Source organism: Myroides oncorhynchi, from assembly GCF_020905415.1.
In the GTDB taxonomy this organism is placed as follows: domain Bacteria; phylum Bacteroidota; class Bacteroidia; order Flavobacteriales; family Flavobacteriaceae; genus Flavobacterium; species Flavobacterium oncorhynchi_A.
Genome location: NZ_JAJJMP010000001.1, coordinates 3,203,674 through 3,665,046, shown reverse-complemented (window position 1 = coordinate 3,665,046; position 461,373 = coordinate 3,203,674). Strand labels below are relative to the sequence as shown.

Here is a 461,373-nt window from a genome sequence, read left to right as displayed (position 1 = left end):
ATGTAAGAAGATAGGACAGCCTTCTGTAATTGGTGAGATCATAGCCGGTATCGCGCTAGGACCATCATTAGTGGGAACCTATTTTCCAGAGTTTTCAGCCGCATTATTTCCTCCTCAGTCCTTAGGCAACTTAGGCTTTTTAAGTCAGATAGGATTAATCCTATTTATGTTCGTCATCGGGATGGAGCTAGATTTAAAGGTGCTGAAAAATAAAGCGCATGATGCCGTACTTATTAGCCATGCGAGTATTATTATACCTTTCGCTTTAGGGATGACCTTAGCGTATTATATTTTTACTTCATTTGCGCCGCATGGTGTTGAGTTCCTGTCTTTCGGATTGTTCTTAGGTATTTCGATGAGTATTACCGCCTTTCCAGTTCTCGCCCGCATCGTGCAAGAGCGAGGATTACAGAAGACCCGACTCGGAACTATCGTTATTACATGTGCAGCAGCTGATGATATTACAGCTTGGTGTTTATTAGCAGCGGTTATAGCTATCGTTCAGGCAGGAAGTTTTACGAGTTCTTTATATATAATGGCTTTAGCGATTATCTATGTAATCGTTATGCTAAAATTAGTGAAGCCTTTCTTAGCGCGTATCGCTAAATATCAGTCTTCTAGTAATTTATTGTCTAAAGGGACAGTGGCGATATTCTTATTGACACTTATTATATCAGCATATTGTACTGAAGTTATCGGAATTCACGCTTTATTTGGAGCGTTTATGATGGGAGCAGTAATGCCTGATAATATGAAAATCAGAAATATCTTTATAGAAAAAGTAGAGGATATCGCAGTGATTTTATTCTTACCACTATTCTTCGTTTATACAGGATTGCGTACAGAGATAGGGTTGCTAAACGAACCTTACTTATGGAAGATAACAGGGATTATCATCTTAGTCGCCACAGTAGGTAAATTTGTGGGAAGTGCACTAACCGCCAAGATAGTCGGAATGACTTGGAAAGATAGTTTGACGATAGGTGCGTTAATGAATACAAGAGGACTGATGGAACTTATCGTTCTTAATATCGGGTTCGACTTAGGTGTCTTAACAGGAGAAGTCTTTGCGATGATGGTGATTATGGCTTTGGCAACTACATTTATGACAGGGCCAGTGCTAGATTTAATCGCCAAGATATTTGGACCTTTAGTAGAAGATGAGAGTACTACAGCAACCTCTAATATCGGAAAGTATCAAGTGTCTCTTTTCTTTGAGGACAAGGCTAGCTTGAAGCCATTGATGAAGTTAGCGAGCAGTTTCGTCGGTAAGAATAATGCAGATACAGGTATTACTGCGATGCACTTAGTGGAGAGTAATGAAGTGAATGCTTTTACTTCTACAGAATATGAAGGTGAAATCTTCGAGGCGGTACAAGAAGAAGCGACAACGCTAGATCAAGAGGTGCAGACCTATTATAAAGTGTCTAATGATGTGGAAAGTGATGTAGTGAATGTGGTCAATGAGCAGATTAGTGACTTGCTATTAATCGAGATGGGATATTCTATTTATAGAGGATCACTTCTAGGAAATATCCTTGGATTTACGACACGTATCATTAATCCTGACGTGTTATTAAATAAAGTAATTGGAAAAGAGAAGTTCTTTGAGAATTCGTGGTTTAATGCGCGAACTCAGCAGATACTTAATCGTTCTAAAGTTCCTGTAGGTATTTTTATTAATAAGGACTTTGATAAAGTAGAACATATCTTTTTGCCTGTATTTACGAAACAAGATTTGAAATTGTTAAGTTATGCACAGAAGTGGATACGCAATAGTGAAGCGCAAATAACAGTGCTAGACGCTACAGGACAATTAGAAAGTTACCCAGAGTTTAAAGAACAAGTTCGTCTAATCGAACAATTTAAACCTAACCACATTAGAATAGTTAGTGCAAAAGAAGTGGATAAGGAATTTATCGAAGAGTTTGACTTAATGCTGATCAGTTTAGATAGTTGGAAAAACTTAGTAGAGGAGAGAACCCCTTGGCTAAATAATGCCCCATCTATGCTACTAATGCAATTGTAACCTAGTTTCCATCATATAGATTATATTAATTTGTTGTGCGCCTTCTCTATTAAGAAAAGGCGCTTTTATTTTATGTATATAATTGATAATTTTTGAATAAGTGTTGACTAAATACTACAATATAATTTCGGTTCACGGTTCTTTTATTAGAACTATATTTCTTTTGTAGATTTTATGAAGTGAGTATAGGATAGTAAATAATCGCATTGTATGAATAATAAGGTTCTTAAGTTTGAGCTTTATTTTTTGTAAAAAGTACTAGGTTTTTCGTGTAGTAATATTATCAATACTAACGTATTGATTTAAAATATTTTGCATTTCAAAGATACAAAAAAAAGTGTATTGTTGAGAGAGGGAGGAGGAAAATCTATCCTCTTAGACTATCTCTACTATATTTAAACTAATTAGTTGTGTGTTTTTAATTGTATTTTATTAAATTACAGTGTTTTATAATTTTTTAAAAATAGAAGTAATTAAAGGTATTAATGAAGAACAGTTATATATTTATTTTTTAGAAACTATAGATAGTGGTGGTTTTCTTCTTGAGTGTAATGATGAAAAATTAGGGTATTTAATTTTTGAAGTTTTTGATATTAATGTTCGTACATTTTTTAATAGTGATACGCTTACAAAATTACTTTCCAAAAGAATGATTTCTCAAGATATTTATCATAAAGCTATCGCAACTAGGAATTTGTATTTAAGTATAGGAGATACTAGTTTATGGAGTATTAGTGGGTAAGAGAAAGCACTATATGGAAAGAAATATTTGATTTGTGTGATGATGTTAGAACTCAAGTAAATGCTCATTAATGAACTATTGGAGTAATTACTCGTAATTGTAATAAGGGTTATAATGTTACTAATATGAACGAATTTGAATTAGCAGTACTGAATAGTTTAGCAAAAGACTACCCATTCTTAAAAGAACATATTCCTTATTTAAGGATAAAGAATAGAGAAATAACAGGTGTTGGGATGTATGTGAATTTTGTCTATTCTCAAGAAATTAAAATCAGTAATCGGGACTTCTATAATGTATCATTAAGTACTAATGAAAATATTGAAGTGGAGAGTCTTGAATATGGATTAGGTTTTGAACTTGATATCACTGATGGCAAAGTAAATTTTATAGAGTTTATTACTTATGGTGAAAATTGGGATGGTGTGATAAATAAATTTAAAATCACAAAATATCTTTAGGATTAATTAAATGTGGGTATGTTTAGGAAACAACAAACCAAATGATAGAATGAATTTTTAACTAACGTGGCAAATTGAATTATGGGAGTAATAACTAATAGCTTGTAATATGCTTGATAGAAAATCTAAATTATAAATTTATGAAAAAATATATCGGTGTTACTTTAGTCTTTTATTGTAATAATACATTTACAGGGATTCAATCCTCCTATATTTTTGAGTTAAAATCTTTAGAATTATTACTAATAGATATAGAGAATAAGGCTAAAGAAATTATCAATAAGTTTCTACTAAGTTTTGATTTTTTAGGTGTTTCTGATTTGTATATGACAGAGGATTTAAGTGCATATAATTTCCTAGGAAGAACTTCTTATTTTGATATGAAAGAAGAAGGTGAATCTCAAAAAATAATTGTAAATGATGATATTCTTTGTAAGGAAGTAAGTGAAATCATTAGAGGTAGTTTAATTAATGTTGGACTTGTATACTTTAATAAGGATAGTGAAGGAAGTGAATTTAATTCGACTATGATAATATATACTATTATAGATGAATTTAATGGAATGGATGTGCTGTATAAGTCATTGAAAAGTAGTGAATTTAAAAATAAAATTATTGAGTTATCTGTTTAGTTTCCGCTAATCATATTTAAAGTAGTTGGTTTCGCTTTAACCATCTTTACAATTGTGTTATGAAAAATAGTTTCCTTAAATAAGGATCTATTTAATCTATATACGAACTCATTAAAGTAAGCTTGGATGTATTTCTTATTGATATGTGAAGGTACAGTCCTAATCCAGGATTTAAGTTGGTGAATTATCACGTGTAATTCTTTAAAATTAGCACCTTTATCACTTTCTTTTTGAGTGATGTTATACTTTTTTTTCAAGGGATTGTATCCCCTCCATTTATCTGTAACTACATTAGCATCTTCTGAAATGTGTTGTTCGAATATAGTAGTTAATGACTTAGCAGAGTAATCGTCAATACACTTAACATAGGCTCTTTTTACTTTTCTTTCAGTATTTAACTCTACAGCTATCACTGCTTTAGCTTTTTTGGTGTCGTAACTTCTTCCTGGTTTTCCTTGTTCGTATCCCCCTACAACAAACTCATCAACATGGACTGTCTCAGTCATAGGAGATTGCTCGCTACTTTGCATAGCTAAACGAACTTTATGCATAAAGCCCCACGCTGTTGGCTGGCTTATACCATAGCGTTTACCCATTTGAATACTAGATATGCTTTTGGTAGAAGTTGTCATTTCAAACACAATCATAAATGCTTTATGTAAACCAAATTTGACTTTGTGAAATAAGGTATTAGCTGTTGAGCTTTCAACATGCTCACAGTTATAGCAATAGTATGAATGATTAGATTTTAAGCAACCTTTTTTGTGTCCACATTTTACACAAGTAAAACCGTTTGACCACTTTATTTTACTTAGATAAGCTTTACAAGATTCGTCATCTGGTAGTTCTTTTACTAAGTTAAGAATGTTTTGACCCTTAAAAATTTCCATACTGTTGATTTTAAGATACTAATGTACGGAAGTTAATTTAATAACTCAATAAAATTATTAAGTATTCAGCTGAAAATCCGACGGAAGAAGATTTGATTTTTAAAGGCATATCTGACTTCTATTCTGTAAAGAATGAAGGATTATTTGAACTAGAAGGGGTATTTGAAAATAAAGAAGAGGTTATTAGTGAAGTTTTATCTTTTAGACAATTAGAAAAGAAATTTAATAGCCTTAGGAATGATTATATGCATATCAAATAAGTGAAGATAAGACTTTGAATTTAAAAGTTTTTATCAATAAGAGTCTAAAGTTAAAAACTGAATAGTACAAGATAGAATCAAGTTCTAATAGCGTCTTTACTAATAAGAACCTCCACTTTATTTTACCTATAATCCCTTAACTATCCTAGTTATTTGGTATCTTCACATACATAAAGGACAGGTAATTTATGATAGAAATAGAGACGAGTATTCACGATGCTTATTCCGTGGAAGTTAAAGTAGGGTTTAAATCAGAGAAGATAGGTCAGCAGGCAGAGTTCGAGACCAATACTTGGTTTTTTATACCGAATAGCTTAGATATCAATGCTTCTACCTATCAGAAAGAACAGTTCTACTCGGATGTCAAATCTAAGGTAAGATTTATCACACCCATCTATTTGCTAAAGGAAATAGTGGATAATGGAGCTGTACCACTTAATAACCTGCGCTCAGCTTTTAATGATGTACTAGCTGATAAAGAAGGAAATGCAGAGCTGATTATGGAGTATGAGTTTCAGCTGAAGATGTTTATGGCTATCTTCCGAAGTGCTATCCGCGATCATATTGTCGAAATCAAGAAGTGTGTACTAGCAGAAGATTTAGAGGAGCAATGTATTGAATTTGCTACTGCAGTAGAGAATATTTCCATTCAGTTTAGAGCGTTAAGAGAACTCCTAGTTGACTTAGAAGAGGGGAGTGATGTGAAGAATTACTACGACTTCGCAGATGAGTATCTATCTTATGCTATCATACATCAAGTCTTTAATTTTATAGAGTTACTTGAGAATAATAAGTACAAGATGTCAAGTATGCTTAATCAGCATTTGATTGGTTTGATTATTCGTGAGAAAGAGTATATGAAACAGCAGGATTATCTCGATATTATAAAAGGGGATAAGGAGAATAATCAAAAAGTAGTATATCGACACGCGATGTTAGATAAGTATATAGAATCAGATCTTGTCTTGACTTCTAATAAGCGAAGAGATGAAGATGGAGTCATTGCTCAACAAATCTATTATAGTATAGCAGCGGGGCTCTCTATGGTGTTTGCGACGATAGTTGCCTTCTCTTTTCAACAGAAGTATGGCAATTTTACAATGCCTCTTTTTGTGGCCTTAGTGATTAGTTATATTCTTAAAGATAGGATTAAAGACCTGATGCGTTATTACTTTATTGGCAAGTTAGGAGGGAAGTATTTTGATAACAAAACGAGTATTAGTATTAAAGATCAGAAGATAGGATGGATACGCGAATCTGTTGATTTTATGGCTGAGAATAAGGTGCCTGAAGAAGCGCTCAATCTACGTGATCGTTCAGCCTTACTAGAGGTAGAGAACAAGATTCACAACGAGAAGATTTTGTTATATCGCAAAAAAGTACACTTAGATAATAAAAAGGTAATACAAGAAAGTACATATGCTTTCGATGGAATAAATGATATTGTTCGCTTTAACATTACTCGCCTTACAAACCGAATGAATAATCCTTATGTGAGTGTATCTATACTAGATCCAAATGATAGTACAGGTAAGCCTGTGAAGGTATTGGCAGATAAAATTTATTACTTAAACTTTATTATGCAAATAAAATTTGGGGATAAAGTCGATTATAAACGCTTTAGAGTTATCTGTAAACGCACGGGAATAGAGGCTATAGAAGATTTGTCTTAAAGAATATACATCGCTCCTAAGTAAGGACTATTTAAAATAAAATAAGAGGAACATAGTACTATAGAATAAGTACTAATGTTCCTCCTACGATTAAGCATCCGCCTAGTATAGTCTTCATATCCATAGGCTCTTTTAGAAATACAAAAGAAATAATCAGCACAAATACGATACTTAATTTGTCTATTGGGGCAACTTTAGATACAGGGCCTGTCTCTAGTGCTTTAAAGTAGAATATCCACGATAAGCCTGTTGCTACACCTGACGCGATTAGAAAGATCAGATTGTACTTGCTTAATTCTTTGATTGTTTTAAGATCATTATTGGCTAATACTATACCCCAAGCTAGCATTAAGACAACACTTGTCCTGATGGCTGTAGCAAGGTTACCGTTGATTCCCTTGACACCGACCTTAGATAATATCGCTGTCATCGCAGCGAATATGGCAGATAGTAAAGCATAGTATTTCCACATTTTAAAAATATTATATATAATCGTCTAAAGAGGTTTTTAGAAGTAAAGGTATGTCTTCTTTTATTTGCTCTTCAAACATACGCAAATCTACTGTATTTGATATAAACATAGGTATCATAAGATCCAATTGTTTTGTCTTGACGCTTAGTCGAGATTCTATTTTATTATTATCTAGTTCTATTGTCTGAATGTAGATATAATCGACATCTGCTAATAAGAGAATATGTGTGTATTTACTGTCTGCAAAGCCTACCTCGAGATTATTATTGTCAATCCAAATAAATGGTTTGTTTTGAGATATTTCTTGTATAAAAGTAGGGATCCTATATATATTAGGAGTTTCTTTATAGCACTCCATATCTACAAATATATCTCCGGATAGCGTAGTACAGTTAGAAATGGAGAGTTTGACAATATATTCAGGATAAATTACAGTTTCTAAATATTCTTTTAAGTTTGTAATTAAAAAAAAGACACGGTTATTGGCAGCATCTAAATCTGTAGGATATGCGTTGGAAAAATAAAACTCTAAACTCTTTGTTCTAATTTTAGTGCTATATATAATAGATTTATCTTCTTCTGTTTGGATAGAAGATTTCATTAGACTATCATTTTTTAGGAGAGCCTCTTTTAGAAAAGAATAGGGTTTACTTATTGATTTATCATACTCGCAGTAAGAGAAATAATTATGTACAGGAATATTTTTGCGTTCACAATCATAGAACCCAAAGTCATTTAATATTAAATTACCAATTCTGACAGGGATTGTAAAACAATATTTTAATAAATCCTCAGCATTGTCATGTTTACAGATTGTAACCTCTTTTAGTGCAATAATCTCTTCATAAGGTGTTTCCCATGAGATAAATGTCTTTTCTTCATTTTGTAATTCATAACCTTCAAGAATATTATCTATATGTTCATTCTCTTTTAATAGGTGAAAATTGCTAGGATTCTTTCTGGCCCAAATAAACATATTTCTTTCACAACTAAATGTTTCTTCAAAAATAGTTAGTACAACAGGATTAAAGTTTAGCTTCTCTGCTAAATAGGTGAATGTAGGCAAGAAATTAACTGATGATGTAGGTATATGACTATTGTATTTGCCTGCAATAAAAAGCAAAGGTTTATTATTTATACAAGTAAAATAGAGAACTTGTATATCATCTATATCTTGATTACAATTGTAATAAGAGATTTTATTTTTACTTATGATATGATTATCTAGTATAAAAGCTGCATTATCACAATTCTGTAATGTCACAAAGTCTAGAGGCTTAATGTCTTCTTGTTTTGTGGTTTTTCCTTTTAGAAAAAGTTTTAAATACTTAATCATAAAAATAATTAGGGAAAAAAGGTTATTTTATTTTACAAAGACTAATTGTTTTGAGTTTAATTTATCCTCTCCACTATATCTATAACTAACTAGTATACCGTCTCCTTTAGCTACACTAAAGTCAACACAACATACATTTTCTTTTAAGATATGTGGTCTAGTATTTGCTTTTTGTTCCATCCAGTAATGACCAAAAAACACAGGTTTTTCAATTTCTGTATAAAAATTACTACATTCAAATTCAAAAGGGATTTCTGGAAGCTCATGTATAGGATGTACACTTATAGAGTTATAAGTCATTGTAGCAGGATCTTCCCACCATTTGGTTCTAAATTCAGTACGTAATATACGGTCTTTGTCAATAAATGTAACCCCATTTGGTAATTTTGCTTCTTTTCCTTTTAATACTGTTTCTATAGCTATATTTAATTGAGTTCCTTCAGTATTTGCTTCTTCAAAAAGGGAATTCGATAAACAGTTATTCTCGTCTAATCTATTTTTTAAATATGTTATTTGTTCATTATCCCAGCATGCGTGTACTGCTCTAAAATGATTATTTTCGTAGAATAGAGGAAGCATTTTGAACCATTCAATGTACATTTTATACATATTTGGTACTTGCATAAAGGCAGCCATTGTTACGGCATGTTGATTGAAGTTCTTAGGATTGTGTTCTCTTAAGTAATCTCCATTTGAATTTACTGTATTGTAGCAAATGGCATTGTACTCATGGTTTCCCATTAAGGCAATAGCTTCTCCATTATCTACCATTTTTTTTACGATATCGAGTACTTCTATTATATTAATACCCCTGTCGATATAATCACCGATAAATAATACTTTACGTTCAGGGTGTTGGTAAAATCCTTTCTTATTTGTATATCCTAAAGCAGATAGTAAATTTTTTAAATCATTACTATGTCCATGAATATCTCCTATTATATCAAAATTCACGAAATTACGGTCAATTGCTTTCATTTTATTGCTTGTTTGTGCTACTAAATATACAAATAAAATGCTGTTATTTTTTTTTAAAATGATATTAAAAACATAATTAATAATATTTACAGTATTAAGTGTTAAATGGTTTTTTTATTAAGGATATTAGGTGTTATTTTTTTATATGGTTGCTTATGTTGAATTTTTTGTAATTAAATAATTGTTTATGACAATATTTGTCATATATTATAGATTGATAGTATATCTAAAGAATAATCAAGTGAGCTTTGATATAAAGTTCAAGATGTTCTAGTTAGATGATAAATGTATTGCGTATTCTTCTTTAATGGATTGTTAAGATCTATAGATGTTATTTATATAAATGATTGCTAGAATGTAATTTAAAGTTAAAAGTAAAAAAGAAAAAGAAAAATTTATTAATTTAATAGAATCAACTAACAACTTAAATAAATTAATATGACAAAGTACAAATTTGCATCCCTGACAGAGTTGCAAAAGAAAGGTGCTAATATCGATAGATTGCCTTTCTCTATTCGTATTCTATTAGAAAATGTCTTGCGTAATCACGATGGATATGTGATTACAGATGAGCACCTCGACACCTTGGTAAATTGGGATCCTAAAGGCACAGATAAGGATATACCATTTAAGCCAGCTAGAGTTCTGATGCAAGACTTTACTGGAGTACCAGCTGTGGTAGATATCGCTTCACTTCGTGACGAGTTTATTAAGCAAGGTAAAGATGGCAATAAGATAAACCCTGCTATCCCGGTAGATCTAGTGATAGACCACTCTGTACAAGTAGATTATTATGGTACAGATTATGCATATCAGAGTAATGTAGAGAAAGAATATGAACGTAACTCAGAACGCTATGAGTTGCTAAAATGGGCACAACAAGAACTAACTAACTTTACTGTAGTTCCTCCTGGTATGGGGATATGCCATCAGGTTAATTTAGAATATTTAGCCAAGGGAGTGATTGAGCGTGATGGATGGGCTTTTCCTGATACGTTAGTAGGAACAGACTCTCATACGCCTATGGTTAATGGTATCGGTGTTATCGCTTGGGGAGTAGGAGGGATAGAAGCTGAGGCAGCGATGCTAGGTCAGCCGATTTATTTTACCTGTCCTGAAGTAATAGGACTTAAACTTACAGGTAAGATTCCACAAGGAGCTACAGCAACAGATATGGTGCTTTCGATTACTAAAATATTGAGAAAACAAGGTGTTGTCGGTAAGTTTGTAGAAGTATTTGGAGAGGGCCTAGATAATTTATCTGTGACCGATAGAGCGACTATCTCTAATATGTCACCTGAGTTTGGATGTACTGTAGCCTATTTCCCTATTGATAATCGCACTTTAGATTATATGCGTACGACGAATAGAAGTGAAGAACAGATCACGCTAGTAGAAGAATATTGTAAAAATAATATGCTGTGGAGAACAGGTAAGGAGGTAATAGATTATACTGCTGTGGTAGAACTTGATTTGAATACCTTAGAACCTACTGTTTCTGGACCTAAGCGACCACAAGACAAGATACTTGCTAAAGACTTAGGGAAGTCTTTCTCTGTCTTATTAGAAGAAGAGTATAATCGTACTTATATGGAGACCAAAGAGCGTAGAGAGCACGCTTGGCTATCTGAAGGAGGATCTGGGACAGAGTTCTCTTATGAAGAGAATAAATCTACTCATCCTACTACGGAAGTCGTAAAAGACAGTTTGCGTTCAGTGCGTATTAAACAAAAAAACAAAGAATATGTGATAGGTGATGGAAGTATCGTTATCGCTGCAATAACAAGTTGCACCAATACTTCTAACCCTGAAGTAATGATAGGAGCAGGGCTTGTAGCTCGTAAGGCGATTGAAAAAGGACTGAGAACCAAATCTTGGGTAAAAACTAGTTTAGCACCAGGGTCAAAAGTAGTTACCCAATATCTAGAGCGCTCAGGATTATCAGAAGACTTAGAAGCATTGAGATTTCACACTGTAGGATATGGTTGTACTTCTTGTATTGGTAATAGTGGACCACTTCCTCCACCAATAGCTGAGGCAGTTACCAAAGGAGATTTAGTAGTAGCTTCTGTATTATCAGGAAATAGAAACTTCGAAGCGAGGGTACACCCACAAGTAAAGATGAACTTCTTAATGTCGCCAATGTTAGTAGTGGCGTATGCGCTAGTAGGACGTGTGGATATTGACTTGATTAACGATCCACTAGACTATGATCCTAATGGACAACCTGTATATCTTAAAGATATATGGCCTACACATGGAGAAATTAGAGCAGTGATGAATGAGTCTTTAAAACAAGAAGACTTTGAGAGTGTGTATAGTGTCATCTTTGAAGGAGAGAAAGACTGGAAAGACTTGCAAGCGCCAACAGGACAGAAGTTTGATTGGGATACCAAATCAACTTATATTAGACAAGCACCGTTCTTTGAAGATTTGCCTGCTGTGCCTAAAGCGATGGCAGATATTCATCAGGCGAGAGTATTACTATATCTAGGAGATTCTGTCACTACAGATCACATCTCACCAGCAGGAGCATTTAATGAAAGTTCTGCTGCGGGTAAATACTTACTTTCTCAAGGAGTAGATCCTAAGGACTTCAACTCATATGGTTCTAGACGTGGTAATCACGAAGTGATGATGCGTGGTACTTTTGCCAATGTGAGAATTAAGAATAAAGTAGCTCAACGTGAGGGAGGATATAGTACGTATCTACCAACGAATGAATCTCTATCTGTATTTGATACTGCGATGAAGTATCAAGAGGACAAAACGCCTTTAATCGTATTAGCAGGAAAAGAGTATGGTAGTGGATCATCAAGAGACTGGGCAGCTAAAGGAACTTATTTATTAGGAGTGAAAGCAGTTATAGCAGAGAGCTTCGAACGTATCCACAGAAGTAATCTTATCGGTATGGGAATAGCGCCACTTCAGTTTAAAGAAGGACAAACAGCAGAATCACTAGGATTAACAGGAAGAGAAACTTTCACTATTGTCGGAATAGAAACAGACTTAAAACCACACAAACTGTTAGATGTAATAGCAGTAACAGAAGAGGGGAAAGAGCTTAGCTTCCAAGTTATCGCACGTTTTGATTCTCTAATTGAAATAGAATATTATAAAAATGAAGGGATTCTTCAGTATGTATTGAGAGACTACCTTAAATAATAAGGAGTTATTGTTTTTTTTTGTGATGGTGTGATTTTGATTCTTTGAAAGGAAATTTAGCTTAACAAAGACCACAAAAAAACAAATAGGTTAAATTAAAAATTAGAGACTACGGCTAAGTATAAATAATGAAAGCTATCTAGTGGTAATGCTAGGTAGCTTTTTTTATTTGAATTATTTGGAAAGGATAGCTTATTACTTTAAACCCAAAATCAGTATAATATGAGTTAAATTGTTTTACTTATCAAGATTATAAAGCTTCTGCTTTCTAAATGTAAGTGGTTAATTAAAGAGTGAGAGGGCGTCTAAATAGACGCCCTCTCACTTTTGTAAACTTATACTCTTCCTTTCAGGGCGTTAAACACCCAAGCTATAGCTAAGAAACCAATTCCTACGGCTGTAAATCCCCATCCGGCTATTTCAGAATATTTGAATGCGCCAAGACAGATTAATAAGATACCCATCATAATCATAATCAACGTAGCATATCCTAGAATCTTATTTTTATTTAAATTGTTTGCCATTATTATTTATTTTAATTAAATATTCCGATTAACATATCTTTGAGTAGTTCGCTTTGAGGCATTGCTTGTGCTCCGACTCCTTTACTTTTAAGGTCTACATCTTTAAGATGTGCGATAATAGCACTCACTTGTTTCATCTTATAGATTCTAAACCCTGTTTCGTAATCTTTTACTGCGTATTGACTTACTTTTAATTGTTTCATTACGTTAGAAGGAGATTTGTCCTTCAACCCGTGATATAATAGTAGTTTAGAGAAATAAGAATAAACAAGTCCCATAGTCAGTATGATAGGATTATTCTTAGGGTTCTGAGCGAAGTAGTTAGCTATCTTATATGCTTTTAGCTGATGGCGTTCTACAATTGCTTTAATCAATTCAAAATTATTAAAATCTTTGCTGATTCCAATGTTCTTTTCTACTACATCTGCTGTGATTTGCACTCCTTTTGGGATGACAATCGCCAACTTATCTAGTTCGTTAGCAATCTTAGAGAGATCAGTTCCTAAGAATTCGACTAACATAGCTGAGGCTTTTGGATCGATAGCATACCCTTTAGCAGTAAGCAACTTTTTAATCCAAGCATCTATCTGGTACTCCCTCAGTTTCTTACTCTCAAATATGATACCAACTTTCTCAATTGCCCTATATACTTTCTTTCTTTTGTCTAAAACTTTGTATTTATAGCAAAATACAAGTACCGTAGATGGCTGTACTTGATTAGCGTAAGACTCGATTTGATCTATAGTGCGAGCAAGTTCTTGTGCTTCCTTAACGATTACGACTTGCTTCTCAGCCATTAAAGGAAAGCGTTTGGCATTAGATACGATATCTTGAATCGTGACATCACGTCCATATAACACCATTTGATTAAACCCCTTCTCTTCTTCTGTCAGCACATTGTCTTCTATATACTCAGAGATTTTATCAATATAATACGGTTCTTCCCCCATTAAAAAATATATTGGAGCAGCATTTCCCGCCTTTATATCTTTAATTATGTCCTTTACTTGATCCAAAATATAAGTTTTAATTATTGTTCAATACCAGTAGAAAAAAAATATCTTTGCTTTATGCAAAGACTTAATTTCCCTCCGTTTGATTTTCGTTTCAAAAATAGTGAAAATAAGCTATCTATTTTTGATGTTATACGTAAAAAGTTTATTCAATTAACTCCTGAAGAATGGGTAAGACAACATGTGGTACTTGATCTAATACAGACTAAGGGGTACCCTCTATCGCTAATTAGTGTAGAGAAAGTAGTGAGAATTAACGGAATGACTAAGAGATATGACGTGGTGGTGTTTAAACCTAATGGCGAAATATTCATCCTTATTGAGTGTAAAGCACCCGAAATACCAATCACACAAACAACATTTGACCAAATCGCTCGTTATAATTTTCAACTGAGATCTACGTATCTCTATGTAACCAATGGGTTAAATCACTATTATTGTCAAATGGATTATGATCAGAGTAAATATATATTCTTAAGAGAACTTCCAAAATATGAGGCTTTTAAGTGATGGTATGAGGATGTGATGGACAACCACCCAGCCCTATCGGGCACCCCTCCAAAGGATGGGAATAGTAGTGAAAGAGTATTTCTCTTTAAGAGGACAATTAGTAAGGACGAATTGCAATTCGCCCCAACAAGAATAAAAAATAGAAAAAAATGACTAAGAAATTTGCCGTAGCTATTTTAAACTGGAATGGGGAGCAGTTATTAAGACAATTTCTTCCTTCAGTATTACAGTACTCAGATAAAGCAAATATATATGTTATAGACAATGCTTCTACTGACCAATCTATAGAGGTACTATACAATGAATTTCCTGAGATTAAAATTATCCAAAACAATGATAATTATGGATTTGCAAAAGGATATAACGAAGGATTAAAAGATATTAAAGAGCCCTATTTGGTATTGTTAAATTCTGATATAGAGGTAACAGAAAATTGGCTTGATTCTGTAGAGGATATTTTTGACACTCAGCCAAAAGTAGCAATTATACAACCCAAAATATTAGACTACAAACAAAAGACACATTTTGAATACGCTGGTGCAGCAGGTGGGTTTATAGATTCTTATGGATTTCCATTCTGTAGGGGACGTATCTTTGATACTATTGAAGAAGATTTAGGTCAATATGATGATATCATTGATATCTTTTGGGCTTCTGGTGCTTGCTTTTTTATCCGCAATGAAGTGTATCAAATTTTAGGAGGTCTTGACGAAGATTACTTTGCTCATCAAGAAGAGATAGATTTATGTTGGAGAGCGCATAATAATGGTTATAAGATAAAATATACTGGTTTTTCTAAAGTATATCACGTAGGTGGAGCGACTTTACAGTACCAAAGTCCTAAGAAAACATATCTAAACTTTCGCAACTCTTTATTGACGCTGTATAAGAACTTGCCAAAGGAGTCTAAATTCTCTACTATCTTCATCAGACTGTGTCTAGATGGTGTAGCAGGAGTGCGGTATATGCTAATGTTACAGCCAAAACACTGCTTTGCGATTATACGTTCACACTTTGCTTTTTATAAGAGAATTTCTAAGTTCAAAAGAAAAGTATCAATTACGCCAGTAAGTAATTATTATCGCACTAAATCTATAGTGAAATTATATTATATTCAGAAACAAAAGACATATATTAGAGTATTCTAATCTTAATAGTTCGCTAATTATTTCTTATATTGCGTACTAATTGATATATTTGACAAAACAATTCAATCATTTTTAATTATGAAAAAAGTAGTTTTAGGATTATCTGTATTAGCTCTAACTCTTGGATCTTGTGGAACAAAACAGAAGATAGCGGACTTAGAGACTAAAAATAAAGAGACTCAAGACTTATTAAACACTTGTACAATAAAATTGAACTCTGCTTTAGCTGAGAGAAATGCTTTCTCTAGTGAAATAGAGCACTTAAAAAAGAACAACTCTGATTTACTTAGTAATATGGGTAATATGACTATGTTATCTTCTAAAGGAGCTGAGAACTTAGAGAAAACTTTGGAGAGTATGAAAGAGAAAGATCTTAAGATCACTCGTCTTCAAGATGCTATTACTAAAAAAGACTCTGTTACTTTAGCTTTAGTAAGAAGTGTGAAGAAAGAAGTTGGTTTTGATGATCCAGATATCCAAGTTAACGTAGAAAAAGGAGTAGTTTATATCTCTATTGCTGATAAATTATTATTTAAAACAGCTGGATATGAAGTAAGCCCTGATGCAAAACGTGTATTGGCTAAAGTAGCTGCTATCGCTAAGAGCAAACCAGACTTTGAAGTTATGGTAGAAGGTCACACTGATAATGTGTCTATTAAGAACGCTATGATGAGAGATAACTGGGATTTAAGTGTTAAACGTGCAGTATCTATTGTACAGGTTTTACAAAATGATTTCCAATTGAACCCTGGACAATTAGTAGCTTCTGGACGTGGTGAATATGTACCTTTAGTAGAGAACGATACTCCAGAGAACAAAGCAAGAAACAGAAGAACAAGAATCTTGTTACTTCCTAAAATCGATCAATTCTATGATATGATCGAGAAAGAAATGAAAAGCATGACTAAGCAATAGTCATTAATTAATATTTTTAGAAGAGGCTGTCTTTCATTAGATAGCCTCTTTTTTTTTGTAAGAGTGAGAAGGATTTTCGAGATGTGGTGTATCCCTAAAAAGTGCTTAGAATAAGATGGTTTTAGGAGAGGATAGGCTAATAATTCTATCTGTTAGTGGGATAGTAATGGTTTTATAGTATTTTATCGTGTAAGTGTGAAACTAAACAAAAAAAGCATCCCTAGGGGATGCTTTTTATATAAAGGGTATCATTAAAATGCTTTCTTAATTCTATCTAGGTCGCGTTTGTTATCGCGGTCTTTGATCGTATCTCTTTTGTCATAATCCTTTTTACCACGACATAGAGCAATGTCTAGTTTAGCTCTACCTTTATCATTTAAGAATAATCTAAGAGGAATAATGGTTAAACCTTTATTCTGTACACTCTTAAGTAGAGATTTTAATTCTTTCTTGTTTAAAAGAAGTTTTCGCTCTGTTTTCGCTTTGTGATTAAAGTGTTTACTATGCGCATATTCTTCTATTTGACTATTGATAACAAATAATTCGTGACCTTGAAATTCACAAAAGCTTTCAGCGATATTAGCTTTACCTAAACGTATAGACTTTATCTCAGTTCCTGTCAATACAATACCAGCAGTATATCTGTCTAGTATTTCATATTCGAACTTAGCCCTCTTGTTTACTATGTTTATTGTCTTTTGCATTCGACAAAAATAACAAATTTTAAAGTGTATCTAACATTATTAGATAAAAAAAGAGTTGCACTTGCGTACAACTCTCAAATTATATCTAACCTACTATAGGAAGAAGTACCCTACAGATACCATCCAAGTGTTCGGTTTAGTACCTAACTCTTTATTTGTTTTGCTAAAAGCGCCATCATAAGAAACGTCAACAGTGAATTTAAGAATATCTACACCAGCACCTAAGCGGTATCCAATATTATTCTTATCAAAGTTTTCAAATGTCACAGCGTCATTTATTCTTTTACCTGTGAATTTGTCATCGAAAGTATTTGTATAAACTGCACCAGCAAAACCTCTAAGGCTAAACATAGGAAGTTTTACAAATTTATGACCAATTACTACAGGTATTTCGATTTGTTTCATTTTTGCATCAATTGTACCTTGTTCTCCTTCGAATTTAGAGTTTTTTTCAGAGAAGAAAAGCTCTGCTTGAAGGTATGTTTTTTTGATGTCTAATCTAGCCATTGCACCGATACCATATCCAGTAGCAGTCTTACTACTATAGTCCTTTATATCTGAAGAGATATTAGTGAAGTTAGCACCGGCCTTGATACCCACGTGAAATGGTGAAGGAGACTGTGCATAAGTAGAAACTCCTACAAACATAAGAGCAAAAGAAGCAAGTAATTTTACTATGTGTTTCATTTTAGTAATATTTTTATTATTGTTTAGACAAAGTTAAATAAATTCTTAAGTTAGACTTCTTTTTCAAGCTACTTATTGACAGATTTATATTATTTATAGACAAACAGCTGTTTTTTTATGATAAACTGACTTGACTCTGTTTTTATATTAAAACGTTTATTCGTTTTATCTAGTATATTGTTGATAGTATTGTGTAGCTTATTAAGATGTTAGAGTGGTTAAGATGCACTTTTGTCTGGAAAATAATAACCTTACTATAGCACTTTATTTAGATTGATTCTTATATTTTTTTGTAATAGTAACTAATTGGTTTTTAGTATTTAATCATAGTATGTCTTAAAGTGATTTCAAATTATAGTCATCTGAAAACTTGTTTCTACCATCTAGAATGCTACATTTGGTTTCTATAATAAGCCATATATTATGAGTATTACATATCAAAACGCAACGATAATAGATAGTCAATTACTAACCGATACAGCTTTAATCTCTAAAAAATATTGGGGATACAGTGAGGAGTATCTCTTAAAGTGGACGGATGACTTAACCATCACAGCTATCAACTTTAGAAATGGGGAATTAGTAAAGTGCTTTTTAGACAATGAGTATATTGGATTCTTTGAACTTCGAGATAAAAGGGCTTATGTGCGTTTAGAACACTTCTGGCTCTTACCTGAATATATTAATAAGGGATATGGGAGTATTATCATTTCTGCTATAAAAGTGAAGGCCAAAGAGAAAGGATACAAATATATAGAGGTATATGCTGAGCCTAATGCTAATTTGTTCTACGAGAAGATGGGTGGGGAGCTTATCAAGCAAATTTTGACAAATGTGCCTGGACGTATGATGAATATATATCATCTAACTGTAGTAGAACAGAATTGGAAAAATCTAGATACAGCAGGTCTTGTGATTGTAGATAAGGGTAAACTGCTACTGGCTTATAGTAATAATAAGAAGGCGTGGTATCTACCTGGTGGTAAGATAGATAAGGGGGAGGATAGTCAGGCAGCGTTGATTAGAGAGGTAGAAGAAGAGCTGAGCGTATCATTAGACCCTAATCGACTAGCTTATTTATGTCATATCACTGCGCCTGCATATGGGGAGAAGCTCAATATCATGATGCAACAGGACTGCTATATCTATCAGCTAAACGGTGAGGCAATTAAAGCTACTAGTGAGATAGGTGATGTGAGGTACTTTAGCCTAGAGGAGTATAGAAAAGAAGAGATACAGGTGCCTGGTGTACTAATGATGTATGAGGTGATTAGTAAAGGGTAAAATGGATGTCTTTGTTCTGTTTATATTTGGGGTGTATACATCTTGAAGAGAAGATTAGTAAACAGTATAGTTAGAGAAGTGATAGAATAAACTTAATAGGGCTACGCAAGGTCTCCTGACTTTGCGTAGCGTAGTAACCGTGTATAAATAAATCTCCTCTACTTTTTTTGACCTATATCAATACTTTCTATTTAGAACAGTTCTTATCTTTGCACTATGAATTTAATAAAGATACTTAGACAGATTAAGCCTTTTGTGATGCCTTATAAGAAGCTGATAGTAGGGACGCTAGTTCTAACCGCAATAGGTTCTTTTGCAGTACAGGTAAATGCCTTAATTATTCGCCATATGGTCGATACCCTAAATGATGTAGTCAGTGGGGTAAAGGATTTGGCATGGGGGTATAAGATGCTACTATTTAGTAGTGTGGTACTGATCGTAAAGGAGATAGTGAATGCCTTTATACAGTTTGGACAGAAGTTCTTTGGGGAGAAATTGCGTATCTATGTCTCTAGAGATATATCACAGTTAATCGTAACTAGGATGTTGACTTATCGTATGGCGTTTTATACCTCTGACGAGAATGACAGTGGGAAGTTACAGACTCGCGTAGATCAAGGAGTAGGAAGTATTACAAGGTTGATACAAAACTTCTTTATTGATATTTTGCCTTTGTTTGCTAATGCTATTGTAGCACTTATTTTTATCTATACAGCTAATATCTATGTAGGAATGGTAAGTACTGCGATGATCCCTTTGTACTTCTACGTGAGTCAACTTCAAGCAACCAAATTAAAAGGGTTTAGAAGAAAGATGCGCAGCTATAGAGAGAATAAGAACAATGGTATTATCTCTTTGATCAACTCAATAACAGTGATTAAGTCTTTCGTTAGAGAACCTTTAGAGGCTGAGAAGCACGAGGAGATACAATATGACATGACAGAGAATCAATTACAGACTAGACGTACTAGCTTCTTGTTTGATGCTATTAAAGGTTTTATCGAACAGTTTGGTCTAGTTGTGATTATTCTAATGACAGCTTACTTTGTCTTAAAAGGAGAGATGACCGTAGGAGCCATTATGTTTCATGTTTTACTTTTTAATAACGTTACAGCGCCTATTAGACAGCTTCACCGCATTTATGACGATGTGAATGATGCGATGATCTACTCAGAGAGTTTCTTCGAAATTATAGAAGCAGAGCACGAAGTAGAAATTACGGGAACGTACATACCTACAGAGATAAAAGGAAAGATAGAGATTAAGAACGTCTCGTTTGATTATCCTAATGGTACCAATGCTTTAAAAGATATATCTATGGTGATAGAACCTAATAAGACTACTGCTTTAGTAGGCCTTAGTGGAGCAGGTAAAAGTACAGTGATTAATCTATTAGACAAGTTTTACGCTCCGACTTCAGGACAGATATTCTTAGATGGAGTGGACTTGATAGAATACGATACGAAGGAACTTCGTAAACACATTGGTCTTGTACTTCAGAAGAACCATATCTTCCAAGGGAGTATCGCTGAGAATATTCGTTATGGTAATCCTAATGCGACTATGGAAGAAGTGGAGTTAGCTGCTAACAAGGCGTATATACACGAGCAGATTACAGATCTGCCACAAGGGTATGAATCTGATGCACGCCTATTATCAGGTGGACAACAACAGCGTATCGCTATTGCTCGTCTATTCTTAAAAGACCCTGCTATTATTTTCTTAGATGAACCAACAGCAAGTCTTGATGCGATTGCCACAGAGCAAATCAAGAAAAGCCTTGATGCTATTAAAGAGAATAGAACAGTCATTATCGTTTCGCATAGTATTTCTCAGATTATTGATGCAAATGATATTGTGGTGATGGAGAAAGGGAAAGTAGTGGAAAATGGTAAGCACGAACAACTTTATGAGAATAAGAGTACATATTATGAGATATTCTCTGCTATGGCTAATAGCTTAAACTTAGAGAAGATCTCTCAGACTTTACACCAAGAGTAAAGTAAACATATATATTAGGTTGTGTAATAGAGCCACTGCGTATGCGGTGGCTTTATTTTTTTGACTTATATCAATGTTTTTGAGATTTAAAAGAGGGTACTTTGTTGTATTAGAAAAAAGGAAAGGACTAATTCCTTTTAACTAATCGGTTAATTGTTATAAAATAAAACACAACTCATTGTATCAAGATTTACCCAACACTAGACTTGTTATGTGATTTAGACTCTCACAAATATTAGTTGTGAAATAAAGCCATTGCATTTGCAGTGGCTTTATTTATTTAATCACCTAAGAAAATATGATATTTAGGTAAAGGTTTTATCTTTGATAAGATAAAGATAATAACGATGCACTATCAAGAAATAATTCCAATAAAACCATTACAAGGGTATGTCCGATATTTTTGGGTACTGGAAGATATGTCTGATAATGTAGAGACTAAGGACTTTAAGATTATACCTGATGGGATACCTGCTTTGATCTTTCAGGATAAACCGAACCAATTCTTTGATGGGAATAATCAAGCTATGCCACAACTGTATATCTATGGGCAGTTTAACACCTATACAAACCAAACAATAAATAGCAATTTTCGCATTATAGGTGCGTACTTAGAACCCACAGCTTTGAAGACCTTGTTTGGTATAGATGCCTTTCTGTTTAATAATCTGAATATCCCTTTAGAGGATATCGTGACAGAGCCTACCTTTGAACGATTAGTCAATGCTATATCTGTAGAAGAGAAGATAGGAATTATAACTCGGTTCTTATTAAACCTAGTACAAGAGGTAAAACACAAGGCTGAGAAAGCCAACTACGCCACTTCGCTGTTACAGCGTGGTCAAACACTTAAAGAGGTGCAGCTAGAGATGAATCTATCAGAGCGCACACTAGAGCGCTTAATCAAGCAGTATGTAGGGATGGCTCCTAAGGTGTACTCTCGTATTGTTCGCTTTCAGTCAAATCTAGACTTACTTCGTCAAGCTGATTTTAAAAGCCTAACTGAGCTGACTTATCAAAGTGATTACTTTGATCAATCTCATTTTATAAGAGAGTTTAAAGAATTTACAGGGACAAGTCCTAGAAGCTTTTTGTTTAATACAGAGGAGCAGTTGCCTAATTTTCCTAAGATAAACCCATAATCAGCGTTAGCCAAATACTACAAAGTCATTCTACTTAATAGTTCTTTCATTAGCTCCTCAACCATACTATAGTATGCTTTTGTCACTAATTTAGATCTATTTTGTATAATTCCTTTTCGTTTATATATCTAACACTTATTCTGGATTAAAGAAGTAATTCAGAACTGTCGGTTTTGTACAATTTTACGCTTAATGTTATAAGTAGTTTTGCCATAGTAATTAATAAAATACAATTAGTATGAAAAGTGGACAGCGAGTAACAAGGCTAAACCCAACTATATTATCAGGTCCTGTAGGGAAATACTCACATATAACGATAGTACCTAAAGAGGCTACCATTTATACATTCTCAGGGCAAATAGGTACTGATATCAACGGAAAAATTCCAACAGTTTTTAACGAGCAGGTGACCAATACGTTTGCCAATATCACAGCATTATTAGAAAGTCAAGGCTTATGTGATGAGGATATTATAAAAGTGAATGTATGGGCAACCAAAGAGGTTGATTGGGATTATTTTTACAAGGTGTGGGATACCATCTTTAATTTGAGTGATCCATCAATGACTATCGGATATATCACAGCACTGGGACTTCCTGGGATAGATATAGAGATCGAAGTATGGGCTGCCAAATAACGAATGTTTAAAGAAATAAGGTTGTCCTCTTAAGACAACCTTGTTTTTTTAGTACTAATTACTTTTTTGACTTAAGTCAATGTTTTTGGGTGTAGGGAAGTAGAACTTTGTCCTATCAAAAAATGTAAAAAAGATGAATAGTAAGTATTATAAGTATGTAAATACTTTGTTTGTAGTCATTCCGATGACTCTGATTATGGCAATAGTAGGATTAGTTAGAAACTATGGTTTCGGTGAAGGATGGTTCTTTTTGTTTCTAAAAGCTTGGAGTGTGATGTTGCCAGTAGCGTATGCCTCAGCATTTCTAATTATTCCAAGAGCGCGCAAATATGCAGAGCGATTAATTAAATAAGAAAAAATATATAATGAGTACACTAGAAAATGTCTTAAACCAATTTGGTTGGGATAGTCAAGAAAGAGTAAACCAAGCCCTTAGTTTTATTAAAAGCGGTAAAGGAGTTTTATTATTAGATGATCAAGACAGAGAGAATGAAGGAGATATTATCTTCTCAGCACACCTAATGTCAGAACAAGATATGGCGATGATGATTCGCTACTGTAGTGGGGTGATTTGCTTGTGTTTAACTAATGATAAAGCAGACGAATTAGAATTGCCGTATATGGTGACAGAGAATAGTTCGCGCTTTCAAACGCCATTTACAGTAACTATTGAGGCAGCTGAGGGAGTGACTACAGGATTATCTGCGGCAGATAGATTAACTACTGTGCGTGCAGCAAGTGATAAGAATGCAAAATCTGCTGATCTAGCTCGTCCTGGACATATATTTCCACTTAGAGCAAAGAATGGTGGCGTGTTAGAACGCAATGGACACACAGAAGGAGCGATAGACTTAATGAAGTTAGCGGGTCTTCCGCCTCAGGCAGTATTATGTGAGCTGATGAATGACGATGGTACGATGGCTAGACTACCTGAAGTAGTAGTATTCGCTAAAGAACATAAAATGACGGTATTAAGTATAGCAGATTTAGTATATTACCGTACTTTTGTAACAGAGAAATAAAGAAATATAAATGAAGCAACTGATTGAATATATACAAGATAGAGTGAAAGCGAGTGACGAGGAGCTAGATACGATCCTTTCTTTTTTTCGCTATGAGAAATTGCAAAAGGGTGAGCAACTTACTTCTTCTGGGGTTAACTCACAGAAGCTTTATTTCGTGTGTAAAGGGTGTTTGCGTATATTTTATATTAATGAGGCAGGGCAGGATGCTACGAGATTCTTTGCTTTTGAAAATCAATTTGCGACTGCCTTGGTTAGTTTTATCAATAGTTCGGCTTCGTCTGAGTATCTACAAGCCTTAGAAGTAAGTGAGGTTTATTCTATTACACACGCTGATTTTTACAATCTATTAGAACTCGTTCCTAGGTGGGAGAAGTTCTATAGACAGTATTTAGAATTCGCTTACATCAATAATACAAATAGATTACAAGCAATGGTGACGATGGATGCAGCAGAACGATATAACGAACTACTCAAGCTTAATCCCCAAATAGTACAGCGATTACCTAACAAGATAGTTGCTTCATACCTTAATATCTCTCAGGAAACCCTGAGTAGAATAAAGTCTAAATAAGTCGGATTATTTATTTTACCCCTCTTGACAGTGTGTGCTGTTAGGAGGGTTTTTTTAGTATTTTATATTTTGGCAATTGGTTTCCCTTTTAAACTTTCCCTTACAAGTTTTGAAAGAAATATTGTAAAGGGTTCTATATTACCTCCCACACTTGCACTTTCTAGGGCTGCCATGTAAGCATCACGTTCTTCTAGAGGAATAATAGTCCAAGGAAATCCTCCAGAGGCTAGCATCAAATTCATTAAGAATCTTGCCATCCTACCATTTCCATCCATATAGGGATGTATATATACAAATATGAAATGCCCAAGGACTGCGCGTACAGCAGCGTTAGTTTCGTTTTCAAGTAATTCAAAAAGTGTAGGCATTACATCTCTCACAGCATCTCTGTTTAGAGGCACATGCAGAGAATTAGAAATATAGACTTGATTGGTTCTGTTAAGTCACGTAGTATTTGAAGGGAAGTTGCCAATTTTTATCTTGAATTATTTCGTATAGGATATTTTTACCTCACTATCTTTCACAATAAAATTTCTTAACGATGTTGTATGTAAATTAGCCTATGGTGCAAATATAATGAATTAATCAATGGTTTTAATCAATTAATACAATATAACATTTTCATAAATAGTATATTATGTTTTAAATCGTTAGTTGTACTGTCTTTTACTGAAGAGTCTTTAACAGTGTGTGTTGTTGATGTGTTTGTTTTTTGTGCGGAATAGGATATTAACATTTAATTTTTTTGAGTTATCTGTTTAGTTTCCGCTAATCATATTTAAAGTAGTTGGTTTCGCTTTAACCATCTTTACAATTGTGTTATGAAAAATAGTTTCCTTAAATAAGGATCTATTTAATCTATATACGAACTCATTAAAGTAAGCTTGGATGTATTTCTTATTGATATGTGAAGGTACAGTCCTAATCCAGGATTTAAGTTGGTGAATTATCACGTGTAATTCTTTAAAATTAGCACCTTTATCACTTTCTTTTTGAGTGATGTTATACTTTTTTTTCAAGGGATTGTATCCCCTCCATTTATCTGTAACTACATTAGCATCTTCTGAAATGTGTTGTTCGAATATAGTAGTTAATGACTTAGCAGAGTAATCGTCAATACACTTAACATAGGCTCTTTTTACTTTTCTTTCAGTATTTAACTCTACAGCTATCACTGCTTTAGCTTTTTTGGTGTCGTAACTTCTTCCTGGTTTTCCTTGTTCGTATCCCCCTACAACAAACTCATCAACATGGACTGTCTCAGTCATAGGAGATTGCTCGCTACTTTGCATAGCTAAACGAACTTTATGCATAAAGCCCCACGCTGTTGGCTGGCTTATACCATAGCGTTTACCCATTTGAATACTAGATATGCTTTTGGTAGAAGTTGTCATTTCAAACACAATCATAAATGCTTTATGTAAACCAAATTTGACTTTGTGAAATAAGGTATTAGCTGTTGAGCTTTCAACATGCTCACAGTTATAGCAATAGTATGAATGATTAGATTTTAAGCAACCTTTTTTGTGTCCACATTTTACACAAGTAAAACCGTTTGACCACTTTATTTTACTTAGATAAGCTTTACAAGATTCGTCATCTGGTAGTTCTTTTACTAAGTTAAGAATGTTTTGACCCTTAAAAATTTCCATACTGTTGATTTTAAGATACTAATGTACGGAAGTTAATTTAATAACTCAATAATTCTTTATACAGTTGCATCATCTCTAGAGGTAGAGAGAAGTCTTTTTTGGTAATTAGCTCTATAGTATTCTCTGTATTGATCTCTTGGATAAACAGTGGGTCAAAGTCAATGTTGATGTGTATAGAGTTTTTAGACATCATATTGATCTGATGAGGTTCATCTCTGTGATAGAATGTAGAGCTTAATAAACCACGCTCGTACTTATCAGATTTCTGCTCTTCACATCCGCCTTTAAGGACAAAGCTCAGATGCGCATTAGGATGACTGTGTCTAGTATTATCAAATGACTCAGGGGTATAACAGGTTACGGAAGTAGTGAATAGTGTATTCTCTACCTCCGTTATCTTATTACCTGAATATTGACCTTTAGCTAGTTCTTTCAACACAATGAAATTAAACCCATATTACGCATTAGCCAAATACTGCAAAGCAATTCTACTTCATAGTTCTTTTATTAGCTCTAAAATCATACTATAGTATGCTTGTGTCGCTAATTCAGACCTACCTTGTATAATTACTTTTCGTTTATATGTCTATCGTGTATTTTGGGTTAAAAGACAAAATTACAATATCTAGTTTAGAAAGAGTGTTTTAAATAAGCGCTTTTTGAGAAAGTATTTAATGAAAGGTAGCAAGTAAATTAGGGGTGTATCAAAAAGATTTGATTTTAAATGCATATATTTGCAAAGTATTGAATATCAATATTTATTAGGCCAATCTTCTAGGTCGCTTTTTCAAATAATCAAGCAGGTATACGGTATTAGGATAAAATAGGGGTTTTTATGCACACACGATGCTGTCAATATACTTTCATTGAGTTATCTGTTTAGTTTCCGCTAATCATATTTAAAGTAGTTGGTTTCGCTTTAACCATCTTTACAATTGTGTTATGAAAAATAGTTTCCTTAAATAAGGATCTATTTAATCTATATACGAACTCATTAAAGTAAGCTTGGATGTATTTCTTATTGATATGTGAAGGTACAGTTCTAATCCAGGATTTAAGTTGGTGAATTATCACGTGTAATTCTTTAAAATTAGCACCTTTATCACTTTCTTTTTGAGTGATGTTATACTTTTTTTTCAAGGGATTGTATCCCCTCCATTTATCTGTAACTACATTAGCATCTTCTGAAATGTGTTGTTCGAATATAGTAGTTAATGACTTAGCAGAGTAATCGTCAATACACTTAACATAGGCTCTTTTTACTTTTCTTTCAGTATTTAACTCTACAGCTATCACTGCTTTAGCTTTTTTGGTGTCGTAACTTCTTCCTGGTTTTCCTTGTTCGTATCCCCCTACAACAAACTCATCAACATGGACTGTCTCAGTCATAGGAGATTGCTCGCTACTTTGCATAGCTAAACGAACTTTATGCATAAAGCCCCACGCTGTTGGCTGGCTTATACCATAGCGTTTACCCATTTGAATACTAGATATGCTTTTGGTAGAAGTTGTCATTTCAAACACAATCATAAATGCTTTATGTAAACCAAATTTGACTTTGTGAAATAAGGTATTAGCTGTTGAGCTTTCAACATGCTCACAGTTATAGCAATAGTATGAATGATTAGATTTTAAGCAACCTTTTTTGTGTCCACATTTTACACAAGTAAAACCGTTTGACCACTTTATTTTACTTAGATAAGCTTTACAAGATTCGTCATCTGGTAGTTCTTTTACTAAGTTAAGAATGTTTTGACCCTTAAAAATTTCCATACTGTTGATTTTAAGATACTAATGTACGGAAGTTAATTTAATAACTCAATACTTTCATATAACGGCACATAGGTACTTCATAGATAGGAAGTGGTAATACGGTAGTTTTGTCTTGAGATAGATGATGAAAACTATAATCCTTAGATGAGTTAAGATTATTTATAAATGAAGAATAAATAATGAGTATAGAACTGATAATTTACGAAATTAAATTGAGCGTACATGAAAGGGGACTGAATTGATTTTTATGTTTTAAAAGTCAAGATAACTATGGCTAAATAGTTTAGTAAAATTATTTAAGTTAAATAAGAAGCAGTACCTTAGTGCTAATGCAATACTATTTAAGATATACATTATGAAAGTAGACTTAAACGAACAATTCTTTTGGGAATTAATAGAACGAGCGAATATTAGTGATATGCCCGAGTCTTATGAGTTAGACGAACATATTGATGAGTTGACAGCCTTGTTATCAGAGTTAGATTCAGGTGAGATGATTTTGTTTGAGATGACACTCAGAAAGAAGATTAATCAGCTTAATACGGTAGAGATAGCAGAGCTAAGTATGATCTTAGAGAACAGTTTTGAAGAGAATGAAGGAGTCTTTGACTTTGATGATTATATGTCTACTGATGGATTTATATATTTTAGATGTTGGCTGATCTTGAGAGGAAAGGAGTTCTTCTATGAGATTATAGAGGATATTAATGCCTTTATTAATGGGAAGTATGAGTTTGATATATCAGATATGTGGGCAGAGGGATTGTTATATGTAACAGACTTGGCTTTTGATGCTAAGTATGGGCAGGAAGACTCTAGTTTCGTGACTGATGCAGTGGATGATTTATATGTTGAAGTTGTTCATTATGACTTGATAGAGACTGATTGGACGAGAGAACCTTATACAGGTACAGAATTACAGTTACACTATCCTAAGTTAGTTATGGAGATAGGGGAGTTAAGAAATGAGGAGGAAGAGGAGTAATGGATATTTTTTAAATTTAAATAGAGTATAAACTTTAAATTTCTATTCTTAAGTATATTTTTGCTATAAATAAGAAGTGTTATGAGAGCTATAAGAAATCAAATAGAATACAATGCTTTATGTGAGCGTATAGAAGTACTATTAGAAGTAGTGGGTAATGACACTCCTACTATGGAGAGAGACTTTATAGAGTTAGACATAATCTCAGACTTGGTAGTGGATTATGAGCAAATGATTGATCTTATCGAACCACTATGTTAGTGGAGTTTATTGGATCCTTAAGTTAAGAAATTAGAAATTGACCCAGCAATTGTTTTAGGGGTTTAGTATATAGAATATGAGTTACACCAAGCTTACTAAAGAGATAGAGAAATACTATAAACTGCACGGTATGCAGTATTACCATAATGCCTTAGAGACTTCTGCAGAAGAACAAGCAAAGAGTCTTATAAAGCACGATGAGATACGTGATATTATCATCGCACAGTGGAAGGAAGATAAGCGCTATAAGGAGCTTATTTCGTGTGCACACGGTGGTTGGTATAACTATGACGTCTTTAATGAACCGCTAGCTTTATACTTCGTGGCGCAACGTGAGATCTTAGCTCTTCAAGTACTATGTGAGCGTGGTATCCGCTTTAAGATAGAAGATACGTTGAGTACACTAGATAGGGCAGTACAGGAGTTTCCGAATATTACCAAAGAGGAGATGGTCAAGTTTAACCTTGACTTATACTTACAGAGTGAGTCTTATCACCCTGTAGGAGAGGTGGTGAAGTACAGAGGGAAGGCACTTACGCTTATCAATCACTTGATCCGATATATAGAAAGTACTGATGAGGTGGAGTACTTAGCACAACTACAAGTACTTTTCGATAAGGTCTACCAACTAGAGGTAAAGAAGTCTGACTTTAAATATTTTAAACACAAGCTTTAGAGTTGTGTTATAGCCAATGCTTATTAGGATCATAATGTGTAGAGAGAACAGCGTAAATAGTAATACCTTAAATCTGTAACTACCATTTACTGCGAAAGAATTCTACTTTACATAGCTTCAATTAGCTCTGAAACTATACTAATGTATGTTTTAATCGTTAATCTTACTCTGTTTTGTATAATTCATTCTCGTTTAAACGTTATCTGCAGATTTAAGGTAATAGTTCTCTCTTGTTCTTCAATTCTAAAATGAATCATATATTTAAATCTTTTTAGCGGAAAACAATGTACATCTTTATATCTTAACTGTGTGTAAGGTGAGTTTTCTAAATATGATAATGCAGAACGATATTCCTTAATGAATTCCTTACCTAAGTTAGTTCGTTTATTATTCAGATAGTACTTCGCATCTTGTAAATCGAACAGAACCTTAGGGTCTACTTTAATTTTGTATGTAGATTTATTCATCCTCTAACTCAGCTAACATTTCGAAGGCATCTACGAATTCTGTTGAGTCCTCTATACGGTCTAGTACGATGCTTTGTTGCCATTGAGGAATGTTAGAAGATTCTTCTTCTTTTTCTTCTAGTGTTAGGTAGTCAATAAACAAGTCAACTTCTCTAAGTAAGTTCTCAGGTAAATTCTCAAGTTTATAGTTAACTTTTTTAGCCTTTCTGATTTGTTATTATTGTTGATTTTGTCAGTTTTTTATTAGTTAACTTGTTGTTAATTAATAGTGTATTGCAAAATCACACTTTTTTGTTATTGTTGTATATCTGAATTCAAATTACACAGAATAAAAATACCCCTTGCTAGTATTTACTAACAAAGGGTATGATGTATTATCTAAGTTCAATGTCAAACTGTGTGGCTAGTACAGTTCTAATACGGTTTTGTTTTTCATTAATCTCCTCGTTGTATAAGGTTCTATCATTAGATCGATAAGAAACTCTATAAGCAAGAGAAGCCTTACCGTCTTTAGAGAACTTGTCTAGTAGACTTATATTCTCTATGATATCTTCTGCTTCTTCTCTTATGATTTCACACAGGTTATTATATTGATCCCAGTTGCCTTCTCTGTTCTCTTTATAGTCTGTCACCCAAAATGAGATGTCTTTGTGAACAGGAGGATACTTAGAATATTCTTTAAACTGTGTCAGCCCACTCTTAAACTGTGATAAGAAGCGCTCATCTTCTGACCAGATATATCTTATATCAGGAATGTTGCAGTAAGACAATAATAACCTATCTAAGCCTAACCCGAATGCCCATCCGGTAGCGTCTATATCACAATTGTCTAGTATCTGTGTGTGTATCACACCAGCGCCTAATACTTCCATCCAATCCCCATTTTGCCAAACTTCTAACTGTATAGATGGACTCGTGAAAGGAAAGTGATCATCTAAGAATCGGTATTCTTTACCAGGATATAAGTGTTGTATTAATCCTTCTAATGTATTCTTAAGATCTTGGAGTGCATCACTACCTTTAGGGAGTAACTTAACTCCTTCTATTTGGTGAAATACAGGATAGTGTGTTCTATCTATAGTATCTTTTCGATATACATCCCCTGTGACAATAAACTTGTCATACCCCTGTTTTAATAAGCTATTTTGATGTGCAGAAGTTTGAGTACGAAGTACGTGTTCAGCATCCATATAGTAGGTGTCATTCATAGAACGAGCAGGATGGTCTAAGGGCACTAATAAATCATCAAAATTCTCTTTTAGCGTGACTACTTCACTGATATTATCTACTAAAGTGAAGCCTTCGAAGTAAAGTTGTATCTTTTCTTTTAACTGACAGATAGGATGTAGTTTGTTATTGTGTAATTTTAGATTGCGTTTATCTAAAATAGATTGTGGTATAAGATTCATAATTGATAACCTTGTTTTGACTATCTAGTATTTGTACTAAATAGTTATTGTGATTTTATATTTTCTGATGCTTGTTTGACTGTCTGTACGCAACAGACATAATAAATTATAATGACCCTTGAGGGTCAAAATAAAAGTAGAAAATCACTAATAAAACTTGGCTAAGTGGAAGACACATATTGTTTTAATTACAAAGCTCAAAGATAGAAATACAACAATAGATAGTTATAAGAATAAACATCAATGAACATAATTATAAGATGAATGACACGATAATCATACTGAATAAACTTAATTCCTTTGTAACATATATTCACCATATGTCTCTAAACCATATAACCACCCAATAATAGGAGTAATGAGTAAGCATAAAGCAATTTTCGAGTCACTGTATAGTCAGTATTGGAAGAGTATTTATCGGTTGGCTTTAGGGTATGTCAATGATGCAGATTGGGCAAAGGATATCGCACAAGAAACCTTTGTCAATGTGTGGAACCAACTCCCTAAGTTTAGACAGGAGGCAGGCTATGGTACGTGGATATACCGCATCACGGTTAATATCTGTCTGCGGCAACTACAGCGGAGTAAGAAAGTAGTGCCTAATGAGGCAAAGGTATTGCTAAGCACGTATACTGCTGATGAGGTGTATCAAGAGGTGGATACACAGCGACTCTATCAGGCTATAAGTGAACTAGCAGAACTGAATAGAATCATCATCTCACTAACTTTAGAGGGAGTGGAGCAGAAGGAGATAGCGGAGATAATAGGTTTATCACACGCTAATGTACGGACTCGTGTACATCGTATCAAAGAAGAACTATATCAAAAACTCAAGTAATTATGGAAAGCAAGCAAGTGAATTTAGAACAGCTTTGGGCTACTCCGAGAGTAGAACAAGGTAATATCGTTGAAGTGTTTAAATCTATAGATACCTATCGTTTAAAGAAAGTAAAGATGAATTGGGCTCTAGCTATAATAGGAGTATCTTCTCTAGGATGGATTATTGGAGTTAATGTATCATTAAGAGGAACTGTGTTCTATGACTCTATTTGGGTAATACTAGGGAGTGTAATTTGTGTTTTAGCAATCACAATGTTTATGATTAGTTATTATCGCTTAAATGGCTTAATACCGGGATCTATATTAACACAGACAACAAGTGATTATATTGTGTTGTTAACTAAAGAAAAAAGACAACAGTTGCAATTATCTAAAGTGTGGATGAATGTATATATCTTATTGTTTCTAGTGGGGATAGGGGTGTATAGTTATCCTTTTATAGCGCTTATAGGAGATGCTATAGCATCTATAGGAGATACTGTGGTGCTTATATATTACGGTATCTTACTAGTATGGGGAGGTATTAACCTGTATTGGAACAAGAAAAAGAACACAAAGAAGATAGCAGAATTAGAACAGATGATAAACAAGTTAGAAACGATACAATAGTAAAAAGCCACCTTAGATGAGGTGGCTTTGTGTGTTATATCGTTTTCAGGTGCAAAAAAAATTAGAATCTATAACGTACAGCTATACCTAAGTCAGCATAGACACCATTGCGGTAGCTATCGTTTAAGTAAACTTCCGGACGTAAATCAACTGCTACTTGGATAGGCACTTCCTTAAAGTTGTACTCTATACCTACAGTTCCTGTAATAAGCCCAAAAGCTCCACTGTCAGAATGTTTGCTGTGTTTGTGATCATAGTAACTTGAGTTCCAAGTTCCCACTGCAGCACCAACTCCTGCGTACCAATCAAATCCTCCTTCAATGTTCCATACCCACTCATAAAGACCTGTAACTTTCACAGCGTCATAGTGGTCGTTGTTTCTCCAACCTAAGTCTAGCTCTAGACGGTTGTTCTTAGACAAATCTCTTTGGTAAGAAATCTCAGTCCCCAATCCATTGTTTCCCCCGAAACGCAATCCTAATGCGTTCTTAGGTCCTTTTTGTGCCTGAGCAGTAAACGCTACTGCTGCTACTAGTGCAACTGAAAGCAATAATCTCTTCATCGTAATATTTATTTTTTGCGTTTCAAAAGTAGTGCAAATAGTAAGGATATTCAAATCTTAGGTAACTAAGATAATTGCTTATACTTGTTGTATATACTAGTATATGATAGGTATTACGTTATATTGTGAAAATTAATATGCTAAATTGTGTTATGATATAGTGACAACGTATAGCAAAGTAGATTATTGGTTACAGAATGCTAAAAATATTATCTATTTAGATATATATAATTAATGAGCATATTCTTCTTCTATAAACCAATATTTTGAGTTATATTACATTCTTTCTTATTCCTTTATCTTTAATATTGAGGATATAAGATTTAATAGCTAAAAATCAATTGATTATGACAATACAAGAATTAAAAAATAGCCTTACTTTGCCTATCGTAGTTTCTCCGATGTTTATTATCTCAGGAACGAAGTTAGTCATAGAATGTTGTAAGAACGGTATAGTAGGTACATTCCCTGCATTAAATGGAAGAAGTTCAGAGGTATTTGAACAAATGTTAATTGAAGTAACGACTGAGTTAGCTGCTTTTGAGAAAGAGACAGGGATTAAGCCAGCTCCTTTTGGAGTGAACTTGATTGTAAACAAAACCAATCCACGTGTGATGCCTGACTTGCAGTTATGTGTGAAGTATAAAGTGCCTTTAGTGATTACTTCTTTGGGAGCAGTGAAGGATCTAGTAGATGCAGTACACAGTTATGGAGGATTAGTATTCCATGATATAGTGAAGAAAAGACACGCGGAGAAAGCTGCTGAGGCAGGAGTAGATGGTCTGATCTGTGTAGCAGCAGGAGCAGGAGGACACGCAGGTACAGCAAATCCTTTTGCACTAATATCTGAGATCAAGAGTTTCTTTAAAGGAGCAGTATTATTAGCAGGAAGCTTAGATACAGGTGGTGATGTATTAGCTGCCAACACCATAGGGGCAGACTTCGCTTATATGGGAACTCGTTTTATCGCAACAGACGAATGTCTTGCTGTAGAGGAGTATAAGCAGATGGTGGTCAACTCAGGTATAGATGACATCATCTACACAGATGGAGTATCAGGGGTAAATGCTAACTTCCTTAAGCCAAGTATAGAGCAGGCAGGGGTAGATCTTTCTCATAAGAAAGAAGAAGACTTCTCTCAGATGAGCGCTGACAATCATAAAGCTTGGAAAGATATTTGGTCTGCAGGGCACGGTACCGCAGGTATTGATAACGTATTAAGTGTGAAAGATTTGGTCAATCAATTAAAAGCAGAGTATAAGGCTGCACTAAATAAGAATGAAGAGATTAAGAGTAATCTGAAGTTCTAAGATAAATCATAAATAGCAATGGCTCCTATTACAGGAGCCATTATCTTTTAAAGTATAATGCGTGTTAATACTTAAAGGTCAGTGAGAAAGTGTAATACCTACCATTACCTCTAGCATACTCAGCATCACGAGCCACTAACATAGAAGAACTAGTATAGTACGTCTTGTTAAACAAGTTCTCTACACCTAATGATAGTTGAATATTCTTGTTATACTGATAGGATGTTTGGAAGTTAAAAAGGTCGATAGGTGATACCTTCCCTTCTCCTTCGTTATACACTAGTACCCCCGTCTTATTAGGCTGTGGGTCAAAACGATCTCTTTTAGAAGTATGTGTATAATATAGATTTACCCATAAGTGTTCTATCGGTGTGATAGTGGTAAATAGGCTTAACTTAGGAGCAGCGATACTTAATCCACTCATGTAGGTGTCATAAGTAGAGCTATCGTCTGACTTCATCTTCCCTTCATAACTAGAGAAACTACCTCCTACAGTAGCCCAATCTACTGGCTTACCATCAAAGGCTAGTTCGATACCATTTATGCGTTGCGGACTTCTTACTACTTTCCAGAATCCTCCTTCACCTGCCTGTAGGTCACTACCTAACTTAGCTACTGACCAGAAATAGGCAGCTCTGATGTTCCAGTTGTTACCTAATTTACTTGTAAACCCGACTTCATAGTTATTGGTTACTACAGGATCAGTTTCTATCTTAGAGACTACATCACTTTTCGCATCTCTTAAGATACGGCCTAAGTCATAGATAGAAAGCCCTTGTGAGAAAGAGACATAAGGAGTAAACTCATTTACCACACTATAAGATAAAGCAGCATTAAACGATACCTTGTTATAATCTAAGTTACCACCATTTATAGCTAACCATTCTTGATTCTTCTTAATAGGGATAGTTTTATAATCTGGTACTTTTACGCTTATATTGTCATAGCGTAGACCTGCCTTTAGAGTAAGGTTGTTATAGAATACTGTACGTGTTTGTAAGTATACAGCACTGTTATAGGCTTTTAATTCAGGTACCCATAATCTCCCATCTACTAGAGGTTGACTCGTCTTATCATATAAAAAATCACCTCCAACAATATAGTTCATGTGGATATTCTCTGTGAAATCTAGTTTAGAGAGTAAGCTTAATCGAGCTCCTAGTTTCTCAGCTTTTATTGTAGCTTGACCTCCTGTTTCTTCCCAACGAGGTGATTTAGGATTATGTGCTCTATAGTCAAATAGGGTATAGATTTTCTGACCGAATACAGACGCTTCTAAATCCGTATTAGTGAATATCTCTTTACTTGTAAATTTAAGATATGCATTGTGATTATATTTAGTACCTTCATTCTGTGCAGCAGGATCTTTCTTACCGATAACTCCTATCTGTGGAGACTCTAAGTATTTACCCCTAGAAGCTATTAAATCAGTATCTTGAAGTGCACTGTAGAAGTTATACATGGCTTCTATGCGGTTATTGGCGTTAAAGTCATATCCTATCTTAGCTAGTAAATTCTGCGTAGTTACTTCTCCTAATCCATAGCGTGGAGAGATAAACTCACCTTCACTATCTACGGCGCGCCCTGCTTTAACTAATCCTCCGTTTAATAGGTAATCAAAATTTTTATACTTACCACTAAACTGTTGATTTACTTTATATCCTTGTGTACCTTGACCTTTCGAGATATTAGCATCTGTATAGCCTATAGATGTACTACCGCTAAACACTCTGTCTTGTGTACTTTTTTTCGTGATAAAGTTAACAATACCTCCAGCACCACCGCTTCCGTATAAAGAAGAAGCTCCTTCTATCACTTCTATACGCTCTATAGCATAAGGGCTGATTGTGCGTAGGTCTCTATCAGTATTGCGAAGAGGAGTACTCTGTGGCACACCATCTATTAATACGAGTATTTGTCTTCCTCGTAGGGTTTGACTTCTGTTACTTGTAGTATTAGAGCTTAAGCCGATACTTGGCACTGCTAATCCTAAGATGACAGACATATCAGGATTAAGTTGAGCATAGGTTTCTATTTCTTTTTGAGAAATGACCATTACAGAGCTTGAAGAGTTCTTTTTGACTTCTGGTAGTCGGGTAGTGGATAGTACTATTTCTGATAGTTGAATATCTTCTTGTTGTGTGTTTTCTTGAGAGAATACACAATATGGAAGAGAAATTAGTGCTAATAGTGTGTATTTGGTTATATTCATACAGCTATTTTTTAATTCTGTTATTTATAGTGTAAAGTTAATTGTTTTGCTGTTATTTATAATCAGTACAAATAACTTTTGTAATATATGCAACATTTCTTTTTTTAGAGATATAGATAAGAGGTGTTTTTTTTGATTGTATTATTAATTCTATACTAAAACATTCTAATTTCTATGATATAGTAACATAGTTGGAATGTAGGAAATCAAATATTTGTCTAGTAAAAGATATGTTGTGTTGCCTAAAATAAACGAGATATAATAATAGTTTAACTAGTTAATTGATTATGAATTATATTGATGAGATTACTTGTATTTATTCTAAAAACCACTATCTTTGCCCTTCAATTATCAAGAATTCTTCGGAGTAATGTCTCTGAAGGATAGCAACCTGCACAACAAGCAAGGTGCTGCAATCGATAAGCCAGAAATGGAAAAAATGTTGTTTACTTCCTTAGTAAGTCTTATTTCTACCAATCTGGCAAATTATTTGTAATAACATTATTATTAAATCAAAGCTATGTCAGGTAACAAGTTTTACACTTTTATTCCATTTTTTATTTTTATTGCCATTTTTTTAGGCTCAGGTATACTATTAGGTGATTTTTATAAAATGCCTTCTCCTATAGCTATATCAGTAGGAGTTGTTTCTGCATTTATTCTTTTCTATAAGACTTCAATGAATGATAAAGTGATTTCGCTTATTCATGGATGTGGTGATAGTAAGATTATCACCATGTGTATTATCTATCTGTTAGCAGGAGCTTTTGCTGTTGTTACTAAAGCAATAGGGGGAGTAGATACAATGGTTAATATGGGGTTGAGTGTTGTACCTATAGAATACTTAGCTATTGGAATCTTTGTTATTTCTTGTTTTCTATCTTTAGCGATTGGTACCTCTGTAGGAACTATTGTAGCTCTAGGGCCAATTGTTGTTGGTTTAGCAGAGAAGTCTGGGACTTCTATGGGATTATTATGTGGTACTCTATTAGGAGGGGCAATGTTTGGGGATAATTTATCTATTATATCAGATACAACGATTACTGCTACACAAACAGTAGGATGTGAAATGAAAGATAAATTTAGAGCAAACTTTAAATTAGCTTTACCAGCAGCGTTGATTACTATAGTAGCCTTGTTTTTTATGAGTGGAAGTGCTACAGATGTAGTCTTAGAATTAGGAGATACAAGTAATTTTTGGGTAATTATTCCTTATGTATTAATTATTGTGCTAGCTTTAATGGGAGTACAGGTTTTTGTTGCATTATTTCTAAGTATACTAGTAGCAGGTATTATAGGCTTGGTGCAAAATGATTTTGATGTTTTAGGATTTGCTAATTTGACTTATGAAGGGTTTGTATCTATGAATGAGATATTCTTATTGTCAATGTTGACAGGAGGATTAGCAAAGATGGTTGAAGATCAAGGAGGGATTCAATGGCTGTTAAAACAAATGAAGAAGCTGATGAAAACTCCAAAAGGAGCAGAGTTTGGTATTGCTGGATTGGTGTCATCTATAGGAGTGTGTTTAGCTAATAATACAGTGTCTATTCTAGTGGCAGGTAATCTAGCTAGAGATATTGCCACAGAGTATGAATTAGACAGACCTCGTGTTGCATCTATATTAGATATTTTTGCTTGTATTATTCAAGGAATCTTACCTTATGGAGCACAGATACTGATCTTACTTAGCTTTACTAATGGGCAGATAGATTATCTTGATTTGATGAAATATTCGTATTACTTTGTTGCTCTGTTGATTATCACTTTAATCTATATGATTTTTTTGAGAAAAAACACACAAACAGCATAAAAGGGTGTTGAGAAAATACAAATTGATTATATTTGTCCTCAGTTCAAATACAAAATTGGATTTACACATGAAATTATTAGAAGGTAAAATCGCTATTATCACTGGAGCTACTAGAGGAATCGGTAGAGGAGTAGCTTTAGCATTTGCTCAGCAAGGAGCAAATGTAGCATTCACATATAGTTCTTCTGCACAAGCGGCTGTGGAATTAGAACAGGAATTAGCAGCTTTAGGTGTTAAAGCAAAAGGATATCAATCAAATGCAGCTGAATATGCAGCAGCAGAACAATTGGTAGAAGAGATTTTAAAAGAATTCGGAAACATTGATATTTTAGTAAATAACGCTGGTATTACTAAAGATAACTTATTAATGAGAATGTCTGAAGCAGATTTTGATGCAGTAATCGAAGTAAACCTTAAGTCTGTATTTAATATGACTAAAGCTGTTCAACGCACCATGCTTAAGAACAGAAAAGGATCTATTATCAATATGAGTTCTGTAGTAGGAGTAAAAGGGAACGCTGGACAAGCAAACTACGCTGCTTCTAAAGCTGGAGTTATCGGATTCTCTAAATCTATCGCATTAGAGTTAGGTTCTCGTAATATCCGTTGTAACGTTGTTGCTCCTGGATTTATTGAAACAGAGATGACTGGTAAACTTCCTGAAGATGTAGTGAAAGGATGGAGAGATGCTATTCCATTAAAACGTGGAGGTACTCCAGAAGATATCGCAAATACTTGTGTATTCTTAGGTTCTGATATGTCTGCTTATATCACTGGTCAAGTGATTAATGTAGATGGTGGAATGCTTACTTAAGACTAAACACATAACCACATATAAAGGCTATCTGAGTAATCAGGTAGCTTTTTTTAGTTTATGAAAAGTGTCTATAGTAGTGTTTTATGAGATTGTTTTTGAATGTGTCCGATGTGAGTCCGTTAAACTGTATAAAATAACGGACTGAATATGGATCTATTTCTCAATTACTTATTTCTTATACCAAATGTAATATACACTAAGCATTTATATGTCTGTATAATAGGAGTGTGACTGTTCGTTTTCATAAAATAACTGTCCGATAATGAACATATGTAATACCTGTTTTTTTATGTAAATGATTGATTTATTGTTATTTATGTGTGAAAGGCTATTTGGTATGTAATTAGTGTTATGGTGTTTAGATAGTTATAAACAAAATTACATAGGATAGATATGAATAAGAAATACATCACTTTATTAGCTATGTGCTTCAGTTGCTTAATGGCTAAGGCTCAAATACAAGAAGTAGTTCAAGATACTCTAGATATAAATACAGAATTACAAGAAGTACTTATCCAGAGTCTACACAAGAAACAGTATGTGGATAAATCAGTTTATACCTTTGACCAAGATGCTTTAGACAAAGCTAGATATGCTAAAGATCTTCTAACTACACTCCCTACATTGACTCTAGATCCAGTTACGAATACTGTTCAAAGTATAAAAGGAGGAAAAACATTATTTTTAATTAACGGAATAGAGGTTAGTGATAATCAGATGCGTACTATCGAACCTAAGAATGTAATCCGTGTTGAATACTATGATATGCCACCTACTAGATGGGCCAATAGAGCTAGTCAAGTGGTGAATATCATTACTCGTAATCCTGATAATGGATATGTATATGGAACAGAGGTACTTACCGCAGTAGATACAGGGTTTATTAATGGATCAGCTTATTCTAGTATCACTAGAGGTAAGAATAACTTTGCAGTAGATTACTCTATTAGTTTGCGCGATTATAATAATCGAGAGAATACTAACTCTACTGCTTATAAACTTAATGGGATAGATTATCATTCAGAAGAATTGCGCAAGGATAAGTTTGGATATACAGATCAGAATATTGCCCTTCGATACACGAATACAGATTCGGATAAATATACTTTTCAGGCTAAAATAGATATTGCATTAATGGATCACTTTAATTATACAGATGGGAAGAGTATATTTTCTAAAAATCAAGATAAAGAGAATCATAGTATCTACAGACATAGTAATGGAAAATATACGAAGCCTTCTTTAGATTTATATTATTCTAAGAAAATAACAGAGAAGGATGAACTAATATTTAATGCATTGGGAACTTACTATACGACCGAATCTTTTAAGTTAGATAGAGAGTGGGTAACTAGTACAATACAAGATGTATATAACAACGAGACTATTCTGGATAATAAACAAAGTGGTTTTGTGGGTGAGATAGGACACAGCCATAACTTTGGAGCGTCTAAATTAAATTCTGGATATCGTTTTAGTTTTGACCAAGTTGAATATGATTTGACTAATCTAGAAGGGTATTCGAATTATACTACAACGTTTACTCAACAGTATTTCTATACAGAGTTAGTTGGTAAGAAGAACGGTTGGATGTATCGTTTAGGAGCGAGTTTAAATAATTTGCGTAATTCTAATCCAGAGCACACTCAAGATACTTGGGTGTTCACTCCCAGAGTAGTGATGGGATACGAGATCAATAATAATCAGAGTATTCGCCTATCGAGTACATATAGACCTAGAGCGCTGACAAGTGATCAGATTAGTACAAATGTAATTCAGCTCCAACCGAATATTGTACAAACGGGAAATCCATATTTAAAGGTTCAGCGTTCATTCATTAACTCTTTGAACTATTCGTTTAACTCCAAGTATGTTGATTTGAATGCGTCAATCTCTTATGATTATTTAAATGATTTTGTAAATAGCCGTTATCTATTACAAGAGAATAGGTATGCTCTTACTTATATAAACGAGGCTAATATGCAAGAGTATGCATTAGGGATGTATGGTTCTATTAAGCCTTTTGGATCACAAGTGTTAGTATTTAAAGTTAATCTATATCCGACATGGGAGAGTATCAAGACTATAGAGGGTGAGAAGTTGACGAATAACTATGTAGGGAATAGTTTTACAGTATCTTCTTCGTATAAGAACTTATTTTTGTCTTACTCATTTAATCTGCCTGTTTATTCTCTATCAGGTGAATGGCTTAGCACGAATGAGAATGCGAGTAATTTATTTGCACGTTATAAATTAAGTAATTGGTCTTTCACAGCGGGGCTATTGTTTATAGGAATGCCTTCAGAATATAAGAGTAAATCACTACAGGAGAGTTTAGTACAAAAAAGAAGTCATACACAGATATGGAATAATAAGAATATGTTTATCGCAGGGATAAGCTATGATTTCTCACAGGGAAAACAAACTAAGGTAGATCGAAGTATGCAAAATTATACAAAGGGTGCAGCGACATTCTAACACTTATGATGTAACAATTAACTAAATAAAATGATATGAAAGTATTCAAGAACATTCTACTTACCCTATTTATCTTGACCAACTGTAATCTAAGTATGGCTAATAATGCAGAGCCTAAAACTAGAAAAGTTGTGGGATTAGTAGTAGATAGTGAGACCTTATTACCCCTGGCTAATGTCAAGATTATAACTGAAGATAAAAAGACATTAGCAACTACGAATGATAAGGGATATTATGAAGTGACTGTTCATTCTACTAGTAAAAAAGGGTTCAAGTTTTCGTTGAATTTGGAGAAAGAAGAGTACTCTACTTTTAGACAAAAAGATAATTGGGGAGATTCTAATGATGAAAGCCCTATTATGTACTTTGCTTTACAAAAGAGAAAATCTACTAAAGGGGCAAGTTTTTCTGAACTATACATTCATAAAGGTGAGGTGAATACTACTGTTGTAGAGAATTATTTTAATGATAAGGTAAAGGCTAAAAGTAGTTTGAATAATAAGATCGAAAAGTTAAGAGTAAATAACAACCATGTGTTTTTTGAGGTAGATGGAGGGTATTATTTAGTGAATGACTATGCATGGATTAAGTTAAATAGTAAGGATGACAAGATCTCTATTAATCAAGACAGAATAGTCAATGCTAGTGAAGTGAATATCTATGTACAACGAAATAATGTACAGAATATGTCATCAATAGATTCACCACAAGCTTCTTTTAGCATAGACACGTTTAAATAAAATAAACAATATATAAAGGCTACTTGAGTAATTAGGTAGCCATTTTTATATGAACACTAATTATTTTTTGTCTTTTAATGAATACTCAGTACTTTTAAATAAAAAAATGAAGAAGGTACTAGACAAAGGGATAGAGATAGGAAAACATGGCCTTAAATCATTTAGAATCGTGTTTATATGTTTGATTCGATGGATAGGAATGATGGTGGTAGGCGTATTTCTGTCTCTTTGGATTTTTTTCTATTCGATGAGCAAGATTTATCAGTTGAGAAAAGGAAGTGAAGCACGAGGCTTTTGGGATAACTTCACAGCATTTTTTAGTGATATAAACTATTCTGTAATTATCATCTTTCTTTTACAAGTCGTGATGATTATTGCTTATTTCTATGTAGCTAATAAATACGCTATTCAGAAGGCTATCTCTCTGTTATGGGAGAAGCAAGGAAGTGTGTTTATCACTGACTATGTAGGTCAATTAATGGATTATCTTTATGAAAAGAAACCTTCGTTATTTGGGGGTAAACCCAATAGAGAAGCAATACAGCGCGAAGTAATAGCGCTAAATGATCATAATCACGTAGCGGGTATGCTACAACGCAAGACAACTCATTATGTAGTTTCTAAAGCTCGTCTAGGCAACAGTTCATCAAGTTTAGTACAGCAGTTGACGACACTTCGTTTTAATCCTATGGCATTACTTCCTGCACTTTGGGTATTTTATGCATTGGTAGGAGTACAGGTGTTGTTTATACTTTATATTTACTATAGATTTTAGTAGTTTATTTACTACCTTTAGTACTCTAAAAAGAGAATAAGATATGAAAATAGGAAATGATACAATTGGTATTAGTAACAGTGATAAGATAACAATACTAGTTTTCTTCTTTACAGTATATGTAATGATAATGCTTCTTTTCGATTGGTTATTCGATGGAGCTATTAAAAGTTGGGAGAACTATCTTCTAAAAGGGTTGGTGTATAGTATTGTACTTTCGGTATTGATGTATTATGCTATTAAGACCTTGACTAAAAGGGTGGAGTTAAAACTGCAAATTCCCTTGGCAGTAGGTGAAGAGCTACAGGCCTATGGAGTAGCTAATATGTTCTTAGGAAAAGAGGCTATAGGTGGTAAGTTAGGCTTGACAGAAGATACCTTAGTGTTTCACTCTCATAAGTTTAATATACAGAAAAATACAGTTCGTATTCCTTTTGAAGAAATTAAAACGCTCAAGCCTTGTAGAGTGATGTGGTTGCTTAATAATGGAATAGAAATAAAGACTACTATAGACCGATGTGTATTTGTGGTCAATGATAGAAAAAATTGGTTAGAAGCTATTCAGAAAAAGATAAAGTAGCACGAGTTACTCTTTAAGTAAATATGCTGTTGCTCCATGCGTAAGCTTTTCAAAATCAGAAAAAAAACAAGAGAAGTTTACTTGGTTACTATTATGATCTCTTAGTTTAAGAGAGGTATATAATCCTAAGTCAAAATAATTAATCTCATTTATAGATGCACTATGTGTGGAAATAAACTGATTAATAAATGCTTGATTTTGATTCTTTTTGTAAATAGAAAAAATACTTAGACCAACAATACTAAATATAATTGGATAGGTGATAAAGTGCTTATTCATCATAGTAAGTGTTTTGATAATTGTAAGATACAATAAATATTTAATAGAGAACGACTATAGATTCTATGGCCGTTTTTTTTATGCTTCTTTATGATGTATAATAGAATAGATTAACTCCAAAAGATTAGCTAAAAAAATTAGCAAAGTGATGTTTTTTGTAAGTATACTAACGGTTTATAATCAAAAAATACTACCTTAGCTATTATGATTATAATACTTCGATGAATAAATTTACAGCTATAGATTTTGAAACAGCTCAACCACAACGCAATAGTATTTGCCAAGTAGGTTTAGTTGTATTTGAGAACGGAATTATAGTAGATTCCTTAAATATTCTTGTACAGCCTCCTCAGAATGTTTATTGGAGTAAATTTATTGACGTACACGGTATCACACCGGAAGATACAAAGTATGCGCCTACATTCGAAGAAGTTTGGCATAAGATTTTACCCTTTATACAATTTCAGGATGTAGTAGCACATAATGGCTTTGGCTTTGACTTTCCAGTATTAGAGAAGACATTAGAGTATTATAATTTGGCTGTGCCTGAATACGAGAGGCATTGTACTTATCGATTGTATAAAAAAGGATTGGCTTTTTTGGCTGAGAAATATGACTTAGTACTGAATCATCACGATGCTCTTAGTGATGCTAAAGTATGCGGAATATTGTTTGATCAATATTTAAAGCAAGGAGGTCTAATTTAATAATGGCAAAATTATGACGAAGAGTAAAGAGTATTTAGAACACAATAAAAAGTCTTGGGACAAGCAGGCGTTAGCTAATCAGCAATGGTCTATGCCTGTAAGTGCAGAGACAGTGGCAAAAGCTAAAGAAGGAGAATGGAACCTATATGTGTTGCCAACTCCAATAGATAAGAACTGGTTAGGTGAGGTAAAAGGGAAGCGTGTATTATGTTTAGCATCTGCTGGAGGACAGCAAGCACCTATTTTAGCTGCTATAGGAGGTAAGGTGACTGTTTTAGACCTATCTACTGAGCAACTTAACAAAGATAAGCAGGTGGCGCTAAGAGACGGTCTTGACCTAACTACAGTAGAAGGAGATATGACGAATCTAGAGATGTTCGCAGACAATAGTTTTGACATTATTGTTCATCCGATATCGAATCATTATGTAAGTGATGTGACGAAGATCTGGAGAGAGTGTTATCGCGTTTTGGACAATGGAGGAAGACTAATCAGTAGCTTTTATAATCCTGTGATATTTATACACGATAGAGATCCTAAGTATGCAGTAGAAGGAGTTGTGAAACCAATGTATAAGATTCCTTATGCGGACTTGATAGATATGACTGCAGTTCAGATAGAAGAAAAAAGAAATAAAGAGGAGGCTTTCGTCTTCGGACATAGTCTTCAAGATTTAATAGGAGGACAGTTAAAAGCAGGGTTTCTGATTAAGGAATACGAAGAAGCTTTTCAACCTAATCCAAGGTTTGTAGTAGATCATTGTCTACCTACATTTATAGCGACAGTAGCAATTAAACTTCAATAGTATGGAGAAAAGTATAGTCTGGACAGGTGTCGATAATCTATCGATTGAAAAATGTGTCCTGATTGATAAGGGTGAAACTATTCACAGTAAAGGTGAGCTAGTAGGAAACAAGAATAATCAGGTGTATGGTGCCGAATATCAAGTAGTAGTAGACCAGAGATGGGAGACTAGATTCTTTGATATTACATGTAAAGTAGGGCATAAGAACTATAGTATACATGGGTATAAGCTAAATAATCAGTGGATTATAGATGAATTAGAACATCCTGAATTACACGATTGTTTAGATATTGATATATCTGTAACACCTTTTACTAATACATTGCCCATTAATCGTCTACAATTAGAAGTAGGGCAGTCTAAGGAATTGGCGGTGCTGTACATCAATCCAATAGAAGAAAGATTCACTAGAGTAGTACAACGTTACGAAAGAGTATCAGAGACTATCTATCACTATAAAAATTTGTGGAGTGATTTCGAATCTACTATAGAGGTAGATGGGGATGGCTTAGTAGCTAATTATCCTAAGTTATTTAATAGAATTTAGTAATGAGGGAGTAGTGAATAATGAACAGTAGTTAATTAAAAATTATAAGGAAAGCCCTATAGATATTTATCTTTAGGGCTTTTATATATACTTTTTGATTGTCTTAATTCTTCACTATTTAGCAGCTTTTTTCTTGTTCTCTTGGATCATTTTTAGATCTTCAGATTGCTCTATAGTATTGCCTTCTAGATCAAACTTAGATTCTTCAGTAGGCATGACAAATTTGTCTTTTTTAGATTTATATAGTGGGAATAAATACGAAATAGTATAGTTGAATCCAACTCCTATTGCACCACTGTGCTTTTTATTATAGCCAGGTATATATAAATTTTCAAAATCATCAGGTTGCGTTTGAGAAATCAACCCATTTAGACGTAGTGTAAAGCCCATAAAGACATTGCTAAATACGCGTGTTTTGATACCAGCTACAAATTCTACCCAATGTGCACTTAATCCACTTTGTTTCCTATTGATGTCTACTCTTTCTTTAGGAAAATAAGGATTTGTAGTATAAGGTTGATACCAGTCTAGTGTTTGTGAAAAACTAGCTAGGCCGTATCGAAATCCGACATAAATCATATCTTCTCTATCCATCCAGTTTTGATAAACATTATAGTTTCCTCCAACTCGGATGTAGTTCCCGTTAGTAGTAAAGCCATAACTGCTTTCATTTCTAGTTAGTTTATCATGACCTATCTCAGCTGCTGCATACCAATTTTTGGTAAGCCTATAGTCTCCCACAACTTCAAAACCCTGATAACTTTTGTCATATAAAGATCTAGTGATTCTAAACAAATCTACTCCTATACGAAAACCATATCGCTGTGGGTAAAAGTGAATAGATGCTGCCGTTGAATCTGTTACGACTGCGGTACCTTTAGGTTTCTCTTGGGCAAATGAAGAGAAAGCTAAAAGTACTAGTCCACAATTAATAATAAATTTTGAAGTGTGCTTTTTTGCTATCTTGAATTTCATTTGTTTCTGTTGTATAATGTTTAATCCAGTTACCACTTGTTTGTTGTGCTTCTCCATTTAACATAGGAGATGTTCCGTCTTGGTTAAGTGAAAAAGTAGAGACATAACCACAAGCTTTGTTTAAATACTTTGTATTGATTTTATACTTAAAAGTTAAGGTGTCATAAAGAGTATCCACTTGATTCTGTGTACGTCTTACAGATTTTAGAATCCACTCAGATTCTTGATTGTCTAAACGTAGTGGGATAAGAAGTTTATTTCCATTACTCTTAATTATATTTTTTTCTCTGCCAGCAACAAAAGCTTCTACTAAGTCATTTTTAGCAATACCTTGATCCTCGAAGCTATAGAACTCTATTAAGAAATTAGGAGTTGTTTCTTCGTATTCGCCACATATATCATCTTTTTCGCAAGCACTAAAAACAATACTTCCAATGCCTAAGCAAAGGGCTACTAATATTAGTTTTTTCATATAGATTTTTTATCTCTGTATATAAGAGTCCAAAAATACTAAAACTAATTCATAACTCTTTAAAAAAATTGAAGGCGGTAATATTTGAATTATATAAGACAGTTTTTAGTAGTAAAGTTACTATTTATAACTTATTTTCTTTTTATACATTCTAAATTGTGTGTTTTTATTATATATAATTGGTTGTTTTATTGTGATAAATGTAATTTTGGTGGTACCTTTAAGGTTGTTGTATTATAAAAAAACAATATAATGTTAGAATCAATCACTAGTTTACAGATCATCTTAGCAGCTACACCAGTAGTGCTATTAATCGTTTTGTTGGGTTTTTTAAAATTAGCAGGAGAAAAGAGTGCTTTAATTACTTTAATAGCTACCCTGCTTATCGCTTTTTTTGGTTTTAATTTATCATTTAGTGATACGGGATTATCTGTTCTTTATGGATTGGTAAAAGCTGTATTTCCTATTTTGATTATTATCCTAATGGCTATCTATAGTTATAATGTACAAGTCGAATCTCAAAAAATTGAAATTATTAAGCAACAGTTCTCAGCAATATCAACAGATAAATCTATCCAAGTATTGTTGTTGACTTGGGGATTTGGAGGATTATTAGAAGGTATGGCTGGATTTGGTACAGCAGTGGCTATACCAGCCGCTATTTTAATTAGTTTAGGCTTTAAACCTATGTTTTCTGCTGTAGTTAGCTTAATTGCGAATAGTGTTCCAACAGCTTTCGGAGCTGTAGGTATTCCTGTTATTGTATTGGCAAGGGAAGTAGAAATGGCAGAACATATTACAGTAATTAGTGCCAATGTAGTATGGCAATTAGCAATACTGATGTTTTTAGTTCCTTTTTTGATTGTGACATTAGCCGATAAGTCTTTAAAATCTATTCCCAAGAATATTGTATTAAGTGTATTGGTAGGGGCTGTTACATTAGCAGTTCAGTATTATGCAGCAGTTTATATTGGAGCAGAAACACCAGCTATCTTGGGTAGTTTAGCATCAATTGTTGTAATTGTTTTGTTTGGAAAACTAACTGCTAGAAAGGAGAGTAATACAGTGGTGTTAAACTTTAACTTTAAACAAGTGTTTCAAGTATGGAGTGTTTACGGGTTGATTTTACTGCTTGTTTTATTGACTAGTCCATTATTTCCTATTGCTACTTATATGAAAGCAAATTGGTCATTGTTTCAGACCAATTTTAATTTTGATATCTCTGGGGGTATACGCACCATAGGTATTTATTGGTTGACAGATACAGGGGTATTAATTTTTGTAAGTTCTATTGTCGGTGGGTTGATACAGGGATTGAGTTTTGGAAGGCTGTTTAAATTATTAGGTAAAACTACAGTACAACTTAAGAAAACAGTAGTAACTGTATGTTGTCTAATAGCTTTGTCAACATTAATGGATTTCTCTGGTATGATTACAGTACTAGGACTGGCATTAGCAACAGCTACAGGTGCTTTTTATCCTTTCTTTGCACCAGCTATTGGAGCTTTAGGAACATTCCTTACAGGTAGTGATACATCATCTAATATATTGTTTGGTAAGTTACAAGCTACAGTGGCTGATAAAATAGGAGCAGATAAGGGATGGCTAGCAGCAGCCAATACAACTGGTGCTACAGGAGGTAAGATTATCTCGCCACAGAGTATAGCCGTGGCAACTACTGCCTGTGGGCAACAAGGACAAGAAGGAGTAATTCTTAAAAAAGCTGTTGGTTTTGCATTATTATATATCCTGATAGCAGGTTTAGTAGTGTATTTAGGAAGTTAGAAAATAAATAGATAGATATATGAGAGTTGGATTATTCATACCTTGTTATGTGAATGCGGTTTATCCAGAAGCAGCACTAGCAAGTTATAAAATATTAACACACTTTGGGGTAGACGTGGATTACCCTGTAGATCAGACTTGCTGTGGTCAGCCGATGGCTAATGCAGGTTTTGAAAACAAAGCGTTGCCTCTAGCAAAGCAATTCAATAATTTGTTTGAAGAGTTTGATTATGTTGTTTCACCTTCAGGTAGTTGTGCTGGGTTTGTGAAGGATGCTTATCCTCGACTGATGGAAAGGGAAGGGTGTACTAGTAAGGTCAGTGGAAAGGTATATGATATCTGTGAGTTTCTTCACGATATTTTAAAGATAGATAAGTTACCTGGTAAGTTTCCTCATAAAGTGAGTTTGCACAATAGTTGTCATGGACTAAGGGAGCTTAAATTAGGATCGGCAAGTGAGCTGAATGTAAAACCATATTCTAAAGTAAAAGACTTGTTAAAACTTGTAGAAGGTGTAGAGGTATTAGAACCTGCTAGAGTAGATGAATGTTGTGGCTTTGGTGGAATGTTCTCTATAGAAGAACCAGCTATCTCAATCCGAATGGGAAATGATAAGGTCAACTGTCATGTAGCTACGGGGGCAGAGTATATCACAGGGCCTGATAGCTCATGCTTAATGCACATGGGAGGTATCGTGGATAAAAATAACAAACCAATTAAATTAATTCATGTGGTTGAAATATTAGCATCTGGTTTATAGTTATGAGTAGTACAAAACACGCACAGAATGCTGATCTATTTCAGCAGAACAAAGAGAGAGCTACTTGGCATGATAATGCTTTGTGGTTCGTTAGAGAGAAGAGAGACAGAATGTCTAGGACTTTACCCGAATGGGAGGAGCTTAGAGCATTGGGAGAAAAGATAAAACTGCATAGTGTAAGTAACCTAGCGTTGTATCTAGAGCAATTTGAAACAAATGCAAAAGCAAATGGAGTGATTGTGCATTGGGCTAAAGATGCTGAAGAACACAATGCTATCATGGCAGAAATACTAAATAAGCACAATGCTAAGAAGGTCGTGAAGAGTAAGTCTATGCTAACAGAAGAGTGTGACTTAAATCATTACTTACAGACAAAAGGTATAGATGTAGTAGAGAGTGATCTAGGTGAGCGTATCTTACAGCTTAATGGCACAGCGCCTTCGCATATAGTCCTTCCTGCTATCCATATGAAACGGGAAGAGGTAGGAGAGTTGTTTGCTGAGAAATTAAATACTGAAAAAGGCAATAGTGATCCGACTTATCTGACTCGTGCTGCTAGAGCATCGTTAAGAAATGACTTTCTTACTGCAGATGCAGCTATTACAGGTGTGAACTTTGGTATCGCTGCTACTGGAGAGATTGTTGTATGTACTAATGAGGGGAATGCTGATATGGGAACTTCTTTATCTAAACTTCATATCGCTTCGATGGGTTTAGAGAAGCTTATTCCTGATTACGAAAGCTTGAGTGTATTCACTCGTTTATTAGCTCGATCAGCGACGGGGCAACCAACTACTACTTATACATCTCATTTTCGAAAGCCTATTGAAGGTGGTGAGTTTCACATTATTTTAGTAGATAATGGAAGAAGTAATATTCTAAGTCAGGATGAACATATCAAATCTCTTAACTGTATCAGATGTGGAGCCTGTATGAATACCTGTCCTGTGTATAGACGCAGTGGAGGATATTCATATACCTACTTTATCCCTGGGCCTATCGGTATTAATCTTGGGATGCTAAAAGACCCTGAAAAGCACAGTGAGAATTTATCTGCATGTTCACTTTGTTATTCATGTAACAACGTGTGCCCAGTGAAAATAGATTTGGCAGATCAAATATATAGATGGCGCCAAGACCTTGATTCTTTAGGTAAGGCAAACTCATCTAAAAAGCTTATATCTAGTGGTATGCAGTTTTTATTTACGCATCCTGCTTTGTTTAGAACAAGCCTGAAAATTAGTTCATTAGCGAAGTATGCTCCACGTTCTCTAACCTTCGGATTAAAAGAATGGGAAGATGGACGAGATTTGCCAAACTTCGCAAAAGAATCATTTACAGAGATGTGGAAGAAAGGGAAAGTAAAAAAACAATAAAGAGGTTATGAGTAGTAGAGAACAAATATTAAATAATATAAGACGCAATACAAAACAGGTTTTTGAAAAACCTCAGATGAACTTGACTTCTATAAGCTTTGAAGATCAACTGACACAATTCGTAGAGATTTGTAAGGCAGTAGGAGGGGATGCTGTGATCCTAAAAGAGGGAGAAGATATTAATGAAGTGATTCGCTCTCTATATCCAGAAGCTAAAGAGATAGCTTCGATAATGAAAGAGATTACTTTGACAACTTTGAATCCAGATAGTGTAGAGAGTTCTAAAGATCTTAATGATGTAGACTTAGCGATTATAGAAGGTGCTTTCGGTGTATGTGAGAATGGGTGTATATGGATCCCTCAGCAAATAAAGTACAAGGCACTATACTTTATTACTCAATATTTAGTTATCGTCTTAGATCGCTCTAAATTGGTTAATAATATGCACGAGGCATATCTAAAGATTACTCCAAGCGAAAAAGGCTTTGGAGTATTTATATCTGGACCTTCTAAGACAGCAGATATAGAGCAAGCTTTAGTAGTAGGTGCTCATGGGCCTAAAGGCTTGACAGTAATTCTGAAATAGATATAAAAATAGAAGAGAGAGGCGAGCCTCTCTCTTTTATTTGAAGTCATCTTGACTTTTTAGTTTTCTGAAATTTCTTTAGTCCTATAACAATAAAAGCCATGAAATTCCACGCCATCCAACTAGAAAGTGTGGTGTCAAATCTATTGAGCCCATCTTGACTTTATAAATTTAAGATTATAAAAAACAAGGGTGGAGCAAAATATTTTATTTTTAATACATACCTTTATAAAGTATTGAATATTAGTGTTCAATCATTTTTTAGACCAATCTACGGGGCTAATATTTAAAAATAATCAGAACAACATACATTAATGGGAAAGAGAGCCATTTTTATGTATTTGATATTGCACATGAGTCCATAGTGAGTCCATTAAAAGAGCCTTTTTAATGGAGTCACTATGGATACAAGATGCTGTCAATATGATTTCATATCGAACCGCATAAGAACATCATAGATAGAAACTGACAAATAAGGAAGTTTCTTTTTTTTTGGGGATAACGGATATAAAAAATAATCCTTAGATGAATCTAACTCTGAATCAACATTAGCCAACTACTACAAAGCAATTCTACTTTATATAATTACTTTTGATCTATAGGACTATCGCTTATTTTGGGTTAAAGTCATTGATTTCTAATAAAATAGAAATTTTAAGTTAAGATGAATTTATGAAATTAAATTGAATGTATAAGAATGAGATTGATTTAAATAAATACTGATTTTTAAAAATCAAGATAACCTTATAGAATAGAATTTAAGATTTGTATTTGGATATGAGTTAATAATAAAGTTATAATATGAATGATTTTAGCTTGTTTACTAGTAGCTATTTCTGTATATATTGTGTGGAAATTAATCTAATATTTCGAACTCATTAGTTCCCTCTATACGAGCTAATTCACTTCCTATAGGTAATTTTAAGTAAGGGATAATCGCTTTGTCGTTATGTGCTACAGCATTGACACTGTAAATATCAGTATTCTCAGGATTATCTAAGTACTCCTCGTCTTCTGTATTACTTAAGAATCTCCATCCGCTATCTGTATCAGAGTTTGGTTCTTCGCGGTACATATAATCTACGTTTTCGCCTAAGATCATAATTTTAGCAGATACTAAGCAGAATCCGATATCACCTACTAGGTTCTTGGTAGCCTCAGCAGGAATGTTGTTGTCTTGATTCATTGTCAATATGTTTATAAAATAAAAGGCAATCGAGAAGATTGCCCTTTATGTATTTATTATCTAAGTTCTAATAATACTACGTTTTCTACGTGGTGCGTCTGTGGGAACATGTCTACTGGACGTACTTTAATCACTTTATACATATGATTCATAAGTGCCAAGTCACGTGCTTGAGTAGCTGAGTTACAGCTTACATACACGATGCGTTTAGCACCTACTTTTAATAGCATCTCTACTACATCTTTATGCATACCATCACGAGGAGGGTCAGTAATAATCACATCAGGGTGACCGTGTGTAGCGATAAATTCATCGTTAAACACATTCTTCATATCACCTACGAAGAATTCACAGTTAGTAATATTATTGCGTTCAGCGTTTAGTTTAGCATCTTCGATAGCCTCTGGTACTGCTTCTACACCTACTACTTTGCCAGCCTTTTTAGAGACGAACTGTGCGATAGTACCTGTACCTGTGTATAAGTCATATACTAGTTCGCTACCTGTAAGACCTGCATAATCTCTAGTTACTTTATATAATTCGTAAGCTTGCTCAGAGTTAGTTTGGTAGAACGATTTAGCATTGATACTAAATTTAAGACCTTCCATTTCTTCTAAGATATAATCGCGACCTTTATATAATACTACATCTTGATCATAGATAGTATCATTAGCTTTTCCGTTTACCACATACTGTAATGAAGTGATATTAGGGAAGCGTTCAGTTAAGAAGTCCATTAATAATTCGCGTTCTTCTTTGTTGTCATAGAAGAATTGTATCATCACCATTACTTCCCCTGTAGAGGCAGTTCTGATCATTAATGTACGCAATAAACCTTCTTGATCACGAGGATTAAAGAAAGATAGGTTATTCTCATTAGCAAATCTTCTGATTTCGTTTCTGATATCATTAGAAGGATCTTGCTGTAAGTGACATTTTTGAATGTCTAAGATTTTGTCCCACATTTTAGGAATGTGAAATCCTAGTGCATTTTCTTTGCCCATTTCTACTCCGCTAGCTACTTCTTCTGGTGTTAACCAACGAGCATTAGAAAAAGAAAATTCCATCTTATTTCTGTAAAATAGAGTTTCTTTCGAGCCTAAAATAGGTTCGAATTCAGGTAATTCTATTTTACCTATGCGCTTTAGGTTGTTAAAAACCTCTTGGTTTTTATAGAACAACTGTTGCGTATAGTTCATGTTTTGCCATTTACATCCACCACATGCTCCGAAGTGTTCACATACTGGCTCTATTCTTTGTTCAGAATACTTGTGGAAGTTTACTGCTTTGCCTTCATAGTAAGCTTTGCGCTTTTTGAATGTTTGTACATCTACCACATCTCCCGGAACTACGTTAGGAATAAAGATAACTTTCCCATCTGGAGCTTTAGCTACCGAAACGCCTTTTGCACCTGCATCAAGGACTTCTACGTTTTCGAATACGATTCTTTCTGTTCTTTTTCTACTCATGCCGCAAAAATAAGTTTATTTTCATTTGAATAACATAACTGTAGCTTATTCATAATGAGTTTATATAAGTTCTTATTCTGTGTTTTAAGATATTGAATAACAGTGTTTATGATTATAGTGAGGAAGAGGGGGTACTTAAGATGTCTATTTTATATGGATGATAGAGTATTTACTTTTAATCTAGATTATGTGATAGGCATATAAGTAAAAAGCAATTATACAAAACAGATCCGAATTAGTGATATCAGCATGCTATAATATGGTTATTGAGCTATGAAGTAGAATTGCTTTGTAGTATTTAGCTAATGTGGGTTTAATGTAATCTAATGGAGTGATTGAAGTAGGTTGAAGACTTTTTAAAAGAATAAATAATGGTCTGTTAAAAAAGAAGACAATTATTCTTAAAGATTTAAAACAGTCAAAATAAAAGGCTATTTTAGTTAAATAATATAATGCTATATGAGGTTTATAAATTTCTTACTGTTTGTTTTTGTAATGTCCACTTTTACTGGATTTGGACAGACTATTCGATTGCCGTATAATGATGATTCAGGTTGGATGTTAGTTGATTTAAAAGTTAATAATCAACCAATGACTTTTCTCTTTGATACTGGTTGGGATGGATTGTCAATAAGAGCTAGCTTATTAGAAGAATATTATGAAGGAGAACATATTGCAGCTAAAGATGCTAATAATGTGGTGCAGGCTATACCTACATTATATGTGGATAGTCTTAAAGTGGGTAATTATACTTTTAAAGGTTTGCCTTTTACTGATTTTGAATCTTTTCCTATGGTTAATGATCCTATCTTTAAATGTTATAAGATAGATGGCGTATTAGGGAATGTTATTTATAAGAATAAGGTATTAGAAGTGGATCCTATAAAAAAAGAGATTATTCTACAGGATTTTTCACCTGAACTGGTAGATAGGTTGTTGAACGATAAGTTTATATCAGTAGAGAATCTAGAATATAATAACGATACACGTATCGTTATTCCTGGAACTATAGGAAAAGGACAGAAGAGACCATTTCTCTTTGATACAGGAGATAACGGTTATCTTACAGTGAGTGCAGATCGTGGATTGTTAGGATATTTGAGTGGGCTAAAGTATAATACCTATATTAGTGTAGGTAGTGTAGGGGCATTTGGTATGAATGAATCTGTAAGTAGAACATTAATCACTCAAGATGCAACGTTGAGTTTAGGAAAGCTTGTATTAGATAAAGAGGAGCTTACTTATACAGCTAGTTATAGTACTTATCAGATGGGCGTGGAATTTATTAAGCAATTTCATTTTTTCTATTTGCCTTCATTTAAACTGTTATATTTTAAAAAGGTTCAGGATAGCACAGTTACAGCAACTTTAGAGAAAATCGGTTATGGTATTGCTTATATAGATGAACAGTATATAATAGCAGCTATTGGTGAAAAGGAGAAGGAGGTTAGGCTAGGAGATGTAGTGTTGTCTATAGATGGAGTCTCTATGGATAAAATGTGTGGCTATAGAAAATACTTACAGCGCACAAAAGATAGACCAACGCTTGTGGTGATGAGAGATGGAAAGAAAATAACACTGAAGTAAATAGTGTAACTAATAGAATGAAGGCGATGATAGGTATAAAAACGTATTATCGTTTTTTTTTCCTAAAAAAGTAGGTGAAATAGTGAAGTAAGATAGAGTTTGATAAATGATTTATCAGATTGTTTAACCCAGAATATGTGATAGACATATAAAGGAAAAGAAATTATACAAAATAGATCTGAATTAGTGATTTAAGCATACTATAGTATGGTTATAGCGCTAATGAAAGAGCTATGACATAGAATCGCTTTGTAGTATTTGGCTAACGCTGATTCTGGGTTTAAGGAGATTAATCTTAGTTGTTAGAGTTGTGTTAGAAGGTTTTATACACATTTCGTTGAGAAAAGCGTTCTGGGCTAGTAATCCTCAAAGAAATTCTAAGGACGTACAAGACGAAGAGTAGGAAGCTAAATCTTTAAGCTTTTTAATATTAAAAAGCGAAGTGTAATAAGTAATATTAAAAACAAAAAAAGCGATCAATTGATCGCTTTTTTATTGTGGGGAGAGCAGGATTCGAACCTGCGAAGGTTACCCAACGGATTTACAGTCCGTCCTCGTTGGCCGCTTGAGTATCTCCCCTCCTAAGAGGTAACTTAGATAATATATTGTATAAAAAGTCTTCGTGGGGAGAGCAGGATTCGAACCTGCGAAGGTTACCCAACGGATTTACAGTCCGTCCTCGTTGGCCGCTTGAGTATCTCCCCTCCTAAAAGGTTAAATTAGACTATGATTTTTATACAATATGACTTTATTAGTGGGGAGAGCAGGATTCGAACCTGCGAAGGTTACCCAACGGATTTACAGTCCGTCCTCGTTGGCCGCTTGAGTATCTCCCCTTCCTAAAAAGGTTATATCTAAGTAATATTTTCTTGTTAATGAACGTTTGGTGGGGAGAGCAGGATTCGAACCTGCGAAGGTTACCCAACGGATTTACAGTCCGTCCTCGTTGGCCGCTTGAGTATCTCCCCTAAGCTTTTGCTTATCTTGTTTGTTTAGAACGGTGCAAATATAGTGCTGTTTTCTTAATCTGCAAGAGATGCAAGGCTTTTTTTTCTACTTTTCTCACCTCAATTTATCTAACTGATTGGTTATAAAAAAAGTAGTGTTAAAATATTTTTTTAAAATTTATTGATTGTTTGTCTGATATCAACTAATTTTTTCATCAAATCTTCAAAGTAGTTTAAGTGAAGCATATTTGCTCCATCACTTTTCGCATTTGCTGGGTCAAAATGTGTTTCTAGGAACAATCCATCTACACCAACTGCAATACCAGCTTTTGCAACAGTCTCGATTAAATCAGGACGTCCTCCTGTAACACCAGAAGCTTGGTTAGGTTGTTGTAAAGAATGTGTAATATCTAATACTGTAGTAGCATATTGTTGCATAGTAGGAATACCTCTATAATCAATAATCATATCTTGGTATCCAAACATTGTACCTCTATCAGTAACCATAACACTATCGTTATGACAGTCTAATACCTTCTGTACGGCATGCTTCATACTCTCAGGACTCATAAATTGCCCTTTTTTAAGGTTGACTACTTTACCAGTATTTGCTGCAGCTACTACCAGGTCAGTTTGTCTTACAAGGAATGCTGGGATTTGTAATACATCTACATATTCAGCTGCCATGGCAGCATCAGAGTTTTCGTGGATATCAGTTACTGTAGGAACGCCAAACTCTTTACCTACTTTCTGTAAGATTTTAAGAGCTGTTTCGTCTCCGATACCAGTAAAGCTGTCAATACGAGATCTATTAGCTTTCTTAAAAGAACCTTTGAATACAAAAGGAATTTTAAGATTATCTGTTACTGTAACTAGTTTTTCTGCAATACGCATTGCCATTTCTTCACCTTCAATAGCACAAGGACCAGCTAATAAAAAGAAGTTATCAGCGTCCACATTTTTGATTAAGGGTATATTATTTAGATTCATAAGATCTGTTTATTTATTGTTATATTTTCGTTTATTGTTCTTTTTTTGCTGTGGAGTAGTTACTATTTCAGCAGCATTTTTGGTTTGAATAAAGTACGAAATAATAGCGATAATTACAACACCAAAAGACAGGTTGTTGGTTACGCCATTTCGCAAGTATATATCAAATGATGCATAGTTAATAGCTTCCTCTAGAGGCATTTTGGTTTGTGTAGTCATTGCCACTTGTAACGTATTCATAAAGTTAGGAGTCACTTGCATGAATGTGATGTACTGTATAAGAGGGAAGAAGAAGGTAATCATAATACAAATGACAAGTCCAGATAAGAAAGCACGTTGCCAAGAAATAACTCCATTGTAAAACTCTTTTTTCTTCTGTCTAATACCCAGCCAATAAAATACAGTAAGTCCAAGGTTGAAAATTAATTGAAGTCCGACTTCATATCTAATCTTTTCTAACTCATGAAAACCTAGTGATTTGACAATAAACATCCATACTAAAGCAGCTAAAGTAGCTATAGAAGCCCATTTAAATTCAATAGAGAAATTCCTCATTATTCTGTTTTATAATTAATAGTTCAAAAGTAAAGTTTTTATTTTATAGCATAAAATATATTTTATATTGATATTTTTTATTAGATTTAGATAAGTTTATGTTGTTCTTGGCAAGGAATGTGATGCATATACTAAAAAAAACACAATAATCTACCAATAAATAAAACTATTATGAAAAAACTAATCCTTATTAGACATGCAAAATCGTGCTGGGAAGCCATTACTGATGATTTGTCACGCCCGTTATCAAAGAGAGGAGTAAATGATGCACATTTGGTGTCTCATGCATTAATAGGTCATTTACCATCTAAAGTCATTGTGTGGACTAGCCCAGCCAAGAGAGCTAGAAAAACAGCAACTATATTTTGTCAAAATATGGAGATCAATATGGATTGTATTATTGAAAACAGGGATGTTTACACATTTGAACGCTCACAATTAGTGGAGGCAATAAAAAACTGTAAAAATGAGCATGATACATTAATTCTTTTTGGTCATAATGCTGCAATCACGAAATTTGTTAATAAATTTGGTAGCGAAACTTTTGACAATGTACCCACATCAGGCGTTGTAATAATTAATTTTGATACAGATGACTGGGCAGCAATAGAAAAAGGTTCTACTGAATTAACCATTTTCCCACGAGACTTAAAATAGAAATGAATACACAAAATACAGTAAAATATAAATATATAGACCGCGAGCAAAGTTGGTTGTCATTTAATGAGAGAGTTTTGCAAGAGGCGGGTGACGAAACTGTTCCCCTGTTAGAAAGACTACGATTTATCGGTATTTTCTCAAATAATTTGGATGAGTTTTTTAGAGTTCGCTATGCTACAATACGAAGAATGACTCTTACAGGAGAAAGTAATCGAAAGCTAGGGAGTGGAGTAATCGTAAAAGATTTATTAGCTCAAATTACAGCTAGGGTTATTGAACTTCAGAAAGAAAGTGTTCGCATTTTACATGATGTGGAACGCAAACTAGAAGAAGAAGGGATATTTATGGTGAATGAACAGGAGATAGATGATAAGCAACAAGCTTTTGTCAAAGATTTTTTCTTACATCAAGTCTCACCAGATATGGTTACAATTATCTTAAGTGACTTGGCTGAGTTCCCATTATTAAGAGATACTCATGGTTATTTGGTTGTAAAGCTAGAGATAGATCCTCTATTGGTAGAGAAACATCAAACAAATAAACAGAAGAGAGATAACTCTGCTATTCGTTACGCTGTAATTGAGATACCTAACATTGTAAATCGATTTGTAGAAGTTCCTTCAGAAGATGATAAAAAATATATTATGATGATAGATGATATCATCCGATATAACTTGGATTCAATCTTTAGTATTTTTGACTTTAAAGCAGAATCGGCTTTTATGATTAAAGTTACTCGTGATGCCGAATTGGATTTTGATACTGATTTACACAAGTCATTTGTAGAAAAGATATCTAGTGGAGTACGTGATAGAAAGCAAGGAGCTATAGTGCGTTTCGTTTATGATCAAGAAATGGATCAAGAGATGCTTGATTTCTTATTAGAGAATGTCGAAATAGAATTGAATGATAGTATTATTCCTTCAGGAAGATATCACAATCGACGTGACTATATGAGTTTTCCTACAACTGGGAGAATAGATCTTACTTATCCTAAACAAGTGCCTGTACCTGTAAAGGGATTAAATTTAGAAGATAGTATCATTCAGCAGATTCAGAAGAGAGATTATATGATTTATACTCCATATCAATCTTATTCTTATTTAGTTAAGTTTTTAAGAGAAGCAGCTTTGGATCCGCAGGTATTGTCTATAAAAATTACATTGTATCGATTGGCAAAGAATTCACAGATTATTAGTTCATTGATTAATGCTGTGAAGAATGGAAAGAAAGTTGTAGCTCAGGTAGAGTTACAGGCGCGTTTCGATGAGGCAACTAATATTTTTTATTCTGAGTTAATGCAATCAGAAGGGGTAAAGTTAATCTTCGGTGTAAAAGGATTAAAGGTGCACAGCAAAATATGTGTAGTAGAACGACTTGAGAATAAAAAGGTAAAGCGTTATGGCTTTATTTCAACAGGAAACTTTAATGAGAGTACAGCTAAGGTGTATACTGATGTCACAGTATTTACAAGTCATAATTCTCTGATGAAAGATGTTTCTAAGGTATTTGAATTCTTACAGGTTAATTACCGTGTGCACAAGTATAAACACCTGTTAGTATCCCCTCATTATACCCGTAAAGGCTTTGTGAAGTTAATCGATAGAGAGATTAAGAATGCACAAAATGGATTGCCTTCATTTATTCGTTTAAAAATGAATAGTTTATCTGATTTAAAAATGATAGATAAACTATATGAGGCTAGTAATGCAGGCGTGAAGATTCAATTGATTATAAGAGGGATATGCTCTTTAATACCAGGTGTTCCAGGAATGAGTGAGAATATTGAAGCAATCAGTATTGTAGATCGTTTCTTAGAGCATTCTCGAGTGTATATTTTTGGCAATAATAATAAACCAGAAGTCTTTATTTCATCAGCGGATTTTATGACAAGAAATTTAGATGAAAGAGTAGAAGTAACTTGCCCAATTTATGATGAAGTGGTGAAACAAGAGCTTATAGATACTTTCAATATAGGATGGAAAGGAAATTACAAGACAAGGTACCAGACTGCAGATTTGTCTAATAAATATCGAGGATATACAAAAGAAAATATGTTCCATTCGCAACAAGAAATGTATAAGTATTATCAAAATAAGTTAAAAAAATAGAATTGTATATATGCTAAGGATAAAGAAATATGCAGCTATAGATATAGGTTCCAATGCAATGCGATTATTAATTTTAAATATAATCGAAGAGGAAGGAAAAGAAACTATTTTTAGTAAGAGCTCATTAATACGTGTTCCGATACGATTAGGACAAGATGTTTTTACTTCTGGGGCAGTGTCTCAGGAGGCAGAAGATCGTATGGTAGATGCAATGAAAGCTTTCTATTTATTAATGAAAGTAAATAAAGTAGATCGATTTATGGCTTGCGCTACTAGTGCTATGCGCGAAGCTAATAATGCAAAACCTATTGTAGATCGTGTTTACAAAGAGTCGGGAATTAAGATTAGTATTATAGATGGGAAGAAAGAAGCAATGATTATTGCTTCATCTGATTTAAAACATTTTATTAATAGTAGCAATAGTATTCTTTATATCGATGTAGGAGGTGGAAGTACTGAATTCACATTATTTGATCAAGGGAAACAGCTTACTTCGAGATCGTTTAAAAATGGTACAGTTCGGCTGTTAAACAATATGGTTGAAAAACAAGTATGGACAGATATTGAACAATGGATTAAAGAAGAATCAAAAGGGCTTAAAGATCTAATCGTTATCGGTAGTGGAGGGAATATTAATAAAATCTTCAAAATGTCTGGTAAGACTCAGGATAAGCCTCTTTCATATTTTTACTTACACAAGCAGTTGCTAAGATTAAGTAAGATGTCTTATGATGATCGTATTTCGTTATTAGGACTTAATCCAGACCGTGCTGACGTTATTATACCGGCGATTAACATTTATAATAACGCCATGAAATGGAGTGGTGCCAAATATATCTATGTTCCGAAAATAGGAGTATCTGACGGTATAGTTAAGGCATTATATTACAATAAAGTAAAACTAGACTATCAAGTGATAGATTACTAAATTAAAAAACCCGCAATAGCCAAATACTGTAAGGCAATTCTACTTCATAGTTCTTTCATTAACTCTAAAACCATACTATAGTATGATGGTAGAGCTAATTTAGACCTATCTTGTATAATTGCTTTTCGTTTATCTATCTATTGCGGATTTTGGATTAAAACTTCTCAATAGCACCTAGTCCAAATAGAGCAAAATCATATTTGACTGGGTCTATCGGATCAAAACGACGCAAAGCAGCATCTAATTCAGCTAGTGCCTTTGCGTCATTTTGTTTACGGCTTAGGATACCTAGCTTTCTTGCCATATTACCTGAGTGTACATCTAAAGGGCAAGATAGATCAGCTGTACTGATTGTATTCCATATTCCTAGATCTACTCCTGTGTTATCGTTTCTGACCATCCAACGTAGGTACATATTCAGTCTTTTTGCAGCCGAACCTTTTAAAGGGTCAGATATATGCTTTTCAGACCTAGTAGGGTGCTCTATCTCAAAGAATAGTTTCTTGAAGTTAGAGATTCTCTCTTGCATCAGTAAAGTAACATTTGCGAATACACTTTCGAGTCCATTGTGATTTGTATAGATATGCTTTAACCCTTTTATAAAAGAAGTAAAGTCAACGCCATTAAAAGTTCTATGAACAAAAGAATCAAGATTCTCTAGTTGGTCATCATGGTGTTCCATTACGAAGTCATAAGGAGAATTACCCATGAGTTCCATCATGCGATGAGCATTTTTGATAATCATTTTTCTATTACCCCATGCTATAGTAGCGCTTAAGAATCCAGCTATTTCTATATCTTCCTTTAGAGTATAGAGATGTGGTATTTGTATAGGATCATCTTGTATAAAGGAAGGATTGTTATAAAGAAGGACTTTCTCGTCTAAGAAATCCTTTAGTTCATTAGTAGTCATTATGAGGTAGTGTTTAGTATCTTAAAAGTGATTATTGTGTACTACTATGTGGTTATTCTTATTAGCAACAACTTTTGCTTTGTTGGATAGGTGGACATTTTACATCTCCATAACTACAGTATACACAACAGTCACCATCTTTTGGTTTTAGAACAGTATTACAATTTTCGCATTCATAAAAAAAGTGACAAGCATTAGTTGGCATTTCTTCTAATTTTGTACTGCCACAGTTAGGGCAAGTAATAGTTGAATTTAATATAATTTCCATCTTAATTATTTTTAAGGAGAGGAAGATGATTTTAATTGTGTTATATACTTTGATTGTGTTTAATCTGTCCATCCACCATTGTTAGTTTTCTATCAGCCATATTGGCTAATTCCTCGTTGTGAGTTACAATGACAAAAGTCTGACCTAATTCATCTCTAAGTTTGAAGAATAATTTGTGCAAGTTCTCAGCAGAGTGAGTATCAAGATTACCAGAAGGCTCATCTGCGAAGATGACTTGAGGTTTGTTAATTAGCGCTCTAGCTACTGCTACACGTTGTTGTTCACCTCCAGATAATTCTGATGGAAAATGTTTTATACGATGTGATAAACCCAGGTACTCTAGTAGGCGTATAGCTTCTTTTTCAGTTTCCTGTTTATCTTTATTGGCGATAAAAGCAGGTATACATACATTTTCTAATGCTGTAAATTCAGGTAAAAGCTGATGAAACTGAAAGATAAAACCAAGGTTTAGATTTCTAAATTTAGAAATGTCTTTATCTTTTAAGCTGAGTATATCTTGACCGTGAATAAATAGAGTTGTATTGCTAGTATCGGTAGGTTTATCTAGAGTTCCCAATATTTGAAGTAAAGTTGTTTTACCTGCTCCAGAAGCTCCAACAATAGAAACAATTTCTCCTTTTTTAATATGTAAATCTACTCCTTTTAAAACCTCTAGTTTGTCGTAGTGCTTGTGAATATTAGTTGCTCTTATCATTATCTTGAAATTAGAAATACAAAGTAACGCTTTTTACTTATTTTAAAAACCTAAAAAGGATTAAAAGAGAAGTAATAATTTTTTAAAAAATAATAAACTATCTTTATAGTGCTAAATTACTTGGATAAAGTTAGGTTTAGTAATAAGTAAGATGAGCAAATAATAAAAACAAGATTAGTACAACAAAGTGATGGAAAACAATACATTTAAAACAGCAATATTTGGAGCAGGATGTTTTTGGTGCGTGGAAGCAATTTTTAGTAGTTTAAAAGGAGTAAAAGAAGTCCTTCCTGGATATATTGGGGGAGTAAAGGATAATCCAACTTATGAGGAAGTGTGCACTGGAGAAACTGGACATGCTGAAGCAATTAAGGTTACTTATGATCCATTGATTATTAATTATAATGAACTGTTGGAGATTTTCTTTACAAGTCATAATCCTACAACTTTAAACAGACAAGGAGAGGATGTGGGGACTCAGTATAGAAGCGAAATATTTTATACAGATGAGATTCAGAAAAAAGTAGCAACAGAATATCTGAATATTTTAATAGAGGAAAAAGTATATAGCGATCCCATCGTAACTAAGCTATCTGAAGCAAGTAGATTCTATGTGGCGGAAGACTATCATCAAGATTACTTTAAGAAAAGTGGAGATAAGAACCCATACTGTCAGTTGGTCGTAAAGCCAAAGCTAGATAAGTTTAGAGTAAAATACGCAGGTAAACTGAAATAAAGTAAATGAATGATTACAGATAATAAAATTAAATATAGACAGCTTTACATAGGTGTATTTATGGATCTAGTAGGGTGTTTATCCTATATGATACCTGGGGCAGGAGAGTTTGTAGATCTTGTCTGGGCACCTATATCAGCTTATATACTATTAAAAATGTATCCTGGTAAAGTAGGTAGGGTTGGTGCAATTGTTAATTTTATCGAAGAATTATCCCCTGGATTTGATTTTGTACCCACTTTTACAATCACATGGTGTTATACATATTTAGGAAAAAAAGGAATTTAATTATTTGTTGATTAAGAATTTGCAAAAATCATTATTATTTATTAAATTTATAGGAGATAAAAAGGTTAGGAGAGTTTTATAATTTAACAATTAATTAAAAGTATTTCTTATGAAAAAGATTTTTACATTCTTATTCGCAGCAGTGGTATTTGTGTCATGTAATAACACAAAAAAAAGTACAGAACTTGGAGATCAAAAAGCCGGAGAGACATTGATTGGATGGTATTATTACAATGTAATGCAAGACAGTTATGATTCCATTCCGAAATATATGAATGAAGATTTCTATAATGATGAACAACAAGCCGCTTTTATTAAAGGTCTTAAAGATAGAGATGAGAAGTACGGGAATATTAAAAGTTTTGTACTTGATAAGTGGGAAATGACTGATAGAGATAAAAAAGCTAAAACAAAAGACTTTTATTTTGAGTATAAAGTAAAGTATGAAAACCAACCTGAAGAGGTGGTAGAAAAAATTTATCTAGCTAAAAAAGGTAATGATCTTAAGATTTCTAAATTTGAGTTCAGTAAATAATAAAGTAAAAAAGCTCCTCATTGAGGAGCTTTTTTTATCACAGAACCTGTAATAGGCAAGTAAACGAAAAGTAATCATGCAGAATAGGTTCGATTAGATTACATCATATTTATATAGTATGATTTAAGAGCTAATGAAGGATTTATAACGAAGAATTACTTTGTGCTATCTGACTTATCCAGATAATGAGTTTATGATATAAATTCAGTGATGATACTTTGCATCTCTTCTAGGCTTACTATTTTTAAATCGGGATGATCTTTTAACCAAGTAGCATTTAGCGCTCTTAAATCCTCCGATATGTCTTTAAAAGAGTTGTCTTCTAATAAAGAAGCAGTTTCTTTTTCTTTCCCTAGTTCAGTATCAAAGAATTTCTTTAGTTTGATATTGCTAAAAGCTTTGACTCTTCTCATTTGTTTTTCAAAATATTCTAAGTGCTCTTTTGCGTCCATAGCTATTAATCCAGCGTGGATGATCTCGATTAAGTCTAAATCCCATTTGCTATTATAAATAAACGAAACAAGCCCATTAGATTCCACAGAGTTTAAATAATAATCGACACAATAGCTCGCAAAAGCATCAGGATGTAACTCATCATCACCTACTTCAGAACTACGTAGGTAATTAACTACAGAAATATTAGAATTAAGAATGTCTTGAGCGGTATTTGCATTAAATGCTCCCTCTGATATTAAGATGTAATTAAACTCTCTCATAATGTATGTTTTTAAATAAAAAAAGCGACTCCAGTATAAGTGGAATCGCTAAATTATGTATTCTTATTAAGATTTTTGTTCTTTGTTAAAGTAAACAAGGTAGTAATACATTTGCTTCTCTTCATCCCATCCTTTTTCTACAAACTTATCAGCACTTTCAGGGTTGATAAAGTCTAGTTTGATTTGGATGTTAGTGTCAAGGTTGATTACATTCTTAAGCTTCTTTCTAGCATCTGTTACTGCATTATTTGCAATAGGGAATGATGTTGTATCTTCGATACTGTATTTCTCTCCTTTATCTACTTTGTAGTTTTTAAACTCAGCAGCTAAATCTGGATTGTCGATTACTTCGTTTAAGAAATTAGTCTCTTCGAACTCATCGTTTTTAGCGAAGTAGTTCACAGAACGGTTCATAAACATAACCTCTTCTTTCTTGTCTTCAGCAGGAAGTACTACTTCTTTAGCGAAGTCTTGACAGAACTTAAGGTATTTTTTAGTCATAAATGCCTCATCTTGGAATATATCTACATTTAAGAAATGTTCTAACCAATAACGTGCATCATATTTGTTGCTATCGATAGTTAAGATTTTGTACCCCTCTTCTTTTTTGTAATTAAAGATGATACATCCTTTGTCTAACTTATTAAGATTGATACCTTGTAGAAGGTGCATCTCTAAGTTAGATCCATTTTCTTGAAGTTGTAAGAAGTCAGTCTTGATTTCACTTTTAAAGATACCTATAGCATCTACTATATTGTTATCAATAGATAAGTTAGTCAAGTATGTAACATATACTTCTCCATTCTTAATATGTGGATGATTTGACTGTTCGAATAAGTGACTTGTTATTTTCTTAGAAATTGCCTGTGCATTCTCTGCTGATGGAGCATTAAAAAGCTCGTTAGCATAGTTATACATTTCGTTAAATTCTAAATCAACATCATGTGCGAATTGATAGAAGTTTTCTTCTTTCTCACGGAATGGTTTAAAGAAATACTCTTTTAATAAAGGAGCTATTTCATCATTTAAGTTATAAGGTTCCTCAGATAAGAAGATAGCTTCATTTCTGCTTTTATTTCCAACTCTATGGATAGATAGAGTTTCAATGTGCGTATTAAATAAGTTAATCATAATGTCAGTAATGAGTAAGTAGTATAATCTACTTAGTATAAATTAAAAATGAAATTGTAAAGGGATTAGTTCCAGTTTTCTTCATAACCGAAATCTTCGAAGTTATCGCCATCTTCAAACATGTCGAAATCTTCATCATCGAAATCATCGTCAAACTCACCATAGATATCGTCATTAGATACGGGATTGGCAGTGAATGACTTACCTGGCATACTGTCTGGTAGAATACCATGTGAGAACAGTACTTCAGGATATGATACTCCTGGTTCTTCTTCTTCGATAGCTCCTAATTCTACGAAGAAAGTCCACATATTTAAGAAGTCATATACATATATGATCTTAGTGTTTTCTTCATCTAAAATATATCCTATAGTAGTAGAGTTCATGGTTGTATCTTCACCAGGATTTTCTCCCATGTCAAATAACGAGATTTCTTCTTCAAGCTGAGTCCATTGATCATCACACTTGTAAAATGAAGCAGCCTCCATACCGTCAAAACCGAAAGCATTTACGATAGCATTGTGTAAATCTTCTAATGAGTCATCTTCTGAAATAGCAATGTCTCTAAATATATCTTCCTCAGTATCAAGGATTACTCTGAACTTATATACCATAACTTTTTTGTAGATTAGAAAGGCAAATTTAAACTTATTATTCATTATTGTCGAATAAATACGGCTCTTTTTACCTACATTTTAACGAAGTCGCTACATCGGGTTGACAGCCAGTTTTTTACTGTTACCTTAAGTACACTCTATTATTTTAACTGCTAATGTGTAGTGGGGTAATTAGCAAAAGCGACGTATGGAACTATCTTGCTTTTATTCACTTTAGCTATTATCTTTTATATAATCTTAGTTTAATCGTGTAACTTGCCACTATAAAATGATTTTTATTCTATTGAAAATCTAAGGTCTTATCTTCTATGGACTTTATCTATTATCCTCCTAAATACCTTGTTTTATGTTTGTTTTGATGAAGTTGCTATGTAGTTTTGTAAGGAAGCATATTGACAGCATAGTGTGTCTATAGTGACTCCATTAAAACAGCCATTTTAATGGAGTCACTATAGACTCATTATGGACTCACTCGAACGGAGATAGCATAAAGATACCTATGATATCCTATTAATATATTGATGCGATTATTGTAAATATTGACCTTGAAGATTGGTCTAAAAAAAAAGAATAAATACTGATATTCATTTGGTTACAAATATAGTAAATAAAATTCAACTATTTTCTCTACACCCGTTTTTTGATATTTAATACCAAAATGGGAATTTTCTTCGTATAGTAGAATTACTATACTTATACTAGGCTAAATTGTTTTGAGGTATTTAGCTATCGCATATTCTGGGTTTAAAGGTATAATACCTGTATATTACAGTTCGTCCTATAAACTCAACAGTTCGGTACTCTTCTTTTTTTTTCTTGATGGATCTGTCACATCTTTGCTTCAACAAAAAACAAGATAGATATGAAAATTATTATAACCATTACCTTATTTTTGATTACATTCTTCTTAACTATGTTTGGCATTAAAAAAGAAGAAAGTACAAAGAGCATTTTTAATCAAAGAAACCAGATTGTAAATGTGCAGATTAATACTATTTTAAAAAATGACACAGCGAAATAATATTACCAAGATAATAGCAGTACTCCTTATTACTTTCCTCATGTTTAAGAAAGTATTGCGACTATATCATTTAGATGTTTACTTGTTTATTATATACTTTAGTTTATTTGCTGCGAGTATAGTTTTAGTTAATAATTATTTGAAAAAGAATTATCTAGCTAGGCTTTATCGTACAGAGAATAGTAATAATATAGGCTTAACTACCTTACTTGCTACTGCTATTAACGCAGTAGTTATATTCACCATAGCACTATTGGTAAAAGTAGTTAATATGTCCTTCGTAGAAGAAGGGGAAGTTGTGAATCTATTTATTGATGGTCGTTTTAAACCTGTTTTAAACTTTACAGTTTTTTATACAATTCTAATGGGTATCTACTTTCATGTGACATTTTCTAGTTTGGTAAAAGACAAAGAATTAGAGGAACAGAAGGTGATAACAGGCAATGTTTCTGCTCAGTTTGAAAGCTTAAAGAATCAGCTTGACCCACATTTTTTATTTAATAGTCTGAATGTATTAGGAGCTTTAATAGAAGAGGATCAGGATAAAGCACTGGGGTTTAATAATTCGCTATCTAAAACATATCGCTATATACTAGATCAGAAGAATAAAGAATTAGTCCCTATTGAAGAAGAACTAGCCTTCGCTAAGACGTATATAGAATTGTTGCAAATGCGTTTTGAGGACAGCTTGGTATTTGAATTGCCAACGGAAATTAAACAAGAGGGAGCGAAGGTGGTACCCTTGTCTTTACAGTTGCTATTAGAAAATGTGATTAAGCATAACAAAGCTTCTGCACAGCGACCTATTCATATTACTATTAAGGAGGGCGCGGATGGATATTTAATTATCAAAAACACCTTAAATAAAAAACAAGTACTAGACAATAGAAAAGGAATAGGATTAGAAAATATCGCGAGTAGATATGCCTTATTAACGTCTAAGCCAGTTTTTATAGAAGAAACAGAGGAATACTTTACTGTGAGAATACCAATACTAACTAAAATTATAGAACACATGAAAATTATAGATGTACCTGAGAACGAACAAGAAATATTAGTAGAAGCAAAGAAGAAGGTAGAGAAAATTAAAAAGTTTTATGCTCACCTTACTACTTTTATAATGGTTAACAGCTTCTTGATTATGCTTAACTTACTTACTGAGCCATCGTTTATGTGGAGTTTAATTCCCTTATTCGCTTGGGGGATAGGTTTAGCATCTGATGCAATGAAAACCTTTAATTACAGTCTGTTCTTAGGAAAGGACTGGGAAGATAAGAAGATTAGAGAGTACATGGATAAACATAAGGGAGAAGGACAAAAATGGAATTAACATATTATGGAACAATCAACAATATCACCAAAAGCCTTGGTAGAGTATAAAAAACTTATCTATGCAAGGAATAATCGCGCGATACTATTGTTTATAAAACTCCTAGTTGTTTTATTCTTTATGGGAATTGTGTGGTACGATAGAGAGTACGGCATTGCAAATGTAACGATCAATGTGAGTGTAAGAGATGTGAATTATGCGAATGTATTATTTGTCATCTTACTATTAAGTTTAGCTATTCGATTCATTTCATTATTTCTTAATAATATTCCTGGATTAAGAGTATTACAAGATAGAATGGAAAGAAGGGAACTAGAGAAGATAAAAACAACATATCAGTATCAATTAAGTGTAAAAAATAATGATCAATATAGTAATTATTGAAGATGAAAAGCCCGCTGCTCGCTCACTTGAGAGGAAGTTAGAGAAGTTAGGTTATAGTTCTATGATAAACCTTTCGAGTGTAGAGGAGGCAGTAGTGTGGTTTGGTTCTAATAGAGAGCCAGACCTCATCTTTTTAGACATACAGCTATCAGATGGACTGTCTTTCGAGATTTTTGAACAAGTGAAAGTTGATAGTTCTATTATTTTCACAACAGCTTATGATGATTATGCACTTCGAGCTTTTAAATTAAATAGCATTGATTATTTATTAAAACCGATACAAGAAAGTGAGTTGCAACAAGCTGTTGAAAAATTTAAAAATAATAGGAGTGCTATCTTTGGATTTAATCAACAGTTTGATTTGTTTAAACAATTTATGTCCACAAATAATGTAGTAGATTATAAGGAGAGGTTTGTAGTTAAAGTTGGAGCACAGATAAAAATTGTTTTAAGATCTGAGATAGTGTGTTTCTATAGCGAGAATAAAGCATCCTATGTGCAGACTACAGAAGGAAGGAATTATATTATTGATTTTACTTTAGAAGAATTAGAAAAGATGCTTGATCCTCAAGATTTCTATAGGGTTAATAGGAAGTTTATTGTCTCTATTCACAGTATAAAAGATATCTATGCGTATTCTAACTCAAGACTTAAATTAAACTTAACTAATTTTGAATCTGAAGATCTCATAGTAAGTCGAGAGAAAGTAAATGACTTTAAAAAATGGATTGAAAAGTAGGTTTTAGCTGATAATTATTTGAATATATATATTCAAATAATACTAACTTAATTCAAATATCTATTTGTTAATATTTTAACTCATTTTTATGAAGAAGTTGATATTTGTATTTGTCTCAATATTATTTTTTATATCATGCCAAAAAAAGAATAGTATTGAGTTGACAGTAGTAGATATTCCTGAGAATACCAATGTTTATATCTGTATTAGAGAAACAATAGATAGCGACTCTCTTGTTCTTTCTTCTGGAACGATCAAAGATGGAAAAGTAACATTTAAAAACCCTTTTGTCGAAGTAAATGAGGCTTTTATCTCTATCAAGGAGGGTGATAAAGTTGATGATAAAATTCTGTTTGTAGGTGAACCAGGAAATATCACTGTTTTTTTTGATAAAAAGAATCCGAAAGATTATAAAGTGAAAGGAACTGAGAATAATGAAAAATATCAAAATTCACTTAAAGAGATTCAATCTGCAAGTATAAAATATAGTGATTTTTTTGATTTAAATGAATCAAAAATGATGACGTTACCTGAAGACTCTGAAGAATTAAAAAGATTGAGAAAAAATGGAAGTACATGAGGATAACTATTATCAAGCTATTGAACGAGAAGAAAAAGCCAATAAAACTAATATAGTTGGTTTAATTTTCTTAGTACCCGACAAAAATGTTAAATATCTGATTTACAACAAAATAGGCGAGACATATATTTGTAAAAAAGGCTGATATTCAGTATCTTAAAGGAAAAATTCTCACGTAATGCCTTTAGAAACGAACAACAGCCTAGATTACAAAAGTACAGAACTTTTAACGATATTAAAAGGAGGTTTTAAGGATAAACTCAATTTAGCTAGGATCAGTTTTATTTCCTTATTTATCGTGGCTCTATGCAAAGTAAAGTCAGTCAATTTTACAAATATATCTATAGCATTTGACAACTCAGTTAAAGCAGAAAGTAACTGTAGGCGTATTCAACGTTTTGTTTATGATGCTAAGTTAACATCTGAACTTGTAGCTAAGTTCATCTTTGCTATTCTTCCTAAACAAGATAAATATACCCTTGTTATAGATCGTACAAACTGGAAGTTTGGAAATCAAAACATCAACATACTGATGCTTGGTGTTTGTTACAAAAATGTTGCTTTCCCTTTAATATTTAAGATGTTAGATAAAAAAGGAAACTCAAATACCAATGAGAGAAAAGAACTCATTAATGATTTTATAGAATGGTTTGGAAAAGATTGTATAGAGTGCTTATTAGCTGACAGAGAGTTTATTGGAGAACGTTGGATAGAATATTTGAATAACGAAAGAATTAGGTATTATATACGTATTCGAAACAATTTTAAAGTTTATCTACCTCATAAGCAAGAAGATAAATATGCATATCATCTGTTTTACAATTTAAAAGTTGGAGAGTTTAGAGCTTATGAAAAAATTGTGTATCTACATGGACAACTATGTTATCTGTCAGCCACAAAGATAATGACAGATGGCAAAACTGATTATTGTATAATTGTAAGTTTTAATAAACCCGAAAATGCTTCTGAAAAATATAAAGAAAGATGGCAAATAGAAACATTATTTAGAGCAATGAAGTCAAGTGGTTTTAATATTGAAGACACGCATTTAAAGTGTATTAAAAAACTTGAACAGCTCATTATGCTAGTAATGCTTGCACTTGTTTGGTGCTATAAAATTGGAGATTATATCGATACATACATTAAACCTATATCCTTCAAAAAACATAGTAATAGAAGTATTAGTGTAGTAAAATTAGGCCTTGATTACTTGGCTAGACTATTTCATTCTAAAGTTAATCAACTAAATATCAATGTATTTTGTTTTTTGTCGTGTACTTAGTTTAATTTTATTCCTTAAAAAGACAAGCTTTATGAAGAAGAAGCCTGAAGAATATAAGGAAGAATTTAAAAAATATCCAGAACAACTTAGAAACTCTATAGTCGGTAAGAAAACTGAAAACCAATTCCTGAGTATAAAGAAGATTTTAAAAAGAATTATTCCGAAGACGCCAAAAAATCATTATTAGGCAAGAAAGTTGAAGAACGCCTAGAATTTATCACTGAAATAGAAACAGCACAAGAAGAAGGACCACAAATAGGAGATGTTTTACCTGAGTTTAAAGGAATGACAGTAGACGGTGAGGAATTAAACCTTACAACATATTTAAAAGATAAGAAAGTTGTTCTTGTAGATGTATGGGCATCATGGTGTGGACCATGTCGTGCAGAAAACCCTAATTTAGTTAAGACCTATGAGGCATTCCATAAGAGGGGATTTGATATTATTGGCTATTCTTTAGATAAAGATGATGCATCTTGGAGAAAAGCAATTGAAGCAGACAAGTTAACTTGGACTCAAGTATCTAATCTTAAATTCTGGCAGGATCCTATTGTCGAAGATTATGGTATTTGTGGTGTTCCTGCAAGTTTTTTGATAGATAATAAAGGTGTTGTTTTGGCAAAAGATTTACGAGGTGAAGAGTTAAATTAAAAACTAGAAGAAGTACTAAAGTAATAATCTATTTTATAATACTAAGAAAGAAGCTATTATGACGAAAGTTGTAATAGCTTTTGTTGTTTATAGCATGACTAGTCTTCCAATTATTTAAGATAATTATACAAGTTTTAGATTGAATATCTATTATTTAACTATAAAAAAGTTAATCATTTTAAAAAGTCAAATGAAAACTAATGTGTAATCTAAAATAATGTCTATTTTTAAGCAATTAAAATAAAAACTATTTAGATGAAGAAATTAGGAGTTTTTCTAGTAGCTACGATATTGTTTGCATCGTGCCAGAAAAAAAATGTTATTGAGTTAACAGCAAATAATTTTCCAGACAATACAGAAGTAGAGATACTGTCTGTGGAAATTGGTCAAGATGTACCTGTAGCAGTAGCTAAGGGAACTATAGTAGGAGGTAAGGTATCTATCGAGCATAAGTTTACAGAATTAGATGAAGCATTCTTACACGTTAAAGGTGGTGAAACAGGGGATCTTAATGCATTTTTTCTTGCAGAACCTGGTACTATTACAATTACTGTAGATAAAAATACACCAGAAAAAACAGTTGTAGGTGGAACTGAAAATAATGATAAACTTCAGAAATTCCAAGACGAGATTAATCCTTTCGCTGAGAAGATTATGGCGTTTTCTGATGAAAAGGGAATGCAAATGATGATGTTAGCTCAAACTGGGAAAACTGATTCAGAAGAGTTTAAAAAATTAGAATCTGAATACCAAGCTTTATTAGTTGGACCTAAGAGTATCTTAGAGAAATATGCTAAAGAGAATGAAGGGAAAGCCTTCGGATTATTCTTATTAAACCAAATGATCCCATCAGGAGAGAAAAGCCCTGAGGAATATAAAGCTGATTTTGATAAGTATTCTAAGGAATTAAAAGACTCTAAAATTGGTAAAAAGGTTGCGGAACGTTTAGGACATGTGTTAGGTGAAGTGGGTGAACCTGCTGAAGGAGCAGCTAGTGGATTAGCTGTAGGAAGTAAATTACCAGAATTTAAAGGATTAACTCCTGATGGTAAAGAATTAACTTTGTCTGCTTTCTTACAAGGGAAGAAACTAGTCCTTGTAGATGTATGGGCATCATGGTGTGGACCATGTCGTCAAGAGAATCCTAATGTAGTAAAAGCATACGAAGCTTTTCATGCTAAAGGGTTTGATATTATCGGTTACTCTTTAGATAAAGATGACGCTGCTTGGAAGAAAGCAATTGAGGTAGATAAATTAACTTGGGCTCAAGTATCTAACCTTAAGTTTTGGGAAGATCCTATCGTAGCTGCTTATGGTATCGAAGGTATTCCTGCTAACTACTTAGTAGATGGTAATGGAACTATTATCGAGATGAACTTAAGAGGTGAGGATCTAAGTAAAAAAATAGAAGAGTTATTAGCGAAGTAATCTTCGTTTAGATATCAAAAAGAAGCTGCTGTAACGTAAGTTATAGCAGCTTTTTTTGTGATATGTTATATCTACAATCATAATCTACAACGGTATGGGCGTATTACTATACGCCGCGCAAACTACGTCCATATTCCTAATCCCCCTTCCACTATCTTTGTCATCCTGACGTAAGGAAGGATCGCACTCGTAACTCCACAACGTAGACACAATATTTGCGTTGTCGCAGAACAAAACGTTAAGAAAGTGTCCTGTGGACAGTTTTAGTGAATAGGACAGGTGACGTGTTGGCTATATTGCGTCTGTACCTTAGCTAGATTGTGAACATACGTTGTAGGGCGTATAGTAATACACCCGTACCGATGCCTAAAATCGTATAAGTGTCAATAATGGGTACAAAAAAAGACCACTATATTGCTATAGCAGTCTTCTCTATTTATATCTAAAACATTTTTTAGAAGTTTGGTCTTAAGTTGTATTTCTTGTAGAAAGCATCGATAACTTCTACTACTTCATCAGCTGAATCTACGATCTTGATTAAGTCCATATCCTCAGGAGAGATATTGTGATATTTATCTAGAAGAGTTGATTTAACCCAATCAATTAATCCTCCCCAAAATTCACTACCAACTAATACGATAGGGAATTTCGCTATTTTCTTAGTTTGGATAAGTGTGATTGCTTCGAATAACTCATCAAGTGTACCAAATCCACCAGGCATTACTACGAATCCTTGAGAGTATTTTACAAACATTACTTTACGTACGAAGAAGTAATCGAACTGTAAGTTTTTATCTGCGTCGATATATGGATTAAAGTGTTGCTCGAAAGGTAATTCAATATTTAACCCCACTGATACTCCCTTTCCTAAGTGAGCACCTTTATTACCAGCCTCCATGATACCAGGTCCGCCTCCAGTAATAATACCGTAACCTGCCTGACTCACTTTGAACGCGATTTCTTCTGCTAATTTATAATAAGGGTCATCTGTTTTAGTTCTAGCCGAACCGAAGATAGATACACAAGGTCCGATACGACCTATTTTCTCATATCCATTTACGAATTCTGACATGATTTTAAAGATTCCCCATGAATCATTTGTTTTTATCTCATTCCAAGATCTTTGTTTAAACTTCTCTTGGATCTTTGCTTCTTCACTTTCAAATGCGTCTTTCATAATCTTAATTTTTTAACTCCTCTTTTAAAAAGTGAGCTGTATAGCTCTTGTTATTTTTACATATTTCTTCAGGGGTACCTGTGGCAACTATCTCACCACCTTGGCTACCACCTTCATATCCAACATCTATAATATAGTCAGCTGTCTTGATTACATCTAAGTTGTGCTCGATGATTAATATGGTATTTCCTTTCTCGACTAATTTGTTAATCACTTCCATTAATACGCGAATATCTTCAAAGTGCAAACCTGTTGTAGGTTCATCCAATATATAGAATGTATTACCTGTATCTTTCTTAGATAGTTCACTAGCTAATTTGATACGTTGAGCTTCTCCACCTGATAAAGTAGTGCTTTGTTGCCCTAAAGTAATATACCCTAAACCGACTTCATTAATAGTTTTCAATTTACGATATATTTTTGGAATATTCTCAAAAAATCCCACTGCTTCTGCTACGGTTGTATCTAGTACATCCGAAATAGACTTGCCTTTATAGCGAATCTCTAATGTCTCTCTATTAAAACGCTTTCCTTGACAGGTTTCACATTCTACATATACATCTGGTAAGAATCCCATCTCTATCGTACGCACTCCAGAACCTTCACATGTATCGCATCGACCACCTTTCACATTAAAGCTAAATCGTCCAGGTTTATAACCACGTATTGCAGCTTCAGGCAGTTGAGCAAATAGGTTTCTAATATCTGAGAATACCTCTGTGTATGTCGCAGGATTAGATCTAGGTGTACGCCCAATAGGACTTTGATCTATCGCAATAACTTTGTCTATATGTTCTAATCCCTTTATTTTCTTATAAGGTTGTGGTTTTGCCACTGCATGGAAGAAGTGTGTATTAAGAATAGGATAGAGTGTTCCATTGATTAATGTGGACTTCCCTGAGCCTGATACCCCTGTTACACATGTTAGTGTTCCAAGTGGTATTTCTATACTCACATTCTTTAGGTTATTTCCTGTTGCCCCTTCTAGCTTTAAGGTTTTACCATTTCCTTTTCTGCGTTTCTTAGGTACTGCTATTTTTAATTTACCATTAAGGTAATTTGCCGTAAGCGTATCTTCTTTTAACAGCTCTGCAGGAGTACCCTCACTTATAATCTTACCACCGTTTTTACCTGCTTTAGGTCCGATGTCGATGACATAATCAGCACGCTCTATCATATCCTTGTCATGTTCTACTACTAAGACAGAGTTTCCGATATCTCTAAGAGATTCTAATGACTTAATAAGACGTTCGTTATCACGTTGGTGAAGACCGATACTAGGCTCGTCCAAGATATATAATACACCTACTAATTGTGAACCTATCTGAGTAGCTAAACGAATACGCTGTGCTTCACCTCCTGATAATGTGCGTGAACTCCTATTTAGAGATAAGTAGGTAAGTCCCACATCTTGTAAGAACGATAGGCGTGTAGTGATCTCCTTAAGTACTTCACTACCGATAGCTACTTGCTTCTCTGTAAGTTGATAAGGTAGTTTCTTAAACCAAGTAATTAGCGACTCAACATCCATCTGAATTAACTCACCGATGTTTTTATCTCCCATTTTGAAATAAAGTGCTTCTTTCTTAAGACGAGTACCATTACATTCAGGACAATCTATCTCATCCATAAATTCTTTAGCCCATCTTTTAATCGTAGCACTTTCACTTTCTTCAAACTGATTTTTGATAAAGTTTAGAATACCTTCAAAGTCAATCTTATAGTTCTTCGTAATTCCAGCTACTTTAGATACAACAGAGAAACTCTCTTGACCGCCATTAAGGATAATATTCATTGCCTCAGCAGGGATTTTATCGATAGGGTCATTTAAAGAGAACTTATATTTCTCAGCGATTATCTCTAGTTGTTTAAACATCCATGATTTCTTCTCTGTACCTAGAGGAATTAACCCTCCAGCTTTAATAGAGATAGCAGAGTCAGGAATAATCTTAAGCATATTAATCTCATTTATCGTACCCAGACCATTACAGCATGGACACGCTCCTTTAGGAGAGTTAAATGAGAAGTTATTTGGCTCGGGTTTAGAGTAAGAGATACCTGTGGTAGGACACATCAGATGACGACTAAAGAAGCGCGCTACTTCACCCTCGTGTTCTAATACCATAATGATATCATCTCCATAGTGCATCGCTACCTTGATACTCTCTGTAAGGCGTTGTTTGGTTTGCTCAGTATCATCTATTGCGACACGGTCTATAACTGTTTCTATATCATGTGTTTTGTATCTATCCACACGCATACCTGAAGTGATATCAAGTATCTCTCCATCTACGCGTACTTTTAGGAACCCTTGTTTAGCTATCTGTTCAAATAACTCTCTATAGTGCCCCTTGCGAGCGCGTACTACAGGTGCAAGTACATTGATTCGCTTACCTTGATACTCACTGATGATTAGGTCTAAGATTTGTTCATCTGAGTAACTGACCATCTTTTCACCTGTATTATAACTATATGCTTCTCCAGCTCTAGCAAATAACAGACGCATAAAGTCATAGATTTCAGTAATTGTACCCACTGTAGATCGTGGGCTTTTATTGGTTGTTTTCTGTTCGATAGCAATTACAGGAGACAGACCATCTATCTTATCCACATCAGGTCGTTCTAGGCCTCCTAGAAATTGTCTAGCATAAGCAGAAAAAGTTTCTATATAACGGCGTTGGCCTTCAGCATAGATAGTGTCAAATGCAAGAGAAGATTTACCCGAACCAGATAGACCAGTGATAACTACTAGTTTTTCTCGTGGGATAGACACGTCTATATTCTTTAGATTGTGTACTCTAGCTCCTAATACTTCTATTGTTTCTTCTGTTTTAGACATATTTTTTGGCAAAGGAACAAATATACGACTTTAAACAAGTAAAGTGAAGCTTAACAATAAATCTGCTACATAGTTTAGCAAGTTTTTTTGTTAGATAACTGAGCTTTTAGTAGTAGATTAAATTATTAAAGGTTATTTGTTCATCATCACGCCTGTACGGGCGAATTGCAATTCGCCCCAACGACATCACAACTTTACAAAAAAATAGCTACTTTTAGGCATTAATAACAACACACTATAATGAAAGCAGCTATATTACATAAATCGGGAAGCACGCCCAAATACGGGGATATTGATTTATTATTTGATTTGAAAGAAAATCAACAATTACTTAATGTCAAGGCTGCCGCGGTTAAGAACCTTGATAAAGCTCGCGTAAGTGGTAAGCACTATGCTAGTTATAGAGAGTTTCCTACAGTAGCGGGAACAGATGGAGTAGGAGAACTAGCAGACGGGACACGTGTCTATGGCTTCGGGATTACAGGGATGCTAGCAGAGCAAGCGATCATAGGTGATAATTATACTCCTATACCGCATACACTAGATTATGTTACAGCAGCGGCTTTGCCTAATGCTGTTTTAGGATCAGCGATGCCTCTTTTGATTAGAGCCAAACTTGTTGCAGGTCAAACAGTATTATTTAACGGCGCAACAGGAGTCACAGGACATGTCGCTGTTCAAATAGCAAAGCATTACGGTGCTAAGAATATTATCGTTACAGGGCGTAATGAGCGACTATTAGAAGAATTAAGATCTTATGGGGCGACTCATCTGATTAATCTAAAAGATACTGACGACAGCATTAAAGAACGATTAGCTGTTATACACCGTGAAACACCTATCGATATCGTGATTGATTACCTATGGGGCAAACCGATTTCATTAATAATGGAAATTTTAAAAGGAGATTCTATCACACATATATCACATACTACGAAGATCGTTACAGCAGGAGATATGGCAGGGAAAGAGATTTCTCTTTCTTCTTCGATACTTAGAAGCTCTGCTATCGAGATACTAGGATCAGGATTCGGTAGTTTATCTCCAGAAGAACTAATTGTGTTTAATAAAGTAATCTTACCTGAGATGTTCTTATTGGCCTCTAATCACAAATTACATATTCAGACAGAGGCACACCCATTAGAGAGTATTGAAGAAGCGTGGAATAAACAGCTTGCATCGGGTACTAGATTAGTGATAACTATTTAGTATTAATAAATGATATTAATAAGTTACCTAACCCCATAGATAGCTTTATTTGTTTCTGCTAGGTTCCAATCAGATTCCAGTCATCTTCCCAAAATAGTCCCTCAGAAGGAACAAAAATATTCATCGTATAAATTAAAATAGATTTAGTCCCTTGTTAATATTAGGATTATAACTAAAATATATAACTCCGTTTTTCACCTTAGTTGAACCCAGAATTAGCGTTAGCCAAATACTACAAAGCCATTCTACTTCATAGCTCTTTCATAAGCTCTAAAACCATACTATGGTGTGCTTTTATTACTAATTCAGACCTGTTTTGTATAATTCCTTTTCATTTATATGTCTATCACTTATTTTGGGTTAAAAAAAACGTGTCGATGTTAGTACAACTTTTGGCTAAGTAATTAGATTTTAATTGCCCAAAAACCTAGAAGTTTTGAAAGATAGGATAGATTAATGTGTTTTTTATTAGCATAATTTTAAGAAATATTTTTACTTGAAATAATAATTATGAAATATTATCGTTTATAATTTATATATTTGTAATGTAATATGGTTTAATATTAATTATTTAATACAGTATGAAAAGAGCTGTAGATTGATTTAGTTGTTGGTAGATGAAGATCCAACAGCCAATGTTTAACTTTTAAATGATAAAATTATGGCAAAGAACGATTTGTTTAAAAAAGACTGGTTGGATATTGTATTTGAGAATCGCAATAAAGCGTATGGAGCTTATAAGTTGCGTCAAAACAGTTCATATACCACCATTATTTCATTAGTGGCAGGAATACTCTTGTTCTGTGCCGTATTTGTAGTTCCATCGGTTGTCTCTAATCTATTTGCGAGTAATGATCCAGGAGTAGTGGTTATAGATATTCCTATAGAGCCTACACTTCTAGATGATGAAGTATTTATTCCTAAAGATGAACCAGAGGTTGAGATACCAGAAACTAAAGTAGAGACTGTATTAACAAGTGTAGATGAAGTTAGATTTACTCCTCTTGAGGCTGATCATGCGGCGAATATTACAGAGACTGTAGCGACAGTAGAGGAGTTAGCTAATGCTAATCCAGGTTCAGAGACTATTATTGGAGATGAATTAGGAGAAATACCTACAGGAGAGAATACAACAAGTAAACCAGAAGATGTATTTAAACCTGAAGTATCAGGAGGTACAGATGTTAATGATACTAAAGTGTATATTGGTGTATCTCATAAGGCAGAACCTTATGGTTCGATAGGGAAATTCAATAGCGAATTTGTCTCTAAATTTAGAACACCTGATATGGATGCAGGTACAAGAGAAATAAAAGTAATTATGTCATTCATCGTTGAGAAAGATGGTAGTCTGACAGATATTAAAGTGATGAGAGATCCTGGATATGGAGTGAGTAAAGAGGCTATTCGTGTATTAAAAACGATGTCTAAGTGGAAGCCAGCGATGAATAATGATAAACCTGTTCGCTCTCAATTTACACTTCCGATCACTATTAGAGTTCAATAGATTTTGTTTTAAATTTTTTTTATATCTAGCAGCATCTGTAACGGATGCTGCTTTTTTTGTGTGAAGTAGAATTACTTTGTAGTATTTGGCTAATGCTGATTCTGGGTTAAAGGCGTTGATCTTTGAATTAAAATTAGTTATAAGTAATTAAGTTTGGTAAATATTATTTATCGAGTAAATTATATTGCATTATTCTTTGTATATTCGAGTTGAAAAAAGAAATATTAAAGTTGTAAATGGCAAAGAAAAAGAAAACCCTACCGAAGAACTTCCAAGAGTTAGTAGATAGCAACGATATCGCCGCACTTAAGGCAGTATTTGATATATGTGAGATAGACGCAAGAGGCGGTTATGGTAAGACCACGGCCCTTAGCTTTTATGGGATATCCAATGAGCTAGTCAAATGGTTAGTGGAGAATGGAGCGGATATAGAAGCTGTAGATACGTATGGACGTTCTGCTCTTCATATACATGCAGGATTAAGAAGAACAAAACAAGTAGATGTCTTTTTAGAATTAGGTGCTGATGTTAATGGTATAGATACCTACGGATCTTCACCTTTGCATTTTGCCGCAGGTAATGGATTTAATGCAAAAGTGGTGAAGAGTTTAATAAAAAAAGGAGCAATAGTAAATGTGCTAAACTCCTATAAAGAGACACCTTTGACTTATGCACTTCGTAGAGCGAATAATGTTGATTTGGCTGCGTTAGTAGAAGTATCTAAGATATTACTACCTTATACGAAAGAAATAACCTTAAGTATGCGTGATGATGTTACGCGTATAGGAGAAAATTTTGAGTTTCATAGAGAAAACTTTAATCCAGATTATTTAGAAGAGACCGATATAGCATTACGTGCTTTGTATAACTTGTACAGTGTTACGCCTGTAAAAAGACGTATTATGCATGATGGAGTTTCTAAAATAGAAGTGAATGGAACTGTTTGGGAAGAGCAGTATGAGGAACTATGGGAGCTATTAGTTCCGTCTAAAGGGAGTGCTAAGACGGTACAAGGAGAAGTTGTCCGTATCACAGGTAAGGTGAGAGATGAGATATATAGGAATGGCGGTGGTAATTGGGATGCGAACTTTAAGAAGATGCTAGATGCTTATTTAGCCTATCTTTCGACAGAAGTATCTCTTAGTGAACGCGACTTAGCAAGTGTAACACCGATGGTGGCAGGAATACGCAAGTATGGAAATGGTGAAACAAGGGAACTTAATTACTTGTGTGAACTAGCATCCAAATGGGTACTTAAAAACCCAATGCCTATACCTTTAGGAGAAGTGAAGTATAAGAGGTAGATTTGCTTTATATAGATAAATTTGTTATTCACTCTTGATTGAACTTAAATTACTTTAGATGAAAAAATATTACATATTCTTTGTTTTGATTATTGCCAACCTTACTTACGCCCAAGAGGTAGAAGAAGTAGAGGTAATGAGGTATTACTATGAAAGCAAGGTGCTAGTAGATAAATCAGAAAATGTAGTTAGAGAAGGAACAGCTATAGTAGATGTAAAAGAAGATCAATCTAGGTTTATGGATTATGCTTCTTACGAAAAGACTAGATGGCAATTAACGAAAGCTGATAATACTTCTAAAGAAGAGATTATGCAGAAGGTAATCTCATATAGGCCTGTGTTTAGTTGGTTTGTGATAACAGATAAGAATATTAATAGATTCTATAATAAAATAGGGAGATTAATGAACTTTTATAAGGAGGATAGAGCCGAAATTAAGTGGGATATTAAAGCTGATAAATTAAAATGGAATAATTACACAGTACAAGAAGCAACTACTACTTATGGAGGCAGGGAGTGGACGGTGTGGTTTACTCAAGATATACAGGGGCAAGTAGGTCCATACAAATTTAATAACTTACCAGGGTTTGTTGTCAAAGCGTGGGACACAGAGGAGCAATATTCTTTTGAATTCTTAAATAGTCGAAAAGTAAATGTTATCTGGGATGTAAATGAGGTGGACGCCTATACAGAATCTTCTAAGGAGAAAACAAAGAAGGCGATGAGCATAGACGCTAATAAGACTTTTTTAAGTGATTTAGAAGGAACAGGAATTACAATAGGAGGAGCTGGACAAACATATTTAAATAGAAAGAAAGGTAATCATCAGAATCCTATAGAACGCGATTTTAATACAAATATATAGAGGGGATGTAACAGTCAATAAAACTCAAGCTCTTATTTCTCACTTACAACGATATACTTAACTAAAAACTTCTTATTTTTGCGTGCTTTAAAGCAACAACACAATGAAGAATTTTCTTGAACGCTACTTCCAGTTGGGTAGCAATGGTACTACTATTAAACGTGAGTTTATAGCGGGTATCATTACGTTTCTTACTATGTCTTATATCTTGGTAGTGAATCCTAATATACTTGCGGATGCAGGTATGGATAGAGAAGCGTTATTTACTACAACTGCTTTAGCTACGATCGTAGCGACTTTACTAATGGGCTTTTATGCCAAGTTACCTATCGCACAAGCTCCAGGAATGGGGTTAAATAGTTTTTTTGCCTATTCTGTAGTATTGACTTTAGGATATACGTGGCAGTTCGCATTGACTGCAGTATTTATAGAGGGAATCATCTTCTTGCTATTAACGTTCTTTAATGTACGTGAGTTGATTGTCAGAAGTATCCCTAAAGTGCTTAAAGAAGCAATACCTGCAGGGATAGGGCTATTCATTACCCTTATCGGGCTGAAGAGTGCGGGAGTAGTAGTATCGGATCCTAATACCTTAGTCAGGTTAGGAGATTTTGGTCAGCATACCGTATGGATGACTTTAATAGGACTTGTAGTAACAGGAATCTTGTTAATTCGCAATGTGAATGGAGCTATTCTATTTGGTATTCTGAGCGCTACGATATTTGGACTAATCTTAGGAGATGTAGCCTTGCCGACGAGCATTGTAGCTTTACCACCATCAATAGAACCTATCTTTGGAGAAGCAATTAAGCCGATGTTTACAGTAGAGGGATGGAATCAAATCCTCTCTATAGATATGATAGTCGTAGTATTTACTTTCTTGTTTGTCAACTTATTTGATACAGTAGGTACTTTGATTGGTGTTATTTCTAAAACAAACTTGGCTGATAAAGATGGCAACTTCCCACAAATGAAAAAAGCATTATTTACAGATGCAATGGGGACTACTGTAGGATCTATTTTAGGAACTAGCTCTGTGACATCTTATGTAGAGAGTGCATCGGGAGTAGCCTCAGGTGGACGCACAGGATTAACAGCTGTAAGTGTAGCCTTGATGTTTGGTTTAGCGCTATTCTTAGGGCCTGTCTTTTTAATTATACCAGCAGCGGCTACGGCGCCAGCATTGATTGTGGTTGGGTTATTTATGATATCATCAGTTACTAGAATCAACTTTGACAAGCTGTCTGACGGACTACCAGCATTCTTGACTATTGTCTTTATGCCGTTTACGTACAGTATAGCAGAGGGAATCGTATTCGGTATCTTGAGCTACACAGTCCTTAAAATAGGAGCAAAAGAGCACAAAGATATCACACCTACAGTATATGTATTATCTATACTGTTCTTATTGAAGATCGTATTAGACGTGGTAGTGAAATAAGTTTTTTTGTGATTTTGTTTTTTCGTTCAAGAGAACTATCTTTTTAAAAGTGAATTTAATCAAAGAACAATACCACAACATCACGACTTTACAAAATAACAATAAAAGCCGTTGCCTTGGGGGAGCGGCTTTTGTTATTTAGTTCTTTTGTCTTCTCATTTAATTAAATTACCTTTCAAAATGGAATAGTGATGTCGTCTTTTGTTCAAGATAATCATCTTTTACAAGTTAATAAAGGGCCAACATCACAACATCACAGAAAAATAATAAAAAAACAATGAAAAATAAAAAGAGAATAACAATAGTAGGGCTTGGTGGAGTAGGAGGATTTTATGGAGGATTACTAGCAAATAAATATCAAGATAGTCAGGATATAGAAGTATGTTTTGTAGCGAGAGGTAAGCACCTTGATGCTGTTAAAGAAAAGGGATTAACGGTACTGTCAAAAGACAGTGAAGTAGTAGGACATCCTGCTTTAGCTACTTCTAGTTGGAGTGATATTAAGCATACAGATTATATCATCATCGCCACTAAAGGATATGACTTATCTCAGACCATAGCTGATATGAAGGGATGTGTGGGAGAACATACAGTGATTATCCCTCTGCTTAATGGAGTAGAGGCGTATGAGCAACTTGTAGCTGTATTTGGAGAAGCTAGAGTATGGCAAGGCTGTACGTATATGGTTTCTCGTTTAAAAGAGGCTGGAGTGATTGATAACCCTAGTGGAAGACAACGTATTCTTTTTGGACGAGATAGGGAGGTGACACAGGAAATGAGCGACTTTGAGACTGTCTTAAAGGAGGCTAATGTAAATGCAGAGGCTACTTCCGAAATCTCAAGAGAGGTATGGGAGAAGTATATCTTAGTATCTGCCTCTGCAATGGCAACTGCTTACTATAACAGTACTTTCGGAGGTGTAATGGAACATCATCCAGAAGAAATGAAGCAGTTATTAGTAGAGGCTTCGGCTATAGGAAAGAAGAAAGGTGTAGCATTATCAGCTGATATCGTAAGTGTTATTACAGAGCGATTAAAAGCGATTCCATATGAATCAACTACTTCGATGCACAGTGACTTTACAGCTCTTAAAGAACACAATGAATTAGGCATTATGGGTGGGTATATGGTAAGACAAGGTGTCCTCTTAGGTCTAGAAACACCGATGTATAAACAGATGTGCAACCATCTAGTAGTATACTCTGGAAGTAAGTACAAAGGTAATTAGTTGATTTAAATTATTAGTATAAATTAAAAAGTATGAGAAAAATTGGGGTGTTTTTGATTTTGTGTTTAGCAAGTAATATCTATGCACAAGAAAGTACTAAAAAGTTAACAGTGTCTCTAAAATTAGATGTTGAAGATGCAACAATGTTAAATAAAGAGAATGCAATTGATTTACAGGAGTATATTGAAAGTGTTTATTTGAGTTCAACAAAGTTCTTTAACCAAGGGGCGTTACCGTTATTGGAAAAAGGAGAATTTGCTGTTATATTAGTAGGCTCTGAAAATAATATAGAATTGAAGAAATCTTCTTATTTTAAAGGTATATCTGTAGATAAGATAGAGAGTTTTGAATACAAAAAAATTCCTGGAAAAGATTTTATCAATGGATCTTTTGCTACAAGCTTTGGGATAATAAGTATAAAGATTAAAAATTAGTATTTTAACTCTTATAATACAAAAAGCGTGAGTCTAAACTCACGCTTTTTTCGTTTCCTGTTTCCTGTTACCTATAAAAGGTATTATCTTTTTAAATCCACATCTTTAAGCGGGATTAGCTTTGTTTTAAATTTAAGCTTATGGTATAAGTAAAAAGCTAAGAAGAAAGGTATTCCCATATAGGTGATTAGCATTCCTCTCCAGTCAAATACTCCTTCCATAATAAGTTTAGAATCTTGTCCGATGATAACTAGCACACAAAGGAATAAGGCAAATAATGGTCCAAATGGGAACCACTTAGCTTTGTATATTAACGCATCTAAATTCTTGTTTTGAGCGTGGAATGCTCTTCTAAATCTATAGTGACTAATCGCAATACCTAACCAAGCAATGAACCCTGTTAGCCCAGAGGCTGCTAGGATAAAGTCAACAGCATTAGGGTGTGTAGACTGTACTGCGAATATTAGTAATACCACTGCTCCTGTAGCGGCTAATGCGATTAAAGGCACCCCATTTTTATTCGTTCCTCCGAATGCTTTATGTGCCATTCCGTCTTTTCCCATTGCATATAGCATACGAGTAGAAGCATATAATCCTGAGTTACCCGCTGATAGGATAGAGGTAAGGATTACTGCATTCATCACAGCTGCAGCGAAAGCTAAGTGCGCTTTCTCAAATACTAAGGTAAAAGGTGATTTTGCAATTTCAGAAATGTCTGCTCCTAATAGGGAAGGACTTGTATATGGAATGATTAACCCAATCACGAAGATTGCTAATATATAGAATACTAAGATTCTCCAAAATACTTGTTTGATTGCTTTAGGAATGTTTTTCTCAGGGTTTTCTGATTCACCTGCAGTGATACCGATTAGTTCAGTTCCTTGAAACGAGAAACCTGCGATTAGAAATACCCCCAGTACACTTAGGAACTTACCTGAGAAACCACCACCTAATATAGGGGCATCTCCTAGTGTGAAGTTCTTAAATCCGATGTATTCACCACCTAATATTCCGAATATAGTTAGAAGTCCGATTCCTAAGAATAAGACTACAGTTACTACTTTTATAATAGCGAACCAGTATTCTGACTCTCCATAAGCTTTTACTGATAGACAATTTAGCCCAAATATGATAATAAAGAATAGTAAACTCCATCCCCACGGTGGTAAGAATCCTAGCGGTTCCCAATATGAGATAACTACTGCTGCGATAGAGACGTCTACTGCTACAGTAATAACCCAGTTAAACCAATAGTTCCACCCTAAGGCAAACCCTAAAGATGGGTCAACAAATCGAGCAGCATAAGTACTGAATGATCCTGATACAGGTAGGTATGTTGCCATCTCACCTAAAGAGGTCATTAAGAAGTATACCATTAGACCAATCATCGCATAAGCTAGAAGTGCTCCACCAGGACCAGCCTGATGTATGGCTTCTCCACTTGCCATAAATAACCCTGTTCCTATACACCCTCCGATGGCGATCATAGATAGGTGTCTTGCTTTAAGTCCTCGTACTACTTCTTGATTCTTATTCTGATTTTCCATTGTTACTATTTGTTGCAAAAGTATTAAACGCAGTATGTAATATCTAATTAATCGATGATTAATTTAAATTAAAGATAATAAAATAAGCGAAACTTTACATCTTAAATATTATTTTAAGCTAAATAAAGTGTAATAATCAGAATTTAATATAGATTGAAATGTAGTGTACCAAATAATATTCTATGAAAAACACAAGGTTTCGAATATTATTAGATTGATTAAAAAAGCTATTTTTTGGTTAAAAGGTACTCTATTTAGCAAGTATAGTTTGCTTATCTTGGTTGATATAATTTTATAAATTCTCAGTTTAAATTTGTAGATTGCAGTTATAAAATGATTTTTATTCTATTGAAAATCAGCAATTCTATCTCATGCGGACTTTGTCTATTATTCTCCTTAATATCTTGTTTAGAGTTTGTGGCTATGTGTGAAAGTATAGTGACAGCATTGTGACTGCATAGTGACTCCATTAAAAAGGCTGTTTTAATGGAGTCACTATGGACTCACTCAAACCGAAATAGCATAGAAATGCCTATTTTATCCTAGTGATGTATGTTATGGTGATTTTTTTAAAATGATCTAGAAAGAAGAGTGAATTTTGTAATAATTCTTTTACAAAAAGATCAATAAAAACTTAATAATTATACTACATCCTAGTGAGATGTTTTAATCCAGAATCAGCGATAGACATATAAACGAAAAGTAATTATACAAGGTAAGTCTAAATTAGTGATTAAGGTATACTATAGTATGGTTTTAGAACTAATGAAAGAACTACGAAGTAGAATTGCTTTGCAGTATTTGGCTAATACTGATGGTGGGTTTAAATTAATTAAATGAAATCTAAATATTTAGATGTTATTTTTTGGAGAATTCACTGCGTATTCTACTTAAGCTTACTTGTGTGATTCCCAGGAATGACGCTATGTATTTAAGAGGTACTCTGTTGAGCAAGTGTGGTTCATTCTCTAATAAGTCATTATAGCGTTCTTTAGCAGACTTGATTTGCCTAGTGATAGAGCGTTCTTCTGTTTTAAGTAATTCTATCTCCGCAAACTTTCTACCCCAGTTCGCTATCTCGATATCAGAAGTATATAGTTTTTCTAGTTGACTATTCTTAGTGAAGTATAGGGCGCTGTCTTCGATTAGATCGATAGTCTCGTAGCTCGGTCTATTTAGAATATAGTTATACATAGATAATGCGGGATCTCCATCTGTACCAAACCAGAAGGTTAACTCTCTATCTTCTTGTAGTGCATAGGCACGCACTAGACCGCTCTTAATAAAGTAGAAGTAGTTCTCGTGTTTCTCATACTCAGAAAGCAAGTAATTCTTAGGGAAAGTAATTTCCGTAAAAATAGCGATTAGCTTATCCTTAGCAGGTTTAGAGAGGGGGTAGATGTTATCTATGATTTGTTCTAAATTCATTTAATTAACTTTATATAAGCAAAGATAGTTTATAGTGAGTTATTATCCCACAATAAGTGATAGACAGGCTATAATTGGACAAGAACCGCAAGATGGGAAAGGTATTTACTAAATAATGGAAGGTTAGTAGGTGTATTTTAGATATTAAGTGATAACAAACGGTAAAAATGTTAAAGTTACCTTAGTATAATAGATTGATTAAAGCTGTTATTCTAGCTAATTACGTAGTTAAGATGGTCAATACAAGGCGGTGTTATAAAAGATAATTATTTAATATACAAAAGTATATAGGGGTGGGAGGAGAGGTTCTCCATTTTTAGCAGTTTTATAATGGAAATAGAAATAGGGAGTCACCTAAATAGTTAATAAAGTATAAGTTGATGTGTGTTGCTTTTTTAGGCAATCTAAAATTAGAAGAATAGAGTGGAAAGTTGTATTTTTGCCAAGTTTTATTGTTAACTACACAACTAATACACACACTAAATGAAACAAACTAAGTATATTTTCGTAACAGGAGGAGTTACATCTTCATTAGGTAAAGGAATTATAGCTGCCTCATTGGCAAAGCTATTGCAGGCACGTGGATATTCGGCAACGATCCAGAAGTTCGACCCATATATTAATGTAGATCCAGGTACGCTTAATCCTTATGAGCACGGAGAATGTTTCGTGACTAATGATGGGGCAGAGACAGATCTTGACTTAGGTCACTATGAGCGTTTCTTAAATGTACCAACTTCTCAGGCGAATAATGTAACGACAGGACGTGTTTACCTTTCTGTAATAGAGAAAGAGAGAAGAGGAGAATTTTTAGGAAAGACAGTACAGGTAGTACCTCATATCACGAATGAGATCAAGGAGCGTATGCAGCTTTTAGGTAAGTCAGGTGATTATGATATCGTTATTACTGAGATAGGTGGTACAGTGGGGGATATTGAATCATTACCTTACATCGAGTCTGTACGTCAGTTATTATGGGAATTAGGTGATAATAACGCTATAGTTGTACACTTGACTTTAGTTCCTTATTTAGCAGCAGCAGGTGAGCTTAAAACTAAGCCAACACAACACTCTGTGAAGACATTAATGGAGAGCGGTATTAAAGCTGATATCCTAGTATGTCGTACAGAGCATAACTTAAGTACAGAGATTCGTCAGAAACTAGCACAGTTCTGTAACGTGAAACCTGATTCGGTTATCCAATCTATCGATGCAGATACTATCTATGATGTTCCTAACTTAATGTTGGCGGAGGGATTAGATAAAGTAGCACTTAAGAAATTAGATTTACCAGAGAGAACTACGCCAGATTTAGTAAAATGGAATGAGTTTATTCACAAGCTTAAAAACCCATTACACGTAGTGAATGTAGGTTTAGTAGGTAAGTATGTAGAACTTCAAGATTCTTATAAGTCTATTTTAGAGGCGTTAGTACACGGTGGAGCTGAGAATCAAATTAAAGTAAATATCGTTTCTATTCAGTCAGATAATATCAATGCTGCTAATGTAGCGGAGAAATTAAAGAACTTAGATGCTGTATTAGTAGCGCCAGGTTTTGGATCACGTGGAATAGAAGGAAAGATAGAAACAGTAAAATATGTAAGAGAGAATAATATTCCTTTCTTAGGTATCTGTTTAGGAATGCAAATGGCAGTGATAGAGTATGCTAGAAATGTACTAGGATACGCTACTGCAAATACTACAGAGGTGAATGAGAGTACTCAGTATCCTGTAATTACTTTTATGGAAGACCAAAAGAATATTACAGATAAAGGAGGTACTATGCGTCTAGGTGGATGGGACTGTAAATTAAAAGAAGGTTCTAAAGCTTTCGAAATTTATGGAGAAAGCCTTATCAATGAGCGTCACCGCCATAGATATGAATTTAATAATCAATATTTAGAAGATTTCGAAAAAGCTGGATTAATAGCTTCTGGATGGAATCCTGATACTGGACTAGTAGAGGTGGTAGAGTTAGAATCTCACCCATTCTTCGTAGGAGTACAGTTTCACCCAGAATATAAAAGTACAGTGGCAAAACCACACCCACTTTTTGTAAGCCTTGTTAAAGCAGCAATTGACAATAGAACAAAATAGTTCTTATCGTAATTAACACTATGTTATTACAACGAAAAATTTGATAAACTACAAATTAAGTAATGGAAGGAAAAAAATTAGATCGTAACAGTATTGTCGGCTTTGTTATTATTGCCGGATTGCTAATTTGGATGATGTTGAATAATATCAACAAAGAAAAGGAGTCTATCGCTAGTGATAAAGAGATGGCAAAGACAGAGGTTGTTAAAGAAGCAGAGGCTGAGAAGATTTCGACTGCTATAAGTGCTCAAGTAGAGACACAAACTGATTCAGTAGTTAATCCTGCTTTACAAGCTGCTTTAGGTCCATTCGCTTACAGTGCAACTTTACCATCAGCAAAAGGAGGGCAAACTGAACTTAAAAGTGAGTTACTTACTTTAGTTGTTGAGAATAAAGGTGGTGGTTTATCTAATGTTGTTGTGAATGATAATACTCGTTTTACTAAAGATTCTAAACAGTTAGTAGAGCTTATTAAAAATAACAACTCAGAGTTTAACTTAGAGTTATATACGAAAGACAACAAGAAATTTAATACAAGAGATTTATACTTCGAACCAGAATTATCTAAAGAAGGGGAGAATCAAGTATTATCTATGCGTTTAAAAGTATCAGCTACTGAGTTTTTAGAGTATAGATACGTATTAAAGCCTAATGATTATATGTTAGACTTTTCTATTCGTACTCAAGGGTTAAGTAAAGTAGTGAATACTTCTGAGGTTCCATCATTAGACTGGAAACTTAAAGCATTTACAAATGAGAAAAGTATCTCGTACGAGAACCAATATACTCGTCTTTACTATGAGTATGAAGATGGAAAAGACAATAACTTAAGCGCTAGTAGCAAAGAAGATACTAAAGATATCAAGGATGCTAACTATATCGCATTTAAACAACATTTCTTTAGTTCTATCTTATTATCAGATAAAGGATTTGCTACAGCTAGTTTAAAATCAGAGAACTTAGTTCAGGATGAGGCAAAAGACACTGTATTTACTAAACAGTTCTCAGCTAAAATGCCATTAGCATATACGAATGGTGAATTAAACTATGATATGCAATGGTTCTTCGGACCATCAGATTATAAGTTGTTAAAGTCTTATGACAAAGGATTAGATAAAACAGTTCCTTTAGGATGGGGATTATTCGGATGGGTTAACCGTTTCTTATTTATTCCAGTATTCGGATTATTGAGTTCATTCTTACCTTATGGTATTGCTATTATTGCATTAACTGTATTAGTGAGATTAGTGATTTCTCCATTGACATATAAATCGTATGTTTCTCAAGCTAAGATGAAAGCAATTCGTCCAGAAGTGAACGAGTTAAATGAGAAGTATAAGAATGACCCAATGAAGAAACAACAAGAGACGATGAGTCTTTATAATAAAGCAGGGGTTAATCCTATGGCAGGATGTATACCAGCATTATTACAGATTCCTATTTTCTACTCGTTGTTCCAGTTCTTCCCGTCAGCGTTTGACTTGAGACAAAAATCATTCTTATGGGCAGATGACTTGTCATCTTATGACCAAATATTGAAATTGCCATTCAGAATTCCTTTCTATGGAGATCACGTGAGTTTATTCCCATTATTGGCTTCTATTGCTATCTTCTTCTATATGAAGATGACTACAGGAGATCAACAAATGTCTGCTCCAGCTCAAGAAGGTATGCCAGATATGAGCAAGATTATGAAAGTGATGATTTATATCTCTCCGATTATGATGTTATTCTTCTTTAATAACTATGCATCAGGATTGAGTTTGTACTACTTTGTTTCTAACTCTATTACAATTGGTATTATGTATGTAATTAAAAACCATATTGTGAAAGATGAGAAAATTAAAGCAATCATCGATGAGAACAAAACGAAAGAACGTCCAAAAGGTAGATTCCAACGTAAAATGCAAGAGATGATGGCTCAAGCTCAAGAGCAACAGAAATTGCAAAACGAAAACAAAAAGAAGAAATAAATAAGTTTATTTTCTATATATTTAACACCTCTGGTCTAATCCAGAGGTGTTTTTGTTTATGAGAATCGCAATAGTGGGAATGGGGAATATGGGCAGTACTTTTGCCAACGGATTTATTAACTCTAGGTTTATTAATCCAAATGACGTTTTGATTTATACACGTTCACAGAAGTCGTTTGAAGATAGTCGCAATGTACATAAGTTATCTTATCGCTATAAATTAGACAGTGATATAGGGACATGTGATATCGTCATCATCGCTGTAAAACCCCAGGACTTCACTATGCTAGTAGATGATCTAAAGAAGTATGTCAAGGGAGAGCAAATCATCGTGTCAGTGATGGCGGGTATCTCTATCGATAGATTGAAACACGACCTCGGAGTAGAGAAAATCGTCCGATCTATGCCTAATCTCCCGACGCAAATAGGTAGGGGGATGACTGTATTTACAGCATCAGAGGAGTTGGATAGAAAGGAGTTGTTTATTATTCAGAACTTGATTAATACCACAGGTAAGTCTGTCTATGTATCTGAGGAAGGGAAGATAGATGCAGCTACTGCTATATCAGGTAGTGGACCTGCGTATGTATTCTACTTTATGGAGTCGATGATTCAGTCAGCTATAGCGTACGGCTTTGAACCATCACAAGCAGAGCTATTAGTAAAGCAAACTATCTCAGGTGCTCTTGGGTTATATGAGTCTAACTCACTATCGACACATGAGTGGATCGCTAAAGTATCTTCTAAAGGAGGTACTACGGAGCAAGCGATTAATTACTTTAATGAAACGGAGGTGATGCAGAAGTTAAAAGAAGGAATTAATAAGGCAAAGACTCAGTCAGAGTTATTAGGGAAGAAGCTATGGTAGTTAGTGGTATTTTGTCACTGCTTATTATACCCGAAGAGGTATAGTATTTAGTGATTGCTTGTTTTTATACCCTAAAGGGTATAATATTAAATAAAAAACATCATCTATATTCCATTCAGGTATAGATGATGTTTTTACTTTCTAATAATAAGTATTCTGATGTGTCTATTATTCTAAAAAGAATACAATAGTACTGACTACTCTAGCTTTTTGCATATAAGGTTCATTAAGTGTATTATTTGTTTCTTCTTCATCAAAATAATACTTACCTACAATAGTGATTTGCCCTTGTGAGGCTGTCTTAATCTTACCTAATTTAGCTTGCGAATCGTTAGCGAACTGCTCACCAGCAATACGAGCATTCTTTGTACTCTCTGCTATCAATTGTGGTTTAATAGAGTTTAGTTCAGGAAAAGAATATATAGGTTGTATATTCGAAGTCAGGTCTTTGCTAATTAAATCTAGATTGATTTGAGCAATTTTGTTTCCTGTGTCTTTTATGTCTTTTGTTTCAATAGTTAGTTGCTGTGTAATAGTATATCTGTCTATTTTTACTGATACTTGTCGCCCATCTTCCCAACGAAGTTCGTGGTACTTTTCTTGATCATTGACCCCTATATTAGCAATTTTGATGTCCGTTTTTGAAAATCCAGTACTAGTTAAATAAGCAATAATCGCCTCTTTCTTTTGTTCTGTTTGCTTCATTATTTGCTGTAAATCATCTCCAGAATTTGCAAAATCTATTACAATAGTAGCAGAGGTTGCCATTATATTCATTTCGGCTAATCCCTTTACGGTTACTACACGATCTTTATCACTAAATGTCTTTAGTCCTTTGAAAATAAAGAATCCCAATAAAGAAAAACTCACTAATAGTGAGAAACCCAAGATAAGTGATTTAGCTAAAGTTTTGTTTTGCATGATGATGAAATTTACTATTATATGTTGATGTTATTTGAACCATTAGTATGTATAGTTGTAAGCATTGACTTTATTAAACGTGTTGCTGATTCTATGGAATACTACTTCTAAATGGTTAATAAATAACTGTAACTATCTTGATATAAATATAATACCAATATCACTGAATAAAAAATAATCCACCTTTTATTTGTAAGACCTTAAATCTACAGATAGCGTTTAAACTCTTGTATGCGTTAATGATAGATATTCTCTATGGACATATCATAATTAAAAGATAAGATAAATTCAAAAGCTTTTTGTATTGATGCATTTCTTGTAAATTTGTAGCAATATTTTTTTATCATGAAGAAAAGAGTAGTAGTAGGTCTTTCGGGAGGTGTAGACTCAAGTGTCGCAGCTTATTTACTGAAAGAACAAGGATATGAAGTTATTGGATTATTCATGAAAAATTGGCACGATGATACTGTGACGATTTCTAATGAATGTCCATGGTTAGAGGATAGCAACGATGCTTTAATGGTCGCTGAGAAGCTTGGGATACCATTCCAGACAGTAGACTTAAGTGAACAATATAAAGAGAAGATTGTAGACTATATGTTTAAGGAGTATGAGAATGGTCGTACCCCTAATCCTGATGTGCTGTGTAATCGCGAGATCAAGTTTGATGTATTTATGAAGATAGCATTGAGCTTAGGAGCAGATTATGTAGCTACAGGACATTACTGTCGCAAAGATGAAGAGGTTATCACTAAAGCAGATGGTACACAAGAGACTGTGTATAAACTATTAGCTGGTGAGGACCCTAATAAGGATCAGTCTTATTTCTTATGTCAGTTATCTCAAGAGCAGTTAGCGAAGGCGTTATTCCCAGTAGGAGAATTGCTTAAGCCAGAGGTGCGTGAGATAGCGGCGAAGATGAACTTAATCACAGCTGATAAGAAAGATTCTCAAGGATTGTGTTTTATTGGAAAAGTTAGATTGCCAGAGTTCTTACAACAAAAGTTGAGTCGTAAAGATGGGTTAATCTATGAGATACCTAAGAATTCTCCTATTTACAAGAAAGAAGAAGAGGTATTCTCTACATTAGAAGAAGCTTTAAAAGCAGAGGCTACATCTATCGTGTATACACCTGAGATGGGTAAGAAAGTAGGGGAGCACTTCGGAGCGCACTTCTTTACTATTGGTCAACGTAAAGGATTAAACGTAGGAGGAACTGCAGAGCCATTGTTTATTATCAGTACGGATGTAAATGAAAATATCATCTATACAGGACAAGGAAGTGATCACCCTGGGTTGTTTCACAAGGCATTATTTGTGCGTGAAGATGAAATTCACTGGATTCGCGAAGACTTGGCATTGCAAGAAGGCGAAACAATGTCTATATTAGCACGTATAAGATATCGCCAACCGTTGCAAAAAGCAACATTACACAAAATGAAAGAGGGAATGTTTGTGCGTTTTGAAGAACCACAATCAGGAATCACAGAAGGACAATTTGTATCTTGGCATATCGAAGACGAACTAATCGGTTCGGGTGTTATTTCGAAACTATAAACAACCAAAATACAATGAAAAATAAGTTAGTAGATCTTTTTAATATCCAGTATCCTGTCGTACAGGGTGGAATGATATGGAACAGTGGTTATAAGTTGGCTAGTGCAGTAAGTAATGCAGGTGGTTTAGGACTTATAGGTGCAGGTTCTATGTATCCAGAAGTACTAAGAGAGCATATCCAGAAGTGTAAGAAGGCAACAGACAAGCCATTCGGTGTTAATGTACCGATGTTATATCCTAATATAGAGGAGATCATGCATATTATCGTAGAAGAAGGCGTGAAGATAGTCTTTACTTCTGCTGGTAATCCTAAGACATGGACTTCTTTCTTAAAGGAGCACGGTATAACGGTAGTACATGTAGTGAGTTCTTCTAAGTTCGCACTAAAGGCACAAGAGGCAGGAGTGGATGCTATTGTAGCTGAAGGATTTGAAGCAGGAGGACACAATGGAAGAGAAGAGACTACAACACTTACTTTAATTCCTATGGTGCGTGAGAAGATTAGTATTCCATTAATAGCAGCAGGAGGTATCGCTACAGGTAAAGGGATGCTAGCGGCTATGGTATTGGGAGCTGATGGAGTGCAAATGGGTACTCGATTTATCGCATCAGAAGAAAGTTCTGCACATGCTAATTTTAAGAATCTACTATTAGATGTTCAAGAAGGAGATACAGCATTAAGTTTGAAAGAACTTGCACCTGTGCGTCTTATTAAGAATGAGTTTTACGCAGGACTGCAAGAATTATATGCAAAATGCCCTAGCGTAGAAGAATTAAAAGAATACCTAGGTAGAGCTCGTGCTAAAAAAGGAATGTTCGAGGGAGATCTAGTAGAAGGAGAATTAGAAGTAGGTCAGATAGCAGGACTAATTCACAAGATAGAGCCAGTAGCAGATATCGTAAAAAATGTCATGGCTGAGTTCGAATCCGCAAAGAAAGAAGTCGCTTATTTTTAGTGAAATTATAATCAATATAAAGTCATACAATATTTTTAGGAATAAAAATATTGTATGACTTTTTGCTATTTATTACTAAAATCATATATTTAAGAGCTTAAATAAATATTACATAAAAAAATCACAACTAAAATATGAGTTATTATAAAATAGAAAATCTAGAACAGTACTTTAAACACTATAAAAAGTCCGTTAGAGAACCTCGTAAGTTCTGGGGTAAAATAGCTGAAGAGAATTTTGTTTGGTACCAAGTATGGGACAAGGTATTTGAGTTTGATATGGAAGAGTCCAAATTTCAATGGTTTGTCAATGCAAAGTTGAATATCGTAAAGAACTGTATTGATCGCCACCTTGCAAAAAGGGGAGAAAAAGCAGCCATTATATTTGAACCTAATAATCCAGAAGAAGCCTCAGAGACTATTACCTATAATGACTTATATAATAGAGTGTGTAAGATGGCTAATGTTCTTAAAGAACAAGGAGTAAAGAAAGGAGATAGAGTATGTATTTATCTACCAATGATTCCAGAACTATCGATAGCGATGTTAGCATGTGCTAGATTAGGAGCGATACACAGCGTTATCTTCGCCGGGTTTTCTTCATCAGCTGTGTCTAAGCGTATAAATGATGCAGAGTGTAAGTATGTGGTTACTTCTGATGGGAGTTACAGAGGAAGTAAGACAATACCTTTAAAGCCTATTATAGATGAGGCATTAGAGTCTTGTCCAGGTGTAGAAAGAGTATTAGTAGTGAAGAGAACAGGAGGAGAAGTAGCTTTTAAAGAAGGACGTGACTTATGGTTAGCTCCTTTATTAGAAGAAGCATCTACTAATAATGTAGCTCAAGTAATGGATGCAGAGGATCCTTTATTTATCCTTTATACTTCAGGGTCTACTGGATCACCTAAAGGGATGGTGCATACGACAGCTGGTTATATGGTACAGACTGCTTATTCGTTTAAGAATATATTTGATTATAAAGAAGAAGATATCTTCTGGTGTACTGCTGACTGTGGATGGATTACAGGACACTCATATATTATCTACGGACCACTGTTAAATGGAGCAACGACAGTAATGTTCGAAGGAGTTCCGTCATATCCTACACCTAGTAGATTCTGGGATATCATCGATAAATATAAAGTAACACAGTTCTATACAGCTCCTACGGCTATCCGTTCATTAATGACAGAAGATTATAGCTATGTGAATTCGCATGACTTGTCTAGCCTTAGAGTGATTGGATCAGTAGGGGAGCCTATTAATGAGGAAGCATGGCACTGGTATAATGACCACGTAGGAAAGAAAAGATGTCCTATCGTAGATACATGGTGGCAGACGGAGACAGGAAGTATCCTTGTTTCTCCACTTCCTTTTATTACGCCTACTAAACCTACTTATGCGACATTGCCATTACCAGGGATACAAGCTGTCTTGATGGATGATAAGCGCAATGAGATAGAAGATAATCAAGTAGATGGAGCATTGTGTATTAAGTTTCCTTGGCCTTCTATGGCGCGTACTATTTGGGGTGATCACGAACGCTATAAAGAGACATACTTTAGTCAATTCCCAGGGAAGTACTTCACTGGAGATGGGGCTTTAAGAGATGAAGTAGGGTATTACAGAATCACAGGTCGTGCTGATGATGTGGTTATCGTATCAGGGCATAACTTAGGGACTGCACCTATCGAAGATGCTATCAATGAGCACCCAGCAGTAGCAGAGAGTGCTGTAGTAGGGTTTAAGCACGATATAAAAGGGAATGCACTACATGGGTTTATCACTCTTAAGATGGAGGGTGAATACCGTGATAGAGAGAACTTGAAGAAAGAGATTAATAATATGATCTCTAGTCATATCGGTCCGATAGCTAAGCTAGATAAGATTCAGTTCGTAGATAGTTTACCTAAAACGAGATCAGGGAAGATTATGAGACGTATACTTCGCTCTATTTCTAATGGAGAAACTAAAGAATTCGGAGATGTATCTACTTTAATCAATCCAGAGATAATAGAAGTTATTATTGCTAATAAAAGCGAATAGCAAGACTATAATATAGTCTTTAAGGTGAAAATAAAAGTCCTTAACTGAGATTGAGGACTTTTTTATACTACTGTCTATCTGAGAGTAGACAATAAACGAATGGCGATTTGCGTGATAAATATTTTTATCACTCGTTAGTAAGGTTTACATAAAAACAAAAGTCCTTAACTGAGATTAAGGACTTTTTTTTATACTACTGTCTACCTGAGAGTAGACAATAAACAAATGACAATTCGTGTGATTTAGAGACCTTCTTTATCCTGTTGTCTAGCAGCTTTCTTAAGAGAATAGGCTAAGTAGGCTATAAATATTAAGAATCCAATATAGGACATCCAATTATGGGGTATAGACCATAAGTGTTCCATGTCTAAGTTGTATATTCCAGCTACCAGTCCTAGTAACACAATAAAGGTTACTGCTTTCTCTACGTTTTTATTCATTATTCTTCTTTTATTAGATAGTCATTGAGAACAATTGTCTCTGTGGTTTGTTCTTGTGTAGTCTCATGTCTAGAGCCATACACACATTTCTAACAAATGCACGACCTTTCTTAGTTATCTTAATATTATAATCCTTAATTTGGATCAACTCATCTAGCTCTAATTCTTTTAATTCAGCTAGAACAGGGTTGAAGTCTATTTTATCTAAGTCTGCTTCCAGATCAGTAGATAAAGAACACATTAAATTTAAGATATGTTTTCTAATAATCAAATCTTCCTCATTCAAAATATGTCCTTTAGTTACAGGAATAGTTCCTTGTTCTAAAAGAGCGTAATAAGTATCGATGTCTTTTTCATTCTGAGCGAAGGCATACCAGCTATCACTAATAGAAGATACTCCTAAACCTATCATTACCTGTGTCTTTGAAGAAGTGTATCCCATAAAGTTTCTATGGATATGACCTGTATTCATTGACTTATAAAGCGAATCACTTTTTAATGAGAAGTGATCCATACCTATTTCTATGTAATCATTTTTTAGAAGTAGTTCTTTTCCTTTCTCATATAATTGACGTTTCACATCGTCTTTAGGGACATCCTCATCATTAAAACCACGTTGCCCATTTCCTTTGATCCACGGCACATGTGCATAACTATAAAATGCTAATCGATCAGGAGAGAGTGATTTAGTCTTCTCAATGGTATCAATAACATGCTCTAACTTCTGAAAAGGCAGACCGTAGATGATATCATGTGAGATAGAAGTATATCCTAGTTCTTTAGCCCATAGCGTAACTTTAGCTACATTGTGGAAACTCTGTTCTCTATGGATTGCTTTCTGAACCTCAGGGTTATAATCTTGTACACCATAACTTACTCTTCTAAAACCTAGGTTATATAAAGTAGATAAGTGTTCTTTTGTTGTGTTATTAGGGTGTCCTTCGAAGCTGAATTCATATTCATCTGCGATGACTGATTTCGCTTTTATACCTTCTATAAGTTTTGTTAAGTGTTTCGGTGAAAAGAATGTAGGAGTTCCACCTCCTAAGTGAATCTCTTTGATAATTGGCTTTTCATCGAATAAAGCACAATACAAATCCCACTCCTTTAGAAGGGCATCAATGTAAGGGCTTTCTACCTCATGTCTTTTAGTTATCCTCTTATGGCACCCACAAAATGTACACAAGCTCTCACAAAAAGGCAAGTGTATGTAAATGCTGATTCCTTCTTTTTGATTAGATTCTAGGAATGATTTTTTAAGTGAATCAACCCATTTATCTCTACTAAAAGAGGTCTCTTCCCAATAAGGAACTGTGGGGTAGCTCGTGTACCTTGGCCCTGGTACATTGTACTTTTGTATAAGAGAAAATGACATATTTGTTCTATATTTGATAACAAATATATAGTGACGTCAATTCGCATACTATGATATTTGTCATTTTTGTTAAACTAATAACTATTTTTATATGAAAAATCATAACGTTTTGATTCTTTTATTTATTGTGATGTTAAGTGTCTCTTTTACAGGATATAGTCAAGATAAATCAAACCACTTATTGAATAATTCTTCTTTTCAGCAAGTTATAGAAAAAACAGAAGTACAACTTATAGATGTACGCACACCTAAGGAGTTCTCAGAAGGGACTATAGAGTATGCAAAGAATATGGACTTCTTAGGAGAGAACTTTCTAGAGCAGACTAAGGACTTGTCAAAGGATAAACCGCTATATATCTTTTGCAAATCAGGTAAACGCAGTGAGAAAGCTAGAAATCTTTTATTACAGAATGGCTTTAAAGAAGTGTATGAGTTAGAAGGTGGATATACGAAGTGGAAGGAGTAAGTATTTAATGGAGAATGAGAAATAGCCTTTTGAAAGACTACTCATCTTCTAAACGAGAATTAAAATACCGATTACTATGAACAGTTAACCGTTAACCAAATATCTATATTTATCAATAATTTAAGAGTTGCGATTGTCATTTAGTTGTTATAATTACTATTTTTGATAAAAAGAAGGAAATCATGGGATTTATTAAAGCACTTATTATTATTGTTCTGATATATTACGCATTTAAAATAGCGATGCGTTATTTGTTCCCTGTATTAATATACAAGGTAGCGAAGAAAGCAGAACAGAATTTTCAACAAAGACAACAAGAGTATAACCAATATAACGGAAGTCAAAGTAATCAAGAGTCTCAGACTTATACTGATACATCTACTCAGAGTGGTAGAGTACCGCGCTCTACTAAAGTAGTAGGCGAGTATGTAGACTTTGAGGAAATCGACAAGAAGTAATATTAGATAACCATTTAAAGCCCTCAGGAGCAGTTGCTCTTGAGGGCTTTTTTTTGACTTTAAAGAAAACTACATTGATATCTTTAAAGCATCCTTAAATTTACTTACTTTAGCATCTTAAATAGTAGTATAAATGTCATCAGAAACAACCAATACATTTAAAAAGATTTATCCAAATCTGTTAGTGGTTTTAGGATTCATAATAGTAGCACTATTATATTTTTCGCCAGTATTGTCAAATAAAGTGATTTACCAATCCGATATCGTACAATATACCGGAATGGCTAAAGAGCAAATCGACTTTAGAGAAGTAGTTAAAGAAGAACCATACTGGACGAATAGTGCCTTTGGGGGAATGCCAACTTATCAGTTAGGAGCTAAGTTTCCTCATAATTACGTGAAAACACTTGATAGTGTTATTCGTTTTTTACCTAGACCAGCAGATTATCTATTTATCTACTTCCTTGGTTTTTATGTATTACTAGCTTCTTTAGGGATGAAGCCATTGCGTTCTTTTATTGGAGCATTAGCCTTTGGTTTTTCTACCTACTTGATTATTATATTAGGAGTAGGGCATAATGCTAAAGCACACGCTATCGCTTATATGCCGATGGTATTAGCAGGAGTATTATTAGTCTTTAGAAAGCATTATATAAAAGGAGGATTGCTTACACTCTTTGCAGTAGCATTAGAGATCGGAGCTAATCACTTCCAAATGACATATTACCTTTTATTACTGTTGATTCTGGTAGGTATCTATTATATGGTAATATATATCAAACAAAAAGACTTTAAAGCTATCGGGTACTCTTTAACAGTGCTTATAGGTGCAGCGATATTGAGTATAGGAGCGAATGCGACTAACCTTATGGCTACTTCTGAATACACTAAGTTTAGTACACGTAGCAACAGTGAATTAACTTATCAGCCTGATGGTTCTGCTAAAGTATCTTCTAATGCGATGAGTTATGACTACATCACAGAATATAGCTACGGAATCTTCGAAAGTTTAAACTTGATTGCACCTCGTCTTACAGGTGGAGCGAATGGCGAGAAGTTAGGGACTGATTCGAATACCTATAAGTTATTCAAATCTGTAGGAGCGAATGATCAGCAGGCAGCAGAGATGGCAGCTAGTTCTCCTACATATTGGGGAGATCAGCCTATCGTAGCAGCACCTGCCTATATCGGAGCCGTTGTATTCTTCTTATTTGTATTAGGGATATTTACAGAGAAGAGAAATATCAAGTATATCTTTATCGCAGGAGCATTGTTCTCACTGATGTTATCTTGGGGTAAGAACTTCCCAGTGCTGACAGACTTCTTTATTGACTATTTCCCGATGTATAATAAGTTTAGAGCAGTATCATCTATCCAAGTAATCTTAGAGATGTGCGTACCTGCTTTAGCGATTATGGGACTTTATGGTTATAGCAAATTAGAGAAACAGGAACAATTAGCATTACTTAAGAAATCAGGTATTGCAGTAGGGTCTATTATCATTTTGTTATTCTTAGTAAAAGGAACATTGAGTTTCATAGGATTAAATGATGAGTACTACAGAGGAGCTTATGGAGAGATAGGGCCAGGCTTTATCAATGCTTTGATACAAGATAGAAAGGATATGTACACAGCTGATTTGATCAGAAGTTTTGTACTTATCGCGTTAGCAGCAGCAGCATTATATTTCTCTACTAAAGGGAAGATCAGTGCTCAGATAGCAGCAGTTATCGTAGGTGTGCTGATGGTAGGGGACCTAGTATTAGTAGATAGAAACTATGTGAATGATTCTCACTTCGTATTAGCATCACAAATGAATACTCCGTTTCAAGCAACACCTGCTGATAAAGTTATTCTAAATGATACAGAGCACTTTAGAGTGTATGAGTTCAGCGGTGGGTTTAATAGTGCGAGAAGCTCTTTCTTCCATAATTCACTAGGAGGATACCATGCAGCGAAGCCTCGTAGAATGCAAGAATTAGCAGATTACCAGTTGAGTCAAAACTCTAATATGGAAGTATTAAACATGATGAATGTAAAGTACATTATCCAAAAAGATGAAGAGGGAAGAGATATTCCTTTATTAAATGATAATGCTAACGGAAACGCTTGGTTCGTGTCTAGCGTGAAGAAAGTAGAGAATGCAGATGGAGAGATGAAAGCTTTAACGGGATTAAAGACGAAACAACAAGCTGTCCTTAATACGACTGTGTTTAAGGATATCGCAATTAAAGATAATTATGCAGTAGATTCATTAGCAACAATCAATCTTAAGAGCTATGCTCCTAATAAGATCACTTATGAAGCTACGAATACGAATGATGGATTAGCAGTGTTCTCTGAGATATACTATCCTCACGGATGGATAGCGAAGGTAGATAATGTAGAAGTGCCTATTGTAGCAGTAGACTATGTGCTAAGAGCTATCGAACTTCCTAAAGGAAAACATACAGTAGAATTTACATTCGAGCCTGAAGTTATCTCAAAAGGAGGAACTATAGCGTTAATTTCGAGTATTCTAATTTTATTAATTACAGCCGGAGGTATTTATCTAGTGGCGAAGAAGAAGTAAGTGTTTTTGTGATTTCGTTTTTTTGTTTTTTTGAAAGAGGATATTACTCTTAATAAGATAATTAAACTTTCAAACAACAACATCACGCCATCACAAAAAAACAGAATAAAAAAACAAAATGCAGAACGAGTATGTCTAAGAAAAAAGTTTTAATCATAAGTTATTATTGGCCACCAGCAGGAGGACCAGGAGTACAGCGTTGGCTGAAGTTTGTCAAATATTTGCCAAGTTTTGATATAGAGCCAATTGTCTATGTTCCTGAGAATCCTAGTTATCCACTAATAGATACAAATAACACAAGCGAAGTTGATCCTTCGATTAGAGTGTTAACGCAACCCATTAATGAGCCTTATCGCAAAGCAAAGTTAGTAAGTGGTAAGAATACAGATACATTAAGTGCAGGTATTATTCCAGATAAGAAGAAACAGACTTTTACCGAGAAGCTATTGCTTTGGGTAAGAGGGAACTTCTATATTCCGGATGCACGAGTAAGTTGGGTCAAGCCGTCTGTTGCTTATTTGACTGACTATTTAAAGCAAAATAAGGATATAGAGACAGTTATTACAACAGGACCGCCTCACAGTATGCATTTGATAGGAATGGCGCTTAAAGAGCAGTTAAGTGTCCAATGGATAGCTGACTTTAGAGATCCGTGGACTACGATAGGTTATCACAAGGAATTAAAACTAAATGAATCTAGTACAACTAAACATCTAGAACTAGAGAAAGAGGTTTTAAATAAAGCAGATCAAATCATCGTTACAAGTAAAACAACGAAGAAAGAGTTTCAAGAGAAAACGAGCAAGCCTATAACGGTTATTACTAATGGCTATGATATCACAAGTCTTGGGAAGATACCACTAGATGAGAAGTTTACCTTAGCGCATATAGGTTCTTTCTTGTCAGAACGCAATCCTAGAATACTGTGGAAGGCAATATCGGAACTAAGAAAAGAGAACAAAGCGTTTAAAGAGGCGTTTCAACTGAAGTTAGTAGGGAAGGTGAGTAGCCAAGTATTGGATACAGTCAAAGAGTTTAAGCTAGAGGACTGTGTGCTGAACTTAGGCTATGTAGATAATGTAGAAGCCTTGAGGCAAATGCGCGCTTCACAAGTGTTGCTATTGATAGAGATAGACTCTGAAGATACTAAAGCCATTATACCGGGTAAATTGTTTGAATATATGGCATCTGAACGTCCTATCTTGGGAATAGGCCCTGAGGAGTCTGACTTCTTTGATATTGTCAAAGAGACTAATACAGGTAAAGTAGTGCTGTATAGTGAGAAAGATAAGTTGAGTGATGTCTTATTAGAATACTTCGAACTATATCAAAAACAACAACTTAAGGTGTATGGTATGGGGTTACAGTACTATAGTCGCAAGCGACTAACAGAGAAACTAGCTAAATTAATTAAGAGTTAAGAATTAGGTCCTCTGTTTGTAGATATTCAGAGTGTGTAAATATAAAAGGCTGTGTCACAACAATGACACAGCCTTTAGTTTTTATTCTCTATTTACGAGATATATCGTCGTAATTCTTAATTATCTAAGTAATTATTTTAATTTTTCTTTTAAGTAATGACCTGTTAGAGAGGCTTTATTTTTAGCTACTTCTTCAGGGGTACCTAAGGCTACTAACTCACCGCCATACTCCCCACCACCAGGACCAATGTCGATGATGTAATCTGCACATTTGATCAAGTCAAGGTTGTGTTCGATAACGATGATAGAATGTCCTTTCTCGATTAAGGCTTCGAATGACTTCAGCAACTTCTGAATATCGTGGAAGTGAAGTCCTGTCGTTGGTTCATCAAATACGAAGAGCACCTTATCTCTAGTTGTTCCCGCTAGTAAGAAAGATGCTAGCTTGATACGTTGCGCCTCTCCACCTGATAGGGTAGAAGAAGACTGACCTAGTTGTACATATCCTAATCCCACATCGTGTAGAGGCTGTAGCTTCTGAGCTATCTTGGTTTGTTTGTGTAGGTCAAAGAACTGTAGTGCATCATCTATCGTCATTGTCAATAGATCATCTATATTCTTTCCTTCAAAGTTTACTTCTAATACTTCTTTCTTAAAGCGCTTTCCGTGACAAGTCTCACATTCTAAGTGAACGTCAGCCATAAACTGCATCTCTACAGTCACTGTACCTTCTCCTTTGCACGTCTCACATCTACCGCCATCTACGTTAAATGAGAAGTGCTTCGGTTGATATCCTCTAAGCTTAGATAGTTGTTGTTTAGAGTATAAATCTCTAATATCATCATACGCCTTGATGTAGGTCACAGGATTAGATCGAGAGCTTCTTCCGATAGGGTTTTGATCCACATATTCTACAGATTTAATCCCTCCGAATTCTCCTTTCATTTCTGTGAACTGTCCAGGCTTATCACTAAGTCCTGTTAGTTTCTTTTGCAACGCAGGGAACAATATCTTTTTGATTAGTGTACTTTTACCACTACCAGATACTCCTGTGATTACAGTCAAGCAATCTAATGGAAAAGTAACATCTATATTCTTGAGGTTGTTCTCTCTAGCACCGATTATCTCAATAAAGTGTTTATATGGTCTGCGCTTCTTTGGAACAGCTATTTCGAGTGCTCCACTAAGGTATTTACCAGTAAGAGAGTCAGACTTAAGGATGGTAGCATAGTCCCCTTGAGCGACTAATTCACCTCCATAACTACCTGCTTCAGGACCGATATCTATAATCTGATCTGCAGACTTCATAATGTCCTCATCGTGCTCTACTACGATCACGGTATTCCCTAATTGTTTCAGGTTATTTAGTACATCGATAAGCTTCTCCGTATCTTTTGGGTGTAGTCCTATACTTGGTTCGTCTAAGATATACATCGATCCCACTAAGCTACTTCCTAGTGATGTAGCCAAGTTGATACGTTGAGATTCTCCACCTGATAAAGAAGCAGAGTTTCTGTTTAGCGTTAAGTAGTCAAGTCCTACATTACTAAGAAAACCTAGTCTGTTGTTGATTTCGATTAAAAGACGTTGAGCTACTTTAGCTTCATATTCGTTTAAGACAAGATCCTTAAAGAAAGTAATCAAATGCTTAATCGGTAAGTCTACTAATTCACTAACAGTTTTGCCACCTACTTTTACATAACTAGCTTCTATACGCAGTCTCTTTCCTTTACAAGTAGGACATTTGGTCTTTCCTCTATAACGAGAGAGAAGTACTCTATTTTGTATCTTATAATTCTTTTCTTCTAGTTCTTTAAAGAAGTCGTTTAACCCTGTAAACATAGCGTTACCTTCCCATACTAAAGCTTTTTGTTCATCTGTCAACTCAAAATACGGTTTGTGAATAGGGAAGTCAAACTTGTAAGCGTTGTTTACCAGTTGATCTCTATACCATCCCATCGACTCTCCTCTCCAAGGAAAAACAGCATTGTCATAAACAGATAAGCCTGTATTTGGAATCACTAATTCTTCATCTATACCGATGATATTCCCGTATCCATCACAAGTAGGGCAGGCTCCATAAGGGTTGTTAAAACTAAACAAGTGAACGTTTGGCTCTAAGAATGTCTCTCCGTCTAAAGCGAAGTTGTTGCTAAACTCCTTGCGTGTTTTGTCTTTTAGATCTTCTATGTAGCAGTATCCTTTTCCTTCAAAGAAAGCAGTTTCCACAGAATCTCCTAATCGATTATAGAAGTCCTCATCATCACTCACGACAATACGGTCTACGATTAAATATACATTTGATGCATCTACTTTATTGACTTCATCTTCCGTATGTTCACTGATATAGGAGTCTAGACGAAGTGTCTCCCCATTGACTAATACTCTAGCGTATCCCTGCTGTAATAATACATTAAGGTACTCATATAGGACTCTGTCTTGTCCTAAGTCAATAGGTGCTAGCAATAGAAGTTTTGCACCGATCGGTAAGCTCTTGATATAATCTAACACATCACTTACGGTATCTTTCTTCACTTCCTCATCAGAGATAGGAGAGATAGTCTTCCCGATGCGTGCATAAAGTAGCTTGATGTAGTCGTATATCTCTGTAGAAGTACCCACAGTAGACCTAGCGTTACTCGTATTTACTTTTTGTTCGATAGCGATAGCAGGAGCGATACCCTTGATGTATTCCACCTTAGGTTTATTAATACGACCTAAGAACTGACGTGCATAAGAAGATAAACTCTCTACATATCGGCGTTGTCCCTCAGCATATAACGTGTCAAAAGCTAAACTCGACTTACCTGAACCAGATAGACCAGTGATAACCACAAGGTTATTACGCGGAATCACGACGTCTATGTTCTTAAGGTTGTGCAACTGAGCACCCTTGATTATTATATTCTTTTTTGGATCTATATTGGAGAAATCTATTTTTTTCATAAAGCCTATAAAGGTTGAACATACAAAGATAATGCTTTCTTTAATTTATCTAAAGTTTAGAAACTTATAATCTCGCCAAAGTCCTTAATGTGCTATAATATTTCGCAAATCAAATCATGAAGGTTAGCATTATAAGAAGCTATTCTAGTTATTATTCTTTTTTATGCTTTAGGAAGCAAGGTGTATTTGGTGGTGGGATAGCTAAGAGTATAAGTGAACGGAAGAGGGTATGGCGCTATCTTGATTTGAAAAAGAGAATTAGATAAAAGTGGTGTTTTGAGAATATTTATCTACAAGTATAATTGTTAATTAATTTATTAAATAGAATTATTTACTTATTGTTAATTTTTTAACACACTGTGTGCTTTTAAGCTGTTTTTAAATTCTTTTAAATGTGATATATCTCAGTGTTAGTAAGGGGTGTGTAGCTTTTTTTGATATTGTCCACACATTGTTCGGGAATCCTTCGGAAGAGGTTCGGTAAAATGGGGCTTTTTCCGAAGAGTCCCCGAACAAACACCGAGTAATTCCGTATAAAGACTAGTTTTTTGTGTATTTTAGGGTGTTAAAATAATTTTGAAAAAGTATAAAATATTGATTTTTTTATCTCAAAAATAGGATTATTTGAGGAATGGATTTGCTTAGTTTTATGCAAATATTGAGATTATATGCAGCTATGATTAGCTGCTTAACTAGACAAAGATACAAAAAATAAAATGGAATTAACGATTGAAATGTAGTGCTTTAATGTATTGAATATGATATGTATTGTGAAGACGTACAATATTGCGCCTTTACTTTATATTGAAAGGGTGATATAGATTGGAGGAGTGATTTTTATGTATTATAGTATTACGGATGGTATTTAGAGATATGATATAGTCTATCTAGTAGCTATGAAAAATTCGGTTCTCTGTTTCTTTTTTCCTTGTTGGCTAATGCATACCAAAGAGGTAAATAAGTACAAGGGGGCTAATTAGACTATTAGATCTGAATAGGAATGAATTAGGGAGATAAGAAGAGAATATATCTTAAATTTAATGAAATAAGAATTGTGTTTTTCACAGTCAATAACACTTAATGTTGTGATTATTTCATTTGGATAATATTAAGATATGTGATTTTTAATATATCCTGCTTAAAAGGCATGATATCTTATGCTTTGTTACTATATGTTCTAAAAAAAACTTTTATTTTTTATTTATTTTAACAAATATAATTTTATATATTTGTCTCGTTAAACTATAAAAAATCAAAGCCTATTCTACAAAATTACTTTATAAGAATCTATTTACAGTTTTAAAAAAGGAATTTGGTATGGTATATATAAATATGCCTGATGCAACTCTTGTAACATTATATATTGCAGGAGGAGAAGGCGCATTAGAAGTTTTGATCAAAAGACATCAGTCTAAGATTTATGGTTTTATCTTTTCTAAAGTTTCAGATGCCGAGTTGGCAAATGATGTTTTCCAAGATACATTCATTAAAGTAATAAATACGCTTAAATCTGGGCGTTATAACGAAGAGGGCAAGTTCCTTCCGTGGGTGATACGCATTGCACATAACTTAGTAATGGATCACTACAGAAAGGAAAAGAGAGTTCAATTTCAATATGACTCTGAAGAAATGCCTATTTTCTCATTTCTAAAGGATGATTCTAATACAGTCGAAGGAGACATTATACAAGGGCAGATAGAGGCAGATTTACACATGCTTTTAAAAGAACTTCCAGAAGATCAGCGTCAGGTAATTATGATGCGTATGTATCAAGATTTGAGTTTCAAGGAAATAGCAGAACTCACTGATGTAAGTATTAATACAGCATTAGGTAGAATGCGATATGCATTACTAAATTTGAGAAAATTAATTGATGAGAAGAATATTATTTTGACAGAGATATAATATTCCAAGATGTTTTGTCGTTATCATAGTACAAAACAACAAAACATCTTTATATGAAAAAAAATTACGTAACAAAACAATCTAGTTTTACTTTACCGAAAGAAGAAACTATTAAATTCCTATTAAGCTATTCGAAAGGGTTAAGTCTGGTAGGGCTTAGCGGCTTGATAAATAATCTATCGCTTTACTCGAAAGAGAACTAAAAGAAAGGCTTGGAGTTTTTACTTCAAGCCTTTTTTCTTATAATATTCATTAATTACAGTCTTTCTACCTATAACACTTGTGATAATATCGACCTCTAGGTTCCAAGCACGAGCAGGTGAATATTGACGTCCGTACCAAACTAATTGTAAATGCAATAAGTTCCATTTGTCTTCAGGGAATAGTCGCTTGGCATCCCTTTCGGTTTGCTCTACACTCTTGCCATTAGAGAAGTTCCATCTGTACATTAGTCTGTGGATATGAGTATCTACAGGAAATGCTGGAATACCAAAAGCTTGAGACATCACTACACTTGCAGTCTTATGCCCCACAGCAGGTAGCTCTTCTAAGGCAGCCATATCTTGTGGGACTTGACCATTATGCTTATCAATAAGTATATGAGATAAGCCATAGATTCCTTTAGACTTCATTGGTGACAATCCACAAGGTCTGATTATATCTTGGATTTCCTCCACCGTTAGCTTTATCATATCGTATGGATTATCAGCCTTAGCGAATAGGAGAGGAGTTATTTTATTCACTCGTTCGTCTGTACACTGTGCTGATAATAATACAGCTATAAGTAAGGTATATGGGTCTTTATGGTCTAATGGCACGGGTACTTCAGGGTATAGAGCATCTAGGGTCTCCATAGCGAACTGTACTTTCTCACTCTTGGTCATAGTCATTCGTTTTTTATAGGAGCGAATATAGTTAAAAATATGTGCTAGTAGGATGTATTCTAATAAAGAATATCTATGTGGTTATAAATAGCTGTATTTGTTTGTATTAGAACATAAATGGAGGTGTAGATTACAAATAAATTATTATTTTTATTTTATTCTTGTTAAAGTAGGGAATATATCAGATAAATACTAATATATTTATCCTGTAAAACAATTTAAAATGAAGAGATTAAGTATTTCTATAGTAATGTTTTTGATGGCAATTATGGGTTCTTTTGCACAAAACAAAGAATACAAACCGTTGATAGATGTTTTTGTGAAAGATTATAATACAAGTGATTATGAAGATATTTATAAACATTTTTCCGCATCTTTAAAAGAGGAGTTGCCAAGTGTCAAGGCAAAGCAATTCTTTGTAGAAATGAAGGAAAAGCTAGGTAATATTAAGAATATGGAGTTTTATGGACTAGATGCTAATAAATTAGCACTGTTTAAAACAGAATTTGAAAACAATGAAGTAGCCTTGTTAAACTTGGCAATGAATGATATTGGAGAAGTTATAGGTTTTAGAATTTTAGATATGCCTAAGCCTCAGGATGATTCGTTTAAGAAACAAAGTATCGAGGAAATTATACTAAGTGAAACTCTAAATCTACCTGACAATGGACAATATGCTATCGGATTAATAGACCATGATAAAGTAGAGTATTTAGGGTTTAAGAAAAATAGAAACGAGGTAAAAAAAGAAGATAATTTTGATAAGCAATTTTCTATTGCTAATGTGATGACAATATTTACATCTACAGTATTAGCAGAAGCAGCAGTAGAGAAGAAACTAGATATTACTTCAGAGATTAATAGTTATTATGATTTTAATTTTAATAAGAATATAAAGTTAAGTTTCGTGGGGCTTGCTAATCATTCTGCTTTTGTACCTATGCTTCCTGATGTAAAAGCGAGTGAATCAAAAACAGAAGATGATCTATTGACTAATTTTACTATTGATCAATTAGAGGATTATCTAGCTAATGATTTACTTATAGATTCTTCAAAAACAGAGAGAAGACAAAGCTTTTCTTTCTTGGGATATGCTATTTTAGGTAATACCTTGAGTAAGGTATACAACAAGTCTTTTGATAAGTTAATACAGGAAAATATTTTTTATAAATACAAGATGACGAATTCTACGGTGTATATGCCGAAGAAAAAGAAAAATGTCATCAAGGGAATTAACGTGGGACTTAAAGAGGGATATCCTATAAAGGTAGGAGCATTGTTACCTTCTAGTGGAGGTATTTCAACAGTAGAAGATATGAGCAAATTTGTTCAAGCTCATTTTAATGATTCAGATAAAGTATTACAATTAGCCAAAAAACCAACATTGATTGTTTCTCCAAATTATTGGGTTAGTTTAGGATGGAAGATAGGATATCCATTTGATTCTGGAGAGCCTTTATATTTTACAAGAGGTATAGATTCTGGTTATTCTAATTATATAGCTTTTGATCCTATACGTAAGAAAGGAATTGTGATCTTATCAAATAGTTCTTCAGAGAGTGCTTTAAATGCTCTAGATGCACTTAGTTATAAATTAGTTGTGAAGATATTCGAATAGTAGTATCTTTTTGATAAACAGTATACTATATAATAGGTGTTATCATAGATAGACGGAAGAGGATAAAAAGTATAATTATTTTAAAACAATAGTTTGGAGTTGTAAATAATTATACTACATTTGCACTCGCATTACGAAAGTAGTGCAGACTAAAGGAGGAATGGCAGAGTGGTCGATTGCGGCAGTCTTGAAAACTGTTGACTGTAACAGGTCCGGGGGTTCGAATCCCTCTTCCTCCGCTGAAAAGCCCGATAACTACTGTTATCGGGCTTTTTTTAGTGCTATGTGCACCTAATTTGCACCCAGAAAAGGGAGGTTAGTTTTTTTATGGAGTTTATTTTGGTAAATTAGCGTTATATTTTACGAAATTATGCCATGTTTTATTTCGTAAAAAAAACAATGTTAGCTGCAATTATTCAATGAGAAACGTAAAAAAAATATTAGTTACTTTATCAATATTACTATTGCTAATTTATATTTATCAGCTTACTCAGTTAACTGGAGGATTTTTCTTTTCTAGTTTCTTTTATGTAATAATTATTTCAATATTTATAACTTTTTGTATAACGTTATTTACATATATATCTAAATTCATCTTTAAAAAACAGAATTTTTTAATTAGACTTTTATTTGTTGCAATAATTATCTTATCAATTACTATATACAAATTATACTCACCAACATTAAAAATTATTGTTCCTAAAAATTATTCAGGTGAAGTAAACTTAACATTATCTAATTTAGATCATGATGAATTAAATATTGATGAAAATGGTATAGGATATATTACTAAATGGACGTTTGAAAAGACTTATACGAAACCAAAAGTTTACGATACGGATGGTAATAATTTGAGTTATTTATTATTAAGTTATGATAATAATAAGTTTTGGGGTAAATCAATAGGAACTGGAAATACAATAAGAAGTTTAAACTTTGAAATAGCTAAAGATTCTCAACAAAAAGAGAGAACTTATATTTCTAGATGGTTAGAAAATGTTGATTTAAACAAAGTTTATCTTGAAAATCCAACTAAAAAACCAGATAATATATTAGAAGTCAAAGTAAAATAACTGTAAGTAACATAGGCTTGGCGCAATGATGTGTTAAACGCAAAATCGAAAGTTTAGTATTTCATATCCACTACTGCGACTATCAACTTTTTAATGATAGATACAAGTTTATAAAATGTTGAGCCAATGAAAAGCTTATTTAAAATATTAACACTAATTGCTTTATTTATAAGTATAGGATCATATGCACAGGATTTAAAGCGTAAAGATTTAATTTCTCAACTGAATGATTATTCCACAGAAAGTGGATCTTCCCCACTTTTGGTGGTTAATCTGGTGAAAGTACCAATCTTTTTTCTAATAAATCAATTGAACATCTGCCATACATTTGTCTCTTTAGAGTCTTAAGTTTATTTACATTACCTTCAACAGGACCATTACTCCATGGTAAATCTATTGCATTTTTAATTGCGTTAGTATCTTTTAAAAGCCCTTTAGAAAAACTCTGAAACTCTGGGATATCACTTAGGTTTATTTTGTCAATCCAAGTATGAAAAGAATCACTACATTTTTGTTCAAACATCATACTTCGAAACTCTCTGACTAATTCCAATGTAAAACGTAAGGTAGGTGATAACTCACAAAGCTGATCTAGTATCTGCCTTTGTACCTTATTGATTCTCTCCTTTTTAGTGACAAACAATATCATTGTGCGTGAAGGGCGCCAAAACACTAAGTTTGAAGGTAAAATCACCTTCTTTCTAGCAGCTTTCCCAATTGCAATTTGAAATCGTCTAAGCGAATCTGATAATGTATTATAGGCACCACTATATCTACGATTTTTCAATTCAGAATGTAACGTTTTAAGTAGAATTGTTGGGTCTTGAATAATTTGTGATTCGATATATTCGAGATGTTTTTCTATACCTGTTGAGCTTTGACAATGTATCGTAGGTAGCTCATCATACAATTCATATTTTTTTACTGTAACACGACTCATGCGAAGCAATTTACTTATTTCTCTATGACTCTTACTTTGAGCTAATAACTCTTTGACTTGGGTAAAACGTTGCAATTGATGATTTGACGTTTTAGTCTTTCGCCATTTATTTTCTGGTTGTACTGTCATAGTGTTTTTTTTTCTCATTTTTTGAATAACCGCATATTCCCTATCTAAAATCTTTCGAACAGTTTCTCCTAAGTTTTTTAGCAAATGCCAACGATCAGCAACTTGTAAAGCCTGAGGTGCTCCTTGTGTAGAAGCTCTTTGATAATTGATAAATCTGTCTCTTGAAATTAGCTGTACTTGTTTGTTTTGAGTAAGCCAATGGTAAAATGTATTTTCTTCCCTATCTTTTAACAAACCTATTGGTTTATTGGTTTTTAGGTCTATAAGAATACTTCCATAGCGTTCTCTTTTTCGAATAGCCCAATCATCTACACCTAAATGTGTAACATTAGCAGTTGTTGGAAGCTCTTGTTTTGCTATAATTCGAAGTAAAGTGGTATCACTAACAGTAACAGAAAATTCTGAACATATTTTCTCAGCAGGTCTACCTCCTGTTAGAATAACTAAATTCAATAACTTTTTAGTTAGCCGATTACTTCGTCTTTGATAAGAAGAAAAGATGGATTTAAATCGCTCTGTAAAGATTTTCAAAGGACATTCTAATGTAGAACAATAGAATTTTCGAGCTTTCAATTTTATCACTGTTTGTTTACCAAAAATAGGAAGATCAACTATTTTTCTAATGTAGTAGCTATGTAATTTTGAAGATGGTAGTTCACAGTTAGGGCAAGTGCTTTGTTTTGATTTACTAACTAGTGAGATTCTTATTTTATCTAGCTCATTTACTAATGAGATAATCTTAAAAATTCTTGTATTATTAAAAAGTAATTTACTAATTGACATAAGCTATTAATCTATAATGCAAATTACTGTGGTTTTAGCTAGAATTACCACCAAAAGTGGGGAAGATCCACTTTCTGTGGAATAATCATATAATTCTTGAACCCACTATTCCTCCCGAAGAAGCGTATAATCTCCCAAGTACTTTATTGTTTAGTAGTCTTTTTGATTTTTGCCTTAGTTAGCTTCAAAAGTAATGCGCAAGTCAATAAACAGAATATTGAAAATGCAATTACAAAAAATGCTCTTCTATTACTAGAGGATAAGAGATTTCATTCTGTTTCAGTAGCAGTACTTAAAGATGGAGAGTCTATAGTAAGGCATTTCGGTGAATTATCTATTGGGAAAGGTGATAAACCAAATGATTCTACACTTTATGAGTTAGCTTCTGTAACTAAGACTTTTACAGGTTATGTAGCTGCTAAAGCTGTACTTGATAAAAAAATAGATTTAAATGATGATATTAGAAAATATCTAAACGAACCGTACCCCAATTTAGAATATAAAGGAGAACCTATTAAGATAAAAGACCTGCTTACACATACAAGTGGGTTTCCTAATTTTCCTCTTAAAAGCGAAAATAAGGAGGCTTTTTTTGAAGGATTAAAACTAATCAAAATTGAAACGAAGCCAGGAAAAGTATATTCTTATTCAAATACAGCTCCGGAACTAACAGCATATATACTAGAAAAAGTGTATCAAAAAAGCTTTGAGGAACTAGTGAGTGATTTTGTTTTGAAACCAAATGAAATGAACCAAACGAAGTTTACATTAAATGATAGTGATAAAGCAAACTTAGTAAAGGGGTACAATGATAAAAATGAGTTAATGCCTAACTTCAGCAGGACTTTATGGGGAGGGATTTCAGGATTACCCACTACAACTACATACTTAATAAAATATATGAAATTGCAGCTTGACGAGTCGAATCTAGTTGTAAATGAATCTCATAAGAGGTTGTATAAAGAAGGCAATGATTTTTGGGAAGGCTATCACTGGTATATATTAGAAAATGATAGCCAATTAATTTATAGACATCACGGAGGTATATATGGAATGCAGAATTGGTTTGTAATTTATCCTAAACAAAATATGGGAATATCTATATTGACCAATACTAGCTTTGATGGGACGGGTTATATTCTAGAAGAAGTAGTTGATAAGTTGTTTGAAGATATTAGTAATTAGGCTTTTTAGCGTAGTTGTTTTTACATAAAACTCATAAGTTAAAACAATGTGTTTTTATTAGAATTAGTAGTGAAGCTTCTTGAAATTTTTATCTTTACATAAAAAAGGATATGAGAAAGATGTTAGCCATTCTGCTGTTGTCTCTATTGACAGTGGGAATGAGTAGTTGTAAACAACAAGAAGTAACTAAAGAGTATAAAGCAGAAAGCTTAGTAGGAACGTGGGAACTATCATCAGGTAAAATATTTGATAGGGAAGCGAAGTTTTTAACTGATACTAATCCTAAGGATGAATATGGATGTGGGTACATGACTTGGACGTATAGTACAGATAAAATAGATATTCTTAATTATGTTGGTAAAGACGAAAGTGGTAATTGTCTTGAGGAAATAACTAGTTTGAAGTATACTCTTCGTAAGAACTCTATGCATACTTTAGATGAGTTGGGTATCGAAGCAGAGATACTAATAACGAGTTTGACTAATGATGAATTAGTAGTTATGGCAACATTACCTAATCCGGAAAATGACAAAGAGAATTCTATTAAGTATACTGAGCTTAGTTTTAAGAGAGTGAAATAGGAAATTGTTATTCAGAAAATAAATTATTGATAGAAAGTTATGCTTCTATAAAGTTTTTCTTATGTTTACTAAACCAATTATTTATTATGAAAAAGCTGTATACTATTTTTTCTTTGCTTTTAGTAAGCTCAAGTTTTGCACAGCAGTCTACGGACTCAGTGTCAATAAATAGATTCTTTTATAATACTAAGATTCTCAGTAATCCACAGAAAGCAGATCAAATAACAGAAGGTGTTGCTGTATTAGATATTGATCAGAGTGATTCTCGATTTACAGATTATGGTAATCAGCAGCGAAATGAATTAAAAGAGAAGTTAAAAGATGATAAAACTTTATCTTCAATGGATAAGGTGATGAAAATACAAAGGATTAAAGCAGGCTTTACTTGGTCTATATATAGTAATGCTAAAGAAAACAAGCTTTATCAGGAGCTGGCTAAGCAAAAGTACTTTTATAGCGATCCTAAAAACACTATACAGTGGAGGATAGATCCAGAAGTGACGCAATGGGAGGGCTATAATGTACAAAAGGCAACAGCAAGTTATGGAGGGCGCGTATGGTATGTGTTATTTACCAGTGACATACCTGTGCTAAATGGTCCATATAAGTTTAATAACCTACCAGGATTTGTAGTCAAAGCTTGGGATGGAGCACAAGAGTATGTTTTCGAATTTACTAAAAGCCAGAATATGGTAGTTGCTAAGGATTTTTTAGCTGGTCCAACAGAATATGCCGAGATAACTAAAAAACAAGCAAAGAAAGCAGATAAAGTACATTATAATAAGACAGCTGTTGATTTGTTACTTGATCTAAACCCAAAAAATAGAGAGTACATAGATCAGTACCCTCAAGAGATGAAAACGAAGGTTATTCTTACCAGTAATCCTATAGAAAAGGATTTTTAATAGGAGGTCTGCAGAAAAATATAGTATGATTTTAGAGTCACAAAGTAGAATTGCCTAGGTTTATTTAGCTAACATGGTTTTTGGGGTTAGCAGCGGATTATATAGGATAAAAAGCCCATATCAAGTGTATACACTTGGTATAGGCTTTTTTCGATTAATGTATTAATCTATTCCTTTTTGTTATCTATATATAGACTAGAGATGGCCTTATGTACCTCCTCTAGAGGTATACTTGAAAGGTATTGCATCTTTCTTCACCACCTTCTGGGATAGTAAACTCTTAGCTCTCGTAAGTGAAATGCTGTGTTATGAATCATAATTACTAGAGCTAAAGTTCTCAGTGTAATTTAGAGAAATAAGAAGGCTAGGTATTTTAGATTAATTCTATACTTTGTTTAATTACTTGTAATTTATACGATTTAACATAATTGTTTTTTAACAGAGTAGAGGTTAAAGCAATTTTTGTTTTAAGACTATTCTAGTATTAAAAATTATCAGAAAATGTCTATAATATCATTGAAAAGTTAACTGCTCTTAGGTAGGTTTTATACTCGAATAGGTAATTGATCTATAGAAGATCTTTAATTTAAAGTTAAAAATCATTTTTCTATTTCGAACTCAAATATATCATTTTATTAATGAAGATTGTTTCATAAAAAAACTAGTGTTATTTTATGAAACAAGTATAGTGAAAACATAAAAACTTGCTTATATAGTAGTGTATGGTTGTTTTAAGGGGTTGTAAGTGTTAAAAATGCTCAAGTATTGGTATATCTAATTTAAGTGCTTATTCTTAGGTTTCATTTCATTAGCGTTTATTCATTTATTTTTTTTTTAATATAATTGTAGTCAATAACTAAATTTTTTTGTAAAATATTATGATATTGGTTGGGTAAATCATGTTTTACAGGTGTTTAAGTAAATATTGTTTTATTTCTGTGTTTTTTTTACGTAAAAAATAAAGTAACTGATATTTTTTTACGTAAAGTATAAAGATATTGATTTGTCATATACTATTTATTGTCCCCATATTTGCTTTTCTAAAATCGATTAACTATGGATATTATTATGTATTATTTTTACTATTTAAGCTCGCATTTTGAAGGCTTTTCCCCAGTAGTAAGAATGACTGTTTTTTTGACTATGTTATTGGGGGGACTATACATTTTATCACTTTTAAAGATTGGGATTGTTGCTTATAAAGCAAAGGTTGAAAAAAATCGATACCAAAAAGTAAAAGATAAATACGGGAAAGCATTGTATTACTTGTTACATTCACATGAGGATAAAACTACAACGCAAATTTTAGATTATTTAGGTTTAAGTAATAGTGAATTGTCAAATTGGGAAAAGGCTCATATAACGAATTTGTTAGTCAATATGATAAAAGCAGAAGATGAAGTATAATAACAATAATTATAAAGAGATTCTAGAAGCTTTAGAGCTACCTGCATATTGGGAAGATCGTTTAAAAAGTAAAATTCACAAGGATAGTGAGCATTCCTTAAGAGTATTAGATGAAATGGGAAGTCTGGTTTCTGGTACAGCAGTTTCACATAAGTTGTATTCAGAAAATAAAAGTGTAAGAAAGCATGCGAAGAGTATCTTTATGAAGTTATCTTCACATGATTCGTTTAAGTTTTTGGACAATGATTTCGATCGCGACTTCAATGCTTTAGACGAGGTCCGTATTCATAAGTCGTTGGTAAGTAAATCTGTAGAAAATCCTCTGCCGTTATTAATGCGTTGGGTAAACTTAGCGACAAATGAAAAATATAAAGCTTATTTAATTGCGGAGATTGCTTTTTTTAACCAAAATGAAAGTACCCCACAATTAGCAGAGCTTTATAAGGTTACTGATAGTACATTAGTAAAAAATAGCATTGTAGATACATTAGGAAAACTTTCTTATAGAGAAGTAATTCCATTGCTTATTAGTGATTTTGAATATGTAGGTTTATCAACGCAAGAGCTAATTTTAGATACGTTAGGGCTATTAGGAGGAAGAGAATCTCTTGAATTTTTAACTGTAGTTTATAGCAAAACGTCTAATAAAGAACGCTTAGTAAAATTGATTCACTTTATCTATAATATAGATAAAGGAGGTGAAACTTACTTACAACTTAAAGCGTCTACTAAAAGCGATTTTGAAAGGTCTATTATCGCCTATGTTGAATCAGGTAGATCTTAAATTAAATTCCCAAAAACCCCACAATCTCATTTATTCCTTATGGAAATACTTACCTATGTATATCAATACTTAGTGTATTTTTATGCCTGTTTTATTACGCTAATTTACTTTATTTTGGCTGTGTTTGGATATTTTAAAATTATACGTAACAAAGCAAAATACACTGAAAAAGAAGAATATATATTAAAAACTCATCCAGAGATAGCACCTGCTATTTCTGTTGTAGCACCTGCTTATAACGAGGAGGTTATTATCATTGACAATGTACAGTCGCTATTGAATTTGGATTATCCAAATTTTGAGGTAATCATTGTTAACGATGGTAGTAAAGACAACACATTAAAGTTGTTGATTGACAATTTTGATTTAATCGAAATACCTTTTCCTTATATTGAAAAAGTAAGATGTAAACCTGTAAAACGTATTTATCGATCAACAAATCAAGTTTTCGAGCGACTAACAGTAGTAGATAAAGAAAACGGAGGTACGAAAGCAGATGCTATGAACGCTGGAATTAATGTAGCAAAATATGATTACTTCATTAATACAGATGTAGATTGCATTTTAGCAAAAGATACTTTATCAAAAGTTATTTTACCCGTCTTAGATTCTAAAATACCAGTTATTGCAGTAGGTGCTACTATGCGTATGGTTAACGGATGTGAGGTTAGCAATGGGCAAATTACTGAGGTTAAACCGCCGAATAGCTTAATTCCCTTATTTCAAGAAACAGAATATTTACGTTCTTATCTATTAGCCAAGATGGGATGGTCTGCTTTTAATCTAATTCCCAATGTATCGGGAGGATTTGGTTTATTTGACAAAACTGTGGTGATTGAAGCAGGAGGTTATGATTCACAGTCTCATGCTGAAGATATGGATATGACATTTCGCATGGTATCCTATATGTGTGATCAAGGAAAAGAATACCGCATTGAACAAATAGCAGATACATGTTGTTGGACAGAAGGTCCACCAAACTTAAAAGTACTAGGTAGACAACGCACAAGGTGGGGAAGAGGATTACTACAAATATTCGTTGTACATAAAGGATTAATGCTTAACCGCAAATATGGTAGATTAGGTATGTTAGTTATGCCGTATGCATTATTATTTGAATTTATGGCTCCAATTATTGAGGTTATAGGACTTGGATTTTTAATCTTCTTAGCTTGGACAGGTCAATTAAATTCTGAAACGTTTTGGTTGATGTTATTATTTGTCTACATGATTGGGGCTACGATGTCGTTAGTTTCTATCTCATTAGATATAATGGTTAAGAAGCAATATAAATCATATGGACAATATCTAAAACTAATCTTTATCTCTGCTTTCGAAGCAATTCTTTATCATCCCTTCATAGTCTTTTTTAGTCTACGTGGTTATTGGCAATTTATGACAAGGAGCAGTTTTAAATGGGGAGAGATGACTCGTCAAGGGTTTTCTAAAGAAAAACATACTACCCCAATTGAAAATACAGTATCCTAACTCCTAAGTATAGATAAAATAGATGAAAAAGATAAAATTACATTATAGTTGTTTGCGTATTGTATTGGCTATTTCGCTTGCCAGTACAGTTGGTTATGCACAAAGAACAACAAGTTTAAGTGATAAAGATAATTATGTTACTGTGGTAGGTACACAGTTTAATAAAGGTGACTGGGAAGGCGGTAAATCTACATTGGATCAAGGTATTAAAGAATATCCTAACGATTCTGATTTGCGAATGATGTTAGGTAAGTATTATCATCATAAGAAACAATATGATAAGGCACGCTATGAATTATCTAAAGCTATTGAGATCACCCCTACCAATACAGATGCCAAACAAATTATGGTTAATGTAGAGATAGAGACAAAGCGCTATTCTAGTGCTATTTGTTATGTTAACGAAATTCTGGAAGCTAATCCGTATTTGAAAAGCCTGTGGAAAAAGAAGATAGAACTCTATCTTTTACAAGGGAATGAAGTGGAAGCAAATCGCTTAAAAAAGAGGTTATATCAAATATATCCAACAGATAATGATTTGAAAAAAGACTATGTCTATAGTATAGAAACAGAAGCTGATCAAAGTAGAAAAACTGGAGATTTAGATAAGTCTATAGAGCTGGGAAGAAAACTTATTCAAGAGTCTTCATCAGATGTTCAGTATTATTTAACGGTTATTAATGACTATTTAAAAGTAGGTGACAAGCAAAGTGCTTTATCTTTTACAGAACGCGGACTGTATTTATTTCCTAATAATAGTGCGTTGATGAATAAGAAAATAGGCATCTTAGAAGAGCAAAAACGCTATGATGAACTGTTAACTTTTTTGGAAAATAAAAAATTGAAAAAGGAATATAATTACTATGTTCTAGAAGCGGCTCGCAATGCAAAGTTAAATGATCCTTTTACTCTTTATTCAAAAACATTAAGTGCCAATCCAGGAAATGAAGAAGCATTTAATTATGTTTTTAATCACTTAGTGGGTGGGCAGCAATATGAAGAAGCATTAGTTACATTATCTGCTCATAAACGCACTCGTGGTGGTTCAAAAATGATTGCTTTAAAAGAATTACAAGTATATACTCGTATGGGAAATACTGCAAAAGCAAATAGTTTGACAAAAAGTCTTTATAGTCAGTACGGGAATGATAAAGATCTAGCGTTGGCATACGATAAAATTGTTTTAGAAGAGGCTAAGGGGTATATGTTTGAAGAAAATTATGATGAAGCAATTAGTCGTTGGAATTTAATTAGCAATTCGGCAGAACAAGAGATAAAGCGTGTAGCTCAAATTGGATTATATAATGCCTATTATAATAAAGGAGATTATAACAGTGCATTGTATATTATCAATAAGCTGACAGTGAGTAATCCTGAAGATCTAACATTATGGCTTAAAAAGTCTGATATCTACTTTAAACAAAAAAGCTATACTGCGGCATTAGACAGTTACGAAGAGCTATTTGTAAGAACAAATGCTACACAACGCATATTATACTTAAGTGGATATGAAGAGTTGTGCGTTGCGATTGTAAAGAACAAGAATGAAGACTTTTTGTACAATGAGAGTTTACATATTGTAAAGCGATGGTTAGTACAAGATCCAGCAAATAACACAGCCTTGAAGTATGCTGCTAATTTATCGTCTCAAATTAAAAAGACAGATGATGCTATTGTTTATTTAGAGAGAGGAATTGTGGCACACCCACACGATGTGTTTTTTAAAGCAAAATTAGCTGAGCTACAAGGCAAAGTAGGAGATGATTACGCATCACTCTATACTGCTTTAGTAGCAGAACTAGATGAAAACCCATACCACGAACTATTGCTGCTTACGTATGGCGAAATAAGTGAGAAGTACGCATTGCAATTGATAAAAGAGGGAAACGCAGATCTGGCTGTCGAAAAGTTAGAATTAGCATTATGTCATCTACCTGATAGCAAAGAATTAAAATATACTAAGGGGCTAGCTTTAGAAAAACAAAAGAAGTTTGCAGAAGCCTATTTTTATCAATCGTTTTATGAGCCTGCACCAATGGAGGTAGAGGAGTTTAAACAACATTTAAACTACTTAAATAACAAAGCAGCGAACAATGAAATAGGGATGCAATACTTATGGAGCAAACAAGATGGTAACGATGTACATCAATCAGTAGCGTCTTTAGAATACACACGTCATTATGTGAATAATAGTTATTCTGTTGGGACAAACTATACTGGACGTGAGCAAGGTAAAGGTATACAAGGGCACATAGGATGGTCTAGGAACTGGAAGAACAGATTTAGTACACAAATCAATGTAGCTCTGTCAGATGCTTATTTTCCAAAGTTTTCTCTTAATGCATCAGTGTTCAAGGATGTGAATGTCATAGGAGGTTTGGAATTAGAAGCAGGAGTGGGATACCGCAAGTTTCAGTATGATCCATTAGACATAGTAAACAAGAATGAGATGTTTAATCTTGTCATTGGAGCAACAAAACAAACAGAAACTTTTCGCTTTAATACCAAATTTAATAACTTCTTTATGGGAAGCGAATGGATGTATAATTTGTCTGTAAACGCGAGGTTTTATATGTCATCTCCTAAGCATTATATTACTGCTCTAGCAGGAGTAGGATCATCTCCAGATGTAGAATTGATAGATTATCAGTTATACAATGGTTTTTCTGTTTTGAATACCAATATAGGAGGTGGTTTTGGATGGGTGTTATACAAAAATATCAATGCTAGTATGATTGGTACATGGTATAATTACAAAGCAGGTGATAATGTATATAAAAACTTGTATAATCTATACGTAACTGTCAATGTGGTATTCTAAGTTTTTAAAATACCTGTTGTTTATAACGTTATTTATCAATAACAGCTGTTCTGCAAATAAAGGAACAAGCTTAAAGGCAGAACAGTATATTATTTATAAAGAGGAAAAGAATTCAGTCGAATCTGATTATCTATATCACCATTTACACAAGAGATCAAATGCATCTGACTTAGTTTTGTTGAAAGAAAAAACTAAGTCGGAGCATAGGAATCAAAGAGCAAAGCATATTTATTTAGTAATAGATACAGAGATTAAAGAAGATTATTGTATCAAACATAAGGGAATATTGTTGACTATAAAGGTCAAGAATACAGCCACTATGACATGGGTAGTTTATCAATTGATTGAAGCAATTGCACAAGTAGATTCTAGATTGAGTGCTTCAGATTTAACGCCAGCTGTATTGGATTTTGAAACCAAATGTGCTACACATGATTTCGCTTATAGAGAGCCTTACTATCACAAAAATTTAATAGTAGATCAGTCAGGTGTAGCAGGAAATCACAATGTAGAGTTAGATTGGGGGATTTGGGGGCATAATTTATCTAAAGTGCTATCCAATATAACAGATATATCTATTTATGCCCAAAATGAAAAACAGGTAGATCAAACACAATACTGTTTTACTTCTATAGGCTTACAACGTTACTTGAGCGCCTATATTATGGATCAGTTTGGGAGAGGAGATAAGCAAAGTTATCGCTTTGTAATTACGCCACAAGACAACGACATAGTATGTGGTTGTAATGAGTGTAAGGCATTAAATAAGGGTATTAAAGATGCTTCTGAATCTGTTACTTACTTAGTTAATCAATTGGCGAAGCAGTTTCCACATCATCAGTTTTTTACTTTGCTATATCGTTCAACGAATCAAGTGCCTAAAGTAACATTAGAAAAAAATGTGGGTGTTTTTGTTAGTACGATTAACCTACCTAAAGGCGTAGAATTAGAAGAACTGAGCAAGAAGAGACAAGAGGTGCAACAGTTTGTTCAGCAAATAGAGCAATGGAAGTCCAAAACTTCGCTTATTTATATTTGGGATTATAGTGCCAATTTTGACGATTATTTAAGTCCTATTCCAGTGTTATATGCTTTTCAGAAACAAGCGAGATTCTATAAAACACTGGGAGTTTCAGGTGTTTTTTTGAATGGCAGCGGGTACGATTATTCTACTTTCGATGATGTAAAAAATTATGTATTAGGAGCTTTGATGAAAGATTTAGACTTATCTGTTGATCAGCTAGTTCAACAGTTTTATGATAAGTTTTATCCTCAAAATTCTTTGTTGTTGAGTTCATATTATTTGCAGTTGGAAAAGTACTACGAACAAAAGAATAAACCATATGCGTTATATGGGTCAACCAATGAAGCATTAGCAACCTATTTGGATGAGCAAGAGTTTGTGACATTTTACAATCGAGTAAAACAAGCCATAAGTACAACAACAGGAAACGAACAAGTATTGCTTAAAAAACTCTTCGTTGGTCTCACTTTTTCACGTATGCAAATAGCTTATTCTAAAGAATATAAGGAGAATGGAGTTGGAAATAGAGAGGGGATTCTTATGCGTTTTGTACCTGAGAATAGAGAATGGATTAATACCTTAGTAAATGGGGTAGAAGAGTATCAAATAACGCAATATAAGGAAGTAGGTGGAAGTTTAAAACAATATATTCAAGCATGGAAAGAGATGACTCAAGAATCAACTTATGAAAATCAGTTGTTAGGTACAGATATTAGTGTTCATTCTAAAGTAGATGAAGGTTTTGAAAAAAGTAAGTTTTTAAACAATGGGTTAACAGGTATGCCTTTTGATTATCAAATGGGATGGTATATCTCTAGTGCAAATGATATAGAGATGTCATTTGATACTTCAAAATTGAAAGGTAATAAGCAATTAACAATCAATTTCTTAGTTCAAGATAAGCACCGTTTTCTAGCTCCAGAGTATATAACATTTTGGTTAGATGGGCGCTTGGTAAAAACAGTGTATAAGAGTGATTTAGTTCAAACAGAGGGAATCGCTCAAAGTCAGATAGAAATAGACTTTACAGAGAGTAATAGAATGCAAATTAAGATGGTGAAGTCTAAAGCAAAGCGCATAGCCCTTGCTTGTGATGAAATACAAATTACAAATAAAATATAATAATGAAACAGTTTGTTTATATAATTGGAATATTGATATCAGTATTTCTTTTTACGGCCTGTAAAGGAAGCGAAAATCAGAATACAACAGTAGAGATATTAGATAACAATCGCCACTATTATCCTGTATTACAAGGTGAAGAAAAAACAATGGTATTTCCGATTATAAACAAGGGAGAACATCCATTTGTGTTGTCTGATGTTTTGGTTTCTTGTGGGTGTATTATTGTCAAGAAGGCTTCTATTCAACATATTCCTGCTGGGGGAGAAGGTAAGTTGGTTTTAGAGTTTGATACAACTAAAAATATAGGGTATGTAAAGCACTATATAACGCTATATGGCAATTTAGAGAATAGAGAAAACGCAGAAGTCATATTTGATTTAAATATTGTACCTGATGCTCATTATACTAAAGATTACGAAGAACTTTTTAAAGAGCACAAGGGAAGTAAAACGAAGGATCTAGTTGACGGAACAATAGATAGAGATTATTACATAGATCACAAAGAATAAAAGAATTATGAAAAAGATTTTAGTAACTGGTGGTTTGGGATATATTGGATCACATACTACTGTTGAGTTAATTAAAGATGGATATCAAGTTGTTATAATTGATGATTTATCTAATACACAGATGTCTGTCTTAGATCGTATCGAAATATTAACAGGAGTACGCCCAGTATTTTATGCTTATGACTTAAAAGAAGCTCAATTAGTTTCTAAGGTATTTGAAGACCATAGAATAGAGGGGGTTATTCATTTCGCTGCCCATAAATCAGTAAGTGAGAGTCAACAAGCTCCTTTAGATTACTATGAAAACAACCTATACTCTTTGATTAATATTCTGCAAGAAATGAAGAAAAGACAGGTTTCTAACTTTATTTTTAGCTCTTCTTGTACAGTGTATGGACAGGCAGATCAGATGCCAATTAATGAACATACTCCTTTGAAAAAACCAGAGTCAAGTTATGGTAAAACCAAGCAAATGGGAGAAGAAATCATCAAAGACTTTGTCGAAGCCTATCAAAAGAGAGCTACTTTGTTGCGCTATTTTAACCCTATAGGAGCACATCCTTCAGCATTATTAGGAGAGTTACCTAATGGAATACCTAATAACCTGATCCCTTATATAGTCCAAACTGCAGGAGGAATACGAGAGTATCTAAATGTTTGGGGAAATGATTACCCTACAGCTGATGGTACAGCTATACGAGACTATATTTATGTTGTAGACTTAGCTAAGGCGCATATAGCAGCTTTACACAAGTTACTTTGTAGTCAAGAGAGAAGAGTTTTAGATATCTATAATTTAGGTACTGGACAAGGAACATCTGTCTTAGAAATCATAGAAAGTTTTGAAACAGTAAATGATATTAGTGTTCCTTATAGAATAGGAGAAAAGAGAGAAGGAGATATCACAGTGGCTTATGCCGATGCTACAAAAGCAAAGATAGAGTTACGGTGGGAAGCTAATACTCCTATAGAAGAATCATTGCGTACAGCATGGAACTGGCAGCTTACACTTGAGTCTATTGAGCATGGATAAAAGAAATTATTTAGATATATAAATATAATAGTTTGTTTTAATTGATATAATATGATGATGCTATGGCTATTAGTAAACCTACGGTTTTATTCATCTTTAATCAGAAAAAAAACTATAAAAAAAGCTTGCTTTATATCATAAGATAATCAATGAAATAGTTGGTTTTATTCTAAATACTTAATTTTATATCTTAGCCAATTATTGAAAAATATAATGATATAACTTCATAATTTGAGAATTATATTTATTTAAGAGGTTAAATTCACTAAATTTTAAACTTTTAATAAATATGGTTCTTAAGAAGAGTGATTAGTAATTTGCAAACTAAGCTTATTGTGAAATATTGTAAAAAGTTCCAATAGTATTTTGAATTCCCCCCTTCTAATACGAAGTAACTATTTTACTATTTTCAAGTAAAAAGCTAGATGGTTTATTACCATTTGTAATGATTATCGTAGAGATTTAGTTAAGCAATTTTACAATGATTTATTCTGTTGTAAAACGTAGCTTAATCGATGCTGTATTTTGAGATTCAAAATAATTGAAAAAATTAGTAAAAAATGAAAAGTTTATTAATTCTGTTTTTAACTGTATTTACAGTGGGAAACCAGACAGTTAATTGGCAGAAAACAAATACCTATTTGATGGATGAAGGAAACTCATACATTCAATGGGTAAAAGGACAGTTCTTTCAAATAAAGGATACAGAATATGACTTAAATATAAGTTTAAATCTATTAACTATGTCTGATGAAGATTTTACATTAATAGAAGGAGATAATGTAAGCGATAGTTCTTTATCACAGTCTTTAGTAAATAGATGGAATGCTTTCTTATTGTTAAGCATAGTCTCTTTTGGCATAGCAATTAAGTATTTTAAGAGAAGAGAGTATATTCTTGCCAATAATGCTATTACTAAATTAGAAAGGGATAGTAAAGAAAACTGCTGTATTGTAAACGACAATTCACTAGACTTAGATAGCGAAAGAAGATATATTACCTTAGAGCGGGAAATAGCTATTTTAAAACAAGTCGACTCTTTTGAAAAAGGTAGAGATTTTCTAGACAAGAATATATCATTAAATCTATTGTCTGCTAGATTTGGAGTTAATCACCGTTATTTATCTTATGTAGTTAATAAACATAAAGAATGTGATTTTGCAACTTATGTTAACGAGTTGAGAGTTATGTACATTGTATCCTGTTTAGAAAACAAACCACAGTATTTAAAATATAAAATTAGTTATTTGGCAGAACAATCTGGTTTTGCATCTCATAGTCGTTTTACAGTTACTTTTAAGAAAGTGACGGGGTATCCTCCTTCAGTATTTATTAATAATTTAAGAAAAAGTAAAGTGAAATAAAATTACTATTTTGTTCTAAGAAGTAAATTTATTTTGTTACTGATTGATAAAGATTATCCTTACCAGTAATCCTATAGAACAAGATTTTTAATAGGCATCAGAAGAAAGAACGTTGTATTTATTTTAACTTTGCAGTCAGAAAGGGATTTGTGTATCATTAATACAGCTATAAATGGGAAGAAATACTCCTGCTAATAGAAAGGCAGTAAAGGATAAGATCGATAGAAAGAAACAAAAAGAACAAGAGGCTGCAGCTAAACGCAAAGCTCTTCTTAAGGAAATAGTAAATCAAGCTGCTAATAAGAAATAATCTTTTTTAGCAGATTATACAAGACAGAGAGTCTGTATCAAGTGTATAAGCTTGGTATAGACTTTTTTTGTTTATGATTAGTAACTTTAATCTTCTTATATTTATCTGTAAATTAATATAGTACTGATAGGAGTAATTATACTACCATTTATATTTAGAGGTCTTTGTCTCTCGATTATGGCAGGTTATGGTACTTAGAGTCAAAGTGTATAAACTTATATCTATAAAATTAAATTATGAATAAAGATTTTGAAGCATTTAAAAAAGATATTTCGTGGTTTATAAGTAATACTGATAAAGTTGAATTCATTAATAAAGGTGAGATAATTCAGTTATCAGAAGAGTTTAAAAATACTTACCCCTTTTTGACTGGGCTTATCCTAAAAGCAAGAGTTCTAAACTTGACAGTTAATAATGAATTATACAAGCTTTTTTCTTGGACTAATAAAGATAATTTAAGCTGTGGTTGGTTGAATAAAATAGAAGAAAACACTGCCTCAGAACTTAATTTAATAGAGGAACACAAGCTTTTATTAAGTGAAATAGGGGGGATACAAGAATCTTATAAACGACCTAAATATAGCCTATGTAATAATCAAAACTTTATGTTCATAGGTTCAGAATGCTACTTAGGACTTGATGGTTGGGATGATTTGTATATACAATTGTGTGAATCAGAAGATAAAAAGCCAATTGACTTCAAGGACTTTATATGCTTTGTAGAAGAGGCTAATGGAAACGTGACTTTATATGATCCTAAAACGAAAGAGGTGATGCTATACGCACACGATCATTGTTTTGATAATGTGGAATGTGTGGAAAATCAGCCTGAGTATACATTTTATAAGATTAATGAAGTAGATAGTTTTGTCGATTATGTTGAAACCCTAGCTAAGGAGTGGAAGGCAATAGTTATTTAATAAACTAATCTGTTTTATGACGATATACAATATCTACTTTTTCTATATGGAAGACGCAGAAGGATATGTTAGATATGGTAAAATAGACCAACCTCATCGACATATTGACGCAATGAAGGAGAGAGAAAGAAAGGACTTTCACTATGAGTTTACCACCCTCAGGTTTAGCGTTATTTCAGTGTTTGGGGAGTGGAGTGAAGGAGTTAAGAATTAAATAATCTATACTATGAATTATCTTAGTACCCGACAAAAATGTTAAATATCTGATTTACAACAAAATAGGCGAGACATATGTTTGTAAAAAAGGCTGATATTCAGTATCTTAAAGGAAAAATTCTCACGTAATGCCTTTAGAAACGAACAACAGCCTAGATTACAAAAGTACAGAACTTTTAACGATATTAAAAGGAGGTTTTAAGGATAAACTCAATTTAGCTAGGATCAGTTTTATTTCCTTATTTATCGTGGCTCTATGCAAAGTAAAGTCAGTCAATTTTACAAATATATCTATAGCATTTGACAACTCAGTTAAAGCAGAAAGTAACTGTAGGCGTATTCAACGTTTTGTTTATGATGCTAAGTTAACATCTGAACTTGTAGCTAAGTTCATCTTTGCTATTCTTCCTAAACAAGATAAATATACCCTTGTTATAGATCGTACAAACTGGAAGTTTGGAAATCAAAACATCAACATACTGATGCTTGGTGTTTGTTACAAAAATGTTGCTTTCCCTTTAATATTTAAGATGTTAGATAAAAAAGGAAACTCAAATACCAATGAGAGAAAAGAACTCATTAATGATTTTATAGAATGGTTTGGAAAAGATTGTATAGAGTGCTTATTAGCTGATAGAGAGTTTATTGGAGAACGTTGGATAGAATATTTGAATAACGAAAGAATTAGGTATTATATACGTATTCGAAACAATTTTAAAGTTTATCTACCTCATAAGCAAGAAGATAAATATGCATATCATCTGTTTTACAATTTAAAAGTTGGAGAGTTTAGAGCTTATGAAAAAATTGTGTATCTACATGGACAACTATGTTATCTGTCAGCCACAAAGATAATGACAGATGGCAAAACTGATTATTGTATAATTGTAAGTTTTAATAAATCCGAAAATGCTTCTGAAAAATATAAAGAAAGATGGCAAATAGAAACATTATTTAGAGCAATGAAGTCAAGTGGTTTTAATATTGAAGACACGCATTTAAAGTGTATTAAAAAACTTGAACAGCTCATTATGCTAGTAATGCTTGCACTTGTTTGGTGCTATAAAATTGGAGATTATATCGATACATACATTAAACCTATATCCTTCAAAAAACATAGTAATAGAAGTATTAGTGTAGTAAAATTAGGCCTTGATTACTTGGCTAGACTATTTCATTCTAAAGTTAATCAACTAAATATCAATGTATTTTGTTTTTTGTCGTGTACTTAGATGAATTATACTTACTTTTTATATGGTTTAGTGGTTTGGATAACCCTGAGTATTGTTATTAGAAGAATAGCTAGGTCTTCTAAAACACCTAAGTTATCCCATAGCCAACCTTCTCCTTTAGGAGTTGAGTTAATAGAGGTTGGCTTTCTTCAGTACGCTAATCCTGAGTTGATTGATTCATTAGAATTAGATATCATCGAGTCGTTCTATATCCACGATGACGAAACGTATAAATTTGCTCATATAGATGCAGAGGCAATGGCAGAGTTTAACTTTAACTTCTTTCTTCCTCGGCTAAATAAAATGCTCGGAAAAAGAGCCCTTGAACTTGAAGTAAAGGTAGCTGATGATTATGAACAGACCTATGATATCATTATTAATGAAAATAAAATCAACTTATATACACAGTATGATCTAGATAATGACTTGGTATGGGATACTTCAGTACGGAATTTCTTTAAAGAGGTAAATGCCATATTACAGTATAACTTTATAAAAGAGAGGTTTTACTTGGTATCAGGTGGAAATGACTTAGCAACGTTGTTACTTACGGATAAAGAGTTTTTAATTATTATGGAATACTTTAAAGATAATCCTAATGAAATACCTTATAAACCTTAGATATTTAAAGTATAAAATAGTAGTAAAGTAATAACACTAAATTCAAGTTAAATACATATTTATGACACATCATTTTTTCTTTTACTTAGGGCTATCATTTATGTTAATGCATGAGATGGATGCTGTCCGTTGTAAAGAATGGAGAATATTTCCAGGGCTTTCCTCTTTAAGTGATAAGCTAGGACAAGTTGTATTTATCATAGTGCATCTACCTTTGTTTTTAGCTCTATTTTGGGGATTGAGTAATACTGAAGATATAGATAGATTTAGCTTTTATGGAAGTACTTTTATGTTGGTTCATCTTTGTCTTCATCTTGTGTATTTAAAACATAAAAATAATGAGTTTAAAGATACACTCTCTTGGACTATAATAAGTGGGGCAGGAGCCTGTGGTTTGGTCGATTTGATTATCATGTAACTTGGTTATAAATAAGATGAATTAACTAATAGAACAAAGAGAGTTTCGCAATATTAAGAAAGAATAATTATGACTGCAGAAGAATTTGTAAAAGGTTTCTATAAAGAAAAACAGTACCTATTAAAAGATTATCTTACAGATAATTCTAAGACAAAGGTAGCTCATTTGATAAAATCATTAAATCTTAATGAGAATCAGACTAATATTATGCGTGAAATTATAGATGCTACATTAACAGATGTATTATATACTGTGTTGTTAGGATTAGATGGAGAGGCTGTAATTGGGGATAATCAAAGTATGTATGAGATAAAAGATGAAGATGGAAATATCATAAGTGGTAATATAGAATCTTATGCGTACCAATATTTTCAAGAATAAATAATGTTATATTATTATCTTAAAAATAGAAGATAGCCTTACCTCACCCTTAACCACATACTCATATTATTATAATATCTACCATTGTCTTTAATAAAGTTAGGAATAACATCTATTTCTTTAAAGCCTAAATTCTTATAAAGATTGATACCTGCTGCATTCTCTGTATAGACTTGTAATGTGATTATCTCTAGTATATTATCTCCTTTAGCCCATTTAAGTCAGCTCCTTTCTTATATGTTCAATTTACTTTCGTAACTTTGCCTAACATCTATTTTCTTATAAATCAATGTTTTTAGCCCCTCTAAGGCTTACATATCTTATCACTTACCTCAAGAAAAAAAGAAACTCCTTTACTTATCAATTCTTAGTTATACAGTTGCTATATGGTTTTATATGAAAGTATATTGACAGCATCCTGCGTGCATAGTGTGTCCATTAAAAAGGCTGTTTTAATGGACTCACAATGGACTCAGTCAAACCAAGACAGCATGAAGATGGCTATCCTTCCTATTAACGTATATTATTCTGATTATTTTTAGATATTCGCCTAGAAGATTGGCATAAAAAAAACTATTGAGTTCTTAAAATCAATACTTTGTAAAGATACATATTAAAACCAAAACATTTTGTACATCTTTGTTTTTTGCTATAAAATAAAATTATAAAGTCAAGATGACTTCAGTTACAAGTAGAATAAAAAACAACGTTAAGATATTCTAATAATAGCACGGATATACCTTCGTTTTTTGTACTTTTCCTTACGAAAAGGAAGTAGGTCAAGTAGGCTATTTACCTTTAAAGATATAAATGATTTACAATCGTAAATTTATAAAACTCAAAGAAATGAAAATAACGATATTAGATGATTATCAGCATGTAATCAAAACCCTAGAATGCTTTGACTTATTAAAGGAACAAGAGGTATCAGTCTTGCACCAGTCAGAGAAAGATAATGCTAAGTTAGTTGACTTATTAAAGGATACAGAGATTTTAGTGCTAACAAGAGAAAGAACTGAGATAACGGAAGAATTGTTGAGTAAGTTACCCAACCTAAAGTTGATTAGTCAAACAGGTAAGGTATCTAACCATCTTAATCTAGATATTTGTACACAGTATAACGTAGCTGTAGCAGAGGGTATAGGTTCTCCTGTTGCTCCTACAGAGTTGACTTGGGCATTGATACTAAATACAGTTAGAAAAATTCCTCAAGCTATACAAGGTATGAGAGAAGGGAAGTGGCAAATTAATATTGGTACTAATGTGAGTGGTAAGACTGTTGGTATTTGGGGATATGGCAAGATAGGGCAGAAGTTAGCTCAGTATGCAAAGGCATTTGATGCTAAAGTATTAGTATGGGGAAGTGAATCTTCTAGAGCTAAGGCTGTAGAAGATGGCTTTATGAGTGCAGATACTAAAGAGGCATTTTTTAGTACAGCTGATATTATTACTGTTAATCTAAGACTAAACAAGGATACTTATGGTATAGTTAAAGAAGCTGATCTAAAACTGATGAAAGAAAATGCAGTAGTAGTCAATACTGCTAGAGCTGAGTTGATAGAACGTGGAGCACTAGTAAATGTATTAAATAGTGGACAGAAAATATTAGTAGGAGTAGATGTATATGAAGAAGAGCCGATATATGACACCAACTATGAGTTGTTACATTTTGAAAATGTAGTTTGTACGCCACATATAGGGTATGTGGAAGAATCTAGTTATGAGATATATTTCGGAACAGCTTTCGAAAATGTGATAAGTTATATTAATGGTAATCCGATAAATATCGCTAACCCACAGGTATTATAAAAACCAAAAGGCACTCTGATAAAGAGTGCCTTTGATATTAACAAGTTGACTTATTAATGACTAAGTAGGTAAGTGGTCTACTATTATTATATTATCCAAAGACCCCATTGATGTAGTTCTTTGTCATTTCATGTTTAGGATTCTCAAAGATATCTTGAGTCAATCCGCTTTCTTTCACTTCACCCAAGTACATAAAATACGTTTGATCAGCAATACGCTGTGCTTGTTGCATATTATGGGTTACGATAGCGATCGTGTACTTTTCTTTAAGGTGTAGAATAAGCTCTTCTATTTTAAGCGTACTCACTGGGTCAAGAGCAGAACATGGCTCATCCATCAAGATAACCTCAGGTCTTAGAGCAACTGCTCTAGCGATACACAGACGTTGCTGCTGTCCTCCTGATAGGCGGTGAGCAGGCATCTTTAAATCGTCTTTTACCTCATCCCATAAGAAGGCCTCTGTTAAGGCTTTTTCAATTACACCCTTATCGTGAGGTAAGTTGTTTATCTTTAATCCGTAAGCGATATTGTCATAGATACTCTTAGGGAAAGGGTTTGCTTTTTGAAACACCATTCCGATGCGCTTTCTAATCTCTGTTACGGGAATATTCTTTGAATAAATATCAATATCCTCAAGCATGATCTTTCCGTTGATCTTAGCGTAAGGTACTAAGTCATGCATGCGGTTAAAGCTTCTAAGTAAAGTACTCTTACCACAACCTGATGGTCCGATAAGGGCAGTTATTTTATTTTCTTCAAACTCGACGTTTACACTTTTTAAAACTTGCTTGTTTGCAAAACTGATACTTAAGTTTTGTGCAGATAATTTAGTTTTCATTTTTTCTGAATTTATAACGGATATAAAATGCGCTTAAGTTTAATAGGAACACGACTAAAATTAGTACTAATGCTGTTCCGTAGGCGATAGGTCTAACTTCATCAATAGCTTGATGTTGTGTAGATAACATATATAAGTGATAAGGGAGAGCCATAAACTCTTGGTTTACATATCCATTCGTATCACTGATATAGAATGCAGCACCTGTGAATAGGATAGGAGCTGTCTCACCAGCCGCTCTTGATAGCGTTAGTACTACTCCTGTTAATATCCCAGGTACAGCAGAAGGTATCACGACATCTTTGATAGTCTCAAATTTAGTTGCACCCACTGCTAATGCAGCTTCTCTTGTACTATTTGGTATTTGCATTAATGCCTCTTCTGTTGTGGTAATAATATAGGGTAGAGATAATAACCCTAAAGTAAGACCTGCTGCTAATAGAGATGTACCTAATGATAATGCCTGTACAAATAATGCTAATCCAAATAATCCGTAGATAATAGAAGGTACTCCTGACAAGTTACGTATCGCTGCACGGATAATCTTTGTTAGCCAATTGTTCTCTGCATACTCGTTTAAGTAGATTGCACAGAATACACCAAATGGAATACTAAATAGCGCAGTGATTAAGGTGATTAATACTGTACCAATAATAGGAGTAAGGATACCACCTTTAGTCATTCCTTCTTTAGGAATAGTAGTGATAAACTCCCATGATAAGCTACCTACGCCTTTAGTGACAATCTCAAGGATAATCACTACAAGGAAGAAACACACGATAAGTGTTGTTCCTACTAATGTTCCCCATTCAATGATAGAGGAAAATCTAAATCTTTTATGCAGCATGGTATTTTCTTAATCTGTTTATAAAATATTCTCCTACTAAGTTGGCGATTAATGTCATAAAGAACAGTACTGTTGCCAATGCGTATAATCCGTAGTAGTGTGTAGTCTGATAAGGAACTTCTCCCATCTCAATAGCGATAGTCGCTGTCATCGTTTTTACTGAATCAAAGAATCCTGTAGGAATTAGAGCGGCGTTACCTGTAGCCATCAGTACTGTCATCGTCTCTCCGATAGCTCTACCAACACCTAACATAATAGCTGATATAATACCAGGACCTGCAGCAGGGATAATGACTTTGCGTAGTGTCTGCCACTTGGTAGCTCCTACACCGTAGCTTGCCTCCTTGTACATTTTAGGTACAGCATGTATAGCATCTTCTGCAATCGTGATAATAGTAGGCAACGCCATAATAGCAAGTAATATCGCTCCGTTTAAGGCATTTAAACCGTTTGGTAGATTAGCCATATCAGCTAATCCAGGGCTTACTACTACGATACCTAAGAAACCGATTACAACTGAAGGTACTGCAGCTAACATCTCAACTGCTGGCTTTAGGATATTCTTTAATCTTTTGCCTGCGTATTCAGAGATAAATGCAGCTGTTCCGATACCTAGAGGAATAGCGATAAGCATAGCTCCGAAGGTTACTATTGTTGTACTTAATATAAGCGGAAGCATTCCATATTGAGGATTCTTACCTGTAGGATTCCACTCCATTCCAGTGATGAAATCAAGTGGTTTAACATCCATGAAGAAAGATATTGAGTTGTATATTAGCATTGCTAATATACCTCCTAATAAGAAAAGCACTAAAAGACCAGTTGCTTTAAAGATATACTTGAATGCGATATCTAAGCCTATTCTAATTTTATATTTCATTTTATGGTCGTTCTATGATATAATACCCGTGATCAATGATTATTTTCTTACCTATTTCACTACTTTCAAAGTCAACAAAAGGCTTTACCTTCTCCCAAGAGTCTTCTAATATGAATTGATATAGTGGTCTTTGGAAGAAATATAGACTGTTATTAATCGTTGCTGCATCTATCGGTGAGAAAGCTTGAGAAGTAGCAGTTTCTTTAATATTAAGAATCTTTACAGTAGGGTTAGCAGATACCTCGTGTGAAATATATCCTGCACCGACGTAGCCTATCCCTGATTTGTCTGCTTTCACTCCTTCTAATATCTGAGCATTACCTGTCATTTCTTTAGCTGCATTAGAGAACTCTATCTTTAGTTTCTTTTTGATAAAAGAATGTGTTCCAGAGCTACTTTGACGACCGTAGATGTTAATAGGTAGATCTACTGCAGTGACTTGATTCCAATTAGTAATCTCTCCTTTTAGAATCTTAGCTAGTGTTTCAAGATCTATTTCATTAATTGGTAAATCTTTGTGCACGACAAAAGCAGTTGCATCTTCAGCAAATACAACAGTGCGTACTTTGATGTTCTTGTCTTCAAATTGTTTGATTTCTTTATCCGATAAAGGACGAGAAGAGTTAGCGATGTCTGCTTGACCATTTAATAAGGAAGTAATTCCTATACCAGATCCTCCGCCAGAGATGGCAATACTAAAGTTAGCATCTATTTGAGTATATTTCTCAGCCAGATTAACCGCTAGGTTCACTTCGGTATCAGACCCTTTCATTTTAATTGAATGGTTCTTGTTACCGCAAGAAAGTAGTAATAAGGAAGAAAAGACTAATACACCTTTTCTTACAAATAAATAGTGTTTTTTCATCGAGAACAAAGTACCTATCTAATTGTAATCTGTGGGTTATTGGTATGTTACTAAAATATTAAGCAATGTTTTTTATAGATTATATAATTAGATTGATAAAATAATTAATATAACTTTATAAAGTATAGGTTATTTATTAATAGTCAATATTATTTTTAGAAACTACTTGGATTGTATGAGAAGATGTTGAGTTTAATTATTGTTTACTATGTTATTAAAAGGTTAAGAAGAAGGGTAGATTAAATATAGGTAAAGAAGATTAGGACAATCGATAGTTGATAAAATGTACTAAACTATAAATATGGCTTACCGTTAAACCCAGAATCAGTGTTAGCCAAATACTACAAAGTAATTCTATTTCATAGCCCTTTTATTAGCTCTAAAACCATACTGTAGTATGCTTGTATCGTTACTTCAAACCTATCTTGTATAATTTATTTTCGTTTATATTTCTATCACTTATTCTGGGTTAAATTAAAACACTCCTTATAGCAGTAGCTGTAAGGAGTGTTTTTTAATTAATGGAGTTGCCTTTTAAATAAGCTAAAAGCTTAAGTGAACCAACCAAGCACCTCTATTTATAAATATTAACTAAGGATTAAATATTAGTAGTGTGAACACTGCAAATAAGACTAAGTGCATAATACCCATAATAGGAGTAGTACGCTTACCTAAGAACGTCATTAGACTAAGTAGTAGGGTAATGACAAATAAAATAGTTTCTGTGCTATTCATCCCAAATAACACAGTCTTGCCTGTAATTAACCCAATGATAAGAACAGAGGGTACAGTAAGTCCCACAGTAGATACAAATGCTCCGTGACATAGGTTTATCGCACGTTGAAACTCATTATTTAGAGCTGCTTTAACAGCTGTCATAGATTCGGGTGTAAATACGATAATAGCGATTAATACACCTCCTAATAGCGTCGGTAGATTAGCTGCTTTAATACCATAGTCCACTACTACAGCCATATTATGAGATAATAGTACAATAGGTAGTATCATTCCGATTAAGATGATAGAGCGTATCCATATCTCTTTCTTTCCATCGGTAGCAGTATGTTCACTATAAGCGGTTACATTATTCGCTATAGCTCTATCTTTAAAGAGAATTTCCATTGATCCCTCTTTGGGTTGTACATATAGGTGTCTATATCCTGTCATTTGGAAATATAAGAAGACAGCATAAAGAACAATAATAAAGACCGCTAATACAACAGCTTGTGTGGTGCTAAACATACCTCCACCGGCACCTTGTATAAAATTAGGAAGTAATAAAGCGATTCCTCCTAGCATAATAATCATTGCTATATAAGACATCGTTCCTTGCGCATTATACTCTTGTTCTCCATATTTAAGCCCCCCTAATAGGATACATAATCCTATCACTAAGTTCATAATGATCATCATGACAGAGAAGATAGAGTCTTTACCAATAGTAGGGTTTTCTCCAGGACCTAACATTACTGCTGAGATTAAGATTACCTCTATAGATACAATAGATAAAGTAAGAATAAGTGTTCCGAAAGGTTCTCCTAGTTTATGTGCAAGTTCATCCGCTTCTTTTACTACGCCAAAAGCAGCGACTATAATAGTCAATAGTAGTACTATGAAAACAGTAGTTGCTACTAAGGGAGAGAGTGAGTCTCCTATAATAGCTCCTCCAAATACCATAAACAGTATGACGATAAGCCATACACCTATTAAGCGTATTCTTGTTTTGGTTGGAAAAATACTCGCTAAGGATAACCCTTTGTTTACATTGTCTTGTGTCATAATTTATCTCTTATTTTTATAGGTCAAAAGTATAGTCTCTCGTTATTTTACTAATTATCAAATGATAAATAATATAGATTTAAATGTTAAAAACCAGAGTTCGATAAATAATAGGATTTTATAAAACACATAAGAGATACACATACACACTATAGAATTGTAAATGTATGAATATCCCATTACTTATTGTGGGATTTTAAACTTTATAAATAGTTGATTATGAAATATATTCCTTCTCAATACGGATCTTTAGACTAGAGGTAGTTTTCTACAGATTTCCATTATAGATTACTAGAGGGTTGCTTGCACCTTTTTTTGAGAAAACCACCTTCTGGGCAAGTAAACCTTAAGGATAATCCTAGTAATCTCCTAGAAAGTGCAAGGAAAAGATTGTTTATTACTCATAAGTAATGGAGTTAAAATTCTCAGTTCAATTTAGAAAAATAAGATTATAGGCTATTTTTAGACTATCACAATACTTCACATAGCGACAAAAATTTACATGCTTAATGTCTTTATGGTTTTAATGTATTGTTTTTAAGGTTGTTATGTTTTGTCCACCCCTTTGTCCACCCTTATAAAAGCAATACTCTTAGATGGAATTATAATTTTATTGTCTAGAGCTAATTTTTGAAATTCACCACACTCAACCAATAGCTAAATTTATAATAGTAAACAGATTAATGATTTTTCTTTGTAGAGAAGTCCTGTTTTTTTGTAGTGTAGGTGTTTTTAGAATAGTGAATCTAACTAAACAATACGAATATGAAAAAACTATTACTATTATTTCTTTTCTTGATTAGCTGTTTTTTAATGGCTAATACATCTTATAAGATGTCTAAAACTACTCTAGATGGGGCTAGTGATAGATTTAATTCTGATTTGGTATTTTCTCTAAGGCCATATACTTTTATTAATAAGAACTATTATCAGGTGTTACCTGTCTTAAAGAATAGTATTAAGGCAGTAGATATTAATTGTTTAGGTAGGAAATCAGGAGTTATAACTGGGATTATAGAAGGGTTAGATGAAACAAAAGTATACTATGTTGAGTTGCTGAGCAGTACAGGAATAATACTTAAAAGTGAGAAAATAGTTGGTGGAGTTGTATTGTTTTCTGAGCTTGAGATAGGCGAGTATAGAGTTAGAGTATATTTAGATACTACAACAATATTTGTTTTTGACCAAAACTATACTATTTCAGATTCTAATATCTTAAAGGCGGATATTTCTAAGACTAATATAAGTTGCAGAGGAGCAAGTGATGGATCCATTACTGTTAATCCTTCCAAAGGAACACCGCCATATAGTTATTTATGGAGTAATGGAGCTACTAGTTCAAGTATATCAGATTTATCAGCAGGTACTTATAGCGTTACAGTTACAGACGGAAGTGGGTGTAAAGTACAAGCTAATGCTACAATCAATGAACCATCTTCATTAGTAGCTAAAGCTACACATAGTAATGTTAGTTGTTACAATGGTACTGATGGAACAGCTAAAGTAATTGTAGTCGGAGGAACGCTACCTTATACTTATTTATGGGATAATGGAGCTACTAGTGCAAGTATATCAGAATTATCAGCAGGTATTTATAGCGTTACAGTTACAGACGGTAGTGGGTGTACTGCTCAAGCAAATGTTACAATCAATGAACCCGCTGCATTAGTTGCCACCGTAAAAGGCACTGATGTTAGTTGTCATAGTGGTACAGATGGAACAGCTACAGTAGCTGTACTAGGAGGAACGCTGCCATATAGTTATTTATGGAGTAATGGAGGTACTAGTTCAAGTATATCAGAATTATCAGTAGGTACTTATAATGTTACAGTTACAGATGGTAGTGGGTGTAAAGTACAAGCAAATGTTACAATCAACGAACCTGCTGCATTAGTTGCCACCGTTACAGGTACAGATGTTAGTTGTCATAGTGGTACTGATGGGACAGCTACAGTAATTGTAGTCGGAGGAACGCTACCTTATACTTATTTATGGAGTAATGGAGGTACTAGTTCAAGTATATCAGAATTATCAGAAGGTACTTATAGCGTTACAGTTACAGATGGTAGTGGGTGTACTGCTCAAGCAAATGTTACAATCAACGAACCTGCTGCATTAGTTGCCACCGTTACAGGTACAGATGTTAGTTGTCATAGTGGTACTGATGGGACAGCTACAGTAATTGTAGTCGGAGGAACACCGCCTTATAGTTATTTATGGGATAATGGAGCTACTAGTTCAAGTATATCAGAATTATCAGAAGGTACTTATAGCGTTACAGTTACAGATGGTAGTGGGTGTACTGCTCAAGCAAATGTTACAATCAATGAACCCGCTGCATTAGTTTCCACCGTAAAAGGAGTAGATGTTAGTTGTCATAGTGGTACTGATGGAACAGCTACAGTAGCTGTACTAGGAGGAACGCTGCCTTATAGTTATTTATGGAGTAATGGAGGTACTAGTTCAAGTATATCAGAATTATCAGCAGGTACTTATAGCGTTACAGTTACAGATGGTAGTGGGTGTAAAGTACAAGCAAATGTTACAATCAACGAACCCGCTGCATTAGTTGCCACCGTAAAAGGAACAGATGTTAGTTGTCATAGTGGTACTGATGGGACAGCTACAGTAATTGTAGTCGGAGGAACGCTACCTTATACTTATTTATGGAGTAATGGAGGTACTAGTTCAAGTATATCAGAATTATCAGAAGGTACTTATAGCGTTACAGTTACAGATGGTAGTGGGTGTACTGCTCAAGCAAATGTTACAATCAACGAACCTGCTGCATTAGTTGCCACCGTTACAGGTACAGATGTTAGTTGTCATAGTGGTACTGATGGGACAGCTACAGTAATTGTAGTCGGAGGAACACCGCCTTATAGTTATTTATGGGATAATGGAGCTACTAGTTCAAGTATATCAGAATTATCAGAAGGTACTTATAGCGTTACAGTTACAGATGGTAGTGGGTGTACTGCTCAAGCAAATGTTACAATCAATGAACCCGCTGCATTAGTTTCCACCGTAAAAGGAGTAGATGTTAGTTGTCATAGTGGTACTGATGGAACAGCTACAGTAGCTGTACTAGGAGGAACGCTGCCTTATAGGTATTTATGGGATAATGGAGCTACTAGTTCAAGTATATCAGAATTATCAGCAGGTATTTATAGTGTTACAGTTACAGACGGTAGTGGGTGTACTGCTCAAGCAAATGTTACAATCAATGAACCCGCTGCATTAGTTGCCACCGTAAAAGGAGTAGATGTTAGTTGTCATAGTGGTACTGATGGAACAGCTACAGTAGCTGTACTAGGAGGAACGCTGCCATATAGTTATTTATGGAGTAATGGAGGTACTAGTTCAAGTATATCAGAATTATCAGTAGGTACTTATAATGTTACAGTTACAGATGGTAGTGGGTGTAAAGTACAAGCAAATGTTACAATCAACGAACCTGCTGCATTAGTTGCCACCGTTACAGGTACAGATGTTAGTTGTCATAGTGGTACTGATGGGACAGCTACAGTAATTGTAGTCGGAGGAACGCTGCCATATAGTTATTTATGGAGTAATGGAGGTACTAGTTCAAGTATATCAGAATTATCAGAAGGTACTTATAGCGTTACAGTTACAGATGGTAGTGGGTGTACTGCTCAAGTAAATGTTACAATCAATGAACCCGCTGCATTAGTTGCCACCGTAAAAGGAGTAGATGTTAGTTGTCATAGTGGTACTGATGGAACAGCTACAGTAATTGTAGTCGGAGGAACGCTACCTTATACTTATTTATGGGATAATGGAGCTACTAGTGCAAGTATATCAGAATTATCAGCAGGTATTTATAGTGTTACAGTTACAGACGGTAGTGGGTGTACTGCTCAAGTAAATGTTACAATCAATGAACCCGCTGCATTAGTTGCCACCGTAAAAGGTACAGATGTTAGTTGTCATAGTGGTACTGATGGAACAGCTACAGTAGCTGTACTAGGAGGAACGCTGCCATATAGTTATTTATGGAGTAATGGAGCTACTAGTTCAAATATATCAGAATTATCAGCAGGTACTTATAGCGTTACAGTTACAGACGGTAGTGGGTGTCAAAAATATTTGGATATAAAAATTAAGGATGGAGAAATGATAGATATCCCAACTGGAAATAATAATTTAAACTATTACTATGGTGATAATACCAAAGAGTTAATAGTTGATAAAGTTTCAGGAAATAGTTTAAAATGGTATTTAGATGATAATACTACTCCTGTACAAGGGAGTAAAACAGCCCCTATACCATTAACAAATAAAGTTGGTGTTCAGGTTTATTGGGTTAGCCAGGTTAATTCTAAAGGGTGTGAAAGTGAGCTATTAAAAATACAGGTTAATGTATTACCTGCTAAATTAATAGTAACAGCTAATTCTAAATCTAAAGTATATGGATCTGTAGATCCTAAGTTAGATTATGTTGTATCAGGGGTAGTAAACGATGATAAGAAGGAAGATGTGCTAACAGGAGATGTATCTCGCGATAAAGGAGAAAACGTTGGAATATATAAGATTACACAAGGTAGTCTTAAAGTAAATAGCAATTATACATTAGTCTATAAAGAAGTTGATTTTGAAATAACTCCAGCTGTGATAAAAGGTATAGAACTTAAAGATGTAGAATATATTTATAATGGAAAAGAGTTTGCTTTATTGCTACAAGGAAAATTACCAGAAGGGATACAAGTTAAATATGAAGGAAATAGACAAATAGAGGTAGGTGAGTACGTTGTTTCTGCGTTGATAAGTGGAGCTAATTATCAAGATTTAGTTTTAAAAGCAAAACTTACAATTAGCAAGGCAGAACAAACAATTACCTTTAATAAATTATCATCAGTGGTATTCGATAAATCACTCCAATTACAAATGACAGCAACAAGTAGTTCTAGACTGCCAATTTCTTATACTTATTCATTTGAAGAGAAGGCAGCAGCGATAGTTAGTTCTTCTGGATTAGTGACTATTGTTCGCCCTGGTAGTATTGTTATAACTGCTCATCAAAAGGGAAGTAATAATTATAAGTCAGCAAAAAGTGTAAGTCAAATCCTTGTGATAAATGGTGATGATGCTAATATTATCAGCTTAACTATCAATAAGGATAAAATAAATAAACCTTCCCTAAAAGAGTTTATTACATTAAAATGTGATGACATAGGAGATATGGTTACTATAGATTTGGAGATTAGTGCAGGAGCTACAGTCAGTACAGGTCATAGTTTTAACATATCAACTCCCAAAGCGGGTATCTATCACCAAGAGATAGTAGTTACTTCTCAAAGTGGCCTTATTACTAAAACGTATGAATTGGTTATCGAACGTCCTTTTATCTTTGACGACATAGTTATTCAGAAATTCGATAATACGCTTTTGGTTAATAACAATCCATCAACTAATGGAGGGTATCGCTTTACAGGGTATAAATGGTATAGAAACGGCCAGTTAATTAGTACTGATCAAGTTTATTCTGTAGGGCATCATAAAGAGGATTTGTTAGATAAAAATGCCCTTTATAGTGTAGAATTAGTAACAGATAAAAAGGAATTGTTACATACTTGTGCTTCTATAGTTCAGTATGCACCTTCTAATACTATAAAACTATATCCAAATCCAGTAGCAAAACATGAAGTATTAGAAGTAGCACTCGATTACCCTACAGCTTCTCTTAATAATGCTGTTGCTTCTATTTATAGTCAAACAGGACAATTCTTATGGAAGGGACCACTTCACAGCCCTATATCTAAAGTACAATTACCTCATGTTTTAGTAGAGGGAGTTTATATGATGATTATTGAAATAGAAGGACAAAAAAAGACTCTTAGATTTACTGTAAAGCCTTAATTATGATGAGTTTAGATAAAAAGAAAATATATGGATTAATGCTAGTTATACTTGGAAGTACGATAAGCATTGCACAAGAAATAAATGTTTCATTAGGCGGACACCTTATTGTGAACTCTCAGAGCTATACTAATTATAAAGCAACAGGTGCATTGGGATATAACGCAGGGATGGGGTACCGTTATTATTTAAGCCCACAATGGAGTATAGGTTCAGAGGTAAGTTATCAAAGGTATAACCATAAGTTTAAAGAATTAGAGCCAAAGGGAAGTTGGAGTGCCACTGATACAGAGGAAAATAACTATGAGTTTAGGTATAAAAGTAGAAATAGAAAAGAGCAAATTAATTATCATATTATACAGATTCCCTTAACTATCCAGTATGAGACTAAAGGGCTGGTAAAGTGGTATGTACAGACAGGTTTTGGTATAGGTCTTATAGTGGGTACAGCGCAGTCTAAGATAACAATGAATGATTTGACTACTTCTGGATATTATGCTCAATGGGATGCTGTATTAAATGGACCTAACTTTATGGGGTTTGGAGATTTTAAGCAGATTAATCAAAAAAATGATTTAGCATTAAATACACGATATTCTTGGATAGTTGAGTCTGGTATAAAACAAGAATTAAGTGATAGTCAAAGTTTATATATAGGAGGTTATTTAGATTTAGGATTAAATAATTTGTCAAGAGATAGTAATTATGTAAGCAAGAATCCAATCAGTATAAAGAATGATTATGATAATTCTATTGATTTACACAGTTATTGGACGCAAGAAGAAAATAGATTAGAAAAGTTTAAGAATTATCAAATAGGAATAAAAATTAGGTATTCTTTTAAAACCAGAATGCGTGCTAGATTAATTAAGGATGATAAGTTTTACTAAATATATTTAACCTTCTGTTAAGCAGTGTCTTAATTTAGATAATACTATTTGACGAGTCTTTTGTAAACAAAAGACTCGTTTTTTATTCTATTAGGAGTAAACTATAATAATCTTGTATAGATTTAAAATATATATTTTCAATATGACCGTTAGAAATATCAAATTCACCACAAAATCTAATGATAGACGAGTGTAAATAATCAAACAGATAGTGGGGAAGTTGTTTAGTAATATGTTTTGCAATTAATACACTTAATATGTCTTCATTAAATTGAGTTTCATCATACATTCTAATCGTGTCAATTAAATTTTGAAAACGAGTACTAGACAAAAAAGAAATAGTTAAATACAATACTTCATTCTCAGTAAATTCTCTATTATGTAAAAAAGTATTAATCAATTCTGAAGTTCCTATTGAAGGAAATTTACCTTCAAGATTTACTAAATTAAATTCTTCTGTTGGGATACTCTGACTTTGATTATGTTTAGCTATGCTAAAGTCATAATATAGTGTATTCAAGATTGAAACACTTCTTCTCTTAGATTTTTCAATGAATTCAAAAGAGAAATGATTAGCTATAAAGTCTTGAGCAGTAGATGATGTCATTGTATCAAAAATTTAGTATAGAGAAGTTTTATATTTAAAATAGATATAAAACTTCCCTATTGCACTTTTATTATAACTAATTAATTGAATTCAAATTTCGAAATTAACATTTTAATCATTTAGTTGCAAGCTATATTAACAAATTGGGATGAATATAAATTACTTCATAATTAAATGAAATAAAATGTTTTAGCTTGTTAAGCTAGATTGTACTCTTTGTTTGTATTATCTATTTTGCTTTGCTTTTTGTCTAAGGACATATAGGTATAAGCTTTCAACTTTATCCCGTGCCCATGGAGTTTTCCTTAAAAACTTAAGGGAAGAATTAATACTAGGATCATGTGTAAAACAACGAATATTTATTTGATCGCCTAAACCTTCAAAACCATTATAATACTCTACTAGTTCTTCTAGGATATCAACTAATTTCTTTCCGTGTAATGGATCTTTAGATACTTGCATACTTTATATTTAAAGGCAAATATACGCTAAAAAGCTTCCTTTTAAAATTATGAATCTATTAAGTACGTGTCTGTATCGAAGTTTAAGGGGCATCCAAACTAAAAAGAAATATAGTACTTAAAATACATCTTAAGGGAGGTTTGTCTTTTACTTCACTTTAAACAAAACTGTAGGTTACTTTAACAAGAACCAACACCATCCCATTTAATTCAGGGTATGACTTTAATAGACCTTATCATATTTATGTTGGGTATAAAGTAAATAAACTATTAATTACGAATCCCATGGTTTGTCAGAGATTATTAAATGATGTTTTGTTTAGTAATAAATAACTACAAAAAACGGACATTATATACTTAATTAAGTATATGATGTTACTGATTTAAAATTAGCTGCAAATGTACTTTTGAAAACTTGGATTTCTTTTTTAGTTTTTACTTCTACTAGTTTATATAAATCCTCAGGAATGAATTTATTCTTTTCAATAATATCTTTAATTATGTATTCAGCATTGGTTTCAATATCTATTACTTTATCTTTAATTTTCATAAGTATTATTTTTTCGATGTAAAATTACAAAATATTGATATGTTATTTTGCTTTTATCATAGTTCGATTAGCAATTAGACTTATAAACTAAATAAGAGGTAAAATAAACTCCTAGTAGAGATGCTAAAATTCATTTTACTATAAAAACAATTAGTGAATAATAATATATTTCATAATCGTTATGTATCTCCGTTTAGTGTCATACTGATAATTTATAGGTTAAAGTAACTGATCATGTAAACAAGTAACTAGTTAATATACAGTAATTGTAAAAACTGGTATTATCTAGTTTAATGGGGTAATTACAACATTACACCCTCTTATTACATCAAACGGACATACATTAATCGTTTATGGTTTACTTGAGGATTTTAAGTAAGAGATAAAAGCTATATGGTTTTGTATGAATGTACATTGCTAGCATCGTGCATCCATAGTGTGTCCATTAAAACAGCCTTTTTAATTGACACACTATGGACTCACTCAAACCCATATAGCATAAAGATGCCTCTTTTATCCTATTAATGTATAATCTGATTTTTTTGTGAAATGACCTCGAAGATTGGTCTTTAAAAGGACAGTGAATTTTGAAATTCCTACATTGCAAAGATATGTATTAAATCTTACTATTTTTAGAACACCCTTCTCCATTATCTAATTAAATGGATGTTTTTTCAACTAAATTTAAAAGTAAACTATTGTTGTATAGTTGTTTGTGTGGATTTATGATAGTATAGTGATAGTCTGCTATATTTTCTTAAATTTGTTAAGTATTATTTAATTTACACTGTTTTTTTAAAACTATATAAACATAAGTAAGTGAGCCAATTGACTTTAATATCTACCATCTAGTTATTGTTTTCATGGTACGCCTTATTTAGAAGAGATTATTGTTACGCTATGGAACAAAACATATCGATTAAACTATCTGTACAGAAGTATAATTACTTCAATTACACTTTTTGTATACAGAAATATCATTTTATACAACGACTTTTAATTGAAAACCAACAGACTTCTTATGAAGGAGTGAAGATAGTTATCACTTCACAACTTGGTTTTTTTGAAGATAATAGCATTCATATAGAGCGATTAGAAGCAAATACTGCTTATACGATTGTTAAATTTGACTTTAAATATAATCTACATTTTATCCGCAATATCGTGGAGAAAGATATAGATACGATACAGATTAGATTATATTCTGAAGAGGAGATTATTGCAGAGACTTTCTTTCAGATTGATGTATTGCCAATAGACTATTTCGGGGGAATTGATGTTTTTCCTGAGTTGTTGGCGTCTTATATCTTACCTAATCACGATGCTATTTTGCCGATTAAAACGAATGCGATTAGAATATTAGAAAGCAATAAGTTAACTCCCTCATTTGAAGGATATCAGTCTAGAGATAGAGAGCGTGTACTACAGATGGTATCAGCTATCTATCGTTCTATACAGAGTATGGATTTGGTGTATAGTGCATTACCACCTAGTTATGAGCGTACAGGACAGCGTGTTAGGTTATTAGATCAGGTAGTAGAAACTAAGTTTGGTAACTGTTTAGACATTACCTTGTTATTTGCTGCGTGCCTTGAAGCTATTAATCTTAATCCTATTTTGATCTTAACAAAAGGGCATATTTTCGTAGGAGTGTGGCTAGTTGATGATCGATTTGAATCGATGGTGAACTTTGATCAGACAGCTATTACTAAGCGTGCGGCGGCTAATATTAGCGAGCTAATCGTGATAGAGTCTACGATGATGTGCAAGGGGGCAACTCATACACTGAAAGAAGCGATGGCTTCTGCGGAGTCACAATTACTGCGTTCTTCTGATTTCTTATTGTCTATCGATGTAATGACAGCTCGTATAAATAATATATTGCCTTTACCTATCCATCGCAAGATAGATGGGGAAATTATAATAGAGCAGGAATTCGAAGTGAACAAGCCAAAAGACAATATAGACAAGCGCTTTGAACAGACGAATGTGTATGCTGATCTAGAACTAGGAGAGGGATTAAATATCTCAAAACAACGTGTTTGGGAACGCAAGCTACTTGATCTTTCGCTGAGAAATAACCTGTTAAATACCCGTTTCACTAAAAGTATCTTACAATTAATAGATGTCAATGTCAGCAGTCTTGAAGATTCATTAGCTGAAGGCAAAACATATACTATACAGGGAAGCAGTACACAGGAGATATTGAGTAGATATAATCTGTATTTTCCGCCTTTGCATTCTTCTGATAATTTGTACGAAGTAGTAGAGTCAGAGTTTAAAAATAATAGATTATACAGCTATTATAATGAGTATGATTTAGATAATATCTTAGTCAATCTACATCGTAATTCTAAATTAGCAGAAGAGGAGAATGGTAAGAGTACACTATATCTAGGAATAGGATTGCTAAAATGGTATGAGCCAAAATCAGCTGACACTGTTAGATATGCACCTATTCTATTAGTTCCTGTAGAGTTAAATCGCCGTTCTATCAACTCTAAATTCGTCTTGCGAGGTAGAGAGGAGGAGACGATGATTAATATTACATTGCTAGAGTACCTACGTCAGGAGTTTAAGCTTGATATGTCTGCTTTAGAGGATTTGCCTATGGATGAGTCAGGTGTTGATGTTCCTAAAGTATTGGCTTTAATTAGAAAGACGATTCTCAACTTAAAGGGATGGGATGTACTAGATCAAGTTATTCTAGGGACATTCTCTTTTAGTAAGCTGATCTTATGGCAAGACATTTCTAAATACTCAGATAAATTACAAGAAAGCACGATTGTTAAGAGCCTTTTGACAGGGAGTCTTACTGCTCCATTTGATACTTTAAGCAGTAGTGACGAAGAGTTAGAACAGCTATCTTCGTATGAATTGACTTTGCCGATATCGACTGATAATTCCCAATTAGAGGCAGTTAGAAATGCCCACGCGAATAATAGCTTTGTTCTTCACGGACCTCCAGGTACAGGTAAGTCGCAGACTATTACTAATATCATTGCTGATGCGTTAGCGAATGGTAAAAAAGTGCTATTCGTGGCGGCTAAGAAGGCTGCTCTAGATGTAGTACATCACAGGTTAGAGAAGATAGGATTAGGGCCATTCTGTTTGGAATTACACTCTAATAAAACGAGAAAATCAGATGTATTAGCACAGTTTGAAGCTACGCTAGACGTGCCAATGTATAAGGGTACTTACGACTTTAAGGAAGCGTCTAATCGCATAGATGAACGAAAAAGTGAACTGAGAAAGTATGTGGCGCAACTACATCATTGTTTTACGATAGGGTGGACTTTATATGACACCATAGCTTATCTAGAGCTAAATAATGTTGAGTTAAATAACAACGTTATTGTGAACATCAAATTAGAAGAAGTAAGCCAAGCGAATTATTTAAAGTGGACAGATTGGGTGATTCCGATGGATGCTTTATGTAAGAAAATAGATAATCCGGCTACGCATCCTTTACGTTCTTTAAATATAATAGAACATAAGTATGACATTCAAAACAACATAAAAGAAGTACTATCTGACTATAAATATGTAGCGCGTGAGTATGAACATTTAGGTTTAGAGTATAAGTTCGACCTGCTGTCTAATAATCACTTGAATCCAAATAACTTAAAAGAGCTTTTTGAACTTATAGCGAAGAGCAATTTATCTTATGAATTAGTTGATCTATACTTTGATGAGAATCAGTTTAACTTACTGAATAAGTGGGCAGAATTACAACAAAGAAGAATTAAGATAGAGGAAGTTATAGGACGTCAGTTTAATAAGAAAATATTAGAGATAGATTTGTCTCTCTATGAACAACAGTGGAATATTTCTAAGCACCAATGGTTCTTACCTAAATGGTTAAAACAGAGAAAAGTCAAGTCATTCTTAAACGGATATGCTAAGTTAAAGGTGAGTGAAACTGCTGATATAGAACAGTTATTTGCGCAAGCTGAAGAGTATAAAAAAATCAAACAGAACTGTGAGAATGCTATTTACAAGGATGTAAATAAGCTATCTAATGTCTATTATTCAAATAACAATCTAGATATAGAGACGATATATAAAGAATTAGACAATCTTAGCCTTATTTCTTCTTTATCACATCAGTGTGGCTTCACAGGTATTGATACTTGGTTATTACACTTCTATAAAAACACAAATGTTAGAAGAGGAGTTTCGGAGATTCTGACATTCTTAAAAACCTTTACTGTTAAGTACCAAGGTATTCAAGAAATTACTAATTCTACTTCGGCGCCTTTAAGTAGTGAAGTAGATACTATTTTAGCGAACCTAGATAAACTAAGTGATTGGATTAATTATAATGTTTATAGACGCGAGGGGATAGCTATTGATCTAGAGTGGTTTATTAAGTTGTTAGAAAACGGTGTTATCGATAAAGATAATTTGTCTAATGACCTAGAGCGTATCTTACACATTAATCTGTTTATACAGACAGTAAGTCATTCATTTGCCTTAAGTGGTTTTGATTCAAAAATATACGAGACGCTGATCAAACAGTATCAAGATATACATAACGAGTATACAGAACTTAATAAGAGTCAGTTAATTCTGAAACTTAGTAGTCGTATTCCTCGCTCATCTAATGAGTTCATTCAGAATTCAGAGCTAGGGATGCTTAAACGTGCTATACGCAGTAGAGGTAGGGGAATGAGCTTGAGAAAGCTCTTTGATCAAATGCCTAACTTACTACCACGCTTAAAACCGTGTATGCTAATGAGCCCTATCTCTGTGGCACAGTACTTTAATGTGAGTACAGATCACTTTGATTTGGTGATCTTTGATGAGGCATCTCAGTTGCCAACCGCAGAGGCTATTAGTGCATTAGCTAGAGCAAAACAAGCGATAATAGTAGGGGATCCTAAGCAGATGCCACCGACTACTTTCTTTGCGTCTAATAAAATAGATGAAGACAACTTAGAGTTAGAGGATCTTGAGAGTATCCTAGATGACTGTTTAGCATTATCATTACCTTCTAAGTATCTGTTAAGACACTATAGAAGTAAGCACGAGAGTTTGATCTCATTTAGTAATGCTAACTTCTATGATAACAAGTTGTTGACGTTCCCGTCTAAAGATGATTTAGACCGAAAAGTAACGTTCGAGTTTATAGCAGATGGAGTCTATGAGAAAGGGAAATCACGTACAAATAAATTAGAAGCTAAAGCAATTATTCAATACATCAAACTTCACTACGAACAGCCTAACCCTAAAACATTAGGAGTGGTTACATTTAGTCAAACGCAGCAGACCTTGATAGAAGATATGCTAACAGATATGCTTAAGAGTAATCCGACAGTAGAGGAGAAGATGTTAGGAGCTTCTGAGACCTTATTTATCAAGAACCTTGAGAATGTACAGGGGGATGAGCGTGATATTATCTTATTTTCTATTGGGTATGGACCTGATGAAGAAGGTAAAGTGTCAATGAACTTCGGTCCTTTAAATAGAGATGGAGGATGGCGTCGTCTGAATGTAGCTGTGACTAGAGCGCGCTATGAAATGAAGATATTCTCTTCTATTAAAGGAGATCAGATAGATCTAAGACGTACTAATTCTGAAGGAGTTAAAGGATTGAAGAACTTCTTAGAATTTGCAGAGAAAGGGTATGTAAATCTTGTCGAATCAGAAGAAGTAAGAAAGAATGACAAGTTAATTCAGTCCATCGCGAAATACCTAAATGCCAATGGTCTAGAGGTGAAGATGAACATAGGTACTTCCGGTTACCGCTTAGATATAGGGGTAGTGGATAAGAATAATCCTAATCAATATATCGTCGGGATATTAGTGGATGGATTAAACTACTATAATGTCAAAACCACTAATGATAGAGAGCTATTAATACCAGGGGTATTAAAAGGATTAGGATGGGATATTTACCGCATATGGACAATCGATTGGTTTAAGAATAAAGAATTAATTATCAAGGATCTTAAGGAGAAGATAGATAATCTTTATACTAACGCAGTAGAGCCAGTAGTGAGTATTAATCCTAATGATTTTATTCATAAGCACTTGGTTGAGATTACTGATACGGGAATTATCTCTAATCAAAAAGCTTATAATCGTGTTGCTTTACAAACGGTGGTTGAGGCTAATCCTGAGGCTATCTATGAAATGAGTAATCGAAATATGATACAGAATCAGATGTATGATCTTATTCAGATAGAGGGGCCCATTAGCCAATCGTATCTATTTAAGAAGATTATGAATGCGTGGAGTATCTCTAGAACGAGCAGTAAATTACAAGCTTATTTCGTGGAATTAGTAAATGCTGTACCTAATACAGTTAGCGTTCCTTCATATCAAGAGTTTTATTGGAATGAAGAAGTCTATAAACGTGGATTGACACATTATAGAGATAACACTATCGAGAAGAGAAATATAGAAGATATCAGCCCTGAAGAGATAGAATTGGCTATTATAGAATTGCTGAAGAGCAACTTTAGTGTGCCACACGAAGATCTAACAAAGGCTATCGGTAAAGCATTTGACTTTAGTAAGCTAGGTAGTCAGATGGATCAAGTGATTCAACATGTGATTAAAAAGATGCTAGTAGAGGACAAGATTATTTATCAGTTCGATAAGATAGTCCTGAAAGAGTAATCTTATGATAGAGAGAGTTTATAGGTAAACCTTGATAGTTCTTATAAATTCTCCTATTTTTGTTATAATCGTAAAATAGAAAGAAGATGAAGACATTAGAAATAGGGCAACCAGCCCCAGCGTTTAAAGCATTAGATCAAGCAGGTAATATACACCAATTAAGTGATTATAAAGGAAAGAAATTAGTGGTATTCTTTTATCCTAAAGCAAGTACGCCAGGATGTACGTGGGAAGCGTGTAACTTACGTGATAACTACGCTGAGTTAAAAGCTAAGGGTTTTGAACTACTAGGTGTCAGCGCAGATTCAGCAGCTAGACAACAGAAGTTTATCGATAAGAATAACCTTCCTTTTCCGCTATTAGTAGATGAAGAGAAAGAGGTACTAAATGCTTTCGGAGTATGGGGACCTAAGAAGTTTATGGGGCGTACATATGATGGTATCCACAGAATGACTTTCGTGATCAACGAAGAGGGAATTATCAGCGATGTGATTAGTAAAGTAAAGACTAAAGATCACGCAGCTCAGATATTAGAGAAAGCATAAAATAAGGTACAAAAAAGCACAGTTTTATAAGAACTGTGCTTTTTTTTTGTATAATTTACTGTTTACTATAATAGTCGTAAGCTGCTTTGGCTACTTGTGCTATGATGGAAGCATTTGTTTTATCATCTTCTAGTGAATCTTTTACTAGAACAGCTATGGAGAACTGTTTTCCATTAGGAAGATAGACAAGTGCTAAGTCATTATCCGCAGCTCTTAATCCCTTGTCGTTTCTAAATGACATCCCTGTTTTATGAACCACAACTGTGTTTTTAGGAAGTAAAGCTTTAACTTTATCTAGTCCAGACTTAGTATCTATCATTGCTTGTTGTAAGAATACTTTATACTCAGGAGATAATAATTCTTTTCGGTGAAATAACTCTAGTATTCTTGTTGCTTCAAGCGGGGTAATCCAGTTGTCATATTGGTTGTTGAAGTCTAGACTCATTTCCTCTTCACTAGAGATAATCTCAAACTCCTTAATCCCAAGGCTTCTATAGTATAAGTCTGTCATCTTAGGACCTATTAGGCTACTGAAAAACAAGTTAGAGATATTATTATCACTGTGAGAAGCGGTATACTGTATTAATTCCCCGATAGGTATATTAAAGTCTCCCATAGGGCATTTATCTCTAAGCGGACTATAGGTACCTTCTTTTAAATCCTCTTTCTTAATAAACATCGGAGTGTTTAATTCAATATTGTGTTTATCCATATAATCCAAGATAGTTAAGGCTTGAAAGAATTTATAAACACTCATAGTAGGGTATTTATGATCATTATTAAAGGTCAGTGTATCTTTTCCATCATAAATGATAGCAATACCTACAGTTGCTTTTTTATGCTGTAGAATTGACTCTATTTGTTGTTTTAATTTTTGATTTTGTCCAAATGTTATAGAAGAAATAGACAGTAGACATAGTAAGAATAATAGTCTCATTAAAAGCTTTTTAAAATAAGGTACAAAAGTAATTACAAAAAATAAAGTCTAAAAGAAGTGCAAATAAAATAGATCTAATTTTAACAGATTATCATTTCTAAGCAATTTTTTTATTACGTTTGACAAAAATTCTATGAAAGAAAAAATAGATAAGGGTGACTTATATCTCTTAAAAGAGCACAGTTCGCTTTCAGATATACAGCTTAGGGAGCTCTTAGAGCAGAAGAGTTATGCTAATCTAACAGACTGGCAGAAATTCACTAAGTACTTCACCTTAATACTAGGCGCTGGATTATTTGTTTCGGGGATTGTGTTTTTCTTTGCTTATAATTGGGCTGACCTAGATAAAAACATCAAGTTCTTACTTGTTTTTGGGCTTCTAGCGATATGCATAGGAGGATCAGTATATCCTAAGTTTAGTACGTTGATTAAACAGATAAGCTTACTTAGTGCAAGTGTATTAGTAGGTGTGTTATTTGCCGTATTTGGACAAGTTTATCAAACGGGCGCTAACGCCTATGACTTGTTCTTTATGTGGGGCTTGGCAGTTACGCCGTGGACACTATTGAATAAATTCTCAGCACATTGGTTGTTTTATGCTGTATTAGTGAATACCACTTTAATACTGTATTACACACAATTAAGAGAAGAAGACGAACTGTTCTTTAGCGTATTATTTATGTTACTGTTAAACATAGCGCTTTATGTAATACCTGTTATATTAGGGAAGTTCTTTAACTATACAGTGGCTAGATATTATACCGCATTAGTTACATTCGCTAGTATTGCACTTGCTACTGCCGGAGTGGTTATGTATATCTTTTTAAGCACAGATCAGTATATCAAAGCAGATATATCAGGATTATATTACTTAGTAATAGTTTCTATACTTTGGCTAGTGGGAAGTTTCTTATGGGGTAGAAAGACGAAGGACTTATTAGTGTTTAGTTATATCTATTTAGCCTTGTTTGCTATTGTATTTGCTGTACTAATTAAGATTGCTGATTTTAATGTAGGAGCATTATTACTATATGCACTTTACACCATCGGAGGAACATTCGCTATCGTAAAACTTATTATGAATCAGAAAAAACTTTGGAACAATGAGCAAGAGTAATTTTAAAACCTTAGTCTCTTCGTTAGAACAGAGTGGAGTAGAGATAAACCACGAGTCTTTAACTGAGGCAACAGATAAGGGAGCGCTAAAGTCGATTATCATAAGAGTGGTATCAGTATTAGGAAGTTTACTAGGATTAGGTTTATTCATCGGATTTATAGCCTTGATATCTGCTGATTTATTCCGAAATCAAGCTGTGTTAACAGGTATTGGAATTGCCTTTTTAGTAGGCGCATTCTTCTTTAATCGCAGTAAGGATAGCGCTATTACAGATAGTATAGCCGTATCACTCTATATCATAGGACATTCTTTCTTGATCTATGGACTCACAGGAGATAGTAATATAGGAGGTTATATTGCCTTAGCGACTTCTATTATAACGCTATGTGTATATAATAATCAGATTATTAGTTTTTTAAGTACATTAGGTGTGCTAATCTCAATACACGTTATAATGTTTAGCTTACATATAGAGAACTTCTATTATATCTATTTAGCTTTTGTACTGCTATTTGCAGTATACCTATTTTGGCACGAGCAACAGATTAGAACGCAGAATAGCATCCTGAGAGAACGATATTTGCCTGTATTTACGGCGTTCTTTTGCTATATCTTAGTGATGGGAATTATAGCATCTACAGAAGATTATGGATACTACTATTTTAGTGAGTATAGCGCAGTTCGCGTATTTTTACTACTTGTAATATTAGGGTTAATACTTGCTACAGTGTATTTGTTATTAGATAAAATGAAGGTTGCACAGTTAAATACGAAGATTATAGTGTATCTGTTTTCAGTATTATTTACTGTGTTGATAGCCTTTAATTACCCTGCTTTTGGTATCGCATTCTTATTTTTGCTATGGAGTTTTAAGCAGCAGTTTAAGGCAGGTATTGCCTTGAGTATTGCTACATTTATATGGGCTATGGGGATGTTTTACTATGATTTAGGACTTACCTTATTAGAAAAATCTATCTCGATGATGATAGTAGGAGGTCTGTTTTTAGGAGTGTATTATTTAATTCAAAAGAAAGGAGAGGGATATGATAAAGTCTAAGAATAGTATAATACTAAGTGTTTTCGTATTGATAGGAATCTTCTTTGTTAGGGCAGTCTTACAAAAAGAAAATACCATTAAGGAAGGTCAATTAGTTCTTTTAGAACTAGCACCTGTAGATCCTAGATCACTTATACAGGGGGATTATATGATCTTAAATTATGCGATATCTAATCAGACCCGTGCATTTGATCAGGTGATAGTAGATACTATAGTTCCTGCGCTTAATGATAGTATCGCAGTTAGTGAGGTAGAGGAGAACGTCTTAAGAGCACAGCAGGATATCCAAGAGGCTGTAGAGAAAGCAGAACTAAATAAGCGCGGTTACGTCTTATTATCTTTAGATAAGGATAATGTAGGAAGTATGGTGATGATGATGAATGAAATGGGAAAGAAGAAAGAGAACCAAATCTATATTAAGTACTTTAACTATCAAGGTTGGAGATTTAATATCGGTGCGGAGAGTTTCTTCTTTCAAGAGGGAGAAGCCAAAAAATATGAACAAGCAAAGTATGGTGGACTACGTGTAGATGAGCAAGGGAATAGCGTGCTTATCGGGATGTATGATAAAGATCGCAAGCTAATTAATTAGGAATTATTTGCTTACGGCATTTGATATAAACAGGGAGTTTGTGCTCCCTGTTTTTTGTATTACCTCGTTTCGAAAGTCAAAGTATGAGTTTCTGTATTCGGTTCTTCTAGATAATTATAATTACTGCTAATCGTTATATCAGTAAAACCAACTGCTATCAAGGCTAATTCAAACTCTTTAACTCCCCAAAAACGCAGAGAGAACAAATCTATTTCGGAGTTAATTAATCCTTTCTCATTATCCCAATGCTCATATCTAAGTTGAGAAAGAGTGGTCTGTTTAAGATAAGAGGTTTCTACTCTAGATTCTGTTAATGTAAGCATTCCATTATCGACATTCCATTGTCTCGCTAACATAGGCCTTTCAGCTAATGCAGAGATTGGAGATAAGTCTATTATTAATCTACCACCTTCCTTTAGAGCTAATTTAAAACGTTTTAATACCTCTATTGCTTCATCAGTATCGGTGATGAGTTGAAAAGATCCTGCAGGGATTATAATTGCTTCAAATGGCTCAGAATAACTAAAGTTATTAAACATTTCTTGTTTGATAACAGTTTTAAGTTTACGAGTTTCGCATTCTTGTTTACAGTAAGATAGCATTTCTAATGACGCGTCAAAACCTTCTACTTGTAACCCTCTTTCTAATAGAGGAATTAGTATTCTTCCATTACCAGTAGCAGGCTCTAATATTGTTCCGTTACAGTTTTTTAATCGTTCCAAGTAATATTCTACATCTCCGAATGACCTTCCGATAGGTTTATCTATGTGATATACCCATGATGCGATTGTGCTATATCTATTAGTTAATTCTGTGTTTTTCATTGTTTAGCTTTGATTCTAGACTGTAAACATAGCGTTTTTGAGAATTTATACAAAAAAGAAATGGCATTCTTTGTTTAAATTCAAAAGTAGCTATACATTTGCGACAGTATTAACGAATAATAGTCTAAATGTACACAGCTAAGTAAAGATTGGTTATATAACCAATAGATAAAAGGACGTACTTCAAGTCCGACGAGTGGTTATCATCTTTATAAATTAGGCAACAGTCTTATGTTGTCATAATACTTAGTATCGTGTAAATACATATTTTTTGACCGTGAGGAGTGGTGTACGGGCCACGTATGGAATATTCACATCAGTAAACATAGACTATGAGCATAGTTATATCAAACTTATCATATTATCACGCAGATAAAACACCGTTATTTACCCATATCAACCTATCTATTCATACAGGAGAGAAGGTCAGTATTATCGGGCAAAATGGAACAGGAAAAACAACTTTATTAAAATTAATAACAAGAGAATTAGAGCTAGCAGATCCTTCTATTCACATAGTGGGGAGTGTATTCTACTTGCCTCAAAATAAACAATTAGTACAATCACATACTATCTATGAAGCAGTAGGTGTTGCTACTAAAGTCAATGCCTTGCGTGCTATCTTAGCGGGTTCAGTAGAAGAGTCTGATTATGAAATCCTAAATGATCAGTGGGATATCGAGGAGCAGATAGGGAAGGTGTTAGCCTATTGGGGACTAGAGACTATCTCTGCCGATACGACGATGGACTGTCTTAGTGGAGGACAGCAAACTAAAGTGTTATTTGCTAAGATGATGCTGAGTCAGGCGGATATATTATTACTAGATGAGCCTACTAATCACTTGGATGCGGAGACAAAAGCGTTGTTTTATACTTTTGTTCAGGAGTTTAAGGGGACAGTGGTTATCGTTAGTCACGATAGAGTATTATTAGAATTAATGCCAATTACGTTTGAAATTACGCCAACTGCAGTTTATAAATACGGAGGAAATTACAGTTTATATAAAGAACAAAAAGAACTGAGATTACAAGGAATTCAGAGTAAGTTAGATCACCTCTCTAAAGAGATAAAAGAGGCTAAAAAGGCTGATGTCAAACGAACTGAGCAAATCAATAAAGACAAAGCACAGAACAAAAAGGCTGAGAAGAATGCAGGGCTTCCGAAAATCGTTATTAATGCGATGCGCAATAAAACAGAGAATAGTGTAGCTAAACTTCAAGATGTACACCAACAGAAAAAGGAAGGTATACAGTCTGAACTCAATGACTTGAGAACGCAGTTAGAGAGGGATAAATTATTCTCTATTCGCTTCCCTCACTCTAAACTTCACAAAGGAAAAATACTGTGGGAAGCAAAAGAAATGAACTATCGATACTCACCAGCTTTTGAACCTATATTTAAAACAAGTCTTGATTTTAAGTTACTGAGTGGAGATCGTTTATTATTAAAAGGAAAGAACGGTTCAGGAAAATCTACTTTGTTCAAATTGTTGCAAGGGGTTTACGTTCCTACAGCAGGAGAGCTTTATCGCGGGGAAGCTAAAGTTATTTATCTCGATCAGTTTTACTCTTTGTTAGATAGTAATCTTACACCCGTAGAACAACTAGAAAGTATTAACACAGCTAAATACTCTACAGCCGAACTTCGTAATTTGTTATTTCAATATGGAATAGGTGTAGAGTTATGGACTAATAAGATTAATACTTTTAGTGGTGGAGAGAAACTAAAGTTAGTGTTGTGCTACCTAACTATTTTACAATCAGAGATAGATGTCTTATTATTAGATGAACCAACTAACAACTTGGATATTATCAGTATAGAGGGTTTAACTAAAGCATTGAATGAATTTAATGGAACAATGATTGTAGTTAGTCACGATAGTAGTTTTATTAAAGATTTAGGGATAGTAGATGTGCTTGATTTGAATTAATAGGTTTAAAGCAATTAGTAAAGCCATCTATTATCAATAATTTAATAATTAAGTTTTAATAGCTCATTAATTTTAGAGTTCACTAAATAATATTTAAATTGCGGAAACAAAAACAATATATAATGTCAAACAAAATCACTTCAGCTCAAGTTATTGAGTTAGAAAATAAATACGGAGCACATAATTATCACCCACTACCAGTAGTATTATCTAAAGGTGAAGGAGTGTATGTATGGGATGTAGAAGGGAAGAAATACTATGATTTCTTATCTGCTTATTCTGCAGTTAACCAAGGACACTGTCACCCAGCTATCGTTAAGGCGATCTCTGAACAAGCAGGTACTTTAGCACTTACGTCTAGAGCATTCTATAATGATAAGTTAGGGTTCTACGAAGAGAAAATCACTAAGTTATTTGGTTTCGATAAAGTATTACCCATGAACTCAGGTGCTGAGGCTGTAGAGACTGCTTTAAAACTATGTAGAAAGTGGGCGTATGAAGTAAAAGGTATCGCTGAGAACCAAGCTAAAATCATCGTATGTGAGAACAACTTCCACGGAAGAACAACTACGATTATTTCTTTCTCTAACGATGAAGATGCTCGTAAAAACTATGGTCCTTACACAGACGGATTTATCCGTGTAGCATATAATGATGTAGATGCTTTAAAAGCTGCATTAGAAGCAAATAAAGGAACTGTTGCAGGTTTCTTAGTCGAGCCTATTCAAGGTGAAGCAGGTGTGTATGTACCAGATGCTGGTTACTTAACTGCTGCTAAGGCATTATGTGAAGAACACAAAGCATTATTTATCGCTGACGAGGTTCAAACAGGTATCGCTCGTACAGGTAAAATGCTTGCTATCGACCACGAAAATATCAAAGCTGATATCATCGTATTAGGTAAGGCATTATCAGGAGGAGCTTATCCTATCTCTGCTGTATTAGCAAATGACGAGGTTATGAATGTAATCAAACCAGGTCAACACGGGTCTACTTTCGGTGGTAACCCTACGGCTGCTGCAGTAGCTATCGCGGCATTAGATGTAGTACTAGATGAGAAGTTAGCTGATAACGCTGAGAAGTTAGGACAACTGTTTAGAGCTGAGTTAAACAAGTATATCGCGAATAGTAATATCTGTACGTTAGTACGTGGTAAAGGACTATTAAACGCTATCATCATCAATGATACTGAAGAGAGTGATACAGCTTGGAATATCTGTCTTAAACTAAGAGACAACGGATTATTAGCTAAACCAACACATGGTAACATAATCCGTTTTGCCCCACCATTAGTAATGAACGAAGAGCAGTTATTAGACTGTGTACGCATCATCACTGAAACATTAAAAGAATTCGAGAGATAGTATTTACTACTAGTTTTGATAAATATAAAAACTCCCTTATAAGATTGCTTAATCTCATAAGGGAGTTTTTTTATAACAGCAGCAGATAATTGTATTTGCATTTTTATTCGGAGTTTATATTTTAATCTGCAAAACTTAGTTTCTTCACTAACTCTATAAAACTATTAGTACTTGTTTTATAAAGAATATTTTTTCGATGAGTCAATATTGTATTTTGACTCACATTAAGAGCATTAGAGATTTGTTTACTTGTTAATCCTTCTTTGATTAAGGTAAGAACTTCTAATTCTCTATTGGTAAGATTATATTCTTTGTTTAAATCCAGATATACATTATTTATTCTATCAAATACCCTGTATTCACAGTACTTATATGAAGTATCATTCCTAAGAACTTTATGTGTAACTAATGTCTTAGATAAATGTCCACTCTCATTTACTTCTAAAGCTTGACATTCCTGAGATATGGTTATATAAGAACCTTTAGCATTTTTAATTCTATAATTGTATCTATATAGATATCTAAAATGTTCATTAAATCTCAAGTTATTAGTGAATTCAAGTCCGCGTTCTTCTTGTTCTAGAAAGTGGTTCTGATCTTCAGGATGGATAATGTCAATAAGGAAATTTAGATTAAATTCGCAAGCATTGTAGCCTGTTATTTTGGTAAAAGATGAATTGATAAAAAGAATAGTATTCTCATTATAGTCAAAAATAAAGAAGTATGTACAAAGCTCATTAGTAGAGGAGACTTTGTTTTTTTCTTTTGATTTGGAATTCTGTCTATTGTATAGATCTAGCCATTGTTCGTTAAAAGATGATATATTCATTTGTGGTGGTTTTGAATAGTTGTTAGTAAGGATAATGCGTTGTTTAATTTGTTAGATTCTGTATTTAAGTTTTTAGGTGAAGGATATTAAAGCATTGTTTTTTGATATGTATTTATCATCACTTATGTTGTAATAATTATTCTTTGTAAAATTGCTTAAAATATTCTTATAAGTGACATTTTTAGTGGGTAGTAGGTGGGTAGTTTATAACTATTACTCTAATTAATCTTGCTTTTTTACGTAAAAAATATATTGTAATATATTGGTTTATAGTTTTTTATAACTAAACTTGAATGTTCTGTCTTTTTTAAGTAAATACGACAGATGAGTAGTCTTAAACTACTTTGTTTTTACCTCATAATCATTGTGAAATTGCATAATAAGTAAAAAAACAGAAGTGTCTAAACTTGATAAAAGGTAATAGTTGGCTTTATAACTATTTTTAATTTTCACTATGAAGAACAATTAATCAAAATCGGCACCAATAAAAACAAAAGAGGCTATCTATATTTGATAGATAGCCTTTTGATTTCTACTAAAAATATATCAGAAACTACTTAGTTCCAGTCTGCCATGAAGGCATTTTTATATTTAAGTTCTCTAGTCTTACTACTAATTGTTTGTATATAGATATCTTTCTGAGATCTACCATCGTTAGAAGTATTTGTGAATATTACATAAGCTTCATTAGGAGAGAAACGAGGTTCTAAATCGTTAGTTCCTAATTTTATGTCTTTTGAATAATCAGTTGAAGTAGAAGTAGATCGGTCATAGATAAATATTTTAGAACTAATTCTCCTATAAGACATATTTTCTTCACCTGATGTGTCATAAGCGTAGAGTACTTTCTTTCCATTGGCAGATATTTGCAATCCACTAGTAGCACCTTTTGCATTTTTTAGAATGTCAAATCGAAAATTACCTTGCAGATCTATACAGTATAGATGAACGTTATAGCCATTTGAGTTATTTGTTTTTAGAGCAATTAGGTTTTGTTCAATGTTGACATCTACTTCAGAAATAAAAGAATTATCACTAGTTTGATAAATCATATCTACTCTTTGCCCATTAGAACTTATGGTATAAAGTTTATTAAAGTTGGCAAAGTATATCTTATCACTATTGGATGGCCAACTAAAGGTTATTTCATTTAAATCAAACCCTGTCGGTTTAATAGTAGATGTAATTTTCTGTTGATTAGAACCATCAGGATTCATAGTGTATATATCTGTTTGTGTTCCAGTAGTACGAAGAAAGGCTATTTTGTTAGAGTAAACATTCTTTATAGGTCTAAAACTATTGACAGAACTATTCGTTAATTGAAATTCTTCACCTGTTTCTTGATTAATAGAAAATATAACGAGATTTCCATTTATATTTTTAGTATATACTATGCGATTATCTTTAGGAGTAGTATATACAGTAAATGAACTGACTTTACTGCTAACTTCTGGATTAAATGTATCACCTGCAGATACTTGCCAGAAATACTTGTATCCTAACTTTAGATCTTTATAGGTAAAAGTAGTATCTTTTATTGAATTAAAGATTTCAATGTCATCATTGGTATCATTGTATAGGGTCAATGTATAAGTTAATTTATCTTTGTCTGGATCAGATGCAGTCCATAGAAAAGTAGCATTAGTATTGTTGATAAGCTCATTTTCTGTTGGTGTTAAAAGTATTGGTTGTAAGGGAGGTTTGTTGTTCCCTTTGGATACAACCATTTCAAAAACAGTATTACTTGTCTTATCAGTGTACACAACAGCTCCTTTAAATGCAGTTATAAATCCTTTGAATTCCGCCTTAACAGAGTAGTTACCTACTTTAACATTTTCTAAAGTGAAGTTTCCTTTTTCATCTGTAAAGACCGTATTAGAAATAGGAGAAGTCTCTATTTTTACATTAGCCATTGGTTCATTAGTTTCAGAAGTTACTACTTTCCCTATAATAGTACCAGTACCTTCATTGTCCATGTAATCCTCACTACAAGAGAAGAGAATAAAGAGTAGGGCTAACCAGCTGAATTTTATATATAAGTTTTTCATAAGATATCAGAGTTAGAAATAATATTTTAAGCCAAAGCCAAAATTGAAATAGAAGTCATTTCGCTTACCATATTTCAGGTTGTCTAGATCATCTTTAAATGTAATGTTCTGTTCAGCAAACCCAAATAAAGCCAAATTAGTAGAGAAACTATAATGTACTCCTAAACCATACTGTATTTTAAAAGCAGTAGTTTTATACTCACTATTTTCAAAAAGAGAATTGTTTGTTATGATACCTGGTCCTACATAAACGTATGGAGCTATCTTATCATAAGGTAAAATAGTAGCTCTTATATTAGTGTCTACGCTATACATCTGTTTTTTAAAGTTCTTTCCTGATACAAATTGTATAGGATTAGCACTTACTTCTAACGCAAATATATCTGACAACTTTCTTGCATAAGCAAATCGAAATGAATATCCAGGCTTTTTATCTTTAAGATCTCCATCAAATACAGTAATGCCTGCTGAAGCAGAAACCTCATTCTTTTGTGATCTGTCTATTTGTTTCCTATCGTATAGTAAAGTTGATTCTTCAAGTTGCTTTGCAATATTATAATTGGTAATTAACTGATCATCTATTTCTTTTCCCGCTGCAGTTTTCCATAAACTATCTTCTATACCTTCAATAATAATACTCTCTACAGCTTTTTCTATAGCATCTTTAAGTGCCAGCTGAACGGGTTCGTTTACAGTAAAACCTGTTTCGACTTCGAGTAGTCGTTGAAAGTTGACATATTTAAAGATATTAGCAGATACAGCTTGTGATAGAATAGTTTTAGATACATAAACTGTTTTTAATACTTTTCCATTGGTTGTAGAGACTGCACGTAGATATACTGTTATTCGATCTTCTCTATATTGCTGAGAACCACCTACGCCAAAATATCTCGCTCCTGTACCTCCAGTAATCATATTAGTATCATAAGACACAATACCTCCCTCTAGTAAAATACCAGCAAATAAGAGAGGTGGTAATTGAGTTTGTGAGGCATCACCTGCTTGTCTATATTGTTCTCGCGTGGTATTTATGATATTTCTTTCGTTGAGAAGATTTCCTAAGTTTTCTCTCTCCACTACTGTAAACCATCCACTATCCTCTAATGCCTTGGTAAGCATAGTTGTTCCTCCTTGAGGAACAGCAGTACTGAAAGAACTTCCGACTTCTATATTTTTATATTGACCAGTCTGATCTCTAAAGTTATAAACTCCTGTCACGATTGGTTCTTTAGGTTTTGGAAGTTCTTTTAGAGTCTTGCTAATAGCTGTTAATTCTCCTGTTCGCGCTTTTTGTTTAGTCATTGGTTGATTTAAAAAAGCTCCGCAGTTACTAAGAAATAAAGCTGAAAACAAAACTAAAAAGGTAAGTTTTATACGTTCCATACTCTTTACTAATAAGAAGGCATTATTATCTGTGTTTGTTCTCCAGTGTCTGTATTGAGAATATTGACAACCATACCTTCAGCAGAGCTATAAATCTCTACTGATAAACTTCCAAAAGTAAAAGTGCCTTCTTTTAATTCCTTTCCAAAAGAATCACTAAATAACTGACGTGATATCTGATTAAGCAATTGAGTATTTAAACGCTCTGTAAATTGGTTTAAACTATTTGCATCTTTTTTATTTGCTGCGTTAGGGTCTTTAAAAGAATTTTGCGCATTAGCAGAGCTAAGCATCATTTGATAATTAAATACTTCTCCGCCAAAGAATGGATTCATTGGCTTATAAGTTAACTGTTGTGCAGTGCACAATGTCGTCGTCATTAAAGCTAGTAAGTAGAATAAATATTTCATGGTTTAGAATATTTTGGTTCGTTTCTCATTAAGTTTTAAGTTCTCTAGGTATTTGATTGTCATCTTAAGAGCAGTATCACTTACAGATTTGATATAATCGTACTTGGTCTGAACAAAAAACTCATAAATCACTTTGTTTTCTGTCTTAATTGTTATTTTTGTGTTATTACCTAATGTGATACTTTCTGTAACTGTAATTATATGTTCAGAATTTATATTATTAACTAGGTAATTAGAATAATACAACTGATAAAAATCTTTTCCTGCTTTTGTTTTTGTCTCGTCAACGACAATACCCTTGAAACTTATTTTGTAATTTATTTCTTTTGATTTGCTAGAAGAAATTGTTTTTTGTTTGTCTAATAGAGTAGACATTTCTTGTTTAATACTATCTTGGTCTTTATTGTCATTATAAACATATCTGCCTGTACCTATTAGTTTTTCGTTGGCATTATAGATAAGAAGTAACACAATAATTCGATCAGCTGTGGAAGCATTAAAGCTTGTTTTGCTTAAAACTGTTTTTTCAAAAGACTCTATTACTTTTAATCCAGTTTGATCTGTTTTTGATTGATTGTTACTATCCGCATTGTTCTTAATCACTGATAATTTATAAGAAATACTAGTAGTAATATCCGTTTTGTTTTGCGCTAATGCAGTAATACTAATAAATTCACCTTCTTGTTTAGCATCTATTATTCCTTCTATATAAGTATTTATGCTCTGAGCCCAAAAGTTCTGTACAAAAAAAGTGAGTATAATAAGTATTATATATTTCGGTTTCATAATTTTTCTATGTAAAAGGAAGGTCTTGCTAATTAAAATTTCTGATTATCAGTGATTTGTCAGAAGCTTCCATTTTAATAACCATATCTTTAGACATAGAGTTTTCTCCAAATACCTCAATGTTTTGCTTGTTTCCATTCTGCATTACATTGATACTTTGACTTTCAAGTGGACTATAGCTGTACTGCGTAAAGTTATTTTGGTTGCCTATTTGTGAGATTATTTGATTAGTGTCTTGACTAAAAGTCAATACATCTATAGTATTACTATCGCCATATTGAGTGTAATGAATATTCTTGGAGTCTGTAGTTATAGTAGTAGACTGTACAGTATTGTAATTTCCTATTTGAGTTATAGTAGTGTACTGTTGATTATTCACAAAGTTTTGTTCTCTCTGTAAGGATGTAATATTGTTTAACTTATTAAAATCACTTTTGTTTTCAATTAAATTCAAAAGTGTATTGCTCTCTTGTGCTAGTAAGCTATTTGTACTAAAGAATAGAATAGCTAATATAAGTAAGGTATATTTTCTCATTTTGAATTGATTATTTAGTGAATTTTATTCATATTCAGTAAAATAGGAAGTTGCCGTTATAATAACGGCAACTCTGTTGTAATAAAAAGTATTCTCTTCTAGCTTAGAAAGAACCTTGACTAATAGTAGAACTATTAGCTAAACCAAATTGATTTACTGTACTTAAGTTATTATTAGAAGTTTGATCTATTAAACTTGTATTAAAACTTCCATTTTGAGTTACATAAGCTTGGTTTTGATTTCCAACTTGGTAAGTCATATTCATATTGTCTGAACCGTTAGTTTGTCTTAGCTCAGAGCGGTTATTATTACCTTCTTGAAGCATTGCATTATAGTTGTTATCAGCTTCTTGGTATGCATAAGCCATGTTTTGATTTCCTTCTTGATCGATATAAGAAGTATTGTTACCTCTTTGATCAATTGCAGCGTAATTGCTATCACCTATTTGAGCTATCTCAGAGTAGTTAGACCCTGTTCTAAATTGATATACATAAGCCTCATTATCATCTCCTGTTTGAGCAACTTCTGATATGTTATAAGAACCATCTTGTAGACTGCTTACATAGTTGCGATCACCTGTTTGAGCAATTGTAGATTTATTAAAATCACCTTCTTGAGTAACTTCAACTAAGTTATCAGATCCTAATTGCATAGAGTTAGAGCTGTTCTCATTACCAGCTTGATCAACGTAAGTTTGGTTAGAGTTCCCTTGGCTTAAAGCTAGTGTATAGTTATAATCTCCTGATTGCATAACTAAAGCTTCATTTCCATTTCCTCCTTGACCAATTCCAGCTGCATTAAAGTCTCCTGTTTGAGAAATTCCAGCTTCATTAAGATTACCTCCTTGTGAAGTAACAGCAATGTTTCCATCACCTTCAGATACTACTTCAGTAGAGTTTAATATTCCATCTTGTAAAGTAAGTGCTAGGTTATAATCGCCTGTTTGAGCAACTTCAGCTGAATTAAAAGTTCCTAACTGAGAAACCTCTGCTTCATTTCCATTTCCATTCATAGAAGTATTAGCTTCATTACCTAAACCATTTTGATCAACAATTGCTATATTATCATCCCCTCTTTGAGTAGCATTGTTTTCATTGAATGTACCTGTTTGAGTTAAAGTGAAGTTGTTTCTTTCACCTTCTTGGCTAATTGTAGAGTTGTTTAAAACTCCTGTTTGGTTTACTGTTGCTTTGTTGTTTTCTTGAGCAACTGCAGTAACCCCCATTGTTAGCATAGCTAAGCTTAAAACTACTTTTTTCATAAGTAAAAAAAATTAATTAATAAATGTTTTTAAATCGTTATTTTTGATATTTTAACTAAATAGCATAGGATATTAATTGTATAATAAGTGGTTTCTACATTAATATTTTTATAATACTATTGTTGTTTTTATTTTTTTTTATTCTATTAGTAAAATATTGTTCTCACTATTGATGATTTAACGAACATGACAAATATCATATATCAAGTGAGTTCTCAAAATACCCTATTTAGGTGATTTTTGCATTTAAGTATACGAAATGTGCTTATTATAGTAGTTTTTCTTGGCTAATTGTGATGAGAAGCAGTGTTTTTTCTCAATGATAGAGAGATCTAATATTGATAGATATTTGCAAAGGAAAAATGTATTAATATCTGCCATATCAAAACCAAGAAGCCTGTTAAAGACAAGCTTTGAGTCTGATACACAGGTAGATAATTTGTGCAGTTAGAGTAGTTTTGTCAGAAAGACTAATGAGAGTACTATGATTTAAGTAAATAGCTCTATTGTATTTAGAATCTCAGTTCGATAAAATAACTATTACATTCATCTAAATATAGAGTACTAATTTACCTGTTTATAAATCAATAATTAGCGTTTCGCTTGCACTTTCTAAGGGATTACTAGTAGTATTATTGCCAAGAAGGGCTTTTCTTCAAAGAAAGGTCCAAGGGCTCCTCAAGGAATACCCAAGAAAATACTAAACCATCTAGTCTAGGGATGTGTAACAAGGAGGAGGTATAGATTTTACTTCTTATGTGTTTTGTAAAATCTAATTAATAATCAAAATAAGGTTCTTGATTATTGGGATACCTTTTATACTTCAGATTAATCTAAAGAAATTAGAGAGAATTAAAGTGTAGGAATATATCTTATGATTACATTTCACTATTACCTCAACACAAATATTAAAAAGAAGTTAATCACTAAACATTTTAATGATAAAAAGGTAAAGGATTGTATTGAGAACTTTCTATTAATCATCGTAGCGATGACTAGTACAGGCAAGATGAATAGCGCATAAAGCATCGGATCATAAGCTTCTTCGAATACCCATTTAAAAGGCTCTGATGTATTGGTCTCTATTACATAAAGTCCTCTCATTATCCACAAAATTAAGTTGGTCGTACACAATAGAAATAGCACGATATCTATTGTCTTTATCCAGAACATCTTCATTACTTGTCTAGTTTTGGTTTATCCTTAGCATTTAAGATTGTCCAGGCAGTAGCGAAGGCCAGCTGTGTACGAGTCTTTAGCTTCTGGAAACTAATCTTGTCATAGGTATCACTTGGTTGGTGATAGTCATTATGTGTTCCGTTAAAGTAAAACATTGCTGGTATCCCTTTCTCTGCGAAACTATAATGATCAGAACGATAGTAGTATTGATCAGGGTGCTTTTCGTCGTTATAGGTATAGTCTAGCGTCACATTGACAGAATTAGCATTAGCAGATTCGGACATCTTATGTAGGTCTTGACTTAGCTTATCCGCTCCGATGACATAGATATAATCTTCTTTACCTGCGTATTTCTTATCTTCACGTCCGATCATATCAATGTTGATATTAGCGATGATATTCTCTAATGGAACGATAGGATTGGCAACATAATATTTAGAGCCAAATAGCCCAAACTCTTCTCCTGTAAGGTGTAAAAACAGTACAGAACGCTTAGGTCTGATACCTTGTTTTTCTAATGATTTGAAGACTCTAGCCATTTCCATTACCGCTACAGTACCTGATCCATTATCATCAGCACCATAGTAGATTTTGTCAAGTAATATTCCCATATGGTCAAAGTGAGCTGAGATGACTAGTACTTCTTCTGATTTTTCACTACCTTCTATAAATGCCATTACATTCTCACTGTCTTTAAGGCGCATCATTGCACCTCTCATAAATTTGGCAGGTACAGGCTGAATGTAACTAGTAGCTTGTTTTGGATAAGTGATATGATGTGATTGATAGAAGTTGACTAAATACTCGGTTGCTTTCTTTTGTCCAGGTTCACCCGTTCTTCTTCCTTCAAATTTGTCAGAAGTCAATACTTTTAGATTAACAGCCATAGAATCCGCAGATATCATTTGCCAATAATCAGCTGTAGTCTGAATAGATTCTACTGCTGTACTTGATGTTTTACATCCTGTAAGAGAAAGGGTGATAACTAGAAGGCTTAAGCTTATTTTATATAGGTTCATCGTATTTATTCAAATTGTGTTTGTTGTAAAGATAAGCATTCAGTGTGGTTTGCTATAGTTTTAGTATAAGATAGCTATAGTTTTTTTATCTTTGTTTTAAATCAAAAAAACACAATGAGTAAAATCGTTTTTATTACAGGAGGTTCTTCCGGTATAGGTAAGAGTGTAGGTGAGTACTTGACACAACAAGGGTGTAAGGTATATGGTACAAGTAGAAATCCAGAGAAGGTAGTAGATTCAAAGATTCCATTAGTCCGTCTAGATGTTCGCGATACAGCGAGTATTCAGTCTGCTATTAAGGAAGTTATAGCTATAGAAGGTCGAATAGATGTCTTAATTAATAATGCAGGAGTAGGAATCACAGGGCCAATAGAAGAGGTGCCTGCTGAACATATTTTAAACAACTTTCAGACGAATGTATTCGGGCCTATTGAGGTGATGAAAGCCGCGTTGCCGTTTATGAGAGAGAGACGATCAGGATTGATCATTAATGTAACGTCGATAGCAGGGTATATGGGATTGCCGTTTAGAGGAGTTTATTCCTCGTCTAAGGGGGCGTTAGAGTTGATTACTGAAGCGATGCGTATGGAGTTAAAACCATTCAATGTAGAGGTGACTAACGTGGCTCCAGGTGACTTCGCTACAAATATAGCTGCAGGACGTTATCACGCGCCTGTATTAGAAGATTCGGCTTATAAAGAGGTATATCAAATGTCTTTAGATATGATGGATGAACACGTGGATAGTGGAGGTGATCCTATCGAGATGGCTAAAGCAATACACACGATTATCAATACGCCAAAACCAAAAGTGAGATATGTAGTAGGGGAGCCACTTCAGAAGTTCTCACTTATATTGAAGAAGATATTACCGGGTAAGATGTATGAGAAGATGTTGATGAAACACTATAAGATAAAATAAGGTTTTTTTGTGATGTTGTGATTTTGTTTTTTGAATATAGGTTTAAGAGATTATTCTTTTAGAAGAGACAAAAAGATCAAGCAACAAAAGACCTTTTATCTTGCTGATATATAAAGATTATAAAGTGTGAATAAAAACTCTTAACAAATCATCGTTTAGAGAGATTTATATCGTACTTTTGAGCTACAACATAACATAATATAAGATATATCATTATGAAGTTTTTTATTGACACAGCTAATTTGGATCAAATTAGAGAAGCTGAGGCACTTGGAGTGTTAGATGGAGTAACAACTAACCCTTCTTTAATGGCTAAAGAGGGAATCACAGGGGCAGAAAACATTTTAAATCACTACAAAGCTATTTGTGAAATAGTAGAAGGTGATGTAAGTGCAGAGGTTATTTCTGTAGATTACGAAGGAATGATTAGAGAAGGAGAGCAGTTAGCTGCACTTAATCCTCAGATCGTAGTAAAATTACCAATGACTAAAGAAGGAGTAAAAGCGTGTAAATACTTTTCTTCTAAAGGGATCAAAACTAATGTAACATTAGTATTCTCTGCTGGACAAGCTTTATTAGCAGCTAAAGCAGGTGCTACTTATGTATCTCCATTTATCGGAAGATTAGATGATATCTCTACTGATGGATTGGTATTAATCGAAGACATCCGTCTTATCTATGATAACTACGGATATGAGACTCAAATCTTAGCTGCTTCTGTACGTCACACTATGCACATCGTTAACTGTGCTAAGTTAGGTGCTGATGTAATGACAGGGCCTTTAAGTGCGATCACAGGTCTTCTAAAACACCCATTGACAGATAACGGATTAGCTCAATTCTTAGCTGATTACGCTAAAGGAAATAATTAATTTATTGTCCTATATACAATTTACAAACTACAAACTAAGAAAAAGGTTGCCTTAATAGGGCGACCTTTTTTTTGCTTTCTAGAGAGGTGCTAGATAAAATATAAATAACTGTTTTTAAATGATTTATATGTGGATTTGTTAAGTAAAAAATATTTATGTATTATTATATATAGAAAAACTGTATTATGATAAAACAAGAATTATGTTGTCTAAAGAATGTTAAAAGGACAATGACTTTAATAACTCTATTGCTTAGTAGTGTGTTAGCTCATAGTGTTTCAAGTAATTATAGCGTATTAAATCAACAGAATAAAATACAGATTAGAATAGTAACATTAAATAAAGAATCTCTTCGATCACTTCATCAAGGAAATCATAGTATAAAGAGTATTCATATAAAAGAAAATCAAAGTTTAAAAGTAGGTGATGACATCGCAACAGTGATGGTACTAAAATATGGTAGTCAAGAAGATAGAGCTGTTTATCTAAATGAAAATAAACGTTTACTACTAGTATTAGATAAACAAATAGAGGAGTTTAAGAAAACAAAAAGTTTATCTGACGAGAATAAGGTTAAAGATACATATAGATTTTTAGACTCTTTAAAGCTTAAATATAGCGAATTAGAAGAATATATCGTTAAGCACATTGGACATCCTAGTGTCGTTACTAATATACGATTAGAAGAAGGGAATGCCATTAAACGAGGTGATATTATAGCAGAAGCTTTAAGTATGGGAGTTAAACTGCCCAAAGGTACTATAGATGAAGAATATTACAGAAGTAAGTTAGATGCTTATGATGTAGTAGTTTAGATTAGTGGAGAGAACCTATCTAAGCAAGAAGTTAGTTTATCTGAATTATTAAAGAATAGAGATACTTCTATGATATGGTCTTCTCACGGGAAGCCTTCAATAGGTGATTTAGTTATTATCTTGGATAAAGGAGATATTGCATTCTTAGATCAATTAGTAGAAGTCGAAATATTCTTGAAGAAGAAATAGTATATTGCTTATAAATAGCTAACCTATGCCAACAACTTTAAAACATACCTACCTGTCGCTACTAACTAAATATTCTTTAGATAAGTTACTTATCAATGAATTATGGCAAGAAGTAGAGAACAGTTATTCTAGTGTCGGAAGGCACTATCATACACTAATACATTTAGAAAGTATCTTACTACAGTTAACTGTTATAAAAGACAAAATAGATAATTGGGATGCTATGTTGTTTACGCTTTTTTATCACGATATAGTCTATGATGTATTACAATCTGATAATGAAGAGCGTAGTGCTGAAATTGCTTTAGATAGAATGAGGCAACTATCTGTTCCTAAAAGTACAATCGAGTTGTGTCAAATTCAAATCCTAGCTACTAAGTCACATTCGACAAGTCTTAATGATGATATTAATTACTTCTTAGATGCAGACTTATCTATATTAGGGCAGTCTTTTGATTTATACACTAAGTATTTTAAAGAGGTGAGAAAGGAATATTTGATTTACCTTGATGATGTTTATAATCTGGGGAGATTAAAGGTTTTAAAACATATCATCTCAATGGATAAGATATTTAAAACAGCATATTATTATGATAAGTTCGAAGCGCAAGCAAGAGATAATATTGGTAGAGAGATAGAAATACTAAGTTCAGTAAACATATAAAAAGTTAACTATTGTAATGTTTAAATCAGATGTGATATCTAAACTATTAGTTTATATATAGCAGTTATTTTAAACTAATTGATAGTATAAAAAAGCCGAGAACTAAGTCTCGGCTCTTAAAATTAATCTGTTAGAATATATTATTCTAGCTATTTTTTAGTCTTTAATTTCCCGTTTTCAGAATAAGATTTACTACTTTCTTCTTTGCCTTCTTTCCAGTAAGATTCTGTCTTTAACTGACCGTTTTCATAATAAGATTTACGAATTCCTCCTTGTGTACTACCTATTTCTTTTAACTGTCCATTTTCATAATACTCTTTAAAAGTACCATCTATACTATTTTCTATCCAATTGAATTCATGCTTCAGCTGTCCATTTTCATAATACTCTTTTTGAGAGCCATGTCTGTATCCTGATTCCCAATTAGATTCAATCCATAATTGACCATCATAATAATAGGATTTTGATAAACCATCTTTAGCTCCATGTTTCCAATTTTCTTCAGACTCTAATTGTTCATTAGGGTAAAATGATTTAAAAACCCCGTTTTCATTTCCAAAGACCCAATTAGACTCTTTCCATAATGTACCATTTGAATGGAAAGTTTTACTAATACCTTCTTTTCTTCCTTCTTTCCAATTTTCTTCGGATTCTACAAATCCTTGAATGTAGTGAGTTTTAAATACACCGTTTTTTCTTCCATCTTTAAAAGATCCTTCTTTTTCTATCTTTTCGTATTTATCATAAGATTTTGCACTACCAGTAAACTTTTCTCCAGTGTCTCTATCGTAATAGAGGTTGTCCTTTACTTGAAGCTGATTAAAGTCAACGTCTTTTTTACAGCCTATAAATAATGGAATAATTAATAAAATAATTAAAATCCGTTTCATGATTACCTAGTTAATAAGTATGTGTTTGTTCAATAAAATTATATCACTCTTTAAGTAGAATAAATATACAATAATATGTTCATTCTACTCTTTATCATTTTATAATTAATGTATGCTAATAGGTGATTTAAAGAGGAGATACTAAAACAAAAAAAGCCAAGAACTATGTCTCGGCTTTTCTATTATAAAATATTATTTACTCTTAGGTTTCTCTAAATAATCAAAGAAATACTGTGCTATCTTATCATTTAAGTGCACTCTATCTATCCCTTGTACATTGTGTTCGTGAGAAGGGTATAAGAAGTAATCTACTTGTTTCTTCGCTTTAATAGCTGCTTCTATAAACTCCATAGAGTGCTGCTGGACCACTACAGGGTCTTGTGCTCCATGGATGATAAGTAGTTTATTATTAATCTTATCAGCTTTGTTTAATAGGCTTGTTTTCTCGTATCCCTCAGGGTTCTCGCTAGGCATATCCATATAGCGTTCACCATACATAATCTCGTACATCTTCCAGTCCATCACAGGTCCACCTGCAACACCTACTTTGAATACTTCAGGGTGATTAACAGAAAGCGTAGTCGTCATAAAACCACCATAGCTCCATCCATATACACCTATCTTATCTTGATTTACATAAGGTAGCGATTTTAAGTAATCAATTCCTTTCATTTGATCTGCCATCTCCGCTTGACCTAATTGTCTATGGATAACTTGCTCGAAGTCACGTCCTCTGTTAAAACTTCCACGGCTATCTACAGTAAAGACGATATAGTCATTCTGAGCCATATAGTTAAAGAATAAGTTAGCGCCACCTAACCAAGTATTCGTTACTAACTGTGCGTGAGGTCCACCATATACATACACCATCACAGGGTACTTCTTAGTAGCGTCAAAGTTAGTAGGGTAGATGATACGTGCATTAAGAGGCGTTTTACCATCAGCAGCTGTGATCGTTGTAAACTTCGTCTCAGGCATTGTTACCACGCCTGAATAAGGGTTCTTAGAAACTAATATTTCCTTCTCTTTCTTAGATTCTGCATTAACGATAGATACTTTATTAGGAGTCTCAAGGTTATTGAATTGGTCTAAGAAGAGTGATTTGTTCTTATTTAGAACCACACTATGCGTTCCTGATAAGGTAGTGATTTGCTCTGTTTTACCTTTCTTAAGGTTTGTTTTAAACAGTTGTCTATCTAATCCTTGGTTCGTTACCCCGATGTAATAAAGATTCTTAGCATCGTCATCAAATCCTAAGAACTCATTCACGATAACGTTCTCATAACCTAGTTTTTTGATTAACTTACCTGTTGTGTCATATAAGAATAACTGTCTATATCCGTCTACTTCAGAGAAGTATAAGAACTGATCAGTAGTCCCTGGTACAAACACTAAACTGTTAGAAGGCTCTGTGTACACTTTAGATTTCTCTTCAAATAATGTTTTCTCAAGAGCACCTGTAGCTGTATTGTATTGGTTAACTTTTAGGTGATTTTGCTCTCTATTAAGCACTCCTACATACACATAATTACCTGATGGATCCCAAGTAACCATAGTTAGGAACTTATCTCCTTCTCCTGTTTGTAGTGTAACCTTCTTACCCGTATAGACATCATATACCACTAATGATATTTGCTCATTAGCCATACCAGCCATAGGGTATTTGATATTCTTAACTGTTGCTACACGTTCACTCCATTGGATAATAGGGTAAGAAGACACCATACTTTGGTCTTTTCTATAGTAAAGAAGTTGGTCTTGTTTAGGATTCCACCACATTCCTTTATTGATACCAAATTCGTTACGGTGTGTATCGCTATTACCATTGATAATATCAAGGGCAGGATCATTTGTCACTTTTGCATCCCCCCCTTTATTAGTAGTAACTACGATATTATTATCGTCTAACCAAGCGATGTGATCTCCGTTGCGAGAGATGATTTGTTGCGTACCTTTAGCATCGAATTTGAATGAGTTAACCACTTTTTTATCAGCTAGGTCAACCTTGAAGTAATACTTTAACTTGTTAGTACTTTCATTTGTATAAAACTCTACTTCACTGTCATTTAACCAAGTTAGGTTAGAAGGTATTGTTCTTAACTTAAAGGTACTCCCTTTAGCAGAAGCATTGATAATCTCTTCTAATTGTTTAACTGTTAAAGCTGTTTGAGACTCCCATTTATTTGCTTGACTTTTGATTAAAAGGCTATCTCTATTTTTGGTTACAAAACTTAAGGTATTGTCATTTTTCCAAGAGGGCTGAAGAATTCTCTCAGTAGCAAATTGTCTACCAAGGCCCATCGTAGCCTCAGTCATCGTGAAGTTGCGTTGTGCAAACATCATGTTCCCTACTACTAAAAAGAATAGTAATGATTTGTTCTTCATAATTTGATTATAGTTGTTTTTATGGATGCTAATTTAATTCCAAATATATCAGTAGCCAAATACTGTCGTAAATTTCTCTTGTTTTGCTAGATGAACTTCTGTTGAATTAGAGAAAATGATTACCTTTAAAACTTAAATCTATAAGTATGCAAAAAGTAGTTTATATAACAGGAGGAACAAAGGGAATAGGTAAGGGAATAGCAAAAGCTCTCTTAGATAGTGGATATAAAGTAGCTATCTCAGGGCGTAATCTTAAGGCTGTTAATGAGGCTATTAACGAGTTAGGATATAGTGATCAAGTATTGGCTATACAATCAGATGTGAGAAATTATGAAGATGAAGTATCTGCCGTGGAGCAAATAGTAAATAAATTCGGTAGGTTAGATGTCGTTATTGCCAATGCAGGGGTTGGGATATTCTCATCTGTAGAGGATATGAGTCTAGAAGACTGGAATACGATGATAGATACTAACCTTACAGGGGTATTTCACACACTTAAAGCTTCTGTCAAACAGCTAAAAGAAAACAAAGGATACTATATATCTATCGCTAGTTTAGCGGGTATTAACTTCTTCGCTAATGGAAGTGGCTATAATGCAAGTAAATTTGGTGTAGTAGGATTTACACAAGCTGCAATGTTAGATCTTAGAAATGCAGATGTAAAGGTGACTACTATCTTACCAGGGTCTGTATCCTCTAACTTTAATGATCATGAGCCTTCAGATGCTGACCATTGGAAGATACAGCCTGAAGATATGGGACAGTTAGTCGTAGATATCTTAGCAATGAATCCTCGCGTATTGCCTAGTAAAATAGAGGTAAGACCAACTAAGACAAAATAACAGAATCACAATATCACAAAAAAAAACAATAAAATATGAATGCAGATTTTGGAAAGTTTCTCCTTAGATTAGGAGTAGGTGGACTAATGATATTCCATGGTATACACAAGTTGATCCATGGACATGATTTTATTATTAGCCAATTAAAGGCACATAATCTGCCTGAGTTATTATGGATAGGAGTGCCTATAGGAGAGATAGTAGCACCTATATTTCTACTTGTAGGATTTGCCACTCGTATATCTTCTTCTATTATTGCATTTACGATGTTTATGTCGTTATTCTTAGTTAAAGGAATGGGAAGTTTCGGTATAGACCCTAATACTGGAGGATTAAATGCAGAGTTAAACTTGTTATATCTATTAGCAGCGTTAGCTATTGCGTTTATAGGGCCTGGTACTATTCGTTTTTATAAAGGAAAAAGAGGTATTTGGGTATAGTTATTTTGCTTTGATTTTGTTCTTTTGGTATTTCGTAAACTTAAATGCCAAAAGAACAGAACATCGCACTACCAAAGAGCTTTACAACTCAACAACATCAAAAAAACAATAGAATGAGAGTATCATTTGATTTTGACGGAACGTTAACTGAACCCGTAATACAGCAGTATACCAAAGAGTTAGTGGCCAAAGGGATAGAAGTATTTATCATTACAGGTAGATATAATGAGTTGCTTCGTGTGATGAATGGCGATAAGACTAATGATGATCTTTTTGATCTAGCAGATGAGATAGGTATACTTCATAAGCATATTATTTTTACTAATCGTGCAGATAAGAGCTATACAATAGGTGGGAGTGGCTTATTTTGGCATTTAGATGATGATTTAAACGCTGTAAATGATATTAATAGGTATTCTGATGTTAAAGGAATTTGGATAGGTGACGATGGCTGGAAAGAGAAATGTGAAGAGTTGATCACTATATTAAGCGTCTGACTTTATTTCTTTCTCAGCACAACCAATTTCTCTTTTAATGTCACTATCTCAAAGTTAAACTGTTCTGCTACGTATTTAAACGTGTCAAAAGTATAAATAAATACGTGGGTTTTATCTTTTCGATAGTACCAATTTTTAAAGTCTATTTGACTAGTGTATAAATGAGTTTTGATAATTAATAATCCACTAATTTTAAGGATGTTATTCAACTTTTCTAATTCTGCTTTAGGATTATAAAAATGCTCAAACACCTCACAACTAAAGATATAGCCATACTCTTTAGTTAAATAAGTTGTATCAGGGTAGAAGTAAGGATCATATAAATCTACCTTATATCCTTTATCGTGTAATTGCTTAGTGATTACAGGTCCTTTTCCACATCCATAATCTAGCCCTAACATATCAGGTGTACATTGGTCTAAGATAACATTCGTGACAGGAGCAGTGAAGTTCTGATAACCAATATCATCCACATCGTTATTATGACATTCGTAATGACTCTTTTCTTTTTCTTGATTATAGTACAGTTCCTTATCCTTTAAATAGGCATTACAAGTTGGACAGATGTAGTATTCTTCATCTATTTTAGTCACTAAAGGGGTTTGACACAGTGTACAGTTCATAAGAGATTACCTTTATTAATGAGCTAAATTACGGGTTTTTAATTTACAGTAATAGTCATTAATTTTTTACTTCAAGTAATAGTAATGTAGACTGAGATATCTATTATGTTTCTTTATGTAATATTTCATTTAGATTATCTGTTTTTTCTCATCTTTTCTTTACTTTAGTTCCCAGAAATACAACTATTATGAATGAGAATTTAGAAGACTTATATACCCTATTGGTAAGTTTGTAATACCTATGGAGGTTACAGATAACTTAATAAAAGAATGGATTAAACCCAGAATTAGCATTAGCCAAATACTACAAAGTAATTCTACTTCATAGCTCTTTCATTAATGATTAAACCATACTATACTATGCTTTAATCATTAATTCAGACCTATTTTGTATAATTACTTTTCGTTTATCTGCCTATCACTTATTCTGGGTTAAAACAATAGAATTTTTTTCTGAGCAAGTTAAGAGCGAGATTAATAATCTATCAGAAGAGCAAGTATCTAAACGATATAGACCCCAAGGCTGTATTTATCATCTTACATATATAAAAAACGCAAAAGAGTATGACTACAAATAGAAAACACTGGATTCCTTATCCTACAGTTTTACAAGGAACAACAATAGACCTAGTTCCTTTAGAAGAACATCACTTAGAAGAATTATATCAAGCAAGTGGAGATAAAGAGCTTTGGAAGCAAGTACTATCAGATTGTTCTGATAGGGATACCTTCTTTACTGTATATAGAATGGCTTTGGAGGTAAGGGATAATGGCATGCAATATCCCTTTGTTATTATAGATAAGCAAACTAAAAAGCTAATAGGCTCTACTCAATTCTTCGAAATGCACGAAGCTGATAAGAAGTTAGAAATAGGGTGGACGTGGATAACCTGTGATTATTGGGGAAGTGTCGTGAACTTAGAATGCAAACTACTTCTGTTAACCTATTGCTTTGAAGTTTTAAAAACAAATAGAGTACAATTAAAAACAAAGGATGATAATCTTCGTTCTAGAAAAGCAATTGAGAAAATAGGCGGTGTGTTTGAAGGGATTTTAAGAAAGGATAAAATACAGAAGGATGGTACTACTCGTAATGCAGCTTATTACAGTATTCTAAATGATGAATGGGAAAGTGCTAAGAATAACATTCACGTACTAATGAGTAGTAAATAGTCTTAGTTTTTAGTAGTAAAATATAGTAGTTATATTTAACATATTAGAATTCTTTTAATGTGATAAAAATCATAGTTAATTAATTATTGTTTTTTTCTCATGGTTTAATACTTATAAGTGCTTTTATTATATAGAAAATCAAAGTATCTTTAGGATAACTTAATTATTGAGTAGCTATGATTACAGGAAAAATATTAACTGATTATGGAGCAGTAGAAACTATCTTTGAAAAAGATGACTTTCTGTTCGAAGTTGGAATGTCTCCTGATTATTATTATTATATAGTAAGTGGTCAGGTCAAGCTCAATATATACGATGATGATAATAAAGAGTTTATATTTAGCTTTTATCAACGAGGACATAATCTTGGAGAAGGGTCTATATTTTTAAATAAAAAATCTAAGTACACGACAAAAAACAAAATACATTGATATTTAGTTGATTAACTTTAGAATGAAATAGTCTAGCCAAGTAATCAAGGCCTAATTTTACTACACTAATACTTCTATTACTATGTTTTTTGAAGGATATAGGTTTAATGTATGTATCGATATAATCTCCAATTTTATAGCACCAAACAAGTGCAAGCATTACTAGCATAATGAGCTGTTCAAGTTTTTTCATACACTTTAAATGCGTGTCTTCAATATTAAAACCACTTGACTTCATTGCTCTAAATAATGTTTCTATTTGCCATCTTTCTTTATATTTTTCAGAAGCATTTTCGGGTTTATTAAAACTTACAATTATACAATAATCAGTTTTGCCATCTGTCATTATCTTTGTGGCTGACAGATAACATAGTTGTCCATGTAGATACACAATTTTTTCATAAGCTCTAAACTCTCCAACTTTTAAATTGTAAAACAGATGATATGCATATTTATCTTCTTGCTTATGAGGTAGATAAACTTTAAAATTGTTTCGAATACGTATATAATACCTAATTCTTTCGTTATTCAAATATTCTATCCAACGTTCTCCAATAAACTCTCTATCAGCTAATAAGCATTCTATACAATCTTTTCCAAACCATTCTATAAAATCATTAATGAGTTCTTTTCTCTCATTGGTATTTGAGTTTCCTTTTTTATCTAACATCTTAAATATTAAAGGGAAAGCAACATTTTTGTAACAAACACCAAGCATCAGTATGTTGATGTTTTGATTTCCAAACTTCCAGTTTGTACGATCTATAACAAGGGTATATTTATCTTGTTTAGGAAGAATAGCAAAGATGAACTTAGCTACAAGTTCAGATGTTAACTTAGCATCATAAACAAAACGTTGAATACGCCTACAGTTACTTTCTGCTTTAACTGAGTTGTCAAATGCTATAGATATATTTGTAAAATTGACTGACTTTACTTTGCATAGAGCCACGATAAATAAGGAAATAAAACTGATCCTAGCTAAATTGAGTTTATCCTTAAAACCTCCTTTTAATATCGTTAAAAGTTCTGTACTTTTGTAATCTAGGCTGTTGTTCGTTTCTAAAGGCATTACGTGAGAATTTTTCCTTTAAGATACTGAATATCAGCCTTTTTTACAAATATACGTCTCGCCTATTTTGTTGTAAATCAGATATTTAACATTTTTGTCGGGTACTAAGATAAAAAATATATATGTAACGCTATAGCAGTAGAGCCAACGAAGGTACTGATATTAGCTAAAGATCTTTTTCTTTTGATGCTTAAAGAGAATTATGAGGAGTTTTTGAAGATCTCACATAATTTAGCTAATAAACTATATTTTCAAGAAGTAATGGCTCCTACGATATCTTCCCAAGATGCTGAGAAAAGAATCATGACATTACTTAATTATTTAAAAGCTAAATGGACGACTAATCCGAATGAGAAATATACAGTGGATCTAACTAGGCAGGAGATAGCGGATATGACAGGCTTAAGAGTAGAAACTGTCATCCGTACTATCCGTAAACTTAAAGAGCATAATGAACTGAAGGTCGTCAATAGTAAGATTATTCTTTAGAATAATAAAACAATACCCTCGTTAGACTTAACTAACCAGGGTATTGTTTTATTATTACCAAATATCTATCTCTTTTGTATAAGTTTGGTCACCATCAACTTCTATAATGACTTTACTAGGGATAAAGCTATCTCCTTTATATTCAGGGAAGGCTCTATACTGAAGATGTAAACCTTGATGTAGAAGGGCTTCTAATTCTTTATCTATTAATTGTTTTTGGTTGACAGCTTCTAATGGTGCATATAGAATGTTAACATTAGAATCATCACCTCCAAAAGCAAGACCTATTAGGTAAAGCTTACCCAGTTGACCTGTCTTATAATAATGTTCTGCCTCTTGATTATTACAGACATCTGCATAATTACATTCAAGAGGAGGATCAGTAGTTGTTTTCTTCTTTAAGAAGTCAAATAGTCCCATTGTTGTTTGTTTTGTTAGTTAATAGTTATGTAAATATAACTAACCATAGACTAAATGCAATACCTCTAAGTAGATAACTCTATTACCTTAAATCGGAAACTACCATTTATTAGGAATGAATTCTACTTTACATAGCTCTTTCATTAGCGCTATAACCATACTATAGTATGCTTAATCTAATTTTACTCTGTTTTATACAATTCTTTCTCGTTTAAACGTTATCTGCAGATTTAAGGTATTATAACTTCCCTTTTTTAGATAGAAGAACAACTCCCATAGCTAAGAAACTCCATACTAGCATTTGTGTCAACGAACCTTCCCATCCGCCAATATTCCAACTAATCAGACCAAAGAACGTACCTATACCTGCTCCTATAAAATAGGCCGTCATATAGACTGTATTTAATCTACTATGAGCTTCTTCATTAAGTGCATATATGCGTGTAAAGTTAGTAATCTGAGTTGCCTGAACTCCTATGTCTAATAAGAAAATAGCGATAATTAATACCCAAATAGAATGAGGGAAAATCAACATTGCTATTAAGCTTATGATGATTAAAGAAATAGTCAGGAACAAGTTTTCAAATATCTTTCCTTTATCTGCTAACTTCCCAAAATAAGGAGCTACTAAGGCTCCTCCAATCGCTACAATAGCAAACATACCGATAGCTGAGGGTGTATAATTAAATGGTTTTCCACTTAGATGGAATGTAAGTGTTGTCCAGAATGAACAGAAGATACCGAAAGTAAACGATCCTAATAAAGCAGCCTGTCTAAGTGTTTTATGTTCCTTAACAAGGCATAAAGTAGATTTAAGTAAACTGATATAACTTCCTTTAAACTTGATAGGTGCATTCGGTAAGAAGAACCACATCAATACAATGCTTATCACAATCATTATCGCTGAGAAGGCATATACACTTTGCCATCCCCATAGATCTGTTAAGGATCCACTGATTAATCGAGATCCTAATATTCCACACAGAATACCACTAAACACAATACCTACACTCTTCCCTCTATTCTCTTTATTTAGAAGCGCTGCCATCGGTAAGATGATTTGCGCTGGAGTAGAGCATACTCCTGTTAGGAAGCTAAGAATTAAAAGAGGAGTAAGTGAATTCGTATTAGCGATAATTAGTAAGATCAAAGTCTGAATAATAGAAATAGTGATGATTAATCGCTTTCTATTTATTTTATCACCTAAGGGAAGTAAAAAGAACATCCCTACACCATAGCCTATTTGCGCTAGCATAGATACTTTCCCGACTGCTGTTTCTGCTTCACCTAAAGTCTCTGCTATATTCTTAAGAATAGGTTGACTATAATAGACATTGGCGACAATAGTTCCTGCAGTAAAGGCCATGACAGGGATGGCATATTTGTCTTTATTTTTGATTGACATATAAGTTGAGTTTGTAAGTAGGCAAAAGTAGAAGAGTTCTAGAAGTTAATTTGGTATAAAGTGTTATATTAATAGTATAATTCGTTAAGTTTGTGCTATGAAACTAGTCCAGTTTGAACCTCTATTTTTAAGGCATTTCCGCACAGAACAATGGCCTTTTACATATCATAACCATAATCACTTTGAGTTAATGCTCTTAAGTGAAGGGTATGGTGTACACGATTTAAATAAAGAGGAGTCTAATTATCAAGGAGATACTATTATATTTTTATCTCCGGAGGATAGTCATCACTTCTATATCGAGGGACAGACTAGGTTTAGAGTGATAAAGTTTTTGCCTAGTGCTGTAAAGGATGGAATTAATACAAGTAGTACTGACTACTGGGATAATCTGTTGACTAGCTTAGCTCGAAAGTGGAACTCAGGTAAGTTTAAGACTGATGATTTAGCATTAGTTAGTAAGATTATAGTCATTATAGATTTGATGATCATAGAATGGGAGGAGAATAAGCAGCAAGTGTCTGAGTTGCATATTAATCTACTTAGAAGTGTATTAATCCTTATGGATAAATATTGTACAGAACCTACCGTGGCTTCAGATGCCTATACAGCCTCTAAAATAGAGCGTATACAGAACTATATACATGGTCATATCCACTTCCCTGAAAAACTAGGATTAAAGCATTTGAGTACAATATTTGGATTATCAGAATCAGGCTTGAGAAACTTCTTTTCTACTAAAATGGAGATGAGCATTAGCAGTTATATCAATGCTTTAAAAATAGAAACTATCAAGAATAGAATAAAGCATACAGATCATTCTTTATCCTCTATAGCGATAGAGTTTGGCTTTACAGATGCTAGCCATTTTACGAAGTTTTTTTTTAGACATACAGGGATGAGTCCTTTAGAGTTTAAGAAGAGGAGGTGATTGTGGTGTGTGTAAAAATTTTCTGCAAAAAAAAGAGGCTTTGCATTTAATAACACAAAGCCTCTCCAAAAAAAATATATGAAAAAATCTACTTCTTATTTCTATAAGCCCAATAGAATACTAGCGGTAGGATAGTAAAGGAAAGTATCATACAGATAAGTAATCCTCCTACAATCATAATAGCTAATGGCTTTTGGATCTCAGATCCCATTCCATTAGACAGTGCCGCTGGTAGTAGTCCCATCGATCCCATAAGGGCAATCATAACTACTGGTCTAATACGACTCTTCACTCCATCTTTAATGGCGTCTATTAAAGGCATTCTGTGCTGTAGGTTTTCTCTCATTACTCCGATTAGTACAATACCATCTATCGTAGCAACACCAAAAAGAATAATGAACCCTATACCAGCAGATATTCCAAATATCGTGCCAGTCATCCATAATGACATAAATCCTCCAATAAAAGCAAACGGAATCGTAAGTGCCGCAATAGCAGTGTCTTTTACATTCCCAAAGTTGAAGTATAATAGCACTAGGATAAGGATTAAAGAGATAGGTACAACAAGGGTTAGCTGATTAGCCGCACGTTCTTTACTCTCAAATTCTCCTGCCCATTCCATTTTATTAGCTGCTGGCAGTTTTACTTCTTTATCTACTTTAGCTCTTGCTTCTGCTATTGTACTTCCAAGATCTCGTCCTTCAATACTAAATCCTATACCGATATATCTACTACCACCTTCTCTATATATAAAGGCTGGTCCTGTGTGATAATCTATTGTAGCGATTTCTTTTAGTGGTACTTGTTTACCATCTAATGAAGGGATTAATATCTCTTCTATTTTCTCTGCTGAGTCTCTATATCCTTTGTCAAAACGCAGTACCACGTCGAACATTCTTTCATTTTCATAGAGTGTCGTAGCTGCCTGACCACCAATAGTCATTGCTATTACTGCCTGAGCATCTGCTGTAGTTACAGCATACTTGGCCATCTTGTGATCATGTAGTTTTATTCTTAATTCTGGTTGACCGATGTTTTTAAATACATTTAAGTCAGTCACTCCCTCTACATCTTTAATGCTTTTGGCTACTTGATTAGCGTATTTCTCTAATTCGAATAAATCATCGCCAAATATCTTGATTACAAGAGAACTCTTAACTCCTGCTACGTATTCCTCTACGTTATCCTGTATAGGTTGGCTGAATCCAAAGTTTACTCCAGGGTAATTATCTAACTGTAATCTTATTTCCTCTAATAGTTTGTCTTTGGATATCTTACGTTTCCATTCATTTTCTGGTTTTAACTCTGCGTGAAATTCTATATTAAAGAATCCAGTAGGGTCTGTACCATCATTAGGGCGCCCTGTCTGAGATAAGACAAACTTGACCTCATCAAACTCTCTGATCTTCGCCTTCATTTCCTTAGATAGACGTACTGATTCATCTAAGTTAATACTACTCGGTAGTGTAGCTCTGATATAAAGTGCTCCTTCGTTAAGTTTAGGTAAGAATTCTGAACCATAATAATGAAAACGCACACCACAGATCACTAATAACCCTACAAATAGAGAAAGAGTTAATTTCTTATGTGTAAAACTCCAGTTGAACATCTTATAGATATTGTTTTTGAAGAACTTAGAAATCATATTCTCGCGTTCTTTAATGTCCTTAGTCAATAGCAATTTACACATCGCAGGCACATAAGTTAAACTCAGTATTAATGAACCAAGTAAGGCATATCCTAATGTAAAGGCTAGGGGAGAGAACATCTTACCTTCTACTTTTTGGAAAGAGAAGATAGGCATTAAAGCTACAATTAAGATTAATAGGGCAAAGAAGATATAACTTGCTACACTCGTAGCACTTTTCTTAATCGTTCCTAGTTTAGACATTCTATTAAACCTTGCCATACCAACTTGTTCTGCTCGCTTCTCTAATCCGACGAAGACGTGCTCTACGATGACAAGTGTTCCTTCTAGTAGTAAACCGAAGTCTAATGCACCCATCGAAATAAGGTTAGCTGGTAAGCCTTGTATCTTTAGCATTATAATAGCAAATAAGAATGCCAGGGGAATAACAGAGGCTACGATGAACGTCGTACGCCAGTTATATAAGAAGATAAAGACGATAATAGATACTAATATCACACCTTCTACTAAGTTTTTAGAGACAGTGTGTACTGTATTATTTACTAAATGTGTTCTATCTACTACAGTTTCTATTTGAACGTTCTTAGGTAAGATACGGCCATTTAGATCATCTATTTTTGCTTTTAAACTTTCGATGACAGCACTTGGATTTTCTCCACGTAGCATCACGACGATACCTTGTACCACATCTTCATCGTCTTGATAGCTTACTTGTCCTAGACGAGGTTTAGCTGAGATAGTTACATTAGCTACGTGCTTGACTAAGATAGGAGTACTTCCTTTTACTTCGATTAAGATATTCTCTATATCCTCCGCATTATCTAATAATCCTACACCACGTACGACATAAGCCTGATCACCACGTTGGATTACATCACCACCTACATTAATATTACTTTTCTCTACTGCCTCATAGACATCTAAAGGAGATAAGTCATAGTTGATTAATTCTGTTGGATTAATCTGTATTTCGTAAATCTTTTCTTCTCCACCGAAGCTTACTACATCAGCTACACCAGGTACAGAAAGTAACTCTCTTTCGATTACCCAGTCTTGGATAGCAGTAACTTCTTTTATAGGAAGGTCACTCTTCACGATATATCTAAATATCTCTCCTGTAGCTCCAGAAGGTGGTTCTATTTCAAATTCAGCTCCTTCAGGTAGGTTTACATTTCCCATTCTATTAGAAGCGTATTGTTGAGCGAAAAAGTCATCTACTTCATCGTTAAACAATACGGTCACTACAGAAAGACCAAATAAGGATATTGATCTTACCTCTGCTTTATTAGGAATAGTATTCACTTCTTTAGAGATAGGAAGAGTAATAAACTTTTCTACTTCCTCCGCACTACGACCTGGCCATTGCGTGATAATACGAGCTCTCGTATTGGTCACATCAGGGAAGGCCTCAATAGGAGTATGTATATAACTATAGATTCCTCCAAATAACAATAACAAGACACCGAAAATGACGATGAAAGTATTCTTAAGTGAGAAAGAAACTATATTTTTTACGAACTTTTGCATAAATAAAGGCTTTTACTACTTACAATTTGTTAGTTAATTGCTCATAGATTAGTAATTCATTTGTAGTAACGACCATCTCATTTTCTTTTACTCCATCAGCTACATATGTATAGATATTGTTTTTAGATACTGGTGTAATCTTTCTAATTTCTTGTTCACAGTCATTCTTATAGACTACCACATAGTTCTGATTATTGTCAAAGATGATTGCTGTATTAGGAATCGCTAATGATTTGCCATCATTAGTTTCTAACTGAATGATGATATCAGCAGACATACCTGGCTTTAATTTCATTTCCTTGTTTACCATAGAGATTTGTGCTTTAAGCACGCGCTCTTCTGCATCAAACACTTGTGATACTTTAGTTACTTTTCCTGCGAAATATTCATCAGGATAAGCTAGGGTAGAGACCTGTACACCTTGATTAGGTTGTATATGGCGCATATTCGTTGTATATACATTAGCCATAATCCATACATCAGATAGATCCGCTATCGTGAATAGGGGTTCATCACCTGCATTTACAGTCATACCTGTACTAATACTTTTTGTCACGATATATCCAGACTGTGGAGCGACTACTTTAACTACCCCAGATTCACCATGACTATTAAATATGGCTAAACTACTTTTAGAAGCAGTTACTTTACTCTTTAAAGTTTTTACATCTTCTTGTGCCTCTACTAATTCTTTTTGAGAAGAGATACCATCTTTATACATAGACTCTACAGACTCTAATTCTCTAAGGGCTACTTTTAGTTCTGCTTCAGTAGATTTGAGTTCGCTGTATATCTCATTAGTATCTGTACTTTTGATTTCAGCTAATAACTGACCTTTCGTAACATAGTCTCCTAATGAGAAGTATGTATTAGATACTAATCCATCTACTAAACTGTTATAAGGAACAGTCTTATCTTGGTTATAATCAATATATCCATTTAACGTTAAGCTACGCTCTACAGATCTAAGCGTTACTTTTTCCATCTTAAGCGTGTTTTTCATCGCTTCAGAAAGACACTCTTGAGTAGGAGTTGTCTCTTCAGTATTTTGACTTCCCTTATTACAGCTAACTAAGGCTATATTGAATAAGGCTAATGTAAGTATAGAATATTTTGTCATTTTCATTTCGTTTAAATCTTATAAATCTTTCCCTACAGCATACTGTAGTTTCTCGAAGTGATCATTTAGATCTTTCTTAGTTTCTAATAGGATAGTCTTATTCTCAATATAGGCCTCTACAAAGTCTAAGTACTCGATTAAGCTAACATTTCTCTTTTGAAAGTTCCTGTGATAAGCGTCAAGCAACTGATCTAATTGCCCTTCATAATCACTTTCAATATCTTTATATAAAGCCTCTGCGTGGTGATAGTTTCTAAATGCCTCTACGATATCATTAGCTATTTCATTTAGCTTGGTTTGTGTATCTAGTTTAGCTAATTCAATGTCTATTTTTGCTTCTTTGATATTTCCTTTATTTCTATCGAATATTGGCAAGTCAAAGGAAATTCCAAAACCAACGAAATCACGCATTATATTCCCTCCTCTGTCATAGTCTACACCTAGTGTAATATCAGGTACTCGTTGTGCTTTCTCGATTTCGAATCGCTTTACTGACTGTTTCTCTAGCGTCTTGCTTTTTAAAGCATCTGGTCTTTCTTCTTGTGCTGAGATAATCCAGTCCTCTAATTTTAATTCAGATACCTCCTTATTGGGAGCGATTAGCAAATCAGTTATTTCTACTTGTGTATTATTGCCTATACTGATATAATTCTTAAAGTCTTTGATAGCTTCTTCTAGTTCTTTGTTGATGTTAACCAACTCTTTTTTAAACTGAAGTTCTGCAGCTTTTAGTCTGATATACTGGGCTTGGCTAATATTCCCTTGTTGTAACTGGTTTTTATATGCCAATGTAAGGCTCTGAGTACTTTCTATCTGTTTCTCATATATCTTACGTTGCTCTTGAAGCATTTGAATATCAGAAAGGTTATTTCTCAACTCTAGTTTAAGCTCTCTAATAATACTTTCAAACTCTTGTCTTTTCTCTTCTATAGTTAGCTTTTGTAACTCAATCGTCTTTTTGCGTTTACCTCCTGTTTGAATCATTTGCTCCACTCTGAAGGCATACTGCTGTGCTTCACCCCAGTTTCCTACTAGTTTTGGTTGTTCTTCTATATCAGAAGTTCGCCAGAAGTTTACTTCCGAAACTTCAAAAGTAGGGTTGGGCCATAAACGAGCTTGCAGTAACTGAGCTTCAGCTTGTGATATCTCGAGATTCTTAGCAATCAGGTCTAAATTCTGCTCTAAGAACATTGCTTCAGCACTTTCCTTTGATAGTATTAGTGTTTTCTTGTTGCCATCCTGAGCAAAAGTTCCCAGACTTAAGGCACATAAAACGGTTACTAAAGTATTTTTAAACATTGTCTATTTATTTTAAGGTCAAAATTATTAGTTGATACTTATAGGGCACTTTGAATTTGATTAGATACAGATTAAAACAACATTAGAATACGATTAGAAATAAGTCAATAACTCAATTAAAGAAATCACAATACTCAAGATAATTAATTCTATCTTTTCGAATTCTTGTAGTAAAAAGTAGAATTGTTATTAATCAAAAAAATTAACTTCTTTATACTTTTTGAATATAATTAGTGTATCTACAATAAGAGTATTACAAAAAAGAAGCCAAAAAATAAAAATGGTCTAATATTTATACAGAAATAAGTTTTTTAATCATAAAACATCTCCAATTTGTGATCCTTCAAATCATCAATCTCTCTAAATATCAATCAATTATTGCGAATTATGGACGTATTGTAGGTCATCTCTTTTTTTAAAATATTGGCAAAATATTTGAGAATGATTGCTTTGTATACATTATTGTGAATTAATAAACATCATTAACCTTATATTATTTGAATATTATGATTATTTGGTATTATTATTTTGTATTTTGTATTGTATAAATAATAATAAAACAACATTTTTATATCTTTTAAATACTGTGTTATCATAAGGCCTAAGCTATTATAGTTTGTTTTAAGATGATTTAAATTGGTACAGTTTTTACTAGTAATTAGAAGATAGAGTACAAATAGCCACTAATCATATTCTTTGAATTCTATCATTATAACCTTGATAGGCTACTTAAATATGAGTTAAAACAATTGTTAAACAAAAAAGAAAATTAAACATTAAAAATTAAGGCTATGCAAGATGCAACAGGAGTAATCAAAAAATTAAAGAGAATGATGGGGATTAAAACTGATCTCCAACTTTCTGTTATTCTAGATGTTAAACCTAATACTATCTCATCGTGGAAAAAGAGAGATAGTTTACAATACGAAGGATTAATAGCATTGTGTAAAGAGCACAAGATAGATCTAAACGAATTATTCTTTTCAGATTCTACTGCGGTTTATAATACTAGTTATCACAAGCGAAAAGTAAAAATGATTTCAATAGATCATCACTTTGAATATTTTCTAGATCCAGAGAAAACATTAGCAACGGCTCCTAGTTATGTGTTTCCTACTACTGAAGAGGTGGATACTGCTTTTCAGGTTTCTGTAGACAATATGTATCCTACTATAAAAATGACTTCTTATGTTATTACTAAACGTATTGATATCAAAGAATTACAGTTATGGCATATCTATTTATTTATTCTAAAAGATAAAGGAATCGTAATATATAGATTTAAACGCAAAACAGAAGAAGGTAAGCTTTTACTGATAAGTGATAATCCTGCTTTTGACAATATAGAAGTAAATATAAAAGATGTCAAAGATGTTTTCTGTGTAAGAGGAGCTTTCTTACCTAATATGAAAAACGCTACAGAGCTATAATTTTAAAAAACTAGTTAGGGCTAAGCATACGCTTAGCCCTCTGTCTATATACTAATTTAGAAATGCACCAATAAAATGACTTATATTTGAAAAAAAAATGAAAATACAAGCATCAGGTTGGAATACCTACTTAAAAGAAGAAATATCTTCTCCATACTTTAAAACACTTATGCAAACTGTTGATTCTCTCTATGAAATATCGATGGTCTTTCCTCCTAAAGAAGAAGTATATAAAGCTTTTGATCTAGTTGATTTTAAAGATGTTAAAGTAGTTATTATTGGTCAAGATCCATACCACGGTGCTTTTCAAGCTAATGGGCTATCTTTTAGTGTCAGTAAAGGAGTTAAATTACCTCCTAGCTTACAGAATATCTATAAGGAGCTAGAAAGTGATCTAGGCATCCGAAATCTAAATGGAGACTTAAGTAAATGGGCAGAGCAGGGAGTGTTCTTGCTAAACGCCACTCTAACTGTAGAAGAGAAGAAAGCGGGCTCTCATCAGAGAATTGGTTGGGAGAAGTTTACAGATGGAGTAATTGAACAATTGAGTAAACACAGAGAGAATCTTGTATTTATACTTTGGGGAAGCTATGCGCAGAAAAAAGGTAAGACTATTGATAGAACTAAGCACTTAGTTATAGAAACAGTACATCCATCACCATTATCTGTATATAGAGGTTTCTTTGGAAGCAAACCATTTTCTAAAACAAACGATTATCTAGCCTCTAAAGAAGTAAAGATAATAGATTGGAGTGTTTAGGAATATATTGATCCTAATCATTCTTTTAGGTCAGTTTTTAAAATAATCAAATTAACATATTAATTTTTATACGCATCTTGAGTTGAGTTTAGAAAAGATGTAGGTACATATACTACTTTCTTTAAAACAACAACTAATGATAAGTGTTAAAGTATTTCATATTCATTTGCTTATCAGATGTTTGGAAGTGCTTTGTTAATTGCTATCGGTGGAGAGGATACTTCAGAGTATGAGATTAACTTTTTAACTAATACAACTTTTATTCTTATTGATTTAGAAAAATTTCTGTAGAAAAAGCTAATTCTATGGTGTATCCTAAAGGAACTGTAATTATTCAGAAGAATTTTAATAGAAAGAAAAATACCTTTAAAAATTTAATCTTAAAAGCCATCTATACTATAGATGGCTTTTTTGTTAATTAGGTATATTAAGTAATAATTACTCCATGCAAAAATTCTTTTTAATTTATTGATACTAATAATGAACGCTGTAGATTATTTCTATTATGGTTCTTACTTAGTTATACTACTTTTTATTAAGGGATTATCATGCGTATTCTATATAGCTTAAATAGTAGTTAGAATATTGAGAATGCCATTCATATAAAATATAATTTATTTAAATAATAGTTTTTAGGTATTATTGAAATAATTATACATTTATACCGTTATACTTCAATAAAAAAACAACAATACTTGTTTATATTTATTATAAATAATTAAAATGTGTTTAAAATGAATAAACTTTTAAGTAATTATTAAGTTAATGTTACCTAAGTGTTATTCCAATGCAATTGAATGTGAATAATGGGTAATAACAAATAAAATATGAAAACATTTATCTATTTGGGAAGTAATGAATCAGATTATTAATAACAATTACTGTAGAGTTAGAGCACTTCTATTTCTACTACCTTTTCTACTATTAATCATTATTGCCTTTAGCTTATACTTTGTAGACTGTTTATCTATAGAGGGGTATATAAAGGTTCAGAAAAACACTTTTTTATATATTAATAAAAACGTAGGTTGTTATCCAACCCTAGTGTCTAATATGACACAGATAGGAGATGCTTTAGTCTTTCTCTCCCTTCTCAGTATCTTATATGTTTATACACCTAGGCTATGGGAATCATTAATTACAAGTTCTTTATTTTCACTATTATTTACTGTCTTAATAAAGAATGTTTTTGCTATACCAAGACCTGCAGCTTCTTTTGATAATCACAGTTTTTTTATAGTAGGAGAGCGATTAGCAGCTTCTAATAGCTTTCCATCTGGACATTCTATTACTGTCTTTAGCATTTTGACTGTATTGATGTTTGCATTTATGCCTAAAAAAGCCAAACATAAGATAAGTTACTTTATTTTTATTGTATTGTTGGGATTGGTATTTGCATTTACACGAGTAGCGGTAGGAGCACATTATCCATTAGACGTTATAGTAGGTAGCCTTGTAGGTTATATCTGTGGTATAATAGGAACTTTAATATCTAAAAAATATGAATTTTGGAAGTGGATTCACAATAGAAAGTATTACCCTGTGTTTATTATTTTATTTTTCATTTGTAGTATATTGCTTGTTCATAGGATAATGGAAAGAAATTTAGTTGTCTATTACCTATCATTGATAAGCTTAATCATTACATTGTATAAAATCACTACTCTTTATGTTAAAAAAACAAATTAGAACAAGTTATTTCGCTTTAGTAATGAGCGTTTTACTCTTGTTGTTATGTCATTATTCATTCTATAGATTCGTTTTTGAGAATATTGAATACATTAGTTTAAATGGGATATTGCTTATCGTTAGTTTAATAATTCTAATGGTAGCAGCTAATTTCTTTGCTATTTATTTATTTACTTCAATACATCGCTATCTTGGAAAGTTTTTGCTGATTCTTTCGTTTATTATTAATAGTATCGCTGTTTATTTTGTCAATACTTATAATGCTATAGTTGATGAAAGTATGATTAGCAATGTATTTAATACTAATTTTGAAGAATCAAGCAGTTTCTTTTCAATCAAGTTAGTAGTATATTTTATTATAATAGGCGTGTTGCCTAGTATTTATATTTACAAGGTAAAATTAGTTCCTGAGAGCTTAAAGAGATTTGGCTCTGTAAGTTCACTTACCTTAGTATTTATGTCAATACTAGCCTTTGCTAACTCAAGTAACTGGCTATGGATAGATAAATACTCTAAGCAATTAGGTGGATTGGCAATGCCGTGGTCTTATAGTGTGAATACTTCCTTGTATTTTATACACGCCGCACAGAAGAATAAAAAGGAGATTTTATTACCTGATGCCAAGATTAGAGATAAAGAGAAGTCAGTAGTTGTATTGGTAATCGGAGAATCTGCCAGAAAGGAGAATTTCTCCTTATATGGGTATTCTAAAAATACAAACCCATTACTATCTAAAGTAGAGAATCTGTATCACTTCGATGCTACTTCATGTGCTACCTATACGACAGCAGGAGTGAAGTGCATCTTAGAGCATGAGCCAACTAATGACTTATACGAGATATTGCCAAATTATCTATATCGCAATGATGTAGAAGTAATCTGGAGAACAACGAACTGGGGAGAACCACCTGTACATATTGAAAAATATCAAGATAGAGATATTCTTAAGCAAAAAGTAAAAGGAGAATATACAGAATATGATGAAGTATTACTAGCAGGGTTAAAAGAAGAAATACAAGGTAGTAAAAAGAATAAAGTCTTAGTAATCTTACATACTAGCACAAGTCATGGTCCTACTTATAACAAGAAATACCCTAGTCAATTTGAGGTGTTTAGCCCTGTATGTAATAGTGTGGAATTAGCAAACTGTAGTAAAGAAGAGCTAATGAATGCTTATGACAATACCATTGTTTATACAGATTATATTCTTAACAAAGTTATAGAGGATTTAAAACAGTTGAGTGATTATAAAAGTACAATGCTCTTTGTCTCAGATCATGGTGAATCTTTAGGAGAGAAAAATCTATATATGCACGGTGTCCCAATGAGCTTTGCTCCGAAAGAACAATATGAGATACCTTTTATTGTTTGGGTGTCAAAAGACTCAAGAACTCTTAAGCCAAATAAAGATTTGTCACAGCAGCATGTATTTCACAGTGTTTTAAACTTCTTACATATAGATAGTCCGATATATAATGAAGCCATGAATATCTATAAACCTTAAGATAGAATAGAAAAAGCTCCACTAAGGAGCTTTTTCTATTCTATCTTGTCAATAAATTCATCAACAATTTTTTCATGTGTTGCCCATGAAGTAATAAGCCTAATAGCGGCATATTCTTGGTCTATTGATTTCCATATATAGAAATCATAGTCTTTATTTAACTTTTCTATCAGAGTTAAGGGAAGAATAGGGAATAACTGATTCGTAGTAGAATCACCTAAGAAATGAAATCCTTTTGCTTTAAATGCTTCTGTTAATTTGGTAGCCATTCTATTTGCATGACTCGCTAAGTCAAAATATAGATTATCCGTGAACAAAGCCTCAAATTGTAATCCTAGTAGTCTTCCTTTGGCTAGTAAAGCACCTTTTTGTTTTAGATTATAATCAAAATAAGTAGCTAATTCATTATTATTAAATACAATGGCTTCACCTAATAATCCTCCATTTTTAGTTGCTCCTATGTAGAACACATCTGTTAAATCTGCTACATCCTTTAGTGTAAGGTCATTATTATCAGCTGTCAATGCATGTCCTAATCTAGCCCCATCTATAAAAAGGTATAATCCTAACTGCTTACAAGTAGAAGAGATAGCAGTTAGTTCTTCTTTAGTATAGATAGTGCCCAGCTCTGTAGAGTTAGAAATATATACCATCTTAGGCTCTACCACATGAGGTCTTAATCCATATTCACCTGCTGTGCGTTCTATATCGTGAGCTGTTAGCTTGCCATTAGCAGTGGCTACTGGGATTACTTTATGTCCTGTAGCTTCTATAGCCCCTGTCTCATTCGCAAATATATGTCCGGTCTGAGGTGCTATAACTGCTTGGTGTGTACGTAGAATAGAAGAAATAACTAATAAATTAGCTTGAGTTCCTCCAGACACGAAGTATATCTGTGCCTTAGGATTCTCTATTTTAGTTTGGATTAATTCTTTAGCTTTTAGAGAATATTCGTCTTCACCATATCCCGCTTGTTGGATTAGATTAGTTTCTATTACTCTATTTAATATATTAGGATGCATGCCTTCAGCATAATCATTTTTAAAACTGTACATAGTCACTTCGTATTAATTGATATACAAAATTACAGTAGAAATAACTATAAAAATAGAATGTTCTAAACTTAATAGAAAATATTTAACCTTTGTGTTGATTTTTAAATATAGCAGGAGTTACACCATATTTTAATTTAAATATGCGTATAAAATGACTTTCATCAGAGAAATCACATTGATAAGCTATTTCTGCTTGACTCATAGAGGTGTATAGCAATAAGTCAAGAGCTTTATTTAGTTTTTGTTCTCTTAAGAATTCTCCAAAACTCATATTAAAATATTGAGGGAATTTTCTAGATAGATATACAGGATGCAATTGCAATTCTGTAGCAAGATAATTTAACGAAAGTAGTTCCCATCGTTCTTCTCGTATGATTTCTTTTAGCTTTTTTACCCACAATGGGGTGTCAGATTTCTCTGTAGTGGTATTTAGCCTAGTTATTTGTGCAAAAGTCTGTAGTAAAAGCCCATCTACAGCTAGATTAGTCGCCTTGTCTGCCAGTTGAGACTCTACGTGTATCTTGTTAAATATAGTCTGAAGACTAGGATCTTTTAAGAGAAAGTTTCCCTCTATAATACTAGATGATAGATCATATTTCAAGAACCATTCTGTTGGGATTTCCACATGTAGAAAGTCAAAATCTTTCTGTATATCTTTATTGTAATGTGGCTCTTGACTATTGTGGTATAGTAAGCTTTTAGGAGTTAGTTCTAATGCCCCCTTTTTAGTAACCTCATTAAGATGACCATTTAGATTATATAAGAAATAAGCGTGCTTATGATAATGCCATGGTATATGTGCATCAGCAGTAGCATTCGCTTTACTTAGGATAACATCTTTTACGATTACCTGTTTTTTACGCTCTCCGAAGTGTTCTCCTTCTTTTAAATAATCCATCTTTATCTGCTTAAGATCTTATGTAAAGATAGTATTTAAGAATTATAAGTGTGTTTTTTATAGTCATTGTTTTTTTGTTTATAATTTGTAAATTTTTTAAAATAACTATATTGTGAATAAAATATAACTATATTTATAGTTAAAATAAATCTATGTTAGAAATTAATAAAATATTAGAAGACTATTTAAATACTGCTTCATTATCTGTTCAACAGGTATTAATGGCTGACAACATAAAGCATCCTGAATGGGAAGATAATGCAGAGATAATGGAAATAGCTAAACAACAAATGCTAGCATCTATTGATGTACTCTCTGATGAATCTATTTTTGCATTCATAGGAGTACATGCTAAAATTCCCTTAGTTGGAAAAAGACATAGCATAGGATTTCTGATTACTAATTTTAGAGTTATAACACAGTCAGATGTTACTTTTGTCAATAGAGATATTATTCCTAAGCTTGAATATTTTATACAAAAATCAGATGCAGAAGAATTAGGAATAAGGCTTTGGGATGACTTTAGTAATAAGAATACTTTAGTTACTAGTGAAGAACAGTTAGAAGGTATGGAGATAGCTCTACAAGATTCTTTGAAGTTAATTTTACCTAAGCTACAAGGTTTAAATTATTTACCAGAAGAGATTAAAAAAGCTACTGACTTAAAAGGAGTAATAAGAGAGTTAGGGCTACATAATATTTTAAAAAGCACAAGTGAAGAACAAAAGTTAGTAACTAAATTTGTACAGAAATGCGAGCTAGTAGGTGTTGATATTTTATATGTTATATTAGACAAGCCTTTATTTAGTAGTCCTTATGGGATGGTTATCACCAAAACAGGTATTGTAAGCAGAGATTTTGGAGAAGAAAGCGTGACAAGTTTATGGGAAGAAATAAAGAGAAGTCCTGCTATAGTAGGTGAAGAAGAAACACAGTTCAGCATAGGAGGTAAAAAACATTTTATTCCTAGTTATCAAAAAGAGCATTTGCCTGCTATCATAAATCTAATTAATGAAATTGCGCAAGGAACGATTAGTGTTTAGTAGAGATATAATAGATAACCAATGATGCTATGCAAAGCTAGGAAACTTGGTATAGCATCATTATTTTAGTTTTAATTCTTATCTAAATTACTTTAATCATGACATTCCATCATCAGTAAGTTACCAGTGTTATATTTAATAGTCACCATTCCATCTTCTAATACAGAATTACTACTTCCTGTGCGTTCACCTAGTAGTAGAGATTCATTATGAAGAGGGTAGAGCAGATTAGTTGTGATAATATTAGTTACTTCGCCTATTGGGATAAGAGAGATAATAGTATCCTTTTCATACCACTTTTTGAAGTGATTAGGTAGCGGATATATACGTGAGTAGTCATCGTACATTGTTATCTTAAGTCTATCTTTATATTTGCTAATATTCGTAATATTGGTGATAGTGTGATCCGCGCGTTTACCAGTAGCCCAGATTACATTAGCAGCTGGTATACCACGTTTTATAAGATAGTCAAATCCCTTTTCTAAGTCAGTTGAGTTTTGATCAGTTATATGTATGATCTCTATAGGATATTGTTTTTCTCTATAAGCATCTGCATCGAAGTCTCTATCAAAATCACCAAGTAACACATCTACTTTTATCCCTAGATCTATGACTCTCTCTATGGCAGAATCTAGTACAACAACTAGGGGAGACCATTCAAGTAGTTGTCCCATAAGTTCTTGGCTACAGGCAGCACCATTAGCTATAATTAAAGCAGGCTCTTGGTCATCTCTGACGATATGATGTGAAGACATATTAGTGAGTTTAATAAGGCAAATTAAGGTATAATGTAGGATATAGAGTCAATTTATTTTAAAAAAATTTCATTTGAAATAGAATAACTTTATATTTGACCCAATTACTAAAAGAACAAACAATGACAAATTTATCACAAGAACAATGGTGGGAAAAAGCGCAAGCTGATTCTAATGCTATTATACTAGACGTACGTACAGAAGAAGAAGTAGAAGAGAAGGCTATCTCAGGTTCTATCAATATAGACATCTATAAAGGACAAGGTTTTTTAGATGAAATAGCTAATCTAGACAAAACTAAAGCTTACTATATCTATTGTAAATCAGGTGGAAGAAGTAGTCAAGCATGTCATGTGATGGAATCTTTAGGTTTCGAAGAGACACATAACCTTTTAGGAGGTATTACAGAATGGGAAGGACCTATTAAATAAAGTATATTAAAGCCAATTCATTAGAGTTGGCTTTTTTGTATCTATAAGGTTATTTCACTTTATCTCTATTCCTTTTATAGATAAATATATTTGCACTATGCTAGAGGTATTCTTGCACATTCCTTAGAGAAAGAGGTGCTCTGGGCAAGAAAACTGCAAGAAAACCACAAGCACCCCCTAGAATCAGCAAGCGAGACGCTATATCTATTATGTACAGTATACCTATGAAAAGATACTCTAATCTAAATTTTAAGGATATCATAAGTATTATGCGATATCAATATTAGAATAGCTTTGTATATTTGTATTCACATAGTGTACATACTGTATAGCCTATAATTTATCGAAATCTTATTATGAGAAAAATCTTTTTTATCGTTAATCCAATTTCTGGAAAAGGAAAACACAATATTACTGCGGATTATATTAAAACATTCTTTGATGAAAAAGTATTTGATATACACGTACTATATTCTACTTATAAAAGACATGCTATCGAATTAACACAACAGGCTCTATCAGCAGGAGCAGATATTATCGTAGCTTGTGGAGGTGATGGAACTATTCATGAAGTAGCTACACAAGTAGTGGATAAGGATGTAGTATTTGGAGTGGTACCTGTAGGCTCAGGTAATGGATTAGCTTCTAATCTATCTATTCCTAAAGATATAGAGCAGGCGATAATACGTGTACGCGATGGAAAAGTAATGAATATGGATGTCGGTAGTATTAATGGTGAATATTTCTTTAGTAATTTGGGATTTGGTATAGATGCTACCATTATAGATAACTATGAAAAATCAGGTAAGCGCAAATTAGGTGCTTATATCAAGGCAGCATTAAACTCTGCTCAGCAGTATAAAGCCAAGAGAATGCTCGTTACTTATAAAGGACAGACTAAAGAGGTAAATCCTTTACTGTTATTTATCTCTAACTCTAATGAGATGGGATATAATATGTCTCTGACCCCTAAAGCAAGTCTGACAGATGGGTTATTAGATTATTTAATGGTGCCAAAAATTAATTTATTAAAGCAATTAACTTTTGGACTATATGTAATCTTAAAGAAAACAGAGAAGTTTAGAAAAACAGACTACGTTCAGTCTGATCATATTATAGTAGAAATCATAGGACAAGAAAGAAATGGTTTTCAGATGGATGGAGAGTATTATGAGTACGATACTAATCAGTTTGAGATTAGAGTTATTAAAGGAGGACTAAGAGTATTGTGCTAGTAGTGATTATTATTGATAAAATTAAGAAACTTTAAAGTTCTCTTTTTAGACTAAATTATATAAAAAGTGTAACTTTGTAAGATATATAAAAACAACAAATAAGATAATATATTATGAATTCATTTGACGTAGTTGTAATTGGTTCAGGACCTGGAGGATATGTAGCAGCAATTCGTTGTGCTCAATTAGGATTTAAAACTGCTATAGTAGAGAAATACTCTAACTTAGGAGGAACTTGTCTTAATGTAGGGTGTATTCCTTCTAAGGCATTATTAGCATCATCTCACCACATGGAAGAGATTGCTCATTTTGCTGATCACGGAATAGAAATCACTGGAGAAGTAAAGTTCGATTTATCAAAAATGATCGAAAGAAAACAAGCAGTAGTTGATCAAACATCTTCAGGTGTTAAATATCTAATGGACAAAAACAAGATTACTGTTTTTGAAGGAGTTGGATCATTTGAGAACGCAACTACTATCAATGTAACTAAATCAGACGGAAGTGTAGAAACATTCGAAGCTAAACATAGTATTATTGCTACAGGATCTAAACCATCTACTTTACCATTCATTACTTTAGATAAAGAAAGAGTAATTACTTCAACAGAAGCTTTAAAACTTCCTGAAGTACCTAAACACTTAATCGTAATCGGTGGTGGTGTTATCGGTCTTGAATTAGGTCAAGTATACATGAGATTAGGATCTAAAGTATCTGTAGTAGAGTATGCTGATAGAGTACTACCTACAATGGATAGTGCTGTATCTAAAGAATTAACTAAAGTGCTTAAAAAAGCAGGTATGAAGTTCTATACTTCTCACAAAGTACAAGGAGTAGTACGTGAAGGAGATGTAGTAACAGTAACTGCAGAAGATAAAAAAGGAGAATTAGTTACTCTAGAAGGAGATTACACTTTAGTAGCTGTAGGTCGTCGTCCATATACTGATGGATTAAATGCTGAAAAAGCTGGAGTTAAATTAACTGATAGAGGACAAGTAGAAGTGAATGATCATTTACAAACTACAGCTTCTAATATCTATGCTATTGGTGACGTAGTACGTGGTGCTATGTTAGCTCATAAAGCTGAAGAAGAAGGAGTGATGGTAGCTGAGTTCTTAGCAGGACAAAGACCTCATATTGATTATAACTTAATCCCTGGTGTAGTTTACACTTGGCCAGAAGTTGCTTCTGTTGGAAAAACAGAAGAGCAATTAAAAGCAGAAGGAGTTGATTACAAAGCGGGTAGCTTCCCATTTAAAGCTTTAGGACGTGCAAGAGCAAGTGCTGAAACAGATGGGTTAGTTAAAATCTTAGCTGATAAAAATACTGACGAAGTATTAGGAATACACATGGTAGGAGCTCGTGCTGCAGACTTAATCGCTGAGGCAGTAGTAGCTATGGAGTTTAGAGCATCTGCAGAGGATATCTCTAGGATGTCTCATGCTCACCCAACTTTCGCAGAGGCTATTAAAGAAGCTGCGTTAGCTGCAACTGATAACAGAGCATTACACGTATAATCTGATTATACTGAAATACATAGAAAAGCCTAGATATATTCTAGGCTTTTTTTATTTATAATTACCAGCTTAAGACTACAGAATAGTATTTGTTCTTATTGTTAATTTAATTATGTTTGTGTTAACTGTATATTAACAATTAAACATGAAAAAATACTTAATTCTTTGTTTTGCTGCATTAGCTTTATCTTGTAGTAAGAGTGATGATAATACTCCTAAAGGAGATACTATATTTGATGCCCCTTATAGTGGCTTAAAAAGTCTAGATGAATTGCCTGTAGGTACTTTAAAGTATGCTGGTAATAAAATAGGGGGGCAACCAGTAGGCTTATTAGGAAAAGATAGTAAGACTTGTAAAAATTCTGATTATCTACTTCTAGATATGAAAAGAGAAGTATTGACATATCACTTATTCGAAAAGAAAGAAGGAAATATTTGCGCGTTGTTTTGGGATTTTCCAGAAGAGATTATTCTTAGTGAGGTAAAGGAAACAGGAAAATTACCTGTTCAGATTTATACTAAAATAAAAAGGGCTCCTACTAAAGAAGAATTAGAAATAAATCCAGATAAAACTTATTATATTGAAACAAAACTAAAATATAATGGTGAATTAGAAGCTGGTTTTCAAGCAGGATATTTAAGAATAGAGGATAAACTATCTAATGTTTCTGAAGGAAGTCTTAATAAAGGGAAAAGTTATTTATATTTCCATATTAAATAATAGTATAAGGGGTATTAAGTTCGTTTAATACCCCTTTATTATTATCTGTAATACTAACATTATATTAGCTTTTAGATTTATTTTTTATTAGTAGATTTGTTATTATAAATACTTGAAATAAATGATCAAATTCAATAAAGAGATACAACAACTAGAAATAAGTGATAATTATAAAGGAAGACTTTCTTCTTCTAGAATTATGGCTTTAGCTATACTAGTTTTAGGAGCAGTGAGACTATATACTGCAAACTGGCAACAGCCAAATGAAATGGATTATGTCTTTTGTATTATAGTTGCAATGTTTCTATATATAAGCGTTAAAAACTTTTTAATTAAAACTTCTATTGAGAAGATAGATAAGTATAATATAAAGTATGTAAAGATGCCTAAAGGATTGGCTACAAAGGCTGTTGTAAAACTAAATAACAGAAAGACTAGAGATATTTTTGGTTTAAAAACAGCAGATGCTAAGAATAAGTTTAGAAAGGTACTTACAGATGCTAAAATAAAAGTACTTAATTAAATGGCTGTCAAAAAACATTATTGTGACTTCTGTAATGAACTTCCTGTAGATTCTGATAATCTGAATAAGTATTATCACGATTATGAATATGGTTTTGAATTAACAGACGACAATGAGTTATTTGAAAGATTAGTACTTGAGATTAATCAAGCTGGGCTGAGTTGGAATACTATCTTACAGAAGAGAACTAATTTTCAACTGGCTTATGCAGGATTCAATATCGCTAAAGTAGCCAGCTTTAATGAGAAGGATATAGAACGATTATTACAAGATAGTGGTATCATACGCAATAAATTAAAAGTGAATGCTGCTATATATAATGCAAATCAAATTATAGTCTTACAACGAGAATTCGGTAGCTTTAAGCAATGGCTAGATCTACACCGTGACTTCCTGTTAAAAGATTGGTTAAAACTGTTTAAAAAGCATTTTAAATTTGTAGGAGGGGAAATAGTCAATGAGTTTCTTATGAGTACTGCTTATTTATCAGGTTCACATCGAGAAGATTGTGCTATACATAAGAAAACACGATTTTATAAACAAGAATAATCTTCCTGATTCATACTGCCTTAATAAAGAGGTGTAATAAAATTTAACTCTCAAAGTAAGTTGCTTTGGGGGTTTTTTAGTTAATATTGCAGGATGTTTCTATTAGAGATTTAAGTAAATGGAAAATAAATTAGGTTTACGTACAGTAACTGTCACCAGATACATCATGCCCCTTCGCGAAGGAGGGTCACTTCCTGCACTTGCAGATGCAGATGATGGCTTTAAGTATGTTTTAAAATTTAGAGGAGCGGGACACGGTGTAAAAGCATTGATCGCAGAACTGCTAGGTGGGCTCATCGCAAAGCAACTAGGACTACAAGTCCCTGAGCTAGTCTATGCAGAATTAGATGAAGCATTCGGGCGTACTGAAGCAGATGAGGAAATACAAGATTTGTTACAGTTTAGCAAGGGATTAAATCTAGGGTTACACTTCTTGTCAGGAGCTTTGACTTATGATCCTTCAGCTTTGCAAATAGAGAGTAAGTTAGCCTCTCAAATTGTTTGGCTTGATGCATTTATAACAAATGTAGATCGCACCTTCAGAAATACCAATATGCTTATCTGGCATAAAGAGTTATGGTTGATTGATCACGGTGCTTCTTTTTATTTTCATCATTCCTTTACGAATTGGGAAAAGAGTGCCCTTACACCTTTCTCATTTATAAAAGATCACGTTCTTTTACCAGTAGCAAAAGACTTAGATGTAGTAGATAACGAATTTAAAGCTTTACTTCAAGACAATGATCTTAATTATATAGTTAATCAGATACCTACTGACTGGTTAGAGTGGGAAGAAACAGATATGAATCCAGAGGAAATTAGATTAGTGTATTTTGAGTTTTTAAAGTCTAGATTAGCTCATTCTCACTTATTTGTTAACGAGGCTAAAAAACATCGCGATGCAGGTATATGAGTATTCTATCATAAGGTACACTCCTAAAGTCGAACGAGAGGAGTTTATCAATATTGGGGTATTAGTATTCTGTAAATCTAAGCGAATATTATTATCCTCATTTCATTTAGACAAGAAGAAGATTGATTGCTTCGAAAGTGAATTAGATTTTGATATACTAAAAGATCATGTTGAAGCTTTTGACCATATTGCTAAAGGTATTTGCAAAAAATCACCTATTGCAACATTAGATGCAGCCGAGCGTTTCAGATGGTTAACTGCCGTAAAAAGTTCATGTATACAAGCTTCTCGTCCACATCCAGGTATGTCAGAAGATATGGAAAATGTGTTAACACGATTATTTAAAGAATTAGTTCTATAAAATGCCACTATATTATTTAAAAGACAATATCATTAAACAATTGAAATTTATTTTAATTCGCCTTCCTTTTTGGATAAGTTTTATCACTTTATTTCTTTTGATCTATGATTTAGGGTTTAATACTTTAAATGATTACCACTATCAGTTAAATATTCTTTATAACACCTGCTTGAGCATTGGTATGTTAGCTATTGCTCGTCGATATTTGTATAAAGGAGGCTATGAGACTACATCAGTTAAGATATTCGATGTTTTTAGTATTATTCTTTATCTAATATTAATCATAGCACGGTTATTACCAGAGCATACTATTCGCTTTTTTGATAGTAATGCTGTTATCTTTTTTGGTGTGTTTTTAATGCTGGTAAGAGAGTTTTCTGTTTTACAGTTGAATTTAAGACAAACTAGAATGAACCCTGCTCAGCTATTTGTAGTCAGTTTTTTATTGATTATTTTCATAGGAGCTTTTATGCTTTCATTTCCAAAGGCTACTGTTACACCAGGTAGTTTGAGATATATAGACGCTTTATTTACAGCCACTAGCGCAGTATGTGTGACAGGATTGTCTACAGTAGATATAGGAGCTCAGTTTACTATTTTTGGAAAGACTGTAATGATCTTTTTGATGGAATGTGGAGGACTTGGGATTATGACCATAGCCAGTTACTTTAGCTTCTTTTTTAGAGGTAAGGCATCGTATGGCAATCAGTTGGTCTTAAAAGATATGTCTTATATAGATAAGCTTGGAGATGTATTTGCGACATTAAAGCGAATTATTATTATATCAGGTATTATTCAAGTCATTGGAATGATTGCTATATTTATTAGTATTAGACACCAGCAATTTGAATCGCTCTTTGACAGAGTATTCTTCTCTATATTCCATGCTGTATCGGCTTTTTGTAATGCTGGATTCACTACCTTACCTGAGAATTTATACACATTTGAATATCGTTTTAATTATCCTTTACATCTAATTATAGCTGGCCTTTTTATCATGGGTGGGTTAGGATTTCCAATTGTATTTAATGTTTATAAATACATTAAACATTTAGTTATAAATAGACTACTTCCTTTGAGTAAAAAAGAAGCTAAAGTATATGTACCCCGTGTGATTAATCTTAGTACGCGTATCATACTAATTACTACTGTAGCCCTAATAGTAGGAGGGACTTTCTTAGTTTATGTATTAGAATACAATAATACATTAGCAGAACACGAGGGAATAGGAAAAATAGTTACTGCATTCTTTACAGCAACTTCCCCTCGAACAGCAGGTTTTGCTTCAGTAGATAATAATATGTTTAGCGTATCTACCTTCCTATTAATTATTTTATTAATGTGGATAGGTGCATCCCCTGTTTCTACGGGAGGGGGAATTAAGACGAGTACATTTGCTATTGCGATTTTGAATATTTGGTCCTTAATGAAAGGGAAGTCTAGAATAGAAGTATATAGACGCGAAGTAGATCAACTGTCTGTTCAGCGTGCCTTTGCCATTATCTTTTTATCATTATTCGTGATAGGGATAGCGATTTTTGCATTATCTTTCTTTGAACCTAATACAGATTTATTGCGATTAGCTTATGAAGCCTTTTCTGCGTATAGCACATCAGGATTAAGTGCAGGACTAACAGCAGGACTAACAGACCCAAGTAAAGTAACACTTATTATGCTTATGTTTATAGGTAGAGTAAGTATGTTGACTATACTCATCGCAATAAGCAGAAAAGAAACACTTACAAACTATAGATATCCAACAGAAGAAATTCTGATTAACTAAAATACAGCATGAAATATATAATCATAGGTTTAGGAAATTTTGGAGCTTCACTAGCTCAGAAACTTACAGAACAAGGAAATGAAGTTATCGGAGTAGATAAAAATATGGCTAGGGTAGATGCTAATAAAGATAGAATATCACATACTATATGCTTAGACTCTACAGATCAATATATGATGTCAGGATTGCCTTTAGCTAATACAGATATCGTAATAGTAGCTATAGGTGAAGATCAAGGAGCTAATATTATGACGACTGCCGTTCTTAAAAACCTTAATGTGAAACGCCTTATAAGTAGAGCGATCACGCCTGTGCATGAGAATGTACTTCAAGCTATTGGTGTAGACGAAATAGTACATCCTGAAGAAGAAACAGCAGAGAGATGGGCAAAGAAATTATGTATCAAAGGTGTAGTAGACTCTTATGAAATAAATGGTAGATATAGTATTGTAGAAATTACTGTTTCTGACCGTTTTGCTGGAAGAACACTAGGAGAGATTGGTTTTAGAACTAATTATAACTTAGTAGTACTCACTACGCTTAAGATAAAAGAAGAGAAAAGTTTTATAGGCTTACATAAAAAAATACACGAAGTACAAGGTATTGCGTCTTATGAAACAGTTTTAAACAAAGGAGACATTATGGTTATTTATGGCGATAATAGAGATATCAAAAAAATATTAGCTGAATAGTTTTTGATTATTAATTAGGTTTACTAAAAGTAGTTAAGTTATGCAACATCAAGTTCTAAATGATTTGTTTTGGTTAAAAGATAGAAAAGAGGAAATGCCTATACTATTTGTAGGACATGGATCACCTATGAATGCTATAGAAGATAATGAATTCTCTAACTACTGGAAGAATCTAGGTAAACAACTACCAAAACCTGAAGCTATTCTTGTGATTTCTGCGCACTGGTTAACTAAAGGCACATTGGTAACTGGCAATTCAACACTAAAAACAATACACGATTTTAGAGGCTTTCCTAAAGCATTATTTGATGTTAACTATGATGTAAAGGGTAGTCCTTTATTAGCACATGAAATCATTGGATTAAATGAGCAGAAGATAATTCATGAAGATTTGACTTGGGGGCTAGATCACGGTGCTTGGTCTGTCTTATGTCATTTGTTTCCAGAAGCCAATGTACCAGTATTACAGCTTAGTATAGATTATTATAAAGATGCGGACTATCACCTAGAAATAGGGAGACAGTTACAAGCCCTTAGAAGGAAAGGTGTGTTAATTATCGGTAGCGGAAATATAGTACACAATTTATCTGCTATAGATTGGGATAATATGGATACAGATAATTATGGATTTGATTGGGCTATAGAAAGTAATGAGATAATAAAGAAAGCTATATTATCTAGGGAGTATAATACGATACTAGATTATAAAAAACAAGGTGCCAGCATGCAATATGCTATACCAACACCAGATCATTACTTTCCTTTATTATACATACTAGGATTGAGCAATAAGAATGATAATGTGCATGTTTTTAATGACAAATATGTAGGAGGTTCCTTAAGCATGACTTCTTTCCTCTTTGGTTAAGCTTAGTATAGATACATTTCCATTTCTATTTGCTCTAGATATGGTTCTCCACCAACAGATTTAAAAAAAGAGTGAATACCAAAGTTTTGACCATCTATATTAGTTATTGTAAAGTTTCTTTCATTGCCTATTAATTCTTTAACAAGATATGAGGCAATGCCTTTACGTCTATAATTCTCTTTTACCCAGATTTGAAGGATTCTATTGTTCTTAGGATTAAAAATAAGATATCCTACAGTAGTCGAACCTATAATTGCTTTTTTTATGATTAACGAAGTTTCGAAATTATTGACACAGAATTCACTATTTTGCCACGTAGGAATGATATCCTTCTCAGCAAAAGAAATTAAGTACTCATAGTAAGGTAGATTACTTATCTGTAAACCTTCTATCTCTTCAAATTTAGAAGTTTTTATATTTATAATTCCTTTGATACAGTTGACAGATCTCCATTTTTTAAACCCTATCTTTCGATACGACTTGTTTGCTGTTTCGTTAGAGCTAATAACTTCTAAGTTTATTTTACGCATATTAAAACTCTTAAAAAGAGGGATAGCGTAGTCATACATTTTAGTTGTCAGATTATTCCCTCTAAACGAAGGTAATACACCCGTACCAGCATTATACAAATAGTCATTGTTCTTAGCATGTAGGATAAAACCTACTAGCTCTTTATTACAGAAAGCACCTACTGAGATAGTTAGATCAATACCTTCTGCTTTAATCTTATCCTGCAGTTGCTCAGTTGTTAACTTCATAGGAACAACATAATCAGAGAAAGATTTATTAAATACTTGTAAAAGCTCTTCTAAATTTATATTTTTTAAAAAACGATATTGAAAACTATAATTCATATACTTCTTTAATCAATTTGTTTATAATATTTAATGACGAATCTCTTTTGGCATAGTGTGAATGTGTTCCACTCCAAAGAGAATTAAAGTTATGAAAAAAATTCTGTTTTGCAAAATTTCTTAAATTTTGTGTTAAATTGTTTTGAATAGGGAATAAAGGAATCTTTTTGTTAGAATTATCTATTGATATTGCAAATTTATTAACAATTCCTCTAGCAAATTTACCTGAAAAAGATTTAGTCAATACTGTTTCTATAGGAATTCCTTTGTCTAAAAGCTCTTTTTGGTATTCTGTAGCATTACTTTCATCAGCTGTTATAAATAGAGAACCATAACAGATCATAGTTATTCCTTTATCTAAATAGTGTTTTCCTACCTGACCATTATATAGTCCACCTGCTACAAAAAGAGGTTTATTTATATGAGGATAAACTTGATCTACTAACTCTTTTAGTGGTAAGTTATCATCAAGAGTATCTTTTAAGAAAGAGCCTCTGTGACCTCCTGCTTCGATACCTTGTAATAATATCGCATCTATGCCTTTACTATCTAAAAAGACAGCTTCTTCTAAAGTAGTAGCTGTCCCTATTAGATAAATACCTTCTGAATGTAATTCTTTTATTTCTTGATCTGTAAAGCATCCAAAGGTAAAGGCTAGATATTTTAGCCCTAACTTTTTAACGATCTCTAGATTGTCTTGGTAATTTTTTTGTTTAAACTCATTAATCTCTTCATGAATATAGCCAATCTCTTTTCCAAGTTTAGCTATCTCTTCCTGCATTGTGTCTATGTCCTCTTGTACGACTTCCACTATTGGATTAAGAAACAGGTTAACGATAAATGGCTTATCAGTTAAAGACATCGTCTTTAAGATTAATTCTTCGCTAAGGCTAGGAGGTAAGCCACCTAAAGGGAGGGTTCCTATTGCGCCTGCATTGCTCACTGCTGCCACCATTTCAGGTGTTGCTACTCCTAACATTGGAGCTTGGCAAATAGCGTATTTAATACCAAAAATATCATTCACTGTTTTCATAATCTTTATTATTTTAGAGTTCCATATCTCCTACAGGATAGTCACCAAAATGGTGTGCTAAACTGACTGTCTTATATGTTAAGCTAGAATACTTATTAGAAAATAAGATAATACATACATTATCCTTTGCCAATCGTATATATGAAGAAGTATTTCCTCTCCACCAACCATTGTGATAGGTATAGTTATCCCCATTGTCCATTTCGATTAGACGCATTCCTAAGCCATAATTCCTTTTGCCTTTACTTTCATAGCTATAGCCTTTATACATCTCTTGTTTAAGATCTGCACTAAGAAAGTTATCAGAGTATAAAGCTGTATCTAGTTTTAGAAAGTCTCTAGGAGTAGTGTATATATTCTTATCTCCATAGGTTCCATCTAAGTAATCCCATCGTTGTAAAGAGCTATTTTTATAAAATGACTGAGTTACTTGATTTTTTAATGATACATCATCAAATACAAAACTATGTGCCATATCTAAAGGTTCGAATATCAACTCTCTCAAGGCTTGCTTAAAGGTCTTATTGGTCACTCTCTCTACGATAGAAGCTAATAATACATAGTTAGTATTACTATATGTAAACTTAGAATTAGGTTTAAAATCTAAGGTTACTTTCTTATCGTTAATAGTATTTATTACATCTTCATTAGTCACTGTTTTCTTTATGTCCCATATATTTTTATAATAGCCATAATATCTTAGTCCACTGCGATGACTTAGCAATGTTCTAACTGTAATCTCAGGATAAGGAAACCCTTTTATAATCTCAGAAACACTCTGATCTAGACTAATTAGCCCTGCGTCTACTAACCTTAAGACAGCTACGGCTGTAACCACCTTTCCTACTGATGCCACATGCATAGGTGTCTCACTATTAATAGAATCATTACCACGTCTATCAGATACTCCTGAATAGTTTTCATAGATAATCTGGCCATTCTTAGCCACTAAGAAACTTCCTGTATATCCACTTTTATTGATATTATCATTATAAAAATTCTCAATTACATGAGCCTTTTCTAAAATATACTCTGTTGATACAATTGGAAACTCAACTCTATATGGGTTTTCAACTGGTACATTATGTTCTTTTATTAAAGGAATATTAGTAGCTAAATCTCTGTTCTCTTTTTGTTGACACGCATTAAACACTAATGCCGCTAACAATGTTACTGCTATAATTTTTTTATTAATCATTCTTTTTTCCAAGTAGAAGACCAGCTAGATAGATATTATAACTGGTCTAATTTATTGTCGTTAACTACTATTTTAATCCTAATTTATCCTTTGTAATTTTTTGTAGTCCATCTTTGTGTAGAAGCACAGATATTGACTTCAATTTAATATAAGGAATGCTCATGTAAATATAACCATCATTTCCAACACGATCACTATTTGCACCCCATGAATTTTTTACTTTATAGTAAATATTGCCATTTTGATCCTTGACTTTTCCTACAATATGCATTAAATGGTCATCTTGTGTATTGAAGTTATAAAACTCTTGAAGTCTATACTCAGAAGTAATATCCTTCTCTTTTATAATTTCTGTTAATCCTTTTACATTATCTTTTTCATTCTCAGCAATAAATGCTATTCCATGTTTTCCTGAGAATGATTTTTCTGATACATCACAGTCTAGTGATAAAGTGTATCCCATATCAAGGGCATAATCTATATTCTTAATATATTCTTCTAATGGCAAATTATACATGCTTCCGTTAGAGAAATTGTCAGGAATATTTAATATAAACGAAGAGTAGTTTGTTTTATTGTTAAAAGAGGTGATAGTGATGTAGTCGTCTGGGTTTATTGTAGTAAATTTCAGAAAACTTTCAGGAGTATACTTTTTCCCTTCGTAGGTAAATTCCTTAATGTTCTTCCCAATATATTTATCTAATACGACTTCAGTAATCTCCTTCCAGTTATAAGAAATAGGAGAATCACTCTTAGCATAGGCATCTATAATGCCTTTTAAAACTTTAAACAGTTCACTGTGATCAAAAGACTCTTTCCCAACTAATCCAGAATAAGCCTCTATAGGCACTACGCCATAAGTACGGATACTATTAATAACATCATGTGCTAAACCTCCTTGTCCAAACTGTGTTTTGCCTTGTCTAAGAATGTAGTTTTCTATCTTCTCTGGATAGATATTGCGTACAGTGTACATCTCTGATAGATCTATGTGCTTATTTGTTTTTCTCATAATCTCCGATTCTAAGAATGAAGATGTACTAAAACTCCAACAAGTCCCTGTTTTTCCTTGACTTATTACTGGGGTAGCATCAAGGTCTATAATGGTGTGAAAATCATACTCTTGAGCATAAGAGCTTAATCCTACAAAAAGGATACTAAGTGATAAAAGCGTTTTTTTCATATATTATAATGTTTTGGAATGGCAATATAATGCAAAAAATAGGTTATTTTTACCCTAAATTCAAAAACATTATGAGTAAGATTCAATGGGAAACAGCTATCGAGTTTGAGGACATTACCTATAAAAAGTGTAATGGAGTTGCTCGTATTGCCTTTAATAGACCAGAGGTTCGCAATGCTTTTAGACCTAAAACAACTAGTGAACTATATCGTGCTTTTTATGATGCACAAGAAGATACATCTATCGGTGTAGTATTATTATCTGCAGAAGGTCCATCGCCTAAAGATGGTATCTACTCTTTCTGTAGTGGAGGAGACCAGAAGGCTAGGGGACATCAAGGGTATGTAGGAGATGATGGTATGCATCGTCTTAATATCTTAGAGGTACAACGTCTAATCAGATTTATGCCTAAAGTAGTGATCGCTGTAGTACCAGGATGGGCTGTAGGTGGAGGACATAGTCTTCACGTAGTATGTGATATGACTTTGGCAAGTAAAGAACATGCTATCTTTAAACAAACAGATGCTGATGTAACTAGTTTTGATGGAGGATATGGTTCTGCTTACTTAGCTAAAATGGTAGGGCAAAAGAAAGCAAGAGAAATCTTTTTCTTAGGTAGAAATTATTCTGCTCAAGAAGCTTTCGAGATGGGAATGGTAAATGCTGTGATCCCTCATGCTGAACTAGAAGATACTGCTTATGAATGGGCTCAAGAAGTATTAGCTAAATCTCCTATGTCTATCAAGATGCTTAAATTCGCAATGAACTTAACAGATGATGGAATGGTAGGACAACAAGTGTTCGCTGGTGAAGCTACACGTCTAGCTTATATGACTGAAGAAGCTGTAGAAGGGAGAAATGCTTTCTTAGAAAAAAGAAAACCAAACTTCACTAAAAAGTGGCTTCCATAGTAGAAATATAAATAGTAAAAGATATAAAAAAAGAACCATCCTCTATTGGATGGTTCTTTTTTTTGCTATCATTTTAACCACTATATATGTTCTTTTTTTACAAAATACGATCTAGATATAACCCCTTACGCGTTACAGTAATTAGTTGTTACGACAAGCTTTTTTTATCTTAAAAAGAAGACTGTCTTGAATAAAGATTCAATCCATTAATCCAAAATGCCTATCTAATCACTTAAATTATTACTTTACATAACATGTAATATGTATTAATATTCAAATAGTTACAGAATTAAAAAACAACACATAACTTATTGTTATAGGAACTTAATAGAAAGATATTTGAAAATTTAAAATGAATATAAAGAAGATAAATGAATGAATCTTCTAGTTCTAATAATCAGTCAATAGGTGAGGGTTAATTCTTGTTAAAAAAGAGGGAATATTCCTCTAGTTCAAATCTATCTTGTATAATTACTTTTCGTTTGTTTGTCTATCACTATTTTAGAGTTTAAATCTCTTTTCATATTATCTCTATTGAAATTACTTCTACTAATTTATTAATACATCTTAAAGCTATCTTGTTTGGTATGATAGAATATTGATAGCATAGTAAATCCATAATGACTCTATGAAAAAGACTGTTTTAATCAAGTCACTATGGACTCACTTGAACGGAAATAGCCACAAGTGACTTCATATTTAGAATAAGCAAGCTATTCAGAAATATATAATAATGAATTAGATAAAGGGGGTGGTAAATATGATTAGATAGTAGATGTCTACTATCTAAATTTTATTAGGAGGAGTAAGCAAATTCTTTTAACCCAGAATAAGTGATAGCCAGATATACGAAAAGTAATTATACAAGATAGGTCTGAATGGCGATACAAGGATACTATAGTATTTTTATAGCGCTAATGAAAGAACTATGAAGTAGAATTCTTTATAGTATTTGGAATGCTGATTGTGGTTTAAGCTAGAGAATTTAGTTTTGTATAAGTGACCTAAAGCTTTTCTAAACGATACAAAGATATAAAAAAGAACTAAGGATTTGATAAACAGATAGATAAATAATATATAATGATCAAACGTTTATCTAAAACGACTTACTTGTTTAAAAATTAGTTGTTAAAAATAGTTGATTTTTATAGGGCTACTTCTTTAATAACTCATAACTTTACTAAAAACAAGTTGGAATTAAATGATGGCAAGAATAATCTTAAGAAGAAAGAAAGCTTTCGTAGAAAGATTTAGAAACTATACTATATATTTAGATGGGGAAAAGCTAGGGTCTATCGCTAATGGGGTAGAAATGGATTTCGAAATACCTGAAGGAAAACATATTTTAAGTACTAAAATAGATTGGAACACTTCGAATGCGATTATCTTTGAAATTGCAGAAAACCAAACATTAACTTTCTCTGTCAAGGGAGCTAATCCTTTATATGCCCTATACTATACATTCGCTAAACCTCATAAGTACTTAAAGCTTAAACTTATCGGATAAACTAACTTTTCGTTTACTACACATACTTTGTTTAAAAGTACATAAGAGTAGTCTTAAATAGAGAGTATGTCATTATTTCTATTTAATTTTGAGCTTTTAATACTCTTTAAGAGCTTAGTACTCTTAGTGCAATTTAGATTCATTGATGATAAAATTTAAAGCTTGGGTAAGTGCAGCTAGACTGCGTACATTACCACTTTCAGTTTCAGGAATTATAATAGGAAGTGCCTGTGCATATCCATTCTTTTCGGCTAATGCCTCTTTCTTGAGCATATTCTTGTTCGCTATATTAACTACACTGTTGTTACAAGTTCTATCTAACTTTGCTAATGATTATGGAGATGGAGTAAAAGGAACAGATAACGAAACTCGTATAGGTCCTCAACGAGCTTTGCAGAGTGGATTAATCTCAGCCAAAGAAATGAAGAAAGGTGTTATCGTTACTTCATTACTCTCATTAATTGCTGCGTTAATCCTAATCTATATCTCTTTTGGGAGAGATAACTTCTTTACTTCACTATTTTTCTTCGTTTTAGGAATATCGTGTGTGGCAGCTGCTATTAAATATACAGTTGGTTCTGGCGCTTATGGATACAAGGGATTAGGAGATTTGTTTGTTTTTATTTTCTTTGGATTAGTTAGTGTTATTGGGAGTTTCTACTTATATGGCCAAGTATTAGATTATTGGGTTATCTTACCAGCCATCGCAGTTGGTAATTTAAGTATTGCGGTATTGAACATCAATAATATGCGTGACTTAAATTCTGATAAACTAGTAGGAAAGAACACCTTAGCTGTTAAACTAGGGAGAGAAGGCGCAAAACAATATCATTACTTTATCGTTCTATTTGCTCTTGTAGCATTTATAATATATGGAATACACGCAGATCTATCTATTTATAAATACTTCTTTATCATTGCGTATATTCCTTTATTAAAGCATTTAGTATTCGTAAAGAAAAATACAGAACCAAGAGAATTAGATTCACAAATGAAGATAGTAGCCTTAAGTACATTTTTGCTTTCTCTATTATTTTCAATAGCTTTAGTACTTTAAACAATTATACTTATGAAAATCACATATTACGGACATGCCTGTTTAGGTATTCAAGTGGAAGATATTAATATTATAGTAGATCCCTTTATCTCAGGTAATCCTTTATCAGCAGCCAAATCCATAGATGTAGATGCTATAAAAGTAGATTATATATTAATAACTCATGCGCATGGTGATCATATCGCTGATGTAGAGCGTATCGCTAAGAATAACCCTGATGCTATAATCGTATCTAATGCAGAGATAGCAGGGCACTATGAGGCAAAAGGATTTAATGCACACCCTATGAACCATGGGGGATCATGGACTTTTGATTTTGGTAAATTAAAGTATACTCCAGCTATTCACTCAAGTTCTTTTCCTGATGGAAGTTATGGAGGACAACCAGGAGGATTTGTTATTGAAAGTAAAAATAAGAATATCTATATCGCAGGTGATACTTCTCTAACGATGGATATGAAGTTAATTCCAATGTTTACAAATCTTGATTTAGCTGTTTTACCTATCGGAAGTAACTTCACTATGGATGTAAATGAAGCTGTTGTTGCTTCTGATTTTGTTAAATGTGATAAAGTATTAGGATATCACTTTGATACATTTGGATATATAGAAATAGACCATGAAGAAGCAAAGCGCAAATTCTTTGAGAAAGGAAAAGATTTAATGCTATTAAATATAGGTGAGAGTTTAACGCTATAAGTGTTATGAAAGCAAGTTATAAAAAACATAATCTGATATTCGAAAGACCTTCAAGTACTTCTAGAGGAGTGCTTACTGAAAAAGAAACTTGGTATATCACTTTAGAAGATAATAATAAAAAAGGAATAGGAGAGTGCGGTATACTGCGCTCTCTTAGTTTTGATGATAGACCTAATTATGAAGAAAAATTAAAGTGGGTAGTTGATAATATTCACTTGGGTCAAGATTTTCTTTGGGAAAGTTTGAGAGAATGGCCTTCTATACAGTTTGGTTTAGAACAGGCATTCTTATCATTAGAAAGTGAAGATCCCTTTATTTTATTTCCTTCACCATTTACAGAAGGACAAGATTCTATTGCTATCAATGGATTAGTCTGGATGGGAGAAGAATCTTTTATGAAGGAGCAAATCGATGACAAGCTCAAAGAAGGGTTTACTTGTGTTAAGCTTAAGATTGGAGCCATTGATTTTGAAAGAGAATTAGGGTTATTAAGGTATATCAGACAGCACTATTCTGCTAAAGATATAGAACTTAGAGTAGATGCTAATGGAGGGTTTGGTCCTGAAGAAGCTAATGATAAATTAGAAATACTTAGTCACCTAGATCTTCACAGTATAGAACAACCTATTAAACAACACCAAATCAATGCTATGACTGCATTATGTGAGAATACACCATTGCCTATTGCATTAGATGAAGAATTAATAGGAATACTCTCTATAGAAGACAAAAGAGAGCTACTAGATAAGATAAAGCCACAGTATATTATACTAAAACCTAGTTTAATAGGTGGGGTTAAAGGAAGCTTAGAATGGATCTCTTTAGCAGAAGAAAGAAATATAGGCTGGTGGATAACCTCTGCTTTAGAGAGTAATATTGGTTTAAATGCAATCGCACAATGGACCTATACATTAAATAATACGATGCCTCAAGGTTTAGGTACTGGTGCTTTGTATACTAATAATGTAACTAGCCCTTTGGAGGTTAAAAATGGAGCATTATGGTATAACTCTACTTTAAAATGGGATAATATTATCTAAGTAAAAAATACTATGATATAAAGTGACTGCTAATCAGCAGTCATTTTTTTTGAAGACAAGTGGGGATTTATGTCTTCTACTTTTAGGTATAAACAGGAGGGGAGTAGTCTATTTAAAACTCATGTATTCTAAGACTTTCTATATTCATCAGGAGAAACTCCCACATACTTCTTAAAAAATCTAGAAAAATAAGAATTGTCTTTAAAACTTAATTTATAAGCTATTTCAGCTGCAGAAAGATTAGTATTGACTAGTAATCTTTTACTTTCTAATAAGATTCGACTTCTAATAACTTCTCCTGCAGATTGTCCTTTGATTTTTTGACAAATAGCATTTAGATAATTTGGTGTTACATAAAGAAGCTGAGCATATTCTTTGGGAAATCTCAATTCATAGAAATTCTTTTCAACCAAATGCTCATATTGCTTAACTAAATTAGCGGGTTGCAATTGATTATAAGAAAAATTATTTTCATGATTAATTTGTTTCTTAAGATGTAGTAAAAGCTCTAGTATATAAATTCTAATCAGATTGTAATCACAATTATCTTTGATTTGAAGCTCAAATGTTATTTTATCAAAAATATTAGCTACAATAGAGAATTGTTGGAAAACATTGAGTTTATTATATTCTGTATTATAACTAAAAAAAGGTAAAGACTGAATAAAATCAGTTTTTAGAAGAAAAGGAGAAAAGAAATCAGTAGTAAAGTTTAAGATAAAACCTTGTGTAGTTTCATTAAAATCCCATCTATGTACTTGTTCTGGTGATAAAAAGAAAATATCTCCTTTATTCACAGAGTGTAATTCATTATCAATGTAATGTATACCAGAACCACCTGTAATTAAAAGAATTTGATAAAATGCATGATGATGAGCAACCGAAACAACATTATTTCGCATTTGAATTATTCTGTGTAAGTCGAAAATAACACAGTCCTTTAGAACATTATTCTGATCTAAAAGGTCACAACTATTATACCTTGGAATCTTTTTCATATTTTATATTAAGACAACTATAGACTTAAATTACTAATTAATATAATATAATTTATACAAAATTAATGAATAATTGTTTATGTTGGTTATAATGTTTGATTTATATATTTAATAATGAAATAAAATAACTATGTTAAACTATAATACATGTTATGTAAAATAGAATATTTTAAAAGAACTCTTACTCTATTTTAGTACATCAATCTCCTAATTGACCTATATTTGCACTTATACTTGATTATATAATGTTATACCTACTTCTTAGTATACTCAGCAGTATATCTGTTGGTGTTTTTTTAAAAATTCTTAAAAAAGGAAATATAGATATCTTTCAGATTATTATCCTTAATTATATAGCTACAGTCTTGCTGTCATATTTTATATTTGAACCAAATATTCAATTTATAAGTAATTTTCCCATTCCACTAGTGTTAGGTTTAGGTATTTTACTCCCTTTGATATTTGTAATGCAATATTTGAGTATTAGATATACTGGAATTATAAAAACTGATATTGCACAACGAATGTCTCTTTTTATTCCAATATTAGCTTCTATATTTATCTTTAAGGAAGACATTTCTAATCTGAAGTATTTAGCATTATTAATAGGGTTCTTGTCTATAGGCTTAATTCTAAAAAAGAAAGATAATAATGAAGTAAAGAATAAATACAGTTTTCTATATTTAATACTAGTTTTCTTTGGTTTTGGAATAATAGATATTTGCTTTAAACAAGTTGCTCTATATAGTACTATCCCCTACACTACTACTCTATTTTATGTATTCGGAGTGTCCTTAATGCTTTCTTTTGTATTCTATTGGATCTATATGATCTACAAGAAGCAGAAACTAAACATAAGCAGACAGACGATAATATATGGAGGTGTAATAGGTATACTAAACTTTATGAATATATACTTCTATCTGAATGCTCATAAGGCTTTCTCTAGTAATCCTACTGTTGTGTTTGCAGGGATGAATTATGGTGTTATATTCTTGGGAACCTTAATAGGATACTTCTATTTTAAAGAGAAACTAAGTAAGGTAAATATCGCAGGCTTAGGTCTAGCTGTACTCTCTATAGGACTACTCATTTACAGTCAATTAAATGAATAAAAAAGGCGATGAATTAAGTTCATCGCCTTTTTTATAACCATTCCATTAGTGAAATACCTATTCCTATATTAGTTTGTTTCCAATTATAATCTATCATTGTCTCTCCATATCCATTATTAACAACAAGAAAAGCTTTTAAGTTGTTCTTGATTGGATATGCCCAAGTAAATTCTAAGAAACCTCTGTAATTATCATTAAATCTCAAATTATTTCGAACCATTAGTGTAAAGAGTTGCCCATTTTTAGGTTGGTAACCCACTACTAGTTCGCCTCTTCCGACATAGTCCTCTATTCTTGGATTATCATCAGATTTAGCATCCTCAGATAATCTAACCCAAGGTCTTACTAAAAATGTCCAGTTCTTATATTCCATTCCCAAGTGCATTGTTATTCTATTCCAACTCCTAGAATATGGTAGACTCTTTCCATTAGACTGGTGATTAAAACCTATTCCAGCCATAGTGAACTTAAAGTTATTAATCGAATAATCAAGAGGATAGTTAAAGATCACCTCTGGCTCATAGTTTAACTCTCTAAAAGGTCTTGACTCCTTTTCATTATAAGCTTGCCAATTTGCAGTCTGAGTAAAAGCGACCCATATATCTCCTTTTCCCCAGAATACTCCTGATGCCATCTTAGTCTTGAAGCTTATCTGAAAACGCAATTCTACATTATCATAATCTATAGATTCAGTAGCATTATTTAAATCATTTAAGCTATTGGGCTGCTCATTTGGATGACTTGACCAACGTGCTGGCATTAAATATATAGGCTTATAAGGAGTAATAGTAAACGTTTTACCTTTATTCTCTGGATTCAAATCCCATCTATCACTAAGCCCTTTTATCTCTCTTTTTTGATCAAATAGATTGTCTTCTACTTCTTGGGCAAAGAGTTGATTTCCTATTAATAAAGCTATTACAAGATAACTGTACTTCATTTAATTATTCTAAAATAGTAATGTTAGTTGATCATCGTCGTCTAATTCTGTTTCAGGTGCTTCTCCTATAATGATTTCCTCCTCTTCTTCTTCTTCCTCTTCCTCCTCTATATAAGGCAATGATTCTAATATATTCACCTGACGTATCTTATCTAAAGATACTTGATTCCCTAAAGCTTTAATTCCCTTAATAGTTATAAACTGCTCTACATCAATCAGTAAGTTTTCCTTTTGAACGCCTTTTACTTTAGCAAACACAACCTCAAACATAGGTCTGAAATCTGTAGATACTATTTCTAATTTAGAATTAGCATGCTCAGTGATGAATATTTCTTCGCGGTTTTCATTTTCAATAAGGAAGCGTTTTAAATAATAGCGATTTTTCTCTCCATCAAAGTATAAGGCAGAAATCGGCTTATTACTCTTCCACTTCTCTAATACGATCATATCTTCCTCAAAGTGCGTAGTTAGCTCAGGAACAATAGTCTTAAGTTTACCACTTTGATTAACAATCAACAAGCGATCTTCCGGTTTAAACTCACCTAATAACTCTCCTCTACCATCTACATTAAGACGTTTAACTGTCTCATCAAACCAAATCTTACGTGGGCGTAAAGTAGAGATACCTTTCTCTTTTAATTCTATCTTTTTGATAGCATACTTAGTAACCACATTTCCTTTAGCTACTCTACCTTTAATTAATAGTTCTGCAAAGTCTAAGTCAAACTTCAGTTTCTTAACGTTAGTCAACTGTCTTAACAAGATAGTAACGACTTCAGCTTCACCATTAGGATTTGCTGAAAAGTATAAGATTTGTGAACCAGGTTTGTCTTGCGTTAAAGGGTACATTTTATCACGAGTTACCCCTGTTACATTAAATCGCTTGATAAATGATGATCCAGACTTGCCATCTCTATAAATAATATTATAGATAGTTCGCTTGTCATTTTTATCCCAAACAGCAATGTGTATGATATCTTTTCCCACGAATTTCTTCTCATCTACACGAGATACCATCATAGAGCCATCTCTTAAGAATACGATAACATCATCTATATCAGAACAGTCACATACATATTCATCTTTTCGAAGACCAGTCCCAAAGAAACCTTCTTCTCTATTTACATAAAGTTTAGTATTTCTAAGAACTACCTTAGTCGCTTCTATGGTATCAAAACTTCTTAACTCAGTAAGACGTTCTCTACCTTTACCATATTTCTCTTTAAGAGAAGTAAAATATTTTATAGCAAAGTCTATTAAGTGTTCTAAGTTGTATTTTACTATTTCTATCTCTGCTTCTAAAGCTTCAATGTTCTGATTAGCTTTATCAATATCAAAACGAGAAATACGCTTAATACGTATCTCTGTTAATTTAGCAATATCATCTTGAGTAATAGCTCTTTTTAGATTAACTACAAAAGGCTTAAGCCCTTCATCAATAGCATTTAATACTCCTTCCCAAGTTTCTTCTTCCTCAATCGCGCGGTAAATACGATTCTCAATAAAAATACGCTCAAGTGATAAGAAGTGCCATTTCTCTTCTAGTTCATTTAATTCTATCTCAAGTTCTTTCTTCAATAAATCTACTGTTTGATGAGTAGAGTTCTTGAGCATTTCTGATACACCTGTAAATAAAGGTCTATTATTCTGAATAACACATCCTAATGGTGCTATAGACGTCTCACACGCTGTAAAAGCATATAATGCATCTATTGTCTTATCAGGAGAAGTGCCTGGAGGTAGATGAATTAATATCTCTACCTGGGCAGCAGTGTTATCCTCTATTTTTTTAATCTTGATCTTTCCTTTCTCGTTTGCTTTAAGCACACTTTCTATCAAACTAGTAGTAGTGGTAGAAAAAGGTATTTCAGTGATTACTAAAGTATTCTTGTCTAACGGAGCTATTTTAGCTCTAACGCGTACACGTCCTCCACGAGCTCCATCATTATAATTAGATACATCTGCTATCCCTTGAGTAGGAAAATCAGGATATATTGTAAAAGGCTTACCTTTTAAAATCTTAATAGATGCATCTATTAATTCATTAAAGTTGTGAGGAAGTATTTTAGTAGATAATCCTACTGCGATACCTTCACCACCTTGCGCTAAAAGTAATGGGAATTTAACAGGTAGATTAATAGGTTCATTCTTTCTACCATCATAAGAAGCCTGCCAGTTTGTTATCTTAGGAGAATATAATACCTCTAAAGCAAATTTGCTTAGACGAGCCTCGATATAACGAGAAGCTGCAGCACCATCCCCTGTTAGGATGTTCCCCCAGTTCCCCTGCATATCAACCAATAGATCTTTTTGTCCAAGTTGAACTAAGGCATCACCAATACTTGCATCCCCGTGTGGGTGATACTGCATCGTGTGCCCTACGATATTAGCAACCTTGTTATAACGTCCATCATCCAACTCTTTCATCGAGTGCATAATACGTCTCTGTACAGGCTTAAAACCATCTTCGATAGCAGGTACAGCACGCTCTAAGATAACATAAGAGGCATAATCAAGGAACCAATCCTTGTACATACCCGTTACCTTCGTTATGGTCTCAGTTACTTCTTCCTGAACATCAGAGTGATCCTCTATAGGCTGTTCATTATTAATATTGTTTAACTCTTGATCTAAATTCTCGTCTTGGCTCATAATTATTGTTCTACAACATCAAGTTCAACTTTAAGATTGTCAATGATAAATTCTTGTCTATCAGGGGTATTCTTACCCATATAAAACTCTAACATTTTATCGATAGAGATAGATTTATCTAGCATTACAGGATCTAATCTTATATCTTCCCCTATAAAGAACTGAAACTCATCAGGAGATATCTCTCCTAACCCTTTAAATCGTGTGATCTCTGGTTTAGGTTTTAGTTTTTCGATAGCATTTACACGTTCCTCTTCACTATAACAGTAGATGGTTTCTTTCTTATTTCTCACCCTAAATAAAGGAGTTTGTAAGATGTATAAATGCCCTTCTTTAATTAACTCTGGGAAGAATTGTAAGAAGAATGTAATTAATAATAAACGGATGTGCATACCATCGACATCGGCATCGGTAGCTATCACAATATTATTATATCTTAAATTCTCGAACTCATCTTCTATATCTAATGCTGCTTGTAGCAGGTTAAACTCTTCATTTTCATAAACGATCTTCTTCGTCATTCCATACGAGTTTAAAGGTTTACCCCTTAAACTAAATACAGCCTGCGTGTTCACATTTCTTGATTTAGTAATAGATCCTGATGCAGAGTCTCCCTCCGTAATGAATAATGTACTATCTAAGTATAAAGGATTCTTTATATCTGTCAAGTGTACTCTACAGTCTCTAAGTTTCTTGTTGTGTAAACTAGCTTTCTTAGCGCGGTCTTTAGCTATCTTTCTAATTCCAGACAACTCTTTACGCTCTTTTTCTGCTTGTAATATCTTCTTTAATAGCGCATCTGCTATCTCTGGATTCTTGTGTAGATAGTTGTCTAACTGTGTTTTTACGAAGTCATTTACGAATGTACGCACAGTAGGCAACTCAGGCCCCATATCTGTAGATCCTAGCTTAGTCTTAGTTTGAGATTCGAATACAGGCTCCTCTACTTTCACTGCTACAGCAGCTACGATAGACTTTCTAATATCTGAAGCATCAAAGTTCTTATTGTAAAACTCTTTTAGCGTTCTTACTAAAGCTTCTCTAAATGCCGCCAAGTGTGTTCCTCCTTGAGTAGTATTTTGTCCATTTACAAAAGAATAGTACTCTTCAGAATATTGGCTTCTACTATGTGTTAACGCTACCTCGATATCATCCCCTGTCAAGTGAATAATCGGATATACTTGATCGTCTTCAGTTATATTCTCTAACAATAAATCCTTAAGACCATTCTCTGAGAAGAATTTCTCCCCATTAAACATTACTGTTAATCCTTTATTCAGATAGCAGTAGTTCTTAAGCATACGCTCGATATACTCCGTTCTATACTTATAGTTCTTAAAGATGGCCTCATCAGCAACAAAAGAAACCTTAGTTCCCTTTCTTCTTGTAGTCTCTACTTGATCTTCTTCTGTTACTAAGTCTCCAGCAGAGAATTCAGCCCCTTTTAATAGACCATCGCGTACAGACTCTACTCTAAAGTAGTTAGATAAAGCGTTCACTGCTTTAGTACCCACTCCATTTAGACCTACAGATTTCTTAAATGCTTTAGAGTCGTATTTACCTCCCGTATTCATCTTAGATACTACATCTACGACTTTACCTAAGGGAATACCACGTCCATAATCGCGTACAGTCACTAGCTTGTCTTTGAGTGTAACCTCAATAGTCTTACCAGTTCCCATTACGAACTCATCGATACTATTATCTATAACCTCTTTAATTAGAATGTATATACCATCATCAGGAGATGAACCATCACCTAATTTTCCGATATACATACCAGGACGCATACGAATATGTTCCTTCCAGTCTAACGAACGAATATTATCTTCGGTATATTGATTTTGATCTTGCATAAAAAACGTAGGAATTTGCGCTAATTTACTACTAATTAGCTTAAAATAAAAATTGTCAAATAACAGTTTTAAAGGTTTATTGTTCTTCTCTCTTTTTAATCACATTCTTTTCTATCTCAATAGAATAAGGACCTGGAAGTATTCTTCTACCATATAAGCTTGCGTAATTTTTAGTAAACTCTGCACCAAAATAGAGAATCATAGCAGAATAGTAAACCCAAATTAACATAACCGTCACAGAACCAGCTGCTCCATATAAAGAGGATGAGGCTGTATTACCAAGATACCAACCTATCCCAAATTTTCCTATCATAAACAAAACTGAAGTAAATCCCGCTCCTACAAAAGCATCTTTCCACAACAACTTACCATTTGGTAATGTTTTGAAAATTAAGACAAATAGAATAGTTATAATTAAGAATACGACAAGATTATTAAGTAATTTGACAAGTATGATTGTATCTTCAGCAAAGAAGTTTCCTAAATAGGTGTAAAGTAAACTAACAATGGAGTTAATCATCAAACTGACTAGCAAGACAAATCCTACTGATCCTATCATTGCAAAAGAAAGTAATCGATTCTTAATTAACCTCACAATACTCTTATCTGGTTTAGCAGCTAAACCCCATATATAATTAATAGAACTCTGTATCTCTGCGAAGACTCCAGAAGCACTAAACAGCAAAATACCTATACCTATGATAGTAGTAATATAACCACTTTTCTTGTTAAACTGTACGTTCTCCATAGCTGTCTGAATCTCTATAGTAGTATTAGGGCCTACCATATCTCTTAATTGATCATAGAAAAAATTAGATACCTCTTTCTCTTCAAAAAATATAAAGCCACTAGCTGAGATAATAAGTAACATTAAAGGAGGTAAAGCAAATATCGTGTAATAAGATAGTGCTGCACTAAACTTCATAGCATTGTCATCTAAGAAATCAAATACGGATTGTTTAAATAATAAGATTAATTTTTTTACACTACTATTTTGCATAGCTAAACTAAAATACTTTAAGAATTAAAATAATACTTGCGATTACTCATTAGTATCCTTAGATACTAATGTCTTGATTATAAAGGAAAACCTCTTATTAGTCCACTACTTATAATACGTATACAAAATTCAATAAAATTTTAACAATTCCTAATTTAGTTTTACTAAAAATATTAGCAAAAAAAAAGAGAAGCAAATAGGCTTCTCTTTTGTCTTTTCTATTGTATAGATTAAACGTTAAAACGGAAATGCATTACATCACCATCTTTTACAATGTATTCTTTTCCTTCTACTCTAAGTTTACCAGCTTCTTTTACTTTAGATTCTGAACCATAAGTAACATAGTCCTCATAACCGATTACTTCAGCACGAATAAATCCTTTCTCGAAATCACTGTGGATTACACCTGCAGCTTGAGGTGCTGTATCACCAACTTTGATAGTCCAAGCTCTAACTTCTTTTACTCCTGCAGTGAAGTAAGTTTGAAGATCTAATAGCGTATAAGCAGAACGAATCAATTTAGAAACTCCTGGCTCATCTAACCCTAAATCTTCTAAGAACATTTGACGCTCTTCGAAAGTTTCTAGTTCCATAATGTCAGCTTCAGTTCCTACAGCTAGTACGATTACTTCAGCATTCTCATCTTTTACTAATTCTTTGATTTGCTCTACATAAGCATTTCCTCCTACAGCTGCACCTTCATCTACGTTACACACGTATAATACAGGTTTAGTAGTGATTAATTGGAATTCCTCGATTAAAGCCTCTTCATCTGCGTTTTTAGCTTCTACTATACGTGCAGATTTACCTTGCAATAAAGTAGTTCTAATTCTCTCTAATAAGTCAGCCTCTACTTGAGCCTCTTTATTTCCAGTTTTAGCAGCTTTCTTTACTTTCTCTAATCTTTTCTCTACTGTATCAAGATCTTTTAACTGTAACTCGATATCGATAGTTTCTTTATCTCTGATAGGGTTAACATTACCATCTACGTGAATAATATTGTCGTTATCAAAACAACGAACTACGTGGATAATAGCATTACACTCTCTAATATTTCCTAAGAATTGGTTTCCTAAACCTTCTCCTTTACTTGCTCCTTTTACTAATCCAGCGATATCTACTATCTCTACAGTAGCTGGTAATACACGCTCTGGTACTACTAACTCCTCTAATTTTAATAAACGTGGATCTGGTACATTCACAACCCCAATGTTTGGTTCTATTGTACAAAATGGGAAGTTAGCACTCTGTGCCTTTGCATTAGATAAACAATTGAATAATGTTGATTTACCCACATTTGGCAATCCTACTATACCTGCTTTCATATTTTTAAAATGTATTGTGAATTTTTATCGATTGCAAATATATTGAAAATTATAGAAGTTCATACTCTTTAAGCAAGAATAGCCTAAATTAAATAACCAGTAGCCATCACTTAAGAATAATCTGTTCTCTTAGGCACAACTTATCACTTAGCATTGTATATTATCAATAAAAAAGCCACCCTTATAAAGAGTGGCTTTCTTATATTTAGATTATTTTGTTAATCTTCATCGTCTGCAATTTCTAAGTCTTTTAAAGCATCTAATGAATCTTCAGGAGCTTCAGTGAAGTCTTCTTCATCTTCATCGTAGTTCTCTATTCTATCTGCTAGCTTAGTACTTACTTTTACCAGGTATATAGTATCCTCAGTTCTTACCTCCACTGCTTCCACAGTTTCATTCTTTACGTTTTTAAAACGAATAATATCTGCATCATCATACCCGTCAGGAAATTTCTCGACCAATAGTGTCAAAATTTCGTTCGTTAACTTTGCATAATCAACAATTACTCTCTTCATTCTTTGTTCTTGCTTTATTTCAGTTTCAAATGTAATAGGTAAATTGTAAACTACAAATAAAAAATTACATTTATTTACTCCCAAAAAATTAAAAATTAATTACCAAGAATATAAGCAAAAATTAATGGTGCAACTATCGTAGCATCTGACTCAACTATAAATTTAGGTGTGTCGATATCTAGTTTACCCCAAGTAATTTTTTCGTTAGGAACTGCTCCAGAGTATGATCCATAAGATGTAGTAGAATCAGAGATTTGGCAGAAGTATGACCAGAAAGGCACATCTTCCCACTCTAAGTCTTGGTACATCATTGGTACTACACAGATAGGGAAATCTCCAGAGATACCTCCTCCGATTTGGAAGAATCCTACTCCGTGTCCACCTGAGTTTGCTCTATACCACTCTGTTAAGTATATCATGTACTCAATACCTGTTTTTACAGTGTGTACATTAAGTTTTCCTTTGATTACGTTAGATGTAAAGATGTTACCACATGTAGAATCTTCCCATCCTGGACATACGATTGGAATGTTTTTTTCAGCTGCAGCGATAATCCAAGAATCTTTAGGATCGATCTCATAGTATTGTTTTAATACACCTGAGTTCACTAATTGGTATAAAAATTCGTGTGGAAAATAACGTTTTCCTTCAGCTTCAGCAGCATGCCATACATCTTCTAAGTGTTTTTGTAAACGACGGAAAGCCTCTTCTTCTGGAATACAAGTATCAGTTACACGATTATAGTGATTATCTAATAACTCTCTCTCTTGCTCTGGAGTCAAATCTCTATAATTTGGAACTCTTTTGTAGTGAGAGTGAGCAACCAAGTTCATCACGTCCTCTTCTAAGTTAGCTCCAGTACATGAAATGATTTGTACTTTATCTTGACGAATCATCTCTGCCAAAGAAATTCCTAACTCAGCAGTACTCATCGCACCACCCATAGAGATTAACATTTTTCCTCCAGCGTCTAAGTGTGCTTCATATCCTTTTGCAGCATCCACTAACGCAGCAGCGTTAAAGTGTCTATAGTTATGCTCAATAAACTGACTAATTGGTCCTTTACTCATTTTATTTATTCTTTTATATTAATATTCTTTCTTTATATTCTATTTATTATATCCTAAGATATTTAATACTTGTTCCGCAGTTTGTTGTTCTGAGAATAACTCTGTTGCCATAATACCATTCTCATCTTTATCAATTAAGATGTGTTTAGGCTGAGGAATCAAGCAGTGGTGTATACCACCGAATCCACCTATTTGATCTTGATAAGCCCCTGTATTGAAAAAGCCAATATACAACGGTTTTTCTTTATTATACTTAGGCAAGTAGATTGCGTTTAAGTTTTGTTCTGAATTATAATAATCATCACTATCACATGTCAATCCTCCTAATAAGATACGCTCATAAGGATCATTCCATCTATTAATAGGAAGCATAATAAAACGCTTATTAATAGCCCATGAATCAGGAAGAGTAGTAATGAATGATGAATCGATCATATTCCACTTCTCTCTATCATTCTGTTGTTTTTGGTATAATATCTCATAGATAGCTCCTCCACTCTCTCCTACCGTGTAAGATCCGAATTCTGTAAAGATGTTAGGTACATCTACATCAGCTTCCTCACATACCAATTGGATTTGGTGAATAATCTCATCTACCATATATTGGTAATCAAAGTCAAAAGCCAATGAATCTTTAATAGGGAACCCACCACCGATATTTAAACTATCTAATGTAGGACACTCTTTCTTTAAAGTGATATAAACTTTCAAACATTTTACTAATTCATTCCAGTAGTAGGCAGTATCTCTGATTCCTGTGTTAATGAAGAAGTGAAGCATCTTAAGCTCTACTTTAGGGTTCTCAGCAATTTGTTTTCTATAGAATGGCAAGATACTTTTATATCCAATTCCTAACCTAGAAGTATAGAACTCAAACTTAGGAGACTCCTCAGAAGCAATACGAATACCGATCTTAAACTTCTTATTGATTTGTTCTTGTAGTAAATCTAATTCTTCGTAGTTATCAATAATAGGAATAGTCTTCTCGTGTTTATTATTGATTAGATTAGCAATATTATCAATGTATTGAGCACGTTTAAATCCGTTACACAATACGAAAGTATCTTTGTTTATCTTACCTGTTTCTAATAAATTCTCTACGATGTTTACGTCAAAAGCAGAAGATGTCTCTACGTGAATATCATTCTTAAATGCTTCGTTTAGAACGTAAGAGAAGTGAGAACTCTTAGTGCAATAGCAGTAGTAATAATTTGCTTTGTATTTATTCTTATCCATTGCTTTTCTGAACATCGTCTTTACATTGCTAATGTTTTCAGAAATCTTAGGTAAGTATGTGAATTTTAATGGAGTACCATATTTCTCAACAAGTCCCACTAAATCGATATTGTGAAACTGAAGAGTATCTTTATTTAATTTGAATTCTTCTTGTGGAAAGTAAAAAGTTTGGTTGATTAAGTCAACATATTTTGTGTTCATGTCTTTTCTTTTTAATAAAGGTTAAAAAAATTCTTTCTCAATTAAATTCATTTAGTTGCTAACAACTGTAAATGAATCTATATAAACTGATTTTCAAACTCGAATATTGGCAAAAACTATTGGCAACTTATCCCTGAATCTAAATGAATTAATAGCCTCCTTAGAATACTTGATAATGCCATATACATAATTAGCCTTTTGTCTAACGACAAAACGCCTCACCTTGTGCCTTGAAGACACACAGAATTTAATATATAAAACATCTATTTTCACGAGCGCAAATGTAACAAATTAATACAATGAAATAGTAAAAAGTGTTTGTTTTTAAACCTTAATTCAAATAGGCCTCTAACCCTTTTACTATCAACTCCTTGTCAACCTCAATGTCATAGACTGAAGTCCCTATTTTATCTAATAACACACAACGGATATTACCGTTGTAGTTCTTTTTATCAAACTTAAGCCATTCTAATGCTCCTACTATGTCTTCTTCTGTCATCTGCACTACACCATATATAGTGTGAATAGTCTCTTTTATATCCAAAAAATCTGCTTCCGTAAGTTGAGCTAATTCCATAGAAATATAAGCCTCCGCTACCATCCCTAACGCTACAGCCTCACCGTGTAGTAAGGCCTCCTTCTCTGTATGCATTAAGAAGTAACTCTCTACAGCATGCCCTATCGTATGTCCGAAATTTAGTATCTTACGCAGTCCGTGCTCTTTAGGATCTTGTGTGACCACATCATTCTTTATCGTTACAGAATGATAGATTAACGTCTCTAAATCATTAAAATCAACGTTAGCAATATCCTTAAGATATGTATAATATTTATCATCAAATATTAAGCCGTGTTTAAGCATTTCTGCATATCCAGCTTTAATTTGTCTTGCCTCTAAAGTTTCTAGGTAATTAACATCGATGATAAGCATCTTAGGCATTGCGAATGAACCAATACAGTTCTTCACTCCATTTAAGTCTACACCTGTTTTTCCTCCTACAGAGGCATCTACCATCGCTAATAAAGAAGTAGGGATATTAATAAAGTCAATACCACGCATAAATACAGATGCAATAAAGCCTCCCATATCCGTGATCACCCCCCCTCCTACAGTGATAATCATACTCTTGCGATCTCCACCTAATTCTAACATAGTCTGTATCACTCCAGCACAAGTCTCTAATACCTTATTCTCCTCACCAGCTTCCACTTCTATGATTTCGAAAGGTACTTCTGTAGGCAGATTACTTAGAAAATAGGGTAAACAATGCTCATAACAATTAGAATCCGTCAAGATAAAAAGCTTACTATAGCCATTGCTATTTAAATATGAACCTAGTTGTTCATACGCTTCCTGTCCAAATAAAATATCGTAATTCTCTGTTGTTATGTTCTCCATTTTGTAATCATTTGTTTACTACAAAATAAAGTATAAATAATTGAAATAACCATCTAATAAAGCTTTTTTAACGAATAAATTGAAAATGAGAACACATCAAATGATATTCTATTAATCTATAGCTTTAAACTAAGAGGTATAATTGTTTTTTTATATGTTATTTAGAATATTGATAACTACTACTCTATTTCAGGAGAAGATATAAGACTATACATTATTATCACAAGAAAACACCTAACAATATTTTAGGTGGGTGTATAGTAATACGCCCCTACCGTTGCGTGCCAACAGAACATGATATGGTTTATGGGAATTATATATTGCAATTCACTTCCTCAAAATATATCTACTTATCATGAAACATTTTTTCAACTTTTCCATTATTCTTATTCAATTCAATATAAAACACTCCCCCTTCCCATCCTTCAGGTAAATTTCCTTGTATGCACCATATGGAATCTTGTTTTAATGCAATATTATAAGGTCTTTGTCTGACAATATTATTCTCACCATATACTTTATACAACATTGTCTCCGCTATCCTAACAGCTGTGCTATCATTAGGTATAAAGCCATCTATCGGCGGTATGTTCTCAACTGTTTCATAATAAGTAGATTCGATAAGGCCGTTTTCTATTTTTAAGAATTGAATATCTTCTTTTAGAACAGTTTCCTTTTCTTTGTGACAAGACATTAAGCCTCCCAAAACTAGCATGTATAGTATCTTTTTCATAATTTTCGTTATAAACTAAAAGAAACGATTCCCCTCTGCCTTCCTAAAGTATTTCTTAGCTAGTGATCTATATTTCTTTACATTAAACGTAATAATTGGCTCGTTCTTTCCGTCAAATATTACCATTGCTGTTCTCTTTTTAAACTTAGTAATATCTACTAAATAAGTCTTATCCTCCACCATAAACTTTAGCTGCCTAGCATTAGTTCTACCTACAAACATCTGATCAGTAGCAGGTCCATATTTATTATAAAGGGAATTAGCCGTATTAGTGTACTCAACATTTGGCCCACCTACTTTCTCATTTTCTACAAAGAACATCCCTTTAGATGGCGCTTTAAGCATTATTCCAAATTCCATCTTAGTCTCAGGACTAACTACTGCCACATATTTTGATGAACAAGAGGTAAAAAAAAGTATAACCCAAAAATATAATAGTAATTGCTTTTTCATAATCTATAATTATTAAGATAGTCTAAAAATCATCCTATTTATAATATTCTAAACCTTTTGTAATTTTAACTAAAAACACAAAAAAACAATTATGCACAGACAATTAAATACCAATTAGTAATAAAATCAAAAATCTCCTACACCCTATCCCGTACCTGTATAATTTTATTACCTTTGCCTATAGTAAGGGCTTTAAAATCAATGCGCTAGAATTGCGAATATTCTTCTAAATAAAGTCTAGTACATTTCTCAGGAAAGAAAGTACAAATCACAGCTTTCAAAATCTCAATTTAAATTTTTAACACTATGAATTCGCCATAAATCGAGTATTCATTCGCTCTCAGTTGTGTTTTGTTCGGAAGGTGTTCGGAAAACACCCCCTTTTTCCAAACACTTTGCAAACAACTTCAGAAAAACGCTAAAACAACCTTCCGCAAAGCCTTGCTATTACTGGGGTGAGACAGTCTTTGAAATTACTAAAAAACGCTTGTTTGTTAATTTTTTAACAACCTGTGATTTGCCCTGTTTTAACTTATATATTAACATTTCAAAGTTCTCATAGTGAACTAATTAATAAAAAAACTAAAGTTGTAAATAGATATAAAACTAACGTTTTAGAACAAAAGGAGATTTTTATTGCTAATTCAAAGCTATCATCATCAGGTGCTTTTTTATTATTTAACTACCCTATATTTCGTGTTAAAATTCTATTCTAGGTCTATTAAAACCATGTTTTTTTAATAAAATTACTTTGTAATGGTACTTTTCAAAAGAAAATAATAAATATTTATAAGACCTCAATATAGATATAACAAACTATTAATTAAGTAATTGTACTTAAAACAATTCTTCAGCCTAGTCTTTTTAACGTATAAACATGGCCTATAAATAGAGTACTAGACTAATATTTTAATTATTTTTGTAGCATCAATACGTATAAATGCCTTATGATAGTATTGCTATAATTATAAATTATTATCCAGTTTTTATAATAAATACTGGATAGGTATAAATAATATATGTTTCCACCACCATTACTTAATCAGTTCCCTTTTTTTGAAAACGATACACCTAAATACATCATTATTGGATTATATTATGGTATTTCTTTTCTGTCTATTATTACTTTATTAACCTTATATATTATCTTTAAGTATAAGAAACTAGGGTTCAACCTATTGTTGCAGTTGAGCATCTTCCTAAGCTTTTTGATTAAGGATATTATTTATTTTTACCTCCCTGATCATCATGCTACTATTGGATATTTAGTAGCCTGGAATATAGGTACTTCTTTAGTATTATTGATCTTGCAGCCCTATCCTTTTCTTCGATTTAAACATAAGCAACAGTTTTATAAAACAGGAATTATAGTTTTATTTGCGTTAATTTCTATTGAGCTTCTTTCTAATTTGTTTATTATTCCAAGAAATGGGAATAGTGTCATCCATCCGATAACTACTCTACTTATTATTTTAGCATTATATTTATTCTTTATCTTAAACCATAAGTATAGTTATAAGAATTACATTTCTTTCTTAATAATATGCATTGCTACATCTACGATTATTTTAGCTCCTTCAGTTAATGATAAATTATATGAGTTATTTATTGTTTGGCCTACTTTGAGATTAATGGGAATTCCTATTCTGATAGTATCTAGCTGTACTACAATGTTAGAAGTAAAAAAAATAAATGAACGCAACTCTATCTATAAAAAGTATTTATATCAATATATGTATATGGTTAAAGATTACCATAAACAATTAGAACATGAGAAGAGTCTAAATGCTTCTAAAGCTAATGAAGAAATTGCCCTAAAAAACGTTATTAGTGATCAGGAACAAATCTCTTATGTCAAGGATAAATATAGCCTAACAGAAAGAGAATTAGATGTTTTAGGTTTACTGTGGGAGGGTGCTACAAATAAAGAGATTGCAGATGAATTATTTATATCAGTCAATACATGTAAATATCATATTAGCAAGATTTATGTCAAACTAAACATTAATTCAAGAGCACAGATTTATGCCTTTAAAGATAAAATGGACTAATAAGGCTCTCATTATTTAAATCAGCAGTCCTTTTAAATAAATAGTTTCTTTCTTTAAAAACTAATATGTCAATATTTTAATTATTATAGCAGAAGTATCATTCCTCTAGGCTTATTTTGGTAAAGGATAATCAGTTGATTTTCTAAAAAAACTATATTTTTAAAATAAGACCATAAATACCTAAAACTATTAAAATATTATTAAAAGAGTATTTATATTTGCCTAACGAATTTACTTTTATAATGAAAAATTTATTTAATAATACTGAGGTAGCTTTTGCTCTTAAGAATAATAAAGAATTAAAAAGAGCTCATTTTTTATTTAAAATGATTAGCAAGCCTACTTTAGTAAAACTAGGTTCTTCTCTTGCAAACTTTGCAATCAAAACTCACTTACCTGTAACAGGTTTAATCCGCGCTACTGTCTTTGATCACTTTTGTGGTGGTATTAGCGAAGAAGACTGTCTATCTGTAGTAGATAATATGTATGCTAAAGGTGGTGTAGCATCTGTTCTAGATTATTCTGTAGAAGGTAAAGAAACAGAGAAGCAATTTGATGCTGCTTTAAATATGACTTTAAAGACTATCGAATACGCTAAACAACGTCCAGATTCTATTCCTTTTGCAGTATTTAAACCTACAGGATTCGGAAGATTTGACATGTTTGTTAAAAAAGGAGAAAAAGCAACTTTCACAGCTGAAGAAGAAAAAGAGTGGGAACGCATTGTTTATCGTTTTAATGTAGCTTGTAAGTTTGCGTATGATCACGATGTATTGTTGCTTGTAGATGCAGAACACAGTTGGATGCAGGATGCAGCAGATGATATTGTATTAGATATGATGCGCAAATACAACAAAGAGAAAGCATTGATCTACAATACAGCTCAAATGTATCGTTGGGATAGATTACAGTATTTAAAAGATTTACACGCTATCGCTGTAGCTGAAGGATTCCATGTAGGAATGAAAGTTGTGCGTGGTGCATATATGGAAGTAGAACGTGAACGTGCTACAGAGAAAGGATATAAGTCTCCTATCTGTGTGGATAAGGCTGCTACTGATGTAAATTATGATGCAGGTGTTAGCTATATGTTGGACCATTTAGATACGATGGGATTATTCGCTGGAACTCATAATGAAAAGAGCTCTTACCTAATCATGGATTTATTAGAGAAACACAATATAGCACATAATGACCGCAGATTGTACTTCGGACAATTATATGGGATGAGTGATAATATTAGTTTTAATCTTGCTAAAGAAAAATACAACGTAGCTAAATATTTGCCTTTTGGACCTGTACGTGATGTAATTCCTTATTTAATTAGAAGAGCTGAAGAAAACACTTCTGTAGCTGGTCAGACTAATAGAGAACTAGATCTTATAGAAACAGAATTAAAAAGAAGAAAGTTATAATATATCTTTCTAAGAGATAACAAAAAAAGCGAGAGACTAATTAAAGTCTCTCGCTTTTTTATATAATTAAATTTAAAGTCTTAGTTCTTTCCTAAGAAGATTTGGAATCCTAAAGATAATCCTAATCCATTATGTGCTGATGCACTAGCTACATTAGATTTACTATAATTGTATCCTACTATAGCTTCTAAAGCTACATTACGAGATACAAAATGAGAATACCCTGCATTTATGTTAAAAGCAAAAGATGTATCACTTTTACCACCTACTTCAGCTCCTGAAAGCCCTAAAGCTCCTTGTCCAAAGAATCTACCAGTAGCACTAGCTCCTTCTGGGAAGTAGTAACGTGCGAAAGGCATAACTTTATAACTCCATACATTATCACCATGTTTAACAGTTTGAAGACCTGCTCCAACTTCAAGACCTACTGCAAAACCATCTGAAATAAAGTATCCTGCTCTAGGAGTAACATTAATATTAAAGCTTTCTTCTTCGAAACTATAACCTGTAGATCCTAAAGCTCCTCCTACTATCCAGTTTCCTTTTTTGATAGGAGTATCACCTACTTTTGCAGATAATTTAGGAGTTTCTACATTTACTTGTGCGTTAGCAGTTACTAAACCTCCTACTAACAATGCTGCCAATAAAGTAATCTTTTTCATAATTTTTACTGTTTTGTTTTTAATTTTTACTAGACTAATTATTATTTGTTTTTAACAAAAGCTAAATTAACTAAAATAAACAATATTTTTATCGTTTTCTCAGTAATTCTTGCTTCAATTTAATTAATTCTAAATTAGAATTAATTAAATTATTAACTAAGAATGTTCTAGCTTCTTCAATATTAATAAAATCTAGATATTTATACCATCCATCTGTTTCTAATATCTCTTTAATCTTCGTTATTCTTTTAGAAGTCTCAGAGGCATTTCTAAATATATGGTCTGTGGTATTAAGACAACCTTTATGTTTAAAAGTCACATATTTTTCTTCTAGATTTACAATAATCACATATAAAGGTTTTTCTTCATCATTAGGAAAGAAACTATCCCAGGTCGCATATGCTAATGTATATATGCTGTTTTTGTATTCATTAGAAGTTATCTTCCATCTACAGTTTGCTGCTCTACCCCAGTGATTTGCATATCTAGCTACCCCTTTTTCATCGTAGTAATACATACTCCCTGTTTTACTTTTATAATCAGGTTTTCGACCTTCGATAAACGACTCAGGTATTTGTTGCCACTCACAATAAGTATGTTTAAAAAAATTGTGTTTTCCGTATTTTTTCATTCTTATTTTGATAGTTCTAGTTGTTGAAGTCTACTTCTATTTCTTTATTTAAAATGGTAATCCCCATCTGTACCATTTCTTTTTTAGCTTGTAGTAATCCTTCTGCACTTATTGGTTTTGTCGCAAAGTCAAGAAAATAGGTTTTGATAGCTGCTTGATTTGCGTCTTTAGCGCTAAAATAGACGCAGAACTCTGCCGCTAACCCACAGACATATACTTCTGTTATATCTTTGTCCTTAAGGTACCCTAATAGCCCTGTGCTGTTCTTTTGATCATTATCATAGAAACCGCTATATGAATCTACCTCTACATTCATTCCCTTTCTAAAGACTGCTGCTACCTTATTACTATTCCATTCAGAAGTAAACTCGGCACCTTTAGAGCCTTGAACACAATGGTCTGGCCATAGCACCTGAGGGATGCCATTTAAGTCTATTAAATCAAATACATTCTGATTAGAATGTTGACTTGCAAAGCTTTTGTGATTAGCAGGATGCCAGTCTTGCGTTGCGATAACTAAATCAAATTGATTTTGGATTCTATTTATAATAGGAATAATCTCATCACCATGTGCTACTGCTAAGCTTCCACCTGGTAAGAAATCATATTGTAAGTCTACTACTAATAATGCTTTCATATCTAGATTTATATATCTGTTGTAAAACAAAAATACTAAAAATAGAAGCATTAGAATCAAGTATTACTTACATTCACTCCTCTTAATTTTATTAATAAAAAGTATACTAAACAGATACATTAGTTATATTTAATAATTCTATTTTTGCAAAATCATAAAATTAACTTTAAAAAAACAAATAAAATATGTTATTTAACAATAAGGCAACCTTACTCACTCTAGCTATCCTAATATCTTCTTTTAACTTATTTGCTCAAGGAGGGATTTTCAAAAAAGGAACTATCGTACCTAGTGTTTATAACGAGAGTTTAAACTACACACTTAAAGAAGATCATATATATGTAGATGTAATTATCGAAAATGAAAAGTATAAATTTATAGTTGATACAGGAGCTCCCACTTCAATTACCTTTAATGTAAAAGGAAATTTCAAATTTTTATCTGAAGATGATATCACAGATGCATCACAAAACACTTCTAAAGTTAAGTATGTAAGTATTCCAAGTATTAAAATAGGCAATTTAGAGTTTAAGGATTTTACAGCAGTACAAAGTGATATGGACGCATTTAAATCGCTTGGGGTAGATGGTCTTATCGGTGGAAATATGATAAGTAAAAGTAGTTGGGACTTTGATCTTGAGAATAAGAGAATAACTCTTTCTAATAGTTTAGATAAAAAAGAGATAAAGACATTTAATAAAGTAAAAGTAAAGAAAGAGTACACGGGTACTCCTACTCTAATCATGACTTACTTTAATGGTTTAAAAGAAAAAGAAATATTCTTTGATACAGGTTATAATGATTTCTTTTATTTAAGTGAAGATATATTTGATACTCTTCATGCAAAAAAACATTTTACTAAAGTTCTTACTGGAGAAGGCATAATAAGTTATAGTGCGTTTGGCCCAAGTATCGGAAAAACATATATGGCACCTTTAGAAATGAGTTTGGGAGATTATAAGATCCCTAGTTTTTTAACTACAGTAGATGTAGATGATGTTAGTAATTTAGGGTCTAGATGGTTAGTATATTATAGAACAATTCTGTATAAAAATGACTTTTATTTTAAATCATATAATAAAGATTTCCCTTCTACATTTGAGAATATTGGGATTAAAACTAAAATAAAAAATAACGAGTTAGTTATTTCTTTTGTTTGGGATAGCCCATCTATTAAAAATAATAATCTAAAAATAGATGATAAAATACTATCTGTAAATGATAAAGAAATTAACACTATGTCTATAGAGGAACTTAAAGAAGTACAACGCAATATACTGAATTGTGATAAAGTAAAAATAGAAGTTAATACTAAAGGGAATTTTATTGAATTAAATAAAGAAACAATCTTGAGTATTTAAAAACTAAAAAAGGCATTCAAATTATTGAATGCCTTTTTTTTAGGGTAACTAATGGGGTTCGAACCCACGACCTCCGGAACCACAATCCGGCGCTCTAACCAGCTGAGCTATAGCTACCATTTAATTTCAATAAAAGTACTTAGGGTAACTAATGGGATTCGAACCCACGACCTCTGGAACCACAATCAAGCGCTCTAACCAACTGAGCTATAGCTACCATATAACAATAGTACTTTTATTTTAGGGTAACTAATGGGGTTCGAACCCACGACCTCCGGAACCACAATCCGGCGCTCTAACCAGCTGAGCTATAGCTACCATGTTAAACACTGTAATAGTAGGGTAACTAATGGGATTCGAACCCACGACCTCTGGAACCACAATCAAGCGCTCTAACCAACTGAGCTATAGCTACCATGTTTCTGTTTAACGAGTGCAAATTTAGCGATTATTCTATACCCTGCAAGCTTTTTAAAGACTTTTTTATAACAATTTCATATCAAATCTTCTAATGTATTGACTGCTAAATACCTTTCAACAGTAAAACCTTCAGCAAAATCTTTATTAATTAGTCTTCCTAGATCCTGCGCGCGATAGGTAATGCTATCTAAGAAGTTTTTTGAGGTAATCGGTGTACTTGGTTCTTTTGAATTTGTATCAAAAAACTGTGTACTATAAGCCATTACAGAGGCTACCTTTTTATCCATAAATCCAGTTACATCTACTACAAAGTCTGGTTCTATATTTTTCCACTGTATATAATGATAAACAACTTTAGGCCTCCATGGCTCTTGACTTACTCCATCTATAGAAGTTTCTATTTTCCTAAGACCTGATAAAAAGCATGCATCAGAGACTACTTTACTTCCTTTGCCATGGTCGATATGTCTATCGTCTATCGCATTACATAATACTATCTCTGGACGGTATTTGCGTATCATCTTAATAATCTCTAGTTGGTGCGCTTCATCATTAACAAAGAATCCATCTCTAAACTTTAGATTCTCTCTTACATTCACTCCTAATACTTCAGCAGCATTAGTTGCTTCTATTTTTCGAATGGTGGCAGACCCTCTTGTTCCTAATTCTCCTTGTGTAAGGTCTATTATACCTACTTGTTTGCCTAAAGAGACTTCTTTTGCTATCGTTGCTCCACAACCTAATTCTACATCATCAGGATGCGCTCCAAATGCTAATATATCTAATTTCATTTTTTTAGTTTTTTGTTATTCTATTTTTTGTGATGTTGTTGTTTTGTAATATTGTTTAGGACACGTCACGGATTACAAGTCTGCGACATCCAATCAGAGAGATTGTTTTAATACCAATCCATATCACTGCCTATAAGGCAAACAATAACTTCACAAAAAAAACTACAATTCTTAATTACGCGAAGCGCTTAGTACTTTCTTCATTGTAGAAGACTTATTGACAGTTTCTATAAACTCGCTTGTAGGATCACTATCAATAGTTACTCCACATCCGATATATAGATTCACTTTATCTATTTCGATATTCATACAACGCAAATTTACGAATAGATTTGTTTCTTCCGTATTTTCTGCTTCAACATTGCAATTTAACTCTCCTAAATAACCAGCATAGTATCCTCTATCATATCCTTCTTGCTCAATAAGAAAATCTCTAGCTACATCTTTTGGCATCCCACAAACAGCCGGAGTAGGATGAAGTGCTTCAACTATTGGTTTAAGGTTAACTTGTTTTAGAGATGCTGTAATATCTGTGCAAATATGCATCACCTTTGCGGCTCTTTTAGAGTAAGGTTCTGAAGTGCTTATTTGGTCTGAGAATGGTCTTAATGTATCTGTTATAAAGTCTGTAACGAAAAGTTGTTCTTCTTTTTCTTTAGTCCCCCACTCTACTTCAGTTTGTCCATGATTAACTTGTGTACCAGCTAATGCCATTGTCTTTAATACATTGCCTTTTAAAGCTAATAATGTCTCAGGAGTTGCCCCCATCCATAAGCCTATTTCTGGGTGGTATACTAATGAACAGAAGGCTGTAGGATAAATATCGCATAATTTATTGAATAATCCGCTCAAATCTTCTACTTCAAATGGAATACTCTCTTTACGAGAGGGTACTACCTTTGCGAATTTATGTTCTTTAATAGCGTTGACACATCTTGTAACCAAATCTTCAAAAGCCTTCTTTGCTACTATATTGTTATAATCGAGTATAACATCCGTTAACGCAATAGTTTCCTTACTTAATTCTTCTTTTAGGATAGCAGATTCACTTAATGGTATATAGAATCGCATCCCTTCAGCAAATGGTGCAAAAATAAACCCTTGCTCCTCAAATGTCTCAACAGAGTGAAGAGTATATGTCTTCTGAAACAATCCTACAACTATCTTAGAATTAGGTTTGCGATAAACGGCAAAAGGTTTTTTATCACCGTACTGTTTTACTAAACACTTGAATAAATACATCTTTTATGTGATTTTGTTCTTCTATGAGTTTATTACTTTGTTTTTGCTCCACGAATTGCACTCTTAAATTTGCATCATCTTCATCACAAAAGACCAAAATAACAAAATCACTTTAATTATTTATCAATAACTATGTTTGTAATCTTACATATAGAGACTAACACATCATTTTCATCTGTGATTCTAATTTCCCATAAATGTAGTGTACGCCCTCTGTGAAGTAATCTGGCTGTACCGATAACATATCCTGCACGTTTACTTTTCACGTGGTTAGCGGAGATCTCTATACCTCTAATTTCTTGTTTAGCAGGATCTATTAACATTAATGATGCTCCACTTCCCAAACTTTCAGCTAGTGCTACAGACGCCCCTCCATGTAATAGCCCCATAGGCTGATGTACTCTAGGGTTAACAGGCATACGCGCTACTAAAAAGTCTGGACCCGCATCTATATATTCTATTTCTAATGTTTCCATAAGTGTGTTCTTACACACCTTAGCATACATGGCTAATAATTCTTCTTTATTAAACTCTTTCATATTCTGTTTGCTTATGATTAAGATAAAATAGGCTTGATAAGTACTTATATCTAATTCTCTGTTTAAAAATAAAGGTCTTGTATCTAGGGATCACCTTATTAGATGAAGTATATATAACTAAGACTTAGGGTTTAAAATTAAAGGAAAATAACTCTTGATTTCTTAAAAATATTATAATTGTTTCAAATTAGGCGTACTCTGTATTTTTAATGACTTCTATCAGTTCTTACTATCCTATTTTTTTAGTAATTTTACTCCCTTGATTTTAACGACACTATTTATAACAATATAATGGAAGATATCCAACAAGAAGTTTTTAAAGCATACGAAGTCATTAAAAATGGTGGTATTATCTTATACCCTACTGATACTGTATGGGGAATAGGCTGTGATGCTAATAATCCTGAAGCAGTCAAAAAGATATATGCCCTTAAGAACCGTGCTGAATCAAAAAGCATGATTGTATTAACAACTGAAAGATTATTTCACAAAGTGTTTAGTTCACCACCTGAAGTAACGTGGGATTTACTAAATTGCAGTGAAAAACCAACTACTTTAATATTAGATAATCCTAAGTATGTCGCTAAGGAGATTATCTCTGAAGACAACTCTCTAGGCATACGTATTACAGAGGAACCATTCTGCTTTAGATTAATAGAGAAAATGAAGTCACCTTTAGTATCTACTTCTGCCAACGTTAGTGGTTATCCAACACCTCGTAATTTTAGTGAGATTACCAAAGAGATTATAGAGGGTGTTGACTATGTAGTGAATCTACGTCAACAAGATACTAAACCAACGACTCCTTCGACGATTATTAAATTAAAAGCAAATAGCCAAGTAACTATTATTAGAAAGTAGTCACTCACCTATTGAATATATTATGACTGATACCCCAATATATAAAGAAGCCATAACACACCCTATATTTGAATACATCTCTAAAGCAGCTGAGAGTTTAAATGTAGATAGCTATGTAATTGGCGGATTTGTAAGAGATTTTTTACTTAAAAGAGATTCTAAGAAAGATATAGATATCGTAGCTGTAGGCAGTGGTATCGAATTAGCACTTAAAGTATCTGACTTACTTCCTAATAAACCTAAAGTACAAGTGTTTAAAAACTACGGAACGGCTATGTTACGTTATGATGACATTGACATTGAGTTTGTTGGAGCAAGAAAAGAATCATACCACTTCGAAAGCAGAAAACCTGTAGTAGAAGATGGCACTTTAGAAGACGACCAAAACAGACGTGACTTTACCATCAATGCCTTAGCGATATCTCTTAAGAAAGAGACCTATGGAGAATTAGTAGATCCTTTTAATGGAGTTGCTGATTTAGCTAATAAAATTATTCGCACTCCTCTTGATCCAGATATTACTTATTCTGACGATCCACTGCGTATGATGAGAGCTATTCGCTTCGCTTCTCAATTAGATTTTATGATAGAACAGAATTCTCTTGATTCTATAACAACAAATCACAAGAGATTAGAGATTATATCAGGAGAACGTATAGTTGATGAGTTAAATAAGATATTAATGTCTAAAAAGCCATCTAAAGGTTTTTTGTTGCTATATAAAACAGGATTACTAGATTTAATTTTACCTGAATTAACAGCACTTAATCAAGTAGAAGAGATAGAAGGACATACCCATAAAAATAACTTCTATCACTCCCTAGAGGTAGTAGATAATATCTGTGAGAATACAGATGACCTATGGTTAAGATGGTCTGCGTTATTACACGATATCGGTAAAGCACCTACTAAACGCTTCTCTAAGAAGCAAGGATGGACATTCCATGGGCACGAATTCTTAGGAGGGAAAATGGTAAAGAAGATCTTTATGAGATTACACATGCCATTAAACCAAAAGATGAAGTTCGTCCAGCAGATGGTTATTATGAGTTCTAGACCTATAGTCTTAGCCCAGAAAGAAGTTACAGATTCTGCGGTACGCAGATTAGTCTTTGACGCAGGTGAGCATGTAGAAGACCTAATGACGTTATGTGAAGCTGATATTACAACTAAGAACCCAACTAAGTTTAAGAAATACCACAATAACTTTAAGGTTGTTAGAGATAAGATTGTCGAAGTGGAAGAACGCGATCATGTACGCAACTTCCAGCCTCCTATTACAGGAGAGAAGATTATGGAGCTATATGATTTAAAACCATGTCGTGAAATCGGTATGATTAAAGAAGCTATCAAAGAAGCTATCTTAGAAGGAGTCATCCCTAATGAATATGATGCTGCTTATGAGTTTATGGTAAGTAAAGCATCTAAAATGGGACTTGAAATCGTAAATAATAATTAAAAATATGAGAAACTATTTTTTGCCATTAGCTAAAGCATCACTTATACTAGTTTACCTAGTAATATTCGCTGGTGCTGCGGTACGAATGACAGGGTCAGGAATGGGCTGTCCAGATTGGCCAAAGTGTTTTGGATACTACATCCCTCCTACAGAAGAACAAACTATCACATGGGAACCTAATAGAGAGTACGAAAAAGGACAAATGATTATTCACGATCAAAGCCTATGGAAAGCGAAAGATACTTTTACTACTTCGGCTACTTATGAAGAAAGTCATTGGGAAAAATATACACGTCACGACTATGCTGAGTTCAACCCTAGCCATACTTGGGTAGAATATGTAAACCGCTTATGTGGAGCTTTAGCAGGGTTAGCTTGTGTCGCTATGGCTATCGCTTCTTTCGGATTCTGGAGAGACCACAAAGGACTTGTTTGGGCTTCGTGGTTAGTTGTTTTCTTAATGGGATTCCAAGCATGGTTAGGAGCTACGGTTGTTTATTCCGTTTTAAACCCTATCAAAATTACTGTTCACATGGTGATGGCATTAGTAATTGTAGCAATAATCATAAGTATTATTAAAAGGGCTAAACAAGGAACTGAAATAAAGAAATACAACGGAACCTTTAGAACTTTATTAGCTATATCTCTAGTCTTTACTCTTGCTCAAGTAGTACTAGGTACACAAGTACGTGAGTTTATAGATGAACAAGTACAAGCAGGAATTGGAAATGAATATTTATGGTTAAACAACCCTACAGTTGAGTTCTATATCCACCGTAGTTTTTCATTCTTAATCATGTTCCTAAATATGTACTTATTCTATATTAATAGAAGCTTAAACTTAGGATTTGATAAAATGAAATGGGTTATGATTCTATTAATTTTAGAGATATTTACCGGGATAATGATGTACTATGTACACTTCCCGTTTGGTACTCAGGCTGCACATTTAGTATTAGCTTCTATTCTATTCGGAGTTCAATACCAGTTAATATTAGAATCTAGAAAGTGTTATTACAGCGGTAAAAGTAACTTAGATTAGTTTACCTTAATTTATACAGAGATAGGGGCTTTAAATCATATGATTTAAAGCCCCTATCTCTATCTATAAACTTCTTATATTACTTAGTAGCATGAATAAATTCACTTGTAGCTTTAGCCACATGTTCTAAGTGCTTAGGTAGTTTCTGTTCTTCATAAGGATGTTTAGAGCCGAATACATGATCTGCACCATCTACTATATCTAATAATGAGTTTGATATCCATTGATGTAGTAACTGAGCTTCTTTTAGTGGTACGGCAGAATCTTCTGTTCCCTGGACAATCAAGCTAGGTTTCTTCAGATTCTGCGCAGCTCTTTGTATATTTAGCTTTACTTCATTCTGCTCATAATCTTCCCAAAAAGTAAAGTAATGGGGCATCTGCTGTTTAGTTCTACCATTTTCACTGTAAAAAACTCCTTTTGTCTTCCAGTCTTCAAAGCGACCTCCCCTAGGAAATCTTTTCTTAAAGTCGGCTACACCAGCCCAAGTAATAACGCCTTTTACATCAGGATTATAGTATCCTTGTAAAACAACAGTCCCACCTCCTCTACTATGTCCTATAAGATATATATTCTCTTGATCTACTTCTAGTTTATTCTTGTAATAATCGATAACAACAGTCAGATCTTCCTGTTCTTGTGAGTAAGTATTACATCCAAAAGCTTCTAAGTCATTAAACTCACAAGGGGTATCTACAGTAGTTCCATTTAGAGAGAAATTAAACTTAACAACATAGCACCCTGATTCAGCTATATAGTCCATCGCTTTACCCCAAGCGCCCCAATCTTTAAATCCTTTATATCCATGGCAAAAGATAACTAATGGCAATACTTTCCCTTCTTTAGGAAAAGTAGAATCAGAAAGAAGCGATCTAGACGCCCCTTTTATAATTGTTTCGTTTTTTATCAAGTCAATTTTCATATCAGCAATTTTTAGTATTCTAAAAACATTGTTTTAAGCTTAATTTAAAAATTTAATAACTAAATTCGTATCAGAACTAAAAAAATAATTACACTTAAAACTTTATTTTATGAATACATTTGAGAGATTATTTAATTTTATTAAAACTATTTCCGTTCAAACATTGTCAATCTGCCTTGTTTTAATCTTAGTTACTACTAGTGCAATAGCACAAGAAAAAGAAAGTTTGAAAATTAAGAGTACAACAATAGAGTACCATATTAATAAGAATACTAAAGATAACGAATTAGACGAGATTAAAAAAGAAGTTAATGACCAAAAGGTGGCTAACCTTAGTTTTTCAAATATAAAACGCAATGATAAGGGGGAAATTATCTCTCTAAAGACTCAGTTTAAGGACGAAAGAGGTTCTTCTCAACAAAAATCAGAATACAACTCTAATGGGATATCTGATTTCACTGTAAAAATACAGGAGAATGAAGCTGGTTATCGCTATCTAGAACTAGGTAGTCCTTCTAATCAGAACCGTTCATATTTAAACACAGCTAATGATCCTCAATCTGGTAGAGGGTTATACTCAGAACAATCAGATAAAGAATTAGAAGAGTTCTTTGCTCAGGATTTTATGCAGTTAATGCAAAGTATGCAACAAGATATGAAAACTCAACAGGAAGCGTTTATTAAATTAATGGAAGCTCACCAAAAAACAACTACTAAAGAGAAAAAAGAAGAAAGTCTGGAAAAATAACTCTTTGTAGACAAAAAGGCACGCTATATTGTTTTATAATATAGCGTGCCTTTTAAAAATTTAGAATAAGTATTATCCAAATACTAATAGTGATCCTACTTCTTAGCTTTATTCCAATATTTATCTAATATTTCGGCATTTACATGCTCAAAACCTTCATTTTCTTGAATTACCATCTCTTCGACTTTATTGAATCGATGTATAAACTTCATATTAGCTCTAGCAAGTGCCTTCTCGGGATCTATACCTGTATGACGAGCATAATTAACTAATGAGAAAAGAATGTCTCCAAATTCGTCTTCCATCTTATCTTTATCCTCAGCCAGAACTTCGACTTTAAACTCTGCTAGTTCTTCTTCTATTTTTGCCCAGACATCATTTAGATTATCCCAGTCAAAACCAACACCACTTGCTTTTTGCTGTATTCTATATGCCTTAATCAAAGCAGGAAGTCCTTTAGGTACACCTGCGAGTACAGATTTATTTCCTTCTTTAAGTTTTAGTTTTTCCCAATTCTCTAATACTTCTTTTTCAGATTCCACTTTCTCATCTCCATAGATATGAGGGTGTCTAAAAATTAATTTATCAGAGATACTATCTGCTATATCCTTAATATCAAATAGAGACTGCTCACTACCAATTTTAGCATAGAATATGATATGCATTAGTAGATCACCTAGTTCCTTCTTCATTTCATCCGTATCGCCTTCAGTAATAGCATCTACTAGCTCGTACATCTCTTCTACTGTAAGATTCTTTAAACTATCAAAAGTTTGCTTCTTATCCCAAGGGCATTTTACTCTTAATTCGTCTAGTATATCTAGTAAGCGATCTAAAGCTTGTAATTGTTCTTCACGTGTATGCATAGTAATACTTTTTTATAAAAATAAAAAAAAGCTCGCTTTATACAAAGCGAGCTTTTCAAAATATATATCTTATCGATTATTTTGCTTCAGTTTCTACAGCAGCTTCAGTAAAAGCTTCTGCTATAATTCCTCTTCTTTGAAGAATATTATACCAGTTAAGTACTTTTTTGATATCAGAAACATATACTCTCTCTTCATCAAATTCTGGTAATACTTCTCTGAAGTAACCTAATAATGTAGGGTTATCTTCTTTATGAGAAATAGCTTCACCATTGTTCTCTTTTGTAGCAATGTTTTTGAATACATCGAATAACTTTACTTCTTCATTGTAAGTATAAATTGAAATTTCAGAAAGTAAACTAACGTTATTTTTCAATCCTACAGTACTTTTTTTCCCATCAGCCAATGATTCAGCAATAAATCCAGTACGAGTTTGTACTAGTAACTCATATAAACCTGGTTTTCCTGAAATAGCTAAAACTTTTTCTAAACTCATTTTTTCTAAATTTTACTTTAAGAGTCGCAAATATCTTAAATAGTTATTAATAATCAATTTATTTATCTACCTTTTTTCTTACTTAATTTCATTTTGTAGTCAGTAAATATTTTTCCTTCCAAAATATTATTCAACTTCTTAGAAATCAGTTTTTTCTTTAATACGGAGATTTTGTCTGTAAATAGCACTCCTTCAATATGATCATACTCATGTTGAATAACTCGTGCAGCAAGACCATCAAATTCTTCTATATGTTTAACGAAATCTTCGTCATAATATTCTATCTGAATCTTTGATTTTCTCTTAACTGGTTCGTGTATTTCAGGAATACTTAAACATCCCTCATTGAACGCCCATTCTTCGCCTTCTTCTTTTAAGATTTTAGCATTGATAAATGTCTTTTTAAACGAAGTCAAAAAAGCTATTTCTTCTTCTGTATTTCCATCCATTTCTGCAAAAGGTGCAGTATCTACAACAAATAATCTAATAGGTAATCCTACTTGTGGCGCTGCTAATCCTACTCCATAAGCACCATACATTGTTTCATACATATTAGCTATAAGCTCTTTTAAGTTAGGATAATCTTTAGTAATGTCTTCTCCTACTTTGCGTAAAACAGCATCACCGTATCCAACTATTGATAATATCATGTCTTCTTATTTTATTCTAAAGGTGCAAAAATACTCAAAAATAAATGAATAAATAACACTCCAAATTATTTTTGATGTCTTATTTGTATTATATTGCTAAGTAAAAAGTGCTATTTTTTAATTAAAATCAAAGATTCTATCACCCATGCTAGGAAAAGCTAGAAAATTCACAGATAATACTCATCTTGCAGATTCTTTAAAAATAACTATATCTGCTGTTGTACCCTTCTTAGTATTAATGCCTTATGCTGCCTTTGATTGGGCTTTTGCAGCTGCTATTGGAGCAATGTTAACTGCTCCAGTAGATATTCCCAGTAATAAGAAAGATAAAATCATTGGACTATTAGTAGGTGCATTTACTGTACCTGCTGTTATTTTCACATTATCTATTACTGATGGTAGTTGGTATTTCTACCCTATTTTTGTTTTTATCTTCTTTTCTTTAAGTATGATTTCTGTTTATGGACATAGAGCTAATATGCTTTCATTTACAGGATTATTAGCGGGTAGTTTAGGACTTGCCCACAGTTATGAAGGAAAAGATCTCTTGATTCACTGTCTAATGCTCTTACTAGGGGGGCTGTTTTATTTAGTTGTTTCATTAGTTTTTAACTTAATTAGACCTAAGAGATATGTAGTTTTACAAACTTCTGAATGTATGGAGTTGACTGCTGAATACTTAAAACACAGAGGGCAATTATGGGATATTGATGCTGATGTGCAAAAAATAACAGAAGACCAGCTTAATATTCAAGTTAACTTAAATGAAGTCCACGAAAACCTACGCGATTATCTAGTTAGAAATAAAGCTAATACTGGAAACTCTTCTAATAATCGTAGATTATTAGTTGCTTTTTCTACGCTTGTTGAAATACATGAAGTAGCTGTATCTACTTCTTTCGAACACAGCAAACTACATGATTTATTTAAAAGTAACCCTGAGATCATTAAAGCCTATCAAAAATTAGCTTTTCACTTTGCAGATACAATAGATCACATAGCATATACCATAAACTTAAGTAGCAAGTATAAACCTAAGTATAACTTATCACAAGAATTAGCTGACATACAATTACTATTAGATAAGTTCGTCAAAGAAGGAGAGTCTAGCAATATGGTAGAAGCTGTTGTGATGTTCTCTAATGTATTACACTATGCAGAGAATCAGATTGACAAAATACATACTCTTGAAAAAACACTTACTGAAAAAGCTTTTGTAGCAGATGTAGAAGAGCGCTTTAAAGATTTAGAGAAGTTCCTAACACCTGTTCACTATAGATTTGAGACATTAAAAGAGAACTTAAACTTTACTTCTACAATATTTAGACATGCTTTAAGATTAACACTAACTATTCTTGTTGGTTTAATTGTAAGTAAGTTTTTTGGATTGTTAAATGGGTATTGGATATTACTAACTATAGTAGTAATTATGAGACCGGGATTTGGATTGACTAAACAACGCTCTTTTGAACGTGTTATAGGCACCATAGTAGGCGGTTTATTAGCTATAGGATTATTATATATTATCCCTAATGCTACTGTCATTGCTTATATTACAGTATTAACCATGATTATTGGTTATTGGTTTTCTCATACAGATTATAAAGTAGGAGTTACTTTCATCACGATGTATGTAGTGCTAATATACGGACTACTTACACCTAACTTTATGGACGTAATGATTTATAGAATCATTGATACCATTATTGGGGCATTACTAGCTTTTGGAGCAAATTATCTTCTATGGCCTTCATGGGAATTCTTAAATCTAAATACACATTTAAAGAAATCAATAGAGGCAAATAAAGAATATGTAAAGGAAATCACCCTATACTATAATGAAAAAGGAGAAGTAACACTACCGTATAAATTAGCTAGAAAATATGCTTTTATTGAGATAGGAAACTTAATGGCTTCCTTCCAAAGAATGATTCAAGAACCGAAATCTAAACAGAAATATAGAACAGAACTATATGAACTAGCAGTGCTTAATCATACGTTTCTATCTACTGCTGCTTCAATCGGTATCTACGTTCAATCTCATACAACGACCAAGGCTTCTGAAGCTTTTAATGTTGTAATGGATTATACCATTGGCAATTTAAAGCAAACTATCGCTTTGTTAGAAGATTATAATAATGAAAATATAACAATCATAGAACGCTCTGAGAACTTTAATCTTAGTATCTCTTACCTTAAAGGTATACGTGAATATGAATTAAAGAAGACATACTCTGATGACAAGCAAATCCAAGATTTAATGGAAGAATCAGTTCTAGTTATAGAACAACTTATTTGGTTATCAAGCTTGTCTGAGAAGATATTTAAAATCACTGCTAGCATAGCGACAATGAAACATAAGGAAGAAACCGAATTATCAATGCTAAGCTCATTAAGAAAGAAAATTATACCTTAATAAGACTAAAAGAAAAGGGATGCACAGTGGGCATCCCTTTTCTTTTTATAGATTCTAGTCATTATTCTTTTCCTTCTACGAAGTCTTGTAGATATTCGAATTTATCTGTTAACTTTCCGCCCTTAGTAATTGTAGATCTTTCTAATACTTTATCCTTATCTCCATTAAAAAATGCGGGTAATATCTGCTCTACGAAGATTTCTCCGAAGCCTTCACTTGCATCTTTTGGCAACTCACAAGGCAAGTTATCTATAGCCATAACTGTTATCGCTGCTGGATGATCAAACTCTACTTCTGTCCCTTTACCAGGGTGATAACCAAAGAATGGTTCTGCTATAGTTGATGTTTTTAAAGTACTGGCTATAGGTCCGTGATCTACATCACATGAAATATCGCCAACTACCTTAATTTGATTCTTAGGTGAATTAAGCATTTCCTTAGTGACAATAACAGGTGATCCTTTCTTAAAGAAATGTCCTGTTATTAAAATGTCAGCTACTTCTGAGAATCGTTCAAAGTTACTTTCATACAAATCAGGGTTGTCATAAAAATCCTGTTTGCTTGCAGTTGTTCCATCTATTCTCTTATAGTAGTCCTCTACCCCTATTTGAGTATAAACAGGTCTATCGTATTTCTGCGTTAAAAAGTGTTCTATAGATACCTTTTTAACTTTCATTCCATCTAAAATCTCCATTGCTCCATTAGCCACTTTACCGTGACCTGTAAGAACAATCTTAATAGGTGGGAAATATTGTTTCTTTAATCTGTAAATTAAATCTTCCTTGTGAAGTAAAGTTTCTGCTTTAGCTAAACTAAATAACTCATACTTTAATCCAAATCCTCTTAGTGTATTATATGCCCCTACTATTCCAGCATATCTTCCGAACCCAATAATCCTTGTGTTTTTCCCGTCTACAAATGTTTCGTGATCCATTAATGTAATGTTCTTGTCTAAGCAAGCTTTTAAAAGCTTGCGATTATGTTCTTGTTTCTTTATTGTGTGCGAAAAAAAGACATAAGTTTTATTTGGTATAAGATTATCAACAGGGATTTCCTTCACTCCTAATAAGACATCACAATCATTCAAATCTGATGAAAGTTCTAATCCAAGAGCTGTGTAATTGTCATCAGGAAAAACTCTAATATCAGAAGGCTCTATTTTGATACTTAGCTCCTTGTGATTATTTAAAGCATTTTTAACCTGCTTCGGACAAAGCACAACTCTCCTATCAGGAGGTGTTTTCCTCTCTTTAATAATTCCTAATTTCATAATTTATTTATTGGTTAATAAACAGTTTTGTTTGTTTGGTTTTTTCTTGGTATTCCAAATATAGAATTATTTCGGAGTTACACAACTATTCAATAAATAAAAACTTCGATTAGCATAAGAGATTATTCTTTTAGAAAAGATTCATATTTGAAAACTGAATCTTTTAGTAATATCCAACTAATCTTAATGCTTAGGCAATTGGTGCCCGTTCTGAGAAGTATCCTTGCTAAAAATAGCCTCTGGAGCTAGAGTTGTTCACGGATAGTGCACTGATTTAGCACTTATAAGCTAGAGTGGAAGATATGCCATACTATATAATTTAACAACCTCTACACCTTCTGCAACTCAAACATAGCTACTAACTGTTTCTTCTTTAATGAGGTAGGAAGCATCTTAAACACTGTATTTCTCATACCTGCTAAGAGTGGATTGCTAAATTGAGCTACTTTCCCTAGTTTCCAACTTTCACAGACTATCATATGCGCTTTAGAACGTCTAATAGCAGTAAACTTAGCTAAAGATTCCTCTAGTGAGTAACGCTCTAGAAGCTTGCTAATCACATACACATCTTCTATGGCTTGACAAGCTCCTTGGCCTAAGTTAGGCGTAGATGCGTGCGCAGCATCACCTATTAAAGCTACTTTATCTTTATACCATTCATCTAATAAGGGTAAATCATATATCTTATCCCTGAATATACTAGTGCTAGGTGTATCAAATATCATCTTTCTAACCATAGGATCACAGCCTGAAAGATAACTATCTAATGGATCACCTTCTTGATAGATAGATTCATTCACTAGATAATACCAATAGACTACATGCTCTTCTAGCTTGACAAAACCAAATCGCTTACCTCTTCCCCATCCCTCTAAAGCGACATGTTCATACTTCTGAGGTAACTCAAAGTCAAGTACCCCACGCCAACAAACTTGTTTAGCGTCTCTTAATGGTTTCTCTCCAAAGATATGCTGACGTACTTGTGAACGCAAACCATCAGCCCCTATAATAAACTTATGAGTAGCTTTTGAGCCATTTTTAAAGGCAAGTTGATATAATCCTTCACTATTACGTGTAATCTCTTCTAATCGCTTATCTAAGAGGATATCAGCAGTCTCTAACTCTCCAAGTAACACTTGGTGCAATTGACTTCTGTGTATAGCTACATTAGCGAGCTTATACTGTTGTTCGAATGGCGTCAAATCTGTATGGTCTAATACATTTAGACTAAAATCTGTCAGTAGCACATTAGAGATACGAGTTCCTTTATCACTAAGTTTATCAGCCACACCTAGATGTCGATACACCTGCATAGCATTATTAGCTATCGCTATCCCAGCACCAACAGGCTTTATCTCTTTAGTGGCTTCGTATATCACAAAGGGAATATCTGCCCTCTTTAAGGCAATAGCCATCGTTAATCCGGCAATTCCCCCTCCTATTATTGCTACTTCCATATCTACAAAATTACTCTTTATACTATATTGTTTTACAAATCATATCAGCTAATATTGCCTTAGAATCAGCGTTAGTCAAATATCCCTATTTACAGCGAATAAATCTAACCTTCAATGCACTACTTTTGCTTCAGAAACATTCACAATCTATAAAAACGAATATGAGAAAATTAGGTCTTAGTTTATTGTTATTACTTATTACACAAATAAGCAGTTGGGCACAAGAAGGCAACATTCAGATACAAGTAAAGCAAAATGGTGTAGTCGTTCCTAACCAAGATGATGTAGTTCATCTTAAGAGTAATGAATTCACTTTTGAAGTAACTTCTACTAATATAGAGAGTTTCCTTATAGGAGCTACATTTGATAAAGACTTGTATCGCTCAGCCATAGGAGAAGCTGACTTAGAAGTGCCTTGGTTTGAAAGTACTGCTTTTGCAGACGAAATGTTTAACCCTAACAAAGAGTTGATTATATCTGATGAATCTCCTAGTTATTGGTACTATACTAGTGTCAACGACCATCGCTTTGATAAGAACCCTAAAGGAAATGCTAATAAATGGGTAGGTAATAGAACGATCAAGGTACTTAATAATTTATCAAGTTATGAGCATATCCCATTAACCAAATTTAAAGACAATGTATATGTGTATATCTACTCACCTGTCTATGATGATGAGTATAATCTTATAGAAGTTTCCATTTTGTATACTGTCGAATTAAGATTTAATTGAAAAAGAAAACCGCTTATTACTTAAAAGACCACATTTGTTAATGAATGTGGTCTTTTTTTTTGAATATGTGTTATAGATGTTGATTGTGGATAAGGTTTTGAGGCTTCGCACAGTCGGGTTATACAAGTACATCATCTAATTACCATAAACACAATTCCTAATTCCTTTGGATAAGATTATACTCTATCGCCATTTTAATAGCAGTACTCAAATTAGAAGTTTGGAACTTCTCGATTAAGTTTTTGCGATGACTCTCTACCGTATGATGACTAATAAATAGCTTTTCGGCTATTTGATTAGTAGTTAACCCAGAAGCAGCTTCTATTAAGATTTCTTTCTCACGGCGCGTTAATTTAGGGATTTGCTTTAAGCCTACTTCCTCTTTTTTATCCAAGACTATTTTAGACTGTGAACAAAGGTATTTTTCTCCTGCAAATACAGTCTTAATTCCTGAGATAATCTCTTCTACAGAAGCATTCTTCTGAATATACCCCTTCGCTCCTTCTGCTAAGCTACTATTGATAACAGCATATTCGTTGTGTACACTCAGCATGATAATTTCTACCACAGGAAACTTCTCTTTCAGAGGTTTGATTAGTTCTACTGTATTGATATCTACTAGATTAATATCTAATAGAATGATGTCTATATCTACAGTAGATAGCCCGTGTAGCAGACTCTCCTTATCTTTAAAGCAAGCGACTACTTCTATTTCTGATTGATACCCTAATATATTTTTTAATCCTTCTAATAACAAAGGATGATCGTCTGTAATGGCTACTTTTATCATAATTACTTTTTAGGAAATTTAAATTCCACACTTGTTCCTATATTTTCTTCTGAGTGTACAGCTAGTGTCCCTTTCATAAACTGTATACGCGATTGTATATTGTGAAAGCCTGCTGACTTCTTTAAGTCTAATTTATTAATATCAAAACCTCTTCCGTCATCTTCTACTGTGACAATAATCTCATGTTCTTCTTCTACTAACTGAATAATAATTTGAGAGGCAGCAGCGTGCTTTATAGCGTTGTTTACTAACTCCTGTATAATGCGATAAACTAATAGTTGTTGCTCCTGAGATAGAGAATTCGTATAGCTCAAAAATTCGATATGAATATCTAATGTCTCATTAGACATTCGGATTCCAAATTCGTCTAAAGCTTCTTTTAAACCATAGTTAACCAATAAATCAGGCATTAGGTTATGTGCTACTTTACGAAGCTCTGCTACTGCCCCATCGATTTGATTGATTGATTTGTCAAGCCCTATTTTAGCCTGACCTTCTACTTTATCATTTAACTGTGTAAGGTGTAATTTGGTACCTGATAACAGACCACCTAAACCATCGTGTAAATCACGGGCAAGACGTCCTCTCTCCTGCTCTTGCCCTTGTAAAAGAGCAGTTAGTGTAGATATTTTAGAGTTTTGTTTCTCTTGTTCGATAGCTAAGTTATGTAGCGTATCTCTCTGCTTCATCGTCTTTAAACGTTGTCTATAGGCATATAACAATAAAAGAACTACTAAAATAAAGAATATCATAGAGGCAACGTAGAAAGTATTGAGCTTATCCTTATAAGCTACAATACTCTTATAAGTCAATAAATCCTTATTCTTCTGTTCTGTTTCTAATTGGAATAAGCGCAGTTGTTGTATATTCTTTTGCACCTCCAATTCAGAGAATTTAAGCTTATTGCGGTGATTCTCTTCTGTCAATTTTAGATTGCTCAACAGCTGTTCTCTTTGCTGAGCTAAAGCACTCATCAGTTGAATCTTTTGTGTGTTTTGATCCGATTGAAACTGAAGTTTGATTAACTTCTGTTGCTGTCTTTCTTTATCAAACTCAGCTTCTAATTTCTTTACAATCTGTAGTTTATCTTGATTATAAAGCTTTTTAAACAGAGTCAAATACTCTTGTTGATAGTAAAAAGCTTCTTTATAATTCCCTTGCTCTACATAAATCTCTACTAAGGATTCGTAAATATTCAATTCTATATTGTGATCAACAATACTTGACTTTTGAATAGCCTGTTGCGCTTCTAATAAATATAATATAGCCGCATCACTATCACCATTAGCTAAATGAATGGTAGAAATAATACCATACGAGGAAGCAATATGATCTGCTTGATCTATTTTCAGGGCAATTTGATTCGCTTTTTTAGCGTATTCTAAAGCTTTCGCACGGTAACTATCCGGGAAAGAATATAGATATAAACTCGCTAAATTATTATTGGCAAAAGATAAATCAGATAAATTATACATTACCTCTTTATTCTGATTAAAGATATCTATAGATTGCATGAAATATCGCTCCGCCAAATCTCTATAATTAATATCTGAAGAATGACTCTCATATAGACGATTATACAGATTCCCCATTTGCATAAAAGTGGTAAACTTTACTTGAGGATCTGACTGTGATAATGCATAGTTAAGTGCTGTTTTAGTATACTTCTCATGTGACTCTTTCTCTCCTAACTGCCCATAAATAATACCTAACTCACTATTAGCAAATGCCTTTCTCTTATTCAATGTTGGTGAACTACTAGCAACTTCATAAAGCTTAATAGCTGATATAATACTGTGTACAGCCTTATCCTGCTTACCATCTCTACTGTATAGCCACCCCTCGCAATAAGCTACATACCCCTTAGTCTCGGTATCGTTTAACTTTAGGCTATACTGTTTGGCTAATTCAAGACTTTTCAGTGCACCCGAATTATTCTCTCTAATACGCCTATTTACAGCTTCAATACAATATAATATACTTACACTATTATAATCTGCTTTTTTTAAGGCTGTATTGAGATTTTGAGTGAATACCTGCTCAGCTTTATCATATTGTTTATTCGCATAAAGAGCAGAGATATAAGACACTACTACAGTACTCTGAACTGTACCAGTACTTACTTCTGCTTTATACTTTTGTTCCCAACTTTCTAAAGATTGGGCAAGCATAGGCTCTATGGCAGTAGCCAATAACACAAGTGTCAAAAGAGAAACTCTCTTCATGCTCAACTTTAAATGTGATAAGGTATATAAAGATTTCTTCAAAAAATACAAGATATTAGGTATTACGCTCAATACAAATATATTTATTCTGTTTCTTATTGAAATAAATATCTATAAAAGGCTCATATTGTAGCCCTATTTGATATTTAAACTCTAAGCTTTCATCCCATTGCATCGGAGTATCTTCTTCTGGCCAAATCATAGCCCAACCTCCTGCATATCCATATATTCCCTCATTATGATACATCGGATGACTCTGTATCCATAAGTCTATATAATTGTCATTATAGATTGATTGTAAATCAGATAGATCATCACTATTACAGTCATTATATTTAACCCACTGTTGAACTTCAGCATCTCCAAAATGCATCAAATGCTCGAAGTTTGGGTATACTTGTTGATTTTTAGTTGTTAGAGCTGTGTATTTTTTTAAATCTATTGATTGGATATCAATGGGTTCAAACGAGAATATTTCATCTTTCTCTATTAAAGCCATCCATTGATTCAAACATTTGGCTATAAAGCTTATACTGTCTTCTTCATTGACATAAGCGACTTGCTCATCACCTGGTATTGCTTTTACAAAAAGGCGTGATTCTCTAATCAAAATCTGCGCTTTCTCTTTTAATTGTTCTAAGTTCATTTATTATTACTTTAGCACTACATCTAATTGTCTTAGTTTTCCTATTAGGTATATTCTAAGCAAATCACCACTTTATTTATAGTTTGGTCATAGAATAAGAATAACATATCAGCAGCACTCTGTTGAAAGTCATAGCCTTCTATCGTAGCAATGTGAGGCAGTACTTCTCCATTGTGATAAGGCTTTTCTATTATATTCTCTCCACCGTATTTGCAATCTTCTAAGGAAAGTCCTTCTATATTTAGCTCTTCGAAAATACCATGCATCTTCTGTTCTAAACGCTCTACTAAATAATCTGAGTGTTTACCATTATCCATATCTTCTACTGTAAGTTGACGCAATCTTTCTAAACTACGGATATCTTCTACGTGTAAGCCTGGGCGGTCATAGTCCTTATCACATAGCTTACCATACTTTTGATAATATGCCTTTCGCAGTTGATACACTGTCTCATTCTTGTTGTACTCTATCTCTAATGCTGAGTATTTCTTTTGATAATCCTCAGTCGTTATTACAGTACTTACTGAAAAGAAGTTCCAATCTGCGTCAAACTTATACTTCCCATCAATCACATCAAATCCAAACATATCTGCTTTAGTAAATGTGGTGTGATAGTCTGTTGTATCTTCTCCTACACAACCGTCATAAATCTCCTTGACAGACACAATGTGTAACCATTGATCTTTAGTAGGATCAATCAGTTTTAGATTAAAAGAACAGATAGGCAAGAAATACTTCTTATGGTTTTCGATATCGTTATAGAATACATCTTCGTATTCAGGGAATAATTTTATTAATAGATTCATAGTTTTTGTTTTAATGCTAAATCTTCGCAAAGAAGTCAAACTTTTTATTTGCAATTAACTTAGGTTCTTGATTCGGATGTTCTTCATATACTTCTACATGGACTACTTTCACATGAGCTGGTATCTTATACTCTTTTTCCTGACTGTAGTTATACCCTGCTATAGAAGCTCCTTCTTTACCAGGTATATGCTTAATGCTTACATAGTATTTAAGTGTTATACCATTGCCAAACTGTTCTCCTTGTTCAAAGCGTATCTTAGATACTTTTCTAATTTGACCTCCTCTTGAACTAATATTCCCTTGTATCCGAAATCGCAACACTTTATCCTCTTTAGAAACTAAAGAAACAGCAGCTACAAATCTCTCCGTAACCTCCTGATAAGTGGTATAAGTATGTTGTTTTCCTGTTTCAGGCACTTCTCTAGTCATGAGCTTAGGCTCTGACATGACAGCACTTACTTGAAGCTTATCAGCATTGGTTTTACAACCCAATAAAGCGAACAAAGAAGCTAAAAGCATAAGGTATTTCATTACTACATTTTTAAACATATTCACAGGTTAAAAGTAATCTTTTTACCCTATAATCATCTCACTGATAATAGTGGTTTTCTTATTTAATGTTGCCTTTATTCTGGGGTTAAATGATACTATGATAATCAGGTATCTCTATTATACGTTTTTTCAATCTGAAACTATCTATTTCAACTGGGGCTGTCTCATAAAGACAGCCTCTTTTTTAGTCACATTTAGTATATTCACACTCTTATTATTTGTTTATTTAGTTGATTATCAGTATTTTTAAGTTGATAAATCAATGTGTTTATGGCAAAACAATCCCCTAGATTTAAATACTACGCTCAGAATCAAATGAGCTTAATTCCTCATTCCTTAGATGATTTTATCCCTAAGTTACATCCTGTACGTATTATTAATACAGTAATAGATAAGTTAGACTTAGAAAGCTTATATGATAGCTACTCTAAATGTGGTGGTATCAGTTATCATCCAAAGATGTTACTAAAGGTTCTAATTTATGGTTACCTAAACAATGTGTACAGTAGTCGCAAGCTTGAGCAAGCCTGTTTAGAGAATGTTCATTATATGTGGTTAAGTGGTATGTCCTACCCAGACCACAATACAATTAATCGTTTTCGCTCTTCAAAACTTAAGGATTATATAGAGCAAATCTTTACTCAGGTTGTTGAGTTATTCATAGCGGAAGGTTTTATTAGTATTGAAGAGGCTTATATTGATGGAACTAAAATCGAGGCCAATGCTAATAAATTCACCTTTGTTTGGAAGAAAGCTATTTCAAATTATAAAGAAAAGATGGTTCAGCAGATTCTAGAAATATGGGGTTATGCAGACTCTATTGCCAGACAAGAAAGTGAACTTCCACCACCCCCAGACTTTAAGAAAATAGATGCAGAGACTATTACTCAAGCCATTGACACATTAAATGCAGCGTTAAAAGACAATCCAGATGTTGACCAGAAAGTAAAGAACAAACTTAAGTATATCAGCAAAGAGTACCCTACAAAAATTCAAGAGTACCAAGAGCATGAAGCTATACTAGAAGATCGCAATTCTTATTCTAAAACAGATAAGGATGCTACTTTTATGCGTATGAAGGAAGATCATATGAATAGTGGTTTTCTAAAAGCAGGCTACAATGTTCAAATATCAACCAACAATCAATATATCCTTGCCTATAGTATACATTCAAACCCAACTGATACAACTACATTAATACCTCACTTAGAAAAATTCAAAGAGAATTATGGCGAATATCCAAAGTCTGTTATAGCAGACGCAGGGTATGGTAGTCAAGAAAATTACACCTATTTAGAGGATCAACAAATTAAAGCTTTTGTGAAGTATAATACTTTTGAGCAAGAGCAAGAACAAGTAGAAAAAAAAACCAGGAAGAATGCTAAGCAAAGTACAAAGCCTTTTGCAACAGATAAATTATTTTACCAACACAAAGGTGATTATTTTGTATGTCCTATGGGACAAGAAATGCACTATATTGGAGATACAACAAAAGCTACAACTACAGGCTTTATCCAAACATTAAGGCAATATCAAGCTAAAAATTGTCAAGGTTGTCCTTTAAATGGTGTATGCCATAAAGCAAAAGGCAATCGGACTATAGAAATAAACTTTGAATTACAACGACACCGAAAAAAAGCAAGTAAATTACTCACTACAAAAGAAGGTGTTGACAAGCGTACACAAAGGTGTCACGATGTAGAAACAGTTTTCGGAAACATTAAACAGAACCATGGGTTCCGCCGATTTATGCTTCGTGGTAAGGAAAAAGTCGCAATAGAATGGGGATTATTGGCAATTGCACAAAATATTAGAAAGAGAGCTGCCTAAAAAGGCTCTTTTAGTTCCTTTTTTCTTTAATATCCTTTTTCAATCCTCTGAGGTTTGCATATTTTAAGAAAATCCTCTAAAAACAATATCTAAAATATCAGAACAAAGAGAGCTGTCTCTTTTTGCAATGAGACAGCCCCAACTGACTATTCTCTATCTCTTCATTACTCTAAATACTCTTTACCTGTATAAATATCAATATAATAACTAACTAGTCTGCCTTCAAGTATTACTTGAACTGATCCATCATAACTAATATATTTATAGGCCCTCATGCCTACGTCTTCTTTTTTGTCATTGTTATAGAGTACATAATTTCCTTCTTTTCCTTTCTGTAAAGCATAGATGCCTTTAGCAGTATCCAAAGCTAGTATAGAAGTGTACTCAGGCTCTATACTCCATAGCTGTCCTTTTCTATCCCATACGCCATACATACTATCTCCTTCTTTACCTTTTACATTTACAAGATACAGTTCATTACTATCAGCATAGTACTTCACTGAAGTAACCTTCTGATGAGGTAAAATCATTTCTTTAGAAGGCCAGACAAGCCTCCCTATTTGATCTGCTACCTTAAAACTATCCAAATCAAGATGTTCTACCACCTGACCATTTATATCTAGATAAAGCCAATCATAAGCCCAAATATCGTGATCATTATTAAAAACACCCAACAAGAAATAAGGAGAATTAGCAATAGAATATACTAAAGACGTTCGCTTAATAAAGTCTATTTGTGCAGGGGTAGCCTCTTTAATAGCCTTGGGAAAAACCTTATCATACTGTGGAAAGACATAAACATCATTTGTTTTCGTATCCACTAAAAGCTTAGGTACCTCAGGTGCATAACGCTCTTTATTAATTTCGTTTAATACAATACGCTCACTTCCGAATTGAATTGTAAGTGTTTCACTCCCTTTCAACTCTTTGTGAACAGCATTCTTTTGATTCAATTCATATATTGAAAAATTCGTACCTGAAGCCTTTATAAAGCGCTTATTGCCTAACAGTTCCGTAATATGGCGTTCTACTCGATGCAAGCGACCTTTCTTAATTTGGTAGATACATTCATTCCAAAAAATATGATGCTCATCCACCGAGGTCATGTTCAAATAATAAGTATCATATAAGTATGGAAAGTCTTTCTCAAGTAAGACCTGCTTTGTTTCTAGCACACCTATCTCTACTTGATGATAAGTCTGTTCTTTCTTAATAGCACCTCCTAAGATATTCCATTCCCAATTCCATATTGGCATCTTCTTCTCATATTCCCTCTCCTTTTTATAAAAAGTCAATCCATTCTCCACCTCTAAAGAGATTATCTTATCTGTAAAATTAACTATAGTCTTACCCTTACTATCAATCACCCCATACTCTCCTTGATCATTTATAACCACAGCAAAACCTGTACTTGTATACAAAGAAGCACTTTTATATCGCTGACTATTAATAGGCTTTAAATTACTCTTATCTACATATATGAAGTCATTTTGTTTCGTTAAGAATGGAACAGAACTGCCCACATCCACTTTTAACGGTTCTAAAGATAAGTTATCACTTTTAACCTGTGTACAAGCTGTCACAGAGGTCAACATCAGAAGGTTTGTTAACAGAGCTACTCTCATTCTTTTCATTTTTGCATTCGATAAGTAACAATATTAAAGAGATAAGTGAAGGGAGTCAATCCCTATTAGTAGGGATGTTTAGAGTAGTTAGATTATGACAATGTAAATGAAGAAATTATCTATAAAGTATTACCACACAGTAATCACAACGGTAGGAGTGATTCTCCTGAGCTTCCTAAATAACTAATATCGCCTCAAGAGCCTACTATGACAGTGATACTTAATAGAGCAAAACTAAAGCCTCCTACTGTTACCTCTACTGGATAGCCCTCAGGACTACTTGCTCCTCCACCCCATTTATATTTCTTTTTTTGATCATAACTAGCCTATAAGCTAGAGGTTATAATAAGAACTAAAGCTATTATACTAATAGAGAATTCCATTACACCTGCTCTTAAACTGTGCTTTATCTTTTAAACTATTCATAGCGCTTTAAGTTTTAAATATTTTAAAGCTCTAAGATTAGGCGTATGTAATCTCGGTTAAATTCATATCTTTGCAATTCCAAGTTAGTTTCTATTTCTTTAGAAATTATTGATATTAATTCGCTCTAGGATTATATATTTTCTCACTTATCCCAAGACAAATATCTTTTTACCAATTGCTATTTATGTAGTTGCTACCTTGCTTTGATTGAAAGTATATTCACAGCATCATGCATCCATAGTGACTCAAACTGAAAGTGCATAGAAATGCCTATTTTACCCTACTAATGTTTGTTCTGATTTTTTTTAAATATTGACCTCGAAGATTGGTTTAAAAAAAAAACAAATAAATACTGATATTCAGTACTATACAAAAAAAACACTCATTAAAAATTAGCTTTTCTTGCTACACCCTTTTTATTTTGTTCTCAATTCAACAGACTAGATAGTTTTATAACTTTAAAAGCCTTACATACTCTTATATAATATCTATAGTAAGAAATAAAAAATGTCAAAATGAAATAACTTTATCTGTTCTTAAATCTCACCACTTTTTCCTATTATTTTAGTCAGTTCTTACCTTATTGGTTAGACTATTTTTTTAAACATTGAATGTTGTGGGCCTTTAGGTCCCTGATATACCCTATTTGCATCTGTATATCCTGTCTTTAGATACAGATGATAAGCACCTTCATTCTCAAAGTTTACTCCAAAGACGATTTCATTGATTGTCGGGTGGTTCGCTTTGACATATTCAGGTAATAAAAGTAGCATAGACTTAGCGATACCTTTTCCTTGATGCTGTGGCATAATAGACAAGGCACGAAGCAAGATAGACTGTTGGTTATCCGTATAGATAAAACGATCATCTGATCTATCTAACGAGAAGAATCCCACAGGCTCGTCATTGTATAAAACGCAATACTGAACACGTAAAGTATTCTCCAGAATAGCAGGATTAGTCAGTATATATTTAGGCACTAAGGCAAAAGTAGCTTGGCGCTCATCTAGCTCATACGAGGACAGTGCCTCAAAATAGCTTTCCTGATAGGGTTTTATAGTTACCATCGATAGATTATTTGATTGAGAGAAGCAAGTTAAACCCAAAATAAGCATTAGCCAAATACTATAAAACAATTCTACTTCATAGCTTTTTCATTAGTTCTAAAACCAAACTATAGTATACCTGTGTAACTACTTTTAGTTTATATGCCTATCACATATTTCGGGTTAAAACTATTTTTTCATTCCTCTATTGCTAGTTAAAAGAGAAAGTATTTTCTTTAGGAACAAAATCAGTCATTATATGAGAAAATATTTATCTACTACGCTATGTTTTTTCCTATGTTTCAACGCGTTTAGCCAAGAGCAATTAATGGATAGTATCATACAGAAGAATTATTCTACTTTTAGTACGCTAGTAGATAAAGAATCTTTTAAAGGACAAGGTTGGGATCTCTTGTTAAAGGAAACGAATGCAGCTAACTCAGTCGTAGTGGGAGAAATGCATTTTACAAACGAGGTACCATACTTTATCAACGCTTTAATTGGACAGGTAAAATTTGATAATTATTTTCAAGAGATAGATCCTTATTCAAATCGTATTTTAGAACAAAACATCAAATCTTTATCTCCTGATAAGTTGAATCTTTTTGTCCATGACTTTAATTCAACATTCTCTTTTTTAGAAAGAAAGAATGATTTCAAGCTATATGAGAAGATGGTTAAACAAGGGATACATACATTTGGTTTAGAGCAAGTATTTTTAGAATCAGATAGACTTCTATTATCTGACCTACAGAAAAACACAAAGAATAAGGATACATACGCTATATTAAGTGAAATGATAAAAACTTCAAAAGAACTGTCTTTAAATGAGGACATATATCTGTTTACTGAAGATTTTCTAGAGAAGAGTACTTTATTATTAAAGAGTAAACTATCTGTAGAGGAAAGAGAATACTTAGAAGCAATGAAAGTTAGTAGAGAAATATACTTAGGAGGAAATCATCATTTAAGAATACAAGTGATGAAAAACATTCTGCTAAAAGAGATTGCAAATTGGTCTAATAAGAAGAACCTATTCAAATTTGGCGCAGTTCATACTCCCAAAGGAGAAAGCCTAATGGAGATCTATGACATTGGTAATCTAGTGTCTAGTATAGAAGATGCTAATTTTAGAAACTCACTACATATTATGCTGATAGGTAAAAGTGCAGGTGAAACAGAAGAAGATCTCAAATTGTATAAATCATTTTTAGGTGTAGTGACTACTGATGAGTGGCATTGTTTTGATCTTAGACCGCTCCAAAAGGCTATTTCTACTAGTAATTTAAAAATAGAGGATCAAACATTATTGAGAATTATAAAAGGGAATGATTATCTGATCTACATCCCCCATCTAACAGAAAGTGAAAAGTTTAGTACTAAATAGTTGCTCTTAGCAATAGAAAACAAACCGCAAAGAGCAAGCTTCTCGTCAACTCTTCACAGGTATTTATTTGTAATTTGCGAAAAATGTTATACTTTTGCAATATATTACTAACGTAAGCAACCATAAGGGGTCGATCGGTATTGACAGCGAGTGGAATTAGTTAGTAAGCACGTCGAGCGTTGTTAGATTGCTCGTAAATATCATCTAACGACCTTTTTAAACGGCGAAAATAACTACGCTTTAGCTGCATAATCTGAATTATAGTAAGATTGCCTTTAGTTCCCACTAGGTGGGAGAGCTGAATTCCTCTAAAGAGCCCTGGTTTATGGCGCTTTATCCAGAGGAACCGTAAAGTAAACCTAGGAATGTTATGGTCTCGGTGACATTTCGAAACTTAAGAGGCTAAGCTTTTGGTGGCTGTTTTTTGCCAAGCCAACAGTCGAAAATCTAAGAAAAAACTAAGCGTGTAGAAAGCTTCCTGATTGCTTGTTTGGACCCGAGTTCGATTCTCGGCGACTCCACAGATAAAAAAGCCTAACTATTGATAATTAAATAGTTAGGCTTTTTTTATGTCCAAATTTGTACGCTTTTTGTACGCTTTTATTTTTCGGATCCTTTTGCATACTCCTTTCTATATTGTCTTATCTTTACTTTTTTGTCTAAAAAAGTAATGTTTTTACCGTGTTTTTTGATTAAGTATTATTAATCGAATAAGTTAAAAAAATAATTATACTGTAAAAGTGATTTTGAGAGGCTTCCCCCATTATTAAGACTCTTTATATTTATTAATATACTTCTCGTAAAGCAGTATTATAAATACATTCCAATTTTCTGTACATACTTTTAGTCTTTCATTCCAATTAGGTATAATTTCCATGTTTAGTAGGAACCATGAATCTTCTTTGTCTTTTATTGATTCAGGAAAAATGTAATCCTTAATATTTATTATTGTGTCATAAAATAGTATCTCTTCTTCATTAACATGATTTCTATCTTTATCTAAAGAAAATTTACTTATCCATTTTGCTAAAGAATTAAGTACAATTCGAAGGGATGTTTGTATCTCTAAACTTACCTTTTGAAGGTAATCTTCTAAATTAACTTGATCATTTTCTGTTAGTTCGAACTCTTCTAAAAATCTTAAATCATAAAAATGATCTGTTAATAGAGGTATTTTTTGGTATGCTTCTGTAACTTTAGTTATATCATTAAACTCTGGATATAAATTCGCCCACCCCTCAATATTTAGGTTTTCAATAATTTTTGCTTCAATCGGTTGTGAAATCAAATTAATGAAAGATAATTCTTCAAACAACTTATGTTTTATGTTGTATAATCTGACTTCATTCCATTGATTGTTTAAGCTCTTTTTGTGAATGGTTTGAATGAAATAAAAATTAGTAAACCAGAATTGTAGCATTAAATATTTTAAACTTGTATATTCAGAATTATCTATTATCTGTTGTATAATTTGGTAAGCTTCTTTATACCCCATTAATGCCCAATAAACATTTTCTCCATCAATTAAAACAATAGGTTTATAATTTGTTGTCTCATTATTAATATACTTGATTGAGAAAAAATTGAATTTTGAAACTTGTTTAAATCCGTTTATTATTTTTCCTTCGAAATCGGATTTTAGCTTTAAAATTCGTTTTTCTGATCGGGTTCCTTTACTATTATTATTCAAAAAATCTTTCCATATTGAAGCTGTAGTAAAAAGCGTATTTATTTCAATTTTTGAATGGTGTTTGTTATCAATATTACCTAAAATATTGTTGTATTGACTATTATAAGTTTGAAGTTTTTCAATTGCATTGTAAAGGTTTATTTGAGATAAACGTTCTGTATTATCATCATGTATATGCTTTTCATCAGTTTTTAATTTAGTCTTTGAGTATAATGTACCAGCTGACTGCTGGATAAAACTTTCTATATTGCTTTTAAAATCAAAGACACTTTTAAAAAGTGGTTTATATTTTGATTTGCTATTAACTAACTCTTTTCCCTCCATTTGTTTTTTGGTATTTTCTTTATTACCAAAGATCCCTAATGGATTTGTAATAGATTTTGGTTCTTTTATGCTTTCTAAACTTTCAAAAAATATATTCTGCATGATATGAATTACGGGCATATAATTCACGCTACTTTTAAACAATTTTTCAAATGAGGTATTAAAATCTTTTATTTTTGCTTTGATAATTTCTTCCCATTGGTTTAGCTGATTTTTATATTCATTCCAATCTGCTGGTCTAATAGGATATTCATATAATTCAATAATTGTGGAATTGATATTTACCCATTCTTCTAGAGGAATATTTTCAATAGATATTGTTTTGCGTGTATCATCATAATCCATAGCTAAAGTATGTAAACGATGACCATATCCTTGAGAATTAAATTGTTTTTTATCTGGAATAGCGGTTCTGATAACATCTAAAACAGATACAATGAAATCATTGGTTAACCTTTCTGTATCATTTTTTAGGATATCAATGATGAAATGCACATTTACTTCGTTGTCATCTATAGATAAGTGGATTATATCAAATTCTTTTTTTATTTGTTCAATGAAGACGTCAACATACTTTTTACGTATCGTATCCAATTCTACTGAAAAAGAATACATACCTAACATTAATTTAGATAAGCTTCTGCTATCCATCATTTTGAATGCAGATTCATACACATTTTCTTCAAATAGTAATAATTTTCCTTTTTGATTAGATATATTTTTAAGCCAGAATAAGGTTTCTCCGTAAGATTTCCATCCAAAGATACTTGAAGGTATCACTTCTGGAAAATCAAGTTTATGGATGACTTCAGTTGCTAGATTGAAGACATCTTGATTAGATGTTAATCTATGATTGATATCATTTATTTTTTCTCTGCGTTCGTCATCCACATTAAGTACATCTAGCATTATATCTTTATCATAATTGCTTTCAAACATAAAATCTGTAAACATTGCCCAAGAACTACCACAAATAGTTCTACATCTATCTATAACTTCACGATTAGTCTCAACATAATTTTTAGTTCCCTGCCAAATAAACGATTTTAAAATTGAAGCATATAAAGACCAATCACTTACATTAATTTTAATATTTAAATCAGTGATAAATTGATTAGGTTTTAGTATTTCAAGATGGAACATTTGTAATAAGAATAAATACAACTCTTTCTCATCTATCAAGGGAATAGATTTATAGACATATTCTTCTTTATATGTTATAAATTCATCAAAAAGTATTTCAACTAACTTCTGTGAACGGATTAAATGTAATCCTTGAATATATTTTCCATTCAAAGATTTCTTAACTAAATACTCATTTTCTAACTTTTCGATTATATATTGATAATCAATGCTTGAACTCAATTTAGATACATCAATCTTAGCACCTAAAGAGTCAACAAGACTAACAATTCTTAAAAACTCAATCTCAGGATTACTACTATGATAATTTTCTCTACGTAATTGCTGAACTTGTTGTTTCAACTTGTTTTCTAACGAGGTTCCCTGAGTAATGGAATACACAAATTCTAATAGTGGAGCATTATCACCAATTTGAATCCAAACCTGTTCAAAGTCTGTGAAATTTGTGATTTTATTACGCTCATTTAATTTAGAGTATATAGCTTCAGCTTCTTCCTTAGATAAGGATAAGTCTATTTCTTTATGTCCAAATTCTACTCCGATTGCCGATGCTCTGTACCAATCTTCATTTCTTATGGCTACTAAAAACCTAATATGATTTAAATGGGCAGATTCCTTTAAGATCTTAATCCAATCTATTGAATTTGGGGCTACATTAATGACAAGTATGGTTGGAATTTCTAGTTTCTTACTTATAACAGCAATAGCTTGAATTGATTGTTGAGTTATAATAGGGTCCTGCTGTATATTCAATTCGTAAGAAAGCCAATCATTGGCATAGTGACGTATATAACTATATAGTAAAGTTGTCTTTCCTTGGCCAGATGCTCCTTTTACTATGATAATGTTATGCTCTTTTAATTCATCATTTATTTTTTCAAGATACTTTTCTCTATTAACATCTAAACCCAATAAAATATGCTCATATCTTGTTAAAGTCGCATTGTAGAACTCCTTTTCTAAAAGTGTTAGATTTGTATTCTCTGTAGAAACCTTATGTAATGGTTTTAAAACCACTCCATATTGATTGTGAATATCAATCCTTTCTGATAAATATAAAGCAAAATCTTGAATCTTGTTATAAAAATCTTTCGTTGTAATAGGCTGTTGTTTCTCTGCAATAAATTGTAACCAATTCAACAGAAATCCAATAGTAGGGATAGGATCAACTTCAGGAAAATGGTTTTTTAATAGTTTTTCTATTTCTCCAGCGATTTCTTCCTCATTAATCTCTACAAATTGAGTTTTACTTTTAACTAGTTTCCATTCATCTATTGTTATATTATATTTTCTTAACGTTGACTTCTCTTTTACAGAAATAGTATCTTTATGATTTATCCAATTTTTTAATTCCTGACTTATTTCCCCATAAGAAACTAATATTGGAGTTCCGTCTGAATATTTAGATAAAAATCTCTTAATAAATGAAGTTTTTTTGACAGATAAAATATCAGATAATGTAATTGGTTTGCCTAAATTCTTTAGTTGTATTGCATATAAAAGTTGCCCCCTACTATCCAATATATCTAAATCTTCTTCTCCTTCTAATCTATATATAAAGTCTTCTGATAAAGAGGTTAAGATATAATGTAATGAATATAAGAATTGGGTTCGATAACCACGTAAAGCTGCTATTGCTGACATTAAAAGTTCTATTTTAATTATTGTAAAAAACCTCTATTTTATTAAATATTTTCCTTCAATTCTATATTATTCAAAAATTGCAATGTTTCTTCTATAGAATAATAAGCATCTACAAGCAAACTAACTTGTTGATTAATTGGTAAGTATTTCCCCCATTTACTTAAGTCAATAATACTTGGATTTTCTTCTATAACTTGCTTTAAATATGACTTAATCTCCTTCGAGTCAATATTAAACTTAGAAAATAATTTATATAAATCTTTAGCTGTTGTTAACTTTAATATTATACTGTTTTCTAAATCGTTATAGTCATTTTTAATCCCATTAAAATCGAGAAATAAGCAAATTGTTCTATTTATCTTTGACGAAGCAAAGGTGTATAGCTCAGTCTTATTTACATCGTGTTTTAGTGGTCGATCTATTTTGTAGTTTACTAGTTTATAGACAGAAAACTCATCTCTAAGTATCTTTAAAGTATCTACTGATGGTTGATCTAAATAGTCAAATTCTTGTTTACTAATCAAAATCTCTAGCATCTTCTCTTTTATGATATGACTAATATCTACAGGCCCTCCATAAAAAGTAGGCTTATCTCCTGAATTAGCAGGTTGGACTACAATCTTCTTACTATCATTTTCAATGAGTATTACTTTCCATACTCTTGAAGCTAGTAAGAATTTACTCTCTTCACTTAACATAGAATTTAAAGGGAGTTCACCAATAACAATATTTTGATGAATTACTTTATACATTTGTTCACTCTCAAAAACGCTATAAAAGTCTTTTGAATTAACAATATATTCTCCTTCAAGACTTATCAATAATTCTTGGCCTGTCTGTTCAATAATTTGTTTTTCCAATAGTGATTGTATAGTCTGTTCAATTTGAATAGCTGTAACATGCTCAAAAGAATAATTTTGTTCAAAATAGTTTATCAACTCCTTTTGAGTAATTCCATTTCTACTTTTAATTACGGAAAGTACTTGATGAACCAAAATATCAAATGGATATACAGCATTCGTTTTACTATCTATAACTCCTTGTTGATATAGCTCCCAAATAGCAAGACTTTGTAATAAAAACCAGCTATTTGTATTATACAGAACTACTTTACTTTCTTGTCCATCTTTTCTACCACTTCTTCCAATTCTTTGAACGAGTGAAGCAATATTAAATGTAGAATCAATTTGAACAACTTTATCTACTGAACCGATATCAATACCAAGTTCTAAAGTAGAGGTACAACAAATTGAAAATGGTGAATAAGTATTTGTTTTGGCAAAATTCTCAATGTATTCTCGAAGTGATTTATCGACTGAAGAATGATGAGCAAAGAAATTGGTATGTAAATTTCCTTGTTTACTGATCTTTAAAAGATAATGTGTAATTTCTTCAACCTTACCTCGACTATTAGGAAATATTAAAACCTTATTATTATATACCTCTTTAAATAAGTCTTTAATCAAATCAAGACTATAATTATTCCCACCTTTATTTTCAAAATATTTAAAAGAAACTCTTGTTGGTTTACTTGAAGAATCTTTTAACACCTTCGTATCTAATGGACGTCCACCAAATTTTTTAATCGATTCTAAATCACCTATAGTAGCTGAAAGTCCAATTAATCTGAAATTAGCATTTGCCCTTTTCTGGATTCTATATAGCAATGAATTTAATTGCACTCCTCTATTGGTACCATCAAAATAATGTATCTCATCTATTACAACATATTTTAAATTACTAAAAAGATGCGGTATCTCGTGTGATCGATTACAAAACATAGCTTCTAAAGATTCTGGGGTTATTAAAACAATTCCGTTTGGATTTTTAATAAGCTTCTTTTTTGCTGATTGACTAGCTTCTCCATGCCACTTGGTAATCACTATATCTAAATGTTCACAAAGCTCTTCAATACGCTTAAACTGATCATTAATAAGAGCAATTAAGGGAGAAATATAAAGGACTTGTACTCCACTTTCAGAAAAATCAACATCCGTTAGAATAGGCAAAAAAGCAGCTTCAGTTTTACCCGAAGCTGTTTTTGCTGATAGAATATAATTATCCGTTGTTGTCAATATCCTTTGTATTGCAGCATTTTGAATAGGACGTAGTTCAGACCAATTCTGCTCTGCAATATATTTTCTAATGGGCTCTGAAAGTAAATTGTAACTGCTCATATATTTTATAATTCTTCAATCGTATCTAAATACGATAAATCCATATCTTGGCGTTCATCTAAAACATTAACTTCTTTAAACAAAGAATCCTTGTTTAACGTTGGGTTCTGTCTTAATAGATTCAATATGTTTAAAAAATCACGTGTAACTTGTCTTGGAGTCAAGAATTCTTGTGCGCCTGGTTTATTATAAATCTCCTCCATAAATTTTTTAATATCTTGATCATCAACTTGAGATTCAATTTGATAATTCTGATTAAAAATGGTTTGAAGATTTTTCAATAGCACATAAATTTCATTGTGGTTAAGTGGTCTAAGTTTAATCACAGGTTGAGCAAAATCACGAATTTCTTGAGTTTCAAACCTATTGGTTTGAAGTCTAGTTTTTAAAGCATTATAACTAAAAAGACCTCTTCTTTCGTTTTCTAAAAAGTCTTTTGTCCCTGCTATATTAAAGAATAAGTTTTCTACCTTACCTTGTAAACAATCATTATAGATTGTTAGAATTTTTTCATAGTTCTTTTCTCTTGTACCAGAATTTTGAATTTTATAGAGATTAATTGCCTCATCTAAATTTATCATAAGTCCACTATACCCAATACTTGTAAATAACTTACAGAAGTTTTTAAGCATGTCATAGTAATTATGATCGTCAATAATTTCTCTAATACCCAATTCTGATCTTGACTCCGTTTTAGTCTTATACTCCCCTTTCAACCATTTCAGTGCATATTTTTTTAGGTTTTCATCATTCTGTATATATCCTTGATAATACTTCATAATTACAGATCCAAAATCAAATGCTCCTACATCAGACAACTCATTAATGGTAGTCATAATTTGTATTTCAACAAGTGGAAGATTTTGCTCTTGTGTAATCTCAGTAAGTGGAATTTGATTATCCTTAGAAACTTTCATTAAAACACTCTCAATCCACTTTTGCAATAAAATAGGCAGTGCTCCTCCTTCAGGTTTAGTTTGAATAGCTAGGTTATTCATAATAGCAGAATAAAGAAGTACTGCTTTACCATCGTTGCTGTATAATCGATTCTCAGGAGTAAAATCTGCATTAGCAATTACAAATTTCTGCTTTAACGCAACTGTATTTAATAAATGAAGCATAAAAGATTTTCCTGACCCAAAATCCCCTATCCAAAACTTCATGATACTATGGCCACTTTTAACATCTTCTAAAGCGCTAATAAAGGCATTTACTTCTTCATTTCTTCCTACTGCAATATGAGAAACTCCTATCTTAGGTACTACACCTCCAATAAGAGAATTAATAATAGCTGTTGCTTCTTTTGGCTTGATATTAGTTGTCATTATTTTAGTATATTTTGATAATATTGTTCTTCAATTGTATAAGTATCCTCTTGTTCTTCGATTAAATTGTCATCAATAAGTTCATAGGTCTTTTCATTAATATTGTTGATTAATGAATCTACAAATACCCCATTCTCACTTGCAAACTCTTCTACTAATTCTCGTGTAATTTCATTATTAAAATTCTGAATCATCTGTAAAAGTTCAATTTCATGTGTGTTATATCCTAACTCTTCATTAAACAAATTTTCTTGTTTTGGTTTTGTTGCCAATTGTTCTAATAACGAAGTATCTAATTCTGATTCTACATCCTCATCTTCTAAATATTCATTTAAAAGCTCAACAGTTTCATTTAGTTGCTTTTTTACATCACTTATCTTTTCAAAATCAAGCTTAATTTCTTTTCGCTTAACTTCATAAATGCCTTTAAGCTCCTTTAATGCACGCTCAAAATCCTTTGTTTTTAAAAAATTATCCAAAATAACATTGAACTGATCTAATTGCTGCTGATTCTTAAATAATACTTTAAGTGTGGTTTTATTCAGTGGTTTATTATTTATAGTTGCAGAATCTAAATCTGCTTGGATGTATTTTAAATAATATTCTAAAGCCAATAATTGATCCTGCTTTGCAATGTGCTTACTGGCATCAAAATAGATATTTTCTATGGAAGGGTTATACTTATTAAACTCAGCTAACTGATCAATCTCTTTTTTAAACTCTACTGCATTTTGAATATTTTTTACAATTTGCTCAAATGCAATTTTCCATCTTGTTGTGTTTTGTTTATTTAAAACAAGTTCTGATTCTAAATTTGCAGGTTCACATAACAAAATCTCCTTTTCCAATGCTTCTTCAAAAACTCTTTTCAAATCTTCAAATAGGTCAATTATTTCAGGTTTTGTGTGTAAAGCATCTACATTTAACTTGCGTTTGTGATTATAAAATTCACGGACTTTATTCTCTGTAAACTTAAAAAAGTATCTGTAAATTTCTTGTTTATAGGATTTTAAACTCGATCCTTCAGAATAATACTGAGCATAGTATGGATTTGAATCATGCTTTTTTAGTAGAGCTGCTATTTCATCAATTCTAACAGATAAAGTTGTATTATTCTTCTTACAGTACTTTTCTAAAGCATCTATTACTCTACAATATACCAGCCCCTGTTGATTAAAGCAAAATTCAGCTTGATTAAAAACTGTCTCATGATAGATACCAATTCTATTTAAATATCTAATCTGTTTTGGCGTTAAATCAAACTTTTCCTTAATATAATTCCCTACATAATAATCCTGCTCATTATAATTAATATAACTACCATGAGAATTATTTTGGATCAGGTCTCCATAATTATTTGATAACGTGTTTGAATTATATTTCTTTAATATACTCGCAGTATATTTACTTACTTTCGGATACAACTCATCAAGTACACGATAATACGATTCTAATTTCAAATAGTCTTTATTTTCTTGATGTTCCTGTTCTAAATCAAACATTAAAGTAAAAGCATAACCTAAATTATCTTGCTCTAATTTTATATATGATTTACTTTTAAAGTCCTGTTTAAACTTATTATAAAAGTTTTTTATTTGCCTTTCAGCATACTTAATGGCAGTAACTGAATAAATGTATCCACTATTCCAATATGGGACCTGAGTTATTTGTTCATTACTTTCTTTTTGAATAGATTCACTCTCTGTTAAAACTTCTGTAGCAATATTTATTGTATTAACTGCATTTCTTTTTTCTAATATCTGTTCACAATAAATTTTAGTTCTTGGATAATGTTTAACAAGAATATTATAATTATATTTTAACTTCTCATAATCATTAGTAATTAAAAACTCTCTTTCAAAATCAAATAAAAGCACGAAAGCATAATTTATTTCATCTTTTGTCAGTGGCAAAAACACATGAGTTAAAAAATTATTTTTAAATTGATTATAAAATTTTCTAACATCACTATTCGCTGTCTTAATATCATTATATGAATAAACAGAATTAAGTCCCCAATAGGGAACCTCAATTTTTTGTTGATCCATAATTTGCTCTCTTCTTTCTGCCTTTTCCTTTATTAATTGTAGTACTTGAATTACCCCTAAATTGCGTTGAATATTACCTGTTTTTCGCTCTATTGTTTTTATTTCTTCTTTTATCAGAGGTATTTGAGTTGTACTTAAGTTATCTTGAGTATTGAATATATTTTGTTCTTTTTTTTCTATCTCCTCTTTTATAGATGATATTTGATTTACAATCGATTTATGCTGAGTATTAACTATCTTTTGCTCTGTTGGTTTTACTTGTTCTTTTCTTGGAAGTAATTGATCTCTGTTAGGCTTATACTGCATATTAATTACATCTTGTTTTGATTCAATAGATGATTTTGTATTATAACTACTATTATACTTCTGATTAAATTTCTCTGACGACATTAAAATATATCTAATAGCTTCAATAACTCCTAATACAGCAGGTATGTATGTCCAACAAAATAAGAGATAAAAAACTCCTTGGACAGGTCGATTTAAGTAAAACTTATGAATTCCTAAAGATCCTAAGAAAAAAGCTAATAAAGCAGCAACTGACTTATCTTTCATTTATGACAATCTAAATTTTGTAGATGTTAGGGTTAATAATTTGTCTTAAATATATAAAAGATACCAATACTATTAATGATTATTATCCGAACTCAGTATTTTTATTAGTCTAGTAAGCTTTAGGTCCATTTATTCGCTTTATCATATTAATTCACTATCTATATTAAACAAGAAAGCCCTTTAAAGGGCTTTCTTGTTTAATTATAATTTTAATGACTCGACATTTTTCAATTTTAAAAGATCCGAGCTTCTAATTTTCAAAACCTGACTTCTCATCCCATTCTTCTCCTTAATATCAATCAAAAGCACCTGTTTGTCAGATAAAGTAAATTGATCTAACATATAAACATTATCTTGTTTACTATGACTATTAATCGTTTGAAAATCACTATAACTTCTAATCGGTTTCAAACTCACTTCTTGAATTGTAGTTTGTTTAGTAGTTCTTCTGTCTTTGATTTTAAAACTGACATAATCAACCTGGTATGGTAAATTACTTTTGTTATTAATAGAGATATGAAAGTAAAGTTTACCATCTTGGGTGTAAATACTTTTTAACCTTGCTTCTACTCCATAGTTTTCGCTTTTGATGTATAGCTCTTTCTTATTCTTCTTGATAATAGCTTTCATAAAAAGATCAGCTAAACTTGGATTGGTATTGCCTAACTCTTTAAATAGGACTTCGCTTTGCTCTTTACTGTTCTGCTTTTCAAACTTGGTTAAGTCATAACTCAGTTGTGTTGGCTGTTCCTTATAAGTAGCATTGAAACTATAATACTTACCATCATTTGTAATAACTGTAAAGTTTGTAGGTAAAATATCTTCTTTTACGGTTTTTAATCGAAGTACATTTGATGTAGCCTCTACTTTATTGGCGATAATTTCACTACTTCCGAGGTCCACGTATTTAACACTACTTGGAAACAGAATATGCGTTGTTTTGTTTTGGGTGAGCTCTACTTCATAAGGAGTTACCTCAGCATTTGATAGGTTTATAGATTGATTACTTTTTTGAGCTATTACTGTGTTTACTGCTAGTAAGCATAGTAGCATATATTTAATAATTGTTTTCATAATGATCTGTTTTACTTAATTATTGATTGTTATTCTTTAGGTACAAGAAACAGTTCTTGTCCTTGTTTTAAGGTTACTCTTTGAGCTTTTACCTTCTTTGAAAAGTAACCTGATACGCCTTGAATGAGTCCTTTGGTTAGATCTCCTGCTATTTGGTCTGAAGCAGATCTACTCATCGAAATACTTGTACCTGCTGTCTGCCCCATATTGGCAATGATTTCTTTTGAGGCGCTTATCTCTTGAAGGTCTAATACCTCAAGTCCTTTTTGTCCGTAGTTATCATAACCAATAAGCTCTGTATCAATGATGATATCGTCGATTTTAATAGAGTTTACACTTAGCTCTAATCGTCCACTGTTTACTTTGACTTTAGCAATCAGCGTACTTGTTTCAGATAATAGAGCTCCGTTTATAACAATGCTCTCTAAGAGTCTTAGTTTGATGTAACCTTCGTTTATAATAACCTGATCTTCTTTGATACTGACTCTTATACTGTTTTTATGAGTTTGTGTTTTACGTTCTCCTTCAGCAGTATAAAAAGTTTGATTCGATTGAAGATTAATAGGCAAAATATCTTGTAAACTTGCTGGTTTTACAAGTGAAGAGACAATCTCTTTACTGGTTTTATCAACCACTGTTATAGCCTGTTTTTTACTTGAAATTGTTTTGATATTCGTATTCCCATTTGAAGGAGGTAATTCAGTTTGGTTTTGACCACCTGGTAAATACTTTGCTGCCATCTGAAAAGATTTTTCCATAAGCTCTAATTGACTATCAATTGTAATAGGTGTAGGAGTGTCTTTTTCTTCTAATCTTGCTTCTAACTCTTCTATTTGCTTTTTAAGCTTATCGGTTTCAGGGTTTGTTGTATTATCATAAAAACTATTCAGTACATCTTGGCTTTGCTTATAGTTCTGATAAGACATCTCGTAAGGCATATAAGTAGGCTCTACATTATAATCTTGGTGATTATAACTGCTATTAGGATCTTCTTTCGATTCATTCCAATAATCCGATAAAGAGTGTATTTGGTTTTCGTTTTCTTGTTGCTTCTGCTCCCATAGCTCTTTTTCATAGGCCTTGACCTTGTCTGTGGGCATCCCTTGTGTTATCGCCTCTGGAACTGAATCATTGTGTGTGATAAGCTCCTTCTCTTCTGGTTTAAACAAAAGATACATAGCCCCTAAAAACACAATGCCCATTAAAGCAAATACAATATGTTTTTTGTGTTTTTCAACGATACCTTGGAATACCTTATTTTCTTTGGGTACTTTCTCTATTTTGTGGGATTTATCTGATTGATTGTGATTCATAACTCTTGATTTTAAAAGGTGATTGTAATTCTATCTTTTGCTTTTCAAGCAAATACTTAACAGGTCTGATATTGTTTTGTTTCTCTTGACTATCTGATGTTAGTTTAGAACTAAAGCTTGTCTTTACAATAAAAAAGCAAACAAGGCTATAGAATGTAAATACAGCAAGTAATAAAACTCGTTGCCTTTTTATTGAGAGGCTATTCCAATAGGTCTGTAGCCTACTGGAATAACTATGTCTTAAAAGTTGTAATTTATTCATGGATTAGTTTTTTAGCGTTTAACAACTTCTAAATCTTTGTTCTCTACGACGGTAAACTTTTCAATAATAAATCCCTGAGGATTGTTATCAGACCGAACCGCAGATATGAGTTGACTACTTGTTACAAGATTTCTTTTAGTGAGATTACTTGAACGTATGATATATTGGGTAGCATAGGTCATCGCTTTATAGGGATAATTATTAAAGTCTATTTTAATGCTATCTACCTCAACTCGCTGCTGAATATTTCCTGAGATAACCCTACTGTAATATCCCTTTTCAAGTAAGTCTTTGTAGTAGTCAAAAGCACTTTTATCCGAGAGGTTAAATGCTCTTTGCATATTACCTTCTATAGCTGCCTTTTCAGGTGAGAGGGTAAAAAATAGCTCATGAAAGCGCCTTACGTGTTCTCTTGCCTCTACTGGCCTATTTATACTTGCGTCTTGAGAGAGAGCTAGCATAAGAGATTTACCTTTGTCCAGCACATAAATCTTCTCTCGTTGCTCTTTAGCAAAATCATAACTTTTGTAGATAGAAAACCCAACTACTAAAAGACAAACTGTAGCAAATACAATAGCATAAAGTCTTATCTGCTTAAAGCTATTCTCTATATTTCGAAGTGATTTAAATTTCATAATACTTTTATTTTTTAATTAGTTGTCCTGAAATATTTCCGACAGCGGCGCCTGCACCTGCTGTGGCTATATTTCCAGTTGTAGAAACTGTTTTGTTCATATTGCGCATAAAGTTTCCTGCTCCTCCTGCTTGAATCACCCATCCTGTTACTGTAGGAATTGTAAAATATCCCACAATACCAATGATCATAAAAATCGCATAAGCAGTATTAGAGGTATCAGGGACAAAACTTGGATCAGCAAGCATCTGTATATCTCTTTCAATAATTAAAGATTGAATCTTAGCAAGCATACTACTAAACAAATCGGCTACTGGAAGCCAGAGATACACACTGATGTACCGTGTGAGCCATTGCAAGAGTGTAGATTCAAAACCACTCCATATCGAGATAGCAAAGGCAATTGGACCAAGTATGGAAAGTACAACCAAAAAGAAAGTCCGAATGGTATCAATAACAAGAGCTGATGCTTGAAAGAGCATTTCTAATATCTCTCTAAAACCATCTCTTAGGTTTTTTTGAAAATCATATTGCCATTTCTCTAAATACATTCCTGTCATAGCAGCTAAATCAGATGGAGACCACCCAAGCTCATCAAGCTTTTTATCAAATTCTTCATCAGAAACTAAATAGGCTGTCTCAGGATTTCGTAGCATTGCTTCTCTTTCTAAAATATCTTTTTTCTGCTGTAAAGAAGTCATATCAATCACTTGGCGTTCTAAAATCTGATGAGTACCTTTAACCACAGGGCTTAAAACGGTATTTAATGTTCCAAGAACAAGGGTTGGAAAAAACATGATACAAATACCCAAAGCAAATGGTCTTAGCATGGGATAGACGTCAATAGGTTCTGCTCTTGCTAAAGCTTGCCATACTTTAATACCGATGTAAAAAAGAGCTCCAAGACCTGCTAAGCTTTTAGCCACCCCAGCAATCTGGGCTGATAGTGGCATCATATCGTAATAGAGATTCTGAAGTACCTCATGTAAATTACTATCTCCCATAACTACCAATATTTCTGATTAGAAGTTCCATACAGATCAAGTACCCTTTGGGTATTGTTTTTTTTCTTTGACCTTAAGATGCTGATACCTATATTTTTTCTAGTATAATAACTAACAAGGTTGTGATAGTCTTTTACTTCTTTATAGACCCTGTCTATAATATCCATACGCTCTTTATCATTTAAAGAAAGGCTCGAAGAACTTATAATCTGCTTAAGCTCCTTGACAAGTTCTGTGCTTTCTTGAAGAAGTACGGAATATCCATTTGCAATAGCTACAAGCTCTTGAGCAGAGAAATTTGGATCATTAAGCATCTTACCAAAATTTTTGACATATAGCTCTGAAACGTCTCCAACAAGTAATACTGTCTGTTGAACCTTTCTTGCATCTTTGACAAGATTGTTTACTGCTTGGAGCTTGTCATAATACTCCTTGCCTTGTTTATAAACCTTCTCTACTTCTTTAAAATTTTTAATGACATTGCTAACTGTGGAAGAAGTTTGAATAATTTCATTGGCACTGTTTAATATGCCTGATGCCAAATTAGTGGGATCCGTTACTACCCACTGGGCATTCATCTGTATTGGTAAAATAAGTAGCATAGCTATCATTACTACCTGTAATAGTTTTTTCATTATTGTATGTTTTTAATTGATTATTTACTCTATTGCCCCTTTAAAGAAGTTGAGATAGAGTATTGTTGGTTTTATTCTTGTTGTTTCTCTTGGACAAGTCGCTTTATAGCCATCTCTACATTGCCATCGAGTTCTTTAGCCAAGTTCATGACCTGTAGTTTTTCTGTCTCTTCTGTGGTATAGGCGAGATACTCCGAATAGCTTACTTCTGTTGCATACACGCCTGAATGAGTACCTCCAAGACCAATCCATACTTCTTTGTAAAGGCGGTGAGGATTGTTGTTTAAGTTGATAGACAGTATCTGGGCTTTTTCTTTGTCAGTGAGTCCAAGCATAGCCTGTATATCATCAAACTTGTTCATGTACTTGCGCTGATCAAGAAGGATCTTACAATCTGAATTATTGATGATACTCTCCTTTACAATCGGAGATTGAATAATATCATCTACCTCTTGAGTAACCACAATTGCCTCACCAAAGAACTTTCTAACGGTTTTAAAAAGGTAGCGTAAATAATCTGCCATCCCCTCTTTGGCTATGGCCTTCCAAGCTTCTTCTATTAAGATTAGTTTACGTTGTCCTTTAAGACGTCGCATCTTATTTATAAACACTTCCATGATGATAATTGTCACAATGGGAAACAGAATTTTGTGATCCTTGATGCTATCAATTTCAAAGACGATAAAGCGTTTGTTAAGTAAATCAAGCTCGCTTTCGGAGTTTAATAAATAGTCGTATTCACCTCCTTTATAGTAGGGTTCAAGCACATTTAAAAAGTTCGCCAGATCAAAGTCTTTTTCTCTAACTTGTTTGTTTTCTAACTCAGCTTTGTAATCAGTTTTGATATACTCATAGAAAGTATTGAAGCTTGGTTTTATATTGCTATTTTGAAGTTTTTGAATGTATCCACTTACTGCGTTTGAAAGCGCTACTTCCTCAGCTCGTGAGGGCGGCTGGTCATCACGCTTCCAAAGCGTTAAGATAAGAGTCTTAATACTCTCTCTTTTTTCAATATCAAATACCCCATCGTCAGTGTAAAAAGGATTAAAAGCAATTGGGTTCTCCTCCGTGTAGGTAAAGTACACTCCATCCTCCCCTTTTGTTTTTCCATTAATTAGTTCACATAAGCCTTGGTAAGAGTTCCCTGTATCAACAAGCAAGACATGCGCATTCTGCTCATAGTATTGCCGTACCATATGATTGGTAAAAAAGCTCTTACCACTTCCCGAAGGTCCCAAGATAAACTTGTTGCGGTTGGTGATAATTCCCTTTTTCATGGGGAGATCTGAAATATCTAAGTGAATTGGTTTTCCAGTTAAGCGATCCGCCATTTTAATACCAAAGGGAGATAGCGAGTTTTGATAGTTGGTCTCCCCCGTAAAAAAACACAGTGCAGGTTCAATGAAAGTATAAAAGCTCTCTTCACTTGGAAAATCCCCGCTATTCCCTGGCATACCTGCCCAGTAAAGTGTGGGAGCATCCACTGTATTGTGTCTTGGCACACACTCCATGGAAGCAATTGCACTTCCTGTATCATTTTTAAGCTGTTTAAGCTCATTTGGATTATCTGACCACGCCATTACATTAAAGTGAGCTTTAATGGATGTTAATCCTTTACTATGAGCTTCATTTAAGTATTCTTCTATCCACTGCTTGTTTATTTGATTAGCTCTACTGTATCTGGCAAGGGAATGCATATTTTTAGCAGACTTTTCAAACTGCTTTAAATTGTAATCACTGTCCTCTATAAACAAATACTGATTGTAGATGTGATTACAATTTAAAAGAAGTCCAACAGGAGAAGCAAACGATAAAGCCATACTGCTTTTATCCGTTGATAGTTTTTCATAACGAGATAAATATGATACCTCACTTGGCAAATCATCCGTACTTGATAAAGTATGCATAGAGATTCTGTTATCTCCTACTCTAACCTCCTCTGCGCTGATGGCTATATCCTGAAGGCTTCCTCTTTTAGTAGAGCTTAAAGTCAGGTACTGTTCCAAGAGTCCGCTTTTATCCTCTGAGCCAATAATATCCTCTTCCGTTAATTTAGTTAGGTGAATCAGTCCACTGTCATTGACTATTTTCTCCAATTGAGTAGTTGCTTCTAAAAAGCTTTGAATCGTGTCTTTATTTCTAATCTCTTTTGGGATAAGCTCGCCTCTTGTAAGAGAAGAAAAGTTACTCTGACTTTTAATTCGCTCCTTGGTAGTCTTTGTGATAAAGAGATAACAGCTGTGATTCAGATAGGGACGCTCGTTAAAATGCCTTTCAAAGCTTCTACTTAAATAGCTCTGCTGTTCATCTTTAAAATCAGCTTCATAACTCTCTTTTACAAACCAATCCTGTTTGTGTATCACAGTAAATTCAGGCAATGTTTTAATCGCCTTATACCATACACTGTGAATCGTTTCATATTCTTTATCTGAGATGGTAAATATCTCAGGTAAGATGACCTTATAACAAACCGTTATATCTCCTTGCTTAGAAACAATACAATTGTTTTCAACCGATAGAATCGGAAACATCCGTTCTAAAGTATTTGTCTTAGCTGTATTTCTCATTGCTTCTTAATTTTAAGTTTCTACTTACATACCCTTTGACATCCTTTCTTGAGATGATATACTTTGGAAAGTATTTTCTTGCCTGAAGCTTCATAAGTCCATACTGACCGTATTTCTTGTTTAGTGCAAATACTTTGTAAACAAGATAGCCTGATGTACTAAAACCAAGGACTAGACAAACTAAGTTGTTTACCCCAGCCATATACAAAACCATAACAAGAATAAGATTCCCTAATAGTCCGCCTGCAAAATAAAACAGGTACTGAGCCTTGAGCCCTTTAAACTCGACACTGGTTCCAATGCCTTTATTGATATTATACTTTTTCATAAGCGTAGTTTTAAAGGAAAAACGAGCGAAGGATTGTAGCGGCTACAATTAAGAAGATACAAGCTCCAAACCAGCTTGCAGCTGTCTTGCTTGTATCGGGATCACCACTTGAGAATTTGTTATATACCTTCACTCCTCCAATAAGACCAACTACCGCTCCAATAGCGTAGATTAGTTTAGTGGCTGGATCAAAATAAGAAGTGACCATTTGGGTAGCTTCTGTAATTCCTGCCGCTCCATTTCCTTGAGCCAATAGTGGTAAACTACTTAATACGATAAGTAGTAAAAAAAGCCTTTGTTTGATTGTTTTTGTTTTCATAAGAATGACATTTAATTAGTTATAATCATGCCCTTTGCATGATACTTTGGTAAATGTCTTTGGAAAACTGTTTGAAGGTTTGATTGTGGAAGTTTGGGGTTATGTTTGGCTTTTAGGTAGTCCTATAATTACAGGTCAATCTTTTTTTGTAGGTTTGTTTTTCACTTACTTTGTTTTAATTACAAAAAGAATCATTCCGTTTTTTAGCAACAGGTATAAGGATTGATGTAGTCATTGTAAGAGAACAAGCAACAAGTGGAGTATTTATTTTTAAACTAACTGTGTAATATGTTTTATCTATTATCAACTAAAAACGGTATTGGTTTTGAATTATGGGGATCTTATGAAGATTTATCTTCTTTATATAATTCCTTTGATGGATTGTGGAATAATGAAGATTTCTTAGATCGGCCTGGTTTTAAATCACGGGAAACAATAATAGCCAGTATGTTATATGATATACGAAAAACTTTTCAAGGCAATAGATTAGAGCGTACAGGCACTCATTTCCATTTTAATGATACACCTTATTTTGGATGTCGAATATCTTGGATACACGGACTTTTCTTTCTGCATGCTGTTCGATACAACGCACGTTATTTTAACATCAATAAACTTCAATTATCAAATCTATTGCAATTAGAATATTGGTTAGAAAAAGCGATGTATAGTTATGATCCTAATGGAGCAGTTAACTTGTCTCATTACATAACAGGTAGTATTGACGCTTCTAATGATTGCTTGTATATCTACATGAGAAGAATTAACCTTGATTATTTCTTATTAAATGGAGGTAAAAAAGCCTTTAGACAATTACCTGAACTATTAAAGAAAGCTTGTTTTGGAACATCTGAATATTTAGCATACAAAACTGAATTAGAAAAAGACGCGAAAAAATTAAATACCATAGCTCCTAACCTGGAATTGGATGATGATACATTTGATTATGATAGTGTGAAATGGTAGAGGAATAAATGTCTTTTAAGTCTACATAAGAATTTGTAATAAACAAAGACAGTGTTTAATTTTTAAAACTAAACACTGTCTTTGTTATATAAAATCATTGATATTAAAATCCTCACTACCTATTACTTCTTCTTCTTTTTTTGGTGATTTTTCCTTTAAGGATTGATCTAATAACTTTGCTATGGTTTGAGCAGAATCAGGTATCGCCTGTTGAAGTAATTCCAATAACTCTGAGCCTTCTATTTTTTTAGCTGTTTTTACTGTAGTCTCATTGATTAACTCTTGTTCAATAGACCTAACAAAACTATTAAGTTCATCTGTACTAACCCTTTGAGTAAATTCATGATCTACAGGTTGTAAACTCTCACTTAGTTCTTTTTCTTCCTCTTCTAAGTCAAGCTCCTCTTCTGTTTGACTCATTAGCGATTGCTTTAGGATGACTGGTTTACTTTCTCCTATAATGCTGATGGGTACATCTTGTTTAAAAGGTGGCTCTTCTGTTTTAGATTGGTTCTCTTGTTTGTTGGTTTTATTTTTATCTAATAACAGAAGAGCAATTACAAGAACCAGACTGATTATTATAACTATTTTCATGGGTTAAAAAATAGGTTTATACTTTTGGTTAAACTTTTCTACAATCGTCTGTGAAAACTCCTCAAAGTGATTATCAAGCAGATTATCTAAGTATGCATAGATAGAAACTTTGTCCTCTCCTATGACTTGAACAATACGAGTGAGTTTTTCATGAAACTCTGGTCGGATGTAGACCGTTTTTCCATCTCTGGCTCTGGTTGATGTTTCTTTTAAAAAAGTATCAACATAATTTTCTTTGCTCTTAGTTGTTTGTACTTGAGCTGCTTTCCTAAAGTGTTTAAATTTTCTCATTATAAAATAGGTTTGAATTTGTCATTAAAATATTGAGTAATCTCTTGGCTATAATCTTGTAGATGTTGCTTTAAAATATTGTCTAAATAAGAGTAAAGTGTTGTTTTTTCTTCTTTAGCTAATTGCGTAATGCGAAGTAGCACTTCGTGGTACTCTGGCCTTATATAAACCACCTTCCCAGCTCTTGTTGAGGGAAAGTCATTAATCAAAAAAAGCTCTTGGTATTTAGTAATTGCTGTTTCTTTCTTTGTTTTTTTCTCTTTTGTCTTTGCTATTTGTTTTTGGGTTACTGGTTCTTCTTTTTCCTCTACGATAGGTTTAACTTGTTTTGCAGACTTAACCTCTATATCACCACTCATAATATTCATTAGGTAATCTTCATCAAGTAACTCTTTCTGAGATTCTTGTTTGGAAATGTTTTGCTCTTTCATTGTATATTAGGATTAAAGATTAGTAATACGTAAAAACTCATCTGCAAACTCTGATAAATTAGTAGCCTTCATAAGACTGGTATCCGCAGGTAATAGACTTGATCGAAATACATACTTGCCTGTAGCTTCTGTTTCTTTTCTAAAGCGTTTGCTATCTTTTATCCTCGCCTTCATAATAGGAAGGTCTAATTGTTTTACAACTGCTTCATAGCTATTATATAATTCAGTCTTCTCCCTTGCATCCACTTGATTCCAAAAAAGCCAGAGTTGTTGTTTAAAAGAGTTCTCTTTACTTTTGGGTAATTCTGCAAAAGCTTTGGTAAAACCTAAAGTGCTCTCTACAACTAATCGATCTGCGATAATTGGACTAAAGATGTAATCCATCTGATTTAAAGTAGATAGTACTCCTTTGGTGTTAGCTGTTCCTGGCAAATCAAAAAATACTACGTCAAAAGTTTGATCTAATTCTTTCATAGTTGCATCAGCAACTTCTAAGGCATCTTCGACCTTGCACTTAATAATCGAGTATGCTTTTCTTTTCAATGTCTGAAACTGTTTAATAGCTGTTTGTTTGTAATATTCGTTTTGCATGATACTATCCTTGTCACGCTCTCTCATATTAACTAAACTGTTCTGAGGAAAATCACAATCCATAACAAGAACATTATAGCCCAATCTATAATGCAAGAGACTTGCTAAGAGAATGGTTAAGGTTGATTTACCTACTCCGCCTTTTTGTGTATAAAAGCTAATTTTTAAAGGTTGTTTTACTGTTTCCATATTGTACATTTTTAATGGTTTACATTTTACGTTATGGATAGTTGTAAGTTTTAGATCGTTTAAAACATAGCGTTTTGTTTTAACTAAGTAATACTTGATTTACTGCTTCGTTACAGTAGTATTTTAAACCTTGTTTTAAACAAGTACTATTTATCAATTAACTAAGGCTTATTCAAAATGATACTTCTTACTTTACAAAAACAATGTTTACTTTAAACTTTAGCTTCTTCGTTTTTTCACAACCTTGTAAACAGGTTCTTTTAAAAAGCATAAACTGTAAAAACTGTTTTAGCGTTATCAAACTTTACGCTTTTAATTTTTTACTGAAAAATCATTTTAAAAAAGCTTTAAAGCGCTATTTAAAAGACAATTACAAAACTTACTTTACTATCTTACAGCAAAGAAAGTATATATACAGTTTGAAAACTTTAAATGGAATTTTAAGGTTACACTTGGCACTTTAGTGTCTAATAGTGAGTGATTTACTAATATGAAATCACTATATATTTTACTTTGTAAAATTGATAGATTTAGTTACCGAAAAGTAACAGCAAGTTATGTTTTGAGGCACTCGAAATTACATTCGTGCCATCAAAACGACTTGCTCTTGCAGAGGGCTGAAAAACTACTCCGGAGTCGTTAGTTTTATATTGAAATAGTAGATAGACTCAAAATATTAAGATGTTTACGGATTTCCGTAATTGAATTAACAAAAATTTTTATATGTTTGATTTTGTTTAATAAAATTAGGTATATAAATATACAATTGACTACTTATAAAATTAAACTATATTAATATGGGCTTTACAAAAGCATCAACTCACATTCAATTATAACAAACAATATTGTAATTATGAAATTAAATTCATTAATATAAAATGTACAAGACTGAACACGGAAATTTTGATGGAAATTCTTGGGAAGAGTTTTGCCAAGTATGTTTTAAAATAAAATATGAAGCTGATGGATATCAAGAAATGCCTGCTTGGCAAGGAGATTTAGGTATTGAAGGATTTACTAGAAAAGGTGTTTTATTTCAATGTTATTGCCCAAACGAAGAGTATAATCCTGATAAGTTGTATGAAGAACAAAGAGATAAGATAACAAATGACTTAAAAAAAATAATTTTATATGAAAAAGAATTAAAAAGCTATTTAAAATCTGTCAAAGTAAAACAATGGATTTTTGTAACTCCAGGATATAAGAAAAAAGATATAGTAAAGCATTGTCAAGATAAAGCTGAAGAATACCGCAATAAGAAACTTTCTATACTTGATTGCAATTTTGATGTTCTAATTTACGATATTGATTTTTTTGCAACAGAAATTCCAATAGTACTTAATTATAGAAACAGAAAAATTGAAATTAATCCCACAACAGAAAATACTGATGTTGAAATAGCTGATTGGAAAACTCAACAAATTTCTCTTGTTGATAATGCAATTAGAAAACATGGCCAAAGAATTAATGACGCTGTTCCAAATAGAGACAACAAAATTAATATGTTAACTCAAAATTCTATTGAACATTTTCTAAATGGTAATATTGCAGTTAAAATTATGCAAGAGAAATTTCCCTTAGATTATGAAAAATTTGTTAGAGTTATTAGTTTCTTTGAAAAAAAATTAACTGAAATATGTATTGTAAATACTGAAGATAATAATACACTATACAAAAAAATTGAGAACGATTTAGAATTAAAACTAAAAGAAGCATTTAGTTATATAGACCAGACTACTATAGATAGATTAAAGGAACAAGTCTTAGCAGACTGGATTTTAAGATGCCCTATAAACTTTGATTAATGGAAGAAAAAGAATTAAACATACGAAAGTTATCATTTACAAAGCGCCCCATCCCTATTCCGGCGGATTACAGACCTATGTATAAAATAGCTGTAATTGTTTTAACTCTTCGCATTTGTTGTAGAGCAGAAACCTCAAATCTTTTAAAATTACATCTTTTCTCTTGGGCTCTATCTTCTGACAAGAATATTACCAAACTAAAAGAGTATGTAATAAATAATTTTAAGACTGACTTTTCTGTTTGGAGTATAGATCCTGCATTAAATAGAGCTTTACAATATGCTATTGCAGAAAACATATGTGAAATTGTTGGTGGAAAAAATTATAAATTAACTGAAAAAGGACATAAATTTTATCAAATGATACACTCTGATAATGAACTTTTTGATAAAGAGAAAATATTCCTGAACTTTATTGGTAAAAGTAAAATAACAGATAGTCGAATTAATGCAATGTCAAACCAATGGAAAATAGATTATGTTGAAGATTAGAGCTATTAAAATTGAAATAAATACTGTTGACGGTTTATATGGTGCAGAATTTAATTTTTCTGATGGATTAAATATTATACGAGGAGACAACACATCTGGAAAGAGTAGCTTGTTTCAGTCGATAATATATGGTTTAGGATTTGAAGAACTTCTTGGAGGTAAAAATGAAAAGACAATGCAATCAGTTCTTAAAGATCAGGTAGAGTTTCCAAGAGGAACTAAGCATCGTATTAATCAATCTTTTATCTATCTTGAAATTGAAAATAAAGAAATAATTACAATTAAACGATGTGTTGCTAGTTCATCAAGAAAAGCACAATTAGTTGATGTTTTTTTTGGCGGATTAATTACTGGTGTAAATAAAACTTTAGAATCACATCAAATGTACGTACATGATGCAGGTTCTGCATCGGATGAGCTTTACGGATTTCACTTATACTTGACAGAATTTCTTGAAATAAGCCTACCAGAAGTTGTAACATCTAATGGAGAGTTAAAAAAATTATATATTCAACAACTTGCACCTGCATTTATCATTGAACAAAAAACTGGCTGGAGCGATTTCTTTGCAACAATGCCTTATTTTGGCATGAGAAATACAGAACAAAGAGTTATTGAGTTTTTACTTAACCTTGATGTATTTGAAAACGAAAAGAAAAAACAACAACTTAATGTTATAAAGCAAAACATTAATAATCGATGGTTGAATTTATATTCAAAATTTCAAAACTTAGCTGAAAGAAGTGGTGGTAAAATTATAGGAATAGACAATAAACCTGAAATAAAAAACAACTTTAATCATATTCATATTTCAGTAATAAAAGATGATAAATCAATAAGTTTGGTTGAACAAAATGAAATTCAAAAAAGTGAATTATCAGCAATTGAAAACGAACAAAACACAACAGTTGGTGCGAATATAAATAAAAATGAAACACGACTTAGTGAATTGAATAATAAACTAAATCAAATTTCTTTAAATTTTGATTTATTGTCACCTGAATTAAATTTTGATAAAGAAAAACTTAAGCAATACGAGAAACAAATAATCACTATTCGAGAAGATTTAAGAAAAAATAAAGGTGCTCTAAAAATTAATAAATTAGGAGGTGAATTACCTACTGAAATTGCTAAAAATGTGTGTCCTACTTGTGAACAAGATTTAAAAGACTCCCTTTTACCAACAGACATCCAACACATTCCTATGAGAATTGAGGATAATATTTCTTATCTAGACGCTCAAGAAAGAATGATACAAGTTTATATTGATGGTCAAAAGAATACTATTCAAGAAAAAGAATCAAAATTAAAGTTCTATCAAAATTCTATTATTGAAGTTCGCCAAGAAATTAGAGATCTAAAAAAGGAACTTATTCAAGATGAAAGATTACCATCTATCATTGAAATAGAAAGAAGAATTGAGTTAAAAAAAAGAGTAGAGTTTTTTAACAAAATAATTGAAAATTTTAATTTATTAATCGAAGAATTAAAAAACTTATCTTCTGAATATTCAAAACTATTAAGTGATGAAAGTAAGTTACCAAAAGATTTCTTTTCAGATTTAGACAGACGAAAACTTGGTACTTTAAAAACAAATTTCATAAACTATTTACAAATTTTCTCATATCAGAGCAAGCCATTTGAGGCCATTAAAATATCTCCTGAAACTTACTTACCACTAGCTCAAAAAAGTGATGCGGAACAATTCTATAATATAAAGTTTGATTCATCTGCGAGTGACTTTATAAGATGTATTTGGGCTTACACAACTGCTTTGCTTAAAACTTCCATAAGTTTTAAAACTAATCATCCAAGACTTGTGATATTTGATGAACCGAAACAGCAAGATATGTCAAAAGAAAGTTTTAGAAGTTTGTTAACTGAACTTTCGAAATTTACTAATGAACAAATTTTAGTATTTGCATCTTTCGAAAACTCAGATGTATCATTTAATGAAGCAACAGAAGGATTAACTTTCAAATACAACAAAATTGAACAATTAATGATAACTCCAACTAAATAAAAAGGTACAATATTAACTTACGAAATTCAATTCTACCAGTTTAGATTGGTTAAATTTAAGAATCCGTTGAAAGTAACTATAGGAATATTCCTTACATAATGGTGAGTACATAGGGTTCAAGATATACAAACTTTACTCTAATCTTTCTCTTTTAATAGATATAAAAACCTACAACTAAAAATAATATGTAGGTTTTTATATTTAATTCAAGGAAAGGTTTTACAAAGTTCTTTTTTTCTTTATATTTTTTATGTTTTTTTCAAAAATTAACTCTTCATAATCTATTCCTTGGTTATTACTTAAAAGATTAAACAATGATACAAACTCATCATTATTAAAATTAGTAGTATCAGAATATAAGTACGCAAATATTGGATGTAACTCGTCAGATTCATTAGTATTAGTCTGTTGAGAAGGTATTAAAATTGAATGAGGATAATCTTCTACACTACTCCATTTTTGATTCAGTATATTAGCTGATAACTCTTTACTTAAATCAGAACCTTTATAGACACTTTTTAAGTTGTGATCGATAAAAGTTAAGCCATATATACGATTGTCTTTATTTTGGAAGATAATAACGTTTATTCCATGATTTAAAAGTTCTTCTTTAAATTCTTGTAATGACTTTGCTGTATTTAGAGCTATTTCGATAGTTTGTTTTAGATTAGATTTACTTGGTAAGGATTTTAGTTTTTCTTTTGAAGATTTAAAGTGGCTTTCAAGCTTTTGATAGCTTGTATTTTTTCCAAAAAGAGAAGCCTTAAAAGGATTACTTATCTTCTCCCCTTTTTCATTTATTACAAAGTACACTAAACCTTGTTTTATTTCTTCATTATAAGAAGCCTCTACCTTTTCAACTCTTATATTAAATAGAGATAAAAGAGCATTATAACTTGTTAGATTATTATAGTTATAATACTTGGGTAGATATCGTATTACAGAAGCTACTTGAGCTTTTAAATTATGCTTAGTATAATCAACTGGTGTAAATTGAATCCGTTTAGATTCCTCATTTGTTTGATTTATTGAAGAAGTTAGATTAAACTGCTTTTCAATTTCTCGACAAGCTTTCATTGATTTTAAATGATCATATTTGTCATCTATTTTCTTCCCCTTTAAGTCTGTGCAAACGGTTACAATGTGAATATGTTCTCTTTCTATATCACTATGCTTATAGACAATATAAGGTTGATTTTCATAGCCGATACTATCCATATACTGTTTAGCTATTTCATTTAATGTCTGGTCAGATAATTTATCTTTGGGATTCGGATTTAAAGAAATATGCCGTACAGCTTTCTCTGTCTTGTTATTTAGAAGTAAATAAGGCTCAAACTGTTTATAAAGTTTACCGATGTAGTTTGATGTGTTAGTTGGTTCAGTCAAGTTGTTTGTAAACAAAACAGAACCTTGTCCTTTATCAACTTTTAATTGATTGTAGGACAAAGCTCCAATAAGATTACTTCCTTTACCAATCTTAGCTATCATAACTTATAGATTAGAATTTAGATGTTTCTCTTCAAACTCCTTGGTCAGCTTGATCATATAGTAACAAAGTTTAGATAAGTCCTTGGTATATTCTTCAAGTTTTGAGATAGAACGTCTCGCTTTATCTTCAGAGAAGTACTGGTTACAAAGTTTTACTATTTGATTGTAGTTCACTCCTACTGCTCTAAATTGATTAAATAGTTTGGTAAGAGTAGCATGATATTGCAGTGCTGCTACATCTACTTTGAGTGTTTTAACTTGTCTATCTAAAAGCATAGAAACAAGAAAGCTTGCTTTGTTTGTCATTCCTGATGATGTAAACAAAGCAAGCAGTCTATTATTTTCAGATTCAGTGAGTCTAAAAACATGTCTGTATTTTTTAGGATTGGATTTTAGTTTTCTTCCTCCTTTGTTTTTATTGGTAGTTTGCATGGTGTCTTATATTGATTTGTGTCAATATAAGATTTACTTAAACGAACCTTTATAATCTGGTCTTTAAAGGATTAGTTTGGAAGCTATGTAATCTTTAAAAATATCAGGATGTACTTTAAAAAGTATATTATAGTATGTTGAGTCATTTTCTTCATTAATTAGACTATTTAGTCTATTAGCTATTGTTTTCTTTTTATCTACTTTTTCTAATTCAACACCTAATTTTGTTTTAATTAACACATAAACAAAATATTGATGAAGGTTCTTGTTCTGATTTAGGACAAGTATTAAATACTGAACCCAATTTTTAAGGTTCTTTCCAATTATTTGCATTCTTTTGGCAGATTCAACAAATAAAAGAAAACTAAGTATATTTCGTACTTTATCCAGTTCTTCTAACCTCCTAAAATTAGAATAATACATCCATTCAAGGTACTTTGAATCCCAAAACTTCCCCACTTTTGAAACTAATAAATCTTTATCCTGTTCAGTGGGCTGATAACCACGATAGAAAATAAACTTTTCAACTTTGTAGAGTCTTTTTAATAAATAATCATTAGCATACAAATAGTCCATTACCCCATTTCCTAACTTGTCTTTTACATTTATATCGAAGTTAAAGTTCATAGTTGTTAGCAAAAACTCTACTATATTCATTGAGCTTTCCCTTTCTTCTTCCCCAAATTCATATTCTCGTATATAATACAAAATAAGTGGAATTCCTTCTATGTTCATATTCCAATTCACTGAAGAGTTTAAAAGTTCTACTTCCAGATAATTAAACCCATCTACTTCTTTTTTTATTCCATAAAAATTCCAACCTTTATTTCTATAAGTTCTTACTTTTCCTAACAAGTTTTTCATTCTATCTTCTGCCTCCTTTTTTCTAATTTTTCGATCTTCTTCTTCCTTTTGATCCTCTATATTTTGCTTTATTTGAACTAATTCTAGTTTTTTGATATTAAGTTCAGTATTAAAAAGATAATACAAACAATAATATTCAGTACGATTAAAGGATAAATCACTCAGTGAAATATCTTTTTTCATCCATTTACTATGAACTTCTTTATTATTATAGATAAATGCTTGCTTATAATTACATGTAAATACAAGTTTTTCATTCTCATGATCTGCAATACTAAACAAATTGTGATCACTCCAAACATGCTTTATATCACGTATATAATTATCTAAATCTACAGGTAAACTTTTTAAATCTATTATCCAGATAAGATAAATTCCATTACTTTTATAAAAATAATACCTGTGTTTAATATAGTGCAATGGCAAACTAGACAACTGTATTTCAAAAGCTAGTTTCAATCCTTTATATTCACAATATACATCAGGTCTTCTTTTACCACCAATTCCAAAAATAAACTTTGAATCAATATCTATAGAACCGATATCTACACCTGGTTCTTTTATTAATAATTGTCCTAATTTATTCTTTAATTCTTTATGCCTTGGGCTTTCTCTATTATAAGCATTAAGCTTGTAACTATTAAGTAAATCTATATTTGATTCGACTTCAGAATCCATTAAAATACAATACTCAGAATTTTTATTATGTCTAAAATAGACAGTATCCCTTTTACTATTAGAACACACTAACTTTTGTTTACACTCAATACACGAAAATCTAATAGTATTCGAATTGTATTGATCTCTTATTTCAAAACCATCTTTTTGAGATTTAATAATACTATTTAAATCTATAATTTTCTTTTCCACATTATCATAAACATAGTCAATACTTCTCTCCTGTTTACTCATCTTATCTATTCTGTTGATATTAAATATTAGCAATTTAATTAAAATAAAACTATCAATCTAACGTAGCCAAACAAAACCACTGCATTCCATTACAAGGCGCTTTCTCCAATACAATTTTACTTTAAATCGTTAATCTTAATTACATTTATTATGCATTCAGAAGACGATTTAAAAGCGCTCGCTAAAATCTTAGCATTTATGCGAGCAGTAAGTATTTTACTTATGCTTATGCACCTATACTGGTATTGTTATTCTTTCTTTTTAAGCCTTGAAGTAACACACGCTGTTATAGATCGAATACTAGTTAACTTTAATCAAACAGCGGGACTGTTTTCCCATTTACTTTATACTAAACTCTTTTGTCTAGTTTTACTCTCTTTAAGCCTGTGGGGAGGCAAAGGCGTAAAACATGAAAAGATAACAATCTCTAAAATCATAGGTGTTTTTACAGTTGGTTTTAGTTTGTTCTTTTTCAACTTCTTTTTACTTGATTTTAGCTACGCTTGGAGCGCTATACTGTATATCGCAAGTACATTCTTAGGCTATATCCTACTTTTGGTATCTGGCGCTTGGATTAGTAGACTATTAAACGACAACCTTATGCAAGATGTATTTAATTTTGAGAATGAAAGTTTTATGCAAGAGACTCGCCATATTGAAAATGAATACTCCGTAAATCTTCCTTCAAGATTCTATTACAAAGGTAAATGGAACAGTGGTTGGATAAATATCGTTAATCCTTTTCGGGCAACAATTGTATTGGGTACACCTGGTTCTGGTAAATCCTATGCTGTGGTAAATAGCTTTATCAAACAACAAATTGAAAAGGGATTCTCCATGTATATCTACGATTTTAAGTTCCATGACTTATCAACTATCGCTTATAATCATCTGCTTTTACATAAAGATAAATACACTATTGCTCCCAAGTTTTATGTCATCAACTTTGATGATCCAAGTCTTAGTCATCGTTGTAATCCGATTAACCCATCGTTTATGACAGATATATCTGATGCCTATGAATCAGCCTATACCATCATGCTAAATCTTAACCGCTCATGGATACAAAAACAAGGAGACTTCTTTGTAGAATCACCCATCATACTATTAGCAGCTATTATTTGGTTTTTGAAGATTTATCAAAATGGGAAATATTGTACATTTCCTCATGCTATCGAGCTTTTAAATAAAAAATATGCAGATGTATTTACCATCCTTACCTCCTATTCTGATTTAGAAAATTACCTCTCTCCTTTTATGGATGCATGGGAAGGAGGAGCACAAGACCAATTACAAGGGCAAATAGCTTCGGCTAAAATACCACTCTCTCGTATGATTTCTCCATCGCTGTATTGGGTAATGACAGGAGATGATTTTACTTTGGATATTAATAATCCGGCAGCGCCTAAAATACTCTGTGTGGGAAATAACCCCGATCGCCAAAACATCTACTCTGCCGCTCTTGGGCTTTATAACTCACGTATTGTAAAACTAATCAATAAAAAAGGACAACTTAAAAGTTCTGTTATCATAGATGAATTACCGACTATCTACTTTAGAGGACTTGATAATCTTATTGCGACTGCCCGTAGTAATAAAGTAGCGGTGTGTTTAGGGTTTCAAGACTTCTCACAGCTTAATAGAGATTATGGAGATAAAGAAAGTAAAGTAATTCAAAATACAGTTGGAAATATTTTCTCAGGTCAAGTAGTTGGAGATACAGCTAAAGCTCTATCAGAACGCTTTGGTAAAATCCTTCAAAAACGTCAAAGTATTTCCATTAATAGAAATGACCGCTCAACCTCCTTCTCTACCCAGCTTGATACGCTTATTCCTGCTTCTAAAATAGCAACTCTCACACAAGGAATGTTTGTGGGGGCTGTCTCAGATAATTTTGATGAGCGTATAGAGCAAAAGATATTTCACTCAGAAATAGTAGTTGATAATGATAAGGTATCTAAAGAAATGAAAGCCTATCAAAAGATACCACAGATAACTTCTTTTTTAGATGCTAATGGTAATAATACCTTAGATAAAACGATTCAAGCCAATTACAGACAAGTTAAACTTGATGTAGAATCAATTATTGATTCAGAGCTAAAACGCATTGAAAACGATCCAGAATTGGCTCATTTGATTAATAAGAAGAAGTAGTCTTATATTTTAGTTCTTTAAGCTATTAGTGGTTTTATTTTTTATCAATTATCTCACTAAGCTAGGTAATACTCCGCGGTTCGCTTTCAAAAAATTCCCCCATAAATGCTTGACCTTGTCTACGCTTTATTGCGTTGCTTTTTGAGCTTGCTTAAGCATTACCTGTAGCTGCTCCATAATTAATTTAAAAATATAATATTATGGAAAGTGCAGTTTTAAACAACAATTGGTTAGTGGCATCAGAGATAGAACTAATCTACAAATCTAAAGTTAAAGCATCTGAAAGACCGAGAATAGATTCTTCTCATTCAGCTTATGAAGTAGCTTTAAAAGCATGGGATGAAAATAAAATTGAATTATTAGAACAATTTAAAGTTCTTATGCTTTCGAACAATAATAGAGTACTTGGAGTACTTGAAATATCATCAGGTGGTATTACTGGAACAGTAGTAGATCTTAGATTGATATTTGCAGCTTTACTAAAAGTAAAAGCAACTGCTTTTATCTTAGTACATAATCACCCTTCAGGGAAATTACAACCAAGTGATGCAGATAGACAAATCACCCAAAAGATTAAACAAGCAAGTCAAATACTTGATATTGCTCTTTTAGATCATTTAGTAATAACTTCTGAGAGTTATTACTCTTTTGCAGATGAAGGCGTCTTATGACGCCTTACTTTTTTTTACATCAAAAATATCCTATTAATGATAAAATTTTGTGACGATTTAAAATTTTGGAGTATCAAATTTTGGTTCTATTAATGGTCTATCAATTTGAATTGATAACGGCATAGGAAAATCTACTCCCATTATAATAGCCTCACCTGAGCCTAATGAAGGTAAAAACGACAATGTTTCCTTATTAGCTGTAGAGCAAGCATTTGAAATTGCTTCTTTATCATAATGATTAATAAGTCGATGAGTCACAAATGTCCCCATTTGACTTAAAGTTCCAATTGGTATATCTCTAGGCATTTGAGTCGCTAAACATAAAAACAACCCATACTTTCGACTTTCTTTTGCTATACTGTCAAAAGCACTTAATTCAGTACTTTCAAAATATTCATCTTTTACTTTTTTATTTAAAAATTGATGCGCTTCATCAACAAATAAAACCAATGGCTTATCTCTAAACGCAAGTGTTCTTGACTTATTTAATAAATATCTTCCCAAAGCATTTGCTAAAATTTCTCTTGCTTGAAAATCATATGGAACATCTTCAAAACTAATTCTTAATATATTTAAATTTGGATTTACTAAAAATTCTTCTATCGTGGATATTAGGTTAGATGTTTTAGGATCACTAAAACCAAACATCCCTTTATATTTATCGTTTGAAATTATATTGTTAATTCTAATAATTAGACTTGTTGCATTACTTAAATTCCGGTCATCTTGTCTTGTCCATTGGTTATTATAAACTTGAAAACATTCATTTACAATTTGCTTATGAAGTAATGAAATATCAAAATCATTGTTATTAAAATTTTCAATCTTTTCTTTATAAATATGATTAGCATTATTAAATGGCGCTGTAAATTGATTTTGCTTTGTAAGCAATTCATTTTCTATAAGTACAACTTGGAATCCATCCTTTGTATTAAAATAAAAAATATTTTGGCTACCATTTTCATTATGGTAATTCTTAGGAATATCATTAATTAAACAACGAACTAACTTTAAAGATTTAATTGCTTCTAATAAAATAGGTTGCTGTACTTGGCCTGAAGGTCTAAACAACACAAATAAATCATTGATTGTAAGATTTTGGTAAGGAAAATAGCTGTCTGTAATAAGCTTAGTACTTATAACCTTAGCATCAGTATCAAAATTAGAGTATTCTCCTGTTGGATCAATAATTATAGCTTTTGAGTTAGCCTGTATAATTCCTTCTATAAATTTACTTATAGTATAACTTTTACCACCACCAGTAGTTCCTACAACAGCACAATGACGACCAAATAAAGCCTGTAAAGATAGATCAACAGGTACATTTTTATCATAGATCAAATTACCTAATTTAATTGTTGGTGTTGTTTCAAAATCTTCTTTTTTGACTCCAAATTTCTTAAAATGTGTCGATAAAAATTCAGAAGAACATATAAAAACTTTTGATCCAATCAATGGTAATGAATTAACTCCTTTTTCAATGTTTAAAGGATTAAATAAATCAAAAGATAATAATACTTCCAATCTACCTGTTGGATGAAATTCCTTAGTTGAGAAAGTTTTCTCACTCAGTTCCAACCTTTCTTTTTCAGGCAGAGAAATTTCCAGCAGTTTACAAAGGAATCCTTTGTCTTCACCTTCAATTACGACATAATTCCCTACAAGGCCACCTTTTAAAATTTCAGAATTATGGTAAAAAGACTTCATTAAAACTGAAGATGGAAAATGAATCTTTATGAAAGAAGGTGATACATGATTAACATATCCTAAAAAATGACTATGTTGAAATGGATTTATCTTCATTTTTAAACAGTTGGTAAGTTTATAACTATTTGTTTATTTGTATCATGATTATAGGTTTGTAAATCAGGATAATGCTTAGAAAATTCCTCGAATGTTTCTGCTACTATTGAAATATTAGAATATTTTTTCGCTGCTTCAATAAAAGGTTTTAAGTTGACATTACTTTCATCAATACTACGATTAATTATCATTAGTTGAAAACTTGGATTCTGTTCCAGTGCTTCGATAATAGAAGTAACAATGTGTTTATCACCAAAGCTAAATCCAATAGTTACTAAAAAAACATTTTCTTTTCTTAAACTATTTTGAAATCGTGACATCATTTCAAAATAAGGTTGTTCATATGAGCTTTCGTATTTTGATTGATGTGGATAAATCATCAAAGGAAATTCGATTCCTTCACGTTGATAAATTTTATTCTCGATTTTCTCCCAATTTACAGAACCATGTAACTTATATAAATGAAAAACCTTTTCTATAAAATTATCTTCTTCTTTAACTCTACTTTGATTTCTACTTACAATATCATAATCAAAATTTCGACCACTAAAAACTCTAGGAATACCAAATGAAAAGCCATCTATGACCGTAAAATTATTTTTACTTGCAGCTTGTTCAAACATTGTATCATAATTCAATGTAAACAATTTAAACCTTGGAAGTGTAACCTTTCTTTTTGTCATTTTATTCAACAAAATAGAATGCGGTGCATTATCTGGAAGATTTAGCATACAAGCATTTCTAATAAAATTTTTTATTTCATTCACGCAATCTACTAAATTAACTTCACCTGAAGTAATATAAGGTATCGCAGGCGTCGCCATTGATAAAACTTTCTCTAGGTTTTTAACAATGGTTCCATCAGGCCACTCATCATTATATTTAATGACTTCTAATAATTTTTGGAATAATTCTACACCTAATTTTGCTTCAACACCATCCCATAAACTAACCATAGATTGGCCAACCTTACCATCAACACCCCAATCTATAGAAGAACCTGCACCTGTCAATAAAACCAAATTCTCAAACTGATGATTTAGAGTTTTAGCATATTTATTTCTTTTGGTTGCAATAGCATAATCTATTCTATTTTCAGTACTTCCTTTAAAATCATGTTCCTGATTATCAATAAATACTTTTATGTCTTCAGGATTTGAATCATCGTAAGCTACAGAACTTTTATTATTTAGTAATAGTGTTTTCATTAGTAGGTAAATTTTAAGATCAGATGCCTAAATTACTAAACAATATAACATTCTCTACAATTAAAAATTTAATATTCAGCGATAGTCTCGAGTAAGACCAAGCATAAATAGTAACACTTTTCCACATTTTACCTTTTATAACTTCGCTTCTGGTATTTCAATAGGCAAAGTTTTTTAGCTTTTTTGCTCTTGCAAGTTCATGTCTTTTGGATTACCGCAATAAATCTTCCTCAAGTTTTGAGCGTATTTATTTTGTAAAACTTGCCTAACCTAAAAATCAAAACTCAAATGCCATGAAATTAACCAGACCCGAAGGTCATAATACTATTTATCATGGAAAATTTAATGCACTCAAAAGTTTATGTTGGTACTTATGCTAAGTATAACAATGGTTCAATTAAAGGAGATTGGATAGAGCTTAATAACTTTAGCTCTATTGAAGAGTTTTATGAGTTCTGCTTAGAACTACACGCTGATGAAACAGATCCTGAATTTATGTTTCAAGATTGGGAAAACATCCCATCTGAGTTAATATCAGAAAGTAGTCTTTCAGAAAATATTTTTTCAATCATTGAAAAAGTATCAGATTTAGATTATAAAACCTTAGAAGCTTTTTCAGCTTGGGTAAGCATAGGTAATTACAATATTGAATCTGATGATATAGACTCGTTATTTGAATCATTTGAAGATGATTATCAAGGATATTATAACAGTGAAGAAGATTTCGCTTACCAAATCATTGATGAATGTTATGATTTATCTGATTTTGTAAAATCATATTTTGATTATGAAAGCTTTGCTAGAGATCTTTTCATAGGTGATTATACTTATGAAAATGGTCATGTATTTAAAAACAGTTAATCAGTTATTTTAGATTAGTTTATATAAAAAAGAAGTTATCTGAAAATCGGATAACTTCTTTTAATTTTGTTTAATAAGGATTACTTATGTTTAAACTCAAAACTAGTAGTACAATCTTCTTTTAAAACAAGATAAGCATTGAACTTCTTCTCAGCTTTACTAACCAATCCTTTTAGAAGTTTGGTTTTGCCTTGTTGTATTAAGTCAGTGATATCATCAATGGATAGTTTAACCCCACATACCTCCCTAAACAACACCCAACTACAATCAGTATCTAAACATCTTACTACTTTTTCTCTTAGTTGAAGTGTATGCCCTTTACACTTAGGACAAGATAGATGATCCGTTTCATTAACTGGTTTTATAGCTAAAAGCTCTGTTGTTATCTCCGAAGCATAACCTTCAATCTGCCTGTGGAAATCTTCCATATTAGTTTTATTCTCTTCTATCTCTTTAAAAGCAGATTCCCATTTAGCGGTTAATAGTACATCAGAGATAAGTTTATTCTTGACTATTTCATATACTTTGAGTCCTTTCTCAGTTGGAACAAGTGACTTTGCTTTTCTTATTATATAACCCCTTTTTAAAAGCGTTTCGATAATAGACGCTCTTGTAGCAGCTGTTCCAATTCCAACGTTTTTAATAACACTTTGAAGTGACTTATCCTCTATTTCTCTATAGGCGTTTTCCATAACAGACAAAAGTGTGCTTTCTGTATATAAAGCATTAGGTCTTGTTGATTTTTCAAGAGCAATTGATTCTTTAATTTTTAGATTCTCCCCTTGTTTTAAATTAGGTAAATCAATTATTATCTCATCAGTAGTAGATAACTCCTTTCTTACCTCTCTCCATCCAAGTTCTACTAATGAAGAAAACTTAAAACTAAACTCATAATCCAAACTACTTAAGGTTACCTCTGTTTGCTTTTTTACACAAGGTTCAAATACTGTTTCCCATACTCTTTGAGCAATCAAATGATAAATGCTCTCTTCTTTAGCGTTAATCGCTGAAGGAAGTCTATCTGTGGTTAATAGTCCATGGTGATCTGTAACCTTTACATCATTTACTATCTTCTTATTAAGCCTTGCCATCTTTAGTTTTAGAAGGAGGTTACTATATCTACTATCATCTGAAAGAACCTTTAATAAGTTAGGAACCTCAGCCCATAAATCCTCTGGAATGTATTTACTCGAAGTTCTTGGATACGTGATAAACTTCTTTTCGTACAGGCTCTGAGCAATGCTGAGAGTCTCATCTGCTGAGAATCCAAAGAGTTCATTGGCTCTTTTTTGAAGTGAGGTTAAATCAAAAAAAAATGGGGACTCTGCTCTTATTGTTTTGGTTTCTACTTTTTGTATTTTAACCTCACTTTGTTTGTCAATGAGTTTTAAAGCTTGTTCTGCTTTTTGTTTATCTTCCCATTTATCAGTTGAGAGCGATTTAAATAGTATACCGTCTTTTTGATGAATAAGTTCTATTTGATAGTACAGTTGCTTCTTAAAAGAAGTATTCTCTAAATACCGTTTACAGATAAGACTGAGGGTTGGTGTTTGTACTCTACCGAGAGAATACACCGAATCATTCATTGAAACAGTAAGCGCTTGAGATGCGTTTATACCTACAAGCCAGTCCGCTCTACTACGACTATGACCTGCTCTAAAAAGTCCATCGAATTCGCTTCCTTCTTTAAGGTTTTGTAAGCCATCTTTAATGGCTTTTTCAGTTAGTGAACTTATCCACAATCTTTTAAAAGGTTTAGTACAGTTTAGGTATTGAAAAATATATCTTGCGATAAGCTCTCCTTCCCTACCTGCATCTGTAGCTACAATAATCTCAGAACATGCTTTAAAGAGTTTATCAATAACCTTAAGCTGTTTTAAAGCCGATGGATCAGAAGTGTATTTGTTTGCTTTTTTAATCTTTCTTGGTACTAACAAATAAGACCTTGGTAAGATTGGCAAAGCTTCTTTTTTAAAGCCTTGAAATCCATAATCCTCAGGCATAGCTAGTGAAACTAAATGACCAATAGCCCAAGTAACAAAGTATCCATTTCCTTCTATGAAACCTTCTTTTTTTGTTTTAGCTCCAACAAGCATAGCTATCTCCCTAGCTACACTTGGTTTTTCTGCAAGAATTACAATCATAGTCTTTAGCTTTAAATTTTACGTCCTTTAGATTTTTTAGGCTCATCAGCTTGTTTTTCTGACTGTGATTGAGCTTTTGATTGTTCCTCTTTATTTGGATTCTTAAACGAGAAGTCAGCTTGCTTAGTTTCTTTGTTATATGTCACATAGCCTTGATACGTATTCCCTCTTTTGTCCAACAGATCTTTGATGTAAATTGGTTTACCTTCTAGTAAATCACTTTGCTGTTTTTCAGTAAGCTCTTTACCTCTAAAGGTTTTTAAATCACCTGATAACTGAGATTGATTTTGCGAGTTATTCTGACTTTGTTTATTGGTATTGTCAAACAAAAACTCAATATGCCCTTTAGCTGCGTTAAACTGAATCTCTGCATTAAAAAGATTTCCTTTAGCAGAGGTCATCCCTTCTACAAGTAGTGGTTTGCCCTCTTTTAAAGTTTGGAGCTGTTCTTCACTTAGTACAATGCCTTTTACCTCTTGTGGTAATTGCATTTTCTCAACTCTAGTAACAACAAGGTTATTGGTGAGTCTATCTACACTTACCACCGATGGAATCATTTCTTTTGTAGTTGGATGAACAAGCTCTACTACCCTACCCATATTACCTGTTTTTAAAAGGTTGTGTTTGTCTTGCTTTGAAAACTCATGTCCATAAAGTGGTACATTAAGATTAGGATATTTCTTTACTCCTTCAAGTGCCATTACAACCTTGCCCTCTTCGTTTTTCTGTAAAGACAGTCTTGCATCCAAAGAAAACACTGCTGAACCTAAGTCTAAATTTACAGCCACCAAGTCCTTTGTTTTATAGCCTTGTAAGAGCGGTTCTAATAAATCCATTTCTTGTAGTTTTTCTTTAGAAAGGCCAAGTCTTGATAGTGAATCCCAATCAATATCTTTAATATCAAACTTGTTAGAACTGTACTGTTCCTCTGCTTTTGTTGGTTCAGCTACTTTGTTTTCTTTCTTTGGCTCATTACCTATCTCTGTTATTTGATGTTTTAAAAACAGTTCGTGAGTAGGTCCTGTTTGATTGAGTTCTTTTTGCATTTGATTAGCCATCTTAATGGTCAACAGCTCTGGAACTCTAAAAAAAGTAAACTGGGTTGGATTTTTAAGTTGACTGAAAAAATTAGAAAAGAAGTTGGAAAAGAAATCTCCATTACGATCTACTTTTAAAAATTGATTTTGATTCTTTTTTGTAGCTGGTACGGTTTCAAGTTTTCCATCTTTATCTAATCCCTTTACTACTTGAATCTTATTCTTTGTTTTGTCGTTGACAAGAAGCACGTCATGTTCTACTTGTCTTTGTGTGGTTTCTGTACTCATAATACCTAGTTTTAAATGGTTAAAAACTTAAAACTAAAGCCAAGAGTTCTTGATAAGTAAATAGTATGCTTTAAAGGTCACTCTTGGCTTTTAGCTGCTATTTACTTCTTGCGTACAGGATGTTTAAAACATTCTCTGATAAACTGATTGACATCGGAGCGTTTATAGTAAAGTTTACCACTAATTGTATAATAAGGAAGTTTACCGTCTGAGCGGTAACGTTGCAGTGAGCGAGGACTTATTTTAAAAAGTGCCATTACATCTTGGCTGTCTAAAAGCTCTTCACCATCTATAGTTTGAGTTTTTATAGGCAGGTCTTTTATATGTTCTGACAAGTGATCGAAGCGTGTCATAATACGCTCCATCCATAAAAGGAATTCTGTGCGATCTATATTCATAATGTTAGAATTTAATGGATTAATTAAATTTGTTAGCTAACATTACAAAACAACAAAGCTTGGCAAGATAAATCTGCCAAGCTTTGCCAATGGGTGTTTTATTATCTAAATTATTTCGGAGTACTTGATGCAATCTGAAATTTCTAAGGTATCATAATTAAAAACTATAGCAACAGAATGTCTTGCTCTGGTAATTGCAACATAAAATTTGGCTCTAGTTGAAGATTCTAATTTCTTATTATTATCTTTCATCCAAGCTTTCATGTTTTCAGTTGGATAAATTAATACCCTATCAAAAGTTAATCCTTTAGATTCACCAAAATTAAGAGAATCTGAGTTATCATTTACTTTGGTACTTGAACTCCACTTTAATTGAGTAGGATTATACTTCTCTATATAATTTGAGACATCATCTTCTCGTATCAAGAAAACACCGAGATGTTCGACTTCATTATAATTACAACATTTACAAGGTCTTAATTTTTCATATGTTGGATATAACTTATTTGCAAAATCACAAATAAAATGATTATTTCTATGGGATTCATTCAGTAGTCCTTCATAAATATTATCCTTTATAAGGCTCTTACATTTTTCAAGTAAAAATCCTTTTAAATTTCCATCTGTATACTTTTGATTTTTCTTAGGATTATGTGTTAAGTAAGTAACTTGTCTAGGATCTCCTACTAATTCTATTTCTATTTTTGACTTTAGAAGCAATTTAATCAATTCTAAATCATAACCCGCAAGATCTTGTACTTCATCAATATATATTTTATCATAAAAACTTTTCAATCTACTTGTTATTACAGAACCACACTGACTGTCGACATTATATGAAAACTTAGCTATCTTATCAGAATAAATTTTTCCTTTTTTAGAAAAATAATGTTTTAAAAACTCAGTATCTTCTGCGTATTGTATCTCTATTTTTTTTCCATATTGATTAATAAATGTATTTTTAATTCCGGACATCGAATTAACTAAAATCATTCCTTTAATATCATAATCAAATAAAAGACTATTAAATGTTCCTTGAAAAGGTTTTACCCATTCTTTTAACAAAAATGTAAACCAAGTTTGAATTGTAACATTTTTCGGTACTCCATTATTAATTTCAAGAAATTTTTTTCTAATCTCTCTTTCATTTGCTTCTGTATATGTTGTAATTAAAATTTTCTTATCTGATTGTCTAATGGATTCTGTAACTAAATACGTTGTTTTACCTGCTCCAGCTCCTGCAATAATATACTTATTCATTAGCCCAATTTATTACTTCTTGAATATAACTTGGATAGATAATACACTTATCAGACTCAAAAACTTTTAAAGCCCAATCAGTTTTATTTTTTATTAAATACTCTGAAATTTCTTCTACAGTATTATTCTTTGATTCAATACCTACAATACTAGTAAACTCTATTAGTTTTTCCTTATTAGAATCAACAACCTGAGGCTCAAGAGTATTTAAATCATTCCTTTTATCTGCAGATATCTTAATATAAGCATGTCCCTCATATTTTTTATACTTTTTATCTATTTTATTTACGTAATCACCATCATTGTCAGTAACTACACAAACTTTTTTATTTATTAAATCTGCAATATCTAAGAATCTTTTAAATGTTAACCCAACAGAGATAACATCTATACCATCTTGAATAGGTAATTTGTTATACTGATCTAGATATGCTCTTTGAATTATTAATTCATCTGAAGGCCCTTCACATAATATTAACTTTCTAGCTAAAACTAGTCTTAATGTTTGAAAACCTGGTAATTTTTTGAAAAAATTTTGGGTTTCCAAAGTAAGTTCATTTAAGCGCATTGACTTCTTATCATTAATTAACACTAGGTTCTCTAAACCCAACTTATTAGCAATAAAACTACTATGAGTTGACACAATCAATTGCTTACTTACTAATTCATTTTGTAAACACATAATAAACTCATTAAGTTTTGTATGCGACAAATGATTTTCTGGCTCTTCGATTAAAATTACATTTGAACTCGATATATTAGAATGACTCAATGCTAATTTTGTTTTAATCATACACTGCTCTCCTTTACCAATATAATGAAATGGAATATTATCTAAATAAGTCATAAGAGTTGATTCCCATGCATTTTTAGTAGATAAATCAATTGAAATTTGAATGTCTTTTTCTGATATTTTACTTTTTTCAACAAGTTTATCATTAATCCCCTTAATAGAACTATGCTTAATGAAAACTTCCTTTAATTCACGATAAGCTTGAGATATTGAGGCTTTTTCTGAAGGCTCTAAATCATCTCTTATTATCCTAGAAACATAAACATCAGAACCATTATTAAATTTAGTAGAAGATGAATCTATAAATGCTGACTTTAATGGTATACTTCTATTAGTTACTGTATCTCTAGATGCAGTTCTCCAAGTAACCTTATAGTATTCAATAGGGATATTATGAAGTTGTCTAGAACCAATAATTTCATCATATTCATCTTGGTAATCATTATCAAATTCTATTCTATATAAAATAGATGCATTTGAACTTTTTTCTGAATTTCCATCTCCTATTAATTTTTCTGTTCCTGCTCCTGACAAGAAAAGCTCGATATCTATAGTTGGCGGTAGTTCTGAAATACCATTTCGAATATTTTTGAGATAGTTCTCCTCAACAGATTTATTAAATATATACTGAGTTAAATCATTTCTCAATAATTTTCCTTGAAAAAATCCAGTTAAACATAAATGAATTGCTTCTAAAATTGTTGATTTTCCAGCTTCATTATCCCCTACTATAATATTTATTCCTTTATTAAGTTCTAATTCAAAATCAATAAAACTTTTAAAGTTTTTAATTTTAATTTTAGTTATAATACTCATTAATATAAAACTTAAATATTAAACTTGTTCTTATAGTCTTTAGCAAACTGATGAAGCGCATCTACCAACAACTTATTATTTCTTTTAACTTTCTTACCTGTTTTTTCATCTATAACCTCTATATAAACAGAAATTCCCTCATGTTTAATCAATCTATTTAATTCGATCTGTAAAGCTTTAGCTAATCCTGTTTTTTTTCGATGATTAGATTCAAATAACATTCTATTATCTATTTCAAATAATTCGCCAATTAAATCAAGATTACTACTTGTTGGTTGAGAAGTATTACTGTTCCACGCACTCACGGTTGCTTTATTTACATCTGCCCATAATCCAACTAAAATAGACGAAACTTTCTCTTCTTGAAGAACTTCCTTAATTCTATTATTTAATTTAATTTCTGATTTATCTTTTCTTGCCATATTATTTAAAAAAGTTCGTACCAAAAGCAAATTTTTACTATATTTGTTTAATCAAAATTACTATTACGTCTTTTATAAAGACATAATTAACGATGTTTCTCATTTCGTAAACGACCAAATAAGCCAATGAGAGAATCGTGATGTCGCTCCATGCAAAAAAGTTTTATACTTTTGTAACTGCACTGGGGCGGTACTCACGTATACTTTTAATGGCAAAACAATATTTATATTGTTGGACTTGGTCGTCCTACGAATTAAAAGTGTGAGCCGCTCCTTGCTTTTATACAAGGTTCTATTTATCATACTATAAAACATCGTTCATATAATTTATGTGAGCGATTTTTTATTTTAATACTTCGCTAATGCGATTCTTAGAAGAAAAGAGTTGTTATTAGATTAGAGTTTTGAAATTAAATTGTTCTCATATAACAAAAGGGATGAAAAAAGGAAGTGATTCCTTAATTCATTCACAAGTCACCTTGACTTAAAGTTTTGATTTTAAGTAAGATTGTTTTTTTCTTTTTTGATTCGCACTCTAAAAGTAAATCCTTTCTTCATGTTTTCCAAGAGGAAAACCGTAAAGCACAACTTAATTTGAGTAAAAGGTGACAAAATGAGATAGTTCAGTACTTTGTGCTGGACTATCCAAGAGAATTAAAGTATTAGAGTTTAATGTTTTTTATGACCTACTCTATACTTAAAACATACTGCAACCTTTATTCATACCGTCTCCCAATTAGGTATATAGAGGTTTTAAAACAAAGGTGGATTTGTTTAGTGTTCATTGTATTAATGAATGCTTGCAATACCTTATCTATCCTTAATGGACTTATCGAATGTTCTATTCGAGATTTTTTCAATTATTACATTTTATTAAACAACAAACAAGTAGTAACTAAACTCACATTTAGCCTATGATTAAACTTTAGTTTAACTAAATCTTATCGATGTAGATTGATTTGACATTAACTCTTTTAATGTTAGATGGCTACCCTATTACCTATTTAGTTAGAGTTATAACACATTTTGCGCTAGGTCTAAAAACAGTTTTTAGATGCGTACAGGATAACTATTGCCTTTAATTCACAGATAATAAGCTTAGGCAATATTGATTATTGATTAGTTAGTAAGGAAAAATGCTATGAAATAAGTCTCTCCTACTGTGCTATTTATTAATCACACTTTAAAACTATTAATTATGGAGAAAACCGCTCGCTGTAGGGCTATAGCCTAGGTTGGTTAATGTAGGCTTAATCCTTAGTGAGCATTTAAACAAAACAAAGAAATAGGATGGCTTAAAGGGATTTTAAGTCGTGCTATAAGTCCATGACTATCCCTTTGCTCTAGTTTGCATTTTGGGAGACGTGCTTTAGAGCTTGGGGATAGTTTTTATAAAATATGTATGAATTAAATATTACCAATTAACTAACCTTTTGATATAGGGCTTGTTTAAGTACTACGGCAATAAGAATCTTAATGATTTAAAAGCATTTATATCAAAATCAATTATAAACATTATGAAAACTCAATTTTTAACCTTTTTTGGTTGCAGGAAGACTATACTGCTAATCTTTTTAGTTAGTTTAATGAGCTGTCCAATTTATGCCGTATCAAATGATAAACATTTGTTTTTTAGTGTATCTGAGTTGTTACAAGATACAAAACAAAAACCAACTATAAAACTCTCAGGAACAGTAAAAGATTCCTTTGGTGCTCTTGGAGGTGTTATAGTAACAGTTGGGACTACAGTAGTTACAACTGATTTAGATGGAAAATATACCATCTATATTACCTCTGGTGATAAGATTACCTTTTCGATGATGGGTTATAAAGATCAGTCTATGGTTTACTCTGGTGGCAGTTCACTTAATATTACGCTTAGTGAAGATAATAGTACCCTTGATGAAATTGTAGTCAATGCAGGATATTATAGCGTTAAAGATCGTGAGCGCACAGGAAGTATTGCTCGTGTTACTGCTAAAGATATCGAGTTTCAGCCCGTGGTAAATCCACTTCAGGCAATTCAAGGTAGAATAGCTGGTGTAGATATTACACAAAATTCAGGAGTTGCTGGAGGAGGAATGAATATAGAAATCCGAGGACGTAACTTTTTAGATACTTCTATTATCTCTGCAAGAAACGCACCTATGTATATTGTTGATGGAGTACCTTTCTTATCAAATGCTTTGGGTAAAGCAAATGGAAACTTAGGTGTACAAATGTTTGAAAATGGAATATCACCATTAAACTCAATTAATCCTTCTGACATTGAAAGTATTGAAATATTAAAAGATGCAGATGCTACAGCTATATACGGTTCACGTGGAGCTAACGGGGTTGTATTAATAACAACTAAAAAAGGTAAATCAGACAAAACAAGATTTACTTTTTCATCCTCTATTGGGTTTAGCAAAGTAGCTAAATTCCTCGATATGATGAATACTCAGCAGTATATTCAAATGCGTGAAGAAGCTTTTAAAAATAGTGGTATCACTACTTACCCAGTGAATGCTCATGATATAAATGGAACATGGGATAAAAATCGTTATACCAATTGGCAAAAAGAATTAATTGGTGATACTGCCATTGATCAAAGTATAGCCTTGGGAATTCAAGGAGGAAATGAATACACAAGTTATAATATTAATCTTTCTAAAAATGAAAACACTACTGTTTTTCCAACGGATAAAGGTTATAAAAGAAGTTCAGCTCTAATTAACTTCAATCACAAAAGCAAAAACAATAAACTACAGATTAATACCTCAACAAGCTATTCAGAGCAAAGTAATAATTTACCTACAGTAGATATAACACAACAAGCAATAAATCTTGCTCCTAATGCTCCTTCCCTATATGATAAACAAGGTAACCTTAATTGGGAGAATGGTAGTTTTAATAATCCTCTCGCACAGCTTAAACAAAGCTATGAGAATAATACACAATCGCTCATTCTTAATACAAATCTCTCTTATAAGCTATTACCTAATTTGTTTTTTAAAACAAATGCAGGAATGACTAAAACAGATTTCGAAGAATGGAAAATAGTACCTCATACTATGTACAATCCTGCATTAAATTATACTAGTGAGAAATCAAATACCAGTAAATCTAACAACAACTTTAAATCCTTTATAGTAGAGCCTCAATTACAATACTTAAAAGAAATAGGTAAACACTCATTTGATATTTTAGTTGGTGCTACTTACCAAACAACAACAACTTCTGGAACCTTTATTAGAGGTGTAGGTTTTTCATCAGATGCCTTGATTAAGAACATTGGTGCGGCAAAACAAAAAGTCATTGGAAGTACCACAAATGCAGAATATAAATACGTTGCTTTATTTACAAGGTTAAACTATATGTATGATAACAAGTATATTTTAAATCTAACAGCAAGACGTGATGGATCAAGTAGATTCGCTAAAGAAAATAAATTTGGAAACTTTGGTGCAATTGGTGCAGCTTGGTTGTTTTCTCAAGAATCTTTTATGGAAAATCTCCCATGGTTGTCTTTTGGAAAACTTCGCACAAGTTACGGAGTAACTGGTAGTGATAATATTGGTGATTATGCTTATTTAGATACCTATTCAATCGTTTCTAATCAATATAATAATGAAACAGGATTGAACCCTACCTCTTTATACAATCCAAACTATAAATGGGAAAAAACAACAAAATTTGAGACTGCTCTAGAACTAAGCTTTCTAAAGAGTAGAATCAATACCACCGTAGCTTTTTACAACAACCGTTCAACGGATCAGTTAATTGGTCTTACTCTCCCAAGTACAACAGGGTTTAATTCAATTGTTACTAACTCTGCTGCGGTTGTGGATAATAAAGGATGGGAATTTACACTAAATACCGATAATCTAAAAAGTAATACCTGGAAATGGACGACCAATTTTAATATATCTTTTCCCAAAAACAAACTCGTTTCTTATCCTGGATTAGAAGAGGGAACACAAAGTAGTTACTACGTAGTTGGAGAGCCTTTAAACATTGTCAAACTCTACCAATACAATGGATTAAATCCTGAAACGGGATTATATGAATTTACAGATTATAACAATGATGGAAAAATAGACATCAACGATAAAATGCTAGTTAAAAGTTTAAATCCACAATTCTATGGAGGATTGCAAAATACAATCTCTTACAAGAATTTTACCTTAGACTTTTTGTTTTACTTCAAAAAACAAGAAAACTACAACTTCAACAAAAATCATATAATACCAGGAGCTGCAATTATCAATCTTCCTGTTGACTTTATAAATAGATGGAGACCTGATAATCCAAATGCAACCTATATAGGTGCTTCTTTTAATGATGCAATTGCAGCTAGTAATGAATACCCATACACAGAGAGTGATGCAACGATCAGTGATGCTTCTTACATCCGTTTGAAAAACTTATCATTTGCTTATAGCCTAAAAATACCAAAATCCAAAATTGAATCTTTAAGACTTTATGTACAAGGGCAAAACTTGTGGACAATTACTTCCTTTAAAGGAATGGACCCCGAATTTACGACTTCTGGATACCTACCTCCCCTTCGTACCTATTCATTCGGTATGCAACTAATATTCTAATTCTTACAATTATGAAAATATCAAATAACATAAAAACGCCAATTAAATCAATTGTTTTATTTTTTATTGCAATCTTTCTTTACTCATGCGAGAGTTTAATTGAAGTTGATCTTCCTAATGATAGGATGAATCAAGAAGATGTTTACAAAGATGTAAATACCACAAAATCTGCTTTAAACGCTATTTACATTAATATTCGCAATAATCCTTTCTTTTCAAAGAACTCCTCTGGTATAAACTATAGAATGAGCCTTTACACTGATGAATTAAATTATCTTGGCAGTTCAGCAGAGTATTTTCATCAAAATAACATCCTTCCTAATGATAATATAATCATTAATTGGTGGAATACTGCTTATAAAAACATTTATGGTATTAACCTTTTTATAAACAAGTTAAGTGAATCAACTTACATTGATGCATCAATCAAAAATCAGTTTCTAGGAGAAGCATATACCTTAAGAGCATTACATTACCAAAATCTACTTCAACTCTTTGGAGATCTTCCTTACACAACTTCCATCGATTATAGCTATAATACATCACTGAATAAAATTCCTACTTACGAAGTTTTACTATTAATAGAAAAAGACCTCTTATTGGCTATAGATTTACTTTCTGATACCTATAGAGATCCAAACCGATTCTATGTAAATAAATCTGTTGCTGAATTACTACTAGCTGAAAATTATTTGCTTCAACAAAGAAATGATCAGGCAGAGATTTATAGCCAAAACGTAATTAACAACAGTCAATATCAAATAGAAGTTGATTTGTCTCAAACATTTAAAAAAATAGCTAAAAGTACAATTTGGCAATTTAGTTTAGAACAAAACACAACAATTACTCCAGAGGCCAATCTTTATATTTTCACGGCTCTATCAACAGCTACAACGGCTCTAAGTAGTAAACTGATTGACTTATTTGAACCAGAAGACTTAAGACGTGCTAACTGGATTAATGAAATCTCAATAGACAATCAAGTTTACTATGGAGCATTTAAGTATAAAAACAAGGCTAACAATACAGATGAAAGCTCTATTTTCTATAGAATTGAACACGCATATTTCTTCTTAGCAGAAAGTTTATTCAAACAAGAAAAAAATATTCAAGCCATTGAAGTCTTAAACAAAATAAGAAACAAGCGTGGATTAACTCCTCTTGAACCAAATCTTAGTAAAAACGAGCTTGAAGAAGCCTTGCTCAATGAATCCTTCAAAGAGTTTTTTACTGAATCAAATCAACGATTCTTTACCCTTAAAAGATTTGATAGACTAGATGATCTAAAGTCCACAAAAACCAATTGGCAAGATTACCATAAACTATTGCCTATTCCTGAGAGTCAATTACTACTAAACAAAAACTTAAATCCACAAAATAGCGGATACTAAAAACCTTGCATTATGAAATCACTTTTTATTAAAATTAGTACAACACTTTTTGCGTTCATACTTCTGTGTTTAACACAAGTTGCTTGTAAATCAACCAAACTAAACACTACAGGTATTACAATCCAAGGCAGAGTAACAGTTCTAGGAACTGACTCTGCTCCTTTGGGGCTAACAACAGTTAATATTAAAAACAAGTGGAGCTGGAAAGACGAGTCTTTACCTGCATATGGTGAAAACAAAAGAGTTTTTGCAAACAAACAAGGATACTACAAAATCAATATTGAAAAAGGAGATACACTTGTTATTATTCCCAATCATGTTATCTATGGTAGAGATATTAAAAAATACACTTTTGCAAAGCTAGACAAAAGCCAAACTATCAATGTTGAAATAACTGAGGATAAAATTGGCTATCAAAAACTAATTGAAAATAACCCCGTCTTAGAAGCGAATATCACAAATCACATAAAAAATGTAAATCCTGAACAACTAGTATCAATTAGTGGAACCATTAAAAGCAAGAAAACAAATCAGCCTCTAAAAAATGTTGATGTTGGTTCGGGATTTAACAATAATGTTCTAGGTATAGGAACCTACCATCTCACAGATAACAAAGGGAATTTTAATTTAAGAATACCCAAAGGCAATCTTTGCAGCATTCAAGCTCTATCTCCAAATGCAATCAGATTTATTGCTCAAAATGACACCATTATCAATTTATATTTATAATCATGCAAAAATATTTAATCAATCATTTTATCGCAATACTCTTAACTTTCTTATGCTTTAACTCCTTATTTGCCAATGAGTATAAAGGGAGAACCGCAATAGACTCTTTGGGGTATTATCTTGACCCTTCACTTATAAGTCCTGACGGTAATTGGGTTATTATTACTAAAACCTTCGCCTACAACAATCAACCAGAATCTATTTTCTATATTAATACCAAGACTAAACAGAAAATAGAAATTGATGATTATGCAACTTTAAACGAAAATCTTCTCTACAATGATTTAATACTTCAGAACAAAGACAATAACCTAACTGTGCTGAACTTAAAAAAAGACCAGAAAACTTTTGTACTTCCTAACATAAAACAGTTTTCCTCTAAAGCCATTAGAGATAATAATCTATTAATTACTCTCTCTAATGAAAATGCGTTACAAATTATCAAATTAGATAAACAAGGGAATCCAAATAAAATCTTGGTGAGTGAGCAAAATGTTGGTAAATATCTAATCAATAAAGATAAAACCAAACTTATCTATCAAAAACAAGATACCGATAATTTAACCTATGCTATAGATTTACAATCATTTAAAACCGTAGAATTTAAAGACCATATAGATACTTTAAAATCAATAAATTGGAACATCAATCAAGATAAAATTGCTTTTGTAAATAATGAAAACAAACTCTACCTATTAAATCTTAATACAGGAAAAACAAACATCCTACAACTAAGTAAAGACTCATTAGAACGACTTGAAATATTCTTTTACTCTAATGATGATCTCTTTATAAAATACAATGTAAAAACCAATGAAAAGATAGAAGAAAGTAAATACTTAGATATATGGAATGGGAACTCAAGATATTTATATCCAAGTACTTTTAAGCAAAAGTATAAATTAGAATACAAAGCATTTGTTTATAAATACACCACAAATACGCTCCATGAGCTTAATAGAACTAGAGATTATGACTACCAGTTTATAAATTTACCCAATCATATTTTGGCCTATAATCCGTTTAAGTTCCAAGATTTCACCTCCACTTCACCAAAAATTCAATATGATTTATTAGATATATACAACCTGACTACAATAAAATCTATAACAGATAATAATACTTCTGGTTTTATTGCATCAAACAATGGCAATTACGTTATATATCCAATAGATGAAACTAAATGGGAAGTTTTAAACATTAAGACTAAAGAATACACTACAATTGATTGTGATAAGTCAATTAATGTTACCCCTGTATGGTCATCCGACTCAAAGCATATTTTTTATGCCTTCAAGAATAAACTTATGCGTTTTGATTTATCAAATAAGAAACAGGTAACTCTTTTAGATAATAAAACAGATGCAAGAATCACCTTCTCTAATAAAAATAGACTAAACAATAAATTAGCAGCGACTATTGACACACAAAATCCTATATTAGTAACAATAAAAAACAATAATAATACATGGATCTATAAAATAGATAAAAACAAAAGTCAAATTATTATCGATTCTAAAGGAAATGATTTATCAAGGGTTTACTCACACCTAGGTAATCTAACAACCAAAGATTTAAATACAATTGTTTATACACAAGAAAACTATAATTTACCCATCTCTATTAAAGTTTTTAATCATGGTAAAATTTCAACGCTTTTAGAAAGCGAGATGCCTAAACATTTATATGCTGGTAGAAAAAAAGAAACAATAACCTTCAAAGATAAATTTGAAAAAGAATTAGAAGGAACCTTATATTACCCTAAGAACTTTGATAAAAACAAGAAATATCCAATGGTAGTCTATATCTATGGAGAGGAGAATACTGATATTAAAGAGTTTATACTTCCAACAGCACTGAATTCGATTGGTTTTAATATTCCACTTCTAAATGATAACGGCTATTTTGTTTATTATGTTCAATCTTATGTATCAGATCAAGGAGTTGGAATTTCAGCTGTAGAATCTGTAACAAGTGGTGTTAATGCTATATTGCAAAAAGAACAGACAATAGACAATCAAAAACTTGGGTTAATAGGACATTCGTTCGGAGCTTATAAAGCGAGTTTTATAGCTACTCAAACAAATATGTTTTCAGCTATTATAAGCGGCGCTGGAGCCCATGATATAATAGTAGGTAACATGTACCGCTATAACCTACATAGAAATAAGTTAAACTGGTTTATAGTTGAAAAGGGGCAGTATCAATTTAAACAAACCTATGCACAAAATCCACAAAAATACTTAGATAATTCTCCTATCTTACATGCACATAAAGTAAAAACACCAATACTACTATGGACTGGACTCAAAGATGAAAATGTTCCTTGGGAAAACACACGTAATATGTATGCAGCTCTTAAAAGATATCAAATTTCTACTATAGCGCTTTTTTACAAGAATATAGATCATGCTATTATGCCTAATCAATCCCTTGAAGATAATGACCTTACTTTTAGAGTGATGGATTGGTTTGATTATTTCTTAAAAAACAACAAAAACATAGATTGGATTAATAAAGGAATTGATCCAGATAACTATTCTTGGAATCTATTAGATAATTTTTAAATATAGCTTAAAAATAACAAGGGGACTATTGGTCCCCTTGTTTAGTATTTGAATACAATTCTACATAATTAAATGAAGAGGTCTATAGTCCGCAGCAGATGAATCCCATCCATAAATTTGTTGATTTACAGAAGAAATCTTTTCAATATATAACGGTCCATTTCCATCAAATTCACAATCTTTTCTACTAGGTAATACTACTTCCTGATAGGTACTTCCATCAAAATAGTATAGCTCCCCAAGATAAGTATTCTGAGTTAATACTACTGTTTCTACTTTAACAGCTTTATCTGTATTATTACTAGCATTCATAGTGAATGCACCTACTGTAAGCATTGCAACAACAGCTAAAGGCATAAATAGGTTTTTTATTGAGTTTTTCATAATTATAAAATTTAAGTTAGATCAACAAGTATTATACTAGTTGAGGGTGAAATTTCGTTTTTTAAGATTAGTAGGTTAAAATAGCAGTAACTGGTTTATTAAGCTTCTAAACCAAATAGATATAACACATAATATCTCTAGAAAATATAATGGTAGCAAGGCTATTTAATCATTAATAAGAAAAATAACTTATTAGTAATCAAATATTTCCTTACAAAATTCATTATAATAAACTATAGAAAAGTAAAGTTTGTGGATCAAAGAGTAAAGAATTGAGAGAAAAAAGTAAAGAATCGTGATATACTATTCTTTAAAAAGATTGGGGTTTTGAAAATCTAAAGGAGAGAATGGTTGATTCAGACTAAATTTCTTGTAAAAACTAACCTTTGAACCATGCCAATGTTGATCAATAATAATCTGAATATCTGTATTGCTAATTAGAATCATGCTTAAACACTCTTGCAAACGAATCCAAGTATAGTAATCATATACTGAAGTTCCCATATATAACTTAAAATCACGAAAAGAAGTATGATTAAAAAAGATTTTATTCTCTATCAATGTGCTATCCTCAGGTATAACCATCGAGAATGGAGACTTTAAAAAATCAGTACGAGAAGTTGAAAAATTACTCTCCTTTTGCTGTTCATAAAAACTCCTAAATTGCTTTAATAACAACTTTGCTTTATATTTTCCGATCTTCCATAATCTTGTTAGACTATCCTTGTGGTGATAAATATTAAACTTAAACTTCCATAAATAATAAGTTTGTATATCAGTCTTATGATTAATACAATAACCAACATAAGCTTGAAGGACTTGGTTCTTATAAAAGATAACCTGGATAATCTCTTTATCTCCAACATTTTTAGAGTTGTTTTCATCATCTAATCTTTCATATAACTCATTCTCTATCAGGTGTTGTTTGTCTGTAATTACCCTCCATATATTACTATTGTTTTCAACTATAATACAATTAGTTAGATTTTGATAGTTTTCTTGATAAATAGAAACTGACAACTTGTACATACTATTATAAGAACTAAAATAGAAATATTTTAAAAGTACATCAGAAGTTCTTTTACAAACATAATTACCCAAACCTCCATTCTCACTAACATGAAACTCTGTAATTAATTTTGAAAGAATATTTCGATACAACAAATTAAAAAAATCATAAGCCAAATCTAATCTCATAACACATACGATTAAATGTTCACAAGAAAAGATTTTAGGAGACCTATTCTCATGTTTAAAATTAACACACTGATATATAATCACTTAAAATTAGCAATATTTTAATTAAAAATCGCTTATTGAGATTTTTTAACATTTAATCACCTTTAGTTTAAGTAAATTCACTACTACTTAAACAGACTAGTTTCAAAATAATTTATTGAATAAATGAGTCAATTAACCAATCAACAAAATAAATTATGACAAAACTCAACAGTTGGAATGTAGAACACTACATTCTAAAAGAAGAAGAAAAGGTTTTTACAAACTCACTTAACATTATTCCAAATGCTAAACACATGGTACTTTACATCAGTGAAATACTATCGACTTTAAAGAAAACAATTCTATTACAAGGCTTCCCAAATAAACAAGAAGAAATTCATTTTTTTAAAGAAATTAAACCTAAAATCTTAAGTAAACTTATCTTCTATAACAAGCTGTATCGTATAGAAACGTTCTCTCCTACATATTCAAATAACTTACTCGAAAACTATTATCTAAAAAGAGTTGAACAGTTATCAATTGAGTTTAAAAATCATGCACATAAAACTGATTTTTATCGGTACTACAAAAGTGAAAGAACAGACAAAGACATGGAATATTTTACATTAGGCAATATTAATTTTCACAATGGATTAAGTAGTATTGTATTTGAAATAGATCCTAAATTCTCAACATATTATGACTATAAAGTAGCCAGAATATTAGCTAATGAAAATCTCTATGACTATCTACAATCTAAAATTATATCCATTCAAACTAACTACAATCTCACTAATTTACAACAAAGTGATTCTCTTGTGTGGTCAGAGTCACAGAATGCCTTAATCGAGCTTATTTATGCTCTTCACGTAGCAGGTTCTATAAACTATGGTAAAGGTGAAATACGCAAAATAGCACTTTTATTTCAAGGGTTATTTGGTGTCTCTTTAATTGATATTCATCATGCCTTTCATCGTATGAAGGCAAGAGCTAAGTCGAAAACAAGCTATTTGGATAAATTAAAAGAAGCCTTAGAGGAGTATATGGATAAAACGTAATATGAAAAAAAACATCACACTGAATTAGTATGACATGCTAATTCAAGTGTGATGTTTTTAAAAAGTACTTCTTTATTCAACCTTTTCCATCCAAGGTATTACAACAAAATTACCTTTAGAAAGTTCATTGACTTTATTAATCCATTGTACTTCCGTTTTTGCTTTATCCTTCAGGAAAGTACTTGTTGTATCTGTTAGATATAAACTTGAGTTTATTACCCACCATTTATTGTGTATACCTGCTCTTGCAAGATCTTCTTGTAAGCGTTGTGCTTCAAATACAGGCGTTGTTTCTGGTAACGTAACAATAACTACTTCTGTTTCTTGTTCATTTCTTAAACGTGGTAATAAATTCTGAACAGCCTCGCTAATATCTCCTTGTGTACGCTCTACTTCTTTGTGATAGCTTTGAGTTGAATCTAATAACAATAAAGTATGACCTGTTGGTGCTGTATCGATAACAATTACTTCATGGTCTGCTATAGCTACAATCTCAGCAAAAGCATTAAAAACAGCTATTTCCTGTGTACAAGGAGAGCGTAAATCTTCCTCGATATAACTTAAATCACTGTTCCCCATAGTTTGTCTTGCCTTAGCTAAAACTTTCTCTTTATAAGCTTCTAACACCTTCTTCTCATCAATATGACTAACAGTAAGCCCTTCCACCTGTGTATTTACATACTCTAAGTGATTGGCTGGATCTGTTGTACTTAGGTGAACCTTAACTCCTTTTTTAACCAGTCCTCTAGCGATTCGAGCAGCTATTGTTGTTTTCCCTACACCTCCTTTACCCATTGTAAAAATCACTTTTTTCTTAGAAATGAAAAGGTCTTCTATTAATACATCAATATCTTGTAACTCGCTTTTGTCTAAGCTATTTTCAGTCAAAACAGCACTTGTATTAGAAATAAGCATATTTCTAATATTATCAATTCCAGTCATATTATACGATCTTAATGGAACATAATAGGTTGGAATATCAAGAAGCCTTTTACTTCTATTTTCTAAGGCACTTTGCTGGCGTTTATACAACTTACTTGAAATAGAATCATCCTGATCAAAATTCTCTAGCACTCCATTGATGATTAAACGTTGAGATTGTATATCTAACTCAAGTAACTCCTTATATGAACGCTCTACTTCTTTTAATGGTGTTTCATCTGGACGACTCACCAAAAATAAAGTTGTATTATTTTTATCACTCAATGTTTTAACTGCCTGCTCGTAAACCTCTTTACGATCACCTAATCCTGACAATTGCCCAAGACAAGAAACACCTGTTGTATTTTCATCAATGAATGTATTCCATGCTGCTGGTAGTTGTAACATTCTAAGTGTATGTCCTGTTGGTGCTGTATCAAACACAATATGGTCATATAAATCGTGTTTCTCTTTATTGGTAATTACATCCGCAAATTCATTGAAAGAAGCAATCTCCACTGTACATGATCCTGATAGTTGCTCTTCCATATTAAATAAAACAGCCTCAGGTAACTTTCCTCGATAAGGTCCTATTATGGATTCTTTATATTCTAAAGCTGCTTGCTCTGGGTTTAAATTCAAAATAGAAAGATTTGGAATATCTTTTAACTTAGTTACCTTATTACTCAGAGGTATATCAAATACATCTTGCAAATTTGATGCAGGGTCTGTACTAATAAGTAATACATTTTTCCCACTGTCTGCTAAGTTTAAAGAAGTAGCACATGCAATTGATGTTTTTCCTACTCCTCCTTTACCTGTAAAGAAAATATATTTTGTAAATCCTTCATTATAGGGATTATATAGTTTAAAATTACTCATAACTACTGTTTTTATTATTCAATACAATTCCTGTTCGACATACATTTAGGTATGTCAAACTAAATTGAAATTGAATATTTGGTTAGATTATTTTGTAACAATCAAATCAGATTCTGACACTTCAAGCCATTCTGAAATTTGCTTATTACTAGGATATGATTTAGTGAGAACAATTACTCCATTTAAGGTAGTAATAGGAAAATTATCGATAGACTCTTTTTGGATAAAATCATTAACTACTTTAGTGTCTACATAAACTTGAGGATTGTCACGTAAGTTAAATCGCTCAACTAAAATGCCTTTTTTCTTTAGGCTTTCTATTACAACAGCAATACGCATTAATTCAGGATCAATATTAACCCCACAAAGCCCTGTTGGACAACATAAAGCTGGATCGTAAATCTTTACTTCATTTTTCATATCTGATGTTTTTTAATTAATTCCTTTACTTTTTCTTTTGATGGAACATACCCCTTTACAGTAACTTCTCCATTAATAACCAAAGCAGGTAAAGACATAATGTTATATTTTACAATCTCTATGATATCATCCTGCTTTGTAACTTTGATATCAGAACCTAATTCTTTTACTACAGATTCTACGGTTTCTAAAGTTACTTTACACTTGGCACAACCTGTACCTAAAACTATTATTTCCATATCTATTTTTTTATAAATTCACATATATATAATAAACACCTACAACAATAAAAACAGCAGATATAATACGTCTGAACCAAATTTCAAAACTCTTCATCTTATTGTAGAAATGCCCTACATTAGATACACTGTAAGCAAGTAAAAAAGCTATGATGATTACAGGCAACCCTGTTGCTAAAGCAAAAACTGGTGCTAATAATAATCCTGAAGCACTCGCCATAATTAAAGGAATCATCACTCCAAAAAACAATACTCCACTGTAAGGACAAAACGCTAAAGCAAATAAAACACCAAGTAAAAAAGCATTGAAATAATTCTTCTTAAAGTTCTTTTGATTTACCTTCTGACTTAGTGATCCTACTCCTGGTATATTTAATTTAATAATATCAAGCATTAAAATACCGATAAGAATTAATCCAATTCCCAAATAAACACCACTTACATTTTGCAATAGTTTTGCTACTTGAAACTTACTTGCTCCAAAATAGAAAATAACTCCTAATACAGTATAAGTAAATGCACGACCTAAGGTGTAAAACAGCCCATTAAATAATACTTTACGCTTAACTGTAATATCTTTACTTAAATAAGCTGTAGCTGTAATGTTAGTAGCTAAGGGACAAGGACTAATAGCAGTCATCAGTCCCAATAAAAACGCAGTTACTATTGGAATATCAGAACTGTCTACTAATTGTTGTAGTAATTCCATCTAACATTAAAGTTTTTTGTTTACTTGTTCAACTATAAGCTCTTCTAATACCTTTGGTGTTGTTAGTGCTGTGTAAGCCCCCGAGCAAGTGCATCTTGTGAGATATAATTATTCTTCTACGTTATCTACGATAAGTTTCTTGTAGTTATGAGGATATAAATCTGTAATATTCTTGTGGTTTATGGATTGAATATTTTTCAATACGTATTTTAACCATTGATATGGATTGACATCGTGCTTTTTACAATTAGCAAAAAACGTATACGCCATAGCTGCTCTTTGCGCTGCATCGTGTGATCCTGCGAATAAGTAGTTTTTACGACCAAGAGCTACAGGTCTAATAGCGTTTTCTACAAGATTGTTGTCTATCTGTAAGTTTCCGTCGTATAAGTACGCACTAAGACTATCCCATCTTGTTTGTGAGTAAGCAAAGGCTTTACCTATTTGACTTTTAGGCAAGGTAAGTTTCATTTGAGTAAACATGTATTTACCAAGTTCGTTGATAATAGGTAAACTCTCTTTTAGACGAAGCTCTTTAATTTGCTGTGGAGTTAAGTTTTGTTCTTTAGCTTGTCGTTCCACAGCATATAGCTTCTGTATTTCAGCAAGTACATGTTGAGCTCTTGTTTTATCATTGTCTAAAGCTCTTTCAAATTCACGACGAGCATGTGCCCAGCACCCAAGATGCGTTACATCTGACTTATTTCCATAGGCTTTATACCCTGCGTAACCATCGGTTTGCAGATACCCTTTGAAGTTTTCTAATATAGGTAGTGCAGCGCTACTGGCACGAGTAGGACTGTAATTAAACATCACGAGCTTGGATATAGGTGCGTGATACACCCAATAATAGCCAAGATGAGACTTATCTTTCTTTTTCTCATCCAAAACTTTGATGGTGGTTTCGTCAACTTGAAGATACCCTTCGTTTTTGATATCCATCACAAGCTTTTCATATAGAGGCTTTAAAGCATCCATACTTTGAGCGACCCAACCATCTATTGTAGAAGAAGCTATATCGATGTTTTCTCTGGAAAAGCGTTGCTTCTGTCTATATAAAGGAAGGTGATCTACGTACTTGTCAACTAATATTGTTGATAGAAGTCCTTCTGAAGCTATTCCTTTATCAATAATTCGCTCTGGAAGATCGCCAATACTAATTTTAGTATTGTCTTTATCTTTAGTAGCGTATTTATATCTAATAAGTCTCTTTATTTTAAAATAGCCTGGAACGTAATCTAAGATATCTGTGATTTCCTTACCAATGCAAATCATATCTGAGTAGTCTGTTTCTGGATAGATATGTGTTTCTTCTACAAGTAAGTGATCTGGCAGTTTAGCTCGTCCTGGATGTTTCTTTTTCTCACGAGAGTAGGTAATCTCTTGTTTGATTACTTCTTCTTGTTCTTCTAAAACTGCTTGTTCAACGTCTAAGGGTAACTGAGTTTGATTAGGGTCTTCAAAGCGTTCACGACTCTGACCGAACTTCATACGTTGAAGTAGTTTGACTAAACGCTCTAATTCTGTGTTTTTATCTTCTAATTTAGAATTTTTCTCTTCTAAAACAGATGTTTTATGTTCTTGCTTTGAGATTGCCTTCTCTTGTTTAGAAATAGTCTTTGACTGCTTTTTTATAAGCGCCAAAAGTTGTTCTTTTGATAAATTTTCTAAGTCTATTTCCATACAGTAAATATACGACATAAGCCCCGTTTACACAAGGTATGCGCGTATTTTACTTCAATAAAAACCTTCTTTTTTGACTACTTTTTATAACCTGTATACCTTCTATCATAAGTACTAAATCACTCCAACTTATTTGTGTTTTACTATGAACCGGAAAAGCAAAGGTACCTTGCTCTAAGCGTTTGTGATATAACACAAACCCACCTGTTTCCCAATGTAAGAGCTTCATTTGATTACCTCGGCGATTGATAAAGACATAGACACTGCCATTATGAGCTACTTGATTAAGTTCGTTTTGAACAATACCACACAGAGAATCAAAACTCTTACGCATATCACAAGCTGATTTATACAAATGAAATTGATGAGAACTACTCAAGCTAAACATTAAACTAAGTTTACTAATGAATACAGTTCACTTAGATTATCTGTATGTACTCGTAACTTTACACCATTAGGATACATAATCTCATATTCTTGAATACTACTAGCTATTGGATCCTTTTTTACAGTTATAAAATTGCTATCCACTGATTGGATTGACGCTGCCTTATACTTGACTACCCAATAACTAAATGTTGCTAACTTAATTCCTACATTTTCACAGTATCTTGTCTGTGTTAATCCACTTACTTGCCAATCCTCTACGTGAGAGTACATTATTTCTTGTTTGCTCATCTATTTATTATTTGAAGCAAACTTACTACCTTACGTTAGCTTATGAAATATGTGGTTGCTCGGGTGGATACAGTGCTGTTGCAAAAGCATCTTCTGTTAGATTAATTGAATCATCGCCCTTTGCAATAATAAGTGCATTCCAAGTCACTTCATATTTTTCCACTAAATCACTATACTGCTTTTCACTTGTATCTACTTCAATAAACTTCACTAACTCATTACTAGCAAAAGCCCCTTCTACAGTTTTCTTAGTTAAATCTCCAACTGCTAAACAAGTTTTACAGCGTTGCTTTCCATGAAAATAATAAACATAAACCATCGTGTTATCCGATTTCTCTTGTATAGTCTGCTCTTGATCTAATGCTTCTATACTCGACTCAACTAACGCATCTTGTTCTTGTGTCTTTTTCTTGTCTGAACATGAACTAGTAACTAAAGCCAACATACAGATAAGGCTCAAAAAAGTTGTTTTCATAAGTATTAATTTTGATGTTATTTAATTTTTTTAGTTTCAATAATTGTTAATGTTCGTAATTCGTAAAACTACGAACATTAAATGTAAATTTTTTTTATGAGCACTCAGAAGGCTTTTTAATATCTTCAAAAAACTCGTTTAATAGTTGCTTAGCAATTCGCCAATTTTCTTTATTAATACAATACTTTACTGTAGGTAAATTAATCGTTCCTTGAATCAAGCCAGCTTCTCTTAATTCTTTTAAATGTTGAGACAATGTACTTTTTGCTACAGGTAATACCTCTGACATATCTCCATGAAAACAACACTCCTGAGAAGCAAGCATTTCTAAAATGGCTACTCGTATAGGATGAGATAAAGCCTTCGTTATTCTTGCTATCTCTACTTGTTTTTCTGTTAAGTCTCTTTTCAACATACCCTTATCATTTATCAAATTAATCTATTCGTAAATATACGAACAATTTATCTAAAGTTATTCTTACAACTTTAAAAAATCTACAACTTCTTCCACTGTACTCCTAGCAGACCTACCTACTCCTATTAATGTTGCAGAAGCAAAACCAGTCCAATCACCATACCCTACAAGCCACAAACCATTAATTCCTTCAACTTTGCTATTACCATTGGTATTCACTCTGCCATCTGGTTGAAGAATACCCAAAGGTTCTAAATGCTTTAAGGCAGGCTTAAATCCTGTACACCAAATAACAACATCAAAGTTTTCTTCTTCTCCATTTTTCCAAACAACACCATTTTCAGTAAAGCGTTCAACCTCTCCTTTACTATTTAAAATACCTCTTGCTCTAGCATCCACAACAGGGGGAACCATAACAATACTTCTTACATTATATTTTGCTTGTGCCTGATCATTACCCGCCTTTTGGTCATTATATTTTTGCGTTGCTACATCAAAAAGTACCCTACCATCAACATCGTCAGGCAAAAAAGCTGGCGCTCCTATTGTTGACCAAGTAACAGCTGTATACTTGGAAACTTCTGCTAAAATTTGTGCTCCAGAGTTACCTCCACCAATGACCAATACTTTTTTTTCTATAAAATCTGAAGCATTTTTATAATAAGCAGAATGTAATTGTTCATTTTTAAACTGATCTAAACCTTTAAAGACAGGAACAAAAGGACTAGCCCATGTTCCTGTAGCAGATATTACTGCTTTTGCTTTGAAATCGCCAATCGAAGTTTTTAAAGTAAATCCTCCCTCTTGCTTTAAAACTGCTGTAACCTGAACAGATCTTTTTACAGGGAGTTCATATTTAGACTGATAATCTTCCATATAGGAAATAACCTCATCTCGAACAGGATAATAGTTTTCTGATTTAGGAAACATAAAGCCTGGTAAAGAGCTAAACTCAGCAGGAGAAAACAAAGACAATGAATCCCATCCGTGAATCCAAGCTCCTCCTGGTTGAGATTGCTGATCTAAAATCAAATACTTTATTTGTGTTCTTCTTAAATAGAACCCACAAGCCAAAGCACTTTGACCACCACCAATAATGATTAAATCATAATCATTTTGATCAACTTTATTATCATTTACAAAACTTCTCATAAAGGCTATATTTTACTTTGTATAATATTTCTTTTTCATCCATAAACTCACACGAACCAGTAAAATCAATACAGGAACTTCTACTAAAGGTCCGATAACCCCAACAAAAGCTTGAGGAGAATGTATCCCAAATACAGCAATCGCCACCGCAATCGCTAATTCAAAATTATTACCCGATGCAGTAAAAGAAATAGCAGCATTTTTATCATAATCAACATTCATTGACTTGTTTAAAAAGAAGCTAACAAAGAACATCAAGACAAAATAAATCACAAGTGGAATAGCAACCTTAACTACCTGCATAGGTAATTGAACAATTTGTTCTCCTTTTAAACTAAACATAAGTACAATGGTAAATAGTAAAGCATATAGAGTAAAGGGTGAAATAAAAGGGATAAACTTGCGCTTAAACCAATCTTCTCCTTTTATTTTAATTAGGTACTTATGACTTAAAAAGCCAGCTAAAAATGGAATACCTAAATAAATAAGCACACTTTGTACAACATCGCTCATCTTAATTGAAATAGCATAATCAGCAAATCCAAAATAAGAAGGTAATACATTGATAAAAAGCCAAACAAAGAAGCTATAAAACAGCACTTGGAAAACACTATTTAATGCAATCAGCAAGGCAGCATACTCTCGATTACCTTTTGCTAAATCATTCCATACAATCACCATTGCAATACATCTGGCTAAACCAATAAGAATCAACCCTACCATATAATCAGGTTCATCACGCATGAAAATAATAGCCAGAACAAACATTAAAACAGGTCCTACAATCCAGTTTAAGAAAAGAGATAAGCTTAGTACTTTCTTATCCTTAAAAGCCATTGGTAATAGATTATAATCAACCTTAGCCAGTGGAGGATACATCATGATGATTAGCCCTATAGCCAGCGGAATATTGGTAGCTCCTATAGACAGTTTATCCATTACATTAGAAACACTTGGAAATACATTTCCTATCAAAACACCAATCCCCATAGCCAAGAAAATCCAAAGGGTTAAGTATCGATCTAAAAATTTCATTCTAACTTGCATAACTTACTTTTTAATTTGTGATAAGATGTAAAACATTTCACTTGCAATTTCAATACTTCGATTAAAATATCCTGTTTGTTGATTTGCTGTTCCATCAAATGCCTTAGGATCCTCGAATGTAATAGGGATTCTTCGCTCAGCACCTGCTATAAAAGGACAACCTCCATCAGCCTGTGAACAAGTCATTACAGCTGCAAAATCACCACTTGGATTAAAAGCAGCATCGTACTTCTTAGAAAAACCAATAATAGGAACTTCATTATCACCATACTTTATAGCATAAATAGGATTCTCTCCTTCTGCAATTTTAAATACATCAAGCCCTTGTTCTTTCAGAACTGTAGCAACCATTGGATACATAGCTGTTTGCTCGGTTCCTCCTGAATAACAAGTAACATTTGCAATGCCATAGTAACTAGCCGCTACTTGCATCCAAATCTGAGTCAAATGACTTCTTCTTGAATTATGTGTACAGATAAAATTGATTCGAATTGGAGATTTTGAATCAACCTTAGATTGAATATAAGCCACCAAAGGAGCCAAAGCTTCTTTTCTACTATCACTTATCATTTGTGATTCAAGTATAGTGCTAATTGTAGTTGATAATGTTTTATACATCTTTTACTTTTTTAAGATTAACAACATCCAGAGTTAGGATCACAACAACTAGTTTGAGTTACCTGATTACTTGGTGTAATTCCACAAGCATCTTCAGCTAAACAAGCAGTCAATGTATTTTTTAATAAAAAGTGAGTTCCATTAAATTCTAAGAAATACTTTCCTATTGTTTCTTTACCTTGAACTTCTACTTCAATCTCCGCATCAACAATACCTAATTTTGTTTCTGACAATCGAATAATATTAAGCAATTTACCTGCTTTTAAACGGTGTTCATAATCATCTGCATTCCACAATTGAAAACTTACCTTAACCTCTTCTCTTATTGTTCCTCCACAGTCAATAAACTTTTTTGTTACCTGACCTACTTCTGTTACATGGAAGTGTTCTGCAACAAACGTTCCATCTTCAAATTGAAAATCTACTCGATCTAAATTTCCTAAAACTGCTTTTACTTCTGATAATTTCATATTATAATTCTATTTTGTTTTATTATAATCGCAATATTACGATGATTTTAATTAAAAAATATTAACAGCAACCTTCTGACTGGATTCTTTGAGTAAAAAACATTTTAAATTCCTCAAAAAACTCATTCCAAACTGCATCATCAATACAGTAACAAACTGATTTACCATCAATTGTTCCTTTAATTAGCCCACTATTCTTAAGCTCTTTTAGGTGCTGTGAAATAGTTGCTTGAGCCAATCCAAGCTCTTCTACCAAATCATTACAAATGCAAGCATCTTGATTGATAATATACTGAAGAATTGCAAGTCTTGCTGGATGCCCTAAAACCTTAAACATAAGCGACAACCTATTCTTCTTATCACTAAATAATTCTGATTTTGTTACTCCCATTGTTTTATACTTAATTACATATCGCAATATTACGATGAATTTTTAAACTGACAAAATATTTTAAAAGAAAAAACCTTTCATACAATGATTAATAAGTCTCTAAGAATATAATGTCTAATTACTCACTCAATATTCTTATTGAAATATCAATCTAAAAAACCGATACTTTCTTCTCTTAACTTACCACTTACTATTACAAATACGAAGTATTTCTTATATGTTTATTAAATACTTATTTTTTATATCTTTATGAGTTAACTTTTAACGATTATGAAAGCCTTTATTAAACTGATAAAAGAACAATTTCTTAAACTAATTGATTCAATAATTAAGTTTCTTGAATCAATTCGATATAAAATCACTGACAAAGAAGAAGAGAAGTTAGGTTATACATCATTATCTCCCATCATTACTAAAGAAGAGAATTGTCATTACTCTAAAGCATTATTATGGGCATTAGAGAATCGTAAAAATGAAGACATAAAGAACATCGCTTTAACAGGTCCATATGGCGCAGGGAAAAGTACTATTTTAAAGACATTCCAACATAATTATAAAGGTAAGGATTTAAAATTTTTAAACATTTCATTAGCCACTTTTAAAGATGAAGAGCCTAGATTTGATGAAAATGGTAAAAAAATCAAAGTTGATAAAACGGAACTACTTAGACTTATAGAAATTAGTATTTTGGAGCAAATTTTTTATCATGAAGAAGATAAAAAAATACCTGATTCAAGATTTAAAAAAATAAAGAGCTATAGTTCTTCTAATTTGTTTTTACGTTCTATAGGATATCTAGCTTTTGCAATAGCCCTTTATAACTACATCAATCCATACTTTATTCAAACTATCTTTAAAGATACTCCCCTTTATAATAAAATTTGTGACATTGTTCATTATTTTGGTATTGTCATAATAATCATTGGCTTATTTTTTATCATTTTAAAATCAGTCAGAATTATTAGTGCTGTCACAATAAATAAATTTAAGATACAAAATGCTGAAATAGGTATTGGAGATCAACTTAATAAATCTATCTTAAATCATCACATAGATGAGATTCTTTATTTCTTTTCTATAAGACCATATAATGTGATAGTAATTGAGGATTTGGATAGATTTCGTGAAACAGAAATCTTTACCAAACTAAGAGAACTTAACTTACTATTAAACAACTCTGAAAAAACCAAACGTAAAGAAATTGTTTTTCTTTATGCTGTTCGTGATGATATGTTTACAGATAAAGAACGAACAAAGTTTTTTGATTTTATCATTCCTGTAATACCTGTTATAAATTCATCAAATTCAAGTGAAATACTACTGAAAAAGAAAAAAGAATTTGGTTTTAATTTAAGTGATAATTTGATTGAAGACATATCTTTTTTTATCGATGATATGCGCTTGCTTCACAATATATCAAATGAGTTTTATCTGTATAGCAAAAAATTAAATGACACGTTAAATCAAGACAAACTATTTGCTATAATAACTTACAAGAACATCTATCCGAATGATTTTATGCAGTTAAGTTATAATGAAGGGAATCTATATGAGATTTTTAATTCAAAAGCAATTTTTATAAAAAATTCATTGAATAAAATTAATGAAGAGATTAATGTTGCTAAAAGTCAAATTAGGGACTATGAAAACTTATTTATAGATAATATTAAAGATTTAAGATTGCTCTATTTGTTTAGGGTAATGAATACTTTACCCGAGTTTAGGTCATTTATTATAAATAATGATACTATATCAATCGATGAAATGGTAGAAGATATCAACTTTTCATACATTACATCAGATAATTATCAATACAACAAACTATATGCCCAAAGTTATAGTTTATTAAGTAGAGCCACAGGTTTGTCTACAAAATTTTCTGAGATTGAAGAAAAAATTGACCCAAACAAATCTTACGCAGAAAAGGAAAAGGAGATTATAGAACTTAAAAACGGCAGAATTTCTTCCCTCAAAAATAAAATAAACGAATTAGACAAACAAAAAACTATAATTAGAAATTATAAAATAGCGGAACTCTTAAAATCAAATAATTTCAATGAAATCAGTATTAGCAAAGATATTAATCTTAAGTTTATAATTATTCTTTTAAGAAATAACTATATAGCAGAGGATTATATAGATTACATTTCATTATTTCATGAAGAAAGTATCACTAGATCTGACTATCAATTCCATATTAGTGTAAAAAACTCAATAAAGCAACCTTTCAACTTTAAATTATCTAAAATTGAAAAATTACTTTCAAAAATTAACCTATTTGACTTCCAGACAGAGTATATATTAAACTATGATCTTTTAGATTTTTTACTTACTAATCAAAATAAATATAAAACTCAATTAGAATCGATATTTAACAAACTTAAAGATGAGTCAGATATATCTATTGAGTTTATCAAAGGATATTTTGAAACATCTCAAAAACTAGATTCTTTCATAAACATACTATGCGACAAATGGGGTAATATATGGGGATATATAGAAACTAGTGTTGACTTTACAGATGAGTTAAAAAACTCAATCTTTAAAAGTATCATTGATAATGGAAACATAGATGCTATAGTTGAGATTTCAAACCAATCTTCTTTTACAAAAGTCATGCTATCTAATCCTCTATTCTTAAACATCACTGAGAATCACAAAAAACTCAAAGAAATTATTGAAGAATTAAATATCCTTTTTACTCAAATTGACTTTGCTAATTCTACAGATGAAATGCTCTCCTTTATCTATAAGAATCAATATTATCAAATAAATATTGATATGATAGTTTCCATAATTAATAAATTTGGCGAGTTTAATCAAGTAGATTTTGATAACTCTAACTTTTTTGCAATTAAGAATTCAAAAGTAGAAGAATTAGCTAGATACATAGAGGAGAATATTAATACATACATAGAAAACGTATATTTAAAAATAACTAGTAATGTAAATGAAAAAGAAAATTTTTTAGTAGAACTACTTAATAATAAAAATATTAATAATAAAAACAAGGAACGCATTATTATCCAAGTAAAAACTAAGATTAGTAAGCTTTCTACAATTAATAATATTGAACTATACTCTAAAATACTAGAAAACAATCTATTGATTCCATCTTGGGAAAATTTATTACATGAGTATTCTAATCAAGATATTGGTGAGGAAGAAGATACTAAACTAGAAATCACACAATCTACTATTGAGTTTATCAATATAATTGAAAATGCAGAAGAATTATCGAAAACGAAAATATCAACAGACGAAACTACCAAACCTACTTATCTCAAATTTTGGCGAAAAATACTTCAAAATGATCAGATAGAAGACACTTCTTATGCTTTAATAAGTAAATCAAGTCCTTGGTGTTATAGTAACTTAAACTTTGACACAATATCTAATAATAAGATTAAATCACTTATTAATAATAATTGTTTAGATCCTATTGTTGAAACTTTTAATTCACTAAAAGAAAAATCTAACGGATTGAATATTCTTCTACTTGAAACCAAAAAAAATAATTACTTCAAAATCTTAAATCAGCTTGAATTTGATAGCGACGATATAGAATTAATACTGAAGTCTTCTCTCTTAGATGATTCCGAAAAGCTGACCATATTAAATCAATGTCCTGATAATGTGATTGCTACAAATAATAATTTAAAACTATTAAGTTCTATACTTATAACAGATAGTAAATTCACTGTTAACGATACAATTTTAAGTTCAATTCTAAATAACAGCCATATTTCTGTTATTGAACGCCTTAAACTATTCAACAAAAACTACAAAAAATATGATTTAGTATTCATTGAGAATTACTTAGAAAATTTAGGAAATGAATATGCTCAAATTACTGACAAGAGTAGAAAAGCAAGAATTGCTAAGAACACTGATAATGAACAACTTTTAAATATTCTAGTAAGTGAAGGTTATATATCATCTTTTTCAGATAAAGACTCTCACTATAGTATAAATCATAAAAGGACATAACTCTCGCTTAAAAATCAATACTTTAATAGAATATAAGTCTAAACATCGTCCAGCAGATCAACAACTATATTATATATCAGAAGATAATCATGAAGCACTCAAACACTAGAATAAAAAACACTAATTTATCTTAAAGATGAAAGCGAAAACTAAAAATTATATTGAAACGTGGAAAAATAAAATAGCAGAATATAAAGATGATAGCCTAATAACTTTATTTGATAAGTATACTGCATTATACACTCTTTACAACAGGCTTTTTAACGAATCTTATCAAGATTTAGAATCAAACAAAAATCTAGAAAAACCACGATATTCAGATTTTGAAAAAGCTACTAAGCTTGTTATTCAATACAATGGTGCTAATAATATATTTATTCAGCTAGAAGAACAAGACTGTATAAAGGATGTTAATGCCATTTCTAACTTAATTAAAAATAATGTATTTCATATTAATTTAGAGGATGGGGTTCCACGAGAAGACTTTGATCTTCAACTTGCCCAAAATATGGAAAATGATGATGTGAATTTAAAAGTTCAAGCAATCTTAAGTACTATATACAATGTAAGATGTAATATGCAACATGGAGAAAAACATTTTCAAGAACAACAAAGATTATTATTAGAACCATTAATAAGAATTTTACAATCAATTACTGAGTTACAAATTCTTAAATTACAATAAAACTTATCTGATAAGACAAGGTTAGCAAATAGCTAACCTTGTTACTTTAATAAGAATTTTAATTCTTCATTTTTAAATTTTCTTCAATGTGTAGTTCTGAGTTTTTTCCTTTATAGAATCTTCACTTAATGATTTGTTTTTGATCAACCATTGATCAATTTCAGATTTCTGAAAATAGAGGAATTTGCCATTTGGTTTTGAAAATGGGATAGCATTAGTGTGAACAAGTTTGTAGATATATGATTTTTTAAACCCTGTGTATTCTTGTAAGTCATCGATATTTAAAACTTCTTTTATACCAGTCACTACCCTACTCTCTAACAAACTCAAAACATAATCTAATTTTTTCAAAATTTCTTTACTTTTTTTCATACTATACGAATTTTAATGGTTATTAGTGTAGTAATGTAAAGAATGATTACTATGGTAGATTCATATTGTCTTTCAGTTACTTTAAATGGCATTTTAATGCTTAAAATTCATAATGTATCTATGTACTTAAATGCTGAAACTGCACTTTCTAATTTATTTTTGCCTATATAAGTTAGCAGCATAGCTTCGGTTGAATGCCCTGTTAAATCTTTAAGCAAAGACGTAGGCATTTTTCCATAATACAATGTAGCAAATGTTCTTCGTCCAATATGAGTAGTTACAAAGTTATATTTTTCTGCTTTAACTACCTTTTTTCTATAACCATGCTTAGTTTGGACAGCCATACCGCCATGTACTAAGTCATTAATACCTATAAGTTCCGTTAATTCCTTAATTTGCTTATTGTATTCTTGATCAACAAGTGCTTTAGGAAATTCACCATTTCTATAATCCAATATCCTTTCAACTTCAGAATGAAGTGGAACACTAATATGTTTCTTTGTTTTCTTTTGTTGAATTTGAAGAATTTTTCGCCCTTCCATTTTCATAATCATCTCACTTTTGAATCGCATAAAATCAGATACACGTTGTCCTGTGTAACAACTAATTACAAGCCAATCTCTTGCAGTTTCTAAATACTTGAATTCATCTTCAAACTCATAATAGCAAATTTTATCAAGTTCATCTTTTGTAAAAAAAATGATATGTTCATTTCTATATTTTTTAAAAGTCAAAGTATCATATAACATATTAGTATGAACGCCTAAGCTTCTAGCGTGATTACATAAAGTTTTTATACTCACAAATTCACGTTGTAGAGTATTTTGGGAATACTCATTCTCTTTATAATAAGATTCAAATTTTTTTCTAAACTTTTCATTGATGGTGTTAAAATGAATTTGTTCATCAAAGGCCTTTTCCAACCTTCTAATCTTATTTTTAAGTGTAGTGTACTTTTTTATGTGACAACTTGATAATTCATGTTTACGGTATTCTAAATAATAGTCGATATATTTAAATATACGCGTAGGTATCTTTTGCTCAAGAGAAGGATTATAAAATAACTTGATCTTTTTATCAAGCCATCTTTTACTAATACGTTTAGCCTCTATCTCCTCGACTTCTTTTAATATAAAATTCTCTATTTTGAATAGATATTGTTCAAGAACAAGCTTCTCGTTTTTTTTGTTAATATCGCGGATGCTGTTTTTTAGATGAATATTCTCCCAATACTCTTTAGTAACTTCAACTTTTGAATCAGTATCTAAAGTATGCTTAATGTTTTTATAGGTGTACCTTAATCTTAGAATTAAGTTAGCCCTATCTTTAGAAGAACGATATAGAAAGGTAATTCCTGCCATGATGAACTCTTTTAAGATTAATAATAGTTTTGTTATTATTAAATAACTAGGTCCATCAAGGATGACGTAAATATAGAAAATAATGTTTACTAAGCAAAAAGCACACAGTGTATAATGATGCCAATCAGAGATATGTCATTGAAAATCACTTAACTTTTTTAAGTAAATTAGAAGAATAATGTATGTTGTGTCATAAACAGATTTAAAAGAATAATATGCTAGAAATTTGTATAGAAAAACTTGTACGCTTTCTGTACGCTCTTGCCATAATATGTGAAATAAAAACATTAATACAATATAACTAAACACCTATAAATCAAATAATTATCTATTTTTATTTTCGTTATATTGTAGATGTTTTACCCTCTAAATCTTTCGGCGACTCCACAAATAAAAAAGCCTAACTATTTATAATCAAATAGTTAGGCTTTTTTATATTTATATTTGTACACTTTTATTTTTCGGATACTTTTAGAGGATCATAGTCAAAAGTTGTGTTTATGCATAAAGCTTAGTCAATCTGTATAAAAAGATTGAGTTATCTGTTTAGTTTCCGCTAATCATATTTAAAGTAGTTGGTTTCGCTTTAACCATCTTTACAATTGTGTTATGAAAAATAGTTTCCTTAAATAAGGATCTATTTAATCTATATACGAACTCATTAAAGTAAGCTTGGATGTATTTCTTATTGATATGTGAAGGTACAGTTCTAATCCAGGATTTAAGTTGGTGAATTATCACGTGTAATTCTTTAAAATTAGCACCTTTATCACTTTCTTTTTGAGTGATGTTATACTTTTTTTTCAAGGGATTGTATCCCCTCCATTTATCTGTAACTACATTAGCATCTTCTGAAATGTGTTGTTCGAATATAGTAGTTAATGACTTAGCAGAGTAATCGTCAATACACTTAACATAGGCTCTTTTTACTTTTCTTTCAGTATTTAACTCTACAGCTATCACTGCTTTAGCTTTTTTGGTGTCGTAACTTCTTCCTGGTTTTCCTTGTTCGTATCCCCCTACAACAAACTCATCAACATGGACTGTCTCAGTCATAGGAGATTGCTCGCTACTTTGCATAGCTAAACGAACTTTATGCATAAAGCCCCACGCTGTTGGCTGGCTTATACCATAGCGTTTACCCATTTGAATACTAGATATGCTTTTGGTAGAAGTTGTCATTTCAAACACAATCATAAATGCTTTATGTAAACCAAATTTGACTTTGTGAAATAAGGTATTAGCTGTTGAGCTTTCAACATGCTCACAGTTATAGCAATAGTATGAATGATTAGATTTTAAGCAACCTTTTTTGTGTCCACATTTTACACAAGTAAAACCGTTTGACCACTTTATTTTACTTAGATAAGCTTTACAAGATTCGTCATCTGGTAGTTCTTTTACTAAGTTAAGAATGTTTTGACCCTTAAAAATTTCCATACTGTTGATTTTAAGATACTAATGTACGGAAGTTAATTTAATAACTCAATAAAAAGAAATCAATATCTCTTACACCTCTAAACTGAGCTCTGAATGCTTTAATTTTGGCATTAAAAGATTCAGCAGAGGCATTGGTACTTCTATTATCAAAATAGTTAAGAATTGTTTTATAATTGATTTGCATTGTATTGATAACAGTGCCGAATTGTTTTAAATTAATCTTCATAACATCATTGTACCAATGAGCCAGTTTAGTATAAGCTACTTCTTTTACTGTGGTTGTGTTATATATTATTCTTAAGTGTTGCGCTACATTATAAGCTTGTTTAATCAAAGGATATTGATTAAATAATATATCTGCTCTTTGTATTTGATTAGTGGTCCATTTACTTGGATCCATAGTTAGTAGATATCTACTCCTTATAAGTAGTTGCTTAGCTGTATCTCCATTATCAAACTCTATTGGAATAAATTGTTTACCTTCTTTTTTAGCTTGTAGGATTAAGTTGTTTTCAATATCTGAAGCATTCCAACGTTCTTGTATTCTAATATCTTGTAATGCTTCATTTACTAGTTTCTGTACATGAAAACGATCTGTTACTTGTGTGGCATTAACAAAGCACTTCGTAACAATTTTTTTCATAGAATTTGCCATATCAAGTGTTATCTCCTTAACTTTAGATCTTGTCTTAGAGGAGATTGTAAGGAGCTTTTCTATAATAGGCTCTACTTTAGTGCCAGAAAAAATGGCTACTATACTCCCTTTCTTTCCTCTACTATACTTGTTTGTAATAATTGTATAGAGCTCACCTTTTGACAAAGCTGTTTCGTCTATTGATAGTTTAGGTCCTATGTTTTCAGGAAAAAGAAGATAGTCTTTAGCGTGTTCTTTTATGTTCCCAAGCTTGAAAATCACTTAGTGAATCTTTGTATTGGCGTTGTAGTTTTTTACCATCAATATTAAAGAAACCTCCTATTGTATGACAATCACTTGCCTTAGTATCTATTAATTTCTTTTAAAAAAGAGGCAAACTCATCAGTTAAACGAGTGCCTTTTGCTACTAGATTCCAATCTCTCTGTACTAATTCGCGAGTAGTTTTATCTAACCAACGACGTCGCTTGACATGAAGATAAACACTATTTCCTCGTAATGGAAAGTCTTGTATTGTGGTTTCATTATGAAACCCATGACCTATAAGAATACGGTCTTTCGCTTCATCTGGGACTCTATTAAATTCTTCAAAATATAGGTGCATTGTTTCACCTTGTTTTATCGTTTTTACTAAATCAAAATGTTCTACTAAAAACTCAGGTAAAATCATTTTTATAAACTCAATATAGTTTTCCACGTTTATTATTTATCATTACAAAGATCTGTAGTTTTTAATTCACACACAACTTTTGAGATTGATCCCTTTTAGATACTATCCCATCTACCTTTTATCTTTACTCTTTTGTTCAAAAACCTTGATTTTTAACAAGTTTTCAAAAAATTTACTCCGCTACTCTTTGACTTTACAACTCACGTATAGTAAAACTAATAAATAAAAAAGGAAAGCTTAAAAGCTCTGTTATAATAGATGAGTTACCAACTATCTATTTTAGAGGACTAGATAATCTTATTGCACAGCGCATAGTAATAAAGTAGCTGTCTGTCATGGTTTTCAGGATTTATCTCAACTCAATAGAGATTACGGAGATAAAGAAAGTAAGCTAATACAAAACACAGTTGGTAATATCTGTTCAGGTCAAGTAGTTGGAGATACAGCTAAAGCTTTATTAGAACCCAAGTAAAATTTACTTAACTTGGGTTTTAATTATTCTGTATGCTTTTTAAGCTTGTTTAACGTTTCTTCAATCATCTCCATGCGTTTCTTCACTTTATCAGCTGAAGCATCTAAAGTATATCCTTCTTCCATTAGTTCCTTAATCAATAACATCTTTTTGATATTCTCGTAGTTATATCTTCTATTTTTCCCTTCTTCCTCAGTTAAACTTGTAACAATACCTTTTTCTTCCCAATATCTAATTTGACGAGTTGCAATCCCAGTAATTTGGGCTACTTCTCCTATTCCTACAACCAACTTATCTAAAAAATCAAAGTCGAAAGATAAATCAGTACTATCATTTTTTTCTGTCATTTTGTAATTTATTTACAATTTATGTTGTAAATATAAAATATTCGCCTTTCATTTGCAATTGTAAATAAATTACAATTGAAGTCAATTAAATACATTAAATGTATGATACGAACATTTTTAATTTTAGTCTTTGTAGTAACCTCACTAAAAACAATTAACATGTCAGCACAAAGCATCTTTTTAGAACAGGCAAATAATGAACTTATTACCTTAGTGGAACAGACCTTCGCACAAGGAGCTTTAAACCACTTAGATATTGAACAAATAAGAAGAGGATTCCATCCTTCTTTTACGATTCTTGTTCCCAAAGGAAACGAAATATTTAAACTCTCTTTAGATAAATGGATTGAGATTGTCCAAGACTATAAACACTCTCCTAAGAAAATGAACTCAGGTGTTAGAAATCTTCAATATAAAATTCAAATATTAGACTTAACGGACAGTACAGCTATTGTCAAAACGGAGTTTTATAGAAAGGATAATTTAATTATTACCGACTATTTATCCTATATAAAGTTTGATAATTCTTGGAAGGCAGTGTCTAAAATATCTAAGGAATATATTACTAACCCTCTACATCTTGATTTATAAATGAAAAAATCACTTTTAATAATTTTTAACCTATTATTTATGAACACTATTTCCGCTCAAACCAATTCGAGGTCTGCTCTAATTCTAATTGAAACACAAAATGAATGGATGCATCCTGATGGAAAACTCAATAAGATATTAATTGAAGATACTCAGATGATGCATAACTCTATAACTAATATTGAAAAAGTACTTAAATACGCCCGAGAGGTCAAAATAGAAGTTATTCACGTAGGCCTTCGTTTTAAAAAAGATTATCCAGAAATGGGTAATGCCAAAGCAGGCCTTAGAAAAGCTATTCCAAACGCAGGTACATTTCAAGAAAATGAATTTGGATCTACATTTTTTGAAACGGTTAAACCTATCTCACAGGAGTTTATAGTAAGTGGACGTACGGGAGCAAGTGGATTCACAGGATCAAATTTAGATGTCTACCTGAGAAATAATAAAATAGATAACATATATCTTGTGGGATATGCAACCCATGTATGTATTGAAAGCACCTTTAGAGATGCACATGAAAAAGGATATAATACTATCGTCATTTCAAATGCTACTTCAGCGTTTAATCAAACACAACAAGAGTACTTTCTAAATGAAATAGTACATCACTTTGGTCAAAAACTAACTACAGATGAATTCATGCAATTAACCTTTTAACCAAGCGTTCAATCCTTACAGTTTAAATTTATTAAAACACATCTTAATCGGTGTGTTTTAATTTTTTATCAATTACCTCACTAAGCTAGGTAATGCCTCGCGGTTCGCTAGGAAAAAAATCCCCCCCATAAACGCTTGACTGTGCCTTCGCTTTATTGCGTTGCTTTTGCGCTCGTTTGAGTCTTACCTGTGCTTGCTCTATAATTAATTTTAAAATTTAATATTATGGAAACTACAGTTTTAAAAAGTAATTAGTTAGTAACATCAGAAGTTGAACTAATAGATAAAGATCTATCATCCTTTCTCTTATAGATAATAAAACCTACTAATATATTAAAACAACCTATTAAACTCTCCAATGGATAAAGCCACAACAAGTGTAAAATAACTAAAAGTGTAAAAATAAATATATATTGTGCTAATAAAGATAATAGACTTTTTAAAATACCCGAATTAGTTTTATTCTTTAATGTATCTCCGTTTAGTGTCACACTGATAATTTATAGGTTAAAGGAACTGATCATGTAAACAAGTAACTAGTTAATATACAGTAATTGTAAAAATTGGTATTATCTAGTTTAATGGGACAATTACAACATTACACCCTCTTATTACATCAAACGGACATACATATATTCTTTTTAATTCTTACAAGTCCAACTAGTAAACCCGAGGTATTTTATTGAACTTATCTGTAAACTTGGCCATGAAGGAAAAACCATTTTTATGGCTACCCATGATATTTTCAACGCTACTAAAGTCTCTACAAAAATTGGTATTATGAAACAAGGCAAGCTAATACAGCAGTTAGATTCTAAAGATTTTTACCCCTGATGAATTACAGAGGTTATACATCAAGACGATATAAATTAGTTAACTAAAAACCGGTTATAGTAAGCTATAATTCGTTTTTTTATCTTCATTTATTTTACTTAAATTTAGTCTTAATAATTATAATATAAAATCATGGATTATTCTTCGTATAAAAAATTTGGACTTCTACTCTTTTTTCTAATTCAATTATTTTCATTCGAATTATTTGCTCAAACAAATAGAGAATATTTTACAATTGAAAATACTCCACTTTATCTTATCAATACTGGTGATATTGATTTAGCTATACGCTATAAAAAAGGGCAAGGTACGCCTATTGTGTTTATACACGGTTCATGGGATGATCATAATTCGTGGTTACCAACGGTAGAAGAGTTAATAAAAACAGCTACTAATCCCGTCATTTTATATGATAGAAGAGGACATAGTGCTTCTTCTTTAGATAAAGAACAAGGTACAATTTCAATGGATGTCCAAGACGCCGTCTCTCTACTCGATGCTTTACAAATTAAGAAAGCTCATTTTATAGGACATTCTTATGGAGCAAATATCACAATTGAACTAGCCAATAATCACGCTAATAGAGTTAAGAGTATTGTTTTATATGAACCTCCTATTTTTGGAATGCTTAAAGGACAAACTCAATACAAACAAATTCTATCAGAGGTACAGAGTGAAATGCAAAAAAGTAAAACTTTACTTGAACAAGGATACATTGAACAGGGAACCTTTAATTTTATTGAAAAAGTAGCCTTTGGAAAAGGTAGTTGGTATTCTATTTTTGATCAAAGAGCCAGAAATACAATGACAGCTAGTTACACTACTTGGCTTGATCAAGCTAATGATCCTGAAAGGTTAAATATAAAACCAGAAAACCTTAATCAATTTAGTGGTGAAATAACACTTATTACAGGGTCAGATTCTATCTTAGTATATCCAGCTGTTGCAAAAACAATAAAACAGAAAGTTAATTCAATAGAATTACAGACTATTCAAGGTGCAGGTCATGGAGGGCTTATTTCTCATCCCAAACAAACTGCTGATTTGATTAGTAAACATTTAGAACAACTATAATAATATACTTATGTAACTTTACTTTACAATCTTTAACAAAAGTAAATCACATGAATAATACTCTTAAGACACAAATAGAGCAAGTAGTTTCCTTAACAGAAAAGGAGTTCGATTTTATCTTATCTAGTTTTACTTTTAAAAAATATAAAAAACATCAATTTTTAATTCAAGAAGGAGAACCTGTACCTTATCTGTTCTTTATTGATACAGGTCTTTTAAAACTTGTTTATACGGATGATAATGCTAAAGAGCATATTGTAGACTTTGCAATGGAAGGTTGGTGGGAAACGGATCTAAAAGCATTCTACAGCCAATCTCTAGCAAGCATGAGTTTAGAATGTATTGAAGATACACAGGTCTATGCTTTGGATTTAGAAGGATATAATAGACTAAGAAAAGAACTTCCTGTGATAAATGAATTCTTTTTAGATAAAACGCACAAGGGATTTATTGCAGGGCAGCAGCGTATTTTATCCATGATGAAAAAAAATACTACAGAGCGGTTCTTTGAACTTCAAAAACGCTTTCCTGGTATTATGCAGCGCGTTCCAAAATCTCTATTAGCTGCTTATCTTGGAGTTTCTAGAGAAACACTAAGCCGATTAGATTTAAAGTGATCTACCTCACTTTTTATTTGTGATATAGCTCAACTGCTGATTTAAGCGTTTAATAGCAAATTTGCTATATAAGTTAAAATAAGAAAGCAAAATGATAAAAACAGCTATTAATCCTTGGCAGTGGCAATCTCAGCGCAACTACGCTCAAGCAATAGAAGTCAAAAATGCTCAAAGTACACTATACTGCTCTGGTCAAGTAGCCATTGACGCTAATGGAGTTTCAAGTAATGCTGATATGAAAACTCAGCTTCTACTCTCTATTAAAAACTTAGAAGAGGTAATTAAAACAGCAAATTACTCCCTTGAAGGCATTGTTAGATTAAATATCTATACTACTTCTACCACTGAGCTTATACAACACTTTCCTATTTTACAAGAGTGGCTTGTTAAACACAAAATCGAGCAAGCAACAACAGTACTTGAGGTAAAAAGATTATTTGAAAATCTAACAGTAGAGCTTGAGGCTACAGTTGTAAAATAATACTTATAAGCAGATGCTATGGAATTATAGCATCTGCTTTTTTATAGTGTTAAGTCTTGTTTATACATATCAATAAAACTTTGAAGAGCTTTAGAAGGAGTTTTATCTTTTCTATAAACTAGTAAAGTAGTCATAGTACCTAACTGTTTGTTAATTGGATAAGTACATATATTTCTATTTTGATAGTACTGAGATATAATCTCCTCAGGAAGTAAACTAATACCTAGTCCTGCCTCTACAAAGTTTATAATCCCTTCTATAGAGTTGAGTTCAATACTCTTATAATTATGAACACCTTTGTGTGTAAACCAAGACTCTAAACGCTCTCTGAAAATACAACCGTTATCAAATACAATACTCTTTAAAGGTTCTTCTGTAACTAATTTATTTAAGCTTGGTTGTTTTGAAGAGGCTAAAATAACAAGCTGTTCGTCTTTGATCTTAATTTTCTCAAGTCCACTAGTATTAAGTGGTGCTGATACAAAAGCAGCATCGAGTTTATAATTTAAAACATCAGAGATAAGTACATCCCTATCCTCTGATTTAAACTCTAAATCAATATTTGGATATTTCTGTGCAAAAGAAAGTAGTATCTCAGGTGCTTTTAAAGCCATAGTGGTCTCCATACATCCAATGGCTAAATGTCCTGTTACAATATCACTGCTTTTAATCTCATTTTTAGCCTCTTCAACCAAGTGCTGAACCTCTTTGGCATAACGCATTAATATCTTCCCTTCTTCTGTTAAGTCAACTCTTCGCGAGGTTCTTGAAAACAGTTTGGTATCAAACTCCTCTTCTAGGCTTTTAATTCTAGCCGTTACATTAGATTGAACAGTAAACATTAGTTCAGCAGCCTTAGTAAAGCTACCACTCTCCGCTACAGCTTCAAATATTTTTAAGTCGTTTGTATTCATTTATAAATCACTTTTTATGATTTATACAATCATAATTAATCGTTTTTAGTAATCAAATATCCGACATATTTTTGACAAACAAAATAACACGATGAAAAAAACAATAACAAGATTACTAGTAGCCACATTATTAACCTTTGGTGTTTCTAGTAATCAAGAAACTTACGCTCAATCAAATTTAATTTCAAAAAATCAAATCATGGAAAATCATTCTGTTCATTATCGTTTTATCAAAGTTCAGGGATTAAATATCTTTTATAGGGAAGCAGGAAATCCTGATAAACTTACTCTTCTACTTTTACATGGATATCCTACATCCTCACATATGTTTAGAAACTTAATTCCAATTTTAAGTAAACAATACCACATTATAGCGCCTGACTTACCAGGTTTTGGTTTTTCTGATGCTCCAGATCACAAAGTATTTGACTATACTTTTGATCATCTTGCTAAGGTCATGCAATCTTTTATAGAGCAAGTACAACTAAAACAATTTGCTTTGTATGTATTTGATTATGGTGCTCCTGTTGGGTTTCGATTAGCTGTGAATAACCCTGAGAAAATAACAGGAATTATCTCGCAAAATGGAAATGCCTATGAGGAAGGATTAAGCGAAGAATGGGATCCAATACAGCGCTATTGGCGAGATCCTTCTGATGCTAACCGAAAAGCACTTTATGGTTTTGTTGCTAAAGAAGCAATCTGGTTTCAATATCACCAAGGAGTAAAAGATCCATCTTTAATTGCTCCTGAGGCCTACACTTTAGATCAAAAGTTCTTAGATAGACCAGGTAATATCGAAATTCAATTAGATCTTGTTAAAGACTATAAAACAAACGTAGCGCTTTATCCAAAATTCCAAGAGTACTTTAGAACTTATCAGCCAAAAACCTTACTAGTCTGGGGAGATAAAGATCCCTATTTCTTACCTGAAGGAGCCAAGGCTTATAAAAAGGATTTAACTAAGGCTACCCTAAAATTCTATGATACTGGTCACTTCGCTTTAGAGACTCACACAAATGAAATTGGATTAGAAATCCTTGAATTTTTAAATACCCTGTCAAATTAATTTACTAACATAAAACCATATAGAATGAAAGCAGCTATATTAGAAGAATTTGGACCCGTTACAAACTTTATAATAAAAGAAGTACCGATAACAAAACCTAAATTTAAAGAAGTACTAGTTAAAGTACTTGCAACCTCAATTAATCCCTTAGATTATCAAGTACGTCGTGGAGATTATAAAAATGAATTACCTCTACCTGTTATCACTGGACACGATGTCTCTGGGGTAATCGTAGAACTTGGTCAGGGAGTTGAAAATTTTAAAGTTGGAGATCAGGTATATTATTCTCCTGAGATTTTCAATGGTCCTGGAAGTTACGCCCAATACCACTGTGCTCATGAGTCTATTATTGCTTTAAAACCAAAAAACATTAGCCATTTACAGGCTGCTACACTACCTTTAGCTGCAGGTACTGCATGGGAAATGCTTGTAACTAGAGTTCAGCTTAAAATCAATCAAACAATCTTAATTCACGGAGGAGCTGGCGGGGTTGGAATACCAACTATTCAAATAGCTAAAGCTATGGGAGCGACAGTCTTTACAACAGCTAGAGAAGTACATCATGAATTCTTACATGAGTTAGGAGCTGACTACGTAATTGATTACACTAAAGAAAACTATATTGATCGCATTAATGAGTTAACCAATAATAAAGGAGTTGATGTTATTATTGATACCATTGGTGGAACTACACTTACTGATAGTGGAAAAGTCTTAAGTCAACTTGGACAAGTAGTTACCCTAGTTGATATTTCTCAGCCTCAAAATCTTATTGAAGCTTGGGGCAAAAATGCAACTTATCACTTTGTATTTACTAGACAAAATAGAAACAAACTAGATGAGTTAACCAAACTTGTGGAACAAGGTAAACTAAAACCTATTGTAACTAAGGTGTTTTCTTTAGAAGACATGGGTAAAGCACATGATTTACTTGAAACAAGATCTATAGATAAAGACTTCTATGGTAAGATTGTCATAGATATTGAGCACCAAATTCTTTAATTATCATACGCTTTACTTAGTCCCCATATAATATAATTTAGTTTAACAACAAACCCTTTCACCCCAATAAGCATCTTTATACAATTTATTGGGGTGATTTATTTTTACTTTATTCTTTTAAAAGATCTTCCCTACATTATCTAATATTTGCCAGGAATTATTAACTTTACTCTAATGGAAAAGTTTACCGAATTTTTATGTCAATTTGACCCACTAACCTTAGAAAACATTGCTTTAATTCAAAGAAAGGCAATTGAATATCAATTAAATAAAAACCACCATTTTATTGAATCTGGAAAAATCTTAAAACAGGTAGGTTTTATTTTAGATGGTATCTTTAGAATATATTACTACAACGATAAAGGACAAGAAATAACTAAAATATTCTTAGAAGAAAATCACTTAATTTCAAACCTAAAAGAAAATATTTCTACAGAAAATATACAAGCCATTACAGATTGTAAATTACTTTTGTTTTCAAATAAAGACTGGAATGAAATTCTTTTAGAAATTCCACGTTTAGAGCATATAATTCAAGAAATTAATAGACAGGCTCTTGTTGAAAAACTAAAGCGAGTTAGTCCACTTATTGCTCAAGATGCAACCACTCGATACTTAGAATTTTTACAGAAATACCCAACACTTGTTAATCGTATTCCCCTTTCTTACATTGCTTCATATCTTGGTGTTACTCAGCAATCTTTAAGTAGAATTCGAAAAAAAATATAGTTTCGTTTCTTTTTACCATATGGTAAATCAGTTGTTTTTTTATCTCTTAATCTTTGTAAAGTAATTTAAAAACAACTTAAAAAATGATACAAACAATTTTAATAACAGGAGCCTCTTCTGGTTTAGGAAAAGAAACAGCTAAATTATTTGCAAGTAAAGGATGGAGAGTAATTGCTACAATGCGTCAGCCTGAAAAAGAAACAGAACTAAATCAATTACCAAATGTTCATTTATTAAAACTAGATCTTACTAATCCTTCTCAGATTATAGATGCAGCAAAAAAAGCAGAAGAAATAGCCCCTATTGATGTGTTACTTAATAATGCCGCTTATGGATTAATTGGTCCTTTTGAAGGAATAACAGATAATCAGTTATCTCAACAAATAAATACTAACTTCTTAGGTACTTTACTTGTTACAAAGGCATTTTTGCCTTATTTCAGAGCTCGTAAACAAGGAACTATCCTAACTGTTACTTCTTCAACAGCAAACATCTCCTACCCTTTTGTTTCGGTTTATGCTGCAACAAAATCAGCTTTACAAAATTGGACGGAAGGAATGAGTTACGAGTTAAGTCAATTTGGAATTAAAATTAAAACCATTGTTCCTGCTTATATGCAAACTAGCTTTGGAAGCAATGCTCAAATCGCTTCACATCCAGATTATGAAACGCTATTTAATCAGTACTTAACAGCAATGAAACAAGATTCAAGTGCTACACGTGACGTGCCTGAAGATATTGCTGCTGTAATCTATCAAACGGTTATAGAAGATAAAGACCAACTTCACTATACAGCTGGTGATCTAGCCACTAAAGAATATGATTGGCTTAAAGAAGAAGGTATTGAAAAAGTGATGAGTACAATGCAAAAACGATACTTTTAAATCTCTTACTAACTAATAGAAATATAAAAACCGTAACAGACAAGTTACGGTTTTTGTTTATTAAAATAGCTCATCAGTAAGTTCTTTGACAACCATAGCCCCAGCCAGAGATCCACTTGCTACTGCAGCTGATACTGATCGAAACATGTTGGTATTATCACCACAAGCATATATGCCATCTATACTTGTTTTTTGAAAAGCATCAATCTTAATATAACCTGTCTCTGTTAGCTCACACCCCAACTGTTTTGGTATCATACAATGCTGCTCAAAAGCTACAGCTGCGTACATAGCTTGCAAATCTAATTTGGAGTTATCATTAAAAACAACTGATTCAAGATACCCCTTTTTGTGTTTAACTTCTGTAATTGGGCTTTCAATCACTGAAATATTATTTCGTTCTAATTTAGCTTGTTGTTCTAAAGTAAACTCTTTTGCTCCATTAGTTAATATGGTAGTATCATTGGTTAAATTACTAACTAAAGAAGCTACATGAACTGCCTTGTCTGAATTAGCCAAAATAGCCGTTTTCTTATCTTTAAATTCATATCCATGACAAAAGGGACAATGAATAACTGATATACCCCAACAAGCCCCTATTCCCTTAATATCAGGCATAATATCTTTAACTCCTGTAGCAAAGATTAACTTCTTACTTTTAAAAATATCATTTGAATCTGTTTTAATTTCAAAGCCAGTTGCTATCTCTTTACCTGATACGACTAATCCTTGGTAAAATGATACAGTTTGATAGGCTAAAACCTGCTCTTTTGCTTTATTAGCTATTGCAAGAGGCGTTTGCCCATCTTGGGTAATAAAGTTATGCGAGTGTGGTGTTTGTCTATTACATGGCAAACCACTATCAATGATTAAAACAGATTTTAATAAACGTCCTAGTGCCATTGCTGCAGAAAGTCCAGCGTAACTTCCTCCAACAATAATTACATCATATTGATCTTTATATGTCATGGATTAATTTTATTTAATGCAACATTATTGCAATAATAATGATTAAATTTGTAATTGCAACAATGTTGCAATATTATTTTACATCATGAAACAAACTAGAAATACACAGGCTAAAACTGAAATAGTAAAACTGATTGAAAATTCAGAAGTTGCTTTATCACATGCAGAGATACTTGCTACATTAAATGGAATCTGTGATAGAGTAACTATCTATAGAGTACTTGATCGCCTAACTGAACAGGGGATTATTCATAAAATAGCGACTGTAGAAGGCACAATAAAATATGCTATTTGTCAGCATTGTACAATAGAAAAGCACAACCATAACCACATTCACTTTACCTGTGAACGATGCCTAAATACTACTTGTCTTACAGAAGTAGAACCTTCATTTATATTGCCTAAAAACTATAAAATAAAGTCTGTTAATTTTACTATATCTGGTATTTGTCCAGAGTGTAATTAATCATATAGCTTACACTATTTATCTTTAATTTTATTTCTATGCTTTTGGCCAAATTCTATTAAAGATTCTAAAACGGGATAACTCTCTAAAGCGTGCTCAGTAAGACTATAAGATACTGTAATTGGTTTGGTAGAATTAACCGTTCTAATAATTAATAGATTATCTTCCAACTCCTGCAGCTCTCTAGATAATACCTTAGGAGAAATTCCCTTAGCGTGTTCTTGCAAATCTTTAAATCTCATTACTCCATTAGTACGTAGATTATTAAGAATACAAAACTTCCACTTTCCACTAAGTAATTCAATAGCATCTCTTAGTGCCAAAATTGTTTCCTTGGATACTTTATCGTTGTTTGTTATTGCCATTGTATTAATTACTATCCTTGAGGTAAGTAATAGCAAATATAGAATAAGCACGTCATAGATTTGTTGAAATTCTAAAAAACAATAAAATGAAAGTATCCTTAATCGCAAACATTTCAATCAATGGTAAGGTATTAGTATCAAACAACCCAACGTATCAACTACCTAAAGAAGCCTTAATTTTCTATCTTGATTTAGCACATCAAATTGGAAATTTAGTAATAGGTTTCAACACCTTTGAAAGCTTTCAAAATTCTCCTCAAGAGGTTAAAGACCTTTTTAAAGGAATAGAAATAATTGTACTCTCTAATAATACACATCACCCAATAAGAGGTTACACCTTTGTTAATAGTCCTGAAGAAGTGATAACCTATATGGTTACAAAAGGATTTACAGAATTAGCTATTGGTGGTGGAACTGCTACCTTTAACGCCTTTATAGAGAAAGAACTCGTGACTGATCTTTATTTCAATATCAATCCCTTGTTTATTGGAGGTAGTGACATTCTAGGAATGCAAAGAAATTTAAGTACACAGTTTGAAATTGTAACTCATAAGGAGCACAATGGATTTATTGAGTTGCATCTAACTAAATCTAAAAGCTAAAATCACATTAAACATTACTAAAAACAGGCAATAGACTATTTTAAATCCATTGCCTGTTTTTATCTAGTTTATTCCTTTTTTAGAATTCCATTGTAAATTCTTCTTTAGGCACTCTAACTTTTTTCATTGGAGCAATCCAATCATTTGCCTTATCAGCATACCCTACATACATTAGGGAAACGCTTTTTAAACCATGTTTGTGTAGATCTAAGACATTATCTACAATTTGGTTACTAAAGCCTTCTGCTGGTGTAGAATCTACTCTTAATTCAGCTGCCTGAGCTAAAGCTAAACCTAAAGCGATATAAGTTTGACGAGCCGCATGAGCAAAGTTTAAATCACTTGACTGATTTAAGTAAATTTCTTTTAATTTGTTTGTATAACTCTCAAATCTTCCTCTTGGCAGTCCTCTTTGATCTGTGGTAAAATCATATATTGTATCAATTCTCTCTGTTGTATAAGTATCCCAAGCTGCAAAGATTAATACATGAGAACAGTCTCTCATACACTCTGGATTTAAAGCTCCCTGAGCTAATTTTTCTTTTATACCCTGATCTCTGACAATAATAACCTTAAAGGGCTGAAGTCCAGAAGAAGTTGGAGCAAGTCTTGCCGCTTCAATAATTGTATCTATATTTTCTTCACTTACTTTTTTTGTTGGATCATATGCTTTTACTGCATGTCTCCAATTTAAATTCTCTATTAATGACATAATCTTCTTATTTTGAAATTATTAAAAATACAATGGCTAAAAGTGCAGGAACTCCCTGAATAAAAAATATCTTTTTAGAGGCAGTTATTCCTCCAAATATTCCAGCCATACCAACACAACCTAAAAAGAACAATCTAATGTCTACACTCCACATCGAATCTTCTATTAAAAATGACCATAGTAAGCCAATAACCAAAAAACCATTGTATAATCCTTGATTAGCTGCTAAGGCTTTTGTTGGTTTAAATAAATCCGGTGCTAGTGATTTACCAAAGGTCTTTTTACCTGCTGTTTCCCAAGCAAACATCTCCATCCAAACAATGTAAAGATGCTCTATTATGACTAAACAAGTTAGAACAGTTGATACTATAAATAACATAGATTAGTTATTTGAAACTGTTAGCTTCACTTGCATATTCCCACGCGTTGCATTAGAATATGGACAAATTTGATGAGCACTTTCAATAAGTTTTTGAGCTTGCTCTAGAGTGACTCCTGGTATGTTGGCGTGCAACTCAGCGGTAAGACCAAATCCTCCATCTTCTAATTGCCCTATTGTTACTTTAGCTGTAACTGATGTTTCTTCTGTTGTAATTTTATTTTGTTTAATCACTAAATTAAGTGCACTGTCAAAGCAAGCTGAGTAACCTGCGGCAAAAAGCATTTCTGGGTTAGTATAATCATCGCTGCTTCCTCCCAATGCTTTTGGCATGCGAACTTGCAAATCTAAAATTCCATTGTCACTTTTTACATGGCCATTTCTACCTCCGGTAGCTGTAGCCCCTATTTGATATAATTCTTTCATTTTTGCTTATTTAATATTTTGGTTACTATATTTTTTAACTCTATAATTTCTTGTTCTGTTACTTGCATAGATTCCATTAATCGCTGTGGGATATCTTTGGCTTTTTCTTTTAAAGAAATCCCCTTTGCTGTTAAAGATAATTTCACAACACGTTCATCCTCTAGGCTCCTTGTTCTAACTACCATCTGTTTTTGTTCCATTCTCTTTAATAGTGGTGTTAACGTTCCACTATCTAAAAAGACTTTCTCTCCCAACTGCCCTACTGTTTGTTCTTTCTCTTTCCACAATACCATAAGCACTAAATATTGGGGATACGTAATATCAAGGGCTTCCAAATAAGGACGATATTGACTAATAATCTCTTTAGCAAGAGCATATATAGGAAAACAAACCTGATTTTCAAGTTCTAATGAATCTTTCATACTTCTGTAATTAAACTGTTATGCAAAGTTAGATAAATTATATTGTGTGCAATATAATTTTACAAAATATTAATACTTTACGATTTTATATACACTGATTTTTAGGTGTTTATTAAAACTAATAGAGACCTGATAACTATAGTTATCAGGTCTCTATTGAATATAAATTCGGTTATTTTAAAGAAACTTAAATACAATTCTAAGGCTAGCTATAAATACTAATAATCCTACAAGAATGTATGCAATACGTTTAGGTAAACGCCCTGCTAACCTGGCGCCTAAAGGAGCTGCAAGAACCCCACCAAGAGCTAATCCAAGAAATATATACCAATAGCCAAAACCTAACTTTGAGAAAAAGACCATTGATGCGGCAAAAGTCACAAAGAACTCGGCTAATGACACTGTTCCTACTACATATTTGGTTTGTCTTCCCTTGGTTAAAAGTGTTGAGGTAACTATAGGGCCCCAACCTCCTCCTCCAAAGGCATCGAAAAAGCCTCCAGAAAAACCTAATAACCCAACATATTTGACTTTCTTTCTAATAACTGAGTTGCGCAAAGCCAAACTAATAAGTCTAATGGCTATAATCATAAGATATAAGGCTACAAAAGGATAGGCGATATACTCATACTCACTACCTATGTAAATCACAAATAACGAGCCTAATATTGCTCCTATAACCCCTGGAATACTCAGCCAAAGCAATAACTTTTTATTGACGTTTTTAAATCTGTAATGTGTGTACCCTGAGACCGCACTAGAAAACATCTCAGCCGTGTGAATACTTCCAGAGATAGTTGGCAAACTAAGTCCCATAGCCATCATAGCTGAAGCAGAAGTCATACCATAACCTAATCCTAAAGCCCCATCAACTAGTTGGGCAAAAAAACCAACAGCTAAAACATAGTAAAATTCTGATGGCATAGACCCTAGTCCAATTTTTATATCATTTATTGTGACATAATTAGAGAAGGTATATCCTAACAAGAAAATTAGAACTATACTAGTTAGGCGAAACACCTTGGTGAGCAATTGTTTTTTTTGATGATCTCTCTCTACAATAACAGAAGTGACTTTGTTTAAACTATCTAATTTTTGTCGTAAGTTTCCTTTATGAGTATTGCGGTATGCATTTAAATTAGCGATACTCTCTCCAATGCTATCAGGCATTTCTTGTTCTAGATACTCTCTTAATCGACGTGCTAAAACAGGAGACTTACCATTGGTAGAAATAGCAATTTTAAGCTCTCCTTTTGTAACAATAGATCCCAAGTAAAAATCACACAACTCGGGCTGGTCTGCTGCATTTACCAATAGTTTTTTACTATTAGCTAAAGTCTTTATTTCTTGATTTAATATTGGATCGTTTGTAGCAATCACAACTAGATCAGTATAGTTTAAGTCTTCTACCAAAAAGCTTCTTTGTTTTAATTCTAAATGAGAATAAGCACTTTCTAAATTATAGAATTCCGATTTAAATTCATTGGAAACAACAGTGATTTTAGTAAGCTCGTTTTGTTTTAAAAGTGTTCTAGTTTTCTCTAATCCAACATTTCCTCCACCAACAATTAAAAAGTGAAAGGTATTTGTTTTTAAAAATATTGGAAACAATGTGTTTTTCATAATATACTATATTATAAATATTTAATACTCATTTACTAAACTAAAACTTTAAAACAAAGACAATAGTCACCCTAGGTCTATCTTGAGAATAAACCTTTAATTAGCTTGCGTAAAGTTTTAGAATACTTAAACCACCATAGTCTTTGGTAGTTTTACATAGACTTTAAAAGAGTCTAGAAATAATAGGACAGCAACAGCTTTGCATAATATATAATTTTGTAGTGTTTAGATTGGTTGTATCTTCTTTAGTTTAATCAGACAAAAAACTTTCTATGGGTAAAATCCCCAAAAGTTTCTTTGTCTATTGCCTCTTTCTTGTAAAGGTTAAATAAGCTATCTAATTCTGTTAAGATATCTTGTTCTTTTAGTTTTGATTTATATAATTTATTTAATCTTGTGCCATAACGATCACCTCCTAGCATTAAATTATATTCCTGTGAGGCAGTACCTACAAAACCTATTTCTGCTAAGTATGAACGACCACAGCCATTAGGGCATCCTGTCATACGGATACTTATCTCTTGGTCAGTCAAGTGGTGTTTTTCTAATAGCGGCTCTATTTTTGTAACTAATTCAGGTAAATATCGCTGTGCCTCTGCTAAGGCTAATGGACAAGTAGGCATAGCTACACATGACATAGAACTCTCTCTTAACTTGCTGTTTTGCAACTCTATCTTGTACTTTGTGATCAGTCTTTCTACTAACCATTTGTCCTCTTGATCGATTTCACCCAAAATTAGGTTTTGGTTACAAGTAAACTTAAAGTCCGAAACACATAACTTAGATAAGTCGTGTAAAAACTCCTTCTGATACGTAGCTACTACTCCATTTTCAACAAATAGCGTATAATACCATTTTTTATCATGGGCTTGTTGCCAACCATATCTATCATTGCGCTCAGTAAATTCATATGCTCTAGGAACTTGTAGTTTTACTTGAGCTCTTTTTTCTAGTTCTGTCACAAAACTCTCCACTCCTAATCTATCAATAGTATATTTTAAACGAGCTAACTTTCTATCAGCGCGATTGCCATAATCTCTTTGTATTGTAAGTACTTCATAGATAAGTTTCATAATATCTTGCTCATTATCCGAAAAACCTATAATAGTAGCAAGTCTTGAATAAGTATGCTCATTACCATGGGTTGTTGATAGGCCTCCACCAATAGCTATATTAAATCCTATTAATTTTTCATCTTCAACTATGGCAATTAAACCTATATCATTGGCAAATACATCCACATCATTGGTAGGAGGAATAGCAATAGCTATCTTAAATTTCCTAGGAAGATATTTATCTTGATAAAGTGGGTCCGACTCAACTGATCTATCATAAACCTTCTGATTATCAATCCACACCTCATAGTAAGACTGCGTCTTAGGCAAAAGCATCTTAGATATCTTATCGGCATAGTTATGAATCTGTTCAAAAACAGCAGATACCTGTGGATGTGAACTACAAATAACATTTCGATTAACATCCCCACAAGCTGCAATAGCATCTAACTTTGCAAGTAAAAATCCTTGGATCGTATCACTTAATTGATGTTTTAATAATCCATGAAGCTGAATGGTTTGTCTGGTTGTAATCTTTAAAACACCTGTTCCATAAAGTTCAGATATCTCGTGAATTGCTAGCCATTGTTTACTAGAGATTACACCACCTGGTATGCGAAGACGAATCATAAAGGAGTAAAGCTTATCTAACTTCTTTTCAGCTCTTTCTTGTCTTCTATCCCGATCATCCTGTACATACATCCCATGAAACTTAATTAAAGCCTCATCATCAGGTCGTACATTACCAGTATGGTTATCGTGCAGACTCTGAGAAAGAGTACCACGTAAACCATCACTTTTTTGTTTAATTCCCTCTATGGGAGAAAGTTTATCTTGATTCATAATCTACTTATTAATACACATCTTTTTTATACTGTCCATCTAGGAACATCTGTTCTAAATACGCTTTAGCTACCTCTAAAGAACTCTTTTGGTTATTCATAATAATTTCAATAAGTGTCGAGTCTATATCTTCACTCATTGGAGATTTCTGACCACAGACATAAATTATAGCACCTGCCTGTATCCAAGCCCACAACTCTTCTTGATTTTGTTTTAATCTATCCTGTACATATACTTTGTGTTTTTGATCCCTGGAAAATGCAGTATCTAACCTAGTTAAAACTCCACTTTCTAACCACTGTTGTATCTCTGTTTGATAATAGAAATCACAAACAAAATATTGCTCCCCAAAAAACAACCAATTTCTGGCTTGGCTACCACTAGCATCACGATGTTCTAAAAAGGCTCTAAAAGGAGCTATACCTGTGCCCGGACCAATCATTATGACATCTTTATCCTGCTCTGGCAAATAAAATTCACTATTGTTATGAACATAAAAACTAATCTGCTGTCCAATCTCAAAACTAGAGAGATAGTTAGAACACAATCCTGTTTTCTTTTCTTTTTCAGTTTCAAACTGATCTAAAGCTACTGTTAGATGAACTTGATTATCATGAGCAAGAGGTGAAGAAGATACAGAATAAAGTCTTGGCGATATTGGTTGTAATAAGCTTTTGACTGTATCAAAATCAATCGAAGCCTGTAAGTCGTATCGTTCCAATAAGTCCAAAAGATCTATTCTGTTTTGAGAGATTTCTATCTTTAAACAAACTGATAGTTGCGTGATTACTGTCTTGGTTAATCCTGTAATACACAAATCCTTTAACTCCTCAAATCTACTCTTGGCTCCTAAGATCTGAGCAATCTTTAGCATACTTGTTTTATCATTAACAGAATAAACTCCTATGGCATCGCCAGGTTGATAATCAATATATTGATCGCAACTAAGCTCTAGGTGATAAGTCTTCTTATTAGATTCTCTATCATTTAAAAGTACCTTGTGATTAACAACTGCTTGATAGACGACTTTTGAATTTGTTTGTAAAACAGTACTAGTGCCTATTCTTGGACTATTTATTGTGTTATTTCTAAGGGCCTCCAAAACAGTATCAAACCAAACCTTAGTATGATCTTTATAGTCAACGTCTAATTTTTGCAAAGCAATAACTGGTGTAGATCCTTGCTTTTTCAGTAAGGCATCTAATTGTTCTCCTGCTTTACAATAAAACGGATAAGAGCTATCACCAATCGCTAGTACACAATACCTAACTTGGCTTAAATCAAGTGTTACTTTAGATAATTTTTCAAAGAAACTCTGAGCAGATAAAGGTGGTTCTCCCTCACCTTGTGTGCTACATATAAATACAATAAAATTCTCCTTACTTAAATCCTCTACTTTATAAGTCGCTAGATCAAAACTTCTTGCTTGAATTTTGTTTAGCTTGCATAATTTTAAAAATTCAAATGCTAGTTTTTTACTATTGCCTGTTTCACTACCATATAAAATAATAGGTTTAATCTCAGTAATATCAATTAAAGTCTCTTGGTTACTTGATTGTATCTGGTTTTGTTCTAATAGTCCTGAAAGATATCCATTAAACCAGATTAATTCTTCACGAGAATAATGCTCGACCTGTTTTTTAAGGTTGGTTATTTTTTGATCAAATTGCATGCTGAAACTCTTTTATATGATTGTCAAAATAAGAATGAATCTCTCGGGTTTTAATCTCCTGTTTCCAAGAGAACTTATTGTGCAGCTCAACTACTTTTCCTACTATAAACAAAGTAGGTACATACTCAAATTCAATAAGCTGCTGTTGTTGTAAATCTTTAAAGCTATAGACTGTAGTTCTCTGATATATTGTACTTGCTTGTTGAATCACAGCAATGCCTTTATCAGCTGCAATTCCATTATTGATTAGAGAATTTACCAAGTATTTTAACTTTTGTCCACTCATGTAAAAAACCAAAGTATCTTGGGTTTGTGCTAAATCTTGCCAAGTACCCTTAGTAATATTCTCTGTATCGCATAGAGTTAAAAATCGAACAGCTCGGCTATATCCTCTAGCAGTAAGTGGAATACCACTATAAGCTGCAGCTCCTAAAGCTGCTGATATACCAGGTATAATCTCATAATTGATATTATGCTTTTTTAAAACAGTTAACTCATCTAATATGTTAGAAAATATTGAGACATCTCCTCCTTTTAATCTAAGCACCTTTAATCCTAATTGAGCATAACTAACCATAAGGTCATTTATTTGCTCTTGTGGAGTGTGTATTCCTTTAGAGCACTGTTTACCAACATAAACTACCCTAGCTGTTTTGCTAGCATATAATTCTATTAATTCAGGTGAAACTAAGCGATCAATTAAAATCACATCTGCGGATTTTAAATAACGTAGTGCCTTAAGACTAATTAACTCTGGATCTCCAGGGCCTGCTCCGGCTAAAATTACTTTTGTACTATTCATAATCCTTGGTATTAAAACAAGTCTTCTATAGATAAGTAGCGCTCACCACTATCATAGTTAAACGTAAGTACTCTAGCTGCTTTATCTATACTTGGCAATAATTTTGCCACTGCTGCTACAGAGGCTCCTGTTGATATTCCTACTAGAAGCCCTTCTTGCAAAGCAAGGTTTTTAGCCCCCACAAAAGCTTCTTGTTTAGAGATTTTAATTATACCATCCAATAATGTAGTGTCTAGAATTTCTGGAATAAATCCTGCTCCAATACCTTGGATAGCGTGAGGTCCTGATGCTTCAAGGCTAAGTACAGCCGAAGCATCAGGTTCGACAGCTATTACCTTAAGATTAGGAAATTTTTGCTTTAAAACCTTAGAGACTCCTGTTATATGTCCTCCTGTTCCCACTCCTGTAACTAAATAATCTAATCCTTGTGGAAAATCCTTAATAATTTCTAAAGCAGTACTTCTAGCATGAATATCTACATTCACTGGATTATTAAACTGTCTAGCCGACCAAGCATTAGGAATCTGTTTTACTAGTTCCTCTGCTTTTTCTATAGCCCCTTTCATTCCTTTTTCTTTTGGGGTTAACTCAAAGTTAGCGCCATAGATTTGCATTAATTTTCTTCTTTCAACGCTCATAGATTCAGGCATTACAACAATCACCTTATATCCTTTAACAGCTCCAACTAAGGCAAGACCAATACCTGTATTACCTGAGGTTGGTTCAATAATTACTCCTCCGGGTTTTAATAAACCTTTAGCCTCGGCATCCTCTATCATTGCCAATGCAATGCGATCTTTAATACTCCCTCCTGGATTTGCTTTTTCTAGTTTTATCCATACATTATCTTGGTCTGAAAAATACCTATTTAACTTTAGTACAGGCGTATTTCCAATGGTTTCTAAAATACTTTCTACTTTCATTTTTATATTATTTTGGTTTAAAATTGTTCATTTGGTTAATTCATCTTTTATTCTAATACTATAGCTAGAAGTTAATTCTACAATAGACTTCTCTTTAATTGAACTTGTTATCACAACATTATGTCCTATTATTGACTGTCTTCCTATTCTTGTTTTCCCTCCTAAAACAGATGCATTAGCACAAATAATAACATCATCCTCAATAGTTGGGTGCCTTTTTTGTGTCTGTTTTAAATTGGTTTGAGACTCTCCTAGAATTACTCCTTGGTAAATCTTTACATTATTACCAATAATTGTTGTACTGCCTATAACTACCCCTAGTCCGTGAAAAATAATAAATTGACTTCCTATTTTAGCATGAGGATCTATATCTATACCTGTTAAACGATAAGCATATAAAGACGCTATTCTTGGTAGCATTGGAATATTTAATTCTACCAAAATATGTGATATTCGATATATAAAAACAGCCAAAAAACCAGGATAACAAGACAATACTTCTGACTTAAACTGAATAATTAGATTACTATCATTATACTTTTGTAAATCAGACTCCAATAAATTATATAAAGAATCTATACTATTAAAAAAAAGAACAGTTTTATACTTTGCTTTTTCTTTTGAGACAACAGTTGATATAATATTTTCTAATTCGCTTTTTAAGGCCTTTTCAGTATTTAAAAAATCAGCAAAACAATCATAGTTATAGTTAGTAAACATCCAATTGTAAAACTGATCCAGCCAGCTTTCTAGCTTCTGCTTATTAGGTACTTTATTTTTAATAGTTTTATTGTATATATAATCCCTCATACTATAAAAGGAATTTATAAAAACATTAAAGCCCCAACAGTGTTGTAAGACGTTTCATCAACTAATATGGCATTTCCTGTTTTAGAATTTTCAATAAAAGGGTCATAATTTAAACTCTGACTTGTCTGTAGACTAACCTGAGCAATATCATTCAGGCTAACTTTATCTCCTTGATGAAATTCTAACTTATTAATATCCCATTTTCGATCAATGGATTTGATTTTAACTCTTACACTATGAAAACGATGCTTCAATATATAGGTTTTTCCTAGGTGAAGGTCTTCCGTATCAAGCCAGCTTATCCACGAGGTTAGCTTATTTGAAATCTCAGGAGATTTCTGATCTTCAAGATAAATGGTGTCTCCCCTACTTATATCAATATCTGAATCAAAATGCATCACTATATTATCGCCTGTGACAACCTGATTGACTTCTTGTAGATTCTTTTCTAATTTGATAATAGTAGCTGATATATCACTAGGAAGTACTCTAACTCTATCACCTACTTTATATTGACCACTTAAAACAAGTCCAGCGTATCCTCTATAGTCTAAATACTCTTTTGTTTGAGGCCTAATAATTAATTGTACCTGAAAACGAGATACATTTCTAAGCTGAGTTTCGATCTGAATTGTTTCTAGAATACCTAGCAATGTCTTTCCTTTATACCAAGGTGTTAAAATAGAATGATTTACAATATTATCACCCTCAAGTGCACTTATTGGAATATATAAAACCTCTGTAAAGTCTAGCTGTTGTTTTAATATGTCAAATTCAGTTTTAACTAATTCATATTGCTCTTGACTATACTGAACCAAATCAATTTTATTGACAGCTACAATCACTTTCTTAATGCCCATTAAAGAGGCAATAGAAGCATGTCGTTTTGTTTGCTCAGTAATTCCCTTTCTAATATCAATAAGGATTATTATCAAATCAGAAACAGAAGCAGCCGTTATCATATTTTTAGTATACTGTTGGTGCCCTGGAGAATCGGCTATAATAAATTTTCTACTCGCAGTAGAAAAATACTTATAAGCAACATCAATTGTGATTCCTTGTTCGCGCTCTGCTCTTAAGCCATCTGTAATTAATGCTAGATCTATTGTATCCTCTCCTATCTCACTTTTACTTGCCAATACGCCAAGGTGATCTGTTGATATACTATTAGAGTCATATAATAGTCTACCTATTAAAGTACTCTTACCATCATCAACATTCCCCGCTGTTATAAACTTTAATGTTTGCATTTCTTTTTATTTACTACAATTAAAAATATCCTTTCTTTTTTCGATCTTCCATCGCTGATTCTGACAACAGATCATCAAGCCTGGTTTGACCTCTTTCACTTATTCTAGAGTTTTTGATATCTTCAATAATATCATCTACTGTCTCTGCTTTAGAAGCAATCGCTGCCGTACAGGTCATATCTCCTACTGTACGATAACGCACCGAGGTAGTTACTACTTGCTCGTGGTTTAATGCAGTTGTGAAATCAGACACAGCAATTAGTTTATCGTTATATTGTATACACTCTCTTTGATGTGAAAAATATAGTCCTGGTAACTCTATATTGTTAGCTTTGATATAATTCCAGATATCTAATTCAGTCCAGTTGCTAATAGGAAATACCCTTGTGTTATGACCTGCTTGCATATTTCCGTTGACAATATCCCATAGCTCAGGACGTTGAAGTTTTGGGTCCCACTGTCCGAAATCACTTCTTAAAGAAAATATTCTCTCCTTAGCCCTTGCCTTCTCTTCATCTCTTCTTGCTCCTCCTATACAAGCATCAAACTCGTGTTCTTGAATAGTATCTAATAAAGTATAGGCCTGTAAAGAGTTTCTAGAGGCAAATCTCCCTTGCGTTTCTTTTAAGTTATACTTCTTAATACTATCCTCTACATTTGATACGATAAGCTTTTCTTGAATTTCTTCAACCAATTTATCTCTAAATTCTATTGCTTCAGGGAAATTATGCCCTGTATCAATATGTACTAATGGAAACGGGAACTTCCCTGGTCTAAAGGCCTTTAGTGCCAAGTGAACAAGAACGATAGAGTCTTTTCCTCCTGAGAAAAGCAAAGCTGGTTTCTCAAATTGAGCAGCTGTTTCTCTAAGTATATAGATTGCCTCTTGCTCTAAAGTTTCTAAATAATTGTTTTGTATCATGTCAGTTAATAATAATTATTCTGTTTTTAAATGTAATCCACACTCCTTTTTAGAAGCATCTTCCCACCACCATCTACCAGCTCTAAAGTCTTCTGTTGGCTTAATTGCTCTTGTACACGGACTACAACCTATACTGATATAGCCTTGCTTGTGTAAAGGGTTGTAAGGAATTTGGTTTTCTTCTACAAAAGAAATAACCTGCTGCGTTGTCCAAAGTAGTAAAGGATGAAACTTGATAATTTGATTTTGCTCATCCCACTCAAATGGGCTCATATTTTGTCTATTGATTGAATGTTCTGCTCTTAAACCTGTTATCCAAATCTGCTTTTGATCTAAGGCTCTTTTTAAGGGTAAAACCTTTCTAATGAAACAACACTCTTTACGCAGTTCTACAGATTTATAAAAACTATCTGGTCCATTGGTATTCACAAACTCTTCAACTGATGTACTCTCAGGAAAATAACTTGTAATTTTAAGACCATACTTAGCTATGGTTAAATTCCAAGTATCATATGTCTGTTCAAATAAACGCCCTGTATCAAGAGTAAAAAAGGCTACATCCTTAAAGTCTTTTAACATATGAGTGATCACCTGATCTTCATAACTAAAGCTTGTTGAAAAACAAATAGAATTAAAATGTTGCTGTAGATATAGCATTTGATCATTGAATGATAATGCCTGTATATCTCTTAATATCAAGTATTCAAAGCTTTCTTTTAGATTCATAATTATATCAAAATTTTAAAAACTACAATATCTATCATTTTAGTAGTTATTAGGGTGAAAAAATTATTCGTTATCTATAAAACGCTGAAGTGTTGCCTCAGACATACTCTTACGTGTTTTGTCTCTTATCTCAATAAATTGTTTTCTTAAATAACAATTTTCTTCATCTAAACAATCATCACATGGCTCGTAATAATTTAATGAGACACATGGTGTAAGTGCAATAGGTCCATCAAATATTCGGTATAAATCTGCTACCGATACATCCTTAGGGTCTTTAATCAAGTAATACCCACCTGCTAAGCCCTTTTTACTATTGACTAATTTTACTCGTTTTAGCTCCAATAAAATCTGTTCTAAAAACTTCTTAGGTATATTTTCAGTCTCGGCGATAGTTCCAATAGTCAAATGTCCATTTTGATAAACTCTAGCTAAACATACCATCGCTTTTAAAGCATACTTACATCGCTTTGATAACATAATTTTAATTTTAGTATAAAAAAAACTCCTTATTTATTTAATAAGGAGTTTCAAGTATAATGTTTAATTTAAATATATAACATACACATTCACTACTCCTCTTTTGAAAAGCATTGACACATACACATTACCATAATTAAATTATAAATTCTCATTTTTTTATTTTTAATTCTTCTACAAATGAAAGAATTATATTTTAATAGACAATCTTTTTTTTTGTTTTTTTTAAGATAAAAATATTCCTAAGGTTAAAATAAGAAAAAAATAAATTTTCAAAATACTGATTAACAAGCGTATGCATTTCTTTTGTATTCTTATTTCAATTATAAATAAAATATGTATGTCTGTTTGATTTAATAAGAGGGTGTAATGTTATAATTATCCTATTAAACTAGATAATACCAATTTTTACAATTACTGTATATTAACTAGTTACTTGTTTACATGATCAGTTCCTTTAACCTATAAATTATCAGTATGACACTAAACGGAGATACATTAAATAAAACAAGGGAGCTCTTAAAAAGAATTCCCTTATTGAAAAAAACAGACGAAAACTACTTTTCATTTGTAATTGGAAGTGCTACTCCATCAACATCAGGAAGAGATAGGTCTAGCATTTTACCAATTATTACTGGTATATCTTCTAGATTTAAAGTATTGATCACTAAACCTTTTTTTACAGGTTTACCATAGGCTACAAAACCTGTATATATTTGTTGAAAACTTGGATAATAACCATGCTTACCTCCCTTTGAACTAGTTAGAACTTCTCCTGTAAAATTATTGGTAAAACTATACCCTAATTTACCACTTAAAGCAAGTTTAACCCTTGGATCAGCTCCACGAAGTTGTATCTGTTGTTCACTAATTATCTCAAAACCTTCTTTGTATTTCTGTGGTAATTTATCTAAAACTTCTTTTACCTTAGTTACAATTTTAGTATCGTTATAATCATATAAATGTAGTAATGTACTACCTCCAGAACTAAAGAAATAAGCTTTATCAAAAAGTCCATTTTCTTTAAGCCATATATTAGGCGATAGCGCAAAATCTGTAGTCACAAATCCATGGTCTCCTGTTACAATAATCACAGTATCATCTTCCAATCCTGCCTTTTGTATAGCATCTAATAGATTACCAACTATCTTATCTGCTCCTGCTACAGCGCGTTGCACCTCATAATGCTCTCTACCATAGCTATGCTGAGCTCCATCGGTATTAGGTAGATGTAATGTCAACAAATTAGGTTTATAAGTCTTTAAAATATATGCCGCACTTCTACCTAAATTCTCATCCATTGCTAGGCTTGATAAATTAAACTCATCACTAGTTACTTTTCCTACAGCCTTGTCTAAAACTTCCTCAAATAACCCCTTAGGAATGGCACTATCTAAGGTTGCTTTTATCCTATCTGATGGATTTTTAAAGTCCCATATCTCAGGTAAATTATAATCTATATAAGCATTATCTAATGTAATAGGCCAAGAAACAGATGCTGTAATCAGTCCTTTTTCTTTAGCCCATTGCCAAATTGTAGACGACTTAACCTGACTTGAATGATAAACCCATTGAGCCTTACTTGTGTTTAATTCTACATTAGTATTATAATATACTCCATGCTTGTTTGGTAACACTCCTGTAGATAAGGTTGTGTGTGAGGGATAAGTAACTGAAGGGAAAATAGTCTTAACCCCTTTAGCTACTACTCCATTATCTGCCATATACTTTAAATTAGGTGTAGCCCAATGCTTTTCAGTATAAAAATCTGGCCTAAAACCATCAATACTTACCAAAACAACATGTTTGACTTTCTGTCCAAGCGAACTAAATCCTATCAGTAAGCTAAAAATTACAAATATCTTTTTCATCTATTTAAATAATGGTAATATGTTTTTATCTGTTTTATTTTGTATTAGTACGCGATTCATATCGTACTTCATAGTCACTACTCCTGTTACTTTATCAACCGTAAAATCATCCATCTGCAATTTATTAGGTATAAAACTTGGTATTAAAGCCTTAGTATGTTCATCTTTCACATTTGGGTTATTCCCTTGCTCTATCTGTGAAATAGGAAATTTAATCCCTAAATCTGTTAAACGCCTACCCTCTGCAAAGAAGATTTCTTGCCTTAATAAATAGATTAAATACAACAATTCATTTTCAGAGGTTACTTGAGCAACTTGAGCTTTTGTAACTTTAGTACCTGATATCATATAAACAGGTACTTTGCCTTGTTGACGGTCTAAAACATACCCCTGTAAAACAGGCTGATCAGAAGAAAACTTTACTCCCACTGCCTTTAAAGGATAGTCTATTCTCTTTCCTCCATTTCTAGTTTCCTTTTTATCATCCACCATTTCTACTGGTCGCTGTGCTACTAAGTCAAGTAGTTGATATAAGAAATCTTTGCTTTGTGCTAATTGATTGCTTGCTAAAGCTACTTCTGATAGAATTAAATAAGCTTCCTCTACCTTAACTAAAGCTAAGGGTTTCTGATCATTTTGGGGAGTTCCTACAGAAAAGAACTTTGGGTCTAAATAATCCAAACGAGGTAGTGGTGCTAATCGATTAGGTAAAGCATCATAAACTGCATTTTGCATCTCATTGGGTACATTGTTTTTTCCATCAAACTTAACATTATATAACATTTTAGGGTCTGATAAAGCTAGTGTAGCTTGCTGTTTAGCCTTATTTTTATCGCCTAAACGATAGTATGCTCTAGCTTGTAAAAGGGCATATACATTTTTCATTTTTGTGTCGGTCTCCAATGCATACGCTTTTTCAAAGCTTTGTATTGCTAGGGTTAGGAAAGTTCTTGATTCAATTACTTTACCTAGCTTCGATTCTGGTAAAGCCACAAATAATTCTCCTGATAATAAAGAAGAATACCCTAAACAAAAATGCATAAACGCTAAATCTGAAGGTTTTAGTGTACTATCCTTGGGGGCAACAGTATTAAGTCCATAAACAGCCATTTCTCTAAGTGTCTGTACAGTACTTTGTAAATTATTCACATCTGGATCAAAGTAATCAATCTGTGGAATATCAAAAATTTTAGTATACTGCGTATAATTATTAAAATAATTATCTGAAGTTATTTCAGTATTAATTACAACAATATTTGTTGTAAGTGCTAACTGTTTTTGTAAACCTATAATCCAACTACTACCTGCATTGGGTTTATCTAAATAGTTATCTTCTGTAACATAAGGATTATCTACACAACTCACTGTAGTGGATAGTGTAATCAATAACAAACCTGATATAAGTGTTTTTTTCATTTTAAAAAGTAGTTTTAGATTTAAAAATTGATTTTAATAGAACCTAAGAATTGTCTAGGTGCTGAGTAAGTAGCATAGACAATTCCACCTGTTGAAGCTCCACCTTGTCCTTGAGCAGAACCACTTATGGTAGCCTCTGGATCAAAAGAAGAACTAGTAAAACTAAATGGGTTAACAACGTTAAAACTAAATGTCATTGAGTTATAAAAACTCTTGTTTGTTGGTCTATAGTAGTAACTGATACCTATATTTCTAACCTTTAAATAGTCCGTTTTTTCAACAAATAGGTTGGTGATATTTAGCCAGTTGTTTCTCCCATTTTTCTCTATCTCTGCCATAGGTACGTGGGCATCAGATGCTCCATAGAAATATCTAAATTGTGCGTCCCAATTTGCAGCATACCCTCCTGTTTGGTAATTAGCGTCGGCAAACATGCTCCAATTGTTATATCTTAGGTTAAAACCTAGATTCCCAAATAAGTCTGGAATAGTAGTTCCTAAATAAGATTGAGGCGTTGTCTCTTTAAGAGTTCCATCTTCTGCCATCACACCATAATTCCCACGTATAAAACCTACAGGTCTGCCCTGTTCTACAACAGTCTGTAATGTTCTAGAGCTAAAACCATTAATATTAAATGCTGGCGCTCCCCCTGTACTTAACACCTTGTTTTTAAGTGTATTTAATGAACCTGTTAGTGTAAGAGTCCAATCGTGTAGATCAATAGCCGTTAAAGAGAAGTTCATCTCAAACCCTTTATTCTCTATTTCGCCTATATTATATAATTGACTCTTAGTATACCCACTAGATGGAGTTGGTGGTACATAAAACAAAGCATCTTTAGTTTTAGAGTAATAATAACCAACAGTTAAGTTTAATCTATTATTAAAAAAAGTCATATCCATACCTATATCCCATGTATGGGTTTTTTCTGGTTTTAAGTCCTCATTACCTGGTTGAGCAAAAGAAGATGCTTGTTCCCCTAAAAAGCCATCAAAAGCTACCGTTTTTTCATTGGCATAAGCTGGTGGTAAATTACCTGCTACACCATAACTAGATCTTAATCTTAAAGAATTAACTACTTTATTTTCAAACCACTTTTCTTGAGATAACATATAAGACCCACCTACCTTTGGATAATATTGTACACCAATATTCTTACCAAATGATGGATTTCTGTCACCACGTACACCTAAATCTAAAAACAACTTATCCTTATATCCAATATTTTCCTGAACATAAAAACCATAGTTTAAGACCTCTGCTATATATTCATCACTAGTTCTTATTGCTGCCTCTGAAATTGAATGTGCTCCATCTCTTATGTTACGTCCTTCTACTAAAGTCTGATTATCTGAGTTTCTAAACAATTGCCCTCCAGCTGTAGTTATAAAAGAGAAATCCTTAATATTAGCACTATACTGACCGTTGAATTCTAACGTTAATCCCATATATTTACGTTGGATTTTTTGAATACTTCCTTGATCTTTGATCAATTGTCCTTTGGTAGCTGAAAGATATTCATTGGTTTCTATATTTTCCTGATCTTGGATTCTATAATCTAATCCTCCTACCAATTTAAAAGATAAATTCTCTAAAGGATTGTACTTAAACTGCTGTGATGTTGTAAAGCGATTAATTTTGATTCCATTATCTTGTAAACGTTCTGCATTGTCTACAAAAGTTTTCATCTTCGCAAACTCAGCATCATTAAGCTCATCTAAACGATTATTAAATCCTGGTCCAGTAATTTTAGATGCTCCAGATTCTGCAAACCAAAGTCCAGTATAGCCTCCTTGGTTTCCATTTCTATTTCGATTGTATTTATTGTGTAAATAAGAGAATGAACTTTCATAAACTACCTTGTCTGATAATTTAGCGTGAAATCCTGAGCTTAAATCGAGCTTTTGGTTTTGATTCTGATTGTGTAATTGAACTCCTGTTGAATTCTGATAGCTAGTAGAAAAATTATATCCAAAGCCACTGTCAGACTCTCCATTTAAATTAAGTCTGTACTTTTGATACAATCCGTTTTGAAACAAAATATTTTTAGTTCTATCAAAATACAAAAAATCAGTTGTAGGAGTTTCTGCTCCTAACTCAGCTGTAACATTCACATTTGTTCCAGGCATTCCTTTTTTCTTTGTAAAAATTTGAATTACACCGTTAGCAGCATCTGATCCGTATAAAGTAGTAGCTGCACCACCATTGATAAACTCAATCTTCTCAATATTATCCATTGGTATATCACCAATAGAACTCATAGATGATCCTTGAGAGCTACCTCCTATTGTTGTACGTGTATTGTTATTGTCCAAACGTACTCCATCAATATAGATTATAGGTGTACTGCTTAAAAATGCAGAGTTTACACCTCTTGAACGTATTAAAGAAGTGGCTCCGGCCTGTCCACCTGTTAAGTTAATTTGAGCATTGGGTAACTTGGCTGATAATAACTGATCTATACGCTGGGCTGGAACTTTGTCTAATTCACTAGCTTTAAGTACTGTAACGTTATTAGACAGTCTTTTTCTTTGTACATCTGCTCCCTGTCCAGTAACAACAATCTCATTTAACATTTGATCCTGTTGATCTAGCTTTATTAAGATATTCTTATTATTCTTAGAATAAGTTTGCTCTTTGGTTTTATACCCTAAATAGGAAAATGACATTACCACAGGTGTATGTGTAATTGTTATCGAAAACTCCCCATTATCATTAGTTGTTGTGATAAATTCATTATTAGAATCCCTAATATCTACTCCCATTAAAGGCATTTGTAAATCATCAACAACTACCCCTTTTAACTCAATAATCTGGCTTGTTTTTTCTTGAGAAGAAACTGGTTTAACTAGCACTTGATTATTATTAATCTGAAAGTCAAGAGTAGTCTTAGACTGCAAATCATTTAACAAATCATCAATAGAATCATAACTCTCTAGTACCTGAATCTTTTTATTTAAAGGTACATTCTCTAAGATATAGACAAATCTCAACGAAGAAGATTTTTCTATTTTAGCGAATATTTCTTCTAATGAAAGATTCAAACTGGTGAACTTAATCTTACTACTTTTAACTTTTGATGTACTATTTACATCATGCCTTTCAGACACTGAGCTATATCCATGAAGACTAACTAAGTTAGCATAGCAAACCAGTGCAATTAAATACTTTTTTTTCATTGATTGAGGGAATTTATGTTGTTTTTAGTTTCTATTTTCTTTGAATAAGTATCTTATTTATAGTGCGTAGGGCTATAGACATATGATTCTCGACTGTCCTAACTGATATATTTAATATTTCAGCAATTTGTCTATATCTTAATCCATCTACTCTATTCATTTCAAATATTCGACGAGAGCCTGCTGGTATTTTATTAATGATTAGCAATAAGTCTTTTTGAAGTTGGTGCTCTTGCTCGTTCAAAATAATTTGCTCTTCTATATTCTCTGAATAATACTTGTCTTGAAAAACAGCATAATCAAAGCTTATCGCTTTTGTTTTAAGTTTCTTTTTATGCTGAAATAACATGTTTTTAAGCATCGTAAATACATATACTTTGGGAGAATTAATCTCTAATAAAGTCTCTCTATTTTCCCATAGATATAAAAAAACATCTGAAATTTTCTCTTCTACTAAATAAGAATCTGATTCATAACTTGCCGCAAACCTTGATAAGTACTTATAATATTTAACATAAAAATGTTCTAGAGCTCTCTTACTCCCTAAGGCTATTTGTTCGAAAAGTTGAATATCTTCACCCTTCTCTTTATATACTTTTATATCTATTGAATCATTCATAATCAATTAATTATATATACAGAACCTTCTAATGAAATATTGCAATTTGTGACAAAGGACAATGACTTCACAAATTCACTTATTGTTTGCTGTTCAAATGTTCCTGTAATTCTAGCCTTTAGCAATGCAGTGTTTTTCACACTAAACTTACATCCGTAAAATTGTTGGATTCTTAAAAGAGCATCTTGTAGAGGTTCATTTTTAAATACTAAAATGTTGTTTCTCCATTGCAGTTCTATACTTGCATCTCGCTTCTCTCTAGCCACTTCTCCTGTGGAACTATTATAGAGTAGTTTCTCATTTGGTTTTAGATATAACTGCTCATTGTTATTAAACCTAGCAAGAACACTACCTGATAATAACAATACTTCCTTTATAGTATTCTGAGTATTGACACTAAACTTAGTCCCTAACACTTCTACTTGTAGATTGTTGTGTTCTACTATGAACTTTTTATCTGACATATGTACAACCTCAAAAAACGCCTCACCTTGCAAATAAACTTTCCGAACGGTATTTTCTAATCTGTATTTGATTTTAGAATCACCATTTAATATAACTTTAGAACCATCTGTTAGAAAAACAGTAGAACGATGTCCTTTGATATTGGTGTATTCATAGATATGAGAATCTTCAGTAGATTTAAAAGAGGACCAAAAGACAATATTTAAACTAATCAGTAATAATAGTCCACATGCCCATCCCAATATCGTATAACTCAATGACCTTTTCTTCTTGTGAATCTTTATTGCTTTACTAGTATATTGATCTATTAATTGTGTATTCATAGGATAAACTCTCCACAGCGTGCGATATCTCTGATATACTATCTGTAACTGATCATCTATGAGTAAGTCAATCTCAAAATCAGTTCGCTGTTCTAATGTTAATTCCTTATTTAAATACATCAAACAACGCTTTATATATTTGTCCTCTTGGAAATTTTCATCCATACTTATTGTTTATTAAAGGAGTGAAATATTTGGTTTTACCCCTAAAAAGCAAGGTTATCAAATCGTTACTTAATTATTAGAACTACTGATTAAAATGAGGCATTAGATTACTCTAATGTTAATCACTATATACAATCAAAATAGGAAATTAGCCGCCAAGCATTAAGTATACTGTCTTTAGATATTTAAAACGAAGTTTTTAAAAGAGTATGCTAACAAGCCAATGTTAAGAATATGTAATTCTTTCTTTTACTACTTATTAGTTTGCTTTCTTTTTTAACAATTTTAGAAATGAAGTTTATTTAACTCTTTGTTTGTTTAAGGTGATTTTTTCAGCATTGCTGATTTATATTTAAGATTATACCAAACAAAAGAGCCACCCCTAGGGGTGGCTCTTTCTGGCTAATACTGTCGTTTTAGATCAACAGTGAGATCGGTCGAAAAAAAAAATTGATTTGTTGTTTTGTTCAAAACAGCTATTAAATTTATAGAACTATAGTTCTGTAATAATAAACTCGCTTCGTCTATTTAACTGATGTTCCTCAATTGTACATGGTACTGAGTTGCTACACTTGTTTAAAAGCCTAGTCTCTCCATAACCATCACCTGTTAATCTGTTTCTGTGAATTCCTTGAGTAACCATCCACTCTATTGTGGATTTAGCTCTGCGATCTGAAAGCTTAAGGTTGTACGCATCATTTCCTCTACTATCTGTATGTGAACGCACATCTATCTTCATTGTTGGGTATTCTTTTAATACCTCTACTACTTTGATTAACTCTGCCGCTGCATCAGGTCGTATATTAGACTTGTCAAAATCAAAGTAAATAGGATTAAGTTTTAACTTCTTAAACAAATCATCATCCTTCTGGATAGGTTCTAATGTTTTCTCAAGCCCTATATCAACTCGTTTTATTCCTTGTTGACGTTCTACCACAAATACCACTTCTACAGTATTATAATCTTGTTTCTCTGCCTTGATGCGGTATTTCCCTCCACAGTCTAAGTACTCTGATAAGTAGTATCCTTTTGCATCAGTCATAATCGTGTCCGATTTTTGATATAATGCGTCAGATATTACCACCCTTGTATTAGCAAGTGGCTCTTTTGTATTCTTATCATACACTATACCTTCAAGAGCTTGTTTACACGGTTTTTCTTTAAAGAAATAGATATCATCTCCTCCACTTGCCCCTGGTCTATTTGAACTCACAAATCCCTTATGAGATTTACTATCTATATAAACACTAAAATCATCAAATGGACTATTAATAGGGGTTCCCATATTGGCTACTTGTCCTATAGATCCATCTACATTAATTTTAGCCACAAACATATCTAATCCTCCAAGTCCTGGATGTCCATCTGAGGCGAAGAACAAGAAGTTATCCGCTGAGATAAATGGAAATGTTTCACGTCCTGATGTATTAACTTTACTTCCAATATTCTCAACACTTCCGTACTCTCCCGTTGGATAAATAGCTACTCTAAAGATATCTGACTGTCCAAGTGTTCCTTTTCTATCTGAAGAAAAATAAAGCCACTTATTATCAGGTGTCAAACTAGGATGGGCTGTATTAAAATAATCCGAGTTAAACGGAAGCTCTAACACTTGTCCCCACAAGCCATCCTGGTTCTTAGTGGCCTTATATATTTTTAATAAAGATGATTTGTCTTTATTGTTTCTTCTTTTCCCTTTTTCACTTGAATTATTACGTGTAAAATACATCGTATTGCCATCCTTAGTAAATACGGCTGTTGCATCATTAACTTTAGAGCTTATCTCTTTAGCAAGTTGTACTGGTTCTGAGAAGGTCCCATCGGTATTTATATCCGAACTATAAAGAGCAGTAAAGCTCTCATTAGTCCACTCGTGTATAGACTTATTTACATCTTGATTTCTTGCAGAAGTAAACACGAGTTTATTACCTAAAATAGTTGCTCCATAATCCGAAAACGTTGTGTTAATACCCAAAGCTTGTATATCATACAGATCCTTCTTATCTTCTATCTTTTGCAAGTAATCTTTGTCTTGTTCAAATAACTGAGCACGAGAATCTGTACTTTCTAATCTAGAGAACTCCTGCATCATCTGATCTGACTTATCGTAGTTCTCTAGAGATTTTAGCGTCTGAGCGTAGCGATAGTAATATTCTGATGAGATAGCCTCTTTACCTTTATCGCCGTACTCTCCATCAAACAACTGTTCATACCACTTATTGGCCTCTGGTAACTTTCCATTAAAGTAATACGCATCTGCTAATTTCTTTAGCATATCTGCGTTTGTGTACCCTTTGTTAGCGATGCGCTCATAAATCTTGATTGCATCGACATACGCCTGGGTTTGATATTCTTTATCCGCTTTCTTCTCTGCTACTTTCTGAGCCTGAGTATTCACTCCCGCTAAAAGTAACATACCAAATAAGCTTATTTTCAATAGCTCTTTTCTCATAATTGTGTCTTTTTCCTCTTATTCTTCTAGAAGAATCGAGGCGCATTAATCGTACTACGACGGTTAAATAACTCAAATCTCATAAAGATCTCATGTGATCCTGAGTTGTAGTTGTGCAATTTAGTAGTATCAAAATCGTAAGCATATCCAATAAACATATTGTCGTTTATTTGGAAGCCTGCCAGTGCACTGACTGCTGCATCCCAACGATAAGCTGCCCCTAATGTAAATTTATCATACAACAATACATTAGCTGTCAAGTCCACTTGTAAGGGTGCTCCACTTACTGCTTTTACTAATGCTGCTGGTTTAAACAATACATTCTCACTAACATCAAATACATACCCCCCCATTAGGTAGAAGTGTGCTTTTTGACGCATCACTGTTAGATCTGTATTGCGCTCGTTATCATCGTATCTATTCTGTGTTAAGAAGTTAGGTACTGATAACCCCACATACGCTTTGTCTGAATATAAGTAAACTCCTGCTCCGATATTTGGACTAAACTTATTGTTGATATTCTCCTGTGAGTGTGGATCGGATGGATTGTGGATGTTTAATTTTGTATAATCCACGTTCAGTAAATTAGCTGTCCCTTTTAATCCAAAAGCTAATTTATAATCTGCGTTCAAATCAATTGCATACGATAAATCTACTGAGATATTATTCTCATCCATCGCTCCTAAACGATCATTGGTAAAGTTTACACCTAACCCTAGTCCGCTCTCACCTAATGGTGTAGATACAGATACATTCGCTGTCTTAGGGGCTCCATCTAATCCTACCCACTGTGTGCGGTACATCCCAAATACGTTTAACGTTCCTCTGCTTCCTGCATAAGCTGGGTTAACCATATTGGTGTTATACATATACTGGGTGTATTGCGGGTCTTGTTGCGCTTGCATTTGTGAGAAGCAGCCTAAGGCGATTAGGCTGATTCCGATTTTCTTGATATTTTGTTGAATATTCATATATTCTCTTACTTATTGCTTTCTAATTGTAGATAACCTGATTTTTTAATCATGCGTGAACCTTTGGCATCTTTATACTCGTAGTTCACAATGTAATAATACGTTCCACTTGGTAGTTTTTCGTTCTTATTGATTGTCACACGACCATCCGAATACCCTCTAAATACATTTCCTGCACTGTCATAATTACTTGTATTATAAACCTTAACTCCCCAGCGGTTATAAACTTCCACTGTGTTATTTGGAAACTTAGTAATGTTGTCAATGATAAAGTAATCATTCTTACCATCTCCATCAGGGGTTACAAGGTTGTAAATAACAATGTCTCCATCTAAGATTAGATCCGTGTTAACTGTCGCTAGCGTAAAAAACCCATAACCTCTTACACTAGTAGGAGTTGTAATCTCTTTTTTATCTAAATCGACTACTCCACCTTCGTCTACCCATAGTTGTTGTTTGGCATCCCAACGTACAATGTGTAACTCTTTCTCGGGATTAGCTAAAAGCTCTTTAGGGGTAGTACGCTCATCCCAACTTAACGTTAGCATAATATCTCCTTGACTATTGTCATTACCTTTATCAATGGTCCAATACTCACGAGTATCCAGTAGATTAATCACACCTGACTTAGTAGCACGCGCCTTAAAGAAGTTCTTATCATCTAGGTTATACTTCCCTTGGTAAGCATCTTTTACATTTTCAGGGGCAGTGATTCTAGCATAGCGATAAAGCCCTTTGTCTCCCTTAGGATATTGAAACTCTTCTTTTCCGATCTTCTCTACATAGCCCTCTGCGTGACTTCTATCTGTTGGCTTTAATGCTTTAGCTCCTTGGTGAAAAGTAAGCATACCTACTAAAGAATCTACCTTGATAATTCCGTCTTTAAAGTCTACACTTCCACGTACATTTGCTTCGTTCTTTAGATCAAAAGCCATGTCCTTTGTTGGGTTGTCTAAAACAACATCAAAGAAGTTTGATGGTTGACTTCCTGTGATAGCTTGCGCACCTGTTGCTTGTTCAAATGGCGTAAATACCGCTTTTGAACTTTTACTATTGGCGCTGTGCTCGTATAAATTATCATTGTTGAAGTTACTGTAGTAATAAACCGTTCCATCATTCTTCACATAACCTTCTTTCGTATTATCAAAATCATAGATTGTTGACATTACTCCACCTTCTGCTACCGAAATCTTTCCTTGGTTTACCATTACTTGATCTTTCTTAGCTTGCTGAGCTACTACTGTAGCTGGCAACGCTAGACCCAATAAGGCAACTGATTTATATAATTTTCTTGATTGCATAGTTTTCAATTTTTGATTACTTATTTACTTAATCCAGGGTTTAACAACATTGGATTAGTAACTGCAGAGCAATCCTCAACACGAATTGAGAATTCATTTGAGAAATCTGAACACTTACTTGTATTAGTTACTTTTAATCTTATTCTTAGTCCGTTAATTTGCTTTGTCGCATGATTAACTTCAAGTTTATTATCCTCAACTCTAATAACATTAGTAAATGACGAATTTGTTAGTTCTTGCCAACTTCCCCCTACACTTGTTGAGTTGTATTCCCATTTAAAATTTACTCCAGTGGTTGTAGTGGTAACAATTTGCTTTTGATCAAAATTCTCACATAAAACAATATTTCCAACCGTTTTACTAACCTCAGGAACTTGATTGATGGTAATTTGAAATGGAACTTTGGGACCAAAACAGCCATCTTTTCCCTCTGCAACTAAATATTTATGAGTACCTATTGTCGAAGGTTTAGGCTCTTGACTCAACAAATTGTTCTCAAGATCAAAATAATATAGATTGTAACTTTTTTCTACTCCTACTAATGACAATTGATTTTCAAGAATAATTTCATCTGTCTGACAAAACACAAGGTTTTTTACCAAAGGACTTGATGTAACTCTTTCAACACTTATTTCAAGTTTTGCATAACATCCAGCTTCCATTCCAGGAACCATAACGAAGTACATCTTCTTACTTCCATCAGCATTTACAGCAAAGTTACCTGAGACTAAACCAACAGTTGAATTATATGAACTAGGAATTACATTATAAAACTTAGAACCTATTGGATACTGAGCTATAATTTCATCTCTATTAAATCCTGTTACAGGAACACTACAGAATGCTTTAAACTGCATAATACCATCTTCAACAGGTGGATTACAATTCTGTTTAAAAGCTGTACTTACTTCAATTATAGATTCAAAATCATCGTAAACTGGTCCTGCACAAAGACCATTTCCATAATCTCTAACTAAATCAGAATTTACTTGAGTATTTGATGTAGCACCTACTCCTGATATTTTACCATTAATTTTGATTCCTAATCCACAAACATTAGTAGATAATAAAATACAGTTATCAGATACTTTAAAACGATATTTTAATTGTGCTAATAAAAGTTCTTTAGTCTGATCTTCAGGCAGACTTCCAATATTCCAAATAATTGTTCCTCCAGCAGTTACAGAAGGGTCATTACTTCCTCCCACTGGAGGTCTCCATGAAACATTACCTGATACTGGTAATCCATTTTTTATAGTTGCACCATTATAATGCAAGTTAAATGGAACTGGAATTTCTATTATTGAATTATTTACAGCTTCAGTTCCTTTATTGTAAACATCTAACTCAAATTCTAACTCTTGCCCAGGTTCTACATTACCATTATGAGTAGGCTTTTTTCCATTAGTCTCTACTGGTTTATTCTCTCCAACTATATCAGGAACATATGCATCGACAGCAAAAACTATATTATAAATTACATAAGTATCTTGTGTACTACCATATCTAAAAGTTGCATTAGTGGCATTATTTGCAATGTATTTATTACCTGAGTTGTCTAAATCAAACTTAGCTATATCATATCCTGTATTATTTACAAGATTTGGGCTTCTAGGGGTGTCTCCTACAGCAATGGAAGAGTTAAAGAAATTTCCTGTTGTATTTTTATTATGCTTTAGTTTATCGAAACTACTACCTCTTTTGATTTCAAAATAATCTCCTTGAATCATCCTATCTCCTTCTCCCGCCATTAAACCAAGAGTAACATTAACATTACCGTGTTGAGTAGCTTTAAATCCTGAAATTGGTAATTCATAGCTGTAATTTCCACCAGCTACATATGCATGTCCATCAAAAACAGTAATATCTCTCCACTTCATTGAAGTATTTTTATAGATAATAACCATTCCCCAACCACCATAAAAACCAGTTCCTCCACCATTACCTTCAATCAAAGCAAGATCAGCAACTGTATAATTACCTGCTCCCTTTTCTCTAACATAAGAAGTAATATCTGCATAAGCAGAATACATATTACCATCTGTATTACTTGGATAATAAAGATCTGTTGAATTAGCCCAAATATCACGATAAGAGTCACCTTGTTTCTTTAATCTTACTTTTCTTTTATTTAATCGATGATTTCCATTTACTAAGAACTCCTCATTAGAATTCCCTCCATCATGTGCTCTTCCAGACCAATAAAGTCCAGCATATATAATCTCGGTACAATCTCCCCCAGGTAATACTAATTCTGCTGACGAAGAGTTTACAGTAGAGTTATCATTATCGATATCTACATACTTCATATAATTATTACTGTTATCTTTATCTAAAACATAAGGATCTAGAGTCATACTAGTATTTCCAAGCATTAGGAAATCTCCTTGTAGATTATAATTCTTAACGTTAGTATATGGAGCGAGCACTTCAGATGAGACTCTAGGTGTAAAAGTTTTTCGAACTTGAGCACTAGTAGTAAATGAACTTAATAATACAATACTATAAACCAATACAGCAATAAGAAAAGTACTCGTTATTTTTATATTCTTTATCATATCCTTTTCTATTAACTTGGTTGTTCCATTGTCTGATATAGAATAACTACTTCTTTATAATTCTTTAGTTTTTCTATTATATTTTTAAAATGCTTGTGAACAATATCCTTTGACATAGTCTTGTATGAACGTATATAGACATATTTCAAACTACTTAATTTTGAAAATAAATCATCAGGAATCAGAAATTCTTCAGCTCCATCCCACTCTATATTAATAATTACAACACCTCCTAAATCATTCTTTAAAGATTTTACTAATACCTCAAAATCAGATGATTTTTTAATACTCATTCTAATAACTCTTTCAAGTTTATTATAAACTATAGTTTTATTATCACTGTCTACAAGCATATGGCTATCACCTCCATTAACTAAGTAATCAAGTTTTTGAAATTCTTGACTTGATAAAATACTTTTCTTATCTTGATAGTGCTCAATAGTGGTTTGAGCTTGTGTTTTGATACCAAAACACAAGACAAAAACTACTATTAAATATTTGAATAGATCTTTCATAATTAATTATCTTCTTTTACTGAGAATACAATGTTTATAAAACTTCCACCATTAACATTTGCCGTCGAACTAACTTTATATGTCATAAGTCCCTCTGCAGTAATACTCTCAATTGTAAATACTCCTTCAGTTGCATATGTAATATGGAAACCTAATTCTGATACTGGTAATACAGGAAGCGGAGTTGCTCCTACGCTACTTTTAACTGGTGTTCCAAACTGACTTTGATAAATGCTATATAAATTAATACTTCCCGTACGAGTAGCATTATTATATGAAACCCCAGTCTGAGTTACTTGACTCTCAGCAGTAGGAACTAAAACTGAAGGCATATAGAAGAACTTAGGCATCGCAGCTTTTAAAGCTTTTATGATATCACCATTTTTGTCAATTGCTAGTAAATGTTGTGTTATACCATCTGTCTTACTTACAGCTTGAGTCTTTGTTTTATCTAAGCCTTTTAAAGCTAATGTATTATTAGCAACAGTAGTAATAACAGTTGCCTTAGTTAAGATTCCTCCAAGTTGAATATTATTATCTGTTTTTGTTAATCCGTTATCTGAAGTAATAACCTTACCTAAATCTGACTGATTTGACCACGTTGGAATACCTGATTCATTTGTAACCAACACTTGATTATTACCCGCTATAGCAATATCCTCAGGTTTTATCGTTCCATTTTTGATCTCCTTTGATGTGATTGACTCCTCTTTTACCCTTAAGCTAGTTTCTACCAGTACAGCATTAGTACCTCCAGTAACAACCTCAATGGTTGCTTCTAATCCATTGGCAGCAGTAAGATTCTTCTTATCTGTAATATCAGTAACGTCAACTTTAGGTATTCCTGGTTTCCATTGACCTAGTTTAGCATCATATACAAGAGCTTGTCCTTCACTGTCAGGTTTAACATTACTAACCTTAGTCCCTTGGATAGCCTCGACAACAGATGTGCTAGCAGTACCAGTTACGTCTCCACCTAGCGTAATCTCAGATGGATTTGATGCAATAGTATATGTTGTTTCTTTTCCATCAACTGACACAGTCTTGCTAACTGTTATACCAGTACCTTGCTCTACATAAGTATTCTTCTGTCCTTGTTGAACAGCAGTAGTTAAATCTAAAGGATTACTTGCTATGCCATTAACCATGGTAACCATATTATTATTAGCATCTAAAGTATTTTCAACTGAATTAATAATATTTGCTGTTTTAGCAACACCATTAACATCTGAAGTCATTAAATTTTTATCTGAAGTCAATGAGTTAGTTGTTGGTGAAATTACAGATTGATCTACCCAAGTAGTTTTTCCATCAGTACCAGTAATCATTACTTGACCTGCATTACCAGGTTTTATTTCTAGGTTAACATCTTTTAAAGTTGCTCCAACACCTCCATCATCTATAGTAATACTAGTTGAAAACATTGCCTTTGCTTCTGTAATATCTGTTACTTTGATTGCTTTATAACTTACTGAACCATCAGAATTAACTGTTGCTACTTTTCCTTGCTCTTCAGGTTTTGCACCCAATTTATCACTTGTTACTCCTTTATCTGCTATTTGAATACCAGCATCTGATAGTAACTTTGTTGTACCGTTAGTTCCACCTGTAAACTCAAGTCCGCCTGCTACTGATAAATCACCTTTATTAGCATCAATAGTGTTTTTAAGTTCTTCTAATGCGTCTTGTACATTAGTTGATGTAAATCCATTAGTTGTATTATTAAACGTAATGGCATTGGCGTTGGCGTCAATCTCACCAATTACATCTCCTTTTGAGTTTTTAAACTCATATTTGTTTGATGTTGTATTTAAGGCTACTGATACTTCTTTTGGATCAATTGTTACTCCAGTCTCACCTGCTTTAGGTTGACCATCTGCGCCGATTTGTTTTTCGTTATAATACGTAAACGTACCATCTGCGTTTGAAACTAGTAAAGTCACTGTTTCATTAGATTTCACTACTTCGTCTAGTGTTTTGTAAACTACATTTCCATCTTTATCTGCTACTCCTACACGGTCAGCATCTCCTGTTCCTGCGTTTAACTTCTCACTTGTTACTCCTTTATCTGCTATTTGAATACCAGCATCTGATAGTAACTTCGTTGTTCCATTTGTTCCACCTGTAAACTCAAGCCCTCCTGCTACTGATAAATCACCTTTATTAGTATCAATAGTGTTTTTAAGTTCTTCTAATGCGTCTTGTACATTAGTTGATGTAAATCCATTAGTTGTATTATTAAACGTAATTGCATTTGCATTGGCATCAATTTCTCCTATAACATCTCCTTTTGAGTTCTTAAACTCATATTTATTTGACGTTGTATTTAAAGCTACTGATACTTCTTTTGGATCAATCGTTACTCCTGTCTCTCCTGCTTTAGGTTGACCATCCGCGCCGATTTGTTTTTCGTTATAATACGTAAACGTACCATCTGCGTTTGGAACTAGTAGAGTCACTGTCTCATTAGACTTCACTACTTCGTCTAGTGTTTTGTAAACTACATTTCCGTCTTTATCTGCTACACCTACACGGTCAGCATCTCCTGTTCCTGCGTTTAACTTCTCACTTGTTACTCCTTTATCTGCTATTTGAATACCAGTATCTGATAGTAACTTTGTTGTACCGTTAGTTCCACCTGTAAACTCAAGTCCACCAGCTACTGATAAATCACCTGTTGTTCCTGCTACTTCTGTTATCTTTTGTAATAACTTTTCGATAGCTTCTTGAACATTTGTTACTCCTAGGTTTGTTGAATTATCGTTGTAAACAATTGCATTGGCATTTGCATCAATTTCTCCTATAACATCTCCTTTTGAGTTTTTAAACTCATATTTGTTTGACGTTGTATTTAAGGCTACTGATACTTCTTTTGGATCTATTGTTACTCCTGTCTCACCTGCTTTAGGTTGACCATCCGCGCCGATTTGTTTTTCGTTATAATAAGTAAACGTACCATCTGCGTTTGGAACTAGTAGAGTGACTGTCTCATTAGATTTCACTACTTCGTCTAGTGTTTTGTAAACTACATTTCCGTCTTTATCTGCTACTCCTACACGGTCAGCATCTCCTGTTCCTGCGTTTAACTTCTCACTTGTTACTCCTTTATCTGCTATTTGAATACCAGCATCTGATAGTAACTTTGTTGTACCGTTAGTTCCACCTGTAAACTCAAGCCCTCCTGCTACTGATAAATCACCTTTATTAGCATCAATAGTGTTTTTAAGTTCTTCTAATGCGTCTTGTACATTAGTTGATGTAAATCCATTAGTTGTATTATTAAACGTAATTGCATTGGCATTGGCATCAATTTCTCCTATTACATCTCCTTTTGAGTTTTTAAACTCATATTTGTTTGACGTTGTATTTAAAGCTACTGATACTTCTTTTGGATCAATCGTTACTCCAGTCTCTCCTGCTTTAGGTTGACCATCTGCACCGATTTGTTTTTCGTTATAATAAGTAAACGTACCATCTGCGTTTGGAACTAGTAGAGTGACTGTCTCATTAGATTTCACTACTTCGTCTAGTGTTTTGTAAACTACATTTCCATCTTTATCTGCTACTCCTACACGGTTAGCATCTCCTGTTCCTGCGTTTAACTTCTCACTTGTTACTCCTTTATCTGCTATTTGAATACCAGCATCTGATAGTAACTTTGTTGTACCGTTAGTTCCACCTGTAAACTCAAGCCCTCCTGCTACTGATAAATCACCTTTATTAGCATCAATAGTGTTTTTAAGTTCTTCTAATGCGTCTTGTACATTAGTTGATGTAAATCCATTAGTTGTATTATTAAACGTAATTGCATTGGCATTGGCATCAATTTCTCCTATAACATCACCTTTTGAGTTTTTAAACTCATATTTGTTTGACGTTGTATTTAAAGCTACTGATACTTCTTTTGGATCTATTGTTACTCCAGTCTCTCCTGCTTTTGGTTGACCATCCGCGCCAATTTGTTTTTCGTTATAATACGTAAACGTACCATCTGCGTTTGGAACTAGTAGAGTTACTGTCTCATTAGATTTCACTACTTCATCTAGTGTTTTGTAAACTACATTTCCATCTTTATCTGCTACACCTACACGATCAGCATCTCCTGTTCCTGCGTTTAACTTCTCACTTGTTACTCCTTTATCTGCTATTTGAATACCAGCATCTGATAGTAACTTTGTTGTACCGTTAGTTCCACCTGTAAACTCAAGCCCTCCTGCTACTGATAAATCACCTTTATTAGCATCAATAGTGTTTTTAAGTTCTTCTAATGCGTCTTGTACATTAGTTGATGTAAATCCATTAGTTGTATTATTAAACGTAATTGCATTGGCATTGGCATCAATTTCTCCTATAACATCACCTTTTGAGTTTTTAAACTCATATTTGTTTGACGTTGTATTTAAAGCTACTGATACTTCTTTTGGATCAATCGTTACTCCAGTCTCACCTGCTTTAGGTTGACCATCTGCACCGATTTGTTTTTCGTTATAATAAGTAAACGTACCATCTGCGTTTGGAACTAGTAGAGTGACTGTCTCATTAGATTTCACTACTTCGTCTAGTGTTTTGTAAACTACATTTCCATCTTTATCTGCTACTCCTACACGGTTAGCATCTCCTGTTCCTGCGTTTAACTTCTCACTTGTTACTCCTTTATCTGCTATTTGAATACCAGCATCTGATAGTAACTTTGTTGTACCGTTAGTTCCACCTGTAAACTCAAGCCCTCCTGCTACTGATAAATCACCTTTATTAGCATCAATAGTGTTTTTAAGTTCTTCTAATGCGTCTTGTACATTAGTTGATGTAAATCCATTAGTTGTATTATTAAACGTAATTGCATTGGCATTGGCATCAATTTCTCCTATAACATCACCTTTTGAGTTTTTAAACTCATATTTGTTTGACGTTGTATTTAAAGCTACTGATACTTCTTTTGGATCAATCGTTACTCCAGTCTCACCTGCTTTAGGTTGACCATCTGCACCGATTTGTTTTTCGTTATAATAAGTAAACGTACCATCTGCGTTTGGAACTAGTAGAGTGACTGTCTCATTAGATTTCACTACTTCGTCTAGTGTTTTGTAAACTACATTTCCATCTTTATCTGCTACTCCTACACGGTCAGCATCGCCTGTTCCTGCGTTTAACTTCTCACTCGTTACTCCTTTATCTGCTATTTGAATACCAGCATCTGATAGTAACTTCGTTGTACCGTTAGTTCCACCTGTAAACTCAAGTCCGCCTGCTACTGATAAATCACCTGTTGTTCCTGCTACTTCTATTATCTTTTGTAATAACTTTTCGATAGCTTCTTGAACATTTGTTACTCCTAAGTTTGTTGAATTATCGTTGTAGACAATTGCATTTGCATTGGCATCAATCTCACCAATTACATCTCCTTTTGAGTTTTTAAACTCATATTTGTTTGACGTTGTATTTAAAGCTACTGATACTTCTTTTGGATCTATTGTTACTCCTGTCTCTCCTGCTTTAGGTTGACCATCCGCGCCGATTTGTTTTTCGTTATAATAAGTAAACGTACCATCTGCGTTTGGAACTAGTAGAGTGACTGTCTCATTAGACTTAACAATAGTTGTAAATTTTGAATTATCAACATTTACCCATTCTTGTTTAGTTTCATTCCATTCTTGAAATATAACATCTCCATCTTTATTGTATACGATTTTTGTGAAACCACCTTTACTCTCTGTAATATACTTAATATAATCATTTATTGTAGTAAACGTTCTTCCATCAACTGTTACAGGTTGTTCAATTATTTTTTCAAAATGCTCTACAAATTCAGATGGTATATCAATAATAGTTTTAGTATTATTTTCACTTGTATATGTATAAGTACCATCCCCATTTTTCACTAAAGTAGTTACTGTTTCATTTGCAGTTACTATCTCTTTAATTGTAATTTCTTTAGTCTCCCCAGCTTTAGTTACATATGTAAACTTTGTTCCATCATAATAAACATTTCCACCAACATAAGTTCCTTCTAAAAAATTATTAATATGTTGCTGAACAGTTTGATCATTAATAATATCCTTAAATTTATTAATAACAGTTTGTTTAACTTGAATACGTACTCCTTTGTTTTTATCTATGTTGCCTTGACGATCGACAGCATTTTCATTATAATAGATATAATCTCCTGTTAAATCATCATATTCAATATGAGTTATTTTGTCAGTGATTTCTTGTTTAATAATGTTCCCATCCTTATTAATTACTTGGTAAAATTTATCCCCCTCATAGATAACATTTCCCTCTGTATTTCTAACAATATTTTTAATGATATTTTGAACTTTATCACCTTCCATATTGACAATTTCCTGAAAGTTATTTACGACAATACCAGGAATATCTTTATCTGCAGTTAAACGCACCCACTTATTAATATTCCAATAATAGTACCCAGGAGTAACATCTCCTTGAGACTTAGTTGCGAAAACCATTAAACTCTCAACATTTCCATTTGAAATAGTTGTTTTGTCTTTTGTATCCAATAAAGCTACATTAGGTATTAGCAATCCCCTATTAGCAGATTCAATTAACAACTCAGCAGATTTGTTAGGCTTAATAGTACCTATACCTACTTGTGCATTAACAGCGACACTTCCAAAAAGCAATGCTGCAACAGATAGTACTCTTTTTTTCATATTTCCTTTTTTTGATTTGAGATATTACATTGATATCTCGTTTTAAAAACATGGTCAAAACTACTATTACTCAAAGTTAATTGTGGTATATAAAAATCACCATACGTGACTATTAGATAATTGCATCAAATATTTAACATCAACTTGATAGCTATTCATTTGCAAAAATTCGTGCTTATAAATGCTTCTATTAAACAATACTGGCAGTTCTTAAACAAATGATATTACTATAAATAACTTTTGCTTTATTTATGAGAATTTTACGATATTTCACCTAAAACATCATTTTGAAACAACTATATCAGATTTTGAAACACAAAACAGATTGCAAAATGAGAAAAACACAAAGTAGATAAATATTTCCCTTGTACTATGTGAACTATTTTTTTAATAATTCTGATGGTGCGAATCCATAAATTCCAACAAAAGACCTATAAAAAGTAACTCTTGAATTAAAGCCTGATAACAATGCCCATTTTTCAATGCTTAAATCATCATTACTACTATCGTGTAAGTAAATAACAGCATACTCTATTCTTAAACGATTTACGTACTTGCTAAAATTAGATGCCTCACTACTTTTAAAATATGCCGTTAATCTTCCCCTTGAAATATCGGTTCTCTTTGATAGTTTTTGAAGTGTCAAATTTGGATCTAAAAAAAGCTTGTTATCTATAAGAACATCATTTAAAACAGAACTAATAACTAATAATTCCGTCTCATCAACTAACGAATCAGAAGTTGCTACATTAGTATTAATACTTAGCACTTCATTAACTAAAACTTCATGATCTACATCAATAATATCTGGTAGATCATACACAATTGAGTTCTTTAGCTCTAAAAACAAAAGATCTTCATTAGATTTAGTTATACAGAATTGTTTCTGGAAATATTTATTCAACAAATAAATTTGACTCACAACCACTAGTACAAGTGAACAGCCAACAAAACCTAATAATGGGTTAATATCAAAAATACCACTTCGAAAGTCTGGAATAATAAGAAGTGATTCAATCAAGAAGATTACTATAAAGATCACAACTATCTTCTCATTATAAATTCCTTTAGAAGTTTGAACAAAGAAATAATAGCAACTAACAAGATAAGTAAGTCCAATACTTCCACCTATCAAAGCGCTATAGCAATTGAAAGTTATAAGATCACTCTCTTCTTTATCTACATAAAATGAATATCCAATTATATAAACAAAAACCAACAGAATCATGACATATAATTGATAGAACAAAAACTTAGATTTATCAAATAATAAATAATACAATAATGGGCCATTAAACAAACTTAAAAGCACAGACATAAAGAGCAAGTCTGTAGAGGAAAAATAATTATACAAAACACCTAGTAGCAGGTTAATCGACATAAAGAAACTAACCTCAATGAACCTTCTATCATACTTATGATAAAAACCACTATTCTTTAGTAAGAAAAGTCCCACTAGCAGAATAAATAAAATAATAAAAAACATATAGATAAATTATAGTAACTAATCCTTTTAAGGCAAAATAGATTATAGACTACATCAAAAATCTTTAGCTGAACTTTCTTTTTTAAAGTAAAAAACAAGATAAATCAGAGTACTTACAGAAAATACTATAAAAGCGACAACCTCAATTAAGGAAATGAATTTAGAAATAAATAATTCAAAATAATTCAACCTAAATTTAAAAACAACACCCTGTAAAGCAACTAATATACTATTAAGAACAAGTAGAACAACAACCATATTAGTTAACTCTCTAAAGCCTATAAAATAATTTAACAAAGTAATTCTTAGTCCTATAAATAAACTAAAAACTATTGTAAAGAAAATATGTATTGAAAAGTTCAACCACTTTACAACATCATAAAATCCAACAAAGCAAATTATTAAATTCAGTATTATAAGCATCATTGTTTCATACTTAAGAAAGTAATCGTCTTGATTTACATATACGTTAAATAAGATGTACAATGAAATAAAAGGCAACATAACAAAACTAATATCACTAAATAACAGAAAATAGAAGGCTGTAGTAAATAGTAGCATAGAATAAATTAAATTCAAGTATTCCCAAGGTAACTTAACCTTTAAAAAAAGTATTTTTTCTCTCATCACATTATTTTAAAACAGCATTACAAAGTTTGTGATTTTAAAACAATTAATATTGTGATTATTCTCATTTAGTGAATCAATTAAGTTATATATACATCTATAATATTATAAAAACTCTTAAAATGAAGCTACTTAAATTCAAATAGTCTCCTTAAAGTAAAACTTCAAAAAAAAATGTAGTATAAATAATAAAAAACTATGCTAATAAATAAAAAATGTTAATTTTATTTTTTAACATACCCTACTCTATTCTACATGATTATGAATACTTTTTACAATAAATTGAAACATAGTCTTCTTCTTTATAGAAGTTAAAATAACATCCCTTAACTAAAAGAAAATAAATTATACTTTATAACTCAATTATCTTAAAAAGTTATAATTGTAATTAAACCTTTAGAATAAAATATTTTGAGATAACCCCACAAAATATTTAATCAAAATGGACTCTTCTTTGTTTCAAACATTGAATTATAGTACTTCCCTATATATGTAGCAACAATAAATTAAAATCATCATATTTATAAAAAAACAAAATAATACTCACCTAAAAAATGGCAAAAAAAGCACTTTAAACCCTAGAAAAAGAGAGAATAAAGATTCTTTAGAAACGTCAATAAACAGCTAAACCACACAGTACAGAGCCATTAGTTAATTTCAATAAAGTATAAAATTATTCCCAAAATTCACACATTTTATATCTTTAGTATATATCCATATTTTTAACAATATGAAATCTTAATCGGCGACTCCACAACTATAGAATACTGAACAAATCATATTGTTTATTACATTGCTTTTTAATATTTTCGGAATATAATTACTCCAACCATAAACAACAATACTATAAATCTACTAATCATGAAAAACAAACTCATTCTATTCTTTTTTTCTATGTTATACTTATCTGTACAAGCACAAATAGGCACTTCTTCAGATTCGATAGCACAAAGAGATTTGTTCTTAAACCTAAAATCCGAGTTTAAGGAATACGAAAAGAAACATGGTAATTACATTCAAACAAATAATGTAAATATGCATTATCTAGAATGGGGAGATAAAAAGAATCCTACACTTGTATGGATTCACGGAACTTATAGCAATGGATATGAATTGTACGAAATTATAGATCAATTGATAAACATGAATTTGCACATCATTGCCATTGATTATTACGGACATGGTTTTACTCCAATTTCTTCAAAAGACCTCTCAATATAACATGTTGCTGATGACATCAAATTTCTTTTAGACAGAATGAATATCAAAAAAGCAATTATCGGTGGTTGGTCAAGAGGTGGCACTATAAGTTCAGCATTTTATAATGCATACCCAGAAATGGTTCAAGCTCTTATTCTAGAAGACGGCGGTTCTGTTGCTTGGGACTTTCAGATGCAGTCAGCTAACATCGAAAAAGACATAGCAGAAACCAAGGAATATTATAGCAACAAGAAACCGATGGTTTTTGATAATGATTTTGATGCATATTGGTTTATATATAATAATTGGGGGATAAAAGGGAAAGAAAACACAAAACTAAAGAAAGATATTTTTACTTCTTATGCCAGAATAAAACAAAATACCTTTGGGAAATATGAAATAAACCCAGGTGCAGAAGTACTTACAGGTGAGAATTCTGCTAAAGAAAACATTGCAATTATTTATACTCCCTTTACTTCTGAAACGGCTTTCGGTGCCTCAACACATCAATTAAATCCTAAAATTATTTATCGAAATATAAACAAACCTATACTCATTTTTGATCCTGTTAGTAAATATGATTGGTTTGATTTTGAAGAAGAGAATAATAAACTTGCCAATGAACACAAACCTTTTATTATTCATAAGGTATATGAAAAAACAGGGCATGGCGTAAAAGATGAACATCCAGAAAAAGTAGTTAATGACATTAAAACATTCTTATTAAAGAATAAATTAATTAAGTAAGATTTCACTTTATAATTTCCCTGATAATGTTGAATTAGGGAAATTATAAAGACATTAGTTTTAGTTATATCCAAAATCACCTAACCAATAATACTTTATCACTATAAGCTTATGCCTACTTTAGGCTTATTTTATATGATTTATTTAGATTTATCTGTTTATCAGTGGTTGTAACATTAAATTACTTTTCTTTTTCTCCTTTATGATTATAGGTACCATCACTTAACCCCAGTGTTCTTTTTCCAAAGTTAGTTGATTGACTATAATTCTTATTTACAAACTTAGACTTCTTTTCATTCTTCAGGTTGATTAACCCTAAGGCTCCATCTAAATATACAGGGGCAATACCATAAGAAAAAGGCCCATTAACACCATCATACATAAACGGAATAACAATTTTATTCTTTATATCAACGAATCCCCATTTGTCATTCTGTTTTACAGCAAATAACAAATCTGTTGGCAGCAAATCTGTCTTATCATTAAAGGCGTTTACATCGTCATATTGAATAGGTATAATGATCTCCCCTTCTATATTCATAAAGCCGTATTTATTATTCTTCTCTACTATGAAATATCCCTTATCAGCAACAGAAACCTTATCTACATTGGTGATTTTTTTGGGTACTAGTGTACTACTATTTAGGAGATAATATGAATTATTCGACTTTATTAAGGCATAGTTATACTTATCATTTACCTCATAACCATCCACCTTCATAATCTTCTTATTCGTCGGATCTACTAACTCCTCAGGTGATTCATCATCTTCCTGTATGATCACATAGTTGTTTAAGACATTAGTTAACTTATAGTACAGCAGTGGTTGCATCTGTAGATTGTCATTTAAATTAAAATATTGTAATCGTGTTTCAAAGTAAGTGTTATTAACAGTATGATATTTCTCCCCAAACTCCTTTAATAGCTTCAGATCCTTGTTATATATCAGTGTTTTATTGTCTTTATAGTCAATAAAACGAGATTTAGGCTCTTGATTAGTCAATGTCTTAGTGATGTATTTCTTATAAGTTTCGCTTCTCTTATAAAGAATAACTTTATCAATAGGCTCTCCAAACCCATAGCTCATATAATAAACATTTTTTGATGTATTAAACTCAGTCGATAATTGTGTTTCTAAATCAGTAAGCTTAGCTCCTATGACCTTTTTAAATTGGGAGTGCTCCATAGATAGATTAGATTCAGAAAAACTTAATATATCTCCGATTCGCTTAATACAGGTCTCTGTAAACTTATTAAACTGATCTGGATGCATCGCAGATTGCTGAAAACTATAACTCTTCACACGTCTTTTATCCTTTAGAATACCATGTATCTCATCAAAATCTATTTCATTAGATAAAACTTTCAGCAATACTCCTTTATCAGATACTTCCACCACCTCTATATCTACTCCATCGTAAGTCTTTTTTTGATGAACTACAGCAGGAAGTATGATACTATCAAGTTTTTGTATAGTCGAGAACGCAATCTCTACATCTATTTTATCTACAGCCTTAGCCAGGTTAAGCTCAGTAGTAAAGTGTGTATTGACATTCTTCCATACTTTCATATCTTGGGTTGTACCATCGTGATAATATACCTTTTTTACATAGATAGGTACCTTAATATCCTCTAGAGAACTATAAACAGCATGGTCTTTAATCAACTGTACCGCAACAAGAGAATCCGCTATAAAATCTGTAAAACAAAAATTAGCTTGTGCTAACCGCTCTATATTCGCATCATATTCTTGTTGATTAAACGTTATCTTTAGAGGGGCTACTTCTGATGGTTTACTTGGTTTAAATTTGTTTTCACTAAATAAATTCACAAACCCTTTGAGTCCTTTTAAATCACTTTTAAGTAAATCTACATACTCTTGATTTGTAGCAGCGGCATTGTACTTTTTTAAATCAACTTGTGCAAAAGCAATTTGAGTGATTAATAATAATACAAGTGTATTTAGATATGTTTTCATCGGATGATTTTTAATTCGTTTGTATTTTTATCTATGTAGAAAATAAAAGAAATATTATCTAAGTAACTCCTACCTACTGTTTTTAGATAGGACGTCTTATCTATCGCTTCTAAGTAAGCTAACTGCCCATTACTACTGATATGAAGTTTAGTTTCTTTGGCTGTCACTACTTTTAAGGAGTTCTCAAGCATATATTCTAACTCATCAAAATCATGATATGATTTCTGCTCAGTACTGTTGTAGTTATAAGTATATTTCTCTAGGTAAGAATTATACAACAGTTGGGTTATTTGTTTGATATCTTTACTCAAGATCAAAGCAGCATAATCTGTATAGAATTGTCTGATTCGCTCTTCAACTTTCTTTTCTTTGTGCAAATCTTTACCATTAGACCACCCAGTTAATTTATAATCTACAGGTATTTCTAGTTGGTGATTAAATCGGATATCCTTTTTTGTATAATCATTTGTACCTGGGTAAGATGAGTATCTCGTTCTTCCATTATCTACTATTGTATCAGTAACATAAGCCTCATTATTAAACAAATTAATCTTCTTTATAAGATCTCCTTTAGCATTTACGTACTCAACACCGATCTTAGCATAAGAATTTTTAGGAATCTTAGGCATAATATTACCTTTATCATCAATACCTGGAGTTAAGACAAAAGACAAGTTAATAGGTGTCTCTGGATTAAGAATATACTTATTAAGTATCACCGTTTCATAACTCGAATATTTATCCTCTTTTTTTTTACCTAATATAGGAATACCATCTAATAGGACAGTCGGCACAACATTATAACATTCTACTTTTAGTTTGCACGTTAAGCCATCTTTATTAATCTTTAATTCTTCTGACAAATTCGCAATAGGGTTATCAACTACTTTGGCAAACTTTATTTCCATCCTTCCTTTTGTATTCTCATCTATTGCTGCTTTGGTTTTTGCTCGCACTTTAAACTCCAAAGTAAAATCACGTGTAGCAACATTATAAAACATCTCAGAATAATCATTCTCAATGGTTAAATTATTTGGATATGTTTTTTCTAAATAAGCAACTATCTGACTGGTAGAATTCTTAACTGAGGTATCATTAGAACACATAAAATTATCCTCATAAAAGTAAACGTCCACCACAGGTACATTATTCCACAGCCCTTTGTCATTAGATTTAAAGTAGCTATTATTATGATCAAACGAATTTGCTTCATAGAGCTTTTTATAACTTTCTAATGAAGTAAGCTTATCTAATACAGTGGGTGACTGAGCCATTATATCAGAAGTAAAGAACATGACAAGTATTAAAACTAGAGATTTAATAGCTTTAATGAAGGTATAATAAGTGTTCATTTATAAATTTTGTTAATGAATATACTAATTTAAGAAATATATTATCATTTTAAAAACAGTTCATTTATACTATAATTATTGATAATTTCGCATACGTTATAATCATCATTTGATTTGCATTACAAGAAACTTATTACCTTCTATTAAACCTAACAATTAATGAAACAATTTCTTCTAAGGAAAGATATACAGATATCAAGTAAGCGATACTTTATTGATGCTATGGGAGCTATGGCCTATGGATTATTTGCAACTTTATTAGTCGGAACCATCCTAAAAACAATAGGAGAAGAATGTAACATTCCCTTTTTAAAAGAAGTCGTTTGGCCTTTTGCTAATCAAGCTACAGGTCCAGTAATAGCACTTGCTATCGCTTATAGTCTAAGAGCGCCACAGTTAGTCTTATTCTCTTCTGCAGCCGTAGGAGTAGCGGCTTATCAATTAGGAGGTCCGTTAGGTGTCTTTATGGCTACCATTATTGCAGTTGAAATCGGAAAAGCGGTAGCAGGTGAGACAAGAATAGATATTGTGATTACTCCAATAGTCACTGTTTTAACTGGTGTAGCTTTAGCGCAATGGATAGGTCCTAGTGTTAATCAACTTATGCAATGGATAGGTCAGATTATCATACTTGCCACAGAATCTAGTCCCCTAATTATGGGGATAGTTATAGCAGTAGTAGTTGGCATGGTCTTGACATTACCTATTTCCTCAGCAGCTTTGTGTTTGATGTTACAATTGGACGGTTTGGCTGCAGGTGCGGCTACCATAGGATGTTGTGCTCAAATGATTGGTTTTGCCACCATCAGTTATAAAGATAATGGTATAAAAGGAGTATTGGCACAAGGTATAGGAACAAGTATGTTACAAGTACCTAATATTTATAAGAACTGGAAAATATGGATTCCGCCAACATTAGCATCTGCGATACTTGGCCCAATAGCAATCTTATTTTTTGACATGCAAAACACCGCATTAGAATCTGGGATGGGAAGTTGTGGACTTGTCGGTCAAATAGGAACATTTAATGCTATGAAAGAAACTTACTCTACTTCCTATATTATATGGGCTATATTATGCCTTCAAATTATATTACCTATGATTTTATCTTACCTAATCTACTTTATTATGAAGAAGAAACAGTGGATAAAAGACGGAGATATGAAATTATTTTAATCACAAACTTCGTTATACCTATTATAGTTTTTTATTCTTTTCTAATACTGCTTTTGCATTTTTATTTTTTGGATCAAGTTCAAGAGACTTTTGATAATTAAGTAATGCTTTTTTCTTATTATTAGACAAAAAATAAGCCTCTCCTAAACTATCATATAGATTAGCATTATTCTGATCCTCTGAAATGGCTAATTCAAATATTTCAATTGCTCTGTCTATTTGATTACTATTAATAAGCTCATATCCTAAATTGTTTAAATAAAAGGATCCAGATAGATAATGCGTTTCATCTAGTTTTAATTCCTTATACTTTACAGCTGCAAGTTTAAAATCACTTAGAAAATCCTTTGTTAACAAGGACACTAAGTTGATTTTAGGGTACATGATTAACTCTGTCTCAATCTTATTATATAAATGACTCCAATCATTTTGGGCTTCCTCTGAATTGTTATTCATAATTAAAATCATCCCATACTTAGAATCTGGACAAATCAATATACCGCTCTGAACGCCATTAGACGTTCCTGTTTTTCCATAATAAGCTCCTTCTTTCTGACCATATCCTACATCCCATAAGTATCCTTTATCATCACCATCTTGTAGGTCTTTAAACAATAAGCGTGTAGATTCTTTAATTAATGGATTATTACTCTCTAGCTGAAATTGCATAAACTTAGTCAAATCAGGTAATGTACTAATCATCCCATGAGAGCCTCCTAATAAAGGATTTTTAAGTAAAGGAGCAATATTGTTATTTTCATCAAAACTTATCGCTAATTGGCTTTTATACCTTTCATATTCATATAAGTAGGTATGCTGTAAATCTGTTTCTGATAAAAAATATTGTAACAATTCTTTATACGACTTGTGATATACCTGTTCTAAAATATATGCCATTAACTCAGGTCCTACTGAATTATATTCATACACCGTTCCTGGTTTTTTATCTAATTCTACTGTTTTTAACTCCTCTAATAGATCAGTCATAGCATAGTCAAAAGCTCTATTTTCATAATACCCTTCTCTTACTTTTTGATATACTTGTTCTAATTCTTTAGGAGCTTTATTCTTAAGTCCTAAAGTATGAGTAAGTAGATCTTTAATCGTAATAGGAGTTCCTTTAAACTGTAGGTTAGAGTACTCATCTTTTAGATATACTCTAACATCATCTTCTAACTTTATCTTCTGTTCTAAAACTGCCTTAGCGGCGAGAGAACCAACAAATGTTTTTGAAATTGAAGCAATTTCAAAAAGCGTATTATCGCTTGCTTTTTGTTTTCCTTGTTTATCTAACTCACCATAATATTGCTGATAAGTCTCTCCATCTCTATAAATAGTAATTGCTAACGAATTTATATTACCTTTTTTCAATGTACTTTGAGCATATTGATCAATAACCTGACTCAATTCTTTAAATAGCTTACTTACGTCTTGTTTATCTATATTTAAATCTTTTGGATTAACTTTCTCATTGATTGTATTCAGAGTCAATACTTCTGTGTAATGACAATGCTCTAATATACTTTTATTAGTTGGTAATATCATATGTGCATACCCTGTCAAAGGAATAGCTACAAATGCTAATAGTATCTTTTTTTTTAGTGTCATTTTTCTAACTGTTAATTAAAAGCACTCTTTTATAGAATTTCATAGAGATAGAATCTTAGAACAACTAACTTTAATCCATTCAACTAATTTCAAAAATAGAATTTTTTTTAATAAACGAGTCTTTTTTTTAAAGTATTATGATTTGCGAGTCTTCCATACAGAAAATAACACTAGGTGATAAAGTTACTTAAGTGATTATATACCATTCTAAAACCGAGTTTGCATTAACCAAATAATACACCTCTATAAGTAAATTAAGTCTTTACCTAAATGACAAAAAAGAAACTAATAAGTACAAAAAAAGTGATCTTACTTTGCAGCAAGATCACTTTAAAATTACTTTATCACTCTATCTTAGTTTGTAAACAATAATTCTCTGTACTTAGTCAATGTCCAAAGTTCGTTATCTACCATTATTTCTAATTTATCACTATGGTAACGGATAACATCAAAATAAGGTTTCACTTTATCACAATAAGCGTGCGCTTGTTGTTCAACATCTTCGATATTATTTGCGTTTTTACGCTCATTAGTCATCTCAGTTACCTTCACATTGATTTGCTCAATGTGATGAGAGATCTTCTTAATCATTTGTAATTGCTCAGCTGCAATTGTCGCAAACTCTTCATTGCCAAATATCTCTTTAAGACCTTTAACGTTGTCGATTACTAAGTTTTGGTATCTTATAGCTGTTGGTATTACGTGGTTTCTAGCGATATCACCTAATACACGTCCCTCTATTTGAATACGCTTAACATACTCTTCTAATTCAATCTCGTATCTAGCGTGAATCTCAACACTTGACATTACTGCCATCTCTTCAAATGTAGCAATAGCCTTAGGATCAATCTTAGCTTTTAAAGCAGATGGAGTTGTTTTGTTATTACTTAATCCACGTTTAGCAGCTTCTTTTTCCCATTCATCTCCATATCCATCTCCTTCAAAAAGGATTCTTTCACTGTCTTTAATATATTCTCTTAATACATTAAAAATCGCTTCATCTCTTTTTAATCCGTCGTTCTCAACTAGTGCATCTACTTCGTTTTTGAAGTCTTTTAATTGTTTTGCTACGATCGTATTTAATACAGTCATCGGTCCAGCACAGTTAGCTGTAGATCCTACTGCTCTAAATTCCCATTTATTACCTGTAAAAGCGAATGGAGAAGTTCTATTTCTATCTGTGTTATCTAATAATACATCTGGAATCTTCCCTACTACATTTAACTTAAGATCTGTCTTCTCTTCTGGAGAAAGCTTACCGTCTGTAACTTCTTTAAGTTCATTCAGCACTTTAGTCAATTGTTGTCCAATGAACACAGACATAATAGCTGGTGGTGCTTCATTCGCTCCTAGACGGTGATCATTACTAGCAGAGGCAATAGCAGATCTTAGTAATTCTTCGTTATCATTAACAGCCTTAATCGTATTGATAAAGAACGTTAAGAACTGCATATTACTCTTAGGTGTTTTACTAGGACTAAGCAAGTTAACTCCAGTATCAGTCGCTAATGACCAGTTATTGTGTTTTCCAGAACCATTAACTCCTTTAAATGGCTTCTCGTGGAATAATACCTTAAAGTTATGCTTCTCAGCTACCTTCTTCATAACATCCATTAATAGAGAGTTATGATCTACAGCTAAGTTTGCCTCTTCAAAGATAGGTGCTAACTCAAATTGATTAGGTGCTACCTCATTATGTCTAGTCTTCACTGGGATACCTAATAAGATACAGTGATTCTCTAGATCGTGCATATAGTTTAATACTCTAGTTGGGATAGAACCGAAATAGTGATCATCTAACTGCTGACCTTTAGCAGCTGTATGTCCTAATAACGTTCTTCCAGTAGTAAGGATATCAGGTCTAGAAGCAGCTAATGCGCTATCTACCAAGAAATATTCTTGCTCCCATCCTAAAGTAACAGTTACTTTCTTTACATTTTTATCAAAGAATTTAGCCACTTCAGTTGCAGCATCATCTATAGCATTAATAGCCTTTAATAAAGGAGTCTTATTATCTAAAGCTTCTCCTGTATAAGAGATAAATACAGTAGGAATACACAAAGTAGAACCGAAGATAAATGCTGGTGATGTAGGATCCCAAGCTGTATATCCTCTAGCTTCAAATGTATTTCTGATTCCACCATTAGGGAAACTAGAAGCATCTGATTCTTGTTGTACTAATTGACTTCCATTGAATTTCTCAACTGGATCTCCATCAAAAGATGTTTCAAAGAAAGCATCGTGTTTCTCAGCAGTTGTACCTGTTAGCGGTTGGAACCAGTGTGTATAGTGACTAACCCCTTTTGACAATGCCCATTCTTTCATTCCCAATGCAATGTACTCGGCTAACTTACGATCAATCTTAATTCCCAGTTGCGCATTCTTCACTGCCTGATAAGCCTCAGGAGTAAGAAACTGTCGCATTGACTTGTCATTAAATACGTGATCACCGAAGATCAATGATTTTCTACCCAGTTCTTCTACCTTTACAGCTTCTCTAGAGGCTGCTTTCTCAATTGCTCGAAAACGAAATGTTGACATAATTAATAGTTTTAAGAGGTCACCCCCTGTTTTATGAGTACAAATTTAAATAAAAGTGATTAAAAACAATGCATACCCCCTATATTTTTTGCATATTATTTTAAAAACAATACAAAAAGTATCCATACCCCTCTACACATTACCCCTAAGCCAATAAAAAAGGGTAGAAACTTGCGCTCCTACCCCTTGTTCTATATTATCAATATACTACTAGTAATTCTTAACTACTTTCACATCTTCTAGGTTATATTTACGTACAGCCTCTTCATATGATAGTGTAGTATTACCACTTTTCTTAGTATCATTATTAGTTTTAACAGATTTTGTACTAACTACAGGATCATTACCAGGTATATACACTAATCTAAAGATCATATTTTTAAGAAAACCTGGATGATCTTTTCCGTCTCCATTAAAGTTTCCTAATGCAGCATTTGCTTTAGCATCAATCTCTACATCATAACGTGAAAATGTATAACTGTATTCTAACTCTTTTTCTATTTTAACTTCCCCTTCTTTTACATCTACAAAGAAACGTTTAGGTAATGGAGCCCAAATAGGTAAACCATCTTTAGTATTTCCATCCATTACAAAAACCAACACTACATCCCCATCATATACTTTTACTTTAGGGTTATTCTTATGTGTATAGGTTTGGCTAAAGCTATTTAGATTCGTATCAAAAGAAACTCTTATATCTTCAACAAAAGGATACATTGTTTGCCCTGGAGGTCCTTGTGGACCAGTAGATCCCTCACATCCAGCTATTAAAAGTGAACTAGCTACAAAAGCGAATAACATTGCAATTTTTTTCATAATCATTTTATTTAGTTCTGTGCAAAGTATAAAATATTTTCTACTTAAAATTTATTTTAAGAAAACATTTAGTCTTCGTCATGTAGCTTTTTACGCACCTCTTCTTTTACTTGCTCATAACGATCTAGTAAGTCTTGATCTACTTTTCCTTCGTACTTTTTGATTCTTCTTAAAAAGAATCCAAACAATGTACTATATACTCCTAATAATATAAATGAAAATGCTGTCCAATATACTATTGTGAAAGCTCCAAACTCTAAATTCCACAACATACAGAATGAAAACACTAGTCCTAAAAGTGCAAATACAAATAAACTAGTCCATGATCTAACACCGTAATTCTTCAAATCAAATGCTGTTCCCATACCACGGATTGATCTAAACATTAGTCCAAAACCTACATATATTGGTAATACAACAGCTGAAAGCGTAGGTGTACCTATTAATATAGTACCTAATACGATATCAATAATTCCCGAAAACAAAAGCCATCCCCACCCATCTAGTTGATCGTGATTTGAGAAGGCAAATATGATTTCAAAAACACCTGATATCAAGAACATATAACTAAATATTAATGTCAATGAAGCATAAGCAGTTACAGGAGTTGTGAACATATATATCCCTCCAATAATAAATAAGACACCTACAATAACTGGTATATACCAATTCTTAACTCTACTCTTAACTGTCTTTACAAAAGAATTACCCATATTTCTATTTTTAAAGTTTATATCTAATTTATAACTTTTAAATCTTATTAAAAAATTTAAAAGATTAACTTTGAAATACATTATACTTTGCTAAAGTTTCAAAAATACATATATCACCTATGATTAAAAGAATCTTTCTACTTCTACTGTGTTCTAATGCTATCGGATACGCACAGTCTACTCTAAAACCAATTGCAGATAAAACTGAAATTTACAATAGTTTACAGTTAGCCTCAGATATACAAAAAGCTTATCCTGTAGACTCTCTTTATTCTTTAACGCACTACAAGAGTCTTTATAAATCACCAGAAGTGGGACTTACTAATATGTGGGGATTATATCTTAATGATAAGAATAATGTTTACGAAATAGTAATTAGAGGATCTGTAAATAAAGGAGTCAGCTGGCTAGCTAACTATTATGCTGCAATGATACCTTCATCAGGAGAGATACAATTAGATAATCAAACCAAAAGGAAATATAACCTATCTCCAGATACTAGAGCTTCTGTACATGCTGGTTGGACTATAGCATCGCTGTATCTAATGGAAGATATTCAGCCTAAACTAGATAGCTTAATAAAGCTTAATAAAAAAGAGTTTATAATATCAGGACATAGTCAAGGAGCAGCTATAGCCTATTTAATTACAGCTAATCTTATAAACCAACAAATAAATGGCAAAATTCCAGCCGATATACAATTTAAAACCTATGCAATAGCTCCACCTAAACCAGGGAATCTATACTTTAGTTATCAATATGAAAAGTTAGCTAACAATTGGAGTTACTCTGTTATTAATATACAAGATTGGGTACCGGAACTCCCTCCTACCACACAAACCTTTAGAGACTTTAATGAAATAAGCCCACTGGCAGATCACCAAGTTAAAAAAGCATTGAATAAAGTCCCATGGCCTAAAAGAATATTTGCAAAGAACATCCTTAATTCTATTAAGAATCCAACAGAAAAGAGTGTGAAAAAATACAATAAATATTTAGGATCATTTGTTTTTGAATTTATCCAAAAACAACTTCCAGAACTTAAAGAACCAATCTATAGTCTTAATAGTAATTATGCTAGATGTAGTAATCCGATTATACTTGATGGATTACACGATAAGAAGTATCAAGAACAATTTCATAAGCCCGAGAATATAATGACCCATCATTTACCTCCTGCATACCTATATCTACTTGAAAAAAACAAATAAAAAAAGAGACTCTAAAATTAGAGTCTCTTTTTTGAAATAAAACAATCTTTCAATTGTTATAGTTATTATAGTTTGGTTAGGGTTCGATATTTGATAGTTTACTTGGTTTAGTTAATAAATACAAATCCTTTCAGTAGTAAACGCATTACAATATACAGAAGTTTTCTATTAAGACAAATAATTAAGTTATTTTAATTACTTAAACACTTTATATGTTAAATTTTACCTCAAAAACTAAATCATAAAATAGTTTACATATAATATACTCTAATTTTTAACCTTAACTTAAGAGCACTTACTTCTATATATCACCCTATTTGCAAATTCTTTTTAAGAAATAACTTGACTCAAAGTCAATACACAAACAGTATACCTCATATATTTATAAAACTTGCTTTACATCAAGAACACTATTTTTCCCTTTGCTCACTAAACCCACTAGCAAAATAGCTCGCTTAAGACACTAAACACACCCTCTATATTTTCTATATTTAAAAATTAATGAATCATAATCCAGAATATTGAAAATTTGAAAGCTTACTAAAACTCATATAAAATAGAAAAGGTCTATGCATATCAGCATAGACCTTTTCTTATTTGATATTTAGAATATTGACTATCCTAAAACTTCTTTTACTTTTAAACCAATTTCAGCAGGAGAATCAACTACGTGAATTCCACACTCAGCCATAATACGTTTTTTAGCAGCAGCTGTATCATCAGCTCCACCTACGATAGCACCAGCGTGCCCCATTGTTCTACCTTTTGGAGCAGTTTCTCCAGCGATAAATCCAATAACAGGTTTTTTGTTACCATTTTCTTTGATCCAACGAGCAGCATCAGCTTCTAATTGACCTCCGATTTCACCAATCATAATGATAGCTTCAGTTTCTGGATCTGCCATTAATAATTGAACAGCTTCTTTTGTTGTTGTTCCGATGATTGGGTCACCACCAATTCCGATAGCTGTAGTAATACCTAAACCTTGTTTTACAACTTGGTCTGCAGCTTCATAAGTTAAAGTACCTGATTTAGAAACAATTCCTACAGTTCCTTTTTTGAATACGAAACCTGGCATAATACCAACTTTAGCTTCACCTGGAGTGATAACACCTGGACAGTTAGGCCCAACTAATCTACAATCTCTTCCTTTGATGTAGTCGTAAGCTTTGATCATTTCAGCTACAGGAATACCTTCTGTAATACAGATGATAACTTTAATCCCTGCATCAGCAGCTTCCATAATAGCATCAGCAGCAAATGCTGGTGGTACGAAGATAATAGAAGTATCTGCACCTGCTTTTTCTACTGCATCTGAAACTGTGTTGAATACTGGACGATCTAAGTGAGTTGATCCTCCTTTTCCTGGAGTTACACCACCTACTACGTTTGTTCCGTACTCAATCATTTGCGAAGCATGGAAAGTACCTTCACTTCCAGTAAATCCTTGAACGATTATTTTTGAATCTTTATTTACTAAAACACTCATGATCTTGTTTTTATTTATTTAAACTTACTTACACAAAAATAAACAATTCTAATTAGTATTAAAATTTTTTACCCTCTTATAAATAACTTTAATTGATTAATTAATAACATTTTTCATTTTATACTACTTCGCTGTAAACCCAGTAGTAACTATAATCTTTACGACTATAGATTTTTTGTTTTTGCTATCAATTCAGGTATTCTTTTAATACTAGCCAATTGTTTTAATTTATCTCTAGACTCCTCTGCAGGATATCCAAAATAAACCTTACCTCCAGCTAGTGATTTAGAAACTCCTGACTGTGCTAGAACAACAGCTTTAGTTCCTATCGTGATACCACTTGTGGTACCTACTTGTCCCCAAAGTGTAACTTCATCCTCAATTATAACACACCCTGCTATACCACATTGTGCTGCAATTAAAGAGCGAATGCCTACCACAGTATCATGTCCAATGTGAACCTGATTATCTATTTTAGCTCCTTCTTTAATAGTTGTATCTCCTGTAACCCCTCTATCTATAGTACATAAAGCGCCGATACCTACATTATCTTCAATAACGACTCTACCACATGATACTAAAGGATCAAATCCCTCTGGTCTCTTTTTATAATAGAATGCATCTGCTCCTAAGATAGCACCAGCGTGAATAACTACGTTATCTCCTATTACTGTACCATCATAAAGTACTACATTCGGATGAATTACACAGTTTTTTCCTATAACAACATTATGTCCTATGAAAACATTAGGTTGTATTACAGTACCTTCTCCTATAACAGCATCTTTTGCACGAACTTCTGTAGCAGGTTTAAAAGGGTTAAAAAACTTAGATAACTTATTAAAATCTCTAAATGGATCATCAGAAATCAATAAAGCTTTGCCCTCAGGACATTCTACATCTTTATTAATTAAGATGATTGTAGCATTAGAATTTAACGCTTTATCATAATATTTAGGATGATCAACAAAAACGATTTCACCTTCTTGAACAACGTGAATTTCGTTCATTCCATAAACTGGAAAACTTGAATCTCCTATAAATTTACATCCTATAATCTCTGCTATTGTCTGTAAATCTTGAGTTTTTGCAAAACGCATCTTCTTTACTTATAAAAAGTGATTACTCCTTAATACGCTCCATATAAGCGCCATTTGATGTATCTATCTTAATTTTATCACCCTCATTGATAAATAAAGGCACATTGATAGTTGCTCCTGTTTCCACTGTAGCAGGTTTTGTAGCATTTGTTGCTGTATTTCCTTTTACTCCTGGTTCAGCATAAGTAACTTCTAAGATTACAGAAGCAGGCATATCTACTGATAAAGGTAATTCAGTATCAGAATTAATCTGAACCATTACTGTATCTCCTTCTTTTAATAATTCAGGTGCATCTAATGTATCTTTTAAAAGAGTTATTTGCTCATAAGTCTCTACATTCATAAAGTGAAATTGATCACCTTCTGGATATAAATATTGAAATTTATGTGTTTCTACTCTTACTGTATCAATTTTGTGACCAGCTGAAAATGTATTCTCTAATACTCTTCCATTAGTAACACTTCTCATCTTCGTTCTAACAAATGCAGGTCCTTTTCCTGGTTTAACGTGTAAAAACTCAACAATTTTATAAATATCGTTGTTAAATTGGATACATAAACCGTTTCTAATATCAGATGTTGTTGCCATTCTTTTTAATTGTATTTAGTATTACTAATATATTCCTGTATATCCTCTCATAATTCCTCTTGATGAATTACGGATAAACATTAAAACTTCATCCCTTTCTGGAGTTGCTTCCATATCTGCCTCTATAATTTCAAGCGCTTGACTTGTATTATAATTCTTTTGATATAAGATACGGTAGATCTCTTGTATTTCTCTAATTTTCTCTGGAGAATATCCTCTTCTTCTTAAACCAACCGAATTAATACCAGCATACGATATAGGCTCACGAGCTGCTTTAATATATGGTGGTACATCTTTACGAACTAAAGTTCCACCTGTTACAAAAGAGTGAGAACCTATAGTACAAAACTGATGTACTGCTACCATTCCTGCTAACACTACATAATCACCTATTGTTACGTGACCTGCCAATGTACTAGAGTTTGAAAAAATACAGTTATCACCAACAATACAATCGTGGGCAATATGACTATATGCTTGAATTAAACAATTGTTTCCTACAACAGTCTTGTATCTATCTTTTGTACCTCTATTGATCGTTACACACTCTCTAATAGTAGTATTATCTCCGATCTCAACTGTTGTGACTTCTCCTTCAAATTTTAAATCTTGTGGCTCTGCTGAAATAACTGCCCCAGGAAAAATCTTACAATTTTTTCCAATACGAGCTCCTTCCATGATAGTAACATTTGATCCTATCCATGTTCCTTCACCTATTTCAACATTATTGTGAATTGTTGTAAAAGGTTCAATAACAACATTTCTAGCTATTTTAGCTCCAGGATGTACATATGCTAAAGGCTGATTCATATCTTCTAATTATTTGTTATTTTTGAAATCTGAGCCATTAATTCAGCTTCAGCTACTAATTTTCCGTTTGCATATACATATCCTTGCATATGACAAATACCTCTCCTAATAGGAGTGATTAATTCTAACTTAAATACCAATGTATCTCCAGGGATTACCTTGTGTTTAAACTTAACATTATCCATTTTCATGAAATAAGTCAAATAATTTTCTGGATCTGGTACTGTACTTAAGATTAAGATCCCTCCTGTTTGAGCCATTGCTTCACAGATTAGAACTCCTGGCATAACTGGTGCTCCTGGGAAATGTCCAACGAAGAAAGGTTCATTCATTGTTACATTCTTCAACCCTACTACATGTTTATCAGACATCTCCAAAATCTTATCCACTAATAAGAATGGTGGTCTATGAGGTAAGAAAGACATAATCTTGGTTACATCCATTAATGGTTCTGCATGCAGATCATAAGATGGTACTTGATTGCGCTTTTCATTACGGATAATCTTAGACATCTTCTTAGCGAAATTAGTATTCACTGAATGTCCTGGTTTATTGGCAATAACTTTACCTCTAATTCTAGTACCGATTAAAGCTAAATCCCCTATTACATCAAGTAATTTGTGACGTGCAGCTTCATTAGGATAGTGTAAAGTTAAGTTGTCTAAGACACCATTTGGCTTAACTGTTATCTCGTCTTTACCAAATGCTTTTTTAAGGTGCTCCATTGTCTGAGCAGATATCTCTTTATCTACATAAACAATAGCATTATTTAAGTCTCCTCCTTTTATTAAACCATTAGCTAATAAAGCTTCTAGTTCATGTAAGAAACTAAATGTACGCGCTTCAGATATTTCTTCTTTAAAATCAAACATTGATTTCAAAGTTGCATTTTGTGTTCCTAATACTTTAGTCCCAAAGTCAACCATAGCTGTCACTTGATAACTATCTGATGGCATCACTATAATTTCACTTCCCGTCTGCTCATCTACAAAAGAAATAACTTCTTTTACGATATACTCATCACGTTCAGCTTCCTGTTCTACAATACCAGCTTTTTCTACAGCCTCTACAAAGTATTTAGAAGATCCATCCATAATAGGTGGCTCAGATGCATTTAATTCGATAATAACATTATCTAAATCACACCCTACAAAAGCAGCTAATACATGCTCTGTTGTTTGTATTTTAACTCCTTTTTTCTCAAGGTTTGTACCACGTTGTGTATTTACAACATAATTAGCATCCGCTTCGATAATTGGATGTCCCTCTAAATCCAAACGTACAAAAGTAAACCCATTATTAATAGGAGCTGGCTTTAAAGTCATTGTTACCAGTTGACCTGTATGTAATCCAACACCACTAAGAGTTACCTCATTCTGGATGGTTTTTTGTTTAACCATAATTAAATCTCTTTAAATATTCTAAAAGGCTATTCGTTTATTTTCTTTTTAATTGATTCTATATCATTCACTATTTTTCCGAAATTCTTAAAATAGCTATATGACTTTAAAAAATCACCATGTGCTAATGCAGGACTTCCCTGTACCGCTACACCATTCTCTAAATTCTTTGTCACTCCTGATTGCGCTTGTATACGTACATTATCACCTATAGTTAAATGTCCTACGATGCCCACTTGGCCACCTATCATACAATTTCGACCTATCTTAGTAGAACCAGCAACTCCTGTTTGAGAAGCAATTACTGTATTCTCACCGATCTCAACGTTATGTGCAATCTGTATTTGGTTATCTAATTTAACGCCTTTTCGTATAACAGTAGAACCTAGTGTCGCTCTATCTATAGTAGATGCTGCTCCTATTTCTACATTATCTTCTATAATTACATTCCCTATTTGTGGAACTTTGTTAAAGGTTCCATCTGCATTAGGTGCAAATCCAAATCCATCTGAACCTACTATAACTCCTGCATGAAAAGTACATCCTGATCCAATCACTGTTTCAGAATAAATACGAACTCCTGCAAATAAAACTGTATTATCTCCAATACGCACATTATCTCCCACAAAAGTGTTAGGATATATCTTAACGTTATTTCCTATTTTAACATTTTTCCCTATATAACAAAAACTACCTAAATATAAGTCATCTCCATACTCAACCCCTTCTGAGATAACAGAAGGTTGCTCTATACCAGATTTCATTAATTTAACCTGATTATAATACTCTAATAATTTAGAAAATGCTTTATATGCATCATCTACTTTAATTAAAGTTGCTGAAACCGGATGTTCTGGTTCAAATGTATTGTTCACAATTACCACTGAGGCCTTAGTAGTATATATATGATGCACATACTTAGGATTAGCTAAAAAGGAAATAGACCCCTCTGCTCCCTCTTCTATTTTAGCTAATGTACTAACCTCGACTGAAGGATTACCTACAATCTCTCCTTCTAATACTGATGCTATTTGTTCTGCTGCTATTTTCATTACGGCAAAAATATAAAATATAATTGAAATTTAACTTTCAAAAACGTTTTTTGGATAACAAACAAAATACTTTGTTACCACTTTCGTCAATGATTTTAAGTTTAGTTCATCTGATACTGACAGAACATCTTTTGTCGTTCCATCTTTCTTTAATATCATAATTGGTTCTTTATCTTTACTATACGCCTGATTTTCCATTTTACCTTTGAATACAAAATATTTACTTGCCTCTTGAGAAATTGAATATTTTTTAGACACTACATCGAGCATATTATTTAACTTTAATTTAGTTTCTTCTTTATCTGAAACAAATTCTATGCGCAATAATTCCCTATTAATAATCATTTTACTCAATTCAGATAAAATATAGTCGTTGTGAAACTGCCATGATTTTAATGCTCCTAAAATATCCGAATCATCTAATAATGCAAACTTGTCTAGTCCAGTACTGTCAAAATCGTCTTGATCTATTTGATTTTTTAAAAAGAACTGTAATGATTCACTACACCACAGGGTAACTCCTTTGTGAGTTAACTCCTTAGCTCTCTTCAAAACCCGTACCAATATTAACTCTGCACATACACTAGTCTTGTGTAAATAAGCTTGCCAATACATTAATCTACGGGCTATTAAAAACATCTCTACTGAGTAAATTCCTTTCTTTTCTACTACTAACTCATCATTAACTACGTTCAACATCTGAATAAGTCTCTCCGAATTGATATTCCCTTCTGCTACACCACTATAAAAGCTATCTCGTTTCAGATAATCCATACGATCCATATCCAACTGTCCTGAGATCAATTGCAACATGAACTTGCGACCATATTCTCCTCTAAATATTTTGATTGCTAAATCTAATTGTCCTCCAAATTCTTGATTCAAACGATTCATAAACAAAACCGAAATCTCCTCATGGTGCACCCCTTCTACTATACTCTCTTCCATTGCATGAGAGAACGGACCATGCCCAATATCATGTAACAATATTGCTACATATAGAGCATTTTCTTCTTCTTCAGATATAGATACATTCTTAAAACGCAAAACCTGTACAGCTTTTTGCATTAAATGCATACAACCTAAAGCGTGATGAAAACGGGTATGATGTGCACCTGGATATACTAAATATGAAACCCCCATCTGAGAAATTCTTCTCAAACGTTGAAAGTATGGATGCTCTATAAGATCATATACTAATGAATTAGGTATAGATATAAACCCGTATATTGGGTCATTTAATATTTTAAGTTTATTAAGCTTAGCCAATGAAAAACATTTTTATAAACACTTACAAATATAGCAATATATATAAAAAACCGCGCCTTTTTTTAAAATAAAGATGCGGTTTAATATAATATTTGTGTAAAATTATAATTCTTATCCTTCAATTTCTATCTGAAATGAATTTAAGAATACTATTGATTTTTCTATATCATAATGAAGAATTCTATCTACATCTACAAAAGACACCTCTTCTCTGTATATCTTAACGAAAGATTCGATAAACTCACTTGATTTAGCTGGTCTTCTAAACTCTAATGCTTGAGTTGCGTTCATCAACTCTATTGCTAATATACGCTCTAAATTATCTACAATACGCAAAGCCTTCGTTGCTCCATTAGCGCCCATACTCACGTGATCTTCTTGTCCATTACTAGAGACAATACTATCTACACTTGCTGGTGTTGCTAATTGTTTGTTTTGACTTACAATACTTGCTGCTGTATACTGAGGAATCATAAATCCTGAATTTAATCCTGGATTTGACACTAAGAAAGCAGGCAAACCTCTTAATCCTGAAATTAACTGATACGTACGACGTTCTGATATACTTCCTAACTCCGCTAACGCAATTCCTAAGAAATCTAATGCTAAAGCCAATGGTTGTCCATGAAAATTACCTCCCGAAACAATGATATCATCTTTATAAAAGATATTTGGGTTATCAGTAACTGAATTTATCTCTGTCTTAAACACGCGATTAACATAATCTAACGCATCTTTAGAGGCTCCGTGCACTTGTGGAATACATCTAAATGAATATGGATCTTGCACATGTTCTTTAGAACGGCTTATTAATTCAGAACCTTCTAATATTTCATTGAAGAATTGTGCTGTTTCTATTTGTCCTTTATGAGGTCTTACATAATGGATTAACTCATTAAAAGGCTCTATTCTTCCGTCAAATCCCTCTAGAGAAATAGCTCCAATAACATCAGCCAAATAAGATAATTTCTTAGCCTTTAAAAGAATATAACATCCATAAGCACTCATAAACTGAGTTCCATTTAATAACGCTAAACCTTCTTTTGATTTAAGCTTAATTGGCTCCCAATTAAAGTTAGCCAAAACCTTACTAGCAGGTTGTCTAAATCCATCACAGAACACCTCTCCTTCACCGATTAACGGCAGTGTTAAGTGTGCCAGTGGAGATAAATCTCCTGAAGCTCCTAAAGAGCCTTGATTATAAACAACTGGTAAAACATCATTATTAAAGAAGTCCATTAAGCGCTCTACAGTCTCTAGCTGAACACCTGAGTTACCATAACTCAATGACTTCACTTTCAATAATAGCATAATCTTAACAATCTGCTCTGGTACAATCTCTCCAGTTCCACAAGCATGAGACTTCATTAAGTTCTCTTGTAACTGAGATAAATTCTCATTGTCAATTTTCACATTACACAGCGAACCAAAACCTGTGTTAATTCCATAAATAGGAACTTCCTGCTTAGCCATTTTTTCATCTAAATACATGCGACAATTAACAATATTAGCTCTCGCCTCTTCAGATAGTTGTATCTTTTTCCCCTCTGTTATAATCTCTTGCAATTTTTCAATTGTAAACACATCAGAAGAAATATAATGTACTGTTTCCATACTTTTATTTTGGTGGTATATAAATTTTATCTTGTAAATACTAAATTATTTCCTTTAGAATCAGCCTCACTCCATGCGTAACCTTCTACATTGAACTTCTTAAGACCATCTATGTCATTTATATTATTATCAATAATATAACGAACCATAAGCCCTCTCGCTTTTTTCGCATAAAAGCTAATAGTCTTTAACTTTCCATCGCGTAGCTCTTTAAAATCAGGAGTTACTAGTACTCCTTTTATCGCTTTTTTTTCTATTGAACTGAAATACTCATTACTGGCAAGATTAACTAATAGTTCATCTTGTTTCATCTCTTTATTTAAAGCCTCTACTAATATTGGCTTCCAAAATTCGTATAGGTTTGACTTCTCTCCAATACTCATTTTAGTCCCCATCTCTAAGCGGTATGGCTCTATCTCATCTAATGGTTTTAAAAGACCGTAAAGGCCTGATAATATTCTCAATTTATTTTGTAATACTTCTATCTTCTCTGGAGTCAAACTATAAGCATCTAGACCTGTGTACACATCGCCATTAAAGGCAAATATAGCTTGTCTAAAATCACGTTCTCTTCCCTCTTTCTTAGTGAAAGTCCTCTCTTGATTTCTCTTCCAGTTTAACTCTGCTAGATTATTAGAAATCTTCATCAAAGCTTCTAAATCCATAGGCGTTTTTGACTGTAAGACCTCATTAATCACTTTTGATTCTTTTACAAAAACAGGTTTTGTAGTCTTATCCACTGGCACGGCTGTAGCATAATCTAAGCTCTTAGCTGGTGATATTAAAATTTTCATATTTCTTTTTTTAGCTTCCCAAATATAGGATAACTATTTAAACTTTCATATTTCACTAGCTTGTGTTTTCTCGTTTTCTAATTGTTTTAACACATTTTTTAATATCCTTAAAAATTAAGTTATGACATTCTATTTCACTTGAATTGTTAATGTTACTCATTACTAAACAGATAAACATAAAAAAACAAAAGAGTTACCTATATACTATTTCATATATACGCAACTCTTTTGCCCTATTATATTTCTCATCTAATTGGATTAAGATGTTTTATATCTACCCTTTATTAATAGCATTCATATAAACCTCTAATCCCATCCAATACTTATCTCTATAAATCGTATAATCTATATCAAATTTATCTGTAAACAGACTGATTGTCTTTAACACCTCTCTTGATGCGTTTCTATAATCTTTAGTTGCAAAAAACAAAGTACGCTCGTTTGCCCCTGTTTCTCTAGCCACACTATTAAGTAATTCTGTCTCTAGTAGCAAATCCTCTATCTCATCCATCATGGACAAATCAGTAGTTGAAGGCATGCCATCCTTATTCCCCTCATATCTTATAGACATTTTAACCACCCATGGATAAGACATCTTCTGATCCCAATTGAGAAACGTTGTGTTTACCACTACTATCAAACGTCCATTATCACTATTACTCTCTAATATAGAATACTGATCTGCCCCATTTACACGAATAATACTATCGTATTTTTCTACAAACTCTGTTTCTCTATAACTTAAATAATCACTTAACTTAGTCACCGCAATAGATTCTCCTTCAATATCTTTAGCCCCACTTACTTCTAAGTAATCAATCATCGTCATCGTTTTTTCTTCTCCTAGGTAATTATCTAAAAACATATAAAGCGCATTACCAATATCACTCTCATTCTCAGGTGTACACTCTTTAACAATAAAACGCAAATGGATATAGTCAGGGTAATCCTTGTCGTAAATAGGAATGAACGAAATGGTATCTTCATCTAACAGGAATCCATTCATATCTAAACCTATCCCTTTCATACTAGGCTTACAACTAATAAATCTCCAATGCGCTAAATCTGGTGCTACAGCAACTAAATCATCGACAAAAGGCAATGCTTTTAATGCGCCATCAGGTGTGATAATTAATTCTCCCATTCCATCCTTACTCATTCCTGTTAGCATATTGAAGTTGGGGTTTATCTCTTTTAAGCGAGGTCCTACTACATCAATAAACTTCTCTACTACACCAGCATTATTCTTTATTACTTCTAGAAACACCGCTTCATTCTCTGTAAACCACTTCCAGAAATTCTTATATTGAATATCTAACTCAACTATTGCAGACTCTTTAACCTCTTTCCCAAATATCTTTTTTAAAAAACTCATAGTACTTTCTTTCCATCCATTATACTGGATTATCGGTTAAAAATACACCTTTTTAGATAATTAACAACTACTCTATTTTGTCTTACTTAAATAAAAAACACTCAATATATCTATGTAAACATAAGTCCTATGCTCATTATAATTAGATAAAATCAATAATATTAGTATTTACGGTTTTCCGTAAAGTAATATGCTTTAGTAACTTTATATTCGCTGAAATTATAAAACTTCAATCATGTTAAAAAACATTCTTTTAATGTCTACTCTTATTCTTTTATTTTCTTCTTGTAAACAAGAGGAAGTAAAAGACACAGAAGTAACCAAAACAAAGATAGAAACCTTAGTATCTAACACTGGAAGTATTGTTAAACTTGTAGATACTACTTTGCCTAATTTACAGACTAGTTATAGCAAATCAGAAACAAGAATTAGAAAAATCACTAATGGCAGTGAAACAGCATACTTTTATCAAATAGAATCAAAGGGTAAATATAATAAGAGTACTGCATCTATTGAATATGCAGATATAGACGAAGTTTTAAAAGCTTTAAAAGTGTTACTTAGTGAGGTCGAGGCTGATGTTATCTCTAATCCAGATTATACTGAGAATAAATTTGTTACTGTTGATGGGTTTCAAGTAGGTTATTATGTATCAGAAGCAAAAGCTAACTGGTTTATAACTTTAGAACGCACTGGTTCTGATAATACTCTTTTTATTTCAGAGGGAAAAGTTATTGAAACAGCTTTTACAGATGCTAAAAATAAAATTGACATGCTTAAAAATAAGTAAACTACTTATAACATAATAAGGTTTGCATTTATTAACGCAAACCTTATTTATTTAAAACATAATTCTACCAAATCTTACTTATCACTAAGTGCTTTCATAAATACTATAATATCCTTAATCTCTTGTTCTGACAGATTTAGTTTATCCTCAGGTAGGGTTTGACTCTCTAGCTCAAGTCCTAAACCTAGCCCTCCTCCTTTATTATAAAAATCCATTACCTCTTCTAATGTTGTATAAACACCGTTATGCATATAAGGTCCACTCTCTCCAATATTCCTAACAGTTGTCGTTTTAAAGGAATGCTTTAATTGTGGAAGATCTGTATTATAAACATATCGTCCTAAATCCCCATCTAACACTGTTCCTTCTTTATTAGCAGGAACGCCTAAAACCTCTTGCTCTGAATTGGTAAAATATGGCGGCACCGTACCATTAAACAGTGGCATAAAGTGACAGGTAGCACACTGTGCCTTACCTACGAATAGATTAAAACCGTTCTTTTCCTGCGCTGTCATTGCTTTCTTATCTCCTCGCATATATTGATCAAAACGAGAATTAAAAACAGATAGCGAACGAATAAACGTAGCTAAAGCATTCTCTAATTGCCATACCTCGATGTCTTTATCTGTTTTAAATACTGCATTAAATTGTTTCTTATATCTATCTGATTCATTTAAATGAGCGACTATTTGATCTAAATCTCCATGCATTTCATCTTTATTGGTAATCACATCGGAAGACTGACTTTCTAAAGTAGTACTGCGCATATCTAAAAACTGTCCATGATAATAAGCAGAGTAGTTTAACGATGGTGTATTGCGTACCAGTGGTTGTCCTTTTAAGTCTAAGGCTGTTTTTAACCCATCTGTATAGCCTTTATCCTTATGATGACAGTCAGCACAACTTCTAAAACTGTCCTTAGAAAGCTTTTTGTCAAAAAATAGTTCCTTTCCTAAAGCTACTTTCTCTGGTGTTAAATAATAAGTAGAATCTGGCATAAAAGCATTTAGATTAATCAAATCTTTATCAAAAAACGACCCTACACTTCCTTTAACCACCTGATTACCATCATTAAATGGAATACCTAACACTCTCTGTAAATTCACAATACCCATTGAAATAGGGTCTAAATAACTAGTAATCATATCTAGATAATCAAAACTATCTTTACTTGAATTCTTCTCACAGATAGCGATTGCCTGATCTAATAGAGTAGTTATTTCCTTATACACTGGTTTATCAGCCCAAGTTTTATTTAATAAAAGAGCCTGCTTAACTCCTTTTAAACTAGCTGTAGCTTCTACGAATTGCAATTTACTCGCTGGTGTATCAAATCCTGTAATGCCCAAAGCTGTAATCTGAAAAACCTCCATCTTTAAGGCTTCTAAAACTAGGGCTTCCGAAATAGTAATAACCTCAAAGTTCTTTCTCATTGCGTGTACAAAGCTCTTTAACCTTTTTACCTCTAATAGTAAGTCCTCTCTACTTGTCGTGTCATATATTGGATAAAGAAACTCTTCTACCACCTGAAATCCCTCTGCAGGGATAAATTTATTCTCATCTAAATCTAATTGATCTAAAGCAGGACCATTAATCGCCTTACTAGTATGAGGTAAAAAGTATGATACAGCCCATTCTATCTCTTTATATGCTAATCTGCTATTGACAAATGCTGTTCGCACAGATGTACTATCTTTTTCTGTACTTACAGATTCAACTAATTGATCTACTTTGGACTCTAGACTATCTACTTTAGTTAATAAGTAGTTGTTATACGTTATATCTTCATATTTATTCTCTTTGTTTGCACAACTTAATATACTCAAGGTCAATACAAATACAGATATATATTTTAAAATCTTCATAGGCATAAAAAAAGACCTCCAGCAGTATATTAACTACACCACCAGAGGTTACAAAACACTATATTCTAATCTATCTTTCTACATTGCGGATAATCACTACTTGACCTCCTTCTTTATTCTTATTTACTCCTGCTTTATCAGCATTAGCAAATTCTGATTTTTGCCAAGTGTGAGAGTGAATATTTACAGAGAATGTATTCGGAATACCCACTAAATCAGAGATATCTTCCATTGCTCCAAATTCCCAAGAACCAAACTTCTGTAAGTTTCCTGATTGATTGTAATTCTTTTGCCATTCAGCATCTTCGCGGTTGTGTTTCATATTTAACCATGGTTTATATGATCCATCAGCCATCTTGTATTGCCAGATATACGAGTCATGTTTCGCATCAGTGTAGTATGAGTCACCATCTTCTTGGATATATACATAGTTCTCTGTTACACATAAGTTGTCTGGGTTGATTAAATCTCTACCTGGCTTACTATCTCCCTCAGCTGCCACAGAAAGTTTACCAGTCATCATGCCATTCTTATCCATTACTAGTTTATACACACGTCCCCACATTGTATATCCTTTTACAGGATTACCACCACTTGCTTGACCTGTTGCTGTGAAGTAAACTTCATTCCCTTTACCTGCTCCTTTTCTGTAATCCACATCCTCTACACGAGAAAAGCGAATTACACCTAAATCCATGTTCTTTTGATTGATTTGTGCTCCTGTCATATCTTTAGCACCAGGTATCTCTACGAACTCTACATCATATTCTTTCCCTTTCTCCATATCCATTTCAGTATACCCACCAGTCTTGCGTTTTAACGCATATAGTTTACCTCCAGTAAGATCTCCTTTATTTCCTACATACATAATCAACTGTCCAGCACTCTGATGACTTGAACTATACCCTTGATCTTCTCCGATTAAGATAATAGTCTTTCCATTAGACACATCTGATGGCAATGGCACAGCATTCTCCATACTTGCTTTACCTAATGCAGGCAATACGCGATCTGTATTAGACTTAAGATCTGTTGACCCTAATGGATCTACTGCATGTACCATACTCTCTTGTCCAGATTCTCCTGCTGTTAAAAATACAGGTCCAAATCCGTGAATCTCAGGTTTAGCAAGTGTCGCCGAGCATAACCTTGTGATTCCCCCTATACCATCTACAATATATTCTCCTTTTACAGGTTTAAAATTCTTATCTAATGTCACACGAGACACAGATTGCATAATCTCGTGATTCGTAATCATTAAAAACCCTTCTCCTTTTGGATTTTTCATAAAACCAGCTCCATCAGGTTGTCCTCCGAAGACAAAATCAGGTGATTCACTTAACTTATCTTCACTTGAGATAAGAGAGAATATCTCTAATTTTTCAAAACCAGGCATAGCATATACAAATGCTGGTGTCTTTGAATGATTCTTTAATTCAATTTTGTCGCCTTTGTTACCGTCTCCTCCATTGTCAATTGAGTTGTCGTCATTGCATCCTACAACTGAGGCAGTCATAATAAGACCTAAAACCCAAGTAGGTAGTTTGTAGTTAATTTTCATTAGTTTATATTTTTTGTTAATGCAAACTTACCCTCCCTATTTAAGCAAATCATTACTAACAAATTATTAAAGCTTTAACAATTCAACCATTCCTACCTCCTAACTTAAACGAATTGTATCTTTAATGTAAAGACTAATACAAAGACATCCCTATAAACAATATACCCACTGTACGAAGTTTCTCAACTTCACACAGCGGGTATATCAATGTCTCCCAGAAAAATCTAAAATATATTATAAACAAAAAGCATTATCTGCACCACCTATTGAGGTCACCTGATCATTTAAAGTCATAAATCCTAGTGCATGTTCACTATCCCAAGAGCAATTAAACAAATATCCCACAGAAGGTGTATCTTCTAATGACTCTGGAATAATGTAAATAACCAGTGGTGTAATCAACATACCGAACTGTTCTACATCAGTAACATCAGGCATAAAAGATGCTTTATCCTCTTGGCTATAATCATATCTCGGTTGCCATTCTCTATACTTAATGACTAACTTAGCTAATAACTCCTCTAAGATAGCCTGCTCGTTCGCTTGTATATTGGCTAAAATGCGATCCATTAATGCCTCTGCCCCCTCTTGATCTACCTCATCCTCTAGATAATCCAATAATACCTTGCATCGAATATTATTTTCCATCTTAAAGAATGCTGCCCATAATGGCAATTCGAACTCACACTCTACCTCGATCTCATCATCATAATCCTCATTCACAAGCAACTCTCTAGGTGTTTCTAAATGTTGATTAAAAAACTCGTAACAAAACGGAGCTCTAGTAAAGATATAATCAGGTTCTACAGCATAACACAAATTCAGATAACGCAATGCTTCCTGCTCATTTCCACATTCTAAGCAACACTGTCCTTTATAATAATTGCGTACATACTCAGGATTTCTATCTCGATTAATATGTTTATCATCCTCATCTAACCAAAATATCATCTTATCAAATTGCTTTAAGCCAATATACTCATTAGTCATACGCCCTATAATAATAGAGGCATTGTATATACAGTATTTACGATCATCAGCTATAGCCCACTGTCCTTCAACATAAGCAATAAACTCCTCTAAAGTCTTCGTATTGGTTTTTAAGCCATATTTATCCAAGTAATTATATATACGATCAATTACGATATGCGCATCTTCCATAGTGTTGTGTTATTATAAATCCAGAATAAGAGATAAATAGAATTTTTGAATTAAAGACTAAGTTGCTAAGGTAAGGAAAATGGTGTTTTATAAAGTGATTTAAGTCATTACTTGTTTTACTGACTTCATGTAAATACCCCCAATATATTATTAATGAAAATACCTAACGATATTTATGCGGGTGTATCACTATACACCCCTACCGTTGCGTGCCGACAGGGCGTTATTCAGTTTGTGGAGACGCAAAATATTGCGCCTCTGCATTGACTTTCTATGTAAGGTATGATTGCGCATTATAGAATGCAATCAATATCCACAATACTGCGCTGTCGAGGAATTCTAACCATCAACCACTTCCGCAATAGTACAGGTAGGACAAAGCGTTAAAAAAAGTCCAATGGGCTTTTTAATGGATAAAGCAGATGGCGCAAGAGCAAATACATCCCGCAAAATTGACTTGCGGGATATGGTTAATGACTTTGGGTATAATACCTGAGAAAAGATGTGTTAACCTAATTCGGATAATTTATTTATTATACAGTAAGTCTAAAGTTTTGGTTAAATTAGCCCGTTTATACATATCCTCCCAATTCACAGGGGATGACACACTTTTTAAAACAATAATAAACATATGAATACGGACAGTAACAATACAATCAAAATAGGTATTGTAGGTTATGGAAATTTAGGTAAAGGAGTTGAACTAGCTATTCGCCAAAACCCTGATTTAGAACTAATCGCTATTTTCACTAGAAGAAACCCTCAAGACTTAGAGACAAAAACTAAGGTGGTGCATATAGACGAAATAACAGATTATAGAGCTATCGTAGATGTAATGATCATCTGTGGTGGGTCTTCTACTGACTTACCTGAGCAGGTACCTTATATCTCTCAATGGTTTAACACTGTGGATAGTTTTGATACACATGCTAAGATACCTGAGTATTTCCACACAGTGAATAAGTCTGCTAGAGAGCATAATACTTTAAGTCTTATCTCTACAGGATGGGATCCAGGACTGTTCTCTATGCTTCGCTTATTAGGAGAGAGTATCTTACCACAGGGCGAAACATATACATTCTGGGGAAAAGGACTTAGTCAAGGGCATTCTGATGCGATTAGACGTATAGATGGCGTTAAAGGTGGTGTTCAGTACACTATTCCTATCGAATCAGCACTTGAGCGTGTTCGCCAAGGAGAGAATCCTGTGTTAACAACAGCTGAGAAGCACGAGCGTATTTGTTATGTGGTGCCTGAAGAGGGCGCTAATACAGCGATTATAGAATCTACTATCAAGACGATGCCTAACTATTTCGCGGATTACAATACTACTGTTCACTTTATCTCTGAAGAGGAATTAAAGGCTAATCACAGTGCAATGCCTCACGGTGGTAAGGTATTCAGATCTGGAATCACAGGTACTGATACGAAACAGAATATAGAGTTCGGTCTTGCCCTAGAGAGCAATCCTGAATTTACAGCTAGTGTATTGGTTGCATTCTCACGTGCAGTATATAAATTAGCAGCTCAAGGACAGACAGGTGCTGTAACGGTATATGATATTCCATTAGGAGCATTATCTCCTAAATCAGCAGAGGACTTAAGAAGAGAAATACTATAATTAGAAAATTATATTTGACAGTGAACAGTGTTTACTTTACATTTAAAAGTTGATTATTCTTAATATCAGTCAAGTTATTTTGGTACACAATGAGCAAATAAGCTAAGAGAAGAAGGGCAAATACATATCACCTAATACATTATACCACACATGTAGAGAAAACATCATTTGATGTTTTATGTGGATGTATTACATACATCCCTACGATTGCGGATAATGATTGTGGTATGGTATGTACATATTGCCCGTAGGGCAAATAATTCGTAATTAAAAAAAGAGGCGAAAGCCTCTTTTTTGTTACATTTCTGTTATGATAAATTCACTACGTCTGTTTAGTTGGTGATCTACTTCGCTACACGGTACGCCGTTAGCACATCTGTTTTGAAGTTGAGATTCTCCATATCCTCTACCTGTTAATCTACTTGGTTCTATACCTTGTGAGATCATCCATTGGATAGTTGCTTTCACACGTCTATCAGATAGTGCAAGGTTATAATTATCATTACCTCTACTATCTGTATGTGAACGTACATCTATCTTCATCGTTGGGTATTCTCTCATTACCTCGACTACTTTCATTAATTCAATCGAAGCATCTGGACGGATAAATGATTTGTCAAAGTTAAAGTATATTGGTTGTAACTTCAGTTTCTTAAACAAGTCATCGTTTACTCCTACTGTTTCGTATGATTTGTCTAATCCTATGTTTACTTTTTTATCCCCTGTAATGTCTTCTAAAGCAAATACCAATTCTACAGTACTATATGAAGGAGCCTCAGCTTTCACTCTATATTTATGATCACAATCTAGAGTCTCCGAGCTATAATTCCCTTGATCATCAGTTTGTATAGTCTTTGACTTCTCATATAGCGCATCAGAAATTACTACAGTAGCATTAGGAATCCCCTTCTGTGTTTTAATATCATATACCGTTCCTACGATATGCTGTAAACAAGATTTTTCTATAAATGAATAAATATCATCTCCTCCTAATCCTTCTGCTCTATTAGAACTAACAAACCCCGACTTTGATTCTCTATTGATATAAATTGAGAAGTCGTCAAATGGACTGTTAATCGGAGCACCTATATTAGTCACTTCTCCGATAGTTCCATTGCGGTCTATCTTAGCTGTGAAGATGTCTAATCCTCCTAGTCCAGGATGCCCATCTGAAGCAAAGAATAAATAGTTATCTGATGATATAAATGGGAAAGTCTCTCTACCTGCTGTATTTACCTTTTTGCCGATATTCTCTACTCCTCCATATACGTGATTAGGATAAAGCGCTACTCTGTAAATATCAGATTGTCCCTGGTTATCTTCTCTATCTGATGAGAAGTATAACCATCCATCATCAGGTGTTAATGCTGGGTGAGCAGTATTAAAATTATCAGAGTTAATAGGCAATTCTCTAACATCTCCCCATTTGCCATTAGCTTGTTTTGTAGCACTGAATATTTTTAATAAAGAAGAATTCTTTTTATTGTTCTTGCGTTTTCCCTTTAAGTTAGAATTGTTTCTAGTAAAGTACATCGTCTTACCATCTTTAGTAAATACTGCTGTAGCATCATTCACTTTAGAACTCAACTCAGGGGCATAAACCACAGGTTCACCCATTTTACCATCTGGTAAAATAGTACTACTATATAAAGTTGTAAAACTCTCATTAGTCCATTCGTGTAATTTCTTACTAGATAACTTTGCCTCAGGGCGAGCAGATGTGAATATCAGTTGATCTCCTATCACAGCCGCGCCATAATCAGAATAAGCACTATTAATAGAAGCGTGTTTTAAATTATAGCGAGATGTTTTATCCTCAATACTATTTAAGTAATCTTTATTTGCAGCATACAGTTGAGCTCTAGAGTCATCTTTTTCTAATTTAACGAATTGCTCCATTACTTTAGTTGACTGCTCATATTGCTCTGCTGCTTTTAATGTTTGTGCATATCGATAGTAATATTCTGAAGGAATGATTACCGTTCCCTTATCATCATACTTCCCATTAAACAATTCTCCATACCATTTATTAGCATCAAGAAGTTTTCCATTAAAATAGTAAGAATCTCCTAACTTCATTAATATATCTCCATTGATATATCCATTTTTAGCCATGCGTTCATATATCTTAATAGCATCAATGTAAGCTAATTTTTCATACTCTTTATCAGCTTTCTTCTCAGATACACGTTGTGCCTGTACATCAGTACCTAAGGCTAATAAGAAGAGACTTAGTAAACTTGTTTTTAGTAATTGTTTTCTCATACTTTTGATTGCGAATGTGGGGTTAATCACTTCATACAAAACTACATTAAGTATTGTCAAAAACACAATAAAACAGCACGCAGGCTATTAATAATACTACTTATCTTTTATTTTATACTTTTATACACAACTATTTTTAAATACTAATCACTATTTAATTAGTAAATACATTTATTTAATTATTTTTAACAATTACATTTTATTCTTTACTTATAAAAGCTTGGACTAGGTAGTTTTAACTATTCTGGACTATGATGCTATTTAGATAGGCTTTTACCTTTGCCCACAACAAAACAACGAAAAACAATGCATGTACACTTTGTAATACACGAGGAATTTGAAGCTCCAGGAGCATATTTAGATTGGGTAATTAAAAAAGGATATAGTGTCAGTATGACTAAAATATATGAATACAATACACTACCTGCCTCAGCAGAACATATTGACTTATTAATTGTATTAGGTGGTCCTCAAGATCCCATTACAACAGTAAAAGAATGCCCTTACTTCAATGCTCAGAAAGAAAAAGAATTAATCTTAAAGTGTATTAACGCAAATAAGGCTGTTATAGGAGTCTGCTTAGGCGCACAACTTATAGCAGAGGCATTATGCAATGCCTTTAGCCACAGCCCTGAGCAAGAAATAGGTGTATTTCCCATTCTATTAACTGAAATAGGTAGACAGCATTCCAAGTTTAAACACTTCGGCGATACACTAGATGTAGGCCATTGGCATAATGATATGCCTGGCTTAACACCAGATGCTAAAGTAATCGCTACAAGCGCAGGATGTCCAAGACAAATAATAGAATACACTAATTTAGTATATGGATTTCAATGTCATCTAGAGTTTACCCCCGAAGTTATTGAACTTCTAATTCTAAATGAGAGTAAAGTTCTCCAAGAAAATGCACATAAACCTTATGTTCAAACACCACAAGAAATGAAAGCTTTTGACTATACCACGATGAATTGGGCTTTATTTACGTTTCTTGATAAATTAGTAGAGGAATATCAGCAATTATCTACTGCCTCAAAACACATGACTTTACTATAGCCCAAATATCTTCTTTAAAAACTCAAAGCCTGTGTTACCACATAATACAGGCTTTATCCATCTATATTCAAATCAACAAATTCTTTGTTGTATAGTTCTAAATCAACAATATGGTCTAAAGAAACCTGATCTCCTATAGAGATAGTCGTTTCTATTTCCCTGGCGCTAGAGTAATGGATAGTTACACTATAAACCTCCAAAGTATCATACCAATCACTATCCGCTTTTGCTTCTAATAACAATAAATATTTATTGTTCTCACTATTGTAAAAATTAATAAGAGAAGTGCGCAAATCAGCTAACCAATAGATATACTTAATTAACTCCTGTTTATCATCTACAGTAAGTATAGCTGAAGCCTTAATCATAAATCTATTCCCTGAACAATACTTATTAAACACAACAACTTTATCACAATTCACATAATAAAGATGGGCTAAATCATTCTTCAAACTAAAGTCGTCTATTGACAAGTGAACAACTTCTTTTATCTTTCTTGCTTCTCTAATATCTTTTAGTCCGAAAGTATCCTTATGTGTTTTGGCTTTTTGAGAAAAAACGAATAGTTTAGACGTAGCTTTTTTGTCATTACTATCTACTATCTCTAACAATAAGTTATATGCTTTTTGCCAATGCTCAAGCAAAGCATAGATATGACATTGTATTTCTTTATTCTCTTTTGTTTGCTCTAATTCCTGTAGTTCATAAAGCAAGTCAAATAGTTCAGTCGAAATTTCATTGTTATTATAATTCTCTCTAAATCTACTTGAAAGATCATTATACCTTACACTATATGAGTTAATATTCATTTTTTTTTCAATTATTTCACATCAAAAATATTTAAAAAAACATATTTAATGTTAATTATATAAAACAACTAATCGTTTTTCACAGTCCAAAGATAAGAAAAAGAATAATCGCTTATATTTGCATTTTGCTAATTTAGAATATATTAAAAACTCTTTATACTTCAAACATAGAGTTTGCAACATTCCCAGTAGATTACAACGAGTTATTTAATGCTATATCTTCAATCTATTATCAATTCTAATAGCATTGTATTTTAAACAATAATATGAGTAACACAATAAAAATTCAGACATTTAGTAGTTATGAGAAATTTGTAATTTTCATTTTAGCTATTACACAGTTTACCGTTATTTTAGATTTTATGGTTATGGCTCCTTTAGGAGATCTACTGCTAAAAAGTCTTTCTATGAGTACCAAGGACTTTGGGATAGCTGTATCCGCTTATGCCTTTAGTGCAGGAGCAGCAGGATTACTTACAGCAGGATTCGCTGATAAATATGACCGTAAGAAACTATTGTTATTCTTCTATATCGGTTTTATCATAGGCACGTTATTGTGTGGATTAGCTAACTCCTATATAACCTTAGTGCTAGCCCGTATATTCACAGGACTATTTGGCGGTGTGATCGGTTCTATCTCTATGGCTATTATCACAGATATCTTCTCTTTAAAGCAGAGAGGTCGAGTAATGGGTTTTGTGCAAATGGGTTTTGGAGCAAGTCAAGTATTAGGTATTCCAATAGGACTATATATCGCTAACAAATGGTATTGGGAAGCACCTTTCTTTATGATTGTAGGCTTATCAGTAATCATCGCTATGGCAATAGGTCTATATTTAAAACCTGTAAATGAACACCTAAATACACAACCTCAGAAGAAAGCTATCGCTCACTTATGGCATACTGTTAAGAATAAAGATTACCGCATCGGATTTATGTCTATCACCATGTTATCTGTAGGGGGATTTATGATGATGCCATTCGGAACAATCTTCGCGGTCAATAACCTCGGTGTGCATCCTGACCAACTGCCTATTATGTTTATGATATCAGGCGTAGCTTCACTAACGCTAATGCCTTTTATAGGTCGCCTAAGTGATAGAGTGAGCAAGTTTAAGTTATTTGCTGTTGCTTCTATATGGTTAATGACCGTATGTGTGGTATATACTAATCTATTTCACATTCCATTTTGGCTAGTGATTGCTATCAATATCTTAATGATGATCGGTATTATGAGTCGTATGGTACCATCTTCTGCCTTAAATAGTGCTGTGCCAGACACACAAGATAGAGGAGCATATATGAGTATTACTTCTTCTTTGCAACAGATATCAGGTGGTATAGCTGCTGCTATAGCAGGTATGATTGTTTATCAAGAACACGAGAATAGCCCACTGATCAACTATGATATTGTTGCTTATGTATTAGTAGGAGTATCTATATTAAGTATTATCTTAATGAGTAGAGTCAATAAATTGGTTCAAAAGAGGTATGTAGTAGTGGACAATGATTAATAAACAGTGTCACACAATAATACCAAAACTCTATAAATAAATATAAAAGGGAAATACAGTTAAGTTTATTTCCCTTTTATATTGTCTCTACTTCCCTTATACTAAAGCTGTAATACAAGCAAACAATCCAAACAATACCCCTGGAGCATTGGCTAGTGCAATAGGCCAATCTTTTTTCTTAAAGCCATACATCACCCACAAGGTGCAGTTAATCGCTGCAACTAAAGGCTGAATATAATCACTCTTATTTCCGTTTAGATTACCAATAATCTGAGGAATATAGGATACATACATCGCCATAGCCATCACTGTAGCAACAATGCCTAATATTCTAATAAACTTAGTGTCTTGTGTTGCTTGTGCCATAGTAAAAATGATTAAGTATATCACAATTTACAAAAAACAAACAGAACACACTAACTAACAGCTGTTTATTATGGTGGACTGATTGCTAATCGCTCTTGGTCTTCTTCATCAGCATCTACTTATGTCACCAGTGTCCAAACACTAGGTGTTGTCTTAAAATAACCAGCTAATAGACCTTCTTGTTTCTATCCTGACCATGATTCTTCTTAGACAAGTAAGAAAGCCTGTAGAATATCTATCAAATAATAGGGGCATCTATACTATCCATTATCCTGAAGTATTCATCCTCTATAGGTCTGTATACTTCTTCCCATGGTACAATAATCTCAGGGATATATTCTTGTATCTCTACATACCTTCAGTTAGCAGGATAATACCCCCTAGCCTTATTGATCTGATCTGTATCAAAGCTAAGTAATATATACCCATAGAAAGAATGGTAGTTATAGGCGAATAAACAGAACTGCTCTTCTTTTAATGTTGAATCAGCGATTAGCTTTATAGACTTGTTTGTCAATAAATACACTGTTTGTTCAAAATTGATACTCCTTCTGAAATGCACTCCAACTAAGTGTTTCTGCCATTGTTTTTTCTATTTATTAATATGTCCATTTATTGACTATATCCTCTGTCCAACGGATGGTCTGTTTCCGATCAATATCACCAAACAGGTCTGTTTGTGCTAGTATTAAACAGCATTTAAGATAACCCTCAAAGTCAAGGAAGAACTTTATTATATAAGGTCGAGTATCGTATCGTGATCAAAGTAATAAATCTGCTTGGTATTTTTATAAAAACAAAACATATTACAATTACCTAAATAATCGCTAAAAGTTATCAAATAAGGTAACACCTAAATCTTGGTCCATACTGTGGATCAGGTGCCATATTTTTTCTAAATATTCTATCTCTTTTAATTCCATAAGTTCTTCTCCTATACCAGCTACCCCAAACACAAGATAGAACTGCTTTAGAGAAACAGGTAAAGTAGTTTCTAGTCTTTTTTCTAGTTCTTCTATCTCTGGTTTTGTACAAGGCACAGCACTTGCTTTACTCCAATTATAAGCTAAAGATTCTATGATTAACCTTGTATTTACTTCCCATTGTGGATCACCTAGATGCTTAAACGCAATGATAACATCTTGTTTCTTATTTGCCTCTATTTATTCCATATTAAAAAATTCAAAAACAACTAGAATAAAGCAACTTAAGGATTCTATATAAAGTGATACTTTATATTAAAAATACCAGTTCCACTCCTGCCCTTTGCTTAAATATTGATTGATTAAATATAAGAATACAGCTTCTTCACTGCGATATTCGACTAAGTATTTGTTCCAAGTATTGTTACTTAGCTCTACCTTGTTTTTCTCGCTATCCTGATATTCCCAGGCACCGAAAATATTCTTTTTAAACAAGGCTGATTCCCTACCTGATTTATAGTTATAGGTTCCTAATATATCTTTACCGATTGTCCTTTTGATTTGTCTAGATTTGTCTTCGTATACTTTATTTCCAAAGAAGTCTGTACTATACTCTACTTTATTTCCTCTGTTATCTTCAATAATCGTTTTACCTGAGAAGTCTATTTTATAACCTGCTTCGTAGCCTAATACATTTTTAAATCTAGCAACGTGATCTACTAAGAATAACTTTCTTTTTTCCTCTTGATCTAGTAGTTCAGGATACTCTTTCTCGACATATTCTTTTGAGTATTCTACTTTATTACTTCTATTATCAGAAAAGACAAAGCCTTCAAAGAAGCTCTTCTCTAGTTTTGCTGAATAGCCATAATGATAATAGGTTAGATTATTCTTATAATCCACATCTATCTTCTGGGCTTTAATAGAACCTCCAGTAAGTAAAGTAGTAGATAACAATAAGATACCGAATAGTGTTTTAAAAGGTTGTGTCATATATAGTGTTCTTTTACAAAACTAGGTTAAGGTAATAAATACTTGGCTTTAGTGCTAAAAAAAAGTTTAAGGATTTCCTTAAACTTTTTTTTAATTTATCTAGCAAAAAGGAACTATTCTTCAACATCTGAGCGAACATCACAAATCTCTTCGACCAAGTCTGGGTACATTTTTTGTAATTCTGTTCCGCCTTTTACTTCTCTATTCATCTTTACCTCTGCATCATCATAATTAACCACTTCAGGGAACGTCTCATAGATAGCATCTCTAATTTCTTCTGATTCATCTACACCATTCATCTCTTCATTAGCTAAATCCGCTACATATAACAACTCTTCTCCATCACAATCGCCAATATCAAAGCTATAGTCTCCATTAACGAACTCCTGGATATCTTTTGTTATTGCATCTACAAAGTCTTTACCTTTAAGTAATAACCAACATCTAAAGTAAATAAAAGCATCGTCAGAGATAGTATCGTCAAAATCTATAACTCCCTCTGCTACATCAAAATCATTATTTAAGATAATATATAACTCTGCTACTTCTGCTGTATATAATTTATGCAATTGTTGTTGCATCACTTTTTCAAAAACAATTAGGTGATTCTTATCTGTTTTGCTCAACTGCTCTATCATCTGATCAATATGCTCATCCTGATCATAGTCTTCCCAGTTACAGTCTTTCTCATTATTTGATTGTTCAATTACCTTCCAGAAGAAGTTATCTTGTTCTTGTTGTGTTGCATTGATAATATCCATACCGATATATATTAAGTTTTTTATGTTCTTTAAATTTAGATAAATTATTTAGTATAATCTATTTTTACTACTTTATTATTAGGCTTCCACTCTTGATCAAAACGCCTCTTTTGAAGGAAAACATTACCTACATCAATATTAATCAATCCTTTATCCCCTGATCTAAAAGTATAATTATCATAAGCTAGACAACAGGCAATCAATACTTGCTCATTAGCATCGTCATTCGCTATGATTTGGTAATTATCACCCGCAAACCAAGAAACAGCTGCTTTATCCCACCATGCTATCTGCTTGCCATTCTCAAAAACAGAACATTTGCGTCCACGATGAGGATAGATATCATATACTTTATGATGATAGGTACATTGATAATGTGTCTTCCAGTAAGATTTCATCTCTAGCACTGCTTTTTTTCCACCCTTGTCAGTCAAAACATAAGTAGGATACACAAAAGCAAACTTTTTCTTTATCACAAAGGCTTGTTGCTTTGTTTTATCAGAAAACAAATGAATCTCTGCAAATAACTTGAATAGTTTCTGCTCTCCAAAGTATTTCTTCTCCTTATTAATGAAGATATCATACTTGCTGCCGATAGAGATTTTATGTTGATTAATATCTATAACCATCTCGTATAAGTAAATATTGTAGTAAAATTAACGATAAAAAGCCTTTAAACACTAAGTTTTAAAGGCTTTTTTATCCGTATCTATTTAGTGGTAATATCTTTACTTAGATAACTATCGCTCTTTCAGTACTAAAGTCATTCCATTCCTTATTTTCCCCAATTATCTCTAATGTTTCTATCAAGTGATATACTTCTTGATATGAATTATAAAGAGCTACTGGAGCTAATCGAATAACATTAGGTTCTCTATAATCAGGTATAATATTGTGCTTTTTTAAAGCTAAACAGATGCGATAAGCTTCATCGTGTACTAAGGCTACATGTCCTGCTCGTTTAGCATCCTCTGTTTCGTTATTATATGAGTATCCATAAGCACTTAGACGCCTATCTATTAGATACATCATATAGGCTGTAAGATTAAGAGATTTGGCTCTTATATTCTCCATTCCAGCCTCTTCGTATATATCTAACACTCCCTCTAAAGGTGCCATAGAAAGAATATTAGGTGTTCCTGTTTGGTATGCTGTAACATCTAAAGCTTGATCAAACTGATGCTTTAATTGAAACTGAGTTTCATCCTTGTTTCCAAACCAACCAGCCAAACCAACTTGTTTATCGAAGTGTTTCTTATTGACATAAATACCTGCTGTCGAACCAGGTCCTGCTGATAGATATTTATAATTACACCATACAGCAAAATCAGGTTGAATGGCTTGAAAATCATGAGCTACAGCTCCTATAGAGTGACATAAGTCAAATCCTATATAGATACCTCTCTTATGAGCTTCTACAGTTAAGCGTTCCATGTCTAAGAGCTGTGAGCTGCGGTATAACACAGAAGGCAATAAGATAACTGCCACATCCTCTGTCATTGCTTCTATTATAGCATTCTGATCTATAAATACTCCGCTATGACTATTGACTACTTTGACTACCTGGTCTACATTCATTCCCTTTAATAACACTTGACTATCTATAGCATAGCGATCTGTAGGAAAATTCAAATCGTCTATTAAAATCTTATAGCGCTCTTTAGTAGGCTTCCAGAAAGTAGCTATTGCTTGATGAATATTCATTGTAGTGTTAGCTGTAATCATTACTTCATTTTCTCCAGCATTGATTAGTTTTCCTACGCGCCCCCCGAGGTTCTTTCCGTAATTAAAGTAATGCCCATCATCTTCATTCCAAATCAAAATCCCTTGGCTCTTCCATACCTCCATTACCTTTAACAATGCTTTTTCTGCATCTACAGAAGCTAACCCTAGCGAATTGCCATCCATATACACCTTGTGATCAGCTAATGGATAGAATCTATCTTTAAACGTTCGTAAAATATCTTGTTGATCTAAAGCTCTTGCTTGTTCTATACCTAGTGTAAAATCTTTATTTGCCATATTATACTTCTTATCAAATTATTTGCAACAATAGCAAGTAACAACTAAGTTTTTAAATCAATCAGTTGATTTGTGTCTAAAACTGAAACATAAATAACTGTTTTTGTCTCTTAATGAAAATTAAATCAAAAAAAGAGCTACTAATTGTTCTTTTTCTTATCTAAGATTGTAATAATTCTCTGTGTTTATTTAAATAGGTAGTCCTCTGTATTTCTCCTGATTGACTAATCAGTGTTGAGGTACGCTTGATGACTTGTAGTCGATGTGTCTGTGCTTGGTTAAATGTTCGGTCAAAGGAAAGCAGTGTATTGGGGTAATTTAAATCTAAAACTGTTGCTTCTAATCCATCTGAGACCAAACATGTATGTGATAACTCTAGTGCCAAATGAGAGATATATAGCTCTATTTTCTTTCCTTTATACTCTCCTGTACTTCCTATATCACGGATTAAATCTAATATCTCAGCTATCTCTGCGATCAGTACATTCTTGTTTTCTAAGGATAACATATCTGTCTTATAGAAGTACTCTATATCATAAAGCATCCCCGTTAACAGTTCTGGCCCTAGATAAAGGACAATATTAAACTGTTGTATCGCCTTCCAATAAGCGTCTTGAACCTTCTTCAAGCTAGGCAACAACTCTATCTGGTCAAATACTTTAGGGCTACTCACACCTTGATTGAGTTGTAACTTCATTAAACGCAGTTTCATCAATCCACTAGATCCAAAATAAAGTAGTTCTGGCAACTCTTTACTCACCATTAGCAAGGAATGTTTACTTTTAGATTCAAATCCCTCTAAAACGTTTAATTCAGCTTCTAACTTCTTAGAATAGCCATCTACTACGTTGTTCTCCTTTATTATACGCAGATTACAAGTGACTTTCTCTCCTGCTTCTCGAATAACTAAAGAAGTTAGATTAATATTCAATGCCTTAGAGATATGAACTACCTCAGACAAGGTAAACTCTACCTCACATCTTATCCTTCTATAACAAGCTTCTTTACTCAGATGTACTAGATCAGAGAGAAAGTCTACGAGCTTTACCCCTTCAGGGAGTTGCTCAGAGATAATATTAATAAAATGTTTTTGGTATGAACTCATAAATAAAAGTTATTGAAAATCACAAGGACAATAAGGCAAATAATAACGTCTAAGAAGCTATTTCCCCTGAAGACGTATCCAAAGCTTCTTTAGCAATAGAAGTCCGTCTTTTCGCTCCTTTTTAACCTCTTCTGCTTGTAACTCTCCTTTGTCATCTAAATAAAAGCGATAACTAAAAGCAAACTGTACTTCTTCTCCTTCATTTTTAAGTAATCCGAAACGCAAATCATTAAAGTAAATACCCTCATTCTTTTCTGAGAAAGTATAGTATCCTTCACTTATCTTAATCAATCTTATAATTAAAGGATGATTCTCTAACGACTTAATTAAATCGTGGTTCTTTGAAAACTGTTGATATGTAATATCTGATTGATCAAAGAACGAATACTCTCCTATCAGAAAAGAATCTTCAGTCTCTACTATAGCATTCCAAAGAATCGTATTCATAACAGTCGGTTTTACTGACATTTCGGTATATTTCAGACCTTGCTTAGACAAAGAGTCTGTAAAACTATAGAATGCTACTGCTTTTAAAAATAGGGTAACGAACAGATAGAAAGAACTGACATAAAACCCCATACGGTTAAAGAACATCCTTTTGTTCATATCTGTCTTCTCGCGCATCGAACGCACTAAGAAATAAGCAAAAGGTAATGTATATAAGGGATCAATGACAAATATAGATTTAAAGGCAAAAGAGTAATCAAGAGGCCAAAGTAATCGCGTACCCCATGTAGTAAACATATCTAATAAGGCATGTGTAAAAAAGCCCCAGAAAAACAACCAAAATCCTTCTTCGTAAGTCACCTTGTTCTTCTTCTCTATAAAATAAAGAAAATAACCAAAGAGAAGCGCTCCAAAAACAGCGAATATAATAGAATGCGTAAATCCTCTGTGTATCTCTACTGCTGTAATAGGATCAGTAAAAAACATAGACAAAATATCCAAATCAGGTATTGTACCAGCTATAGCGCCATATAGTATAGCTCTATTACCAATCTTTCGCCCTACAACGGCATTACCTACTGCAGCACCTAGTATAATTTGTGTTAAAGAATCCATGTTTTTTTTTCAAAAATACAAATAAAATTAACCAAGAATAAATGATAAAGATATAAACGAAAAGTAATTATATAAAATAGCTCTGGATTAGCAACTAAACCATCTCACAGTATGCTAGCGGAGCTAATGAAAAAGCCATAAAGTAGAATTACTCTGTGGTATTTGGCTAACGCTGATTTTGGGATAAAGAGAAGTATCCCTAGTGTAGTTTACTTGCTAGAGAATATAAGGCAATCCCACAAGGTTGTATAAAAAAAGGCATTCATAATTAAATGAATGCCTTTTTATTATTTTTATCGCCTAATCTTAAAGTTCTTTAAAGATCGTGTGCATTAAGCGTTTTTTATCATTGATACTTTCTTCAAGAGAAATCATTGATTCAGTTCTGTAAACTCCTTCAATATCATCAATCATGTAAATAACTTCTTTTGCATGACGTGTGTTTTTTGCTCTAATTTTACAGAATACATTAAACTTACCTGTAGTAACGTGAGCCACGGTAACGAAAGGAATCTCATTAATACGCTCTAATACAAACTTAGTTTGTGACGTATTATGTAAGAAAATTCCAATGTATGCAATAAATGCATATCCTAATTTTTCGTAGTCTAAAGTTAATGAAGATCCTTGGATAATTCCAGCGTCCTCCATTTTCTTAACACGAACGTGAACAGTACCTGCAGAGATTAATAGTTTCTTTGCTATATCTGTAAAAGGAACTCTCGTATTGTCAATCAACATATCTAAGATTTGGTGATCGATTTCATCTAAACGAAATTTACTCATAAATCAATTATTTATCTTATTATAATCTATAATTCTGTACAATAATACTAAATAAAATTTATATTTTCTGAAAAAAAAACAAACTTTATTATTTTTTTAATAATTCACTAACCATTACACTGTCTATTTCAACATAATCTGTCAATTCCTTATTGATTACTTCACTTACATTAATCAAGTTATCTTTAAAAAAGAGCTCTCTCTTAATAGCGTGATGGACAAATTTACTTTCTTTTTTAAGAATATCAACAATAATAGGATAAAATTTAACACATTCTTTCTCTAATTGCTCTAAATATTGAATTTTCACAATATACTCTTCTCTAGTTTCCTTGCATTTAACGTACTCTATACTAACATCGTTGAAGTTTTTTTCATTTTCTGGAACATTTAAATACGAATCTAAGCTGTTATTAACATAATTCCCCTGATACAATGCATAAACTGCCACAATAAGACTTCTAAAAACAAGCTTACGGCTTATCTCTCGATCATAATCATTAGGATAATGACCTGCTTCAAATAGTATGGTCGGAACACCCTGAGACTGAAAATAATCCCCTATACAGTTCATGTTAAATCCATCGTCAAAACGCCCTACTTGTCCAGGGATAACTTCCTGAAGTTCTTTATTGATCTCCGCGATTAGCTTGATTGCCTCAAGTCTATTTGCATTAATCTCTCTTTCCTCATTATATGATGGAGCCAAAAAAGAGAGCGTAGCGGGCTTACCTGTATCACCTACTCCAAAGATAGTACGCTGATCGTGAAGATTAAAAGCATAATCGGGCTTAAAGTCGTCGAATAACTTTCTTAACAATCTACTTTCTGGCTGAGATAGATCTATAGAATCTCTATTTAAGTCTACTTGATTAGCATTGACACGGGTGTAATTATGTGCTCCATCAGGATTCAAAATAGGCACGATTAAAAAGGTAAACTTACTATGCCAATCCCTTATAAAACTCTCCGTGTTTTCATTCAACATCAATAAGAAATCAAGAACTCCTTTTGTAGTGGTTGATTCGTTACCGTGCATCTGTGACCACATAAAAATACGCGTAGATCCAACACCCCAAGTCACGGTCTTAATCGATCGATCTTCTACAGATTTTCCCCTATCTTCTACCTTAAAGTTTTGATTCAAGTCTTCTAGAAATGGAGTGATATTCTTAAGGGTGACATATCTGCCAAACACATATTTATTGGTATAGTTATTTACTAGAGAAGTATAGTTCATTGTGTATTTATATTTGATATTACAAATGTAAACAACTTATTTTTTACATCTGTAAACACATTGTTTTTTATTTTTGTTTACATCCGTAACCAATATGCACTTACATCTCTACTAGTGATGCTTCAGAAGTTTACATTTATAAACAAGTAATGTCTAATTATTGTATATCAATAAGTTATGTACTTTTATATAAACCTAAACTTTACTATTGTTTACAAGTATAAATATGTATACATTTGTAATATTCTATTCAATATTACATTTGTAAACAATAGAACTATTTACTTTTATAAACAAATTGCCATGGATAACTTTGTAAACAGACTTGAATTTATACTTCACAACTATGACTATACAGCCTCTTCTTTTGCTGACAAGATTGGTGTTCAGAGGTCGAGTTTATCCCACCTCCTGTCAGGTAGAAACAAACCTAGTTTAGATTTTATTCTAAAGATTAACGATGCTTTTTCAGAGCTAAGTTTAGAGTGGCTTCTCAAGGGAACAGGTAATTATTTAGAGAAAGATAACACGACTACGATCACTAAAATTATCCAAACTCCACCCTCTCCTCCTGTTGGAAATCCATATTCAAATGATCTTTTTTCGACAGATGACACTGTCGTTAATTCACCAAAAAAGAAAGAAGAAAACGAACATTTTCACACTGAAATAAAGAGAGAAATTCAAGAGGAAAAAGAAGAGAAAGAAATGGAACAACACTTCTCTAATTTTCCATTTGGATCAAATAAAGGAGACATAGAGCAAGTGGTGATTTTTTATAAAGATGGAACTTTTAGCCAGTTCAAACCTCGTTAGGAATGCACTCTATTTTAACTTATAACAATCTTCTTATACGTCACTATATAAAACAGGGGAAACCCCACCTCCTTTATTTGCTTAAGGAATACGAGCAGATCTATTGAAGTGTTGTTATTGAAAGAGCCTTTCTGAGCAAGCATTGCTCAATAAATCGGCAGTGAAAAAGCAAGAAACCACAAGAATAATAGACTTCCTTAATTAGTTTTTGTTTGTGATGAATATTCTAGGCTTATTCTCTGCAATATTTAATTTATCTTTGATGTTAAAGTTGAGCTAGAAAAAATGATAAAGAGAATACTGAGTTATTTCACCCCTATTATAGAAAAGAGAATCCCGTCTAAAGTCAGTCATCAATTAGAAGTAACCTGGACAGAAGGGCGCTTAGTTGTAGACACTAAACACACCAACTACTCTTATGGCAATTTAGAGAAGGTCTTAAAAAACGGACTTTTATTCATTGGTTTTGAGAAAATCAAACGAATGAATAATGTACTAATTTTAGGCTTAGGTGCAGGCGGTATTTTAAAAACATTGCGCGATGAGGTCAAATATGCTAATCATATCGATAGTGTAGAACTAGATCAAGCTATTCTTTTTGTAGGAAATAAGTACTTTGGTTTACAAGACTATAGTGAGAAGCACACTATCCATAATATGGATGCTTTTGAATTTGTCTTGCGCTCTATAGAACATTATGATCTGATTATCATTGATATCTTTCAAGATGCGAAGATGCCTGCCTTTCTGTTTGAAAGTTATTTTATAGAGAAGATACATACCATATTGAATACTGAGGGTTTTATCCTCTTTAATACCATCGTCCTAAATCAAGAAGATCAAGTGAGAAATCAAAAACTTCATACTCTTTTTCCTCAGGAATACTACTCTATTAGGGCCTATCCTAAACAACAAAAATACAATGAACTTCTTACCATCAAAAAACGAAAGTAAAAGTCTGTTTTAATTACATAAAAACAATAAGCCAATATCACAAATAAGTATCTTTGTAACAACAGTGGTTAATAAAATATCTAGATAAAATGATTGAGATTAGAGAAGCGAAGACAAAGAGTGAAATCATAGAGTTTGTCAAGTTCCCTTTTAAATTATATAAAGACAACAAGTACTGGGTGCCTTCTATGATAAAAGAAGAGGTCAAAAGTTTTGATAAAAACAATGACATTTTCAAGACAGTGGATGTACACTTTTATCTTGCTTATAAAAACAATGAAATCGTAGGTCGAGTAGCTTGTTGTATTAACTGGACCGAAGTCAACGATTTGCACAAACCTAAAGTGCGTTTTGGATGGCTTGAGATGATTGATGATATTACTGTTACCAAAGCATTACTTGATAAGGTAATTGAATTTGGTAAAAGCAAAAACATGGAATATATAGAGGGACCTATGGGATTCTCTAATATGGATAAAGCTGGCATGCTGACTAAGGGATTTGACTATGTAGCTACGATGATTGGGTTATATAATCACCAGTACTACCCTAAGCATCTAGAACAACTAGGTTTTAAGCCTGAAGCAGAATGGATAGAATACAAACTTGATCTAGGACTATACGAAAAGGAGAAGATCAATAAAATGTCTAAACTAGTCAGAGAACGCTATAAAGTAAAAGTTCTGGAATTTCAAACTATTAAAGAGCTGATGCCTTATGTAGATGAGATGTTTGCCTTGCTAAATAAAACGTATGCTGATCTACAGAGCTTCGTCCCTATCGAACCTTTCCAAGTAGAGCACTATAAACAGAAATACTTGAAGTTTATACATCCTGATTATATCTCTTGTATTATGGATGAGCATAATAAGATGATTGCTTTTGCTATCACAATGCCATCTTTCTCTAGAGCATTCCAGAAAGCAAATGGCAAGCTGTTTCCTTTTGGCTTTTGGCATTTACTTCAGGCTGTCAAAAAGAATGACCACGCAGAGTTTTACCTAATCGGCGTAGACCCTGAATATAGAAATAAAGGTGTAACAGCAGTAATATTTGAAGAAATTTACAAATGTTTTACAAAGCATAATATCTCTTTCATAGAAACCAATCCTCTGTTAGTAGAAAACAATAAGATTCAACAACTTTGGAAACAACTAAATCCAGAGATTCACAAAGAAAGAAAAACATATAGATTAGACCTATAATCTATTGATAATAAACAGAGAAAGCTATTCATCTAAGATGAATAGCTTTCTCTGTTTATCTCCACTATTCTTACTAAGCTGTCTCCTTTCTTTGTTAAAAATCACTCCGTTACTTCCCTCTTTTATTTTAAAGAATTATACGTAAATACAACTATATTTCACTGCTCTTTTATCAATAAATTCCTTTTTAATTTGCCAAAACGGCATTGTTTTATTACTTTTACAGAAATCGAATTTATTTAATCAAGCTTATTTAGCTGTTTTATTAGAAGAGATATTCAACAAAAACGACTAATCGTTTTTGTTTTCTTACTTTCAAATCAAAGGTCTAGTACGCACCTTTTCTTTTTTGTCTTCATCTTTGTTTAAAGCCTAAATAAGCATCTAAAAAAACATCATTTTTATGCTTACAATTCATAAAATAGACCAAAGAACATCCGTTACTGACGAGCAAATTAATCAATATATCACCTTTCTACATCAACATCTTGAACAATATGGAGATAAAGAAGAAGATATCAGAAAGGCAATAGACTATGCATTAGCACGAAATAATAAGCCTGGAGGTTTTATACTATCAGCATTTGACCAACAACAGGATATTATTGGTATCGCAGTAGTATTAGATACCCTAATGGATGGCTTCATCCCCGAACATATCTTAGTCTACATCGCTATAGATGCGAGTGTACGTGGTCAAGGACTGGGAAAACAATTACTAGAACGAGTAAAAACAGAAGCCCAAGGTTCGATAGCACTTCATGTTGATAGAGATAATCCTGCTCAAAACCTATACGAAAGATTGGGATTTGAGAAGAAGTATATCGAAATGAGATTAACAAGATAAAAGATGGCTTATATAACCTTAGATAGAAACAAGCTAAAACACAATTACGACAACCTCAGTGTATTATTTGCAAATAATAATACTCAGTGGGCTGTCGTAGGTAAGTTATTATGTGGTAACGAGACTTTCTTAAAGGAAGTTTTAGCGTTAAAACCCAAACAAATATGTGACTCTAGAGTTTCTAATCTAAAGACTATCAAATCTATAGATCCTAATATTGAAACTATTTACATAAAACCTGCTCCTAATGGGAGTATTGATGAGATAGTTGAGTTTGCAGATATCAGCTTTAATACAGAACTAGAAACCATAAAACTACTGTCTAAAGAAGCTATCAAACAGGGTAAGATACACCAGATAGTCATTATGGTAGAATTAGGCGAACTGCGAGAGGGAGTCTTAAGAGATGATTTAATAGACTTCTATCAGCAAGTGTTTACACTACCTGGCATTCAGATTATCGGATTAGGAACTAACCTGACCTGTATGTATGGTGTACTTCCCAATAATGATAAGCTTATACAGTTAGCATTATATAAAGAACTATTAGAGCTAAAGTTTAACCAAAAGATCCCTTATCTATCTGGTGGCGCCTCAGTGACCATTCCTTTGTTGTTAAATGGTAGTCTGCCGTCTGCTATCAATCATTTTCGCATAGGTGAAACCTTATTTATGGGAACTAATGCTTATGATAACACAGAGTATGATGACTATAAGCAAAATGTATTTACCCTACATGCCGAAATAATAGAGCTACACGAGAAGCCCATGATGCCAGATGGAGAAATAGGGCTTAAAATGACAGGAGAAAAAGTAGAACTAGATCCAGAATGGGAGAATAGTGTGAACTATCGAGCTATTATTGATTTAGGATTACTTGACATAGAAGAAGATCACATCACTCCTATTAACAAAAAAATCACTTTCGTAGGGTCTAGTTCAGATATGATGGTTATAGATCTAGCCGATAATCCAGATGGGTTAAAGGTAGGTGATACTATTTCTTTTCACATGAGTTATATGGGAATATTGCGAATAATGAACTCTTATTACATTGATAAAATAGTATTATAGTGAATTATTAATTTGCAAATTCACAATTAAAATAGTGTTAAAAAGTATTTCAATAACCATTCTCTTAATTACATTTGTTTTTCTCAATCAAAATAACTTTGCAATATGATTTCAACAATCATCCCATTAGGAGGGGTAGCTCCATCTGAATTAATAGTTGTTGTTGCAATAGCTTTATTACTTTTTGGAGGTAAGAAAATTCCAGAATTAATGAAAGGACTTGGAACAGGAATTAAAGAATTCAAACAAGCTACTAGAGAAACTAATACAGAAACTGCAATGGCTAAAGAGTCCATTACAGAACCTAAGAAAGTTACAGACACACAAAACGAGTCTGTATAATAGGATTTTAAGCGAAAAAGGGATATTACAGTGTAATATCCCTTTTTATATTTTTATTTTAAGAACTCTTTCTCTAAATCAAGAGGAGCGATATATGTATTGTCTTTATATACTCTCATATTTCCACCTGATATTTCATCGATTAAGATAATCTCATTAGTCGCCTTATCTCTACCGAACTCTAACTTGATATCATATAGCTCTAAGTTCTTAGTAGCTAATTCATCTTTAATGATTTGACAGATTTGTTTTGTGCGTTGTTTAAGGATATTATATTCTTCTTTAGATAATATACCTAACATTTCTAGTGCATCATCAGAGATCGTAGGGTCTGCTCTCTCATCATCTTTGATTGTTACCTCTACGAAACTATCTAATGGCTGTCCTTCTGTGCAGTAAGCCCCATATCTTCTAAAGAAACTACCTACAGCTCTATATCTACAGATTACTTCTAATCCTTTACCGAATGGTGTAGCCTCTTTAACTACCATAGATACTTCATCCAAATCAGCAGATACATAATGCGTCTCCACTTGTTTTTCTGCTAAGACTTCGAAGAAGTGTTTTGTCATTTTCAGACCACTTCTACCTGCTCCGTCTATTGTAAGTCCTACTGTATTTGCGCCTGGGTCAAATACTCCATTCTCTCCAGTTACATCATCTTTAAATTTTAAAAGAACCTGATTATTTGAAAGACTATAAACATCTTTCGTCTTTCCTTGATACTTTAGTGTCATGTTATGTTAGTGTTGTTATTAAAGCTCAAAAGTAAGACAAATGTCCCAACTCTCCTTATTTATTGATAATTTTATTAGTCTATCAGCAAACATAAAAAAAGCTCCAAAACACAATGTCTTGGAGCTTCCTTAAAATAGTATATTATTATATTATATCAAAATCACATCTTCTACTCTCTGCTGCACCACCTTTACTACCCATGCCTTTTGGGGCGATATTACTACCTATAGTCTCTATCCACTTCAATAGTCTTGAAGGATCTATACCTTTCATTATCATATAATTAATCACTCTATCAGCTCTACGATCTGATAACCATTCGTCGTATTTAGCATTCCCTCTAGTATCAAAATAAACGTGAATTCTAACTCTAGCATCGCGATTATTATACATATAAGCTACGATCTGATCTACAGATGCTTTATTATCAGGTGTCAAATAAGAACTATTAAAATCATAGTAAAAAGAAGGTAATGTACTACCATCATAACTAGCTCTAGTTACACTAGTTTGCTCCGATGAGTTAGGCATTCCAGAAGTATATGCTCTATCAGTGCTTCCAGTACTTGCAGTTAGTCCAAAGTTTGCTATAACTCCCTTATCCATTTGATTTATAACTACTTCAGCTTTACTATAACTTTTAGCAGCAGTAGAAACCTTGTGTATATCACTTATTTTCTTCGGTTCAAATGAATATGTCCCATCTGTTAATGTATATACTGTAGCGATTCTCTCGCCTGTATTATTAAAAAACGTTACCTCACCTTCTGTAATTGGAGTATTCGTTTTTTTATCAAAAACTCTTCCTTCTATCTTCTGCGCTGATACAGACACAAAACTCAATAAAGCTACTCCTAAAGTAGTTAAATACAATTTCTTCATATCCTTTTATAGTAAACACAAATCAAATTTGTTAGTTACACAAAGACAAAAATACATATTATTTTATAATTTTTAACACTCCTGTCATTTTATTTAATTCTTTAAGTTTTATTTTATACAATTCATGATTTTAAAGTCGATAATATATCATAATTACACAACAATCTCCACTATACAATAATAAAATATACTAATTTATAAGTTATATAAAATGTTTTAATGTATATAATTCAATTATAATCTATTTTTTAACCATTAAAACCTATTAAAGAACCAACTTTAAATATATCAGAGTAAAAAATCAATAGTCAATCATAATTAATAAAATTAAAACCAATTATAACAAATTAACGACAGTAATACCTGTATTTGTATGATAAATTTGTAATTTCGTTTTTAATAAAAACAAATAAATATCAAATGACTGCCGATCAACTTAATTCTATTGCAGAAAATGCTTTAGAAGAAAAATATACTCTAATAATAACAAAACTACAAGAATCCGCTGCTCAAGGTAAAAATTCATATATAACTGATGATTTACCAGAGCCACTATATCGCAAGCTTACAAATAAAGGATATGTTATAATTCCTATTTTTAAATACAAATACGATTACTTGCTTAGAAAAAAGAAAAAGAAATACTTTATGGTTCAATTCTAAGACAATAACAAACAAACAAAAACTATCGTATCATTAGCTCATATAGTCTTTATACTCAGAATAAATGTTAGATTTTTGATCATGGGAAGTAATCATTGTGTTATTCCTATTTCCTCTCCTTTGTGCTATCCGTTATATGATGGATTTAACTGTATAAATAAGCAATCTAATTGTACCAAAATCAATACTAAGAAATAAATATTCTTAGCATAAGAGCTCATTTTTAACTCGTATATTTGGACTAATATCAATATCATAAATATAAAACAAATTCTAGTCCAGTTATGCTAAGACCATGGCCTCTTCAAATACAGTTAAACAATACAAATAACAAAGCTATCTATCTTCAAATAGCTGATGCAATTATCGAAGCTATTCAGCTTGGCCAATTAAAAGAAGAAGAGGCTCTACCTGGTAGTCGAAAACTAGCAGAGATTATTGGGGTAAATAGAAATACAGTTATAGAAGCATATGACGTACTGCTAAGTGAAGGATGGATAGAGTCTAAGTCGCGCAGTGGGACTTATGTATCTAAATTATCAGGAAAAGAAACAATCAAGAAGAAATCAAAAGAGGTAATCGAGGAGAACAAAAACCAAATCAATTATACCATTATGGTGGATGATGGTAACCCCGATACCTCTATCGCTCCAGTAGAGGAGTTGGCTCGCGCTTATCGCCAAATATTTAAGAGAAAAGGCAAGTGGCAGATGATGGGATATTCTTCTCCATTAGGGTTATATGAGTTTAGAGAACACATCAGTAAGATGCTGAATCACCTAAGAGGAATGCAGGTAACAGCCGAGGAGATCTGTATCTCACGTGGTAGTCAGATGGCGATGTACTTAGTGGCACAAGTACTCCTTAAGCCTAATGATTACGTCATAGTAGAACATCCAGGATATAAAAAAGCATGGAACACATTTGAGCACGCAGGAGCGCAGCTATTATATGCTGATGTAGATAGTCAAGGTATCAATATCAATCAGGTGGAAGATTATCTAAAGAAATACAAGAACATCAAGGCTATTTATCTAACTCCTCATCATCAATACCCTACGACAGCTACATTAAGTTTACAAAGAAGGTATAAACTGATCGAATTATCTAATCAATACAACTTTTCGATTATAGAGGATGATTATGACTATGAGTTTCACTATGGACATAGACCCATTATGCCTATCAGCAGCCTTCCTAATATCGCTAATTATGTGTATATAGGAACATTGAGTAAGGTAGTTGCGCCATCACTTCGTATAGGATATATCGCTACAGATAGCCAGCTAATCGCTAAAATAGGTGAACTTAGAAGCATCATAGATGTACAAGGAGATAATATTATGGAACAAGCTGTACTACAATTAATGGAGGACGGCACAATCCGAAAACACCTCAAAAAAGCACATAATTACTACAAAGACAAAAGAGATCTTACAGCTAACCTATTAGACATACACCTAAAAGACATAGTAGAGCATACCATTGCAGATGGTGGTCTAGCGATATGGCTAGTTCCTCTTAAAAAGATTAAGTGGTCAACTCTAGAAGCGCAACTACAAAAAGAACGCATTAAGATTATGGGACCTAGTAGGTTCTCTTATCTACCTGAACTTCAAGGAATACGTTTTAGTTTCGGGTCTTTAACGACGCAGCAGATAGAAGAGTCTATCTTGATTCTAAAAAAATACTTATAAAAAATCCCCCTTCTAATTTACAGAAGAGGGATAATATAGTATTATTTAGACAATGCCTTTCTAACTTCAGGTGCTACTTTTGTCCCTAATAACTCTATTGATTTCATTTGAGTCAAATGATCTGGTGCACCTAAATCACTGTGTATTAACCATCTTGTCAATCCAAACATCTCTTGGTGATATAATATTTTATCCACTACTTGATTAGGGTCTCCTATAAATAATGCCCCATCTCTACTTCTTCCTCCCTCATATTGCTCATAAGTATAAGGTTGCCATCCACGAGAAGCGCCTATGCGATCCATTTGTTCCTTATATGTAGGATAATACGCTTTAGAGAATGCAGTACCATCTACGCCTATTAATCCGTGTGAATGTGTTGCTACTTGCATTTTGCTAATATCATGTCCAGCATTAATATACTCTGCTTTATAGTAGTCAAAGAAAGGTTTATACTGCTCAGGCATTCCTCCTATAATAGCAAATACCAATGGCAATCCTAGCTTAGCTGCTCTTAACACAGACTCTGGTGTTCCACCAGCTGCTATCCATATATCTAGTGGATTCTCACTTCGGGGGAATACTTCTTGCTCTTTTAAAGAAGGGCGGTGTTTACCTGTCCACGTCAAAGGACCTTCTACCAAGTTAACGTTTAAAAGTAGATTTAATTTCTCTGTAAACAATTCATTGTAATCATTTAAATCATATCCAAACAGTGGAAATGACTCTATAAAACTACCTCTACCTACTGTTATCTCTGCTCTTCCACCAGATAAGGCGTTTATAGAAGAGAATGCTTCATATACACGTACAGGATCATCAGAGCTCAATACTGTTACTGCACTAGTTAGTTTTATATTCTGAGTTACCGTAGCAGCTCCTGCTAATATAATATCAGGTGCCGATACAGCGTAATCCTCGCGATGATGCTCTCCTATTCCGAATACATCTAATCCCACTTCATCCATCAACTTCACTTCTTCTATAATCTCTTTTATACGTTGTCCTGCTAATTGATACTTGTTATTTTGTTTGTCAAATCTTAAATCTCCAAACATGCTTATTCCTATTTCCATATCTTCTTTCTTTAATTTTGTAACTTTCTTATAAACTCTAAACTCCCAAACACTCTTGCTTTGAAGTAGTATAAAATTACAACTTAATAAATGGAGATTGCTTAATGTAGATTAAGAAGTAGACATTCGGTATTATCCAAGTGGTTTACCGCATAGTTGTTAAATATTATTCAACGAATATTACCTAAAACTACTAAAAAGTTAAAAAAGACATTCACTGTCAAACTAATACGCCTAGGATTTTTATTATTTAATTAGAAAAGTATATTGCTTTTAGTATAATTTGAAGATGTAAGCAATATAGATTAACATTCCCTATCTTTTATTCGCAAAAAGCACCCTTTTAATAAGTTTTAGCGTCTATTTAGGAAATAATGCAAAGGCTTTTGTATACTTTTGTCCTGTGAGTTTATAAGAAGATATTCCTTCTTAAAAAACTTTAGTTCTTGTGATAAAGATTTGATAAATACATAGATGTATCTTCAGAGTATAACACATAGAACCAATATCACTCCTCTTTGTTTAGACAAACAAACGGAGATTCGCGATATGAACTATCATAGAACTATGTTCTATTTAAGTTATAATGTTGTTTCCTATTATAAAGCTCTATTGTTGTTGATAGAGCTTTTTTTTGTCTTAAAGTCATCTTAACTTTCTAGTTTACTTTGATCCAGTAAAATAGCTAATTAAAAGCATATCAATTCTATTGCTTAAACAACGAAAGTTAGTAAATCAAATATTAGTCTATTTAATTTATAGCAAAATATACGGATGTATTAAAAAGGTTTGGTTTTTAACACCTACCTTTGCAAAGCAATGAATATCAGTTTTATTGGGATTTTTCAGACCATTCTTCTAGGTCAATATTTAAAAATAATCATATCATTTGTTAGTAGGCTAGAATAGGAATCTTCTTTAAAAAGTCAAGATACCCCGTCTCTATAACTAGTTGAACTTACTTTGTGATAAAATAAGTTTCGTAAAAATGATATATCGTTGCTCCTAAGATCATCAATAAGAAAGACGTTGACATAATAATATTAATGATACGAGATACTCCCTTACCAAAAAGCTCTCGGATTATATACACTGTCGTTCTTCTAGAAGGGTGTCTGTGCTCATATACCCACTCCTTATCTTTAAAGCTACTGTAGTTCCAATAAATAGCAATCGATAAGAACAGTATATAAACAGCCCATGTGTTCTCTTTAAAAAATAAGGCTATTCTATCAGCTATATCCCCCCCAATCTCCCGAATCTGTACGAATACATCAGCTTCAGAATCTAAATTAACCTGATATTCAGGCAAATAAAAATAGTTTAAATATACTGCGCCAATCAGCGTTCCCATAAATAAAAACAGCACAAGTGATCGGATATACCCTACTGCTTTTGAGGTAGTTAAATGTAGATTATCTTTCATCCACATCACTAACTTGACATGCTCACCACCTCTTCTATACAGCCATGGGTTCTTATAAAAAACAAAACAAAGAAGGCTAACTAAAACAAACAGTATAACTACAATCATAATTCACAAGAAGTTAAAACCACTTCTTCCATTTAAAATAGCTAATCATCACAAAAACAAGCGTGACCATCACCCCTATCGTATAAAAATAACCGTTCTCTGTTTTTAATTCAGGCATATTCTCAAAGTTCATTCCGTATACTCCTACAATAAAAGTTAACGGGATAAAGATAACAGACACGATAGTTAGCACTTTCATAATCTCATTCATACGATTGCTCTGTGAAGAGAAAAAATAGTTAGTTGCACTATCTAATTTATTTAGATTATAGTCGATCTGATCTAACATTTCGAAACTCTTATATTGTAGTCGATCAAAGAATCCGATACTACTCTTACTAATCACACAGTCCACATTCTTCTTATCATGTTGTGTTTTTAGATTGTATAGCACTTCTCTTAATGGGATAATTGCACGCTTCACCTCTTGAAGTTGTTGTGTGTACTCTTCTATTCGAATTAAGACATCTTTGTGATACTTTGTTCTAGCTTCTACTAATACATGTTCTACATTATCTTCTATAAAATCCAATGCTGTAAAGTAGCTTTCCATAAGCGAATCTAGTAACCCATATAATAAATACCCAGAATCTTTCTTTCTTGTTTGACCAGTTTTAGTGCGAATTCTCTCTCTAATTAGATTAAAGAACGAGCCTCTTTTCTCTTGGAAAGACAGTAGCACATTATCTTGTAATATAAAACTAATTTGTTCTACATCGAGTGTAGTTTCCTCATTACTATAAGGTAAAATAGCCTTAACACTAAAGAACAACGTATTTTCTAACTCTTCTACCCTAGTTCTCCTAGAAAAGTTAAGTATCTCTGCCATAATGTAAGATTCTATACTAAAGAAATTACCAACTTCTTTTAATAACTCAATATCGTGCAAACCATGTAAGTTAAACCACTTTATAGCGCTAGGCGAAGCAGTCTCCATTATTTGCTCTATCTCTTTCAAGCTTAAATCATTATACTCTTCAAAAGTATTTTCATTATAGATAAATAGCTGCATTGAAATAGGAACATCAGGAAAAGAACCTGAATATTCAAGAGAATTGGGCTGAAGTTTTCTAGTTTTCTTATATTTAACTCGTCTCACATTTTGTAAATTTGCTTAAAGGTAAAATATTTTAGACTTTTATTCTATTTTAAAACTAAAAAAACAACATCAACAGTCATGAAAACACTACTTATAAATATTAAAGAAATACTTCAAGTTAGAGAAGAATCTATAGATAAACTAGAGGGAGCAGCAATGGGGATACTTCCTAAGCTAGATAATGCTTATCTATTAATAAAAGATGATATCATCCTAGACTATGGAGTAATGGATGAATGCCCTAGTACAGATAATATAGATCTAGTGATAGATGCCACTGGTAAGACTGTCTTACCTACATGGGCTGATAGCCATACTCACCTAGTCTATGCAGGTAACCGAGAACTAGAATTCGTAGATCGAATCAACGGGCTTAGCTATGAAGAGATTTTTAATAGAGGGGGTGGAATATTAAACTCTGCTAAGAAATTACAAGAGACTACAGAAGAAGAACTATACAAACAATCTTGCAAAAGATTAGAAGAAGTTATCAGTCAAGGAACTGGAGCTGTAGAAATTAAGTCAGGATACGGACTAACACTAGAAGCCGAGCTAAAGATGCTCAGAGTAATCAAGAGGCTAAAAGACAACTATCCTATCGCAATCAAAGCTACATTCTTAGGGGCTCACGCCTTCCCTACTGAATACAAAGATAATCATCAGGGCTACATAGATCTTATCGTAAACGAGATGATACCTGCTATCGCTAAAGAGAACTTGGCAGAGTATGTAGATGCTTTCTTAGAGACTGGATATTTCTCTTGTGAAGAGACAGAACGCATTATACAAGCGGGACAGGCTTATGGCTTAATCGCTAAAGTACACGTTAACCAATTCACTGCTATCGGTGGTATAGAGACTTGTGTTAAGAATGGCGCCTTATCAGTAGATCACTTGGAAATCGTAACGGATGAAGATATCGAAATATTAAAAGGAAGTAAGACGATGCCTGTAGCTCTACCTACATGTTCTTTCTTTATTTCTATCCCTTATACTCCTGCTCGTAAGATGATAGATGCGGGACTACCA

407 protein-coding genes, 9 tRNA genes, 1 other RNA gene, 4 pseudogenes and 1 riboswitch (2 of these 422 cut by a window edge) are annotated in these 461,373 nt (G+C 32.7%); of the genes and pseudogenes, 188 read left to right on the top strand and 233 right to left on the bottom strand.

Annotation, left to right across the window (positions count from 1 at the left end; genetic code table 11):
• From LNQ81_RS15945 to LNQ81_RS15930, 4 genes are all read left to right on the top strand, one after another.
• Positions 1-2,029, top strand: the 3' portion of a protein-coding gene (locus tag LNQ81_RS15945; RefSeq protein WP_229948444.1) for a cation:proton antiporter. It extends 239 nt beyond the left edge of the window; only the last 2,029 of its 2,268 coding nucleotides appear in the window; its start codon lies beyond the left edge, outside the window; its stop codon occupies positions 2,027-2,029.
• Positions 2,030-2,471: 442 nt separating this feature from the next.
• On the top strand, positions 2,472-2,771 hold the full coding sequence (locus LNQ81_RS15940; RefSeq protein ID WP_229948443.1) for a hypothetical protein: 300 nt from the start codon (positions 2,472-2,474) through the stop codon (positions 2,769-2,771).
• Positions 2,772-2,896: 125 nt separating this feature from the next.
• Positions 2,897-3,232, top strand: coding sequence for a hypothetical protein (locus LNQ81_RS15935; RefSeq protein WP_229948441.1), 336 nt, complete (start codon positions 2,897-2,899; stop codon positions 3,230-3,232).
• Between the two features lie 140 nt (positions 3,233-3,372).
• Positions 3,373-3,864: a hypothetical protein gene (locus LNQ81_RS15930; protein WP_229948440.1), complete on the top strand. Its 492-nt coding sequence runs from the start codon at positions 3,373-3,375 to the stop codon at positions 3,862-3,864.
• Here the strand turns inward: LNQ81_RS15930 and LNQ81_RS15925 are convergent.
• Positions 3,861-4,754, bottom strand: a complete 894-nt coding sequence (locus LNQ81_RS15925) for an IS1595 family transposase (protein WP_229945071.1) — start codon at positions 4,752-4,754, stop codon at positions 3,861-3,863. The genes LNQ81_RS15930 and LNQ81_RS15925 overlap by 4 nt on opposite strands.
• 92 nt (positions 4,755-4,846) lie before the next feature.
• On the opposite strand from LNQ81_RS15925, the gene LNQ81_RS15920 reads away from it, so the two are divergent.
• Positions 4,847-5,014 (top strand): hypothetical protein, encoded by a 168-nt coding sequence (locus LNQ81_RS15920; RefSeq protein WP_229948438.1) that lies wholly within the window; start codon positions 4,847-4,849, stop codon positions 5,012-5,014.
• A 188-nt stretch (positions 5,015-5,202) separates the two neighbouring features.
• Positions 5,203-6,687, top strand: a complete 1,485-nt coding sequence (locus LNQ81_RS15915) for a hypothetical protein (RefSeq protein WP_229948436.1) — start codon at positions 5,203-5,205, stop codon at positions 6,685-6,687.
• A gap of 58 nt (positions 6,688-6,745) precedes the next feature.
• Here LNQ81_RS15915 and LNQ81_RS15910 read toward each other — a convergent pair whose 3' ends face one another.
• From LNQ81_RS15910 to LNQ81_RS15900, 3 genes are read right to left on the bottom strand one after another with little or no spacing between them, the layout of a single operon-like run.
• Positions 6,746-7,159: an EamA family transporter gene (locus tag LNQ81_RS15910; RefSeq protein WP_121965988.1), complete on the bottom strand. Its 414-nt coding sequence runs from the start codon at positions 7,157-7,159 to the stop codon at positions 6,746-6,748.
• A gap of 10 nt (positions 7,160-7,169) precedes the next feature.
• Positions 7,170-8,495: a hypothetical protein gene (locus LNQ81_RS15905; protein WP_229948435.1), complete on the bottom strand. Its 1,326-nt coding sequence runs from the start codon at positions 8,493-8,495 to the stop codon at positions 7,170-7,172.
• Between the two features lie 27 nt (positions 8,496-8,522).
• Positions 8,523-9,473 (bottom strand): metallophosphoesterase, encoded by a 951-nt coding sequence (locus LNQ81_RS15900; RefSeq protein ID WP_229948433.1) that lies wholly within the window; start codon positions 9,471-9,473, stop codon positions 8,523-8,525.
• Between the two features lie 438 nt (positions 9,474-9,911).
• Between LNQ81_RS15900 and acnA the strand changes: the two genes are divergently transcribed.
• Complete coding sequence (gene acnA / locus LNQ81_RS15895) at positions 9,912-12,638, top strand: aconitate hydratase AcnA (RefSeq protein ID WP_229948432.1); 2,727 nt, start codon at positions 9,912-9,914, stop codon at positions 12,636-12,638.
• A 335-nt stretch (positions 12,639-12,973) separates the two neighbouring features.
• On the opposite strand, the gene LNQ81_RS15890 is transcribed toward acnA, so the two are convergent.
• Positions 12,974-13,162: a CAL67264 family membrane protein gene (locus LNQ81_RS15890; protein ID WP_121965996.1), complete on the bottom strand. Its 189-nt coding sequence runs from the start codon at positions 13,160-13,162 to the stop codon at positions 12,974-12,976.
• Positions 13,163-13,173: 11 nt separating this feature from the next.
• Positions 13,174-14,178: a DNA polymerase III subunit delta gene (holA, locus tag LNQ81_RS15885; protein ID WP_229948430.1), complete on the bottom strand. Its 1,005-nt coding sequence runs from the start codon at positions 14,176-14,178 to the stop codon at positions 13,174-13,176.
• Positions 14,179-14,232: 54 nt separating this feature from the next.
• Here holA and LNQ81_RS15880 point away from each other — a divergent pair, with 54 nt between their 5' ends.
• The 3 genes from LNQ81_RS15880 (at position 14,233) to LNQ81_RS15870 (ending at position 16,748) form a co-directional block, all read left to right on the top strand.
• Positions 14,233-14,685, top strand: coding sequence for a type I restriction enzyme HsdR N-terminal domain-containing protein (locus LNQ81_RS15880; protein WP_229948427.1), 453 nt, complete (start codon positions 14,233-14,235; stop codon positions 14,683-14,685).
• Positions 14,686-14,834: 149 nt separating this feature from the next.
• The gene (locus LNQ81_RS15875) at positions 14,835-15,833 is read left to right on the top strand and encodes a glycosyltransferase family 2 protein (protein ID WP_229948426.1); all 999 of its coding nucleotides are present in this window, start codon (positions 14,835-14,837) and stop codon (positions 15,831-15,833) included.
• A gap of 78 nt (positions 15,834-15,911) precedes the next feature.
• Positions 15,912-16,748 (top strand): OmpA/MotB family protein, encoded by an 837-nt coding sequence (locus tag LNQ81_RS15870; protein ID WP_229948424.1) that lies wholly within the window; start codon positions 15,912-15,914, stop codon positions 16,746-16,748.
• Positions 16,749-16,999: 251 nt separating this feature from the next.
• On the opposite strand, the gene smpB is transcribed toward LNQ81_RS15870, so the two are convergent.
• Both smpB and LNQ81_RS15860 read right to left on the bottom strand, forming a co-directional pair.
• Positions 17,000-17,452: an SsrA-binding protein SmpB gene (gene smpB / locus LNQ81_RS15865; protein ID WP_229948423.1), complete on the bottom strand. Its 453-nt coding sequence runs from the start codon at positions 17,450-17,452 to the stop codon at positions 17,000-17,002.
• A 93-nt stretch (positions 17,453-17,545) separates the two neighbouring features.
• Positions 17,546-18,139: a porin family protein gene (locus LNQ81_RS15860; protein WP_229948421.1), complete on the bottom strand. Its 594-nt coding sequence runs from the start codon at positions 18,137-18,139 to the stop codon at positions 17,546-17,548.
• A 423-nt stretch (positions 18,140-18,562) separates the two neighbouring features.
• On the opposite strand from LNQ81_RS15860, the gene LNQ81_RS15855 reads away from it, so the two are divergent.
• From LNQ81_RS15855 to LNQ81_RS15825, 7 genes are all read left to right on the top strand, one after another.
• Positions 18,563-19,423 (top strand): GNAT family N-acetyltransferase, encoded by an 861-nt coding sequence (locus LNQ81_RS15855; protein ID WP_229948419.1) that lies wholly within the window; start codon positions 18,563-18,565, stop codon positions 19,421-19,423.
• 216 nt (positions 19,424-19,639) lie between these two features.
• Positions 19,640-21,424 carry an ABC transporter ATP-binding protein gene (locus tag LNQ81_RS15850; RefSeq protein ID WP_229948418.1) on the top strand — a complete coding sequence of 595 codons (1,785 nt, stop codon included), beginning with the start codon at positions 19,640-19,642 and terminating at the stop codon, positions 21,422-21,424.
• A gap of 347 nt (positions 21,425-21,771) precedes the next feature.
• Positions 21,772-22,566 (top strand): helix-turn-helix domain-containing protein, encoded by a 795-nt coding sequence (locus tag LNQ81_RS15845; protein WP_229948416.1) that lies wholly within the window; start codon positions 21,772-21,774, stop codon positions 22,564-22,566.
• 238 nt (positions 22,567-22,804) lie between these two features.
• Complete coding sequence (locus tag LNQ81_RS15840; protein WP_229948414.1) at positions 22,805-23,203, top strand: RidA family protein; 399 nt, start codon at positions 22,805-22,807, stop codon at positions 23,201-23,203.
• A gap of 133 nt (positions 23,204-23,336) precedes the next feature.
• Positions 23,337-23,555 carry a DUF2798 domain-containing protein gene (locus LNQ81_RS15835; protein ID WP_121964632.1) on the top strand — a complete coding sequence of 73 codons (219 nt, stop codon included), beginning with the start codon at positions 23,337-23,339 and terminating at the stop codon, positions 23,553-23,555.
• A 13-nt stretch (positions 23,556-23,568) separates the two neighbouring features.
• On the top strand, positions 23,569-24,225 hold the full coding sequence (gene ribB, locus LNQ81_RS15830) for a 3,4-dihydroxy-2-butanone-4-phosphate synthase (RefSeq protein WP_229948412.1): 657 nt from the start codon (positions 23,569-23,571) through the stop codon (positions 24,223-24,225).
• A 10-nt stretch (positions 24,226-24,235) separates the two neighbouring features.
• Complete coding sequence (locus LNQ81_RS15825) at positions 24,236-24,799, top strand: Crp/Fnr family transcriptional regulator (protein ID WP_229948410.1); 564 nt, start codon at positions 24,236-24,238, stop codon at positions 24,797-24,799.
• 62 nt (positions 24,800-24,861) lie between these two features.
• On the opposite strand, the gene LNQ81_RS15820 is transcribed toward LNQ81_RS15825, so the two are convergent.
• The 4 genes from LNQ81_RS15820 to LNQ81_RS15805 form a co-directional block, all read right to left on the bottom strand.
• Entirely contained in the window at positions 24,862-25,200 is a 339-nt protein-coding gene (locus LNQ81_RS15820) for a Fic family protein (protein ID WP_229948409.1), read from the bottom strand.
• A gap of 357 nt (positions 25,201-25,557) precedes the next feature.
• Entirely contained in the window at positions 25,558-26,451 is an 894-nt protein-coding gene (locus LNQ81_RS15815) for an IS1595 family transposase (protein ID WP_229945071.1), read from the bottom strand.
• A gap of 37 nt (positions 26,452-26,488) precedes the next feature.
• Positions 26,489-26,887, bottom strand: a complete 399-nt coding sequence (locus LNQ81_RS15810; RefSeq protein WP_229948405.1) for a hypothetical protein — start codon at positions 26,885-26,887, stop codon at positions 26,489-26,491.
• Between the two features lie 443 nt (positions 26,888-27,330).
• Complete coding sequence (locus tag LNQ81_RS15805) at positions 27,331-28,224, bottom strand: IS1595 family transposase (RefSeq protein WP_229945071.1); 894 nt, start codon at positions 28,222-28,224, stop codon at positions 27,331-27,333.
• Positions 28,225-28,579: 355 nt separating this feature from the next.
• Between LNQ81_RS15805 and LNQ81_RS15800 the strand changes: the two genes are divergently transcribed.
• The 3 genes from LNQ81_RS15800 (at position 28,580) to LNQ81_RS15790 (ending at position 30,146) form a co-directional block, all read left to right on the top strand.
• Positions 28,580-29,209 (top strand): DUF4240 domain-containing protein, encoded by a 630-nt coding sequence (locus tag LNQ81_RS15800; protein ID WP_229948403.1) that lies wholly within the window; start codon positions 28,580-28,582, stop codon positions 29,207-29,209.
• Between the two features lie 81 nt (positions 29,210-29,290).
• The gene (locus LNQ81_RS15795; RefSeq protein ID WP_229948402.1) at positions 29,291-29,470 is read left to right on the top strand and encodes an XRE family transcriptional regulator; all 180 of its coding nucleotides are present in this window, start codon (positions 29,291-29,293) and stop codon (positions 29,468-29,470) included.
• A 76-nt stretch (positions 29,471-29,546) separates the two neighbouring features.
• A complete protein-coding gene (locus LNQ81_RS15790) occupies positions 29,547-30,146 on the top strand; it encodes a hypothetical protein (protein ID WP_229948400.1) in 600 nt (199 codons plus the stop codon).
• 182 nt (positions 30,147-30,328) lie between these two features.
• Here LNQ81_RS15790 and LNQ81_RS15785 read toward each other — a convergent pair whose 3' ends face one another.
• From LNQ81_RS15785 to srmL, 3 genes are all read right to left on the bottom strand, one after another.
• Positions 30,329-30,613 carry a hypothetical protein gene (locus LNQ81_RS15785; RefSeq protein ID WP_229948398.1) on the bottom strand — a complete coding sequence of 95 codons (285 nt, stop codon included), beginning with the start codon at positions 30,611-30,613 and terminating at the stop codon, positions 30,329-30,331.
• Entirely contained in the window at positions 30,606-30,755 is a 150-nt protein-coding gene (locus LNQ81_RS15780) for a hypothetical protein (RefSeq protein WP_229948396.1), read from the bottom strand. Before LNQ81_RS15780 ends, LNQ81_RS15785 begins: the two co-directional genes overlap by 8 nt.
• Positions 30,756-30,987: 232 nt before the next feature.
• Positions 30,988-32,022: a PheS-related mystery ligase SrmL gene (gene srmL / locus LNQ81_RS15775; RefSeq protein ID WP_229948395.1), complete on the bottom strand. Its 1,035-nt coding sequence runs from the start codon at positions 32,020-32,022 to the stop codon at positions 30,988-30,990.
• A 358-nt stretch (positions 32,023-32,380) separates the two neighbouring features.
• On the opposite strand from srmL, the gene LNQ81_RS15770 reads away from it, so the two are divergent.
• Together LNQ81_RS15770 and LNQ81_RS15765 are read left to right on the top strand one after the other, a co-directional pair.
• Positions 32,381-32,860: an RNA polymerase sigma factor gene (locus tag LNQ81_RS15770; RefSeq protein WP_229948393.1), complete on the top strand. Its 480-nt coding sequence runs from the start codon at positions 32,381-32,383 to the stop codon at positions 32,858-32,860.
• 2 nt (positions 32,861-32,862) lie between these two features.
• Positions 32,863-33,471: a hypothetical protein gene (locus tag LNQ81_RS15765; RefSeq protein WP_229948392.1), complete on the top strand. Its 609-nt coding sequence runs from the start codon at positions 32,863-32,865 to the stop codon at positions 33,469-33,471.
• Positions 33,472-33,532: 61 nt separating this feature from the next.
• On the opposite strand, the gene LNQ81_RS15760 is transcribed toward LNQ81_RS15765, so the two are convergent.
• Positions 33,533-34,033 (bottom strand): porin family protein, encoded by a 501-nt coding sequence (locus tag LNQ81_RS15760; protein WP_229948390.1) that lies wholly within the window; start codon positions 34,031-34,033, stop codon positions 33,533-33,535.
• 347 nt (positions 34,034-34,380) lie between these two features.
• On the opposite strand from LNQ81_RS15760, the gene LNQ81_RS15755 reads away from it, so the two are divergent.
• Positions 34,381-35,343: an NAD(P)H-dependent flavin oxidoreductase gene (locus tag LNQ81_RS15755; RefSeq protein WP_229948389.1), complete on the top strand. Its 963-nt coding sequence runs from the start codon at positions 34,381-34,383 to the stop codon at positions 35,341-35,343.
• A 64-nt stretch (positions 35,344-35,407) separates the two neighbouring features.
• Here LNQ81_RS15755 and LNQ81_RS15750 read toward each other — a convergent pair whose 3' ends face one another.
• Entirely contained in the window at positions 35,408-37,555 is a 2,148-nt protein-coding gene (locus LNQ81_RS15750; protein WP_229948388.1) for a TonB-dependent receptor, read from the bottom strand.
• A gap of 343 nt (positions 37,556-37,898) precedes the next feature.
• A riboswitch (SAM-I-IV-variant riboswitch) is annotated at positions 37,899-38,005 on the top strand.
• A gap of 61 nt (positions 38,006-38,066) precedes the next feature.
• On the opposite strand from LNQ81_RS15750, the gene LNQ81_RS15745 reads away from it, so the two are divergent.
• The 6 genes from LNQ81_RS15745 (at position 38,067) to LNQ81_RS15720 (ending at position 44,758) form a co-directional block, all read left to right on the top strand.
• Positions 38,067-39,368, top strand: a complete 1,302-nt coding sequence (locus LNQ81_RS15745; RefSeq protein ID WP_229949309.1) for a Na+/H+ antiporter NhaC family protein — start codon at positions 38,067-38,069, stop codon at positions 39,366-39,368.
• A 67-nt stretch (positions 39,369-39,435) separates the two neighbouring features.
• Positions 39,436-40,182, top strand: a complete 747-nt coding sequence (fabG, locus tag LNQ81_RS15740) for a 3-oxoacyl-[acyl-carrier-protein] reductase (protein WP_229948386.1) — start codon at positions 39,436-39,438, stop codon at positions 40,180-40,182.
• Between the two features lie 396 nt (positions 40,183-40,578).
• On the top strand, positions 40,579-42,663 hold the full coding sequence (locus tag LNQ81_RS15735) for a TonB-dependent receptor (RefSeq protein ID WP_229948384.1): 2,085 nt from the start codon (positions 40,579-40,581) through the stop codon (positions 42,661-42,663).
• A 35-nt stretch (positions 42,664-42,698) separates the two neighbouring features.
• Positions 42,699-43,403, top strand: a complete 705-nt coding sequence (locus tag LNQ81_RS15730) for a hypothetical protein (RefSeq protein WP_229948382.1) — start codon at positions 42,699-42,701, stop codon at positions 43,401-43,403.
• 106 nt (positions 43,404-43,509) lie between these two features.
• On the top strand, positions 43,510-44,178 hold the full coding sequence (locus tag LNQ81_RS15725; RefSeq protein ID WP_229948380.1) for a hypothetical protein: 669 nt from the start codon (positions 43,510-43,512) through the stop codon (positions 44,176-44,178).
• Between the two features lie 43 nt (positions 44,179-44,221).
• A complete protein-coding gene (locus tag LNQ81_RS15720) occupies positions 44,222-44,758 on the top strand; it encodes a PH domain-containing protein (protein WP_229948378.1) in 537 nt (178 codons plus the stop codon).
• A gap of 6 nt (positions 44,759-44,764) precedes the next feature.
• Here LNQ81_RS15720 and LNQ81_RS15715 read toward each other — a convergent pair whose 3' ends face one another.
• A complete protein-coding gene (locus tag LNQ81_RS15715) occupies positions 44,765-45,040 on the bottom strand; it encodes a hypothetical protein (protein WP_229948377.1) in 276 nt (91 codons plus the stop codon).
• 218 nt (positions 45,041-45,258) lie between these two features.
• On the opposite strand from LNQ81_RS15715, the gene LNQ81_RS15710 reads away from it, so the two are divergent.
• The 3 genes from LNQ81_RS15710 to LNQ81_RS15700 are packed head-to-tail and all read left to right on the top strand — an operon-like array spanning position 45,259 to position 47,096.
• The gene (locus LNQ81_RS15710) at positions 45,259-45,744 is read left to right on the top strand and encodes an exonuclease domain-containing protein (RefSeq protein WP_229948375.1); all 486 of its coding nucleotides are present in this window, start codon (positions 45,259-45,261) and stop codon (positions 45,742-45,744) included.
• A gap of 13 nt (positions 45,745-45,757) precedes the next feature.
• The gene (locus LNQ81_RS15705) at positions 45,758-46,549 is read left to right on the top strand and encodes a class I SAM-dependent methyltransferase (RefSeq protein ID WP_229948373.1); all 792 of its coding nucleotides are present in this window, start codon (positions 45,758-45,760) and stop codon (positions 46,547-46,549) included.
• A gap of 1 nt (position 46,550) precedes the next feature.
• On the top strand, positions 46,551-47,096 hold the full coding sequence (locus LNQ81_RS15700; RefSeq protein WP_229948371.1) for a putative glycolipid-binding domain-containing protein: 546 nt from the start codon (positions 46,551-46,553) through the stop codon (positions 47,094-47,096).
• 114 nt (positions 47,097-47,210) lie between these two features.
• Here LNQ81_RS15700 and LNQ81_RS15695 read toward each other — a convergent pair whose 3' ends face one another.
• A complete protein-coding gene (locus LNQ81_RS15695) occupies positions 47,211-48,071 on the bottom strand; it encodes a DUF6048 family protein (RefSeq protein ID WP_229948369.1) in 861 nt (286 codons plus the stop codon).
• Positions 48,025-48,543 (bottom strand): DUF6452 family protein, encoded by a 519-nt coding sequence (locus LNQ81_RS15690; RefSeq protein ID WP_229948367.1) that lies wholly within the window; start codon positions 48,541-48,543, stop codon positions 48,025-48,027. The genes LNQ81_RS15695 and LNQ81_RS15690 overlap by 47 nt, the downstream gene beginning before the upstream one ends.
• A 252-nt stretch (positions 48,544-48,795) precedes the next feature.
• On the opposite strand from LNQ81_RS15690, the gene LNQ81_RS15685 reads away from it, so the two are divergent.
• From LNQ81_RS15685 to LNQ81_RS15670, 4 genes are read left to right on the top strand one after another with little or no spacing between them, the layout of a single operon-like run.
• Positions 48,796-50,328, top strand: coding sequence for an L-lactate permease (locus LNQ81_RS15685; protein ID WP_229948366.1), 1,533 nt, complete (start codon positions 48,796-48,798; stop codon positions 50,326-50,328).
• Positions 50,329-50,347: 19 nt separating this feature from the next.
• A complete protein-coding gene (locus tag LNQ81_RS15680; protein WP_229948365.1) occupies positions 50,348-51,088 on the top strand; it encodes a (Fe-S)-binding protein in 741 nt (246 codons plus the stop codon).
• A 2-nt stretch (positions 51,089-51,090) separates the two neighbouring features.
• Entirely contained in the window at positions 51,091-52,464 is a 1,374-nt protein-coding gene (locus tag LNQ81_RS15675) for a lactate utilization protein B (RefSeq protein ID WP_229948363.1), read from the top strand.
• Between the two features lie 7 nt (positions 52,465-52,471).
• Positions 52,472-53,050, top strand: coding sequence for a LutC/YkgG family protein (locus LNQ81_RS15670; protein WP_229948361.1), 579 nt, complete (start codon positions 52,472-52,474; stop codon positions 53,048-53,050).
• Positions 53,051-53,096: 46 nt separating this feature from the next.
• On the opposite strand, the pseudogene LNQ81_RS15665 reads toward LNQ81_RS15670, so the two are convergent.
• The 3 genes and pseudogenes from LNQ81_RS15665 to rlmD all read right to left on the bottom strand — a co-directional run.
• Positions 53,097-53,201: pseudogene (locus LNQ81_RS15665) on the bottom strand (IS5/IS1182 family transposase); the annotation flags it as partial.
• A gap of 705 nt (positions 53,202-53,906) precedes the next feature.
• Positions 53,907-54,236: a DUF2185 domain-containing protein gene (locus tag LNQ81_RS15660; protein WP_229948346.1), complete on the bottom strand. Its 330-nt coding sequence runs from the start codon at positions 54,234-54,236 to the stop codon at positions 53,907-53,909.
• A 56-nt stretch (positions 54,237-54,292) separates the two neighbouring features.
• Positions 54,293-55,705: a 23S rRNA (uracil(1939)-C(5))-methyltransferase RlmD gene (gene rlmD / locus LNQ81_RS15655; RefSeq protein ID WP_229948344.1), complete on the bottom strand. Its 1,413-nt coding sequence runs from the start codon at positions 55,703-55,705 to the stop codon at positions 54,293-54,295.
• Positions 55,706-56,164: 459 nt separating this feature from the next.
• Between rlmD and LNQ81_RS15650 the strand changes: the two genes are divergently transcribed.
• Complete coding sequence (locus LNQ81_RS15650) at positions 56,165-57,292, top strand: aspartyl protease family protein (protein WP_229948342.1); 1,128 nt, start codon at positions 56,165-56,167, stop codon at positions 57,290-57,292.
• Between the two features lie 498 nt (positions 57,293-57,790).
• On the opposite strand, the gene LNQ81_RS15645 is transcribed toward LNQ81_RS15650, so the two are convergent.
• The 6 genes from LNQ81_RS15645 to LNQ81_RS15620 form a co-directional block, all read right to left on the bottom strand.
• A tRNA-Tyr gene (locus LNQ81_RS15645) sits at positions 57,791-57,871 on the bottom strand.
• A gap of 44 nt (positions 57,872-57,915) precedes the next feature.
• A tRNA-Tyr gene (locus tag LNQ81_RS15640) sits at positions 57,916-57,996 on the bottom strand.
• Between the two features lie 51 nt (positions 57,997-58,047).
• A tRNA-Tyr gene (locus LNQ81_RS15635) sits at positions 58,048-58,128 on the bottom strand.
• 48 nt (positions 58,129-58,176) lie between these two features.
• Positions 58,177-58,260: transfer RNA gene (locus LNQ81_RS15630), tRNA-Tyr, on the bottom strand.
• A gap of 150 nt (positions 58,261-58,410) precedes the next feature.
• The gene (kdsA, locus tag LNQ81_RS15625) at positions 58,411-59,229 is read right to left on the bottom strand and encodes a 3-deoxy-8-phosphooctulonate synthase (RefSeq protein ID WP_229948340.1); all 819 of its coding nucleotides are present in this window, start codon (positions 59,227-59,229) and stop codon (positions 58,411-58,413) included.
• A 9-nt stretch (positions 59,230-59,238) separates the two neighbouring features.
• A complete protein-coding gene (locus tag LNQ81_RS15620) occupies positions 59,239-59,784 on the bottom strand; it encodes a DUF4199 domain-containing protein (protein ID WP_229948338.1) in 546 nt (181 codons plus the stop codon).
• Positions 59,785-59,955: 171 nt separating this feature from the next.
• Here LNQ81_RS15620 and LNQ81_RS15615 point away from each other — a divergent pair, with 171 nt between their 5' ends.
• Genes LNQ81_RS15615 through LNQ81_RS15605 form a run of 3 tightly spaced genes read left to right on the top strand, consistent with a single transcriptional unit; the run spans position 59,956 to position 63,483 of the window.
• A complete protein-coding gene (locus tag LNQ81_RS15615; protein WP_229948336.1) occupies positions 59,956-60,441 on the top strand; it encodes a SixA phosphatase family protein in 486 nt (161 codons plus the stop codon).
• Positions 60,442-60,443: 2 nt separating this feature from the next.
• Positions 60,444-62,555 carry a polyphosphate kinase 1 gene (gene ppk1 / locus LNQ81_RS15610; RefSeq protein ID WP_229948334.1) on the top strand — a complete coding sequence of 704 codons (2,112 nt, stop codon included), beginning with the start codon at positions 60,444-60,446 and terminating at the stop codon, positions 62,553-62,555.
• Positions 62,556-62,565: 10 nt separating this feature from the next.
• Positions 62,566-63,483, top strand: coding sequence for a Ppx/GppA phosphatase family protein (locus tag LNQ81_RS15605; protein WP_229948332.1), 918 nt, complete (start codon positions 62,566-62,568; stop codon positions 63,481-63,483).
• 154 nt (positions 63,484-63,637) lie between these two features.
• On the opposite strand, the gene LNQ81_RS15600 is transcribed toward LNQ81_RS15605, so the two are convergent.
• The 3 genes from LNQ81_RS15600 to LNQ81_RS15590 all read right to left on the bottom strand — a co-directional run bounded on the left by LNQ81_RS15600 (position 63,638) and on the right by LNQ81_RS15590 (position 65,379).
• Entirely contained in the window at positions 63,638-64,396 is a 759-nt protein-coding gene (locus LNQ81_RS15600; RefSeq protein WP_229948330.1) for a TIGR02757 family protein, read from the bottom strand.
• Positions 64,397-64,457: 61 nt separating this feature from the next.
• A complete protein-coding gene (locus LNQ81_RS15595; protein ID WP_229948328.1) occupies positions 64,458-64,664 on the bottom strand; it encodes a DpnI domain-containing protein in 207 nt (68 codons plus the stop codon).
• Positions 64,665-64,704: 40 nt separating this feature from the next.
• The gene (locus tag LNQ81_RS15590) at positions 64,705-65,379 is read right to left on the bottom strand and encodes an ABC transporter ATP-binding protein (RefSeq protein WP_229948326.1); all 675 of its coding nucleotides are present in this window, start codon (positions 65,377-65,379) and stop codon (positions 64,705-64,707) included.
• Between the two features lie 190 nt (positions 65,380-65,569).
• On the opposite strand from LNQ81_RS15590, the gene msrA reads away from it, so the two are divergent.
• From msrA to LNQ81_RS15575, 3 genes are all read left to right on the top strand, one after another.
• Positions 65,570-66,115 carry a peptide-methionine (S)-S-oxide reductase MsrA gene (gene msrA, locus LNQ81_RS15585; RefSeq protein WP_229948324.1) on the top strand — a complete coding sequence of 182 codons (546 nt, stop codon included), beginning with the start codon at positions 65,570-65,572 and terminating at the stop codon, positions 66,113-66,115.
• Positions 66,116-66,124: 9 nt separating this feature from the next.
• A complete protein-coding gene (locus tag LNQ81_RS15580; protein ID WP_229948321.1) occupies positions 66,125-66,403 on the top strand; it encodes a hypothetical protein in 279 nt (92 codons plus the stop codon).
• Positions 66,404-66,512: 109 nt separating this feature from the next.
• The gene (locus LNQ81_RS15575) at positions 66,513-66,938 is read left to right on the top strand and encodes a hypothetical protein (RefSeq protein WP_229948319.1); all 426 of its coding nucleotides are present in this window, start codon (positions 66,513-66,515) and stop codon (positions 66,936-66,938) included.
• 191 nt (positions 66,939-67,129) lie between these two features.
• Here LNQ81_RS15575 and LNQ81_RS15570 read toward each other — a convergent pair whose 3' ends face one another.
• The 3 genes from LNQ81_RS15570 to LNQ81_RS15560 all read right to left on the bottom strand — a co-directional run bounded on the left by LNQ81_RS15570 (position 67,130) and on the right by LNQ81_RS15560 (position 69,399).
• Positions 67,130-67,654: a DMP19 family protein gene (locus LNQ81_RS15570; RefSeq protein ID WP_229948316.1), complete on the bottom strand. Its 525-nt coding sequence runs from the start codon at positions 67,652-67,654 to the stop codon at positions 67,130-67,132.
• A gap of 66 nt (positions 67,655-67,720) precedes the next feature.
• Entirely contained in the window at positions 67,721-68,785 is a 1,065-nt protein-coding gene (locus tag LNQ81_RS15565; RefSeq protein WP_229948314.1) for a nucleoid-associated protein, read from the bottom strand.
• A gap of 65 nt (positions 68,786-68,850) precedes the next feature.
• A complete protein-coding gene (locus tag LNQ81_RS15560; RefSeq protein ID WP_229948312.1) occupies positions 68,851-69,399 on the bottom strand; it encodes an IS1096 element passenger TnpR family protein in 549 nt (182 codons plus the stop codon).
• A gap of 1,007 nt (positions 69,400-70,406) precedes the next feature.
• On the opposite strand from LNQ81_RS15560, the gene LNQ81_RS15555 reads away from it, so the two are divergent.
• The 8 genes from LNQ81_RS15555 (at position 70,407) to LNQ81_RS15520 (ending at position 76,817) form a co-directional block, all read left to right on the top strand.
• Positions 70,407-71,753: a 2TM domain-containing protein gene (locus LNQ81_RS15555; RefSeq protein WP_229948310.1), complete on the top strand. Its 1,347-nt coding sequence runs from the start codon at positions 70,407-70,409 to the stop codon at positions 71,751-71,753.
• Between the two features lie 6 nt (positions 71,754-71,759).
• Positions 71,760-72,137 (top strand): hypothetical protein, encoded by a 378-nt coding sequence (locus LNQ81_RS15550; RefSeq protein WP_229948308.1) that lies wholly within the window; start codon positions 71,760-71,762, stop codon positions 72,135-72,137.
• Entirely contained in the window at positions 72,115-72,876 is a 762-nt protein-coding gene (locus LNQ81_RS15545; protein ID WP_229948306.1) for a LytR/AlgR family response regulator transcription factor, read from the top strand. Before LNQ81_RS15550 ends, LNQ81_RS15545 begins: the two co-directional genes overlap by 23 nt.
• A gap of 88 nt (positions 72,877-72,964) precedes the next feature.
• Positions 72,965-73,456, top strand: coding sequence for a DUF4369 domain-containing protein (locus LNQ81_RS15540; RefSeq protein ID WP_229948304.1), 492 nt, complete (start codon positions 72,965-72,967; stop codon positions 73,454-73,456).
• A gap of 178 nt (positions 73,457-73,634) precedes the next feature.
• A complete protein-coding gene (locus tag LNQ81_RS15535; protein WP_229944201.1) occupies positions 73,635-74,738 on the top strand; it encodes an IS4 family transposase in 1,104 nt (367 codons plus the stop codon).
• Positions 74,739-74,769: 31 nt separating this feature from the next.
• Positions 74,770-74,925: a hypothetical protein gene (locus LNQ81_RS15530; protein ID WP_229948295.1), complete on the top strand. Its 156-nt coding sequence runs from the start codon at positions 74,770-74,772 to the stop codon at positions 74,923-74,925.
• Positions 74,862-75,389: a TlpA family protein disulfide reductase gene (locus LNQ81_RS15525; protein WP_336245923.1), complete on the top strand. Its 528-nt coding sequence runs from the start codon at positions 74,862-74,864 to the stop codon at positions 75,387-75,389. The genes LNQ81_RS15530 and LNQ81_RS15525 overlap by 64 nt, the downstream gene beginning before the upstream one ends.
• A gap of 255 nt (positions 75,390-75,644) precedes the next feature.
• Positions 75,645-76,817: a TlpA disulfide reductase family protein gene (locus tag LNQ81_RS15520; RefSeq protein ID WP_229948291.1), complete on the top strand. Its 1,173-nt coding sequence runs from the start codon at positions 75,645-75,647 to the stop codon at positions 76,815-76,817.
• A gap of 454 nt (positions 76,818-77,271) precedes the next feature.
• Here LNQ81_RS15520 and LNQ81_RS15515 read toward each other — a convergent pair whose 3' ends face one another.
• Together LNQ81_RS15515 and uvrA (LNQ81_RS15510) are read right to left on the bottom strand one after the other, a co-directional pair.
• The gene (locus tag LNQ81_RS15515; protein ID WP_229948289.1) at positions 77,272-77,994 is read right to left on the bottom strand and encodes an LOG family protein; all 723 of its coding nucleotides are present in this window, start codon (positions 77,992-77,994) and stop codon (positions 77,272-77,274) included.
• 4 nt (positions 77,995-77,998) lie between these two features.
• Entirely contained in the window at positions 77,999-80,833 is a 2,835-nt protein-coding gene (gene uvrA, locus LNQ81_RS15510) for an excinuclease ABC subunit UvrA (protein WP_229948287.1), read from the bottom strand.
• Between the two features lie 240 nt (positions 80,834-81,073).
• Here uvrA (LNQ81_RS15510) and LNQ81_RS15505 point away from each other — a divergent pair, with 240 nt between their 5' ends.
• From LNQ81_RS15505 to LNQ81_RS15475, 7 genes are all read left to right on the top strand, one after another.
• Complete coding sequence (locus LNQ81_RS15505; protein ID WP_229948285.1) at positions 81,074-82,042, top strand: quinone oxidoreductase family protein; 969 nt, start codon at positions 81,074-81,076, stop codon at positions 82,040-82,042.
• 661 nt (positions 82,043-82,703) lie between these two features.
• Entirely contained in the window at positions 82,704-83,549 is an 846-nt protein-coding gene (locus LNQ81_RS15500; RefSeq protein ID WP_229948283.1) for an energy transducer TonB, read from the top strand.
• A 236-nt stretch (positions 83,550-83,785) separates the two neighbouring features.
• Complete coding sequence (locus tag LNQ81_RS15495; RefSeq protein WP_229948281.1) at positions 83,786-84,853, top strand: ankyrin repeat domain-containing protein; 1,068 nt, start codon at positions 83,786-83,788, stop codon at positions 84,851-84,853.
• 58 nt (positions 84,854-84,911) lie between these two features.
• A complete protein-coding gene (locus LNQ81_RS15490; protein ID WP_229948279.1) occupies positions 84,912-85,718 on the top strand; it encodes a GLPGLI family protein in 807 nt (268 codons plus the stop codon).
• 103 nt (positions 85,719-85,821) lie between these two features.
• Entirely contained in the window at positions 85,822-87,159 is a 1,338-nt protein-coding gene (locus LNQ81_RS15485) for an NCS2 family permease (RefSeq protein WP_229948277.1), read from the top strand.
• A gap of 277 nt (positions 87,160-87,436) precedes the next feature.
• Positions 87,437-88,387: a ketopantoate reductase family protein gene (locus LNQ81_RS15480; protein WP_229948275.1), complete on the top strand. Its 951-nt coding sequence runs from the start codon at positions 87,437-87,439 to the stop codon at positions 88,385-88,387.
• 32 nt (positions 88,388-88,419) lie between these two features.
• Positions 88,420-88,821 carry a hypothetical protein gene (locus tag LNQ81_RS15475; RefSeq protein ID WP_229948273.1) on the top strand — a complete coding sequence of 134 codons (402 nt, stop codon included), beginning with the start codon at positions 88,420-88,422 and terminating at the stop codon, positions 88,819-88,821.
• Between the two features lie 83 nt (positions 88,822-88,904).
• On the opposite strand, the gene LNQ81_RS15470 is transcribed toward LNQ81_RS15475, so the two are convergent.
• Positions 88,905-90,368, bottom strand: a complete 1,464-nt coding sequence (locus LNQ81_RS15470) for an amino acid permease (protein WP_229948271.1) — start codon at positions 90,366-90,368, stop codon at positions 88,905-88,907.
• 858 nt (positions 90,369-91,226) lie between these two features.
• On the bottom strand, positions 91,227-91,796 hold the full coding sequence (locus LNQ81_RS15465; RefSeq protein WP_121965745.1) for a Crp/Fnr family transcriptional regulator: 570 nt from the start codon (positions 91,794-91,796) through the stop codon (positions 91,227-91,229).
• Positions 91,797-92,279: 483 nt separating this feature from the next.
• Here LNQ81_RS15465 and LNQ81_RS15460 point away from each other — a divergent pair, with 483 nt between their 5' ends.
• The 3 genes from LNQ81_RS15460 to proC all read left to right on the top strand — a co-directional run bounded on the left by LNQ81_RS15460 (position 92,280) and on the right by proC (position 96,734).
• Positions 92,280-93,893, top strand: a complete 1,614-nt coding sequence (locus LNQ81_RS15460; RefSeq protein WP_229948269.1) for a CTP synthase — start codon at positions 92,280-92,282, stop codon at positions 93,891-93,893.
• Between the two features lie 62 nt (positions 93,894-93,955).
• Positions 93,956-95,866, top strand: coding sequence for a membrane protein insertase YidC (gene yidC, locus LNQ81_RS15455; protein WP_229948268.1), 1,911 nt, complete (start codon positions 93,956-93,958; stop codon positions 95,864-95,866).
• Positions 95,867-95,924: 58 nt separating this feature from the next.
• On the top strand, positions 95,925-96,734 hold the full coding sequence (proC, locus tag LNQ81_RS15450; protein ID WP_229948266.1) for a pyrroline-5-carboxylate reductase: 810 nt from the start codon (positions 95,925-95,927) through the stop codon (positions 96,732-96,734).
• A 168-nt stretch (positions 96,735-96,902) separates the two neighbouring features.
• Here the strand turns inward: proC and LNQ81_RS15445 are convergent, their stop codons facing one another.
• Positions 96,903-97,655, bottom strand: coding sequence for an SIMPL domain-containing protein (locus LNQ81_RS15445; RefSeq protein ID WP_229948265.1), 753 nt, complete (start codon positions 97,653-97,655; stop codon positions 96,903-96,905).
• A gap of 345 nt (positions 97,656-98,000) precedes the next feature.
• Between LNQ81_RS15445 and mnmA the strand changes: the two genes are divergently transcribed.
• The 3 genes from mnmA to acs all read left to right on the top strand — a co-directional run bounded on the left by mnmA (position 98,001) and on the right by acs (position 102,213).
• Positions 98,001-99,212, top strand: coding sequence for a tRNA 2-thiouridine(34) synthase MnmA (mnmA, locus tag LNQ81_RS15440; RefSeq protein WP_229948263.1), 1,212 nt, complete (start codon positions 98,001-98,003; stop codon positions 99,210-99,212).
• Positions 99,213-99,226: 14 nt separating this feature from the next.
• The gene (locus LNQ81_RS15435; protein ID WP_229948261.1) at positions 99,227-100,168 is read left to right on the top strand and encodes an NAD(P)H-dependent flavin oxidoreductase; all 942 of its coding nucleotides are present in this window, start codon (positions 99,227-99,229) and stop codon (positions 100,166-100,168) included.
• A 134-nt stretch (positions 100,169-100,302) separates the two neighbouring features.
• Entirely contained in the window at positions 100,303-102,213 is a 1,911-nt protein-coding gene (gene acs, locus LNQ81_RS15430; RefSeq protein ID WP_229948260.1) for an acetate--CoA ligase, read from the top strand.
• A 242-nt stretch (positions 102,214-102,455) separates the two neighbouring features.
• Here the strand turns inward: acs and LNQ81_RS15425 are convergent, their stop codons facing one another.
• Entirely contained in the window at positions 102,456-102,653 is a 198-nt protein-coding gene (locus LNQ81_RS15425) for a hypothetical protein (protein WP_229948258.1), read from the bottom strand.
• Between the two features lie 13 nt (positions 102,654-102,666).
• Positions 102,667-104,028, bottom strand: coding sequence for an oxygen-independent coproporphyrinogen III oxidase (gene hemN / locus LNQ81_RS15420; RefSeq protein WP_229948257.1), 1,362 nt, complete (start codon positions 104,026-104,028; stop codon positions 102,667-102,669).
• 91 nt (positions 104,029-104,119) lie between these two features.
• On the opposite strand from hemN, the gene LNQ81_RS15415 reads away from it, so the two are divergent.
• The 4 genes from LNQ81_RS15415 to LNQ81_RS15400 all read left to right on the top strand — a co-directional run bounded on the left by LNQ81_RS15415 (position 104,120) and on the right by LNQ81_RS15400 (position 108,945).
• Positions 104,120-104,494, top strand: a complete 375-nt coding sequence (locus LNQ81_RS15415) for a rhodanese-like domain-containing protein (protein ID WP_229948255.1) — start codon at positions 104,120-104,122, stop codon at positions 104,492-104,494.
• A 182-nt stretch (positions 104,495-104,676) separates the two neighbouring features.
• Positions 104,677-104,952: a DUF4834 family protein gene (locus LNQ81_RS15410; protein ID WP_229948253.1), complete on the top strand. Its 276-nt coding sequence runs from the start codon at positions 104,677-104,679 to the stop codon at positions 104,950-104,952.
• Positions 104,953-105,085: 133 nt separating this feature from the next.
• Entirely contained in the window at positions 105,086-107,524 is a 2,439-nt protein-coding gene (locus LNQ81_RS15405; RefSeq protein WP_229948252.1) for a YfhO family protein, read from the top strand.
• Between the two features lie 131 nt (positions 107,525-107,655).
• The gene (locus LNQ81_RS15400) at positions 107,656-108,945 is read left to right on the top strand and encodes a glycosyltransferase family 4 protein (RefSeq protein ID WP_229948251.1); all 1,290 of its coding nucleotides are present in this window, start codon (positions 107,656-107,658) and stop codon (positions 108,943-108,945) included.
• A 132-nt stretch (positions 108,946-109,077) separates the two neighbouring features.
• Here LNQ81_RS15400 and uvrA (LNQ81_RS15395) read toward each other — a convergent pair whose 3' ends face one another.
• A complete protein-coding gene (gene uvrA / locus LNQ81_RS15395; RefSeq protein ID WP_229948249.1) occupies positions 109,078-111,891 on the bottom strand; it encodes an excinuclease ABC subunit UvrA in 2,814 nt (937 codons plus the stop codon).
• A 1,317-nt stretch (positions 111,892-113,208) separates the two neighbouring features.
• Between uvrA (LNQ81_RS15395) and LNQ81_RS15390 the strand changes: the two genes are divergently transcribed.
• Positions 113,209-113,796 (top strand): sigma-70 family RNA polymerase sigma factor, encoded by a 588-nt coding sequence (locus LNQ81_RS15390; RefSeq protein WP_229948247.1) that lies wholly within the window; start codon positions 113,209-113,211, stop codon positions 113,794-113,796.
• A gap of 221 nt (positions 113,797-114,017) precedes the next feature.
• Here the strand turns inward: LNQ81_RS15390 and LNQ81_RS15385 are convergent, their stop codons facing one another.
• Complete coding sequence (locus LNQ81_RS15385; protein WP_229948246.1) at positions 114,018-114,680, bottom strand: endonuclease III domain-containing protein; 663 nt, start codon at positions 114,678-114,680, stop codon at positions 114,018-114,020.
• 223 nt (positions 114,681-114,903) lie between these two features.
• Here LNQ81_RS15385 and LNQ81_RS15380 point away from each other — a divergent pair, with 223 nt between their 5' ends.
• From LNQ81_RS15380 to LNQ81_RS15370, 3 genes are all read left to right on the top strand, one after another.
• Positions 114,904-116,298, top strand: a complete 1,395-nt coding sequence (locus LNQ81_RS15380; RefSeq protein ID WP_229948244.1) for a serine hydrolase — start codon at positions 114,904-114,906, stop codon at positions 116,296-116,298.
• Between the two features lie 154 nt (positions 116,299-116,452).
• Positions 116,453-116,537 (top strand) — tRNA-Ser (locus tag LNQ81_RS15375).
• Between the two features lie 180 nt (positions 116,538-116,717).
• Positions 116,718-117,371, top strand: a complete 654-nt coding sequence (locus tag LNQ81_RS15370) for a hypothetical protein (RefSeq protein ID WP_229948243.1) — start codon at positions 116,718-116,720, stop codon at positions 117,369-117,371.
• Between the two features lie 268 nt (positions 117,372-117,639).
• Here the strand turns inward: LNQ81_RS15370 and LNQ81_RS15365 are convergent, their stop codons facing one another.
• On the bottom strand, positions 117,640-119,223 hold the full coding sequence (locus tag LNQ81_RS15365; RefSeq protein ID WP_229948241.1) for an ISL3 family transposase: 1,584 nt from the start codon (positions 119,221-119,223) through the stop codon (positions 117,640-117,642).
• Between the two features lie 162 nt (positions 119,224-119,385).
• Between LNQ81_RS15365 and LNQ81_RS15360 the strand changes: the two genes are divergently transcribed.
• The 18 genes and pseudogenes from LNQ81_RS15360 to LNQ81_RS15275 all read left to right on the top strand — a co-directional run bounded on the left by LNQ81_RS15360 (position 119,386) and on the right by LNQ81_RS15275 (position 137,547).
• Positions 119,386-120,408: a serine hydrolase domain-containing protein gene (locus LNQ81_RS15360; RefSeq protein ID WP_229948240.1), complete on the top strand. Its 1,023-nt coding sequence runs from the start codon at positions 119,386-119,388 to the stop codon at positions 120,406-120,408.
• 110 nt (positions 120,409-120,518) lie between these two features.
• A complete protein-coding gene (locus LNQ81_RS15355; protein ID WP_229948238.1) occupies positions 120,519-120,989 on the top strand; it encodes a lipocalin family protein in 471 nt (156 codons plus the stop codon).
• A gap of 86 nt (positions 120,990-121,075) precedes the next feature.
• Positions 121,076-121,894, top strand: a complete 819-nt coding sequence (locus LNQ81_RS15350) for a GLPGLI family protein (protein ID WP_229948237.1) — start codon at positions 121,076-121,078, stop codon at positions 121,892-121,894.
• A 1,056-nt stretch (positions 121,895-122,950) separates the two neighbouring features.
• Complete coding sequence (locus LNQ81_RS15345) at positions 122,951-123,301, top strand: hypothetical protein (RefSeq protein ID WP_229948235.1); 351 nt, start codon at positions 122,951-122,953, stop codon at positions 123,299-123,301.
• Positions 123,291-124,085 carry a HEAT repeat domain-containing protein gene (locus tag LNQ81_RS15340; RefSeq protein WP_229948233.1) on the top strand — a complete coding sequence of 265 codons (795 nt, stop codon included), beginning with the start codon at positions 123,291-123,293 and terminating at the stop codon, positions 124,083-124,085. Before LNQ81_RS15345 ends, LNQ81_RS15340 begins: the two co-directional genes overlap by 11 nt.
• A 39-nt stretch (positions 124,086-124,124) precedes the next feature.
• Positions 124,125-125,573, top strand: a complete 1,449-nt coding sequence (locus LNQ81_RS15335; protein WP_229948229.1) for a glycosyltransferase family 2 protein — start codon at positions 124,125-124,127, stop codon at positions 125,571-125,573.
• A 22-nt stretch (positions 125,574-125,595) separates the two neighbouring features.
• Complete coding sequence (locus LNQ81_RS15330; protein WP_229948227.1) at positions 125,596-128,394, top strand: tetratricopeptide repeat protein; 2,799 nt, start codon at positions 125,596-125,598, stop codon at positions 128,392-128,394.
• Positions 128,381-130,540, top strand: coding sequence for a DUF4838 domain-containing protein (locus tag LNQ81_RS15325; protein WP_229948225.1), 2,160 nt, complete (start codon positions 128,381-128,383; stop codon positions 130,538-130,540). Before LNQ81_RS15330 ends, LNQ81_RS15325 begins: the two co-directional genes overlap by 14 nt.
• A gap of 2 nt (positions 130,541-130,542) precedes the next feature.
• Positions 130,543-131,052 (top strand): DUF1573 domain-containing protein, encoded by a 510-nt coding sequence (locus LNQ81_RS15320; protein WP_229948223.1) that lies wholly within the window; start codon positions 130,543-130,545, stop codon positions 131,050-131,052.
• 7 nt (positions 131,053-131,059) lie between these two features.
• Positions 131,060-132,085, top strand: coding sequence for a UDP-glucose 4-epimerase GalE (galE, locus tag LNQ81_RS15315; protein ID WP_229948221.1), 1,026 nt, complete (start codon positions 131,060-131,062; stop codon positions 132,083-132,085).
• 560 nt (positions 132,086-132,645) lie between these two features.
• Entirely contained in the window at positions 132,646-133,449 is an 804-nt protein-coding gene (locus tag LNQ81_RS15310; RefSeq protein WP_229948219.1) for a helix-turn-helix domain-containing protein, read from the top strand.
• Positions 133,450-133,621: 172 nt separating this feature from the next.
• On the top strand, positions 133,622-133,759 hold the full coding sequence (locus LNQ81_RS15305) for a hypothetical protein (protein ID WP_229948217.1): 138 nt from the start codon (positions 133,622-133,624) through the stop codon (positions 133,757-133,759).
• A 236-nt stretch (positions 133,760-133,995) separates the two neighbouring features.
• Complete coding sequence (locus LNQ81_RS15300; protein ID WP_229948216.1) at positions 133,996-134,679, top strand: hypothetical protein; 684 nt, start codon at positions 133,996-133,998, stop codon at positions 134,677-134,679.
• Positions 134,680-134,702: 23 nt separating this feature from the next.
• Positions 134,703-134,893 (top strand): annotated as a pseudogene (locus LNQ81_RS15295) (hypothetical protein); the annotation flags it as partial.
• Between the two features lie 130 nt (positions 134,894-135,023).
• Positions 135,024-136,127 (top strand): IS4 family transposase, encoded by a 1,104-nt coding sequence (locus LNQ81_RS15290; RefSeq protein WP_229948215.1) that lies wholly within the window; start codon positions 135,024-135,026, stop codon positions 136,125-136,127.
• Positions 136,128-136,748 carry a hypothetical protein gene (locus LNQ81_RS15285; protein WP_229948213.1) on the top strand — a complete coding sequence of 207 codons (621 nt, stop codon included), beginning with the start codon at positions 136,128-136,130 and terminating at the stop codon, positions 136,746-136,748. It begins immediately after the preceding gene.
• Between the two features lie 61 nt (positions 136,749-136,809).
• On the top strand, positions 136,810-137,166 hold the full coding sequence (locus tag LNQ81_RS15280) for a DUF6713 family protein (protein WP_229948211.1): 357 nt from the start codon (positions 136,810-136,812) through the stop codon (positions 137,164-137,166).
• Positions 137,167-137,235: 69 nt separating this feature from the next.
• Complete coding sequence (locus LNQ81_RS15275; protein ID WP_229948209.1) at positions 137,236-137,547, top strand: hypothetical protein; 312 nt, start codon at positions 137,236-137,238, stop codon at positions 137,545-137,547.
• Positions 137,548-137,585: 38 nt separating this feature from the next.
• Here LNQ81_RS15275 and LNQ81_RS15270 read toward each other — a convergent pair whose 3' ends face one another.
• Positions 137,586-137,744 (bottom strand): GNAT family N-acetyltransferase, encoded by a 159-nt coding sequence (locus tag LNQ81_RS15270; RefSeq protein ID WP_336245922.1) that lies wholly within the window; start codon positions 137,742-137,744, stop codon positions 137,586-137,588.
• Between the two features lie 649 nt (positions 137,745-138,393).
• On the opposite strand from LNQ81_RS15270, the gene LNQ81_RS15265 reads away from it, so the two are divergent.
• Complete coding sequence (locus LNQ81_RS15265; RefSeq protein WP_229948208.1) at positions 138,394-139,356, top strand: D-2-hydroxyacid dehydrogenase family protein; 963 nt, start codon at positions 138,394-138,396, stop codon at positions 139,354-139,356.
• Between the two features lie 91 nt (positions 139,357-139,447).
• Here the strand turns inward: LNQ81_RS15265 and pstB are convergent, their stop codons facing one another.
• The 5 genes from pstB to LNQ81_RS15240 all read right to left on the bottom strand — a co-directional run bounded on the left by pstB (position 139,448) and on the right by LNQ81_RS15240 (position 144,565).
• Positions 139,448-140,194 carry a phosphate ABC transporter ATP-binding protein PstB gene (gene pstB / locus LNQ81_RS15260; RefSeq protein ID WP_229948206.1) on the bottom strand — a complete coding sequence of 249 codons (747 nt, stop codon included), beginning with the start codon at positions 140,192-140,194 and terminating at the stop codon, positions 139,448-139,450.
• Positions 140,184-141,041, bottom strand: a complete 858-nt coding sequence (pstA, locus tag LNQ81_RS15255) for a phosphate ABC transporter permease PstA (protein ID WP_229948204.1) — start codon at positions 141,039-141,041, stop codon at positions 140,184-140,186. Before pstA ends, pstB begins: the two co-directional genes overlap by 11 nt.
• The gene (gene pstC, locus LNQ81_RS15250) at positions 141,031-141,921 is read right to left on the bottom strand and encodes a phosphate ABC transporter permease subunit PstC (protein ID WP_121966203.1); all 891 of its coding nucleotides are present in this window, start codon (positions 141,919-141,921) and stop codon (positions 141,031-141,033) included. The genes pstA and pstC overlap by 11 nt, the downstream gene beginning before the upstream one ends.
• A 1-nt stretch (position 141,922) precedes the next feature.
• Positions 141,923-142,786: a PstS family phosphate ABC transporter substrate-binding protein gene (locus LNQ81_RS15245; protein ID WP_229948202.1), complete on the bottom strand. Its 864-nt coding sequence runs from the start codon at positions 142,784-142,786 to the stop codon at positions 141,923-141,925.
• A 591-nt stretch (positions 142,787-143,377) separates the two neighbouring features.
• A complete protein-coding gene (locus LNQ81_RS15240; RefSeq protein ID WP_229948200.1) occupies positions 143,378-144,565 on the bottom strand; it encodes a calcium:cation antiporter in 1,188 nt (395 codons plus the stop codon).
• Positions 144,566-145,330: 765 nt separating this feature from the next.
• Between LNQ81_RS15240 and LNQ81_RS15235 the strand changes: the two genes are divergently transcribed.
• Both LNQ81_RS15235 and LNQ81_RS15230 read left to right on the top strand, forming a co-directional pair.
• Positions 145,331-150,445: a T9SS type A sorting domain-containing protein gene (locus tag LNQ81_RS15235; RefSeq protein WP_229948198.1), complete on the top strand. Its 5,115-nt coding sequence runs from the start codon at positions 145,331-145,333 to the stop codon at positions 150,443-150,445.
• Between the two features lie 2 nt (positions 150,446-150,447).
• Positions 150,448-151,335, top strand: a complete 888-nt coding sequence (locus LNQ81_RS15230) for an outer membrane beta-barrel protein (protein WP_229948196.1) — start codon at positions 150,448-150,450, stop codon at positions 151,333-151,335.
• A gap of 82 nt (positions 151,336-151,417) precedes the next feature.
• Here the strand turns inward: LNQ81_RS15230 and LNQ81_RS15225 are convergent, their stop codons facing one another.
• The 3 genes from LNQ81_RS15225 to LNQ81_RS15215 form a co-directional block, all read right to left on the bottom strand.
• The gene (locus LNQ81_RS15225) at positions 151,418-151,942 is read right to left on the bottom strand and encodes a hypothetical protein (RefSeq protein WP_229948195.1); all 525 of its coding nucleotides are present in this window, start codon (positions 151,940-151,942) and stop codon (positions 151,418-151,420) included.
• A gap of 225 nt (positions 151,943-152,167) precedes the next feature.
• Positions 152,168-152,404 carry a VF530 family protein gene (locus LNQ81_RS15220; RefSeq protein ID WP_229948193.1) on the bottom strand — a complete coding sequence of 79 codons (237 nt, stop codon included), beginning with the start codon at positions 152,402-152,404 and terminating at the stop codon, positions 152,168-152,170.
• A gap of 360 nt (positions 152,405-152,764) precedes the next feature.
• On the bottom strand, positions 152,765-152,953 hold the full coding sequence (locus LNQ81_RS15215; protein ID WP_229948191.1) for a hypothetical protein: 189 nt from the start codon (positions 152,951-152,953) through the stop codon (positions 152,765-152,767).
• 900 nt (positions 152,954-153,853) lie between these two features.
• On the opposite strand from LNQ81_RS15215, the gene LNQ81_RS15210 reads away from it, so the two are divergent.
• Both LNQ81_RS15210 and bcp read left to right on the top strand, forming a co-directional pair.
• Entirely contained in the window at positions 153,854-159,580 is a 5,727-nt protein-coding gene (locus tag LNQ81_RS15210; RefSeq protein ID WP_229948189.1) for a DUF3320 domain-containing protein, read from the top strand.
• 86 nt (positions 159,581-159,666) lie between these two features.
• On the top strand, positions 159,667-160,125 hold the full coding sequence (bcp, locus tag LNQ81_RS15205) for a thioredoxin-dependent thiol peroxidase (RefSeq protein WP_229948187.1): 459 nt from the start codon (positions 159,667-159,669) through the stop codon (positions 160,123-160,125).
• Positions 160,126-160,180: 55 nt separating this feature from the next.
• Here bcp and bla read toward each other — a convergent pair whose 3' ends face one another.
• Entirely contained in the window at positions 160,181-161,062 is an 882-nt protein-coding gene (gene bla / locus LNQ81_RS15200; RefSeq protein ID WP_229948185.1) for a class A beta-lactamase, subclass A2, read from the bottom strand.
• A gap of 133 nt (positions 161,063-161,195) precedes the next feature.
• Between bla and LNQ81_RS15195 the strand changes: the two genes are divergently transcribed.
• From LNQ81_RS15195 to LNQ81_RS15185, 3 genes are read left to right on the top strand one after another with little or no spacing between them, the layout of a single operon-like run.
• A complete protein-coding gene (locus LNQ81_RS15195) occupies positions 161,196-162,179 on the top strand; it encodes a DUF2157 domain-containing protein (RefSeq protein ID WP_229948183.1) in 984 nt (327 codons plus the stop codon).
• Positions 162,166-163,236 (top strand): DUF4401 domain-containing protein, encoded by a 1,071-nt coding sequence (locus LNQ81_RS15190; RefSeq protein ID WP_229948181.1) that lies wholly within the window; start codon positions 162,166-162,168, stop codon positions 163,234-163,236. The genes LNQ81_RS15195 and LNQ81_RS15190 overlap by 14 nt, the downstream gene beginning before the upstream one ends.
• A complete protein-coding gene (locus LNQ81_RS15185; protein WP_229948179.1) occupies positions 163,223-163,828 on the top strand; it encodes a GDYXXLXY domain-containing protein in 606 nt (201 codons plus the stop codon). The genes LNQ81_RS15190 and LNQ81_RS15185 overlap by 14 nt, the downstream gene beginning before the upstream one ends.
• Before the next feature lie 59 nt (positions 163,829-163,887).
• On the opposite strand, the gene LNQ81_RS15180 is transcribed toward LNQ81_RS15185, so the two are convergent.
• Positions 163,888-164,652, bottom strand: a complete 765-nt coding sequence (locus tag LNQ81_RS15180) for a class I SAM-dependent methyltransferase (protein ID WP_229948177.1) — start codon at positions 164,650-164,652, stop codon at positions 163,888-163,890.
• A gap of 332 nt (positions 164,653-164,984) precedes the next feature.
• Between LNQ81_RS15180 and LNQ81_RS15175 the strand changes: the two genes are divergently transcribed.
• Together LNQ81_RS15175 and rocD are read left to right on the top strand one after the other, a co-directional pair.
• Positions 164,985-166,583, top strand: coding sequence for an ABC-F family ATP-binding cassette domain-containing protein (locus LNQ81_RS15175; RefSeq protein WP_229948176.1), 1,599 nt, complete (start codon positions 164,985-164,987; stop codon positions 166,581-166,583).
• Between the two features lie 122 nt (positions 166,584-166,705).
• Positions 166,706-167,947, top strand: coding sequence for an ornithine--oxo-acid transaminase (gene rocD / locus LNQ81_RS15170; protein WP_229948174.1), 1,242 nt, complete (start codon positions 166,706-166,708; stop codon positions 167,945-167,947).
• A gap of 121 nt (positions 167,948-168,068) precedes the next feature.
• Here the strand turns inward: rocD and LNQ81_RS15165 are convergent, their stop codons facing one another.
• The 9 genes from LNQ81_RS15165 to LNQ81_RS15125 all read right to left on the bottom strand — a co-directional run bounded on the left by LNQ81_RS15165 (position 168,069) and on the right by LNQ81_RS15125 (position 177,397).
• The gene (locus tag LNQ81_RS15165; RefSeq protein ID WP_229948172.1) at positions 168,069-168,776 is read right to left on the bottom strand and encodes a LuxR C-terminal-related transcriptional regulator; all 708 of its coding nucleotides are present in this window, start codon (positions 168,774-168,776) and stop codon (positions 168,069-168,071) included.
• A 557-nt stretch (positions 168,777-169,333) separates the two neighbouring features.
• A complete protein-coding gene (locus LNQ81_RS15160; RefSeq protein ID WP_229948170.1) occupies positions 169,334-170,824 on the bottom strand; it encodes a carboxypeptidase regulatory-like domain-containing protein in 1,491 nt (496 codons plus the stop codon).
• A gap of 12 nt (positions 170,825-170,836) precedes the next feature.
• Positions 170,837-172,207, bottom strand: a complete 1,371-nt coding sequence (locus LNQ81_RS15155) for a CsgG/HfaB family protein (RefSeq protein ID WP_229948167.1) — start codon at positions 172,205-172,207, stop codon at positions 170,837-170,839.
• Between the two features lie 8 nt (positions 172,208-172,215).
• Positions 172,216-172,617, bottom strand: coding sequence for a curli assembly protein CsgF (locus tag LNQ81_RS15150; protein WP_229948166.1), 402 nt, complete (start codon positions 172,615-172,617; stop codon positions 172,216-172,218).
• A gap of 3 nt (positions 172,618-172,620) precedes the next feature.
• Positions 172,621-173,403 carry a CsgE family curli-type amyloid fiber assembly protein gene (locus tag LNQ81_RS15145; RefSeq protein ID WP_229948164.1) on the bottom strand — a complete coding sequence of 261 codons (783 nt, stop codon included), beginning with the start codon at positions 173,401-173,403 and terminating at the stop codon, positions 172,621-172,623.
• Between the two features lie 28 nt (positions 173,404-173,431).
• Positions 173,432-173,938: a hypothetical protein gene (locus LNQ81_RS15140; RefSeq protein ID WP_229948162.1), complete on the bottom strand. Its 507-nt coding sequence runs from the start codon at positions 173,936-173,938 to the stop codon at positions 173,432-173,434.
• A 103-nt stretch (positions 173,939-174,041) separates the two neighbouring features.
• Positions 174,042-175,199, bottom strand: coding sequence for a hypothetical protein (locus tag LNQ81_RS15135; RefSeq protein ID WP_229948160.1), 1,158 nt, complete (start codon positions 175,197-175,199; stop codon positions 174,042-174,044).
• A gap of 891 nt (positions 175,200-176,090) precedes the next feature.
• Positions 176,091-176,378, bottom strand: coding sequence for a hypothetical protein (locus LNQ81_RS15130; RefSeq protein WP_229948158.1), 288 nt, complete (start codon positions 176,376-176,378; stop codon positions 176,091-176,093).
• Positions 176,378-177,397 (bottom strand): M28 family metallopeptidase, encoded by a 1,020-nt coding sequence (locus LNQ81_RS15125; protein WP_229948157.1) that lies wholly within the window; start codon positions 177,395-177,397, stop codon positions 176,378-176,380. The genes LNQ81_RS15130 and LNQ81_RS15125 overlap by 1 nt, the downstream gene beginning before the upstream one ends.
• A gap of 114 nt (positions 177,398-177,511) precedes the next feature.
• Here LNQ81_RS15125 and LNQ81_RS15120 point away from each other — a divergent pair, with 114 nt between their 5' ends.
• The 4 genes from LNQ81_RS15120 (at position 177,512) to LNQ81_RS15105 (ending at position 180,858) form a co-directional block, all read left to right on the top strand.
• Entirely contained in the window at positions 177,512-178,318 is an 807-nt protein-coding gene (locus tag LNQ81_RS15120) for an SDR family oxidoreductase (protein WP_229948156.1), read from the top strand.
• A gap of 215 nt (positions 178,319-178,533) precedes the next feature.
• Positions 178,534-179,190, top strand: coding sequence for a fructose-6-phosphate aldolase (gene fsa, locus LNQ81_RS15115; protein WP_121964738.1), 657 nt, complete (start codon positions 178,534-178,536; stop codon positions 179,188-179,190).
• Positions 179,191-179,375: 185 nt separating this feature from the next.
• Positions 179,376-180,005 (top strand): hypothetical protein, encoded by a 630-nt coding sequence (locus LNQ81_RS15110; protein ID WP_229948154.1) that lies wholly within the window; start codon positions 179,376-179,378, stop codon positions 180,003-180,005.
• 214 nt (positions 180,006-180,219) lie between these two features.
• Positions 180,220-180,858 (top strand): HD domain-containing protein, encoded by a 639-nt coding sequence (locus LNQ81_RS15105; RefSeq protein ID WP_229948146.1) that lies wholly within the window; start codon positions 180,220-180,222, stop codon positions 180,856-180,858.
• A gap of 149 nt (positions 180,859-181,007) precedes the next feature.
• On the opposite strand, the gene LNQ81_RS15100 is transcribed toward LNQ81_RS15105, so the two are convergent.
• Both LNQ81_RS15100 and LNQ81_RS15095 read right to left on the bottom strand, forming a co-directional pair.
• Entirely contained in the window at positions 181,008-181,748 is a 741-nt protein-coding gene (locus LNQ81_RS15100; protein WP_229948144.1) for a toxin-antitoxin system YwqK family antitoxin, read from the bottom strand.
• Positions 181,749-181,940: 192 nt separating this feature from the next.
• On the bottom strand, positions 181,941-184,133 hold the full coding sequence (locus LNQ81_RS15095) for a S9 family peptidase (protein ID WP_229948142.1): 2,193 nt from the start codon (positions 184,131-184,133) through the stop codon (positions 181,941-181,943).
• Between the two features lie 146 nt (positions 184,134-184,279).
• Between LNQ81_RS15095 and LNQ81_RS15090 the strand changes: the two genes are divergently transcribed.
• From LNQ81_RS15090 to LNQ81_RS15080, 3 genes are all read left to right on the top strand, one after another.
• Complete coding sequence (locus LNQ81_RS15090; RefSeq protein WP_229948140.1) at positions 184,280-184,975, top strand: SDR family oxidoreductase; 696 nt, start codon at positions 184,280-184,282, stop codon at positions 184,973-184,975.
• A gap of 35 nt (positions 184,976-185,010) precedes the next feature.
• On the top strand, positions 185,011-185,415 hold the full coding sequence (locus tag LNQ81_RS15085; RefSeq protein WP_229948137.1) for a DoxX family protein: 405 nt from the start codon (positions 185,011-185,013) through the stop codon (positions 185,413-185,415).
• A gap of 113 nt (positions 185,416-185,528) precedes the next feature.
• Positions 185,529-185,912 carry a Cof-type HAD-IIB family hydrolase gene (locus LNQ81_RS15080; protein ID WP_229948135.1) on the top strand — a complete coding sequence of 128 codons (384 nt, stop codon included), beginning with the start codon at positions 185,529-185,531 and terminating at the stop codon, positions 185,910-185,912.
• 2 nt (positions 185,913-185,914) lie between these two features.
• Here LNQ81_RS15080 and LNQ81_RS15075 read toward each other — a convergent pair whose 3' ends face one another.
• Positions 185,915-186,535, bottom strand: coding sequence for a class I SAM-dependent methyltransferase (locus LNQ81_RS15075; RefSeq protein ID WP_229948133.1), 621 nt, complete (start codon positions 186,533-186,535; stop codon positions 185,915-185,917).
• Between the two features lie 564 nt (positions 186,536-187,099).
• Here LNQ81_RS15075 and LNQ81_RS15070 point away from each other — a divergent pair.
• Positions 187,100-187,708 carry a GNAT family N-acetyltransferase gene (locus LNQ81_RS15070; protein ID WP_229948131.1) on the top strand — a complete coding sequence of 203 codons (609 nt, stop codon included), beginning with the start codon at positions 187,100-187,102 and terminating at the stop codon, positions 187,706-187,708.
• Between the two features lie 176 nt (positions 187,709-187,884).
• Complete coding sequence (locus LNQ81_RS15065; RefSeq protein ID WP_229948127.1) at positions 187,885-188,139, top strand: Crp/Fnr family transcriptional regulator; 255 nt, start codon at positions 187,885-187,887, stop codon at positions 188,137-188,139.
• On the opposite strand, the gene LNQ81_RS15060 is transcribed toward LNQ81_RS15065, so the two are convergent.
• Complete coding sequence (locus LNQ81_RS15060; protein WP_229948125.1) at positions 188,108-189,211, bottom strand: IS4 family transposase; 1,104 nt, start codon at positions 189,209-189,211, stop codon at positions 188,108-188,110. The genes LNQ81_RS15065 and LNQ81_RS15060 overlap by 32 nt on opposite strands.
• Before the next feature lie 186 nt (positions 189,212-189,397).
• On the opposite strand from LNQ81_RS15060, the gene LNQ81_RS15055 reads away from it, so the two are divergent.
• Positions 189,398-189,700 (top strand): helix-turn-helix domain-containing protein, encoded by a 303-nt coding sequence (locus LNQ81_RS15055; RefSeq protein WP_229948123.1) that lies wholly within the window; start codon positions 189,398-189,400, stop codon positions 189,698-189,700.
• A 54-nt stretch (positions 189,701-189,754) separates the two neighbouring features.
• Here LNQ81_RS15055 and LNQ81_RS15050 read toward each other — a convergent pair whose 3' ends face one another.
• On the bottom strand, positions 189,755-190,120 hold the full coding sequence (locus LNQ81_RS15050) for a DNA/RNA non-specific endonuclease (RefSeq protein ID WP_229948122.1): 366 nt from the start codon (positions 190,118-190,120) through the stop codon (positions 189,755-189,757).
• Positions 190,121-190,358: 238 nt separating this feature from the next.
• A complete protein-coding gene (locus LNQ81_RS15045) occupies positions 190,359-191,525 on the bottom strand; it encodes an MFS transporter (protein WP_229948120.1) in 1,167 nt (388 codons plus the stop codon).
• Between the two features lie 97 nt (positions 191,526-191,622).
• Here LNQ81_RS15045 and LNQ81_RS15040 point away from each other — a divergent pair, with 97 nt between their 5' ends.
• On the top strand, positions 191,623-192,456 hold the full coding sequence (locus LNQ81_RS15040) for an AraC family transcriptional regulator (protein ID WP_229948118.1): 834 nt from the start codon (positions 191,623-191,625) through the stop codon (positions 192,454-192,456).
• Between the two features lie 88 nt (positions 192,457-192,544).
• Here LNQ81_RS15040 and LNQ81_RS15035 read toward each other — a convergent pair whose 3' ends face one another.
• The 3 genes from LNQ81_RS15035 to LNQ81_RS15025 are packed head-to-tail and all read right to left on the bottom strand — an operon-like array spanning position 192,545 to position 198,050.
• Positions 192,545-195,631 carry an efflux RND transporter permease subunit gene (locus tag LNQ81_RS15035; RefSeq protein WP_229948116.1) on the bottom strand — a complete coding sequence of 1,029 codons (3,087 nt, stop codon included), beginning with the start codon at positions 195,629-195,631 and terminating at the stop codon, positions 192,545-192,547.
• Positions 195,632-195,650: 19 nt separating this feature from the next.
• Positions 195,651-196,751 (bottom strand): efflux RND transporter periplasmic adaptor subunit, encoded by a 1,101-nt coding sequence (locus LNQ81_RS15030; RefSeq protein WP_229948114.1) that lies wholly within the window; start codon positions 196,749-196,751, stop codon positions 195,651-195,653.
• A gap of 18 nt (positions 196,752-196,769) precedes the next feature.
• On the bottom strand, positions 196,770-198,050 hold the full coding sequence (locus LNQ81_RS15025) for a TolC family protein (protein WP_229948113.1): 1,281 nt from the start codon (positions 198,048-198,050) through the stop codon (positions 196,770-196,772).
• A gap of 791 nt (positions 198,051-198,841) precedes the next feature.
• Between LNQ81_RS15025 and LNQ81_RS15020 the strand changes: the two genes are divergently transcribed.
• From LNQ81_RS15020 to eptA, 4 genes are all read left to right on the top strand, one after another.
• Positions 198,842-199,480 (top strand): LexA family transcriptional regulator, encoded by a 639-nt coding sequence (locus LNQ81_RS15020; RefSeq protein WP_229948111.1) that lies wholly within the window; start codon positions 198,842-198,844, stop codon positions 199,478-199,480.
• 97 nt (positions 199,481-199,577) lie between these two features.
• Positions 199,578-200,240 carry a uracil-DNA glycosylase gene (gene ung / locus LNQ81_RS15015; protein WP_229948109.1) on the top strand — a complete coding sequence of 221 codons (663 nt, stop codon included), beginning with the start codon at positions 199,578-199,580 and terminating at the stop codon, positions 200,238-200,240.
• Positions 200,241-201,095: 855 nt separating this feature from the next.
• Positions 201,096-201,929 carry a phosphatase PAP2 family protein gene (locus LNQ81_RS15010; RefSeq protein WP_229948107.1) on the top strand — a complete coding sequence of 278 codons (834 nt, stop codon included), beginning with the start codon at positions 201,096-201,098 and terminating at the stop codon, positions 201,927-201,929.
• Positions 201,910-203,433 (top strand): phosphoethanolamine--lipid A transferase EptA, encoded by a 1,524-nt coding sequence (eptA, locus tag LNQ81_RS15005; protein WP_229948105.1) that lies wholly within the window; start codon positions 201,910-201,912, stop codon positions 203,431-203,433. Before LNQ81_RS15010 ends, eptA begins: the two co-directional genes overlap by 20 nt.
• A gap of 35 nt (positions 203,434-203,468) precedes the next feature.
• Here eptA and LNQ81_RS15000 read toward each other — a convergent pair whose 3' ends face one another.
• Positions 203,469-204,488, bottom strand: a complete 1,020-nt coding sequence (locus LNQ81_RS15000) for a threonine aldolase family protein (RefSeq protein WP_229948103.1) — start codon at positions 204,486-204,488, stop codon at positions 203,469-203,471.
• Positions 204,489-204,570: 82 nt separating this feature from the next.
• Complete coding sequence (locus LNQ81_RS14995; protein ID WP_229948101.1) at positions 204,571-205,386, bottom strand: helix-turn-helix domain-containing protein; 816 nt, start codon at positions 205,384-205,386, stop codon at positions 204,571-204,573.
• Positions 205,387-205,538: 152 nt separating this feature from the next.
• On the opposite strand from LNQ81_RS14995, the gene LNQ81_RS14990 reads away from it, so the two are divergent.
• The gene (locus LNQ81_RS14990) at positions 205,539-206,429 is read left to right on the top strand and encodes a hypothetical protein (protein WP_229948099.1); all 891 of its coding nucleotides are present in this window, start codon (positions 205,539-205,541) and stop codon (positions 206,427-206,429) included.
• Positions 206,430-206,521: 92 nt separating this feature from the next.
• Here the strand turns inward: LNQ81_RS14990 and LNQ81_RS14985 are convergent, their stop codons facing one another.
• Positions 206,522-207,184 (bottom strand): thiamine diphosphokinase, encoded by a 663-nt coding sequence (locus LNQ81_RS14985; RefSeq protein WP_229948098.1) that lies wholly within the window; start codon positions 207,182-207,184, stop codon positions 206,522-206,524.
• Between the two features lie 122 nt (positions 207,185-207,306).
• On the opposite strand from LNQ81_RS14985, the gene LNQ81_RS14980 reads away from it, so the two are divergent.
• The 11 genes from LNQ81_RS14980 to ygiD all read left to right on the top strand — a co-directional run bounded on the left by LNQ81_RS14980 (position 207,307) and on the right by ygiD (position 216,777).
• The gene (locus LNQ81_RS14980; RefSeq protein WP_229948096.1) at positions 207,307-207,615 is read left to right on the top strand and encodes a rhodanese-like domain-containing protein; all 309 of its coding nucleotides are present in this window, start codon (positions 207,307-207,309) and stop codon (positions 207,613-207,615) included.
• 356 nt (positions 207,616-207,971) lie between these two features.
• Entirely contained in the window at positions 207,972-208,850 is an 879-nt protein-coding gene (locus LNQ81_RS14975; protein ID WP_229948094.1) for a diacylglycerol/lipid kinase family protein, read from the top strand.
• A 113-nt stretch (positions 208,851-208,963) separates the two neighbouring features.
• Positions 208,964-210,367, top strand: coding sequence for a dihydrolipoyl dehydrogenase (gene lpdA / locus LNQ81_RS14970; RefSeq protein WP_229948092.1), 1,404 nt, complete (start codon positions 208,964-208,966; stop codon positions 210,365-210,367).
• A gap of 145 nt (positions 210,368-210,512) precedes the next feature.
• On the top strand, positions 210,513-211,088 hold the full coding sequence (locus LNQ81_RS14965; protein ID WP_229948090.1) for a hypothetical protein: 576 nt from the start codon (positions 210,513-210,515) through the stop codon (positions 211,086-211,088).
• Positions 211,089-211,209: 121 nt separating this feature from the next.
• Complete coding sequence (locus tag LNQ81_RS14960) at positions 211,210-211,611, top strand: hypothetical protein (RefSeq protein WP_229948088.1); 402 nt, start codon at positions 211,210-211,212, stop codon at positions 211,609-211,611.
• Complete coding sequence (locus tag LNQ81_RS14955) at positions 211,612-212,160, top strand: DNA-3-methyladenine glycosylase I (RefSeq protein ID WP_229948086.1); 549 nt, start codon at positions 211,612-211,614, stop codon at positions 212,158-212,160. It begins immediately after the preceding gene.
• A gap of 118 nt (positions 212,161-212,278) precedes the next feature.
• Positions 212,279-213,073 (top strand): HipA family kinase, encoded by a 795-nt coding sequence (locus tag LNQ81_RS14950; protein WP_229948084.1) that lies wholly within the window; start codon positions 212,279-212,281, stop codon positions 213,071-213,073.
• Entirely contained in the window at positions 213,060-213,434 is a 375-nt protein-coding gene (locus tag LNQ81_RS14945) for a DUF3037 domain-containing protein (RefSeq protein WP_229948082.1), read from the top strand. Before LNQ81_RS14950 ends, LNQ81_RS14945 begins: the two co-directional genes overlap by 14 nt.
• Before the next feature lies 1 nt (position 213,435).
• On the top strand, positions 213,436-215,217 hold the full coding sequence (locus LNQ81_RS14940; protein WP_336245905.1) for a TrkH family potassium uptake protein: 1,782 nt from the start codon (positions 213,436-213,438) through the stop codon (positions 215,215-215,217).
• Positions 215,218-215,225: 8 nt separating this feature from the next.
• Positions 215,226-215,909: a potassium channel family protein gene (locus tag LNQ81_RS14935; RefSeq protein WP_229948078.1), complete on the top strand. Its 684-nt coding sequence runs from the start codon at positions 215,226-215,228 to the stop codon at positions 215,907-215,909.
• A 40-nt stretch (positions 215,910-215,949) separates the two neighbouring features.
• Positions 215,950-216,777, top strand: coding sequence for a 4,5-DOPA-extradiol-dioxygenase (gene ygiD / locus LNQ81_RS14930; RefSeq protein WP_229948076.1), 828 nt, complete (start codon positions 215,950-215,952; stop codon positions 216,775-216,777).
• Between the two features lie 2 nt (positions 216,778-216,779).
• Here ygiD and LNQ81_RS14925 read toward each other — a convergent pair whose 3' ends face one another.
• From LNQ81_RS14925 to LNQ81_RS14910, 4 genes are all read right to left on the bottom strand, one after another.
• Positions 216,780-217,631, bottom strand: coding sequence for a GNAT family N-acetyltransferase (locus tag LNQ81_RS14925; RefSeq protein WP_229948074.1), 852 nt, complete (start codon positions 217,629-217,631; stop codon positions 216,780-216,782).
• Positions 217,621-218,664 carry an NAD(P)H-dependent flavin oxidoreductase gene (locus LNQ81_RS14920; RefSeq protein WP_229948072.1) on the bottom strand — a complete coding sequence of 348 codons (1,044 nt, stop codon included), beginning with the start codon at positions 218,662-218,664 and terminating at the stop codon, positions 217,621-217,623. Before LNQ81_RS14920 ends, LNQ81_RS14925 begins: the two co-directional genes overlap by 11 nt.
• A 13-nt stretch (positions 218,665-218,677) precedes the next feature.
• Positions 218,678-219,862, bottom strand: coding sequence for a serine hydrolase domain-containing protein (locus LNQ81_RS14915; protein ID WP_229948070.1), 1,185 nt, complete (start codon positions 219,860-219,862; stop codon positions 218,678-218,680).
• Positions 219,863-219,929: 67 nt separating this feature from the next.
• Complete coding sequence (locus LNQ81_RS14910) at positions 219,930-221,045, bottom strand: C1 family peptidase (RefSeq protein ID WP_229948068.1); 1,116 nt, start codon at positions 221,043-221,045, stop codon at positions 219,930-219,932.
• A 71-nt stretch (positions 221,046-221,116) separates the two neighbouring features.
• Between LNQ81_RS14910 and LNQ81_RS14905 the strand changes: the two genes are divergently transcribed.
• The 5 genes from LNQ81_RS14905 (at position 221,117) to LNQ81_RS14885 (ending at position 226,259) form a co-directional block, all read left to right on the top strand.
• Positions 221,117-221,956 carry a 1,4-dihydroxy-2-naphthoyl-CoA synthase gene (locus LNQ81_RS14905; RefSeq protein ID WP_229948066.1) on the top strand — a complete coding sequence of 280 codons (840 nt, stop codon included), beginning with the start codon at positions 221,117-221,119 and terminating at the stop codon, positions 221,954-221,956.
• Positions 221,957-223,157: 1,201 nt separating this feature from the next.
• The gene (locus LNQ81_RS14900; RefSeq protein WP_229948064.1) at positions 223,158-223,463 is read left to right on the top strand and encodes a DUF2846 domain-containing protein; all 306 of its coding nucleotides are present in this window, start codon (positions 223,158-223,160) and stop codon (positions 223,461-223,463) included.
• Between the two features lie 145 nt (positions 223,464-223,608).
• Positions 223,609-224,520 carry a 1,4-dihydroxy-2-naphthoate octaprenyltransferase gene (menA, locus tag LNQ81_RS14895; protein ID WP_229948062.1) on the top strand — a complete coding sequence of 304 codons (912 nt, stop codon included), beginning with the start codon at positions 223,609-223,611 and terminating at the stop codon, positions 224,518-224,520.
• Positions 224,521-224,532: 12 nt separating this feature from the next.
• A complete protein-coding gene (locus LNQ81_RS14890) occupies positions 224,533-225,219 on the top strand; it encodes a metal-dependent hydrolase (RefSeq protein ID WP_229948061.1) in 687 nt (228 codons plus the stop codon).
• A 5-nt stretch (positions 225,220-225,224) separates the two neighbouring features.
• Positions 225,225-226,259, top strand: coding sequence for an o-succinylbenzoate synthase (locus tag LNQ81_RS14885; protein WP_229948059.1), 1,035 nt, complete (start codon positions 225,225-225,227; stop codon positions 226,257-226,259).
• Positions 226,260-226,387: 128 nt separating this feature from the next.
• Here the strand turns inward: LNQ81_RS14885 and LNQ81_RS14880 are convergent, their stop codons facing one another.
• Positions 226,388-227,257: a helix-turn-helix domain-containing protein gene (locus tag LNQ81_RS14880; RefSeq protein ID WP_229948057.1), complete on the bottom strand. Its 870-nt coding sequence runs from the start codon at positions 227,255-227,257 to the stop codon at positions 226,388-226,390.
• A gap of 245 nt (positions 227,258-227,502) precedes the next feature.
• On the opposite strand from LNQ81_RS14880, the gene LNQ81_RS14875 reads away from it, so the two are divergent.
• A complete protein-coding gene (locus LNQ81_RS14875; protein WP_418887955.1) occupies positions 227,503-228,372 on the top strand; it encodes an EamA/RhaT family transporter in 870 nt (289 codons plus the stop codon).
• Positions 228,373-228,403: 31 nt separating this feature from the next.
• Here LNQ81_RS14875 and LNQ81_RS14870 read toward each other — a convergent pair whose 3' ends face one another.
• From LNQ81_RS14870 to LNQ81_RS14820, 11 genes and pseudogenes are all read right to left on the bottom strand, one after another.
• Positions 228,404-229,312, bottom strand: coding sequence for a phospholipase A (locus tag LNQ81_RS14870; protein WP_229948054.1), 909 nt, complete (start codon positions 229,310-229,312; stop codon positions 228,404-228,406).
• A 9-nt stretch (positions 229,313-229,321) separates the two neighbouring features.
• Positions 229,322-231,964: a DNA gyrase/topoisomerase IV subunit A gene (locus LNQ81_RS14865; protein WP_229948052.1), complete on the bottom strand. Its 2,643-nt coding sequence runs from the start codon at positions 231,962-231,964 to the stop codon at positions 229,322-229,324.
• Between the two features lie 2 nt (positions 231,965-231,966).
• On the bottom strand, positions 231,967-233,820 hold the full coding sequence (locus LNQ81_RS14860; RefSeq protein ID WP_229948050.1) for a DNA topoisomerase IV subunit B: 1,854 nt from the start codon (positions 233,818-233,820) through the stop codon (positions 231,967-231,969).
• A gap of 76 nt (positions 233,821-233,896) precedes the next feature.
• Positions 233,897-234,820, bottom strand: a complete 924-nt coding sequence (locus LNQ81_RS14855; RefSeq protein ID WP_229948048.1) for a YihY/virulence factor BrkB family protein — start codon at positions 234,818-234,820, stop codon at positions 233,897-233,899.
• 230 nt (positions 234,821-235,050) lie between these two features.
• Positions 235,051-236,145, bottom strand: coding sequence for a redox-regulated ATPase YchF (gene ychF / locus LNQ81_RS14850; protein ID WP_229948047.1), 1,095 nt, complete (start codon positions 236,143-236,145; stop codon positions 235,051-235,053).
• Positions 236,146-236,366: 221 nt separating this feature from the next.
• Positions 236,367-236,660: pseudogene (locus LNQ81_RS14845) on the bottom strand (hypothetical protein); the annotation flags it as partial.
• A gap of 95 nt (positions 236,661-236,755) precedes the next feature.
• A complete protein-coding gene (locus tag LNQ81_RS14840) occupies positions 236,756-237,730 on the bottom strand; it encodes a deoxyhypusine synthase family protein (RefSeq protein WP_229948045.1) in 975 nt (324 codons plus the stop codon).
• A 39-nt stretch (positions 237,731-237,769) separates the two neighbouring features.
• A complete protein-coding gene (locus LNQ81_RS14835; RefSeq protein WP_121966601.1) occupies positions 237,770-239,167 on the bottom strand; it encodes a type III PLP-dependent enzyme domain-containing protein in 1,398 nt (465 codons plus the stop codon).
• Positions 239,168-239,498: 331 nt separating this feature from the next.
• On the bottom strand, positions 239,499-240,566 hold the full coding sequence (gene aroB, locus LNQ81_RS14830) for a 3-dehydroquinate synthase (RefSeq protein WP_229948044.1): 1,068 nt from the start codon (positions 240,564-240,566) through the stop codon (positions 239,499-239,501).
• A gap of 346 nt (positions 240,567-240,912) precedes the next feature.
• Complete coding sequence (locus LNQ81_RS14825; RefSeq protein ID WP_229948042.1) at positions 240,913-241,299, bottom strand: YbbC/YhhH family protein; 387 nt, start codon at positions 241,297-241,299, stop codon at positions 240,913-240,915.
• A 15-nt stretch (positions 241,300-241,314) separates the two neighbouring features.
• Positions 241,315-241,752, bottom strand: coding sequence for a hypothetical protein (locus LNQ81_RS14820; protein WP_229948041.1), 438 nt, complete (start codon positions 241,750-241,752; stop codon positions 241,315-241,317).
• Positions 241,753-242,771: 1,019 nt separating this feature from the next.
• On the opposite strand from LNQ81_RS14820, the gene LNQ81_RS14815 reads away from it, so the two are divergent.
• Together LNQ81_RS14815 and LNQ81_RS14810 are read left to right on the top strand one after the other, a co-directional pair.
• Positions 242,772-243,803, top strand: a complete 1,032-nt coding sequence (locus LNQ81_RS14815; protein WP_229948040.1) for a response regulator transcription factor — start codon at positions 242,772-242,774, stop codon at positions 243,801-243,803.
• Positions 243,804-244,045: 242 nt separating this feature from the next.
• Entirely contained in the window at positions 244,046-245,218 is a 1,173-nt protein-coding gene (locus LNQ81_RS14810) for a proline dehydrogenase family protein (protein WP_229948038.1), read from the top strand.
• Between the two features lie 80 nt (positions 245,219-245,298).
• Here the strand turns inward: LNQ81_RS14810 and LNQ81_RS14805 are convergent, their stop codons facing one another.
• From LNQ81_RS14805 to pncA, 3 genes are all read right to left on the bottom strand, one after another.
• Positions 245,299-245,880, bottom strand: a complete 582-nt coding sequence (locus LNQ81_RS14805; protein ID WP_229948034.1) for a hypothetical protein — start codon at positions 245,878-245,880, stop codon at positions 245,299-245,301.
• A gap of 88 nt (positions 245,881-245,968) precedes the next feature.
• Positions 245,969-246,511, bottom strand: coding sequence for a hypothetical protein (locus tag LNQ81_RS14800; protein ID WP_229948032.1), 543 nt, complete (start codon positions 246,509-246,511; stop codon positions 245,969-245,971).
• Positions 246,512-246,527: 16 nt separating this feature from the next.
• Positions 246,528-247,148: a bifunctional nicotinamidase/pyrazinamidase gene (gene pncA / locus LNQ81_RS14795; RefSeq protein WP_229948030.1), complete on the bottom strand. Its 621-nt coding sequence runs from the start codon at positions 247,146-247,148 to the stop codon at positions 246,528-246,530.
• Between the two features lie 185 nt (positions 247,149-247,333).
• On the opposite strand from pncA, the gene LNQ81_RS14790 reads away from it, so the two are divergent.
• Positions 247,334-248,509, top strand: coding sequence for an aspartyl protease family protein (locus LNQ81_RS14790; RefSeq protein WP_229948029.1), 1,176 nt, complete (start codon positions 247,334-247,336; stop codon positions 248,507-248,509).
• A 43-nt stretch (positions 248,510-248,552) separates the two neighbouring features.
• Here the strand turns inward: LNQ81_RS14790 and LNQ81_RS14785 are convergent.
• From LNQ81_RS14785 to LNQ81_RS14755, 7 genes are all read right to left on the bottom strand, one after another.
• Positions 248,553-248,626, bottom strand: a tRNA-His gene (locus LNQ81_RS14785).
• Positions 248,627-248,652: 26 nt separating this feature from the next.
• A tRNA-His gene (locus LNQ81_RS14780) sits at positions 248,653-248,726 on the bottom strand.
• Between the two features lie 27 nt (positions 248,727-248,753).
• A tRNA-His gene (locus LNQ81_RS14775) sits at positions 248,754-248,827 on the bottom strand.
• Between the two features lie 23 nt (positions 248,828-248,850).
• Positions 248,851-248,924: transfer RNA gene (locus tag LNQ81_RS14770), tRNA-His, on the bottom strand.
• A 79-nt stretch (positions 248,925-249,003) separates the two neighbouring features.
• Positions 249,004-249,720, bottom strand: a complete 717-nt coding sequence (bshB1, locus tag LNQ81_RS14765; protein ID WP_229948027.1) for a bacillithiol biosynthesis deacetylase BshB1 — start codon at positions 249,718-249,720, stop codon at positions 249,004-249,006.
• 171 nt (positions 249,721-249,891) lie between these two features.
• Positions 249,892-250,962: a chorismate-binding protein gene (locus LNQ81_RS14760; protein ID WP_229948025.1), complete on the bottom strand. Its 1,071-nt coding sequence runs from the start codon at positions 250,960-250,962 to the stop codon at positions 249,892-249,894.
• 116 nt (positions 250,963-251,078) lie between these two features.
• The gene (locus LNQ81_RS14755) at positions 251,079-251,501 is read right to left on the bottom strand and encodes a PaaI family thioesterase (protein WP_229948024.1); all 423 of its coding nucleotides are present in this window, start codon (positions 251,499-251,501) and stop codon (positions 251,079-251,081) included.
• Between the two features lie 291 nt (positions 251,502-251,792).
• Here LNQ81_RS14755 and LNQ81_RS14750 point away from each other — a divergent pair, with 291 nt between their 5' ends.
• Genes LNQ81_RS14750 through LNQ81_RS14740 form a run of 3 tightly spaced genes read left to right on the top strand, consistent with a single transcriptional unit; the run spans position 251,793 to position 254,863 of the window.
• Complete coding sequence (locus LNQ81_RS14750; protein WP_229948023.1) at positions 251,793-252,362, top strand: L-threonylcarbamoyladenylate synthase; 570 nt, start codon at positions 251,793-251,795, stop codon at positions 252,360-252,362.
• A gap of 22 nt (positions 252,363-252,384) precedes the next feature.
• Positions 252,385-253,821: a CCA tRNA nucleotidyltransferase gene (locus tag LNQ81_RS14745; protein WP_229948021.1), complete on the top strand. Its 1,437-nt coding sequence runs from the start codon at positions 252,385-252,387 to the stop codon at positions 253,819-253,821.
• A gap of 4 nt (positions 253,822-253,825) precedes the next feature.
• Positions 253,826-254,863, top strand: coding sequence for a COX15/CtaA family protein (locus LNQ81_RS14740; protein ID WP_229948019.1), 1,038 nt, complete (start codon positions 253,826-253,828; stop codon positions 254,861-254,863).
• 79 nt (positions 254,864-254,942) lie between these two features.
• On the opposite strand, the gene LNQ81_RS14735 is transcribed toward LNQ81_RS14740, so the two are convergent.
• A complete protein-coding gene (locus LNQ81_RS14735) occupies positions 254,943-255,785 on the bottom strand; it encodes an alpha/beta hydrolase family protein (RefSeq protein WP_229948017.1) in 843 nt (280 codons plus the stop codon).
• Positions 255,786-255,894: 109 nt separating this feature from the next.
• On the opposite strand from LNQ81_RS14735, the gene LNQ81_RS14730 reads away from it, so the two are divergent.
• Complete coding sequence (locus LNQ81_RS14730) at positions 255,895-256,533, top strand: hypothetical protein (protein WP_229948014.1); 639 nt, start codon at positions 255,895-255,897, stop codon at positions 256,531-256,533.
• A gap of 95 nt (positions 256,534-256,628) precedes the next feature.
• Here the strand turns inward: LNQ81_RS14730 and mazG are convergent, their stop codons facing one another.
• The 3 genes from mazG to def form a co-directional block, all read right to left on the bottom strand.
• Entirely contained in the window at positions 256,629-257,399 is a 771-nt protein-coding gene (mazG, locus tag LNQ81_RS14725; RefSeq protein WP_229948012.1) for a nucleoside triphosphate pyrophosphohydrolase, read from the bottom strand.
• Between the two features lie 76 nt (positions 257,400-257,475).
• Positions 257,476-257,895 carry a DUF5606 family protein gene (locus tag LNQ81_RS14720; RefSeq protein ID WP_229948011.1) on the bottom strand — a complete coding sequence of 140 codons (420 nt, stop codon included), beginning with the start codon at positions 257,893-257,895 and terminating at the stop codon, positions 257,476-257,478.
• Positions 257,896-257,957: 62 nt separating this feature from the next.
• Positions 257,958-258,545 carry a peptide deformylase gene (def, locus tag LNQ81_RS14715; RefSeq protein WP_229948010.1) on the bottom strand — a complete coding sequence of 196 codons (588 nt, stop codon included), beginning with the start codon at positions 258,543-258,545 and terminating at the stop codon, positions 257,958-257,960.
• Positions 258,546-258,690: 145 nt separating this feature from the next.
• On the opposite strand from def, the gene LNQ81_RS14710 reads away from it, so the two are divergent.
• Positions 258,691-260,961, top strand: coding sequence for an FUSC family protein (locus tag LNQ81_RS14710; RefSeq protein WP_229948009.1), 2,271 nt, complete (start codon positions 258,691-258,693; stop codon positions 260,959-260,961).
• 61 nt (positions 260,962-261,022) lie between these two features.
• On the opposite strand, the gene LNQ81_RS14705 is transcribed toward LNQ81_RS14710, so the two are convergent.
• Positions 261,023-262,231 carry an NAD(P)-dependent oxidoreductase gene (locus tag LNQ81_RS14705; protein ID WP_229948008.1) on the bottom strand — a complete coding sequence of 403 codons (1,209 nt, stop codon included), beginning with the start codon at positions 262,229-262,231 and terminating at the stop codon, positions 261,023-261,025.
• Between the two features lie 329 nt (positions 262,232-262,560).
• Positions 262,561-263,688, bottom strand: a complete 1,128-nt coding sequence (locus LNQ81_RS14700) for an FAD-dependent monooxygenase (protein WP_229948006.1) — start codon at positions 263,686-263,688, stop codon at positions 262,561-262,563.
• A 161-nt stretch (positions 263,689-263,849) separates the two neighbouring features.
• Between LNQ81_RS14700 and LNQ81_RS14695 the strand changes: the two genes are divergently transcribed.
• Positions 263,850-264,422, top strand: a complete 573-nt coding sequence (locus LNQ81_RS14695; protein WP_229948003.1) for a hypothetical protein — start codon at positions 263,850-263,852, stop codon at positions 264,420-264,422.
• 157 nt (positions 264,423-264,579) lie between these two features.
• On the opposite strand, the gene LNQ81_RS14690 is transcribed toward LNQ81_RS14695, so the two are convergent.
• From LNQ81_RS14690 to LNQ81_RS14670, 5 genes are read right to left on the bottom strand one after another with little or no spacing between them, the layout of a single operon-like run.
• A complete protein-coding gene (locus LNQ81_RS14690; RefSeq protein WP_229948000.1) occupies positions 264,580-265,212 on the bottom strand; it encodes a response regulator transcription factor in 633 nt (210 codons plus the stop codon).
• Between the two features lie 2 nt (positions 265,213-265,214).
• Positions 265,215-267,509 carry an ATP-binding protein gene (locus LNQ81_RS14685; RefSeq protein WP_418887954.1) on the bottom strand — a complete coding sequence of 765 codons (2,295 nt, stop codon included), beginning with the start codon at positions 267,507-267,509 and terminating at the stop codon, positions 265,215-265,217.
• Complete coding sequence (locus tag LNQ81_RS14680) at positions 267,493-268,083, bottom strand: hypothetical protein (RefSeq protein ID WP_229947996.1); 591 nt, start codon at positions 268,081-268,083, stop codon at positions 267,493-267,495. The genes LNQ81_RS14685 and LNQ81_RS14680 overlap by 17 nt, the downstream gene beginning before the upstream one ends.
• A 44-nt stretch (positions 268,084-268,127) precedes the next feature.
• Positions 268,128-268,889: a hypothetical protein gene (locus LNQ81_RS14675; RefSeq protein ID WP_229947994.1), complete on the bottom strand. Its 762-nt coding sequence runs from the start codon at positions 268,887-268,889 to the stop codon at positions 268,128-268,130.
• A 16-nt stretch (positions 268,890-268,905) separates the two neighbouring features.
• Positions 268,906-269,421 carry a hypothetical protein gene (locus LNQ81_RS14670; protein WP_229947992.1) on the bottom strand — a complete coding sequence of 172 codons (516 nt, stop codon included), beginning with the start codon at positions 269,419-269,421 and terminating at the stop codon, positions 268,906-268,908.
• Positions 269,422-269,712: 291 nt separating this feature from the next.
• On the opposite strand from LNQ81_RS14670, the gene LNQ81_RS14665 reads away from it, so the two are divergent.
• Positions 269,713-271,272 carry an IS1182 family transposase gene (locus LNQ81_RS14665; RefSeq protein ID WP_229947990.1) on the top strand — a complete coding sequence of 520 codons (1,560 nt, stop codon included), beginning with the start codon at positions 269,713-269,715 and terminating at the stop codon, positions 271,270-271,272.
• Between the two features lie 164 nt (positions 271,273-271,436).
• Here LNQ81_RS14665 and LNQ81_RS14660 read toward each other — a convergent pair whose 3' ends face one another.
• Both LNQ81_RS14660 and LNQ81_RS14655 read right to left on the bottom strand, forming a co-directional pair.
• Complete coding sequence (locus LNQ81_RS14660; protein WP_229947988.1) at positions 271,437-272,897, bottom strand: hypothetical protein; 1,461 nt, start codon at positions 272,895-272,897, stop codon at positions 271,437-271,439.
• Between the two features lie 1,013 nt (positions 272,898-273,910).
• Complete coding sequence (locus tag LNQ81_RS14655; protein WP_229947986.1) at positions 273,911-274,390, bottom strand: GNAT family N-acetyltransferase; 480 nt, start codon at positions 274,388-274,390, stop codon at positions 273,911-273,913.
• Positions 274,391-274,628: 238 nt separating this feature from the next.
• Here LNQ81_RS14655 and LNQ81_RS14650 point away from each other — a divergent pair, with 238 nt between their 5' ends.
• Both LNQ81_RS14650 and ssrA read left to right on the top strand, forming a co-directional pair.
• Positions 274,629-275,756 carry a hypothetical protein gene (locus tag LNQ81_RS14650; protein WP_229947984.1) on the top strand — a complete coding sequence of 376 codons (1,128 nt, stop codon included), beginning with the start codon at positions 274,629-274,631 and terminating at the stop codon, positions 275,754-275,756.
• Positions 275,757-275,882: 126 nt separating this feature from the next.
• Positions 275,883-276,280: a transfer-messenger RNA gene (ssrA, locus tag LNQ81_RS14645) on the top strand.
• Positions 276,281-276,522: 242 nt separating this feature from the next.
• On the opposite strand, the gene LNQ81_RS14640 is transcribed toward ssrA, so the two are convergent.
• From LNQ81_RS14640 to LNQ81_RS14580, 13 genes are all read right to left on the bottom strand, one after another.
• On the bottom strand, positions 276,523-280,557 hold the full coding sequence (locus LNQ81_RS14640; protein ID WP_229947982.1) for a GspE family protein: 4,035 nt from the start codon (positions 280,555-280,557) through the stop codon (positions 276,523-276,525).
• A 41-nt stretch (positions 280,558-280,598) separates the two neighbouring features.
• A complete protein-coding gene (locus LNQ81_RS14635) occupies positions 280,599-282,734 on the bottom strand; it encodes a DEAD/DEAH box helicase (RefSeq protein ID WP_229947980.1) in 2,136 nt (711 codons plus the stop codon).
• A gap of 5 nt (positions 282,735-282,739) precedes the next feature.
• Entirely contained in the window at positions 282,740-284,059 is a 1,320-nt protein-coding gene (locus LNQ81_RS14630) for an ATP-binding protein (RefSeq protein WP_229947976.1), read from the bottom strand.
• Positions 284,059-286,662: a tellurite resistance TerB C-terminal domain-containing protein gene (locus tag LNQ81_RS14625; protein ID WP_229947974.1), complete on the bottom strand. Its 2,604-nt coding sequence runs from the start codon at positions 286,660-286,662 to the stop codon at positions 284,059-284,061. Before LNQ81_RS14625 ends, LNQ81_RS14630 begins: the two co-directional genes overlap by 1 nt.
• A gap of 201 nt (positions 286,663-286,863) precedes the next feature.
• The gene (gene traN / locus LNQ81_RS14620) at positions 286,864-287,736 is read right to left on the bottom strand and encodes a conjugative transposon protein TraN (RefSeq protein ID WP_229947968.1); all 873 of its coding nucleotides are present in this window, start codon (positions 287,734-287,736) and stop codon (positions 286,864-286,866) included.
• A 29-nt stretch (positions 287,737-287,765) separates the two neighbouring features.
• Complete coding sequence (traM, locus tag LNQ81_RS14615; protein WP_229947967.1) at positions 287,766-289,049, bottom strand: conjugative transposon protein TraM; 1,284 nt, start codon at positions 289,047-289,049, stop codon at positions 287,766-287,768.
• Positions 289,027-289,311: a hypothetical protein gene (locus LNQ81_RS14610; protein WP_229947965.1), complete on the bottom strand. Its 285-nt coding sequence runs from the start codon at positions 289,309-289,311 to the stop codon at positions 289,027-289,029. The genes traM and LNQ81_RS14610 overlap by 23 nt, the downstream gene beginning before the upstream one ends.
• An 11-nt stretch (positions 289,312-289,322) precedes the next feature.
• On the bottom strand, positions 289,323-289,946 hold the full coding sequence (gene traK, locus LNQ81_RS14605) for a conjugative transposon protein TraK (protein WP_229947963.1): 624 nt from the start codon (positions 289,944-289,946) through the stop codon (positions 289,323-289,325).
• Between the two features lie 7 nt (positions 289,947-289,953).
• The gene (gene traJ / locus LNQ81_RS14600) at positions 289,954-290,949 is read right to left on the bottom strand and encodes a conjugative transposon protein TraJ (protein ID WP_229947961.1); all 996 of its coding nucleotides are present in this window, start codon (positions 290,947-290,949) and stop codon (positions 289,954-289,956) included.
• A gap of 2 nt (positions 290,950-290,951) precedes the next feature.
• A complete protein-coding gene (locus LNQ81_RS14595; RefSeq protein WP_229947959.1) occupies positions 290,952-291,584 on the bottom strand; it encodes a DUF4141 domain-containing protein in 633 nt (210 codons plus the stop codon).
• A 71-nt stretch (positions 291,585-291,655) separates the two neighbouring features.
• Positions 291,656-294,151, bottom strand: coding sequence for a TraG family conjugative transposon ATPase (locus LNQ81_RS14590; protein WP_229947957.1), 2,496 nt, complete (start codon positions 294,149-294,151; stop codon positions 291,656-291,658).
• A complete protein-coding gene (locus LNQ81_RS14585; RefSeq protein WP_229947955.1) occupies positions 294,135-294,479 on the bottom strand; it encodes a DUF4133 domain-containing protein in 345 nt (114 codons plus the stop codon). Before LNQ81_RS14585 ends, LNQ81_RS14590 begins: the two co-directional genes overlap by 17 nt.
• 10 nt (positions 294,480-294,489) lie before the next feature.
• On the bottom strand, positions 294,490-294,798 hold the full coding sequence (locus tag LNQ81_RS14580) for a DUF4134 domain-containing protein (protein ID WP_058699398.1): 309 nt from the start codon (positions 294,796-294,798) through the stop codon (positions 294,490-294,492).
• 288 nt (positions 294,799-295,086) lie between these two features.
• Between LNQ81_RS14580 and LNQ81_RS14575 the strand changes: the two genes are divergently transcribed.
• Positions 295,087-295,764 (top strand): DUF6904 family protein, encoded by a 678-nt coding sequence (locus tag LNQ81_RS14575; RefSeq protein ID WP_229947953.1) that lies wholly within the window; start codon positions 295,087-295,089, stop codon positions 295,762-295,764.
• Positions 295,765-295,848: 84 nt separating this feature from the next.
• On the opposite strand, the gene LNQ81_RS14570 is transcribed toward LNQ81_RS14575, so the two are convergent.
• Genes LNQ81_RS14570 through LNQ81_RS14555 form a run of 4 tightly spaced genes read right to left on the bottom strand, consistent with a single transcriptional unit; the run spans position 295,849 to position 297,860 of the window.
• The gene (locus LNQ81_RS14570; RefSeq protein WP_229947952.1) at positions 295,849-296,358 is read right to left on the bottom strand and encodes a hypothetical protein; all 510 of its coding nucleotides are present in this window, start codon (positions 296,356-296,358) and stop codon (positions 295,849-295,851) included.
• A gap of 3 nt (positions 296,359-296,361) precedes the next feature.
• The gene (locus LNQ81_RS14565) at positions 296,362-296,649 is read right to left on the bottom strand and encodes a DUF3408 domain-containing protein (protein ID WP_058699395.1); all 288 of its coding nucleotides are present in this window, start codon (positions 296,647-296,649) and stop codon (positions 296,362-296,364) included.
• On the bottom strand, positions 296,649-297,080 hold the full coding sequence (locus LNQ81_RS14560; protein WP_229947949.1) for a DUF3408 domain-containing protein: 432 nt from the start codon (positions 297,078-297,080) through the stop codon (positions 296,649-296,651). The genes LNQ81_RS14565 and LNQ81_RS14560 overlap by 1 nt, the downstream gene beginning before the upstream one ends.
• 12 nt (positions 297,081-297,092) lie before the next feature.
• Complete coding sequence (locus LNQ81_RS14555) at positions 297,093-297,860, bottom strand: ParA family protein (protein WP_229947948.1); 768 nt, start codon at positions 297,858-297,860, stop codon at positions 297,093-297,095.
• A gap of 878 nt (positions 297,861-298,738) precedes the next feature.
• On the opposite strand from LNQ81_RS14555, the gene LNQ81_RS14550 reads away from it, so the two are divergent.
• From LNQ81_RS14550 to LNQ81_RS14540, 3 genes are read left to right on the top strand one after another with little or no spacing between them, the layout of a single operon-like run.
• On the top strand, positions 298,739-299,665 hold the full coding sequence (locus LNQ81_RS14550; RefSeq protein ID WP_229947946.1) for a hypothetical protein: 927 nt from the start codon (positions 298,739-298,741) through the stop codon (positions 299,663-299,665).
• A complete protein-coding gene (locus tag LNQ81_RS14545; RefSeq protein WP_229947944.1) occupies positions 299,665-300,156 on the top strand; it encodes a hypothetical protein in 492 nt (163 codons plus the stop codon). Before LNQ81_RS14550 ends, LNQ81_RS14545 begins: the two co-directional genes overlap by 1 nt.
• On the top strand, positions 300,143-302,179 hold the full coding sequence (locus tag LNQ81_RS14540) for an AAA family ATPase (protein WP_229947936.1): 2,037 nt from the start codon (positions 300,143-300,145) through the stop codon (positions 302,177-302,179). The genes LNQ81_RS14545 and LNQ81_RS14540 overlap by 14 nt, the downstream gene beginning before the upstream one ends.
• Positions 302,180-302,398: 219 nt before the next feature.
• Here LNQ81_RS14540 and mobB read toward each other — a convergent pair whose 3' ends face one another.
• The 3 genes from mobB to LNQ81_RS14525 all read right to left on the bottom strand — a co-directional run bounded on the left by mobB (position 302,399) and on the right by LNQ81_RS14525 (position 305,878).
• Positions 302,399-303,670 carry a conjugal transfer protein MobB gene (gene mobB, locus LNQ81_RS14535; RefSeq protein WP_229947934.1) on the bottom strand — a complete coding sequence of 424 codons (1,272 nt, stop codon included), beginning with the start codon at positions 303,668-303,670 and terminating at the stop codon, positions 302,399-302,401.
• Positions 303,671-303,673: 3 nt separating this feature from the next.
• Positions 303,674-304,102 (bottom strand): plasmid mobilization protein, encoded by a 429-nt coding sequence (locus LNQ81_RS14530; protein WP_229947932.1) that lies wholly within the window; start codon positions 304,100-304,102, stop codon positions 303,674-303,676.
• Positions 304,103-304,165: 63 nt separating this feature from the next.
• Positions 304,166-305,878, bottom strand: a complete 1,713-nt coding sequence (locus LNQ81_RS14525; protein ID WP_229947931.1) for a DUF6035 family protein — start codon at positions 305,876-305,878, stop codon at positions 304,166-304,168.
• Between the two features lie 150 nt (positions 305,879-306,028).
• Here LNQ81_RS14525 and mobC point away from each other — a divergent pair, with 150 nt between their 5' ends.
• Positions 306,029-308,032 (top strand): conjugal transfer protein MobC, encoded by a 2,004-nt coding sequence (mobC, locus tag LNQ81_RS14520; protein ID WP_229947930.1) that lies wholly within the window; start codon positions 306,029-306,031, stop codon positions 308,030-308,032.
• Positions 308,033-308,232: 200 nt separating this feature from the next.
• A complete protein-coding gene (locus LNQ81_RS14515; RefSeq protein ID WP_229947928.1) occupies positions 308,233-308,703 on the top strand; it encodes a JAB domain-containing protein in 471 nt (156 codons plus the stop codon).
• A 57-nt stretch (positions 308,704-308,760) separates the two neighbouring features.
• On the opposite strand, the gene LNQ81_RS14510 is transcribed toward LNQ81_RS14515, so the two are convergent.
• Both LNQ81_RS14510 and LNQ81_RS14505 read right to left on the bottom strand, forming a co-directional pair.
• Positions 308,761-310,506, bottom strand: coding sequence for an ATP-binding protein (locus LNQ81_RS14510; protein ID WP_229947926.1), 1,746 nt, complete (start codon positions 310,504-310,506; stop codon positions 308,761-308,763).
• Between the two features lie 2 nt (positions 310,507-310,508).
• Positions 310,509-311,714: an SIR2 family protein gene (locus tag LNQ81_RS14505; protein WP_229947924.1), complete on the bottom strand. Its 1,206-nt coding sequence runs from the start codon at positions 311,712-311,714 to the stop codon at positions 310,509-310,511.
• Positions 311,715-312,047: 333 nt separating this feature from the next.
• Between LNQ81_RS14505 and LNQ81_RS14500 the strand changes: the two genes are divergently transcribed.
• The gene (locus LNQ81_RS14500; RefSeq protein ID WP_229947923.1) at positions 312,048-312,575 is read left to right on the top strand and encodes an antirestriction protein ArdA; all 528 of its coding nucleotides are present in this window, start codon (positions 312,048-312,050) and stop codon (positions 312,573-312,575) included.
• Between the two features lie 80 nt (positions 312,576-312,655).
• Here LNQ81_RS14500 and LNQ81_RS14495 read toward each other — a convergent pair whose 3' ends face one another.
• The 6 genes from LNQ81_RS14495 to LNQ81_RS14470 all read right to left on the bottom strand — a co-directional run bounded on the left by LNQ81_RS14495 (position 312,656) and on the right by LNQ81_RS14470 (position 319,733).
• A complete protein-coding gene (locus LNQ81_RS14495; RefSeq protein WP_229947921.1) occupies positions 312,656-314,719 on the bottom strand; it encodes a type IA DNA topoisomerase in 2,064 nt (687 codons plus the stop codon).
• Positions 314,720-314,730: 11 nt separating this feature from the next.
• Positions 314,731-316,044 (bottom strand): DUF3945 domain-containing protein, encoded by a 1,314-nt coding sequence (locus LNQ81_RS14490; protein ID WP_229947919.1) that lies wholly within the window; start codon positions 316,042-316,044, stop codon positions 314,731-314,733.
• 101 nt (positions 316,045-316,145) lie between these two features.
• The gene (locus LNQ81_RS14485; RefSeq protein WP_002992173.1) at positions 316,146-316,442 is read right to left on the bottom strand and encodes a helix-turn-helix domain-containing protein; all 297 of its coding nucleotides are present in this window, start codon (positions 316,440-316,442) and stop codon (positions 316,146-316,148) included.
• 105 nt (positions 316,443-316,547) lie between these two features.
• Complete coding sequence (locus LNQ81_RS14480; protein ID WP_229947917.1) at positions 316,548-317,702, bottom strand: UvrD-helicase domain-containing protein; 1,155 nt, start codon at positions 317,700-317,702, stop codon at positions 316,548-316,550.
• Complete coding sequence (locus tag LNQ81_RS14475) at positions 317,695-319,311, bottom strand: ATP-dependent nuclease (RefSeq protein ID WP_229947915.1); 1,617 nt, start codon at positions 319,309-319,311, stop codon at positions 317,695-317,697. The genes LNQ81_RS14480 and LNQ81_RS14475 overlap by 8 nt, the downstream gene beginning before the upstream one ends.
• A gap of 11 nt (positions 319,312-319,322) precedes the next feature.
• The gene (locus tag LNQ81_RS14470; RefSeq protein ID WP_229947912.1) at positions 319,323-319,733 is read right to left on the bottom strand and encodes a hypothetical protein; all 411 of its coding nucleotides are present in this window, start codon (positions 319,731-319,733) and stop codon (positions 319,323-319,325) included.
• 1,517 nt (positions 319,734-321,250) lie between these two features.
• Between LNQ81_RS14470 and LNQ81_RS14465 the strand changes: the two genes are divergently transcribed.
• The 4 genes from LNQ81_RS14465 to LNQ81_RS14450 are packed head-to-tail and all read left to right on the top strand — an operon-like array spanning position 321,251 to position 329,009.
• A complete protein-coding gene (locus tag LNQ81_RS14465) occupies positions 321,251-324,322 on the top strand; it encodes a SusC/RagA family TonB-linked outer membrane protein (protein ID WP_229947910.1) in 3,072 nt (1,023 codons plus the stop codon).
• Positions 324,323-324,333: 11 nt separating this feature from the next.
• Entirely contained in the window at positions 324,334-325,713 is a 1,380-nt protein-coding gene (locus LNQ81_RS14460; RefSeq protein ID WP_229947908.1) for a RagB/SusD family nutrient uptake outer membrane protein, read from the top strand.
• 12 nt (positions 325,714-325,725) lie between these two features.
• Positions 325,726-326,442, top strand: coding sequence for a hypothetical protein (locus LNQ81_RS14455; protein ID WP_229947906.1), 717 nt, complete (start codon positions 325,726-325,728; stop codon positions 326,440-326,442).
• Between the two features lie 2 nt (positions 326,443-326,444).
• Entirely contained in the window at positions 326,445-329,009 is a 2,565-nt protein-coding gene (locus LNQ81_RS14450) for an alpha/beta hydrolase family protein (protein WP_229947905.1), read from the top strand.
• Between the two features lie 60 nt (positions 329,010-329,069).
• Here LNQ81_RS14450 and LNQ81_RS14445 read toward each other — a convergent pair whose 3' ends face one another.
• Positions 329,070-329,393, bottom strand: a complete 324-nt coding sequence (locus LNQ81_RS14445; RefSeq protein WP_229947903.1) for a hypothetical protein — start codon at positions 329,391-329,393, stop codon at positions 329,070-329,072.
• Between the two features lie 303 nt (positions 329,394-329,696).
• Positions 329,697-330,590: a hypothetical protein gene (locus LNQ81_RS14440; RefSeq protein WP_229947901.1), complete on the bottom strand. Its 894-nt coding sequence runs from the start codon at positions 330,588-330,590 to the stop codon at positions 329,697-329,699.
• 239 nt (positions 330,591-330,829) lie between these two features.
• Here LNQ81_RS14440 and LNQ81_RS14435 point away from each other — a divergent pair, with 239 nt between their 5' ends.
• On the top strand, positions 330,830-331,672 hold the full coding sequence (locus tag LNQ81_RS14435) for an RteC domain-containing protein (RefSeq protein WP_229947899.1): 843 nt from the start codon (positions 330,830-330,832) through the stop codon (positions 331,670-331,672).
• A gap of 72 nt (positions 331,673-331,744) precedes the next feature.
• On the opposite strand, the gene arsA is transcribed toward LNQ81_RS14435, so the two are convergent.
• The 14 genes from arsA to LNQ81_RS14365 all read right to left on the bottom strand — a co-directional run bounded on the left by arsA (position 331,745) and on the right by LNQ81_RS14365 (position 341,772).
• Positions 331,745-333,475, bottom strand: coding sequence for an arsenical pump-driving ATPase (gene arsA / locus LNQ81_RS14430; protein ID WP_229947897.1), 1,731 nt, complete (start codon positions 333,473-333,475; stop codon positions 331,745-331,747).
• Between the two features lie 87 nt (positions 333,476-333,562).
• Positions 333,563-333,895, bottom strand: a complete 333-nt coding sequence (gene arsD / locus LNQ81_RS14425; RefSeq protein ID WP_058699358.1) for an arsenite efflux transporter metallochaperone ArsD — start codon at positions 333,893-333,895, stop codon at positions 333,563-333,565.
• Positions 333,892-334,134 (bottom strand): thioredoxin family protein, encoded by a 243-nt coding sequence (locus LNQ81_RS14420; protein WP_229947896.1) that lies wholly within the window; start codon positions 334,132-334,134, stop codon positions 333,892-333,894. The genes arsD and LNQ81_RS14420 overlap by 4 nt, the downstream gene beginning before the upstream one ends.
• Positions 334,135-334,144: 10 nt before the next feature.
• Positions 334,145-334,843: an aromatic aminobenezylarsenical efflux permease ArsG family transporter gene (locus LNQ81_RS14415; protein WP_006260101.1), complete on the bottom strand. Its 699-nt coding sequence runs from the start codon at positions 334,841-334,843 to the stop codon at positions 334,145-334,147.
• Positions 334,844-334,951: 108 nt separating this feature from the next.
• Complete coding sequence (tnpC, locus tag LNQ81_RS14410; protein WP_229946857.1) at positions 334,952-336,526, bottom strand: IS66 family transposase; 1,575 nt, start codon at positions 336,524-336,526, stop codon at positions 334,952-334,954.
• A gap of 49 nt (positions 336,527-336,575) precedes the next feature.
• Positions 336,576-336,914, bottom strand: a complete 339-nt coding sequence (gene tnpB, locus LNQ81_RS14405) for an IS66 family insertion sequence element accessory protein TnpB (RefSeq protein WP_255669468.1) — start codon at positions 336,912-336,914, stop codon at positions 336,576-336,578.
• The gene (gene tnpA / locus LNQ81_RS14400) at positions 336,914-337,204 is read right to left on the bottom strand and encodes an IS66 family insertion sequence element accessory protein TnpA (RefSeq protein ID WP_229946861.1); all 291 of its coding nucleotides are present in this window, start codon (positions 337,202-337,204) and stop codon (positions 336,914-336,916) included. Before tnpA ends, tnpB begins: the two co-directional genes overlap by 1 nt.
• A 40-nt stretch (positions 337,205-337,244) precedes the next feature.
• On the bottom strand, positions 337,245-337,679 hold the full coding sequence (locus tag LNQ81_RS14395; RefSeq protein WP_229947894.1) for a nitrophenyl compound nitroreductase subunit ArsF family protein: 435 nt from the start codon (positions 337,677-337,679) through the stop codon (positions 337,245-337,247).
• 94 nt (positions 337,680-337,773) lie between these two features.
• Positions 337,774-338,094 carry an ArsR/SmtB family transcription factor gene (locus tag LNQ81_RS14390; protein ID WP_006260099.1) on the bottom strand — a complete coding sequence of 107 codons (321 nt, stop codon included), beginning with the start codon at positions 338,092-338,094 and terminating at the stop codon, positions 337,774-337,776.
• Between the two features lie 63 nt (positions 338,095-338,157).
• Positions 338,158-339,246, bottom strand: coding sequence for an ArsO family NAD(P)H-dependent flavin-containing monooxygenase (locus tag LNQ81_RS14385; RefSeq protein WP_229947892.1), 1,089 nt, complete (start codon positions 339,244-339,246; stop codon positions 338,158-338,160).
• 12 nt (positions 339,247-339,258) lie between these two features.
• Positions 339,259-340,293 carry an ACR3 family arsenite efflux transporter gene (arsB, locus tag LNQ81_RS14380; RefSeq protein ID WP_006260097.1) on the bottom strand — a complete coding sequence of 345 codons (1,035 nt, stop codon included), beginning with the start codon at positions 340,291-340,293 and terminating at the stop codon, positions 339,259-339,261.
• A gap of 3 nt (positions 340,294-340,296) precedes the next feature.
• A complete protein-coding gene (locus LNQ81_RS14375; RefSeq protein ID WP_229947891.1) occupies positions 340,297-340,911 on the bottom strand; it encodes an arsenate-mycothiol transferase ArsC in 615 nt (204 codons plus the stop codon).
• A 17-nt stretch (positions 340,912-340,928) separates the two neighbouring features.
• On the bottom strand, positions 340,929-341,381 hold the full coding sequence (locus tag LNQ81_RS14370) for a DUF6428 family protein (protein ID WP_229947890.1): 453 nt from the start codon (positions 341,379-341,381) through the stop codon (positions 340,929-340,931).
• Positions 341,382-341,442: 61 nt separating this feature from the next.
• Positions 341,443-341,772, bottom strand: coding sequence for an ArsR/SmtB family transcription factor (locus LNQ81_RS14365; RefSeq protein ID WP_229947889.1), 330 nt, complete (start codon positions 341,770-341,772; stop codon positions 341,443-341,445).
• A 291-nt stretch (positions 341,773-342,063) separates the two neighbouring features.
• Here LNQ81_RS14365 and LNQ81_RS14360 point away from each other — a divergent pair, with 291 nt between their 5' ends.
• Entirely contained in the window at positions 342,064-345,762 is a 3,699-nt protein-coding gene (locus LNQ81_RS14360; protein ID WP_472850266.1) for a YobI family P-loop NTPase, read from the top strand.
• Between the two features lie 136 nt (positions 345,763-345,898).
• Positions 345,899-346,447 carry a hypothetical protein gene (locus tag LNQ81_RS14355; protein WP_229947887.1) on the top strand — a complete coding sequence of 183 codons (549 nt, stop codon included), beginning with the start codon at positions 345,899-345,901 and terminating at the stop codon, positions 346,445-346,447.
• Positions 346,448-346,519: 72 nt separating this feature from the next.
• On the opposite strand, the gene LNQ81_RS14350 is transcribed toward LNQ81_RS14355, so the two are convergent.
• The 5 genes from LNQ81_RS14350 to LNQ81_RS14330 all read right to left on the bottom strand — a co-directional run bounded on the left by LNQ81_RS14350 (position 346,520) and on the right by LNQ81_RS14330 (position 350,970).
• Positions 346,520-346,819 (bottom strand): helix-turn-helix transcriptional regulator, encoded by a 300-nt coding sequence (locus LNQ81_RS14350; protein WP_229947886.1) that lies wholly within the window; start codon positions 346,817-346,819, stop codon positions 346,520-346,522.
• Positions 346,820-346,926: 107 nt separating this feature from the next.
• Positions 346,927-348,180 (bottom strand): phage integrase SAM-like domain-containing protein, encoded by a 1,254-nt coding sequence (locus LNQ81_RS14345; protein WP_229947885.1) that lies wholly within the window; start codon positions 348,178-348,180, stop codon positions 346,927-346,929.
• 546 nt (positions 348,181-348,726) lie between these two features.
• On the bottom strand, positions 348,727-349,620 hold the full coding sequence (locus LNQ81_RS14340; protein WP_229945071.1) for an IS1595 family transposase: 894 nt from the start codon (positions 349,618-349,620) through the stop codon (positions 348,727-348,729).
• A 37-nt stretch (positions 349,621-349,657) separates the two neighbouring features.
• Positions 349,658-350,536, bottom strand: coding sequence for an ISAon1 family transposase (locus LNQ81_RS14335; RefSeq protein WP_229947884.1), 879 nt, complete (start codon positions 350,534-350,536; stop codon positions 349,658-349,660).
• A gap of 80 nt (positions 350,537-350,616) precedes the next feature.
• Entirely contained in the window at positions 350,617-350,970 is a 354-nt protein-coding gene (locus tag LNQ81_RS14330) for an ISAon1 family transposase N-terminal region protein (RefSeq protein WP_229944319.1), read from the bottom strand.
• 137 nt (positions 350,971-351,107) lie between these two features.
• On the opposite strand from LNQ81_RS14330, the pseudogene LNQ81_RS14325 reads away from it, so the two are divergent.
• Positions 351,108-351,406: pseudogene (locus LNQ81_RS14325) on the top strand (TraM recognition domain-containing protein); the annotation flags it as partial.
• A 32-nt stretch (positions 351,407-351,438) separates the two neighbouring features.
• On the opposite strand, the gene LNQ81_RS14320 reads toward LNQ81_RS14325, so the two are convergent.
• Positions 351,439-351,762, bottom strand: a complete 324-nt coding sequence (locus LNQ81_RS14320; protein WP_229947883.1) for a MerR family transcriptional regulator — start codon at positions 351,760-351,762, stop codon at positions 351,439-351,441.
• A gap of 159 nt (positions 351,763-351,921) precedes the next feature.
• On the opposite strand from LNQ81_RS14320, the gene LNQ81_RS14315 reads away from it, so the two are divergent.
• The 5 genes from LNQ81_RS14315 (at position 351,922) to LNQ81_RS14295 (ending at position 356,019) form a co-directional block, all read left to right on the top strand.
• Complete coding sequence (locus LNQ81_RS14315; protein WP_229947881.1) at positions 351,922-352,353, top strand: nuclear transport factor 2 family protein; 432 nt, start codon at positions 351,922-351,924, stop codon at positions 352,351-352,353.
• A gap of 39 nt (positions 352,354-352,392) precedes the next feature.
• Positions 352,393-353,013 (top strand): cysteine hydrolase family protein, encoded by a 621-nt coding sequence (locus LNQ81_RS14310; protein ID WP_229947879.1) that lies wholly within the window; start codon positions 352,393-352,395, stop codon positions 353,011-353,013.
• Positions 353,014-353,979: 966 nt separating this feature from the next.
• Positions 353,980-354,921, top strand: coding sequence for an alpha/beta fold hydrolase (locus LNQ81_RS14305; RefSeq protein ID WP_229947878.1), 942 nt, complete (start codon positions 353,980-353,982; stop codon positions 354,919-354,921).
• A gap of 50 nt (positions 354,922-354,971) precedes the next feature.
• Positions 354,972-355,538, top strand: a complete 567-nt coding sequence (locus LNQ81_RS14300) for a Crp/Fnr family transcriptional regulator (RefSeq protein WP_229947876.1) — start codon at positions 354,972-354,974, stop codon at positions 355,536-355,538.
• A gap of 91 nt (positions 355,539-355,629) precedes the next feature.
• On the top strand, positions 355,630-356,019 hold the full coding sequence (locus LNQ81_RS14295) for a RidA family protein (RefSeq protein ID WP_229947874.1): 390 nt from the start codon (positions 355,630-355,632) through the stop codon (positions 356,017-356,019).
• 41 nt (positions 356,020-356,060) lie between these two features.
• Here LNQ81_RS14295 and LNQ81_RS14290 read toward each other — a convergent pair whose 3' ends face one another.
• Positions 356,061-356,933: a LysR family transcriptional regulator gene (locus LNQ81_RS14290; protein ID WP_229947873.1), complete on the bottom strand. Its 873-nt coding sequence runs from the start codon at positions 356,931-356,933 to the stop codon at positions 356,061-356,063.
• Positions 356,934-357,024: 91 nt separating this feature from the next.
• Between LNQ81_RS14290 and LNQ81_RS14285 the strand changes: the two genes are divergently transcribed.
• The 4 genes from LNQ81_RS14285 to LNQ81_RS14270 all read left to right on the top strand — a co-directional run bounded on the left by LNQ81_RS14285 (position 357,025) and on the right by LNQ81_RS14270 (position 360,617).
• Entirely contained in the window at positions 357,025-358,002 is a 978-nt protein-coding gene (locus tag LNQ81_RS14285) for an alpha/beta fold hydrolase (RefSeq protein ID WP_229947871.1), read from the top strand.
• Positions 358,003-358,026: 24 nt separating this feature from the next.
• Positions 358,027-359,004, top strand: coding sequence for a zinc-dependent alcohol dehydrogenase family protein (locus LNQ81_RS14280; RefSeq protein WP_229947868.1), 978 nt, complete (start codon positions 358,027-358,029; stop codon positions 359,002-359,004).
• A 174-nt stretch (positions 359,005-359,178) separates the two neighbouring features.
• Positions 359,179-359,733 (top strand): Crp/Fnr family transcriptional regulator, encoded by a 555-nt coding sequence (locus LNQ81_RS14275; RefSeq protein ID WP_229947867.1) that lies wholly within the window; start codon positions 359,179-359,181, stop codon positions 359,731-359,733.
• 83 nt (positions 359,734-359,816) lie between these two features.
• Positions 359,817-360,617: an SDR family oxidoreductase gene (locus tag LNQ81_RS14270; protein WP_229947866.1), complete on the top strand. Its 801-nt coding sequence runs from the start codon at positions 359,817-359,819 to the stop codon at positions 360,615-360,617.
• 60 nt (positions 360,618-360,677) lie between these two features.
• Here the strand turns inward: LNQ81_RS14270 and LNQ81_RS14265 are convergent, their stop codons facing one another.
• Positions 360,678-361,586 (bottom strand): NAD(P)/FAD-dependent oxidoreductase, encoded by a 909-nt coding sequence (locus LNQ81_RS14265; RefSeq protein WP_229947863.1) that lies wholly within the window; start codon positions 361,584-361,586, stop codon positions 360,678-360,680.
• Between the two features lie 85 nt (positions 361,587-361,671).
• Here LNQ81_RS14265 and LNQ81_RS14260 point away from each other — a divergent pair, with 85 nt between their 5' ends.
• Positions 361,672-362,052, top strand: coding sequence for a Fur family transcriptional regulator (locus LNQ81_RS14260; protein ID WP_229947862.1), 381 nt, complete (start codon positions 361,672-361,674; stop codon positions 362,050-362,052).
• Between the two features lie 14 nt (positions 362,053-362,066).
• On the opposite strand, the gene LNQ81_RS14255 is transcribed toward LNQ81_RS14260, so the two are convergent.
• The gene (locus tag LNQ81_RS14255) at positions 362,067-362,417 is read right to left on the bottom strand and encodes a winged helix-turn-helix transcriptional regulator (RefSeq protein ID WP_229947860.1); all 351 of its coding nucleotides are present in this window, start codon (positions 362,415-362,417) and stop codon (positions 362,067-362,069) included.
• A gap of 86 nt (positions 362,418-362,503) precedes the next feature.
• Between LNQ81_RS14255 and LNQ81_RS14250 the strand changes: the two genes are divergently transcribed.
• Entirely contained in the window at positions 362,504-363,019 is a 516-nt protein-coding gene (locus LNQ81_RS14250; RefSeq protein WP_229947858.1) for a dihydrofolate reductase family protein, read from the top strand.
• A gap of 79 nt (positions 363,020-363,098) precedes the next feature.
• Here LNQ81_RS14250 and LNQ81_RS14245 read toward each other — a convergent pair whose 3' ends face one another.
• From LNQ81_RS14245 to LNQ81_RS14115, 27 genes are all read right to left on the bottom strand, one after another.
• Positions 363,099-363,731 (bottom strand): nitroreductase family protein, encoded by a 633-nt coding sequence (locus LNQ81_RS14245; RefSeq protein WP_229947857.1) that lies wholly within the window; start codon positions 363,729-363,731, stop codon positions 363,099-363,101.
• Positions 363,732-363,738: 7 nt separating this feature from the next.
• Positions 363,739-364,110, bottom strand: a complete 372-nt coding sequence (locus LNQ81_RS14240; protein ID WP_229947855.1) for a DUF1304 domain-containing protein — start codon at positions 364,108-364,110, stop codon at positions 363,739-363,741.
• Positions 364,111-364,113: 3 nt separating this feature from the next.
• Positions 364,114-364,536, bottom strand: coding sequence for an organic hydroperoxide resistance protein (locus tag LNQ81_RS14235; RefSeq protein ID WP_229947853.1), 423 nt, complete (start codon positions 364,534-364,536; stop codon positions 364,114-364,116).
• Positions 364,533-364,958 (bottom strand): MarR family winged helix-turn-helix transcriptional regulator, encoded by a 426-nt coding sequence (locus LNQ81_RS14230; protein ID WP_229947852.1) that lies wholly within the window; start codon positions 364,956-364,958, stop codon positions 364,533-364,535. The genes LNQ81_RS14235 and LNQ81_RS14230 overlap by 4 nt, the downstream gene beginning before the upstream one ends.
• A 177-nt stretch (positions 364,959-365,135) precedes the next feature.
• Positions 365,136-366,581: a TSUP family transporter gene (locus LNQ81_RS14225; protein WP_229947847.1), complete on the bottom strand. Its 1,446-nt coding sequence runs from the start codon at positions 366,579-366,581 to the stop codon at positions 365,136-365,138.
• 254 nt (positions 366,582-366,835) lie between these two features.
• Positions 366,836-368,479, bottom strand: coding sequence for an NADPH-dependent assimilatory sulfite reductase hemoprotein subunit (locus LNQ81_RS14220; RefSeq protein WP_229947846.1), 1,644 nt, complete (start codon positions 368,477-368,479; stop codon positions 366,836-366,838).
• A 10-nt stretch (positions 368,480-368,489) separates the two neighbouring features.
• Positions 368,490-370,151, bottom strand: coding sequence for a diflavin oxidoreductase (locus LNQ81_RS14215; protein WP_229947844.1), 1,662 nt, complete (start codon positions 370,149-370,151; stop codon positions 368,490-368,492).
• Positions 370,141-370,953 (bottom strand): uroporphyrinogen-III C-methyltransferase, encoded by an 813-nt coding sequence (gene cobA / locus LNQ81_RS14210; RefSeq protein ID WP_229947843.1) that lies wholly within the window; start codon positions 370,951-370,953, stop codon positions 370,141-370,143. The genes LNQ81_RS14215 and cobA overlap by 11 nt, the downstream gene beginning before the upstream one ends.
• Before the next feature lie 11 nt (positions 370,954-370,964).
• Positions 370,965-371,876 carry a cysteine synthase A gene (gene cysK, locus LNQ81_RS14205; protein ID WP_229947842.1) on the bottom strand — a complete coding sequence of 304 codons (912 nt, stop codon included), beginning with the start codon at positions 371,874-371,876 and terminating at the stop codon, positions 370,965-370,967.
• A 27-nt stretch (positions 371,877-371,903) separates the two neighbouring features.
• Positions 371,904-372,686, bottom strand: coding sequence for a serine O-acetyltransferase (locus LNQ81_RS14200; RefSeq protein ID WP_229947840.1), 783 nt, complete (start codon positions 372,684-372,686; stop codon positions 371,904-371,906).
• 14 nt (positions 372,687-372,700) lie between these two features.
• On the bottom strand, positions 372,701-373,936 hold the full coding sequence (locus LNQ81_RS14195; protein WP_229947839.1) for a sulfate adenylyltransferase subunit 1: 1,236 nt from the start codon (positions 373,934-373,936) through the stop codon (positions 372,701-372,703).
• Positions 373,937-373,955: 19 nt separating this feature from the next.
• Positions 373,956-374,858, bottom strand: coding sequence for a sulfate adenylyltransferase subunit CysD (gene cysD / locus LNQ81_RS14190; RefSeq protein WP_229947837.1), 903 nt, complete (start codon positions 374,856-374,858; stop codon positions 373,956-373,958).
• 15 nt (positions 374,859-374,873) lie between these two features.
• Complete coding sequence (locus tag LNQ81_RS14185) at positions 374,874-375,584, bottom strand: phosphoadenylyl-sulfate reductase (RefSeq protein WP_229947836.1); 711 nt, start codon at positions 375,582-375,584, stop codon at positions 374,874-374,876.
• A gap of 63 nt (positions 375,585-375,647) precedes the next feature.
• Positions 375,648-376,064 (bottom strand): RrF2 family transcriptional regulator, encoded by a 417-nt coding sequence (locus LNQ81_RS14180; RefSeq protein ID WP_255669492.1) that lies wholly within the window; start codon positions 376,062-376,064, stop codon positions 375,648-375,650.
• 557 nt (positions 376,065-376,621) lie between these two features.
• Positions 376,622-377,935, bottom strand: coding sequence for an alkaline phosphatase family protein (locus tag LNQ81_RS14175; protein ID WP_229947834.1), 1,314 nt, complete (start codon positions 377,933-377,935; stop codon positions 376,622-376,624).
• The gene (locus LNQ81_RS14170) at positions 377,936-379,351 is read right to left on the bottom strand and encodes a tetratricopeptide repeat protein (protein WP_229947833.1); all 1,416 of its coding nucleotides are present in this window, start codon (positions 379,349-379,351) and stop codon (positions 377,936-377,938) included. It abuts the gene before it with no gap.
• A gap of 20 nt (positions 379,352-379,371) precedes the next feature.
• Positions 379,372-382,530: a TonB-dependent receptor domain-containing protein gene (locus tag LNQ81_RS14165; protein WP_229947831.1), complete on the bottom strand. Its 3,159-nt coding sequence runs from the start codon at positions 382,528-382,530 to the stop codon at positions 379,372-379,374.
• Positions 382,531-382,561: 31 nt separating this feature from the next.
• Positions 382,562-383,149 carry a sigma-70 family RNA polymerase sigma factor gene (locus tag LNQ81_RS14160; RefSeq protein ID WP_229947829.1) on the bottom strand — a complete coding sequence of 196 codons (588 nt, stop codon included), beginning with the start codon at positions 383,147-383,149 and terminating at the stop codon, positions 382,562-382,564.
• Between the two features lie 2 nt (positions 383,150-383,151).
• Complete coding sequence (locus tag LNQ81_RS14155; protein ID WP_229947827.1) at positions 383,152-384,102, bottom strand: FecR family protein; 951 nt, start codon at positions 384,100-384,102, stop codon at positions 383,152-383,154.
• A 493-nt stretch (positions 384,103-384,595) separates the two neighbouring features.
• Positions 384,596-386,554 carry an OmpA family protein gene (locus LNQ81_RS14150; protein WP_229947825.1) on the bottom strand — a complete coding sequence of 653 codons (1,959 nt, stop codon included), beginning with the start codon at positions 386,552-386,554 and terminating at the stop codon, positions 384,596-384,598.
• Positions 386,555-386,580: 26 nt separating this feature from the next.
• Positions 386,581-387,525 carry a PorP/SprF family type IX secretion system membrane protein gene (locus LNQ81_RS14145; protein WP_229947823.1) on the bottom strand — a complete coding sequence of 315 codons (945 nt, stop codon included), beginning with the start codon at positions 387,523-387,525 and terminating at the stop codon, positions 386,581-386,583.
• A gap of 8 nt (positions 387,526-387,533) precedes the next feature.
• Entirely contained in the window at positions 387,534-388,826 is a 1,293-nt protein-coding gene (locus LNQ81_RS14140) for a gliding motility-associated C-terminal domain-containing protein (protein ID WP_229947821.1), read from the bottom strand.
• A 20-nt stretch (positions 388,827-388,846) separates the two neighbouring features.
• A complete protein-coding gene (locus LNQ81_RS14135) occupies positions 388,847-391,384 on the bottom strand; it encodes a hypothetical protein (protein ID WP_229947819.1) in 2,538 nt (845 codons plus the stop codon).
• Positions 391,385-391,395: 11 nt separating this feature from the next.
• Positions 391,396-391,899, bottom strand: a complete 504-nt coding sequence (locus LNQ81_RS14130) for a hypothetical protein (RefSeq protein WP_229947817.1) — start codon at positions 391,897-391,899, stop codon at positions 391,396-391,398.
• Positions 391,900-391,901: 2 nt separating this feature from the next.
• The gene (locus LNQ81_RS14125) at positions 391,902-398,570 is read right to left on the bottom strand and encodes a beta strand repeat-containing protein (RefSeq protein WP_229947815.1); all 6,669 of its coding nucleotides are present in this window, start codon (positions 398,568-398,570) and stop codon (positions 391,902-391,904) included.
• A gap of 379 nt (positions 398,571-398,949) precedes the next feature.
• Positions 398,950-400,056 (bottom strand): helix-turn-helix domain-containing protein, encoded by a 1,107-nt coding sequence (locus tag LNQ81_RS14120; protein ID WP_229947813.1) that lies wholly within the window; start codon positions 400,054-400,056, stop codon positions 398,950-398,952.
• A gap of 54 nt (positions 400,057-400,110) precedes the next feature.
• A complete protein-coding gene (locus LNQ81_RS14115) occupies positions 400,111-400,683 on the bottom strand; it encodes a hypothetical protein (RefSeq protein ID WP_229947811.1) in 573 nt (190 codons plus the stop codon).
• Positions 400,684-401,544: 861 nt separating this feature from the next.
• On the opposite strand from LNQ81_RS14115, the gene LNQ81_RS14110 reads away from it, so the two are divergent.
• Together LNQ81_RS14110 and LNQ81_RS14105 are read left to right on the top strand one after the other, a co-directional pair.
• A complete protein-coding gene (locus tag LNQ81_RS14110; RefSeq protein ID WP_229947810.1) occupies positions 401,545-401,904 on the top strand; it encodes an alpha/beta fold hydrolase in 360 nt (119 codons plus the stop codon).
• A 15-nt stretch (positions 401,905-401,919) separates the two neighbouring features.
• Positions 401,920-402,630, top strand: coding sequence for an alpha/beta hydrolase (locus LNQ81_RS14105; RefSeq protein ID WP_336245921.1), 711 nt, complete (start codon positions 401,920-401,922; stop codon positions 402,628-402,630).
• 181 nt (positions 402,631-402,811) lie between these two features.
• Here LNQ81_RS14105 and LNQ81_RS14100 read toward each other — a convergent pair whose 3' ends face one another.
• Together LNQ81_RS14100 and LNQ81_RS14095 are read right to left on the bottom strand one after the other, a co-directional pair.
• Positions 402,812-404,608: a WG repeat-containing protein gene (locus LNQ81_RS14100; RefSeq protein WP_229947806.1), complete on the bottom strand. Its 1,797-nt coding sequence runs from the start codon at positions 404,606-404,608 to the stop codon at positions 402,812-402,814.
• The gene (locus LNQ81_RS14095) at positions 404,605-405,960 is read right to left on the bottom strand and encodes a hypothetical protein (protein ID WP_229947804.1); all 1,356 of its coding nucleotides are present in this window, start codon (positions 405,958-405,960) and stop codon (positions 404,605-404,607) included. The genes LNQ81_RS14100 and LNQ81_RS14095 overlap by 4 nt, the downstream gene beginning before the upstream one ends.
• A 159-nt stretch (positions 405,961-406,119) precedes the next feature.
• Here LNQ81_RS14095 and LNQ81_RS14090 point away from each other — a divergent pair, with 159 nt between their 5' ends.
• Positions 406,120-407,136 (top strand): PTS sugar transporter subunit IIC, encoded by a 1,017-nt coding sequence (locus tag LNQ81_RS14090; RefSeq protein ID WP_229947802.1) that lies wholly within the window; start codon positions 406,120-406,122, stop codon positions 407,134-407,136.
• Positions 407,137-407,157: 21 nt separating this feature from the next.
• Here LNQ81_RS14090 and LNQ81_RS14085 read toward each other — a convergent pair whose 3' ends face one another.
• The 4 genes from LNQ81_RS14085 to LNQ81_RS14070 form a co-directional block, all read right to left on the bottom strand.
• Positions 407,158-408,744, bottom strand: coding sequence for a serine hydrolase domain-containing protein (locus LNQ81_RS14085; RefSeq protein ID WP_229947800.1), 1,587 nt, complete (start codon positions 408,742-408,744; stop codon positions 407,158-407,160).
• Between the two features lie 354 nt (positions 408,745-409,098).
• The gene (locus LNQ81_RS14080; RefSeq protein ID WP_229947798.1) at positions 409,099-411,285 is read right to left on the bottom strand and encodes a glutamine synthetase III family protein; all 2,187 of its coding nucleotides are present in this window, start codon (positions 411,283-411,285) and stop codon (positions 409,099-409,101) included.
• A 210-nt stretch (positions 411,286-411,495) separates the two neighbouring features.
• On the bottom strand, positions 411,496-412,101 hold the full coding sequence (locus LNQ81_RS14075; protein WP_229947796.1) for a hypothetical protein: 606 nt from the start codon (positions 412,099-412,101) through the stop codon (positions 411,496-411,498).
• Positions 412,102-412,169: 68 nt separating this feature from the next.
• Positions 412,170-412,814, bottom strand: a complete 645-nt coding sequence (locus LNQ81_RS14070; RefSeq protein WP_229947795.1) for an HdeD family acid-resistance protein — start codon at positions 412,812-412,814, stop codon at positions 412,170-412,172.
• A gap of 119 nt (positions 412,815-412,933) precedes the next feature.
• Between LNQ81_RS14070 and LNQ81_RS14065 the strand changes: the two genes are divergently transcribed.
• Positions 412,934-414,025: a lipase family protein gene (locus LNQ81_RS14065; protein WP_229947793.1), complete on the top strand. Its 1,092-nt coding sequence runs from the start codon at positions 412,934-412,936 to the stop codon at positions 414,023-414,025.
• Between the two features lie 616 nt (positions 414,026-414,641).
• Here LNQ81_RS14065 and sucD read toward each other — a convergent pair.
• The 10 genes from sucD to LNQ81_RS14015 all read right to left on the bottom strand — a co-directional run bounded on the left by sucD (position 414,642) and on the right by LNQ81_RS14015 (position 425,517).
• Positions 414,642-415,514, bottom strand: coding sequence for a succinate--CoA ligase subunit alpha (gene sucD / locus LNQ81_RS14060; protein ID WP_229947792.1), 873 nt, complete (start codon positions 415,512-415,514; stop codon positions 414,642-414,644).
• 164 nt (positions 415,515-415,678) lie between these two features.
• Positions 415,679-416,614 (bottom strand): UDP-3-O-(3-hydroxymyristoyl)glucosamine N-acyltransferase, encoded by a 936-nt coding sequence (locus LNQ81_RS14055; RefSeq protein ID WP_229947790.1) that lies wholly within the window; start codon positions 416,612-416,614, stop codon positions 415,679-415,681.
• A 22-nt stretch (positions 416,615-416,636) separates the two neighbouring features.
• Positions 416,637-417,203: an elongation factor P gene (gene efp, locus LNQ81_RS14050; protein ID WP_229947788.1), complete on the bottom strand. Its 567-nt coding sequence runs from the start codon at positions 417,201-417,203 to the stop codon at positions 416,637-416,639.
• A 24-nt stretch (positions 417,204-417,227) separates the two neighbouring features.
• Positions 417,228-418,013: an acyl-ACP--UDP-N-acetylglucosamine O-acyltransferase gene (gene lpxA / locus LNQ81_RS14045; RefSeq protein ID WP_229947787.1), complete on the bottom strand. Its 786-nt coding sequence runs from the start codon at positions 418,011-418,013 to the stop codon at positions 417,228-417,230.
• A gap of 5 nt (positions 418,014-418,018) precedes the next feature.
• Positions 418,019-419,413 (bottom strand): bifunctional UDP-3-O-[3-hydroxymyristoyl] N-acetylglucosamine deacetylase/3-hydroxyacyl-ACP dehydratase, encoded by a 1,395-nt coding sequence (locus LNQ81_RS14040; RefSeq protein ID WP_229947779.1) that lies wholly within the window; start codon positions 419,411-419,413, stop codon positions 418,019-418,021.
• Between the two features lie 29 nt (positions 419,414-419,442).
• Positions 419,443-420,465: a UDP-3-O-(3-hydroxymyristoyl)glucosamine N-acyltransferase gene (lpxD, locus tag LNQ81_RS14035; RefSeq protein ID WP_229947777.1), complete on the bottom strand. Its 1,023-nt coding sequence runs from the start codon at positions 420,463-420,465 to the stop codon at positions 419,443-419,445.
• 30 nt (positions 420,466-420,495) lie between these two features.
• Complete coding sequence (locus LNQ81_RS14030; RefSeq protein WP_229947775.1) at positions 420,496-421,734, bottom strand: HD domain-containing protein; 1,239 nt, start codon at positions 421,732-421,734, stop codon at positions 420,496-420,498.
• Positions 421,735-421,845: 111 nt separating this feature from the next.
• Positions 421,846-423,348 carry a histidine ammonia-lyase gene (gene hutH / locus LNQ81_RS14025; RefSeq protein ID WP_229947771.1) on the bottom strand — a complete coding sequence of 501 codons (1,503 nt, stop codon included), beginning with the start codon at positions 423,346-423,348 and terminating at the stop codon, positions 421,846-421,848.
• A gap of 26 nt (positions 423,349-423,374) precedes the next feature.
• Complete coding sequence (gene yaaA, locus LNQ81_RS14020) at positions 423,375-424,142, bottom strand: peroxide stress protein YaaA (RefSeq protein WP_229947769.1); 768 nt, start codon at positions 424,140-424,142, stop codon at positions 423,375-423,377.
• 274 nt (positions 424,143-424,416) lie between these two features.
• Positions 424,417-425,517, bottom strand: coding sequence for a DUF695 domain-containing protein (locus LNQ81_RS14015; RefSeq protein ID WP_229947767.1), 1,101 nt, complete (start codon positions 425,515-425,517; stop codon positions 424,417-424,419).
• Positions 425,518-425,752: 235 nt separating this feature from the next.
• Here LNQ81_RS14015 and LNQ81_RS14010 point away from each other — a divergent pair, with 235 nt between their 5' ends.
• Positions 425,753-426,307 carry a hypothetical protein gene (locus LNQ81_RS14010; RefSeq protein WP_229947765.1) on the top strand — a complete coding sequence of 185 codons (555 nt, stop codon included), beginning with the start codon at positions 425,753-425,755 and terminating at the stop codon, positions 426,305-426,307.
• Between the two features lie 74 nt (positions 426,308-426,381).
• Here LNQ81_RS14010 and LNQ81_RS14005 read toward each other — a convergent pair whose 3' ends face one another.
• The 3 genes from LNQ81_RS14005 to LNQ81_RS13995 all read right to left on the bottom strand — a co-directional run bounded on the left by LNQ81_RS14005 (position 426,382) and on the right by LNQ81_RS13995 (position 430,894).
• The gene (locus LNQ81_RS14005) at positions 426,382-428,172 is read right to left on the bottom strand and encodes a cytochrome-c peroxidase (RefSeq protein WP_229947763.1); all 1,791 of its coding nucleotides are present in this window, start codon (positions 428,170-428,172) and stop codon (positions 426,382-426,384) included.
• 70 nt (positions 428,173-428,242) lie between these two features.
• Positions 428,243-429,733, bottom strand: a complete 1,491-nt coding sequence (locus LNQ81_RS14000; RefSeq protein ID WP_229947761.1) for a PhoX family protein — start codon at positions 429,731-429,733, stop codon at positions 428,243-428,245.
• A 234-nt stretch (positions 429,734-429,967) separates the two neighbouring features.
• Positions 429,968-430,894 (bottom strand): DUF6985 domain-containing protein, encoded by a 927-nt coding sequence (locus LNQ81_RS13995; protein ID WP_229947758.1) that lies wholly within the window; start codon positions 430,892-430,894, stop codon positions 429,968-429,970.
• Positions 430,895-431,525: 631 nt separating this feature from the next.
• On the opposite strand from LNQ81_RS13995, the gene LNQ81_RS13990 reads away from it, so the two are divergent.
• Positions 431,526-432,515 (top strand): diaminopimelate dehydrogenase, encoded by a 990-nt coding sequence (locus LNQ81_RS13990; RefSeq protein WP_229947756.1) that lies wholly within the window; start codon positions 431,526-431,528, stop codon positions 432,513-432,515.
• Between the two features lie 297 nt (positions 432,516-432,812).
• Here the strand turns inward: LNQ81_RS13990 and LNQ81_RS13985 are convergent, their stop codons facing one another.
• On the bottom strand, positions 432,813-434,780 hold the full coding sequence (locus LNQ81_RS13985) for an OmpA family protein (RefSeq protein WP_229947754.1): 1,968 nt from the start codon (positions 434,778-434,780) through the stop codon (positions 432,813-432,815).
• 306 nt (positions 434,781-435,086) lie between these two features.
• Between LNQ81_RS13985 and LNQ81_RS13980 the strand changes: the two genes are divergently transcribed.
• Positions 435,087-435,836 carry a type 1 glutamine amidotransferase gene (locus LNQ81_RS13980; protein ID WP_229947753.1) on the top strand — a complete coding sequence of 250 codons (750 nt, stop codon included), beginning with the start codon at positions 435,087-435,089 and terminating at the stop codon, positions 435,834-435,836.
• Between the two features lie 53 nt (positions 435,837-435,889).
• On the opposite strand, the gene LNQ81_RS13975 is transcribed toward LNQ81_RS13980, so the two are convergent.
• Complete coding sequence (locus LNQ81_RS13975) at positions 435,890-436,645, bottom strand: hypothetical protein (protein WP_229947749.1); 756 nt, start codon at positions 436,643-436,645, stop codon at positions 435,890-435,892.
• Between the two features lie 266 nt (positions 436,646-436,911).
• Here LNQ81_RS13975 and LNQ81_RS13970 point away from each other — a divergent pair, with 266 nt between their 5' ends.
• Positions 436,912-438,159, top strand: a complete 1,248-nt coding sequence (locus LNQ81_RS13970; RefSeq protein WP_229947748.1) for an MFS transporter — start codon at positions 436,912-436,914, stop codon at positions 438,157-438,159.
• 96 nt (positions 438,160-438,255) lie between these two features.
• On the opposite strand, the gene LNQ81_RS13965 is transcribed toward LNQ81_RS13970, so the two are convergent.
• From LNQ81_RS13965 to LNQ81_RS13915, 11 genes are all read right to left on the bottom strand, one after another.
• Entirely contained in the window at positions 438,256-438,525 is a 270-nt protein-coding gene (locus tag LNQ81_RS13965) for an SWEET family sugar transporter (RefSeq protein ID WP_229947747.1), read from the bottom strand.
• A 358-nt stretch (positions 438,526-438,883) separates the two neighbouring features.
• Complete coding sequence (locus LNQ81_RS13960) at positions 438,884-439,042, bottom strand: hypothetical protein (protein WP_229947745.1); 159 nt, start codon at positions 439,040-439,042, stop codon at positions 438,884-438,886.
• Between the two features lie 310 nt (positions 439,043-439,352).
• Positions 439,353-439,565 (bottom strand): SMI1/KNR4 family protein, encoded by a 213-nt coding sequence (locus tag LNQ81_RS13955; protein WP_229947744.1) that lies wholly within the window; start codon positions 439,563-439,565, stop codon positions 439,353-439,355.
• A gap of 198 nt (positions 439,566-439,763) precedes the next feature.
• Entirely contained in the window at positions 439,764-440,441 is a 678-nt protein-coding gene (locus LNQ81_RS13950) for a hypothetical protein (RefSeq protein ID WP_229947743.1), read from the bottom strand.
• Between the two features lie 113 nt (positions 440,442-440,554).
• Positions 440,555-441,202 carry a DUF4240 domain-containing protein gene (locus LNQ81_RS13945; protein WP_229947742.1) on the bottom strand — a complete coding sequence of 216 codons (648 nt, stop codon included), beginning with the start codon at positions 441,200-441,202 and terminating at the stop codon, positions 440,555-440,557.
• 44 nt (positions 441,203-441,246) lie between these two features.
• The gene (locus LNQ81_RS13940) at positions 441,247-441,831 is read right to left on the bottom strand and encodes an LURP-one-related family protein (RefSeq protein ID WP_229947741.1); all 585 of its coding nucleotides are present in this window, start codon (positions 441,829-441,831) and stop codon (positions 441,247-441,249) included.
• A 103-nt stretch (positions 441,832-441,934) separates the two neighbouring features.
• Entirely contained in the window at positions 441,935-443,224 is a 1,290-nt protein-coding gene (gene kynU, locus LNQ81_RS13935) for a kynureninase (RefSeq protein WP_229947740.1), read from the bottom strand.
• Positions 443,225-443,384: 160 nt separating this feature from the next.
• Positions 443,385-444,329 carry a hypothetical protein gene (locus LNQ81_RS13930; protein WP_229947739.1) on the bottom strand — a complete coding sequence of 315 codons (945 nt, stop codon included), beginning with the start codon at positions 444,327-444,329 and terminating at the stop codon, positions 443,385-443,387.
• Between the two features lie 57 nt (positions 444,330-444,386).
• On the bottom strand, positions 444,387-445,391 hold the full coding sequence (locus LNQ81_RS13925; protein ID WP_229947737.1) for a metal-dependent hydrolase: 1,005 nt from the start codon (positions 445,389-445,391) through the stop codon (positions 444,387-444,389).
• Between the two features lie 306 nt (positions 445,392-445,697).
• Positions 445,698-446,177, bottom strand: a complete 480-nt coding sequence (locus LNQ81_RS13920) for an Lrp/AsnC family transcriptional regulator (RefSeq protein WP_006258948.1) — start codon at positions 446,175-446,177, stop codon at positions 445,698-445,700.
• Between the two features lie 88 nt (positions 446,178-446,265).
• A complete protein-coding gene (locus LNQ81_RS13915; protein WP_229947735.1) occupies positions 446,266-447,417 on the bottom strand; it encodes a M14 family metallopeptidase in 1,152 nt (383 codons plus the stop codon).
• A 303-nt stretch (positions 447,418-447,720) separates the two neighbouring features.
• Here LNQ81_RS13915 and LNQ81_RS13910 point away from each other — a divergent pair, with 303 nt between their 5' ends.
• From LNQ81_RS13910 to LNQ81_RS13885, 6 genes are all read left to right on the top strand, one after another.
• Positions 447,721-448,233 (top strand): helix-turn-helix transcriptional regulator, encoded by a 513-nt coding sequence (locus LNQ81_RS13910; protein ID WP_229947733.1) that lies wholly within the window; start codon positions 447,721-447,723, stop codon positions 448,231-448,233.
• A gap of 285 nt (positions 448,234-448,518) precedes the next feature.
• Entirely contained in the window at positions 448,519-449,187 is a 669-nt protein-coding gene (locus LNQ81_RS13905) for a spermidine synthase (protein ID WP_229947732.1), read from the top strand.
• A gap of 89 nt (positions 449,188-449,276) precedes the next feature.
• Complete coding sequence (locus LNQ81_RS13900) at positions 449,277-450,392, top strand: N-acetyltransferase (RefSeq protein WP_229947730.1); 1,116 nt, start codon at positions 449,277-449,279, stop codon at positions 450,390-450,392.
• A gap of 403 nt (positions 450,393-450,795) precedes the next feature.
• Entirely contained in the window at positions 450,796-451,239 is a 444-nt protein-coding gene (locus tag LNQ81_RS13895) for a GNAT family N-acetyltransferase (protein ID WP_229947728.1), read from the top strand.
• A gap of 3 nt (positions 451,240-451,242) precedes the next feature.
• Positions 451,243-452,313, top strand: a complete 1,071-nt coding sequence (locus LNQ81_RS13890; RefSeq protein ID WP_229947726.1) for an alanine racemase — start codon at positions 451,243-451,245, stop codon at positions 452,311-452,313.
• Between the two features lie 105 nt (positions 452,314-452,418).
• Positions 452,419-452,655 carry a Sec-independent protein translocase subunit TatA/TatB gene (locus tag LNQ81_RS13885; protein WP_121964682.1) on the top strand — a complete coding sequence of 79 codons (237 nt, stop codon included), beginning with the start codon at positions 452,419-452,421 and terminating at the stop codon, positions 452,653-452,655.
• Between the two features lie 53 nt (positions 452,656-452,708).
• Here LNQ81_RS13885 and LNQ81_RS13880 read toward each other — a convergent pair whose 3' ends face one another.
• Both LNQ81_RS13880 and LNQ81_RS13875 read right to left on the bottom strand, forming a co-directional pair.
• On the bottom strand, positions 452,709-453,392 hold the full coding sequence (locus tag LNQ81_RS13880; RefSeq protein ID WP_229947724.1) for a phosphoribosylaminoimidazolesuccinocarboxamide synthase: 684 nt from the start codon (positions 453,390-453,392) through the stop codon (positions 452,709-452,711).
• A 145-nt stretch (positions 453,393-453,537) separates the two neighbouring features.
• Entirely contained in the window at positions 453,538-454,275 is a 738-nt protein-coding gene (locus LNQ81_RS13875) for an OmpA family protein (protein WP_229947723.1), read from the bottom strand.
• A 420-nt stretch (positions 454,276-454,695) separates the two neighbouring features.
• On the opposite strand from LNQ81_RS13875, the gene LNQ81_RS13870 reads away from it, so the two are divergent.
• Together LNQ81_RS13870 and pdxR are read left to right on the top strand one after the other, a co-directional pair.
• Positions 454,696-454,938: a hypothetical protein gene (locus LNQ81_RS13870; RefSeq protein WP_229947721.1), complete on the top strand. Its 243-nt coding sequence runs from the start codon at positions 454,696-454,698 to the stop codon at positions 454,936-454,938.
• Between the two features lie 284 nt (positions 454,939-455,222).
• Positions 455,223-456,635, top strand: a complete 1,413-nt coding sequence (pdxR, locus tag LNQ81_RS13865; RefSeq protein WP_229947719.1) for a MocR-like pyridoxine biosynthesis transcription factor PdxR — start codon at positions 455,223-455,225, stop codon at positions 456,633-456,635.
• A 41-nt stretch (positions 456,636-456,676) separates the two neighbouring features.
• Here the strand turns inward: pdxR and LNQ81_RS13860 are convergent, their stop codons facing one another.
• The 3 genes from LNQ81_RS13860 to corA all read right to left on the bottom strand — a co-directional run bounded on the left by LNQ81_RS13860 (position 456,677) and on the right by corA (position 460,344).
• Positions 456,677-457,711 (bottom strand): LLM class flavin-dependent oxidoreductase, encoded by a 1,035-nt coding sequence (locus tag LNQ81_RS13860; RefSeq protein WP_229947717.1) that lies wholly within the window; start codon positions 457,709-457,711, stop codon positions 456,677-456,679.
• A gap of 958 nt (positions 457,712-458,669) precedes the next feature.
• Positions 458,670-459,245: a hypothetical protein gene (locus tag LNQ81_RS13855; RefSeq protein WP_229947716.1), complete on the bottom strand. Its 576-nt coding sequence runs from the start codon at positions 459,243-459,245 to the stop codon at positions 458,670-458,672.
• Between the two features lie 13 nt (positions 459,246-459,258).
• Positions 459,259-460,344, bottom strand: coding sequence for a magnesium/cobalt transporter CorA (gene corA, locus LNQ81_RS13850; protein ID WP_229947714.1), 1,086 nt, complete (start codon positions 460,342-460,344; stop codon positions 459,259-459,261).
• 78 nt (positions 460,345-460,422) lie between these two features.
• Here corA and hutI point away from each other — a divergent pair, with 78 nt between their 5' ends.
• Positions 460,423-461,373, top strand: partial view of an imidazolonepropionase gene (gene hutI, locus LNQ81_RS13845; RefSeq protein ID WP_229947712.1) — the 5' portion only. The gene runs 294 nt beyond the window's last position; 951 of the gene's 1,245 nt are visible here — the first part of the coding sequence; its start codon is at positions 460,423-460,425; the stop codon falls past the right edge of the window.

What these genes read in the sequence shown, in the direction of transcription:
- LNQ81_RS15935 (WP_229948441.1), top strand. Translation starts at nt 2,897, where the DNA reads ATGAACGAATTTGAATTAGCAGTACTGAATAGTTTAGCAAAAGACTAC.
- LNQ81_RS15930 (WP_229948440.1), top strand. Translation starts at nt 3,373, where the DNA reads ATGAAAAAATATATCGGTGTTACTTTAGTCTTTTATTGTAATAATACA.
- LNQ81_RS15925 (WP_229945071.1), bottom strand. Translation starts at nt 4,754, where the DNA reads ATGGAAATTTTTAAGGGTCAAAACATTCTTAACTTAGTAAAAGAACTA.
- LNQ81_RS15915 (WP_229948436.1), top strand. Translation starts at nt 5,203, where the DNA reads ATGATAGAAATAGAGACGAGTATTCACGATGCTTATTCCGTGGAAGTT.
- LNQ81_RS15910 (WP_121965988.1), bottom strand. Translation starts at nt 7,159, where the DNA reads ATGTGGAAATACTATGCTTTACTATCTGCCATATTCGCTGCGATGACA.
- LNQ81_RS15905 (WP_229948435.1), bottom strand. Translation starts at nt 8,495, where the DNA reads ATGATTAAGTATTTAAAACTTTTTCTAAAAGGAAAAACCACAAAACAA.
- LNQ81_RS15900 (WP_229948433.1), bottom strand. Translation starts at nt 9,473, where the DNA reads ATGAAAGCAATTGACCGTAATTTCGTGAATTTTGATATAATAGGAGAT.
- acnA (WP_229948432.1), top strand. Translation starts at nt 9,912, where the DNA reads ATGACAAAGTACAAATTTGCATCCCTGACAGAGTTGCAAAAGAAAGGT.
- LNQ81_RS15890 (WP_121965996.1), bottom strand. Translation starts at nt 13,162, where the DNA reads ATGGCAAACAATTTAAATAAAAATAAGATTCTAGGATATGCTACGTTG.
- LNQ81_RS15880 (WP_229948427.1), top strand. Translation starts at nt 14,233, where the DNA reads ATGCAAAGACTTAATTTCCCTCCGTTTGATTTTCGTTTCAAAAATAGT.
- LNQ81_RS15875 (WP_229948426.1), top strand. Translation starts at nt 14,835, where the DNA reads ATGACTAAGAAATTTGCCGTAGCTATTTTAAACTGGAATGGGGAGCAG.
- LNQ81_RS15870 (WP_229948424.1), top strand. Translation starts at nt 15,912, where the DNA reads ATGAAAAAAGTAGTTTTAGGATTATCTGTATTAGCTCTAACTCTTGGA.
- smpB (WP_229948423.1), bottom strand. Translation starts at nt 17,452, where the DNA reads ATGCAAAAGACAATAAACATAGTAAACAAGAGGGCTAAGTTCGAATAT.
- LNQ81_RS15860 (WP_229948421.1), bottom strand. Translation starts at nt 18,139, where the DNA reads ATGAAACACATAGTAAAATTACTTGCTTCTTTTGCTCTTATGTTTGTA.
- LNQ81_RS15855 (WP_229948419.1), top strand. Translation starts at nt 18,563, where the DNA reads ATGAGTATTACATATCAAAACGCAACGATAATAGATAGTCAATTACTA.
- LNQ81_RS15850 (WP_229948418.1), top strand. Translation starts at nt 19,640, where the DNA reads ATGAATTTAATAAAGATACTTAGACAGATTAAGCCTTTTGTGATGCCT.
- LNQ81_RS15845 (WP_229948416.1), top strand. Translation starts at nt 21,772, where the DNA reads ATGCACTATCAAGAAATAATTCCAATAAAACCATTACAAGGGTATGTC.
- LNQ81_RS15840 (WP_229948414.1), top strand. Translation starts at nt 22,805, where the DNA reads ATGAAAAGTGGACAGCGAGTAACAAGGCTAAACCCAACTATATTATCA.
- LNQ81_RS15835 (WP_121964632.1), top strand. Translation starts at nt 23,337, where the DNA reads ATGAATAGTAAGTATTATAAGTATGTAAATACTTTGTTTGTAGTCATT.
- ribB (WP_229948412.1), top strand. Translation starts at nt 23,569, where the DNA reads ATGAGTACACTAGAAAATGTCTTAAACCAATTTGGTTGGGATAGTCAA.
- LNQ81_RS15825 (WP_229948410.1), top strand. Translation starts at nt 24,236, where the DNA reads ATGAAGCAACTGATTGAATATATACAAGATAGAGTGAAAGCGAGTGAC.
- LNQ81_RS15815 (WP_229945071.1), bottom strand. Translation starts at nt 26,451, where the DNA reads ATGGAAATTTTTAAGGGTCAAAACATTCTTAACTTAGTAAAAGAACTA.
- LNQ81_RS15805 (WP_229945071.1), bottom strand. Translation starts at nt 28,224, where the DNA reads ATGGAAATTTTTAAGGGTCAAAACATTCTTAACTTAGTAAAAGAACTA.
- LNQ81_RS15800 (WP_229948403.1), top strand. Translation starts at nt 28,580, where the DNA reads ATGAAAGTAGACTTAAACGAACAATTCTTTTGGGAATTAATAGAACGA.
- LNQ81_RS15795 (WP_229948402.1), top strand. Translation starts at nt 29,291, where the DNA reads ATGAGAGCTATAAGAAATCAAATAGAATACAATGCTTTATGTGAGCGT.
- LNQ81_RS15790 (WP_229948400.1), top strand. Translation starts at nt 29,547, where the DNA reads ATGAGTTACACCAAGCTTACTAAAGAGATAGAGAAATACTATAAACTG.
- LNQ81_RS15785 (WP_229948398.1), bottom strand. Translation starts at nt 30,613, where the DNA reads ATGAATAAATCTACATACAAAATTAAAGTAGACCCTAAGGTTCTGTTC.
- srmL (WP_229948395.1), bottom strand. Translation starts at nt 32,022, where the DNA reads ATGAATCTTATACCACAATCTATTTTAGATAAACGCAATCTAAAATTA.
- LNQ81_RS15770 (WP_229948393.1), top strand. Translation starts at nt 32,381, where the DNA reads ATGAGTAAGCATAAAGCAATTTTCGAGTCACTGTATAGTCAGTATTGG.
- LNQ81_RS15765 (WP_229948392.1), top strand. Translation starts at nt 32,863, where the DNA reads ATGGAAAGCAAGCAAGTGAATTTAGAACAGCTTTGGGCTACTCCGAGA.
- LNQ81_RS15760 (WP_229948390.1), bottom strand. Translation starts at nt 34,033, where the DNA reads ATGAAGAGATTATTGCTTTCAGTTGCACTAGTAGCAGCAGTAGCGTTT.
- LNQ81_RS15755 (WP_229948389.1), top strand. Translation starts at nt 34,381, where the DNA reads ATGACAATACAAGAATTAAAAAATAGCCTTACTTTGCCTATCGTAGTT.
- LNQ81_RS15750 (WP_229948388.1), bottom strand. Translation starts at nt 37,555, where the DNA reads ATGAATATAACCAAATACACACTATTAGCACTAATTTCTCTTCCATAT.
- fabG (WP_229948386.1), top strand. Translation starts at nt 39,436, where the DNA reads ATGAAATTATTAGAAGGTAAAATCGCTATTATCACTGGAGCTACTAGA.
- LNQ81_RS15735 (WP_229948384.1), top strand. Translation starts at nt 40,579, where the DNA reads ATGAATAAGAAATACATCACTTTATTAGCTATGTGCTTCAGTTGCTTA.
- LNQ81_RS15730 (WP_229948382.1), top strand. Translation starts at nt 42,699, where the DNA reads ATGAAAGTATTCAAGAACATTCTACTTACCCTATTTATCTTGACCAAC.
- LNQ81_RS15725 (WP_229948380.1), top strand. Translation starts at nt 43,510, where the DNA reads ATGAAGAAGGTACTAGACAAAGGGATAGAGATAGGAAAACATGGCCTT.
- LNQ81_RS15720 (WP_229948378.1), top strand. Translation starts at nt 44,222, where the DNA reads ATGAAAATAGGAAATGATACAATTGGTATTAGTAACAGTGATAAGATA.
- LNQ81_RS15715 (WP_229948377.1), bottom strand. Translation starts at nt 45,040, where the DNA reads ATGATGAATAAGCACTTTATCACCTATCCAATTATATTTAGTATTGTT.
- LNQ81_RS15710 (WP_229948375.1), top strand. Translation starts at nt 45,259, where the DNA reads ATGAATAAATTTACAGCTATAGATTTTGAAACAGCTCAACCACAACGC.
- LNQ81_RS15705 (WP_229948373.1), top strand. Translation starts at nt 45,758, where the DNA reads ATGACGAAGAGTAAAGAGTATTTAGAACACAATAAAAAGTCTTGGGAC.
- LNQ81_RS15700 (WP_229948371.1), top strand. Translation starts at nt 46,551, where the DNA reads ATGGAGAAAAGTATAGTCTGGACAGGTGTCGATAATCTATCGATTGAA.
- LNQ81_RS15695 (WP_229948369.1), bottom strand. Translation starts at nt 48,071, where the DNA reads ATGAAATTCAAGATAGCAAAAAAGCACACTTCAAAATTTATTATTAAT.
- LNQ81_RS15690 (WP_229948367.1), bottom strand. Translation starts at nt 48,543, where the DNA reads ATGAAAAAACTAATATTAGTAGCCCTTTGCTTAGGCATTGGAAGTATT.
- LNQ81_RS15685 (WP_229948366.1), top strand. Translation starts at nt 48,796, where the DNA reads ATGTTAGAATCAATCACTAGTTTACAGATCATCTTAGCAGCTACACCA.
- LNQ81_RS15680 (WP_229948365.1), top strand. Translation starts at nt 50,348, where the DNA reads ATGAGAGTTGGATTATTCATACCTTGTTATGTGAATGCGGTTTATCCA.
- LNQ81_RS15675 (WP_229948363.1), top strand. Translation starts at nt 51,091, where the DNA reads ATGAGTAGTACAAAACACGCACAGAATGCTGATCTATTTCAGCAGAAC.
- LNQ81_RS15670 (WP_229948361.1), top strand. Translation starts at nt 52,472, where the DNA reads ATGAGTAGTAGAGAACAAATATTAAATAATATAAGACGCAATACAAAA.
- LNQ81_RS15660 (WP_229948346.1), bottom strand. Translation starts at nt 54,236, where the DNA reads ATGAATCAAGACAACAACATTCCTGCTGAGGCTACCAAGAACCTAGTA.
- rlmD (WP_229948344.1), bottom strand. Translation starts at nt 55,705, where the DNA reads ATGAGTAGAAAAAGAACAGAAAGAATCGTATTCGAAAACGTAGAAGTC.
- LNQ81_RS15650 (WP_229948342.1), top strand. Translation starts at nt 56,165, where the DNA reads ATGAGGTTTATAAATTTCTTACTGTTTGTTTTTGTAATGTCCACTTTT.
- kdsA (WP_229948340.1), bottom strand. Translation starts at nt 59,229, where the DNA reads ATGAATCTAAATAATATACCCTTAATCAAAAATGTGGACGCTGATAAC.
- LNQ81_RS15620 (WP_229948338.1), bottom strand. Translation starts at nt 59,784, where the DNA reads ATGAGGAATTTCTCTATTGAATTTAAATGGGCTTCTATAGCTACTTTA.
- LNQ81_RS15615 (WP_229948336.1), top strand. Translation starts at nt 59,956, where the DNA reads ATGAAAAAACTAATCCTTATTAGACATGCAAAATCGTGCTGGGAAGCC.
- ppk1 (WP_229948334.1), top strand. Translation starts at nt 60,444, where the DNA reads ATGAATACACAAAATACAGTAAAATATAAATATATAGACCGCGAGCAA.
- LNQ81_RS15605 (WP_229948332.1), top strand. Translation starts at nt 62,566, where the DNA reads ATGCTAAGGATAAAGAAATATGCAGCTATAGATATAGGTTCCAATGCA.
- LNQ81_RS15600 (WP_229948330.1), bottom strand. Translation starts at nt 64,396, where the DNA reads ATGACTACTAATGAACTAAAGGATTTCTTAGACGAGAAAGTCCTTCTT.
- LNQ81_RS15595 (WP_229948328.1), bottom strand. Translation starts at nt 64,664, where the DNA reads ATGGAAATTATATTAAATTCAACTATTACTTGCCCTAACTGTGGCAGT.
- LNQ81_RS15590 (WP_229948326.1), bottom strand. Translation starts at nt 65,379, where the DNA reads ATGATAAGAGCAACTAATATTCACAAGCACTACGACAAACTAGAGGTT.
- msrA (WP_229948324.1), top strand. Translation starts at nt 65,570, where the DNA reads ATGGAAAACAATACATTTAAAACAGCAATATTTGGAGCAGGATGTTTT.
- LNQ81_RS15580 (WP_229948321.1), top strand. Translation starts at nt 66,125, where the DNA reads ATGATTACAGATAATAAAATTAAATATAGACAGCTTTACATAGGTGTA.
- LNQ81_RS15575 (WP_229948319.1), top strand. Translation starts at nt 66,513, where the DNA reads ATGAAAAAGATTTTTACATTCTTATTCGCAGCAGTGGTATTTGTGTCA.
- LNQ81_RS15570 (WP_229948316.1), bottom strand. Translation starts at nt 67,654, where the DNA reads ATGAGAGAGTTTAATTACATCTTAATATCAGAGGGAGCATTTAATGCA.
- LNQ81_RS15565 (WP_229948314.1), bottom strand. Translation starts at nt 68,785, where the DNA reads ATGATTAACTTATTTAATACGCACATTGAAACTCTATCTATCCATAGA.
- LNQ81_RS15560 (WP_229948312.1), bottom strand. Translation starts at nt 69,399, where the DNA reads ATGGTATATAAGTTCAGAGTAATCCTTGATACTGAGGAAGATATATTT.
- LNQ81_RS15555 (WP_229948310.1), top strand. Translation starts at nt 70,407, where the DNA reads ATGACACAGCGAAATAATATTACCAAGATAATAGCAGTACTCCTTATT.
- LNQ81_RS15550 (WP_229948308.1), top strand. Translation starts at nt 71,760, where the DNA reads ATGGAACAATCAACAATATCACCAAAAGCCTTGGTAGAGTATAAAAAA.
- LNQ81_RS15545 (WP_229948306.1), top strand. Translation starts at nt 72,115, where the DNA reads ATGATCAATATAGTAATTATTGAAGATGAAAAGCCCGCTGCTCGCTCA.
- LNQ81_RS15540 (WP_229948304.1), top strand. Translation starts at nt 72,965, where the DNA reads ATGAAGAAGTTGATATTTGTATTTGTCTCAATATTATTTTTTATATCA.
- LNQ81_RS15535 (WP_229944201.1), top strand. Translation starts at nt 73,635, where the DNA reads ATGCCTTTAGAAACGAACAACAGCCTAGATTACAAAAGTACAGAACTT.
- LNQ81_RS15530 (WP_229948295.1), top strand. Translation starts at nt 74,770, where the DNA reads ATGAAGAAGAAGCCTGAAGAATATAAGGAAGAATTTAAAAAATATCCA.
- LNQ81_RS15520 (WP_229948291.1), top strand. Translation starts at nt 75,645, where the DNA reads ATGAAGAAATTAGGAGTTTTTCTAGTAGCTACGATATTGTTTGCATCG.
- LNQ81_RS15515 (WP_229948289.1), bottom strand. Translation starts at nt 77,994, where the DNA reads ATGAAAGACGCATTTGAAAGTGAAGAAGCAAAGATCCAAGAGAAGTTT.
- uvrA (WP_229948287.1), bottom strand. Translation starts at nt 80,833, where the DNA reads ATGTCTAAAACAGAAGAAACAATAGAAGTATTAGGAGCTAGAGTACAC.
- LNQ81_RS15505 (WP_229948285.1), top strand. Translation starts at nt 81,074, where the DNA reads ATGAAAGCAGCTATATTACATAAATCGGGAAGCACGCCCAAATACGGG.
- LNQ81_RS15500 (WP_229948283.1), top strand. Translation starts at nt 82,704, where the DNA reads ATGGCAAAGAACGATTTGTTTAAAAAAGACTGGTTGGATATTGTATTT.
- LNQ81_RS15495 (WP_229948281.1), top strand. Translation starts at nt 83,786, where the DNA reads ATGGCAAAGAAAAAGAAAACCCTACCGAAGAACTTCCAAGAGTTAGTA.
- LNQ81_RS15490 (WP_229948279.1), top strand. Translation starts at nt 84,912, where the DNA reads ATGAAAAAATATTACATATTCTTTGTTTTGATTATTGCCAACCTTACT.
- LNQ81_RS15485 (WP_229948277.1), top strand. Translation starts at nt 85,822, where the DNA reads ATGAAGAATTTTCTTGAACGCTACTTCCAGTTGGGTAGCAATGGTACT.
- LNQ81_RS15480 (WP_229948275.1), top strand. Translation starts at nt 87,437, where the DNA reads ATGAAAAATAAAAAGAGAATAACAATAGTAGGGCTTGGTGGAGTAGGA.
- LNQ81_RS15475 (WP_229948273.1), top strand. Translation starts at nt 88,420, where the DNA reads ATGAGAAAAATTGGGGTGTTTTTGATTTTGTGTTTAGCAAGTAATATC.
- LNQ81_RS15470 (WP_229948271.1), bottom strand. Translation starts at nt 90,368, where the DNA reads ATGGAAAATCAGAATAAGAATCAAGAAGTAGTACGAGGACTTAAAGCA.
- LNQ81_RS15465 (WP_121965745.1), bottom strand. Translation starts at nt 91,796, where the DNA reads ATGAATTTAGAACAAATCATAGATAACATCTACCCCCTCTCTAAACCT.
- LNQ81_RS15460 (WP_229948269.1), top strand. Translation starts at nt 92,280, where the DNA reads ATGAAACAAACTAAGTATATTTTCGTAACAGGAGGAGTTACATCTTCA.
- yidC (WP_229948268.1), top strand. Translation starts at nt 93,956, where the DNA reads ATGGAAGGAAAAAAATTAGATCGTAACAGTATTGTCGGCTTTGTTATT.
- proC (WP_229948266.1), top strand. Translation starts at nt 95,925, where the DNA reads ATGAGAATCGCAATAGTGGGAATGGGGAATATGGGCAGTACTTTTGCC.
- LNQ81_RS15445 (WP_229948265.1), bottom strand. Translation starts at nt 97,655, where the DNA reads ATGCAAAACAAAACTTTAGCTAAATCACTTATCTTGGGTTTCTCACTA.
- mnmA (WP_229948263.1), top strand. Translation starts at nt 98,001, where the DNA reads ATGAAGAAAAGAGTAGTAGTAGGTCTTTCGGGAGGTGTAGACTCAAGT.
- LNQ81_RS15435 (WP_229948261.1), top strand. Translation starts at nt 99,227, where the DNA reads ATGAAAAATAAGTTAGTAGATCTTTTTAATATCCAGTATCCTGTCGTA.
- acs (WP_229948260.1), top strand. Translation starts at nt 100,303, where the DNA reads ATGAGTTATTATAAAATAGAAAATCTAGAACAGTACTTTAAACACTAT.
- LNQ81_RS15425 (WP_229948258.1), bottom strand. Translation starts at nt 102,653, where the DNA reads ATGAATAAAAACGTAGAGAAAGCAGTAACCTTTATTGTGTTACTAGGA.
- hemN (WP_229948257.1), bottom strand. Translation starts at nt 104,028, where the DNA reads ATGTCATTTTCTCTTATACAAAAGTACAATGTACCAGGGCCAAGGTAC.
- LNQ81_RS15415 (WP_229948255.1), top strand. Translation starts at nt 104,120, where the DNA reads ATGAAAAATCATAACGTTTTGATTCTTTTATTTATTGTGATGTTAAGT.
- LNQ81_RS15410 (WP_229948253.1), top strand. Translation starts at nt 104,677, where the DNA reads ATGGGATTTATTAAAGCACTTATTATTATTGTTCTGATATATTACGCA.
- LNQ81_RS15405 (WP_229948252.1), top strand. Translation starts at nt 105,086, where the DNA reads ATGTCATCAGAAACAACCAATACATTTAAAAAGATTTATCCAAATCTG.
- LNQ81_RS15400 (WP_229948251.1), top strand. Translation starts at nt 107,656, where the DNA reads ATGTCTAAGAAAAAAGTTTTAATCATAAGTTATTATTGGCCACCAGCA.
- uvrA (WP_229948249.1), bottom strand. Translation starts at nt 111,891, where the DNA reads ATGAAAAAAATAGATTTCTCCAATATAGATCCAAAAAAGAATATAATA.
- LNQ81_RS15390 (WP_229948247.1), top strand. Translation starts at nt 113,209, where the DNA reads ATGGTATATATAAATATGCCTGATGCAACTCTTGTAACATTATATATT.
- LNQ81_RS15385 (WP_229948246.1), bottom strand. Translation starts at nt 114,680, where the DNA reads ATGACCAAGAGTGAGAAAGTACAGTTCGCTATGGAGACCCTAGATGCT.
- LNQ81_RS15380 (WP_229948244.1), top strand. Translation starts at nt 114,904, where the DNA reads ATGAAGAGATTAAGTATTTCTATAGTAATGTTTTTGATGGCAATTATG.
- LNQ81_RS15370 (WP_229948243.1), top strand. Translation starts at nt 116,718, where the DNA reads ATGAGAAACGTAAAAAAAATATTAGTTACTTTATCAATATTACTATTG.
- LNQ81_RS15365 (WP_229948241.1), bottom strand. Translation starts at nt 119,223, where the DNA reads ATGTCAATTAGTAAATTACTTTTTAATAATACAAGAATTTTTAAGATT.
- LNQ81_RS15355 (WP_229948238.1), top strand. Translation starts at nt 120,519, where the DNA reads ATGAGAAAGATGTTAGCCATTCTGCTGTTGTCTCTATTGACAGTGGGA.
- LNQ81_RS15350 (WP_229948237.1), top strand. Translation starts at nt 121,076, where the DNA reads ATGAAAAAGCTGTATACTATTTTTTCTTTGCTTTTAGTAAGCTCAAGT.
- LNQ81_RS15345 (WP_229948235.1), top strand. Translation starts at nt 122,951, where the DNA reads ATGGATATTATTATGTATTATTTTTACTATTTAAGCTCGCATTTTGAA.
- LNQ81_RS15340 (WP_229948233.1), top strand. Translation starts at nt 123,291, where the DNA reads ATGAAGTATAATAACAATAATTATAAAGAGATTCTAGAAGCTTTAGAG.
- LNQ81_RS15335 (WP_229948229.1), top strand. Translation starts at nt 124,125, where the DNA reads ATGGAAATACTTACCTATGTATATCAATACTTAGTGTATTTTTATGCC.
- LNQ81_RS15330 (WP_229948227.1), top strand. Translation starts at nt 125,596, where the DNA reads ATGAAAAAGATAAAATTACATTATAGTTGTTTGCGTATTGTATTGGCT.
- LNQ81_RS15325 (WP_229948225.1), top strand. Translation starts at nt 128,381, where the DNA reads ATGTGGTATTCTAAGTTTTTAAAATACCTGTTGTTTATAACGTTATTT.
- LNQ81_RS15320 (WP_229948223.1), top strand. Translation starts at nt 130,543, where the DNA reads ATGAAACAGTTTGTTTATATAATTGGAATATTGATATCAGTATTTCTT.
- galE (WP_229948221.1), top strand. Translation starts at nt 131,060, where the DNA reads ATGAAAAAGATTTTAGTAACTGGTGGTTTGGGATATATTGGATCACAT.
- LNQ81_RS15310 (WP_229948219.1), top strand. Translation starts at nt 132,646, where the DNA reads ATGAAAAGTTTATTAATTCTGTTTTTAACTGTATTTACAGTGGGAAAC.
- LNQ81_RS15305 (WP_229948217.1), top strand. Translation starts at nt 133,622, where the DNA reads ATGGGAAGAAATACTCCTGCTAATAGAAAGGCAGTAAAGGATAAGATC.
- LNQ81_RS15300 (WP_229948216.1), top strand. Translation starts at nt 133,996, where the DNA reads ATGAATAAAGATTTTGAAGCATTTAAAAAAGATATTTCGTGGTTTATA.
- LNQ81_RS15290 (WP_229948215.1), top strand. Translation starts at nt 135,024, where the DNA reads ATGCCTTTAGAAACGAACAACAGCCTAGATTACAAAAGTACAGAACTT.
- LNQ81_RS15285 (WP_229948213.1), top strand. Translation starts at nt 136,128, where the DNA reads ATGAATTATACTTACTTTTTATATGGTTTAGTGGTTTGGATAACCCTG.
- LNQ81_RS15280 (WP_229948211.1), top strand. Translation starts at nt 136,810, where the DNA reads ATGACACATCATTTTTTCTTTTACTTAGGGCTATCATTTATGTTAATG.
- LNQ81_RS15275 (WP_229948209.1), top strand. Translation starts at nt 137,236, where the DNA reads ATGACTGCAGAAGAATTTGTAAAAGGTTTCTATAAAGAAAAACAGTAC.
- LNQ81_RS15265 (WP_229948208.1), top strand. Translation starts at nt 138,394, where the DNA reads ATGAAAATAACGATATTAGATGATTATCAGCATGTAATCAAAACCCTA.
- pstB (WP_229948206.1), bottom strand. Translation starts at nt 140,194, where the DNA reads ATGAAAACTAAATTATCTGCACAAAACTTAAGTATCAGTTTTGCAAAC.
- pstA (WP_229948204.1), bottom strand. Translation starts at nt 141,041, where the DNA reads ATGCTGCATAAAAGATTTAGATTTTCCTCTATCATTGAATGGGGAACA.
- pstC (WP_121966203.1), bottom strand. Translation starts at nt 141,921, where the DNA reads ATGAAATATAAAATTAGAATAGGCTTAGATATCGCATTCAAGTATATC.
- LNQ81_RS15245 (WP_229948202.1), bottom strand. Translation starts at nt 142,786, where the DNA reads ATGAAAAAACACTATTTATTTGTAAGAAAAGGTGTATTAGTCTTTTCT.
- LNQ81_RS15240 (WP_229948200.1), bottom strand. Translation starts at nt 144,565, where the DNA reads ATGACACAAGACAATGTAAACAAAGGGTTATCCTTAGCGAGTATTTTT.
- LNQ81_RS15235 (WP_229948198.1), top strand. Translation starts at nt 145,331, where the DNA reads ATGAAAAAACTATTACTATTATTTCTTTTCTTGATTAGCTGTTTTTTA.
- LNQ81_RS15230 (WP_229948196.1), top strand. Translation starts at nt 150,448, where the DNA reads ATGATGAGTTTAGATAAAAAGAAAATATATGGATTAATGCTAGTTATA.
- LNQ81_RS15225 (WP_229948195.1), bottom strand. Translation starts at nt 151,942, where the DNA reads ATGACATCATCTACTGCTCAAGACTTTATAGCTAATCATTTCTCTTTT.
- LNQ81_RS15220 (WP_229948193.1), bottom strand. Translation starts at nt 152,404, where the DNA reads ATGCAAGTATCTAAAGATCCATTACACGGAAAGAAATTAGTTGATATC.
- LNQ81_RS15215 (WP_229948191.1), bottom strand. Translation starts at nt 152,953, where the DNA reads ATGAAAATTAAAGATAAAGTAATAGATATTGAAACCAATGCTGAATAC.
- LNQ81_RS15210 (WP_229948189.1), top strand. Translation starts at nt 153,854, where the DNA reads ATGGAACAAAACATATCGATTAAACTATCTGTACAGAAGTATAATTAC.
- bcp (WP_229948187.1), top strand. Translation starts at nt 159,667, where the DNA reads ATGAAGACATTAGAAATAGGGCAACCAGCCCCAGCGTTTAAAGCATTA.
- bla (WP_229948185.1), bottom strand. Translation starts at nt 161,062, where the DNA reads ATGAGACTATTATTCTTACTATGTCTACTGTCTATTTCTTCTATAACA.
- LNQ81_RS15195 (WP_229948183.1), top strand. Translation starts at nt 161,196, where the DNA reads ATGAAAGAAAAAATAGATAAGGGTGACTTATATCTCTTAAAAGAGCAC.
- LNQ81_RS15190 (WP_229948181.1), top strand. Translation starts at nt 162,166, where the DNA reads ATGAGCAAGAGTAATTTTAAAACCTTAGTCTCTTCGTTAGAACAGAGT.
- LNQ81_RS15185 (WP_229948179.1), top strand. Translation starts at nt 163,223, where the DNA reads ATGATAAAGTCTAAGAATAGTATAATACTAAGTGTTTTCGTATTGATA.
- LNQ81_RS15180 (WP_229948177.1), bottom strand. Translation starts at nt 164,652, where the DNA reads ATGAAAAACACAGAATTAACTAATAGATATAGCACAATCGCATCATGG.
- LNQ81_RS15175 (WP_229948176.1), top strand. Translation starts at nt 164,985, where the DNA reads ATGAGCATAGTTATATCAAACTTATCATATTATCACGCAGATAAAACA.
- rocD (WP_229948174.1), top strand. Translation starts at nt 166,706, where the DNA reads ATGTCAAACAAAATCACTTCAGCTCAAGTTATTGAGTTAGAAAATAAA.
- LNQ81_RS15165 (WP_229948172.1), bottom strand. Translation starts at nt 168,776, where the DNA reads ATGAATATATCATCTTTTAACGAACAATGGCTAGATCTATACAATAGA.
- LNQ81_RS15160 (WP_229948170.1), bottom strand. Translation starts at nt 170,824, where the DNA reads ATGAAAAACTTATATATAAAATTCAGCTGGTTAGCCCTACTCTTTATT.
- LNQ81_RS15155 (WP_229948167.1), bottom strand. Translation starts at nt 172,207, where the DNA reads ATGGAACGTATAAAACTTACCTTTTTAGTTTTGTTTTCAGCTTTATTT.
- LNQ81_RS15150 (WP_229948166.1), bottom strand. Translation starts at nt 172,617, where the DNA reads ATGAAATATTTATTCTACTTACTAGCTTTAATGACGACGACATTGTGC.
- LNQ81_RS15145 (WP_229948164.1), bottom strand. Translation starts at nt 173,403, where the DNA reads ATGAAACCGAAATATATAATACTTATTATACTCACTTTTTTTGTACAG.
- LNQ81_RS15140 (WP_229948162.1), bottom strand. Translation starts at nt 173,938, where the DNA reads ATGAGAAAATATACCTTACTTATATTAGCTATTCTATTCTTTAGTACA.
- LNQ81_RS15135 (WP_229948160.1), bottom strand. Translation starts at nt 175,199, where the DNA reads ATGAAAAAAGTAGTTTTAAGCTTAGCTATGCTAACAATGGGGGTTACT.
- LNQ81_RS15130 (WP_229948158.1), bottom strand. Translation starts at nt 176,378, where the DNA reads ATGAAGATGTTCTGGATAAAGACAATAGATATCGTGCTATTTCTATTG.
- LNQ81_RS15125 (WP_229948157.1), bottom strand. Translation starts at nt 177,397, where the DNA reads ATGAACCTATATAAAATAAGCTTAAGCCTTCTAGTTATCACCCTTTCT.
- LNQ81_RS15120 (WP_229948156.1), top strand. Translation starts at nt 177,512, where the DNA reads ATGAGTAAAATCGTTTTTATTACAGGAGGTTCTTCCGGTATAGGTAAG.
- fsa (WP_121964738.1), top strand. Translation starts at nt 178,534, where the DNA reads ATGAAGTTTTTTATTGACACAGCTAATTTGGATCAAATTAGAGAAGCT.
- LNQ81_RS15110 (WP_229948154.1), top strand. Translation starts at nt 179,376, where the DNA reads ATGATAAAACAAGAATTATGTTGTCTAAAGAATGTTAAAAGGACAATG.
- LNQ81_RS15105 (WP_229948146.1), top strand. Translation starts at nt 180,220, where the DNA reads ATGCCAACAACTTTAAAACATACCTACCTGTCGCTACTAACTAAATAT.
- LNQ81_RS15100 (WP_229948144.1), bottom strand. Translation starts at nt 181,748, where the DNA reads ATGAAACGGATTTTAATTATTTTATTAATTATTCCATTATTTATAGGC.
- LNQ81_RS15095 (WP_229948142.1), bottom strand. Translation starts at nt 184,133, where the DNA reads ATGAAGAACAAATCATTACTATTCTTTTTAGTAGTAGGGAACATGATG.
- LNQ81_RS15090 (WP_229948140.1), top strand. Translation starts at nt 184,280, where the DNA reads ATGCAAAAAGTAGTTTATATAACAGGAGGAACAAAGGGAATAGGTAAG.
- LNQ81_RS15085 (WP_229948137.1), top strand. Translation starts at nt 185,011, where the DNA reads ATGAATGCAGATTTTGGAAAGTTTCTCCTTAGATTAGGAGTAGGTGGA.
- LNQ81_RS15080 (WP_229948135.1), top strand. Translation starts at nt 185,529, where the DNA reads ATGAGAGTATCATTTGATTTTGACGGAACGTTAACTGAACCCGTAATA.
- LNQ81_RS15075 (WP_229948133.1), bottom strand. Translation starts at nt 186,535, where the DNA reads ATGAACTGTACACTGTGTCAAACCCCTTTAGTGACTAAAATAGATGAA.
- LNQ81_RS15070 (WP_229948131.1), top strand. Translation starts at nt 187,100, where the DNA reads ATGACTACAAATAGAAAACACTGGATTCCTTATCCTACAGTTTTACAA.
- LNQ81_RS15065 (WP_229948127.1), top strand. Translation starts at nt 187,885, where the DNA reads ATGATTACAGGAAAAATATTAACTGATTATGGAGCAGTAGAAACTATC.
- LNQ81_RS15060 (WP_229948125.1), bottom strand. Translation starts at nt 189,211, where the DNA reads ATGCCTTTAGAAACGAACAACAGCCTAGATTACAAAAGTACAGAACTT.
- LNQ81_RS15055 (WP_229948123.1), top strand. Translation starts at nt 189,398, where the DNA reads ATGCTTAAAGAGAATTATGAGGAGTTTTTGAAGATCTCACATAATTTA.
- LNQ81_RS15050 (WP_229948122.1), bottom strand. Translation starts at nt 190,120, where the DNA reads ATGGGACTATTTGACTTCTTAAAGAAGAAAACAACTACTGATCCTCCT.
- LNQ81_RS15045 (WP_229948120.1), bottom strand. Translation starts at nt 191,525, where the DNA reads ATGTCAATCAAAAATAAAGACAAATATGCCATCCCTGTCATGGCCTTT.
- LNQ81_RS15040 (WP_229948118.1), top strand. Translation starts at nt 191,623, where the DNA reads ATGAAACTAGTCCAGTTTGAACCTCTATTTTTAAGGCATTTCCGCACA.
- LNQ81_RS15035 (WP_229948116.1), bottom strand. Translation starts at nt 195,631, where the DNA reads ATGCAAAAGTTCGTAAAAAATATAGTTTCTTTCTCACTTAAGAATACT.
- LNQ81_RS15030 (WP_229948114.1), bottom strand. Translation starts at nt 196,751, where the DNA reads ATGACAAAATATTCTATACTTACATTAGCCTTATTCAATATAGCCTTA.
- LNQ81_RS15025 (WP_229948113.1), bottom strand. Translation starts at nt 198,050, where the DNA reads ATGTTTAAAAATACTTTAGTAACCGTTTTATGTGCCTTAAGTCTGGGA.
- LNQ81_RS15020 (WP_229948111.1), top strand. Translation starts at nt 198,842, where the DNA reads ATGCAAGATGCAACAGGAGTAATCAAAAAATTAAAGAGAATGATGGGG.
- ung (WP_229948109.1), top strand. Translation starts at nt 199,578, where the DNA reads ATGAAAATACAAGCATCAGGTTGGAATACCTACTTAAAAGAAGAAATA.
- LNQ81_RS15010 (WP_229948107.1), top strand. Translation starts at nt 201,096, where the DNA reads ATGAATCAGATTATTAATAACAATTACTGTAGAGTTAGAGCACTTCTA.
- eptA (WP_229948105.1), top strand. Translation starts at nt 201,910, where the DNA reads ATGTTAAAAAAACAAATTAGAACAAGTTATTTCGCTTTAGTAATGAGC.
- LNQ81_RS15000 (WP_229948103.1), bottom strand. Translation starts at nt 204,488, where the DNA reads ATGTACAGTTTTAAAAATGATTATGCTGAAGGCATGCATCCTAATATA.
- LNQ81_RS14995 (WP_229948101.1), bottom strand. Translation starts at nt 205,386, where the DNA reads ATGGATTATTTAAAAGAAGGAGAACACTTCGGAGAGCGTAAAAAACAG.
- LNQ81_RS14990 (WP_229948099.1), top strand. Translation starts at nt 205,539, where the DNA reads ATGTTAGAAATTAATAAAATATTAGAAGACTATTTAAATACTGCTTCA.
- LNQ81_RS14985 (WP_229948098.1), bottom strand. Translation starts at nt 207,184, where the DNA reads ATGTCTTCACATCATATCGTCAGAGATGACCAAGAGCCTGCTTTAATT.
- LNQ81_RS14980 (WP_229948096.1), top strand. Translation starts at nt 207,307, where the DNA reads ATGACAAATTTATCACAAGAACAATGGTGGGAAAAAGCGCAAGCTGAT.
- LNQ81_RS14975 (WP_229948094.1), top strand. Translation starts at nt 207,972, where the DNA reads ATGAGAAAAATCTTTTTTATCGTTAATCCAATTTCTGGAAAAGGAAAA.
- lpdA (WP_229948092.1), top strand. Translation starts at nt 208,964, where the DNA reads ATGAATTCATTTGACGTAGTTGTAATTGGTTCAGGACCTGGAGGATAT.
- LNQ81_RS14965 (WP_229948090.1), top strand. Translation starts at nt 210,513, where the DNA reads ATGAAAAAATACTTAATTCTTTGTTTTGCTGCATTAGCTTTATCTTGT.
- LNQ81_RS14960 (WP_229948088.1), top strand. Translation starts at nt 211,210, where the DNA reads ATGATCAAATTCAATAAAGAGATACAACAACTAGAAATAAGTGATAAT.
- LNQ81_RS14955 (WP_229948086.1), top strand. Translation starts at nt 211,612, where the DNA reads ATGGCTGTCAAAAAACATTATTGTGACTTCTGTAATGAACTTCCTGTA.
- LNQ81_RS14950 (WP_229948084.1), top strand. Translation starts at nt 212,279, where the DNA reads ATGGAAAATAAATTAGGTTTACGTACAGTAACTGTCACCAGATACATC.
- LNQ81_RS14945 (WP_229948082.1), top strand. Translation starts at nt 213,060, where the DNA reads ATGCAGGTATATGAGTATTCTATCATAAGGTACACTCCTAAAGTCGAA.
- LNQ81_RS14940 (WP_336245905.1), top strand. Translation starts at nt 213,436, where the DNA reads ATGCCACTATATTATTTAAAAGACAATATCATTAAACAATTGAAATTT.
- LNQ81_RS14935 (WP_229948078.1), top strand. Translation starts at nt 215,226, where the DNA reads ATGAAATATATAATCATAGGTTTAGGAAATTTTGGAGCTTCACTAGCT.
- ygiD (WP_229948076.1), top strand. Translation starts at nt 215,950, where the DNA reads ATGCAACATCAAGTTCTAAATGATTTGTTTTGGTTAAAAGATAGAAAA.
- LNQ81_RS14925 (WP_229948074.1), bottom strand. Translation starts at nt 217,631, where the DNA reads ATGAATTATAGTTTTCAATATCGTTTTTTAAAAAATATAAATTTAGAA.
- LNQ81_RS14920 (WP_229948072.1), bottom strand. Translation starts at nt 218,664, where the DNA reads ATGAAAACAGTGAATGATATTTTTGGTATTAAATACGCTATTTGCCAA.
- LNQ81_RS14915 (WP_229948070.1), bottom strand. Translation starts at nt 219,862, where the DNA reads ATGATTAATAAAAAAATTATAGCAGTAACATTGTTAGCGGCATTAGTG.
- LNQ81_RS14910 (WP_229948068.1), bottom strand. Translation starts at nt 221,045, where the DNA reads ATGAAAAAAACGCTTTTATCACTTAGTATCCTTTTTGTAGGATTAAGC.
- LNQ81_RS14905 (WP_229948066.1), top strand. Translation starts at nt 221,117, where the DNA reads ATGAGTAAGATTCAATGGGAAACAGCTATCGAGTTTGAGGACATTACC.
- LNQ81_RS14900 (WP_229948064.1), top strand. Translation starts at nt 223,158, where the DNA reads ATGATGGCAAGAATAATCTTAAGAAGAAAGAAAGCTTTCGTAGAAAGA.
- menA (WP_229948062.1), top strand. Translation starts at nt 223,609, where the DNA reads ATGATAAAATTTAAAGCTTGGGTAAGTGCAGCTAGACTGCGTACATTA.
- LNQ81_RS14890 (WP_229948061.1), top strand. Translation starts at nt 224,533, where the DNA reads ATGAAAATCACATATTACGGACATGCCTGTTTAGGTATTCAAGTGGAA.
- LNQ81_RS14885 (WP_229948059.1), top strand. Translation starts at nt 225,225, where the DNA reads ATGAAAGCAAGTTATAAAAAACATAATCTGATATTCGAAAGACCTTCA.
- LNQ81_RS14880 (WP_229948057.1), bottom strand. Translation starts at nt 227,257, where the DNA reads ATGAAAAAGATTCCAAGGTATAATAGTTGTGACCTTTTAGATCAGAAT.
- LNQ81_RS14875 (WP_418887955.1), top strand. Translation starts at nt 227,503, where the DNA reads ATGTTATACCTACTTCTTAGTATACTCAGCAGTATATCTGTTGGTGTT.
- LNQ81_RS14870 (WP_229948054.1), bottom strand. Translation starts at nt 229,312, where the DNA reads ATGAAGTACAGTTATCTTGTAATAGCTTTATTAATAGGAAATCAACTC.
- LNQ81_RS14865 (WP_229948052.1), bottom strand. Translation starts at nt 231,964, where the DNA reads ATGAGCCAAGACGAGAATTTAGATCAAGAGTTAAACAATATTAATAAT.
- LNQ81_RS14860 (WP_229948050.1), bottom strand. Translation starts at nt 233,820, where the DNA reads ATGCAAGATCAAAATCAATATACCGAAGATAATATTCGTTCGTTAGAC.
- LNQ81_RS14855 (WP_229948048.1), bottom strand. Translation starts at nt 234,820, where the DNA reads ATGCAAAATAGTAGTGTAAAAAAATTAATCTTATTATTTAAACAATCC.
- ychF (WP_229948047.1), bottom strand. Translation starts at nt 236,145, where the DNA reads ATGAAAGCAGGTATAGTAGGATTGCCAAATGTGGGTAAATCAACATTA.
- LNQ81_RS14840 (WP_229948045.1), bottom strand. Translation starts at nt 237,730, where the DNA reads ATGAGTAAAGGACCAATTAGTCAGTTTATTGAGCATAACTATAGACAC.
- LNQ81_RS14835 (WP_121966601.1), bottom strand. Translation starts at nt 239,167, where the DNA reads ATGAACACAAAATATGTTGACTTAATCAACCAAACTTTTTACTTTCCA.
- aroB (WP_229948044.1), bottom strand. Translation starts at nt 240,566, where the DNA reads ATGGAGAACATAACAACAGAGAATTACGATATTTTATTTGGACAGGAA.
- LNQ81_RS14825 (WP_229948042.1), bottom strand. Translation starts at nt 241,299, where the DNA reads ATGAAAAAGATACTATACATGCTAGTTTTGGGAGGCTTAATGTCTTGT.
- LNQ81_RS14820 (WP_229948041.1), bottom strand. Translation starts at nt 241,752, where the DNA reads ATGAAAAAGCAATTACTATTATATTTTTGGGTTATACTTTTTTTTACC.
- LNQ81_RS14815 (WP_229948040.1), top strand. Translation starts at nt 242,772, where the DNA reads ATGTTTCCACCACCATTACTTAATCAGTTCCCTTTTTTTGAAAACGAT.
- LNQ81_RS14810 (WP_229948038.1), top strand. Translation starts at nt 244,046, where the DNA reads ATGAAAAATTTATTTAATAATACTGAGGTAGCTTTTGCTCTTAAGAAT.
- LNQ81_RS14805 (WP_229948034.1), bottom strand. Translation starts at nt 245,880, where the DNA reads ATGAAAAAGATTACTTTATTGGCAGCATTGTTAGTAGGAGGTTTAGTA.
- LNQ81_RS14800 (WP_229948032.1), bottom strand. Translation starts at nt 246,511, where the DNA reads ATGAAAAAATACGGAAAACACAATTTTTTTAAACATACTTATTGTGAG.
- pncA (WP_229948030.1), bottom strand. Translation starts at nt 247,148, where the DNA reads ATGAAAGCATTATTAGTAGTAGACTTACAATATGATTTCTTACCAGGT.
- LNQ81_RS14790 (WP_229948029.1), top strand. Translation starts at nt 247,334, where the DNA reads ATGTTATTTAACAATAAGGCAACCTTACTCACTCTAGCTATCCTAATA.
- bshB1 (WP_229948027.1), bottom strand. Translation starts at nt 249,720, where the DNA reads ATGAAATTAGATATATTAGCATTTGGAGCGCATCCTGATGATGTAGAA.
- LNQ81_RS14760 (WP_229948025.1), bottom strand. Translation starts at nt 250,962, where the DNA reads ATGTATTTATTCAAGTGTTTAGTAAAACAGTACGGTGATAAAAAACCT.
- LNQ81_RS14755 (WP_229948024.1), bottom strand. Translation starts at nt 251,501, where the DNA reads ATGAAAGAGTTTAATAAAGAAGAATTATTAGCCATGTATGCTAAGGTG.
- LNQ81_RS14750 (WP_229948023.1), top strand. Translation starts at nt 251,793, where the DNA reads ATGGAAGATATCCAACAAGAAGTTTTTAAAGCATACGAAGTCATTAAA.
- LNQ81_RS14745 (WP_229948021.1), top strand. Translation starts at nt 252,385, where the DNA reads ATGACTGATACCCCAATATATAAAGAAGCCATAACACACCCTATATTT.
- LNQ81_RS14740 (WP_229948019.1), top strand. Translation starts at nt 253,826, where the DNA reads ATGAGAAACTATTTTTTGCCATTAGCTAAAGCATCACTTATACTAGTT.
- LNQ81_RS14735 (WP_229948017.1), bottom strand. Translation starts at nt 255,785, where the DNA reads ATGAAAATTGACTTGATAAAAAACGAAACAATTATAAAAGGGGCGTCT.
- LNQ81_RS14730 (WP_229948014.1), top strand. Translation starts at nt 255,895, where the DNA reads ATGAATACATTTGAGAGATTATTTAATTTTATTAAAACTATTTCCGTT.
- mazG (WP_229948012.1), bottom strand. Translation starts at nt 257,399, where the DNA reads ATGCATACACGTGAAGAACAATTACAAGCTTTAGATCGCTTACTAGAT.
- LNQ81_RS14720 (WP_229948011.1), bottom strand. Translation starts at nt 257,895, where the DNA reads ATGAGTTTAGAAAAAGTTTTAGCTATTTCAGGAAAACCAGGTTTATAT.
- def (WP_229948010.1), bottom strand. Translation starts at nt 258,545, where the DNA reads ATGATATTATCAATAGTTGGATACGGTGATGCTGTTTTACGCAAAGTA.
- LNQ81_RS14710 (WP_229948009.1), top strand. Translation starts at nt 258,691, where the DNA reads ATGCTAGGAAAAGCTAGAAAATTCACAGATAATACTCATCTTGCAGAT.
- LNQ81_RS14705 (WP_229948008.1), bottom strand. Translation starts at nt 262,231, where the DNA reads ATGAAATTAGGAATTATTAAAGAGAGGAAAACACCTCCTGATAGGAGA.
- LNQ81_RS14700 (WP_229948006.1), bottom strand. Translation starts at nt 263,688, where the DNA reads ATGGAAGTAGCAATAATAGGAGGGGGAATTGCCGGATTAACGATGGCT.
- LNQ81_RS14695 (WP_229948003.1), top strand. Translation starts at nt 263,850, where the DNA reads ATGAGAAAATTAGGTCTTAGTTTATTGTTATTACTTATTACACAAATA.
- LNQ81_RS14690 (WP_229948000.1), bottom strand. Translation starts at nt 265,212, where the DNA reads ATGATAAAAGTAGCCATTACAGACGATCATCCTTTGTTATTAGAAGGA.
- LNQ81_RS14680 (WP_229947996.1), bottom strand. Translation starts at nt 268,083, where the DNA reads ATGAACTTAGAACAATTAAAAGAGAAAGCGCAGATTTTGATTAGAGAA.
- LNQ81_RS14675 (WP_229947994.1), bottom strand. Translation starts at nt 268,889, where the DNA reads ATGAATCTATTAATAAAATTATTCCCTGAATACGAAGATGTATTCTAT.
- LNQ81_RS14670 (WP_229947992.1), bottom strand. Translation starts at nt 269,421, where the DNA reads ATGAAATACCTTATGCTTTTAGCTTCTTTGTTCGCTTTATTGGGTTGT.
- LNQ81_RS14665 (WP_229947990.1), top strand. Translation starts at nt 269,713, where the DNA reads ATGGCAAAACAATCCCCTAGATTTAAATACTACGCTCAGAATCAAATG.
- LNQ81_RS14660 (WP_229947988.1), bottom strand. Translation starts at nt 272,897, where the DNA reads ATGAGAGTAGCTCTGTTAACAAACCTTCTGATGTTGACCTCTGTGACA.
- LNQ81_RS14655 (WP_229947986.1), bottom strand. Translation starts at nt 274,390, where the DNA reads ATGGTAACTATAAAACCCTATCAGGAAAGCTATTTTGAGGCACTGTCC.
- LNQ81_RS14650 (WP_229947984.1), top strand. Translation starts at nt 274,629, where the DNA reads ATGAGAAAATATTTATCTACTACGCTATGTTTTTTCCTATGTTTCAAC.
- LNQ81_RS14640 (WP_229947982.1), bottom strand. Translation starts at nt 280,557, where the DNA reads ATGTCAGCAATAGCAGCTTTACGTGGTTATCGAACCCAATTCTTATAT.
- LNQ81_RS14635 (WP_229947980.1), bottom strand. Translation starts at nt 282,734, where the DNA reads ATGAGCAGTTACAATTTACTTTCAGAGCCCATTAGAAAATATATTGCA.
- LNQ81_RS14630 (WP_229947976.1), bottom strand. Translation starts at nt 284,059, where the DNA reads ATGACAACTAATATCAAGCCAAAAGAAGCAACAGCTATTATTAATTCT.
- LNQ81_RS14625 (WP_229947974.1), bottom strand. Translation starts at nt 286,662, where the DNA reads ATGAAAGATAAGTCAGTTGCTGCTTTATTAGCTTTTTTCTTAGGATCT.
- traN (WP_229947968.1), bottom strand. Translation starts at nt 287,736, where the DNA reads ATGAAAACAATTATTAAATATATGCTACTATGCTTACTAGCAGTAAAC.
- traM (WP_229947967.1), bottom strand. Translation starts at nt 289,049, where the DNA reads ATGAATCACAATCAATCAGATAAATCCCACAAAATAGAGAAAGTACCC.
- LNQ81_RS14610 (WP_229947965.1), bottom strand. Translation starts at nt 289,311, where the DNA reads ATGAATAAATTACAACTTTTAAGACATAGTTATTCCAGTAGGCTACAG.
- traK (WP_229947963.1), bottom strand. Translation starts at nt 289,946, where the DNA reads ATGAAATTTAAATCACTTCGAAATATAGAGAATAGCTTTAAGCAGATA.
- traJ (WP_229947961.1), bottom strand. Translation starts at nt 290,949, where the DNA reads ATGGGAGATAGTAATTTACATGAGGTACTTCAGAATCTCTATTACGAT.
- LNQ81_RS14595 (WP_229947959.1), bottom strand. Translation starts at nt 291,584, where the DNA reads ATGAAAAAACTATTACAGGTAGTAATGATAGCTATGCTACTTATTTTA.
- LNQ81_RS14590 (WP_229947957.1), bottom strand. Translation starts at nt 294,151, where the DNA reads ATGAGAAATACAGCTAAGACAAATACTTTAGAACGGATGTTTCCGATT.
- LNQ81_RS14585 (WP_229947955.1), bottom strand. Translation starts at nt 294,479, where the DNA reads ATGAAAAAGTATAATATCAATAAAGGCATTGGAACCAGTGTCGAGTTT.
- LNQ81_RS14580 (WP_058699398.1), bottom strand. Translation starts at nt 294,798, where the DNA reads ATGAAAACAAAAACAATCAAACAAAGGCTTTTTTTACTACTTATCGTA.
- LNQ81_RS14575 (WP_229947953.1), top strand. Translation starts at nt 295,087, where the DNA reads ATGTTTTATCTATTATCAACTAAAAACGGTATTGGTTTTGAATTATGG.
- LNQ81_RS14570 (WP_229947952.1), bottom strand. Translation starts at nt 296,358, where the DNA reads ATGAAAATAGTTATAATAATCAGTCTGGTTCTTGTAATTGCTCTTCTG.
- LNQ81_RS14565 (WP_058699395.1), bottom strand. Translation starts at nt 296,649, where the DNA reads ATGAGAAAATTTAAACACTTTAGGAAAGCAGCTCAAGTACAAACAACT.
- LNQ81_RS14560 (WP_229947949.1), bottom strand. Translation starts at nt 297,080, where the DNA reads ATGAAAGAGCAAAACATTTCCAAACAAGAATCTCAGAAAGAGTTACTT.
- LNQ81_RS14555 (WP_229947948.1), bottom strand. Translation starts at nt 297,860, where the DNA reads ATGGAAACAGTAAAACAACCTTTAAAAATTAGCTTTTATACACAAAAA.
- LNQ81_RS14550 (WP_229947946.1), top strand. Translation starts at nt 298,739, where the DNA reads ATGTACAAGACTGAACACGGAAATTTTGATGGAAATTCTTGGGAAGAG.
- LNQ81_RS14545 (WP_229947944.1), top strand. Translation starts at nt 299,665, where the DNA reads ATGGAAGAAAAAGAATTAAACATACGAAAGTTATCATTTACAAAGCGC.
- LNQ81_RS14540 (WP_229947936.1), top strand. Translation starts at nt 300,143, where the DNA reads ATGTTGAAGATTAGAGCTATTAAAATTGAAATAAATACTGTTGACGGT.
- mobB (WP_229947934.1), bottom strand. Translation starts at nt 303,670, where the DNA reads ATGATAGCTAAGATTGGTAAAGGAAGTAATCTTATTGGAGCTTTGTCC.
- LNQ81_RS14530 (WP_229947932.1), bottom strand. Translation starts at nt 304,102, where the DNA reads ATGCAAACTACCAATAAAAACAAAGGAGGAAGAAAACTAAAATCCAAT.
- LNQ81_RS14525 (WP_229947931.1), bottom strand. Translation starts at nt 305,878, where the DNA reads ATGAGTAAACAGGAGAGAAGTATTGACTATGTTTATGATAATGTGGAA.
- mobC (WP_229947930.1), top strand. Translation starts at nt 306,029, where the DNA reads ATGCATTCAGAAGACGATTTAAAAGCGCTCGCTAAAATCTTAGCATTT.
- LNQ81_RS14515 (WP_229947928.1), top strand. Translation starts at nt 308,233, where the DNA reads ATGGAAAGTGCAGTTTTAAACAACAATTGGTTAGTGGCATCAGAGATA.
- LNQ81_RS14510 (WP_229947926.1), bottom strand. Translation starts at nt 310,506, where the DNA reads ATGAAGATAAATCCATTTCAACATAGTCATTTTTTAGGATATGTTAAT.
- LNQ81_RS14505 (WP_229947924.1), bottom strand. Translation starts at nt 311,714, where the DNA reads ATGAAAACACTATTACTAAATAATAAAAGTTCTGTAGCTTACGATGAT.
- LNQ81_RS14500 (WP_229947923.1), top strand. Translation starts at nt 312,048, where the DNA reads ATGGAAAATTTAATGCACTCAAAAGTTTATGTTGGTACTTATGCTAAG.
- LNQ81_RS14495 (WP_229947921.1), bottom strand. Translation starts at nt 314,719, where the DNA reads ATGATTGTAATTCTTGCAGAAAAACCAAGTGTAGCTAGGGAGATAGCT.
- LNQ81_RS14490 (WP_229947919.1), bottom strand. Translation starts at nt 316,044, where the DNA reads ATGAGTACAGAAACCACACAAAGACAAGTAGAACATGACGTGCTTCTT.
- LNQ81_RS14485 (WP_002992173.1), bottom strand. Translation starts at nt 316,442, where the DNA reads ATGAATATAGATCGCACAGAATTCCTTTTATGGATGGAGCGTATTATG.
- LNQ81_RS14480 (WP_229947917.1), bottom strand. Translation starts at nt 317,702, where the DNA reads ATGAATAAGTATATTATTGCAGGAGCTGGAGCAGGTAAAACAACGTAT.
- LNQ81_RS14475 (WP_229947915.1), bottom strand. Translation starts at nt 319,311, where the DNA reads ATGAGTATTATAACTAAAATTAAAATTAAAAACTTTAAAAGTTTTATT.
- LNQ81_RS14470 (WP_229947912.1), bottom strand. Translation starts at nt 319,733, where the DNA reads ATGGCAAGAAAAGATAAATCAGAAATTAAATTAAATAATAGAATTAAG.
- LNQ81_RS14465 (WP_229947910.1), top strand. Translation starts at nt 321,251, where the DNA reads ATGAAAACTCAATTTTTAACCTTTTTTGGTTGCAGGAAGACTATACTG.
- LNQ81_RS14460 (WP_229947908.1), top strand. Translation starts at nt 324,334, where the DNA reads ATGAAAATATCAAATAACATAAAAACGCCAATTAAATCAATTGTTTTA.
- LNQ81_RS14455 (WP_229947906.1), top strand. Translation starts at nt 325,726, where the DNA reads ATGAAATCACTTTTTATTAAAATTAGTACAACACTTTTTGCGTTCATA.
- LNQ81_RS14450 (WP_229947905.1), top strand. Translation starts at nt 326,445, where the DNA reads ATGCAAAAATATTTAATCAATCATTTTATCGCAATACTCTTAACTTTC.
- LNQ81_RS14445 (WP_229947903.1), bottom strand. Translation starts at nt 329,393, where the DNA reads ATGAAAAACTCAATAAAAAACCTATTTATGCCTTTAGCTGTTGTTGCA.
- LNQ81_RS14440 (WP_229947901.1), bottom strand. Translation starts at nt 330,590, where the DNA reads ATGAGATTAGATTTGGCTTATGATTTTTTTAATTTGTTGTATCGAAAT.
- LNQ81_RS14435 (WP_229947899.1), top strand. Translation starts at nt 330,830, where the DNA reads ATGACAAAACTCAACAGTTGGAATGTAGAACACTACATTCTAAAAGAA.
- arsA (WP_229947897.1), bottom strand. Translation starts at nt 333,475, where the DNA reads ATGAGTAATTTTAAACTATATAATCCCTATAATGAAGGATTTACAAAA.
- arsD (WP_058699358.1), bottom strand. Translation starts at nt 333,895, where the DNA reads ATGAAAAATGAAGTAAAGATTTACGATCCAGCTTTATGTTGTCCAACA.
- LNQ81_RS14420 (WP_229947896.1), bottom strand. Translation starts at nt 334,134, where the DNA reads ATGGAAATAATAGTTTTAGGTACAGGTTGTGCCAAGTGTAAAGTAACT.
- LNQ81_RS14415 (WP_006260101.1), bottom strand. Translation starts at nt 334,843, where the DNA reads ATGGAATTACTACAACAATTAGTAGACAGTTCTGATATTCCAATAGTA.
- tnpC (WP_229946857.1), bottom strand. Translation starts at nt 336,526, where the DNA reads ATGGAAATAGACTTAGAAAATTTATCAAAAGAACAACTTTTGGCGCTT.
- tnpB (WP_255669468.1), bottom strand. Translation starts at nt 336,914, where the DNA reads ATGTTTAGCTTGAGTAGTTCTCATCAATTTCATTTGTATAAATCAGCT.
- tnpA (WP_229946861.1), bottom strand. Translation starts at nt 337,204, where the DNA reads ATGAGCAAACAAGAAATAATGTACTCTCACGTAGAGGATTGGCAAGTA.
- LNQ81_RS14395 (WP_229947894.1), bottom strand. Translation starts at nt 337,679, where the DNA reads ATGAAAACAACTTTTTTGAGCCTTATCTGTATGTTGGCTTTAGTTACT.
- LNQ81_RS14390 (WP_006260099.1), bottom strand. Translation starts at nt 338,094, where the DNA reads ATGTTGAAAAGAGACTTAACAGAAAAACAAGTAGAGATAGCAAGAATA.
- LNQ81_RS14385 (WP_229947892.1), bottom strand. Translation starts at nt 339,246, where the DNA reads ATGAGAAGTTTTGTAAATGATAATAAAGTTGATCAAAATGATTATGAT.
- arsB (WP_006260097.1), bottom strand. Translation starts at nt 340,293, where the DNA reads ATGCAAGTTAGAATGAAATTTTTAGATCGATACTTAACCCTTTGGATT.
- LNQ81_RS14375 (WP_229947891.1), bottom strand. Translation starts at nt 340,911, where the DNA reads ATGTATAAAACATTATCAACTACAATTAGCACTATACTTGAATCACAA.
- LNQ81_RS14370 (WP_229947890.1), bottom strand. Translation starts at nt 341,381, where the DNA reads ATGAAATTATCAGAAGTAAAAGCAGTTTTAGGAAATTTAGATCGAGTA.
- LNQ81_RS14365 (WP_229947889.1), bottom strand. Translation starts at nt 341,772, where the DNA reads ATGGGAGTAACAAAATCAGAATTATTTAGTGATAAGAAGAATAGGTTG.
- LNQ81_RS14355 (WP_229947887.1), top strand. Translation starts at nt 345,899, where the DNA reads ATGAAAGCGAAAACTAAAAATTATATTGAAACGTGGAAAAATAAAATA.
- LNQ81_RS14350 (WP_229947886.1), bottom strand. Translation starts at nt 346,819, where the DNA reads ATGAAAAAAAGTAAAGAAATTTTGAAAAAATTAGATTATGTTTTGAGT.
- LNQ81_RS14345 (WP_229947885.1), bottom strand. Translation starts at nt 348,180, where the DNA reads ATGGCAGGAATTACCTTTCTATATCGTTCTTCTAAAGATAGGGCTAAC.
- LNQ81_RS14340 (WP_229945071.1), bottom strand. Translation starts at nt 349,620, where the DNA reads ATGGAAATTTTTAAGGGTCAAAACATTCTTAACTTAGTAAAAGAACTA.
- LNQ81_RS14320 (WP_229947883.1), bottom strand. Translation starts at nt 351,762, where the DNA reads ATGACAGAAAAAAATGATAGTACTGATTTATCTTTCGACTTTGATTTT.
- LNQ81_RS14315 (WP_229947881.1), top strand. Translation starts at nt 351,922, where the DNA reads ATGTCAGCACAAAGCATCTTTTTAGAACAGGCAAATAATGAACTTATT.
- LNQ81_RS14310 (WP_229947879.1), top strand. Translation starts at nt 352,393, where the DNA reads ATGAACACTATTTCCGCTCAAACCAATTCGAGGTCTGCTCTAATTCTA.
- LNQ81_RS14305 (WP_229947878.1), top strand. Translation starts at nt 353,980, where the DNA reads ATGGATTATTCTTCGTATAAAAAATTTGGACTTCTACTCTTTTTTCTA.
- LNQ81_RS14300 (WP_229947876.1), top strand. Translation starts at nt 354,972, where the DNA reads ATGAATAATACTCTTAAGACACAAATAGAGCAAGTAGTTTCCTTAACA.
- LNQ81_RS14295 (WP_229947874.1), top strand. Translation starts at nt 355,630, where the DNA reads ATGATAAAAACAGCTATTAATCCTTGGCAGTGGCAATCTCAGCGCAAC.
- LNQ81_RS14290 (WP_229947873.1), bottom strand. Translation starts at nt 356,933, where the DNA reads ATGAATACAAACGACTTAAAAATATTTGAAGCTGTAGCGGAGAGTGGT.
- LNQ81_RS14285 (WP_229947871.1), top strand. Translation starts at nt 357,025, where the DNA reads ATGAAAAAAACAATAACAAGATTACTAGTAGCCACATTATTAACCTTT.
- LNQ81_RS14280 (WP_229947868.1), top strand. Translation starts at nt 358,027, where the DNA reads ATGAAAGCAGCTATATTAGAAGAATTTGGACCCGTTACAAACTTTATA.
- LNQ81_RS14275 (WP_229947867.1), top strand. Translation starts at nt 359,179, where the DNA reads ATGGAAAAGTTTACCGAATTTTTATGTCAATTTGACCCACTAACCTTA.
- LNQ81_RS14270 (WP_229947866.1), top strand. Translation starts at nt 359,817, where the DNA reads ATGATACAAACAATTTTAATAACAGGAGCCTCTTCTGGTTTAGGAAAA.
- LNQ81_RS14265 (WP_229947863.1), bottom strand. Translation starts at nt 361,586, where the DNA reads ATGACATATAAAGATCAATATGATGTAATTATTGTTGGAGGAAGTTAC.
- LNQ81_RS14260 (WP_229947862.1), top strand. Translation starts at nt 361,672, where the DNA reads ATGAAACAAACTAGAAATACACAGGCTAAAACTGAAATAGTAAAACTG.
- LNQ81_RS14255 (WP_229947860.1), bottom strand. Translation starts at nt 362,417, where the DNA reads ATGGCAATAACAAACAACGATAAAGTATCCAAGGAAACAATTTTGGCA.
- LNQ81_RS14250 (WP_229947858.1), top strand. Translation starts at nt 362,504, where the DNA reads ATGAAAGTATCCTTAATCGCAAACATTTCAATCAATGGTAAGGTATTA.
- LNQ81_RS14245 (WP_229947857.1), bottom strand. Translation starts at nt 363,731, where the DNA reads ATGTCATTAATAGAGAATTTAAATTGGAGACATGCAGTAAAAGCATAT.
- LNQ81_RS14240 (WP_229947855.1), bottom strand. Translation starts at nt 364,110, where the DNA reads ATGTTATTTATAGTATCAACTGTTCTAACTTGTTTAGTCATAATAGAG.
- LNQ81_RS14235 (WP_229947853.1), bottom strand. Translation starts at nt 364,536, where the DNA reads ATGAAAGAATTATATCAAATAGGGGCTACAGCTACCGGAGGTAGAAAT.
- LNQ81_RS14230 (WP_229947852.1), bottom strand. Translation starts at nt 364,958, where the DNA reads ATGAAAGATTCATTAGAACTTGAAAATCAGGTTTGTTTTCCTATATAT.
- LNQ81_RS14225 (WP_229947847.1), bottom strand. Translation starts at nt 366,581, where the DNA reads ATGAAAAACACATTGTTTCCAATATTTTTAAAAACAAATACCTTTCAC.
- LNQ81_RS14220 (WP_229947846.1), bottom strand. Translation starts at nt 368,479, where the DNA reads ATGAATCAAGATAAACTTTCTCCCATAGAGGGAATTAAACAAAAAAGT.
- LNQ81_RS14215 (WP_229947844.1), bottom strand. Translation starts at nt 370,151, where the DNA reads ATGCAATTTGATCAAAAAATAACCAACCTTAAAAAACAGGTCGAGCAT.
- cobA (WP_229947843.1), bottom strand. Translation starts at nt 370,953, where the DNA reads ATGAATAGTACAAAAGTAATTTTAGCCGGAGCAGGCCCTGGAGATCCA.
- cysK (WP_229947842.1), bottom strand. Translation starts at nt 371,876, where the DNA reads ATGAAAGTAGAAAGTATTTTAGAAACCATTGGAAATACGCCTGTACTA.
- LNQ81_RS14200 (WP_229947840.1), bottom strand. Translation starts at nt 372,686, where the DNA reads ATGAGGGATTATATATACAATAAAACTATTAAAAATAAAGTACCTAAT.
- LNQ81_RS14195 (WP_229947839.1), bottom strand. Translation starts at nt 373,936, where the DNA reads ATGCAAACATTAAAGTTTATAACAGCGGGGAATGTTGATGATGGTAAG.
- cysD (WP_229947837.1), bottom strand. Translation starts at nt 374,858, where the DNA reads ATGATACAAAACAATTATTTAGAAACTTTAGAGCAAGAGGCAATCTAT.
- LNQ81_RS14185 (WP_229947836.1), bottom strand. Translation starts at nt 375,584, where the DNA reads ATGAATCTAAAAGAAAGCTTTGAATACTTGATATTAAGAGATATACAG.
- LNQ81_RS14180 (WP_255669492.1), bottom strand. Translation starts at nt 376,064, where the DNA reads ATGTTATCAAAGCGATGTAAGTATGCTTTAAAAGCGATGGTATGTTTA.
- LNQ81_RS14175 (WP_229947834.1), bottom strand. Translation starts at nt 377,935, where the DNA reads ATGAAAAAGATATTTGTAATTTTTAGCTTACTGATAGGATTTAGTTCG.
- LNQ81_RS14170 (WP_229947833.1), bottom strand. Translation starts at nt 379,351, where the DNA reads ATGAAAAAAACACTTATATCAGGTTTGTTATTGATTACACTATCCACT.
- LNQ81_RS14165 (WP_229947831.1), bottom strand. Translation starts at nt 382,530, where the DNA reads ATGAAAAAAAAGTATTTAATTGCACTGGTTTGCTATGCTAACTTAGTT.
- LNQ81_RS14160 (WP_229947829.1), bottom strand. Translation starts at nt 383,149, where the DNA reads ATGAATGATTCAATAGATATAAAAGTATATAAAGAGAAGGGTGAAGAT.
- LNQ81_RS14155 (WP_229947827.1), bottom strand. Translation starts at nt 384,102, where the DNA reads ATGGATGAAAATTTCCAAGAGGACAAATATATAAAGCGTTGTTTGATG.
- LNQ81_RS14150 (WP_229947825.1), bottom strand. Translation starts at nt 386,554, where the DNA reads ATGAGAAAAGAGCTATTGAAAATAAGCTTATTTGGTATGTTACTTTTA.
- LNQ81_RS14145 (WP_229947823.1), bottom strand. Translation starts at nt 387,525, where the DNA reads ATGAATATTCAACAAAATATCAAGAAAATCGGAATCAGCCTAATCGCC.
- LNQ81_RS14140 (WP_229947821.1), bottom strand. Translation starts at nt 388,826, where the DNA reads ATGCAATCAAGAAAATTATATAAATCAGTTGCCTTATTGGGTCTAGCG.
- LNQ81_RS14135 (WP_229947819.1), bottom strand. Translation starts at nt 391,384, where the DNA reads ATGATAAAGAATATAAAAATAACGAGTACTTTTCTTATTGCTGTATTG.
- LNQ81_RS14130 (WP_229947817.1), bottom strand. Translation starts at nt 391,899, where the DNA reads ATGAAAGATCTATTCAAATATTTAATAGTAGTTTTTGTCTTGTGTTTT.
- LNQ81_RS14125 (WP_229947815.1), bottom strand. Translation starts at nt 398,570, where the DNA reads ATGAAAAAAAGAGTACTATCTGTTGCAGCATTGCTTTTTGGAAGTGTC.
- LNQ81_RS14120 (WP_229947813.1), bottom strand. Translation starts at nt 400,056, where the DNA reads ATGTTTTTTATTATTTTATTTATTCTGCTAGTGGGACTTTTCTTACTA.
- LNQ81_RS14115 (WP_229947811.1), bottom strand. Translation starts at nt 400,683, where the DNA reads ATGAGAGAAAAAATACTTTTTTTAAAGGTTAAGTTACCTTGGGAATAC.
- LNQ81_RS14110 (WP_229947810.1), top strand. Translation starts at nt 401,545, where the DNA reads ATGAAAAACAAACTCATTCTATTCTTTTTTTCTATGTTATACTTATCT.
- LNQ81_RS14100 (WP_229947806.1), bottom strand. Translation starts at nt 404,608, where the DNA reads ATGAAAACATATCTAAATACACTTGTATTATTATTAATCACTCAAATT.
- LNQ81_RS14095 (WP_229947804.1), bottom strand. Translation starts at nt 405,960, where the DNA reads ATGAACACTTATTATACCTTCATTAAAGCTATTAAATCTCTAGTTTTA.
- LNQ81_RS14090 (WP_229947802.1), top strand. Translation starts at nt 406,120, where the DNA reads ATGAAACAATTTCTTCTAAGGAAAGATATACAGATATCAAGTAAGCGA.
- LNQ81_RS14085 (WP_229947800.1), bottom strand. Translation starts at nt 408,744, where the DNA reads ATGACACTAAAAAAAAAGATACTATTAGCATTTGTAGCTATTCCTTTG.
- LNQ81_RS14080 (WP_229947798.1), bottom strand. Translation starts at nt 411,285, where the DNA reads ATGTCAACATTTCGTTTTCGAGCAATTGAGAAAGCAGCCTCTAGAGAA.
- LNQ81_RS14075 (WP_229947796.1), bottom strand. Translation starts at nt 412,101, where the DNA reads ATGAAAAAAATTGCAATGTTATTCGCTTTTGTAGCTAGTTCACTTTTA.
- LNQ81_RS14070 (WP_229947795.1), bottom strand. Translation starts at nt 412,814, where the DNA reads ATGGGTAATTCTTTTGTAAAGACAGTTAAGAGTAGAGTTAAGAATTGG.
- LNQ81_RS14065 (WP_229947793.1), top strand. Translation starts at nt 412,934, where the DNA reads ATGATTAAAAGAATCTTTCTACTTCTACTGTGTTCTAATGCTATCGGA.
- sucD (WP_229947792.1), bottom strand. Translation starts at nt 415,514, where the DNA reads ATGAGTGTTTTAGTAAATAAAGATTCAAAAATAATCGTTCAAGGATTT.
- LNQ81_RS14055 (WP_229947790.1), bottom strand. Translation starts at nt 416,614, where the DNA reads ATGCGTTTTGCAAAAACTCAAGATTTACAGACAATAGCAGAGATTATA.
- efp (WP_229947788.1), bottom strand. Translation starts at nt 417,203, where the DNA reads ATGGCAACAACATCTGATATTAGAAACGGTTTATGTATCCAATTTAAC.
- lpxA (WP_229947787.1), bottom strand. Translation starts at nt 418,013, where the DNA reads ATGAATCAGCCTTTAGCATATGTACATCCTGGAGCTAAAATAGCTAGA.
- LNQ81_RS14040 (WP_229947779.1), bottom strand. Translation starts at nt 419,413, where the DNA reads ATGGTTAAACAAAAAACCATCCAGAATGAGGTAACTCTTAGTGGTGTT.
- lpxD (WP_229947777.1), bottom strand. Translation starts at nt 420,465, where the DNA reads ATGAAAATAGCAGCAGAACAAATAGCATCAGTATTAGAAGGAGAGATT.
- hutH (WP_229947771.1), bottom strand. Translation starts at nt 423,348, where the DNA reads ATGGAAACAGTACATTATATTTCTTCTGATGTGTTTACAATTGAAAAA.
- yaaA (WP_229947769.1), bottom strand. Translation starts at nt 424,142, where the DNA reads ATGAAAATTTTAATATCACCAGCTAAGAGCTTAGATTATGCTACAGCC.
- LNQ81_RS14015 (WP_229947767.1), bottom strand. Translation starts at nt 425,517, where the DNA reads ATGAGTTTTTTAAAAAAGATATTTGGGAAAGAGGTTAAAGAGTCTGCA.
- LNQ81_RS14010 (WP_229947765.1), top strand. Translation starts at nt 425,753, where the DNA reads ATGTTAAAAAACATTCTTTTAATGTCTACTCTTATTCTTTTATTTTCT.
- LNQ81_RS14005 (WP_229947763.1), bottom strand. Translation starts at nt 428,172, where the DNA reads ATGAAGATTTTAAAATATATATCTGTATTTGTATTGACCTTGAGTATA.
- LNQ81_RS14000 (WP_229947761.1), bottom strand. Translation starts at nt 429,733, where the DNA reads ATGAAAATTAACTACAAACTACCTACTTGGGTTTTAGGTCTTATTATG.
- LNQ81_RS13995 (WP_229947758.1), bottom strand. Translation starts at nt 430,894, where the DNA reads ATGGAAGATGCGCATATCGTAATTGATCGTATATATAATTACTTGGAT.
- LNQ81_RS13990 (WP_229947756.1), top strand. Translation starts at nt 431,526, where the DNA reads ATGAATACGGACAGTAACAATACAATCAAAATAGGTATTGTAGGTTAT.
- LNQ81_RS13985 (WP_229947754.1), bottom strand. Translation starts at nt 434,780, where the DNA reads ATGAGAAAACAATTACTAAAAACAAGTTTACTAAGTCTCTTCTTATTA.
- LNQ81_RS13980 (WP_229947753.1), top strand. Translation starts at nt 435,087, where the DNA reads ATGCATGTACACTTTGTAATACACGAGGAATTTGAAGCTCCAGGAGCA.
- LNQ81_RS13975 (WP_229947749.1), bottom strand. Translation starts at nt 436,645, where the DNA reads ATGAATATTAACTCATATAGTGTAAGGTATAATGATCTTTCAAGTAGA.
- LNQ81_RS13970 (WP_229947748.1), top strand. Translation starts at nt 436,912, where the DNA reads ATGAGTAACACAATAAAAATTCAGACATTTAGTAGTTATGAGAAATTT.
- LNQ81_RS13965 (WP_229947747.1), bottom strand. Translation starts at nt 438,525, where the DNA reads ATGGCACAAGCAACACAAGACACTAAGTTTATTAGAATATTAGGCATT.
- LNQ81_RS13950 (WP_229947743.1), bottom strand. Translation starts at nt 440,441, where the DNA reads ATGACACAACCTTTTAAAACACTATTCGGTATCTTATTGTTATCTACT.
- LNQ81_RS13945 (WP_229947742.1), bottom strand. Translation starts at nt 441,202, where the DNA reads ATGGATATTATCAATGCAACACAACAAGAACAAGATAACTTCTTCTGG.
- LNQ81_RS13940 (WP_229947741.1), bottom strand. Translation starts at nt 441,831, where the DNA reads ATGGTTATAGATATTAATCAACATAAAATCTCTATCGGCAGCAAGTAT.
- kynU (WP_229947740.1), bottom strand. Translation starts at nt 443,224, where the DNA reads ATGGCAAATAAAGATTTTACACTAGGTATAGAACAAGCAAGAGCTTTA.
- LNQ81_RS13930 (WP_229947739.1), bottom strand. Translation starts at nt 444,329, where the DNA reads ATGAGTTCATACCAAAAACATTTTATTAATATTATCTCTGAGCAACTC.
- LNQ81_RS13925 (WP_229947737.1), bottom strand. Translation starts at nt 445,391, where the DNA reads ATGGATTCTTTAACACAAATTATACTAGGTGCTGCAGTAGGTAATGCC.
- LNQ81_RS13920 (WP_006258948.1), bottom strand. Translation starts at nt 446,177, where the DNA reads ATGAGTAAATTTCGTTTAGATGAAATCGATCACCAAATCTTAGATATG.
- LNQ81_RS13915 (WP_229947735.1), bottom strand. Translation starts at nt 447,417, where the DNA reads ATGAACTATACTTCTCTAGTAAATAACTATACCAATAAATATGTGTTT.
- LNQ81_RS13910 (WP_229947733.1), top strand. Translation starts at nt 447,721, where the DNA reads ATGGATAACTTTGTAAACAGACTTGAATTTATACTTCACAACTATGAC.
- LNQ81_RS13905 (WP_229947732.1), top strand. Translation starts at nt 448,519, where the DNA reads ATGATAAAGAGAATACTGAGTTATTTCACCCCTATTATAGAAAAGAGA.
- LNQ81_RS13900 (WP_229947730.1), top strand. Translation starts at nt 449,277, where the DNA reads ATGATTGAGATTAGAGAAGCGAAGACAAAGAGTGAAATCATAGAGTTT.
- LNQ81_RS13895 (WP_229947728.1), top strand. Translation starts at nt 450,796, where the DNA reads ATGCTTACAATTCATAAAATAGACCAAAGAACATCCGTTACTGACGAG.
- LNQ81_RS13890 (WP_229947726.1), top strand. Translation starts at nt 451,243, where the DNA reads ATGGCTTATATAACCTTAGATAGAAACAAGCTAAAACACAATTACGAC.
- LNQ81_RS13885 (WP_121964682.1), top strand. Translation starts at nt 452,419, where the DNA reads ATGATTTCAACAATCATCCCATTAGGAGGGGTAGCTCCATCTGAATTA.
- LNQ81_RS13880 (WP_229947724.1), bottom strand. Translation starts at nt 453,392, where the DNA reads ATGACACTAAAGTATCAAGGAAAGACGAAAGATGTTTATAGTCTTTCA.
- LNQ81_RS13875 (WP_229947723.1), bottom strand. Translation starts at nt 454,275, where the DNA reads ATGAAGAAATTGTATTTAACTACTTTAGGAGTAGCTTTATTGAGTTTT.
- LNQ81_RS13870 (WP_229947721.1), top strand. Translation starts at nt 454,696, where the DNA reads ATGACTGCCGATCAACTTAATTCTATTGCAGAAAATGCTTTAGAAGAA.
- pdxR (WP_229947719.1), top strand. Translation starts at nt 455,223, where the DNA reads ATGCTAAGACCATGGCCTCTTCAAATACAGTTAAACAATACAAATAAC.
- LNQ81_RS13860 (WP_229947717.1), bottom strand. Translation starts at nt 457,711, where the DNA reads ATGGAAATAGGAATAAGCATGTTTGGAGATTTAAGATTTGACAAACAA.
- LNQ81_RS13855 (WP_229947716.1), bottom strand. Translation starts at nt 459,245, where the DNA reads ATGATTGTAGTTATACTGTTTGTTTTAGTTAGCCTTCTTTGTTTTGTT.